Here is a 461,373-nt window from a genome sequence, read left to right as displayed (position 1 = left end):
CACGGCTGGCGATGATATTCGTCAAATTGACTGGAATCTCTACGCACGTGCTGAGCGGTTCTACCTCAAACTGTTCGTTGCCGAAGAGGAGTTAAACGTTCACCTGCTGGTAGATACCAGTCGCAGTATGGCCTGGGGCAACCCAGAAAAGCTTCACTATGCCCGCCAGATCGCTGCTACCTTTGGCTATATTGCGCTAAGTAATCTTGATCGGGTGAATGTCACGGCGTTTGGTGGTCGTCCGGCGGCGGTCAGTGGGATTCGTGGCAAGCGTGGGGCAGTGGCACTGTTTGAGTTTTTGCAGCGTCTTGAGGTCGGTAGTACCGTGAACCTGACGCAGTTCTGCCGTACCTATCTTCAGACTGCCCGCAGCGCCGGCCCGCTCTTACTCTGCTCTGATCTGTTTGATCCGGGCTGGCGAGATGCTTTGCGTGCGCTTACGGCACGTCCCTTTGAAATTACGATTATGCACATCCTGGCACCGCAAGAGATCGATCCGCCAATTGAAGGTGACATCCGTCTGGTTGATAGCGAAGGCGGACCGGCGGTTGAGATCAGTGCCGATCTTGATGTGCTTCAGCGCTACCGTGAGTCACTGCAAAGCTGGCAGCAAGAGATTGAGACGTTTTGCAGTGGGCGGGGAATCCGGTATGTGCCGGTAAATACGGCTATTCCGATTGAAGAGTTTGTCTTCACGCAGTTGCGACGCGCTGGTATTGTGCGATGATCGAAGTCCGTTTGATCAAACCGGCAAAAGGTCAGACGATTCGCTACCCGGCAACGGTGATCGAGCGTGATGAGCGGAGTGTAACCGTGTGCGCCGAATGGCGCCTGGGCCCGGTTGATCTCGGTCTGTTTAGTATCGAACCGGGCGATACCTTGATCGAAACATTTTACACCGATCGCTGGTATAACATCTTCCGTGTGCAACGACCTGATGGCGCCATTCGCGGTTGGTATTGCAATCTGGCCCGTCCGGCACGGATCGGCGAAACAGCGATTGAAACGGAAGATTTGGAAATTGATCTCATTGTGAGTGCCGACCGTCTTCAGATCGAACTGGTCGATCTCGCCGAGTACGAAGCACGTGGTATTGCCCAAACCGATCCCGCGACTGATGCGGCCCTGCATACAGCGATTGCCGAATTGCGCGATCTTATTGCCCGTGGCGAAGCACCATTCGCTGCTGAACGTGTCGCTGTGCAAATGATTAAGCAAGCATGATCAGGTAGTGTAGCCGGCAGAATGTTGGCTACCCAATCACATCCGAGCAGGTTCTATGTCATTTCTGGCTCCTCTAGCATTGATCGCAGCGGCGATTGTTGGCCCGATGATTGTGGCCATGTATTTGCTCAAGCTACGCAGGGAAGAGCGTGTAGTTTCGTCAACCTTCCTCTGGCAACGCATGGTGCGCGACATCGAAGCCAATGCACCGTGGCAAAAATTGCGCCGCAATCTGTTATTGCTGTTGCAGTTACTACTCATGCTGTTGCTGGTATTGGCTCTGGCCCGTCCATTTATTCCGGTCACTGGTATCAGCGGCGCAAACCTGATCATTATCTTCGACCGCTCGACCAGTATGCTGGCCACCGATGAACCACCTTCCCGCCTTGAGGCAGCCCGGCGGCAGGCGATGGCACTGATTGACCAGTTGCCCGACAATGGTCGGGCAACGATCATTGCAATCGGCGGTCAGATGGAAGCACCCATTGCCTCATCGAGTGATCGCCGTGAGTTACGGCGTGTCATCGAGCAGATTCAACCAAGCTACAGCAACCAATCCGATCTGAGCCAGGCGCTGACGCTGGCCTCGGCCCTCGCCGCCCGTGAACCCGACAGTGAGGTAGCTATTATCTCCGACGGTAACGTTAAGATTCCCGATGGTCTGCGTGTTCCGGCGCGAGTGCGCTATTTCCCCATCGGACGCTCCGCCGACAATGTGGCGATCAACGCGATTGCCCTCCAACCCGGCGCATTCGAGCAGACTCTATTTGTGCAGGCAACAAATTACGGGGATAGACCGGTTACTCGTCGCATGTCGATCTATCTCGATGGGAAACTCGACTTTGCAATTGATCTAACTATTGAACCAGGGCGCGAGCAGAGCTTAACTCAACCGATCCCAGCAACGGTGAGTATTATCGAAGCACGCCTCGATGAGCGTGATGCCCTGCCGGTCGATGATCGGGCTTACGCGGTTAGTCCGCAACGAGAAACGGTGCGGGTACGATTAGTCAGTGATGGGAATCGCTTCCTGCAAACCGGTCTTTCCCTACTGCCCGGCTTGGAAGTGGTGCAGGTACCAACGACAACCACTACGTTCTCTGAAAGTGCGGCTGAAATTCCGTTGACTATCTTCGATGGAACCGTTCCTGCGACACTGCCACCTGGTAACCTGCTCTTTATCGGCCCGCTGCAAAGCACTGAACTCTTCTCGATAACCGGTGAATTCGACTTCCCGCTCGTTCGTCCGACCGCTCTCGAAGACCCGATCTTGCGCAATGTACGCTTCACCGATGTCAATATTTTGCGTGCACCGCGCATCGTTTCCGGTTCGTGGGCGCGGGTTATCGTCGATAGCGATGGGGGGCCACTCTTGCTAGCCGGCGAACGTGAGGGCAGGCGCATTGTGGTATTGGCCTTTGATCTCCATGCGTCTGATCTTCCGCTGAATATCGCGTTTCCGATTCTCCTTTCCAACATGATCGAGTATCTCCTGCCAGTGAGCAGTCTCCAACTCACCACCGGTCAACCAATTGTGGCGCCGGTTGATAGCAGCATTGAGGAGGTACGGATCATTCGTCCAGATGGTCAGGTCGTTAGTTCGCGCGATGGACTGGTGCAGATACGAGCGAACCAGACCTTTTACACCGATACCGATCTGCCCGGTATCTATACCCTTGAAGAACGGCGTGGTAATACCGTGATTGCCAGCCGTCGTTTTGCGGTTAATCTGTTTGCGCCAAACGAGTCGCGGATAGCTCCTCAGCGCGACTTAACCATTCCTCAGCTTAGCGGGGCGCAAAGCACGGTTGCCCGCGAGCGCGATGGCCGCCAGGAGATTTGGCGCTGGCTGGCATTGGCCGCTCTGATCATGCTGCTGATCGAGTGGCTGTTCTACCAGCGTAATGCTCTCTCCATCCTCCGCCAGCGCTGGCGACGGCGTACCGCCGAATCGAGTTAAGCAGGAAGAAGATCAGCGACAGGTGCGACCGCTATCCCTCTTTTCTGGACTCATCAGGCCATTAGTACGCAAGAGGAGCGGATTTTTACGCCTCCCTCACTCGTACCAGGGGACTCTCGCACGACCCACTTCCGGCCTTCCAGGAGCCTGATCAAAAACCCAGATTTCTTATTGGTCATGCACCGTACCCGCGCAATCATTGCATGAGAGGTTGCCAACATACTTTCGCGCCAGCCATGCTACTCCCCTTCCTCGCCCCGTGTGGGAGTTGAAAGGGGGCAAGGGAGATGGTGAGGGTCGATTGCTTGCCAACATTCCTACGGTCGCGCCTCAGCAAAAGCCCAGGTTTTTGATCATGCTCTAAAGAGGAGATGCCACTGCTATAGGCACTTCAGGGCAGCAGAAACTTCCTGCGCTAGGGGTAGGTTCCACCCTTTTGGCCCGTCGCTTGCCGAAGATGTGATACACCAGCTGATGCTTGGTTATCGCCTACCACCGAACGCGGGCCGGATGCTAGCGTTCCGGGTGATTACAGGAGTTGGGGGGTATCGACAGCAGCGGCGGACGATTTCAAAACCACTCTCTTACCGGTTCATGGAAGGCGCGCTATAATGTAGTAGAATGTACGTAGTAGGATAAGGGGCCGTCTTTATTGCTTCTATCGAGATACCTCGTGTCCTGATTCAATACAATGATGCAGAGAGGATTCCTGTGGAAATCGAAGCCAAATTCAAGGTCAGTGCTGCCGATCTGGATCGGTTGGCCGCACTGAGTGCGCTCGGCCCGTATACGCTTCGCACCTTGGCTGCCGAACATCAGCGCAATACTTATTACGACAGTGCTGATGGTCGGCTGGCGCAGGCTCGCTATGGGTTGCGCGTTCGCCAGATCGGTCATCGCTCGATCATTACCCTTAAAGGGCCAGCTCGCCTCGATGAAAACGGTATTCATCATCGGGCAGAGTTTGAATTTCCCGGCGATGATCCCAATCCTGTGCATTGGCCGGCTGGGCCGGCTCGTGATCTGGCTCAGGCCTTGCTGTTAGGTGCGCCGGTTCGTCCATTGCTCACTATCGAGACGACACGCCGGATCATCCATGCGATGCGTGATGGACGTGATCGGGTCGAAATTTGTCTGGATCGAGGTACTATTTATGCCGGACAGCATCAGGCCCCGATTTGCGAACTGGAACTTGAAGTCTTGCCTGCCGGATCGGTCTACGATCTCACCGAATTAGTGAATGCACTCCGCTCGTTGATCAAGCTAACTCCTGAACGTCAGAGTAAGCTCGAGCGGGGAATGGCATTGTTACAACGTCGTTGATGTCGTTTGTATGCGAGTGGTGGCCTGGAGAGATTAACATGACCAATATCACTCATCTTGACGACTACCTCGAGCAGCTTCTCACACAGTATCGGGTTGATCGAGTTCATGCCCGCCAGGTAGCCAAGCATGCCTTAACCTTGTTTGATGCGTTGCAACCGAAGCACGGCTGGTCAGCGACCGATCGCGATCTGGTCGAAGCCGGTGCTTTGTTGCACAACGTCGGTTTAACGACCGATCCGGCTGAGCATCATCTGGTTGGCCGCGACATTGTTTTGCGCCATTCACTAGGTGATACGGTTACACAGGCTATCTTAGGGGCAATTATCGCTCTTCACCGGCGGAAACCGCGCTTTCAGATCGAACCCTCCGTGTTGTGCCTCAAGAAACGGCATCGCAGGCTAGCCCTCCAACTCGCCGCAATCGTTCGGGTCGCTGATGGCTTCGACTACAGCCAAACGCAAACGACGCAGGTTCAGGTAGCATCGCAGAATGGTCGCCTACGCCTGATCGTAAGTGGTCCTCATGCTGCGGTTGATGCCGAGCGGGCATCGGCCAAAGCAGATTTGTGGGAGCGTGTGATCGGTACGCGACCGGAAATAGTGGTACAGAGTGAGGGTTCTGTTGTCGAAGCGGTTGCCGGTGAAGATGAGCCGACTGAGTTACTACCGTATTGGTACGCTTCGGGTGAGGTGTCCTTTGCTGAATTAGGACGAGTTGTCTTGCGTCGGCACCTCCGACGACTGCAACAGACGGCGCGGGCAGTGAAAGATGACGAAACCATCGAGGCGGTTCACGATCTGCGCGTGGCGACGCGCCGGATACGTGCAGCCCTCCGTTTACTTGCGCCGGTTGTACCGGTCAAGCCTGCTAAGCGGGCAACCGAAATGGTACGCACACTGGCCTGCGAAGCAAGCGCTATCCGTGACCGTGATGTATTGCTGAGCGACATGACTCATCGCAATATTCTTGGTTTAGAGCCGATTATCGAGGCGGTACGCGCCGAGCGAATGGCTGCACACGCCGAACTGCTCGCTCATCTTTCAAGCGATCAGTATGAACGTGAGCTGCGGGGGTTAGCGCAACTGGCGTGTTTTTCTACGGGTTGGGATGACCGACCACGAGTGCGCGATCAGGCCGGAAGTATGCTGTATGCACACTATGAGGCGCTTCGTTCGTATGACCGCAACGGCTTACCCGAAGATGATGCCAGCCTGCATGCCATGCGGATCGCTGGTAAGCGCCTGCGCTATGCGCTCGAGCTGATCGGTGATATTGTTGGTGAGCGGTTGAATGATCTCTTGCAACCACTGATCGATTTTCAGGATCATCTCGGCGCATTGAACGATATTAGTGTCGCACGCGGTCTTCTGGCGCCGTACACTGTACACCATACCGCGGTCGCAGAATACATGGCGGAAAGAGAGGCTGAATGGGCGACCTTGCGAGCCGAGTTGCCCGAATGCTGGAATGTATTGGCGGGCGCCGACTATCGTCATCGTTTGCTCGCAATTATTGGTGATCTCTGACGCAGATCGATAATGGCAAACGGCAGGTAGAGGATGAGAATCGTTATAATGCCGAGGACCTCCATCCAGATAATGTAGAACGGCCACGGTCCGAGCAGATCGAGCAGACTCGGCGTGTATGGCTTATGCGCTAGAAAAAGATAGTTACTGCCAAGGAGCCAGTTCACCACGCCGACTGCGACCATATAAAGATTTGCCCCGACAATCACCAGTCCCACCGATCGCCAAGTGGGACGGTACCCTTCCAGCGTGATCATACTCAGCGCTGCCAGCACAATACCCCCGTGTGAGATGAAACTCTGAAAGGCGCGGAAGTGCGGGAAGCCATACACACCGATGTCGGGTGTGAGCAGGGCCTGGATTGCACCGCCGATACCCATAAAATAGGCAAACTCGAAGATGCGGTAGCTGCGTGTAAGCAGCATAATCACGCTGAGCCAGGTGAACAGCATACAGAGGTGTAACGGCAGCATGTACTGGATCGACCAGAGGCCGTGGACCCAGAACCAGACATTGTAAGCTATTTCATTGATGGCGAGAATGCCTGCCAGCGTATACCGCCAGATACGCCCAGCGGTTGGTGATAACCGACGACCCGGCCCCAGTATCCACAAACAGGCCAGTACAACGCACATCAAGGCGATTAGATGCGGCGGGCTGAAGAGGATAAAAGGTTGGCCGTTCCAGTGTAACGCAAAGAGTTCATCCATACAATGTGCTTCATTCGTAGGCGAGACCGATCTCGCCGATGAAAACTGGTGTCTATCGCTACATGTTATGTATATCATAACCAGATCGTCCGGCAGTGGGCAAGATGTCATCGTGCATGGGTTGCCACCGTTGCACTGTGAGACGGCTATTCGGATCGGCACGCAGTTGAAACAGCGTTTTCAGCATCGTCGCCGTATCGCGAACGGACGGGAAGGGGAGAAGCGTCGTCAGGACGGTACCTGGGTGCGCGGGCTTCCGGCCCGCATGGCATGTACACAGAGATTCTTTCTCAAATCTCTGTGCTCTCTGTGCTCTCGGTGGGAAATAAAACCACGGAGCACACAGAGTACACAGAGATTCTTTCTCAAACCTCTGTGCTCTCGGTGGGAAATAAAACCACAGAGCACAGCATGGATGATGCGTACTGCGCCTGGAATCATCTTTCATCATTCCTACTGCGTAAAGTGGGAGGAAGCGCCGCTCCGACATCTCCCTATCACAGCCGTACATTGGGATGCATCAGTTGTTGCGCTTCCTGGCATCGTCAAACGATGGTGTCTCGTCATCTCTGCATCTCATGGTTCCATCGAAACCTGCTAGCAATCTCTGTTGCTGAGTGCTAACATTGACTTGACAAATCGGCTGATCTTGTGTACTATTACCAACGGGTTAGCACTCTCGTGTTGACAGTGCTAATCAGTTGCAGCGAAACGTATCCTGAGACATAGTAAACGGAGGATAGCAGCTATGGCGGATTTCCGCATCCGACCTCTTGGCGACCGGGTAGTAGTTAAGCCGGTTGAGCGTGAAGAGAAGACAAAAGCCGGTATTTTCCTGCCCGATACGGCTAGCAAAGAACGTCCTATGGAAGGCACGGTGCTGGCTGTAGGCGAGGGGCGCCGCGATGACAACGGCAAACTGATCCCAATGAACGTTAAAGTTGGCGATCGGGTGATCTTTGCCAAGTACAGTGGCACCGAGTTCAAGCTCGATGACGTTGAGTACCTGATCTTGTCGGAGAAGGACATTCTGGGTATCGTCCAGGAATAAGTATTGTCGCGTAAGTAGTGCTATTCTCACAGGAGGATTATAGATCCTATGCCAAAGCAGCTTTATTTCAACGAAGAAGCGCGTCGCGCTTTGAAGCGTGGTGTCGATATTGTTGCCGATGCGGTGAAGACCACCCTTGGTCCGCGCGGGCGCAATGTTGCAATTGATAAGAAGTTTGGTTCGCCGACAGTAACCCACGACGGTGTGACGGTAGCGAAGGAGATCGAGCTGAAGGATCCCTTCGAGAACATGGGTGCGCAACTGCTTAAGGAAGCGGCCACCAAGACCAACGACGTTGCCGGTGACGGTACAACGACAGCGACCGTACTGGCACAGGCCATCGTCACCGAAGGTCTGAAGGTTGTCGCGGCAGGCGCCAACGCGATGCTCCTCAAGCGTGGTCTTGATCGGGGTGCCGAGGCACTGGTTGCGGCTATCAAGGCAAGCGCCGTACCGGTTCGCGATCGGGCTGACATTGCGCATGTGGCGACCAACTCGGCGGCTGACAGTGAGATCGGTGAGCTGATCGCCGAGGTCATGGAGAAGGTCGGTAAGGACGGTGTCATTACCGTTGAAGAATCGAAGGGTGTTACCTTCGAAAAGGAATACACCGAGGGTATGCAGTTCGACCGCGGTTACATCTCTGGCTACATGGTAACCAACGTCGAGCGGCAAGAAGCCGAGCTTGATGATCCCTACATCCTGATCACCGATAAGAAGATCAGCAGTATCCAAGAGATCCTCCCCGTCCTTGAGAAGGTGTTGCAGGTGACGAAGAACTTCGTCATCATCGCCGAGGACGTTGATGGCGAGGCCCTGGCGACGCTAGTTGTGAACAAGCTGCGTGGCACGATTAATGCGTTGGCGGTTAAGGCGCCTGGTTTCGGTGATCGCCGCAAGGCAATGTTGCAAGATATTGCTATCCTCACCGGCGGTACCGTTATCAGCGAGGAGATTGGGCGCAAGCTCGATAGTGCGACGATTGAAGACCTGGGCCGTGCGCGCAAGGTTATCGCGACTAAGGACGATACGACGATTATCGAGGGCCGTGGTGATGAGGCTGCTATCCGTGCCCGAATTGAGCAGATCCGCGCTCAGATTGCCACTACAACCAGCGACTTTGATCGTGAGAAGCTGCAAGAGCGGCTGGCGAAGCTGGCCGGTGGTGTGGCAGTGATCAAAGTCGGTGCCGCTACGGAGCCTGAGCTGAAGGAGAAGAAGCATCGGGTCGAGGATGCGCTGAGCGCAACTCGTGCAGCGGTCGAAGAGGGTATTGTCCCCGGTGGTGGCGTGGCGTTGCTGAACGCTATCCCGGCGCTCGATAATGTTCAGGTTGCCCACGAAGATGAAAAGGTCGGTCTGCAAATCCTGCGCCGTGCGCTCGAAGAGCCACTCCGTATCCTCGCTCGCAACGCCGGTGAGGACGGTTCGGTCATTATCGCGAACGTCCGCCGCTTGCAGGAGGAGAAGGGCGATAAGACCATTGGCTATAACGTGCTGACCGGCCAGTACGGCAGCATGATCGAGCAGGGTATTATCGACCCGGTGAAAGTAACGCGCAGTGCTGTTCAGAATGCGGTTTCGATTGCCGGTATGATCCTCACCACTGAGGCGCTGATTACCGACATCCCGGAGGATAAGCCTGCTGCCACGCCAGGGGCTGGCGCCGGTATGGACTTCTAAACGAGTCTGAACAGTAACCCTCTTCTCTGGGAGCGCGGGCTATAGAGGCCCGCGCTCTGCCTTGCGGCAGCCCTTAGCACCTATCTGAATCATCGGCTCACGGTACACTCGTGCAGGATGCGGGCCGGAGGCCCGCGCGCCCAGCCCTAAGCACCTATCTGAATCATCGGCTCACGGTACACTTCGTGCAGGATGCGGGCCGGAGGCCCGTGCGCCCAGCCCTTAGCACCTATCTGAATCATCGGCTCACGGTACGGCGGATGAAACCTGATCGATGGACGGGTGTAGCAGCGCTGTGCCCCAACCGATCTTCTTCTGCGATCAGGTATTCTCGATAGACGCTAAGCGTTAAAGCTGTGGAGCGCAGAAAGGAATGCCGTAACGTCGTGAAAAGAAAAAGGGAACCCACAATCATCCGCTGCCGGTTATTTTCTGGATAATCTCTTCGATCCTGCGATCCAGCGTAAACCAGATCATCTGCACCGAAACGTGAAATACCTCTTCAATGGCACTGATCGTTTGTTGACGACGGCGTTCGACTCGCGTCGGATCGGCATAAAAATCGGCTAGATTTTCATTGGCGCCAAAATCATCGACAACGATCACCTGCGTCACACGCTCAGGTAGCCCGATCTGCACATACTGCCAAAAGCGAGGGTCGGCTTTAGCAACTCCGAGATCGGCTGAATTGGCAATGAACGCCAATGCTGTATGCTGCAACGGGCCGACGCGCACCCGCTTGATCCGGTTATGTTCCCGACGTAATGCTCTGGCTGACCAACCCAAGGTTGCCAGTTCACCGGCAATCTGGAATGTTGCTTCGGCATAGTGATCGGTTGCGATGAGTGGGATAATCTGCGGTCTGGATTGGAGGATCGCAAAGAGTGGCTGCCATGCCGGATCAATGACCGAGGCTGCCATATACGCACGGGTAAAGCGACCGGCAGATCGTACTGCTGTCGCTAAAGGGATGCCGCGTTCCTGGAGTTTGCGGCTTAGCAATGCTCTCAGCCCGATGCGGGTAGTACTCCCTTCCACCCAGGTTGGTACGACCAGATCATTCCAATAGCGCTCGGTATCGATTCCTAGTGCCTGCAACCCCGATTGTTGTAATGCCATTGCCAACCGTGCTGATGTTCCAAATCGAACGGCCTCAAGGCTAAGCGTGCCGGAAAAGTCGAGAATCAAAAGGGTTGTTGCCATTGCTCTACTCGTAAGGGTTAGAGTGCAGCAGTGCGGCGCCCGTATATTATACCAATGCCTGATCCGGCAACATGGCACGATTCGACAACCTGTTTAGATAGTGTATAATATTTCTAGTAATGGGCGGGAGTGGCTCAGTTGGTAGAGCGACACCTTGCCAAGGTGTAGGTCGCGGGTTCGATCCCCGTCTCCCGCTCCATAGTGATGACCACTCACACTTGTGAGGTGGTCATCTTTTTTACGAAACTGTATATAATAAGCACAACATATCCAATCATTTTTACGTTCATGAGATGACGAGACCGATCACTTAACGAATTCGTGGGGCCACCGTGTATCTACCGCGCAGCACCGTTCATCGTATCTTCACCCTCACCCTGACTGGCGGAATTGCGCTTGGTCTGCTTTTCTATGCGCTGGTTGATGTAGCTCAGCAGCAGAGCAATGGAGGGCCAACGCTACGGTTGATCGTAGCGCTTCTCTTCGGCAGTATCGTTGGCTTAGCCCTGTCGATAGCAGCGTGGATCAGTCTCCGCTATGCGCTGAGTGAAGTACGCGATCACGCTCAGCGCATATTACAGGCCGATCTACCGCCTCTGACCGACAACGACCCACTGGTTGCACTGCGCCAGACGGTGACCGATGCGATAGTTGCTGTACCACGTTCTACAACACTGACCACGCTTGTCAGCCGTCTCAGTACTGTGATTGATCATGAGGCGATGCTCAGTGCGGTTGCCGAGGCGATGTCTGAACATCTGCCAGTTCATGGGGTTGTGTTCCTCCTCTACGATGCAGAACGTGCTGTACTGGTACCATCGACCGCGTGGGGTGTTGGGAAGGCTAACCGATCAACAGTCTTTGACATCAATAGCAGTGCGATTGGACGTGCACTTCGTGAGCGTCATTCGGTACGTTTTTCGAGTGTGCAGATGCGGGAGTTGATCAGTACCGCGTCTTCACAACCACTCACGGTGATCAATTGGCCGTTATGGGTACAGCAAACGCCAATCGGTGCACTCTGTGTTATGCTTGCCGGTGCAGATGTGCGGCTGAACGATGATCAACAGCAGTTGCTCGAACAGATTGCCACTATCTTCACGGCGTATCTCCAGACGTCGATTTATCGTCAATGGGCCGAGCGCGATCAACGTCGATTAGCCCTCTTCGAGCACATCACTGAGCGTATGGCTGAACAGCCCAACCTCGAACAAGCACTCGTGCAGCTTTTGCGCATCGCTGCTGAGCTTACCGAATCTGAACACGGGACATTCTTACTGATTGATGATGCTACATCTACCATTCGTATGCGTGTGACGCTGAGTGGTGGTGATGTCTTGCCACTTAATCTTGCTTCAATACCTATCTTAAAGCATGGACTGGCCGGTTGGGTATTACGGTCCCGGCGCGGTGCAATCATTGATGATATTGAACGTGATACACGCTGGGTACCTACACCAGGGCTTGAATTGATGCGATCAGCTCTAGCAGTGCCGCTCTTTCACGGCGATCATCCCCTTGGTGTCTTAACCCTGGCCGATCCTGCACCGTATCACTATAGCCAACATGCCCTGGCGTTGGTTTCAGTGTTAGCGGCCTACGCGGTAACGATGCTGGTTCATTACCGCTACGAAGGAATTGTCGAACCAGAACAGCAGGCTCATGCCCGCCAAATACTTGAAAAACATCTTGATCCGGAGTCAATGCGCACACTGATTGCACAGCGTGCAAAGCTGATGCAGGCAATCCAGCCGCAGGTGATCACGGTAACGCTGGTCTATGGATGCTTGCGGAGTGTAGAGCGTCTAACCGGTCTCACTGCGCAGCAGTGGTATGAAGACGTTGCCACTTCGTTCGACAGCGCATGCCGTCTCATTGTCTATCAACATCAAGGGGCATACATGAGCCTAGATGGGATAAGTTTCAGCGCGGCATTTGGTTTCCCCCAGCCACAATTCGATGATGGAGTCCGAGCGCTTCAGGTGGCCCAGCAGATTCAGTCCACAGTTGCTCGCTTGCGAATTCAGTGGCGCCAGCAGTTTGGTGTTGACCTGCCGCTGGCGATCGGGATTACGACCGGCCAGTTGATGGTCGGTGTTGTCGGTCAGGCGCAATCGGCTACCATGATATGGAGTGGTACAGCCTTGCGTGAAGCACGGCGGTTGTGTCAATTGGCACGTAATGATGAAATTGTGGTGTCTGATACGGTGCTGAAAATAGTTCCATCTGGACGGTTTACGCTCGATCCGCTCACGCCCGTAAATCTTCACAATGGAACAGAAATGGCACCGATCTATCGTCTAATTGGAAATACATAAAGCGTTATGAGTGATCCGGAATCTTCGCTTGCACAATCGGCGATGAATACGCAAGGTTTGCTCCGCATCGCAACTGCGATTGAGACGGCAGCTACTCTCGATGAGCTTCTTATGTTGACCTTGAACGAATTTGTTCAGGGTTTGGGTGTATCATTGTGTGGTGTACTGCTCCTCGATCCCGCCGGTGAGACGATTTCTCTGGTAAGTACCTTCCCACCCCGCATTTCCCTACCACCGCCCATTCCATTGCGTGATTTGCCACTCATACAGCAGGCATTCCAACAGCGGCAACCGTACCAGATTCTCGATCTGACTACCATGCCACAGCCTGGTGATCGTTCACCGGTTGTCTTGCAACTGTTGGGGATGCTGAACGAAGCGCAGGTTCGCTCATTACTGGTTATTCCTTTGGTGGCTCAAGATACAGTTATCGGGGCGCTGGCGTTTGCTACCCTCGGCCAAATACGACACTTCGATGATCAAGAAATCAGTGTGGCGCGCCTGATGGCCAGCCAGCTTGCGGCGGCAATCACTTCATTTCGTATGATCGAAGAGGCATCACGGCGCGAGGCCGAGCTGGCTACGCTGAACGATATTGCGGCGGCTGTTACCTCATCTCTTGATCCGCGCGAAATTTACCATCTGGTGATGGAGAAGATCAACCAGTTCTTCCGCGTTGATGCCGGTTCGTTACTCATGCTCGATGATGAAACTGGCGAACTGGTCTTCGTGATGACGCTGGAAGAGGGACAGGAAAAGCTCGTTGGCTTGCGTGTACCTGCTGGTGCGGGCATTGTCGGTGATGTGGCACGTACACAGCAGTATGCCATTGTGCACGATGCTGAGAGCGATCCACGGTTTTACCGTGCAGTTAGTGATGGAATCGGCTACAACGTACACTCAATTCTCTGTGTGCCGATTGTTGTAAAAGGTCGTACTATCGGTGTTATTGAATTGCTCAATAAACGTACCGGTCATTTTACCGAAGAGGAAGCGATCCGGCTTACTCGGATGGCGGCTACAATCGGGATCGCAATTGAGAATGCACGCCTGTTTCAGCAGGTTAGTACCGTTCGTGATCGCTTTGAAGCCATTGTCAATTCGACCAATGATGGTATCCTGATGGCTGATATGCGAGGTGTTGTTGTAGCCAGTAATCCGGCGGCGGCACAAATTTTTCACCGTTCCCGTGAGTCGTTGATCGGATGTCAGCTTGATGAATTGATCGACGAATTGATGAGTAGAGCACTGGTGGTTGAAGAGCCAACATGGCTCAATGAAGGTGCATCCCATCGCGTGATCGAGATCGAGTTGAACGATGGTCCGGTGCGTTATGTGCGCCATACCACGTTGCCGGTGCTCGATACTGCCAATATGCAGATCGGTCGGCTGGCGCTGTTTGAAGATATTGCGAAGGATCGTGAGCTGGCCCGACTTCGGGAAGATTATACCGGCATGCTCATCCATGATCTCCGTGCACCACTGACTGCTATTATGAATGGCATTATGATGATGCTGCGTGGTCTGGGGGGGCCGGTCTCGGAACAGCAGCGCGAGTTGCTGGGGATTGCCTATCAGGGCAGTCAGACGATGCTGGAGATGGTCAATACCTTGCTCGACATCAGTAAGATGGAGCAAGGCCGAATGAACCTGAACCTTGAACCACTCTCGCCTTATGCGCTGGTTGATGAAGCTATCGAACGCTTGCGGGCGTCAATTCAACAACGTCGCATTAATCTAGTGCAAAACCTGGCAATCAGCTTACCGCCAATTGAGGCCGATCGCGATAAGATTGTACGGGTATTGCAAAATCTGATCGATAACGCAGTGAAATTTTCGCCAGAGCGGGGGATGGTAACGATTGGGGGGCGCTATCTCGCGCTCGCTTCTCATGTTGCTGGTGACGTGCATCCTGATCTTCCCTTTGCCCTGCCAGAAATGGAGGCTGGTGAATGGCTGATTTACTGGGTGCGTGATGAAGGGCCGGGAATTCCACCACAGTATCATGCCCGTATCTTTGAAAAGTTTGGGCAGGTACAACAACAAAAGTCGCGTGGAACGGGTCTTGGGCTTACCTTTTGTAAATTGGCGGTTGAGGCGCATAAAGGGAAGATCTGGCTTCAGAGTCGCGAAGGTCTCGGCAGTACCTTTGCCTTTGCCTTGCCGGTAAGGCAGCGCTCGTCATAGGTATACGCAGATCGCTACCGGTTTGTGCGTACTGATTGCACAGCCAAAGTGTCTAGAGGGTGTTAGGATAGATAACGAAACTGTAAATAAATCCCTCTGTTAGCCCCCCGTCTTATCAGCTATACTAAAATAAATTCATTGCCCCATGTCTAGTGCTTGGGGGTGTTCTGTGCAGCGGATTATCGCAATCCTTCGATCACGCATTCTTTTCACTATCATCTTGCCATACCTGCTTTTGACCGTTATCGTGATGCTGATTGGTTCTGGTATTGCGATAACGTTAGTAGCAGGGAGTTGGCAGGAACGCTTCAATAATCAATTGGGTCAGGTAGCACGTAATTTTGCTGAAGCGCTGGCTGCGCGCGAAATTAGCAATATCGCCTACCTCGGTCAGATTGTATTCACCGCAGCTAATGCTGATACCGGTGCACCGGCAGTCGTTGATGCGATTATCCGTCGGGATGCAGATGGATTAGCGTTAGCTATGCGCAGCCTCTGGACGCTTGGTCAGAGTAACGAAAATGTAACTCCTGATCGACTGATCGTTTTTGATCAGACTGGGAAGGCTTTGCTCGATTGGGAACGAGCCAGGGATGGTGATGAGCCGACGAAGTATATCGGGACGAATCTGTCCGGTTTGCCATTCATCGAGAAGGTATTACGCGGTGAGCAGACACCGGTTGGCACCGGTGAGGTGATCGGCGATAAATATAGTGGCCTGATCGCATTTCAACAGTCTGATGGCCGTGAAGTACTACATTTCTTTACCGTCGTGCCTGTTACTGTCCGCATTGACGATAACACGCCACCCCAGGTTGTTGGTGGTGTGCTGGTGGCTCAACGGCTTGATCGTACACTGGCGTTCTTGCAAGATCGCAGTCAAGCAGCAGTGACTGCCTGGTTTGATAACAATGGTTTACCATTGGCTGCAACGGTACCGGAGAGTTTTGTATCGCAACTCCGCCTCGATCAAACCCAGATCGAGAAGTTAGCTCAATATAATACCCTGGGAACCTGTCTCGACATCGGTAGTCTTCGTGGTCGGGTCGTCACTCCAGTTGAAAGAGTTGGGATACCGACCTGTTCATTGTTGACGACTGCTCGTCTTGGTGACTACGAGTATCAGCTTGTGTATGCACCGTTGTTGCTTCGTGGTGCGCAAAATGGTTATTTCGTCGTTGGTTTGTCACGCGATTTTATTCTGAGTGCCTGGGCCAGTAGTCGCAATGCAGTGGTAGGTGTGACAGCTTTGCTGGCTCTGACCGCAGTATTCGTGGGTGGTTGGGTTGCACGCCGGATCACTCGTCCGCTCGATGACCTGGTGGCGGTCGCTGATGCGGTCAGTGCAGGTGATCTCGACCGGCGTAGCACTGTCAATGACACGAATGAATTGGGACGATTAGCGGTGGCCTTCAATCAGATGACTTCCCATCTCTTACATCTCTACCAAACGAGTCGTCAACTGAATCAGGAATTACGGGTCGAAGCTATTTTACAGATAGCCTCTACCAGTGCTGCTCACCTTCTCCCGCAAACCGAAGCGATTGCCATTGTGCGAGACACTGATAGCTGGAGGTTCCGGATTCGTCCGAATGCACCGTTAAGCTATGCAGCGTTGACCGGTCGGTATCTCAACGTATTGCCGATAAATGGCGGAGCGCAGTTAATTCCTTACACCGATCCATTACTGCTTGCGAGCGGCATCAAGAGTGCGCTTGCCGTTCCCCTCCGGCACGAACAACAGACGATCGGTTCTCTTATTTTTGCCCATCCAGAACAGGATGCTTTTTCGACTGCGGTGTTGCCACATCTGCAAGCGATTGCCAACATGACGGCGGTGGCATTGGTGAATGCCCTCCTCTACGAAGCGGTGCAACGCGATGCCGAACAACGGCGGGCAATTCTTGCCTCAATCAGTGATGGTGTCATCGTGAGTGATGCCAGTGGGCGCGTTGTACTATTGAATCCTGCCGCCGAGCAGTTGTTACGACCGATCCTGACCGATCGCACGGAGTTGTCGATCCATGATTTGCCGCTGGTCGGTAAGGATATTCGTTCAGAGTTGTTTGGTCGTCCAGAGAAGATTGTATCCATCGGCAATCGCCATCTTACGGTAGGACGGGCACCGGTCTGTATGCCCGATGGTCTTCAGATCGGTGAAGTGGTTGTCCTGCACGACGTCACTTCAGCTATCCAGATTGATCGAGCAAAGACTGATTTTATCGCCACCATTTCTCATGAGCTACGCACGCCACTGACCGTTATCCGTGGCTATCTCGAACTGGCGTTACGGCAGGCTGGATCGGGATTAGATGACGGTCTACGCGAGATGCTTGAACAGGTGCGTCAGAGTTCCCTTCAGATGACTAGGCTGGTGAATAATGCCATTATGGTGGCCTACCTTGACGCCGGTCAGATTGAAGTTCATATCCAGCCAACGAATCTGGCTTCGGTTGTGGATGTTGTAATACGTCCGCTACGAGAAACTTTTGCAACTCGCGGTCTACAGGTAAAGGTGGTACTGCCTGAAGATTTGCCACCTGTGCTGGCCGATCAAGAGCTGTTAAAACAGGCGTTAGGTCATTTATTCGATAATGCCTGCCGTTATGTTCAGCAGGGTTGGGTGTTGGTTAGCGCCGGAATAGAGGGTCAGGAGGTCTGGCTTGACATTAGCGATACCGGCCCCGGTATTCCAGAGGAAGTGATGGGACGGTTATTTACCCGTTTTCAGCGCGTTGATGGTAACAATTCAGTTCAACGTGGTGGTGGATTGGGATTGGCGATTACCCGTCAATTGATCGAGTTGCAGGGTGGTTCCATTACGGTGAAAAGTGTTCCCGGCCAGGGTAGTACCTTTACTATCCGGTTGCGTTATACCAGAGATCAAGAACGTGCTGTTGCAAGAAAAGACACCGAATCCATCCAGAACTGATTATCTGCCATGGCTGGTAGGAGGGGCACTGATTCTAGCAGTGCTACCGGTGTTCTGTGTTGCCCAAATCATCTTTTGGTGGTTGACACCAAACAATCAGCCGTTCAAGAGTATTAGCGCCGCACGAGGGTGGCAGGCGTATGAACCGTTTCCGGCTAATCTGAGTTTTGCCCCACCTGACGATGACTTGCCCAACCTTGTCGCTACAGAAGTGGCGCGGCGCACGCAAATGCCGATTACTCAGACAATGCGTTCCTCGCCGGTATCAATCGTAGCAGTACCACCGCCACCCACCCGGATTGATCCTCCGACGCCGACGGTAACACCTACCCCATCTCCTACTCCGACATCAACGTCTGTTCCGGCCGGAGGTGTTTTACCCACCATATCACCGACACCTACGACAGGCGTGGTTGTGGTTGTCCCAGGGCCGACAGCAACACCGACCGCGACAAGATTGCCCGTGCCAACCCCATCACCGATACCGACGTTTGCGCCGGTTAGTACTGCAACTGCAATAGCGACGGTCGTGTCAACTGCTTCACCCACTGCGGTGCCGATTACAACTATGCCACCAACTTCAACCCCAACAGCGACGGTAACATCGACGCCACGGCCAACATCGGTACCGACACCGACGATGACTCCTTCATTGGTGCCCACGGTTGTCACCAGAGTAACGCCGACGGCTACGGCTGTGCCAACTGCTACACCAACGATAGAGCCAACATTCACACCTACTCTTACACCAACTATGACCCTAACGGCTACTGCGATGCCTGAACCAACGGCGACGCCGACGCTTGAACCGACGGCGCCACCGACCCGCGTGCCGCCAACGGCGACGCCGACGGCCACGGTGACGCCGACGCTTGAACCGACGGCGCCACCGACGCTTGAACCGACGGCGCCACCGACCCGCGTGCCGCCAACCGCGACGCCGACGGCAACCGCCACGCTTGAACCAACCGCCACGCCTGAACCAACACCGACGCCGACGGCAACCGCCACGTTCGAACCGACCGCCACGCCTGAACCAACCGCGACGCCGACGGCAACGCCAACTCCTACACCGACTCCCGTGGTAAGAGTCAGGGTTCGACCAATCGATCCAGTCAATGAGGGCAATCCTCCCACTGTTACTCGCCGTGATGTTGTTGTTGAATTACTCACCGACAATGTTATTGATGTACAGGTGACGTACAGTGTGGCTCCTGGGGGAATGTTTCCGGCAACCCCTAGCAGTGATTACCGGGTACCGAACGGAGAAACCGGTACGCTCATCTTCCCAGCCGGATCATTGGCTGGCACGACCAGGACGGTAACTATTGAAGTCAACGGTGATACCATTGCCGAAGAGGATGAAACTGTCATGTTCCAACTGACCGGTATTGTCGGTGGTGAACTGGAGAATAGCGAGCAGGTCTTAACCATTATTGATGATGATGCGGTAACGGTAAGTATCGGACCTGCTGCGGTAGAGGAGGGTAATGCAGGTACAGAGACCCAACTTGAGTTTCCAATCTTTTTAAGTAACCCTGCTCGTGAACGTTCAATACGTGTACGTTATCGAGTTGAGCCGATCTCGGCAACGCCTGATGTAGATTATCGGGCGACGACACCTGCCGAGCTGGTGATTCCACCTGATGATTCAGCGCCGGTGATCATTGTGACCGTGATTGGTGACGATACTCCTGAACCGAATGAGACTCTTCGCGTTGTTTTGGAGGGTGTGATTGGCGGCTCGCTTGGGGAGGTAACTAGTGCTATTGGAATTATTATTGATGACGATCAACTACCAGCACTTCCGAAATCGAGTCGACCTATCGGGTCAATGGAAGGGAGCAAGGGATGGAACGTTGATCAGACCTGGCGTGTGGTGAACGTTCAATCCTCGTTTTCAGGTTGGTCGGGTTGGCGAGGGAACAGAAACCATAGGCCTAGTTCAAGCGCAATTGGAATAAACGCCAGCGCAATCAGAGGTGGCCAGATTGGGCTGAGTGCAAAGTAGAGTGCAAGCGGCGGGATAGCTAAAATGATGGCAAAGACGGTCATTGCCAGATTCCCCCAACCAACAGCAGCCACGACCCCGACAACAGTCCCTACAACGATCACAGCATCGCTGCAAGTGGCGAGTGCGGGACGATTGTAACAACTGTTGAGCGCAGAAGGAACGGCTATATCGAACATTACCCCCTGCAATTCAAAAAATGTAGGGAGAAAGATTCGTCGCAACCAGAATAGCACTGCACCGAGTGCAATCACCAGATAGGCCCGCACGATGCGGTGAGTTAAAATTGGTGGTATGTTCATAGGGTAATACCAAGAGCCGTTGCTATGCAACGGCTCTGCTCATCGTCAACCGATTACAACGATTATGAACCAACAACGATGTTGACCAGACGATTAGGAACGACAATCACGCTGCGGATAGGCTTACCGTTAATGAACTGCTGCACTCGCTCATTTCCAAGCGCCAGCTCACGGAGCTGTGCCTCGTCGAGATCAACGGGAACTGTCAGTTTGCCACGCACTTTGCCATTGACCTGCACCACGATCTCGATCTCTTCTTCGGCGGCCACTGCTGGGTCGGCAACCGGCCAACGTTGCTGGTGGATGCTGTAGGGTTTACCGAGGCGTGACCACAGCTCTTCACTGATATGTGGTGTGATCGGTGCCATCAACAGCAACAAGATCTCAATCGCTTCGTGCCAGGCTGGCGTATCAACCAGACCTGCATCACGGGCGCGATAGAGGGTGTTGGTGAACTCCATCAACGCGGCAACCATCGTATTGAACTTAAAGTTCAGGATGTCACGCTCAACCCGTTGAATTGCCTGATGAGCGACGCGGCGTAACTGGCGCTCGCTCATCGTAGCGCCAGATTGACCACGCTCGGCGTTGGGGAAGAGTACAATTCGCCAGACCCGGTCGAGCCAACGTTTCACGCCAGGGACCCCATCAGTACTCCAGGGTACCGACAGCTCGAAATCGGAGATAAAGGCTTCATACCCACGTAGCGCGTCGGCGCCGTGTTCGGCAACGACTTCGTCGGGAGTGATGACGTTGCCCTTCGATTTCGACATCTTCTCAATCACGATCTCGCCGTTGACCTCGCGTGGTGGAGCCAGAATCAGACCCTGATTGCGCAGGCAGGTGAAAGGTTCAAAGAACTTGACCACGCCAAGATCGTAGAGCACCTTCGTCCAGAAGCGGGCATAGAGCAGGTGCATAACTGCATGTTCAGCACCGCCGACATACAGATCAACCGGCAACCAGTAATCAAGTGCCTCTTGACTGGCCAGCGCCTGCTGATTGTGATTGTCGGCAAAGCGTAGGAAATACCACGACGAGCAAGCGAAGGTGCCCATAGTATCGGTTTCGCGCCGACCCTTACTCCCATCGGGAAGGGTTACATTAACCCATTCGTCGATCAGCGCCAATGGTGATTCGCCCGTTGCCGTTGGTTCATAGCTCTCGACATTCGGGAGAGTCAGCGGCAGTTCGCTGTCAGCGAGCGCGATTTCCAAGCCATCTTCACGATGAATAATCGGGATAGGTGTACCCCAATAGCGTTGACGGCTGATCAGCCAGTCGCGCATCTTGTAATTGGTTCGTCCTTTCCCGATCTTTTGCTGTTCCAGATAGGCAATTGTCTGCTCGATTGCCTGATCAGCCGGGATACCATTAATAGGGCCTGAGTGAATTGGCACTCCAATGGCGTCGTGATAAATCAGATTACGATAAGCCTCAATCCGGTGTAGGTAGGCCATCGCCGTCGGCAGATGTGTATCACCAGTTGCAGTGCGCAGGCGGGCCGTGATCCGTTCATCAGCGGCGATAGAGTCCAGGGCAATCGTCTCATCGGGGAAGATAAAGAGCCACCCCGATCCGGCGACTTCTGTCCAGCCGTTGCGCAGTCGTGGTTGGATCAGCGCAGCATATTCAACCGCACGTTCACCATTCAGTTCAACCAGCAGATCACCGTTATCTTGCACGGTAACGGTAAAGCCGGCGGCCTGCAACGCAGATGCAGTATCTTCAGCAATTGTTGCTGCACGCAGGAGCGAACGGGCTGCATTGTCGGGGCGGGTAATCACCGGAATAATGGGCAGGCCGTACTTGAGAGCGAATGCGAAATCACGTTCATCGTGCGCTGGCACGGCCATAATTGCACCGGTACCATAGCCCATCAATACATAATCGGCGATCCAGATAGGAATGCGCGCCCCATTGACCGGATTTATCGCGTAGCCACCTGTCCAGACACCAGTTTTTTCTTTCTCCTCGGCAACCACAGTGGTCGTTGGTCGGTTACGGGCCTGCGCAACGTAAGCTTCGACCTGGTCGCGTTGCGCATCGGTCGTCACCTTTGCGACCAGCGGATGTTCAGGCGAGAGCACCATAAAGGTAGCGCCCCACAGCGTGTCAGGGCGTGTGGTGAAGACAATGATCGGATCACCTGCTTCGGTGTGGAAGACAACCTCTGCACCGCGAGAGCGGCCGATCCAGTTGCGCTGCATCGTCACGATCTTCGACGGCCAGTCAACCGTATCGAGATCGCGATCCAGGCGGTCAGCATAGGCAGTAATGCGGAAGAACCACTGCTTTAGCACTTTTCGTTCGACCTTTGCACCACTACGCCACGCCGTACCATCGGGCAATACCTCTTCGTTTGCCAGCACCGTCTTATCGACCGGGTCCCAGTTTACAACTGCTTCACCCCGGTACGCCAACCGAAAACGGCGCAAAATTTCTTGCCGTTGAAGTGGCGTTGCCTGTCGCCACTCTTCAGCCGTCACTTGCGGTTCGGTAAGGGATAGATCAAGACGACTGGTACCGTGTTCGGCCAGTTCTGCCTCCAGTTCACTAATCGGGCGTGCCTTATCGACCCGTCGGTCATACCAGGAGTGGTAAAGACGCAGAAAAATCCATTGGGTCCAACGGTAGTAATCGGGTTCAGACGAAGTAATCTCGCGATCCCAGTCATAGCTGAGACCGAGCATGTTCATTTGACGTTTGTAATTGGCACTGTAGCGGCGAGTGAGGACAGCCGGGTTGGTTTTTGTCTTTATGGCCGCGTTCTCGGTTGGCAAACCGAAAGCATCCCATCCCATGGGGTGCAGCACGTTGTAGCCACGCATGCGGTAAAACCGCGCCACAACGTCCGTCGGTACATAGTTCCGGCAGTGACCAACGCTGAGGCCATCGCCACTTGGATACGGGTAAAAATCGAGGACGTAATACTTTGGTTTTGACGGATCGATGGGTGGTGTGCGGTAGAGTTGATCGGCTGCCCAACGGGCCTGCCATTTGGCCTCGATGGCAGCGGGATTGTAGCGTTCAATTTGCGACGTTTCTACTTTAGCATCACTCATACAACGTTATACCTCGCAGAGATGAGCAACGGATGACAGGACAGACAAACATTCGCTGGTATTTGAAGATCATCAAGGCTAGGGTCCGCCATGCGCTCACCTCCTTTCGCCAATGTCTGACCAATCAGAGCAGGATAGATACTTGCTGAATTATAGCATTTTCTGAACATTTGATGCAAAGATGTACAGGCAATTTGGGGGACTGGGTTCTCGGCTTAGGGCGATATTCGGTAAGCGAGCGGTTTAATAACAGAGCGACACCAATGAAGATCACGCACCTGCTGCCGATGATCACAAATCACGCGGTTACCCGAGGTGTGGAATGCTGAGCCGCGTTGTGTGGCGAAGTTGAGGTGGAGGGAGGAGAAGACGATCGGCTGGCACATCCCTCCGTAGCAGATACAGACCTTCGTTCCAAGCGTGTCACATCACCGGCGCTGCGCTCTGGCCCGCTGGGTCGTGGGCGCCCTGTTGGCGAGGAGCGCCACTGATCCCGCCCTGCTGCACGCACGTGCCACCGTCGGGATGGTCCGTGCCGCACTTTGGCGGACGCCTGGCTCGCTGCTTCGGCCCACTACCCCAACGACCTACCCGTGACTGGTGTGCCGGCGGTGGTCCATCTGCTGGCGTGCGGCGCCGACCTGCGCCGCTGGATTCACGTCCACGGGACGGGCGGCCCGCTGGTGAACGGGCGAGATGCATCCACGCGGTGTGCGGACATTGTTCTGGTGCACGTGAGCGCCTGCTCTCGGGGCAGGAGCCTGTCAGTCAGCCGGGTCTCGGATGCACGAGATTCACGTGGATGAGGGATACAAACAAGAGTTGTAAAAAAGAACATCGCAATCCGTCCGCATATCATTTCATTGCAAAACCTCTAGGGCACTAGGGATGTGCCGTCATCTCGCAGCGATGGGTGGTGGAACGTTCGATGGCGTGGGCGGGATACCATCGTTTGGCGAGGAACGTATACCACCGTAATCTCGAATCAAGCGCAGCCTTTCGGTATTTTGGTGCTATCGCTATGCTTCTAAATCGACTCTATCCGAAATGTTCGTTTTTGATCACGCTCTAAATCCCCCTTTCGAGCACACGTGCAGGCCAGATGCCGATGCCATCGGCGCCATCATTGGTCAAGGCAAATCCATCACCGCCACATGGATCAGCGCTCTGCGGCACACATTCGGCACACCCGTCTGGCAACGTCATAATGACGAACACATCATCCGCACCGATGATGCTCTGGCCCGCATCCACGATGAAGAGGTTTGTTCCTTCCCCGCCGTGACGTCATCCTAACAGAGGCAGGCCGTTTTTTCTGCCGCAATATGTCATGAATTGACGTACAATAGAAGTAGTTTTATAAAGGGTTCTGCTTTGGTAGCAACGACGTGAGCAATGAACAATGTCTTAGCAATTGCACTGGGTGCTGCAATCGGCGCAAATCTGCGTTACGGGATCGGTTTATGGGCAGCTCAACGCTTGGGTACGTCTTGGCCTTACGGTACCTTTATCATCAATGTCCTGGGTTGCCTGGCAATTGGCTTTTTGCTGACACTGATAACGAATCGGTTAACCGTTAGTGAGCCGATCCGCCTGATGCTGATTACCGGTTTGTTAGGTGGATTTACTACCTTCTCGACATTTGGCTATGAGTGCTTCTCATTACTAAATACCGGTAATTGGTGGGGAGCAGTGGGCTACATGACCGGTAGTGTTGGTGGTGGGCTGCTAGCTGTTGGGCTAGGAGTAGGGCTTGGTCGCCTCTTATCTTAGGGGTCAGGTGCACTGCTTCCCGACCATCGTGTTTGTGATCGGTGGTCATCGAGCCGGTGGTCGGGCTGCAACCGTTGCACGTCAATGGAGGATGTGTTCCGCCGTATCATCGGTGGAAGAGGATGAACTCATACATAGGGAGGAGGTCTCCAATGGAGCAGACCGTGACTCAGCAACTCTGGATTTATATTGATGAAGGTGACAGCCTCCAAGGACGAACGATCGCTTCGCGTATCGTTGATACGTTGCGTGCTGCGGGCGCACCGGGTGTCACCGTTTTTCGCGGTGTTGGTGGCTATGGAACGCATGGAGTGTTTCACAGTGATCTCCTGGTAGACATTCCCAGTCGTTTACCGCTGGTGATTACCTGTATTGACCGCAGTGACCGCCTGCAACGATTGTTGCCCAAATTAAGTGAGTTAGTCCAAGAAGGGTTAATCGTGCTTTCTCCGGTGCAGGTGGTCAAGGTGGGGCGGCGGGTAGGGAGTGCCTTTCCGCCTCATCTTACCGTCGCCGATGTGATGAGTCGTGATGTCGCATCAGTACATCTGGCGACCTCGGTTGGTGATCTGGTGCGGCTGTTGCTTGAACGCGGTCTACGCGCAGTGCCGGTCGTTGACGATCATCACCATGTCGTTGGTATCGTCACTGATGGTGACCTCCTCCAGCGTGGGGTGAGTCAGCTCCCCCTGCACCTACAGCAGTTGTTGCCGGGTGCCGAGCGAGCAGCTCATCTGGCCGCAATTGCAGCCAGACCAGAACGGGCTGCTGATGTGATGACACCCAATCCAAAAACGATCAATGTCACTGCATCGCTGGCTCAGGCAGCGTTGGTGATGACCGAATGCGATCACAAGCGACTACCGGTCGTTGATAACGATGGTCGGCTGGTTGGGATGATCAGTCGGTCTGACCTGTTGCAGACGGTGGCTAACTCCTTTGTTATGGCTACCGATCTCTTGCCAGGAACGAGTCTTACCTCGGCGAAAACCGTCGGTGAGGTGATGATCCGCGATGTTCCAACGGTCAAACCGGAGACGCCGTTAGCTGAAACCCTTGATCGGATACTTTCCACACCACGTCGCCGTGTGGTGGTGATTGATGATGATCGGCGGGTGATAGGTATCATTAGCGATGGCGATATTCTCCGTCGAGCAATGCGACCGGCAGCACCGGGATTGCTCCAGCGGTTCGCGATCTGGATCGGCAGTGGTGCTCGCTCGCCAGAGCTGGAGCTGGCGTTAAAAGACCATACTGCTGCGGATGTGATGACCAGTCCGGTATTGACGGTGAATCCGGAAACGCCGATCACAGCGGCGGTAGAGTTGATGATAGAGCGACGGATCAAGCGCTTGCCGGTTGTCGATGCCCAAGGCAGGCTGGTAGGTATGGTTGGACGAGCAGCACTGTTAGGGGCGTTACTGGCGGCAGATGGTACGGTTCCACAAACAGGTAAAGAGGAATCACCTTCTACCTGACGTTTCTGCTTGTGCCTATCCGGGAGTCCTGTCGTAGAGACGAAGTTCAACGTGACGACGAGTCATAGGTTTAAGCAGCGGTTGATCACCGTCTCACGCTTACCTGAGCTGTGGTACCATAGAGAGCGGAAGAACGATCAAAATCTTTCTGTCAAAATAAACCAGAGGGTACTATGCTGACCGAACTACAAGACAAGTTAGAAACAGTTCGTGAACGGTTTGCCAATCTACGGGGGCACCTTTGACTTGGCGGCAAAACAAGCCGAGATTGAACAATTAGAAGCCCGTGCTGCCGATCCCGATCTATGGAATACACCGCGGACAGCACAAGAGATCATGCAGCGGCTGACCCGCTTAAAAGAAGAGGTTACGTCATGGGATGCCCTCGAACGGCGGATAACGAGTGTTGCCGAACTGATCGAGTTGGCCGAAGGGGAAGGAGATGATTCGCTGAGCAATGAACTGGCTGCTGAAGTGCACGCCATTCAGCAAGAGGTTGCTCAGCGTGAACTTGAAATTCTCCTTAGCGGCCCGTATGATGACCGCGATGCCTTTTTATCGGTGCAGGCCGGTATGGGTGGTACTGATGCCCAAGACTGGGCAGCAATGCTATTGCGAATGTACACGCGCTGGGCTGAACGCCGGGGCTATACCGTCAATCTGATTGATCTGAGCGAGGGTGAAGAGGCAGGGATCAAGAGTGCAACCATTGAAATTCGTGGCCCCTATGCTTATGGTTATGCCCGTGCTGAAGCAGGAATTCACCGTCTGATCCGGTTATCGCCCTTCAATGCGGCCCATACGCGCCAGACCAGCTTTGCTCGCGTGGAGGTCATGCCAGAGGTTGACGATGCGCCTGAAGTCGAGATTAAGCCCGAAGATTTGCGCATCGATGTCTTCCGTAGTGCGGGTCATGGTGGGCAAGGTGTGAATACAACCGACTCGGCGGTACGAATTACTCACCTGCCAACCGGTATTGTTGTCACCTGTCAAAATGAGCGCTCACAGATTCAAAACCGCGAGCTTGCGCTGCGGGTCTTGCGAGCACGGTTGCTCGAACGCGAATTACAGCGTCAGGCTGAAGAGCGGGCACGCCTGCGGGGCGAATATCGTGAGGCGGCGTTTGGTAATCAGATGCGAACGTACTATCTGCATCCTTCAACACTGGTGAAGGATCACCGTACCGATTATGAAACAAGTAATGTGCAGGCTGTGCTCGACGGCGAGATCGATCCGTTTATTGAAGCCTTTCTGCGGGCAAACGTGCGGGAGTCGTGATGGAAATCAAATATACGCCGTGGCGTATGCGTTACATCAAGCGGGGCGATGTCTCCGATGAAGGGTGTGTCTTTTGTGCGATAGCGGCTGCTAATGGTTCTGATGATGCCAAACGGCTCGTACTTCATCGTGGGCAGTACTGTTTTGTGGTAATGAATCTTTACCCATACAATACTGCGCACCTCATGGTTGTTCCCTACAACCACATTGCCGATCTCACTGCGCTCGATCAGGCGGTTGCTACTGAATTATTCAGTCTGACGCAGCGTAGTGTAGCGATCCTTCAGACCGAGTACGCCCCCCACGGTTTCAACCTGGGTATGAACCTGGGACGTGTCGCAGGAGCAGGTATCGCCGATCATCTGCATATGCACATCGTACCGCGTTGGAACGGTGATACTAACTTTATGCCGGTGATCGGCGATACAAAACTGATCCCTGAGTCGCTTGACGAAACCTATCATCGGCTCCGTCCGCATTTCGCAGCACTTAGCTTAGCGTTCGATCAATCAGCTCAACCAGATGATGCACCTCGAACGGCTTCTGAATAATCACCGCGCCTTCAGCTTCAAGATCGGCAAACCACGGTTTACGGTTGAGCGCCGTTATCAAAAAGATCGGGATGCCGTCATCTTGCAAGCGTTCCTTGATTCGTTGGAAAGTCTCAACACCATCCATATTAGGCATCATAATATCACTGATAACCAGGCTGGGTGAGATGTGTTCCAGCATACGAAGTCCTTCGAGGCCATCGCGGGCGAGAACGACTTCATAACCGGCATTACGAAGTGCGATAGAGAGAATATTCTGTAGACCGAGATCGTCGTCGATAATGAAGATTGTCCCCTTACTTGCTGGCATATCGGTTTCCTTACCGGTTTTTTAAGAAGCTGTACTGGGATAGGTTGGAGTGGTCTGGTGTCATATTGGACGCCATTATACCAGAGAGTAACAGATAGATATTCAATCATGAGGAGCGAGGCATGAGCCATTCAGTACCGGCGGTATTAGCTGAATATCCCTTTCACTATCGCATTGAAGTTCGCTTTCGCGATCTTGATGCACTCGGTCATGTGAATAATGCGGTCTACGCTACCTATTTTGAATCGGCGCGGATCGCTTACTATCAGCGACTGGTTGGTGGTTCCCTTGATCGCTTGGGGATTATTCTGGCCGAATTGACGATCAGTTACAAAGCACCAGCCCATTTTGGTGATGAGTTGTTGGTTGGGGTGCGGGTTAGTAAGATTGGCGGCAAGAGTTTTACAATGGATTACGCAATTGCCCGGGTTGGCGACGGTGCTCTGATCGCGACCGGACAGTCGGTATTGGTCGCGTATGATTATGCTGCTGGACGCAGTGTGCCCGTAAGCGACGAATTCCGGGCGCGGGTGGCTGAATTCCAGGGCGAGCGATAGGCACAGGTTTGCGGCATCACCTGGATACGCAGACCGCCAGCTCGCACAGTGATGCGGGCTGGCGGAATTGATGAGCTATTGTCACATCTGATCAGAGTGCCGTGTTAACATAAGGAGAGTGAATGTATCGCTACCGGCTTACAATCGGTATGTACGTAGAATGAGGATGCACACTGGTTACGACGCTAAACGGACATACCAGCGAGTATTCTTGAGGCCCTTGCGGAATACTACTCCCTGACACCCGTACTGTCCATGCACCGGCAGCCGCGTTCGTGATCACTATCTGTTCAATGGTGTCGATGTTGTTTGTGCCTTGCGAAGCTGGATTTGCCGGGTTATTCTTATCGAGAATCCAGGGTTGGTATGAGGTAAGATCGGGGCCTATCAGCAGTAAATCAAGATTATTAATGAGCGTCTGACTGGCTGGAAGTGTTGCCGGGATGTCATCCCAGACCAGGGTGCATTTGAGAGAGCCGCCAGGGTGAGAGATGGTATACTCTTGCGTTTGCCCACTCTCAATCGATGCGGTTCTGATATAGCTCGATTGAGCAGCACTAGTAGTGGTTGTGATAACGTTGATGGCTGCCAGTGCATCAACATGTCCGTACCCAAACCGATAATCAGGGCCAGGATTACCTAAATCTTCAGCAGTATGTACCAACACTGCACGCAGCGTTGAGGGCAGGGGATCAGCATTGTAGGTCAGATTATATGCTTCCAGCATTAAGCCGAGAATCCCTGAAACTGCTGGTGTCGCCATTGAGGTGCCGCACCATCCACTTCCACCATAGGTTTGTCCGGGCAAGGTAGACCAGATGGCATTTTCACCATTTGCTTCACAACCTGGTGCTACAATTGTGGGATTTACCCGACCATCTTCAGTTGGACCGAACGAACTAAAGTTAGTCATTGATTTATCATCAGAGTTGGTTGCACCGACGGCAATCACATTCTTTCCCATTGCACCCCCACTTGAGGTACGCCAGCCATCGGGGCAATAGCTCTGTTCGTTACCATTGGCGAATGCGACGTAAATCTTTTTGGTCACTGTGTTAGAGAAGGTCCCACGTACCAGGGCATCAAAATCTGCTGCAGTCTGATCATAGACACCGAGCACTGTTGTATCGCAAGCGCCGGGGTCAGGTCCCCAAGAGTTCTGGGAAATATCTAGATTATACGTTTGAATAGCCTGAATGACCTCATCAGCCGCATTTTCAACGTCATACGATAAGACGGTTGCCTGATCGGCATGGCCGCGCAGATCACGCCCTTCAGGGCTACCTGTACCGCTACCGGCGGCTGTTCCGGCGACATGAGTAGCATGATCGTTGGTGCCGGCGGGTCCACTACATCCATTTGAGGTTGAAGTGGGATCGCCAATCGTTAGGCGACCACTAAAACCGGGATGGTTGCTTTCTACCCATCCACAATCCCATACTCCAATGACAATACTACCAGGTGCTGATGCTGGATTACCGTGATAACCGGCCTGGTGAACCAGGTTTGTCTTGGTAGCGTTTCGACCACCATCATTTTTCGGTCTGAATGGTCCAGGCCAGGCGTCGATCCAAAAGACGCTATCCATCTGACTCAGTGCCGTGAGGGTGACAACACTGGGTAGATGCGCAAGGATATAGTGGCGCTCAGCGACTACTTTTTCGACGTTGCCACCAAATTGCCTGACGAGATCGCTGATCGTTTCGACATCAACATCTGGATAGGTTGCTATCAGTACCGGTAGTGGCTGTTGGTCACGGTAGTCGGTCAGTCGTGGTGATAGTTTGTCAGTTTGGCGAATGGCGGCAATAGCACGTATTCCATCTGGTAAGGTTGACAACTGGAGCCATGTAATCGGGATAGACGCAAACCATGCGTTATCTGGTACGTATGCCAATAGTTTGAGACCAGCTTGAGAGAGTGTAGCTTGCTCAGCAGGTGTTGGCAGACGTTCAAACTGTACTAAAACATGCGTGCGTTGCTCTGATGCCGTCGTACTTTGCAAGCTGACAAGTGATCGTTCACTAACAGGAAAACCAGGTTGTGGGCTAAATTCACGGGCACGCAAGCGGATCAATGGCGCTGCTGGCGCCATTAGGGAGAATGCTGGAAGAGTAGTGAAGATGAGTCCGATGACTGCGAAGATTAGCAAGGTTGGTGTCCGTTGTCGCATGATTTTGCATCCTCTCTTTAACTGGCTAGCCATTTCTGTCGTGGTGCGCTTGCGGATCGTCAATGAATACGTATGAGTCGGGTTTCCTCTTTGGTCAAAGTTCTTCCTCCCCAACACTATGTTCACGTACAGATATTCGGTTGGAAAACCGTTCTATCAGACGTATTGAGAACAATGGTCGGAATAGCGACGAAGGTAATGAAACACCGGTATGGTAAGGCGGGATAAGCGGGTTGATCTGTCTATGCGTTGCTCGCCCTCCTTGCTCATCAGGCGTTGTGTGTTGATAGAGCAAACATGTTGTTCGACAACTGAAGTATGATGACCAAACAACGATTATAGAGCGTTCACCTCCTCTCAAGGTTATCGTCATAAGTTCTAACAGGTTGTATAATGGAAGAACGTAACAAAATCATTACAGAAGATCCCAATGACGACATGGCACGTACAACTACTAGGTGGGTTTGACATTCGCTGTAATGGCATCTCACTAAGCAGTGCTTTTCAAACAGATAATGCTCGTTTGCTATTCACCTGGTTATGCTTTCATCAGCGACAGGCGGTGCGACGCGAGACGTTAATCGGCTTGTTTTGGCCTGATCGACCACAAGCAGCCGCCCAAAACACGCTGCGCGTTACCCTCAGTCGTATCCGTCGGGCGTTGGGGAAAGCCAGTTCTTTGCTTTATACTAGTGCACAGACGGTAACGCTCAACGTTCCGCCAGTTTGGCAGGTTGATGCACTCCAGTTTGAGCAGATTGTGACCACGATCCATTCACACAATCATCGCTCAATACCCGGTTGTCGCCATTGCCAGGAGCTGTTACAGACAGCAGAGACCCTGTATCAGGGTGAGTTTATAGCCGGTTTTACACCAGAAAGTGAACCTCTGTTTGATTGGTATACCCGTCAACGCGAGTATTTTCATCGCTCGTTTCTTTCGGTTCTGGCACAGTTGGGGGAGTATGCTCTTCGTGCCCACGACTGGCATAGCGTGCTGACATATGCCACCCGTCAATTGGAAGCTGAGCCGTGGCACGAATCGGCTCATCGGCAATTAATGTTAGCTTTAGCGCGTCAGGGCCAACGGGCATCGGCGCTGGCTCAATATCAGAACTGTTGCAAAATCTTACAGCAGGAGTTGGGTGTCGAACCAGAACCGGTAACTCAGGAGCTAGCGGTAGCAATTCGTGAAGGGGGTCTCCCAGATGATCCTTCGTACCTGACGTCACGGCGTCAGGCAATGGCTCTTGATCAGCTTCCTTTGGTTGGTCGTGAGCAGGAAATTCAAACTCTGACCGATCTTATCAATCGGCCAGATTTGCAATTAATCACGGTAGTTGGTGAAGGTGGCGTTGGTAAAACCCGTCTGGCGATTCGGGCTGCGCAATTGATGCGTTTTGCCTTCCCTGATGGGGTATGCTATATATTCCTGCATCCTGAAGATGGTTTTGCTGCGAATATCGGTTTGCTGACGTTGAATCCGGTACAATACCTGGCCCACTGTATTGCTACCACTTGTGAGATCGCTCTGAATGAACGGCAGAGTACGGAAGCTCAGGTGATTGCAGCACTTCAGAATCGGGCATGTTTACTGGTGTTCGATAGTTTTGAACATGTGGTAACAGCCAGTCTTTTCTTAAAAGAGCTGCTGAGTGCAGCAACACAATGTGTTGCGCTGGTTACCTCGCGACAACGTCTCTATCTACGGCAAGAGCATGTGCTGCATCTGGCCCCACTATCAACGACTTCCACTGCTCAGCAGGTGAGTCCTGGCGCTCGTATGTTTGTAGAGTTGGCCCGCCGTCAGGGAATGACGTTTACCACAGCAGACGAGTATTGCGATATTGATCAGGTCTGTAGTGCGCTGTCTGGCTTACCGTTAGGCATCGAGTTGGCGGTTGCATGCTTGAACAGTATGAACCTGACGACATTACGTCAGACAGTTTTCCGTAGCGTGAAGTCACTGAACAGTCCGATCCTTGATGTTCCTGGCCGGCATCGTAGTTTGCAAGCCGTTTTTGAATCGACCTGGAATAGTCTGTCTGAAGCGAATCGTCAGACGCTGGCGATGTTGAGTGTGGTGAATGCTGCCTGCCCGCTTGCCGCAGCGCTGGCAATCACCGAGAGCGAACAGGCGCTTGCTGAACTGATTGAATTATCTCTGGTACATCATCTCGCTGAAGACCGCATCTGGTTGCATGAGTACGTCCGTCAGTTTGCCAGCGAGAAACTGGCGCAGGACTTCGATCATGCAAACTTCCGCGAAGTAGCTTATCGTCGCCATGCCCACTGGTTTTTGCGATGGTTGACCAGTTCTCGGTCTGATCTGCGTGGGCCGCAGAGCTTTGAGATTCGTGAGAATCTGGCCGCTAATCTCATCGACATTGAAGCAGCCTGGCATTGGGCACTTGTCCATGCCGAGTGGGATTTGGTCGCTAACGCAGCGTTAGCCTATGAAGACCTCTATCGCTTGATGGGGCGTTTTGTTGCCGGTGTCGAACGATTCCAGCAGAGTCTGGCTTATGTCACGAATCCTATCACATCGTCTGCCAAACGTTTGCGCGCCTCGTTACTGTCAGGGTATGTTTCGTTGCAACGTTTACGCTCTGGTCATCAGCATGTTTTCAGCGTGACAGCAGAAGCGTTAGCACTCGCCGAACAGCTTGCCGACCCCTTGTTACAGGCAATGATCAAGTGTCAGTCCGGGATGCTGAATACTCTGGCCGGTGATCACGAACAAGGTCAGCAGGAGTTCTTACAAGCGCTTGCGCTACTCAATGGCCCCAATGGCACATTCCATGATACCGATGCTCTATTGATCATCGCAACGTGTCTACGCTCGCTGAGCGAGATCGATTTGCGCCTCGGCAATCTTGAGGCGGCCACCGATTTTGCCCAGCGAGCTATGGCAGTTTGCCAGCAGACTCATGATCATCTGGCAATAGCCCGTTGTTTTGAAACGCTCAGTAATGTTGTGAGTGCACAGGGAAAACTTGAGGAGTCTGATCACTATCTGCGTCAGGCCCTCGATATATATCAGCGCCTGCGCGTGACCTATCAGAAAACCCGTGTTCTCGATCTGCTAGCGCAAAATGCCGATGCCCGTGGTGATTATGCACTGGCGCAACGCTACTATTTTCAGGGGCTGGCACTGGCGCGTGAGAGTGGAGATCGTGATGCAGAAATTATTGCCCGTATCAACTTGGGAATTTCGGCTGATTTTATGGGCAATTATGATCAGGCTCTTGAGCATACTCGGCTTGCATTAGCCCTTTCTGAGTTGGTCAGTGATCGCAGGCATCGTACTACTATTACTGCGAACCTCAGCCTATACGCTCACCACAATCAGCGTCATAACCTGGCGCTGTCTTATGCGCAAGCGACCATTGAACAGGCACAGCGCAGTGGCTTACGAGAGCTGGAAGGGTATGGGTACGACTTTCAAGGTCATGCTCTCCTGGCGCTGCATCACCTCGATGAAGCTGAGCTTTCTTACCAGAAGGCGCTGCATATTCGTCAGCAATTCAATAACCCGGCGCTGGTGCTCGAATCACAAGCCGGTTTAACCCGTGTCGCCCTGGCGCGTCACGATACCACTGAGGCGTTGCGACGTGCCTTACCGATTGTTGATCATTTACTGGCCGGTGGGCATCTTAACGGCGCAGAGGAGACACTACGTATCTACTGGACAGTGTATCAGGCGCTGATGCTCAATGCGGATGCACGTGCCAGCGCTATTCTAGCGTTAGGCTATCATCTGATTCAAGAGCGAGCGGATAGGCTGAGCGATCCGCGTCAACGCTCGATCTATCTCAATATCGATGTGCATCGTCAGATCGTAGCTACCTATCAGGCTCAAATTGGTCAGTCTGATCGGCCAATGTCATCTCATATGTCGGTAGCTTGAGCTACTCTGGAGGTGCTATGAATCGCTTTGATCGTCACATCAACCCGCGCCTGCTACCGAAGGCTGCGCTCATTGGGGCTGTGATTGGTGTTGTAGCTAATCTGATCGTGTATGCTGCAGCACGTGCCGGTGGCCTTGAGTTTAGTGCGCCAGTACCACCTACCAATCAACCAATGCCCTTACCGGTCGTCGCGGTTGTTGTCGCTACTGTTATACCGGCGATTGGTGCGGCTGTGTTACTGGCACTGCTCAATCGGTTTACCTCGCGACCATTGCGTGTGTTTCTGATCTGTGCAGGAGTTGTATTAGTACTCTCGTTTGCCGGGCCTTTTACTTTGCCTGTTAGTCTGCTCGAACAAATGATTCTCAACCTGATGCATGTGATTGCAGCAGGCGCCATTGTTTGGGCACTCGTGAATTATACGGTAGAGAAATAAGCGCCTGTCCGAACAATGCTGTTGCGGGAAACGAAGGTCAGCAAATGAGGTTGCCCCTCATCAGATCGGAGGGCATCCGAAAGTGTCATTTTCTACAATCCGCGACGACGTTCGGGTACCGAATAGGCATCGGCCGTTCGGCAACCGTTGGATGTATCTGTAGGAGCAGGGCGCTGCCTCGCCTCAAGTCCCGAGTGGAGCCTTTATCCAGAAAGTTCTACACAAAATCGAATCCGCTCGTCAGTTGTTTGCTCGTCCTTTCTCCCACTTTCAATCCTATCGAGCAATCTTCTCTTGCATAGTCGTAGTGTTCGCGATTACAAGTCGAGTCTGAGCTGACGATCGGTAACAGTGCCGGATGTACGCCTACGAGTTGCTTGCCAGCGCCGCGAACCGTGGCGCTGATGTACCGCGGCTGCTTCTTGCGCCGTTTCTGGTCGGGCACGTACTGCCGCGATTGCTGCCCGCGCTCGCCGGTAGGCAACGTCGTGGTCAACGATTGGTGCTGGATAGTCGCGCCCAATCCGACATCCGGCACGCTCCTGGCTGCTACGGTCAAGCAGCCATGGGGTGTGAATGTACGCAGTCGGAATGTTTGCCAGCTCAGGTACCCAACGCCGGATGAAGATGCCCTCTGGATCGTGATCAATACTCTGTTTGATCGGATTGTAAATACGAATGGTACGATTTCCTGACGTACCGGCCTGCATCTGCATCTGACAGTAATGAATGCCCGGTTCATAGTCGATCCAGCGCCGGGCCAAAATGAGCGCCGGTTCGCGCCAGTGTTGCCAGAGATCGTAGGCAACAAAACTGACCAGCATTGCCCGCATCCGAAAATTGAGCCATCCCGTAGCAGTGAGTGCACGCATACAGGCATCAACAAATGGATAACCGGTGCGCCCAGCAGCCCACGCTACCATCAGGTCAGGGCGATAGTGTTCCTCGCGCATGCCGTCATACGCTCGCACCAGATTGCGAATCTCTATTTCGGGTTCATCTTCAAGTTTCTGGATGAAGTGACAACGCCAGTGCAAACGCGACTCAAACGCAGTGAGTGCCCGTAGCCACGATCGTTCTTCTGGGGCAGCATTGGCGTTAAGTTCGGCAATGCGTTGACGTGTCTTTTGAACCACTGTGCGGATCGATAATGCACCCCAAGTTAGATAGGCGCTCAAGCGTGAACAACCTTCCCATGCCGTTAGTGGGCTGGAGAGTGCCCGGTGGTAGTGGCGGCTGCGGCGGTAGAGAAAATCGTCCAGGAGCCTTAGCGCGGCTGTTTCACCGGGTGGTTGGTGTTCGGTAAGGGTGTCAGGCGGCAATGAGAGATCATGCGTGGTTGGAATTACCCCTGGCTCAATTGCGAGTGATGGTAAGACCGTTGGTGGGCGGGCCGGTGTTGCGCTCATACGCTCTTCCCAGTGGGCCTGCCACTCATCACGTGATGATAGGCGGCGCACAACGCCATTTTGGGGCAGCTCATAAAACGGAATTCCGCGTGTTCGTGCCCATCGCCGCACGGCCCGGTCACGGGCATAGCTCAATAGATTTCCCGTTTCTTCGTGGGCCCAGATCGCTTCGACAGGCCATTCCCGTGTCAGTTGGTCGAGAACATCAACAGCTTCACCTACGCGCACGACCAGGGGTTGACCGAGCCTTGCCAGAGCGGTGCGTAGTTCGTGGAGGCATCCGCGAATGAATGTCCAATGCCGGGTTGCGAAATCAGGTGCATGCACGAGCGATGGCTCGACGATGTAGAGTGGGAATACCGGGCCACGTGCGGCAGCAGCACTTAATGCCGGGTGATCGTGAATGCGCAGATCGCGTTTGAACCAGACAAGCTGCATAATGTATCGAAGGGCGGAATAACATAACATGATACCTACACCATGTATGGTATCACGGTTTCAGTGTTGCAGACAGGTTATGGTTGTTTCGAGCAGGGCTTTTCCAAGTGCTTTCTCTGCCTCGCAGTAGTGCTGAAGAAGAGAGAAGATGGGAGATGCAGATCGTTATTAGTCCAATTACTCACTCTGCATGCTTCGTCTCAACTCGATCAATAACGATACCCAATGTGCGGCCATCTGGAGCTGTCCACGGTGTTACCCGCAGCTCAATCTCGCGTAACCTACTATGAATTGTATGCGATGGTAGTTGGATGATTAACCAGCGCCACGCTGTATCGAGCTTGAACGGGTGACAAATGTTGTCAACGCAGAATTGACCATTTACGGGAGCGTCAGGGCGTAATGCTGCCATACGCAGCCGCACAACCCGACTGTTTGCCGGTAATCGGATGCGGGCCACGGCACTCGTCCAGCGGCTGTGGACTCCGGCCAACGTTTCTGCCGGATAAAACCCGGTCAGATAACCGAAGTCTAATCCATCACCAACATCAATGATTGCCGACGGCGACGGGTATGTGTCACGCCAGGCCAGATCGAGAAGGCGTTGTTCACTCACGTATTGCGGTCGGTATGCCTGTTGCGCTGCGGCCAGATCACCGATTTCGCGCAGCAGATCGCCCAGCCGAACATACGATGGTGGGTAGAGCATGTTGAGGCGCTGTGCGGCTCGATATGCGTTTAATGCACCGTCAATATCTTGTTGGGCGCGTAACACATCGCCCAACGCCAGATAGCCGTCGGGGGTAGGATGGGCAGCGATTGCCTGCTGATAGGCAGTTGTAGCCAGCGCTAGGTTGCCTGATAGACGGGCAAGATCACCACTGAGCCGCCAAAAGCTCCGCAGGCTGCCCTGAATGGCGTACTCCCAGTGATAAGCCATTCCTATCGAGAGGCCAACTGCACCGCTGACCACAAGTGCGACACCGAGTGCTTTGGGCACCAGATGAGGCCGGTCTCTGAATGCAACCCAGGCTCGAGCTGCGTATGGAATGAGGGCAAAGAAGATAAAATGGCGGTAGCGCCCTTCCCCATGGGTTACCAGCGATACGGCAATGAAATAGATCAGCCACAGCCCGAATAAAACTGCTGGTGCGCGTTGGCGCCAGGCTGCGTAGACCAGGGCAGCGACACCGCCAACAGCGATCAGAGCATAGAGCAGATCATCGAAGATCAGGGCAAAAAGGAACAGCAATGGCGGTGGATCGGCCCGATAATCTTCAAGAAGGAATCGATCCTGAATCGCTTTCACCCGCCAGATTGCCAGCCAGTTGGGCCACAGTTTGCGCAGCAGGATGGCTGGGTCTTCACGCAGTCGTTCGAGGCCACGCGCAGTAGCGTAAGCCGCACGTTCGGCAGGGTCAGGAATTGTTTCGAGCACGCGAAAGATGGTTGCCATATCTTCGCGTGGTTCATTGAAAGCCCAGAGGTTGTACGAGAGACCAGTTTCGATCAGAATGCAGCTACGGTAACTCAGGCAATTACGAATCGTCCACGGCGCCACGACGATCATGGCCGTTATCGCAAACGCACATCCGACCAAGAGTGCCGCCGGACGGCGGAGCAGGTACTGCCAGTGACCCGCAGCACTTGCTGCAACCCAGACCACTACGATGAGCGTAAAGTACAGCGGTAGCGAGCGAGTCAGAAGCGCCAGTCCCCATAGTCCACTGGCTGCAAACAACCGCCAATCGCGCCATTGTGCACCACGTTGCCACCAGACCAGTAGTAACCAGCAGGCTGTGCCGAAGAGCGCCGTGAACAACGTTTCACTCATATAAAGTGCGGCAAACGTGGCGTAGGTAAGGAGAATGGCTGCACTGAGGGCGGCAAGCCGATGTACCGGCGGCCCTGCGTCGTCGTTGATAGCCTGTGACAGACGGTATATCAGAAAGACGTTAAACACACTGACCGCGATGTTGGGTAGTGCAGCCAGCCAGACATCACCTCCACTGAGCCAGAGTGATCCGGCCAGCCAGAGCGGATAGAGTGGTGCCCGCAACCAATGGTAACGTTCGTAGAAACTCCAGCCGCGTCCGGCCAGTAGGTCGCGGGCGACCGTGAGATATTCGACTTCATCGTTCGCTGGCAAATGCAGGGGTTGCATCCAGAGCGCTAATCGAATCAGAGCGGCCAGCGATAGGATTGCAATAAGCCACCATACTTCGCGTTTCATCGTACCTCCGCGAAGACAAGTTGTACCCCAAGCCGACGACCATCAGCACTAGCCGGATCGTACTGGCGGGGCCAGAAGGTAGGGGAACGAATAGAGATGATGACTTCTCGCGACGAGGTTGTTATTGGTAACGGTAAGGTGATGGTTTGCCGGTCAGCACCAATCGTAAACGGTTGCGGTTTCCTACCGGTAACAGTTACCCAGATCGTTACCGCACTCTTGTCTGGACGACCGCTCTGTAGGGTTAGTGCAATCTGCTGCGCACCGGCCGGAGCGGTTAGTCGCACCTGTGCCCAGCGGGTTGTCCAACGCCAGTGGTGTTCACCCGGAAGCGGCTGGTGCATGCCACGGATAAAACCCAAATCCAGACCATCACCCAGCAGCAGCCTCGTTGGTGGCGGGGTTACTGCCCGTGCCCAAAGCCAGGCGGCGAGGTCTTCACGTGATGCGGTGGCGAATCCGTTCAGTTCACGTTGTGCAGCAATCAGATCGCCTTGGCGTCGCAGGACATCACCGCGCAGCAGATGTGGGTGGGGATGGGCAGGAAGTACGGAAATGGCTTCATCAAGCCAGTGCAGTGCTGTGGTTTCATCACCACCAAGCAGAGCGGCTCTGGCCAGTGCGACGCGGGCCAGTACCGATTGTCCGTCATACGCTAGTGCTTTGGATGCTGCATTTGCTGCCGTCATTGCATCGCCGTTGGTAAGCGCCTGCTCGGCCAGCAACAGATTCCAGTGCTTGTTCGCCAGTTGCCATGCCATGATGGGATATGGTGCATGCCAGAGCGTGATTAGTACCATAAAGAACGGTACGAGCAGTGTCCATCGCTGACGATGTGGAAAAGCTGTACGTAATCTTACTTGCCAGGCTGCACCTGTCATACCGGTGTAGGCAAGAAGAACTGGATAGAGCGGAAGCCGATAACGAAGTTCAACGTGGAAGATCAGCGTGGTAAAAAGAACATAAGCAGCCCAGGCACCCAACAACCAGCCTGGTTGTGTTAATGTGCGGAAGAATGCCGAAGAGCGTTGTGACGGATCAGGTTGTACCGTTTGCCAGCGTTGTACCAGGCCGTAGCTACCAACCAGCAAGATCAGCAGCCATACGCCATCGCCAAGTACCAGGCGAGCCGCAACTTCAGCCGCCGACACCCAGATCGCCGGTCGTGCCCGCATATCGTCGGTATGTTCGAGCGCGAAAAAGCGACGTAACTCCTGGCCCATTTTTATGATGAAACGCACCGGATCGGCCAGAATAGCTGCTACTCCCCGTTCGGTTGCCAGTCGCTGTCGGTATAGACGATCTTCACCGAGCGCATAAAGTTGAGCTTTTACCGCTTCCCGACCGGCAGGATCGTTGTCAAGCCATAGATTCTCGGCACCAGTGGTGTCGATTAAAATGACTCCCCCGTAGGTTAGGGTATTACGGATCGTCCATGGCCCTACTACCAGCGCCCATCCCAATAAAAACATACCGATACGAATGAACGTCTGTCGACGTTGCCCGCTTTGCCAGCCATTGATCAGCCACCAACCCATAGTTAGCGGCAAGAGTGGCAATGCCACTGAGCGGATTAGGCACAATGCACCGGTAACAACACCGGCACAGACCGCGAGTCGAGAGGTCTGTTGTGGTAACAGGATCAACCAGAACAGCAGACTGAGACCGGCTAGAAAGAGGGTTTCTGTCAGTAGTTCGGTAGCGTTAGCTGCCAGCGTGTAATTGAGGGCGGTAAGTAAACCGGCCAGCAAACCGGCCCAGCGGGCAAAGGCAGGTGATGCTTGCGGTACACTGCGTCGTGCAAGAGTATGGGTGAGCAGAATGATGAGCGGTACCGTGAGCGTACTAATGATACTTTGCACCAGACGCAGGTTTTGCACCAGCGAATCAACAAAGAGGATCGCCGTCGCCAGAAAAAGTGGGTACAGCGGTGGCCGCATCAGACGTAGTTCGACGTACCGCCGTTCTTGCAAGAGGGTTATGGCCTGGGCTAGATACTCAGCTTCATCGCCGCCTAACGGATACAGTTCACGCCAGCGCCAGACCAGCAGGCGAAACACCAATCCCAGCCCGGTTAGAGCCATAATTGCCAGCCACCAGTTTCTTCGATAACCTGCCTGGTTGAGAGTCATATTAAAAGACCTGCCACAGAGAAGAGCGGGTATGACCTCCGCCTGTTATAGCGTTCCTACTAATCCTCTGCGTGAACCTTGTGAGTTCCTCACTTGATCTGACCCCGCTACCAAGGAGAACCGTGGATCAGACGGGGGTTTTCAATGTTCTCAGCTTTGATTCGTCTGTGCTGCTGGGCAATACACTAGCGGCGGGGTGCCGACGAACCTCCGCCACCTGTTGCCGATGCTTCCTGAATCACGCGGTTAGCCGGATACACGGCTTGCGCAGACAGTATTGGTATCAGAGAGTGCAAGGAAGCTGAAAGGCCGCTAAGAGCGTGATCACAAACCTGAATTTCTTATTGGGAACGTACCGTGCCTAGGTAACCCACTCGTTGGGGGCAACGTTCTGTTCCCCCATCCACCGCACGTTCCTGCCGCCGAGTGGGCAGCGCCAGGCGCTGCGTGTGACAGGCTGGGTGAGCGAGAGTTATCCCGCTGCACCTTCCCCTTCTGCTCCCTGTGGATGAGAGGAGGAGGGAAGGGGAAGGTGAGGGCCGCCAGGCGTGCTCTATAGTAACAGGCACTGAAACCGTCGAAACCCTTTGCCATCGCGTCGAGGAGACGCAGGCGTTGCCCGCCGCTGTTTCCCTGACCATTATGGTGCGGTCATAGTCGAGACTCTTCAAAAGCCCAGGTTTTTGATCAGGCTCTAAGGTTCCCTCTCTAGTTGGGATTCGCATGCTCGTATGCGCCATTCCCTCCAGTTTGACCGTTATACACGCGAGAACGGTCGAGCACAATACCTGCGAGGTATGGAACCTTCTCTTGTAAGCGTGAAACCATAGAAAGCGGACACCTCACCTGCCCCTCCTCGTATGAGCGAGGAGGGGCAGCGGGAATGGGGGGCAGCCACACGTTTCAGTTATACCTTCCGTGCACTCAGCGCCTCTTTCACCAAACCGGCAATATCGGCTGGCATACGGGCTACGCGCACTCCGACACTCTCAAGAGCGGCAATCTTCTCTTGGGCTGTTCCTTCACCGCCACTAATGATCGCGCCGGCGTGTCCCATTCGCTTTCCGGGCGGTGCTGTCTGACCGGCAATGAAGCCTACTACCGGCTTACTGACGTGAGCTTTAATGTACGCCGCTGCCTCTTGTTCGGCGGTACCACCAATCTCGCCGATCAGAACGATGGCTTCAGTCTGCGGATCGGCTTCAAACATTGCCAACACATCGATAAAGTTTGTGCCGATGATCGGATCACCGCCGATTCCAACAATCGTACTCTGACCAATACCCAGCCGTGTGAGTGCGTCAACTGCTTCGTATGTCAATGTTCCTGATTTGCTGACAATGCCGACGGGGCCGGGCATGGCAATATTGCCGGGAATGATGCCTACTTTGGCAGCACCCGGTGTGAGGAGGCCGGGGCAGTTAGGACCGATCAGACGTACTCCGCACTCCTGGATAAAGGCATAGGTGCTAACCATGTCGAGCGCCGGAATGCCTTCAGTGATACAAACAATCAAGGGAATACCGGCTGCTGCCGACTCACGAATGGCATCAGGTGCGAAGGGTGCCGGTACATAAATCACGGCAGTATTCGCACCTGTAGCTGCTACCGCTTCTGACACCGTGTTAAATACCGGTACCCTGCCATCAATTGCCGTTTGTCCGCCACGCCCTGGCACAACTCCGGCTACAACCTTTGTCCCGTACTCGATCATCTGGCGAGTATGGAATTCTCCTTCTTTGCCGGTAATTCCCTGTACCAACAATCGGGTGTTGGCATCGATCAGAATGCTCACTCGTTCCTCCTTGTCATCTGTATACACATACGCGATTAGCGTTTTGCCTGCATCTCTCGGTAACATGCGCTTCTTCAACATACCCCATCCTCTCTGGCCGAAAAGAGGATGGTAGATGCTGATTCAACAGCGCCTGCGTCAGCGTTTCTAATACATATCGCTACGTCGTGGTTCTGAAGCGGTTCCTTCTGCTTCTTGTACAATCACCACTCCAGCCGAAGTACCAATGCGGCTTGCTCCCGCTCCAATCAGCTCCTGCGCCATTGCCAGTGAGCGTATTCCGCCCGACGCCTTCACCCCGATGGTCGGGCCAACGGTTGCTCGCATGAGTCGAATGTCGGCAACGGTTGCCCCACCTGGCCCAAAACCGGTACTGGTTTTGACAAAATCAGCCCCGGCACGTACTGCCAGAATACAGGCCGCAATCTTTTCGATATCGGTCAGCAGACCGGTTTCCAGAATAACTTTGACCAGCACACCACTGGCATGCGCAGCATCGGTTACGGCACGAATATCATCGACGACGGCGTGATACTCGCGGCCGCGCAATGCACCAATCGCCATCACCATATCAACTTCGTGTGCACCGTGACCAATTGCTTGCACCGTTTCAAAGACTTTCACTTTCGTGGTCGTTGCGCCGAGCGGAAAGCCTATAACCGTGCAAACACGTACCGGAGAACCGGCCAGGGCACGTGCGCAGCGCTCGACATAACGCGGATTGACACAAACACTGGCGAAGCGGTACTGTTTGGCTTCATTGCATAGCCGATCAATCTGATCAACCGTTGCTTCAGCTTTAAGCAAAGTGTGATCAATCAGGCTGGCAATCGGCGTGTCTGAGGCTGGTGGGGGTGGTAAATTCGCTAACGGCGTCCCGGTCGGAAGACCGACCAGTGACTCTATTTGTGCCCGCACCTGTGCGATTACATCTTCCACGGTAACGCTCCTCTTGACGGGCGGCGCCCTCATTCGACATCATTCACGATGCTATTGTAGCATAGCCAGACAAGCTGTTCGCTGAATGGCAATGATAGGCGATTGACAGCGCGGATTGATTGCAAAGCCGGTTTTCGCACAGCGATTTTGGTGAAAAGGAATATCCTTTGCTTATCTATTTCACGCTACGTCACACCTCCATCTGCGACCTGATCGGGGAGCGCGGGCCTCTGGCCCGCCTCCTGATGGAGGATCGTGCCTTTCTCCCCATTCTTTTCCTGTCGTAGAGCGATTTGGTGTGCGATAATGGGGTTTTTGGTATTGCGATGCGTAATCTGCTCTTGCTTGAAGTGGTTCGAGACAACAAGACGACGCCCTGTCTTTCCATTTGAATCGGCGTACTCCGTGCGCAGGAGAAATGCCCCGTTTCTAACACGAATGACGGTACGATGCAAATATGCGAAATAACGAGACTTGGGAGGTTAATAATGACACGTTTTGATGTGATCGGCGTAGGGATTGCCAGTTGGGATTTGATCGGTGTGACAGCACACCCACCTACCCTTGGTCAAAAGCAGCCATTGGCCGGATATGTGGAGATGGGAGGTGGCCCGGTGGCAACGGCCCTGGTAACGCTGGCCCGGCTCGGAGCACGAGTGGCATTGTTGAGTGCTGTTGGTGATGATCGGTATGGAACTGCTATTCGCGTAGAGCTGAACCGCTTTGGAGTTGACACCTCTCTCCTTATGACAGGTCATGGCTCGTCGCATATTGCCTTCGTCCTGGCCGAGCCAGGAAGCGACCGGCGTACTGTCTGGTGGTACAACGAAGCGGCTGTCTTTAGCAATCTTGACTTTCCACCAGCACTGGCATCACAAACTCGTGCCTTGCTGATCGACAGTCATCTGCCAGTTGCACTGACGGCTGCTCGTCAGGTGCGCGCTGCTGGCGGACGGATCATGATTGACGCTGAGCGGGTGAATCCGACGGTGCTAGAGTTGCTGCCTCTGTGTGATGACATTGTGGTCTCGGCCAATTTTGCCCGTGCGGTGACCGGTCTTTCTGATCTGGCTGCGGCAACGCAGGCTCTGGCCGAACAGTATCGCACATTGGTTGTAGTGACGGCTGGTGAGGCTGGAAGTTGGGCCTGTTCAGGTGGCGAACTGATCTTTACGCCTGCATTTCCTACCAGTCCGGTGGATACGACCGGTTGTGGAGATGTTTTTCACGGTGCACTGCTCTTTTCTTTACTCCGTAACGATCCCTTGCCGGTGGCTTTGCGTTTTGCCAGCGCCGCTGCCGCGCTCAAAACGCGAGGTCTCGGTGGTCGGAGTACTCTGCCAACATTGGCCGAGGTTGAGACATTCATGCGCGAAGCTCCACCAACACCATAGTCCGGCTTGCGTTATGGCCTTTGTTGTTGAGAGTGTGGAGCTGAACATGCTCAAAAAGCACGGCCTCACCTCTGATGGTGACGGACTTCAAACGTAAGGGCGAGGTACCGCCTCGCCCTTATGTCCTCCTTAAAAAGCAATTTGCCGATGACGCAGACTGATGCTTTGTAAAAGACCGATCGCGGCCAGTGAGGTCAGCATAAAACTCCCACCGGCTGAGATGAACGGTAGTGGAAGACCAGTAACCGGCAATAAACTCATGTTCATGCCGAGATTGATCACGATGTGGCTGAAGAACATTCCAAAAATGCCGAAAGCAACCAGTCGTCCAAATTGATCACGGGCTTTTCCGGCAACAGTGAGCGTTTGCCAGAGTAAGACAGCTAGAAAGACGATCAACACCACACCACCAATGAAGCCTAACTCTTCACCGATTACCGCAAAGATAAAGTCGGTATGTTGTACCGGCACGTAGTTGCCCTGGCTAAACAGACCGCGGGTAAGTCCTGCACCGGTAAGACCGCCCGAACTAATTGCGTTAAGTGCTTGAATCACGTTATAAGCAGCATTAAAATCAGCCTCCGCCGGATTGGTGAGCAGATAGTAAAAGGTGCTGAGCCGGATTTGCTGATACGAGTCGAGCACGTAATGCCAGGCAATCCACGCAAGGGGAATTGATACAACGAGTAATGTCAGCAATTGCGATAACCGCATACCGCCCCCCCACGCGATCACCAACCAGATGCTGGCCATGACCAGGGTTGTTCCTAGATCAGGTTGAATAAAGACCAATGCCATGGGGGGGATTGCAATCAATAGGCCACCGGCCTGAACTACCCAGCTTTCGCCACGATCAGCATGGTGCTGCCAGTAGGTGGCAAGCGTCAGGATTAACATTAGTTTTGCCAACTCGGCCGGCTGAAACGTACGTTCTCCGATGGCAATCCAGCTTTGTGCCCCTTCGCTGATGCGCCCAACAACCAGCACTGCGCTCAGTAGAAGAACAATACCGATGTAGAGCGGTCGAGCGAGACTCGAGAGCAGACGGTAATCAAACAGCATCATGGCTCCCATGAGGAGCAGACCAATGATGATGTAGATGATTTGACGGTCAAAGACAGGACGTAGTGGGAGCCCATTACCGGCTACGGCGTTAAGGGTAGCACTGTGGAGCGCTAAAATGCCGATAATGAGCAACACGACCACGCTTCCCAATATGGCCCAGTCCAGATCACGCCAGCGTCTGATCTCCATTCTTATCCCTCTTTGGGTATTCTCAAGCAGCCGGGGTTATGCCCAGATTCGTTGTTAACCGGATTGCGTGATCCTGTTGTGTATGAGCGGTCGTCCGATTGCTATGGCAATCCGTTGCAATTGTTGCATTAATTCGGCGAAACCTTCAGGTACCAGCGATTGGGTGCCGTCACAAACAGCAAAGGCCGGATTATCGTGCACTTCAACGATCAAACCGTCAGCACCGGCAGCAATTGCCGCTCGCGCCATCGGTATTACCATATCGGCCCGTCCACTGGCGTGTGATGGATCAACGATCACTGGGAGATGAGAAAGTTTCTTGATCAGCGGAACCGCTCCCAGGTCGAGAGTAAAGCGAAGACTGTCGTCAAATGTGCGAATCCCTCGTTCGCACAGGACAACATGCGGATTTCCCTCGGCCAGAATGTATTCAGCGGCCAAGAGCAGGTCTTTCACCGTGGCAGCAAAACCTCGTTTGAGCAGGACAGGATGCCGAGTACGTCCGACTGCACGGAGCAGCGAATAGTTTTGCATGTTACGCGCACCGATTTGCAACATATCGGCGTACTGGTTTACCAGGGGGAGGGTTTCTGTGTCCATCACTTCGGTAACGACCGGCATCCCAGTTAGTGCCCGTGCTTCGGCCAGAATCTGTAACCCGGCTTCCCCCAAACCCTGGAAGGTATAGGGCGATGTCCGTGGTTTGTAGGCGCCACCCCGCAGCATCACGGCGCCGGCAGCTTGCACAGCATGTGCTATGTTCAGCGTTTGCTCACGACTCTCAACAGTACACGGGCCGGCAATAATGGCAATCCCCTGACCACCAATTGGCACCCCTCCGACGTCGACGACGGTATCGAGTTCTTTGAATTCCCGACTTACTAGCTTATACGGGGCTGTTACGCGGATTAATTGGCTCACGCCGGGCAAACGTTGTAATCGCCCGGCTTGCTCAATCGGGCCTTGATTTCCCGTTATGCCAATTGCAGTGCGGGTTGGCCCCGGCATTGGGTGCGGGGTGAATCCCATAGCCCGGATTTCGGCGCACACGGCTTCAATCTGCTCTGCCGTGGCATGGGCTTCCATGACTACCAGCATAGACAAGTTGGCGGTTAGTTGCAATCATCTGATCGCACCAACCGCATTGACGGACAGCAATGTCCGTTATCGATAACCCTGAACTATTCGTAGATCCAACCGTCAAGAGAGCGATTCCACTCGCCAACCAGCTCGTGGGGCTGGAAGAAGATGGCCGTTTCGCGTTCGCCACTTTCCGGCGAGTCTGAGGCGTGAATCAGATTTCTGCCAATATCTACCCCAAAATCACCGCGGATTGTACCTGGTGCAGCTTTAGCCGGGTTGGTTGCGCCAACCATCGCACGAACCAGCTCGACAGTGCCTGGCTTACCGGCGACAACCGCCAATACGACCGGCCCAGAGGTGATATAGCTGACCAGACCATTGAAAAAGCTCTTGCCTTCATGCTCGGCATAATGCCGACGGGCAAGGGCTTCATCTACCTGCATCAGTTTGAGACCTTGAAACTTTAAGCCACGTTGCTCGAACCGGCTAATGATAGCACCAATCAGTCCTCGCTGTACTGCGTCAGGTTTCAGGATTAACAATGCACGTTCCATGGACACCTCATTACGTTACGAAACAGTTGTTTTCCTCGGTCAGTATACCATAACCCGAATGTCTGCTCTTCAGGACGAGCACCCGACGAACATCAGCGACCCGCGTACTCAGGACGTCTGGCTCTCTCCCTTTCCCACACAGCGAGAGGAAGGGCACGGGTAAAGCGCGTCTGCTGATGGATAAACCTGCTGACCAACCGTTCACCGCTTTGCCAGGGGAGACGAAGGGGAAAAGGTGCGATAGAGGTATCTATCCTCCCCCTCAGCCGTTACGGAAGGGCTATACTCCTTGTGGCAGATAGAAGCGAACAACGAAGAACGACAGACTGATCGCCTGTCGTTCTTTGCAGCAGATACGTGTCCTGTCTGCGATCAGATCGGTACTGCTTCGCTGATCCGTTTAGCAGCACGGCGCATTTCCATTTTGACCAGACCAAGGTTGACCGTGCGCTGGGTGATCACCACCAGGATTAGCTCTTTGGCTTCGAGCATCAAGATCGAACCGTCTTTGGCATCAATGATTGAATCGACGAGATTCCCGACCCCTAGCCGTCGGGTTGCCTTGTCAATTTCGCCGAAGACCGCTGCTGACATTGCGCCCAGGATCTCAGCATCTTCTTCATCAAGCAGCGTGCTGGCGACAACCAAACCATCTTTGCCGACCAGCAAGCTCCCAATGACGCCATCGACCCGGATGAGATCTTCTACAATGCGTCGCATGCTAAACCTTTCTTGTGGTGCCATCGTGTAGTCTGCTTTCGTCTACTCAAAAACGACGGATACCTCACTTATTCTGCAAAAGTGGCGCTGTACGTAGCAATTGCCTCTTCCAGTCGCCCTTGACGCGAATAAACATCGCCGAGAATGCGGTATAACTGTCGTAGAACCGGCCTCTCTTCAACCGTGTTGATGAGATCCTCCAGTTCTTCGGCCATTTGAGCCAGTAGATTGGAGTGTTTAAGTAATCGCCGGTAAATAACGGCCATCAATTCAGCCTGACCGGTTTGCGCACAGAGACGGGCAATGGTAAATGCCAATGCATGATTGGTCGGATTGGAGCTAAGCTGTCGCAGATAATCGTCTATGGTTGTATTGCCGGTTGGAATAAAATCTTCCGGTGCACGTGGGCGGAGTGGCGCCCGTGCAGATCGACCCCGTCCACTGCTGGCAGCTTCCCGACGGGCGAAACGCAGGTCGTCTCGCGTCGGTGTTACGTTCCGGCGTTCTTCACTGACGGATGGCCGCGATGTTGGTTGTGATTTCGCTCGCTCACCAAGTGGTGGTAGTACAACCCGTGCTGGCTCGGCTTTCGGTAGCTCCGGCGGCGTCTGCCAGATGTCATCAAGGGCGTCGAGGGGTTCGGGAACGAAGCCAATGTCCTCTGGGGCCGGTGTTCGTGGTGGTTCCTCTCTGCGTGGTGCGGTACGAACAGCTTTTGCGACCGGTGCCGTTTCAGCAACGCTGAAGTCGAACAGGTCATCTTCAGATGTAACCGCAGTCTCTGGTTGCGGTTGAGTTTGTCGAGCAGCCTCCAGTTGGGCAATCTCTTCGGGCGAGAGGCCCAACTCTTCAAGTGAGAAGGGCTTTAACTCCGGCTCAGCATCGGCGGGCTGTGCCTGCTGCTGGGCGGCTTCCAGTTGGGCAATCTCTTCGGGCGAGAGGCCCAGCTCTTCAAGTGAGAAGGGCTTTAGCTCCGGCTCAGCATCGGCGGGCGGCGCCTGCTGCTGGGCGGCTTCCAGTTGGGCAATCTCTTCGGGCGAGAGGCCCAACTCTTCGAGCGAGAAGGGTGTCAACTCCGGCTCGGCGGGAGCGGGCTGTGCCTGCTGCTGGGCGGCCTCTAGTTGGGCAATCTCTTCGGGCGAGAGACCCAGCTCTTCGAGCGAGAAGGGTGTCAGCTCCGGCTCGGCGGGAGCGGGCTGTGCCTGCTGCTGGGCCGCTTCCAGTTGGGCAATCTCTTCGGGCGAGAGACCCAGCTCTTCGAGCGAGAAGGGTGTCAACTCCGGCTCGGCGGGATTGGCGGGGCTTTCATCAAAGGGGGTCAGGTCGGCTGATACCGTGGGTGACACTCCTGCCGGTTCTTCTTCGCCAAGCTCTGCCTCCATATCGATGATCTCATCACCATCACGAATCTGAATTCCCGCACGATAGAGCGACCAACCGATCTGCTCAATCCGGTCGGCCTCGCGTTCAGGGTCTTTCACAACGGCAATAATATCAGTGAGATCGACATATCCCTGGCGGTATCCCAACTGGATCAGCCGGTTGAGATCAGGATCGCCGGTATCGATCATCGGCTCTTCGTTATCCGAGAGCACGACTGTCTCAAAATTACCTAACTCGATGCCTTCAATTTCTTCAGGCGAGATACCAAGCTCACTGGTAGTTGTGGTTCCCCCTTCAATATCATCGAAAGAGAAAGGTTCCAGACTGGCAAATTCCTCGAATGAAATGGGTTCGACGCCAGGTATCTCGAACGATGTCTCATCAGTCGTTGCCGCAGGTTCCAGATGAGCAAATATATCACTCTCATCAGAACTTGCCGTTGCGATCAGGTTATCAATTGACTCATCGGTAAATGCGACCGTTTCACCAGTGGCTTGTGGTTGCTGGGCGGCCTCAAGCTGAGCAATCTCTTCGGGCGAGAGACCCAGCTCTTCGAGCGAGAAGGGCGTCAGCTCCGGCTCGGCGGGAGCGGGCTGCGCCTGCTGCTGAGCGGCTTCCAGTTGGGCAATCTCTTCGGGCGAGAGACCCAACTCTTCGAGCGAGAAGGGCTTTAACTCCGGCTCGGCGGGAGCGGGCTGCGCCTGCTGCTGAGCGGCTTCCAGTTGGGCAATCTCTTCGGGCGAGAGACCCAGCTCTTCGAGTGAGAAGGGCGTCAGCTCCGGCTCGGCGGGAGCGGGCTGCGCCTGCTGCTGAGCGGCCTCAAGCTGAGCAATCTCTTCGGGCGAGAGACCCAACTCTTCGAGCGAGAAGGGCTTTAACTCCGGCTCGGCGGGAGCAGGCTGCGCCTGCTGCTGAGCGGCCTCAAGCTGAGCAATCTCTTCGGGCGAGAGACCCAACTCTTCGAGCGAGAAGGGCGTCAACTCCGGCTCGGCGGGAGCAGGCTGTGCCTGCTGCTGAGCGGCCTCAAGCTGAGCAATCTCTTCGGGCGAGAGACCCAGCTCTTCGAGCGAGAAGGGCGTCAACTCCGGCTCGGCGGGAACATCTTCCTTCTTCTCACTGAGTGCACTCACAGCGCCGGTTGGCGCTAGACTCTCGTCAAGACTTGTTTTTGGAATACGGAATGTACCGGTCAGACGTTCTTCTGAATCGTCTTCTTCACGCAACGACACATCATCACTTGAGAAATATGCTGCCACATCAGCTTCTGTCAGCTCAACCGATGACAGCGGTGGTTCCTCGAACGGTGGCAAATGAGATGCTCGCTCGAGCAACTTACTAAATATTGATGGCCCGGTTGGTTCTGACTCTTGGGGAATCTGAATTCCACTACTACGCGATGATGGTTCCTGCCAGCTATAGATACCCGGTTCGATTGTCTCAGTGGATGATTCGGGTGGCGCCGTCATCTCCTCATCGAGGGCCAGATCATCGAGGGAAAACGGCTGCAACGTTGACGGCAAATCGCTGCCTGTCGTCGCTGAGCCAAACTCAAGATCATCGAGCGAAAAGGGTTGCAGACCACTCAGATCATCATCAAAGGTTTCTGTCCCTGATGTCGGCGTTGATAGTGCTGAAGCCCCTCGCAGTTGGGCAATCTCTTCGGACGAGAGGCCGAGTTCTTCCAGCGAGAAGGGCTTTAGCTCTGGTTCGGCCGCGGGCGCCTGCCCTTCCAGTTGAGCAATTTCTTCAGCAGAGAGGCCGAGTTCTTCCAGCGAGAAGGGCTTTAGCTCTGGTTCGGCCGCGGGCGCCTGCCCTTCCAGTTGAGCAATCTCTTCGGACGAGAGGCCAAGGTCTTCCAGCGAGAAGGGCTTTAGCTCTGGTTCGGCCGCGGGCGCCTTCCCTTCCAGTTGAGCAATTTCTTCAGCCGAAAGGCCGAGTTCTTCCAGCGAGAAGGGCTTTAGCTCTGGTTCAGCCGCGGGCGCCTTCCCTTCCAGTTGAGCAATCTCTTCAGCCGAAAGGCCGAGTTCTTCTAGCGAGAAGGGCTTTAGCTCTGGTTCAGCCGCGGGCGCCTTCCCTTCCAGTTGAGCAATCTCTTCAGCCGAAAGGCCAAGGTCTTCCAGCGAGAAGGGCTGCAAAGTGGGTTCAGATGGTGTAACCGGCGCTCTAGACACATCCACCCCAATCTCATCAAGTGTCAGTCCGGTTAGAGTGGACGTTGAAGAAAGGAGCGAATCCAAAAACGTATCATGATCAGCCACTGCTGATGGTGGTGGTTCGGCAACACTGGTTGCTACTGTTGGTGAGAAAAGCAACATCGCCAGCAAATCATCATCTGAAGCAGCCGAGGCTGCTACCGGTGCAGATTGAACTGTAGGTGTTAACCAACTGGCTTCGGCGAAGAAATCATCAGGAGCCGGTGCTGTCGCTGATACTGGCGCTGCTGCTGCGGAACGTCGCGCTTGCCATTCGGCCTCGTTCCATTCTGGCAGTGAAACATCAGGGATTGGAATGCCGGATGGTAGCGGATCGAACAACATCCGTGCGACGGTCTGATATGGATCGAGGCGCTGGGCGATTCGCCAGTACTCGATCCCGCGCTGATCGCCATTGTTCAGCAAAATAGCGCCAAGGATCAGGTTGGCTTTGAGGAGAAGGGGATGTTGCTTCAACACCTGTTGACAGACAGCAACTGCTTCATCAAGCTGATCGTTGCGCCAGAGTGCTTCGATCAAGCCAACCCATGCATCAAGGCGGTTGGGATGTTCGTCCACAACATTGCGAAACTCGAGGATGGCCTGTGGTAACATCTGACCACGCGCATACAGTCGGGCCAATCCAGAACGGCTGAGACGAAGCGCAGCGTGTTCACTCCCCCAAGCTTCCGTATAGAGGCGTACCAATTGCGCACGCAATTCAGGCATATCGGGACGGATCTCAAGGGCCTGCTCGAATTCAGCAATGGCCTTATCCAGTCTACCCTGCCACTCGTATGCCATACCTAGCCCCACATGGGCCGGAATGTTTTCGGGGTCGGCTTGCAAGACTTGTTCAAAAGTGGCTACGGCTGCCGGTAAATCACGTTGCGCCAGATACGCTTCACCGAGGAGTCGTTGTGCTTCAAGGTTATCTGGATGATATTCAATAATATGCTGGATCAAGCCAATTGCCTGCTCGATCTGGTTCGCCTCGAGGAAAGTTCTGGCTTGTGTATAGGCGTCTTGCAGGCTGATGGTCGCCATCCCGGATCCTCCCACATTGTGATGTTGGCGCCGCCAGAAATGAACTCATGCGTTGAGGGAACGCTGTAGCAGCGCGAGTAGAATTCGCCACATGATAGCAGTATAGCGCCGGATCATGGCAGGTGTCAAGATGGTAACGGTCAAAATCGGCATTTTACCAATATTATATGCAAAAAAATCATTTACTGCTCAGGGATAAAAACAAAGACCGGTGAGAATGACTCACCAGTCTTCGTGTGGTCGGGGCGACTGGATTTGAACCAGCGACCTCCTGAACCCCATTCAGGTGCGCTACCGGTCTGCGCTACGCCCCGGATGTGCCCTGATTATAGCGCGGCTGCGGCGAAGAGTCAAACTTCACGCCAGATGAGCGAAGCAAAGAAACCAAGCGCAGCGCCGAAAGGCAACGCTGCAATACCCCATATCACCACAGCAGGAAAGATTACTCCTAGCCATTGCTGCCAACTGGCTTCCGGTGATAATCGACCGGTGAAGAAGCCGATGACCACCGTGAACAGCCCTCCCAGGAAAACGGCCAGCAGGGCCAGGATGAGAGCACCGTTGATTGCCCAGCGAATACGTCGTGAAGGTGATGGATCCATACCTGTGTGACTGAGTAGTTCTCGTTCATGTGATCCGAATATCGTGCCGGCATGGTACTCGGAAGCGTTTGTGTTGTCAATGATATTTTTAATTCTTGAGTTCTTGATCAAGTATATTGACAAAAGAGGGAAGTTCGCTTATACTCAATGCTGCATCGACTTACGAGAAAGTGAGGGCAAACGTGTGGAATTCATCTCGTGATCGTTCTTCTGGTATCGCAGTGATCAAACCGCAAGTCCCCCACGTGCAGCGTGATGATAAGGTGTTATTTTCTCCAGTGTCTTCTCAATCAGCCATCTCCCCCCTGACCGGTTGTCTATTCTGTTGTAGCTGTTATCCGAACCTCGTATAGATTGTGCCCCTTGTAATGGGCGATAAACGTAAGCTGACCGAAGTCCATCCTGTGGCGTTTACCACTATGGATCGGTGGCTACTCTGGTTGTCTGTTTCCCAGGGCCATTGATGTCATCTGGGAGCTCAGATTTTCTTTGATCGTTCACGTTGCTCGTGGCATCGCTAACTCACATGACCTTTTCACCATAATGCCACCGTGGTACGGGCATCGTGACAGATATTGCTGCGTAAAGCCATAAGACATCTTATAGCAGAGGAGACAGCGTGTGCGAACTGCTTTCTCAACGGTCTCTCATTCGGGGCTAGTGATCTGGTTTACTGGACTTTCTGGAGCAGGAAAAACGACACTGGCTCGTGCCCTGGCAACAGTTCTGCAAGAAGCCGGTTACCCCGTCGAACAACTCGACGGTGATGTTGTGCGTGAGCATCTGTCGAAGGGATTAGGCTTTAGTCGCGAAGATCGTGATACTAACATCCGCCGCATTGGTTTTGTCGCTAACTTACTGGCCAAACACGGCGTTATTGTGCTGGTTAGTGCTATCAGCCCCTACCGTGTAACCCGGACCGAAGTTCTAGCAGCCGCGCCCAGGAAACTGGAGGTATTTGTTGAAGCTCCGCTAGAGGTCTTGATTCAGCGCGATGTGAAGGGTTTGTATGCCAAAGCATTGCGTGGTGAAATTGCTCAATTTACCGGCATTTCCGATCCCTACGAACCGCCGCTCAATCCTGATGTGCATCTGCGAACTGATCAGATGACTTTACGGGAATGCCTTGATCAGTTGCTCGTTGCCCTTGAACGTTTGGATATTACGGTAAGGAGGAATTGATAATGACTGAACAGTGGGATGAGCATACCGATCCGCTTGAGGTGATTCGCTGGGCACTGGTGAATTATCCGGATTTGTTAATAACCAGCGCCTTCAACCTTAACGGTGTTGTGATGCTTGAGCTGGCAGCTTTGGCCGGTTATACCGGTGAGGTAGTTTTTGTCGATACAGGTTACCACTTTCCCGAAACTTTGGCCACGCGCGATCAGTTGATAGCCCGTTACCCGCAAATGCAGTTTGTCACACTCAGTGCAAATGTACCGCTTGACCCATGGGGGCAAGAACAGTTTCGCACTGATCCAGACGGTTGTTGCCGTATTCGCAAGGTAGCACCCTTACGGGAATATCTGGCTCGTAAAAAGCCTTCAGCACTCTTGAATGCACGTAGCCGGGATCAGGCATTAACGCGCCGTCATCTGGAGTTTCTCGAATTCGGTGAACGGTTGCGGATTAACCCTCTGGCTTACTGGAGCCGTCAACAGCTAGAGATGTTTGTTCAAACACGTCAGCTACCGGTGAATCCGCTGTACTGGGCAGGTTTCTTGAGTATTGGTTGTTGGCCGTGTACGCGAGCAGTGCAAGCTGGTGAGGATGTGCGGGCTGGTCGTTGGTCAGGTCAGGGAAAAACTGAGTGTGGATTGTGGGTTGGTAGACAGTCACTCTGAACACTGAATACGGTGAGACAAGATATGACATCGGCAAGTCATTTACCAAAACCTCATGGTGGTGTGTTGGTCGAGCGAATTCGTCCTGCTCACCTACGCGAATATGATCATCTACCAGCACTGGAGCTTGATGAACGGGCATATGCCGATCTTGAACTGATCGCTACAGGTGTTTATTCCCCGTTAGAAGGTTTCATGGGGCAGGTCGATTATCTGAGTGTGTTGGAAGCAATGCGATTAGCGAATGGTCTGCCGTGGAGTATTCCAATTACGTTGGGTGTATCTAAACGTGATGCTACACAATACTGGAGGACCGTTCGATTGACCAGGAAGGGACATACGGTAGGACTGCTCGAAGTGGAAGAACAGTATCAACCGGATAAAGAATATGAGGCATTCGCAGTCTATCGTACAACGGATCTGTCTCATCCCGGTGTTGCGGCACTGTTTGCCTCTGGTGAGGTATACCTGGCCGGCAAAGTGCAATTGTTCGTGTTGGATCGCGGGCCGTTTCCCGAACACCACTATACCCCCCGTGAGACTCGGCAACTGTTTCAGGAGCGAGGGTGGAAGACGGTCGTCGCATTTCAGACTCGCAATCCGATCCACCGGGCGCATGAGTATCTACACAAAGTTGCCCTTGAGTATCTCGATGGCTTATTTCTCCATCCGCTCGTGGGTTCCACGAAGTCTGACGATGTGCCTGCTACTGTGCGAATGGCAGCTTATCAGGTGCTGATCGAACGATACTATCCGCGGGATCGAGTGCTGTTAGGCGTTTATCCTGCGGCAATGCGTTATGCAGGGCCACGTGAGGCTGTTTTGCATGCGATTAGCCGTAAGAACTATGGCTGCACACACTTTATTGTGGGGCGTGATCACGCAGGAGTTGGCAATTACTATGGCCCTTATGAGGCACAGACAATCTTTGCGAATTTTAGCCCTGAGGAGATCGGCATCCAAATTCTTAAATTTGATCATACGTTCTACTGCCGTGCCTGCGCGACAGTAGTCTCGCCACGGACCTGCCCACACGATTCCCGGTACCATCTGACCCTCTCAGGCACGCGGGTACGTGAGTTGCTACGTGCGGGGATGCCGTTACCGCCAGAATTTACTCGACCTGAAGTCGCCGAGGTACTGCGCGCTGCCTATCAAGTGTCGTAGTTGATCAGAGGGTAGTCTGACAGGGTTCATAAGGTTTTTGTCGTGGATGGTATGGATTGGTTTACATCTGGCTCAGCACGTTTTGGTGCGCCGGTTGAGGTGAACTATGTACTACCCGGTTATGCTGGACTTACGTGGTAAAAGAGTGCTCTTCATCGGTGGTGGTGGCGAAACCGACGTTAAGGTGCAGCACCTGATAGAAGCGGGGGCGTGGGTCAGACTGATTTCTCCCTATGCCCACCCTGCACTTGAACCTGTCGCCCAGGCGAGTCAACTCGATTGGCAACGACGTGAGTATCGTTACGGCGATCTGGAAGGTTTCATGCTCTGTTTTGTCCACCTGCCTGATACGCGCCTCAATGCCGTGATTGCTCAGGAAGCTCGTGAACGAGGGATCTGGCTCAATGCTGTAGACGATCCCCAGTACTGCGATTTCATTCTGCCCTCTGTACATCACCAGGGTGATCTGGTTATTGCCGTTTCTACTAGTGGCGTCGCTCCGGCGCTAGCCGTGCGGATCAGGGAACGTCTGGCGCAAGAGTACGGTCCAGAGTATGCAATGTATCTCCAACTGCTGCGTGCGTTTCGTACACTGGTTCGGCAGGCTTATCCATATAGTTTTGCTGAACGTAAAGCGGCCTGGTACCGCATGGTCGATAGTTCCGCGCTGAATCTGATCCGTGCAGGTGCGTATGCTCAAGCTCAGGAGCTACTCTGGCAGACCTTGTATAACTCTGCCTCGACATCGGTGGTCGAGCTTAGAACTCATCAACAGGAGACTGTATGAGCAAAGTTTATCTGGTTGGAGCTGGCCCCGGCGACCCAGAGTTACTGACCCTCAAAGCGTTGCGTGTGCTCGCCGAAGCTGAAGTAGTACTCTACGATCGACTGGTTTCAGCAGCCATTCTCGATCGTGTTAACCCGCTGGCAGAGCGCATCTACGTGGGTAAAGCCAGGGGCGAACAAGCGCACGTTCAGAGTGAGATCCTTCATCTGCTGCTAGCCCATGCTCGCTCTGGGCGGAAGGTGGTGCGCCTCAAAGGTGGCGACCCTATGGTTTATGGTCGAGGAGGCGAAGAATGGCTCTTCTTGGCTCAACAGGGGATTTCAGTCGAATTGGTACCTGGTATTAGCTCTGCGTTAGCATTGCCGGGGATGGCCGGTATTCCGCTTACTTTGCGTGGTGTCGGGCGAGGATTTGCTGTGATGTGTGGGCAGACACAGGGCGGGAATGTACCTGATCTTGCGCCGTATGCACTGATTGATACATTGGTGATCTTGATGGGAGTAGAACAACGGGCCGAATTGGCCGCAGACCTTGTTCGGGCCGGTCGCAACCCGTGGGAACCTTGCGCTTTTATTGAAAACGGTTCTACTCCGAATGAGCGAGTCATCCTCGCTTCATTGGCTTCTGTGGCTCGAGGGGACGTTGCCGTCAAAGCACCGGCAGTCTGGGTGATTGGTGCAGTTGTGATGGTGCGAGAGCAATTGCAGGCGATTGCATCTCTCTCGCCTACCAGTTCAATCGTGACCACAATGGAGCTGCCGGTCAATTTCAGTGTAACTTCCCGCAAACAGACAGTCGCTGTTGAACATGGATAGTTAGGTATCCGCATATTCCACTAGTCGGGAGAAATGCTATGTCAGATACACCAAAGCTTTCAAGAGTCGAACAGGTAAAACTGGTGAGTCGCCATTTGCGAGGACCGGTAGAACACGAATTACACGATGGTAGCGATCACTTTAGTGATGAAGGGTACCAGATTCTTAAGTTCCACGGGATTTACCAACAAGAGAATCGTGATGTACGTAAAGCCCGCAAAGCTCGTGGGTTAGGGCCTGAGTACGCTTTTATGATCAGAGTAGCTATCCCCGGTGGCCGACTGAGTCCGGAGCAGTATCTTGTACTTGATCGACTCGCCGATGAATTGGGAAATGCTACGCTGCGAATTACTACGCGCCAGGCTATTCAGTATCATGGCGTGCGTAAGGGTGGTCTGAAACCGCTCATTCAGATTCTGAATCGTAACCTGTTAACGACTCTTTCAGCATGTGGCGATGTCGTGCGAAATATTGTTGCATGCCCGGCGCCTTTTGTTGATCGCCAACGCACAGAATTGATGCGTTATGCAAGGGAACTCTCTGATCGTCTTAAGCCCAGAACTCACGCTTACTACGAGATTTGGCTAGATGGAGAAAAGGCGGCAACCCTGGAGGAAGAACCCCTTTACGGTGATACTTACCTGCCACGTAAGTTTAAAATTGCCTTCGCTTTCCCCGGTGACAATTGTGTCGATGTTTACACCCAGGACATCGGTATCGTGCCGTGGGTTAAGGGGCAGCTACGAGGTTTTACGATACTGGTTGGTGGTGGCATGGGGCAGAGCCATGGGGTTAAGGATACACATCCCCTCCTGGCTAAACCCTTGACTACGGTCGCACCCGAACAACTTTTTGAAGTGGTAGAGGCTATCGTCAAGGTACAACGTGATCATGGTCGGCGTGACGATCGGAAGTTTGCACGGATGAAGTACCTGGTCGAACAGTGGGGTATTGAACGCTTTAAGGCTGAGGTAGAGCGCTATCTAGGCTACACGCTGGCAGACCCCATACCACTAGTCTGGTTGAGTGCTGACGATCATCTTGGTTGGTATGAACAGGGTGATGGACGACTCTTCTTTGGTCTTTTCGTAGAGAATGGACGGATCAGAGACAATCTTCGAACAGCCATTCGCACCGTCGTACAACGCTTTGCTCTCGAAGTGCGCCTGACTCCCCAGCAGAATATCCTGTTTGTCAATATCGCCCCGGCAGATAGAGCGGCAATCGAGAAGATATTCTTTGATCACGATGTGGCGTTACCCAGTAGTGTGCCACTTGTCGTCCAACAAGCGATGGCCTGTCCGGCACTTCCTACCTGTGGACTGGCAATTACTGAAAGTGAGCGGGTCATGCCCCAGGTGATTCGTGACATCCATGCGTTGTTAAGTCGATTAGGATTACACGATGGCCCTGTCCCGCATGTGCGTATGACCGGTTGTCCGAATGGTTGTGCGCGTCCTTATACTGCCGAAATTGGTCTGGTAGGGCGGAGTTTGAATTCCTACACCATTTACTTGGGTGGTAGTTCATTAGGTAATCGGCTCGGTGAACTGTATCTTGACAACGTCAAACGTGAGGAGATTGTATCAAGTCTTGAACCGGTATTTGCGTTGTATCAACGCGAACGAAAACCGGGCGAGTCGTTCGGGGATTTCTGCTATCGGATAGGCATCGTGGCTTTGCAGCAACTTGCTCCTAACTACAAAGAAGATGACAGTGCCGGGCAATGAGGATGCCAACAGTACCTGTGGTTACCAGCAAAACGGTGTGGTTTAGCGATCAGCAAAGGGAAGAAACGACGTGCGTCGCTCTTCCCTTTCTGACAGGAAAAGGTAATGTCTTTGGCCGTTCTGTGTCTATCGCACGAGTACTGTACGTGATCGAGCCAGGGTTTCAGCGGAAGACACTCAGTGCCATGTAGAATGATACACACCAGTTAGGGGCATCAACGATCTGGCTGATACGCAAGTCACCTGCCAGGCTGCATAGCACGTAAGCATCTTCACGGCTGAGGCGATAATTATCGGTTAACCATTCAATCATATCGCGTACAGCATTTCGAGCGTTCTCCATCAGGTCGGGACCAATCGCCGTAGTGACATAATACCCTCGTGCATCGTATGCCGGCTGAATTGGCCCAGGTGGCGTGTAAAAATGATAGCGCCACGGCTTTAATGAGCGACCCTTAATGACATTGAAACGCAGTGAAAATTGCATCGGACATTCGATGCCGGTTACACACACTTCACCATCGCCTTGTGCGGCGTGGCAGTCACCGGCTGAAAAGAGTGCACCTGGCACAAAGACTGGCAGATAGAGCTTAGCACCGACATTAAGATGGCGAGTGTCAATGTTGCCACCACCTTTACCGGTTGGTAAGACATCAAATGCACCAGGTTCGTCTAATGCTACACCCATCGTGCCGCAAAATGGCTGTAGGGGAATGTGAATGTCATCGCGGAGTGGAGCTGTTTGCCCATTGCTCAGGTCGAAATGGCGAATGTATGGGGTTGTGAAATCCTGAGCGAGTAACCCTAAACCGGGAATAATTCCCGTCCAACCCCAATCAAGCGGTTGTAACCGGAGAATCTCAACCTCAAGAATATCGCCCGGCATAGCGTCTTTCACAAAGATGGGACCGGCTAATGGGTAAAGCTGTCCGAAGTCGAGATTCAGCAAAACACTGGCGTCACAGCCCGGCGTGACCTGATTGTTCGTCACTTCAGCCGTCTCACAGTGAACAATGTCGCCAGAAGCAATCTCGATAGCAGGAGGTAGGCTGTTATCCCACTTGTGATGAACTTTTCCTTTGTCCAGAACATGTTCAGCCATAATAGCCTCTTTTCAACATAAACATAGAAAGAGTGTGGAGTATAGCCTGCCTTCTCACCCAATGACCATACAGGTAATAGTGCGCTTGATTCCGCTAATCGCGTGAATCTCGCTCATGACCAGACGACCGATCTGGCGTGGATCGGGGGTTTGCAGCGTGGCCACGATGTCGTAGGGACCAGTAACCGCGTCAACGGCAATAAGACCATCGATTGCGCGGAGGGCGGCCAATACCTCGCCGATTTTACCCGACTCGGCCTCGATTAACACATACGCTCGTGCTTCCATCGTCTGCTCCTCTCTCATCACGGTCGTTCACTTGCACTCAGCAGCTCACGAATGAATGCTGCCGCACCACTCACTCGTTCGTTTGGTGCCAATCGTTCCAGCCGATCAATAAGCGCACTCCCAACGATGGCACCATCGGCAATGCGGGCCACTTCGGCAACGTGTGCCGGCTGACTGATACCGAAGCCAACTACTAAAGGTAGATCAGTGTATGCACGCACACTGCGGATAAGATCGGCCAGGTTCTGCGCGAGCATCTGTCGTGCACCGGTAACACCGGTGAGGGAAACAATGTAGAGAAAACCACTGGCTTGTGCAGCAATTTGGGCAATACGATCCGGTGGGGTGGTTGGGGCAACAAACAAGATCAAATCGAGCTGATGTGCTGCTGCGATCTGACGAAGGTCGGAGGCTTCTTCAAGCGGTAGATCGGGGATGATCCAGCCATCGCCGCCGGCTGCTGCCAGATCAGCGCAGGCCCGTTCAAGACCATAACGCAGCAGGGGATTGTAATACCCCATCAAAAGCAGTGGCGCCTTGACCTGGCGGGCGCGTAGGTCGGCCACGGTTGCAATGCAGTCGGCAATGGTGATCCCATTCTCCAGAGCGCGCTGCGTTGCCCGCTGAATAGTTGTGCCATCGGCCAGAGGATCGGAGAAGGGAACGCCTAACTCAAACAGATTGGCTCCGGCTGCTTCCAGCGCCGGTACCAGTTCAAGCGTGCTGGTGCGTTCGGGAAAGCCAACGGTCAGGTATGGCATAAGGGCAATTCGCCCTGCTGTACGGAGTCTGGCAAAGGTTTCGGCTATGCGGCTCATAGAATATTCTACCGGTCAGTGAGGATGATCGTTGTACCTGACATCATACCACAGGTTTTGAAACTTTCTAATCATTTATATTGCGACAGAGCGTGTTATAATATGACACAATATCGCCACTCTAGCACAAGGAGCTGCAAGATGGCAATGGCAGATACGTTGCTACGTCCGGTTCGTCAGGTGCAACACTGGTTAGAGGCCCGTCCTCGCTTACGGATGTGGCTACGTGTGTTTCGTCTCAGTCTCTTCCAGTTTGGCATGGGTCTCTCGCTGGCGCCGTTGACCGGTACGCTCAATCGGGTGCTTATCAACGAATTGGGCATTGCTGCATTTCTCGTCGGGTCGTTGCTCGCGCTTCACTATTTTATCTCACCTGCCCGGGCAATTGTCGGCTTTAAGTCGGATGTTCATCGGGCAGCCGGTCGCTGGCGTACTCCGTATCTGGTGCTTGGCGCAATGCTGACCTACGGTGGGTTGGCAACGGCTCCTTTCTCGCTCATTCTTCTCAGTGGTGAGGGCTATTTACCCTTCCCCCTGGCTGTGATTGTCTGTTTTGGTATCTTTTTTGCCTACGGCTTAGGGGTGAATATCGCCGAGACTATTTATCTCGCTATCGTGAGTGATGTGACACCACCGGAAGAGCGAGGGCGCGTGTTGAGCATCCTGTGGGTCGCTCTGGTTTTGGGTACGATTGTTGGTTCGCTATTGATCGGTGAGCTGCTTATTGACTACAGTCATACCCGTTTGATCCAGGTGATGCAAGGATCGGCACTGGCCTTTGTGTTCCTGACGTTCCTGTCAATGCTTGATCAGGAGCGTTTGAAACCTAACGGCGAGCTGGTTGATTTCACGCCAGTACGGGTACGTGAAACGCTAGGTGAGTCGCTCCGTATGCTGGCCGCACAGCGACCGCTGCGCAATCTCTTTATCGTGTTGGCTCTGGCAACGACCGGTTTTGCGGTGCACGATGTGTTACTTGAACCCTATGGTGGACAGGTGTTGGGGATGAGTGTCGCCGAGACGACTCGCCTGACCGCGATGTGGGGCGCCGGTATGCTAACGGCGATTGTGCTGACCGGTTGGTTACTCTGGCGCGGCCATCCGGCGTTGCGCATGCTCGGCGGCGCCTCGTTGCTAGGTGTTGTTGGATTTGCCACGATCAGCCTTGCCAATTCACCTGATCGCGTTGGTCAGTTTCTGGCAGGCGTTGCCCTGATCGGGATGGGGCGTGGGATGCTGATTGTTGGTGGTCTGGCACTGGTAATGGGGTTGTGCGACCGGACGCATGCCGGTCTCTTCCTGGCCCTCTGGGGCATTACGCAGGCGCTGTCGCAAGGGGTTGGCACGATTGCCGCTGGTCTGGCTCGTGATGTGATCGGACGACTTAGCGGTGAGGTTGCCAGTGGTTATATCGCCGTCTATCTGAGTGCGCTGCTGTTGATCGCAACCGCTGGTGTCCTGCTGCTGATCCTCAGTCTGCGCGGTCAGCTTCGTGCTGAACAGGTGCGTTCGCCGTGGAGTAGCTTAGAGCAGGTGAATGCCGATCAGATTATCTTCTGATACTATGCTGGCGCGGCGGGTTGCCAAGGGCCTATCTGAATAACCGTCTCGCGGTACGGCGGATACAACCTGATAGATGTACAGGCGCAGCGGCGCTGCGCCCGTACCTGCTGCAACAGAAGATGTCGGATTAGCGATCCGTAATCATCCTCGTGGACACCAGTAGGGGCGAGGAGTCGCCTTGCCCCTCCTCGTCACCGTGTCCTGGCATCATGACTTGTCATGATGCTCGTTGGGTGGGTTGCCCCACCCATCTGCCTGCCGTATCTGCGTGCTCTTTCTGAGGGCGTGCTCAGTCGCTCAGTCGCGGTTATTCCGCCAGAGCAGGACAGCTCCGATCAAGATAAGTGCCAGTGGCCAGACCCAGGCTGCGCGATTGAAGATCAGCTCCAGCAGAGTAAAACCACCCTCACCGGCTAGTACCAGCGAGCCGATGACGGCCATTACACCGCCGGGAATGAATGGCCACCAGATGCGCTGATTGGCAAAGAGTGCACTCAGGATCGGGATCGAAGCCCATCCGATTGCAAACGAGAGCAGAAATACACCGCCTTCGATCTCTTCAGCAAGAGGTAGCGTCTCTACCAGAGCTGCGCCCAGGCCGATACCGCCGAGAATGCCCGCCGGGATGAACCAGCCACTTTCGTGCGTACGAATACCGACACTAGCGAAAATGATGGCCAGAACTGGCAGAACAAGTAGACCGCTATTGATGATGTAGCTCAAGAGCAGGACAACACCGATGGCGATCAAGATTATTCCTGCGGTGGTGCGGTTGTTTTGTCGGAGAACGGTGGTTTCCGTTTTCATTGTGAGCCTCACTTTCTGGTGTGCTTTATTTCTGCCTCCAGTATAAAATGGTAGGAACCTGATAACCAGTGCTGAAGGTCAGATATTGGTCATAGAGTGAGGTGTGACCTTTGCCACATTGCTTCATAGTAAGATCGTGCGTGCAGAAGAGCGCAGCATTCTGTCCCGAGATGATGTACGTCATCGTTGGGGTGCCAATCATACCCATCGCCGCGTTGATAGTGGCGGGTGCCAACCTCGCTTGTGGGAGGATGTGCCAGCCAGTGGATTTCAGTTACACGCTGTACGATTACGGGCCGGAGGCCCGCGCTTCCAGGGGAAGGACTCTTCGTGGGCCGGAGACTGGCGCTCCCAGAGAGACTTTGTGGGTAAGATCAGCGTGAACAGAATGTGACTGAAAGTGAAGAACTCTGAGACAACATGAGAGAAAGGTGAGGAGGCCAACCACAGAACCTATCTCGCGCTCCTTCCCTCCTTTCCCTCTGGGGGAAACGTGAGGGGGTTGATACCTGCTTAGAGGCTTTGATGATGGAACGCTTACTCGGGTACACCCTTTCGGTAGCAGTGTTAACGCTTATTCCCGGCGCTGACACAATGCTGACCCTGCGCAATGCGTTGGCTCGTGGTCGTCTAGCGGGAATTGCCACCGCTTTTGGGATTGGGAGTGGCCTGTTTGTTCAGGCGACGCTCTCTGGATTGGGACTGGCTGCAATTGTTGTCAGGTCTGCACAGCTATATCACACCATTAAACTGGCTGGCGCTTGCTATCTGGCCGGTTTGGGTATATGGACGATACTCACAACATGGCGTCAACATTCGCCGATCAAACACGATCGTGTGGTGGGGCAGGAACGTCATGCGTTTGTTGAAGGATTGCTGAGCAATGTGCTGAATCCCAAAGTAGCAGTCTTTTATCTGGCGTTTCTGCCCCAATTTATCGCTCCCGACGATCCGGTATTGTTGACCGCACTTGCGCTCACAACCATTCATTTCGCCTTGAGCGTCATCTGGTTCTCGATCCTTACGATTTTGGTAAGCAGTGTCAGTTCCTGGTTGCGCCGCAATGAAGTACGTCGCCGATTGAACTATGTGACCGGTACAGTGCTGACCGTGTTGGGTATTCGGCTGGCGGTAGAGGGATAAATGCTACTGGCGGGTGATTTCGTACATCAAAATACCTGCTGCAACGGCCAGATTGAGCGAATCGCTCCGTCCACGCATGGGGATGCGCACGACCAGATCGCAGTCTGCCAGTTGTTCATCGCTCAGTCCGTGGCGCTCGCTGCCCAATACGAGCACTAGTGGTCGTGAATAGGGTGCTGTACGGTAATCACAGGCGCCACGATCAGAACTGCCAACCAGGGCGATCTGCTGTTGCCGACACCAGTTCAGCAGATCACGCCAGTTGGTACGTACCACGTGTTGGCTAAACAGAGCGCCCATACTGGCACGCACGGCTGCTGGATCGAATGGATCCGTTGTTGTTCCAACCAGAATGACTCCACTAAACCCTGCACCATCGGCGGTACGCAGAACGGTACCCAGATTGCCCGGATCGGCAACCTCAACCAGAGCAACCCAACCCACAGTTGCCGGTGGTAGTTCACTCAAGGGCGTGTATCGAATGTGTCCTACCGCCGCCAGACCCTGGGGATGCTCTTTTTCGGTCAGACTGGTAAAAACAGCGGCGCTAACGGTCAGGATTTTACCACCTTCAGCGGCGTAAGTGGTGATCACATCGTGGGCGAAAGCACTGCTGAGCAGATCAGGGGCCACGATCAACATTTCCAGCGGTGCGCCACACTGAATCGCTTCAGCCACCGGTCGAATGCCCTCGATTAGATACCGTCCCTGTTCGTCACGTGCTTTGCGTTGCTTCAGTGCACGAAGTGCTTTAATCGTTGGGTTGGCGAGACTGGTGATGATCATACCGGTAATACCTTACCAGGATTCAAACGCTCTTCTGGATCGAAGCTGAGTTTGATCGCACGTTGCACGGCGATCTGCCTTTCACCCAGTGCTTTCAGCATGAACGGTCGTTTGAGCGTGCCGATTCCGTGTTCACCCGACAACGTACCACCAACTTCCAGCGCCGCAGTGAAGACGGCTTCTGCGCAAGGCCATACCCGTGCGACCTCAGCCGGATTCCGGGCATCGAAGAGAATATTCGGATGCAGATTTCCGTCTCCAGCATGACCAAACACAACGATGGGCAGATTATACTCGGCACTTACACACTTGATACGGCTGACGCATTCGGCTATCCGGCTAACCGGTACGCTAATATCTTCACCTAACCGGTTCGGGCGGATGCGACCAAGGGCTGGTGAAATGACCCGTCGCGCCTGCCAGAGGTTTGCCTCATCGGTCGCATTCTGGGCTACAACCACCCGTTGGGCGCCGCCGGATCTGGCTAAATCGGCTAACACTGCTGCTTCATAATCAACCACCTCTGGTTCGCCGTCGGCTAGCATCAGCAGCATCGCACCGGCATCACGTGGTAGTCCAATGTGTAAAAAGGCTTCAACTGCGGCAATTGTGGTGTCATCCATCAGTTCGAGACTGGCCGGGATAATGCCTGAAGCCATGATCCGCTCAACAGTTGCACAGGCAGCAACAAGATCGGTAAAAATGGCCATTGTTGTACGGCGAGCGCGGGGAAGCGGAATGAGCCGTAACGTAGCTTCGGTAATGACGGCCAGCGTGCCTTCGGAACCAACCAGCAGTTGCGCCAACCCGTTATGTTCACCCTGTCCGATCAGACCATCGCCATAGCGAACAACAGTACCATCCGCCAGGACGGCTGTTAGTCTCAACACATAGTCAGCGGTGACCCCATACTTCAGGCAGCGCGGGCCACCCGCGTTACAGGCAATATTGCCACCAATGGTTGAAGCCGTTTGACTGCTAGGGTCTGGTGGGTAGAAGAGACCGACCCGTTCAGCAGCACGCTGCAATTCGGCGGTAATCACCCCTGTTCCCACATGAGCGATCCGTTGTTCGCGGTCAATCGTGAGATGTTCTAGCCGATTAAGGCTGATCACCAGGCTACCCGGGGTAGGCACAGCACCACCAGCCAGACCACTGCCGGCGCCGCGACTGACGACCGGCAACCGATGAGCGGCAGCAATCTGCATCAGCGCGGCAACCTCTGCCGTATTGGCCGGTAAGGCCACAGCATAGGGGAGGGCCTCGGCTTGGGCATTTGAGGCATCCTGACAATAAACAGCCAGGTGATCGGGGTGAGTGAGCAGATAGCGGGCACCGACCACCCGCCTGAGATCTGCAATCAGATCGTTTTCTATCGCCCTGCTAGAAGTGGCAAGGGCAGGATAGGCTGGCCGGGGTGGTGGCCCAAACTCTGAGCACGGTTGACCGCCTGCTGAAGCAGCCTGCGCTTTAAGTGTGGCATAGCTCTTAGAATCAGGTAAAGGAGAAATATGTAGACTTCCTACACCGACATCACCCCAGATCACCGTATCAGAGTTGATGAGACGTTGGCAGAACGTCAGAAAATCGGTTAACGCTCGTCGCGGCAATGTAACATCGAGCCGTTGTTCTGGCGCAAGCGCACAATGTCGCTGCGCAAGCTGTTCCCAATGGCGCCAGCCATCAGCAGGATTAGAGGTAACGATCAGGTCATAGTGAGCAGCCATCGTTTCCACCTGCTGAGCCTGCCGCTCAACCACTACTGGAAAGCCGGCTATTTCAACAAGGAGTAATCCCTGCGCATCGAATGCCAGGGCGCGAAGTGCCATATTGGCAGCCATCAGATCATTGGCCAGCATCAATAACGACTCAATCGGCCCTTCCACAAGCCGCAGTGCAGTAGCCCCCGGCAACGGACGTAGATTAAATGTCAACTCTTGGAGTTCGCCTAGTCGTACTCCTTGCCCGGCCAATGCCCGATGGAGGTTATAACCGGTTGCCCGTTTAAGCGTCGGCCCACCAACGGTCAGCAGCCCATCAGCCGTGTTCAGCGTGGCTGCCCGCACATACCGACCAATCGGGCCGCTGTGCAGGCGATAACGACCACCACTATTACAAGCTACCAATTCAGCTAATGTGGCCTCTACCCGCAACGGGATAATTGGTAGACAGAGTCCGTATGCAGCCAGAACCTGGTTAAAAGTGGTCGCCGTAGCAGTTGCCTGGGCGCTGGCCAATAGCGCACCAGCGTTGACAGTAAACGTTGATGAGGTGGTTGTCATACCTTCTGTACTGAAGCCCTTGACTTATCCTAAGCTGGCGGCACATAATCTACCACCAACGCAATCGCCGCTGCGATCTCATCCATTTTCGTTGCCGGTGCTCGACCAACAAGCTTTTGGAAACAGTGTACATCGATACTATACAATTGAAGCAGGTCCACTGCATGGGGAGCATTCAATCGAGTGGGCCAGGTACTGTCGAGGCGTTGCATCCATACCAGATCGTTAAAGCGGTCTTCCCATGGGCGCAAGCGAGCTACCAGGCGAACCGGCAATCGTTCAAAGGCATTCGCACTCACGACGAGTACCAGGGTCTGGGTGTGGTCGCCGAGATCGACATACCAGATCTCACCACGACGGGGGACATTAGTTGTACTCACTCGTGACAACCTCGTGGGCTGGAGTAGCGGTAACCTGATAAAGATCACGGGCTGTTTCGGCCTGCGCAGTCAGAATCGCGTGGCGTTCAGGTAGTGGCTGGTGCAGCAACTGCTGACACCGACCCATCTCTGGTTGGTCAACCGGAATAGTGGTCTCACCACGTAACAGTCGCTGTGCTTCAGCCGGATCGATTAGCTCTTCAGCCAGGGCACGAAGGACTGTACGGCGCAACCAGATCGGTTCTTCCAGAGGAAGAGGTTCCGGCTCTTGCGTTCGCCAGCCACGTTCACTCAATTCAATCATCAACGATTTGTACAAACGTTGACTGATAATCTCCAGGGTCAGCATCCGGTACAGCAATGCCTGGATACTCATCCCGAAATGGTGTTTCAGCAATATCAATTCATCCAGGTGTATGTGATGCCGACGAGTGCCGATAAAGGCGCGTAAGTTGCTCGCCGGCGCAAGAAGAGCCGCTGCGAAGCGGAAAGCAGCTTTTTCTTCATCAAGATTGCCCTGCGGTTGCAGCACCAGATGCCCCAACTCGTGAGCTAGATTCATACGCCAACGGGCGCCATCGGCGGTACGGCGGGCAATCACCGCTGCTACAACTGGTGTATCGTGTTCGTCGCGTACAACCGCAGCGACACCATCAAAGCCATCAACGGTATCAAGTGCGATCACGTGCAAACCATGATCTTCCAACACATCAGTCAGATTGGCGATAGGCGCGCTCCCTAAATCCCAACGGACGCGCAACTCGTTTGCTGCCGTTTCCGCATCAGCTAGATCGGCCACCGGATAGTGATGAAGTGGCACATTCAGATAAGATACCTCGCCAATAAGGTGTTGGAGTCGCAATCGCTCACGTAACGTCTCATCAACCAGAGCTGCAATCTGATCATGCTGGCGCTTTCGTAGCGATGCACGTTTCCGGTAGGCGATCAGCTCAATCTGTACCTCTTGACCGTTGAGCAGATCGGTCGGACGCACACCAAGCGCTTGTGCCAGACGCTGTAACACCGTTGGTGACGGTGTTGCCTGCCCATGTTCGTATTTCGAGATCGCCTGACGGGTGACAATATTGTTGGTGGCTTGAGCCAGGTCGCTGAGAGTCATACCACGTGCCAGTCGCAACTGGCGGAGCCGTTGGTGATTCATCGTAAATCCCTCCTGTCAGTTGACAATTATCGTTGATCGTGACCGGTTTGTCAACCGGTATTAACCTGGTTTTGGGGCAGCATGTTCAGTGTTTAGTCGTGTTTGCGAATGAATATCTTGTACACCCCTCAAGACCCACCCTGACCTGCGCCGTTTGCCTGGGAACGTGGGCCTCCGGCCTGCATCCTGCACGGTCGCCTGGGAACGCGGGCCTCCGGCCTGCATCTTGCGATACCTAGCAGGGAACCCATCGGTGGGCGCATCAGCACACCATAACCCCCTTCGGCCCCTGCCTATTTTTCCGTTTTCTTTTCTCCTGCCGGGCAGAGAAAATGTTGAAAGCTGCTAAACCGGGTACCAAATTCCACGAGACTCTATTGACAAACGTCGTTTCTTCCGGTATATTGTACAAAAGTACAATAATGAACAAATTTATCACTTCGCCGTATCCCCTGTAATCCATCAAGGAGGAGTCAATGAAGACGAGGCGTTCTTTGTCGGTTTTTCTCCACCTGTTCGTGTTGGTAGCATTGACGCTCGTTGGTTGTGCCGCACCGCCTGAAACCTCAACAGTCCCAACCCAGCAGACTCAACCAGCTTCAGCCACTGCTGCTCCGACAACACAAGATGGTATTCCACTGGCTTTTGCCGATCCGAACAAGAAGGTACGCATCGCGCTGGTACGCGAGGTTGGGGAGGGGTCGTTCTTCGAGCGGTATCTGGCCGGGGCGCAATCGATGGCGAACGAGCTGGGAGTAGAACTGCTCGAGGCAACGGCGCGTGGTGATATGGCGAAGATGGTGACGGCGATGGAGAACTTTATCCAGCAAGGGGTGGATGCCATCATCGTCGACCACGGACGACCCGATCCGTTGCTGCCCAAGATTGAAGAGGCCTTGGCGAAAGGGATCAAGGTGGTGTCCTTTGACTTAGTGGTCGATAACCCGCAAGTGCCGGAAATCGAGCAGGACGATATGCTGATCGGCTTCCTGCTGGCGAAGAAGGTTGTCACCGACCACGCTGGACAGGCGGATGTGGTGTATGTGAACGTCGGTGGCTTTGCGCCCCTCGACAAGCGTGACCGCATCTGGCAGGACTTCAAATGGCGCTATCCGGGGTTGAAGGAAGTGACGCGGATTGGGGCTGTTACCGACAACACCGCTGCCGACACCCAGACGCGGATGGAAGCGACGATGAAGGAATACCCGAATGCGAACGTCGTTGTCGCGATGTGGGACGAGTTTGCCAAAGGGGCCGTGCGAGCAATCACGCAAGCAGGACGGGCGAAAGACTATCAGGTCTACTCGGTCGATATTACCAATGAGGATATCCAACTGATGATTGCCCCGGACAGTCCGTGGGTGGCTACCGTAGCCACCGATTCGTACAGTGTGGGTCGGCTGGCGGTACGCACGGCGGCGGCGCTGGTGGCGGGGGAGAAGGTAGATAAATACCTGCTGGTACAGCCGCAGTTAATCACTCGTGATTTTCTGCTGGCGAACAAAATCACCAATATGGATGAACTCATCCAGGCAATGCCGGCAATGGGTGAGTCGCCGCTTAACTGGTTCCCGTGGATGGAAAAGGTACTGGCCCGGAATGGCTATTCTATGCCACAAATCGCGGTCGGTGCTGGCGCAGAGATGAGTTCTCAACCAATTTGTCAGGTCAAGAGTGATCAGATTCCGAGTGTTTTCACGAACAAGAAGGTACGCATCGCGCTGGTACGCGAGGTTGGGGAGGGGTCGTTCTTCGAGCGGTATCTGGCCGGGGCGCAATCGATGGCGAACGAGCTGGGAGTAGAACTGCTCGAGGCAACGGCGCGTGGTGATATGGCGAAGATGGTGACGGCGATGGAGAACTTTATCCAGCAAGGGGTCGATGCGATCATCGTCGACCACGGACGACCCGATCCATTGCTGCCCAAGATCGAGGAGGCCTTGGCGAAAGGGATCAAAGTGGTCTCCTTCGACCTGGTGGTTGATAACCCGCAAGTTCCGGAAATCGAGCAGGACGATATGCTGATCGGCTTCTTGCTGGCGAAGAAGGTTGTCACCGACCACGCCGGGCAGGCGGATGTGGTGTATGTGAACGTTGGTGGCTTTGCGCCCCTCGACAAGCGTGACCGCATCTGGCAGGACTTCAAATGGCGCTATCCGGGGTTGAAGGAAGTGACGCGGATTGGCGCCGTGACCGACAACACTGCCGCCGACACGCAGACGCGGATGGAAGCGACGATGAAGGAATACCCGAATGCGAACGTCGTTGTCGCGATGTGGGACGAGTTTGCCAAAGGAGCCGTGCGGGCGATCACACAAGCAGGACGAGGGAAAGATTATCGGGTCTACTCAGTTGACATCACTAATGAGGATATCCAACTGATGATCGCCCCGGACAGTCCGTGGGTGGCAACAGTCGCTACCGATTCGTACAGTGTGGGTCGGTTGGCGGTACGGACGGCGGCGGCCTTGGTGGCGGGGGAAAAGGTCGACAAGTACCTACTGGTACAGCCGCAGTTGATCACACGTGATTTCTTGCTGGCGAACAAGATTACCAATATGGACGAGCTCATCCAGGCTATGCCGGCAATGGGTGAGTCGCCGCTTAACTGGTTCCCGTGGATGTGTACGCTGGCAGGTAGGTAAGTAGTTAGGCTATGGTTGGTGTGGTGTGGGGAGTATCCCCACGCCACGTAGATGACCCGGTAAGGAGCACTTGAGGAGTATAGTGATGGCTGTTCTAAAAGCGTCTGGTTTAGGCAAAGTTTTTCCTGGGGTTGTAGCGTTGGATGGTGTCGATTTAGAGCTTCGTGGTGGATACGTTCACGCTTTGATAGGCGCAAATGGTGCTGGTAAAAGTACATTGATTAAAATTCTGACCGGTTACTATCCCTCCTATGAGGGAAAAATTGAACTAAATGGACAGGTAATCTCGATACATAAACCAGCAGATGCGTTTCGGTATGGTATTGAGGTTGTTCACCAGGAAGTTGATACAACGCTTATTCCGTATTTAAGTGTTGCCGAGAACCTGCTTATTGAGAAACTTGCTACCCCTGAAGAAGGTTTCTTTGTGCGTAAAAAAAGATTGCGTGATGAGGCCAGGCAGATTTTACAAAAGCTACAACTTGATATCGATGTAGACAAACCGGTAGCGGATCTCTCATTACCGCAAAAACAACTGTTGGTTATCGCACGGGCTATGTCACGCAATGCTTCATTTTTAATTCTAGATGAACCCACTGCTGCACTGAGCGTAAGTGATGTAGAGCATTTATTCACCATTATACGTAAGCTGAAACAGGGAGGAGTATCATTTCTATATGTCTCCCACCGATTAGCAGAAATTCAAGAAATTGCTGACGACATCACTATTCTTCGTGGCGGAAAGAAAGTGGCTCACTTCAATCGAGAAACCTTTGAGATGTCTAAAGCAGTAGAAGCCATGTTAGGTACCCGACCTGGAGATCTCTTTCCGACTCGTATTCCGACCCAAGAGCGTGAGTTAGTACTAGAAGTGCGGAATATACGATGGGGACAGCGGCTGAAAAATATCAGCATTCAGGCGTTTCGCGGCGAGATTCTTGGCATAACTGGATTGACAGGGGCAGGGAAAACTGAGTTGTTAAACATTCTCGCCGGTAGTGAAAAGGCCGATCATGGTGACATCATTCTCGATGGAAAAGTTGTACACTTTCGACAACCAAAGGATGCTATTCGCAACGGTATTTTTCTGATCCCTGAAGACCGTCGTCATCGTGGATTGTGGATTGAATATTCTGTTCGTACTAATATCACATTACCCTTCATCCGTGATTTCAGCTATCTAAGTTTTGTTCTACCTTTCAAAGAAATACCGCATGTTCGGCACATAATTAACCGTCTCAAGCTCGTACCTCCTGATCCTGGAATGGCTGTAAAGAATCTTAGTGGCGGTAATCAGCAAAAAGTGGTCATTGGTAAGTGGCTTTTGCAGAGAGCGCGTGTGATGCTCTTCGATGAAGCCACTCAAGGGATTGATATTGGTGCAAAGCAAGAAGTATATGCACTCGCTCGTGAACTTTCACGCACATCCGCTGTCATCTTTGCTTCTTCTGATGTTGATGAAGTTCTTAGTTTGGCAGATCGCGTGCTCGTGATGCGTGATGGTCAAATTGTTGGCGAGTTTGATACCCAACCCATTGATCGTCAACAAGTCATGGAGTTAGCAACTGGCGCAGTCCGTACAACGACAGCCTACACCACTGCTCAGGAGGAGTAGGAAATTATGACATCCGATAAAACCCCTACAGCTTCGAGGAAAGCAGGTATAGCAGTAGCCAAACCGATTAGGGTTAACTTAGGTTCGTTTCTTTCCCGCTTTTTCCTACGCTATGGTCTGATTCTCACCTTGATTCTGGTTTCTCTGTTCTTCTCAATTCGCACCCAGGCCTTCGCTTCGATTGACAATCTGCTCGATATTTTGCGTGCGGTCTCTATTCTGACTATCGTGGCATTAGGAGTTACCTTCTCAGTAGTAGTCAGTGGCTTCGATGTGTCAGTGGGAGCAGTGACCGGTCTGGCAGTAATTCTTTCCACTGCTCTGATGGTCATTTGGGGTGTACCGTGGTACTTTGCTATTCTGATTTGTCTGGCTGTTGGTGCCATAATCGGTTTGTTGAATTCGTTTTTGATCATTCGATTGCGTATTCCTGATCTTTTAGCAACATTGGGTGTGCTTTATCTGGTACAAGGCTTGCAGATGAGTATCACGAAGGGTGATGCTGTATACAAAGGGATGACTAACCCCTGGAGTCCGACTCGTGAAATTGCTGGTGGTGCTATCCATCCAAACTTTCTGTTTCTTGGACAGGGTTTTGTCTTGTCGAGTGAGGCATTTCGCGGGATTCCTGTCCCAGTGGTGATTATGGCTGTGATCGCTCTCATCGCCTTTATCTTCCTAGAATTTTCACGATTTGGACGTATCTTCTACGCTGTCGGTGGAAATATTGAAGCTGCTCGCCTGGCAGGTGTCGATGTTAATAAGGTGCGCATGACGGCCTACGTAATCAGTAGCGTGTTAGCGACTATTGGCGGGTTAGTGCTGGCAGCACGGATCGGGTCAGGCGCAGTGAAAGCCGGTGATCCGTATCTGCTTGATGCTGTTGCTGCAACCTACTTCGGTTTTGCAGTGTTGAATGCGCGGCGCGCTAACGTATTTGGAACCGTATTAGGTGCAATCTTTGTAGGTGTCATGTTGAATGGTTTAACGATGATGAATATCCCCTGGTATATCCAGGATGTTATCAAGGGGTTAGTATTAATTGTGTCACTCGGTTTGAGCTACTATACTACTCGACGCTAATGTATAGGAAAAGGAGTGTAACACACATGGAACCACAAGTCGTAGCTTTAACCACTCAAACAGTGGTAGATTACCTCAAAACGACACCGGTTCATCAGCAGGTATTTGCAGGAGTCTCTGAGTTTGCAGCCTGTCAAATATCTGAAGGAAATGTTAATCTGATCTTTCGAGTTTCAGCATTGCACAACTCTCAGCAAAGTGTCATTGTCAAGCAAGCACTGCCGTATGCCTGGCGCTACCCTGATTTCAAAATGCCCGTAGATCGTTCACGTATTGAGTACGATTTCTTACAAAATCAAGCACGCTACTGTCCGGATCAGACCCCAAAAATCTACTATTATGATGAAAACCGTTACATTATTATTATGGAAGATCTGAACCGTCATCTGGTGATGCGTGAAGGATTGATGCAACAAATAGAGTATCCCCATGTAGATCGTCACATGGGATTGTTCATGGCACGTACACTCTTTTATACATCGGATTTGTATTTAAGTTCTACTGAAAAGAAAGCGTGGGTACCACGTTTTATCAATCCAGTGCTTTGTAAGGTACAAGAAGATCTGGTCTTTACCCAGCCCTACATGGAACATCCCAATAATCGTTACACTAGCCTGTTAGAGCCTCAGGTGCGATCTATCTATGCAGATGACGATCTGCGCTCGGAAATTTTCCTGCTGAAAGAGCGCTATATGAGCCACGCCCAGGCGCTGATCCATAACGATCTGCATACTGGCTCAATTATGCTGAACGTGCAAGAAACCAAGGTTGTCGATCCTGAATTCGCCTTCTTCGGTCCAATAGGTCATGACATCGGTTCTTACCTTGGTAATCTAGCACTCTCTTACGCTGCTCAGGAATACCATGCAAAAGACGACACCAAACGAACTGCTTATCGTCAATGGTTGGCCGATCTGATTGTGCGAACCTGGAACATCTTTGAAGAGGAATTCCTTACGCTCTGGGAAAACCATGGCAACGGTGACTGGCCCTCTGCAGCCTTTCGAGTCAAGTACATGCGCAATCTGCTACAGGATACGCTTGGTTTCGGTGCAGCCGAAATGATGCGTCGTTTGATAGGCATGGCACATGTACACGACTTTTGGACAATCGATGATCCTCATATTCGTGCTACTGCCGAAAGTTTGGGGTTAAATATCGCTACTTCCTGGTTGAAACAGCGGTATCGTGTAGAAGATATTCGGCAGGCTGTGGAGATGCTTTTGGCAGCTCGTCCCTCAATTTAGTCGATGAGTGTCAAGAGAAGGAATAGTTCTATGACAACATTTCGTAGCATTGAATGGAGAGACAATTCCTTGAGGCTGTTGGATCAGCGCAAGCTACCAGCGGAAACTGTCTACCTCGAATTGCGTGATCCACAGATGGTTGCCGAGGCTATTCGTGCTATGGTTGTGCGCGGTGCGCCAGCAATTGGTACGGCTGCTGCCTATGGTCTAGCACTAGCCGCTTTGCATTCTGTTGCTCAGCGAACAACCGATATGGTGCGAGAAGTCGAGCAAGCTGCCGAATTGCTGCGCGCCTCCCGACCTACCGCCGTCAATCTGTTTTGGGCTATTCAGCGCGTGATGGATAAAGTTTACGCTAGCCTTTCGTTAAGACCTGACGCGCTCCGTGAAGTTATTCTCCGTGAAGCACATGCAATTGCCGAAGAGGATGTTCGAGCTAATAAGCAGATCGGTCTGAATGCACAGCCACTCATCCCCAACCCGGCCAAGATTCTGCATCATTGCAATACAGGTAGCCTGGCAACGGTAGATTACGGTACTGCTCTCGGTATTATTCGGATTGCTCACGAAAGTGGCAAACAAGTTCACGCCTACCTGGATGAGACCCGTCCACGATTACAGGGCGCTAAACTGTCGGCATGGGAGCTGAATCAGCTTGGGATACCCCATACGGTTATTGTTGACGGGGCTTCGGGTTTGGTGATGAGGAAAATAGGTATTGATCTATGCGTCGTTGGTGCTGACCGTATTGCTGCCAATGGTGATACGGCGAACAAGATAGGTACCTATAACCTGGCAATCGTTGCCAAAGCCCATGGGGTGCCGTTCTACGTAGCTGCGCCTACAAGCACGATTGATATGAGTATTTGTAGTGGCGACGATATTCCTATCGAGGAACGGGGCGCGGAGGAAATTACGCATGTGGGATCAGAACGAGTGGTACCGCAGGGTTCACCAGTGTTGAATTATGCTTTTGATGTCACTCCAGCCGACCTGATTACCGCAATTATTACGGAAAAGGGTATTGCGTACCCTCCTTTTACCGAGAGCCTCGCTCGCTTAATGAATACGGACCAATGAAGTGAGGGAATTGACAGGTATGCAAGCAATATCTACGACCTGGCATGAACATACTAAGCGGGTTGCCCACGGTATTCGCCGTCGCGTCCTGGATTTTACCATCCGCAATAACGGCGGGTACCTGAGTCAGGCATGTTCAGCAGCCGAGATTCTGGCCACCCTCTACACTCGTGTTATGCGTATTGGCGAGAGTTGTGCATCGCGTATCCCACCACCTTTCCCCGGTGTACCGAGTAGGACCAATCCTAATTACTTTAGTGGCGCTGCATATAACGGCCCGTACAAACCCGAGTTAGACCGTTTTTTCATTTCTCCTGTTCATTGCGCGTTAGCCTTATACGCTCTGCTTGTTGAAGTGGGGCGCATGGACGCACAGGGTCTGGAGATGTTCAATAAAGATGGGAGTACCGTGGAGATGATCGGCGCTGAGCATTCACCCGGTCACGAACTGATGGCGGGATCGTTAGGTCAGGCCCTTAGTCAGGCAGCCGGTATTGCGCTTGCGCGTCGGCTTAAGGGACATACCGGTCGTAATTGGGTGTTCATGTCTGATGGTGAGTTTTGGATTGGGCAAACCTGGGAGGCGGTTGAAACACTTGTCTTCTACAAGCTGGATACGGTTGGTGTGTATATCGATGCAAACGGCCAATCAGCAGATGGCGCGATTGAAACAGTTATGGAGATAGGTTCGATCAAGGAGCGCTTGGCTGCGTTTGGTGCACGGGTATTTGAGGTAGATGGTCATGACGTTGAAGCATTAGCAGCTCCTGCTGAATTACCACCTGATGGTAGACCGTTATTCGTCGTCGCTCGTACCAATCCGTGTCAGGGTATACCATTGCTAGAGGAGCGACGTCCTCGTCTGCATTATGTGCGCTTTAAAGACGAAGCGGAAAAACAACGTTACCGCGAATTCTTGATGATGATGAACGGAGGTATTCATGGCGCTTGAGTCACGAGTTCATGCTCGTAAACTAGTCGAGTGGGCAAAAGACAAACCTGAAGTGGTAGTCTTTTCTGCTGATTTGACCAGCTCTACCGAGGTTGATTTGTTCCGTGATACCTATCCAGATCGTTTCTACTCGTTCGGCATGACCGAACAAAATATGATGAGCTTTGCCGGTGGAATGGCTCGTGAGGGCTTCACGCCCTTCGTGCACACGTTTGCCGTCTTTCTTTACCGGCGTGCCCTCGATCAAATTGAAATGTCTATTGCTTATCCTAACCTTCCGGTACGTATCTTCGGATTCCTACCCGGTATTACCACCCCTGGCGGCGCTACTCATCAGGCGATTGATGACATAGCGATTATGCGTGCTATCCCCAACATGACCGTCATCGAAACCGGGGATGCCACTGAGGTAGAAAGTGTGTTCGATGCTATTCAGCCAATTCGCGGGCCAGTGTATGTGCGTCAGTTACGCGGCGACATTCCACGTCTGTTTGATCCAGCAGAGCCGTTGCAGGTCGGTAAAGCGCGTATTCTCTCCAGAGGAAGTGATATTGCCCTATTCAGCAGCGGGATTTGCACTGAGGAGGCGTTAAAGGTAACGTCTATCCTTAGGGAAGCCGGGGTATCGGTTTACCATGTGCATGTAAATACCCTTAAACCTTTTAATGCTCACGAGGTGATTGAGATAACATCAAAGGTCAAATACGGTGTAATAACCTTTGAGAATCACACAATTATTGGTGGACTAGGTTCAGCTGTAGCGGAAGCGATAGCTGAAGCCGGATTAGGCAAGCGTCTGATACGCATCGGCCTTCGAGATACCTTTGCGCATGGAGGGAGTAAAACCTATTTGATGAAATACTATGGTCTTGATGCACTTGCGCTCGTTCGTGGTGTTGAACAACTGTTAGACATACATATCGAAATCGATGAACACGATTTGCAGGCAACTGTTCAGCAACCAATTCGCTCAGCAAGTAAAGCGGAGGATCTGTGATGTTAGCGCCGACTAAGTTAAGTCTCAGTGGTGAACGTTTTTCTGTCGTGTATCACATTGTCGGTAATCACGAAGAGGTGATGCGAAAGGCTGAAGATATTTGTGTCGAGCAGACAATAGAATTTCCAGCCGACTTAGTTCCAGATGATGATATTCGTAGCTCAATTATTGGTCGGATAGAAGAAGTAGAGGCTTGTGATAATAATACATTTCGTGTTCGCATCAGTTATGCTGTTGAAATTGTGCAAGGTGAGCTTACCCAGTTTCTGAATGTCATTTTTGGGAATATCAGTCTTAAACCTGGTATCCGAGTGCAGGATTTGCATTTGCCAGAAGCGCTATTGCGTGATTATCGCGGTCCTCGTTTTGGTATTTCAGGTGTTCGCTCGCTAGTTGGAGTCTCAGATCGACCACTCCTTTGTACGGCGATCAAGCCGATGGGGCTGTCAGTGGCCGAGTTATCACGACAAACATACGAATTTGCGCTGGGTGGAGTGGACATTATCAAAGACGATCACGGTCTTACGGATCAATCGTTCGCACCTTACCGCGAACGGGTGAGTCGTTGCGTGGAGTCGGTACAGAAGGCGAATCAGCAATCCGGTAGGGTAAGCCTCTATGCACCAAATGTTACCGCTCCTGGCGACCAATTGTTTGAACGGGCATACTTCGCTAAACAAGCCGGTGCTGGTGCATTGTTGGTTTCACCCGGTATTGTCGGCTTTGACCGAATGCAAGCATTGGCAGACGATGATCGGATAGCTCTGCCGCTGTTGTATCATCCTACTTTTTTAGGCAGTTTTGTTACTTCTCCACTTAACGGTATTTCCCATCGTGTAATCTTTGGGTTGATTGGTCGCCTGGCCGGAGCTGATATTGTTATCTTTCCCAATTTTGGCGGTCGTTTTTCTTTCTCACGTGAAGAGTGTCTCTCCATCGCGCAAGCGGCACGTGAGCCGTTGGGTCATTTGAAGCCAATCTTTCCAGCTCCGGCAGGTGGAATGAAGATAGAAAGAATTGCCGAAATGATTGAAACTTACGACAACGATGTAATCCTGCTGATAGGTGGAGATTTGCATCGTCATCCACAGGGTTTGCAAAAAGCGAGTCAACTATTTCGAGAGTCGGTTTTGCAAGGAAGGAGATACTCATGGCAATCCGATTACTTGGCCCCAACGATCCAGCAGTAGAGGCATTGCAGCCGCTGCTTACACAGCGCCCTGATTTAGATGCGCAGATCGAGATTGTGCGTTGGGAAGACTACTATACAACATTACTCGAAAGCCTGAAATCAAACCCTTGTCCATTTCAGGCTATTTTCATTCCTGGCCATGTTTGGCTAGACTCTCTCATTCATACTGGCCTGGTGGTACCTCTTCCGTTAGATGAGGTAGATGCAGCAGTTGTTGCAGGTTATTGTCTGGATGATATTATTCCCTCGGTTTATGCAGAGTGTAGCCGGGCAGGCGAGTGGTATCTTGTGCCCTGGTTCTCAGATGGTCATATCTGTTTCTACGACTCAGATGTAGTGAACTTGCCTGGTGGAGCAACAACGCCGATCATACGCCCTACTCATCTGACCGAGATAGTGAAGAAAGCTCATCATCCCCCTGAGCGTTATGGTATTGCCTTAAAAGCGGCTATCAGTGAGATTTTTCTCGATTGGCTCCCATTTTTGTGGGATTTCGGGGGAGAGCTGCTTGATGGAGACTTAAACCCGACCTTCACAACGCCACAGGCAGTAGAGTCGCTGGAAGCATATATCGCGCTTAAGGCGTACTGTCCTCCCGATGTACATACGTATGGTAATCTTGAAATTGGTCGTGTGCTGAAGGAGAACAGGGTGAGTATGGCGACCACTTGGGGCGGGCAGGCCAGCGCAATCTTTGGTAGTGCGGTAGAATCCAGTAACGTTGTACCGTATCGTGCTGGAGTATATGCTCAGCCCTGGAATGCAACCTGGGGAATTGGTTTGCCTGCACATCAGCCCCAATCAACACGGCGCAGTGTAGCTGAATGGTTATTACGAGTTGCCGATCAGCAGATGGACGAATACCTGCTGCGGGTTGCCGGTAGTCCAGTTCGGATTAGTACATATTCACCGCAAAATTTCCAGCGCTACTTTTGGTTGCCTGCACAATGGGAGATGCTACAGCGTTGCCGTACACTGCCGTTCACGCATACATTGAGTGATATATTAGGCGTGATGTATCCGACCATCTACGCGGCGTTCACAGGTGAAAAGTCGGCAAGAAAGGCATTGGCTGATGCTGAGGTGCAGGTGTTACAGCTCTTGAGGAATAGATGAAACGTACACCAATACGTACCACTGAGACGAATAGTGATGGTCTTATGGTAGTCATCGCCTGGCTGTACTACCTTGAAGATTTGACTCACGACCAAATTGCCAGGCGCCTTGGCATTCCACGGATCAAGGTTACCAGACTCCTGCAAAAGGCTCGTCGTGAGGGGATCGTAGAGTTCCGAATCACGCGCCCTCTGCCCCAAGAGTTTGAGTTGCAGCAGCGCTTGCTTGTAGCTACATCGTTGAAAGAAGCTTTCATTGTTCAAAGCCGCCGTAGTTTTGAAGAAACTCTGGAAGCGGTCGGGAAGGCTGCTGCTGACCATCTGCATCAACACCTGCGCAATGACTTGCGGATTGGGATGGGATGGAGTACGACGGTTTCACGGATGGCGCCATACATTCATACCCCAAAGAGGCGCTATACTGTGACGGTGTGCGACCTGGCTGGTACGATGGTTGGTCAATCAAACCCATACTCGATTAGCTGGCTGGTAGCACAGCGTCTAAACGCTACATTGAAGACTCTGTCAGCACCGGTTTTGGTCGCAAGCGAGGAAACGCGCCAGGCCCTGCTCCAAGAGCCAAGTTTGCGACAGGCGCTCGAAGAGGTGCGACGAGTCGACATTGCCTACGTCGGTCTTGGTCATGTTGGTCCTGACACGACCCTCGTCCGGGTTGGTCTGCTATCACCGCACGATATCCAACAATTGCAAGAGCGGGGAGTGGTCGGCGAGATGTTGATGCGGTATTACGATAAAAATGGACAGCACGTCCCATGTCCTTGGGAGTCGCGTATTATTTCCTTGGAGTGGCAGAGCATTCGCCAAATTCCACACGTAGTAGTGATCGCAGCCGGTGATCATAAAGTAGAAGCAATTACAGCAGCAATTCGTGGTAGGCTGTGTCACACGTTGATAACAGATACCGATACAGCTTTAAAGGTGATCGAGTGTTTTCAACAGGTCTCGTGAAATCTGGCATAGCGATTGGCATAAGGTGTTGTTCAGGCAGCATCTGTGCTCCCCTTATAAAGGGTTAATCCGAATATATTTTGCTCAACCTCCACGGCATGCCAGTAGAACATTATTCCGACACCGTATCTCCTCATACTGAGTCGCCCAGCACTTGCGGGGACGGGGTGGAGGTAAAACCCACCCCGTCCGCTCATTTCTCTTTACTCTACCCTCCCGCTTCGTGCGTATTACCGGTCAATGTCGGCAGTAACCGGGCTGTCAGCAGTGTAGTCAATGCTGATGTATCGCCACCATCGCTCTTAATAACGATTGGACGCGGGGCGCGTTTCATGAGCGTTTCAGCGACCTGTAGACGGCGCCGGGCCAGTTCGTACTGCAATACGGCCCGGTTATCCTGGTAAGCCTGGCCCAGGTATTCCAGACCGCGCGCCTCGTTTTCGGCCTGACGTAAGGTGGCTCGACCACGCGCCTCAATTTCCCAGCGTACTCGCTGGGCTTCGGTCTCTTTCTCTTGCAGCATGCGAGCCACATCCTCGCGGGCTTTGTTAATCGCTGCCCGTACCTCAACCAGCTTGGCATCGCGTACCTTTTTCGCACGTTCGATTTCTAGCAGCAAGCTATCGATCCGCTGCTTTTTGATCAGCTCCCACTCGCGTTCGTAGGCCTGCAATTCTTTCGCCACCCGCTCGCGAGTGGCAAGATGTTGCTGATATTGATCAGGCAACTGTACGTCAGGGATGTTAGCACCGGTAATGCGAACACCGTAGCGAGAGAGTTGACGATTGAGCAACTCTTGCATATCGCCAACATCACTGCCACGCAGGTCGTATGCGCGTTCGGTTTCGACTCGGCGTGCCCGCTGGCGAATGGCATCCTGGACAGCGCTACTCAGCACCAGATCAAAGTTGCTTGCTCCCAATCGGCGGAAGAAGGCGATCGGGTCTTCAATCCGGAATTTCAAGAAAAACTCTATCGACTTCAGTGGTACATTTTCACGAGTTGGCGCCGCCATCACCGGTGCAGTGTATGGGATTTCAGTGCTGGTATCAACCACCGCTTCCACCTTCTCCCATGGCCACCATAGATAATGACGGCCCGGTGGCAGCGTACCGACGATCTGCCCCCAGTGCGAGAGAATACCGGTGGTTCCTTGCTCTATCTCCACAATTGCGTTGAGGAAGAATGAAATGCCCGCAGCAATGAACATCAAAAATGCCAGCAACAGCACCAGGCCACCAAAAATACCTCCACTGAAAACAGCCACGCCGAGGAGGTATAAGCTGATGGCCAGTGGGAAAAGCCAACGTGCTCGTCGTCGATCTTTGGGGATCACCACCGGCACCAGTTGGCCCTCTTCACCCGAACGGAGAAGTTGCCGGATACGGTTCCAGGTTGCTACCGCCTCACGAATGCGGGAAAATTCGCGTCGGGTATCGCTCACTGGTTATCTCCTTTCGTATCGTTCTGATCGCTTCCGCTTGCAATGACTTGCTTGATCTGTTCGGTGCGGGCTAAAATCCGCTGGCGAATCTCTTGCATGCGGCTGCGAATCGCAGCAACGTCTTCCGGTGAGTAGAGTTGAGTATCGGTAATACCCAGCATTCGTTGCGCCAAGGCCAGATAGTCGATGACCGTATCGTCACTGCTGCTGACCTGGACAATTTGCGGCAGATGGTCAGCTACTGCTTCGAGTCGGTCGAGAATATCTTGTTGATAGCGGTACTGCAAGATTTCAGGATACCGTGCGGCACCTACCGCACGAATATCGAGCGCCTGAGCTTCGAGCAACGCCGCATTAGCCCGCGCCGCACTCTCGGCCTCGCTGAGCAACTGGCTGGCGTAAGCATTCGCTCGATGAATTTCTCGTTCACGAGCCGTATCGATCTGGGCCTGGTAGGTGGCAATTTCGGCCTGAATAGCCGACAACTGCTCACGTAGGCTAGTTAATTCACGATTCAGATCGCCTTCGTCCTGTTCTTTGCGCAGAGCCAGTTGGTATTCATAGGTGTATGCCTCTTTCGCAACCCGAATCATTTCTGGTTTGGCGAGATCGATCCGGTATTCCGGACTGGAAGGCTCGGCGTGGGTGATGTTGGCGTTGACAAAGCGTACTGCGGGGAGAAATTGCTGGTTCAGGGTGTTGAGCAGGTTTTGCGTGCTCTCGCCAACTAGGTCATAGATGGCCTCTGCCCGTTGTTCGTAAATGAGAGCGCGGGTGACTTCACTCACCGCGTTCTGTAACTTCTCTTGAAAGCCCTTGGCGCCACCCAGGGTGAAGATAAAGGCTGCCGGGTCCTCGATCTTGAATTGCAGGAAGAGGTCTACTGAGGCATTCACCCGCGAGGCTGTCGGTGCTTCACGAATTGGAGCGTTGTACGGATATTCACGAGTGACATTGACGATGTAGCTCACCCGTTTCCATGGATCGAGTAAGACTTTCCGCCCCGCTGGTGCAATCTCTTCGAGTTTGCCAAAACGGGTGATCAGTGCCTGACACCCGTCGGGTACCATAATGAAGGTGTTGCGCCAAAGGCTGTAAACAACATACCCAACGATGAGCAGCCAGTAATGGGGACCAAACAGAACAAGACTCAGGTTGGTGAAGCCAAACGAAACAGTGTCGATGATCAGGCTAAAGAGCCAGCCGATCAGGCCAATCACTACCAACACAATCGTGATAGCGATCCAGAACGAAGATCGTGGATCACGCGGGATAACGACCGGGGAAATAACGTTGGCGATTTGCCCGCCAGATTCTCGTTGCTGAAAGTTACGATTGAGTAACTCGGCAGCTTCATCGAGCAAGACACTCATTTGCTCGATTCGGGTGGCGCCGCTCTCGTTGCCCGAACGCTGGGAAATGAAGTCGCTGGCTTTAATTTGTAGTTGTTCGAGTTCACCGCTTTCCAGGATTTGCCTGGCAGTAGCAAGACCTCGTTGCAAGCGGTTCATAACCTCTCCTTCTTCGCTTGAGCGGTTGTTCAGCAAGATGACATAAGTATCTTGCAATCCACCATATCCGCAGGATACACAGGTATACAAGGTATCTTATCGGCACTCTTGAGGTATGGTCGTTAGCTTGGAGCGGATTCTATATCACGACATCGTGCGGTACAGAGACCCGCATCCTCAGGTATTTTGGAGCGTTTTTCAGTTTTTCGCTAATTATTGTGTGAAGCCTGCAATGTATATACGAGACTTATCGTCTGGAAGTTGCAAGATGATCCTTCTGTGAACCTGATGTTGCGTTGATCGGTCAGCATGCTCTCGCGGGTCATTCAACGGCACTCAAGCACCGGATCGTTGTTCACGTTGCAGCAACTCTTCTACCAACCGTCGGCGCAGGAGTTTGCCGATGAAGCTGCGTGGGAGTGCTTCACGAAACTCAATTTTGTCAGGAACAATCGGTAGGTTGATCCGATCACGCAGAAAAGCCAAGACCTCAGCTTCACTTACCTGTTCACCGGGGCGAGTGACAACAAAAACATGTACTTCGGTTCTGCCGTCAGGTTGCGGTACCCCAACCACGGCGGCATCGATGACCGTTGGGTGTTCGTATAAGGCCTCTTCAAAATCGCGAGGGTAGATGTTGTAGTTACCGGCGATGATCATCTCTTTCTTACGTTCGATAATCTGAAAATAGCCGTCGGGTAGCATACGGGCGATGTCGCCCGTTCGTAACCAGCCATCAGGGGTGAACGCTTCAGCAGTGGCCTGGGGGTTTTGCCAGTAACCGGTCATCAGTTGTGGACCTCGCACCAATAGCTCGCCAATCGCGCCGGGTGGCAGATCATCGCCGCTCTGTAGATCAACGATCCGGGCTTCTGTATCAGGGATCGGAATCCCAATTGAACCTGCGCGCCGCGTGCCGCGCAGTGGATTAGCGTGTGTTACCGGACCGGCCTCGGTCAATCCGTAGCCTTCGACCAATCGACAGCGTGTAATGCGCTCAAAACCTTCTTGTACCTCTACCGGTAACGGTGCGGCGCCGCTCAAACAACTCTTCAACGAAGATAATCCGTACTTGCGAACCTCGCGAACTTCATTGAGGGCGGCGTACATTGGTGGCACACCGGGGAAGATGGTGGGCCGTTCTCGTCGAATCGCGTGCAATACATTGTGCGTCTCGAAGGTCGGTAACAAGATCAGCGTTGCTCCTAACGTAATACCGACATTCATGCAGGCCGTCATACCGTAGGCATGCGAAAAAGGAATGACACATAACACCCGCTCATTGCCCTCTTCCGCATCAGCGTACCACATGCGGGTTTGGATGGCATTGGCGTACAGACTTGCGTGACGGTGCAAGACCCCTTTGGCAGTACCGGTCGTGCCACTGGTGTAAAGAATAACGGCGGGATCGCTGGCATTGAGATGGGGAAGATCACCGGTCTGACCGTCCGCCAAGAGGTGCTGAAACCAGATGGCTTGACGTGCCTGCGCATCGGGTACCCGATGACCTTCTCGTTCCTGGCGCAGCAGCGTGAACAGAACACGCTGGCTTGAAGGCAGATATTCCTTCAGATTTGTATAGATCAGACGAGGGATGGGCATCTTTGCCCGTACCTGTTCGATCAACTGGTGAAACATACTCAGGGCAATCACGGTGGTTGCCCCAGAGTCCTCGACTTCGTGGGCAAAGCCCTCAGCATCAAAGACAGGGTTCGCTAACACGACAATCCCGCCGGCTAGGAGAACACCGTAACAGGCAATGACGGCTTGGGGAATGTTCGGCAACAAAATAACCGCCCGTTCGCCAGGTTGAAAACCGGCGTTCAACAGACCGCGGGCGAATTGAGTAACTTCTGCCCACAGGCGCGCATAGCTGAGTGTCCGACCGTAAAATGCAATCGCTGGAATGTCGGCGTAGCGCTCGGCAGCACGTTGCAACAGAGCCGGTAGTGGTTCCGGGGTAAGGTTGAGGGTGACTGGTACACCTGGATCGTAGTGACGCACCCATGGTCGTAAGGTAAACAGATCACTGCTCATGTGCTATCTCTGAACGGGAATGAGAATGATAAGGCATACATCAGCTTCGACTCGATTATGAATGGTGATACGACGAATGTCAATAAGCACCTATCAGAGAAATCCTATTGCACAAGAAAATCGGTCGGGACGCAGCAGGCGCTGCACTCGTACATCCATCGACAAGTTTCATCCACGGCCAAGTGACGACAAGGTGTGCGGATGCGGGGTTTTCAAAGTTTTCGCCTGATCTAGTCGTGCATCTCCCTCATACCTCCTCCCGCCAGCTCCGTGGCCCGGCCAGAAAACGGTCGATCAAACGGTTCACCGCTTCGGGGCGTTCGAGATGCGGGAGATGACGAGTATAACGCACGATCTCAAGGCGGGCGTTGGGCATCAGGCGCTGGCTTTCACGGGCCTGTGAAACGGGGGCGATAAAATCCCACTGACCGGCAATGATCAGGGTCGGCGTCTGAACTTGAGGTAATACCGCACGTCCGTTCCAGCGAAACAGCGTACCGGCCAGCACCCGCTGGATGACTTTAACCGGCGCATACGTTTTGGGCATCAGGATCGGCCGTAGTCTTTCGAGCATTGCCAGCGAGACCGGTAGTTTGACGATGCGCTCGTGCAGTGGATGCAGATGCATTTCTGGCCCAGTGGCAATTAAAATGAGGCGACTGACGCGCTGCGGTTGGCTGGCGGCAAACGTGATTGCAATCGGCCCACCAAACGAGTGGGCCATGAGAATGAACGGCTCTTCCACTTGCAAGCGTGTCAACAATTGGGTGATGTCCCACAAAAACTCTTCGAGTGAATAGGCCGAATTGACCACTTCTGAACGGCCATGACCACGTAAGTCTGGAGCGATAACACGATAGCGACCGGCTAAATGCTCGATCTGGTGTACCCATTGCTCGAGATGACCGGCACAACCATGAATACAAACAATGGTTCCCTGCTGTTCACCGTCTAGTGGCCCAACATCAACGACGCTCAAACGTACCGGCGCAGTTCCGGCAAGCTGAATCTCTTTGCGATAGGGTTCCAGGTTCATACAGGTAGCTTTCCGAATTTACAATTGATAGTGCAGAGACATATTTTCTACATTCTCTCTGCTGATCTGCCATCTTCGTCATCATCGCTGAGAAATGCCCGCAGAGCGCGGGTAAATGCACCTGGTCGCTCGTCCATCGGGTTATGAATACTGGCCGGGAGTACAACGTATCGGGCGCCAGGGATAACTTGTGCCAACCGACGAGCATGCGAGGGGGGCACAAGACTATCGAATTGCCCGGTAAGCACTAACGTTGGCACCCGAATCTGTTGCAGACGCTCATCGGCACGAGTCGCAAAAAGTGATCGTAAAATGCGGTACAATCCTTCTGGATCAAAGGTGGCAAGGTACGAGGCTCGCCGTACCCATGGCCGAATCCAACCGCCGCCGTGATCGTGAGGGATACGCTGACCAATCGGGCGGAACGCCCGTCCGATAGCCTGTGTGATGCGGAAAACAGGCCAGCCGATGGCGGGCAAGAGGTAGAGACGGGTGTAGGTCGGCATCCGATAGGCATCAACGGCAGCATCGATAAGTGCCAGGCGCCGAACCAGATGAGGGTAGCGCAGTGTTACCTCAACCGCTACACTGCCACCCATTGAATGACCAACAAGAATGATAGCCGTCAAGCCGAGATCGGCACAAAAATCGGCGACAAGTGTAGCGATTCGTTCAATCTGATCGGCCTGACCAAGCCGACTCTCGCCGTGACCTGGCATATCAATTGCAAAGCAGCGGTAATCGCGGCCCAGATCGCGTAGGGTGCTCCACCACAATTCTTTGAAGGCACCCCAACCGTGCAGAAAAACGATAGCTGGCCCTTTTTCACCGGCGGTCAGGTAGCTTAGGCCGAGCCGATGATGGTAGCATTGTTCAATATGAGTTACCATAATAAAGTAAGCGGATGTCACAGTATTCGCAAACAACTGACAGACAATTATACCGTTTTAAAATCAATTGACCGGCAGATTCTCTAGATGACAGGTATCATAACGTATGGCAAACATTCTCGTTGCAATGAGTGGTGGTGTCGATAGTTCATTGGCCGCCGCCCTTCTCCTTGAGGCCGGTCATCAGGTGACCGGTGTGACAATGCACTTGTGGGATGACGATGACCACGGACTGCGCGAGAGTCTCTGTTGTGCGGCAGAGGCGGCAGCCAGTGCCCGGCGGGTCTGTGCATTGCTCGGTATTCCTTTCTACGTCTTCAACTATCAACGCGAATTTCGCCGTCACGTGATCGACTATTTTATCCGTGCGTACACGCATGGCCTGACACCTAACCCATGCGTTGAGTGTAACCGGATGATAAAGTTTCGCGCTTTGCTCGACCGGGCACGGACGTTAGGCTTTGATGCCGTCGCTACCGGTCACTATGCGCGAGTGGTGCAGACTGATAGCGGACGTTATCAGCTCTGGCGGGCTGTTGACGCCGAGAAAGATCAGTCGTATATGCTCCATATGCTCGGTCAGGCTGAACTGTCCCGTCTCCTCTTTCCCATCGGTTCGTACACCAAGCGCGAAGTACGCGACATGGCAGCCGCACGCGGTCTGCCCAGCGCCGACCGTGAAGAGAGTCAGGACATCTGCTTCGTCCCCGATGGTGATTATCGTAACCTCCTGCAAATCGAAGCGCCGGAAAGCCTCGTTCCCGGCCCAATTTTCGATCTTGAAGGGCGAGAGATCGGTCGTCACCGTGGGTTACCGCTCTATACCGTTGGGCAGCGCCGCGGATTGGGATTAGGTGGAGGTGAGCCACGTTACGTAGTTGCCATCGATCCGGCCCGCAATGCTTTAATCGTCGGCCCAGCGGCAGCACTCAACCGCGAGCGATTTACTGTGATCGATGTACATTGGGTTGATGATGCCCCACCAGCAGAGGTGTTCCACTGTGAAGTACAGGTGCGCGCTCATGCCGAGCCATTGCCGGCCCGAGTGTCGCAACAAACTGATGGGCGCTGGCTGGTTGAGCTAGAACGTCCGCAGCGCGCCGTGAGTCCAGGCCAGGCTGCCGTTTTCTATGCCAGGATGCAGGTGTTAGGTGGTGGCTGGATTGCTCGCCCGGAGGTCGGATGAGTGCTCTTTCGCCTGCCGCGTTGCTCTTACTGTTACTGACGACAACGCACGCCACACTTGCTCACGTTCTGCTCGGACGCACGTGGCGGCAGCTCCCAATCTTTTGGGTAACTGCGGCCGTAGGCTGCCTGATCGCCACCCTACTGGGCTGGCGTTTTCCGCTTAACCTGCCGACGCCGGCCGGTATCCCGATGCTGGAAGCGTCACTGCTTGCCTGGGTTTTACTGATAGTTGTTTCGCGCTTGCGGCCATGATATAATTCAGCGCATTAGAGTGCTCTCGCAGTCACATTCTGTGTGACAGGTACGGAGGTTACCCTGTGTTACGTTGGATTGCTATCGGAATCGGCCTGTTGACCGCCGTGCTGTTCGGTTTTATTATCGCCGCGATCTTCCTCGGTGAAGATTTTCGAGCTGCCTGGCGCGATGTATTTATTGTTATTCTGGCCGCGTTGCAGTTGATCGGTTCGGTACTATCAATCGTGATCCTGATTGCAATACTCTACGTTATTGATCAGATCAATCGTCTGGCGCGCACGAACGTCATACCTAAACTCGATGAGGCCCTGACAAAGGCAAACGAAGCGTTGGAAGCCACCCGTAGTATTGCCCATAATGTCCGTGACTCAGCTCAGACGGCAACCACAACGACGACCTACGTTGCCGAACGGGTTGTGTCGCCGATTATTCGTATCTCGAGTCTGGTGACCGGTGTGCGGGCTGCCGCCACGACACTGGCTCGTCGTGGTAATCCCGACGAACCTAAGCGTTAGTGCGCTGCTGATAAACAATGGAAGAATACCCAATTTTGGTACAATGTGGTGCCTGATGGCATGGTAAGATGAAGAATAGTAGACTTTACTCGTTGCGTAAACGGGCAGACACGAGCAAAGCAGGCATGAGTGGACAACAGTTTAAATACGGTGGGCAGGCAGTTCTTGAAGGTGTTATGATGCGCGGTCGTCGGCAAGCGACGGTTGTCGTGCGCCGTCCTGATGGGAGTTTTGCCCGGCTTGATCTGCCTATCCCTGCCCGTCACGCACGCTGGCAACGCTGGCCGTTGCTGCGCGGGTTTACCGCTTTGGCCGAAGCCTTCACTATTGGTCGTCAAGCCCTTGATTTTTCGGCCTCGGTCGTGGCTGCCGATGAGAACGATCAGGTGTCGCCCCTAGTGCAGACCCTGATCTTCGGTGTAACCATCGCTATTGCTATTGGTATCTTCGTAGTGTTGCCGTCGCTGGTGGCGAATGCCATCGGCCAGCTAGGGACGCCGGTCCTCTTGCGCGAAGCCGTTGAGACATGCATCAATCTGGCGCTGGTCGTCGCCTACATTGTGGCCATTGGCCGCATTCCCGACATTCATCGTGTATTCGGCTATCACGGCGCCGAACACAAGGTGATCAATGCGTATGAGGCGGGCTTACCGCTGACGGTAGAATCGGTGCGACAGTGCAGTCGGATTCATCCACGCTGTGGTACTAGTTTCCTCCTCGCGGTAGCACTTATTGGTTTTCTGATCTTTCTATCAGTTTCAGGACTACCGGTCTGGCAGCGCATTCTTGCTCGCATTATCCTGATCCCATTGGTGGCAGCAGTCGCCTATGAAGTACAACAACTGGCTGCCAATCACTACCATCGCCCGTGGGTGCGCTGGTTATTGGCGCCGACGTTGGCCGCCCAATATCTGACAACACGTGAGCCAAATGATGATATGATTGCTACAGCGATTGCTGCGTTCGAGCCGGTACTGGCTGCCGATCAGTCTGTCCAGCCTCAACCAGCATCACTCGCAGATAAAATGGTTGGAATGGTCGATACGCAACCAACGACCTGATAGAAACAATGATGCAAGACCCGCGATAGCGGAGGAATGTATGGCATTGGTGGGAAATATCCGTGATTTCAGTCTCTCAGACTTTCTCTCGCTCGTTGATCGCGGGTATAAAACGGGTGCTTTGCATCTGTCGTATAATGATCAGATGGCTCGCCTGTATTTTGAGAAGGGAAAATTACTGTTAGCAGCGCGTCGTCCAGAGGATGAAAAACCTGAATTGCTGGTACGACTCGGTGTGCTCAACGCAGATCAAGTGGCTCAAGCCTGTCGGCTGTTAGCCGAACGTGGGAATGGCCTGACACTCAGCCAGATTCTGATCGATACTGGTCTGGTGAGTGCTGATCGGTTGCAACAAGCCCTGATGAGCCATACCGAGCAGTCGGTGTACGGGTTATTTGCCTGGCCCGAAGGAGATTTTCTCTTCGAGCATAATCAGCGTCCGGCGCCTGATGCGCCACTGGCGCCGACGCCCATTTCGATTGATCACCTGATTATGGAGGGGGTACGACGGATCGATGAATGGGAACGCATTCGCGATCGCATTCCATCGACCGACCTGGTGCCTCGTTTTCTGGCGCCTCCAGGGGAAAAGCTCAAGGGTATGCGCCTTGCCCCTGATGAGTGGAAGGTCTTTGCCCGGATTAATGGTCGTGATACCCTGGCTGAAATTGCTCAAAAGACTGGGTTGAGCGATTTTGATGTGTGCCGTGCGGTCTACGGTTTTCTGACCGCCGGAATGCTGGAGTTGGTCAAGCGACAGCGTGTGCTGGCTGCCGGTATGCCACCGGTCGAACAGCCGCGTCTAAAGAAGAGCCTTGTTAACCGGATCATCAATCGGATCCGCAGCATGTAGCTGGGGCCGGAGCATCGGAGCGGAGGGCTGTGTGCAGACGGTAAAGATGGTGATCAGCGGCGCCGTGAACGCCGGCAAAACCGAGTTTATTAAGACGATCTCGGAAATTGAGGTTGTCTCTACGGAGCGCCGGGCGACCGACGATACTCGACTGATCAAGAAGGAAACAACTGTCGCGATGGATTTTGGGCGCATCGCGATCTCTGATGATCTCGTGCTCCATCTCTTTGGAACACCGGGACAAAAACGCTTCGACTTTATGTGGGAGATCCTGGCCGAAGGTATGCTTGGTCTGGTGATCCTGGTCGATAGTACGCGCCCCGAAACGTTCCGAGAGACGAACCGAATCATCGATTTTTTCGTCTCGTACCGCGATACACCGTATGTGATTGCGGCCAATAAGCAGGATCGCCCTAATGCGTGGTCGCCAGAAGAGTTGCGTCTGGCGTTGCGTCAACCACCGCACATTAAAGTGTTACCCTGTACCGCAACTGATCGGGAGAGCGTCAAAAATGTGCTGCTTGAATTACTTTACGTAATCCAAGAGCGCAGCGAAGATTAAATGCGCTTCATTTTTGGCATGGCTTTGTGATGAGTAGAAATCGTTTTTGCTCATTACAAAGCCATAAAAGTCGGTTGATAAGTTTCAAAAGCCATTTGGCGCATCAGCAAGGGATAAAGGTCTTGACAGATACGGTATACTGCTTTCTGAAAAGGTTGTTGTGAATGGATGTTAAGGAGGACTGCACCAATGCAGAAGACGGATTTTATCAAGGCGGTAGCTGAGCGGGCGAAGGTTTCACAGAAAGAGACGAAGCAGATCATTGACGCTGCACTCGATGTGATTACTGAGGCGCTGGCCCGTGGTGAGAAGGTGACACTTACCGGTTTCGGGACGTTTGAAGTACGCACCCGCCAGGAACGCGATGGGGTTAATCCGCAAACTGGTGAGAAGATACGCATTCCCGCCACGAAGACCCCTGGCTTCAGTGCCAGTAGCACGTTGAAAGAAGCGGTAAAGGGCTAGGCTGGGCCTGTCAGACCAATATGAGGAACAACGAAAGGGATGCGGTAACGCCGTATCCCTTTCGTGTACGTAAGCATCTTCATTTCAGTTTGTGTTCGTAGTCGCAACTACGCTGAGGAAATAGTCACGTCCACGACGGATGAACCCTATCAGTCGTGGCGAGGCACTGCCTTGCCCCAACCTCGCGACCATTGTCGGAGTGGGTAGCGGTGCAACGGATGTATCCCCGTGGACGGGCGCAGCGGCGCCTGCGCCCCAACCGATCTCCTGACGAACACGACCAAAATCTGACAATGCCTAAAGCCCCGACTGTGCCACGTGGCGCATTGACGGCAAGCTGTATCTGCGGCTATAATAAGGCTGACGGGCCGCTAGCTCAACGGCAGAGCAATCGGCTCATAACCGACAGGTTCTCGGTTCGAATCCGAGGCGGCCCACCAGAGGCGACTGCTATAATGCTGTCGCCGATTTTTATTCGAGTGAGAGAGTGCTCTCTTCACCTTTATGCGGTTGCTGAAAAATGGGGTACGAGCAGCAAGAGTGGCTGCCAACCGTCCGCCATAACTCTCTCTTTCCCTCCTTACGTGTGGGAGTGAACGAGGTATGCAGGGAAGGTGAGGAGCTTGCCGATGTTATCAACTTTGACCAGAGCAGCACCTGCTCGTCAGCGCTGGAAGCAGCATCTTTCTGAGCGCACAGCAATCCGGCCAGGCCGGTCGGGTGCAAACGTTGAACAGCCCTCAGCCTGCGCAAGCTGCTTGACAGCCATTCAAATTCCTTCTATTATTTTTTCCAAAATCATCTGCACAACCGGGGGAGCCGGAAGAGTCCGGCTGAGAGTGCGGCCCGATAGATGCCGCTGACCCTTTGAACCTGATCTGGGTTATGCCAGCGGAGGGAGGTTTCACGGGTTTTAATACCGTCATTCCCTACCGTCGGAATGGCGGTATTTTGTTTTTCGGAGTTCGTCAATCGAAGGGAGTGAACGATGGCCTCAATCACTGTCAGCTTTGAAGTATTGCCCGGTGGTTTGCCCGATAAGGCAACAACCTATGCCGCAGTTGATGCTGCTATCGCTGTCGTGGCTGCAAGCGGTCTGCCGTACCGGGTCGGGCCGATGGAAACGACGATTGAAGGTGATTACGATGCCATTATGGCTGTCATCAAGCAAGCTCAAGAAGCCGTCCTGGCGGCTGGCGCCAGTCGTGTGTTTACCCTGATTAAGGTGGACTACGATCCGAACGGTTCTTCAATTGCCGAAAAGCTAGCGAAGTATGAGTGACGAGGTTGCTGCCCCAATTTCTGTACCACCGACGCCGACGACGGCTCGTGCGCTATGGCGCCGTCGTCTGGATGAGTACGGCCCGTCAATCCTACTCGTTATCCTCTTGCTGTTCCTCTGGGAAGGCATCGTCTGGTATCTTACCATCCCTGACTGGCTTCTGCCGCCACCGTCACGGATCGCAACGACACTGATTGCCAGTCTCCCGATCCTGCTCGGTCATACGCTGGCCACACTCACCGTCACCATTCCTGGCTTTAGCTTAGCATTGATCGGCGGTTTTAGTTTGGGGATAGCGTTGGATGCATCGCCCCTGTTGCGGCGAGCAATCTACCCTTTGCTGGTTACTTCACAGACAGTGCCGATTGTGGCGATTGCGCCACTCTTGGTCGTTGGTTTTGGCTTTGGTCTCTTGCCAAAAGTGATCGTCGTCGCCCTGGTGACCTTCTTTCCCATTGTGGTGAACACAATTGATGGCCTGCAGAACGCCGATCGTGATCAGCGCCGTTTGCTGGAAGCGATGGGGGCAAACTACTGGCAATTGCTGCGCCTGTTACGGTTGCGGGCCGCATTGCCTGCTATGTTCACCGGGATTAAGGTGGCAATTACCTACAGTGTTATTGGTGCGGTTTTGGCTGAGTGGATCGGCGCCAGCACTGGACTTGGCGTCTATATCGCCCGCTCGTTGCGAGCTTTCCGTACCGATCAGGTCTTTGTTGCTGCCCTGGTTACGTCGCTTTTGACCATCGTTCTTTTTACCCTGGTAAGTTTGCTCGAACGCAAGATCGTCTTCTGGAAAGGAGAACACTGATGCGCAAATGGCTGATACTTGTACTGATATTCGTCTTGACGGCCTGTGGCAATGCCACTACTTCTGTACCGGCAACCCCTGAGCGGCCCCTAACTACGGTGCGGATTGGATTAGACTGGACGCCAAATACGAACCATACCGGTCTCTACGTGGCGCAGATGCAAGGCTACTATGCAGATCAAGGGTTGCAGGTTGAGATTCTCGGTGCGCAAGAGGGTGGTACGGTCGAGCAACTCGTTGCCACCGGACGACTCGATTTTGGTATCTCGTATCAGGAAGGCGTCACTCAGGCTCGGGTGGAAGGCGTCCCGATTGTCTCTATTGCAGCTATCATTCAACACAATACCAGCGGTTTTGCCAGTCGGGTCGAAGAGGGTATCACCAGCCCACGCGATTTTATTGGCAAAAAATATGGGGCATTTGGTTCACCAATCGAGGAAGCGGTTATTCGTGGGTTGCTCGAGTGTGCGGGTGTTGGCGATCAGTTCGACCAGGTACGGTTTGTTGACATCGGGAGTTCCGATTTTTTTGTCGCTACCGAACGTGATGAGGTTGATTTTGTCTGGATTTTTAAGGGATGGACTGGTATAGAGGCTGAGGTGCGCGGTATCCCTTTGAATATTGTGATGATGAATGATGTGCAGTGCATTCCCGACTATTACACGCCGGTTATCATCACCAGCGAGAAGCTCGTCGCCGAAAACCCCGATCTGGTGCGGCGATTCCTGGCGGCAACTAGTGCCGGCTATCGTTTCGCCATCGAGCAACCGGCTGCTGCGGCAGAGATTTTGTTGAAGGCAGTACCTGAGCTTGATGCAGAGCTAGTACGGCGGAGTCAGCAGTATCTGGCCGGTCAGTATCAGGCAGAAGCTCCTCGCTGGGGGGAGCAGAAACTGGAGGTCTGGCAGGCCTATGCACAGTGGATGGCCGAGCGCAATCTCATTGCCCGAATGATTGAGCCGGAAAAGGCTTTTACGAATGACTTTTTACCTTGATGCGGGTATGAAGTGAGCGGGGCGAGGAGGAGTACGGCCGAGTTCCCAACTTTTCTACCGTGCGTGCGGAGACGCACGGCCCCCCGTTCCGACGCTGGTCTAACCAGCCCTCGTTGCCTCGCCGGTCACTTCTGTTCCTGTACCGTAGGGCCGAGTTCTACCTTCCATTCCCCCGCTTGTGGGGAATGGATGTGCCGCAAGTGGAGAACGGCGTAGGGTGCAATGGTGTGCTGATGCGCTAACAGAGGATTTCTTGCTCTGCACTGTATAATGCGGGCCAGAGGCCCGCGCACCCGGCAAACCCACACGGATCGCGGATCTCCTGCGGCAAGCGCTGACTTTCGTCGGTGTTGTGTGGTTTGCACCGTCGGGTTATCGAATGCAACCCGAACAGAAAACTCTGATCCCCCGCTTGTGGGGAATGGAGGTGCCGCAAGTGGAGAACGGCGTAGGGTGCAATGGTGCGCTGATGCGCTAACAGAGGGTTTCTTGTTCTGCACTGTATAATGCGGGCCAGAGGCCCGCGCACCCGGCAAACCCGCACGGATCGCGGATCTCCTGCGGCAAGCGCTGACTTTCGTCGGTGTTGTGTGGTTTGCACCGTCGGGTTATCGAATGCAACCCGAACAGAAAACTCTGAAACTCTCTGTAAGGAAGGGAAAAGTTCAGCAAGAGCGAAACGTGGCGATTGCAAGAATGATACCGACGTAGATTATCCGTGCTGTGCCAATGTACGATTGACAAACGATGGCAACCCTTGAATTACATTCGATCCGTAAAACATTCGCCACCCCAACCGGTATGGTAACGGTGCTCGACGACATCAGGATGTATGTCGCCGCAGGTGAGTTCGTTGCCGTCATTGGACCAAGTGGGAGTGGGAAGACAACATTGTTCAACATTATTGCCGGTCTGGAACTCCCTGATACCGGTGCGGTCATTATCGATGGTGTTGATGTGACCGGTCAACGCGGCCATGTCGCCTATATGCCGCAGCGTGACGCCTTACTGCCCTGGTTATCGGTAGTGGAAAATGCCGTTCTGGCCACAGTCGTGCAAGGGGGCGATGTAGCTGCCGCCCGTCAGGAAGCCCGTTCTCTGCTGCCTGATTTTGGATTACAAGGTTGGGGTGATGCACGACCAGCGTTGCTTTCGGGTGGAATGCGGCAACGAGCTGCCTTTCTCCGCACTGTGCTCTGGCATCGCCCGATCATGCTCCTCGACGAACCGTTTGGCGCTCTTGATGCTCTCACCCGCGCTCAACTGCAACAATGGCTACTGGCATTGTGGGATCGACTGGATCGCACGGTTCTGTTGGTCACGCACGACATCGATGAAGCCCTGATTCTAGCCGACCGCGTGTATGTTCTCACCCCACGTCCGGCGCGTATTGCGCTGGAAATGCGGGTCGAACTCCCGCGTCCCCGTTCGTATTCGCTCGTTACCGATCCAGCTTTTGCCCGCCTGAAGCGGCAATTGCAATCGGTTTTGATGAGTGGTGAGCGTTCCTCTACCCAATAGGGAGAAGTGAAGCGGAGCGCTTACCCCTTGCGAGCCAGAGGCTCGCGCACCCAGGGCCGGAGCGTTCCTCTACCCAATAGGGAGAAGTGAAGCGGAGGGCCAAGGCAGGGAGCTAAAGGGATGGTGCGGGTCCCCCTTTCCTTCCGCTCCCTTTGCGGGTGCGGAAGGAGAGGGGGAAGGTGCGGGGCTGGGGGGAAGGTGTAGGTGCGAGGAGAGTCTGAAGGTCACAACACCATCTCAGAGAACCCTTACTCCTCCGGCGGTAGTGAGGTGGTGATGTCGTACACTAGCACCTGGACATCAAGCCCTTCGTTCATCATAAGCGACAGCGTAAATTCATTCGTTGCATTCTTAATCGCTGGTTCGTCGGCGGCAGGTGCATACGCCCTGATACTGGCTTCTTCCGCAGAAACCCTCGTCACGCGCGTAACAGCGCTTGGACTAACCTCAGCGATGCGACGTTTGATCTCAGCAATTGCTTCATCGAGTGTCATTGCTCATCACCTCGTTAAATTACATTGAATTCGGATACGATAGAACCACTGCGAAAACGATTGATCCGCAGTTCATCAATATTGATCGTGTGTGCTTTGCCATCGATTATCTCTTCGGCGATCAGCAGACCGGTGGCCGGTGCGTGCATGATCCCATGACCGCTAAAACCACTGGCATCAATATAGCCTTCCAAGTCGGGATGCCGACCAAGGATTGGATTGTGATCCGGCGTGATCTCGTACAGGCCGGCCCAACACTGTTGCTCGGCCAGCCCTGCCGTCTCAAGGATTGGAAAACGGTAGATGCCAGCCTCGATTACAGCCTCTAACCATTCCCAATCTACGTTCGTATTCGTGCTGCTCGGTTCATTGGGATTCGAGCGACCCATCAAGATGCTCTGCCCTTCGCGCCGCATATAAAAACCGCTCCCGACATCAATTGTCAGCGGGATAGGACCACTGATTGCTGGGAATGGTGTCGTCATGTAAACATTACGTCGATATGGTTTAACCGGTAGATCGAGACCGGCCAGAGCAGCCACTTCACCAGCCCATGGCCCGGCACAGTTCACCACGAATTCACACCCGATTATACCGACCGGTGTCTCAACAGCCGTTACCCGCCCACCAACAATCTGAAACCCGATGACTGGCGTCCCACGGTACAGTCGCACACCGTGACGTTGCGCGGCGCGTAGATAGCCTAGCGCAATACCGTAAGGGTCACAGTAACCGTCATCAGGGCCGAACGTTGCCCCAATCAGGTCATCGGTACGCATCTGCGGAATAAAGCGTGCTGCCTCAGCGGGAGTCAGCACCTCAACCCGCACACCCAACTCTCGTTGCATCGCTACATTACGCAGATATTGCGCCCACGTTGCTTCATCGTTAATCAGGAACAAGTAGCCAACCTGCCGCAACTCAGCGTGACCACCAACCTCTTCAGTGAAGTGGCGTAAGCGCTCGATACTGTAGCGCGACAAGAGTACATTCGTGCGCGACGAGAATTGGTGGCGTACACCTGCTGCCGAGCGGGCCGTACTGCCGCTGATTTCCGTTTCTTCGCGTTCTAAGATGACTACATCACGCAGTCCACGCTCGGCCAGATGAAATGCGACGCTAGCTCCGATTACGCCTGCGCCAATAATCACGACCTGCGCCCGCTCAACTATCATGCTGCCCTCACTTTAATCATCTACAATCTTTTATGCTTTCCCACGTTTTTCGCGTCGTCGTGTCGGTGTCGATGGCAACGGTCGTTGCGGTTCTTCACCCGGAGCAAGTTCCTCTGGTGGCAACTGCGGTTCTTCACCCGGCGCTAATTCTTCCGGCGCCGATGGTGGCGCTGGTGGCTCGGGCTGGTGTCGTTCTTCACGCCACGCCAATCGTTCGCGGGCAATGGCCTCGAATCCCCGCCCACTTGGTTCGTAGTAAATACGCCCGATCAGATTAGGCGGTAAATGCGCTTGATCAGAACGCCCTTCAGGCAGGTCATGGGCGTACTCGTAGCCCTTTCCATAACCAAGCCGCTTCATCAGTTGGGTCGGTGCGTTGCGCAGATGGAGTGGCACCGGTTCATTGCGCGTCTCCGCCACGTCACGCTGGACGGCGCCATAAGCCCGATAGAGGGCATTGCTCTTGGGTGCCAGACAGAGGTAGACAACCGCTTGCGCCAGCGCCAGTTCTCCTTCGGGCTGACCGAGAAAGTGTACCGCCTGCTGTGCGGCAATGGTTTGCGGGAGAGCATGGGGATCGGCCAGACCAACATCCTCGACCGCGATCCGCACCAGACGGCGTGCAATATACAGTGGATCCTCGCCGCCATCGAGCATTCGGGCCAGCCAGTAGAGTGCGCCGTCGGGATCGCTGTCGCGTACACTCTTATGCAATGCTGAAATCGCATCGTAATGCAATTCACCGCGCTTATCGTAGCGGGTGGCGCGACTTTGCAACGCATCGCGAATGTCGTCAACCGTAATCAGACGTGTATCGCCAATTGCCGGTGGTTTTGAGCGTGCCGCCGCTTCAAGCGCATTCAAGGCCGTGCGGGCGTCGCCGTTTGACATATTGATCAGGTAGTCACGGGCGTCACGCGCTAGCATAATCTTCATATTCCCCAGACCACGCTCACGATCACTCAGGGCACGGTCGATCAGCGTCCCGATCTCCTCGTCGGTCAGTGCTTCCAGCTTGAAAACTCTGGCCCGTGAGAGCAGCGCCGAATTGACCTCGAATGATGGATTCTCGGTAGTAGCACCGATGAGAATGATCGTTCCATCTTCGACGTAGGGTAAAATTGCGTCCTGCTGACTCTTGTTAAAGCGATGAATCTCATCGATGAAGACAATGGTGCGCTGTTGAAACATCCCCAACCGGTCTTGTGCTTCTTGCACCACCCGACGGAGATCGTTTACACCCGCACTTACGGCACTGAGCGGTTCAAAATGAGCTTTCGTACTGACGGCAATGATTTGCGCTAGCGTTGTCTTACCGCTTCCCGGTGGCCCCCACAGGATCAGCGAGAAGAGCTGATCATTCGCAATGGCCCGCCGAAGCAGCTTACCTTCGCCGACAATATGTGTTTGTCCGACGAACTCATCGAGCGTGCGTGGTCGCATACGGGCAGCCAGCGGCGCCTGCTGTTGCAATGCCTGTTGGCGTTGCGCGTCAAACAGAGTTGTTCCTCGTTGTTTGGGTGACATAGACAACGCTTCGCTCCAATACCGGTTGTACTATTCTTGATTGTAGCACATCCCGCGGTAGGCTTTTCGCTAGGTGTGCGATGATGTTCATACTGATCTCTACTCACCACATGGGTTATGCCAGGGGGGATCAAAGGACTATTGCTAACCGTAACTCGCTCTTGTATGCTAAAAGTGTGCTGAGACGGCTTCATCCGTCGGCGAGGGATCAACAGTTATGAACCTCAGTTGAAAGCTGTACATCACCTCCGTTGTTCCCCGCTTGTTCCTCTTCCGCTGTCCTCTAACCCTCGGCGACGGGTTGCCGAACACACCGGTAGCCAGCGATGGCTACCGGTGTTATTATTGTGCAGCAGTGGTTTGATCATTGGTTGGCGCATCGTCATACCATCCCTCCCTCAAGCCCCCGCTCGTTGCTGGGGGGTGAGGGCGGCCCTCACCTTCCCCCTTTCGCTCCCTTGGTGGGAGCGAAAGGGGGGAGTATCAACTGCTGATATGGAATATAGCTTACTCTCCCACTTTTCTGTCACAATGCCGTGTCCTGTCAGTACCGTTTGGGGTGGGGACAGGACCATGCTGAGATCATCTCCCTTGCCATTCCTGTTATCGTTACTAACGGTGCTACATGGTGCTTCCACCTGCCGATTACGGCTTAGGCAGTGATGGAATGGTTGAACTGTGTAAGGTAGGTCATCACTTCTTCAAGGCTCACCACATCACCGTATTTGCTGTCGATGTCGAACAGGTTGGCGAAGTGCGGTTCTGGCGCACGGTCGCCAACGCACTCACGGGGTACGATGACGCGGAAGCCATGCTGCATTCCGTCAACTGCACTGGCCCGAATACAGCCACTAGTTGAACAACCGACCATGATCAGGGTATCGACGCGCATTGCAGTTAGGGTCGCAGCAAGATGGGTACCAAAGAAGGCACTGGCGTATTTTTTCTCGATAACCAGCTCGTTGGGTTGGGGGCGGAGTTCGTCAACAATGGCGACAAGCGGTGAGTCGTGGGTGAGTTGACGGAGTGCAGGGACTTTCTGGACGAAGATACCGCCATCCCGGCCATCACTGGCGTAAACGACCGTTGTGTAGATGATGGGAATAGCAGCAGCACGGGCAGCAGCCAGCAGTGGCTGACTGGCCCGCACGGCATCTGGAACTCCCGGCGCGGCATAGAGGGGCGAGCCAGGGGTGGTATAAGCCTTGATGAAGTCGATGATGAGCAAGGCAGGAGATTGACCAAAGCCGACTCGACCGGCCAATCCGTGCTGGCGGTAATTGGTAGTCAGATGGTCGTAGTCGGTCATCACACATTGCTCCTTCTATGCGAAGGGGGGCGAATGATTATTCGCCCCACAATGATCCTGACAATTAATCAGCAGTGACGGTTGATGGTTGGTTGGTTGCCATTCGCTCGCGACGGGCAGCGCGGGCAACTGCCCAACGTACCGGTTGCGGCTTGCGAGGTGCTGGTAGACCGGTTTCGGCTTCGGCGTTGGCCAGTAGCTCCTCGAGCGGTGGACCAAAATCGAAACTCTTAATTTCACCGCGTGCGGCAGCCAGTTCAGCCCGTTTGGCCTCGGTAGCTGCTTCGTCAATCGTGAGATCATCGCGAAGTACGACACCGTAATCGTTCAACGCCTTCTCGCGACTGACCAGTCCATAGCGCACATCGCGTTGCACCGCTTCTGGTGGACGAGTCAGTGGATCCTTCCAGCCACCACCGCCAGCAGTGCGGTAGATCAGTTGGTCACCCGGTTCCACGGCAATCTGGTCGCATTTACTGGGCAGTACCTGCTTGCTACCGTCGGTACGTACCAGGAGTTTACTGGATCGACTTCCTGGTTTTCCGCCTACATTCCCCCACGGCGGCGTTAACCAGCGATCATCGTGAATGGAAATTTCGCCTGGTTCGAGGAAGGTGTAAATCTTCTCGATACCATTCCCGCCGCGATGAAAACCAGCGCCGCCAGAGTCCATAATGCTGGTGTAGCGTTCAATGCGGATCGGATAATAGCTCTCGAGGTATTCGGTAGGAATGTTGGTGAACAGGGGCCACCACGAATGACCATCCATACCATCACCAATCGGGCGACCGGGGATACCGCCGTAGTTGATCTCCATCAGGTAGAAGAACTCGCCATCTTTGTCATAACCAGAGTAAAGCAAGTAGGGCGAGGTGCCATAACCGGCAGCAGTCGTAAATTCTGGAGCCCGTTTGGCAAGTGCACCACCGAGCACGTCGAACAGGCGGGTCAGAGCGTGGGTGCGACAACCGAGGGCAGCCGGAAATTCAGGCTGGATCAGGCTGCCTTTGGGCATCGTAACGTGAAGCAGCGGGTAAAAGCCATCGTTGAACAGGATTTGGGGGTCGAAGACCATAATCAGGTAAACGCCGATGAACATCTTGAACATCGACTCGTTGAGATAAAAGTTGATTGGCCCCATTGCCTGAGGGTCGGTTCCCGTCCAATCGAAATAGGCTTCATGACCTTCACGCCAGATGGTCAACTTCATCTTGAACGGCCCATTCCCCAGACCATCATCATCGACATAATCTTCAAATGACTGAGGTTCTTCGGGCAGATTGCGCACAATCAGTTCCTTCATTGCCCGATACGTGCGGTCGAGCAGGGCCTGAGTGGCAGCTAAGTAAACATCTCTACCGAAGCGGTTGCACAACTCGATCACCCGCTTCTCGGCAGTCCGACAACTGGCAATGATTGCCATAAGGTCGGCCCGATTCATTTCAGGTTGACGCACATTGTTGAGCATAATGTCGAGGACGGCGCGATTGAGCTTGCCACGTTCGTAGATTTTGACCGGGGGCAGGCGCAACCCTTCACCGAAGATAGTGGTAGCGGTGGTCGGTAGCGAGCCAGGCAATGGCCCGCCAACATCCTGCGCATGGCCGAACATACTGGCCCAGCCGATCAATTCACGATCGTCGCCTTCACCGTAAAAGATGGGAAGCATTACAAGGAGATCGTTGATGTGACTGATGGCACCGCCGCAGAGATAGGGATCGGAGAGCAAAATGACATCGCCAGGCTCGATGGTTTGATCCCAGTTGTCGAGTAAACCGGCAATATACGAACCGAATTGACCAACAATCATCCGGCCATACGGGTCGGTAATCATCGGAAACTGGTCGTGCTGTTCGCGGATGACCGGACTCATGGCAGTGCGGTACAGCACCGCATCCATTTCGTAGCGCGTGTTCTTAAGCGCATTCTCGATGATGTCGAGAGTCACCGGATCAATATCGATTTGGGGAATGGTCGCAATTTTGAGATTCGTTGCCATACGTAGCACACTCCTCATTCTGACTAACTACGGTTGATCAGGAGATTAAAGTAGCGATCGACGGTAGCCGTATGACCGGGTAAGACAACCGTGGTACTGTCTACTTCGGTGATGATGGCCGGTCCTTCGACCTGCATACCGGGGCGCAATTTATTCCGGTCGTAGAGCTTCGCCGTCATCCACTCGCCATGACGGTATATTTGATGATCGCCGCTGTAAGCACTGCTGGGATCGGGATCGCCCGGTTCTGCTTCAGGTAATTCAACTTTGGTTACCCGACCAATGCCGACGGCACGCAGGTTTACGATTTCGACGTTCGTATCAAGCATAAAACCGTAGGTGCGGTCGTGCAATTCGTTGAAACGTTGCACCAGCAGCGGAATGAGGTCTTGGACGAATTCGGCTTCGTGAATGGCAATGGGCATCTCGTAGCCTTGTCGGTAGTAGCGCATATCGACGAAATAGCGGATTTCCTGGCGCTCTGCTGGAATGGATTCGCCGGTCAGCATGGCTTGCGCTTCCTGACCGAGTTCGCGCAGAATACCTACCATCTCTTCCTGTTCAACTCGATCAACCGTGCGGATGTATGTGCGGGCAAACTCATCACGGTAATCAGCGCTCAGATCACCGAGCGCACAGAGCAAACCGGGTGCGGGCGGAACAATGACCGGATAACAACCGAGCAGTTCGGCCAACGCATTCCCGTGGAGTGGTCCAGCGCCGCCGAAAGCCATCAGGGCAAACTGGCGCGGGTCGAAGCCGCGTTGCACACTCACCAGACGAAGAGCACCGAACATGTTTTCATTGACAATGCGGAGAATCCCTTCGGCTGCGTCCATCAAACTCAGGCCGGTAGCATCAGCGATTTTCTGGATCGCGGCTCTGGCAGCGGCCAGATCGAGCTGCATCGCGCCCCCGAGAATACTCGGCGGTAAGTACCCACAAAGCAGATTGGCATCGGTGACCGTTGGTTCGCTCCCACCTTTGCCGTAACAGGCCGGGCCAGGAACAGCGCCAGCACTTTGTGGGCCGACGCGCAAAGCACGGGTAAGAGAGGGAACGTGGGCAATCGAACCGCCGCCAGCACCAACCGAGCGCACGTCAACCGATGGCACCTTGACCGGAAAATAACCGAGTACCGTCTCGCGGGCAATGTTAGGTTCACCCATGCAGAGCGAGACATCGGTCGATGTACCACCCATATCAAAGGTCAGAATGTTCGGATAGCCAGCACGTACTGCGATATGCAATGCACCAGCCACACCACCTGACGGCCCGGAGAGCAAGGTATAGACCGGATTTTCCTCTGTTGTTTCAGCCGTCATTAGCCCGGCGTCTGAGCGTAGAATGTTGAGCTTCGCCTGCACACCCTGTTGGCGCAGGTTCTGATCGAGGTTGTGTACGTATGTTTTAACTTTTGGCTTGACATAAGCGTTCATTGTGGCAGTGAGCGTGCGCTCATACTCGCGGAACTCCGGCAGCACATCGTAAGAAATAGTGACCGGCAGATGCGGGGCGATCCGTTGGGCAATCGCTTTCAGACGACGTTCGTGATCGGGATTTGCATACGAGTTAATCAACGAGATCGTCAGCGACTCAATGCCCGAAGCAACCAACTCGCGGATGACCTCTTCGGCATGAGCTTCGTCGAGCGGGCGCACCACCTCGCCGCGAGCACTCATTCGTTCGCGCACTTCACGGGTATCGGCGAGTGTTGCCGGTGGTTCTGGCTTGATCATAATCATCCAGCCGGCGAGCGGGCCTGGGGTTTGTGAGCGAGCGAGGTGCAAAATCTGCTTAAAGCCTTCGGTCGTTACCAGACCGACGCGAGCACCCTTCCCTTCGAGAATGACATTGGTGGCAACAGTGGTGCCGTGCATGATCTGGGCAACTTGCGCTGGTTCGATACCGGCTTGCTGACAGATAGCAGCGATACCGTTCAGCACAGCCTCTGACGGATCGTGCGGTGTGGAGGGGGTCTTATGACGCCAGTAGCGCCCACTCTCCTCATCGAAGAGCATCAAGTCGGTAAATGTGCCGCCGACATCGACTCCAATTCGGTAACTCATGTGTTCATTCCTCCAAATCAGTGACATACTCCCCAAACACGTTATAATCGGTGGCTGATAAAAGGTACCACCTGTGGATACACCGGCCCGGCCTTGCCAACCAGGGCCGGTAAGGGTCGAGCTAGGATTGAGCTAAGCCAGTCGGATGCGGAGAGCAAGGCCGGTAGATCGATCCCGGTCGGTACCCCCAGACCGTTAAAAAGATGAACCAAGTCTTCGCTGGCGATATTGCCAACTGCCCGCGGGGCGAAGGGGCAGCCGCCGATTCCGCCAAGGGCAGCATCGAACGAGCGGATACCAACCTGCCAGGCAGCGAAGGCATTGGCATAGCCGGTATTGCGCGTGTTGTGTAGATGAATGGTAATGGTCGTATCTGGAACCCGTTTCAAAACCATCTGGCATACAGTTGCGACCTGGGTCGGCACAGCCATGCCGGTGGTGTCGGCCAGGATGATCTCGTTCGCTCCTAGATCGGCAGCGTGTTCGGCAATAGCGAGAACTCGTTCAACCGGCACGTAACCGTCGAAGGGACAACCAAAAGCAGCGCCGATGGCTACCCCAAACGATAAGCCATCACTTCGGATACGAAGTGCCAGGTGGCTGAATTCGGCCAATGAATCGGCAGTGGTGCGCTTAAAATTGGCCTGATTAAGGCCATCGCTAGCTGCCAGGACCAACCGAATATGACGTAATCCGGCAGCGGCAGCCAATTCATAGCCGCGTTGATTAGGGGCAAGAGCAGTAAAGCGAAACGCATCGTTATTGGTGCGCGCAGCCAGATTATAACCACGTTGAACTAACGTTTGCGCGATTTGGTCGGTACCGGCCATTTGCGGTACCTGACGCGGATTTACAAACGAACCAATCTCGATCCGTGGCACACCGGCAGTGAGCAGGCGTTCAATCAACGTCACCCGCGTTGCAGGCTCTAACACCTCTGGTTCGTTCTGCAACCCATCACGTGGAGCGACATCAATAATCGTTACGGCTTCCATCAAATAACCCGTTTCGCCTGAAGCATTGCTAGTTCATCTTCACTTAAACCGAGCAATTCACGAAAAATCTCGTGATTATGTTGCCCAAGGGCTGGACCAGTCCAATCGATTCCGCCAGGGGTTGCCGAAAGGCGCGGAACCACATTTTGCATCTTGATTTCACCCAATTCGGGATCAGGTACACCGATAATTGACTGGCGGGCAAGAAAATGCGGATCACTCAGCATCTCTTTAGCAGTGTAGATACGACCAGCGGGAACGCCATACTCATCCATTATGGCCTGCAACTGATCGGCGGTATAGTTCACCGTCCAGGCAGCGATCAGATCATCGAGTTCAGCCTGGTGTTCACCGCGGGCTTGATGGGTTGCAAAACGTGGATCGGTAGCCAGTTCGGGCTGGCCCATTGCCTGTGCAAGCCGAGCGAAGATGGTATCGGCATTGGCGCCAATCACGAACCAGCTCCCATCAGCAGTGGGATAAATGTTGGAAGGAGCGACATTTGGCAAGATGTTACCGGTGCGTTCACGGATATGACCGGTCAGTTGATATTCGGGGATCATGCTCTCCATCAGTGCGAGCACACCCTCGTATATCCCAATATCAACCACCTGGCCCTGGCCGCTCCGTTGACGTTGATGGAGCGCAACCAGTGCGCCGATAGTGGCGAAGGTAGCGGCCAGTGAGTCACCGATACTGATCCCGATCCGGGTTGGTGGACGGTCGGGAAAACCGGTGATGGCACGAATACCGCCCATTGCTTCGCCGATTGAACCGAAGCCAGCCTTATCGCGATAGGGGCCGGTCTGTCCGAAGCCGCTGACCCGGATCATAATCAGGCCAGGGTTCAGGGCATGCAACTCTTCCCAACCCAGGCCCCAGGATTCGAGTGTACCGGGGCGAAAATTCTCCAGCACCATATCAACGTGGGGAACCAGCCGCTTCACTAGCACTTGGCCATCGGGTGTCCGCAAGTCGATCGTGATCGATTTCTTATTGCGGGCCAATACCGGCCACCAGAGCGTTCGTCCTTTATAACGATGGCGACCCCATTCCCGCATCGGATCACCCTTGCCGGGTGGTTCGACCTTAATCACCTCGGCGCCAAAATCGGCCAGCAACTGACCGCAGAACGGGCCGGCGAGAAACGCTCCCAATTCGAGCACGCGAATATCATCGAGCGGTCGTGGTGGACGTTGGTTCGACACAGTAAACTACTCCTCACGAAATGCAGACGCTGACGCATCTTCCGCATTCCGACTCTGTAACAGGACATCACGTCCGTAAAAGATGTGTTCACGCATCATGGCCCGGGCACGTTCACCATCACCGAGACGTAGCGCATTGAGAATAGTACGGTGAAAAAAGTTAGAAATCTGGCGTTGTTCGGGTTGATACCAGTAAAACGAACGAAACTGCAACGGCACGGCAACAATCTGGTTCAACATCGTAATCAGGCGCCGATTACCGGTGGCTTCGGCAATCGTCTGGTGGAAGATCGCATTCTGTTCGACCAAAAAGTGTACTTCGTCTTGTCGGCGCTCGAATGTCATCGCTAGAGACTGTTCGAGAGCAGTTGCGGCGGCTTCCATACGAGCGATCTGTTCGGCAGTAATGCGTTGGGCAGCCAGAAAGGCGGCATGACCCTCAAGCAAAGCCCGCAGGTCATATATCTCGATCAAATCATCAACGGTAAAACTACGAGCCACGGCGCCGCGATTGGGAAAGATCTGTACTAATCCTTCGGCGGCAGCTCGTACTAATGCCTGTCGCACCGGTGTTCGGCTTACCCCCAGGTCTTGCGCGAGTCGTTCTTCAACCAGGCGCGATCCAGGTGGGTAGTAGCCTTCGATCAGTAACCGACGCAATTGCTGGTACACCTGATCGGCAGAAGTTTCGTCAGTTGTATACAATTTATTCATTACAATTCGATGTAGTAGCAAGAAGTAGACAGCATGCCTTCTGATGCTAGGAATAAATATACCTGAATGATCGAGAAAATCGATTATAAGGACTTGGATATGTGATTTATTCCTCTCAGAGATTGTATACAATATAGCAGAGTGTTAATGGATTGTCAAGGGTGAGGGTGACGATAGGAAGGGTTTTTCAGAAGTTTTCCGCATGAGCTTCTTCCACACGCAACGACCGAACCGCTCGGAGCAACACCGACGAACGTCGCCTACCTGACAGCGATCCCCGACTCAGGCTGTTTCCCTGGGAGTGTGGGTCTCTGGCTCGCATCCTCACAGTCTGTGGCTGGGAGCCATCGCTCATCCGATGTGCACATCCGCTTGGGTGGGTGCCCATCCTGACCAAGCTCCTGTTTCGGCTCCTCGACAGGGAGAGGGAGGAGCGCGAGCAACACAAACAGTTTGTAATCACGCACGTCCCCAAGATCCCCTTCCTCTGGAACCTTGTAGGAGACCAAACTCACCAGAACACAACGCGCTTTCGTGTCATCGTGCGCGCTAGCGGCCTGCGTTTCCATACCAATAGGGTTTTTCAAACCTACTCTCACTCGCGATAACGAGCGAAGGGGAGCAGCCGTTATCCTGTGAAACAGCCGTACCTGATCCTCATCCTCGCTCCGCTCACGCCGCTTCCCTCACTATTTCGTAGTGTCTTACCGAAGGTCGAATAGCTGATTGAGGAACAACCCGAGCAGCATTACATACGTTGCATACCAGAGCACTACTTTAATAGCATTGAAACGACCGAGCAATCGGTCGAGCATTGTCCATTCCGGGATTGATGAGACCGTTGTTGCCATCATCGCTGCGATCAATGTACCAAGTGGCACTACTTGGTGAAGGGCTACTAACATCGGTCCTGTCGATGCTGCATTGATGTCAAGAGGCAAACCCAACAACGTAGCCGCTATTGGACCCCACCATACGGCTCCTATCTGCTTCAGGTATGCAACCGGCGTGAGGTTGAAATTGACAAGGATTCCTGCTAGTAGTCCGCTGAATAGAACAACACCGAACAACCGTTTGAATAGTGACCACGCCTCGCGATGGGCGCGGAGCAGAAGGCTTTCGTTTACGTGGCTACAACTGGCATGTCTGTTCAAATGATCTTTGATTAATCGCGACGGATCGAGTCCTAGGAATGGCGCAAGATAAGCCGTTACCAATGCTGCGATGACTCCGGCCAACACATAGATCAAGGCACCGACCGGCCCGACAATCACAAACATGAAAATGATAGCAAACTCGTTCAGCGCCGGGCTAGCGAATAAAAAGGCGGATGAAGCACGTTGGCTGGCGCCGCCAGCTACAAGCCCGGCGTACAGGTTAGTCACTGTGCATGAGCAGACCGGTGTCACCATACCCATCAACGTTCCAGCAATGGCCCCCATCAGGTCGTTACGCCCGATGGTTCGTTCGAGCCAAGCAGTACTGATGCGTAAACGAAGCAGCGTCATACCGTAGGTGGTCAGGAACAAGATAATCGGCAGCTTAAACCACTCGTATATGATGTAGGCAGCAGTATATTTCACGTCGATCACCCCGAAGGGAGAAGGTATGCTCCAGTCTGGCATCCAGTCAGTTAGTGTCTTTCCTAACGCTTTGCCAGCCTGAGCAATCGGTATTTCAAAGACCGGAAAAAGGTGTTGGGGATCAGCACCGGTCAGCCATGCACGTACACTCTCGAATAGCGCTATACCGACGATTAGGACCAGTGCTATCAGTGAAACGATTGACATCAGGCGCTCGAATGATTCACGTGTCGTCACTATCAGTAAACGATTGATCATACCCATCCTCTAAATGATACATAGTATCAATATTGACCGAGATTATAGCCTGCTATATCTGGCTCTGTCAAATGTCGCCATGTCGGGAAGGAATTGCAAAGCTGTGCCCGAGGAGAGGTCTGACAGTTGACAATTTAACAGGTTGTTGGCAACTGTGAGCAGCTAGTTTCCTTAGTCGGGTTGTCACTCAGGCAGACGTTATGAGTTCGATGTTGAGACGATCAGATGTGTGGAATGCGCGAAGTTCGATAGACTAATCCCATGGTGCGCTATAATGCAAAGGGTGCCGATGAAGTTGTCTCAAACATAGCCGATAGTCACGTCTATGCGTTTTACATTATTGAGGTGTGGCAAGTGCTTCTATAAGACAGGTGAGAAAAATCTCCCCTCTCTAAACCACAGAGAGCTTTATGGGTAGACAGAACGTTTGATTGAAGATGGGTTTTCTGGTATTGCAATGCGTGTCCACTATTCTATTTGCTTCTCCGCACCGTACTGATAGGAATGGGATCCAAATCTTCCTATTACGGTATCAGATACCGCCCAAAATGTGTACCTCGTCTATCCTTCGCCCTTCTTTAAACAAAGAGGAGTGGAAACAGGTTGCACGGTATGACCTCCGCGACAGAGCAAAGGTTATCATTGCTACCTGATTGACTAGTCGCTTACGGAACCATGGTTGAGATGCGTTTGATTAAGAAACTGATCTATGTTCCGTCCACCACTTACAGTCGTTATCCCAACTTACAACGCCTTGCGCTACCTGCCCGCATGTTTAAGTGCCATCCAAAAACAATTAGGGCCAAACGACGAGATTATATTGGTTGACAACCGCTCACGTGAGCGGGCTGGTGCCTGGGTACGTGCGCATTTCCCGACGGTGCGTGTTGTCGAATTGCCGTACAACACCGGCTTTGCCGGTGGGGTGAATGCCGGTATTGCTGCGACGCATACCGATCTCATTCTGCTGGTCAATGATGATGCACTGGTTGAGCCGCGCTGTATCGATGCTCTGTGGACAGCGTTGCATACCTATCCGCAGGCAGGATGGGCGGCAGGCGTGTTGACATTTAGCCGACGACCGCAGATCGTCGCCAGCGCCGGTATTTGCTTTCACGCCAACGGCATTGCAATTGATCGCGCAATAGGGATGACGGTTGCGCAGTTACCATCTCGGCCTCATCCTATCTTTGGCGCCAGCGGTGGTCTGGCACTGATCCGACGAGCTATGCTCGATGATGTTGGCCGGTTTGCCGATTTCTTCAGCTATTTGGAAGATGCCGATCTGGCCTGGCGTGCCCGTTTGCGTGGGTGGGAGTGCGTATTAGCACCGGCTGCGCGTGCCCGTCACGTATATTCAGCAACCGCTGGCATGTTCAGTCCGCTCAAGCAACGGTTACTTGGCCGGAACCGTATCCGCGTGCTGATCCGTTGTCTGCCAACGCCGTTACTGTTAGCCTGCTTGCCGGCAATCCTGTTCTACGACACACTGGCCGTAGCGTATGCCGGCCTGCGACAACAGCCGGATACGTTGGCGGGTCGGCTGATGGCGCTGGCCGAGTGGCCGCAATTATTGCACCAGCGACGGTATATCCAGATGCGCCGTACCGTACCGGTACACGAACTGGCGCGCTGGATTGAACCGCCGCCTGGTCCCATTGCGACCTGGCAGATGCAGCTTCGGTTAGCGCAGTTGGTGGGGTAAGGTTTGTAGACGGTCGATTTGTGATCTACGCTGCTAATCAGTCTAATAGAACTTCTATCCTATTGCCGGGTATGTACTGCATCTGACGACTCAGCACAATGACCCCGGCTTGCGGGTAAAGTTTTGGTTGCACCACAGCCAGCCAGGGATGGTGTTGGTACGCCAGGACCAGACTGGTAAGCAACCAGTAAGGAATTTTGCCACTTATCACTACTCCCCGTCGGGAATCGAGCGCTGGCACCTCTAGCAGCGCCAACTCATCGTATTCAAGATATGGCTGTGTTGGTCGAGCAGTTAACAAGGTGTATGTTGGTTCAACCCTGATCTGCCAATCCACGATCCCCGGTTTTAGTTGAGAGACGCAAGGGAGAGACAACGGTTTCACCCATCCCAATCGTGGATCGAACAACGCAACCTGATGCGGGGCAACGTGGAGGGTCAGCGCAGCGTACAGCCAGTTTGGGCCACGCCCGTATATTGACACTGGATTTTGGGGGATCTGCGATAAAACGTTCGGCAAGTCTTCCGGCAGATAGTTTTGATTAGCGTTTGCTGGATGAAGCTGTTGAATAAGCTGCGACAGATCAACCACCATTTCGTAAGGCGCTTGACGAAAGATGTGATCTTTCAACTCTTTGGAATCGTAGCGCATTAGACGCTCCAAGCGGTTGGACAGTGCTGTGGTAACAACACCGCTCTGAGCAGTATGACGTTCAAGACCACTGATCACCCCGCGCAACACCGGCGTTTCGGCCTCAAGCTGATCATTTCCGTTCAGCACTGAGAACAATTCCGCGATTACAATCAACCCATACCGTTCAACACGGTTACGCCATTCGAGTAACCCTTCAGTTGTAGCTGAAAGGACAATCGCGTGGGTACAGTGTCGAATAATCCGCTCTTGATCGAGGGTTGGCCGTCCACCCATATCAACCAGCAGGGGCAAATGGCGCCGTTCTATATCACGACACACCCGATCAACAAACGTCTGGTCAAACGCACCCTTCTGCCGTAACAAACGCACCTGCTCTGGTGCTGCCTCCTGGCTCCAGTCACCTTCTCCATCGGGGCAGGCGCGCAAGACATAGTGTTCAATTTTTCGTTCGCGCAGAAGGTAACTGAGCAAGTACGTGAAAACCGATTTACCACTATGTGGCGGACCACAGATTAATACTGCGGGAAACGGGTTCATTGGTAACTCCAAGTGTGAAGAAAGAATGCTACAATATTCGCTGTAATCAGCAGTTTCAAAGCTATGACAGACACCTTTTTGCCAACCGAAGCATCCTCTGTTCTCCTTGCCACCCTCGGTGGCCAACCACAAGTTGTTACCTTTGCTCTGGATGCACTTCTTGCTCGTGGTGAAATAATCCACGAAGTCTACATTGTGCACCTCGCGCTGACCAACGAGCGTACTCGTCGAGCGTGGCAACGGCTGCAACAAGAGTTCGTTGACGACTACTACGCCGGTCGGCGCTGCCGACTGCGGCGGTTTCCGGTCGGCGTAAATGGCGTCGAACTGACCGACATCCGTACCGCTGCTGATGCCGAAGCCGCCTGGCAGAGCATCCGCACCCTAATCGCTGACCTGAAAAGTGAGGGACGACGGCTCCACCTTTGCCTGAGTGGCGGTCGGCGCATGCTGGCGCTACTGGCAATGTCGGCTGCGGCGTTGCTCTGCGACCATCAGGATCGCATCTGGCACATGTACACGCCGGAAGAGACGTTACAGCGTGTCAGAGACGGCGCAATGATGCACGTGACGCCGGCTGATGGCGTACAATTAATTCAGGCGCCGATCGTGCCGTGGGGTGCTTACTTTCCGGCACTACGCGCACTAGCACAGACATCGCTGCAGGCAGTACAAGAGCAGTTGCGGCGTGTTGCCGCCATCGACGAACCGCAGTGTCGCCAGGTTTGGGAACGGCTCAGCCCGCGCCAGCGCGACGTCCTGCGTGCCTTTGCCAAAGGCATGCGTCCTGACGAAGTTGCCGCGAGTCTATGCATCACGCTCAATACCGTTAATAGCCACAAAACTGCGATTCTGGCCGAATGTCGCGTTGCCTGGAACCTCCCCGAAGATACATCGCTCGACTATCGCTTCCTGCGTGAGCGTTTTGCCGGTTTTGTTGAACGAGTATAGCCGATCGCAGGTTGCCTTTGATCACAGGATATGGTGAATGTTTTTCGTCAGCGGCGGTGAGGTAACGGTAAGGGGGATGGGGTAGGATGGGGGGCAAAAGGAACACCATAGACCGTTTTCTGCGACAGGAGTTAGCAATGACGACTCCGCCAGTCATTCCAGATAGTTACAAAAGCGATCATCTGTTTTTGCTGGTTGGAACAAACCCGCTGCCAAATTTCGTAGCAGCAACCTTGATGCTCAAGCCGCAAGGTCAACTCTATCTGGTTCACTCGAACAAGACCCAGGAGGTGGCGAAACGTCTGGCGCGCTACTGGACTGACAACCACCGGCAACCACAGTATGTACCGGTTGACGAGTCAGATGGCACCAGCATTCGCCAGCAGCTCGACCACGCGCTGGCGCAGATCAGAGATGGTTACGTCGGGCTTAACTATACAGGCGGCACCAAAATGATGGCGGTGCACGCGGCCCAAACACTCCGAGATCATCAGACATCCAGACGACCGGTGACCTTGAGTTATCTGGATGCGCGCTCAACGAAGATGTACATCGAGCCTGGCGATGATAAGGCGTTCATGACAGAACCGCTCCTATATGAGGTTCAACCATCCATTCAGGATATTGTCAAACTGCATGCATTCGACCTGCAAGCACCGATCGCCGTAGAGCCGCAGCTTCCTGAGCTGGCGACCGTTCTCGCTAGCGCGCATCAAAGCCCTGATGTAATCGAGCAGTGGCGAAGATGGTGCGATAAGATTCTGCGCGAAAAGACTCGCACCGAGAAAGCTTATGAGTGGGATAAGGAAACTCTTCTTCAGCGGGTATCCATTCCGTTGCCGACAGATCCGTCCCTGCAGACCGTCGCTAAACAGATGCAAATCGTGTTCGATGCGCGTGATGGGGTTCTACGACTGAAGGAAGCGGCTCAACGATCTGGCTTTAGAAAAATCAAGCACCTGTGTGAATGGCTGGACGGTAAGTGGCTGGAGCATTACGTCTTCCACGTCACAAGCCGGGTGAAAGACCAGCGCCCTGAAAGCCGGATCCACGATATCGGCATGGGTATCCGCCCGAAGAGTGAACCGGATAGCCCGGAGTACGACATCGACATCGGGGTGATGCAGGGGTATCGGTTGTATGCCATTTCGTGCACAACCGACGCCGATCCCGGTATGTGCAAACTGAAACTGTTTGAAGCGTACATTCGCGTCCGTAATATGGCTGGTGATGAGGCATGTGTGGGCTTGATCTGCATGGCAGACAAACCGGAAAATCTGCAACGCCAGGTAGTACGCTCGTGGGATGCTGAAGGCAAAGTGCGCGTGTTCGGGCGTCGGGATATGCCAGATATGATCGACCGTATGGCCGAGTGGTTTATCAGCACCGGAGAAGGAAGGCACGTATGACCGAATATGTTCTGACCGCCATCGATACAACCCAGATTCAGGGGTATATCTTTGGCAGCAACAGATTGCAGGAGAATATCGGCGGCTCTGAACTGGTGGAGATGGCAACGCGCCAATGGGTGTACGAAGCGCTCCCCGCTGCTCACAATGTGGTGAATATGACAACGGGCGAGTTCGACAACCGCCGTACCATTGACACCCTGGACGCCGAGGTCATCTACGCTGGCGGTGGCAATACGGTGATCCTGTTCAAGACCATCGACCTGGCGCGTGCATTTACTGGCAGATTGACACGACGAGTATTGAAAGAGGCGCCCGGACTGGAAGTGGTTGTTGCGCACCGTCGTTTCGATTGGGAAAGAGAAGCCCTGTCACAGGTCGTCAGCACAACGTTGGGCGTTGATCTGGCGCGCAAAAAGCAGAACCGCATGCCCCCGATGCCGTTGCTGGGGCTGGGCGTGACCGTGCCATGCGCTTCGACCGGATTGGTCGCCTCTGGGATTGTTGAAAAGAAACCAGTATCGCTGGAAATCAGGGCGAAAACAAAGGTTCAAGATCAGAGCACAGCTCGTTTGAAAGCCAAATTACCGCAGATAGAACGGGGGAATTGGGACATTCCGCGCGATTTTGACGATTTAGGAAGAGTCAAGGGCGAGGACAGCTATATTGCCGTCGTTCATGCCGATGGCAACGGCATCGGCAGGCGCGTGGACGCCATTGCACGCCGTTATGATACTCCACAGCGGAATCGGGAGTACATTGAAGCGATCCGCACGTTCTCGCAGAGTCTGGAGCGTGCTGCTACTCAGGCTCTGAGCAGTGTCGTCGATCTGATGGCTGGCGCCTTCATTGCTGATGCTGAACTCGCCAATCGTCATCGCCAGAAATTTCCGTTGCGCCCCATTGTGTTCGGCGGTGATGATGTGACGTTCGTCTGTCACGGCAGCTACGGGCTATCGCTCGCAGTACGCTACCTGGAAGCATTTGAGGAGGCAACGAAAAATGAACCGGCGTTTGAGGGCAAACCTGCGTATGCGTGCGCTGGCGTTGCTCTGGTCAAGACGCACTATCCCTTTGCCCGTGCCTATCGGTTAAGCGAGGAGCTTTGCCGCTCCGCTAAGCAGATGCTCAAAGAGGAAAAGATAGATGGCTCGGCGCTGGACTGGCACATCGCTATGAGCGGCATCACCGGTTCGCTGGAAGCGATCCGCTACCGCGAATATACCGTCCGGCAAGGAGAGCTCCATATGCGTCCGGTGCTGCTGCGCGCATCCACGCACTCCTGGCGAAACTGGCCCACCTTCTACACGCTGCTGGACCAGTTCATTGATGAAGATGGCGAGTGGTTTGATCGTCGCAACAAGGTCAAAGCCTTGCGCGAGGCGCTGCGTGACGGGCCGGCTGCTGTTCAGGAATTTCTCCGCACCTATCAACTCAGACAATTGCCCAGGGCGCCGGCTATCAATGTTTCAGGTTACGAAACAACCGGTTGGGCAGGAGACCGTTGTGTCTACTTTGACGCAATTGAGATGATGGATTTCTTCACCGATCTGGAGAAGAGAGTTCAAGCATTCAAGCATTCATCCCAGGAGGCTGAACATGACGGCCTATAAACTGCAATTCGATCTGCGCTCCGCTGCCACGTTCGGGCGCGGCGATGGGGTGGCCGGTCTGGTGGACGAAGAGGTGGAGCACGATGGCGATGGATTGCCGTTCCTGCGCGGACGTACATTGAAAGGCTTGCTGGCGGAGGAATGCGCCAACCTCCTGTACGCCCTTGAGTTGCAGCAGCAAGCAGACCGGTGGCTACAGACGGCCTATCGCATGTTTGGTCAACCGGGAAGCACGATTGAGGATACCGGAATGTTGCGCGTCGGCGACGCCCGTCTGCCTGAATCACTGCGAGCGGCGATTAAGATGGCAGTGAGCAAAGGAGAGTTGGCGGCTGACGAGGTGTTGGAGTCGCTGACTGCCATTCGCCGCCAGACCTCGATGAATGAGTACGGCGCTCCCGAGAAGGGCAGCCTGCGCTCGCTGCGCGTGGTTCTGCCCGGCACGATATTCGAAGCGACGCTGGAGTTTGCCGCAGAACCCGATCCACAAACACTCGCACTGCTGGCAGCCTGCATCCTGGCGTGGAGACGTGCTGGCATCGGTCGCAACCGGGGACGCGGTCGACTCCGGGCGCGTTTGCTGGATGGCAACGGCATAGATATCACCGAACGCTACTTTCGTGCGTTTGCGGGAGAGGTGGCGCGATGAACATCATACCCTATCGTGTGACATTGCTGGAGCCGCTGCTGGCGACACGCATTGCGGGCGATCCTAACAGTGGCGTCTCCTATCCGTATGTGCCCGGCAGTCTGGTGCGCGGTGCAGCATTAGCCGCGTATATGCGGGAAAGGGACATCGCTGCCCTGGATGCAGGCGCAGAGGATGTCCGACGCCTCTTCTTCGATGGACGCACCCGCTACCTCAACGCTTATCCGGTCGATGCCAGGGGCGTTAGAACATTGCCAACACCGCGTTCACTGTTCCATGTCAAAGGTGAAGAGACGTCGATCTATGACTTCGCCCTTGAGACGATCTATGAAGTGGAAGACGAGAAGGCGCAGTTTGTCGCTGCTGCAAAAGAGTCGCAACCCTTCTGTTGGATGGAGGACAACCATATCTTCTTCATCGCTCCGGAGCGTCGCATCAATGTGCATACCCAGCGCGATCGCGTAAAAGGGCGCGCAACCGAAGAGAGCGGCGCTGTCTTCCAGTACGATGCGCTGGAAGAAGGTCAAACATTTGCCGGTTGGGTCCTGGTAGATGAGGATGCTGATGTTGAGCTGGTGTCTTCACTGCTTCAGCACATCTATCGTCTCGGCGGCTCGAGCAACAGCGGCTACGGACGGGTTGCCGTCGAGGTGGAGGCGCCGCAGGATGTATGGCGCGAGACCCCCAATCGGATCGCGCCCATTGACGACGGCGAGACATTCGTTGTCACGCTGCTGAGCGATACAGCGGTGCGCGATCCGAACACCGGTCAATATACCTGGAATCTGCAACCAGCGCTGCAACAACTGCTTGGTGTCGAAATCGAGCGCGTTCAGACGGCTGCCGGGGAGGAAGAACAGCGCGGCGTCTGGCGACTGGAGGAAGCAGGCGGTTTCAATCGGGCGTGGGGTTTGCCACTATCGCAGGCACAGGTAATTGCGAGTGGCAGCACCTTCGTCTTCCGCGCCAGAGCAGCGATCCCGCTCGAAGCCATTTTCAGCGCCGAATGGCGCGGCATCGGCGAGCGAAGGAGCGAGGGTTTTGGTCGACTCGCATTCAACTGGCAATCTGAGGCAAGGCTGACCAGAGTGACTCCGCCGGAATCGAGTCCGATTGCTCAACCGACGCCGAAACTCAATGGGGTGGCGTATGACATGGCGCAGCGGATGGCTATGCGAATGTTGCGGCGAGAATTGGACGGCAAACTCCGTAAGGCAATCAACGATATTCAGATTCCCAAGAGACCGCCCATCTCTAATGCGCAAATCTCGCGACTGCGCATCATTGCACGCGAAGCGCTGCCGCACGGCGACCTTGCACGCTTGCAGAGGTATCTGGAAGAGAATATCAAAACACGTCGCTCGGTCAGAGACCAGTTCGACCGGACTCGTCTCGGATCAGAAGGGGAACGTCTCTCCCGCTGGCTGGAAGAGCGCCTGAGCCAACCTGAAACAGTCTGGAACAAACTCGGCGCGCAGAACCTCTCGAAGCGCATTGGCGACAATGTCCAGGTCAGCATCCACGGCAACGAGGCGCTGGCGCACGAGTACACGATCCGCCTGATCGATGGCGTACTCGCAAAACTGGCAAAAGAGCGACGCACAGAAGATGGAGGCAGTCGATGAGCGCGCATCCTCTGGCAAAATCTCGACAGCTCGGCGAACGCTGGGTCATCGAGGGTAATCTGGTGTTGCAAACCCCCACGCACCTGGGCAACGGTGACACCGACGGCATCGTAGACATGCCGCTGTTGCTAGACGAAGCGACCGGCAGAGCGCTACTGCCGGGTACATCGTTAGCCGGCGCGCTGCGCAACTACCTGCGCGAGCGTCGTCATGGTTTCGAGCAACGGGCAGCGGATGCGTTGATTGAAGCGCTTTTCGGGGGAGAGAAGGGCAACGATGAAGGCAATCAGAGTGCGTTGATCATCGACGATGCGCTGGGTGAGATGCCAGGGATCGAACTGCGTGATGGCGTGCGCATCGATCCGATAACGCGCACTGCGAAAATCGACATTGATGATGGCGTTCTGCGCGGCTACAAGTACGACCTTCAGCTTCTCGAAGCGGGCACAACCTTCCCTCTTCGCATGGAACTGCTGCTCAGTCGCGGCAACGATCAGCAGCAGGTAAACCGGATGCTCGCTCTCGCCCTTCATGGACTCGAAACGGGCGAGATCGCTATCGGGTTGCGCAAGCGACGCGGCTTTGGCGTGTGCAGGGTCGAGCAATGGCGTGTCACCCGTTACGATTTCGCGAAGCCAGCCGATCTGCTTGCCTGGCTTGCTGAAGATCACCCCGACTGGGAACACGTCACTCCAGGTGATCGGCGATCCGGTCAACACATTGCCGACCTGCTGGAAGTGAGCCTGGAGCAAGTCGAAGACAGACGCAACCGCTGTCGCATTCATGCGCAATTCATCATTGACGGGTCGCTCCTTATCCGGGCGGGTTTCGGTGAGCAGGATCGCGGACCGGACACGGTGCACCTGCACAGCGTCCGGCCAGGCGGGGCGCGAAAGCCCGTTCTCTCCGGTACAAGCCTGGCAGGTGCGCTGCGTCATCGTGCCGAGCGTATTCTGCGCACCATCGGCAACGCTGCGCAGGCGACGACCATGATCGACAATATGTTCGGTCCTGCCAGGATCACCAGCGGTGATAAACAGAAAGCCCGATCCAGTCGACTCATTGTCAGCGAGACGGTGATCGAGAATCCTGTGAACCTGGTGCAGAACCGCATTCGCATTGACCGATTCACCGGCAGCGTCCACGGAACGGGACTGTTCAACGAACAACCGGTCTTCGGCAAGAACGATACCCTTGTCGCCATCGACCTGACGCTCCGCAACCCCCAGGATGCTGAGATCGGACTGCTGCTGCTGCTGCTCAAAGACCTGTGGACTGGCGATTTGCCTCTAGGTGGCGAGATCGGTATTGGTCGTGGACGGTTGAAAGGCGTCGAAGCGGTGATCGAGACGCCTCAGTACAAAGCAAAGCCGCTTACAATCAGTGCTGTTGATGGAAACCGACGCCTGACTGTCAGCGACCGCAGCACCCTTGAGCGTTATGTTGCAGCCCTGCACACGGAGGCGACAAAATGACGAAGACACCCTATCAACTCGCCAACATCCCCGTGGACGGCGACTTCATAACCGGTCCCGCGAATTGGATCGTCGCTCAGGCGCGAAAGTTCGGGTTACGCTACCTGCTCGCCCATGCCGACGACGGAGTGATCTGGGGTCGCATTGATGGCGATGGACTACATACATCCCACGGTATTGCACCGACATCGCCGCCGTTGCGCGCTTCCACCCTGCAACAGGCGCGGATATTCGGTCTACCAGGGGAAGTGCTGCTCTGGCGCGACGACGATGGCTGGCACGCCCGCTTTGCTACCGATACTCCAGGTAACGATGACGACATTATTGATGAGGATCACATCCTGTGGGGCGACACTGTGGAGACTGTCAAAGACGGCTTCACGCTGCTGCGCGAAGGCGCGCAGGGCATGCGTCACGCAGTGCCGATTGTCATCACTGCGGAGCAACTCAAACATCATCAGTTGCGTCTGCGCGTACGTCACTACATCACCGAAAATGAGGACGGCGAAGCCATCATCACGCTGAGCCGTCTTATCCAGCTTCTGCCGGAAGCGTAAGGAGAGTGTCATGACAATTCATAGGCACGTAAACCCAACCAAAGAGATTGCCATAGCGCCCTATAACTTTGTGCCATTGCCGGAAAAGGTGGTCACCATCGATCCAGCGACGCTGCCCGACCAGGACTGCTACCACCCCGACCGCCACACTGGCACGATTGAATGCGTGATCACCACTGCGTCGCCGGTCTACGTGCGCGCCCCGCTGACTCCTGAGGAGTTTGAGCGGCAGGAGCGTAGCGAGGGCGAACAGACGCCGTGGCGTCAGCAGGTGCGCAACAAGCCAGATTTCTTCTTCGCCGATCCGGACAAGACCCCACGCATTCCGGGCAGCAGCCTGCGCGGGATGCTGCGCCAGATTGTGGAGATCATCAGCTACAGCAAAGTGCAGTGGGTGTCCGATCAACCACTGGTCTACCGCGCCGTCGGCGACCCCACCAGCCATGGCAACGAATACCGCAAGCGAGTGATGCGTGATGACGGTCAGCGTCGCAATCGGAGCGGAAAAATGGCCTGGCACTACACGCCGCTGGTCAAAGCTGGCTACATCAAGAAAGATCGCGGCGAGTACTTCATCCATCCTGCCAGAGAGATCGGCGGCACGACCTTCGCACGTATTCGGAGCGACAGCATTCCGTCCAACTTGACGGAGATTCCGGGTTGCAAGAATGCCTCGAAGATATTCTTTCAGTCCGGACCGTATGACTACCAGGACGTGCGTGGCGGCTTTCTACGCATTAAGTATGCCAGGGTAATCCGCGCGTCGGCGACACTGGCTTCCGGCCTGATCGAAGGCGCGTTGGTGCGCAGTGGTCCGATGGCTTCAAAACGGAGCGAGGCGGTCATCTATCCGCCGGATGATCAGGCCAAACCGATCCCGATTCCCGATGAACTGGTTGCGGCGTACAAAGATCAGGTCAGCCAGGAGCAGGAAAACCTGCTGGGGAAAGGCGGCGTGTTACGCGACGGGCAACCGGTGTTCTATCTGATGGAGAACGGGAAACTCGTCTTCTTTGGTCACACCATGATGATGCGCCTGCCCTATTTACACACGCCCATTGACTTTGTGCCAGAAGCTTTGCGCCGTGAAGAAGATCTCGACCTGGCTGAAGCAATCTTTGGCTACACCAAATCCAGGGGTGAGGGTAAGGCTCGCGCCTACGCCAGTCGCGTCTTCGTTGGCGATGCGCTGCTTGAGCCAGGACAATCTAACATCTGGTGGTCGGATGAACCGATTGTGCCCAAAATCCTGGCCAGTCCCAAGCCAACGACCTTCCAGCATTATTTGACCCAGGGCACGCCTGATCCGCAGGAGCAGGGACGCGACCGCAGCGGCAACCCCAAACTGGTCAGGGAGCGCAACGATTACACCGACCCGATGGTCAGCGTCATTCGTGGTCATAAACTCTACTGGCACAAGGGTCCGATCACTGTCGCCGATGTGCAGGAGGCGCTGGAAAAGTTGCGCGATGCGCAGGGGCGCGAAAGGGAACATGACACGCAACATACCCAGATGCGTCCGGTTGCTGCCGGTGTGCGTTTCTGCTGGCGCATCCGCTTCGAGAACCTTTCCGACGAAGAGTTGGGCGCGTTGCTGTGGGCGTTGACCCTGCCCGGCGAACCGGGAAAAGCGTACCGTCACAGCATCGGTATGGGCAAACCCTACGGCATGGGCGCCATCAAGATCGATGTCAACCTGCTGCTTGAAGATCGGCGGCAACGCTACCAGACACTCTTCGATGGCGAGACCTGGCAGGAAAGTGTGACGGCAGCTACCGACCGCATCCCGGAGTTTGTCGAAGCATTCGACACCTTTATGTGCGACCGGATCGGTGCGGCACAACAGGCGAGTCTGGGCCAGGTCGAGCGCATTCAGATGTTGCTGCGCATGCTGGAGTGGCCCGGTCCAGATAAAGCGTTGACCCGCTACATGGAGATCGAGCGCCAGGACCCCAGCATCAAGCGGGGCAAGATCAACGAATACAAAGAGCGTCCGGTACTGCCGGATCCGCTGCACGTCGATCCCGCCGGTCGCAGTTCGGCGTCGTCGGCGTCGCGCCCCCCGGCAGCAAGAGGGGTCGAGCCAAGCCGCCCGACATCGATAGATGAAGTGCGCGAGGGTATGTATCTGGAAGGCAGAGTGGTGCGTATCGAAAAAGACCGCGTCGTCGTTGACATCCTTGGTGAGGAGGCATCGCTTACTCGAGGTCGCCTAGATCCTCCTGTACGAGACATCGCTGATATGGAAGAACGTTTTCCGGTCGGGAAGACGATCTGGGTCTGGGTGATCGGTCGCAACAAACAGGGGCGCCTGCAACTTACCATGAGGAAATCGTAAGATGACTGTCACTGCCTTTCGCGTGCAGAACTTCATGGGCTTTGAAGACAGCGGCTGGATCGAGTTGCGACCGATCACACTCCTGTTCGGTCGCAACTCCAGCGGCAAGAGCGCGCTTATCCGGTCGCTCTTGTTGCTGCGCCAGAGCCTGGACAGCTCGCCAGACAGCGGTGCGCTGCTGTTTGTTAAGATGATGGCTACGATTTTGGCGATTATCGAGAAATTGTGCGCGACCATGACGTTGGGCAAGACGTTTTATGTTGGTTCAAGTTGCAAATAGTGGCTAGCGAGGACACTCCGGCTATTCGTAAACTGGTATTGGATGCGATATACGATCTTGTAGGTCATCCATTAGACACAGAGACATCCATAATACAAGTCTACATCGATTAGACTCATTTTTAGTGTAAATGACTCAACGGGAACTACTCATCTAAAGGGCTTCAATGTATTCGATAAGGATGACGACACTCTCTTTCATGCAGCCTATGTCTCCAAGAATGCAGATGATAGCACTTTGTAGGAGTTTACCTCAGATTTTTTCGACACAGGGGTTAAAGAGGATGAAACGGTTGACGTCAATGTGTGTTATTATACTATCCTGCCCATGAGTCCTTAGTTTTGAAACGTTGCGACACCGGAGTATACCGTGGTTTTCTGGTCAGCACCTCCTCCCAATACCGTTGCCAGTCCACAAGATGCGGTCCTCAACGAGATAGATCGTCTCGATGCAGAGCTATTTCAGCGAATTCAAAGTAAGTTCATTATTCACCCATCCCTCTCACGGGTGCTAGTTAGCTTTCAAGCTAACAGGACGCGACCCTTCTATCACTGGCACAAATTGAAAGAAACATTCTCGGCTATGCTAATCGAGTATTCATACCTCCCACGTTACCTCAGAGGGGATTCTGAATCCGTTTGCCGGAAGTGGCACTGCATTGTTTGTGCCCAGTGCGATGGGAATGCATGCTGACGGTATCGAAGTATTGCCCATCGGTCGTGAGATTATTACGGTCAAACAATTGCTGGATACAGGTTTGAAAATGATGATCCAAAGTATACCCCGTATCGAGACCATGTATAATTTCAGGTGCCACTCATCGGTGCACGGCGGTACCATCCCTTGCCTATGGTGATGCATCGGTCGGGGCACAGCGGCGCTGCACCTGTACCTTTATCGACGGGTTTCATCCGTTGGACCGTGAGATGATATAAGCACTTATCGGTAGTCGAGTAGCACCTGCAACTTACCATTTCATAGAAGGCTTATTAGAAGGCTTTCGTTTTTTCTCTGATCTGAGCTATATGGCTTATTGGGGTTTTGCACATCCCCAACCTGCTCTGACAGTTTACCGGCTTTGTGTTCCATCACAATGCTTGTGGTACCATGCAGTGATAGTTGTGCGCAGAGAGCAGCATAGCGACATCTCTGCATCATCATTGGGTGGGGGTTTGACACTCCCGAAAGTAGTAGCATTCAAGCGATGAAAGCTACAACATTGTTAGCAGGCGCTATACGGTATAGTAATCTTCTTGAGCGGTTAGATGTTCTGCGCTTGGAAGCTCATCGAAAATTGACAACGAATCGTGCGGAAAAAGGCCAGTTCTTTACTCCTCAGAAGCTAGCACGGTTCATGGCACGTATGTTTGCCGAACGACCGAGCACCTTGCATATCCTTGATTCAGGCGCTGGTATTGGCTCATTATCGGCAGCCCTCGTTGTTGAAGCATCTCAGTGGTTACCAAAACCGTCAGCGATTACGGTAACTGCATATGAAATTGATCCAACCCTGGTAGAATATCTTCATATAACGCTTGATTCTTGCCAAGAAATATGCCACCAAGAAAAGATTTCCTTTTCATATGAAATTCTACAAGATGACTTCATCAGGGCAAGTGTTGAGATCATACGTGGAAGTACATTATTTACTACGCATAAGTCCTTCAATGCTGCTATTCTTAATCCTCCCTATAAAAAGATCAATACGGCATCCACTACACACCGTCTTTTGCAGAAAGTTGGAATCGAGACTACTAATATGTACACAGCCTTTCTTTGGCTCGCTATCAGGTTGATGGAGCCGAACGGCGAACTAGTTGCGATTACTCCGAGAAGTTTTTGTAATGGTCCCTATTTCCTTCCATTCCGAAAAGCTCTTCTGGAAACGATGTCCATAAATCGGCTCCATATCTTTGATTATAGGGATAGAGCCTTTAAAGAAGACGATGTTTTACAAGAAAATGTAATTTTGCATGCCACAAAGTCACGTCGGCAAGGAAACGTAATCATTTCGTCGAGCGCTGACCCCGATGATCCATATATAACGGTTCGTAAAGTTGATTATCACCAACTGGTTTATCCTGATGATCCCAACGTATTTATCCATATTGTTCCCAGTGGATTGAGCCAGAGAATTGGGCAACAGGCTCGTCGTCTTCTTGCATCAATTGACGAAATAGGCATCATGGTTTCCACTGGCAAAGTTGTTGATTTCCGTGCTATTGACTTCCTAACGGAAAGACCAGATGCAGAAACCGTTCCGCTGATTTATCCAAGCAACTTTTCTCAAGGTTATATTGCTTGGCCCAATGGACAAAACAAAAAACCATCCGCTATACGGTTGACAAAAGAGACCGAAAATCTACTCGTACCCGCTGGCTGGTATGTCTTGGTTAAACGCTTCTCGGCCAAAGAAGAAAAAAGGCGTATTGTGGCAGCTGTATGTGATCCTGCTCGCTTAAATTCTAAATTCATAGGCATAGAAAATCACTTAAACTATTACCACCAAAACGGAAGAGGACTTCCTCCGTTATTGGCAAAAGGGTTAGCGGCGTTTCTTAACTCAACGCTTGTGGATGAATACTTTAGGCAGTTTAGCGGTCATACACAAGTAAATGCAGCTGATTTGCGTAGTCTCAAATATCCCTCGCTCTCTCAGTTATTTGCGCTCGGCGAAGAAATAGGTGATACATTTCCAAAACAGGAAGAGTTAGACCAAATAGTTCTAGGAATACTAGGAATGGACACTACGAGTATGGACTTAAACGCTAAAAAGAAAATTGAAGAAGCCCTTAACATTCTGCGTGCACTACAAATACCCAAAGCGCAATTGAATCAACGTTCTGCACTGACCCTGCTAGCACTGCTTGATATGAAGTCAAACACAGATTGGAGCGATGCTTCAAATCCGTTGCGTGGTATTACTGAAATGATGGATTATTTTCGTGAACATTTTGGTATTTCCTATGCACCGAATACTCGCGAAACGGTTCGTCGTTTTACAGTTCACCAATTCGTGCAAATGGGATTAGTGGTTGCTAACCCCGACGACATAACGCGACCCGTTAATAGTCCAAAGACAAGGTATCAAATTAATGCTAGTCTCCTCAAGGTAATTCGTACATATGGCACTAGCGAATGGGATACAAACTTGAGAGTCTATCTTAAGAATGCGCAAGAGTTACGCAGATTGCATGAGAAAGAACGAGAGATGGCTCTCATCCCAGTAAAGTTGCCAAATGGTAGAGAAGTCAGAATCACCGCAGGTGGTCAAAACGCTCTTATAAAACAAATCATAGAAGAGTTCTGCCCTCGCTTTACACCTGGTGGTCTGGTCATTTACGTTGGTGATGTTGGTGATAAGTTTAGAGTGTATGAGCAAGATTATCTTGCAAGTTTAGGCATTATCGTTGATGAAAACAGCAAAATGCCTGATGTAGTTGTTTATCTAGAAAATAAAAACTGACTAGTTCTTATTGAAGCAGTTACTAGCCACGGTCCGATTGACATCAAACGTCATAATGAACTTAGGGATTTATTTAGGGATAGTAAAGCCTCACTGGTATTTGTGACAGCATTTCCCACGCGGAAAGTAATGATGAAGTATCTTCAGGAAATTGCATGGGAGACCGAAGTATGGGTAGCCGAAGCACCGAGTCATCTAATACATTTCAATGGTGAACGTTTTCTTGGCCCATCCGATGAATAGTTTACGCCGCCTGACAGGCGCTTCCAGCCGACCGTGCTTCGCAGCGGTTGAAGCGCTCGCTGTCAGGTGCCGCCATCTTCGACGTGGTAATAGAAGACCTAGGCGATAGCAAGAGAGTAACAAATAAGAACGCGAACCTCGCTCCCCTCTACCAGCCTCCCCCTTTCCTGCGTAGGGGTACCTGACAATACCCCCACCTTACGAAAGAAAATACTAGCATTTTGTGCCAACATCGTGTATACTTCACATATCGAAGGAGATAGTCGCTCCAGCATCTACATGCTTATGGTTTAAGGAGTAACGCTCATGACGACCGTTGATATCAATCAGATTTCGCTCCAACCGGCAACACCGCAACCGCTGCTCTCGATCAGTGAAGGTGCAGTTAATCGCCTGCTGAAGATGATGCAGGAAAAAGAGCTGGAAGGCTACGCACTGCGCGTCTTCGTTGCCGGTGGTGGCTGTTCTGGCCTTCAGTACGGCATGACCTTCGACGATGAGGTACGCGAAGGGGATAATGAGTTCTACGCCGGTAACCTGCGAGTGCTGGTTGATCCGATCAGTGCCCAGTACCTCTACGGCGCGTCGATTGATTTTGTCGATACGCTGATGGGTGGTGGTTTTAAGATCGATAACCCGAATGCGGTATCCTCCTGTGGTTGCGGTCACTCGTTCCGGGCGCGTGATACCGACTACAGCGAGGAAGACGACGATGCGCCGGTTGGTGGGTGCAGTACGTGCGGATATTGATCTTTTCGCGTTCGTCCTGTTGAAGGATAGCAATCCCTGGTTTGCACGCAGCAGACCAGGGATTTTCTATTGCCGTTGGGGGCTGTTGTGCGCTCTTTATGTTGCGAAACCTGGTGTTCCCGTATCCGAACTTTTCGTGATTTGGCTGAGGTGCGGTCTATACTCGATCCACTGTTGCATAATACCGTTCCCCCGCGCACGTGCGACAGAGCACGTGCCCATCGTGTACAACTTCACGAGCATTAATGATCTCTTCGCCACATTGTTCGCATGTCGCTCGTAGTCCGTTGCGGCTGATGATAGCTTTTAGATCGACCGTCAAGGTGACCGGTTGGGCAACCAGGAGTTCATGCAGCGGCATGAGTTGATAGGCGATCAGGTACGCATGCCACCGACTGCGTGCATCGGGGACATATCCACGGGCCAATTCGCGCACGTTAGGGCGAGGTGCGATGCGTAATGCCTGCCCGCTCTGCGTGTCAACGAATGTCGCAGCAACCTTGCCCACGTCGATCAACCGCATTGTGCGTCGTCCTAACCAGCAACCGGTGGCAACGCTGACCCCATCGGCGAAACAGCCATCGGTTTCAACGAAGGTGTAGAGCCGCTTGTTCGTTTGCGGTAATGCTAGACCTAACAGTTCGCCAGCGTACATTCCCATCCGCGCCCCAAGGACTTGCCGCGGGCATAGATGGCGATGCATGGCCGACGAGCGGCGTAGAAGATCGGCCAGTGGTTCAGGTGCAACAACTGTTTGTAGTGATGCAGAGTCGATCAATTCATCAATTGACACCGGTCTCCTCCTTGAAGGTATGATAAGGTTGCCTGTCGTTGTCAGTTGTGTGCAGCGTAACGTCGAAGAGTAGTTTTCCCGCAAACTAGGGTATGCGTAGTGGCGGCGATAGGTCTACGATCAACGTGCGACTATCTCTTGTTTCGCCAGGGCACGGATTGTCACAGTACGCAAAGCTGTTTCGTCGCTCCTGTTTCCCACTCCCTGCACATACCGATTGCGGGTGGTTTCCGTTGCAACATCGTTTTCAAGTTGTAGAACAGTGATGTATCATCGCCGTACCGCTTTCTGTTCCATTGACCTTCACAATCTATACCAGTTCGTTATCACTTTTATGCAAAATAAACATACTCTGTGACCGAAGGCCTGCCCTCCCTTTATGCCTCGTCGTTGATGTGCTGAGTCGTAGAGGCGATGCAACCGGCTTGCTATGGGTATCAAATCGCTTATCGGTTTCCTTGCATGATGTGCTTGCGAACAATTGTTATGATACCAGAGCGCGAGTGATGTTCAAGAGGGATGACCCGATGGTATCTGCAAAATGATACCAAAAGACCGCTATGGTAGCTGGTGCCACGGCTATCGCATGGCGACTGCTGAAGCGTAGATGTCATCTCTCTCCGCCGTTGCCGGATTTGGTGTCTACCCCTTACCTGTGTGCTACCGCTCGTCTAAACGATAAAGGTGGGGCGCAGGTGGACGTTTCTGCGCCCCAGAGACGGTGTTCATCAAAAGCGACGATATTCGTCCCTCCTCTTATCCAACCCGCTCTAATTTCACCTTCGAGTCGTAGAAGACAGCACTGCCGCCAACCAGATCGCTCAGGGTTACATTTCCCAACACCGGATCGACCCGCATCGCTGCATTGGCATGAACACCAGCCGCTCGCCGTGGATCGCCTGGGATCGTCACACCGTCGATTACGATGTTGCTGGCGCCGCTGGCAAAATGCCCCCAACCCAGCGGGAAGGAGATAACCCCAGGTCGAATACCTTCGATCACCTTGACTCTCCCGATCATTGGCTTGCGAGTGCCGTTGCGTAAATCCCACACACCTTCAGGGTTACTGGCTGAGCTGATCCGGACTCGATCACCATCGCGCAAACCGAGCCGTTCGGCGTCGATGCGGTTGATCAGGATCGGGTTTTCGGGCATCAGCGCCAGCAGCCAGTAGTTCGCAATACCACGAGCTTTGGCCATCATCGCCTCTTTGTACGTGATCAGGTGCAGGTCATAACCTTCATCAATCACCGGCGAACCATCGGCAGCCAAACCGGCGGGAATGTAGACGGGGTAGCCGAGTAAGTGCTCACCGGTCATGGAATTGATAGTATTGGCCGTCTTCTCTTGGTACAGATTGATCTGTTTCGCATAAGGATTACCGACCAGATCGCCCTTCCATCCCTTTTCGTAGGCCTGGTAGCGCCCACCGCGATTGAGCACATACACGGTCTGGCGCCAGAGCTGCTCATCGTTTCCGACGGCGGCACGCCATGTCGCCTCGTCAAATACACTCGGCGGTAGGAAGCGCCGCGCCCGGCGGAAGACTTCGAGTTCGTTGTCGTCGGCTGGGGGCACACCATCGCTACCGTCTTCCTTTTCACCAAAAGCAACATTGGCTGCAAGCTTGAGGTACAGATGTTCAGGGCGGGTAAACGGAATACCTTCGCCAAAACCGTTAGGACCGAAGCCGGGCAGTTCAAGCCGTTCAGCAATGGCGAGCACGAGCGCCTCAAAGCTGAGCGGGATCTCTTCACCAAAGACCTTGACCGTCGGCCAGTTGGGGAGACTGATCGCAGGCTGGCGAATGTTCTCTACTTTCCAAGGCACACTTGGGTGCGATCCATGAAATTCCCAGCGTTCAAGGAAGCTCAAATCGGGGAAGATGTAATCGGCGTAGGTGCTGGTTTCACCGACCATAATGTCGCAGGTTATGATCAGCGGAATCTTCTTCGGGTCGGCCAATATCTCGATCACCGTCTGCGCAGCCGGTAGGGCATAGTTGATCGCCGACATGTAGAACATAGCAACTTTGATCTGGTACGGGTAGGCATCTCCCATCGAGGGAACGTCTTCCTGGTAGATATCGGTTGCTAGTGGGAACCACGGTCGGCGCGCCGGATAGCCGTTAAATAGGGTCGATTTCTCGTAGGCTGTATTGGTGCGGAGCAAGTCAATACCGAACGGTACATTCGCCCCATTGTTCATCTTTTCAATCATGAACGGCCCTTTTGCTTTGTTGCCCAGCCGGTCGTATGTGGTAGGTTTGATCAGTCCACCGCGATGATCGAAATTACCGATCAGCGCGTTGAGCGTGTAGAAGGCGAAGTTGGTATAGAATCCGTTGGTATGCTGCGACGGGCCACGGTGAATATCGGCTACCGCACGAGTGCCATGGCTGGTAAATTCGTAAGCGATCTCAATAATATCTTCTACCTTCACATCGGCAATTGCAGCCCATTCTTCAATCGTATGCGTGCTGGCAGCTTCGTAGATGATCTGCAAGCCGCTCTTGACAGGAATCCCGTTCAGTTCAGTACTGACGAGCAGATCGCCCATAACCGGCGCCGCATCGGGATTGTTGGGATCGATGGGAGTGGGAACACCGTTAACCAGCGCAACAAACGGATCGAACGCAAAGCTGGCGCCGTCAGTGGTCACATATTTCTTGACCTTCTTCCCTTCAGCGTTGGTCTCTTCGACTACTGTCGTTAACCCGATTTCGCTGGCGCGCAAGAACTTACCTGGTTTTCCATTCTTGATCTTGACCAACCAGGTCGCGTTTGTCCAGCTCGGTTCACCGATCGCGGTAGCTGCCGCTTTGTTGGCGGCGGCGAGAAACGTTGCGTTGTAGCGCTTCTGCTCGATGATCCAGCGGATCATTGCCATAGCGAACGCCGCGTCGGTGCCTGGTTTAATCGGTATCCACTTCCACGCCTTGCTGGCAAGTTTACTCAACCGGGGATCAAGGACAACGTAGCGTAGACGCCCGTCGATGACCCCATGCGTGATACGGGGCGATTGTGGTGTCGGCCCATAATTGGCTTCAAAGTGGTTGGTGCCGACGAAGATGACGAATTCTGCATGACTGAGATCGGCCTGCCAGTAGAATTTTTGACCGCCGCTAAACTTGCCGGTAGCCGGATCAAACTGCTCGCTCATCGCTTTGCCGGTAAAGTACAGCGATCCCTGGCAGACAGTCGTGTGACCGTTAGCGTTGACCGAGCCGAAGCCTGATTTCACAAAGCGTTGGACGAGATCGCCGCGACCATTTTTCAACCGACCCCAGATAAAGGCAAATTGATTGTTTTTCGGTCCTAGATCGGGGTGATCGGGATCGATCAACACATCGAGATGGTCCGCAAAGTCACGTTTGAACTGCTCAACAAGAGCCGGTTTGTCTTCCGGTTTGGCATCCAGAATAGCTTTTACGGCAGCAGCCATCTCTTTGGCCAGTTTGGCGTCTTTGAGAGCGTAGAGTGCTCGTAAGCCTTCTACTGGACCCTCTCCGAACAGATCGCCACCTTCAACGATCTCATTGATCGCCTGATCAAAGTCAATCGTGATCCACTGACCGCCGCCGCGAGGTGTCCCCGGTTTGCGTTTCAGCACCCGCATGAGACGGTACGGATCGTAAGCTGTTTGAATCCCGGCCTGTCCTTTTGGACAGAGGGCGCCATCAATTGGCCCAATAGTGCTAACAGGCGTACTGTAAGGGAGTGGTGGTTCCATCGTCCAGGGGCTGTAAGGATTGCCCTCAAGTTTAGCCGCTATGCCATCAATCAGTTTAACCTTGAGGCCGCAGCCAGTATTGCATTGCAGGCAGACAGTCTGGATCGAATTGGTGGCATCAACCAGTGGTAGTTCAGCAGTCGGTGCTTCACTGCGGGCCAATCCGGACAATGGGCCAAAGCCGAGCAATGCAGCACCACCACCGATCAGCGCTGAGGTTTTGAGAAAATCACGGCGACTCATATCTTTAGCGCCGGGCATAGTCTTCTGTCGTTTCATATCAACACTCCTGTTCGTATTGCATGCGAACATTCGCTATCAATTTAGGTCAATCGGCGGTTACAGTCGCTTCGGTTGTTGGTCGGGTAAAGAGCGGCAGCCGATCAGTACCGACCAAGAAGCCAATCGTTGCTGCACCGACGATTCCAGCCGTTACTGCCCACTCCATTAGGCTTGGACTGTATGTAAAGCTGAGATGTGGGCCGTGGAAGGCTTCGCCCAAACCTTGTAATTCCGGTAGGCTAAGCGCCGGAAAGATAATGTTGGCACGGGCAACAGCCAGACCGATGAGGATACACAGTCCCATTAGTCCTGCGGCAAAGCCCTGTTTTCCGATTGGCATAGTGAGAATAATCAACGGCAGGAGCATTCCAATACCCAATTGCAAAAGCCAGAAGGCCCAGCCGTAAGGACCGAACAGCACCAGATTGATCGCTGCTGCACCGTGGCTACTATTCTGGTACAGGGCCTGTGACACGTCGCTCCAAAGGTAATAACCTTTGACCAACAGTAACACGACCATTGCCAGGCTTAAGACGTGTAGCTGCCTTGTCCGCCGTGAGTCGTGCTGCGGACCAAACCAACCGATAGCAATGAGCATTAGGGCTACACCAGAGGTTAGATTAAAGACGGGGAACTGGGCTGGCAAATTACTGACGTGCCAGCTTACGCGGTTTTGATTGACACCCAAGAGAGCACCGATGCCACCACTCAGGAAGATGGCGAGAATCAGACCAACCGCCATGATCGGTTTCAACCAGCGTGATCGCTGTGGTTGAAAACTAAGCCAGAGGCTTATAATGATGATCCCTAGGAATATCGTGTACCCCCAGACCAGTTGTGCCATGACAGAGCCAAAATGAGGTTGGAGGTAAACCTTCCAGATGCGAGACATGTGACCCAGATCGAGACCAATGGCGGCTAGACCGGCAGGGAGCGTGACCAATGCTCCCCAGAGCGCCATCCGTCCGCTACCACGAAAGAGCGGCAGATCGAAGAGTAAATCGAGAGTTGCCAGCATGAAGGAACCGGTTGCAACTCCGGCGAAGAACATATAGAGTGCTACCCATAGTCCCCACACCACATACGAACCATAGTTCGCGTGCATGTGGCCATAGACGAGGCGGTCGTACAAGCCCCACAGGCCAATAAGGAGGCCGAGAATGCCAGCGATGTAAAGGAGTCGCTTTAACATAAGTCTACCTCTCACTGCAAGTAGTACACTCGTGGTTCAGTACCAAGTTCTTCTTTCAAACGCATCACGTTTGGTCTAGCGATCAGTTCGCTTACCAGACTCTCCGGATCGTTGGCATCGCCAAAGAACGTTGCCCGCCCGATACACGTGGTGACACAGGCCGGTAGTTGACCGTTGAGCACCCGATGCATACAGAAGTGACATTTGCGCACATTCCCAACCGGCGAGTCGTGCAGGTCACGCCGGGCGTGAACCTTGTTATACTCGAAAGTGCTTGTTTGCTCATAACTCACGGCCTGCTCGGCTCCGAGCATCATCGCTGCTGATGGGGTGTTTGCAGTGTAGGTATAACCAAAGTCGAAGGTGCGGGCTCCGTAGGGGCAGGCGGCAATACAAGCCCGGCAGCCAATGCACTGCTCGTAGTTGACTTCAACGACACCGTGTTCATTAGTAAAGGTGGCCGAGACCGGACAAACTCCTGTGCACGGTGGATTGTCACATTGCATACATGGACGAGGAATGAAACGTCGACTGACATTTGGATAGCGACCAATTTCCTCTTCGATAACCGGTCGATACACAACCCCAGGCGGTAACTTGTTCTCGGCCACGCAGGCAATCGTACAGCCATGGCAGCCCACGCAGGCACGTAAATCGATGACCATCACCCAGCGTCGTTCAGCGACCGGTTTGGTCAATGCGCGTAGGAGATCAGTACGCATCCGCTCAAGCTGGTCAATGGGTGCACCGCTGATCCTGGCAGCACGGAGACGGGCAATTTCCGCTTCGTAGGCAGCCAATGCCTCCTCTGGGGTAAGCATATCGATTGTATCGGTTGGTTTTTCAGTGATAGCCGATGGTGCTACTGAAGCCACAGCGAGGACGCCAGCACCGGCTACCAGGGCGCCGAGAAAACCTCGGCGACTCACTGGGATTAAGGGAATAGTCGGTTGCCGGGACATAAGCCAAACTCCTTGTGCAATTCACTATAGTGATGGATGTGACATCCCTACTACCCACACTCTATGAAAAAGACAGCCGTATCGCTAGCAGGAAAAGTTGGATTCTTGGTACGGATGGGGTCAGGTTTTTCCTGACAATCTTCTACCGTGCGTGAAGGGATTCAGTTCGCAGTCAGCAGGTGATGATCGAGCGCATACTGAACGAGCGCCGCTCGTGATCGCAGGCCGAGTTTTTCCATGCCACGTGTGCGGTACGTTTCTACCGTTTTTGGGCTAAGACTCAACTGGTTGGCTATTTCGGCTGCGGTATAGCCGCGTGCTACCAGCAATAGCACTTCCCGTTCACGGTCACTGAGACTCTCCCATGGACTTACCGACGGCGGTTGGGGCAGAATTCCCTCAAGCAACTGGCGGGTGAGGGCAGGATGGATGTACAACTCGCCACGCAGCACAGCGCGAATAGCCGCAATTAACTCGGTATCGGCAGCGCGTTTCAAGACATAACCGTGCGCACCGGTAGCTAGCGCCTGCCGCACATAGCCCTCATCATCGTGCATCGTTAGCACAAGAATCCGTGCGCGGGGTGCTGCTTTCTGAAATGCCGGAATAGCCGATAAACCACTGCCGCCGGTAAGACTGAGATCGAGCAAGATCAGGTCTGGTTGTAGTGTCCTCGCCTGGTTAAGTGCGGTCTGGACGTCTTCAGCCTCACCAATCACTTGTAGATCAGGTTGGCTGTCAAGCAGTAATCGTAAGCCAGCGCGTAACACTGCGTGATCATCAACCAGCAGAATGCGGTTCATCGCAGCCCTCCCTCGTGGGTGGTAAAGGTATTTCGACGTACAACGTCGTGCCATGTCCGGGAGCCGACTCGATGATGAGCTGACCATTCAAGAGTTCGGCTCGTTCGCGAATCCCGTTCAGACCGAGGTGACCATCACCGTGGATGTTATCAGGATCGAACCCACATCCGTCATCTTCAATAATTGCCCGCACTCGATCAGATCGGCGTTCAATGACAACACTGGCAGTTGTAGCGTGAGCGTGGCGGATCACATTGGTTAATGCTTCCTGAACAATGCGGTAGAGCGCGGTTTCTACAACCGGCATCAGGCGAACATTGTCTAGACCAATGAGGGCTAGATCGATCGTGAGTTTACTACGAGCGCGACAATCGGCTACATAGCGTTGTAGGGCAGCCGCTAATCCAAGATCATCAAGGACACTTGGCCGTAACTGGCGGGCCAGTGCGTGCAAATCATTGAGAACTTGTCCTACAATCCCGCGTAAATCATCTACTTGTTGCTTGAGGTCTGGTAAGCGGTAACGATCGGCCAATGAGCGTAATCCAATAAGGAGCGAGGTTAACGCCTGACTAGTGCTGTCGTGCAATTCACGGGCAATTCGCTTACGTTCTTCCTCTTGGGCAGTAATGATTTGCGCTACATATTGAGTTCGTATCTGCTCACGCTCGGCTCGTTCACGTTCAGCCTGAGCCAGCGCGTCGCTCATAGCGTTGAACGCATCGGTGAGCGCACCGATTTCATCATTTGCCCAACGCCTGGCGCGTTGGCTGAAATCACCCTGAGCGACAGCTTTTGTTAGTTCTACCAACTGCAAGATCGGACGAGTAAGAATCCAGGTGAGGAAGGCCGCAGCGGTGATCCCGATCGCTGCGACCATGACTGTGGTTAGAAGCAACTGACCGGTAACGGTCGTAACAGTCCGTTCGCGAGCAGCAAGCGACAGTCCAACCCGGGCGATACCAGCTCGACCATCAAAGATCGGCACAGCGGTATCCCAAATGTCGCCTTCATCGGTTGTCAATAAGATGCTGCGATGATGTTCTTGTGCTGTGACTGTATTGGCGTCACGTAGACCGACCGGGAAACCTCTGCCAAATGTGTGGGCAACAATTGTTCCTTCTGAATCGATGATGAATGCATAGCGTACATCAGGATTGTTGATCTGTGTATCGCGCAGCAGGCGGAACAGACCATAATAATCCTGCATCAGTACCAGATCGGTTGCTCGTGCCGCCAGATCACGGCCTATTGCTACCGAACGTTCGTAGGTCTGAGACGTGAGGGTTTGTTCTAGCAGCAGCCGAACTTCAATGGTTGCAGCCACACCCATCAGGATGACCAGGCCCAGCACGATGCCCAGGATTTTGGCGCGAATGTTGACCGCACCAAGAACATCCCAGGCTCTCGTGAACCAAATGATGAGACGATGTTGCGCGTATTTTGCATTCATGGCGATAATAATCCTACCCGTGATCGTAACAGGCGAGCACTGGCATAGGCAGCATCATCGATCATGACAAACCGCTCGATACCCAGTTCTGCCAGCGCTCTTTGCGCTAACGGTAATGGATCGTCGGCCATCCCTAGCAGAATGTTCTGTAATTCGACGCGCAACTGCGGGCGTACTCCTGAACCGACTACCACTGGCGGGATGCCAAAGGGGGGTGAGGTGTGAATAACCTTTATCTTACTTAGTAATTCAGGATTACGCTTAACAGCAAAATCAAAAACTAAACTGTCAACAGCGGCTCCATCAGCCAAATCATTGGCGACAGCTTCAATTGCTGCATCATGAGTGTAAGTGAAAAAAGTGTCTCGAAAGAAGGTTTCAGGCACTTCACCCATCTCATGAAGCAGTACCGTTGGGTACACCCGTCCGCTAAATGACGTGGGGTCGGTAAACGCAAATACCTTATCGCGCAAGTCAGCTATCGTTTGAGCTGAACTACTTGCCGGTACAATCAACAGGGAATGATAACTTGTTTTTCCATTGACCTGCGGTGCTACCAACAGGCTCATTCCATAGCGGTCGCGACCATCAATATAGGCACTGGTACAGACGAACGCAACATCAACCTCGTTTCGCCCGATCAATTCATTGGTTTCGGTATAAGTACGGCGCTGAATGAGAATAACCTGACGACCCAATCGGGTGCTCAAGTAGTCAAGCAGTGGCTGATAGCTTTGCACTGTTCCCTGTGGTGAAATAACCGAAGCTACCGACACGCGCAAAGGTGGTGACGTGACAGGCGTCGGTGCCGGTAGCGGTTCGAGATGGTTAAGCCGAATCGGCGTTGTGGTCTCTGCCTGACAACTGCTCAACATGAACAAGGCGAGAAAGATATAGAGAAGATAACGGTTCATAGTCGCTACTCTGTTATTCTTTGTGACAAATCGATCATATCATTGAGCAGCCGATCCGAATCGAAAGAGATCGTAACCGACGGTAAATATGTCTGGTTCGTTATTCATCTCTTATTCTCGTAGGCTATCTCTCGCTCAACACACCACCGACTATAAGCACGAACATTCGACGACACAGTAATGTAAGTAGGTAGAACCTGATGAAACACCGTGTAGTATGTTCCTGACCACCCTACCTCAAGAGTGAAACGCAGTGACCAGCCGTGAAGTGTGGTTCAACGTTTTTATCCTACTCAGCAGCAACCTGTTCCCAATGGCGTACCGGGTAAGCCAGTGGGACAAAGATACAGCGCTCTACTCACGCTATCGCCTGCCAAAGTATGGTAAGATAGCGCGCTAGTGAAGCACATCAACGCTTGCTTACAACTTGATGGAGGAAACAGTATGGGCCTGATGGAAGGAAAGAAAGGCCTGATCCTTGGTGTAGCCAATGATCGCTCGATTGCGTGGGGCATTGCGCAGGCCCTGCATCGCGAGGGCGCTACTATCGGCTTCACCTACTTGGGTGAGGCACTCGAACGACGGGTACGACCACTTGCCGAAAGCCTGAACTCACCACTCATCGTGCCGTGTGATGTCGCACACGATGAAGAGATCGCTGCTTTAATGGAGCGTGCCCGTGAAACCTTTGGTCAGATCGATTTTCTCGTTCATGCCATTGCTTTCGCCAACAAAGAGGAATTAAGCGGCACCATTCTCAACACTACCCGTGAAGGATTCCGCATCGCCCTCGAAATCAGTGCCTACTCGCTGATCGCTCTGGTGAAAGCGGCTGAACCAATGTTCGCTCCTAACGCCAGTGTGTTAACGTTAACCTACCATGGCTCTCGTCAGGTCATTGGCAGCTACAATGTGATGGGTGTCGCCAAAGCCGCGCTTGAGGCCAGCGTCCGCTATCTGGCTGCTGGCCTTGGCCCGCGTGGCATTCGAGTCAATGCCATCAGCGCTGGCCCTATCCGTACTCTGGCTGCCAGCGGTATCGCCAATTTCCGCAGCCTGCACAAACAATTTGCCGAATATGCCCCCCTCCGCCGTCATGTCACGATTGAGGATGTTGGCAACGCTGCCCTCTACCTCTGTTCGCCGCTGGCGGCAGGCGTTACCGGCGAGATTCATTACGTCGATGCCGGGTTTAATGTGGTTGTGCCGGGGAGCGGTGAAGAGTAGCACTTCCCTCAACAGTGTGCTACAATGAAAGCGTATGCGCACTGCGATGCGGAGGATAGAATGGGAGAGGTTGCAATCGTATCAACCGATAGCACGACCGCCGATCGGCTCGCTGCGATAGTAGCAGCACAAGACTTCCGCGTGACCACTTGTACCCCCGATGCGCTGCCGGCAGCGCTCCCGGCGTTGTTTATCGTGGTGATGCCGGCATTAGCCTCGCCCGAAGAGCAGGTTATTGAACAGCTTCGTGCGAATGAAACGACGGCGAATATTCCGATCGTGATCGTCAGTGGGTTGCCGATGAACGAGTTACAATCGGTTCCTTACGCTAGTGATTGGACGATTGCGATTGTTCCTGAACCGGTTGAGGAGAAGGTTTTGATCGATACAATTCATTTTTTGCTGGGCAAAGAGTAATGCTCACGCTAGATGATAGGGGCAGGTTACTAAAACCTGCCCCTGTTTGTTGTACACGAACCTTCACTTCAGTATCGCATCAGCCCCCTAGTGCAACCGCTGAACGTTCGACTAGCGCAAAGATCGGAGCCGGGATCAAGCCAATGATGATCGTGCCTGCTGCTGCTACGACAATATCGATTGTGAGACCACGATTAAGTTCAGGCGCAGGTTCTCCCTCTGGCTCGGTCATGAACATCCGAATGATAACCCGTAGGTAGAAGAAAGCTGCAATTGCGCTCGTTAGGACACCGACCAGCGCTAGCCAGGGTAATCCTCCCTCCCAGGCTGCGGTCAGTGCATAGAACTTCGCCATAAATCCAGCAGTCGGCGGTACTCCAGCCAGCGAGAACATAAAGATCGCCATTGCTACAGCCAGCAACGGCTGACGCTGATACAGACCGGCGAAATCGTCGAGTTGCCATGCCTCTTCACCCTGATGCTCTAGGGCAATCAATACCGCGAATGCACCCAGATTGCTCAGGGCATAAACCAGGATGTAAAAAATGAACGCTTCTGGACCGCGCTGTTCACCGGCAACCATGACGCCCAGCATGACATAACCGGCATGGCCGATGCTAGAGTAGGCTAGCATGCGCTTGACATCCATCTGGGCAATGGCCCCCAGGTTGCCGACCACCATGGTCAATGCGGTCAGACCGGCCAGTACTGGTAACCAGTATTCGTTTAATGTCGGTAATGCCTCGAACAGCAGGCGAACCAGTGCTGCCAGCGCTCCACCTTTCGTGCCCACACTCATGAAGGCAGCTACCGGAGTCGGCGAACCCTGGTAGACATCGGGTATCCACATGTGAAATGGCGCCAGCGCAGCCTTGAATGAGAAGGCGATCAAGACCATTGCTGCCCCACCCAGCAAGAGGGTCAGGTTCGTGTCACCTAAATCACGGTCGGCGGCGTAAGCACCGATTTCACTCAGCCGGGTCGAGCCGGTTGCACCAAAGATCAACGCAATACCGTAAACGAAGAAGCCAGCCGCAAACGCACCTAACACCAGATACTTCATCGCTGCTTCTTCTGAGGTCAGGCGCGGATAGGCAAAACCGGTCAGAATGTAGAGCGTGATCGAGAGTGTCTCAATTCCCAGGAAGAGAACGATGAGATCGGTACCCTGCGCTAACAGGATCATCCCGCTGACCGCAAACATGATCAGAGGGTAATACTCGCCCTGCTCTATACCCTGGCGTGGTAGATAGTCGAGCGACATTGTGATGCTTAAGATACCGATCAGCAAAAAGACCCAAGTGAGCGTTAGGGCAAAGGGATCGAGACGTACCATGCCGCCAAACGTGCTTCCGCTCACACCCCAGAGTGGTAGCCCGACCAGACCGGCCACTACCAGACCGGCAATCGCCAAATAGCCGGTGAGCTTCTTGCGCCCAACCGGGATAAAGAATGTGTCAACCAATAATAGGCCGGTCGCCCACGTTACTACTACCAAAAGGGGCGCTATCAATACCAGATCCACCGGCGGGATCGTCAATGCTTCCATTCGTTCTTCCTCCTCGCCTGGGCAAAAACACAATGATTTACTGATGATTACCGCCCGGCTACTTGTGCCATCAAGTCAGCAACCAGCACCGTCACGCTGTACTGCATCCCGGCAAAGAAGAGCGCCGGATAGATACCAATCCCCACAATTGGGATACTCAATAAGGCAAAAGCGGTTAACTCCCGTCGATTCAGATCGGGAAGATGAGCGTTTGCCGGATGCGAAACCTCACCCATAAAAATAGAGCGGAACAGTTTAAGCAGATACGCTGCTGCTAACACAACACCACCGACCGCAAAGATAACGTAGACCCACCCTAAGATCGGCGAGCGGAAGGCACCTGTAATGATGGTAAATTCACCCACAAACCCATTAAGCCCCGGTAAGCCGGCTGAGGAGAGGGCTACCAGTAAGCTGAATGCAGCATAGATCGGCATCACCTTCCACAACCCGCCAAACTCGGCCAGTTCACGGGTGTGGCGTCGCTCGTACAGTACCCCTACCATCAGGAAGAGCGCGCTGGTACTGAGGCCGTGGTTGACCATTTGTAAGATTGCCCCGCTGATCCCTTCTGCGTTAAGGGCAAAGATGCCCAGTACCACAAAACCCATATGGCTGACCGACGAGTATGCCACCAGCTTTTTCATGTCTGACTGGGCAAAGGCAACGGCTGCGCCGTATATGATGCCGATCACCGCTAAAATCGCTAATGCCGGTGCTGCCCATTGTGCTGCTGCCGGAAAAAGGGTAAGATTATAGCGAATAAGACCATACCCACCCAGCTTGAGCAAAACACCGGCCAGAACAACTGAACCGGCAGTTGGTGCCTCAACGTGTGCATCGGGCAACCAGGTGTGAAACGGCCAGAGCGGAACTTTCACGGCAAAGGCTAGAAAGAAAGCACCAAACAGCAGGCGCTCGGTTATGGTGTCGAGCGTAAACCGTCCGGCCCGCAGATCACTGACAAACCGGCCAAAGCTGAACGTTCCGCGAAAGTCGGGTTCAAAAGCAGTTATCGCATCACGGTGCAGGATATGCAGCGCAATCAGGGCCAGGAGCATGAGCACCGATCCGGAAAACGTGTAGAGGAAAAATTTACGTGCCGCATAGATTCGGTTTTGGCTCCCCCAAATACCAATCAGAAATGTCATCGGAATAAGCGTAAATTCCCAGAAGAGGTAAAACAACAGCAGGTCTTGGGCGATAAAGACCCCAATCATCGCTGTCTGTAAGATGAGGAGTAGAATCTGGAAGTTGCGTACATCTTTGTGTACCGAATCCCAGGTTGAGAGCACCACAATCGGGCCGAGAAACGTGGTCAGCATCACCAGCCAGAGGCTAATGCCATCAATTCCGAGGCTGTAGGTCGCTCCCACAATCGGGAGCCAGGGGAGTTCTTCGACGAATTGCATTGCTGGTGGCGCACCAACAACTGCTACCTGAAAAGGATTCGTCTCGAAACGCAGTGGCAAGATCAGGGAGAGAACAAAACCGATCACCATTGTTGTCAGCGACACCCGGCGGGCCAGCTCAGGATTCGTCCGCGGTACGAATAAGAGCACCAGCGCTCCGACTGTCGGCAGCCAGAGAATGAGCGAGAGGAGTGGAAAGCCTAACTGATTCATAACGCTCCCTCGTTGAAGTCACATCAACCTTGCCGCAAGAGTCTCGCCACGATCAGCTTTGCTGGTCGGTATGATCATCCTCATTGCAACGAGGGTGATATGCCTCATCAGCAGTTCACGACCAACTGTTTTCTGCACTCCGGTTCAGTGTAGACAGTAGTTACCGACAGGTACGGCATCAATCGTGGATGCGATCGTACAATGTTTCTGTTAGCGAGCAATCCAGAGCATAAACCCGATCACAAGTAAGACGCCAACCGTGAATACCAGGGCATACGTGCGAACATAACCGGTTTGTACTGCCCGCAAACCGTTGGCCAAACCGCCAAAGAACCGACCAACTCCCATCACCAGACCGTCAACACCCTGTGGATCGAACACGCGGGCCAGGAAATCCGACAAGCGCTCGAAACCGGCAACAACCGTGCGCTGATAGAGACGGTCAAGGTACCAGGCCTCTGCCATGCCTTCCCAGATGTCACCGCTGTAGCGATAGATTGGGTCTTTGCCGCCGATCTTAATTTTGGCTGCGTTGGTGGTGTAAATCCACCAGCCCAAATATCCCATTCCCACCGCTCCAACAGTTGCGATCAGCGCCAGCCAGAGGTTGAATGCACCGGCCTGCTCGTGCAAAACCGGCTCCAGCCAATCGGTCAGCCAGTGCAGAACTGGGAGATTGATCGCACCACCAATGACAGCTCCGACGGCTAACACGATCAGCGGAACTGTCATCACCTGCGGACTTTCATGAGGGTGATAGCCCGGATCGCGTTGCGTGCCGAAGAAGATCAGTGCTACCTGACGACCCATGTAGAAGGCAGTGAATAGTGAGGTGATAAAGAGAATAATGAAAATCGGTGTGTGACCATGCCCAATTGCGTGCGCCAGAATCTCATCTTTGCTCCAGAAACCGGCCAATGGGAAGATACCGGCCAGTGCTAACGCACCGATCAGATACGTGCGGAACGTTACCGGCATTGCGTCTTTCAATCCACCCATTCGCCGCATGTCCTGGGTGTCGTGTGTGCCGTGAATAACCGAACCAGCAGCCAGGAAGAGTAATGCCTTGAAAATACCGTGGGTCAGCAAGTGGAAGATCGCTGCCACATACGCCCCCATCCCACAAGCCGCCACCATAAAGCCTAGCTGCGAAACAGTACTGTAGGCCAGCACACGCTTGATGTCCCATTGAGCCATCGCTGCTGTTCCGGCCATCAGAGCAGTCAACGCACCAATCCAGGTCACCCAACCCTGAGTCGTAAAAGAGGCGACAAACAGCGGCTCGGTCCGCGCCATCAAATAAACTCCACCGGTCACCATCGTTGCCGCGTGTATCAGCGCCGATACTGGGGTCGGGCCAGCCATTGCATCAGGCAACCAGACGAAGAGCGGAAATTGCGCACTCTTGCCAGTGGCGCCGATTAGTAACAGAAATGAGATGGCTGTACTTACAAAAATCGGTTGCCAGTCTGGACCAACTCGTAGGCCGGCAATGTCTCCTACCCGCTCCAGAAAGCCGAGTGCGCCACTTTCTCCCTCACTGTAGAAATTGAGAGTTCCAAAGTAGGTAAAAATTGCCAGCATTGCCAGTATAAATGCAGCATCACCGATGCGATTGACCACAAATGCTTTCACTGCCGCTTCACCGGCTGTCTTGCGCTCGAACCAGAAACCGATCAAAAGGAACGAGCAGAGACCAACCCCTTCCCATCCCAGGAAGAGCAGCAGGAGGTTGTTTGCCATCACCAGGAAGAGCATCATGGTGACGAACAGATTGAGGTAGGCAAAATAACGCACGACCCGCGGATCACCATGCATATAGCCAATCGAGTAGACATGAATCAGAGCACCGACACCGGTAATCAGCAGTGCCATCACTGCTGTCAATGGATCAAACATAATTGCAAACGGCACCCGAAAACTCCCGGTGTTGATCCACTCCCAGGCGGTGCTGACGATTCGCCGATTTTCTGGCGGCATATTGGCTAATACGCCTACCGCGATGAGGGTCGCTACGAATGCAGCTACTACCATGCCACTCGCCACCAACCCGGCTGTGCGTTCGCGGCGAATCACAAACACATTTAACAGAAAGCCAATGAATGGCAACAGCGGAATAAGCCAGATCAACAGTTCCATAGATTGGCTAGCCCTTCAATGTACTGACTTCGTCAACATCGGCGGTACGCTTGGTACGGAAGATTGCGACCAGAAGTGCCAGACCGACTGCTACCTCAGCAGCAGCCACCGTAATGACAAAGAAGACGATGGCTTGGGCCTCAACACCCAAACGTTCGCGGGCAAAGGCAACTAAGGCCAGATTGGCGGCATTGAGCATTAACTCAACTGCCATAAAGACCACAATCGCGTTGCGTCGCAGTAATACCCCTAGCACTCCAATCGTAAACAAGATGGCGCTCAGCAGCACATAGTACGAGGTGGGCACCATTAGATTTTCCTCCCGCGCTGATTCAGTACTACTACCCCAATGACCGCGATCAACAAAATAAAGCCGGTTACCTCAAATGGCAGGAGGTAGTCGGTAAAGAGCAACGCCCCCAATGTCCGCGGATCACTGAATTGAATCAGCGCCTCACTCTCCGGTGGCGGATTCGTCGCCCCACCCAGGCCGACTACGACCGACACGACCAACAATGCTAATCCCAGCAGCAACGCCAGTGGTTGTTGCCAGGCAATCCGATCTGGCGTGTCTTCTACCTTTTCCGCACCCAAGAGCATGACTACGAACAGAAACAGCACCATGATCGCGCCGGCATAGACGGTAAGCTGAATTGTAAACAGAAAAGGAGCCTGTAGCAACAAAAAGAGCACCGCAATCGCAGCAAAGTTCAGTAGTAAAAAGAGAGCACTATGCACTGCGTTCCGCGAAACCAGCATTGCTACGGCACCTACAATCGCAATCAGTGCTGTAATGAGAAACAAGATAAGTTCCATACCCTGTGCTCCGCTTACCAGCGTATCTCAGATGATCTCCAACTATGCCGTGTCAGTCGTCTATAGATCAATCTTGGCCGGTGGGCTGGGTTGCCGATTGAGCTGCTGTAAAATCGGCGGTGGTTCACCATGGCCTTTATCCGGCGGCACTAACAGCATCTCTTTGGTATAGATGGCTGCCCGACGATCATAGAAGCTCAACTCGTACTGATGCTCGAGCACAATGGCGTTCGTCGGACAGGCATCTTCGCAATAACCACAGAAGATGCAGCGCAGCATATTAATTTCATAAACCGCTGCATACCGTTCGCCCGGTGAGCGTGGGTTGGCCGGATCGTTCTCGGCTGGAATCACCAGAATTGCATCTGCCGGGCAGGCAGCAGCGCAGAGAGCGCAGCCGATGCAGCGTTCCTGTCCATTAGCGAACCGTTTTAGTTCGTGACGACCACGAAAACGTTCACGTACCGGTCGTTTCACCTCTGGATACTGTACGGTGACCGGTCGCTTAAACATGTAACGCAGTGTTGTTCCTAACCCCTTAACCAGTTCTCTGATCATGAGCTATCCCTTTCAGCGGGTCGAATGCTTCGCTTGCCGCACGACGTTCGTTTTCACCCACAAATCGAATCACGTGTGTAGAGGCTCAGTTCGGTAGTTGGATGTCCTTCACCAGGGTTACATTATCAATCGGTTTGGGCGTGCGGTTGAAGCCGATGGCGATGGCGATGGTGATCGCCCCTAAACCGAACAGCACCCACGAATGTACGACCCGATCAGGAATCAAGATGATAACCACCGTTGTATAGACCAGGTTGAGCAAACCGACCGGTAACAACCATTTCCAGCCCAAATCCATCAGGCGGTCGTACCGCAATCGTGGCCAGGATGCACGTACCCATACCGAGATGAAGAGAAACACGACCACCTTTAGCAAAAAGGCGCCAAGCGAGACAATCCCAAAGACAATGCTTCCCGCTACCGGCCCTGCCAGCGCCGTTACCTCACGCCCGAGAATGTCGAGACCTGGAAAATGCCAGCCCCCGAAGAAGAAGGTTACTGCCAATGCCGAGACGGCTATCAGTTTGATGTACTCGGCCATGAAGAAGAGGGCAAATTTCATTGAACCGTATTCGGTGTTATAACCACCCGTCAGCTCTTGCTCAGCTTCAACCAGATCGAAAGGCGCACGCACGACCTCGGCAGTGGCAGCGATCATGTAGAGGACAAAACCTAGCAGTTGCGGAATAATTCCCCACAACCCTCCCTGCTGTTGGGTGACAATCTCATGCGTTGAAAGGGTGCCATACGTCATCACCACACTGAGCACAGCACAACCTAACGCCAGTTCGTAAGAGATGAGCTGTGCCGAGGAACGGATGCCGCCGAGCATTGAGTATTTGTTGTTCGAGGACCAACCGGCCAGGGTGATCCCATAGACGCCGATGCTGGTTACGGCCAGTACATAGAGCACACCGATGTTCAGATCGGTAATTTGCAGAATGTTCCAGAGGTTGGTGCGCGCCGGATCATAACAGGCCTGATAATCCCAGTTCAGGTTAAGACAGCCAAACGGAATAACCGCCCAAATGATGAGCGCTGGAATAACCGCTACTGCCGGAGCGAGGAGATACACCGGTTTATCGGCCATTGCCGGTACAATATCTTCTTTGAAGAAGAGTTTGACCGCATCGGCGGCTGGTTGAAGTAACCCTGCCGGCCCGGCCCGATTCGGTCCGACCCGATTTTGGAGCCGTGCCAGAATCCGTCGTTCAAACAGGGTTAGATACGCGAAGGCGGTTGTCACCGCTAGCGTAATAACAAAACATTGGATCACGATGATCAGGATGGTCAGCCAATCCATACGTATGTCCCTCAGTGCTGATCCGAATGCACATCCAGCCCATAGATCAGCGCTTGCAGCTACTCCGTTACGACTTTCGCCAGGTTCACCCGTGTACGCGGTCCGGTCTCGATCTCAGCGGCCATAACATCAGCCAGGCCGGCAGGTAGCAGAATGATACCATTTGGAACATCGGCTAGCACCCGAGCAGGGATGACCATTTCACCGGCTGCTGAGATCAACCGCACCCGATCACCACTATGAATGTTCAGCTTTGCTGCGTCGTCAGCGCTGATTGCCGCGTATCCACGTGGTATCAGGCTTTGTAGCTTAGAACCGCGCAGATGGCGGTCACCGTCGTAGGCTAACACCTGTTCGAGAAGCAGCATTGGTCGCTCATCAGCGAAACGAGTGACTTTGCCGGTAAAGGTGAGGTTTACCGTTCCTTTGCTTGCCAAAGCCGGTAAGACCAGACCGACACCTTCGGTATTGGTGTAGCTGGTGCCATCGTAATAAATGGCATCATCGAACTGCCGTCCCCAGCTTCCGCCGGTACCGGTTGCGGCCAACGCTGCATACGTTATTCCGGCATAGCCTGGCACTTGGGCTGCGATCTCATTTCCTACATCGGCGGCTACCATATACGACCAGGCCTCGGTAGTTACCGGGATCGGCCCATTTCGCCCACCGCCAATTGGCACCATCGCCAGAGCCTGGGCAACTGCGGCAACGATCTGCCAGTCTGGCCGTGACTCACCAACCGGAGCGCAGGCCTGTCGCGACCGCTGCACCCGTCGCTCGGCGTTGGTGTAGGTTCCTTCGCGCTCGGCAACACTGGCTGTCGGCAAGACAACATCGGCATATTCCGCACTGGCCGTCAGGAAGAGGTCTTGTACGATCACAAATTCAGCCGCTTCGAGTGCCGCCCGCGCCACCGGAAGTTTTGCTGCCGGATCGACACCGGCCAACCAGATAGCCCGTACCTTTCCCTCTCTCGCCGCATCCCAGATACCGTTGGCATCCAGGCCACGCTGCTTGCGCGGTGTATAACCCGGCCCGGCATCAGGTCGCACTCCCATTTCAATCGCGCCGCGACTGTTGCCTCCGGGTAACAGGGCAATGATACCGTTATTTGCCGTACCGGTGCGTCCACTGAGCAACATCAGTGCAGCCAGCGCTTCGGTTAGGGCCGGCCCTGCACTACGTGCTTCCCAGCCATAGACAATTAGGCTTTGACTGGCAGTCAGAAAATCTTTTGCCAGTTGGTTTAACCCGTCAACCGTCAAACCGCAAGCAGTGGCCAGATTGTTCAGAGAAACTCGTTCTAGCGCCGCACGGAGTTCTTTCCAGCCTGCCAATCGCTCGAGGGTGGCTGTCCGGGAACTATGTTCAAGCGCGGCCTTCAATAGTCCCTGAACGAAAGCCAGTTCACCTTCAGGGCGGTAGCGCACAACCTGCGTTGCCGAGCGCTCAAGTTTCGTTGGCCGCAAGCCGGCAACAACCAGCTTGCCTCCCCGTTGGGCAATGCCACGCAACCGCAGCATATAAAGTGGCGCTTCTTCTTCAGGATCGGCACCAATTACCAACACGACGGTTCCTGATCCCAGTTTGCTTAGATCAGTGTTAGGGCCAGGCGCCAGCCAGCCACCAATCTCATCGGGTGGCAGGGCTGCCGGTCCGCCGATACCGGTATCGATATTCTCGCTCCCCAGTTCGCGCAATAACTTCTGGAACAGGTAGAGGTCTTCGTTGCTGAGCTGTGGGCCGGCCAAACCGGCCAGCGCCTGTCCGCCATGACGTGCGCGAATGAGGGTCAACTGATCGGCAACGACTTCGAGGGCTTCATCCCAACTTACCGGAACAAGCTTCCCATTGCGCCGTACCAGCGGTGTTGTCAGCCGATCAGGTGCTTCGATAAAGCGATGGCCGTAGCGTCCCTTATCGCAAATCCAGATGTCGTTGACCGCTGCATTTTCGCGTGGCATCACCCGCATCAGACGGTCATGACGCATATCGAGCGTCAAGTTGCAGCCAACTGGACAAAGGGTACAGACCACCGGCTTACTCTGCAACTCCCAGACCCGTGCCTTAAACCGAAAATCGCTGCTGGTTAGCGCACCAACTGGACAAATATCGGTCGTGTTACCGGAAAACTTGCTGTTGAAAGGCGGATCCGACTTTGAGATAATCATCCAGTTGCGACCACGGTTGTCGAACCCAAGCACCGGATCATCGGCGATTTCATCCTGGAAACGTACACAACGACCACAGAGAATACAGCGCTCGCGGTCAAGGTAGATGAGATCGCCTAGCTTTACCGGCTTCTCGAAATGCACCTTATCGTTGTAGTCAAAGCGTGAAACCGCCGGACCCCAGCCCATGGTCAGATTCTGCAACGGACACTCACCGCCTTTGTCACATACCGGACAATCGAGCGGGTGTGATGTGAGCAGGAACTCAAGAATACCCCGTTGCGCAAACCGCACCTCTTCGGTGGTAGTCTTCACTACCATCCCCGGACTAACCGGTGTCGTACAGGCGGTTTGCAACTTCGGCATCATGGCAATCACCGGCTGACCATTGGCGTCAAGTACCGGTTGACGAGTTGCCGGATCAACTTTCGGCGTGCCAACCTGCACTAAACACATCCGACACATCCCAACCGGTTTAAGTCGTGGATGGTAACAAAAGACCGGGATTGCGATCCCTGCCTGGCGGGCAGCATCAACAATATTGGTACCGGCAGGCACAGTTACCTGCACTCCATCGATGGTAAGCGTTACATCTGACATTGCACGTTACCTTATGCTAAAGCACATCGCAGCCCACGATGTGCTAATGGTCAATCCGTTTAGTGCCGAACGATAAGCGGAATCTGATGCCCATTCCGGCTACTGCTGCGCTTTACCAGCGCTTCAAACTCGTGCGGGAAGAGCTGCAACGCACTCTTGATTGGCATAACGGCGCTTTCGCCGAGCAAGCAGAAGCAATTTCCGGCCATCTGGCGGTAGATGCTATGCAGCGTGTCGATGTCAGCAGCGGTCGCGTGCCCTTCTTCAACCATCCGGTGTAAAGTGCGCACCAGCCAGTGCGTCCCTTCACGGCAAGGTGTACACTTCCCGCAACTCTCGTGTTTGAAAAATTCGTCCATCTTGTACGCGACATAGGGGGCTGATACGGTATCGTTCAGCACAATAACGCCTCCTGAACCGAGCATCGAACCGGCAGCGGCCAGACTCTCGTAGTCGAGCGGAATATCCAGATGGTCGGCAGTGAGCCATGGCGCAGAGGCACCACCGGGAATGATAATCTTGACCGGACGACCACCCTTCATCCCGCCACCATATTCGGGCGACTCGATCAACTCGCGAAGTGGCACGCCAAACGGTAACTCATAATTCCCAGGCCGATTCACATGACCACTGAGCGAAAAACACTTCGTGCCAGGACTCTTCTCGGTACCGTGTGATCGGTACCAGGCTACTCCCTTCTCGACGATACGAGGAACGTTTGCCAGCGTCTCAACATTGTTGATAATCGTCGGTTTGCCGTACAGACCGGCAACTGCCGGGAAGGGTGGTTTGAGGCGTGGTTGACCGATTTTCCCCTCAAGCGATTCCATTAGCGCAGTCTCTTCACCGCAGATATAGGCGCCAGCGCCGCGATGAACATAAATATCGAGATCAAAGCCGGTGCCCAAAATGTTCTTGCCGAGAAAACCGGCTTCATAGGCCTGGGCAATCGCTCGCTCGAGCGTGCGTGCGGCAGCGGCAAACTCGCCGCGCATATAGATGTACGCGACATTCGCTTCAATCGCGTAAGCCGATAGTGCCACTCCTTCAATGAGCTGATGGGGATTTTTGTCGATAATTTGATGATTATTGAACGTTCCTGGCTCAGACTCGTCACAATTGCAGAGCAGATAGCGCGGATAGACACCTTTAGGGAGAAAGCCCCACTTTACCCCGGTTGGGAAGCCAGCGCCGCCCCGACCGCGCAGTCCCGAGTCTTTCACCATCTGTACAATATCAGCCGGAGTTTTCTCGGTTAAGGCGTAGCGATACGCTTCCCAACCACCATGGCGACGGTAAACAGCAAAATCGGAAATGTCGGGAATATCGAGTTCCCGCATCACGATATGTTCAGTCAGCCCCATCGAAATCAACTTTCTAGCGCATTGAATAGCGAACTGCTCAGAATAACATCACAACGGCGAAGCCTTGCGCGTTTCTGGGCGATCAATCCCCGAATCGGCCTCTGGCGCCACCGCCGGGGGTGGTGTTACCGGCGGTGGTGACGCTTCGCCAGCGAACTCACGTGGCCGATAGGGTGAAAACCGTTCAATCTGAACCAAACGGCCATCACGGGTGAACTCATAATCTTCGGCGAAGCGGCCACTCACGCCGCGCTTCCGTGCTTCGGCAGCACGCTCACGCAGGTTGTTGAGCAAGGTGTCGACGCGATCGGGTGTGACATCGTACACATAATCGAGGTTAGCCTGCAAGACCGGTGCCCGATCACATGCCGCCAGACACTTCACCCGTTGCAGAGTAAACATCCCATCGGGTGTCGTTTCTTCCTCGTTGATACCGAGCGAATGTTTTAAGGCAGCGATCAACTCCTCGGCTCCACAAAAACAGCACGGTACGTCGTCGCAAACTTGTAATACCCAGGTACCTACCGGACGATTGTAAAAGAGCGTATAAAATCCTACGACCTCGAAGACATCGGTTGGTGGCAAATCGAGAATCGTCGCCACCTCACGAATCGCCTCATCGGTCAGATAACCATACGTGTCCTGAGCCAGGTACAATAGGGGTAACACCGCACTACGCTTACTGGCGTAACGAGCAAGAATGGTCTCAATCTCAGCTTGATGTATGTCGAGCAGAGTCACAAATCCCCTCCGCAGCTCTTCTTTATCCTGGTACGCACTGCTTACGCAGTGCCAGCAGGTTACAGCATATACCGTGCATGATTCGGTTATCGATCCACTTCACCCAACACCGGATCGAGACTGGCAATTAACGCAACCAGGTCGGCAACCATCCGCCCCTTTGCCATATGGGCCAGACTTTGCAGATTAATGAACGATGGGGCACGGAAATGGACGCGCCACGGCTTTGGACTACCATCACTCACCACGTAGCAACCAAGAATACCGCGTGGCGACTCGATACTGACGTAAGCATCACCACGTGGTGGTTTGAAACCTTCAGTCCACAGCTTAAAATGGTGAATAAGGGCTTCCATACTCTCGGTGATCTCACGCTTTGGCGGCGGAGCTACCTTGCGATTCGGTGTGACAACCGGCCCTGGCCCCAACTCACGCAAACGCTCAGTCGCTTGCTGGATGATCTTCACACTTTGGCGCATCTCGGCGATTCGTACCCGATAGCGGTCATAAATATCGCCATTCTTGCCTACAGGGATCTCAAACGAATAGGTTTCATAACCGCTGTAAGGCATCGCCTTGCGTACATCATATGCAACACCGGTTGCCCGCAAATTTGCGCCGGTCAGGCCGAGGGCAATCGCCGATTGGGCATCAATCACCCCTACCCCGACCGTCCGCTCTAGCCATAGCGGATTCGTCGTCAGCAAATCTTCGTACTCGTCGATCCGAGATGGCATAATGGCGAGGAACTGCTCCACCGTCGGAATAAAATCGGATGGCAGATCGTAGGCCAGGCCACCGATCCGGAAATAGCTGGTCATCATCCGCGCACCGGACACCAGCTCAAAGATGTCGAGAATCTGCTCACGCTCGCGGAACGCATACAGAAAAACGCTCATTGCCGCCAGATCAAGCGCGTGCGTACCGAGCCAGACTAGGTGTGACGCGATCCGCTGCAACTCGACGAGCAACACTCGCGCAATCTGGGCACGTTCGGGAATTTCAACATCGAGCAATTTTTCAACTGCCAGCGCATAGCAAAGATTATTGGAGAGCGGCGCCAGATAATCCATCCGGTCGGTGAGGACCACCGCCTTCTGGTACGTCTTGCTCTCCATCGTCTTTTCAATTCCGGTGTGCAGGTACCCGACATCAGGTGCGACATTAACGACCACTTCACCATCAAGTTCAAGCACCAACCGCAACACACCGTGAGTACTGGGGTGATGCGGTCCCATATTGAGCACCATCGTCTCGGTGCGACCTGCGACCGCCGGCTCGATAATCTGTTGTGGCGTCGGAACAGTGATCGATTCGGTCATGCACCTACTCCTTTACAAATGGCTTATGAGCGTAGATGCGATCTTGATTGAACGTAAACGCAACCTCTTCATCGCCAAGCGGATGATCCTTACGCAGCGGATGACCAACCCAATCATCAGGCAGTAAAATGCGGGTGAGCGAAGGATGGCCTTCAAACCGGATGCCTAACAGATCGAATGCCTCCCGCTCCTGATAATTCGCCGTTGGGAAGAGTGGCGTGAGTGACGGCACTGTCGGTTCTGGCTCATCACACCCAACTTTAAGACACACCCGATGGCGATGGCGCATACTGGTCAGATGCGCGACAACCTCGAAACGAGGTGTGCGCCCAAGGTAATCGACGCCACAGAGATTTTCGAGGAACGTATAGGCAAACGCTGGATCATCACGCAAAAAGCGGGCTACCGCCACATATCCTTGTGGCGTGAGTGTCAGGCTCAGGTCGCCGCGAAACTCATTCACAGCCAGAATCTCACCGGCAAATTTCTCGCGTAATGCAGTAAGTACCGTCTGATTATCCATATCACTTCACCTGCACCAGGGGCTGATCGATACGGATCGGCGATTCCTTCCGCCCACTAATCTTCTCGCGCATCACTTTCTGATGCAACATCATGATCCCATCGATCAGTGCTTCAGGGCGGGGCGGACAACCGGCAACGTAGACATCAACCGGCACAACCTCGTCGACTCCCTGAACGATCGCATAGTTATTGAAAATACCGCCACAGGCGGCACAGTCACCCATCGCGATGACCCATTTTGGTTCGGGCATCTGATCGTACAGGCGACGTACCACTGGTGCCATCTTCCGCGAGACCCGTCCAGCAACAATCATCAGATCGGCCTGGCGGGGTGAGGCCCGGTTTAACTCCATCCCAAACCGTGAAAGGTCGTAATTGCTCGCCTGTGCCCCCATCATCTCGATAGCGCAGCATGCCAAACCAAATAGCAGGGGCCACATCGCATTCGTTCGCCCCCAGTTCACAACCGTCTCGAGCGTTGTGGTGACAATGCCGAGATTACCGGCTTTTTCTTCTATTCCCATCGCAACGCCCCTTTCTTCCATTCATAAATAAAGCCGACGAGAAGCACGACGAAAAAGACTCCCATGATGACAAGACCGGCTGGGCCGAGCTGGCGGAAGACAAGGGCAAAGGGGTAGAAGAAGACGACTTCAATGTCGAAGACGATGAAGAGCATCGCCACGACATAGAACTTCACCGGAATACGCCGAATAGCCGGTCCAACCGGGTCCATACCCGACTCGTAAGGTGCCAGTTTCCGCGGCGTGCTCCGTCGGGGTCCGAGCAGCGCCGATAACGTGATGACGAAGACGGCAATGAAGACAGCAATGAGAAATAGAATGAGTACCGGAACATACGGTTCAAGCATATATTGCCTCGCAGCGAGTCATCGCAGAATCCACCGACGCAAGCAGAGGTGTCATAGGGAATTATACCTGTCTTCAAGGTTGTGTCAATCGGCACGAACTATGGAAATTTCTAGTGCAACACGTCGCAAAAAATTGTGCAATTAATCCGGCATGGTGAATGCAGAAAGTAGCGAATGTTTACGTCAGGGTTACCTATCAATTCGATGCAGGAGAACCCAAATGTTGGGCAAAGCAATGTCGGTTTCCTTTCTGCCAGGGCTTTTCGACGTTCTCACCGTACCTGGTAGAGGTATGGTGAGGAGAGGATAATGAAGATTGCGAGCAATGGAGGGATTCCCAAATCGTCTGTGGCACGTGCGGAGGTGCACTGTTTTCTGTGCCAACCGTGCGCTATCCCCCTGTTTGTCTTGTCGATGCCGCCATTCCACGCCGTGTAGGGGCAGGCGCCTAACCTGTCCATTTGTCTCTGGTATGTCTGTCCGACGCGGGCCGGAGGCCCGCGCACCCAGGGAGACCTGAGATACCTAGCGCCGTGCCATTCACTATGAAAGGTCTGATGCGGGCCGGAGGCCCGCGCACCCAGGGAGACCTGAGATACCTAGCGCCGTGCCATTCACTATGAAAGGTTTGACGCGGGCCGGAGGCCCGCGCACCCAGGGAGACCTGAGATACCTAGCGCCGTGCCATTCACTATGAAAGGTCCGACGCGGGCCGGAGGCCCGCGCACCCAGGGAGACCCTGCGGATCGAAGAATAGGATCGCGTGCGCAAGATGGTCACTGGTGAACGCGACCGCAACCTGAAATCTCCGCAAACCCCGCCCATTCGGTGTGATAGTAGTCAAGATAAGAATTGTCGGCTATAATACAAGCCGCAACTTATTGTAAGGTGTGTAAGGAGTGTGACCATGAAATCGACGCCAGCAGGCGAAGCTATTCAAATCATCAACGGACGCTTGCAGGTTCCCGATCATCCGGTTATTCCGTTCGTCGAAGGTGATGGCACTGGGCGCGACATCTGGCGTGCGAGCGTCCGTGTGTTCGACGCTGCGGTTGCGCTGGCTTATGGTGGTAAGCGGAAGATCGAGTGGCTTGAGGTACTAGCCGGTGAAAAAGCATTTCACATGACGGGGAACTGGCTCCCTGACGAGACGATTGAGACATTTCAGAAGTATCTCGTCGGGATCAAAGGCCCGCTCACGACACCGGTTGGTGGTGGTATTCGCTCGTTGAACGTTGCTCTGCGTAAACATCTCGATCTCTACGTTTGTCAGCGACCGGTTCGCCACTTTGCCGGTGTTCCATCGCCGGTCAAACACCCCGAAAAGGTCGATATGGTGATCTTCCGCGAGAATACGGAAGATGTCTACACCGGTATCGAGTACCGTGCTGGCAGTGAGGAAGCGGCCAAGGTTCTCGAGTTTTTACAGCGCGAGTTTCCTAAAGATTTTGAAAAGATCCGCTTCGGTACACCTGAAAAGACCGATGAGTTTCGCCGGCTGATCGGCGAGGCGCCTGAAGGTAAAATTGAGGTTGGGATTGGTATTAAGCCGATTAGCCGGATTGGCACTGAGCGGATCATGGCGGCGGCGATCCAATATGCGATCACCTACAAGCGCAAGAGCATCACCCTGATGCACAAGGGAAATATCCAGAAGTTTACCGAAGGCGCCTTCCGCGACTGGGCTTACGAATATGCCGAGCGTGCTTTCGGTGATTATGTGTACACCTGGGCGCAGTGGGAGCGAACAAAGGCGTCACGCGGTGAGGCGGCTGCCAATGCCGAACAAAAAGAGGCCTTGGCAGCAGGTAAGATTCTGGTGAAAGATGCGATTGCTGATATTATCTTTCAGCAAGTGCTGACCCGTCCTGATGAATTTGATGTGATTGTTGCTCCCAACCTCAACGGTGATTATCTCTCGGATGCGCTGGCAGCCCAGGTGGGCGGTATCGGCATTGCGCCTGGCGGCAATATCAACTACGTGACCGGCCATGCGATCTTCGAGGCAACCCACGGTACGGCGCCAAAATATGCCGACCTCGATAAGGTTAATCCTGGCTCGGTGATTCTGTCGGGCGAGATGATGCTCCGCTATATGGGGTGGACGGAAGCCGCTGACCTGATTATCGCTGGTCTTGAGCGTACTATTGCCGACAAGACGGTAACCTACGACTTTGCCCGCTTGATGGAAGGCGCCCGTGAGGTGAAGACGTCGGAGTTTGCCAACCTGATCATTGCCAACATGGAGAAGATCGTGGCCGGTGATGTCCCCCATCCCGAACCGACGTTTGGCCCTGAGATTCTGCGTCGGGCAGATGGTCGTGTCTATCCCCACGGGAGTGTTGGGGCAGTGATGACGCGGGCAGTAGTGGCAGTGCCGGCTGAGGCCTCGCTCCGCGAAACATCAATTTATATGCGTGGACGCGGTATCCATTCGGTGATCGTCAAGCCCGATGAGAGTGGGCAGTGGGGCATTATGACGATGCGTGATGTGCTGAAGAAAGTGGTTCGTGAGGGTCGAGCTATTGACGGCTTGACCGTTGGTGACTTGACCAGTCGGCCATTGTTGAGTGTCAGCCCCGAAACGCCCATCACTGAATGCGCGGCATTGATGGTCGAACGCAATATCCGTCGGCTAGCCGTATTCGAGAATGGTGAACCGGTCGGTATCATTTCTGAGACCGATATCTTCAGCCACGTTGCCGAGTAGTCTCTTTCCTTCCTCCCAGGCAGAGGAAGGGGGAGTTGCCCTCTCTTTCTAACCCTCTTCCTCTCCCACACGGAGAGAGGGAGAGGGTTATAGTTCCTCTCATCCTACCTGAGAGGAGTGAGAGGTGGATAGGTGCTCAACCCGTCCGCAGTACGCAAAGAGGTGTGTTGCCTCCGATTCTGTGTACCCCCACCCCCCAACCCCCCGCAAGCGGGGGGCAGGCCATACCCCCCAACCCCACCGCAAGCGGGGGGCTTGTGGAAGGTGCTGGCGGCAGGGCTGGCGAGGGATGATACTATGATGATGCGCCAAACGATGGGGTCTGACTACAAATTACAAGACGCGGGCCGGAGGCCCGCGCTCCCAGGTGATCGCGTGGGTTGGGAATCATCGGAAGCAGGTGTGTGACACTTGTTGGTGTTGTGCCGTTGTTGAGCAATTTGGCTGAAAACGTTGCAAAGCCCTCCTTCTCATCGCTCACTTTTCGATTTTCACTTCTCTCGGTGTACTGTGGTAAGATAAGAAAAGGAATCACGGAACCACAATAGCGCGAGTGCGTATGGAAATATTCAACGTTCACCTGTTTGAATTTATCTTGATTGCGGGCCTAGCTCTTGTTCTCTTCGGGCCAGAACGGTTACCGGAGATCGGTCGTTTTGCTGGCAGGCAGGTCGCCAAATTTCTGGCCTGGCAGCAGCAATCGCCTGAATTGCAGATGATCAACGAGATGCGCAACGAGTTTGAACGTGAGATTGCTCAGTTGCGTGATGAGTTGATCCGGACTCGCCAGCAGCTCGATGTGCAGCAAGATATGCAGGCGATTGCCGACGAAGTGAAAGCTGCTGGTCAGCAAGCACAATCTATTCTTGACGAGGTAAAGGCTGCCGGTCAGCAAGCCCAAACCGTGCTCGATGAGGCGAAGACGGCGACCAAACCGGTTATTCGCCCTCCAGCTCAACCGCCGGTTCCGGCGGCAACCGTTTCACCGACAACACCAACCGTATCGGTTTCAGCAGTGGTGCAGCCGGTAACCGAGGAAGATCGTAAGTTGTTTGGTGAACCATCAACAATAACGACCCCACCTGAGCCTGTAGCCGATCAACCGCTTGCGCTTCCCGATGAGCAGTCGACCGCTTCATCAACGCCTGCCGATCCTCATGCTGATCAACCCGCTATCACTGCTGCCGAACTGCATGAACTTATGCACCGCCTGAATGAATTGGCGGCTGAATTGCAGGCCATTGTCTTTCAGCTCCAGGCTCGTGGGTTACTCGATCAGCACTGGCAACCGACCGTTTCTACTTCACCCGTGACGGAGGAGACAATACGATCATGACAACCCGACCGGCAAGAGCAAATCAGACCGATGATGCCTCGATGTCGCTTATTGAACACCTGATCGAACTGCGGAGCCGGATTATCAAGTCCGGGATTGCAGTGTTGATCGGGATGGTATTAGGTTTTGTAGCTGTTTGGCCACAGGGGCCGGTCAAACTGATCGATATTCTGATCCTGACCTTTGCACCAATCAATGACCGCTTTGCGCCGATTCAGTCGGTTGGGACGACCGAGCAGTTCACCAGTTATATGAAAGTGGCGCTGGTGGTCGGTGTGATCCTGGCCATGCCGGTTATTGTCTATCAGATTTTGGCCTTTATCATCCCTGGTCTTACCGCTGACGAACGTCGCCTGATTTTTCGGGCACTCCCGTTTGTTACCTTGTTCTTCCTGGCCGGTATCGCGTTTGGCTGGTTTGTGACGACACCGGTCGCTATTCGGTTTCTGGTTGGCTTTTCTGATTCACCGTTGATCCAGACCCAACCAACCTTGTCTGATTTTCTCGAGACGGTTTCGATGCTGCTGCTGATCAACGGGATCGTGTTTGAGCTGCCGATCATCATTTATGTGTTGGCTTACCTGAATGTCACCAATGCCCGTCAACTGGCCGGCTATCGGCGGTACGCGCTGGTGCTGGTGGTCATTATTGCAGCATTTATTACGCCTACCGGTGATCCGGTAAATCTGTTTTTGCTGGCGCTGCCGATGTATCTGCTTTATGAAGTGGGGATTATTTTGGCTCGTTTTGTGCCGGCATCGGCGCAGAAGTCGCGTGGGTAGTTACTCCTCACCTGACCCTTCCCGCCGGATGATGGGAGCCGGACTCTAGCTTGACTTCTAGTACGCGATAGTGTATAACGGTGCTCATGGAAAACACCATGCGCACAGGGAAAGCCGCAACACTCCTTGGTGTCTCGGTCAAGACGTTGCAGCGTTGGGAACGCGAAGGAAGGCTGATTCCGGTGGCCCGAACGGACAGCAACCGCCGTCTCTCCCCTGAGACGCAGATCCGTGAGTTCATCGGTTTGCGGCAGGCGAACCATGCGCCAACCACGCTGGTCGCCTCCTGTCGGGTATCGAGTGCGGCACAGCAGCCGGACCTGGCGAATCAGCGCAACGTGCTGGAAGAGGTCGTGGTGGCGAAGGGATTGGCGGGGGTCGAGTGTATCGAGGAAGTGGGCGGCGGGTTGAACGTCACGCGCAAGCGGTTGCTGGCCCGTATGGACGAGATCGGGCGACGGGAAGTCAAGATGCTGATCCTCGCGCACCGGGACCGCCTCACCCGTTTCGGCGTTGAGTGGTTCGAACATGACGCCAAAACCCATGGCTGCGAAGTGCTGGTGCTCAACCAGGAACGGCTGTCTCCCGAACCGGAAATGGTGCAAGACGTGATGACCATCGTGCACGGTTGTTCGTCTCGGCGATACGGTTTGAGGAACTATCGAACGAAGTTGGATGCAGCGCTGAAACAGGATGCACATGGCGTCAAACAGGCCCAACCATGCAACGAACCCACACGATCGCTCGTTGCCCGACTCCTGAGCAGGTGGACTACTTCAAGCGCGCCTGCGGCACGGCGCGGCGTGTCTGGAACTGGGCGCTCAATGAGTGGAACAGGCAATACGCAGCAGGCGGCAGGCCAAACGCCATGGCGCTCAAAAAACAGTTCAACGCCATCACGGACACCGACCCGCAGTGGCTCGATGAGAGCGGCCGGCCTTGGGTGCAAGACATTCACCGGGATGCCCACGCCCAGCCGTTCAGGAATCTTGCCAACGCATGGGAACGGTTCTTCGCCGACCTCAGGGAGGGCAAAGAAGCGCACGAACCACGGCTCAAGAAAAAGGGCCGTTGCCGCGACAGCTTTTATGTGGCCAACGACAAGTTCACTCTGATGGGCAAGACGATCCGTCTGCCCAGGATCGGCGAAGTCGCCATGACCGAGGAACTGCGCTTCGCGGGCAAGATGTTGGGCGCGACGGTCTCGCGCACCGCAGATCGTTGGTTTGTGGCAATACAGGTCGAGGTGCCTGATGCGCAATGCTATCGGCGTCGCACGTCGCACGAGGTCAACGGCCTCGACCTGGGCATCAAGGCTGCCGCAACGATCTCCAGCGGTGAAGTCGTTGAGGCGCCCAAGCCGCTCAACGCAGCGCTGCGTCGTCTAAAAATCCGTAGCCGACGTCTCAGCCGCAAGCTGCAAGCCGCCAAGAAGGCAGCAGGATTTGAACGCCGTGCCCGCCTGCCCAAAGGAACGCGCCTGCCGGTATCGAACAACCGGCGAACGTCCGCTGCGACATTGGCAAGGCTCCATGCCCGCCTTGCCAATCTCCGAGCGGACTTTACTCATAAGCTCACGACCCGACTCTGCCGCGAAAACCAAGCGTTCGTGATCGAGGATGTAAACGTCAAAGGGATGCTCGCGAACGAGAGACTCGCCCGCGCCATCTCTGACGTTGGCTTTGGTGTGTTCCGCTCGCAGGTGGAATACAAGGCGAAACGCTACGGTACTCATCTCATCATCGCCGATCGTTGGTATCCAAGTAGCCGACTCTGTTCCAAGTGTGGCTGGAAGAACGAGGCGCTGACGTTGAGCGATCGAGAATGGGTGTGTGCGCAATGTGGCGAGCGCCATGACCGTGACCTCAATGCGGCGCGGAACCTGAAACGGCTGGCAACCGAAACTGCCCTACCCGTGGCGAGTCCGACCAGTAATGGCGGCGCTACGGCGGGGATGGCCCCCGCCGTAGTCGGGAAAGTCACGCCTGTCAGAGACGACGGTGGTCAACAAGACACGTCGGGGCAGGAAGAGAACTGTGCGCACTTTTGCGCACTTTCTTGATAGCAGAGAGGATCGGGAATCTTACATTCGTGGCATAAGTTAGGAATGACCGAGACGCAACCTAACATCGCTCTGGTGATCGGCATTAACGGCGGTCCTGAAACCGGGCTGCCACCACTGCGCTACGCCGAGGAGACTGCATACCAGGTGGCCCGTATGCTCACTTCACCGGCTAGTGGCTTTACCCTGCATTGTGGTGAGCCGCTGGTTGGTGCAGCAGCAACCACCGATGCTGTGCGCAGGGCGATCTTCGATGCGCGGCGAGCTGCCGGTCGCCATGGGCTGTTGCTCATCTACTATATCGGTCACGGGCGCTACATCACCGATGCCAGCGGCCATAGTGATGTCTTCCTGGTTACCTCCAACTTCCGCCCAGAGGATGCCCGTGACGATTCGAGCGCTCACCTTTCGATGGAGTGGCTTCAGGAGAAGGTGTTGCGCCATAGTACCCCTGACCGGTTGCTGCTCATCCTCGACTGCTGCTACGCCGGCGCAGTCGGTGAAGCCGCGCCTGATCCGGTGGTTGATAATCTGCGTCGGCGCCTGGCCCAGGCCCTCAACATCCAGCGCACCGATGTCGCCGACGGTAGCAGCGGGACGATGCGTAAAACGCTGGCCGCGGTCAGCCCCTGGCATAAAGCCTACGAAGGCGATGGCGCCACCCGCTACAGTGCCGCTCTGCTGCGTGGATTAGCCGGGGCTGCTGCGTTAGAGGATGGCCGGGTGACCTGGCAGAGCCTGCACGCGATGCTTCAGGTAGAGCTGGCCGATGCCCAGCCTGGCGAGTATGGCTTCGACCGCTCATCCGGCGCCACGCTGGCGTATTACCCGGATCGCGCTCGCCTGCGCACACCCGAACATCAGCCCTTTGTGATGCCTTACCCGCGCCTCCCCAACTTTGTGGGCCGCGAGGAAGAACTCAAGCACCTGGCGACTATGCTCACCGGCGAGCAGGCGGAAGATGTCGCGCTGCTGCCGGCGATCGCCGGCATCGGCGGCATCGGCAAGACTCGGCTGGCAATCGAGTTCGTCCATCGCTACCGCGATCGCTTTCCCGACGGCGTGTTCTGGCTAAGCATGGAACAACCGGAAACGATTGAAACCCAGGTTGCCGCATGCGGCGGGCCACGCGGTCTCCAACTCTTCGACGATGAACTGGGTGAACAGTTGCGTAGGCAGACTATCGGCTTTGACGGTGAGCTGAGCCGTTTCGAGCGACCACGTCGGCTAAGCCTGCGTGAGCGGGTCGAACAGGTGCGAGCGATCTGGGAAGGGCCGGGTCGCCGTCTAATCATCTTCGACAACCTGGAAGACCCGACCCTGCTCGAGCAGTGGCGGCCGCGTGGCGGCGGCAGCCGTCTGCTGATCACCACCCGCCGCCAGAGCTGGGAGACCGGCAGCGGCGTGCGTCTCCTCCCCCTCACCAGCCTGACAGACGAAGCCAGTCTGTCATTGCTGCTTGGCCCGCGCGCGATCGAACATGGATGCACCGTTGCCAGCTTGCTGACAGACCCACGCGAGGCTGAGGCCGCATACGGCATCGTGCAGGAGCTGGGCGGATTGCCCCTGGCGCTCACACTGGCCGGTGGTTATCTAACCAGGAGTAGCGTCACCCTTGCCAGATACCTTGAGCTGCTGCGTACCGAGAGCATCAACCACCACTCTCTGAATGCTGAACTGGTTGAAGGACTACCATCGGGGCAACGGGCAAGCATCGTGGCATCCTTTGCGTTGAGCTATCAGCGTCTGGGCAACGATCCGACCGATCACCTGGCCCGCACGATCTGGCTGTCCGCCGCACAACTTGCCCCCGAGCCGATTCTCGATGAAGTGCTTATTCGCGCTGCTGAGCTTGACCCGACCGACGACACTCAACGCGAGCGGGGCGAACAGGCGCTTCGTCGTCTGCGTGAACTCGGATTGATTGAGTATAGCGATGGATCGTACCGTCTCCACCGCCTGCTACGCGCTTATGCGCGCAGTGTTACCGATGACCCATTAGCCGATTGGCGACGTGCTGCACGCGGTCTGGTCCAGACCGTTCAGCAACTTGATGAAAAGTTGGAACTATCTGCCCGGCCTTTTCTTGAACATATCCGTCAGTTGCTTGACGTGCGCGTAGCTAATCGTGATCGCGACCAGGCCGATCTGCTGCATGCGGCTGGTCTGATCATGTATCAGGACAATGACTACCCGACGGCGCGGCAGTATTTGCAGGAGGCGCTGGCAATCAAGGAAGCGGTGCTGGGCCGCCGCCATCGCTCAACGGCCCTCACCCTGCACGAGTTAGGCAATGTGGCCTATGCCGAGGGCGACTACCCGACGGCGCGGCAGTATTTGCAGGAGGCGTTAGCAATCGAAGAGGCAGTGCTGGGCCGCCGCCATCGCGAGACAGCCGTCACCCTGTACCAGTTAGGCAGGGTGGCCTATGCCGAGGGCGACTACCCGACGGCGCGGCAGTATTTGCAGGAGGCGCTGGCAATCAAGGAAGCGGTGCTGGGCCGCCGCCATCGCTCAACGGCCGTCACCCTGCACGAGTTAGGCAATGTGGCCTATGCCGAGGGCGACTACCCGACGGCACGGCAGTATTTGCAGGAGGCGCTGGCAATCAAGGAAGCAGTGCTGGGCCGCCGCCATCGCGAGACAGCCGTCACCCTGTACGAGTTAGGCAAGGTGGCCTATGCCGAGGGCGACTACCCGACGGCGCGGCAGTATTTGCAGGAGGCGTTAGCAATCGAAGAGGCAGTGCTGGGCCGCCGCCATCTCGAAACGATGGTTATGTTAATTGCATATTATAGTCTTTTCTGGAGGGCGCTGTTTGCGGCAGGTATGTGCGCTCTGCTTTCCTGGTTTCTGCTACCAGCGCAGGTTGATCTCTTCGCTGTGGGTGTTGTTCTGCTGCTCGGTGCGATTGGTTATCTCTGGTTGCCTGCCGCAACCCGACTGGTACGGGCAGTCTGGCGCTTCCAGGTTGGTTGGTTCGGAATGACGTTGCTGCTGCACCTGCTCGGGTACGTCAATATTGTGATCTCGCCGACGACACTCTATGCACTGGCTGCCTGTGGTGGTGCGGTTGGGTTGTTGTTCTGGCCCCGCCTCAGCTCCTGGCAGGTAGGTCGCGCCATCCGTCATCATCTGCAACGACATCTGCAACGACAGTTGTATCTTACCCGACAGCAGTCGTTACGCCATCAGCGCCGATCAGGCGCTGCTGACCGATCATAGGAGCGTACCCATGCCCGATCAGTTTACCGTTCGCATCGAGTTTGTAGATAACGATCCAACCCGCCCTGACCCGGCTGGCGTTAGCGCCTGCGCCGATCAGATACTCACCGATCTGCGTCGCCGCGGCATCGAGCCGTATCCGGTGTACACCGGCGCGATGGGTGGTGACGTGTATGAGATTGTGCGCCAGTTGGCCGAGAGTGCTGCGGCAAACAAGGAGGTCTTGCTGGCGCTGATCAATGGAGTCGTTGCACCAATCGTCAGTGTGCTGGCCCAACGGCTGAAAGCGAAGGATCGGCCGTCTGAGGCGCAGCATACAGTGATCGTTATTGTCGAAGGCGCTCAGGCTGAGGTGATCGATCCTGACATATCTGCTGAGGAGTTGTTGCGCCGTCTGCTCGTCAGCGACCCGCAGCTTGCCGAGAGGGTTTCCCCAGCAACGAAGCCAGTGGTACAGGTCAGGGTGGCAGGGTACAAGAAGCGGTAGTGGACTTAACCCCTCCCCCCTTGCAAGCCGGAGTTTGGGGGTAATGTGCGGATACGCTGAAATTTACCCCCAACCCCCGCATGCGGCGGGTGAAGGGGGCTGCCTACCAAAAGCCGGAAACGTTGCTCATCCATGCTCACCAATGACAATATTGTCAATAACCATTTTCATCTCGTCAAGGCACTGTCATTCTGATATGCTACGGTCATACACGGGGGCTGCTGCAACTCGCCATCTGTAGAGCACGCACGAAGGGGGGCAGGCAGAAGTTCCAATGATCGCTTGTTCTATTCACCCATGCGCACTGTGTACCTTGATCAGACACTCATAAACATTGCGAGCGTTCCTCTCTTCGGCAGCCTGAGCGAATATGGGCTTGTCATAACGGCAGTAGGAGCAATCTATGCGGATCGGCATTGATGTGCGCTATCTGTCTCACGGTTTGGTTGGTGGTGTTCATACCTATGTCAAACACTTCGTGGCCGAGCTGTGTACGATAGCTACCGATCATCAGATATTTCTCTACGCCGATACAAAATGCCCGTTTGAACTAGATAATCTACCGCTTACGGTAACGCTGCGCCTGTTATCGTACCGAGGGCCGCAATCGAGTGTGTATCTTGATTACATTGGGATGCAACGGGCAATGGCCCGTGATCGGCTCGATGTGGTGCATTATCCGGCAAACTATGGTTTCCGCGTGAGCGGTGCACGGGTTGTCGTAACCCTTCACGATGCCCTGACGATTATGCCGCTCAGTGAGACACTGTTCAGTTCCGGTTCGCGACGCACACTTCGTTCAATGGCGACAACGATCTATCTGTATTTTGCCTCGCGGCGCATGTTGCACCATGCCGATTTGCTGTTGACCGTCTCAGAGCACGCTAAGCAAGATATTCTCCGCTATTGCCGATTCGATCCTCAGCGCATTATTCCTATTCCCCATGCACCAACGCCGGATATGTACCGAATCAGTGACGAAGCCATTCTTACTGCGGTTCGTCAGCGTTACGGGATTGACCGACCATTTGTGCTCGCCGATGCGCTGAAGAACCCCGGCGTTTTGGTGCGCGCCTGGCGACGATTACCGGCAGCGCTGCGGCAGAGTCATCGGATTGTCTTTTTCTCGCGTCATCCTGAGCCACTGCCGATAGTTTTCGAGGCAGTTGAGCGCGACGGTGCACTGCTTCTGATCAGTCCGCCACGTCCTGATCTGATTGCGCTCTACAGTATGGCGGAAGTTTTCGTTTTTCCATCCTGGTTTGAGGGCTTTGGTATTCCGATATTGGAAGCGATGACTTGCGGTACGCCAGTGATCGTTTCCGACCGCGGACCGCTGCCGGAGGTCGCAGGAGGAGCGGCGTTGGTGATGGATGCCGAGGACGACGCGACGCTTGCGGGTTACCTGGAGCGCTTGCTGACCGATCCGAACGAAGCAGCACTCTGGCGTGAACGCGGTTTTGCTCATGCGGCGCAGTTTAGCTGGCGCAAGACTGCCCAGCGTATTTTGGAAAGTTATGAGCAAGTATTGCATAGAACGATCTACGCGCCTGGTGTGCTGTAGGGCGCAGTACCGGGGTGATCCATCGCTGCGAGGTTTCGGTTATGTTTGTTGTGCTGATGGAAGTTGTGCACCGGATTGTGGTAATACCTGGTTCGCTGCTCGCTGGAGGTATGCGCGGGGCCGGAGATGATGGAGCACTGATGCGCTCCCCGCTGGGGTTCAGCCGCCCACTGCATCGGCGGGCCGGAGGTCCGCGCATCTAGGTGGGGTCTTGGGTGCGCTCCCCGCTGGGGTTCAGCCGTCCACCGCATCGGCGGGCCGGAGGCCCGCGCATCTAGGTGGGGTCTTGGGTGCGCTCCCCGCTGGGGTTTAGCCGTCCACCGCATCGGCGGGCCGGAGGTCTGCGCACCCAGGCATTCAGGTGTGTCATTCCTGCTTCTTCTACCACAGAATATTTCGGATCGGCGCTGAGTGTAAGCAAAAGCAACCTGGCGCAGTTGTTTAAGTCAACGACTGCGCCTGATTAACATAATACTTGTAGACCGGCGTGGGTGAACTATCACTCAGTGTCTTTATCCTCACTCTTGCCGTTGCGCTCGCTCTCATAGCGCTCAGCTAGTTCGCGGAGTGCGGTAAACAGCTCAACATCTAACAGCACGCCGGCCGGGTACCCTTTTTGTGTAACAATAATGGGCTGGTGAGTCGCTTGTGAGCGTTTGATAAGCGCGGCCAGTGAGGATGCTGCCTTTGAGATCGGTACGACACCTTGGCGAAGATCAACGTTGAGTAAGTTTTTGGTGATGTCTGACATGGCAGAACTCCATTTGTGAGTATTTGCTTGTTTTAAAACCCTCGATTCATGTTCTGTTATCGGTGGTGATAGCCACAAGCGTTGATGAGGTAGCGATAGCTTCTACCTCTATCTGCAAGCCTGGCAGTGATAAACCGATACAGACAGGAATCAATTCTTATGTGCTTGTGCAACAGTATAACGCACTGTTTACAAAATTTCAACTCTCACTAATCCACAATAATTTGTTGGGATGAACAGGTGCTGATCCTTCATCATACTGATACGCCGCTTGTTACGATACATAACGTCATAGCGTTAAAGCAGGTTTTGGGGTGTGATTTCCAATCGTTGATGTACTGCCTTCATTATCAGACGACGCAGAAACAGTGAGAGTTGCATTGACGTGTTGGCACATCCGGGTTTTTCAGGTTTCTGATATTCGGCTGTATTCACTATGCTAACGTTATGCAGCCCTTTCCAGCGCTGACCGCCCCCACCGTTGGCGGGAAAGTGGAGATCGCTAACCAGCATTCTCGCGGTGCCCGGAAAACCGATCATACTGACTACTATCGGAACAGGGGGAGGTAGGCTGCCTCACGCACGGCAAGCCCACTGCTCCCTACTCTATCTTCTTCATCACAGTTTACGCTTAGAAAACAAGGATGCAGCACTGCTGCATCCTTAAAACATCTCGATGCTGCCAGGACGGTCAGAGGCCTTCTTGTTCACGAATGTACGCGAGCAGATTACGACACGCTGTTTCGATCATGTGATAAACCTCTTCAAAACGACCGTTGTAATACGGATCAGGCACCTCATCGGTACCAAGGTTGGGGGCAAAGCTCAACAAGAGTCTGGCTCGCTCACGAGCTTTGGGGTGAAATCGACTCAGATCGGCCAGATTTTCGCGATCCATGACCAAAATGTAATCGAACTGGTCAATATCGGCGCTCCGTACCTGACGGGCATACATACCGGCCGTCGAGATATTTCGGCGCGCCAGCACGCGCTGCGTCCCTGGATGTGGAGGCTCGCCGACGTGCCAGCTACCGGTACCGGCTGAATCGATCTCAAATCGTTCACTCAAGCCGGCCTCATTGACCAGGTGGCGAAAGATCGCCTCGGCCATTGGTGAACGACAGATATTCCCCATGCAGACGAACAGGACTCGTACTTTGCGCTGCATAATCTCCTCATTGGCTCATAGCAGATAGTGCTTGTAGAATGGCATCAGCAACTTCATCGATCCGCCGTACATGGTGAAGGTGCCTGGCGAGTGGCCCAATGACCAGCAGCGGCGCCGGTGCAGTGGTATGGGTTGTGGTTGATGCCTGTTCGATATTGCCATGATCTGACGTTATGAGCAAGTTGTCTTGTTGACGACGAGCATCGAGCCAACCGGCGATCAGACCGTCGATGCGGGTGAGTGCTTCGCGGACGCCATGCGTTCCCAGGCGACCATGCCCGGCAAGATCGGGCAGAAAGCTCTCAAAAAAGACAAATTCGTACTCGGTGGCAAGGTGAGCCAGCCGTTCTCCGGCGAGTTGCGGACTAATCGGTTCGATGGTTGCGGCTTCTGGATCGCACGTTGCTAACCCTTCACCGGTAATATCCCAACTCAGTGCTCGACCCTGCTTCAGATCGGCAAGTGTGCGTAAATCGATACCGGCCCCCTCGGCAGCAATCACACTCGCCGAGCGACGTAGACGGCGGCTTGCCACTGCCTGCCAGTAGCCGTTGGTAAAGACGTTGGCAAACGCGATGCGGAGTCCTCGTTCGCGGATTCGTCGGAAGAGAGAGCGTTCGGCAAGCAATGGTCGCAGTGCCACTGGTGGAAAGTGCGGCTGATGCCTGCCATGGAGTGCTGGAGCGTTGATGCCTGCCAGTAAGGCTACGTGGTTGGTGCCACTTTGGGGCAGGCCATCTACCCCTAAACAGGTGTCGAGGGCAGTTAGCAGAAGGTGGTCACGATAACCAATCTGTTCACTGGTCAGCGGCCCACCTAGGAGCCGGTGAACGGCAGGCATCGGCGCCTGAGCCAGTGGGTTGTCAGCGCTCGCCGGAGCCAGGCCTATGCCGTCGAGAAATACAAATGTTAGCGTCATGGTACGTGTCGTCCATCCATCAACTGTATACATAGAGAGTACGGTTCCTGTACCAACATGCGTGCCGTGCGCTTGTGAAAATGTTGACAGGTTCAACATCATCACCTATAATTACCGGCATTGTAAAACATGTCTCGACTTCCGCGACGGTCGAACTCCACAGACTGGAATGGTACGACGGCCTTGGAGCATTTGCCATCGAGCGGAGCCGGCGGCTCGCGCCAGGTTGACGGCCTGTGCAACGTATGTTGCCCGACCTCGTGCGCGCTACCAGCATAGACAAATGACGCTCGTCATTGACGGCTGAGTGGAGGGAGAGACAAATCAAATTTTCTTGAGGAGGCTTTGTAGCATGTCTGTCCAGCCCGACCCTGTAACCCAGCAGAATGAGGAAGATCTGGATTGGACGCAATTACTCGATGAGTATGATTATGCCCGTCCTCAGCGTGGTGAGCTGCGCGAGGGGTTGATTATGCACATCGAAGAGAATGGCGTTCTGGTCTCGATTGGCACTAAGCGCGAAGGGATTATTCCGGCTCAAGATTTGCGCCAGATGGGAGAAGATTTCATCAATTCGCTGAAAGTTGGTGATACGGTTCAAGTGTATGTGCAAGAGCCGGAAAATCGCGACGGTGATCTGATCCTCTCGCTCACGATGGTGCAGGTGGCGAAGGACTGGGAGGTGGCCGAACAGCTCTTCCAGGATGGTGGGATTGTTCGTTGCAAAGTGATCGGTTTTAACAAGGGTGGTTTGCTCGTTCAATTCAACCGGATTCGCGGATTTGTACCGGCTTCGCAAGTGGCCCAGTTGCATGGGCGCACCGCTGCTGACGAGCGCCAGCAGGCCTTGCAGAAGATGGTGAATCAAGAGATTCCGCTAAAGGTGATCGAGGTGGATCGCGAGCGCAACCGGTTGGTTCTCTCTGAGCGGGCTGCTACTCAAGAGTGGCGTAAGGCGCAGAAGCATCGTTTGCTCACCGAGTTGCAGCCGGGTGATGTCCTGGTTGGCCGCGTGAACCAGCTTACCAATTTTGGTGCATTTATCGATCTGGGTGGTGCTGATGGTCTGGCACACATCTCCGAACTGAGCTGGCAGCGGGTCAACCATCCGCGTGAGGTGCTCCAACCCGGTCAGGAAGTTAAGGTGGTTGTGGTCGAGATTGATCGCGAACGCGAGCGTATCGGTCTCTCGATCCGCCAGTTGCAGAATAATCCCTGGGAGACGATTGACCAGCGCTACACTCTTGGGCAATTGGTGACCGGCCCGGTGACAAATGTGACACCTTTTGGCGCCTTTGTCCAGATCGAAGAAGCGGTGGAAGGCTTGATCCACGCCAGTGAACTGGATGCCGATCCTCAGGCTCAACCGCGCGATATTCTGCAACCCGGCCAGATTGTGACCGCTCGTGTGATCAGCCTTGATCGTCAACGCCAGCGGATGGGGTTGTCGCTACGCCGAATTGGCGAGAACGACGTTGAGCCTGAGTCTGCGGCTGAGCCGATTTCTACGCCTGCCCCTGCTTCAGATGAGGCTAATTCTTCAGCACAAGCGTAATTGTCGCCAGCAGGCAATACAATCTGTAAACATAGAACCGGCATGGATCGATATCCGTGCCGGTTTTGTCGTATGATAGAGACGTGACATATCTGCTGGGATGACAAGGAGGCAGGCATGCGATTTCTTTCGGCAGCCGATATTGCAAAGGCAGTGCCGATGGCAGCAGCAATTGAAGCAGTGGCGCAAGCATTCGGGAAGTTGGCGCGGGGAGAAGCCTGTATCCCGCTTCGTACTGCAATCAGTATTGCCGAGCACGCAGCAACAACGTTCTTTATGCCGGGACTGCTCACTGGCGAGATGCCAGCTCTTGGCCTTAAGACTGTTTCGGTCTTTCCACACAACATCTATCGTGCTGAGCCAACCATTTATGCCCTAGTTACCTTATTCGATCCGACGAGTGGTCGTCCGCTGGCTGTCCTTGATGGCACCTATCTGACGGCGTTGCGTACCGGTGCAGCTTCCGGTGTAGCAACACGTCTGTTGGCGCGGCCAGATGCACGCACGCTGGTTGTGTTTGGGGCCGGTGCGCAAGCTCTGCCGCAGATACAGGCTGTGTTAGCAGTTCGCCCCACGATTAACAATATCTGGATTGTGAACCGCACCCGTGATCGAGCGATGTTATTGGCAGCACGTTTGCGCGGTGAGGGTTTCCGGGGCGATGTTCGGCTTGCCACTAATCTAGAGGTGGCGCTGGCCGAAGCAGATGTTATCTGTACGGCTACGAGTAGCTCTGTGCCTCTCTTCGCGGCAGATTTGGTACGGCCCGGCACTCATATCAACGCTATCGGCGCGTATCGGCCCGATATGGCCGAGATTCCGCCTGAGCTGGTTGCCCGTAGTCGGATTTTTGTCGATCAGCGTCAGGCAGCCTGGGCTGAGGCAGGGGATTTGATTCAGGCCCGTGCTGCCGGTCTCATCGATGAGCACCATATTGTCGCTGAACTAGGGGAGCTTGTGAATGGTACAGGAAATGGACGAACTTCAGCCGACGAAATTACTCTGTTTAAGTCGGTTGGCAATGCGGTGCAAGACCTGGCCGTTGCCGCGCTGGCGTTACAACAAGCGAACACGCTCGGTTTAGGGGTGGAAGTGAGGCTCTGAGCTTTTTCATCAGGTGGGCAGCTATTATTCATCGAAAAGTCATGCTCGTTCCGTACAACGATCATTGAATAGACGATGGATAATACCTCGTTGGTAACATTTCAGTTCTGTAATAAAAGGAGATGCACTCGTGAAAAACATCTGCGTAGTAGGTACAGGATATGTCGGTCTTACGACTGGCGTATGTTTTGCCGATCTTGGCCATTCCGTGACCTGTATCGAGATCGATCTACACAAACTAGAATTGCTGCGCAGCGGAAAATCACCGATCTTCGAGCCTGGTCTCGAAGAGATGCAAGAACGAAACATGCGTGCCGGTCGGTTGCGTTTTACCGATGATTATGCGGTCGGGATTCCCGATGCTGAGTTTATCTTCATCACCGTCGGGACTCCTATGGCCGAAGACGGTTCTGCCGATCTTACGTATGTGAAAGCTGCTGCGCGTAGTATCGGTCAATATTTGCGTTCGGGTTCCATCATTATTGATAAAAGTACGGTACCGGTAGGGACCGGCGATCTGGTCGAAAACATCATTGCCGAGCATGCCGGTCCTGATGTGAAATTTGATGTCGTCTCTAATCCGGAGTTTCTCCGAGAGGGGAGTGCGCTGAGTGATTTCTTTAAGCCTGACCGCATCGTCCTTGGCGCGAAGAATCGGGAGGCCGCACAGCGGGTTGCCGCACTCCACGAAACGTTAGGCGCACCGATTATCATCACCGATCTACGCACTGCCGAGATGATCAAATACGCCTCAAATGCGTTTCTGGCTACGCGCATCTCGTTCATCAACGAAATTGCTCAGATTTGCGAGCGTCTGGGTGCCGATGTCCGTGAAGTGGCCAGAGGAATGGGAGCCGACAAGCGTATTGGGCCACACTTCCTCGAAGCCGGTGTTGGGTACGGTGGTTCCTGCTTCCCCAAAGACGTATTAGCTCTCTACCATATGGCAGCTTCTGCTGGATGCCACCCCCAGTTGTTGCAGGCAGTCATGGATATTAATAGTGACGCTCGTAAGCGTTTTGTCAAAAAGGTTGAAACGGTGCTGGGAACCCTTGAGGAACGGCTGATCGGGGTGCTCGGGTTATCGTTCAAACCCAATACCGATGACATGCGTGAAGCACCGAGTGTCGATATTATTAATGCTCTCTTGAAGAAGGGGGCGCGGGTGAAGGCTTATGACCCCGTTGCAATGCCACGGGCAGAAGAGTTGTTGCCGACCGTGACCTTTACCGCCACAGCGTATGACGTTGCGAAGGATGCCGACGCCTTGTTGCTGGTTACCGAATGGAATGAGTTCAAGCAGTTGGACTGGCATCGTATCAAGCGCTATATGCGGCAACCGGTGGTCATTGATGGGCGGAACCTCTACGATCCGCGTGAGATGCGTCAGTTGGGTTTCATCTACTGGGGGGTCGGTCGCGGTGAGGCGCCGGTACCGATTCTGGAAGAAGCCCAGAATGTTGGTGACTAACGAATGAACAAGGTGGTAGTCCTTACCCTATCAGGCAGTAAAGGATAGAAAAGGGTGAGAGGTAGGGGCGGGTCGCAAACCCGCCTGCTAAAGAGTGTGATAGTGATCCTCACGACAATGAATGGGCATGCTACCCTGCACTCTGAGAGAATGATCAGAAACCCAGGCTTTTAATGATTCTCGACTATGAGGAACGCTGGCGACCAACGCATGTGCGTGTGCTGCGGAGCACGCCTGGCGGCCCTCACCTTCCCCCCCCAGCCCCCCTTCCTCTCCCACGCTGCGGGCGAGGAAGGGGGGAGGGCAGCCCTCACCTTCCTCTAGCTCCCTTCCTCTCCTACGCTGCGGGCGAGGAAGGGGGGAGGGCAGCCCTCACCTTCCCCCTCAGCTCTCTTCCGCTCCTACGCTGCGGGTGAGGAAGGGGGTGAGGGCAGCCCTCACCTTCCCCTAGCTCCCTCCCTCTCCTACGCTGCGGGCGAGGAAGGGGGGAGGGCAGCCCTCACCTTCCCCCCAGCCCCTGCCGCTCCTCCACGGGGAGAGGCCGGGGGAAGATGAGCAGAGCAGCAGCGATCCTGCGCCTGCGTCACACCAGATCACCCCTCTCCCGCAGCGCGGGAGAGGGGCCGGGGGTGAGGGTGATCAGGCTCTAAGAGCGGGTCTAAATATCCCCCTGGGATGTGGGTTGGGGTTGCTGAGGCAATGCTTCAGCAGCCCATTATACTTGGCAGTGCGCCTCTACTTGATGCAAGCGGCACGTAGAAAAGCGGTACAATAAGCAATATACCTTGTCGTTTAGATGTTTGAGGAGGTTCGTTATGGGCGATAATCGCCGTAGTCGCATGATTACCGAGGGGCCGCAGCGTTCGCCGAATCGGGCTATGTTGCGGGCGGTTGGTTTTGGCGATAACGATTTCACGAAGCCAATTGTTGGAGTAGCAAACGGCCACAGTACGCTCACGCCTTGTAATGCTGGGTTAGGTATGCTGGCAACACGTGCTGAAGAGGCAATTCGTGCTGCCGGTGGTATGCCGCAGATGTTCGGTACCATTACGGTCAGTGATGGTATTTCGATGGGTACCGAGGGCATGAAATACTCGCTGGTCAGTCGTGAGGTGATCGCCGATTCGATTGAAACGGTGGTTAACGCCCAGCGTATGGATGGTATTCTCGCTGTAGGCGGTTGTGATAAAAACATGCCCGGTGCGTTGATTGCAATGGCGCGGCTCGACATCCCGGCCATTTTTGTTTATGGTGGAACGATTAAGCCCGGTCGTTACAAAGATCGTGATTTAACGATTGTCAGTGCCTTTGAGGCAGTCGGTGAGTATAGCGCTGGCCGGATCGATGAGCATGAGTTGCTCGAAATTGAACGGCATGCCTGTCCAGGGGCCGGTTCGTGTGGAGGCATGTACACGGCCAACACGATGTCATCGGCAATTGAAGCACTCGGTCTCAGTTTGCCCGGCTCTTCTACGATGGCCGCCGAAGATGAAGAAAAAGCTATTAGTGCTGCCCGTTCAGGTGAGGTATTGGTCGAGGCGATTCGCGCCAACCGCACCGCTCGCCAGATTCTAACTCGTCAGGCATTTGAAAACGCGATTGCAGTTGTGATGGCGATTGGTGGCTCAACCAACGCTGTGTTGCATCTCCTGGCAATCGCGCATGCGGCTGAGGTTCCGCTGACGATTGATGATTTCGAGACGATCCGTCAGCGGGTGCCAGTGCTATGCGATCTGAAACCGTCGGGTCGGTATGTAACTACTGATTTCCACCGTGCAGGTGGTGTTCCGCAAGTGATGAAGATGCTACTCAACGCTGGTTTGCTGCACGGTGATTGTCTGACAATTACCGGTCAGACGGTTGCCGAGACGCTGGCCGACGTTCCTGATGAACCGCCGGCAAATCAGGATGTAATTCGGTCATTTGAACGGCCAATCTATCCGCAAGGGCATCTAGCTATTTTGCGTGGGAATCTAGCCGAAGAGGGTTGTGTGGCGAAGATTACCGGTATCAAGCAACGTCGGATTACCGGCCCGGCGCGAGTCTTCGATGCCGAAGAGGAGTGCCTGGAGGCAATTCTCAGCGGGAAGATTAAGCCCGGCGATGTCGTGGTGATCCGTTACGAGGGGCCGAAGGGTGGCCCGGGGATGCGTGAAATGCTAGCACCGACATCGGCGATTATCGGCGCTGGCCTCGGTGATAGCGTGGGACTGATTACCGATGGTCGTTTTTCGGGTGGAACGTATGGGTTGGTGGTGGGTCACGTTGCGCCAGAGGCGGCAGTTGGTGGAACTATTGCCCTGGTCGAGGAGGGGGATAGTATTACCATCGATGCTGATTCCCGTCTCTTGCAGTTGAATGTTTCTGATGAAGAGCTGGCACGTCGTCGAGCGGCCTGGCAGCCCCGGCCACCGCGCTATACCCGCGGTGTGCTGGCAAAATATGCCCGTCTGGTGTCGTCGGCCAGCCTGGGTGCCGTGACCGACCGATTTGACTCTTAATGCCTGATCGAAAACCTGAGCTTTCGATGAGGCGCGACGATGGCATTCACATAATGTTTCCTGGGTCTTTCTGACGGGGAACGTTTGAGTGCGACACTTGCGTCTACCCTCCGCGATGGAAGGGGGAATCGTGTTCCGTACCTGTGCTGCAGAGCACGCCTGGCGCCCCTCACCTTCCCCCTTGCCCCCTTCCTCTTCTCCACGGGGAGCGGAAGGGGGAACGTAGGATGGCTGGCGAGCAAGAACGTTGGCAATCCCTCACGCAATGGTTGCGCGGGCACGGTACGTTCCCTGAGAAATCTGGGTTTTTAGCACCGGTAAGGAATAGGGGGGTCTACGAGGCAGCAATTCCATCTCCTTCCTCTCCCAGAATGGGAGAGGAAGCGAGTTGACAAAAAGGATTGAGAGAGGCACGTTTTCCAATTCGCTCTACCGATGATCCGTACCTGGTGACCAACCGATCACCCCATGCGGAGCGTAGTTCAGGAGCGGATGCAGGTTCGGATCGGATAGATTGATCAATGCAGGCGAAGTACTGCACAGCATCGGTAGTCCGAGTGCTCTAAGCCATTCATCGTCGTCGCTGGCTGTTGGTGGTCGTTGGCCTTGGCGGTCGGTGATGATCGCCAGATCGCATTGATCGAATGGCAACCCCTCACGAAGCAAGCTGTCGGTGTCGAAACCGACAATGAGTGCCTGGCAAGTAGGGTCACGTAATGCCTGAATGACTGTTGAACGATTGGCATTGTCGAGGATCACACCCTGGTGGCGTGTAGCCTGTTCGGCAATTGCCTGACTGCGGTACTGTTCACCGGTAATGGCGATGATCGGGATACGACCGAGATGCTGCCACGGTGGTTGGAGATCAGGAGTAGCGCGTAGCTCGTCGTAAGTGATAATCCAGCTCCGTTCACCCTGACCCAGCAAAATACTTCTATCGGGGAAGATAGTAGCCGGTATGTCGCGGTGGCGGGCATTGGCGATCAGCTGTAGTGCCTGAACTGGCAACGCTTGCGCCTGCCGACGATCACGTAACGCCATAAGTGGTTCATCGGCGTTCCACGTTTCATCACGGCGCAATTGGGCATTAAGGCCGTCAACGACGTACCGACAGAGTTCGACGCCGATTTCTGGTTCGCCAGTCGTAAAGAAGGCACTGATCTGAACGTCGTCGTGATGCGCCTGGGCAACCACATAAAGATGAGCAATCACCAGCCCGATAGCCAGGGCGCCGCCTTTGATCGCGGCTCGCAGTTGATCACTGTAATCGGCAGGGGCACTCACCCGTAAGACGACACCGGGCTGGGGGCGGTAAATGTTTGGGCCGTAAAAGGCGGTTAAATGGCGAATGACAATCGGTTGGTTTATCATAGCAGTGTCGCTTAAGTATTGTTCAGCATATCTGCATGCAATGATAACATTTCTTCACGAACCGTATCTTGAGCTGCTCCAGCAGGCGATGCTAGCGGTTACACCGACTAGTGCGAAGGTGGCTCTCGATCTGGGGTGCGGTGATGGCACGAAAACCTGCTGGTTGTACGAACGTTGCGCCGATAGTGCGCTCATCATCGGGATTGACCGGCAGGCGGCGGTGCTGCGTCAGCGACCGGGTCTGGCGCTGATTGCTGCTGATGCCGCCGATTTGCCGCTGCGCGATGAGTGCGTTGATCTGATCTGGTGCATTGCGGCCCTGCCGCTTTTTACCGATCAACAACGGGCACTACGCGAGATGCTGCGGGTGCTGCGTGGCGGGGGAAGGCTGGTTCTTGCGACCGTCGGCGAATATTGGGTTCGGCTGCGTGTTCACGCAGATGAGCTGGTCGCTATTTTGCCCTCTACCCCATTACCGCTACCTCCTGCCGATGGTCTTGGTGAAGAGTGGTCGTTGTTATTGAGCGGGGTTGGGTGGCAACCACTCCAAATACAGGCGTATCTCTTGACGGGGTGCGAACCGGCGCAGGCGACGCTTATCGATAGCGACACACTTACCACCTACCTCGGTTGTTCGCCGATGTCTTGTGTCGTGGATGAACCCCAATCTCGCCACGTCTTGTTGGTGATAAGTGCCTGTAAGCCATATGCTTGAGAGGGGTAGCTCGCTTGTCAGAGGATGCTGACACTACACACGATGGTGCTGCACATCTTCACCTTAAGGTATGGGGATAGTAGGGGCCCATGGTTGTGCCCCTACTCTGCAAACACGCTACGAACTACCAACTACAATACAGCGTTCTATTCTCGCCACCGAGAGCTGTGGCTCAGGGAGAGAAATGGCGTACATACTCTATTCTACTACGCTACGGTGCGTACTCAAATCGTACCACACTCGTAGCACTTCAGCTACACTCCAAGCCTGAGCAAAACAACCACGGGGATGATGCGGTGGATCACCATCGAAAATTTCGCTGATCGTACCGATACAACCATCAGCGAGATGATCGATGAGTGGGAGCAGCAAGCGGCGGGTTGCCGCATTGTCGTTCGTCAAGCGGTAAAACGCACTAGCAAAGGGTCCAATCAACCAAGCCCAAACCGTTCCCTGATGATACGCTCCATCACGGTGTAAGAGCGAACCGATGTAGCGTGGTGCATAATCGGGATGGGTAGGTGTGAGACTGCGTAACCCGACACTGGTGAGGAGCGAGCGAGCACATGCCTGTACCACTGCGTGTTGTTGTTCGGGAGTGAGCGGGCTGTACGGCAGACTGACCGCGAAGATTTGGTTTGGTCGCAAGGTCGGGTCTGCTCCGCGTGGCCCATCGATCACATCGTAGAGATATTGCCCGTCTTCGTACCAGAAACGACGGAATCCAGCACGTGCGGCTGCCGCCATCGCTTCATAGCTCTCTGCTGGCTTACCGAGCCGATGCGCAAACGATGCCATACTCTGCAAGGTATTGTACCAAAGCGCATTAATTTCCACCGGCTTACCTGAACGTGGGGTTACCACCCAACCACGAACCCGTACATCCATCCAGGTCAGTTGGGTGGTCGGTGTACCGGCGCGGAGCAGTCCGTCTCCCCAGTCTAAGCCAATTCGGTCGCGAGTGCCGCGAACGTGCCAATCGATGATGTCGGCAAGCAGAGGAAATAACTCGGCCAGTAACTCATCGTCAGCGTAAGCAGCATGGTGAGCACGGATGGCCTCGAAAAACCAGAGCGTTGCATCGGCCGTATTGTATTCGGGAACCGTGCCTTCATCAGGAAACCGGTTGGGAATCATGCCTCGATCAACGAAGTGGGCAAAGGTACGTAACACTGCGGCGGCTATTTCCGGCCGACGGGTGGGAATGGTCAACCCAGGTAGGCTAATCATCGTGTCACGTCCCCAATCGGTGAACCATGGGTAACCGGCGATAATCGTACGTCCCCGACTACCCTCGACCAACGGGCGATCAACGATGAATTGATCGGCAGCCAGAGCGAGCTGATGCACGATTGGATCGTCTGTCCAGTCGATACGACGTAACAATGCGGCTTCGTAATCGGCGCGCTGCTGCCACGCCGTAGCGCTATCGAGAGTTGCCATGGACTCGGTTGTAGCTGCGATGAGCAGCGACTCGCCCTCGGCGAGTGTCACAATGAGACGGCCAATCCGCTGGAGGTTGTCAATGGCTGCTTGACCGCGTTCATCTTCAATCGCCAGGTAGAGATCGGTTAGCCAGCCACCCAGCGGAACGAACGTTGCCCGATCACTGAGCAGGCGAAGGTGATGACCACCGGCAATGGGGCCAATCCGAAGACCATTCGTCATCGGTTCAACCTGGAGTGGAATATCTCCTATCTGACTCACCGTGTGATGGTCACGAGCTGTCGCCAGTGCATCGATCCGTAGTGTCAGTGGCGCCGAAGCGCGTTGCACCGTGTAACGAATATACGTCGTATTTGCGCCTGGCATCATCCAGATTCGCCGTTCAAGGAGAGCGTCGGCCAGCCGGTATTCCCAAACCGGTGTTGTGCCATCACGCCACCAACGTTCCAGCCACCGGCAAACGGGAGATGGTTGACCGACATGCCGATGTGCCGTGAGATCGTAGTGTTGACCAAGATAGTTGACATATGTATCGAGGGTTGCCAGTGTAAGGACGCGGCCGAGCGGGGGAGTGAGGGCGGCAACAAGCAGACCATGGTAACTGCGCGTGAGTGTGCCAGCAATGGTGCCAGCCGCGTAGCCACCAATCCCGTTCGTGATCAGCCACTCGCGATTACCGGCAATAGCTGGTTCAGTACAAAGTGCACGACCAAAGGTAAGCACGATCATTCTCCTGACTGCAACTGTTCCATCCTCATGGTACACTACCAGATGGTGTCAGTCGATCATCAACATACGAAAGGTTGTTCGGTAGCGATGAAAGTAGCAGTTCTGGCCGATATTCACGCCAATCTGGCTGCCTTCACGGCTGTGATTGCCGACATAGAGCGATGGCAACCCGACGCCGTTATTATCGCTGGTGATATTATCAATCGGGGGCCGTTACCTCGTCCATGTCTCGAACTGGCATTACGAATGCGGGCTGAACGTGGTTGGTACGTGCTACGCGGGAATCATGAAGGGTACGTGCTACACTACGACCATGATCTCCAGCTGGGCCGCCCGCCGCAGGGTGGCCGACGTGCGCTGCTAGGGCCAATTATCTGGACCCATCAAGAGGTTGTTGATCTCTTGCCTGAAGTTGCTGCATTGCCGACGAATCTGGCCTTGACGAGTCGTGACGGCGTGATCATGGTCTATCACGCTTCGATTCATCACGACCGTGATGGCCTGTTGCCAACGCATGGACAGCACGAATTGAAAACGAGAATCGATCCCCATGCGACTGTATTCTGCACCGCGCATACACATATGCCGTTTGTTCGTCAGGTTGATGAGACACTCGTTGTCAATGTTGGCTCAGTTGGTCTGCCATTCGATGGCGATTGGCGGGCAGCGTATGCTCGGCTTACCTGGGATCATGATCACGGCTGGCAGGCGCAAATCGTTCGCGTCGCTTATGATCGCGAAGCGACGTTACGTGCTGCGCGTGAGTTGATGATCCCGTCGGGCGGGCCGATAACCCACATTATGCTGCGCGAGCTAGAGACTGCCAGTTCACTCCTTTTTGATTTCGTGCCGGTGTACAATGAACCGGTCATTGCGGGAATTATCAGTCTGGATGAAGCTGTGAATCGCTTTTTAGCCGAGCGTGCAGCGTAAAGAAAGGAATTCGCCGTGCTCCAGGTAGTTCGCTACGACCGTCGCCCTGAACCGCGTGCAGCAGAAATTGCTACTGATCCGGCAGGCTGGTTGGCACGGGAAGGGTATGAAGTCTTCTCAACGTTGGTGGTTCAGGCCGCCAGTCAATCAATGACGATAGAGATTTATCGGCGTGATGGTGATGATCCGTTTGTGCTGTACCATCCGGCGTTTTCACCCGGAGGTTTACGAGCAGCGCTCTACTTGCTCCCCCACGCCGACGCAATGGATGAATTGCTGCAACGTGCGCAGCAGATGGTGGCGACACTGATGACGGTAGCGGCACAGCGGCGAGAAACATCTTAAGCCGGATTTTACCGTCGTCGCCACCGGTCAACTCACCCGTAGCGGTGCAGTTGCTTCCAGAGCGGTAATCAGATCACAGAGGAATGCGTTAAACGGTGTTGGGACACCGAGGCGTTGTCCTTCACGTACAATTGCGCCATTGATCGTCTCAATCTCAGTTGGGGCGCCACGCAAGATGTCCTGAAGCATCGATGACCGATTTGCCGCCGTTGCCTGCGCAACTGCCAGTGTTTCGGCAACCGGGTCGGCCAATCCGATGGTGATACCAGCGGCCTGGGCAACGGCAACGGCTTCTTCGACTGCACGGCGAACTAGCTTGCTAGCTGCGGGAATAGTTGCCAGTGCACCATTAGGCACTCTCAGGATTGCGGTCAGGGCATTAATGCCGACATTGACGATCAACTTGCTCCAGACTAAGCCGACCAAATCGGTGGAAACACTGGCCGGCAACGAACAGACCCGAAACGCATCGGCAATAGCATAAGCTGTACTCAGTGATGGTGTCGCGGAGAATGTGGTTGTCCCGCGACCGGCGAGGCGAACACGTCCTGGTGCTACCATAGTTGCGCCAAGGGTAGTCACTCCTTGCCCAACTCGCTGGGCGCCGAGCCGGTGGGCAAGCAGTTCAGCGTTCCCCAAGCCGTTTTGCAATGTGTAGGCAACCCCGTCTGCTTGCAATATCTGAGCTGCTACTGTAGCCGCCCAGGAAGTTTGTGCAGCCTTGACCGTAATCAAGGCCACTGCAACCGGCTCAACCTGCGCAGGATCCGTTGTCGCCGTGAGAAACCGAATTTGCTCGCTATCCTCGAAGACACAGCATAGGCCACGAGTATTGATGGCGTTGATATGCTCTTGCCAGGGATCGATTAATACTACCTCATTGCTAGCTGCTAAGTGGAAGCCAATGACGCTACCCAGTGCACCAGCACCGATAATTGCAAGTTTCATAGCGATAAACCTCTAGTGCCTTCAGAAAGACTCTCTGTGCAGCATACCACACCGCCAGGATTGGGGAAGCAGTTTGCAACGTCCTCCTCAAGATGAGGTAAGAGGGCTTGCACCTGGCCAAAAAACATTGAGAAGTCTGAATTACTCTCATTTCTCATAGATGACAACTTGCTTTATACTACTGTCACACCCATGGTATCTCACTGGCAAAGAAGGGGGCTTATGAAACGCTTCTGGAACTGGCTAATAATGAGTTTTCTCGTATGGCTTGCGGCATGTGGCGGAATCGCGGCGCCGCCTACCCCCACACCTACGCCCGACCCACGTGCCCTGGCTGGCGCGATTGGGCAGGCAACCCAAAGAAGCCAGAGTGCTCATTTTCGCATAACACTCAGTGGTAAGCCGGTTGCGCTTGATGCCGGTGGCGTCACAATTCTGAACAGCATTGAAGGGGATTTACGTCGCCCTGATGCAGTACTCTCAATCCTCAATATCACGTTGGGGAGCGCAATTGGTGAAATTCGGACGGTCTCAGTGTCTGGGAAGCAGTTTGCTACCAATCCGATTACACGCCAGTGGATGTGTTTGCAGGCTGGTTCAACATTCGATCCGGCAGTCTTATTTGCGCCAGATATTGGTATCGAATCACTACTTGCCAACAATTTTGCCGATGTGACGCTGGTTGGTATCGAAGATCTTAATGGTCGTCCGCATTACCATCTACGTGGAACGCTACCAGCCGAATCGTTACGGGCCATCAGTCTTAACCTGCTCGGTGCCGGGCCAGTGGCAACCGATCTATGGGCCGATCAAGAGACTCTCCGCGCCAGTCGGGTCATTCTGGTTGATACGGCAACCGATGCGACGAACCCCAGTACCTGGACGCTTGAGTTCAGCGAGTATGACAAAGCAGTTGATGTTCGTGAACCGGTGCAATGCCCATGAAGAACCCTGCACTTACCAGCGTGAAGGAACGACCCTTTGATCCGCGGGTGACATTGGGTCTCGTTTGTCTTGCCATTTTCATCGGCGCCGTTGATCTGACTGTGATAAGTGCGGCGTTGCCGAAGGTTATGATCGATCTGCGCCTTTCGCTTGACACCGAGCTAAACCGTGCTTCATGGGCGGTGAGTGGCTACTTACTGGCCTACACGGTTAGTATCACGTTTATGGGGCGTTTGTCTGACCTGTTTGGCCGACGGAGGGTCTATCTGCTCTGTCTGATTATCTTCCTGCTCGGTTCGGCATGGGTGGCAGCGGCGCCGAATCTGACGATGCTGATTATCGGGCGGGTCATTCAGGCGTTTGGCGCCGGCGCAATGGTGCCGGTTTCAATGGCGCTGGTCGGTGATCTCTTTGCGCCGGGGCAGCGGGCAGCGGCGCTCGGTTTCATTGGCGCGGTTGACACTGCCGGTTGGATGGTGGGGCATCTGTACGGTGGTGTACTGATGCGTATCTTTGATGATTGGCGGCTCCTTTTTTGGCTCAATGTACCGATTGGGTTGGTCGCATTGGTGCTCACGTGGTATGCACTGCGACAAGTGCCGACGCCACCGCGCCCTGGTCACTTTGATTGGCCGGGGACAATCTTGCTAAGTGGCAGTCTGGTTGCCTTGAATGTTGGGCTGGCCGCCGGGAGTGAGCTGGGCGCGACTGATTTCTACGGCGAACGGCTAGGCCCGCCACCTTACGCTGGGCCGCTGGTTGTGGTAGCCCTGATATTGCTGGCCCTGTTCGTTTGGGTTGAACGACGCAGTGCCGATCCGCTGATCGGTATCGAATTGTTTGCTCAGCGGAATACGGCTATTGCCTGCGTGATTAACGTGGTCGTTGGGTTTGGGTTAGCGATTGCGATCACAAATGTGCCACTCTATATCAATACCCGGTTGTTGCTCTACTATCCGAACGACAGTAACATTTTGCGTATTGCAGCCTGGGATGCGGGCTGGATGCTTTCGGCACTAACCCTGACGATGGCGGCGGCGGCACTTCCCGGAGGTTTCCTGACCGCACGTTTTGGAGCGCGGCTACCAACCGTATTGGGTTTGAGCCTGGCATTTCTTGGTTATAGTCTGATGGTGTTCTGGGGTCCGGATGTCACTTATGTGCGGATGGGTCTGGAGCTGGCCTTGACCGGTATTGGTTTAGGTCTGGTGATTGCGCCGGTCGCTGACACAGTGGTTTCCTACGCGGGTGAAGATCGGCGTGGAGCTGCATCGGCACTGGTCATCGCCCTGCGCCTGGTAGGTATGACGGTTGGCGTCGCAATTCTGACCATGTGGGGCGTGCATCGTCAGGATGAATTGCGACGTGCAGGCGTCGATAACCCGCTCGCTGTCACCGATCCGGTCAGGTTTCTGATGGAGATTGCTGCCCAAGTTATTGGCGAGACCTTCGTCTTTGGCGCTGCCGTATGTCTCATCGGGTTGCTGGCCGGTTTGATGATGAGCACTGCCCTTCGTCAACGTTAACTGTCATTGTCTGTGGTATGATGGGAAAGTCAGGAATAGGAGCCACTTGCTCCGCAAGGATACATTCAATGCACGACGAAGAGATTCAACGGCTGATCAGCCAATATTTACCGCCTGAAGTACAGGCCGGGCCGCCGGAGATCAGACGTTACAGCGATGAGATTCTCATTATTCTCGAGATCAGCCAGCCGGTCGAAGAGATTCCACGGTTGCGCGAACAGACTCGCCGGAACCGAATGCGGATCGCTCGTGAAATTGAGCGGCATAGCGGCGTGCCGGTCGCCTGGGGTATGCGTGCTGCCGAACACGAGGTGCTCTTCACCACCCGCACGGTACCGGTTATGACACGGCTCGGTCGCGCTGAACGTGAATTACTCGATCTGCTGGTAGCAGTGGGGATTGCCGATACCCGTAGTAGTGCCCTGGCCTATATCGCTCGTGCGTTTGCGTTTGAACATCGCGAATGGATAGCCGAAGCACGGCTGGCTGTTGGCGAGATGGCACGAGTACGTGCGCGCTTGCAACTTCGACCGCGTACCGGGCCACCTGTATTGCCCCCCGAACTGAACGATGACGCTTGACAAAATAGCCCAACTGCTGGTAACCTTATGGGCGACGGGGCGTGGCTCAGCCTGGTAGAGCACCGCGTTTGGGACGCGGGGGTCGTGGGTTCAAATCCCTCCGCCCCGACCACATGCGCCAAGTGGCAATGACCGCCGGCCGCAATCCGGCGGTCTTTGTATGTGGAGTGGCTATGGCGACAGTTCTGATCATTGAAGATGAGACAACGCTGGCCGAGACGTTGCGCTACAATCTCGAACGTGAAGGGTATAGCGTCATTGTTGCCGCTGATGGGGTGCAGGGTCTCGACCGTGCGCGTCGTGATCAGCCTGATCTCGTCGTGCTCGATATTATGCTGCCGCGCCTCGATGGCTTTTCGGTCTGCCGTATCCTGCGTCAAGAGAGTGATGTTCCCATCATTATGCTCACTGCTCGTCAGGATGAGGTGGATCGGATTGCCGGTCTTGAACTGGGTGCCGATGATTATATGAGCAAGCCATTCAGTCTTGGTGAGTTTCTGGCTCGTGTCCGGGCTATTCTGCGACGCAGTGAACGGCAGCCGCATTCGATTGTGCGTGAAATCTTCGAGGCAGGCGCTATTCGGGTGGACACCAGTAGTCGACGGGCATGGCGCAATGGTCAGGAACTCAATCTGCCGCAGAAAGAGTTTGATCTGCTAACCTGCCTGATGCGTAACCGTGGGATTGCCCTCACTCGTGATCTCTTACTCGAACGGGTCTGGGGCCAGGATTTCATTGGCGATAGTCGAACAGTTGACGTACATATTCGCTGGTTGCGCGAGAAGATTGAGCCAGACCCCAGCAAGCCGACTTATATTCAGACGGTTCGTGGAGTTGGCTATCGGTTTGAACCACCCACTGACGAAGTGTAAATCGCACCAATGACGCTGCTTGAATTAACCCTTACCGTGGCCACGATTGTTCTGACGATAGTGCTCGTCGTGGTTGCCCATCGACAGCGTCGGATCGCTCGCTCGTCATTGCCCGTCATACCACCTCCTGATCAGCTACCTCCTCAACAGCCTGACCGTGTGGTTGCTTCTGCTATACCGGGGTCAAGTGTCACCTCCGAAAAACCTGCTTTTTTCGATATTAACCGCCAGTTACTCTTCCTGGCTCTGACCCAAGCGATTGATAGTGGAGTGATCGTCGTTGATACTGAACGCTCTATCGTTTTCCACAACGACCTGGCAGTACATTTGTTGGCTGCGCGAGCACCGGTCGTTGGTCACGGTCTGATTATGCTCTTACGTGATCATCAGGCCGATCATCTGGCGCAAGAAGTTCTGACCGATGGTGAACGCAGGGAGTTGACGATCCGCCCGCTTACAACCGGGCGGACACTTCATTTGCACTATGTGCCATTAATAGAAGATGGTGAGAAGCCGGTAGGTACACTCATTACCATTCGCGACCTGACCCAGATTAGTATGCTCGAGCGGGCGCGCCGTGATTTGGTAGCCAATGTCTCACACGAGCTACGTACTCCACTGGCATCGCTGAAACTGCTGGTTGAGACACTACAATCTACACCACCACCCGACATTGCCAGTCGAATGCTAGCCCAGATGATGCAAGAGATTGACGCAGTTACTCAACTAGTGGAAGAACTGCACGAACTTTCCCGTCTTGAGTCAGGCCGTGTTTCCCTCAAACTGGAACCGTTGCCGGTCTGGCCGGTTATCGAGCGTGCTGTTGAACGCATCCGCCCCCAGGCTGACCGTAAGCAACAGACAATCTGTGCAGTCAGTGGTGGTGATCTCCCATTAGCGCTGATGGATAGGGATCGGATTGGGCAGGTTTTGCTGAACCTGCTGCATAACGCAGTCAAGTTTACTCCCGAACATGGCACAATTACGGTGGCGGCGCAGGTGCTCAACCTCGAGCACGATGATCCACCCTCGTATGCGGAGCGTCCGCCCCATCAGGCAGGAACGTGGCTCTTGATCAGTGTCAGCGATACCGGTATCGGCATTCCCAAACACGAAATCCCACGTATCTTTGAACGCTTTTACAAAGTCGATCGCGCACGTACCCGTCACGCTGGTGGTACCGGGTTAGGTCTGGCAATTGCCAGACATCTGGTCGAGGGGCATGGCGGACGCATTTGGGCCAGTAGTCAGGAAGGTCATGGCTCGACCTTCTGGTTTACGCTACCGGCTGCATAGTGCTGCCGGTGCGGGTCAGGTTCTCGACCCGACGGGGTCAGGGGGGAACGTCTTTAGATTTCGTGTACGGAGATGTTGGTCCTCACCGTTTTCCCTTCCTGCTTACGCTCCCGCAGAGGGCGAGGAAGAGAGAAAATTGCCCTCTCACCTTCCCCTTACTACTCTTTCTTTCTTTTCACGTCCGTCGGTGTACTGTTGCTCTACCAATGCCGGCAACGTAAACCACACGAGCGTACCTTGATTGAGTGTACTCTCAACCCCAATCGTGCCACCGTGGGCTTCAACCAGTCCTTTGGCGATTGAGAGGCCAAGCCCGGCATTACTACCAGTCCGTTCGCGTGCCGGATCAACGCGATAGAAACGCTCGAAAAGGTGTGGGAGATGTTCAGGTGCGATCCCGCAACCGGTATCACGCACGCTCAGGCGCACATACTTCCCGACCAGTTCTGCGCTGATCGTAATCGTGCCCCCAACCGGTGTATAGCGCAGGGCATTATCGATCAGGATCAGTAATACTTGACGTAATCGGTCAGGGTCGGCATTCACGACACCAGATGCGTTATTGAGCATCACTGTGATACCTCGCTCTTCACCCAACCGACTCACGTGGCGGTGCAATTCGCTCAGGAAATCTCTGAGGTCAATCCTTTGTCGTTGGAGGGTTAATGCCCCACTATCAAGTCGCGAGAGGGTCAGGAGATCATCGACCAGTCGGCGCATATGATCGCTCTCACTCAAGATGTCGCTCAGCAATTCGCGGTGATCGTCATCGGTTGTACTACGCAGAGCAACTTCGGCACTGGCGCGAATCAGTGTTAGTGGGGCACGCAGTTCATGGCTGGCACTGGCAATAAAGCGTAACTGGCGTGCCCAGGCGTCTTCTGCGGGCCGCAGGGCGCGTCCGGCTAACCACCAGCTAGCGATGCCAATGATTATGGCACCGACAAAACCAAAGCTGACAAGACCGATCATCAGTTGATTGAGCACTTGCTCTTGATCGGTGAGTAAACGTCCTAATTGTAGAGCCGCCGGGCCATCAGGACGGGTCAGGCGGTAGGTGAGTAGTCTGATCCGTTGTCCGTTACTAACGGTAATGGTGCGTAAATCCGAGCCGTTCTGTAATGCGGCTGCCAATGCTTCTTTGTCGGCAGTCATTGGCAGAGCTGCCGGATTGGGGTTGAAGAGGATTCGACCCTGCGCATCGAGCGGTAACACGAAGATCGAAGCAATCTCAGCATCATAGGCTATTGGTGGTGAGGAAATACCGGTAATAGGATCACGTTGGGGGTCTTTGATCTCGATACCGACAATCCGACCGCTGTATGCGTCGATGGTGATTTCACTATCATCACGAAGTTTCACCTCGTAATACCGACCGTTGTCTTTCAGTTCAATACGCTTAATCTGACCACCACGTACCGACAGCGCGATCCGGCCTGCTTCTTCTGCACTTAACATGCGTGAACGAGTGATTCCGCCTTCATTGCGCAAGATCGACCAGTCGATGTCGGCATACGTGAGTTCGGGCGGGAGCGGGGCGTTCAGCGAATGAAACTCATGCACCATTTTATGGTAAAGAGCCAGATCGGTGGTACGCTCGAAATAACGGGCCACAATTACGTAAGCTCCGCTAGCGACCAACCCGATGATCGCCACCGCAGCCAGCGCGTAAAACAGGGTAAACTGCCAGCGCAGAAGTTTAAACACGCTCTACCTCCAGTCGATACCCAATACCACGTACCGTGACAATCGGGTCAGGCTCACCTGGGGCGTTGAGTTTCCGCCGCAGATACGAGATATAGACATCAACCATCTGGGGTTGTACGTCGTGCTCAAACGACCAGACATAATCAAGAATCTGTTGGCGCGTGAGTGTTTGACCGGCGTTCCGCAGCAGATACTCAAGCAATCGCCACTCGGTCGGCGTCAGATCAAGCCGTCGCTCACCCCGTCGTGCTGTATAGGTGCGCAGATCGAGGACGAGCGCACCGGCGCGTAGTTCATCGTTGCCCAGATTGGGGCTAAAACGCCGACCAAGGGCGCGGATACGGGCCAGTAATTCTTCAAAGGCAAATGGTTTTACCAGGTAATCGTCGGCGCCACTTTCAAACCCCAGCACCTTATCTTCAATCTGACCGCGAGCCGTTAGTAAGAGCAATGCTGTCGGTAAACGGGCTGCCCGTACAGCACGACAAATTGATGGACCGTCACGACCTGGCAGCATCCAATCAATGATGGCTACATCGTAGGTGCCCTGTAACAGGAGATCAAGCCCACTCTCACCGTCATGCGCGACATCCACAGAATGTCGTTCATCACGTAAGACACGCTCAATCAAACGGGCTAGTCGTTTGTCATCTTCTACGATTAAAATCCGCACATGCTACTCCCAGAGATGATTTTTTGCAAACAACGTAAGACACGCTGAATCATTTTCTCTCTATCGGTTATACCGCACGAATCTTGGAAAAAGATTGGAAATTATTGCTGCCATTCTAAGACACTTTTGAGAAAAGGTCGCTACTCTGAGGGGCGTAGACGGCAATCAATGATGAGAGGAACGACTATGCTGAAACAATTCTTCCGACCGCGTAACGTATTCATTGGGCTAGTGACAATCTTCATCCTCATGCAACTGGTGCCGGTCTGGGCCTGGCAGACGAATCCACCAGTACTGAATGATGTTGCCTGGACGACACCGGAAGCGGCGAGTATTGCCCGGCGCGCCTGCTACGATTGTCACAGTAACGAAACGGTCTGGCCGTGGTACAGCAAGATTGCCCCTGCTTCTTGGCTGATTACCTACGATGTGATCAAAGGTCGAAACAAGTTGAACTTCTCGCTCCCGCTGCGCGAACCGACTGAATTGGCCGCAGAGATTGCCGAAGTGGTGCGAGAGGGCGAAATGCCGCCACGTCAGTATCTGGTCCTGCATCCTGAAGCTCGACTCTCGCCAGCCGAAATCCAGGCATTGATCGGAGGTACGCCTGGCGGTGCCGGTATGGGATCGGGTGAACGTGACGATGACTAGTTTGTTTTGTGAATGCTCTGCAATTTGAACAAATGTAGGGAGGTGTCATGATGAATCGCACAATGTTATTCATTGCAGCAACCCTGACGGCGTTTATGTTGGTCGTGATCGGTGGTGTAGTCAGTCGGATAAGTACAACATCAAGCCCTGAGCCGGTACCTACCGAGATTGTAGTTGAAATGACGCCGATCTCTGTTCCGGCCCTCGATCCGACGGCTGAAGCCCTTCTACGTGAGCGTGAAGCAGCGTATCAGGCTGCTCTGGCTGAGGCAAATCGGCGGTTGGCCGAAGCCAATCAACAGTTGAATACCGCACAACGTGAACTGAACGAAATGTCAGCGCAGGTATCTGTTCCGGCGCCAGCAGCGCCAGCGCCTGCTGCTCTGGCGCCAGCAGCGCCAGCGCCTGCTGCTCCGGCGCCAGCAGCGCCAGCCCCTGCGCCAGCAGCGCCAGCGCCTGCTGCTCCGCCAGCGCCTGTCTACGCCGTCTCACCTGAACAGGCTCAGGCTATCGCGCAAGCTAATGCTCAGGGCGCTACCTTGATACGTGCTCCAGAGCTGGTTAGTCTACAGGGTGTGCCTGCCTACGAAGTGGTATTTGATCGCGGTGCAATATACGTCGATGCCCAGACTGGCGCGATTCTGGCAAACACGATCAGTACAGGTACTCAGGTGACCAATGCGATTAACGAAGATCAGGCAATCGCAGCCGCTGTTGCTTACATGGGCGGTGGCACGGTTGCGAAGGTGAAGCGTGAATACGAGCACGGTGTGGATGTTTATGAAGTCAAGTTTGCTGATGGCAGTGAGGTGTATGTTGATGCGTATAGCGGCCAGGTTGTGTACGCTAAGGTGAAAAACACCGTCAATGAGAATGATGATGGCAAGAAAGATGACGATCACGACAAGGACAAGAAAGATGACGATCACGACAAGGATAAGAAAGATGATTAGAACGAGGTAGTAATTGCTTGCCGAAGGAGCACTACGATGAATCAGACCCGAAAACCCATGCGTGCCGATGTCTCAGGATTAAAATGGGCGATCAGCACCGCAGCCCTCGCAGCGACGATTGGTGGTTGGGGATGGCTCACAGCACAGAATCCACCGGAAGTCGCTATCGCCGCGCCACAAATCGCTGTCCAGCCACCGGCGGTTGAGCGACAACCGTTGCCACCATGGTTAACTGACGATCCAATGCTGCCGGTGCTACCAACTGTTGTGCCGCTAAACATTCCGGCCCGCGATCAGGTAGCGGCGCCACCGCCCGCGCCAGCGGCGCCACCACCCGCGCCAGCGGCGCCAGCATTGCGCGAAGTTACCATTCCGGCGCCGGCTCCGGCGCCAGCTCCGGCTGCTCGGACCCGATCATCACGTTGAGGAGACACCGGCGATGCAACAGCGCAGCTTTTGGGCGATGGGTTCAACAATAACGATTGTGATCGATAGCGATGAAGCGAACGCTCGGAGTGCATTTGCTGGCGCCTACCAGACGTTTCGTGCCTACGAGCGCATATTAAGCCGCTTCCAGCCGCACAGTGACCTGAATGCGCTCAATCGTTGCGCTGGACGTGGGCCACAGCGGGTTGGACAGACACTCTGGCGAGCGTTGCAACACGCGCTGTGGATGGCATACCGTAGTGATGGTCTAGTGACGCCGGCGGTGGGTGAGGCGCTGCATACTGCCGGTTATGATCGCGATTTTCGTCAGATGGCCGGTATATCAGCAGCCGATTTAAGAACGCCCTCACCGGTGCCTGACTGGCGTCTGATACAGTGCGATCCACGTCGCCGTACTGTCGCCATTCCTGCCGGTATGCGCCTTGACCTGGGGGGCAGTGCAAAAGGTTGGACAGCGACACTGATTGCACGTCGCCTGGGACGTCGCTATCCGACATTGGTGGATGCTGGTGGCGATATTGCCCTTAGTGGCCCACGTCGTGATGGTTCTCCCTGGCCGATTGAAGTGGCCGATCCGTTTCATCCTGATCGGGGTCTCGCATTGCTCATGCTGAGACGAGGTGGGGTGGCTACGTCGGGGGTCGATTACCGACGCTGGCTTCACCGTGGGAAGTGGCAGCACCATCTCATCGATCCGCGCACCGGTGATCCGGTGCGCACCGATCTCCTCACCGCGACAGTGATTGCACCGACCCTGTCGCTGGCAGAAATGGCCGCCAAGGTGATATTGATCCTCGGCGCCGAGTCAGGCTTGCATTGGTTAGCCGATCAACCCAATATGGCCGGATTACTGGTACATCGCGATGGTCAGATCATCCGCACCCCAAATGTTGATCGTTACTGTTGGCAATCATCAATGTCAGCGAATCGGTAATCGCTCTAACATCAATTCAATGGAGGACCAAGCGTATGAGTGTGCATCCAGCAACAAATGATCAGCCGCTACAGAGCGGACAGGATAGTCAAATCAAAACACCACCACGGCCAGCCCGCCCGCAACGCACGATGACGGCCAATCCAGAACTGGTCGAGCTGCCACCGGCGATGTCACTTTCCACCCTCTTCATTCTGCTGGTCGGGACGGTACTAGGTGCATTCGCTGCTGTCATGGTCTTACCTACGTGGGCGCCCGCTCTCAGCACCTCCCTCTTGGGCGATGAACCAAAAGCATACTGGTATCTCTCACGCAGTAGTGCGGTTGCCGCTTACGGATTACTCTGGTTGTCGATGGTGTTTGGTCTCTTAATGACGAACCGGATGGCAAAGTTGTGGCCAGGTGGGCCGGGAGCGTTCGATCTGCACCAGCACACCAGTTTGTTGGGGTTGGCCTTTGCTATCTTCCACGCCTTGATCTTGCTCGGCGATCGTTACATTAGCGCAACTCTCGAGCAGGTGCTCACCCCATTTGGATACAGCGGCTACGAACCGTTCTGGGTGGGGCTGGGGCAATTGGCCCTCTACGGCATGGCAATCATCAGCTTCAGTTTCTACGTCAAGCAATGGATTGGTCGGACCCTCTGGCGGCTTATCCACTTCCTCAGCTTTGTGATCTGGCTGCTGAGCCTGTTACACGCCTTATTCAGCGGCAGTGACAGTGAACTTCTTGCCGGATGGTACTGGTTTAGCGGTGGAAGTGTTCTGTTCCTGACCATCTATCGAGTGTTGGTATCGTTCCAGCCCGCAAAACCACGGCCATCGCGCAGCGAAGGATGAAGCGTTTCGAGAAGAGAGATCACAACTCAGGTCACCTAACTTACACTTGTTACAGCGGATTGCGTTCGCTACACTGACAACATGGTTGCGCAAGGAAGCCCAATCGCCACAAAGGAGTGCGCAATGACGACACTCAATCAACCTCATACAGAAGTTGGTACACTGTCTCCGGCAGAGTTGTATGCCGAATTGTCAAGCGAACAACCGCTGTTCATCCTCGATGTACGCAATGAACAGGAATTTGCCCGCAATCGGGTACGTGGACGGCACCCCATTCCAACGATCAATATTCCTTACTTCGAGTTTATTGAAGACGAGGCCGCGGCGATTGCCCGAGTACCGACAGATCTGCCGCTGACCGTCATTTGCGCCAAAGAGGGTTCAGCGCAGTATGTGGCTGAGTTGTGCGCTGCTCGCGGACTAAACACCCGTTACTTGCTCGGTGGATTCGATGCCTGGCGCGATTTTTATGCCGTACACGAGGTCGTTCGTGCCAGTTGGGGACGGATCATTCAGCTTGTCCGACCGGCTCGTGGTGATCTCAGTTATGTGATCATCAGTGCCGGTGAGGCGGCGGTCATCGATCCAGGTCAGCACATTCATCTGTATCAAGAGATTATCGCTGATGCGCAAGCAGACCTTACGCGGGTCTTGTTAACCCATCTTGCTGCCGGACGGGTCTCAGGTGGGGTTGGTTTGGCCAATACTCGTCATACGCTGCTCTACATGCATCCTTACGATGCCATTCACCCACGGACATTACTGCCAGCTCAGTTTCGGTATCAGCCACTGCTCGGTGGTGAACGACTGCCACTCGGTCAGGTGCTCATTGAAGCGCATTGGTTCCCCGGTCATACGCCTGGACATCTGATGTATCGTATTATTTCGCCGCTTGGTGAACGTTTCCTGTTAACCGGTGATGCACTCTTGATCGGGGGATGTGGTCGTACCGATCTGGCCGGTCATGCTCTGGAGTGGACTGAGCTGCTCTACCATAGTTTGCAAACAGTTTTGCCCGTACTGGTGGACGATCAAACGCTTATCTTGCCATCGTCTACGATTGGGCTAACCGAGGCGCGGACCGATGGTGTGATAGCCGCTCATTTTGCCTACCTCCGTTCAATGCACCCGGCATTGCAAGTTGACAGTTCGGCGGCGCTTCTGCCGATTGTGACGGCAACTGCATCGGAGATACCGGCTACCATTGATACGTTCTGGCGCGTGAATTTGGGCTTACAGGAACTTTCGCTTGATGACGCGAATGAGCTGGAGACAGAACCGTCGTCGTGTGTGTTTCTTTCATCCTTGACCGGAAGTTGTTGAACAACGACCGTTTTCGGTCGTTGCCAGTGGCATCTCTTGGGATGGTGAACTGTTAACAGTGGGTTCAAGGGCGAACAGCAACTCTTGCAGCAGCGACACCTCACGGGGGTGGGTTCTCAGCCTGCCCCTACTTCTTGATTCTCCATCACCACTGCCAGGTAAAGAACAATCAGACGCACGTTGGATGGCATATCGCTCAAGTTGTGGTATCCTAAGCTCTCGGAACATTTGCCATGTCAACATGGAGCATGTATGACGTCCATCACCGCCAACTTGCGCCTATCTCTGGCCCAAATCCCGTTTGCAGTGTGGCGCATTCTGGCACACAGTTTTCTGTTCGGCTTTGCCTTGAGTATTGCTGACATCCTGTTTAATTTTTATCTCATCAGCCAGGGCTATACCGTCAATGATGTCGGATTGTTATCAATGGTGGGCCGGGCAGCCGGTATGGTGATGGGACTGCCCATGGGATGGCTGATTGACCGTTTAGGGCCGCAACGGGCAATGATTGTTGGTGTTGTGGTATATGCCGTGGGATGGATCGGCTTACTCCAGGCGCCCGCGCTTCCCTGGTTGATAACGGCACAGTTTGTCGTCGGCGCAAGTTATTTACTGTCCGCGACTGCCGTCACACCGTTGTTGGCGCTAGTAACCCGTGAGGATCAGCGGCCATTGGTCTTTGGGATGAATGCTTCGGCGACACTGATCGTTGGTCTGATTGGGAGTGCGGTTGGTGGTATGTTGCCACTGCTCGCCGCCGGGATAATCGCCGTTGATCCGCGATCAACCCCAGCGTACCGCCTGGCTCTGACCTCGGTGATCGTGCTGAGTATTGTGGCGTTGCTGCCGGTTCTCGCCCGTCTCCCGGCAGTGGTTGAACAAACCGCCGACATTACCTCAGCAGAGGTGAGTACGGCTCGACGTTCATGGCTTACCTTGCTCTGGTTTGCCTTCCCCTCGTTTCTGCTCGGTGTTGGTGGCGGGGCAATTTTGCCGTTCCAAAACCTGTTTTTTCGTGATCAGTTCGGTCTTGATGATGCCAGTGTTGGTTTAGCCCTGGCAGTAGCTTCATTAGGTGCTGGAATCGGTGCACTGTTTGGGGCGCCGGTGGTACGACGGATCGGCTTGCAGCATGGCGCAGCGTTGCTTCGCCTGGGTGCTGCGCCGGCTATGCTCTTAATGTTGACACCCTGGTTGCCACTGGCAATTATCGGTTTCTTCGCCCGTGGCTTCTTCATCGCAGCCAGCTATCCAATGAACGATGCTTTGGTAATGGGAGCAACACCAACAGTACAGCGAGGACTGGCGATGAGTCTGATGAGCCTGCTCTGGGCAGGAGGGTGGGCCGTTTCAGCGGTTATCTGGGGTTGGGTGGTACCAATCTTTGGCTACGGACCGCAGATCGTCGCGGCTGCGGTTGCGTATGCACTGTCGGCGTTTGTGATCTGGAGCTTGCGTCTGCAACGAACTGCGGCGCAGCCCACTGCATAGGAGCAGCATTATCTATGGTCTGGGATTCAAACTGGCTAGAGCGACCGGTCGCTTTGGTAGGACTCAGCGGGTGCGGTAAATCGACGCTGGCCCGTTTGCTGGCGCGTGCGCTGAGTTGTCCCTGGTACGACACTGATGCCGCTATCGCTGCGGCTGCCGGTATGAGTGTCGCCGATCTGTTTCAAACCTACGGTGAAGCAGAATTTCGCCTCCGCGAAACGGCTGCGCTGACCGAAGCATTACGGGAAACACAGGTAATTGCAACCGGTGGCGGTATTGTTTTACAGCCTGAAAACCGCCGGATGTTACGTGAACAGGCAACAGTAATTTGGCTCGACGCGAGCGATGAAACGATTTTACAGCGGCTTGCCGCCGATGCTGAACAGCGTCCGTTGTTGTTCGGTGATGCCGCAGCACGCCTGGCCGAGCTGCGTGTGCGGCGGATGCCTTTGTATGCAGAGGTAGCTGATATGACGATCGCTACCGACGGCAAAACACCCTTAGAGGTCGTTCAGCAGATGATTCTGGCACTTCGTCAGGGGCGACTGTAGAGCTTTTCAACCTGCCCCGCAGCAGTGAAGAGGCAGTGGGCCAGAACACAAAGAGAGGCGAAACGTTATGTTCGCCTCTCTTTGCCGTATGCGGTCGGGTTATTAACCGCGGCGGAACACGAAGTTGTTGCCTTCGACATCGACCACAATCGTGCTTCCTTCGGGGAAGGCCCCCTGGAGTAGTTGCAGCGCCAGTGGGTTCTGGATGCGCTGTTGAATGACCCGCTTGAGTGGTCGTGCACCGTACACCGGGTCGTACCCCTCGGCAGCCAACTGCGCTCGTGCCGCATCGGTCAGCGTCAGATTGAGCTTGCGGTCGGCAAGCAGTTTGCGCAGTCGGTTGATCTGAATCTCGACGATCTGGTCGATATGCTCGCGGCTGAGCGGCGAGAAGACGATCACTTCATCGATCCGGTTCAAGAACTCCGGTCGGAGCACGCTGCGCAACTCTTCCATCACTGCCGCCCGGATTTCGCTCTGCCCGGCACCCGCACGGGTCAGCTCCTGGATCGTTGCGCTGGCAATGTTGCTGGTCATAATGATGACCGTGTTCTTGAAGTTTACCACTCGCCCTTGCCCATCGGTTAACCGACCATCGTCAAGCACCTGGAGCAAGACGTTGAAGACATCGGGGTGCGCCTTTTCAATCTCATCGAACAGCACAACACTGTACGGTTTGCGGCGCACGGCTTCGGTCAACTGTCCACCCTCATCATAGCCGACGTAGCCAGGTGGCGCACCGATCAGACGGGCAACGGAGTGCTTTTCCATGTACTCCGACATATCGATGCGGATCATCGCCTGTTCGTCGTCGAAGAGGAATTCAGCCAAAGCACGGGCCAGCTCGGTCTTACCAACTCCGGTTGGGCCGAGGAAGAGGAAGCTCCCCAACGGACGGTTCGGGTCCTGAAGGCCGGCACGAGCGCGTCGGATGGCATTCGATACGGCAGTGACTGCCTCATCTTGCCCAACAACGCGCTGGTGGAGACGCTCTTCCATGTGCACCAGCTTCTCCAGTTCGCCTTCGAGCAGTTTGGTAACTGGGATGCCGGTCCACTTCGAGACAATCTCGGCGATGTCGGTTTCGGTAACTTCCTGGCGCAGTAACCGACTCTGGTTGCCCAGTTGCGCTTCGGCAGCCTGCAATTCACGTTCAAGGCCAACCAGCGTACCGTATTGCAATTCGGCCGCTTTGTTGTAATCGTACTGACGTTGGGCCTGCTCGATGGCAGCACGGGTCTGTTCAATCTTCTCCTTGATCTGCTGGATGCGCTCTAGCTCTTGCCGTTCACGCTGAATCTGTGCTTCAAGCGCAGAACGCTGCTCGCGCAGGTTGGCAAGTTCCTGTTCGAGTTTCTCAAGCCGTTCTCTACTGGCCTGATCTTTCTCTTTGCGCAGTGCCTCGCGCTCGATCTCAAGTTGCATGATCCGTCGCTTGAGATCGTCGAGTTCTTGCGGATCAGAAGTGATCTCCATCCGCAGACGGGCCGCTGCTTCGTCGATCAGGTCAATGGCCTTATCCGGTAAGAAGCGGTCGGAAATGTACCGATCCGAGAGCATTGCCGCTGCGATGAGGGCGCCGTCGGTAATTCGCACACCGTGGTGGGTTTCGTAGCGCTCTTTGAGACCACGCAGGATCGAGATAGTATCTTCGACCGACGGTGGATCAACCATGACCGGCTGGAAGCGCCGTTCAAGCGCCGCATCCTTCTCGATATGTTTGCGATACTCATCGAGCGTGGTTGCACCGACCATGTGCAGTTCGCCGCGGGCCAACATAGGTTTCAGCATATTGCCAGCGTCCATTGCTCCTTCGGCGGCGCCGGCGCCAACCACCGTATGCAGCTCATCGACGAACAGAATAATGTCGTCGCGCTCTTGAATCTCCTTCAAGACGGCTTTCAACCGCTCTTCAAACTCGCCACGATATTTCGCACCGGCAATCAAGGCACCCATATCGAGTGCGATCACCCGTTTGTTCTTCAACGCCTCCGGCACATCACCACGCACGATCCGTTGCGCCAGCCCTTCGACAATCGCCGTCTTCCCAACGCCCGGTTCGCCGATCAGCACCGGATTGTTTTTGGTGCGGCGCGACAGAATCTGGATCACGCGCCGAATCTCTTCATCGCGCCCGATAACCGGATCGAGTTTGTTACGGGCAGCCAGTTCGGTTAGATCACGACCGTACTGTTCGAGTGCGGCATAGGTGCTTTCGGGGTTAGGACTGGTTACCCGTTGAGCGCCACGTACTTCACGCAGTGCCATCAGTAACTTGTCACGGGTTAAACCGGCTTGTTTCAGCACTCGTTCGGCGCCGCCACCGGCATGATCGAGAATTGCCAGCAACAAGTGTTCGGTACTGACATATTCATCACCGAACTGCGCCAGTTCATCGTGCGCTTTCACCAGAACTGTCCGCAATCGCGAACCGAGTTGTACCTGCACACCACCACCGCTGATGCGGGGGAAGCGGCTGATTTCGTTGTTTACCTGTTGTTTGAGGGCGCCAACCGGTATATTCAGCTTGCTCAACACCTGTGGCACCACACCGTCACTCTGGTCGAGTAAGGCGTAGAGCAGATGTTCCGGTTGTACCTCCGAATTACCGAGACGTTCAGCCGCTGCCTGAGCGGCGGCAATCGCTTCGTATGATTTTTGCGTAAATCGATTTGTGTTGAAGGACATACGTCCACCTCCTGAATTTGTGCTGATGATACTGTAGCACGTCGGTATCTGTAGCGTGATAGTGCAGTATTAACGTTCTATTGGAAATTGGCGTTACTTTTGCGTGGTCTCTGCGGTTTCTTATATGACGGATCTTGATGCACGATGGAGGTCGCAGCGATGGAAGGTGACACTTACGTTGACATGCGTGATTCCTGCTTACCGTGGTATCGGCAGCCAAGACGGTTACTGGCGCTTATTTGTGCCATAGTCGGCGGTTTCTTGATCGCGTTTGGGCCAGAACTTCGGGCCGTTGTTTCATCGCCAGAAGCGCCACTGCTCGAAGAGAGTACCCTGAGTCTCCCAACTCCAACGGTCGCGCTCATGGTTGTTTACGTATCGGGGGCAGTTGCGGCTCCAGATGTTTACCGCTTGCCGTTCAATGCGCGCGTGATCGATGCGCTGCAAGCCGCAGGTGGCCTGATTGCAGAGGCCGACATCAGTGGCCTCAATCTGGCGGCGCCGGTGCGCGATGGTGATCACATTCGTGTTCCATTTGTGGGTGAAACGGTCTTGTCTCTGCCAGCCAATGATCAATCTGGCGCTGGCTTACTCAATTTGAATCAGGCAAGCGCAGCCGATTTGGAAGAATTGCCCGGTATTGGTGCGGCATTGGCGGCACGAATCATCGAGCGGCGCAACACCAAAGGGCCATATCAGAGTATTGATGAGCTACGAGAGGTAAGGGGGATCGGCGAGAAGCTGTTTGCTCAGATTGCGCCGCTTGTGACGGTTGGGCCATAAGCAACTGTTGCGTTGACAACCTTGCACAAATCGGCAGACTGGCATATACTCGCAGTGATACACAAGTGATGGGCGGCTGCCCGTCAGGTGGTGTTTCTCGTCAATGATGACCGCTAGCGAAACAGTGGGTGCAGGTTGCAGCCGATGAGGCAGGGCAGCATTCTCACTCTCTCACCTTGCATCCCACTTCCCCAATGAGGTGAGGAATCAGCGTGATGGCACACGAGCTGTCAGTCGCACAGATCGGTCTCATTGACTCAGCGCAATGCTGGCAGGGCAGCGATAGTGAAACGTGGAGTATATGCGTCGCACGAAAATTGTTGCTACTCTGGGTCCGGCGACCAGCACCCCTGAGCGGATCGCCGGCTTGATTCGAGCCGGTATGAATGTTGCACGTCTCAACTTTTCGCACGGAACGCATGCCGAACACGCGGCACGGATTGCGATGGTACGTCGGGCCGCAGCAGAGGCCGGCCGGCACGTGGCAATTTTGCAAGATTTACAAGGGCCGAAAATTCGTACCGGCCCGCTTGAAAACGGACAACCGGTTGAACTGGTGGCCGGACAGCGCTTTGTCATTACAACCGAGCCAATCGTCGGGAACGCCAACCGAGTCAGCACGACGTATCGTGCGCTACCGCTCGATGTGCGGCCACGTGATCGGATTCTACTCTCTGACGGTCTCATTGAGTTAGTCGTTATCGGTCATACCGACACCGAGGTTGAAACGGAAGTTGTTCACGGTGGCCGTTTGCGCGAACATCAGGGGATCAATCTGCCAGGCGTGCGGGTGAGTGCGCCAGCCGCAACCGAGAAAGATTTCGTCGATCTCGCCTTTGGTCTCGAACAGGGTGTTGACTATGTTGCACTCTCGTTTGTCAGGCGGGCCAGCGATGTTCGGGAAGTGAAGGAATTTATTCGGCGGGCAGGCAAGCAAACACCCGTGATCGCCAAGATCGAGCGTCCTGAAGCACTCGATGTGCTACCAGAGATTCTGGCTGAGGCTGACGGTATTATGGTGGCGCGCGGTGATCTGGGTGTTGAGATGCCACCAGAGCGCGTGCCCATTGTGCAAAAGCAGATTATTGCGGCTGCCAATCGGGCTATGTTGCCGGTCATTACGGCTACCCAGATGCTCGAGTCGATGATTCACAACCCACGTCCGACGCGGGCAGAGGCCAGTGATGTTGCCAATGCTATCCTCGATGGTACCGATGCAGTCATGTTGAGTGGCGAGACGGCTGCTGGCGCCTATCCGATTGAAGCAGTGCAAATGATGGCACTGATTGCCGATGCCGTCGAGGATTCATTGATCGGTAGTCCGCATTCAACATCGCCACGCTGGGAGATTACCACTGCCCAATCAACCCCACGGGCAATCGCTGCGGCTGCCTGCACCATTGCCAATGCGTTACCGGTGCGTTTTATTGTCGTTCTTACCCAGAGCGGAGCCAGTGCGAGATTAGTATCTCACTATCGCCCGCAGGTACCGATCCTTGCCTTCTGCCCTTCTGAAGAGACGGCACGCCGCACCAGTCTTTATTGGGGTGTGACTCCTATTGTGATTGAAGCCCGTGATCGGCTTGATGAACTTGAGCAGCAGATTGTTCGCCACATGCGCGATATGGGGATTGTCCAGCGTGGCGATCTGATTGTGTTGAGCGGTGGTCATCCGGTGTATCGCTACGGGCCAACCAATTTCTTGAAGGTCATTACTGTCGAGTAGCGAGAGGCGGCTAAGAGCGTGATCGATGAATTAGCGCCCCCTCATCATCTCCCCAGCCCCTTCCGCTCCCACACGGGGCGAGGAGGGGAGATGGTTGGTGCTCTCACCTTCCCTCCAGCCTCCCCTTCCTTTCCCAAGCGGGGCAAGGAAGGGAGGGGACGGAGCGTAGTTGGCGGCATGTTGGCAATACCTCACGCAATGGTTGCGCGGGTACGGTACGTTCCCAATGAGAAATCTGGGTTTTTGTTCAGGCTCTTACAGTGATCTGCTGCCGGGTTCCGCATTGATACGCGACCATACCCGTCAGCGCACGCCAGGGACACCCCTCCTGCCGACGTCGAAAGCGGGCAATGCCTTCCCATCACCTATCACCCAACGCGGGCATCCAACCCGCGCATCGCGGTGATTGCAGGAGTGGAGAGGAAGCGACGGCAGATGTGTGCGATTCGTTGGTTCTGCCCTACGATGGCATTGTCCGGTCATTAACGGTGACCCGAAGCTGAGAACGTCAATGCTATTTGCTCTCTTGCTTCCTTGACAGCGACATTTTCGGGTGCTACCCTGTAGCAAGAGATATTCCCATAGCGAGCGAAACACTATGCGAATCGCCTCATTACTTCCAGGAACAACTGAAATCGTTTGTGCGTTAGGCCTCGGCGAACATCTGGTTGCCGTGACCCACGAATGTGATTACCCGCCGGAAGTTCGCACATTGCCCGTTGTAACCCGTAGCTTGCTCGATCTGCCAGAAACAGCCTCTTCATCTGACATTGATACAGCCATTCGCGAGCGGACGCGGAGCGATTTGTCAATTTACCAGCTCGATATGGAGTTGTTATCAGCATTGCAGCCCGACATTATTCTGACCCAGGCCCTCTGTGATGTTTGTGCAGTACCGTTGCGCCAGGTGGAAGCTGCTGTGGCCGATGCAGCGACACAGGTTCTATCTTTTGAGCCAACCGATCTGGCCGGTATCTTTGGCGCCATTAAAGCCATTGGTCGGGCTTTGGGCGTGAGTGAACGGGCAGCCCAATTGGTCAATGATCTAACGCTGCGGGTAGAACGAGTGCGGACGACAGCCGCTCAGGCCAGCCATCGGCCACGGGTATTAGGGATCGAGTGGCTCGATCCGGTATTCAGCGCCGGACATTGGGTGCCGGAGCTAATCGCCATTGCCGGTGGGCAATCGGTGCTGGCAGCGGCCGGTGAACGTTCACGACGGCTATCGTGGCCGGACGTAATCGCCGCTGCACCTGAAGTCATCATCTTGATGCCCTGCGGTTTTACCCTCGAACGAACTCTTGCAGAAGCAACTGCTCTACTACCCCAGCGCGCTGGCTGGTCTGCGCTCCCCGCAGTACGGACAGGGAACGTCTTTGCCGTAGATGCCAATGCCTATTTCAGCCGCCCTGGCCCACGGATTGTTGATAGCCTCGAGTTACTGGCAACGCTTATCCATCCCGAATTATTTGCCGGCTGGGGTCCATCAGGGGCCAGTGCCCCGCTTGTGTTACAATGAGCATTGGTAGCGCTATCCACAAGATCGTCTCCCAACCTGTTGCGTGGAAAGGATAAAAATCACTATGAGCGAAAAAGAAATCACCATTGCCAAAGCATTGACAATATTAGCTGCCGAGATTACACAACCGGTAAGTTTATCGCAACTTCGTGATCTCATTAATAAGCGATGGGCGACTAATTACGCAGAAAATTCACTCCGTAATCATCTAAGATTGCATGCCTCACAAGTGAGTTGGGTACGTATTCATCGAAACCAATACCTGTCTTTGCCGGTAGCTTTGGACGGTGTGCGTTTTCGATGCTGGCCACAACCGGCAGAGATCACTTCTGGTTTGTTATCGGTAAAGCATCTGGTACCGTTTTTTCACCCAGATCACCAACCGTTCATTTACGATGAACAGGGTGAAATGATCCAGATTGGCAGGAATTTTCAGCTATTTCCCTGGACTGCATCCTTACATTTGCAACTTCAGCAGTGGTTTAAACGCCATCGTTTTGGTGAAGGTGATAGTATTTTGGTTGAAATTCGCTATCGCCGGTCTCACAACGAGATTGAGCAGCATTTATACCTCTCGTATGAACCGGCTGCCGCATTCCAGGCCCAGGCTGTTGCCGGGCAAGATCAGGCATTTCTGCAAGCCATCGTTGAGCAGTTCGACAGTCTTGGCGGAACAGATGTTTGGGCTGCGGCTGTCGTGTTGCCGGTGATTGCTCGCGCCCCATGGCGAACTTCTTACCCCGGCCGTCCATGGCAACATCTGTTAGAAGAACATGACCGGTTGTTCCTTGATGAAACCGGCACCATCATCAACGACAGAAAGGTATTGCAGTTGTTGACGACAGACAGAAATATATCCCGTCCTACTGCTCGGGTAACCGCCTCTTCTGCTGTATCGAAACCACAAGATGCTGCACTTTTGCAGGACATAGCTGAATTGAAACAGGAGATTCAACGTTCGCGCGAGCAAGATAGACAGGCCGGCGTTTGGGACGGTACGTTGAGCCGGATTTCACCCATGTCAGACGAAGATGACGAACTGATGATCGAAGAGCTGAAGCTGAACGATCTCTTTGCTCATATCAGTGCACGTCTGCGCGAAGTCTTGCCTCCCGATGTGCAACAGCGTCTGAGCAATGCTTCGCCGGCAGAAGCTGAGACGATCTTGAGTTCGCAACTTAATTATCTTCTGGTAAAGGCACCTGATCTGTTCCCGAAACTTGATCTGACATCGTATCCGTCTTCGATTGATGTTTCGATGCGCAACAATAGCGATGCTGCATTCGATCTGGCTCTTGATGCAGATGATGATGACGACTGGGATGACGACGATGACGATTGGGATGACGACGATGACGACGATTGGGAAGAGGAGATGCAGGATGCCGAACGAGAATTTGCCCTCCAGGTGCAGGCGTTAAACCGCAGCCACGAGCTGATGAATCTCTACTTGAGTTATCTCCAGGAAACGGGAAGAAAACGCAGCACAGCTCTTTCGTATGCCCGTTCTCTTCAGCCGTATGCGAATTTTCTCGCCACGTTCTACCATCGCGCCCTCGATGCCGGTGATTACGCCACGCTTGATGAGTTTCTGTTCTACTATTACCCCTACCACAACAGTCACGTTTCCAAAGAGTGGGTGCGTGCGATGTGTCATTCGCTAAAGAACTTTTACGCTTTTCTGAAACTTCGTGGTCTGATTGAAGATGATCAATTTGCCCAGGCAATCTGGCAGCGACGGTTTCAGGCTGAACGATTGATGGGGTATCGGAAAACAATCCGTAGCAAGTTTGCCGATCAGTTGTATCTGCTGAAGGAGCTGTTTGCCCCGTATCTGTCGTAGGGTGTTTGTACCCTGCACCTGCTGCCAGCGCTTTGTTGTTGTTGCCGAGGGGCAAAGGCGTGCCACAAGGAGCAACGGGCAGAGCGTATGGCAGAGCAGTTGCTGCCGCACTACACCCTGGATGGCGCCCATTGTTGGGTTAGCGTGAACCATGGTTTGCTGAAGGCGGGGTTTCAGCAGGTTATGCTACGCATTGAAAACGTTGATACCCACTATCTCTCCCCTTCCGTAACCCTCTGTTTTATCCAGCGTTGCACTAGCTCAACTCGGAAGCGGTAGCCGTTGGCAGTTTTGGTGAGAATATCGCGCCGCACTAACCTGTTCAGGGCAACGTTCACCGCCTCTGCATCACCGCTGCGGCGCACATCCTGCCGCAGCGCAATCGCCCGCATCACCGCCCGTTGGGTGTCATCGGTGTCACGCCCGCGCCATAGTTCATCAAAGTACCTCGCACCGGTGGTCAGGACGCTTGCGAAGGCATGTTCGGCATCGGCGCGGGTGGCGTGGGTGCGGTTCTGTTCGTTGAGTATGTTTACCAGATCGCGGCAGGTGATCTGAACGAGATAGGGCTGACAACCGGTCACTTTGAGGATATGCTCGACGGCGTCTTCATCGTAGATGAGGGGGAAGTCTTCTTTCGGACGAACGATCAGTTCGCGGGCTTCGTCTTCTTTCAGGTGACCGATCTTGAGCGTGCGCACATTGATGAAGTAGTCGCTCCACAGCGGCGGTAAATCGGTCAGCGTATGCGAACCGCTCAGCAGGATGGTTATCTGCGGGTGATGCTGAATGATATGGCGTAAGTAGCCGAAGATACGTCGGTCAATGCGGCCGTCATCTAGCATCTCTTGTAACCGCTCATATTCGTCCAGGCAGAGCAAAATCCAGCGTTCACCCAGCGCAGCCTCAACCTGCGACAGCCACGCGCCGAATATCGGATATGGATCAACTGCCAAAGCATCGCGGGTCAATTCTGGCAGTTTAAGGCGCCTGTGGGTCAAGGCGTTCTCCCTGATCTGCTTCGCCAGGTTAGACAGCAATCCGCTCGCGCCTTCGGCATTGACCGCATCCTGCATATCAACCTCTACCGGAATGAGGCGCGGTCCGAGATGAACCGGCAGTTGCTTGATCGCCGACGTCTTGCCGCAGCGTCGCCCTCCGTAGAGCAGCAGGGCGGGCCGTTGTTCGGCTGCGGTCGCCAGTTCGCGTTCGAGCGCCAAGAAGAGATCATGCCGACCCTTGAATACCTTGCTATTGGTCGCAAGTGGATTTCCTACCACATACACATTCGGGATGCTCTCACGATCTTTCAACTCAACCAGTTGCTGAAACAGGATCGCTTCCCAGCGTTCCAGGATGCGCCCAAACTGCACTGCAATTCGTCGATCCTTATTCAGCGCCAGCCCTGCGCGCACGCGCCGCGTTCGCTCGTAGGCGTCACGCATCTGTTGCTGTTTGTTGTAGAGGGTGTCGCTCTCCAGGGCAGCCTGCACATATTGGGCAATTTCCCGGATAGGTGGTAGCACCGTTTCCAGTTCCGCCGGTATATCGGGTGGCAGCCAGGTCAGTTGTTCGGCAACGCTGGCAATGGTCTGTACATCCGCTACTCGCTCAAGATCGTAGATCGTCAGTTCGATCAGCGCATTGCGCGCTGCCCAACCCTGGCGAAACGATTGTGCAACCTCGGCGATCAGGGTTCGGGCAAGGCGACGGTCTTTCTTGCCGATTTCAACCAGGGTGTGATCCAGCCCCCAGAGCGGCAACCAGATGACTTCATCCCAGTAAAGTGGTATCAGACGAAAGCGACGGGTGGCTTCTTCCGGCGGAGCGGATTCGGCCCACCGTCCGACGATCAGGTTCCAGGGCAGTTCAATGAGATAGAAGGGCAGGCGAAAGTAAAACAAGAGAAAAGCGATTGTCCACGCCACGCCGCCCGCCACGCCGCCCGCCACGCCGCCCGCCAGAATAAAAAAGATGCCGTAAATATCTGGGGAAACGAGTGAGATAAGCAAGTACAAGTACATATACAAGTACATAGCTATTCCCCAACTTGCCAGGTTCACGAGTGATCTGAGCCTTTTCCAACGTAGCCAGAAACCGATGAGATCCCCAATAGTCCAGCCGAGCATCGCCACCATCGCCGGTATCCGGCGAAACGCAATGTCAGGAACACCGGATTCAGCCAGCCAATTGATAACAGCGCCGATGAAGGGCACTATCACCAGCGGCGTACCGCAGATCAGCGTTAATGACAACCGGAGCAGATGACGCACCTGTGGATCGGTGCGCTGCTCATCCGACAGTTCCCAGAGCTTGAGATCTTCATCAAGCTCTGGGGCGATGCGCTGCGCATACGCTCGCAGGGTAAGCGGTTTGAAGTACATCCAGTATAGCAAGCGTAGCAGGTCGTGGGGAAAGCGCAGGGTGTCGGGCATTGGTGCATGTCTCCGCCGGGTAACAGGACTACGGATTTCCGCGAATACGCTCGATCAATTTCAATATCTCGTCGAGGTTGATCGTGATCGAACCAAAGAGCAGCGCAATCATCACGATGAGCAGACCCGCGCCAAACATCCAGACGGTGCTCTGGCTCACGTCGTCCTTCTTCAGGCGCAGCACCCCTTCCAGCATGGCGCGTCCCAGCCAGGTAGCAGGCGTGACGACCAGCCAGGATATGGCAGCGGCAAGACGCACGCCTATTGTTTTCCGCCAGGGTTTCGCCAGTCCTACCTGTTCGCATTGATGGTAAAAATCTCGCTGCAGGCGTGACCAGTGCACGGGTTTGCCCTGAGCTTTGGCAATATAGAGCAAACTTCCTGCCAGTTGCAGTTTGTAGGGATGCCTGCCGGCCAGCCGTAGGAGCTTCTCTTGTTCTTGCGGTGTGAAGGGATGGTCGCAATGTGCACCGCGTGCAATCAATTGGCGCGCTTCGCTGTCGGTGAACTCCCCCAACGGAATAGATGTGAACACATTGAAGAACGGCGATGTGTATTTGCCTGCCTATGCCAGAGCGGGTAACGGCGTCTTCGAGGCGGTGATAAAGGCCAGCGCATGCTGGTTCATCAATGATCGCCAGGAATCGTAAACATCACCGGGAAATGCTGTTTGTCGTTCGACCAGCTCTTCAAACTCGTCGAGACAGATCACGGGCAAGATGCCTTGTTGTTTTAACGCTATGATCGCGTCCTGAAAGGTCACCAGCGATAGCTGTCCAATCTTCCCGCGTATGCCCAATTCAGTGGTTATCTGGCCGAGCAATCCTTGCAGCGTGTGGCAACGGGCATCTTGCAGATCGAGGTACACAAAACGGTACCGTGCGGCGTTCTGTAAGAAGGCGCTGTCGCGCTGAGTCACGTACCACAACAGCGAGGATTTGCCGATGCGTCGCGGCCCAACGACCGACACACTCTGCATTTGCCCGGTATGAGCAACCTCCAGTGCAGTGAAGATACGGCGCAATTCGCTCTGCCTGCCGACAAACTGATCCGGTTCGACCCGACCGCCGTAGTAGAATGGGTTGGACATTGCGGTTGATCCTTTTGAACGTAGATAGCGATGGCTCTTGTACATTAGACTCAGTGCCCGTTGCTAAGCAAAGGTCTCAACACGCTCTGATACCCTGTAAGCATATTCAGAATACCCTGTCGCAGAAGAAGATCGGTTGGGGCACAGCAGCGCTGTGCCCGTACATCTATCAGGTTCATCCGCCGTACTGTGAGACGATTATTCGGGGCTCTACGTGCGGCCCGCTGGCTCATGTTATGCAAGTCATGGCAAGCTACAGGCCGATACATACCCTGCTGTTGCCGGATGGCCCCTCGCACACCGCACTGGCGGGTTGCCCCACCCTCACTACCTGCGGTATACTGCTCTACGGCGTAGTCTTCTGAGCAAAGGAGCATGCCCATGAGCAGTGCAATGATTGGTATCATTGGTGGCAGCGGTCTGTATGCAATGCCTGAATTGAAGAATCCCGAAGAGGTGCGCCTGAGTACACCATTCGGTGATCCCAGCGATGCGTTTATCATTGGTGAGCTAGAGGGGCGACGAGTGGCGTTCTTGCCCCGCCATGGGCGCGGGCATCGGCTGAATCCGAGTGAAGTGCCGGCGCGGGCCAATATCTACGCCTTTAAGCTGTTGGGAGTACGGGCACTGATCTCGGTCAGTGCAGTTGGTTCACTGCGCGAAGATTATGCGCCGGGTCATGCCGTTATCCCCGATCAGATTTTTGATCGTACCAAAGGGATTCGCCCGGCAACGTTCTTCGAGGGTGGGGTCGTTGCCCACGTCGCGTTTGATCGACCGTTCTGCCCCAACTTGAGCAACATTCTTTTGCATGCGGCGCAAGTCGTCGGTGCTACCGTACATCACGGTGGCACGCTGGTCGTGATGGAGGGGCCGCAGTTCTCGACCAAAGCTGAGAGTGAAGAGAACCGGCGCCGTGGTCACAGTTTGATCGGGATGACGGCATTGCCCGAAGCGAAGCTGGCCCGCGAAGCCGAGATTGCTTATGCGACGCTGGCAATGGTGACCGATTACGATGTCTGGCATCCCGAACACGATGCGGTTACCGCTGAACAGGTGATTAAGGTGCTGAGTGCGAATGTAGCCCTCGCTCAACAGATTGTTCGACAGGCTGTTGCTCAGATCGACGATACCTTTACCAGTCCCGCTCACGATGCGCTGCGTCATGCAATTGTCACTCACCCCGATTACATTCCGGCAGCAGTTAAAGAGCGGCTGGCGCCGATTGCCGGTCGCTATTGGTCGTGAGGGATTATGCAAGGCGAAATTCGCATCCTGCCGTTGCCCGGTATTGGTGAAGTACGACCTGGCGATGACCTGGTGGCGATCCTTGCCACAGCAATTGATGCTGCCGGTGGGCTGGAAACAGGCGATATTCTGGTTGTGACGCAAAAGATCGTCTCGAAGGCTGAAGGTCGTCTGATCGATCCGGCGACGGTTGAGCCGTCGCCGTTTGCCTGCGAAATTGCCCGTACTGCAAAGAAAGATGCTCATTACCAGGAGGTCGTGCTGCGCGAGGCGAAGCGGATTGTGAAGATGGCAAATGGGGTCTTGATTACTGAAACCCATCACGGCTTTGTCTGCGCGAATAGTGGCGTGGATGAGTCGAATGTCGATGGTGGCCGACGGCTAACGTTGTTGCCACTCGACCCTGATGCGAGTGCTGCGGCAATACGTCAGGGGCTTGCCGACCGCTACAGCTATGCGCCGCCGGTGATTATCACCGATACCTTTGGTCGCCCATGGCGTGAAGGGCAGGTTAATGTAGCGATTGGCGTCGCCGGTATGATGCCGCTGCACGATTTTGCTGGGATTACCGACCCGTATGGCTACACAATGCAGGCGACGTTGATCGCAGTTGCCGATGAACTGGCTGCTGCTGCCGAGCTGGTGATGGGAAAGATTGATCGCGTACCGGCAGCGCTGGTGCGTGGGTATCGGTATCAACCAAGTGCAACGGCTAATGCCCGCCAGTTGATCCGTGATCCGCGCTTTGATCTCTTCCGTTAAATATCATGGATAGGTCCACTGCAAAAACTCACCACGGAGCACACAGAGCGTCTAAGATTTATGAATAATTAAGGATAATTTTTGGCCATTGAGCGCATGGAGAAAAAATGTTCACAACCCTATGTTCAATGAAAGATAAAATTATCTTTAGTCTCTGTGATCTCCGTGGTCTCTGTGGTGGGAAGATCACCTTTTTGTAGTGAAGTTATGGACTTTTTCACCCTCGTCCAAACTCGGCGGACAGTGCGTGCTTTTCGGCCTGATCCGCCGCCGCGTGAAGCTATTGAGCAGATTTTGTGGGCAGCTAGTTGGGCGCCATCACCCCATGGACGGCAGCCCTGGCGGTTTGTGGTGGTCGAAGCTCACGAACGTAAGGCGGCGCTGGCGGCAGCAATGGGCGAAGCATGGCGTCATCACCTCGCGCTCGATGGGCATGATCCGGCAACTATCGAACAGCGATTGCAACGCTCGCAAGAGCGGGTGCTGAACGCGCCAGTGATCATCATTCCCTGTCTTTACCTCAACGACCTTGATGTCTACCCCGACCCCGAACGCCAGACTGCCGAGACGACAATGGCGATCCAGAGTCTGGGTTGTGCAGTGCAGAATATGTTGCTGGCGGCGTTCGCGCTCGGCTTGGCAGCAGGATGGATGTGTGCGCCGTTATTTGCCCCAGCAGCAGTGCGAACAGCTCTCAATCTGGCCGAAGATTTGCACCCGCAGGCGCTGATCCCGATTGGCTATCTGGCGCAGGAACCAAAACGTCGTCCACGCCGATCATTGGACGAACTGGTTGTGCAGTGGTTATAACCCATTGGTTTATTTTGCCACTTCCTTGTTCGCTTGATGGTCTGGGCAAGACAGCAATAGTACCAGCCGGTTCATCTGTTCAGTATGACACGTCTAATCTTTTCTAATTAATTGTAAGGAGTTAATGTATTGCAGACCCTGATCTATCTGGCCGGTTTTGCTCTGATCTGCCTTGCCTCTCACCGTATTGGACAGTGGTTTGCCCGACTGCGTCTACCGTATATCACGGGCTATCTCTTTACCGGTGTATTGGTTGGCTCATTTGGCTTGCAACTCCTGCCGTCAAGTGCGGGTGAGCGTCTGCGCTTCATCGATCAGATAGCGTTGGCAGTGATCGCCTTTGTGGCCGGTAATGAACTGTTCTACAAAGACCTGATGAGCAGTCTACGCGCCATTCTATGGTCACTAGGTATGATCATCGTTACCGCCCTGATGCTGATCGGCGCGAGTCTGTTTGTACTTCTCGAGTTTATCCCATTTGCGCAGGGGCTGGGTACCGGTGAGAAGATCGCCATCGCTCTCCTTGGTACAACGATTCTGTTGGCCCTCTCGCCCCCTTCAACCATCGCAGTGATCAAAGAGCTACGCGCTCGTGGTCCAGCTACTCGCCTGATCCTGGGTGTAACTATTGCAATGGATGTTGCGATCATTGTAATCTTTGCGATTAGTTCATCGTTTGCTACGGCTTTAGTCGAGGGAAGTAGCGTCAATCTTTCCTTCCTTGCCCTGTTGCTTATCGATCTCATCCTATCAGGAGTGGCGGGCTACGGTGTCAGCCAGGTGTTGCGTGTTGTACTCCGGCAGAGCTGGTCGCGCTGGTGGAAACTGGCCGCTATTGTGACACTCGGCTACGGTATCTTTGCTGGGACGGACTGGCTCAAGAGTGTCTCGGCTACGAGCTGGTCATTCAAGATTATGATTGAGCCATTACTGGTTGCATTAATGGGAAGTTTTCTGATCACGAATTTTTCACCGTACCGTAATGAGCTGGGCGAATTATTGCACGATATTAGTCCCGTGGTGTACGTTGCCTTCTTCACTGTCACCGGTCTGGGTCTCAAGCTCGACATCCTGTTGACTGCCCTAATATTTGCTGCTGTGCTCTTTTTGGTGCGAGCATTGTCCCTTTTCATTGGGAGTTCATTAGGATTGTCAATTGCCGGTCAACCGTCACGGTTCCGTCCATTATTCTGGTTAGGATTGATCACCCAGGCTGGCATTGCATTAGGACTGGCGCGTGAAGCCTCTCTGCTTTTGCCGTCGATAGGTGATACCTTTGCGACATTGATCATCGCTGTAATCGTCCTCAACGAGATTGCCGGGCCGCTTACCCTGCGTTTTGCCATACAACGCCTGGGCGAGGCTAACCTACCCGAACCGGGAATTCGCGAGGATGTGCGTGATGTGCTCATCCTCGGCATTGAGCAACAATCGATTGCATTGGCTCGCCAGTTACGTGCACGAGGCTGGCAAGTGCGTGTCGCCGATACTGATTACGACCACGTACAGCGGCTGATAAGCGAGGATGTTGATGAGCGCTACATTCCTGAGATTAGTCTGCACACGCTGAACGGATTAATCACTCGTGCTACCGATGCAGTCGTTGCTCTGTTAGAAAAAGATGAGGATAACCTACGGGCATGCCAGATCGCGTTCGAGCAATTCGGTGTGCCACGTCTGATTGTTCGGCCTAATCAATCTGAGTTTCGTGAGCAGTTCCGCGAATTAGGTGCAATTATCATTGATCCGGCTACCGCAATGGTAAACCTTCTTGAACAGGCAGTACGGGCACCGCAGTCGCTCAATTTGTTGTTGCATACTGATCCGGTTTACGATGTGGTGCAAATGACGGTAACGAATCGTGAGATTGATGGTCGGCTAGTACGTGATTTACGTTTGCCAGCCGATGTCTTGCTCCTTGAAATTAGCCGTGATGGGCAAGGCATTGTGCCACATGGATATACGAGACTTCGTCTCGGTGATGAACTCACAATTGTTGGCAAGCCCGATAGCCTGCGTGAGGTGAGTCTGCGCATTGGTTAGCGCGAACCCACCTCAATTGGCCCCTCCGATGTCTTGGCGGTTAAGCGTGCGGTAGGCGCTATAACCGAAGATGGCACTGTAGACAGCAATCACGATCAGCGCCTGCCATTGCGGTGGCAACAGACTCAGATCGAGCGCGGCGGTCAGCACACTCTGGTCGAGACCAAACATACGACTGTTTTCTACCACCAGTCGGTTAATGTTCGGCTGCAACAGGAGATTAACCAGCGCACGGATCGTTGGGTCAACGGCGCCAATCGTATTGAGTGAACCGGCGCTCACATCAAAGGCAAGAAAGATCAAACCGCCACCCACCCCGGCAATCACCGAGCGGCCCACAATGGCACTGGCGCCGGCGATGAGCGTGTAGGGTAACATCACAATCAGCGCCCGCAGGATACCAATTGGCAATAACAACAGATCAATAATACCAATCTGCTGCGGTAAACCGAGGAGTGTCCCGAACAACAGGGCCAGCATTGCCCCTATCACGAGCGTAATGACGGTGGCAACCAGCAATGCCAGTTGCAGGGCAACCAGCTTTGCCAGCAAATATGCTCCCCGATGTGGAGCGCGGGTCAACAGAATCCGTAACGTTCCCCAATTAAAATCGCTCCCAACGATACCGGCAGTCAGGATAATTGCCAGAATGCCACCAGTACCGTTGATTGCACTCAACATAGCGCCGAAGACACCAGGCAAGCTGAGTTGCCGTTTAATCTGTTCAATCGCTGCCGGACTGAGCAGATTAAATGTAACCTGGCCTCCACTGAAGGTTCCCTCTTGCAGAGCGACGACCAGAAACCAGAGGGTTTGCTGCAAAAAGGTCAAAAAGAGAAAGATACCTAGCAAGAGGAGCGCCATCGGACGGCGTGAAATCTTCAGCCATTCGGCAGCCAGGAGGTTGGTAAACATCGTTCGTGTATCCATCGCAGCTACTCAGTTCTCGTCACTGTTAGGAAGAACTCTTCCAGCGAACTATGGTTCGCGCCAATCTCGGCCACCACGATGTCGGCGCGAATCAGCAGAGCGTTAATTTCAGCAGCACGCTCAACAGGTGCGTCAATGATAATCGCTTCCTCTTGCACCGTCACGCCGCTAACCCATGGCAGGGTACGCAAGAGATGTACCGCCGGTTCGGGATTGCCCTGAACCCGTAACCGCACTCCCTGTCCACGCCGCAGCAACGTTGCCACTTCGCCAGCCGCGATCAGCTTGCCTTCTTTCAAAATTGCTACCCGATTGCAGAGCTGTTCGACCTCGTGCAGCAGGTGACTGCACAGCAAAATGGTACGCCCACCAGCGGCCAGGGAGCGAATGAGGTTACGGATTTCGACTGTCCCTGCCGGATCAAGACCATTGGTTGGCTCATCGAGCATAATCAGTTCGGGATCGGGTAAGAGTGCGGCCGCTATCGCCAGCCGTTGTTTCATCCCCTGCGAATAGGTAGCGACCTTGTCACGGGCGCGGTCGCTTAGCTCGACCGTTTCCAGTACCTCCTTGACTCGCGCAGCCGGAATCCCACCTGCACGTGCCAGCACGCGCAGGTTATCGGCGCCACTCAGGTACGGGTAAAACGCAGGCGCCTCGATCATCGCCCCCACTCGCCGGAGCGCCAGCGCCGGTTCGCGTTGCACGTCATGCCCGAGCACCATCACCCGGCCTTTCGTTGGTCGTACCAGGCCCAGCAGCATAGCAATCGTTGTGGTCTTCCCAGCACCATTGGGGCCGAGAAAGCCGAATACTTCACCCTTGCTGACGGTCAGATTCAGGTGGTCAACCGCCAACCGTTTTCCATAGCGTTTGGTGAGGTCAATGGTCTCAATTGCATTCATAGTTTGTGCTTGTGTTATGCTATTTTGCAGTTAATCATAGCATACCTGGTGAATGTATGGAATTGGTAGCACCGTCCGCCGTCGGTTAGAAGAAAGGCAAGAGGAAAGAAGAAATCTGCACTCTCGGGCAAGCGCGTGGCTTGGAGCCGATCCGAAATCGCTCATTCCAAACTATGAAGATCGCTCTCGCCGTCCCGATGCGACCGCAGCGGCGCCGGGGAGCCGACAGCCACCGTGCCATGGTGAGACGCGGCGTTCACCACGCGGGACAACGACGCAAGGCTCCCTTGTCGGGGCGAGGCGTTGCTTTGTCCTGTAGCCCAAATCGTGCATCGTCTTGCGTACATCGCCGCAGTTCATCCGTCGTGCGGTGATGATGGATAATGCGGATAGGCACTGAAAGTATTTCGGTCGCTGGACACCGTTCAATACATATCACTATGTCTTCCCTTGTGGCAGAGGAAGGGGCCACAGGTAAGGCGACTATCAATAAACACAAGGAGCGGCAATGATCATCTACACTATCGCAATGCCCAAACCGCACTCGCACCTGTTTCACGTCCAGATCGATATAGACCGGGTCCAGCATGGTGAGGTACGGCTGTCGCTGCCGGCGTGGACACCCGGTTCGTATATGATCCGCGAGTTTGCGCGCCACGTGCAGGAATTTCAGGCAGTTGACGACCAGGGCAACCGGTTGCCCTGGCGCAAGACACGCAAAGACACCTGGTTGATCGAGGCAGGTGCGGCAACCCGAGTGATCGTGACCTATCACGTCTACGCATTTGATCTCACCGTGCGAACCAGCCATCTTGATGGCTCGCACGGCTATTTCAACGGGGCAAATGTGTTTATGTACGTCCACGGTCATACGCACGAACCTCTGACCTTGCACATCGATCTGCCGGTTGGCTGGCGGGCAACGACCGGTCTGACGCCGTTGCCATCTGATCCTACCCGTCCGCAGCGGGCTTCGTTTCAGGCCCTCGATTACGATGAACTGATCGACTGCCCGGTGGAGTGTGGCACCCATCGCCTGTTGACCTTCGCGGTCGACGGTATTCCGCATCAGATCGCGATTTGGGGCCATGGTAATGAAGATGAAGAACGGCTGCTGGCTGATACGCGACGGATTGTTGAAGTACAACGGGCTATGTTTGGCGGCCTGCCGTACCGCGACTATACCTTTATTCTGCATTTGACCGATGGGCGTGGTGGTGGCCTTGAACATCGGAACAGCGCCTCAAATATGGTGGATCGCTGGACATTTACCGACAACTATGAACGATATTTGAGTTTGACCTCGCACGAACTGTTTCACGCCTGGAATGTCAAGCGCTTGCGTCCGGCGCCGTTGGGGCCGTTTGATTATCAGAATGAGAACTACACGCGACTGTTATGGCTGATGGAGGGTGCAACCAGCTATTACGATGATCTGTTGCTGGTGCGCGCTGGTCTGATCAGTGAAGAGCGTTATCTTCAGAAGCTGGCCGACAAGATCGTGCAATTGCAGAACCAACCCGGTCGCCGGTTACAAAGCCTCGAACAGAGTAGTTTCGATGCCTGGATCAAGCTCTACCGTCCTGATGAAAATAGTATCAATTCAAGCATTTCTTATTACCTCAAAGGGGCATTGGTGTGCTGGATCTTCGACATGACGATCCGTGCTCAAACCAATAGTCTACGGAGCTTTGATGACGTGATGCGTTATCTGTACCAGCGTTACCCGATCACCGGGCCGGGTATTCCAGAAGAGGGCGCAGTCCTGGAAGCGCTTGAGCTGATTGGTGGCGCTAATGGTACGCTCCGTGATCTCTACGAACGCTACGTTGTTGGAGTAGACGAACTCGATTACGCTGCCGCCCTGTCGGTTGTAGGCCTCGAACCGCGCTGGCAATATCGTCGGCCCCGCCCTGATGGTCAACCACCAGCCTGGCTGGGGATCAATGTGCGAAAGCAGGGCGACCGCACCCTGGTTGCGTCAGTGCGCAGTGATGGACCGGCCTACGAAGCCGGTGTGTATGCCGATGATGAGCTGGTAGCGCTCGATGGTTGGCGGGTTAACGAGGAACGGTTGCACCAACGCCTCCTCGAACGCCGACCGGGTGATGTTGTGCGATTAACGCTCTTCCGCGGTGATGCTCTGGTAGAGGTACCGGTGACACTGGCAGTCGCACCTTATGATATGCTATCGCTGGTATCGGTGGCCGCGCCGACTGATGCTCAACAGTATGCCCGTGCGGCATGGCTACAAAAGATGTAGATTAGGAGAGAGCGATCCAGTAATGAACGCAACATCTGTTTCAGTCGAGGAACTCAAAGCAATGGCAGCGGCAGCAGCCGTAGCTCTAGTGCAGCCGGGAATGGTGATTGGTTTAGGTTTTGGTAGCACGGCAGCTTACGCCACGCGCCTGATCGGTGAGCGGTTGCGTCAAGGAGAATTGTACGATATTGTGGGTGTCCCCTGCGCCGAAGGCACTGCACTGCTTGCCCGAGATGTGGGCATCCCATTGACAACACTTGATGAGGTAAACACGGTTGATCTAACTATCGACGGTGCTGATGAAGTTGATCCGCATCTAGCATTAATCAAAGGAGGCGGTGGCGCCTTACTGCGCGAAAAAATGGTTGCCCAGGCCAGTAGCCGGGTTGCGATTATTGTTGATGAGAGCAAACTTTCGCCAGCGCTTGGAAGCCGCTTCGCGCTTCCGGTAGAGATTGTTGATTTTGGGCAGCGGGCAACCGCTCGCTGGTTAGAGGCACAGGGTGGCACAGTACGACTGCGGTTGCGGGCTGACGGTCAGCCGTTCCGTACCGATCAGGGTCATCTCATTCTTGATTGGGCCTGTGGCCCGATTGCCGATCCGGCAGCTCTGGCGGAACGGCTAGCAGCACGGGCCGGCATTGTCGAGCACGGTCTGTTCGTTGGTTTAGCAACCGATCTCTTCATTGCTAGTGCTACCGGTGTTCGACATGTAGTAGCATCGGATTGCGGTACAATGACCCGGTAAATGTACGAATACGCTGACAGGAGTGCTATGCGGCTCGCACCTTCGATTCTCACTGCTGATTTTGCGCGCTTGGGCGAACAGGTAGCTGCGGTTTGTGCTGCCGGTATTGATTGGATCCATCTCGACGTCATGGATGGCCATTTTGTGCCAAACATTAGTTTTGGCCCATTGGTTGTGCGTGCGTTACGTCCCCTGGCCGATAAGTATGGTGCGCTGCTCGATGCACACCTGATGATCGTCGAACCCGAACGCTATCTGGCTGATTTTGCTACTGCCGGTGCTGATTTGATAACCATTCACGCTGAAGCAACACCACATCTCCATCGAGCTGTCCAGATGATCCGTGATCTGGGGAAAAAGGCTGGGGTTGCGATCAATCCGGCTACACCGCTGTGTATGATCGAAGAAGTGATCGACCAGGTTGACCTGATCTTGTTGATGACAGTTAATCCTGGTTTTGGTGGTCAAACTCTGATCCCCTCGGTTTTGACGAAAGTCCACCGGTTGAGTACCCTGCTAAACAATCGCCCAATTGACATTATGGTAGACGGTGGGGTCAATCCATCGACGATTGCTGCCTGTGCTGCGGCCGGTGCAACCGTTGCTGTCGTTGGTTCGGCAGTGTTTGGCAACCAGCCCATTGCCGATGCAATCACTGATCTGCGGATTGCGCTGGGAGAAATTCCACGATTGAAGTGAACTGTTCTTGTGTGCGGAGAAAAGGTGTTTTATGTATCTTGCCGGTGATATTGGTGGTACCAAGACCATCCTTGCCCTGTTTGATTACAACAGCGGGCCACATCATCCATTAGTAGAGCAGACCTTTCCCAGCGCCCAATATCCAGGGCTGGAAGCGATTATTGCCGAGTTTTGCGCCCAACATCCGGTTTCGATCACCGGCGCTGCCTTCGGGGTCGCCGGGCCGGTGATGGCCGGAAAGGCCAGCATTACCAATTTACACTGGACAATCGATGTCGCTGTGCTAAGTGATGTGCTGAAAGGTGCACCGGTGCGCTTGCTCAACGATCTGGAAGCTATTGCGCAGTCTGTACCGATCCTTGAACCTGCCGATGTCGAGACCCTTGCCGTCGGATCGCCCATCCCCGGCGGCGCGATAGGGGTCATTGCCCCTGGGACAGGCCTAGGTGAGGCATTTCTCACCTGGGACGGTCAGCGCTACCGGCCTCACCCCTCAGAAGGTGGCCATACCACCTTTGCCCCTCGTAACCGGATCGAAAAAGATTTACTCGATTATTTGCACCAGCGCTACACACACGTAAGCTACGAGCGAGTCTGTTCAGGCATCGGCATTCCCAATCTCTACGCCTTTGTCCGTGATTGCCTACTTCAACAGGAAACACCAGAGGTTGCTGAGCAATTGGCTGCCGCGAGCGATCCAACTCCTGTGATCGTTCAGGCCGGCATGTCCACCGAGCAGATGTGTCTGGTATGTCGCACAACCCTTGAACTGTTTGTCGATATTTTGGCTGCCGAAGCCGGGAATCTGGCTCTGAAGGTCTTAGCGACTGGCGGTGTCTATATTGGCGGTGGATTGCCCCCTCGTGTGTTGCCACTGATGAAGCGCAGTCGCTTTTTACAAATCTTCCGTGATAAAGGCCGTTTCAGCGAATTATTAAGCCGGATTCCGGTTCATGTTATCCTCGAACCAAAGGCTGGTCTGCTCGGCGCGGCAGCAGCAGCCATGAGTTGACACCGTTTATACTTTAGTGTATAAACAACACTAATATTAACGGAGGGAGAAACTCGATCATGCAGGATGAACATCCGGTAACTTACGATGTCAGCAAATATCAATTGCCGGCGGTCACAGTCGATGTCGTAATTTTTAGCCTGATCAATCGCACGCTCCATGTCTTGCTTGTTCAGCGGAAACGCTGGCCGTTCGAGGGACGTTGGGCGATCCCAGGTGGGTTCATCCGGCTTGACGAGTCACTTGAAGAGGCAGCACGCCGTGAGCTTGAGGAAGAGACCGGCGTGCGCGATGTCTATCTTGAACAACTCTATACCTTTGGAGATGTGCATCGCGACCCGCGTCATCGGGTGATCAGCGTCGCCTATATTGCCCTTGTCCGCGCCGATGTGCAGACGATCCGGGTGAGTGACGAAAATAGTGACGTGCGCTGGTTCCCGGTTGATCACCTGCCGACACCGCTTGCTTTCGATCACGATCAGATTCTGGCGTATGCACTTTCACGGCTGCGCTCGAAACTCGAATATACGACTCTGGCCTTTCAGTTGTTGCCCGAACTCTTTTCAATTCTCGAACTGAAACATATTTACGAGCAGATTCTGGGTGAAAAGCTCGATAAAGGTAACTTTTATCGCAAGATCAAGGAGTCTGGTATTCTCGAAGAAACACCGTATATGCGAGAAGGGCGTGGGCGTCCAACTAGGCTTTGGCGCTTTCGTCGTGACCGTCCCAGTGATAAGCAGTTCGTCTTCCGCTGGCGTGAAGATCGTCGCGAGTAACGGTGAGGTGAAGAAGGAGCGAGGGAGGATGTTCCTAACCGTTCTTTCCCCTCACACCTGTTTCCACTCTTCACTTTTCGCTCATACAGGTGTGCCGCAGGAGAAATCCTACCGCTTCGCCACCTGAGCACAATGACTGTAAACAACTACCGCTGTAACACACCGACGTATGATTCCAGTAGATGATTAGCAGCTCCGCGAAGTGAGGATCACTATGCCTGCGCTCGAAGTGCTGGTTGTCGGCGGCGGAGTAATCGGTGCAGCAACAGCGTATGCTCTTGCCAGGCGTGGTCGTCGAGTGCTTTTACTCGAACAGTTTACTATCGGGCACGCTCGTGGTAGCTCACATGGTTTATCGCGCTCGATCAGCTCTGTTCACTCGCGTCTCCATCACATGCGATTGGTCGCCGCAGCGCGGCAGGCCTGGCGTCGCTTGGAAGACGATAGTGGTCAACGATTGCTGATCAAGACCGGTGTCCTGGATATTGGCCATGCCGATTCGCCCGCGATCCAGGCTAGCATCGCTCACCTCGGTGCTGTTGATGAGGAGGTTGAAATACTCGGCCTTTACGAGCTACGGGCCCGTTTTCCGCAGCTCGCCCTGACTGACAAGACCATCGCTATCTATCAGCCTGAAGGTGGTATATTGCCGGCATCGCGTTGTGTTGCGACGTTGGTCGAGCAGGCACGGCGCTACGGAGCAAAGGTTGCCGTAGGTGTGCGGGTCAGTCGGATCAAACCAGAGGGTTCGGGGGTGCGAGTCGATGCCGATGGTACGGTGTACTGGGCACAGCGCGCAGTGATCGCGGCTGGTTCATACAGCTCTGTATTGTTGCAGCATCTTGATGTAGCGGTTGATCTATCCACTACCTGCGAGCAGGTTGCCTTCTTCTCGCCGCGTCATCGCGTCTTGAGCAAGTTGGGGTATTTACCGGTGGTACGCGATTACGGTCACCACCCCGGCGATCACCTGCTCGTCTGTTATCCTGATTTAGGAGAAGGGATCAAAGTCGAGCGTCACGGGGCCGGGATACCTGTTGCTGACCCTTACGAACCACCACCAATACCCGATCCGGCAGAAAATGAACGGATTGCTCAACGGCTTGCGCAAACCATGCCGGGGTTTGCGAATCAAGTGCTGTATGCCGAGACATGTCGCTTCACGCACACACCCGACGGTGATTTCGTGATTGATACCCATCCGGAGTACAATCAGATTCTCATCGCAATCCCAGGGAGTAGTTGTGGCTTCAGCGTAGCACCAATCGTTGGCGAAATACTGTCTGATCTTGCGATGCATGGCACGACTAGTTACGATATTGCGCCGTTTCGCCTTGCCCGCCTGCATCGGATAGGATGAATGTCCTGACGTTTGCGCCGGTACCCACTCTACTCACAGCCATATCCCTCTTTAGGAACATTTGCCTGATAGTATAGTGAAAGGGGCCGTTGCCTGCCTGGCCCGCAGCACACCCTCTGCTGAAATGCGTGCCTGTCTTTAAGAGCCTATCCGGAATACTCTGTCGCAGAAGAAGATCGGTTGGGGTGCAGCAGCGCCGTGCCCGTACATCTATCAGGTTTCATACGCTGTACTGTGAGACAATTATTCGGATAGGCTCTAAGAATGTAGCCCGCAGCCGAGAACTCTAAGAGCGTGTCTGAAATTTTATCTGGTCGAGGGTTTTGATGTATCCTTGATGGTATGAACGAACAGAACACACGAACATCATATCCTACCGACCTTAGAGATTGGCAACAACGGCGTAGGCAACACCTGTTCATACTCCCCCTTCCTCTCCCGCAGCGCGGGAGAGGAAGGGGGCTGGGGGGAAGGTGAGGGCCACCAGGCGTACCTGGCAGCACCGGCCCGGTAACCGTCGCCACCCTGTTCCAGCGCATCGCGAAGCGACTTTTCATCGGGCACGTAGCTCTCTACCCCCACCTTCCCCTTCCTCTCCCGCAGCGTGAGAGGGGAAGGCTGAGTTACATACCTGCTATCCGATGTTTCATACTCCCCCTTCCTCTCCCGCAGCGTGGGAGGAGAAGGCCGAGCGACATACCTGCCATCCGATGTTTCATACTCCCCCTTCCTCTCCCGCAGCGCGGGAGAGGAAGGGGGCTGGGGGGGAAGGTGAGGGCCACCAGGCGTACCTGGCAGCACCGGCCCGGTAACCGTCGCCACCCTAAATCCCTACCTCATCTGCGGCAAGTATTGTCATCACAGGTAGTCGTTCCACCAAACAGATACCGGTTCCGCGCCACCAATTCGTATAAGGGTTGGGCCAGGGTAAGGGCACCGGGTAATCGCAACATCTCCCCTAACCCCCGTAGAGCTGGCAACTGTAACAACAGCTCGCGCACAGCCTCAGCACCACGGTAGACGGTACCGTCTGGACCGACAACATGCAACTGACTTAGCGCATCCTCGAAGCTGATGTGCGGAAATCGTTCGCGGGCGTGTGCACTATTCGCATCGAGTAATTCGATCCGCTTGTAATCGTCGTAAGCGGCGACGAGTTCAGCCTGGCGGCGGCAGATACGGCAGTTGCCGTCGTAGAGCATCGTGTAGCGCATGGGTTTCTCTTTCATAGGGTGAAGCTGGCTAAGCAAGCGGTGTTAAGGTTTCACTGGCGATTGACGTTTCGTAAGCGGGTTTGCTCAATACCGCTTCTGAAATAGGCGGACGTTCCTAAACGTATCTAAAGTCCAATTCCAATCAGGTGTTGAAACTACCGAATGAAATGTTACAACTTCGGTTTGAAGCGCGGTCAGGAATTCATTTTTCTTCTGTCATTCAGAGTTTTAATACGGCATAATCGCCGTTATCACCAACGCCAGGACCAGGATGCCAATAATGATTGCACTGAGAATACGGAACCATTGCTGATAACGTTTGCGGCTCATAGCACCCTCCGATGTCAATCAGGCTAGATTGTGTTGCTAGCGTAGACTCCCAACCTGCTTCTAAGAGCGTGATCAAAAACTCGCATTTCTGATGAGTCTCTTACCGTGCATCTGCGATCATTGCGTTCAGTGGCCAACGTTCTGTGCCGTCATCCGCCACCCGTTCCCGCTGCCGAGCGGGTAGCGCCAGGTGCTGCAGGCGGCCCTCACCCCCAACCCCTCTCCCGCAGCACGGGAGAGAGGTAATCTGAGTTCATAGCCTCGGCAAGATACTAGCGCAGAACCGCCCCTGCTCCGCTCATCCCCCCTTCCTCTCCCGCAGCGTGTATTGGATGATATGGAACTACGGACCGTTGATCATCCGTTTCATACTCCCCCTTCCTCTCCTGCAGCGTGTATTGGATGACATGGAAGTACGGACCGTTGATCATCCGTTTCATACTCCCCCTTCCTCTTCCGCAGCGTGGAAGTCCGTAGATCATACTCCCCCTTCCTCTTCCGCAGCGTGGAAGTCCGTAGATCATACTCCCCCTTCCTCTCCCGCAGCGTGGGAGGAGAAGGCCGAGCGACATACCTGCCATCCGATGTTTCATACTCCCCCTTCCTCTCCCGCAGCGCGGGAGAGGAAGGGGGCTGGGGGGAAGGTGAGGGCCACCAGGCGTACTCCGCAGCACCGGCCCTGCAACCGTTGTCACCCTATTCTGCGGGGACGTATGCCTTATCCACCAGCGTTCCCCGACATTCTCTATTGCGTATAACGAGCCTCATCAACAGCCCGGGTTGTCGATCAGGCTCTAAGCTATTGTCTCTATCATTATACCTCGTAATGTCTCTTCGTCTCCCTCACACGTCGGTCGGGGCTTTTCAACGTTCTTTTCCGATCCAAAAAAGGAGAGAGGAGTTGGATCTAGGAATAAGCGGTCGGTGCAAGTTCCACCCTTCGTCCTCCACAAATGGGGCTGGGAGCGCTCATTCTGCGTAGAAGCCGGAGGACCGCACTCCCAGCTAAGGGGAATCCGGACACATTGAAAAACCTTACACTTCATTCCCGATGCTCTGCAATACACTATCCACGACTGCTGCCGAAACCTCGTGATGACGGTACGGTGGTGGTGTACGTTTGGGGTAGGTGCGATTGCAGAGCAGTACGATTGTCAGGCCCTGTGATGGAACGCCGATGATGATCGGGCCGGTAAATCCACTGTGCCCAAACCCTTCAGCCTTTGCCGCACCCATATACGGTCGGTTCAACATCCAGCCCAGACCGCTTGCCGGATGCGCGGGATGTGTATCCGGCTCTGGTCGTGGCTGAAGCGCTATGCGGACAGTTGCCGGTTTCAGCAGTTGCTGTCCATCCCACCATCCCTCTTGCAAGAAGAGTTGCACCAGTCGCAGCACATCACTTGCGCTACCGAAGAGACCGGCGTGACCGGCAACACCCCCTAAGGCATAGGCACTCTCGTCGTGAACGATACCGTGTACCAGCCCACCACGCCACTCCTCATCCCATTCGGTAGGAGCAATGCGTGCTCGCCATTCTACCGGTGGACAGAAGCGGGTTGTCCGTATGCCGAGTGGTTGGCAAACCAGTTCGCTGAGCGCATCAACCAGCGAACCTCCGTACACGGCTGCGATCACGTCACCCAGGAGGAGTGTGTTGACGTTCGCATATCTGGTGACATTACCAGGAGGATGGGTGGGTGGAGTTGCGTATACCACCTCTCTGATCGTTGCTGTTCCACTACGCGCCAGCGGTGCCAGTTGTACTGCCAGCCCGCTACGGTGACTGAGCAAGTGTCGAATGGTAATATCAGCAGCGTGCAGGTTTGGTAACCAGTGTTGAACTGGTCGATCAAGAGGTAATAGACCGGCGTCGTGAAGTCGCAAGGCGGCAGTTGCGGTGAAGACTTTAGTTAGTGAGGCCAGGTCGTAGATGGTGTCGAGCGTGACTGTGCTCGTTCCCGGATCATCGTACATCGTTGTACCGTATGCCGCAGCGTGCAGCAATCGATTGTTCTGGGTTACGACGATCACTGCTCCTGGAAAGATGCGTGCACGAATTGCCGTTGTGATGATTGCGTCAATATCATCTATCATAGTAAACTCGATTTAACCGCGGATGATTGTAGTCTCAAATCCATCACCTTAAGCCTCGATTCCTCCGCAATGCAATCTCGACCAGCCAGAACACAAGGGCCAGCCCGGCCAACAACGGCCACCAGACCGTTGATGTCGGTTGCGGGGATGATGTTAACGAGGTAGTGAGATCAAACTCCAGGTTGCCGCCGGTAACGACAGCGATCTGGCGTAAGAGTGCTTCGCCTGTGTTCGACGTGTGTATAGCGTACTCCGCCGGTGGGGGTTGAACATAGCCAATACTGCGCTGCAGGGTTTGTTGCCCGCTAAACAGCGCAACCGTGATCTCATACGGGCCGCTGCTGGTAAATGTTAGGTCGCGGGTATAGTATCCCGGCCCCATCTGCTCCAGACGGAAGCTCTGCTCACTGCCATCAGGTAGGGTGATGCGGGCGTTAACCTGGGCTAAATCGATAGGGTCGCCGCCCGCTGTTTGTGCCTCAACCACCAGGCGAGTCCCATTTGTTGTCGGTTCCAGTCGTACCTGAAGTGGCCCACTGTCAGGTGTTGGTATGGTATAACGTACAACTTGCGCCCAGAACTGATCGTATCCCTGCCAGCCTGGCCAGGCGTTAGCCCAGGGCTCGGCAGCGCTGGCTGTCCAGGCGACACTCCGGCCTAAACCGTATTGCCAGACGGCTAATAGCGGGTCTCCTGTCGGGCTTTTGAGGACAACAGTAGCCTCGTTGCGTGGTTGCAAAGCAACGTATCCGTCGATCAGAGGGAGTTCACGGGGATCGAGGTTGCGTATCAGGGGGTGCGCTTGATTCACCAGTACCGGCGCCGGTTGCTCAACCGTTGGCTCGGCCGCCACAATCTCACTCTCCTGCAACGTGAGCCGTGGCAGATCGGTGGCATCTGCCACGAAGTAGTACCGTCCATTTCCCCATTGAGCCAACTGATCTAGTAATTCCGTGTCGGCGTCGGTACCGATAGCTATCGTCGAAAGGGTTATCTGGGCCGCACGAGCCGTTTCAATCAATTGTTGGTAACGCGGATAATTATTACTGTAACTGCGTCCGTCGGTCAACAGCACTGCATGTCGGGTACGATACGGTTCGTTTGCCAGCGCCGGCAAGCCAACTGCCAATGCTCGTTCGATATTAGTTCCACCACCAAGTGGCATCAGAGCGATCTGGCTTTGCAACTCGGCCAGCCGTGCCCCTTCACCGACCTCCTGAAAAGGGATCGTCCAGATCGTATCGGTATCAAACGCTAATACACCAACCCGATCCTCTGATTGTAAAGCGGTAAGGGCAAGCATTGCTGCCTCTTTCGCCATATCGAACTTTGTCACCCCGAACGAGGCGCTCATGCTGGCCGAGCGATCGATGATCAGCAAGAGCGATACCGGTGCCCGTTGTGGCCTTGGCGGTGGAGTCATCAATAGCGGTAGAACATCGGCCAGCGGTGTGTCCGCATACCCGCCTAGTGTAAACGATTGTCTCCCGCCGAGAACAGTCAGCCCTTTCCCTTCACTGCGCACCGCTTCGCGGATCGCCATCATCTGATCGAGCGTCAGTTGATGGGCCGCTACGTCAATCATGACGACCCCTTCAAACCTACGCAAGAGTTCGAGGTTGGTGGGAAATGCACTCGCCGGGATACGTTCAACTTCTGTGCCGGCCTGGCGCAGAGTAGCATCCAGTATCGCGCCGCTCTCACGGCTACCTTCCACCAACAAGATGCGTGGTGGTGGTATGACCAGTGCGGTCATGGCAGCGCTGTTGTTCGCGGCAAAGGTATCATTCCCAGTAGGAATAATTTCGGCACGCAGACTGAGGATTCCCGGTTTGGTTGCGCTGTGCGTTGTGACAAACTGGTACTGTCCAGGTGGGATGAAGACCGATTCTGAGGTGAGCAATTCACCCTCTGCCCATACGTTCAGGCGAGCAGATAGCGGATCGGCGTTATCTGTTGGTTGATAAAAGGTAGAAATCACGATGTCGAACGTTTCGCCACTCCGCAAGAGGGTAGGGGCATCGATGCGGGTCACCGCAACTTCTGGTATTGCTGGTGGAGCAAAGAAACGCACGTCAATTTGGATACCGGCTTGTGCTGCCTGCTGTGCCGCAACCAGAGCATTGCCACCGGTCGCCTGACCGTCACTGATCACGATCACTCTCCCCCCGCCGGGCAACAGTTGTTGAGCAGTCGTGATCGCTGCTGCCAAATCACTCCCTGCGCCATCTGGTAGTCGGTCGCGACCTGCCACGACTGTCGCCCCAAATGCCAGCAAGCGCGTTTCTGGGCCGGCCGCAGTGGCAATTGATTCTGCTTCAGCTCGAATCGCAGCGCGACCGGCAGCAGTCAGACTGTCTGATTGATCGTACAGCACAATCAGCGGGCTATTACCCGGTTTGCCGGCCTTCGGTAGTACCGGATCGGCCAACGCGCCGATCAAGAAGGTAACGATGACGAGCCGTAGCCCTACCACCGACCAGGGTAATCGACTTCTGGTACGTCGCCAGATTAAGACCAGCGCTGGGAGCGTCAACAGGAGCCAGAACATATGTGGTGCTTGCCAGATCATCGTACCTCCTGGACAGATCGGCGCTGAATGTAGAGCCATTCCACAACCAAGATGATAATTGCCATCATGATTAACCATGACCACAATGGTTGCGGTGTTGCTATCGATTTGGTTTGCGTCGACGTGACTGGAGGGCTGATCGTTGTACTCGACATCCGTGGTGTTGGGTCGGCTTCGGCAAGAGTGCTAGCGTTGACCGGCAGGTGTGCTTCGTGGATAGTCTGTTCGTTTGCCCATTCACGGATGCGGTAAAGACCGGTTTGCGTTAAGGTGATGGCGACGGGTAAAGCCGGTTGTACTTCAACCACGTCACGTATGCCATTGGGAGCAATGATCTCTAATTGCGTTGTCCGCAGATCGGCCTGATAGAGTAGGGTTTCCCCTGTTATGACCGCAGCCGGCAGTGGCGGTGGCGCCAGACTACGAATAGTACGCGCTACCAGTAACGGAAACGCCAGCCGTCGGGTCAGGGGATGATCGGTGAGATCAACATTCCAAACGGCCACCTCACTACGTTCAACCCGACCACGCAGGATAAGCGGGTGATCACCACTGAACGCCAGCGGTGTTAACCAATCTGGAGGTTCAATAACGGTAATTGCTCCCCAGTCAATGCCGCTCAGGTTAACGTCGCGCAAGAGCGTTTCTCCGGCAGGTGTGAGTGTAATCGAAGGAATAGCGGTTGTTGTTCCTCGTACATCGAGCAGTGATCCGGCGGGCGGGTTGATGACGAGCACACCACCTGTCGGCCAGCGTGCCGGCAATGTCTGTACCAAGATGGTGACATCGGCAGTAGTCGATTGCTCGGCAACGTAGGCGGCTGGTGTCACGGCTGTTACGACAACGTCTGGCATGGCCTGCAACGCCCGTACCAGCGCCGGTGAATCGTCGGCGACAAAGAGTACCCGAATGGGGCGCCGGTTATTCACTATAACAGTCGCAGTATCGTCGAGCGGTAAGCCATCAGCGCCATCGAACGCTAACCGCACCTGCTGCGCTGGCCCCGGAAGAGTCCAGCTTAGTTCGAGCACAGCACCCGGTTGCATACTGACCTGCTCGGTCAATTGCAGTTGATCGTCAAGCCAGAGCTGCACTGGCCCCCTGAATAGGCGATTACCGGCGTTGACGAGCCGGGCATAGATATGAACGGCCTGAGCCTCATCTGTTCGGGCAGCCAGTGTCGCTACTGCCCGATTCGGTTGTTCAGTGCCGATCACTTCAATGTGTACAGGAAAGCGGATGTTGCTGACATTGGGCGGAGGTAGTGCCCCGTCGGTAAGTACAAATATTTCGGCTCCTGGTTGGTCGAAAAGCAACGTTTCGGCGATGGTGAATGCGCCAACCAGATCACTCCCGCTTCCCTCAATATCGAGAGTATTGAGTGCCCCTAACAGCCGCGCACTATCGGCAACATGACCACGGTCGATCAACCGTGGTCTTGGGCCGGCGCCGATCAACACTACCTGATCAGCACCACGCATCTCTCTGATCAAAACGGCTGCCCGCTGGCGGGCGCGTTCGAGACGGCTGCTGCCACCTTCCACCAGCGCCATACTGGTTGACGTATCTATGATAATTGCCCACGTGCGTGCACTTGTCCATGGCAAGGTGATCTCAGGCTGAGCTAGGGCAACACCGATCAGTAAAGCAACCAGCAAGTGCAGGAATAAGAGCAACGTCAGGCGGAAGCGACGGCGGCGGCGTGCAGTAGTCTGCAACGGAATCTGCCGCCAGAGAAGCAGAGATGGTACCTCAACGCGCCGCCGACGCAACTGAGTCATGTGTAAGATAACGATGATCGGCAGCGTGAGGAGCGATAGCAGAGCTAAAGGAACGAGCAGTGTCATACCGATCCTGAGCTGATGCGGGTCAGGTTAGAAAACGGCGTACCCGCAGAAACGGAATAATCTGGCGTTCGAGAACCCAATCGGTCATGATAGCGGCGTACCTTATGCCATAGGTAGCACATTGACGGGCAATTGCCGACCGCCAGTTCTGAACTGCGGTGCGATAGGCTGCTAATGTCTCGGTATCAAGATCGACCATCATCCGTTCGCCGGTTTCGCTATCAACCAGTTCTAGCGGTCCTTGCAGGTTCGGCGCTGTCTCCGTTTTACTCAGGATATGCAACACCATCACCTGCCAACGCGGCGCCGGTAGAATCAGGGCGAGTCGTTCCATCGGCATCGCTGTGAGCAGATCGGAAAGGAACAACACCAGGCCACCCCGCGAGCTGCGCTGGGCTATCTGGTAGGCTGCCTGTACCAAATCGGTGCGTAGTGTCGGTGTTACTTCACGCAATGCAGTGAACAGTTCAACCGCCTGCATCTTGCCACGCGCTGGACCAAAAATGAGGGATGGCCGATCACCGGCCAGTACACTCACCCGATCACCGTGGGCCAGTGCCAGATAACCGATTGCTCCGCTAAGCTGGATTGCCAGCCGCAATCGATCCGGTTCACCCATCGCCATGCTTCGCGACGTGTCGAGAATCACACTGACTGCCACGTCTTGTTCGGTTTCGCCTAGACGTACCAAAAGCTGCTCTTGCCGGGCGTAGACATTCCAGTCGAGATAACGCAGATCATCACCGGGAACATACGGACGATGATCGCTAAAAATCGTTGCCGGCATTGGTTGCCGACCAGGATAACGCCCGACAATCGGTGTGCCGCGCAAAGTACGTTGCGCTTGCAGGCTTAGTCGCTCTAGCCGACGCAGAAATGCTTCGTCGAACAATGGCGGCGGTGTACTCGATTTACGGCGAAAAATAGTTGCGAACCACATCGCGGACATCCGTGGGTATCTGAAGTGGATCATCGGCAGCTTGCACCGGTCCACCGTTCCCAAATCCTCCTGAGCGAATGATCGGGGTTCCTGTCTGAGCGTTAGTGGTCTGTTCGCCAGGGGTACCGGTGGTTGGAAGCTGACCTTGACCGTCGGTTGTTAACTCTAGTGGCGTACCCTCAACCCCACTTGGGCGAAAGGGTTGCTCGCGGCGCTGGCTCCCCGGTGCGTTTCCTGCACCACCACCGCCACTTGCGACGGATGCAGATGAACCGGGTTGTCGCTCAAGGGCATCTGCCAGCGCCTCAAGACCGGCAGCGCCGGCAACCGCATCACCAAACTGAAGCGCATCGGCGGTTGCCCGCATCTGATCGGCCAGATCGGGTTGGGTGCGCTGAATCGCACGGGCGGCTTCACGGAGTGCAGCAGCTAATGCCTCACGTGATTCTGGTGAAATCTCACCCATTTGATCGGCTAGTTCACGTAGGGCATCAGCAGCACTTGCAGGATTACCCTGATCGAGTGCTTCAGCAGCCTGACGAGTGATACCTTGATCGCGTAACGCATCGGCCAGTGCAGAAAGCACGCCTGGATCGGTACTCGCTGCTGGAGCAGGGATGACGCTGGTCGATTGCTGGTCTGCTGGCATCGCTACCGGGTCAGGTCTCGCCAGATCGGGCAGTGGCTCTGCTACGCTAGACAGGGGCATTGGTGATGGTATCAGAAGAAGTAGCCCCATAAGGATGAAGAGAAGTGAAACAGGCGTGAGCGCTTCTGACCAGAGTGGTGGCCTGGTTCGATTGACATAATTTTGCACGCGATCCAAACTCTCTTGAGCCTGTGCCTGCAACCGAGCGGCGATCCCAACTTGATTGCCTCGTAATTCTAGCGCAGTGCTTATCTGTTCATGCAGATCGAACCGGCGGTCGAGGCGACGAGCTACAGTGGTCAATGACAGCCGAAATGCCAGGGCGCGCAAACTTCCTACCAGTACACTACCGGCGACAATCCAGCCTGCGAGAGGGCGCGGTAACGCACCGAGACCAAATATCGGCAGCAGAGCGCCGATACAGGCAATGAGTAACCCAACACTGACAGACCGCACCAACTCCTCGATTGCGTGCTGCCGCCAGCGTTGGGCTTTGAGGGTACGAAGTTGTTTTACCAATTGGTCCTGCATACTGGCAGTGTACCACAATCTGATCGATTACAATATGAATCACCGATGATTTTTCGCGATCTGATAGTCTTGCCGTTGAATAATAGAAGGGAAAATGTATGAATGACCTGCTCTCGCTACTGGCCCGTCGGGTTGCTGAAGGGCGACCCTTACGGGTAGGATTGATCGGCGCCGGGAAATTTGGGACAATGTTTCTGGCGCAGGCGCGTCGGGTAAGTGGTCTCCATGTTCTCGGTGTAGCCGATCTGTCTCCTGAACGAGCACGGATTGCATTAGAGCGCGCTGGTTGGCCTGCCGGTCAATATGCCGCTACCTCACTGGCCGACGCCTTACAGCAGGGTACAACTTACGTTGGTGATGATGCTGCGGCTCTCATTGCTGCCGATGGCCTCGAAGTTATTGTTGAGGCAACCGGTTCTCCTGCCGCCGGGGTTGCGCATTGTCTGCTGGCAATTGAGCATCACCGTCACGTGGTCATGGTCAACGTCGAGGCCGATGCCCTGCTCGGCCCCCTGCTCGCCCGTCGTGCTGCTGAAGCAGGTGTCATCTACTCACTGGCGTATGGTGATCAACCAGCCCTGATCGCCGAGCAGGTAGAATGGGCGCGGGCTTGTGGCTTCGAGGTTATTTGTGCCGGTAAGGGTACCCGGTACTTACCGCATTATCATCAGAGCACGCCGGATACCGTCTGGCAGTATTACGGCCTGAGCGCCGAGCAGGCAGCGGCGGGTGGCATGAATCCACAAATGTTCAATTCCTTTCTCGACGGAACCAAATCGGCTATCGAGATGGCAGCAGTTGCCAATGCCTGCCTGCTGCGCCCACAACCTCATGGGCTGGCATTTCCTCCCTGCGGAGTTGACGATCTCCCTCATGTGTTACGACCCCAAACGGCCGGTGGGCAGCTAACGCATGCTGGTACCGTTGAGGTTGTTTCATCGCTCGAGCGTGATGGCCGTCCGGTATTTCGCGATCTACGGTGGGGCGTCTACGTAGTCTTCGCGGCTCCCGACGACTATGTGCGACGTTGTTTTGCCGAATACGGCCTGGTCACCGATGCCAGTGGAGTTTATAGTGCGCTGTACCGTCCTTCCCACCTGATTGGACTGGAATTGCCGATTTCGGTGTTGCGAGTAGGTCTACGCCAGGAACCAACCGGCTATCCCAGAGCATTTCTCGGTGATGTGGTGGCAGTTGCCAAGCGTGATCTGGCCGAGGGCGAGGCACTTGATGGAGAAGGGGGATATACCGTTTACGGGAAACTCATGCCAGCAGCCGATTCGGTGGCTATGGGAGCATTGCCGATCGGGTTGGCCCACAATACCCGCACCTTACGCCCGATCCCGGCAGGTACTGTTGTGCGCTGGGATGATGTTGATTACGAAACCAACCATCCGACCGTCCGTCTACGCCGCTTTATGGAGCGCACGATGACCGGGCGCGTTTCTGAAGGTATGCCCCCGTTTCCGGGGATGGCGGGTTAACGCCCCGTGTCGTTGTGACGCAGCCGGGTCATCTCTGCTCCGGCGACAGCTATGATCGGCGAACAGAACCATCCTGCTGACGGCGGCATGTCGGAGTTTCATTGAAAGGGGCTTGGCAGTACATCTGTCAGGACAGGAATGTTCAGACACTCTCTGCGGGGATAAGCCAATGACGATCGCACTGTTTGGGTTAGGGTTAATGGGGCGGCCAATGGCGCGCACATTATTGGCTGCCGGATTTAACATCATCGGCTGGAATCGTTCACCACTTGACCCATCGTTGACCGAAGGTATCCCACTGGCCACCACCCTCGCCGAAGCGGCGCAGGCCGAGACACTGATTCTGATGTTGAGTGACTCGGCTGCGGTTGACGAGATGTTGCGCCGCCTCGATCCATTGTTACAGCCAGGACAACTGGTCATCGATATGGGTAGCTCTGATCCGCTGCACTCCAAAGCGCACGCAGCAAGGCTGGCCGAACGAGGTGTTGGCTGGGTCGATGCGCCAGTATCAGGTGGGCCTGAAGGGGCAGCTACTGGAACGTTGGCGATCATGGTTGGCGGTACAACCGAGGATGTCAGCCGTGCCCGACCGATATTGACGGCATTGGGGCGACCAACCCACGTTGGCCCACCGGGTGCCGGTCATACTGCGAAAGTGATTAATCAACTGATCGTCGGACTAACCATTCAAGCCGTCGCCGAAGCGATCGTACTGGCCGAAGCCTACGGAGTCGATCCGGCACTCTTGCGCACAGCGTTAGCTGGCGGTTTTGCCGATTCGAAGATACTGCAAATTCACGGCGCACGGATGGCGGAGCGGCGCTATGTTCCGGGCGGCAAGGTCACGACACAGCTCAAAGATTTGCGGCTGGCAGCAGCAATGGCGCAAGCTGCAGGAATTGAGTTGCCGCATCTGACCGATACCATTGCCCGCTACGAAATCCTGGTCGAACGCGGCCTAGGTGAACTGGATCACTCGGCGTTACATATGTTGTTGAGCGAGTGAGTGGGAAGGAGTGAGAGCCAAGGTGTTAGGAGCAACAGCAAGGGCAGGTTTCCCAACCGGCTCTGTGGGAGAAGAAGGTTGCCGCGACAGTGGTGAAGGTCGATACGCTACTCACCGTGATTAAACCGGTATCCAACATGTGGTTCGGTAAGGATATAACGCGGGTGCGAGGGATCTGGCTCTAATTTGACTCGTAAACGTCGAATGACGCCTTTGACATAGTCAGTTGAGTCGATATACTGAGGACCCCACACCCGTTGTACGATCTGGCGTGCTGTAACTACACCATTGCGGTGAGTCACTAATTCGGCCAACACTGCATATTCAATTGGCGTTAAGCTAACTATTTGCCCCTGCCGTTGTACCAGGCGACGGCTTGTATCAATCACCAAATCAGCACATTGAATCACGGTCTGCTCACTCCGTCCACGACGCAAAACAGCCCGAATCCGTGCAAGTAGCTCACGCAATCGAAATGGTTTTACCAGATAATCGTCAGCGCCGTTATCGAGAGCAGTCACGATGTCGGCTTCAGCACCTTTCACACTGACAACAATGATCGGGGTTGAGCTTTGCTGACGGATTCGCTGACAAACGGCTATGCCATGCAGCGATGGCATAACGAGATCAAGCAATACGAGATCGGGTGCAAGCTGAGTAAATAGGGAAAGTGCATGATCACCATCGTGTGCGACCGCGATGTCATACCCTTGCGCTTTCAGGGAGGGCATGATTGCGGCCACAATCCCCGGATCGTCATCAACAATAAGAATACGCTGCTTCATACTGACTCTCTGCTGTGATACTCTAACGGACACCAGGCAGTTGGTTGTTCGTTGATCAACGGCAACATGATCCGAAAAATACTGCCACCACCAGGTCGCTCATCAACCCAGATACTTCCCTGATGTGCGGCAACAATACCGTGGCAGATTGCGAGCCCCAACCCACTCCCATTACGATGACTACGACGGTCACGTTCCAGACGGTAAAACCGATCAAAGATGCGATGTCGTTCATTGATGGGGATGCCCGGACCGCGATCACTAATACTTATCACCAGATCGGTATTCGTGCAGAATGCTTCTATGGTGATAGGACCTTCGGGCGGACCGTACTTCTGAGCGTTTTCAAGAATATTCCACAGCACTTGAGTAATGAGCGTCGGGTCAATATATAACGGCGGCAACGTTGGCGACAGGAAGATTTCGATCCGACATACAGGGTATTGTTGCTGGAAGTTGGTGATAACATCGTGCACTAATGCGTGTAATTCAACCCACTCACGATCAATTGGGAGTGTACCGGCTTCAATCCGCGAAAGATCGAGTAGCTGATCAACAAAACGGCTTAAACGCGCTGTTTCACGTGCGATATTCGACAAGAGCGCTCGATGATCGATGGGTGACACCTCATGTTGACGTTCCAACAAGTCTTCGACTGAAGCCCGAATAGCGGTTAACGGCGAGCGAAGATCATGGGATACACTCGCCAAAAACACACTCTTTAGATGATTGGCTTGCCGCAGCGCATCATTTTCACTGGCTACCTGTCGCAAACGGGCATTACTCAGAGTTAGGCCTAATTGCTGCGTAATTGTTAGTAAAAGAGTCAAATCTTCACCACTGATATGGCGATGGGCACGGCTACCAATTAATAAGGCCCCTGCATTTGTAGCATGGAGGATGATCGGGAGCACAACCAGATCACAGCAATCGTGTAACGGAAGTAACGTCCCTTCATGAGCAACAGCATGTTCACGACAGAGCCAGATCGGCTGACCGGTACTCATTACCGTTTCCACCAGAGCCAGGATCTGCTCTTGATCGATTGCAATTTCAGGCACCGCAGTGATTGCTAGGTGTCGATCCTCTTTTAACACCATCATCCCAATATCAAGGTGGGTAAGCGCGAGAATACGCTGCAAAACCACATCGATCTGGCGAATTGGATCGATCAGTGTACTGAGAAAGAGAGCTAACGTGTTGAGAACTTCAGTTTGGGCAGCATATGCCTGCAAATCGGTGTAGAGGCGAGCATGACGTAGTATCGCTGCACCGTGGGCGGCCAGAGTCGCACCACTTTGTTGATCGGCAATCGTCCAGGGGCGAGCCGGTATACGTACCACCAAAATCATACCGCTAATGTCGGGCAGTGGAAAGCCTGCCAATTCTTCTTTGTAGTTGGTTATGGTGGTGCCGCTTATAATAAATGGACGATCACAGAAACGCCAGGTGAGAATTGTCGGATCATGGATAGCGTGCTGTAGAATTTCTGACGCCTTTTGACCTGCTTCACCTGACACCGTCCAGAAATATGTACGCGGCGGGCCAGCAGTTGTTCCTTCTGCGAGTACGGTACCACTGGCATCGAGCAGACGGCCCATTTGTTCAGCGATTACGAAAGGAGTACGTACCGGATCGAGAACACTGCTCACGATGCGCATAACATCAGCTAGACGCTCGAAAAGCACCAGTTGGTCACCGGCGACCGGAGATGCATTATTACTTGGTACTGGTGGTGTCCAACCGCTGAAAATCCGTGATCGAGCCGGTTGTGTGACGCGCTCCAACCGGTAACGTCGTTGCACTTCAGCGGCTGCGGCAGCCATAATGCCGGTAAGGAAAGGACGGACAAGTCGGTAATCTCCGGTAATGTCGAGCACCCCTAACAGATGACCATCATCGGGATGAAATACTGGTGCGGCAGTGCATGTTACATCTTGCCAACCGGTACAGTAGTGTTCAGCGCCAACAAGTTGCACAACCTGTCCTGTCGCCAATGCAACCCCGATTGCATTTGTCCCAGCAACTGCCTCACTCCAATTGCTCCCCGGCAGTAATCCCTTACGGGCCAGTTTGCGTCGGCATGCCGGATCACCATCAACATCGAGCAACGTACCTTCCGCGTCACTTATTGCAACGACATAACCAGCGTTACCGAGCGTCGCTCGTAAACGAAGCAGGACCGGACCGGCAGCGCGCAGAAATGCTACATTGAGATCGTAGAGATCGCGAAGCTGCTGATCATTGGTTGCCACGAAATGGGCCAGATTGAGTTCAGCATTCACCGCCAGGGCCCGACAGCGTTGCCAGGAATCACGAATAACGGTGCGCATTGATGAAAGATCAACGTTAGTATTGCTCAGAAACTCTTCGCGCAGTCTGGCAATCCGCCAGGCTAGCGCATCGAGATCTGCTATGGTCGCTATTCGCAGCGCTGTTTCGTTCATAGCGCCTCCCTGCGCCTGGTATATGGTGCCTTCTGTTTAGCTGCGGTAATCTGGTTATACCATACCTCAATGAGGGTCGTCTACTATCCCTGCCAATTTTTTCACCGCTTTTTCACCGTCACCTTATTGCTGAACCGTTACGATACATACATCCCATTCTCAATCTGTCACGGTGTTGGTGGTCGTTGTCATTGTAGACAGGAGGCTCGTATGTATCGTACCGATGATGGTCGCGAAATCTTCGTCATTGATGCACATACCCATTTATGGGATGCTAGTCCGGAAAATCAGCGAGGGAAGCTCGGCAAAGGCTGGATCGATTGTTTCTACGCATACCATAAGAACCTGTCGCCAGCCGATAAGGTTTGGACACTCGAACATTATGAGCGCTACTCAGTCACAGACATGGCCCGCGACCTGTTCGTTGAAGGCTATGTTGATATGTGCATTCTGCAATCAACGAACCTTTTTGAGTTCTACCATACTGGCTTCAATCCTATCGAGCGCAATGCGCAGTTAAAGGAAGCCTTCCCAGAGCGCGTTATCCTGAACGGTTCATTCGATCCGCGTCACGGTGAAGATGGGCCACTTGGTCTGAACGCATTACGGCGAGCGAAGGCTCAATACGATATTAAAGGTGTGAAGCTGTATACTGCGGAATGGGACAAGGGTTCTCGTGGTTGGAAATTGAGCGATCCGGCAGCTTATCCCTTCTTTGAAGAGTGTGAGCGGCTTGGAATTACCAACATTCATGTCCACAAGGGTCCTACCATCTGGCCCCTCGACCGCGATGCGTTTGATGTGGCTGATGTTGACCATGTGGCAACCGATTTTCCCGGACTAACGTTTATTGTTGAGCATTGTGGTCTACCACGTCTAGAAGACTTCTGCTGGATTGCAACGCAAGAAACAAACGTCTGGGGTGGTCTGGCGGTAGTGATGCCCTTCATCCACTCGCGTCCTCGCTACTTTGCCGAAGTGATGGCCAATCTCCTCTACTGGCTCGGTCCTGATAAGCTGACCTTCGCAAGTGACTATGCTCTGTGGACTCCAGGCTGGCTAATCGAGAAGTTCATGGCTTTTGAACTACCACCCGACCTTGAGGCTGAGTTCGGTGTGAAACTAACCCTGGAGACCAAAGAGAAAATTCTTGGTCTGAATGCAGCACGCCTGTATGGCATTGATGTGGAAGCAAAGAAGGAGCAGCTTCGGAACATGCCGGTAGTGCTTGATGGTACTACTCCTGCCTTGGTATGAAAGGGGTCTACCAATGCCGACAACTGCCGAAGTCTATCGTGCTCTGGCTGAAGTCTACGATCCGGAACTGGATACACCGATCACTGAGTTGGGGTTTATCAACGAAGTGCAAATTGATGGCGGACAGGTAACGGTCACGTACACTGTGCCAACCTTCTGGTGTGCACCAAACTTCGTTTTTATGATGTCACAGGATATCCGCCACGAGGTAGGACAGATTCCAGGGGTACACCAGGTCACGGTTCTCGTTCGCAACAATTGTCTCGCTGATGAGATAAACAGCGGGATTAATGCCGGACGAAGTTTTGTCGAAACGTTTCCGAACGATGTTGATCGCCAGTCTGATCTTGAAGCATTGCGTTATACATTTATCGTCAAAGGTTTTCTGGCGCGCCAGGATGTCTTGATCCGTCGTATGCGACAGGTCGGCTTAAGCGATGCAACCATTCTCGGTTTGCGTATTGGTGATGTAATGGTAGCTGGGGAAGACTTGCTTGTGCAGGCGACACCTCCTCAGCGTATTCCATTGGCCGCGGCTGATTTACAACGGTATCTCCACAAGCGGCGCCGACTGCATCTGGCAATGAATGTTGATGCACAACTATTCACAACTGTCACAGATCAACCAATCGCAGAAGCCGATCTGCCGGCTTATCTGCGCTACTCGCGTTCGGCTCGTCTTAATATAGCCTTCAACACCAGCCTCTGCGAAGGACTGCTGAGGACACAGTTCTTCCCGGAACGGCAATACGACTATTCCAGCGTTGGTGATCGCCTGATGATTGAATAGAGAGGATATTCCTATGCGTGCTGCCCGTCTGCACGAGTACGATGAACATCTCAACGTCCAACTTCAGCTCGAAGAGGTACCGCCACCCCAGATTACAAAGCCCGGTGAGGTGATTGTCCGTATCGGCGCAGCCGGTCTCTGTCGTACCGATCTTCACATCATTGAGGGGGTCTGGAAGGATATACAGGATCCACAACGAACTTTGCTGCCTTACATTCTCGGTCACGAGAATGCAGGGTGGGTCGAGGAAGTTGGTCCTGGTGTGACCTCGGTCAAAGTCGGTGATCCGGTCATTTGTCATCCCTTGCGGTCATGCGGTATCTGCCTTGGCTGTCGGCGCGGCGAAGATATGTACTGCGAACATGGCAGCTTCCCTGGCCTCAACTGCGATGGTGGTTTCGCCGAGTACATGTTGACGAACGAACGAGCGCTCATCAAACTCAATCCAAATGTCGCTCCGGTCGATGTAGCACCGTTGGCTGATGCCGGGATCACTGCTTATCGCGTGGCTAAAAAAGCGGCACGCAAGTTGAATCCCGGTCAGTACTGTGTGATCCTTGGCGTTGGCGGCCTCGGTCACATTGCCTTGCAATCAGTACGAGAACTATGTGGAGCGCGAATTATCGCTGTTGATCGCTCGGAGGCGGCCCGTAAACTAGCCCGTGATTTGGGAGCGCACTACGTCCTCGATGGGACTGATACAGTCGTACAGGAGGTCAAGGACTTAACACACGGTGGCGCCCATGTGGTAATTGATTTTGTCGGCGAATTGGGTGCTGAGCAGATCTCATGGCAGATGCTGCGTCAGGGTGGAACCCATTTTGTCGTTGGGTATGGCGGTGCGATCCACGTACCTACTGTCCATATGATCATCACCGAGATTGCAATTGAGGGAAGTCTGGTCGGTAATTACGTCGAGCTGGTTGAACTGATGGAGCTTAATGCAGAAGGACGAGTAAAGCTCTATGGTCAACAATACCGCCTTGAGCAGATCAACCAGGCAATTGACGATTTCAAGCATCGACGAATTGCTGGCAGGGCGGTGATTGTACCATAAGGAATGAGCGGATACGGAGTGAGGGAAGAGACTGCAACGGTCTCTTCCCTCATTTATTTATTGCCGCACCAATAGGAGCGAGTTCAAAACCTGCCCCCATAAGGTTCTATTGCTGCGTGCGATGGCTCATTCGTATTCAATACCTGTAACCGCTTAGTGATCTTCTGGATCGGTCAGGAGTTTACGCAACAGCTCTTCACGAGACTCAGACGGAGGTGTAGTCAGTAGAGTTGATAAGAGACGGTCATTAGTAGATACCGGCTGTGATGATCGGCGTGCTGGCCAGAACTGTAGGCCCAGGCCACCTGCTAGCAAGATAATGCCAAGGATAAACCAGAACTGGGCATTGAACGGTGCGGTTGCTGCGGTGCGCGGCAGCCGTGTCGGCTGCTGATCGATAGCCGTTGCCGGTACAGTATCAGCATCTGTAGCGATACCGGTGTACGGTAACTTTGGTGGCATCGTTTCAGGCACAGGCTCAGGCAAAGCCGGAACAACGACTGGTTGTGGCGCCGGTTCTGCGGTCGGTGCTTCGATTGTCAGGTCGGGCAAAACTGCCGTATTTGGCGCCGGGCTGGTGAAAAAGAGGTGTACCACAACCGTATCGCTAGGCCCGACTGCAATCTCCAATGGCGGCTGAGCGGGCGAACCCTGGTCTGGGTTCAAGTTAAGAGCAAGCCGATAATACCCCGATTCTACCCAGCGGTCATAATTACCATTGCCATCACTGTAAACTAACGCCTCACCAATCTGAACAGCAATACCGGCTGCTGGAGCATTGGTTCGCAGATCAATAATTGTTCCGGTTACCCGACCCATCGGCAGCGGTGTTGGTGTTGCCGGAACAAGAACCGGCGGTGGCAATGTTGGGCGTGGCGACGGTTGCAGCGCCGGAGCAGCGGTTGATTGAGCCGGGAGCGGCAGGAGGGTAAATCCTATCACCATTGCGATCAGGCCGCTGATCATCATGCTGTAGCTGATCATTCGTCGTTGCATAAGCAACTCCTTACCCATTCATAGTATTGTCGGTGTGGCTGGCGCAGGCAGTCATCGCCACGTCTTGTATGACAACAATATCGCGAATTCCTTTACTTGTCCAGGTGGAAAAACCTGCACCAAGTTACATTGCAGGTTTTTCCACTATTGCAGCGCTACTCTGAAACAACGATGGTTATTTCGGCCCGATTATTGGTCTCGTTGACTTCTTCTACAGCGCCAAATGGCGAACGCACGTTACCAGACTCGTCACGGTTCCAGCTATCTACGTATACATAGATAGTATTGCGTCCCGGAGGCAGCCGCCCGTTCCAGGTTGGCGAACTGGTGGCTGGATCGTAGCCGAATGGGTTGGTCGAACTCCGTGGCCGACTGTTCAACGTCACACTTTCGCCAGGCTGGAGCGTGCCATCGAAGAACCAGGCCAATCCTTGCCGTGACAGATCATTCCAGCGCTCGTTGACCTCTGGTGGGCGTCGCGGATTGACATAGAGGTCAACCCAGAACTTGCTGGCCGGTTCGCGACCGACGTTGGTGACAGTGATCTGATAGGTAACCGGTGTGTTGAGGTTCGGGTTGGCTGGTGTGGCCTGGATGCTCACGATCAAATCCGGCGGTATCTGTACCATTGTCAGGGGCAGATACACCAGAACACGTCGGTAATAACCCATGTCCACAACCGCATTCTGCCCAGCTCCCAATGTGAAGGCGGCTACCGGACCATCACTGTCGATGGTGTCATCGCCGCCAACATTTGGCTGGGCCGGTAGATAACCAGCTAGGTTGGTAAAAGTCACAGTAACCTCACCGGGTGGCAGATTGGTTACATTGTAAGCGCCATTCGTATCAGTCGCGACCTGAATTGTCTGCGGTAAAGCTGGTAACAAGGTTGGTGTGAAGGTCACCGTCACGCGCACCCCGCTCACGCGATCCGTTTCTCCAGGATCGCGAACGTTATTTTCATTGGTGTCAAACCATGCGATACCGCTCACGCTCCCAGTACCGCGCAGACCAGCATCGACGCTGCCGAGGGCCTGACCGCTGGAAAGGGCGAAGTTGACAGTTGTGCCATCGGTGCGGAAGTCATTGTCGTCGTCAACACTGATCGAACCGCTCCCGTTATTAGTGGTGGCGTAACCGGCAGGTATGGTCAGACGCAACGAGTAACTACCCGGTGCCAGGTTACTAAAGGCATAGCTGCCATCGCCTAGCGTCTGCGTTGACGTGATCGTATTTCCGGCCGCATCGCGCAGAGCGATGGTCAAATTCGGAATACCAGGCTCACCGGTATCACGCACTCCATTCCCGTTCACGTCATACCAGACCAGATTCCCAATCGCCGTTGTCCGGTACAAACCGAAGTCAATGGTTGCATCATTGGCCGTAAGCGTCAATGACGAACCAACGGCGTTACTATCAGTTGCCGGGTTCCCACCTTGATTGGCCGTGGTTAAGAGATATCCGAAGCGGCTTACCGACTGAATAGTAACCGTACTACCAGGTGGAATGTTGCCGATTGAATAGTTTGGCGATAGGCCACTGGCACTGGTTGAGGTGGTCGTAAAGGTGAACGATGGATTAGTACTGTTGATGACACCGCTGTTGGTTTGAACCTGGATGACAATCGTCACATTCTCCAGCGCCTGTTCGCCGCTATCTTGAATGCCGTTGCCATTGGTGTCTTCCCAAACGAGATCACCAATTGATAGGGCGCCACGCAGACCGGCATCAATGTAAGTGATGTTCGCATCTGAAGCGATGGTAAAGCTATCGGTGCAACCGCTAGGGTTGGCATCACTATTGTTATCGGTCGTCAGCGTATCATCTTTAGTAGTGAAGACAAATCCTGTTGGTGCAGTAAAGCAGAGCTGATAGCTGGTATTGGTCAAACCGGTCGGCTCAATACCGGTGATAGTGAATGCTCCACTACTGTTGGTCGTCACCGGAGTGCCGGGGCCGCTATTATTCCCAACGAGGCGCACCGAAACATTCTCCATCCCCGGCTCACCGCTATCAAAAATGCCGTTGCTGTTGGTGTCGAACCAGACGGTACCGTTGATCTGTGCCGGGCGATAGTATCCAAACGGCACGGCTGGTGCGGTTGCACCGCTGAGCACCAGCGCTGTGGATGCCGTACCAGTGTTGCCCGGCGAACGGACATAACTGCTTGGGTCAGTGGGGATGGTAAAGGTATAGACGCCGGGCGGGCCGGTAAAGGTCACCAGACCTGAGAGGTCGGTTGCCTGTGAACTTGATACCGGCCCACTCACGTTTACGGTAACCGCCCGCAGACCGGCTTCACCGGTCTCAAAGGTATTGTTAATCGTCACCGTCTCGTGGAACACCCGTGCCTGTACGGTCACGTTCTGGTAGTAGCCCCGGTCGCGACTGACAGTCGTTCCCACGCCGAGCGCCTGATCGGTCAGGGCGGCAGGGCCATCACTGTCGGTCGCATCATCTCCCACATCGGCCTGCGTTACCTGGTAGGGTGGCGTTGCCGCAGGTGGGGTGAAGCTCAGCGTGAAGGTGACTGCCCCCGTCCCGCCGGGTAGCCCGCCAAAGCTGTAATTGCCGCTGCTGTCGGTGGTGGCGCTGCGCGTGATGGTGGTGGTCAGATTAGGTAGCGCGACCGTCGCCGTCAGCGTGACGGTTACGTTGGCGAGCGCCGGATCGCCGGTGCGCTGGCCGTCATAGGCCTGGTCAACGAAGGTGATCCCTTTGACTGTGCTATTCCCAATCAGCGCGGCCGACCGGCTCGTTGTTTGGCCGTCGGTAACGGTAAATAGATCAGTTCGACCATTATTGCTCACAATGCTGGCAACGTTGTTATCACCCGTATTAGCGGCCACAAAGCTGAAATTAGCCGCATTGGGGTTGACAAACTCCAGCCGGTAACTTCCACCTTCAACGTTGTTAATGGTGAAATTACCGTTGGTATCGGTTGTGGCTATACCGACTTGCACATCTGATATGTTCAGCAGGCGTACCGTGACCCCACTGATCCCCGGCTCACCACTGGCTGAATTATCAGCCGGTGCATTCTTGCCATCGAAGAAGACTCGTCCGCTAACCGTCCCAAACGTGTAGAAGCCAAACACATGAGTTGTTCCGGGCGGGCTGGTTTGCGTCAGCGAGCTACTACCACTGGTAAGCGGTGATCCAACCACCGGAATGGCTGCGGTTGATCCAGATGAAGGTAACAAACCACTGAGCGGGGTTGAGCTTTCGTCAACGTTGAGGTTATAGGAGCCGGGACGAGCGGTAAAGGTGACCAGGCCGCCGGTCGTCGTTGTGCTGGTAAGCACAGGTGTTCCACCCTGTTCTAGGAATACACGGACACCGACGATCCCAGTTTCACCGCTATCCCACTGATTGTTCCGCCCGGCTGAGGGTTCGCGGAAAACGCGGGCCGTAATGGTGACGTTCCGGAAGTAACCCTGATCAACATTAGTAATCGTTCCACCAGCAGTCGGATTAGTGATTGTGACGATCGGGCCATCACTATCGATAGTATCATCGCTGCCCACATTTGCATCACTGGCGATATAAGCTGTAGAAGGTGGTGCAAAGCTGACAGTATAGGTTACACCGTTGCCACCGGGCAGGTTGTTGAAGGCATAATTAGGTGCTGGCGTACTTATAGTGGCCTGGTAGGTCGCTACCAGGTTCGTCAGATTAGCAGTGACCGTTAGAGTAACGGTTGCACCGCTCAAGTTAGTATCACCTGCATCTTGCAGATTGTCGGCATTGTTATCCTCAAAAATTCGACCACTGACCGTTGTCCGACCGCGGAAGCCGGCATCAATGTTGGTAAGTGAACCGTTGTAAGGTACCGTTAAGGTGCCTGTGCTACTGGTAGCTACATTCCCTGCGGTCGTAACATCGCTATCACCGCCGGTGATAAATTCATAATTCGTCGTATCGGGATTCGTAAACCGTACTGTATAGTTACTAGGTAGAATACCGGTGAAGGTATAGGCGCCACTGGTATTTGTGGTCTTGGTGTCAACGACGTTGTTTAACGAGTCGATTAATTCAACCGTCACACTGCGCAGTCGCGGTTCACCACTGTTAGCCAGACTATCGCCATTTGCATCAAAGAAAGCAATACCACTAATCGTTCCTGGTCGGTAATAACCGAAGTCGGCGTTTTGTACGGCCTGGCTAGGTAGGTTCGTAAAGTTCAGGCTACCGCTATTGCCAGGCGAACGCTGATACCCTGCAGGTGTCGTCACCGTCACTGTGTATGAACCGGGGCGCAGATTAAAGATGGCTTCTCCACCAACATTCGTCGTTAGAGTCTGGGATTCAGTGCCTGTGACCTGAACGGTGACGCCACTAATTCCGGGTTCACCACCATCTCGTGTATTGTTGATCGTCACCGTCTCGCCGAAGACCCGCACAACGATACGCACCGGTCGGTAGAATCCAGCATCAATACCGTTGTTAGGTGTATTCAGAACTGGTGTAAAAGTATCGGTACGCCAGACATCACCACCGACGTTGGCTGTCAAATCACTGTAGTTGGTGTACGTTGCTTCAGTTGGATCAACGGTAGTACCGGTTGGACGCAGACTACCGACAAATCCAATATAACCCGCACCGGCAGTTGCGAGATCGAACGTCACGTAGATTTCTTCAGCAGGTATTCCAGGGAGAGTGTATATTCCGCCTGCACCGCTGGTTGTTGTGCCAAGCAGAGTGTCATTACTTGCCCGGTACGCTCTGACGGTAACACCTGAAATAGTTGGCTCACCAGTATCGTAAACACCGTTGCCATTTGCGTCTTCAAAGACCAGATTACCGATACTGGCTCGTGTCATACCAAAGTCGACCCCAGTATCTTCTGGTGAACCTGCACTTAGTGAGCTCGAGTTACGATAGACATAGCGGTCACCGTTGACGTTCGTAGCTGCAGTTCCGGTCGAATTGCCCAAACCGACCAATGCACCACCGGCTTTGAAGTTATCCGGATCGAGGGTAATGCGGTAGCTGCTGCCTAATGGCAGATCATCGAACAGATAGTAGCCAGGTTGACCATTGTTTGGATTATTGGTAGTGACGGTAAAGAGTTCGCCGCTGTCTCGGATGCCATTACTGTTGCTATCAACAAAGACAATGACACCGTTCACCCCGATTTCGCCGGAATCCGGATTCCCATCACTATCATCGTCAAGCCAGACGAAGTCGCCCACGACGCCCTTATAGAAGCCAAAACGTTGGTTGGAATAGACATTCGTCGTGGCATTCACGGTGAGAGTCGGTCCAGTCACATCACTTGAACCGGGTATCCCATCCGGTGACCCTACATCACCACCGGTTGCATTCGGTGAATTCGCAGCGCCGAAGAGCGGGGCACCGCTGGTAAACTGGCTATTGGGTATCACAACCTGGTAGGTTGTCGTCAGCGGCAAACTGGGGAAGACAAAAATACCACCCTCTTCAGGCTGGGTCGATCCGATCCGCTGGCGCGTGGTAGTGGTACTGATTACTGTAGAGGTATTCGTATCTACTAACTGAACTGTGATCCCATTCAATCTTGGTTCACCACTTTCCCAGAGGCCGTTGCGGTTGTTGTCGCGCCAGATGAAGCCACTTACTGCCCCGCGGGTGAAACCAATATCAACACTGTCAATGTTGACCCCGCGTCCGGTATTGGGCAGCGTTGCTTCGACATTCCCGCCGACCAATACTGCATTCGAGTCGCGAATGGTTGGGTTTGGATCGCCATCGTTGACAAAGGATTGGGTCAGAATGTAACCGGTTGGGATGTCAGCCGCCAGTATGCGTACACGGTAGCCAGCACCGGTGGGGGCATTGTTAAAGATTGCGCGCCCGAGCGCGTCAGTATTCACCGGTCCGGCGACCGTGTTTCCCAGACTATCAACCAGGCGTACCGGCAGACCACTGAATGATGGTTCGCCAGCATCCTGAACTCCATCGGCATCACTGTCATCCCAGACCCGCACCGAGACACTACGAGTCCCGGCTGGAGCACCGGTATCCACTGAACCACCGTCAAGCTCACGCAGGCCAATTCGTTGGGTGACAGCGCCTCCCGAAATAGTCACAAATGAGAGGAGGCCAGGATTATCATTTCCTGGTACAGAGACAACACGGGCGCCGAGGTTACTTATTTCAATGCGATAGTTGCCGTCGGGTAATGAGGGAAAGACCACTTGCCCACTGCTGTCGGTTGTATTCAGACCAACGATCACGCTTTCAGCAGAATAGACCGAGACCAAGATACCGCCGATCCCAGTTTCACCACTGTCGAAGGTGCCGTTGCGATTACTGTCAAGATATACCTGAACGGTGAGAGTTCCTGCCGCAAACACCGACATGACTGCGCTGAAAAGGAGGCTGAGGATGAGGGTAACAATGAAACCTGTGAAGAAGTAGGAACGCTGAGCAGGGCCTCGCTTGAAGACAAAAGGTGGTTGAGCCATAGCGTGTGCTTCCATTTAACAACAAGTGCTTTTTCGTTACAACCTATAGTATAGCAAGTCTATTGTACAACTACGTAGTTTCAGCAGGCAATAGCTCAATACTCCTGATTACGATTAGTACCGTCTTTCGTTTAGGTAAACGTTATCTCTCTTGCTACTTCCCCTTATCAGAGAGTTCAACGGTGGGTGTTCTCTCAAGCTGGCGATTGCAGCGGATGGCGCAGCGCCTCGTCAAGGACTTGATCGCGTTGTAAACGGTAGACATCGATACCCAACCCGACTAAATGTTGGAGAAGTGTAGTTGGATCGTTCCAGCCGCCATAACTCAGCGGATCAATGAAGACGATTACCGCTCGTGCACCACGATAGATGTGTTGCTGGAGCGCAGTCACCCAACGCGGATCAACATCTGATGTGATAATGACCAGGGTTGTAGCGCGGCTGAAACGCTGGCCTTCGGCCAGTAACAACTCGGTCAATGAATGTTGACCAGACGCACGCAATACGGCCAACAGCTCAAGCATCTTCCAGAGTTGCCGCTCTTCACGCTCGGCAGGAATAACTTCAAGCCGTTCACTCCAGGCCAGTAAACCAACAACCCGGTTTTGTGAAAGGAGCGTGCGGGCGAGGGAAGCAGCCACGTACACGGCATGCTCTTCCGTTGAGTCGAGGGCGGGGCGCTGGCGCAGCGATGGTTGACGTTGCCACCATGGAGCGATCTGTCGTTCATCGGTTGGTGGTCGAGCAGGTGGCATACGCACGACCGTGCGCTCATTACAATCAAGGATGAGATAGATGTCCGCTGCCGGATCGAGATCAAATTCTTTGACCATCAGCCGACCCTGGCGCGCTGTGCTGCGCCAGTGGATGCGGTTCAGGCTATCACCGGGTTGATAATCGCGGATGGTCGCCACATTGGGCGTCGTGGTGTATGTTCGTACCAGACTCGACGATCCACCGGCCAGTTCGGTGCCCGGTAGTCGAAAACCGGTCACGAGGTCGGTTGGCGGGTAGACAATAATTTCGCCACTACCAGCGATCAGGCGGGAAAAGCGGAAGAGACCAAACGGATCACTGCTGATAATGCGGGTTGGCCCAAGTCGAAAGCGTCCACGGTGGGTACAGAGTGTGCGGGTCGTCCAACGGGTTATCTCGCGAGCACCTAGATAGGCCACAAAACCGGGTTCGTGGTTGGGCAAGTCCGACTCATCCTGTACTTCGATCCATAGTTTGGGTAACCACCATTGGTTACGAATAGTCAACCGTTCGCGTGTGTATTCCCCGACGCTGGCGCGTAGGCTTTTGTGTTCACGCTCGATACTCAGTCCGTACAGATTCAGCCAGGTCCACGCTAGCGCAACCAGCGGTAGAGCGGCGAGGATGTAGCTGAGATGAAAGAAGAGACGTTGACCGGTGCTCTGAGCGGCGAGAAAGCTGGCGCCGGCAAGCACTAAGACGAGAAGTGGTCGGGTTGTATTCATGACAGAACCACTAGTGGATAATGTATCTGCATCAATTGTATCACAATGGTAGCGAAGAAACACGAGCGATGGTCGTCTCCGGCCACACAGTCACCTGGGTGCGCGGGCCTCTGACCCGCATCGTGCAGCGCCTGAGTGCGCGGGCCACGAGCTCGCATTGTACAGCGCCTGAGTGCGCGGGCCACGAGCCCGCATCGTACAGCGCCTGGATGCGCGGGCCCCTGGCCTGCATCGTGTAGTGCCTAGGTACGCGGGCCACTGGCCCGCATCGTGCAGGGCCTGGGAGCGCGGGCCACTGGCCCGCATCGTGCAGGGCCTGGGTGCGCGGGCCACGATCCCGCATCGTGCAGGGCCTGGGTGCGCGGGCCACGATCCCGCATCGTACAGTGCCTGAGTGCGCGGGCCACTGGCCCGCATCGTGCAGGGCCTGGGTGCGCGGGCCCCTGGCCTGCATCGTGTAGTGCCTAGGTACGCGGGCCACTGGCCCGCATTGTGCAGTGCCTGAGTGCGCGGGCCCCTGGCCTGCATCGTGTAGTGCCTAGGTACGCGGGCCACTGGCCCGCATTGTGAAGTATCCGAATGGTTGCGCATTTGGAATGACCACTTTGTACACAGACGAGCCTGATCGGAAATTCCGGATTTTTGATCAGGCGCTGGGTTGACGATCTCGTAGATAGTTTCTTGTGTTATAATTGCGATTACAACAAAATGAATGATTGAGTAGCGCTGAGGTGCATCATGGATCATCGGCGGGTCAGTGGGGTTTTGCTCCATCCATCCTCATTGCCAGGACGGGGTGGGATTGGTGATATTGGGGATGCAGCATACCGGTTTATCGATTGGCTGGTAATGGCAAAACAGCGACGCTGGCAGATTATGCCACTGGGGCCAACCAGTTATGGCGATTCACCGTATGCCGGTTTATCGGCGCTGGCCGGGAATCCGCTCTTGATTTCGCTCGAACAACTAGTACGCAATGGATGGCTTGATGAAGGAGCACTCGGTGGTGCTCCGGGTGGTGATGGTGATTGGATCGATTACGGAGCAATTATTCCGTGGAAGAAGATCCGCCTGGAATGGGCATTTGCCCGATTTCTTGCCCATGCTGATGCCGGGCAGCAGGCCGACTTTGCACGTTTCTGCGAGGAACAGCGGTCATGGTTAGATACGTTTGCACTCTTTGCCGCTTTGAAAGAGGCCTACCGCGGCGAGCCGTGGAATCGGTGGGATGAAGGGTTGGCGCGACGTGATCCGGCGGCATTGGCCGAGGTGCGACAGATGTTGGCCGATCGTATTCGCTTCCATCAGTTCTTGCAGTGGGTCTTTTTCCGCCAGTGGATGGAATTGCGCCAGTATGCGAACGAGCGAGGTATTCAGATCATCGGCGACTTACCAATTTTTGTCGCCTTTGATAGCGCTGATGTGTGGGCCAATCCCGAACTATTTTACCTCGATGATAGCGGAAATCCGACCGTTGTTGCTGGGGTGCCGCCAGACTACTTCAGTCCTACTGGTCAGCGCTGGGGAAATCCGCTCTACCGCTGGGATCGGTTGGCCGAGCGTCAGTATGACTGGTGGGTCGAGCGTTTCCGCGTCCTTTTTAGCCTGGTTGATATTGTACGGATCGATCATTTTCGCGGTTTTGCCGCCTGCTGGGAAGTACCGGCCCAAGCCGAAACAGCACTTGAGGGGCGCTGGTCGCCTGGCCCTGGTGCGGATCTCTTTGCAACAGTGCAATCACAGTTAGGCGCATTACCGATTATTGTCGAAGACCTGGGTCTGATTACCCCCGATGTCGAGGCATTACGTCAGCAGCTTGGCTTCCCCGGTATGGCAGTGCTTCAGTTTGCCTGGGGTGGCGATGCCACAAGCAGCTATCTACCGCACAACTACAGTCGTGATTTGGTCGTCTATACCGGAACCCACGATAACGATACGACAGTTGGTTGGTGGGCAATCCTCGATGAACGCACCCGACAGCACGTGCGGGATTACCTGGGAGCACGTGATGAACATATCGCGTGGGATTTTATCCGGGCGGCGTTGATGTCGGTTGCTGACACGGCGATTATTCCAATGCAAGATATATTGGGGTTGGGTTCGTGGGCGCGTCTCAATTTGCCGGGGCGAGCCGAAGGAAATTGGGCGTGGCGAATGCGTCCTGACCAGATCAATAGTGATCTGGCTTATCGTTTAGGCTATCTGACCGCACTTTATGGGCGAGGGTAACACGGCTTTGTACGGCACACAGGTGCGGTTCGCGAACCGTGCCTGCGCCGTTGAAAAGCGTTACGGGACGGCTTGAAAAGCCGCCCCGTGTAGAAACAGAGCACTTGATCCAGAAGGTTCTTTTAATCTAGATAAGCGTGTAGTCGCTGTCCAACGCTTGGATGACGCAGGCGGCGTAATGCCTCAGCCTCGATTTGGCGAGTACGCTCACGGGTAATACCGAACGCTGCCCCTACCTCCTCGAGCGTGCGCCGTTGCCCATCGAGCAAGCCATAACGTAACTGAAGAATCTTGCGTTCACGTTCAGGCAATTCATTGAGCGCAGCCGTTAACTCGGCGTGCAGCATTTTCTGCTCGGCGATCTCGATTGGCGAAGCCACTGTTTCATCGGCTAGTGTTTCGCTGACCCGGCCTTCTTGCTCGCTGTTAAGCGGTTGTTCCAGTGAAATAGGCTGGGTTGAGGCCCGCAGCAGACGCTTTACTTTGCGCACGCTCATATTCAGGGCATGCGCCAACTCTTCGGCGGTTGGCTCACGCTCTAGCTCCTGTTCCAGACGGTAGATGGCACGGCGCAGATGAACAATCGACTCACTCAGATGCACCGGAAGGCGAATCAGTCGGCTTTGCTCGGCAATTGCCCTCGTGACCGCCTGGCGGATCCACCATGTAGCGTAAGTGCTAAACCGATTACCTTTCGTGTAATCAAACTTCTCGACCGCACGCATCAGGCCGATATTGCCCTCTTGAACGAGATCCATGAAGGCCATCGGGCTGCCGATATACTTCTTAGCCACGCTTACCACCAGCCGCAAATTGGCCTGGATCAGGCGACGACGTGCCTCTTCACCACGGGCCATCTCCATTTCAAGCCGCATGCGCTCGCGGTCGTTAGCAAACTGTTCAGCTTTCAAACGTTGCCGCGCCTCTTTACCACGACTGTACTGCCGGGCCAGTTCAACTTCTTCTTCGGCAGTAAGTAGCGGTACCTGCCCAATCTCTTGCAGATAAAGCTGTACCGAGTCTTCGACCGGCTCAATATCGCCCTCTTCCACGAGATCATCGAGCTGTTCAAGGTTTTCAAGCTCGAGGTCTTCGGGAGTGAGTTCGACTTCGCCATCCCACTCAGCATCGAGTTCGGTGGCCTCAGCGGACAATTCCGGTTCAATTTCACTGTCGGCTGCGTGCTTCTGAGGGAAGGCTTTCACGGTAGTACTCCTTAACATCTTCCGGTTAGCGGCAACGATGTTCTTAACATTCCTTGCGAGGCGTTAATAGTTTTCTATCTGGATATACGCCTCCTCAAAGATTTCGGATGTGTATATTTTCGATCTTTGCACAGATTTTGTCAAGGGTATGAACAGGCTAATTTTGCGCCAATTTTCGGGCGTGGGCGTCTATTGTCTGCCCAGTCTGACTTCGTGGCGGTAGGGCGGCCAGCTCAACAACCGCCGGTCCGATCTCGTCAGGGCTGAGCAGACCAGTACGTACCTCTGGTACAGTCGTGCGAACCATAAGGGTATCGGCAAAGCCTCCTGGATGGACGATGTTGACGTTGATCCCAAACCGACGCAGGTCTTTGGCCATAACGCGGGCCAGACCGTCAACACCGGCTTTTGCAGCGTAGTATGTGGCAAAACCGGGAACTGCAATGCGGTCGAGTGGTGCTCCGATCACGATGATATTGCCTCCACCTCCTTCAATCATCTGCGGGATCACTGCCTTTGCGCTGAGAAACACGCCCTTCAACAGCGTATCCACTACAGCATCCCATTGTTCTTCGGTCGTTTCCTGAATAGGAGCACGTAACCCAATCCCCGCCGCAGCAACCAGGACACGAATTGGCCCAAAGTGATCGCGGGCCTGACTCACCGCACGATCAAGCTGGTCACTCGCACGCACGTCAGCCGTTAATCCCAAGGCTCGCTGTCCGTTTTCTTCGATCAGCCACACCGTTTCGGCCACTTCATCGGCACTACGTGCCAGAACTGAGACCATCGCACCGGCACGGGCCAACGCTAATGCGCTTGCCCGTCCAAGACCACGTCCACCGCCGGTGACCAGTGCATGAATGCCGGTTAGTGTCATCACAGTTGTCCTTTCGTCGAGTATTTGCAAATGTTTTGCACAGTACACTATGGTTATACCACACTTTGGAGGAGCGTGAGGAGTGAACAGTGAGCGAGGTAGGGATTTTCAAAAAGTTTACCTGCCTGGTGGAGATGATGGAAAAGAAAGTATGTGGGAAAGCCAGGTGAGCGGAGGAGAGGCGGATCCTTAACCCATTGGCAGCGCGTGCGGAGCAGTAGGTAGTGAGTTCTACTCTACCCGCCTACCCCCCGCTTGCGGGGGGGCATGGGGGGTTGGAAAATCGCGAAGAGAAGATGAGTTATAATGCACTGCGAGTTTCCGTTCTTGATGGTACACAACATGCTTACGAGAGACGAACTATGCTAGATGTGCTGCCATTGCCAACCGCCTATGCGCCGGAGGGTGGCCTGGTGCAGTGTAATCGTTTGTGGTTAGAGCTATGCGATGGCTCTGAACAACCGACTGATTTGACCGATCTGATTGATGCCTGCGCACAGATTCTGGCCTGGGATGAGCAAGCGATTAGAGCCGCTCGCCAATGGGTTGATCTCCTCTCACCCGATGATCCGCCGCTGCAATTAGCAGCACCATTGCGACGTGATCAGTCACGGCATATGCAGGTTGTTATTCGCCGCAGTAAGACGGCGCTGACAGCGCAAGCGATGGAGGTTACCGGTCTGCTGACAGCGCAGCGGGTCGCCCAACAGCAGCTTGAAGTCATTATGAGCGCACTCGATAGTCTGGAAGAAGGGTTTCTACTTCTTGATGCTGACGACCGGATCGTCTTTTGTAATCGGCGCTACCGTGAATTGTACTCAGTCAGCGCCGATCTGGTTACGCCTGGTCGGCCTTTTGCCGAGCTGATTCGGATCGGCGCCGAGCGGGGTCAATACGCGGAAGCCATTGGGCGTGTGGATGAGTGGGTTGCCGAGCGATTGCAGAAACACGCTGAGCTTGCCCCCATCGAGCAGCATCTGGCCGATGGACGCTGGATTCGTATCGTCGAACGACGTACTCCTGATGGTGGCGCAGTTGGATTACGAATTGACATAACAGAACTCAAGAAAGCAGAAGAGCTGCGTCGCCAGCTTGCGGTACGCGAAGAGATTATTGCCGCGCAGGCCGCCCTATTGGCCGAGTTGTCGACGCCACTTCTTGAAGTGGAATCGCGAGTATTGCTGGTGCCAATGGTAGGTGCTTTCGACAGCTCACGAGCGGCGACGCTGATCGAGTCACTTTTGCAGAAGGTGCAACAACGTCAGGCCCGGCTTGTCGTGCTTGATGTTACCGGTGTGCCGGTGATCGACACGCAGGTTGCCCATGGGATACTACAATGTGCAGTTTCGTTGCGTCTGCTTGGCGCCCAACTCATCATTACCGGCATTCGGCCTGATGTTGCCCAAACGTTAGTCGCACTTGGTGTTGATCTGAGCACTATCATTACACGCGCTGATTTGCGTGATGGTATTCAGTATGCGCTGCGGCGAATGCGACAGGAGGTCGAGAAGCGAAGTGAGTGGTAGGAAGTGGGAAAAGAGAGCTTGTTCAAAACCCCGGCTTTCTCATGAGGCTCGTACCGTGCATATGCGACCATTGCGTTAGGATGGACCAGCGTTCTGTTTCTATAGCCGCCGTGCCTTCCTTTCAGTAAAGCACCGTCAGGCGATGTACGTGACGGGTAAGGTGGCGCCCGACCACACCTCCTCCCCCTTCCTCTCCCCGTGGAAGAGAGGAAGGGTGTTAGGGGGAAGGTGAGGGCTATACTGACCGTTCAAGCACAAAATGTGCAATCTCGATCAACGCCTGGCGGGCCGGTCCTGGGGGAAAGATGTTGAGATGGGCGATTGCCTGCTCAATATAACGCGCCGCTTCAGCCTGGGCAGCAGCCACACCACCGACTTCAATCACCTCCTGGATGACATCTGCTACTAATGCGTCTGGCGGTGGTGAGTAGTTTAATACATCACGCAACCGTTGACTGGAGGAGGCAGCAGTGGCATAGATGAGTGGCAATGTAATGGTTCCCTGGCGTAAGTCATTCCCCGCTGGCTTCCCAAGAGTGCGTTCGTCGCCGATAAAGTCGAGAACATCATCGATGATCTGGAAAGCCATGCCCAAATCGTAGCCGTAGCGTCCTAGAGCCGCGATCTGCTCGTCATTACCACCTCCGGCTACCATCCCTGCCTTGCAGGAAGCCTCAAACAGTGCTGCGGTTTTGGCGCCGGTTTTGTAGAGATACTGGCGCAATGCACGGTCAAACGGTTCAGCAACCGTAACCGGACTGAGTTCACCTTCGCAAATGGTTTGCACAGCTTCAGCGTAGAAGGTAATAATACGTGGATCAGGACCGCGTGCCATTTCAGCCGCAGCCAGCGCGAAAAAGTAGTCACCCACCATCAAGGCTACGTCGTTATCCCAACGGGCGTGAACGGTAATCTGCCCACGGCGACGATTAGCTCGATCGACCAGGTCGTCGTGCACAAGCGAAGCAGCATGGATCAGTTCGGCAGCCGCAGCAGGATGAATAACCCGTTCCAACTGATACTGCCCCAGTCGTGCAGCCAGGATGGCGAGTGCTGCTCGTAGCCGTTTCCCGCCAGAACGAACAGTGTGGGCGCCAGCAGCACTGATCACTGCAACACGCGAATGAGTACATTCGAGTAACCGCTGTTCGATAGCACCGAGATCGGCCAGGATGTCGGCTCGGTGAAAGATACCGGCCAGTCCACCGGCTATTTGTGGCGCAAGGTCACCGGCAATGCGATGACTCGATGTCGGTACGGTATGAACCTGAGAGATGAGTGTCTCTGACTGATTGAACGGTAGCTGGTAGCCGGCCATGCGGCTGTTCCTTCCTAGGATCGCCGAGCCGGTCTGGCGCCGGAGGCGACGACGATCCGGCGATTGTGGCGCATCTTGCCAGAGGTAAGACGAGATATTCTCGCCTTGTGATATTCACCACAATCTGAACTATAACATATTCACTGCGGCTGTCAAGTGAAATGTATTTCAATATAAATGTACCACAGATTGAGTGTGAATGGGGGAACAATATCAGACATTCGCCGGAATACAAAAATGACATTATCTTATTACGTCATCCCTGGGGGTGATAGGACAGGTTAGAACAGATTGTCGAATGTCGTCATGTTACGGAAGATATGTGTATAATAGTCATTGGGAATCTTCGCACATCACAGCATTGATAGGCATCCAACGGATCGTGATGTGCGTATTATTACGAGAGGGTTGGCTGTGGCCCAACCGGATAATTCGGTTAATCTGAAGCGACTGAGCGACGAAGCGTTAATGGAGTTGGTGGCTGCCGGTGATAGTGCAGCACTTGCACAACTCTACGACCGCCACGCACGCGCTGTATATGGGTTGGCTCTCAGGATGTTAGCGGCGGCTGAACCGGCTGAAGAGGTAGTACAAGAGACCTTTTGGCGCATTTGGAAGCGAGCAGCTACCTATCAGCGCAACAGTTCCTTCTTACCCTGGATGTTCGGGATTACCCGTAATCTGTGTATCGATGAGCTACGTCGGCGACAGGTACGTCCCGTAGCCATCGGGGATGATGAAGAAATCCTGTCAGTGCTAACCGATCAGCAGCAAAACGTTGAGCAATCGACCCTTGAGGCTGAACGGCGCCGGCTGATCACCAGCGCATTAGCCGATCTGCCGCAAGACCAGCGTGAAGTTATTGAACTGGCCTATTTTGGGGGGTTGTCCCAGCGTGAAATCGCTGATCACTTGCAAAGTCCGTTAGGAACCATTAAAACACGTATCCGACTGGGATTACAGAAACTAAAGCAGGCGTTGCTTCACTACGGCATTGATGCAAACGATCACTAGAAGAGTAGTTGCATGCACGACTCCGACACAGAGCAAGAACAATCGCTCCTTGCGGCAGCCGCGCTTGGAAGCCTCGATCCGACCGATCTGGCAGCTTTAGAGCAGGTGCTGGCCAGATCACCTACCGCACGATCCGAACTGGATCAGCTACGCGAGGTCGTGGCCTTACTGCCGTATGCCGCACCACCGATAACGCCTCCGGCCCATGTGCGCGCCTCGTTGATGGAGCGGATTGCCGCCGATCAGGCTGCTCGTCAGCCGTTACAATCTGCACCTCTCCCCCGTCGTGCCAGCAGGTCAATGTCGGTATGGTTGTTGAGCCTGACGGTCATCATTGTGTTGTTAGGATGGTTCACATTTACGTTACAACAGCAGGTCATAGCGACTAACGAAACGAATCGGCGCTTGCTGGTAGCAATAGAACAGCTCCAGGCCTCTGTGACCGCCGGTGAGGAACGCCAGTCCCAACTGACAACACAACTTGCTTCTTACGAACAGCAGTTGGCGCGTTTGAACGAACAGATCGCTCAGGAACGGCTCCTCGTTTCGTTCGTGAGCGCCCCTGGCGTGGCAACCCGTGAGTTGCGTCCAACCCGTAGCGATCTTGCTGCGCGAGGTGAGATGTATATGTACCCCGGTGAAACACAGGCGGTCGTGATATTCAGTGGCTTGCCTGCGCTGGAACCTGATCGCGTGTATCGTTTCTGGTTAAGTGATGGAGTCCAGCGAATTGCAGCCGGCTCGTTTCAGGTTGATGCAACTGGGCTGGCGACGTTGGTGATAACCGCACCTCGCGAGGTGAATGCCTTCACCGAAGTTATGGTCACGGTAGAGCCGGTAACTAATCCGACGCCAGATGCGGTTGAGGTTATTTTGACAGGGACGTTATAGCGATAAGTGAGCAGAGGTGGAATACTCTGCGCAAAAACCTTCTGCCGCAATTCTGCTGATATTTCATCCGGCGGGTGACATTCAGAGTTGAAACAGGAGATACGAGCAATGAAAAAACCGCTCCTGGTAGAGCGGGTGGTAAAATGGCGACTCCGAGTGGGCTCGAACCACCAACCTTCAGCTCCGGAGGCTGACGCTCTATCCAGTTGAGCTACGGAGTCATTTCGTCCTAAAGTATACTCGATAGTCTGTTCCCTGTCAATGTGAGGAGGAAGGTTGTGCAACTCCTGAAGCGAGTAGTAGGTTGGATTGTCATCGTTATCGGGGTTGGCATACTGGGGTTAGGGCTGAGTATTCCGATCGATGCCTTGATTGGCAGGGGACGGGTAGAAGCGCTCACCAATACAACGATACCAGGACCGGCTGGCCCGATACGGGCCTTCGTTGTCGAACCGACTACGCCCGGCCCCCATCCAGCAGTCATCATGATTCACGAGTGGTGGGGTTTGCGCCCGGATATTATCGAAAAGGCTACTGCGCTGGCCGCTGATGGTTATCTGGTCGTTGCCCCTGATACCTTTCGTGGTGCCAGCACCACCTGGATTCCAAGGGCAATCTATCAGGTTTCTACGACCCCGCCAGAGCAGGTACAGGCCGATCTCGATGCTGTCTTTAGTTGGCTGATCGCACGCGCTGATGTGATAGCCGACCGGATTGCGATCATCGGTTTTTGTTATGGTGGACGAACTTCTCTGCTCTATACGTTACACAATCCGGCGGTTGCTGCTACCGGTATCTTCTACGGAATGGCACCGGTTGAGCCATCGGCACTGCGTCAGATTCGGGGGCCGGTTCTCGGTATCTTTGGCGGAGCCGATGCCTCTATTCCGCTGAGCGAAGTAGAACAGCTTGAGCGCAATTTACGGGCGGCGGGGGTTTCAACTCGCTTTGTGATTTTTCCCGATCAGCCGCATGCCTTTGTTGGTGGTATCGATTCGATTAACGCCGGTGGTGCAGCCGGTGATGCCTGGCAGGTGTTGCGCGCATTTCTGGCCGAAGCGCTGAAAGGTCAGATTCCCGCCGGACAGAAGTGGCCGGTTGAGATGCGCGCTACGCACGCGACGACGCTCGCTGGTTGGTTACACCATCGTTTTGTGTGTGGATGGTGAAAGATGTTTGCGCAGTCGGTGTTGCGTAGGTTCAGGTACGATGATAGGTTGACATGTGCTCACGCTCATTACCACGTGATGATGCAGCCTCTGTAACGTTTTCCCCTTCCTCTCCCATGTTGAGAGAGGAAGGGGGAAGAAATGGCCAGGCGTGCTTTAATGGAATTGCTCCTCTTCGGTACTTCCGGTCAGTGCCGTGGTGCTGATCTCACCACCAGCAATCACCTGAGCCACTTCATCGAAGTAACCGGTCCCAACTTCGCGTTGGTGGCGCGTCGCCGTATAGCCGTAGGCTTCTGCGGCAAATTCAGCCTGCTGTAACTCGCTGTAGGCAGCCATTCCCCGATCACGATAATTACGTGCCAGTTCAAACATGCTGTAGTTCAATGTGTGGAAACCGGCCAGCGTCACAAACTGGAACTTATACCCCATCGCGCCCAATTCGCGCTGGAATGCAGCAATGGTGGCATCGTCGAGCTTCTTCTTCCAGTTGAACGAGGGCGAACAGTTGTAGGCCAGCAGCTTACCGGGGAATTGGGCATGAATCGCCTCGGCAAAGCGACGAGCCTCTTCAAGATTGGGTTCACTTGTCTCACACCAGATCATATCGGCGTAGGGCGCATACGCCAGGCCACGGGCAATGGCCTGATCTAGCCCGGCTCGTACCCGGTAGAAACCCTCACTGGTTCGTTCACCGGTGCAGAAGGGTCGGTCGCGTTCATCAATATCACTGGTCAGCAGTGTCGCCGCATTGGCATCGGTGCGGGCGATAATAATAGTCGGCACTCCCATAACGTCGGCTGCCAGACGCGCCGCGACCAGATTACGAATCGCGGACTGGGTTGGGATCAAGACCTTACCACCCATGTGACCGCATTTCTTCTCTGAGGCGAGCTGATCTTCAAAGTGTACCCCTGCTGCACCGGCTTCGATGTACGCCTTCATAATCTCGAAGACATTCAGTGGGCCACCAAAGCCTGCTTCGGCATCGGCAACAATCGGCGCAAACCAGTAAATATCATTGCGTCCTTCACTGTGATAAATCTGATCGGCCCGGCGGAGCGCATTGTTGATATTGCGTACCAACTGCGGCCCGGAGTTGGCCGGATAGAGGCTCTGATCTGGATACATCTGTCCAGCCAGGTTGGCGTCAGCCGCTACCTGCCAGCCGCTCAGATAAATTGCTTTCAAGCCAGCTTTGACCTGCTGCATTGCCTGATTACCGGTTAATGCGCCAAGCGCATTGATGTATGGCTCGGTATGCAACAGATTCCACAATCGCTCAGCCCCCATCCGGGCCAGCGTGTACTCAATCTGCACCGAACCACGCAAGCGATAGACATCCTCGGGTGTGTACGGACGCACGATACCGGCAAAGCGCGGCGTATTCCAACTGTCGGCAATCTGTTTGATTTGTGCGGCACGATCCATGTGCGTTCTCCAGTTTCTCCACTGAACATGACAAACGTGGTCAAAAATCTACTGATAGTGAGCAGTATAACACCTTGCGTTACGCTGTAGTTACATGCTTGTGAAATGTGACGCGAAGAACAGATTACCCTTCCCATGTTCGACCATAATTCTCGGTGAGTTTGTTCAGGATCGCCTGCTCAAGGTCAATCCCTAACAGATACGCCAACTGGAAGAGATAATTGGCGACATCGGCCAATTCACCGGCCAGCGCCTCGCGATCACGCGGCTCTTCGTGAAACTGAAAATGTTCGAGTATCTCTGCTGCTTCCACCGCAACCGAAATCGCGATATTACGCGGTGTTTGCGGGAAGATACTGTCAGGCGCGTACCACCCCTTGTCGGTCACAAATCGGTTGATTGCATCGGTCAGTTCTGCAATACTCATTGCCATCGCTACTATCTCCTTTCATCACGATCATGTTGTTTCATTGTAGAGCAAGAATGGTACAATATCTGAGAATACACGGGTTTTGCCGGGCGTGCCGAAGGAGGACGAGCATGGTAACCGTCGAACAAATTGCCCAATATTGCGAACACGAAATTGCCCGTTTACAACTGGCCGGTGATCGCGAAGAGTTGCGGCGCCTGCAACTGGCAATTGGGGTGTTGATGCGGGCTGCCGAGCACGCCCGCGACCGTGAAACGGCAATGCGCTTTCGGATTCTCGCTGCACGCGCCGCCAATGCCCAAGAACTTATCGCTGGTGAAGATTAGGCCAACGTTGGCCATAAGTCTGGGGAGCAATGACGTTCCATGAGTCGATTTGCAATTGAACTGGCTGATATTCAGTCGGCACGGCGGGCACTGCGTGACATTATTCTCCCAACGCCGGTGCTCCCAGCGACCCGTCTGAGCGCTGAGCTAGGCGGGCCGATCTTTTACAAGGCAGAAAATACCCAGCAGAGTGGATCGTTTAAGATTCGCGGTGCATATAACACGATTGTTCACCTTTCACCTGAAGAAAAGCAACGAGGGGTGGTTGCGCCATCTGCTGGAAACCACGCGCAGGGTGTGGCGCAGGCAGCGCAATTGTTGGGTGTCAAAGCAACCATCGTGATGCCCGAACGGGCGCCACTGACTAAGGTTGTAGCAACCCGACGTTTGGGCGCTGAAGTGATTTTGTACGGCGCAACTTTCGATGATGCAGTTACTTATGCCCACGCCCTCAAAGAAGAGCGCGGGTTGACCTACGTACACGCCTTTGATCACCCACGCGTGATCGCTGGTCAGGGGACGATTGGGCTGGAGCTGGTAGAGGCATTGCCTGATCTCCAGCAACTGGTTGTTCCGATCGGTGGCGGAGGCTTGATCAGCGGAATTGCCCTGGCAGTTAAGACTCTCCTGCCCCACGTGCGGATCGTAGGTGTTCAGGCGGCTGGTTGTGCACCGGTACCGGCCTCGCTCGCTGCTGGTCATCCGGTTACCGCACCAACCGCTCGTACTATCGCTGATGGAATTGCGGTCAAGCGTCCTGGCGATCTGACCTTGCCAATGATCCAGGCATTGGTCGATGAGGTGGTGACGGTTGATGATGACGAGATCGTTATGGCTATTGCCCACGTCTTGCAGTACAGTCGGCTGGTCGTTGAAGGCGCTGGTGCTGCTGGTGTTGCTGCTCTCCTGAGCGGCAAAGTACCGGTCAAACCACAGCAGGTAACGGCCACGATCCTCTGTGGTGGCAATATTGATGCCAATTTGCTGATGCGCGTTATCGAATATGCGCTGGTGCGTCAGGGGCGTTATCTCTTGTTGCGCACCAGTGTTGATGATCGTCCGGGAGGGTTGGCCGGGCTGGTCAATCATGTTGCGTCTACCGGTGCCAGCGTTATGGATTTATTCCACCGACGAGGCATGTGGCGTGTGCCGATTGACCGGGCCGGTGTAGAGTTAATTCTGGAAGTGCGTGACGAAGAACATGCTCAGATGGTCATTCAATCGCTTGAGCGGGCCGGTTATCACTGCGAACGTGAGCCGAATTGGCCGATTTGACGCCTGTTCACATGCTTGTACATGCCGAGTATGCACAGGCACTTGAGGAAGGGCGATGTATGCGTTGCCCTTACGCGCACAGAGGAATACGCCATGACAACATTACGTGACGCCTTTGGTCAGCTTCGGCGTCTGCGTCTGGTAGAATTGCAGCTTCTGATCACGGTGCTCCTTTTCTTTGCCGCGGGCTATCTCCTCGTTGTGGTAGCGACTGGGCAGAGTGAACTCCAGACCACCTTCCAGGGCCTGCTGCACATTCTCTGGCCATCAAGCCTACCACTCGTGCTCTTTCTTGCTATTTCTCTGGGTCTTTCGCTCCGTAGCCCAACTGCCGATCAGCTAATCTTACCACTGGTTGCGCTCCTTGCCGGCCTGAGCCTTATGATGACCGCCCGCCTTGAGCCAGGTTTGAACCAGATCGTGTTTTGCAGCAATGCTGCTGGTGAGCGTTTTCCGTGTTATGAAGGCATTGCGGCCAGACAGACCTTGTGGGTTACGCTCGGTACGCTGATTATGGCCACCGTCCTCTTTACTCCTCTCGACCAGATTTGCATCCGCTGGTTTCGCCATTCATTTATCGATGTGCTCGATCACTATCGCTACATGTGGTTGGCCCTCGGTATGATCCTTATCCTGGCAACATTTATTTTCGGCGTTGATCCAAACGCCAGTGGGGTACGGGTCTGGTTCAACCTGGGATTCTTCTACTTTCAGCCCTCAGAATTGCTCAAAATTATTCTGGTTATCTTTATGGCTTCCTACCTCAACGAATATCGCGAGGCGGTACAATCAAGTTACCGACTTGGCCCTTTTACATTACCCCCTCTCCCCTACCTTGTGCCACTGATAGGGATGTGGGGCATTGCAATGATGACAATCGTCTTTCAACGCGATCTGGGTGCGGCACTGTTACTCTTCGGGGTTTTCTTAATTATGCTCTACGCTGCCACCAGGCGTAGTCTCTATGTTATTGCAGGTGTCACTGCCTTTGCCGGTGGCGCCTATATACTCTACCGTCTCTTACCAATTGTTGGCCTGCGCGTATCGGTTTGGCTCGATCCATGGGCTACCGCTCAGGGTTCAGGGTACCAGATCGTTCAGGCTATCTACGCTCTCGCTTCAGGCGGCGTCTTTGGGGCAGGATTGGGGAGAGGTGTACCAGAGTACGTTCCGGCGGTGCACACCGATTTTATCTTCGTCGCTATTGGTGAAGAGATGGGCCTGGCCGGAACCTTAGCGGTACTCATCGCTTATATGTTACTCATCTTTCGAGGTTACCATCTGGCGCTGGCAATACCCGGTCGTTTTCGCGGCTTTGAACAACTCCTGGTGATCGGCCTGACCTCAATCATTGCTGTGCAGACGCTCATTATTCTAGGCGGTAATCTACGCCTCATTCCCCTGACGGGCATCACACTGCCGTTTATCTCGTATGGTGGCTCATCAATTGTCATTAACTTTTTGATTGTAGCGTTGCTCTTGCGAATTTCGGTGAGCGATCAACGATACTAGATGGGAAAAATGCAGGGACGACCAACTGGTCGTCCCTGGTTTATCGCTGGCGATAAAGAGGGAGGGCGTTACATCCGACCGCGAAGCATCCCATTCCAATACATCGCCGGTAACCCGTAGGCCTTGAGCGCATACATGCTGTAACGCTCCTGCGCTTGATCGAAGGGAAAGCTCTCTTTGGGTTGATTGGTGTAATCAAACTCTGCCAGAATCAAGCTGCCGTAGCCGGTCACCAATGGGCAAGAGGTGTAGCCATCGTAAGTGGCCGGTAACGTCTCTTTAGCCATTGCCGCCATCAGGTTTGCTACCAGCACCGGCGCCTGCTTACGAATGGCAGCTCCCGTTTTCGAGGTGGGCAAGCTCGAGCAATCACCGAGACTAAATACGTTGGGATAGCGTTTATGCTGAAGGGTATATTGATCGACATCGACCCAACCGCCGGTATTAGCCAGCGTGCTGCTCTTGATCACGTCGGGCGCACTCATTGGCGGTGATACATGCAACATATCGAAGTGAACCGTCACCGTCTCGCGGGTAGCCAGATTGAGGAAGACGGCCTCACGCGCCTCACCGCGTACCTCGATCAAATCGTGCTGGAAATGAACGTTAATCCCCTTGCGTGCGACCACACGATTCAACGCATCAGCATACTTCTTCACGGCAAAGATAGCCGCACCTGCGTGATAGAAATTGAGCTGGCTCTGCTGTCGTACCCCGGAGCGGCGGAAATAATCGTCGGCCAGATAGACAATCTTCTGCGGCGCACCACCACACTTGATCGGCGTGCTTGGATGGGTGAAGACAGCATTTCCGCCCCGGAAGGTGCGAATGTTCTGCCAAGTATACTCCACCGTGTCATACGAGTAATTCGAGCAGACCCCATTCTTACCCAACGTTTCTGGCAGTCCCTTCACCTTATGCCAGTCAATCTGAATGCCCAGCGCCACAACCAGATAGTCGTAGGTGATCGTCTCACCGTTGCTCAAGGTCAGACTGTTATTATCGGGGTCAAATGCCTTTACCGCCTCCTTCAACCACGTGACTCCTGGTGGGATGTAATCAGCTTCTGGGCGTGCCGATTGCTCACGAGGAAAGACTCCGCCCCCAACCAGCGTCCACAAGGGCTGATAGTAGTGTACAGTTGACGGTTCGATCAGCGCAACCTCCGGCGGATTTGGCTGACCCATAAGTTGGGCAGCAACGGTCAGACCACCCGTACCGCCGCCAGCAATGACAACCTGATAGTGGCTCTTTGCCATAGTGTGTTCCTCTCTAGTCGTGATACTCCCTGTTTACAACCTGTTCTCCGGCACGTTACCATCCTAGCCCGGCAGTTTTTGCCCGAATCGTTCGGCAAAATTGAGGGCAAAGCCAAGCGAACGTTGCACATCACGGTTGAAGAGTGCTCCCAACAATGCCATTGGGCCGGCCCGCCGTGGCTCACGTTGGGCGCTCACCAGCGCATGAGCTGCCGCCCCCATCACCTGAAGCGTCTTCGGATCAAGCACACCCGAACTCATCAATGCCTTCATCTCTTCTGACTGCATCAAGATGAGGAGATTGCGTAGTGCAGTCAACCCCTGGCGAACAGTACCCTCGATATCGATGCCTTGTCGATTGGCCGCAGCGTACAGTTCATCAATCATATCGACGGTCATTGCAGCAAAGCCGGGGGCCTGGCGAGCCAGTTGTTCGAGAGTTACCAACTGCTCACTCAGTCCGGCCAGGGCGCGGAGAGTCGCCGGCTCGGTCAAGCGCTCAAGGGCATGCAAGCCAACCTTCAATCGCTCGTCGATGTCGATACCCGCCTTCGCCGCATCCCGATACAATCCATCGACCGTATCGGTTGCCATGGCCAGCAGCGCTGGCGCCTCACTGGCCAGCGCATCAGCTTTCGCGAGGTGCTGTTCGATCCGATCCATTCGTTCGAGCAACTGACCGAGAAGTTCAGCAACGTGACCGGCCTCAAGGGCATGCACCTCGCTCGTTGTTCCACTGTTGGTATGCGCGTATGTCATAGCTCTCCTTACGTGTTGCGCCCGGCAGGTGTCGGGCAAAAACCATTCATTCGATGCCATTCACCCCACAGCAGGCACGGCCACTTCTGCTGTGGGGTGAGGGAACCCAGAAGCTATACCGCAACCGCCGAAGCTAATTCACGCCAGGTACCCTGCGGATCAACCAGGGTTGCAACATTGGTAAAACCAAATCGGCGCAGCAGGCTTGTACCAACCTGCGAGCGATACCCGGTTGCACAGTGGGCAATGATTGGCGTATCACGTGGAATCTCGTCGAGGTGGCGTGGCAGATAACCGAGCGGGATGTGAAGTGCACCGGGCAGGTGAATCTCCTCGTACTCGGTCAGATTGCGCATATCGAGGATCACTGCCGAACGGTCGGCTAATGCTGCACTGAGGTCTTTCACGGTAGCAGTTGGCAACTGCGCAAGGTTATCACCGAGTGCTGAAGCTGGCAGATACCCTGGAATATCATCAACCCCAATTGCCCGCAGATCTTTCAGAATCTGCTCCATGTCAGCATCATCCGGTACCACGAGGTAAGTTGGCTTGGTGAAATCGACAAACCAGCCAACATAGGTGCTGTACATCTTCCGAATCGGGACACTGATGCTCCCCGGTATATGACCGGCAACAAACTCGGCGGCACTCCGCAGATCGAAAACGAGCGCACCTTCCGCCAGCGCCTGGTCGAGCAGCGGACGTTCGATCTCAACCGGTGTTGCCAGATCGTGCAACAGAGCCGGTCCGACCTTGTTCACATACTTCATGCGGGCAAAGTAGCGTGGTGGTTCTGGTTGGCCTTTCAGAAGCCAGTGCACAAACGCATCTTCATCATCAAACTGGAACGCCGGATTAAAGCGCTTCTCGTACCCCAGCGTACTCGACGGAATTGCGCCTAAAGCCTTGCCACAGGCACTACCGGCGCCGTGGGCCGGCCAGACTTGCAAATAGTCGGGCAATGCCTTAAAGCGCTGTACCGATTGAAATTGCTTGCGCGCACCGGGTTCTTTGGTTCCGGCAATCCCAGCAGCCTCTTCCAGCAGGTCAGGTCGGCCTACATCACCCACAAACAGGAAATCACCGGTGAATACACCCATTGGTTGATCGGCAGCGGCAGTGTCGGTGATCATGAATGCGATATGCTCTGGCGTGTGTCCTGGAGTCGCAATTACCTGCACTTTAATGTTCCCGACCATCCAGGTATCACCATCTTTAACCAGAACTGCCTTCTCAATTTCGGGGTAAGCATACTTCCAGTTGGCATCACCCATGTCACTCAGGTACATTTGTGCACCGGTACGCGATGCCAGTTCACGAACACCGCTCACGAAGTCGGCGTGAATGTGGGTCTCGGTCACGTGAGTGATGCGCAATCCTTCCTTGGCTGCGACCCGCAAATACGGCTCAACGTCTCGCATCGGATCGATAACCATCGCTTCGCCAGTTTTGGCACAACCGATCAGATACGAAGCCTGGGCAAGCATCTCGTCGTAGAAATACTTCAGCAACATTGCTCTACGTCCCTTTCTTCATCTGTTCCGCTAATCAGCAGCTTCCCTCGTGCATCGCAGCATTGGCGCCAACTGCTTATTGAGAGTGTTGGGAGTTTTCGTACTTATATGGTACGCAGAAATGCCACTTGCCAGAAGCCGAAACATGCTTATACTATCTCTAAGTGACAACTTATAGCTTGGGAGTATGTCGTCTATTGCATCCAGTAATAAATACTTTTGGGCGTCGGAGCAGTGTTCGCTGATCGGTGAACACCGATCTGGATACAGCCTGGCGCGGGTTTGGCGAAGAATAAGGATGAACCCGTGCTGCGATACCAATGATGCATCCATACAGGAGCAACGATGCTCGATCTCTACAAACTCGATATCTTCACGCGGGTCGTGGCTGCCGGAAGTCTTAGCAAAGCTGCTGAGCAGTTACATATGACTCAATCGGGGGTAAGTCAGCACATTCGGGCGCTCGAAGATAGCCTGGGGACAGAGCTGTTCGTGCGTGGCCGCCGTGGCGTTGAGCTGACTCCGGCTGGTCAGCGATTACTCGCCTATTGCGAGGGGATTTTTCGGCTGGTGGCTGAAGCCGAACTGGCCGTTACCAATGTTGCCGGACTACGTGATGGTCAGTTGCTGATTGGTGTGACGCCTGGCGTGAGCGCCTACCTGCTACCCGAATGGGTGCAGATGTTCAGACAACGCTATCCCAACCTCGCAGTGAGCGCCCAGACCGGTACCACATTTGCGATTGTGAACGAATTGCGTAGTGGTGGCCTCGATCTGGGCGCTATCGAAGGCGAGCTTGATCATACGATAACGGATGTGCAACAACAGTCCCTCCGTGAATTTGATCAGTATGTGGTTGTCGGACGACGGCATCCGTGGTGGGGACGCAGTGAAGTACATCTGAGCGAACTGGCCGATCAGCCGATGATCATGCGCCAAGCGAGCAGCCAGACGCGCGTGTGGCTAGATCAGGCTTTACGCGAGCAATCATTGACACCGCGGATTATCGCCGAGCTTGATAACCTCGAATCGATCAAGCGAATGGTGATGATCGGTACCGGTCTGACAATTCTTCCCCTCTACGCTATTACAGCCGAGCAAGAAGTAGGCGCGTTACATCCAATCCCGATTCAAGGTCGGCCGCTACGACGCACCCTACGTTTGTTGTGGCGGGCGACCCGACCACTCTCACCAGTAGCCTACGCTTTCCGTCAGCTCTTGATGGCGCACTATGGACGCTAGTGGCGTTCTACCAGAAGGCGCTGCATTCGGGTAATTAGTCGTTCTTCCAAACCAGGCGGGAGTGACGGAGGGGCTTCTTCAAACTGATGAAGGAGAGAGAGCGTCTGCCGTAACGAGGCGAGCAGCGATTGACACTCTGGACATTCGCGCAGGTGCGCTTCCAGTTCGCTGCATTCAGTAAGGCTCAATTCGCCATCAAGATAGTCATTCAGGAGATCAATGAGATCTTCACAATGATAATGATCATTCGGTATCATCGTGACCCTCCTCAGTCGGCTCGACATAACGAGCCAACAGCTCACGCAGGCGTAGGCGGGCGCGATGCAGGCGTACCTTTACTGCACCAGGGCTAATCCCCAACTGAGCTGCTGTCTCCTCGGTACTCAAATGTTCGATGTCGCGCAATACAATCACCGCCCGCAACGCATCAGGTAAAGCAGCGATAGCCTGGGCAATTTCTTGCCGTAATTCGTCATCAAGCACGCTCCGTGCCGGATCGATACTCCAGCGCTGCGCGGGCTGCGGTGACGTTGTCTCAACATTGATGTCGCCTACGTCATCAAGATCGACCTGTGGTCGTTTCTGTCGCAACAGCATCAAGCCTTCGTTCGAGGCTATCCGATAAAGCCAACTTCGTAAACTACCGGTACCGTTGAATTCAGAAAGAGCAGCACATGCTTTCATAAAAGTGGTCTGTAAGACATTCTCGGCTTCATCGGCATCGCCTAGCAGATTGAGGGCGCGTGCGTAGACGAAAGGGGCAAACCGTTTGACAAAGCATGTACAGGCATCAGGATCGCCACGACGCAGTCCTTCCAAAAGTGCCTGTTCATCGTCATACAGGGAAAGATCAATGATTGGGCCTGGCACAGCAGTTTCTCCATCGCAGACAGTTGTCAGATGGGAACGTTCGGCTGAACAGTTCTTGACCGGCACGATTCTTGCGTTGATCATCTTCCCTCTCCCACGTTGTAGAACGGGAGAGGGAAGGGAACGGCGGAGAACGCCGGTGACTCTGTTGTTCAGACACTTCCTGAAAGTAGTATAGCATGTCTACGGTGAAGTACCTGTTGGGCGGCTACCAATCTACGCAGCCGCAGCAGCGATGGCTTCACGAAGCTTACTGACCATCATCCCTTCCGGTACCGCTCCTTCAATATGTACCAGATCGTCGATCACGGTCTTTGGAACCCCCATCACTGCATAGCGATCTCCTAATTCGGGGAACTCGGTCACTTCAATGCCTTCGGCAGAAATGTATGGGTTCGCCAATGCCAGCCGGTAGGCCATAACTACTGCTCGTGGACAATAGGGGCAGGTTGGAGTGACGAAGACCTGGAGGTGCATGGGGGCCTGAATTGTCTCGAGCAAGGCCATCGTTGCCGGTTGGAGATCGGGTTGAGCAGCCCCACCGGCCAGGCGAATCGCCTCAATAAGGGAAGCAAATTCATAGCCACTAGGTAACCCGGCAAAGCGCAACCCGTGATTCTTTCGTTCTTCACCGATGAGAAAGACGATTCCGGGCGCTTTATCGACACCCAGTTCGGTAGCATATGCTTGATCCTGTTCAAGATCGAATACCCGCAGGCTCAAGAGCGGATTGAGGGCCACAACCTCTTGTAACAGCTCGTGCGTTACCTCGCTATATTCCCCACTCTCAGCCGAGGTAAAGAGCACGATCTCTACCGGTCGATTCAGGCCGGCAAATGCTTCCCGCACCGCCTTGCGATCTTTTTCCTGCATGAGCGCCATTGTTTCATTCCTTTCACGCCATCAAGATAATTACCGTTGCTGCTAACAAGATGCAAAGCCGGTGCGTTTGGTTACATTGCCGATCTTATGCACGGCCTTCGCGTATTGTCATGATACCAAAACCGACTGCACCGAGCACCAGGATTCCGGCCAATATACTATTGAATCCATAGCCAATTGTGATACTCAGCCATGGCGCGATCAACGAGCCTAGAATACGGCCACCTCCAATAGAGGCTGTCATCGCGGCGAGTACCGTCCCACGTCCCTGAGCGCTCAGGCCGCTGACCAGCGGAAAGGTAGAGACAATCGCAAACTCAAAGCAAAGATCAAACGCTAGGAGGAGCGTAAGAAAGAGGAACCAGGATGTGCTGTGTGGTAACAGCAGTAACCATACACCGACCAGGGCAAAACCACCCAACACCGCTCGTCGTTTGCCTATCTGATCGGTGAAGAGGGTTGCCATGAGAGACCCGGCCAGCTCAACGATTCCCAATAAGCCAAAGACGAACCCCAATTCGGTTGTTGTTGCACCAAACGTACTGCTTAACCAACCGGCATAGCTCACAAAGATCAGTTCAACCGCTGCCATCTGAACAAAGATAAACCCCAGTGCAGACAGGATCACCGGTTGACGCACCAGAAGCCACAAACGATGCTCAGAAGCGGAACGAATGTGTGGCGCGTGAATCTGTTCGTCATTCGGGAGCGTCATTGTAAGCGCAACATTTACTGCTCCAACAACAGCTAATGCAAAAAAGACCGTTGCCAGACCGAAATGATCGGCCGTCCACGTCACCAAGGGTACGCCGATCAGAGCCGACAACGCCCAACTCAATTCCAGAATACCGAGCATACGTCCGCGCTGCGTATAATGACTACGTGCGCTCACATAACTTTGCAATGCCGGCATTGCAATGGCAACCGCCAACCCAATAATGCCGTATCCGAATAGAAACAACTCAAAGTGCTGACTCCATGCACAAACAACTGTGCCGATTGCGAACAGTACCCCACTCCAGAAAATGGTACTCCGATCGCCAAACCGGTCGCTCAGCATACCACCCAGCGGACTCAGCAATGATGCTCCCACCTGAATGGTGATGAGTAAGCTGGCTGTGCTTAGATTGACCGCGAAACTGGTCGCAAGAAATGTCAATAAGGGATACACCAGACGAAAGACCAGACTGATCAGCCATCGCATCCAGACCAGAATTGCTATATGAGGCCAGGATAATGTTTGAGATGATGTTGTCGAAAGTGTGGTCATAACGAAAGATACTCCTCGGTTGACAGGCCGACTTCAGCAGGCTATCATTTTACGTACTGCAATCGCCAATGTTGTAATGAATACCGTGTAATTATGCAACGCCAATACCACGCATGGCACAGCCCTGCCCTCAATCGAACGATGGAACTCCTCATTTTCGGTCATTCCGGTGCCCCCGTTTTGGTCTTTCCCACTTCACACGGGCGCTTCTACGAGTACGAAGACCGTGGGATGGTCGGAGTGCTGAGCCATCATGTAGATCAGGGCTGGATTCAATTGATCTGCGTTGATAGTGTGTACAGCGAAAGCTGGTATAACTACGCGGCCGATACGGATGCCCGTATGTGGCGAGAAGAACAATACGAACACTACCTGATCACCGAAGTCTTACCACTGGTTCGCCATCTCAATCCTAACCCATTTCTGATTGCAACCGGCTGTTCGTTCGGCGCCAGCGAGGCAGTCATCTTTACCTTACGCCATCCAGGGTTGGTACGGCGGGTGATCGGTCTATCAGGGTTATACGATCTGAAGCGCTTTTTCACCCACTATACTCAGGGAGTCTATTTTCACAATCCGGTGGATTTTGTGCCCAACTTGAGCGACCAATGGACAATTGATCGGTTGCGCGAGACTGACATTATCCTGGCAATCGGCCGTGAAGACCCTGCTGCCTGGTCTAATGAGCTGCTGTCGAGCCAATTGTGGGGCAAAGGCATTGGCAATGCCCTGCGGATATGGGATGGATGGTGTCATGATTGGCCGTACTGGCAACGTATGATCGTGCAGTACATTGGTGGCCACGATTAGTAAGGGTATGGTGCCGCCGTGTCCCTACGGTGCCGTGACCGGCAGTGCGGGCGGGGCTTTGATGGACGATGCGGGCGGGGCCGCGATGGACGGTAGGGGCGAAAAAATTTTTTTCGCCCCTACCGTTTGTCCGTCCATTGACCATCCGCATCGTTCATACGGTTGACCGGCCATCTCGTCCATGCGGTTGGCCGTTCATATCATCAAATGCCATTGACCATCCGTATCGTTCATACGATTGACCGTCCGTACCATCAATGCCATTGACGTCCATATCGTTGGTGTGGGTGATACGATTATCCCAACGATGGCGTTCCGATCCATTGGTGTGTGGTAGAGCACAACCCGAATTACTAAGAGATATGCAAACGCATCTGAAATCCGGTACCTTCGGACTATTTTGCCGTTCTGCCGATTGCCATATACTGATAAGCAGAGCAAAAGCTTTTGCAGGAGTGTGTGCGATGGAGACCAAATCTGGACAATCGATTGTCGAAATGGCACTCTTGCTGCCGGTGATGTTGATGGTGCTCTTTGGTATCATTGAGTTTGGCTATCTAATCTTTGCTTACTCAATGGTATCGCAAGCGGCACGTAACGGCGCCGAGGCAGCAGCCCAGCTCCCGCCCTATCAGACCTGGCTGGACTTACGGAATAATCCACCGGCTAACTATCCTGGCTTTACCGCCGATCCCTGCACTCGCGGAATTATGGAAGCAATTCGCTCGGATATTGTATTGTTTGATGGTACTGCTAATGAAGGGCGACGAATCGAAGATTATGTCACCATTCGTTATCCAAATGGCAGTCAAACCCGAAACCTTAGTGATCGAGGTCCAATTGAAATTGAAATCAACTACCCGGTACGCAGTATTACACCACTCTTTGATATGATCGGTCTTCCAAATGGAACTCTCAATCTGCGCGTTGTTCAGCGCCGGTCCATTGAAAACCTGGGCGTTGACCCAACGCGCCCACGTGGAGTAGCCTGTGCTCGTGATATTAACGACTGGAATCAGAACTTCAGGCAACCGTAAGTAGAGAGGGGGTGATGTTATGAAACAACGGCGCAAAACAACCGGTCAGGCAATCGTCGAATTTGCCCTCTCGGCAACGGTGATTTTTCTCTTACTTTCGGCAGCGGTTGATCTTGGTCTCATCTTCTTCACGATGCAGGCATTGCGGGCTGCCGCGCAAGAAGGGGCTACTTACGGTAGTTACCCACTAGTAGTTACCAACAGCAGCGGCCAGGTCACTGAAGTACGTCTCAACTATCGCGAAATCTTCAATCGTATCCGCACCGCTGGTGGCACCCGTCCGACAGGTGTAGCAAACCTTCTTGATCTCAATGGTGACGGGATTGATGACGCGAATCAATCAGCCGTTTTCAACGCTAGCAATCCAACGAATCCTAACGGGTTTGTTATTATTGAAAATCCCAAAGGACCCAATCCGGCTAATTTAAGCGGTACCTGTTCAACAACTACCCCACGTACTGATATGCGCAATGCGGGTCAGAATTGTTGGATCAGGGTCACTATTCGTTACCGTTACCGTCTCTTCTTCCCATTTGCACCAGCTTTTGGGCAAGAGATTATCTTGCGGGTAACGCACACAATGCCTATTCGCAGTCAATTTGTTGGCTAAGATATAACGTTTTGTTGAATGTCACCGTGCGTTATAGCGTCAATGCAGCACATGGAGGAAATGTATGAAAAAGGGATGGAGCACACACCGTTCATTACGGCGAATACGGGGGCAGAGTATTCCATTGCTGGCCCTTATGATCGTCGTCCTGATCGGAATGGTGGCACTTTCGGTCGATGTAGGGCGTACCTTTGCCGAAGAGCGTCGCGCTGTTGCTGCGGCCAATGCAGCTTCACTTGCAGCGATGAACACTTACATCCGCCGACCTGCGGGAACCACGAACACGGTTATCTACGACTCAATCGTCAACTCACTGCGTTCCAATGGAATTGAGGTAGATAACAATCCAAATATTCGCCTGGAAGCCTTCTATTTGAACGCACGCGGTGAACCGATCGAGGGTGGCGCCCGTATCACCCGTGATGGTACTGTCGCACCGGATAACGTTGCCTACATTCAGGTTAATCTGAGCGGCAACGTTGACACCTTCTTTGCACGGATCGTTAATCAAAATCAGTTGCCGATTGCAGCTACCGCTTACGCCGGTACCTGCCCGCCAACTGATGGTGTGTACCCCATCGGTATCAATAATTACTATATCGATGGTAACAGATTCCGCTATCCCGGCGATGCAGATGGTGATGGTCGGCCTGACAACAACTGGACAGAGTTGGCGAGCGGTACCTTTAGAGGCTATACCAAAATGCGGCTCTACCTGGCCGACAACAATCAACCAGGCCAGTTTGGCTGGTTGCGCTGGCTTGATGGCCGGGGTGCCAGTGGCGCCAATGCTAATAGCGCCCAAGAGCTAGAGATGGCGCTTTCCGGTACCGGTACGCTCTCGAAGGGCTTCATGGAAGCACCGTGGCCGAACATCAATCTTCCACGACCGGAAAACTACCCCGAGCGTCCCGGTGAGCTGAACGTCGGTGATTGGGTGTACGGCAGTTCAGGTTTCACTGCAAGTAATGATCGGCGCGCTGCCCTGGATGCCCATATCAGCAACCAGACAAGAATGGTGCTACCAATTTACGATGTCGCCGCCGGTCAAGGGTCGAATGCAGTCTACCGCGTCGTTCGATTTGGTCTGTTTGTCTTAACCGAATACGGTCGTGAGCGCAATCGCCCCTACATGGATTTCATCTTCCTCGGCACGCCGAATCGCCAGGGGACGGCATGTTCGGCTACGCCGCCACCACCTGAAGACACGAGTGTCGTCCGTTTGACCGGTAGTGTTGAGCTATGGCCCGAGTATCAGGTAAATGTAAACGACCAGCCACCAATTCAGTACGTGGTTATTCTTGACGCAACCGGCTCGATGAGCATGGATTTCTACGGTCGCGGGAAGGTAAATGGGCAGACTCGTCAGTGCATCACCGGCCCGCCCGGCTGGCCAATACCGGACGATCCCAGTTGCGATGGTTCACCATCCTTTGCATGGACTCCGGTACAAGAACGGCGCATCTACGTAGCAAAAGAGGCAGTACGTCTCCTCATTAAGCAGACCAACATGCCTGGAAATCCGGGGTATGATCCTAATCGTCCAATCGACCAGATGGCTATTATCTGGTTCAATCATAACGTGCCGTCAGACCGAATTATGTTAGGTGGATTTAGCTCAGATCCGAGTGCGCTAGATAGAGCTGTTCTCGATGCAGGAGCAGTGAACGGACAACCATACCTGGCGCAGGGCGGAACCAATCTAGCTGGTGCTATATACCGAGCTAATGAAGTGCTCAGTCGTGCACCATCTACCACCAGTCAGCTTGGTCGGCAGTGGACGTACCGAAGGGCAGTTATCCTGGTGACCGATGGTCTGGCTAACATTTTCCTTAATACCAGGAATAGTACTCTGAATGGCGGTCAAAGCAACATGAATACCTATCCAGTAGGCCATGTATGCCGACATTCTGGCGTGACCGACGATGCGCCATGTCAGACCACTGAAGTAGGTGGGAAGTATAATGGCATGGATCGACCTGTTACCCAAATGGTACAGGAAGCGATGAAACTCAAGTCGAATCAGTCAGTTCAGACCGATTTTTACGTGCTGGCTATTTCGGTTGTGCCTACCGTTGGCTTGCAGGATGGGGTTGCTTCAACGCCACGCCACTTCTACATGGCATCGACGCTCGAACGCGACTCAAGTGGATTGACAAACGTTGATCGTATGATGCTGGCGATCAATGAACAACTTGAAAGGGGGCCATGCATTAGCGGCAGTGACGGCGAGTGGCGTGGAACTATTCCGGGTAATCATTTCCAGTCGATCAATGGTCTAAGATATCCGAACGTCGGCGAGGTCATTCTGGAAAACTTCTCAACCGGGAGCGTGTACCGAGCGCCGATTGTGGCCGGTACTGACGGGCGCGTGCGGTATACCTTCGAGTCAATCCCGCGAGGAACTTACCGTTTGCAAGCCTACCTCTTCTACCGCCATCCGCTCGATCCACCCACGGCTTTGCCGCGTATGTACAGTCGGCTCTTCAATGGTAGCTCGAGCCAGTCTGATATGGTCGTTGTGCTTGAGCCAAGTAGTCAGGGAGTGGGTTTCATCTCAACTATTGAGCAGAATCTACGCCTGCGCCTCGATGGAAACGTCTGTAGCGTGAACTAGGTGCCAACGTGGTATGCCGCAGAGACAGATACTTTGTCTCTGCGGCATCACTCTGTTAATCGTAGGATTGGTGTTGTCGAACCCATCATACCTGAATGGTTGCAAGCATCCAGGCTTTTACACCTGGCGTAATGTATGTGTGAGCCGGAGGCCGCGAACTCAGCTAACCTGGTCTTAGCCGGTTCAACCTCACGATACACAGCTCCCAGGGAGGATCATAATGAGTATGTCTCGGCAATTTCAGCGATCGCTGACGCTATTCATCATAGTGGCGACCGGTATGGCATGGCTCCTTGTTTCACTACCGCCAGTGGCTCGTGCTCTTGATGACGAAACCGGTGTTCTCGAAATTATTGACAACTCGCAAGCCGATTTTGCCAGCGGTGTGTTTCAGCGAACGGTGGTCGCCGCCTCGCCCTCATCACCCAGCAGTCCTGATGTGGTTGGCGCGGTTGAATTGGCGCCAGCCGGTGCGCTTAATCGCAGCAATTGGTTCATCGCTTCAGCGCAGTTACCTCAACCGCTAAGCGATGCGCCGGTGGTGAGCCTTGGCAGATATTTGTTTGTGATTGGCGGCGCAACCAGCCCGAATCCAGGAGAAGAAAACCGTTCTTCGTACATTTACCGTGGGGTAGTTAATCAAGAGACTGGGAGTCTGGAAACTCGCGATCCAGTTCCACCAGGTAATGATGCCTTCACTGCATTTACAATTCCAGCCGTCGATCCAGGCCCTGAATGCAATATACCCCTGGCCGGACGTTCACGGGCCGGAGCGGTAGCCGTTCCAGCGACGACCGGCTCCAACTTGGGGTATATCTTTGTTATCGGCGGAAGTATGTACGATCAGGATTGCGCAACCTACGATTTCTCCACCAACATCGTGCAGCGGGCCACCGTTGACGCGAATGGAGATATCGTGGCTGGTGGCTGGAGCGCACCCGATAACTGGCGCTTCCCAACGCTGGATATTAACGGAAATATCATTACTAATCCCGATTCACCCGATCTGCGCGGCATTCAGAACGTACAGGTTGTGCATGTACGCACCAGCAATGGTACTGATTACATCTATGCTATCGGTGGCCTTAGTATTGCCCCGAGTCAATTTTTGCAGGAGGATATATATCCACACGTCTTCTATACAAAAGTTGATAGTAACGGCAATCTCGTCCATCCGACCAACGCTAGCGCGGCGACCGTATGGGCTAGGCTCGCTGACCTTCCGTTTGCAATCCACTCTGGCACGGCAATTGCTGCCAGTACTACCCGCATCGAAGGTGGGACGCCGGTACAGAAAGATGCTATCTTCTTGCTAGGAGGGTGTACTGATATTGAATGTAATACACTCAACACGTCAGTACGCCGCGCCGACGTGAACCCGACCAACGGCACGCTAATCTGGACCAATCAGGTTGCTCGCACGAGCGGTGGTGGTACGCAACCGATCAATATTCAGGGCCGGCAAGGAGTGACTGGTATCAGCTTTAACAATCGGCTCTACTATGTTACCGGCTCAACTGCGACCGGTACGCCAGGTGCTTCTGGAGCTACTGCCACGATTCCGGTCGCTATTTATAATGACCAGTTCTTGCTTGAGGATTTGACTGCGAGTGGCAACTATTTCGTTGGGACCAATGAAACCAGCGACTTTGTCCTACCATTACCAAATAGGCGGCTTAATGCGGCAGTTGCGCTGGTGCCAGCGGTTCCTCCTTCCAATGGCACGACACAGGCCAATGCGGCATGGATGTATGTTATTGGTGGGTCAAATCAAAACAACCAGCCGACCGATACTATTTTCGTTGGTGGTGTTGGCGGTGCAAATGAGACAACCGGCACAACTCGCGTCTCAGAAGGCTGGTACTACTCGAAGCCGTTTCCGGTGCTGACTAGTGGCGAAACCTCGCGATTGCTGGCGATCAAGTGGGCTACGGACTTGAATCGGCCAACACAAAACCCTGATGCTGACATTCGGATACAATTCCGGGCAGTGGTGACCAGCGGTACCTGCCGTGAGAGTGACTTTGATCCGTCCACGTCATCAACAAATCCCTCGCGCTGGCGTGATCTTGATGGTGATACGTCATCGCCTCTGCGTTCAATGAATGGTGAAAACGAGGTACGCTTGATCAATGCTTTCCCTGATGAAGAGATCAAAGCAACCTGTATGCAGTATCGGGCGCAATTCTTACAGGACCCTGGACTACCTACCTTTACGCCACGTTTGCGCTACTTTGCGGTCGAGAAGGTAGTTGCTGCCAAACCCGATATTCTGATCGACGAGTTTGATGTGCAAACAAACAGTGGGGGATTTGCCAACATTGTGCTCAGGTTGCGCAATTTGCGTAACAATAGTCTTTCAGCAACGCGCAGTGTCGTTGCGGCGAGTGGTGGAGGTAGTTTCTTCGTCGATCTCTGCATTGCACGTCGCACCAATCCTGGCACGCCAGCGCTAACGGCCGTACCGGCGCCAGATCCGAATGCTGGGGCCAGTGCTACACCTTCCTGCGCGACCGTCAGTGCCCAGGTGCCGAAACACGTGATGGAACCGGGGGCAACATACTCCATTGCGCCGGACCAGTGGATAAAGTCGCAGGGTGGTGGCGAGGTTAATTGGAATGAGATATTCGGTGAACCGGGGACGTATGATATCGGTATCGTAGTTGACTACAACACTATGGCGGGTGAAGATGCACAAGGACGCAGTAATAATCGTGGTGAAAATGTCTCACCGCCGAATGGGATTATTCGCACGATTACGATTACCGCGCCACCAAATCCACAGCCGTCTAGCTACGAGATTTTTGTACCGGTTATCAATCGTTAGTGAAACGCTTCAACTGCCAGGTAGGAAGGTTGAAGGATTGGTTTGTTGATAACATAACATAAGGGGCAAAGCATTGCTTTGCCCCTACGGGTGGATCAAAAAATGACGTTTCCTGATCGTTATATCTTGTCAGGCAGTGGGTTGGGATAATATCTCGACACGTTGTGCGGTGCGAAATGCCGATTTTAGGTGAAACGTAAGGATCGGTTTGCTCATGACATGTAGGTGGGGTAGGGGCGATGCGGTGCGTCGCCCCTACGAAGACATGCAAACACCAACGTTGATCATCATTACCGGTCATCCGGCAACGGGTAAGACAACGCTCTCACGGGCGCTGGCCAGTGGCCTGCGCCTGCCGTTGTTGAGCAAGGATACGTTCAAAGAGTTGATGTTTGATGGGCTGGGCTGGTCGGATCGGGAATGGTCACGAAGCGTTGGGGCTACAGCGATTTCAATCCTTTACCATACGGCTGCAACGATTCTGAGCAGTGGTCAATCGCTCATTGCAGAAAGCAACTTTCGCGCTGATCTGGATACAGCACGGATGCTGTACTTGCACGCTGTTGCTCCTTTTAAGCCCATCCAAATTCGCTGTACTGCCGATGGTGAAGTGTTAGTTGAACGTATTCTCAGGCGCGTTGTACAGCAGCAGCGGCATCCCGGTCACTGCGACGATTGCTCTCCCACCGATCTCGAGCTGGTGCGAACTCGGGGTGCTATTGAGCCATTACCACTCGGTGGACCGCTCCATACGGTAGATACAACGTTTCCTGAACAGGTTGATGTGCCGGCGATTTTGCACTGGATAAGGGGGTATCTATAGTGTCTTCTGACCTTCCCCCTCGTCCCCTGTCGCAAGCGGAAGGGAGAAGGTGGGGGCTGGAGAAGAAGAACGTTGGCCCCCTCACGCAATGGTTGCGTGCTGGGAGTGCGTGCCGCTGGCCCGCATCCTGATGGATGGAACGGGGGAACCGGTGTCAGCGCTGGTGCTGCGGAGCGGGCTTGGCGGCCCTCACCTTCCCCCTAGCCCCTTCCTCTCCCGCGCTGCGGGCGAGGAAGGGGGATGGTAGGGGCTGTACCTTTTGCCGTTGTCCCCTGTCGTTTCGCCACGGGGCGAGGAAGGGGGGATGGTAGGGCCGTACCTTTTGACGTTGTCCCCTGCCGTTTCTCCACCGGGCGAGAAAGGGGGGATGGTAGGGCCGCACCCGTTGTCTCCTGTCGCAAGCGGAAGGGGGAAGGTGGGGGCTGGAGAAGAAGAACGTTGGCCCCCTCACGCAATGGTTGCGTGCTGGGAGTGCGTGCCGCTGGCCCGCATCCTGATGGATGGAACGGGGGGAACCGGTGTCAGCGCTGGTGCTGCGGAGCACGCTTGGCGGCCCTCACCTTCCCCCAGCCCCTTCCTCTCCCGCGCTGCGGGAGAGGAAGGGGGAGATGGGAGCCTCTCACCTTCCCCCCTCACCCCCTGCCGCTCCGCCACGGGGAGATGGGAGCTCCTCACCTTTGCCCTCGCCCGCTTCTTCTCCTCCACAGGGAGAGGAAGGGGGAACGGCGGGAGTGAAAGAATATTGGCAACCTCCCACGCAATGGTTGCGTGCTGGGAGCGCGGGCCGTTGGCCCGCATCCTGATGGAGGGGTGCACTGGTGTCAGCGCTGGTGCTGCGGAGCACGCTTGGTGGCCCTCACCTTCCCCCCTCGTGCCCTGCCGCTCCTCTACGGGGAGATGGGAGCCCCTCACCTTCCCCCCTTGTGCCCTGCCGCTCCTCTACGGGGAGATGGGAGCTCCTCACCTTCGCCCTCGCCCCCTGCCGCTCCGCCACGGGGAGATGGGAGCTCCTCACCTTCGCCCTCGCCCCCTGCCGCTCCTCTACGGGGAGATGGGAGCCACTCACTTTCGCCCTCGTCCCCTGCCGTCAGCGGTAAGGGGAAGGTGGGGGCTGGCGAAGCTGGCGAAAAAGAATGATGGCAACCTCCTCACGCCATGGTTGCATGGGCACGGTGTGTTCCCGATGAGAAATCCGGGTTTTTGATCAGGCTCCGAAAGGTTGACTGTGGTAATTCGATGAAACCTTACTCCAATAGGGTTGGGCAACCACTCCTATCATTTCATTCTGTTCAGGATCGGTGCCATTGTGATAAAGTAAGATTAACAGTTTTTTGTCCTAATATCGCGTTTGTCGAGGAGAAAGCACAATGAGTCCGGCTATTATTCATCCGACCGCAACCGTCGATCCGAAGGCCTCTATTGGTAATAATACTCGTGTCTGGCACTGGACTCAGATCCGCGAAGATGTCGTGATTGGGAGTGAATCCATTATTGGTAAAGGCTGTTATTTCGATGCCGGTGTAAAAGTCGGTAGTCGGGTTAAGATTCAGAGTAATGTTTCCGTCTTTCGTGGGGTAACGATTGAAGATGGGGTGTTTGTAGGCCCGCACGCCTGTTTTACCAACGATAAGACACCGCGTGCGATTAATCCCGATGGCACACTCAAGGGGTTAGAGGATTGGACGGTGACGCCGACTCTGGTGCGGTATGGAGCGAGTATTGGTGCTAATGCAACAATTGTGTGTGGTATTACGATTGGACGTTTTGCCATGGTCGCAGCTGGTTCGGTAGTGACGCGCAGTGTTCCCGATTATGGGTTAGTAATGGGGAACCCAGCCCGGTTGGTTGGCTATGTGTGTCCATGTGGAGGACGGTTGCCCAGTGGACCAGCGCAGCAGCCTGAAGCGCGGACTTGTCCGGTGTGTGGACGGGTAACGGTTGTTGGTGAAACGGTCAACGAATAGTGTGTTGAACTACTGGTGCCGTTAGTTGGGTACGAGCAGCATCCCACAAGCCGAGTGGAGCAAGCTCGATTTGACCACTAGACGGCTCAAGGAAGAAAACCACACGGGTAAAATATTGCGCTATACGACTACTCCCATCGGGGAGGAGGCTTGCAAAGGGTAGGCTGATCGGATCACCGAATACAAATTGGCCGCCACCACGTTGCCAGAACTCTGCGAAGGGTCCTGACGGCCAGTCGCTGAACGGCGTTATAGTATCGGCGCCACCGTAGGCCAGCGCGATCATTGCCTCCTTACCCACTGCGGCCAGACGAACGTAGGTTATCGTGTCGCGTTGGGTTTCATCAACTTCGATGACTACTCGTGTGAAGCGTTGACGCATACCAGTGGTTGTTTCCGTCGCCGGAGCCAACGGTACCCCAAAACGGTCTTCACCACCCATTGCTCGCCAGAAACGGTAGATGACAGGCGGTACCGGTATTTCGTTAATCATTCCCGCTTCAGGCAAAGGTAATACTTCAGCGGAATGCCTCAGCACGGCGCGCAAACCGGCCAGATTCTCGGTGAACTCGATTTGGTCGCCGGTCAGCAGTTCAGGAGTAATCGCTGCAATTCCCAAACCGGCAGCCCAATCGTGCATTCCACCGGTGATCGTGTACCGATCCCAGAAACGGGTGTATTGATAACCGGCTGCCGCGGCATAAATTTGTGCCATCGCAATCGAAGGTGAGTGCTCACAACTGGCCGGAAAGACCAGCCCGGCGTTAGAGTGGAGAAAGATGGCTCCTGCCGCATCGAGGAGAAAGGCCCGGATAATACGACTTTCAATCTGCGAGTCGGGGTAGGGGCCACCGGTATCCGAAACAATACCGCGTGCACCCTGCACCCGAGGTCGCCAGTCATTCTCTGGGCAGGTATCGTGAGAGGTGTCCATGTTCCGGTTCAAATCCACTCCAGCCGCGTCGAAACGCCATCCACGGGCCAGCCCATCAGGATTAAGCACCGGAATGATCGCTAACCGTACGTCTGGCGGTATTTCAGTGGGATGAGCGCGAAAGTGCTCGATCAGGGCCAGTGCTAAGCGATAGGTATTGGCTTCAGGAGCGCCATGAGTGGCGCCGACGACCACCAGTTTACGGGAACCATCACCAAACACTACCGCCTCGATTGGGCGTCCTTCAGCGGAATGACCAATCTCGATGGTTCGTACCGGTGGCGCCTGCACAGGCACCACACGGTACAGATGACTGAATACAAGCAGCAACATCAGAACAACATGAATCATATTCCTTACAACCGTGCCTCTTCTTTCAGACGCAGATAGGTATTGACGACCGAAACGGTCAACTCAGTCGCCGGTATATCAAGAGTGAGCGCGCCACTGCGCTGAATCTGCTCGAGAAGGGTGCGGCGCTCATCGGCCAACTGCTCAGCGACCAAACGGCGGAACAGACCCTGACTATCACGTACCGGACGTCCGGCTACACCGGTTATGTTGGGATCGCTGATCGTAACCAGAAGCGGTAAATGACGACGCGCCAGGCGGCGAATTTGCGTGATCAGTGGTTGGACGACCGATGGATTCGTCACATCGGTAAAAATGACAATCAATGCTCGCCGTGGTTGGTGCTGTTCGATGTAATGTAAGGCAGCGCTCAGGTTAGCTTCAACCGGCTGTGATTGCACATTGTAGAGCGCTTCGAGCAGGCGTTGAAATTGTACTTTGCCTTTACGTGGGGCAATGAAATGCTCAACCTTACCGGCAAAGGTCAGCATCCCGGCCTGATCACCCTTCCTGAGAACCACAAAGCTGAGCATCAGGGCTGTGTTGACCACGTAATCGAGGCGGGTTAAACCGGGATCGGCTGGATTTAACGGATCGGCAACCGGAGTAGTCATTAATCGACCGGCATCGATCACCGAGATGATATGTTGACTGCGTTCGGCTTCAATCTCGGCCACAATCGGCTTGCCCCGACGAGCGGTTGCCTTCCAGTTAATTCGACGATACTCATCATCAGTTGTGTAGTCACGTAAGTGCTCGAACTCACCCCCCTGACCTAACTGTCGGATCGAACGCAAGCCTATGGTCTGCAATTGACCACGTCGCACCAATAGATCGTACTTGCGCGCTTCAAGCAGATTCGGATACACCTGCACCGGTCGGGAGGCCGGAAAGCGTACCTGGCGTTGGTGACAGCCGAGTATGCCTTCGTAGCGCATGACAATGTCGCCAAATTGATAATCACCGCGCCGTTGTGGACGCACGTGATAGCGTAATTCGCACAGACCAAAGGGTTCGGCAACACCCGACAACAGATCACGATCAACCGGCAGCTCAACTGGGTATTCATCACGCAATGTAAACCGTAGTGGCTGAGCACTGGTGTTGGTTACCAGTATGGTGATAAGATTGTCGGCTCCCAGTGAAAAGCGAGTGTCGTGCAATCGCTCAGCTTCAATCTGATCGGGTTGTGGCGATAACAGAACATCGCTGACCAGAATACCGCCGACCACTAGCAAATAGAGTACTGCTATCCAATTGAGAAAAGAGACAAATGCTGCACCGGCAATCAGTGGGGTCGCTAGTAAGACAAGAAACAAGAGTCGGGGGGTTGGCAGGATAGAACCCATGTGCATGATGCCCTTTGCTGCTCACCGATGCGATGGCAGATCATAGCAGTCTTGAAAGAATTGTGTTCGTCGCACTGATACTCTGACAGATACGGTCAGGTATGATTTGGTTCTATTATAATCGACACGGATCAAATATCTGCTATGATGACAACCAGCACGCATATTGGTAGGGGGAAATTGTACGCATCTAGAGTCAATGGCACTTTCGTGAGCGGTTGTACTGCCCGTTCAGAAAGAGACGCTTACCCGAACCTTACGATAGAGAGCGGTTCAGACTATCGCTCATTCTCGGCAACAAAAGCCGTCATTGCCAGGAAAAGCCATTGTGTTACATCAGGACTGCATTCATTTATGATCTGGCAACGTCTCAGAACAACGCCGTGGTACGCCTGGCCAACGCTTAGCCTTTCAACGGCAGAAGGCTCGCTTATCTTCATGGCAGCCTTTCTCATTTCAGCAGCGCTAGGCGTAGTCCGGCAAATCCTCTTTAATGCTCATTTCGGAGTAGGTGAAGAAGCAGCAGCGCTCTACGCGGCGTTTCGACTTTCGGAAACGGTTAGCACATTGATTGCCGGTGGTGCCTTAACCAATGCCCTTGTTCCCCACCTTCTGATCGCAGCGCGCAAGAATGGACGTGCCATCTCGTTGTTGGTCAGCCGGATGTTAACCCTGATGCTGGTGGTCGCCATACCGGTTACTTTTACCCTCTGGCTCAGTGCACCGTCACTCCTGCGCTGGATTGTTGCGCCGGGTCTTGATCCGCAAACACAAGCACTCGCGACGTTACTGACGCGCATCCTGATTGCCGAAATCGTGCTCCTCACTGCTGAAGGTGTTCTCAGTGCGGTATTGATTGCTCGTGGTCAGTTCTTTTTACCAGCAGCAGGAATTGCTTTACGTAACACGATGATTATTCTGACTCTGCTTATGCCAGAACCGACCATCGTGACGGCGGCTATTGGTTCGCTGGGAGATTCGGTGATCCAACTGGTAATCTTGATCCCCGGCCTCTGGCATCATCGGCTCAAGCTGCGACCGGCATGGCATCTGCGCGATCCACTGGTACGAGGGACTCTCCACCTGGCGATACCTGGTGCGATTTCAGGGACGATCAACTATGGAAACGCTATCGTAGATACTGCGATTGCCAGTTTAGGCGGCCAGGCAACTGGATTGGGCGCAATGCACAACGCCCTCTTGCTCGGTAACTTACCGCAACGGCTGTGTGGCATGGCAATTGGTCAGGCTGCGTTTCCCTATCTGGCTGCGGCTGCGGTAAACCGTCATCGTGCCCTGTTTCGACAGCGCTGGCTTACTGCTGTTGGGATCGCCGTCATACTCGCCACCTTCAGTGCGCTGGCCTTAATCGGTGGCGGTCGCTGGTTGATCCGACTGATCTTCGAGCGTGGAGCCTTTGATAGTGCGGCTGGCGATCTGACCTTTGCTATTCTCCAGGTATTTACCCTTGGCCTACCGATTTACGTCATTGTTGAGATCAGCGGACGGGCGATGGTTGCGCTTGGTGATGCCCGCACACCACTGATGGCCAATGCTGCCCAATTGCTCAGTCGGCTGGGGGTAGCGATGGCGTTGTGGCCAACAGTCGGTGTTCTGGCCGTTCCCATTGCCACAGTTGCCAGTGGGGTCGTTGAAGTCACAATCCTGTGCGGTATGCTGTTCTACCGGCTTCATACGCCGGCAGAATGGCACATTACAGCCGATACTATCGTTGAAGGATCGTAGGGACGATGTACCGCATCGCCCCTACAAATGCAACTGGGAGAGCAGAAAGCTACCGGAGGAATCTCACCTTTCAGGAAAGTTCGGCAAGACGCTCACGGAGGCGGGCCAGAGCGGCTTGCGCTGCTTCCAGTCCTTCACGTTCACGTTGAATAACGTGTACGGGGGCTTTACTGGTAAAGCTCTCGTTATTCAGGCGTGCAGTGCGACGAGCCACATCAGCCTCAGCCTGAGCAAGTTCTTTTTGCAGCCGTGCCCGTTCGGCAGCCAGATCGATCATACCGGCCAGGGGGAGGAAACATTCGACCGCCCCGATCACGATTGATGCTGCCTGCGCAGGACGCTCGTTGAGTTCAGGAACAATCACCAGATCATTGATAGCTATGCGAGCCAACCGACTGATCAGTGGTGCCTGTGACTGTAAGAGGTCAGTACGTTCACCGGCTACGATAGTCGCTGCCACCCATTTTGCCGGTTCGACCTTGTACTCACTGCGCACGTTACGAATGGCAACAATGAGTTCCTGCACCAGCTTCCAATCGGCTTCAACCGCCTCTTCCTGAAAACCTACCATCGGTGTCGGATACGATGCGTAGCTTAAGGTACGTAGACCAAGTTCATTGAACGGCATCGTTGGTTCTGGATCAGAGCGTTGGTAGGCCTCGGTCAAATACCGCCAAACCTCTTCGGTGACGAAGGGCATAAAGGGATGTAGCAAACGTAAGCTTCCGTCGAGAACGGTATAGAGAACCTTGCGGGTCAACAAGGTACGCTGCTCATCACCTTCGAGCTGAACTTTAGCAATCTCGACGTACCAATCGGCAAACTCACCCCAGAGAAAATCGTGAATTTGTCGCCCAGCTTCACCGAAATTGTACCCTTCCAGCAAGCGATCCACTTCGGCCACCAGGCGGGCGTAGCGTGAGAGAATCCAACGGTCGGCGAGGGTATAGGGTTCCGTCTGCAACGACTCGAGACTAACCTTGCTCGATTCGTCACGCGGCAGACCATCCAGTTTACCGATCACAAAGCGAGTGATATTCCAGATTTTGTTAGCAAAATTACGAGCCGACTCGATCCGTTGCGGGTTGAGATTGACATCCTGGCCAGGTGTACCACTGGTGACCAAGGTATAACGCAGCGCATCAGCACCGTACTGCTCGATGATGTCGAGAGGATTGATCACATTGCCAAACGTCTTCGACATCTTACGGCCATGCTCGTCGCGCACCAGGCCATGGAGATAAACCGTGTGGAAGGGTGGTTGACCGGTCAAATAGCACCCCATCATCATCATCCGGGCTACCCAGAAGAAGAGAATGTCGTACCCGGTTTCCATCACGCTGGTGGGATAGAAACGACGGTAATCTTCAGTATCATCGGGCCAGCCAAGCGTGCTGAAGGGCCAAAGGCCAGAGCTGAACCAAGTATCGAGGACGTCGGGGTCTTGCACACCTTCAGGTGGTGGCGGCTCATCGGGGTCGGGGACGACGATCGAGCCATCAGGCATATACCAGACCGGGATGCGATGCCCCCACCAGAGCTGACGCGAGATACACCAGTCTTCAATGTTTTCAAGCCAGTGAAAGTAGACCTTCTCAAATCGTTCAGGTACGATCCGCACCCGCCCATCGCGCACAGCGGCAATTGCCAGATCGGCTAGCGGACGGGTACGCACAAACCACTGTTCAGAAAGGAGTGGTTCGATCACTTCGCCACCGCGTTGACTGATGCCAACATTCATCTTATGCGGTTCGGTCTTAACCAAGAGACCCTCACGTTCGAGATCGGCCAGGATGGCCTTGCGACACTCGAAGCGATCTAGGCCCACGTAAGGTCCACCCGCTTCATTGATCGTGGCATCAGGATTGAAAATATTAATCATCGGTAAGTGGTGGCGCTTACCGACTTCATAGTCATTCTTATCGTGGGCTGGCGTAATCTTGACCGCCCCAGAACCGAATTCGGGATCGACGTACTCATCGGCAATAATCGGTATAGGACGGCCTAACGCCGGCAGAATAGCTTCCTTGCCAACCAAGTGAGCATACCGTGCATCACCGGGTGAAACGGCTACCGCTGTATCACCCAGAATCGTTTCAGGGCGTGTCGTCGCCACGGTGATAAACTCGGTTGCACCGGCTGCCCATTGTCCCGATCCCCAGGGTACTGTTGGGCCAGACCAATCCGCAGTACGAATTGGATAGCGCACGTACCAGATCGAGACTTGACGTTCTTCGTATTCGACCTCAAGGTCGCTAACTGCGGTCTGTAATTTCGGTGACCAGTTGACTAGATAGGTACCGCGGTAAATCAGACCATCATCGTAGAGCCGCTTAAATGCGGTGTGTACTGCCCGCGAAAGACCGGGATCGAGAGTAAACCGCTCACGCGACCAGTCGCACGAGGCACCGAGTCTGCGCAACTGACGAGTAATCTCACCGCCGTACTTTTCCTTCCATTCCCAGGTACGGCGCAGAAACTCTTCACGTCCAACTGCCTGGCGCGAGGTACCTTCACGTTCGAGCAACTTCTCAACCTGAGTTTGGGTAGCAATACCGGCGTGATCGGTACCAGGTACCCAGAGCGTCTGGTAGCCTTGCATACGGCGCCAGCGGATCAGCAGGTCTTCAATCGCCACAAACATCGCGTGACCGAGGTGCAACTCACCGGTAACGTTCGGTGGAGGAATGGAAATAACAAACGGTGGCCGCGGCGCATCGTCACGCGGTGCAAAAAGACCACTCCGTTCCCACCATGCGTAGAGTCGCTGCTCGACGAGACGATGTTCGTAGGCTTTATCCATCTCTAAAGGACGGGCAGCAGTCGAATCGGTCATAAATACCTCAACAAAAAGCAATTGTATCACGTCATATTATTGACATTATTATACCAGTCTTTGCGACAAATCGGTGTCAGACAGTTGTTGGCCGTACTATTGAAGGAACCTGTCTCACCTGTCATTACACGGTGTGGTAACGGTGGCTGAGACCGGATCGGGAACTGGCAGTTATCATCTCTGGCAGGCTGACACCGGATGTTTTCAGGTACAATGTGATCAGACAATGTTGCAAGACGCCTTGAGAGCATTTTGAGGAACAATGAACCCACTTATCCAACTACACAACATCACAAAAGTGTACATTATGGGCGAGACCGAAGTTCACGCGCTGCGGGGTATTTCGCTCAGTATTCAACAGGGTGAGATGGTCGCAATTATGGGACCGTCGGGCAGTGGAAAGAGCACACTGATGAATATTATCGGTTGTCTTGACCGACCAACGTCAGGCGAGTATTTGCTGGAAGGGGTCAATGTTGGCGAACTGAGTGACGATGAACTGGCAATCATTCGTAACGAGAAGATTGGCTTTGTGTTCCAGCAATATATGTTGCTCCAACGCACAACGGCGTTGCGGAATGTTGAATTACCGATGCTCTATGGCAGAGGGCGTCCTGATCGCCGGGAACGAGCACAGCGCGCTTTGGAAGCAGTAGGTATGGGAGACCGTCTGCATCACCGTCCGAACGAGTTGTCGGGTGGGCAACAGCAGCGAGTTGCGATTGCGCGGGCATTGGTGAATGAGCCACGCATCATTATGGCTGATGAGCCAACGGGCGCCCTCGATACCCGCACCGGTACCGAGATTATGGGTATTTTTCAGCGACTTAATGCCGAACAGGGCATTACTATCATCCTGGTTACCCACGAGCACGATGTTGCGCAGTATGCCGAGCGAATTATCAGCATGCGTGACGGGCTGATTGCTGACGATCAAGTGGTAAAGGGGCGGCGGATGGTTTGAGAGAGTTTCTGGAAATACCGCTCTATACCCTGTAGCGCGGGCCTGTAGCCCGCGTCTTGACATCCGCCGCGGACCTGGGTAGCGCGGGCCTTGTAGCGCGGGCTTTAGCCCGCGTCTTGACATCCGCCGGAGCCTGGGTAGCGCGGGCTAAAGCCCGCGACCTGACATCCGCCGCGGACCTGAGTAGCGCGGGCTTTAGCCCGCGACCTGACATCCGCCGGAGCCTGGGTAGCGCGGGCCTTGTAGCGCGGGCTTTGTAGCGCGGGCTTTAGCCCGCGACCTGACATCCACCGCGGACCTGGGTAGCGCGGGCTTTAGCCCGCGACCTGACATCCACCGCGAGCCTGGGTAGCGCGGGCTTTAGCCCGCGACCTGACATCCGCCGCGGACCTGAGTAGCGCGGGCCTTGTAGCGCGGGCTTTAGCCCGCGTCTTGACATCCGCCGCGAGCCTGGGTAGCGCGGGCCTTGTAGCGCGGGCTTTAGCCCGCGACCTGACATCAGTCGCGGACCTGAGTAGCGCGGGCTAAAGCCCGCGACCTGACATCAGTCGCGGACCTGAGTAGCGCGGGCTAAAGCCCGCGACCTGACATCAGTCGCGGACCTGAGTAGCGCGGGCTTTAGCCCGCGACCTGACATCCGCCGCGAGCTTGGGAAGCACGGGCCTTGTAGCGCGGGCTTTAGCCCGCGACCTGACATCCGCCGCGGACCTGAGTAGCGCGGGCCTTGTAGCGCGGGCTTTAGCCCGCGTCTTGACATCCGCCGGAGCCTGAGTAGCGCGGGCTTTAGCCCGCGACCTGACATCCGCCGCGAGCTTGGGAAGCACGGGCCTTGTAGCGCGGGCTTTAGCCCGCGACCTGACATCAGTCGCGGACCTGAGTAGCGCGGGCCTTGTAGCGCGGGCTTTAGCCCGCGACCTGACATCAGTCGCGGACCTGGGAAGCGCGGGCCTGTAGCCCGCGACCTGACATCAGTCGCGGACCTGGGAAGCGCGGGCCTGTAGCCCGCGACCTGACATCAGCCGGTGAAATTCTGTTACGCTGTTGTCCAACGAGGGGCGCAGCGCCGCCTTGCTCCTCCTGATGGCCCCCAACAGATGGTTTTGAAGAAATAGACAATGATGTCTATTGACAGAATCGCGTTATGATAGAGCCGTTGTCATTATCGGTAGGGAGACAAGTATGAAGTGGCATCGGTTTGTGATCTTTCTGATTGCGTGGATCGTTAATCTCACGCTCCTGACACCAACAATCCTCTACGCTGCCGACCAAACTCCAGCTCCGCTGTTGAGAAAAGGTCTCAGTATTACTGGTTCATTCCTTTCTCAAGCAGCTCAGGAACCAGACGACTCACCGTTTAGAGCGGTCTTTAGCCGTTATGCGACCTGGTTGGCACTGGTGGCTTGCAGCTCAACGCTGGCTTTGCTGGGAGCAGTAGCCATCGCTGCCCGGATACGGCGTATTCCCGGCGGTGATGACGAGCGGTAGTGCCCATGTTTCGCGCATGTCTGAACGTCAGTGCTTCGCGCTGGCCGTGTTATAATCTCTCAGCAAACATCTGTTCCCTCTATTACAGACCATACCGGTCGATGAATGAGCTACGAACTCTACGAACAGACCGACCAGATAATGCTACGCACCGCTCGTTATGAACTGGGCTGGTCAACCGATAGTGGTGCACTGCATACGCTCCGTCTTCATAATAGCCTGAACGTTCTCGGCTATGGCTTACCGAGTGCTGGGATTGACGTGGCTCTGGGTTCTCCAAATAACTGGATTACTGCCCAGACCTTTGCCCGCTATATCTGGTATCGGTTGGCGGTTAAGGCAGATGATCGGTTGCAGATGACGATCATTGTCGGATTGGGGCCACTAAAAATCTTTGACCATTATCTGCTCGAGGGTGAGGTTATCGAGCGGTGGGTCGAGATAGAAAATGTCAGTGGTGACGATTTGCGCATCTACGGCGTGCGTCTGCTTATTCCCCACCTGCGGATTGGCACACCGGCTCATTGTACCTTTGAAGCGCCCGGTAACAGTGTGCGCCCACGTGCACCGTTCGATATTGCAGTTACTCAGGATCGTCATGTTTTGCCGCGCCGCTTCTTTGCGCCTGGTGTGCGGGGAGGAAGTGCTTTTGAACCGGCACCTACGCAAGGAAGTGGGGTCATGGCACTGACGAATTCTCATTTGCCGTTGACTTTTCTGTGCTGGTACGCCAGCGATGAGGAGGCTGCTCTCCCTTACATTCAGGGTGGTGATCAAGCAGTATCACTGGCATATGAAATTGCTGTCGCTTGCTGGCTTCGTTCAGATGAACGTCTTACCGTGGGGAGACAGGTGTTCGCCCTTACGGAGCAGACATGGCCCGCAGCACTTACGATCTATCGATCCATGAACCCACTGCCGCAACCACCGGCAGGCTGGCTTCGTGATGCGATCATCTATGTTGCTGATCTCCGGCAACATGGTGGAGCCGATGGATTACGTTTACGTCTACCAGAATTGAAGGTGCTTGGCGTTGATACGCTATGTCTGTTACCGTGGCACACCGTCGGTGATCGTCCGCACTTAATAGGTGATCTCGAACGAATTGACCCGGATTGTGGCGATGAAGCGGCGTTGCAGCAGCTCATTACTGCCGCCCATCAGTATGAGATGCGAGTCTTGCTCGACATTGCAATGCAGGGTTGTGCACCCGATTCACGCTATCTCAATGAACATCCAGAATGGTTTATTCGCGATGAAGCTGGAGCATTCGCCATTGGCGTAGCGACCGACGCGCTGGCGGTAGGGCGGCATCCGGGGGTAGCATTGCCAGCAGGGGGCTACCACCTTGATTGGATGCGTAACGACTGGCGGCTATACTGGCAACAGTGGGTGCTCAGACAGGTCGATCATTTTGTCCTTGATGGTATTCGCGCCGTAGCCCCGTACAGTGCTGCCCTGGCCTGGATTCGTCGTCCGCCGTTGCGGGCCAGTGCTGGCTCTGAACTGATGGTGCAGGCACTACGCGAGCTAGTTGCAGTCCGGCCATCGCTGACGGTACTCTGCACCCTTTCGGGTCCACGCTCAGCTCAGTTTGCCGGTGGCTGGTTTGATTACCCCAGCCATCACATGCTGGTGCACCTTGCGATGCGGCGGATTACGCCAGCAGAATGGTGTGCCTATCAAGCCGATTACGCCGAACTGTACGCCAGCGCCTATCGCATCGGCTTCCTTGAAGCACACGATACGGCAGATTGCAACCCACTTGCTGATGGCTTGCGTGGTTCACGGCTTAGTCAGGTATTGTGGGCGGTAATGCTGTTTAGTGGCCTGACACCAGCTCTCTGGAACGGGCAAGAGCTGGCAGATCGCGAAGTACTACCACGATTGTTAACACTCTGGCGTCGCGAGTCAGCTCTACGTTATGGAACGGTATCCTGTCAGTCGGTTACGACTAGTGCTGGTGATGTGTTAATCATTTGTCGAGAGTTTCATCAGCGTCGACTGATCGGTATCGTTAATCTCGCTGCGCTGCCTTGTCGATTCATAGCACCCCAACCGGTTGGCGCCGAGCTGTTGCAGGTTGCACCGCATAGTCTTGAGCGTCGTGGTATCGGTGAGGAGTTACGCTTAGCGCCGTTTGGCGTCTATTGTTTTGAAGGGGTATCTTGATGCCCTCGGTACAGGATTGCCCTGCCCAATAGTGGTTATGTCTCAGAGCATGATCGAAAACCTAGGCTGTTGATCAGGCTCGCTAATGATACGAATATAGTTGTCGGTGCTGCCGAGTACGCTTGGCGGCCCTCACCTTCCCCCCCAGCCCCCCTTCCTCTCCCGCAGCGCGGGAGAGGAAGGGGGAGGGTGGGGCGGGAGCGAAAGGACGTTGGCACCTCCTCCCGTCATAGTCGCACGGGCACGGTACGTGCCCGATGAAACGTTTTTGATCAGGCTCACAGGAGAAAAGCAGGAACGGCGTCCCAGACCGTCCGCAGTTTATGCGGAGATATGCAGCATGTCGTTCCGATAGTAATCTGCGACCAACCCGCTGTATACCACCGATTATGGGTGTCACTGCATCGGTATGGGGACCCCTTCCTTCCTCGATCGAGTATCCCAGGTGATGATGGTTTCTAGTCGTATACTGAAGAACGCGGGCCGCAGGCCCGCGCATCCAGCAGACCGTATTGGTTGGGGGTGTTTTGAGTGTATGGAGCGTTCATCGCTTGTGTATCGTCGTTCGTTGGGAAGGAGCATTTATCATACCAACGATGAGTGCACTGAAAAAACTCACCACGGAGCACACAGCGTACACAGAGCGTGTAAGGTTGATGAATAAAAGGATCATTTTTGGCCATTGGGCGCATGGAAGAAAAATGTTCACAACCCTATGTTCAATGAACGATAAAATTATCTTTAGTCTCTGCGATCTCCGTGGTCTCTGTGGTGGAAAGATCACCTTTTTGCAGTGGAGTCAACGATGAAAACACTGAAAACCCCTCCTCTCTTTTACGCCAATCCATCCTTCCTGTACAAAGGGCCATGGTGTGGAACCAATCGCGATAGTCATACGTTATACCAGCAAGACATTCATTTGCTACCGGTATGGGAAAGCCTATGCGTAGATTGATTGTGATCTTGATAAGCGGCGTGTTCCTTCTTTCGGGTTGTGGTACGTCGAGCACTGCTCTCTCTGGTCAACCCTCGCCATTACCCGAACAATCGCTGCCAACGCAACCGCCAGCGGCAACTCGTGAGATGACGATGCCTGAACCAACCGCCACCATGTTCCCGACGATGTCTACGCAACCGACGGTATCAACAGCACCGTCCGTTGTACCGACTGTTGTATTGCCACCAACTGCGGCACCGATTGCAACACCAATACCCGCTGTACCACCGGTCAAGGAGACACCTATGCCACCTGCTGATCAGGGCGGAGTTCCCGCGTTACCGCCAAATGCTCAGCCATTAAGTCCGCCGTTCGATGGGGCGTTGAAGAAACAAATCGAACAGGCGAAGCAAGACCTGGCCCAGCGTCTGGGAATTGACGTGTCAACCATTGAGGTCGTGCAGGTTGCAGCAGTCACCTGGCCCGACGGTGCTCTTGGTTGTCCACGACCGGGTATGGTCTATATCCAGGTCTTGATCGACGGTCTCTTTGTGCAATTGCGCGTCGGCGATCAGCTATACAACTACCACGGCGACGGCCAAAACCCGCTCTTCTTGTGTGATGCGCAGTTCGGGCCACAAGTTCGCATACCATTGCCACCACGTACAGCACCGTAGGTTCGTGAGTCGTCAATAAACGTCTCCCCTCTCGTAGGCTGGCTGCGAGAGGGGAGACCATCAATGAACACTATTCTTTCTATTGATGAACGTTACGGACGGACTACTTCACCACTAAAGGGATCAATGTACGTGCCAAAGAATGCCGGGCTGGTCAGTTCCGCGTAGTTCGTCCAGCGCCCGATGCGCACACCCTGGGACCGGAAACCGATGGTAACGGTCTGACCCGGCGCACCTGGGGTTGTTGCAATGTACACATCGTTCGAGTTCGCTGTAGGGATGGCATGGTTAAACTTTTCAGGAGAGATTTCTAGTGGCTGCTCAGTGTTCACTCGCTCTGAGCGATACCTCGTGGTGCTTGCCATCTGACTTCTAACACATTGCTAACACTGCGCTGATAGCGATCTAACATCGATTTTTTATCTACAAAGGCGTAAACTCTTTGCATCATCACCGTGTCGTCGGTCTGACAGGTTTGTCAGTGCTGATGCTCGTTGACGATCAAGGAGGTGACGCACAATGACGATGGATGTGGGTCTGCTCATCCTGCAAGTAGTCATCGGGCTGCTCATGATGGGGCATGGTGCGCAAAAGCTGTTTGGCTGGTTTGGTGGTCAAGGCTTGCGAGCAACGACTGACTGGCTAGCCGGAATGGGTTTGCGCGCACCGCGCTTCTGGGCACTGATGGCCGGTCTTGCCGAGTTTGGTGGTGGCTTGCTTTTTGCACTCGGATTGTTCCACCCGCTTGGCCCACTGGCAATCATTGCGGTGATGATCGCAGCGATTGCGCTCGTGCACTGGTCGCACGGTCTGTGGATCAGCAACGGTGGTAGCGAGTACAGCCTTGTCTTGCTGGTATTGGCCGCAGTGATGGGCTTGTGGGAACCAGGTGCGTACACGCTTGACCGGTTCTTCGGAATTGCTCTTCCGCAGCCGCAGACATTCTGGATTGGCCTGATCTTCATCTTGGTCGCTGTAGCCTTCGCCCTGCTGACTCGCCAGCATCGCTTACTAACGGCTTCAACAGGTAGTGCGGGTCAAGTTGCCAGTTGATAAGGCGAAAGGGGTAGCGATGATTGCTACCCCCTAACCTGAACGAAGAGGAGGTAGCCTGTGCATGTTCGACCGTTGAATGATCGTGTAGTGGTGAAACCAAAGCCACGTGAAGAGAAGACGAAAGGTGGCATCTTCTTGCCCGATACCGCGAGCAAAGAGCGCCCAATGGAGGGTGAAGTTATTGCGGTCGGGCCAGGTCGGCGAACTGATGATGGGAAACTGATCCCGATGAGTGTCGAGGTCGGTCAGCACGTGTTGTACGCCAAATACGCCGGTACTGAATTCAAGATTGACGATGAGGAATATCTAATCTTGCAGGAGAAAGATATTCTAGGAATCATCGTGGAGGAGTAAGCAGTATGGCGAAACAACTGCTCTTCGATCAGCAAGCTCGTACAGCACTGAAGCAAGGCATTGATACGCTGGCTCTGGCAGTAAAGACGACACTTGGCCCACGTGGTCGAAATGTCGCTCTTGATAAAAAGTGGGGAGCACCAACCGTTACCCACGACGGTGTAAGTGTTGCGAAGGAGATTGAGCTAAAGGATCCCTTCGCAAACCTGGGTGTACAATTGCTTAAGCAGGCTGCGGTCAAGACGAATGATGTAGCGGGTGACGGTACGACCACAGCGACCGTTCTTGCCCAGGCTATTATCAACGAGGGTTTGAAGCTGGTCGCCGCCGGTGCTAACCCGATGCTGCTCAAGCGCGGCCTTGACAAAGGTGGTCAGGCACTGGTTGCTCGGATCAAAGAGCAGGCTATTACCCTCAAGACGCGCGATGAAATTCGCAATGTCGCGACCATCTCGGCCCAAGATGCCGAAGTTGGTGAACTCCTAGCAACGGTCATGGACAAGATCGGTCGTGATGGTGTCGTGACAGTTGAAGAGGGTAAGAGTACCCACCTCGAGCACGAGCTGGTCGAGGGTATGCAATTCGACCGCGGCTATATCTCGCCTTACTTCATCACCGACTCGGCCCGCATGGAAGCGGTGCTCGATGAGCCATATATTCTGATTACCGACAAGAAGATTAGCTCGGTCAAGGATCTGCTCCCGATCCTCGAAGCAGTTCTGAGCAGTGGCAAGAAAGATCTGCTGGTTATCGCCGAGGATGTAGACGGTGAAGCACTTGCTACCTTGGTCGTCAATAAGCTGCGCGGCACGCTCAATGCGCTGGCGGTGAAGGCGCCTGGTTTCGGTGATCGCCGCAAAGCGATGCTCCAGGATATCGCTATCTTGACCGGTGGAACCGTCATCTCGGAGGAGATCGGTCGCAAGCTCGAAAGTGCCACACTGCAAGACCTTGGCCGTGCTCGCCGCGTGAAAGCCGATAAAGACAATACCGTTATTGTTGAGGGGTATGGCGATAGGCAGGCCATTCAGGCCCGGATCGCTCAGCTCAAGCAGCAAATCGAGACCACGACCTCTGACTATGATCGCGAGAAGCTGCAAGAGCGAGTCGCGAAGCTGTCAGGTGGTGTGGCGGTTATCAAGGTTGGCGCGCCGACCGAGCCGGCAATGAAAGAGCGCAAAGCGCGGGTTGAAGATGCGCTCAACGCGACACGTGCCGCTGTCGAAGAGGGTATCGTTCCCGGTGGCGGTGTAGCGCTGCTCAACGCAATCCCGGCACTTGATAATGTAACGACGCAGTTTGAAGAGGAGCGGATGGCGCTCAACGTGTTGCGTCGCGCTCTCGAAGAGCCGCTGCGCCAGCTCGCAACCAACGCCGGTGAAGATGGATCGGTGGTGGTTGAGAATGTGCGCAATGAGCAGCGGAAGCATAATAACAACCACTACGGCTACGATGTCATGACCGGTACCTATGTTGATTTGATGGAAGCCGGTATCATCGACCCGGCCAAGGTGGTACGCTCCGCGCTCGAAAATGCGATTAGCGTTGCCGGTATGGTGCTGACTACCGAAGCCCTGATTGTCGATGCCCCTGAACCGAAGAAGAAGAATGGTACGCCACCGATGCCGGACGATGACTTCTAATCCGGCCAGGTAGACCATAGTGACGAGGTGCATAATGGGGTTTCCCGTTATGCACCTCTTTTTAGCTTAGAGCACGGTCAAGAACCTGGGTATGGCATCGCCAGAATTGTTTGAGGAACGGTGGCCCCTCACCTTCCCCCCAACCCCCTTCCGCTCCCACACGGGGAGAGGCAGGGGGGGAGATGAGCAGAGCAGCAGCAATCCTGCGCCTGCGTCACACCAGATCACCCCTCTCCCGCAGCGCGGGAGAGGGGCCGGGGGTGAGGGCAGCCCTCACCTTCCCCCCCAGCCCCTGCCGCTCCTCCACGGGGAGAGGCAGGGGGATGAGCAGAGCAGCAGCGATCCTGCGCCTGCGTCACACCAGATCACCCCTCTCCCGCAGCGCGGGAGAGGGGCCGGGGGTGAGGGCAGCCCTCACCTTCCCCCCCAACCCCCTTCCGCTCCTCCACGGGGAGAGGCAGGGGGAGATGAGCAGAGTAGCAGCGATCCTGCGCCTGCGTCACACCAGATCACCCCTCTCCCGCAGCGCGGGAGAGGGGCCGGGGGTGAGGGCAGCCCTCACCTTCCCCCAACCCCTTCCGCTCCTCCACGGGGAGAGGCAGGGGGGACGTGGGGGGCTGGTGCGAACGCATGGTGGCCCGCGCACGCAATGGTCGGATATGCACGGTACGAGCCTCATGCAACATCCGGGTTTTTGACCAGGCTTTTAGAGCGTAGAAGAAAATCGGTTGAAGCATAGCGGCGGGGCGCAGCAGTGCCGCGCCCGTACATTCGGGAAGCTTCGGTCAGGGCGCAGCGGCGGGGTACAGTAGCGCTGCGCCCGTACATCTACTAACGAGGTTCGGCCGTTGAATCAACGTTCAGGAAGGTGAACCTACACGCGCGTAATATACTCGCCTGTGCGAGTATCGATCTTCAACACATCACCTTCGTTAATGAAGGCCGGTACCTCAATCACCGCACCGGTCTCTAGCGTGGCCGGTTTGGTGACGTTTGTCGCTGTATCCCCGCGTACTGCAACCGTTGTCTCCACTACCTTCAGGTTTACGAAGATCGGTAATTCGACACCGATGATGACATCCTTCTCGGCATCGTAGACTAGATCAACCGTCTCGTTCTCCTTCATAAATCGCACTGCATCGCCGACCAATTCAGCCGATACCGGTATCTGATCGAAGGTGTCATTGTCCATAAAGATGAAACTGTCACCTTCCCGGTAGAGATATTGCATCGGTCGGCGCTCGATGCGCACGATGTCAATTTCTGCACCGGCACGTACTCGATCTTCGATCACCTTCCCGGTGGTCAGGCTCTTGAGCTTCATCCGCACAAAGGCCCGCCAGTTTCCTGGGGCAACGTGTTGGAATTCAATAACCTGGTACAAATCGTTGTTGTAGCGAATGACAATGCCATTGCGCAGATCAGAAGTTGTTCCTGCAGCCATTTCAATATACTCCTTGTTTGTTGTATCCTGGTTGTTACCCAATATACTCCACACTACCAGTAATCCCTGGCGAGTGCTATCACTATAGGCGGATTCGGTATTCTGCGCAAGTTGGTTATAGGGAAGGAGAGAGGCATAAGCAGTAAGGACGGGTTCCCCCGCCGGTGGGAACTAGGGCCAATCGCTTACTTGCAGAATACGGGCCAGCGGCCCGCCCTCCTAGAGGGGGCGGAAATGGTAGCGGTAGGTTTCCCCGCTAGTGTGGACTAGGTTCACTTACGCGCGTACAGGAATGTGAGCTGAAAGCTCGTGATCCCACGAAATGGAAGCGTGCTTGAGGGGAGGGACACATATCCTTACCCCACCTTTTGACTGATCAAGTAATCGTCCACTTCGCATACAATACGTTATGAGGATCAGTCTCTCAACTTACAGGAGAGTTGCTCGATGAAGCTCGTTCTTCCAGGTCTACTACGCGACGAACTGATGCCACGAATTATGGCGGTCGCACCGGAGGCAACTATCGTTTGGTTCGATCAGAATGGGGAGCCAGAAGCTCCCATTACTGATGCTGAAGTTCTTTTACGCTGGTTCTTCTCCAACGAGCAACTGGCGCGGTTAGTGCGTCAGATGCCGATGCTGCGTTGGCTTCATATTCCACGGGCGGGGGTTGATGGATCGCTTATCCCTGAAGTTATCGAGCGCGACATTATTGTTACCAATTCAGCCGGTGTTCATGCTATTCCGATCAGCGAATTTGTGATGTTCTTCGCCCTCAGCCATGTCAAGCAGGCTCGTTATCTGCATCAGTTGCAGGCCGCCCACCAATGGCGCGAGGCAAACTTGCAATTGCGGGAACTTGCCGGTACCACGATGTTGATCATTGGTTTAGGTCACATTGGACAGGCGATTGCCGAGCGTGCCAGTGCCTTTGGAATGCGCGTATGGGGATCACGGCGAACCCCACGTCCGGTTGCCGATGTTGAACGGGTGGTTGGTGAGGGTGAATGGCGTGCACTCCTGCCAGCCGCCGATTTTGTGGTCATTGCAGCACCGCTTACCCCAGCTACCCGCGGGATGTTTGGTAGAGCAGAACTGGCGTTGATGAAGCCTGATGCCTATCTGATCAACATTGCTCGTGGTGAAATTGTTGACGAGGTCGCCTTAATTGAAGCATTACGTACCCGACGCATCGCCGGTGCCGGGCTTGACGTATTTGCCCAGGAACCGTTACCGCCAGATAGTCCATTCTGGACGCTGCCAAATGTCTTTGTAACGCCCCATATCTCTTGGAGTTCACCGCATATTCGTACTCGCACACTCGATCTGTTCGCTGCCAATCTGCGCGCCTTCATCCATCAACAGCCGCTCCAGAATGTTGTTGATAAGCAGGCCGGTTATTAAATTCGCATCCCAGCTCTCTCCCGATCGTGCCCGTAGGGTCTGAGTTGTGGATGTCAATCCAAAAGAGAATACACTTGTGTTATCCTTGTTCTAAGTCGTTTTTTCCTTCCTTCGTATCGTCATAGTTCGCGTACCATACACAAAGGAGCAACCAATTTATGACCGCAACGACCGACCGTCTCGAAAGTCTCTTTGCCAGCCGTGTGCGAGAAGTCGTACCGCCTCTATTTGGGGCTGCCGGTGAGCCGGTACGCCCCCTGATCAGTTTGGCGTATGGCCTGGCCGATCCTGACCTCTTCCCACGGGCCGAATTGATGGCTGCTGCTGCGGAAGTTTTAGCCTACGAAGCTGCCGATTCATTGAACTATGCGCTGTCGTACCCTGGCCTTACGGATCAAATTGTTGAGCGTCTCCGGGCTGAGGGTGTTGCGGCGCAGCCTGAACACGTAGTGGTGGGGTACGGTTCTGGTCAGATTCTGGCCCTCTTACCTGAAATTTTTGTCGAGCCGGGGGATACTGTCATTATCGAAGCGCCTAGCTTTCTCGGTGCTGTGCGACGTTTTGTGCAATCGGGAGCACGTCTGATCAGCATTCCGGTTGATGATCAGGGAATGGATGTTGCGTTACTGTCAGACACCCTACGCAAACTGGCGGCTGGTGGTCGGCGTCCGAAGTTCATTTACACAATTCCTACTTTTCATAACCCGACAGGGGTAACCTTAAGCCTGGAGCGACGCAGACAACTGGTTGCCCTGGCTGCTGAATACGGTGTGCCGGTGGTTGAAGACGATGCCTACATCGATCTGCGGTTTGCCGGCGAGCCATTGCCATCGCTGGCTGCGCTCGATCAGGAAGGTTGGGTCATTCGGGTAGGCACCTACTCGAAGATTCTCGCTCCTGGGTTGCGGATTGGATGGGTTCATGCTCGACGTGAGATTATTGATCGTCTGTTGATGGTAAAAGCTGAAGGTACCACTGGCCCCTTCATCACCCGCGTCGTAGCGCGCTTTTGCGAGAATGGCCGACTCGAACGACATATTGCTATGCTTCGTCAGCACTATGCTGCCAAATGTGCAGCAATGGCCGCTGCGATACGTCAACATTTTCCGGCTGAGGCTAGCTTTGTCATGCCTGCTGGTGGTTTTTTCATCTGGGTCAAACTACCGCAAGGCGTGAGTGCTCGTGCGCTCCTGGAAGCCGCCCGTGCCCGGGGAGCTGAGTTTCTGGCCGGTACGGCCTGTTTTGTTGATCGTGCTCAGGGCGAGCATGCGATGCGTCTTGCCTTCAGTTTTCAGAGCATTAGTCGCATTGAAGAGGCAATTGCGATTATTGGGGCGGCTTTTGCCGATCTTTAGAGTGTGTCAAGTTCCTCTTGCCTGAACGATATTGGGGCACACAGTGGTGTGCCCCGGTGATCTCCACGAAGAGAAAGCAATGCCCCCAGCCTGCAAAGAGAGGCTGGAGGCAACCGACCAGTGTTTACTGCACGTACAAGCTGGCAGGAAAAAACCCTGCGACCCTACCTCTAGACAAAGTTATTCGTTGCTCTGGTGGGTTTCGAGGTACTGCAAAGCATCGGCAACAGTCTGAATCTTCTCAGCCTCTTCGTCCGGTATCTCAACACCGAACTCTTCTTCGATGGACATGATAAGCTCTACCAGATCGAGTGAGTCAGCATTTAAGTCTTTGGTGAATGATGCAGTAGGAACAACTTGATCTGGTTCTACACCAAGCTGTTCGACGATAATCTTGCGCAGGCGCTCTTCCATCTCAGGCGAAGCCATACGAATGACATTCCTTCCTTTCAAAAACGGCTATTCCTCATCATTACGGTCGGCTAGATAGCGGGTAACTACCGTGCCGAGCACGCCATTAACAAACCGACTTGAATTATCACTGCCAAACTGTTTAGCCAGTTCAACAGCCTCATTAATCACGGCCTTGATCGGCGTCCGCTCTACATCATCGATCAGCAACTCGAAGAGAGCGATGCGCAGCACCGCTTTATCGACCCCCGGCATCTGTGCAACCGGCCAGTTTGGTGCTGCCTCTTCGATAATCCGATCAAGGTAGGAACGATGTTCCCAGGCGCCGAACACCAGGCGTCGTAAGAAATCGGCACTCTCTTGCGACATTGGTTCATCGGCGAGCCGACGCTCGAGCACCTGATCAATCGCATGATCGGTTTCATCAACTTCAAAGAGGATCTGCAACGCTGCGATCCGCACTCGATGCCGTTGACTTGCCAATCTTGCCCTCCCCATACGCATCCCGTTGCCGACTTACGCCGGGTTGAGTGTCTCTTTCCACTGACGCAGCAGCTCAGCGACGTAGCCAGTGTGAATTCGACCGGCGCGGAACTCCGGATCATCGATCAGGGCCAATTGAAACGGGATGGTTGTTTTAATACCGGTAATGACACATTCATGGAGCGCCCGCCGCATTCGGTTAAGCGCTTCTTCGCGTGTATCACCTACCGTAATAATTTTTGCCAGTAACGAGTCGTAGTTGCCGGGTGGCTTGTAGCCGGGGTAGAGGTGAGAGTCAACCCGAACACCTGGCCCACCGGGTGGCAGGTAAAATTCGACTTCACCACTTGCCGGCAAAAAGTCACGCTCTGGATCTTCGGCATTGATCCGGCACTCAATTGCGTGCCGCGTTATTTTAATGTCTTCCTGGCGGAGCGTCAAGCGTTCGCCACTGGCAATCAGCAACTGCCAGCGCACCAGATCAACACCGGTGACCTGCTCGGTAACCGGATGCTCAACCTGAATGCGCGTATTCATCTCGATAAAGTAATAGTTCCCATCCTCGTCAAGCAGAAACTCCAGCGTGCCGGCATTGACATAGCCGATAGCGGTAATTCCGCGCACAGCATCGGCTCCCATGCGGGCACGCAGTTCAGGGGTGACTGCCGGTGAGGGGGCTTCTTCGACAATCTTTTGATGACGACGCTGCGCCGAACAGTCACGTTCGCCGAGGTGGATTGCGTTTCCGTACTGATCGGCCAGCACCTGAATCTCAACGTGTCGTACACGGGTAAGGTATTTTTCCAGCAAAAGCGCACCGTTACCAAAAGCTGCTTCTGCCTCGGCGCGAGCTGTGGAGAAAGCGCGTTGCAAATCGGCTTCATCGTAAGCAACTCGCATACCACGCCCACCACCACCACCGGAGGGTTTCAATAAGACCGGATAGCCGATCTGACGGGCAATATCGATTGCCTCTTCCAAAGATCGTACCTCGCCATCAGAACCGGGTACAGTTGGTACACCGGCTTTGCGCATCGTTTCGCGCCCAATAGCCTTATCGCCCATCAGACGGATCGGTTCCGGTGGGGGGCCAATGAAGGTCAACTTACAATCGGCACACATCTCGGCAAAGTACGGATTTTCGGAAAGGAATCCATAACCGGGATGAATAGCATCGCAGCCCGAGACAAGTGCAGCACTGATCAACGCCGGCGCATTCAGGTACGATTTGGCGGGTGGGGGTGGCCCGATACACACCGCTTCATCGGCCAGGCGTACCGCCAACGAGTCACGGTCGGCAGTGCTATAGGCGGCTACCGTCCGAATACCCAATTCCTGACAGGCCCGAATAATGCGTACAGCAATTTCGCCACGGTTTGCTACTAATACTTTGCGAATCATCAGGACATCACCATTCCACCGTCGATAGTCAGCGTTTGTCCACTGATATATGCGCCAGCATCAGAGGCCAGGAAACAAACCAGCCCTGCAACCTCGGCCGGCTGGCCGAACCGACCGAGCGGGATCGTTGCCAGAATTGCTTTGCGGGTCTCTTCGTTGAGGGCGTCGGTCATTTCAGTCTCGATAAAGCCCGGAGCCACTGCATTAACCGTGATGCCACGGCTAGCCATCTCACGGGCAGTTGATTTGGTAAAACCGAGAATCCCGGCTTTGGCCGCAGCATAATTGGCCTGTCCAGCATTTCCGGTTAACCCAACGACCGACGTAATGTTGATGATTCGACCAAACCGTTGTTTGGTCATTGGCCGCAGCACTGCACGGGTACAGAGAAAGACACCGCGCAGATTAGTGGCGATGACCTCATCGAAATCGCTCTCCTTCATACGAAGGAGCAGAGTGTCGCGGGTGATACCGGCATTGTTAACGAGAATGTCGATGCGACCAAACCGCTCCAGGGTAGTTTTGACCAGATGTTCAACATCCTCGGGTTGGCTGACATCACCTTGGATGGCGATTGCGGTACCACCTGCGGCGGTAATGGTGGCCACAGTTGCTTCGGCTGCGGCTGCGTTTCCACGGTAATTGACGACAACGGCTGCACCACTTCCCGCCAACCGCTCAGCGATAGCCCGACCGATACCACGGCTGCCGCCGGTCACAATGGCTACACGCCCGCTCAAATCAAGCAGCATGACGTATTACCCCTCTGCTATCGCAAACAACGTCTTTCCATCGATAATCAGGACATTCCGTTTTCCACTTGCCGCCTTGATCGTATCAGGAGTGAATTCGGTTGACGTAATCACCAATCCTTTCGGAATACCAGATCGCTTCATATCCTGCAAAAGACTTTCGAGCGTGCCAGGACGAACCTTGTCGGCAACCGATAAGCGCAACAGGTAGGTCACCCCTTCGTAGCTCAATTCAAGGTCGAGATGTTTATCTTTATCGATAAAGCGATAATCCTTGAACTCAAACCCCTTCTTGCGGAAGAGGTTCAGAACGTAAGAACCAAATTGGGGCAGTGAGAGGCCTTGTAAATCTTCAAGTGTGCGGACTACGCCAGGACGTTCAAGGCGGCCACCGCGTTCGGCAATCTCGCGTTGCAACTGCCGGTTGCGCTCTTCAGCGCGACCTGACATCACGGTACCGAAGGCAGGAAAAGGGATCAATGCGAAGGCAGAGAAGATAAAGTAGATGGTTATCAAATCCATCAACGTTGCCGGTGCTGGCTGTTGCTCTGCATCGAGTTGGATCACCGGCATCGGAGCAATACCGGCTTCTCCGACCAGACCATACCCGATCATAATGGCCAGGCCGAAGAGGAAGGTTATCAACCCAAGGGCCAGACCGTTAGCCAGGTACTCGCCACGAACCTTTCGTCCCAGATAGATACCGGCCATCACCGGAACAACACCGGCCAGAATTTGCAAAATGTTGTTAGCCAAAAACAGCGAACACCAGGCAATAGCGGTGATCAGACTGACTAACAGGACTTGTACCCATTCAATCGCACGGATTGAACGGGCAATACGCTGGAAAAAAGACATCTTAACAACGGGTTCTGACACCGGCTGAGGTGTCGTTTCAATGTTCATACCACCGAATCCTCTGTTGATTCAGGCGATGGGTGACCATTCCGATCACCATCGCGCTCAAGAAGCTCATCGACTGCTTCACGCAATTTGCCAAGATCGGAAAAGGATCGATAGACTGAAGCAAAGCGAATGTAGGCGACCTCATCAAGATTGCGCAGATGTTGCATCACCGCATCACCGATCACCTGTGAACTAATCTCTTGTTCTTCAGTTGACATAATCATTGTTTCGACATCGTTAACCAATTGCTCGATAGCGGCTGCCGAAACTGGGCGGCGGTAGCAGGCTGTGCGTACACCACGCGCAATCTTTTCACGGTCATACGGTTCGCGAGTGCCATCCTTTTTTACCACCATTAAGCTGACCGACTCGATACGCTCGTAGGTCGTAAAGCGACGACCACAGGCCCGACATCGGCGACGGCGGCGAATAACGTCGCCGTCATACAGCTTACGAGTGTCTATCACATCAGTTTCAGCGAAATGGCAAATCGGGCACCGCATAGGTTAGCCTACTGCTTGTTCTCTGTCTAGCAAGCATTATAGCATAGGCTTACCCTGCTCTGATCTGCACCTCGCGGTTAAAACTCCGCTTGAGCAATCCACTACGGCGCGAAGCCTCCCAGATTTCCACGTGTGCATCACCGTGAGCGATAACGTCGATAATGATCTCTTCGCCGATTTGCACACGCACATCGTGCACGATCTGACTCTTGCTCCGTTCGAGATACTCGGCAAGGCGGAGCATTGCGCTCAGACGGGCAATTCGGGTCTCATCATCGGCGGCGAGAATCATACGGTATGGGGTTAAGTCCTCCCATCCTTTCCGATGGTTCCGTACCAGACTGGCGATGATCACAATTTCGCGATGACTAAAGCCGAGCAGCGTCGCATTGTGGATCAAATACTCACCGTGTTTGTGGTGGTCGTAGTACCCGACACTGATCCCAATGTCGTGCAAGATTGCGGCATAACCGAGCAGTTCACGTTCCCATGCGCCGTAACCGTGTAATGGCGCCAGTTGATCAAAAAGCGATAAGCTGAGCTTTGCCACCCGTGCGCAATGTGCTGGCTCGTAGTGTGTCAGGCGAGCCAGGTTGAGGACGCTGAATTGACGTGGTTCGGGGAGTAACGGTTGCGGTTGATCGGCGAGAAAGTGCTGGTAGAAGATACCTTCGCGTACTCCCTGACCACTGACTAGCAGATACGGAAAGTTGCCCCGATCCATTAGGGTGGCAATAATCACAGCACCGGCCAGGGTCACATCGACCCGTTCCTCTTTCATACCCGGTATCTGCAACCGTTCGCGTCGATTACGGCGAGCAAGTTCTTCGATGATGCGATCTACAGATTCGCGACTCAGTACATAACCGTGCACACGCTCAAGCGGATAACCACGCTGTTTTTGGTCAATACGGGCTAGCTGACGCACCGTTCCACCCATCCCACCGAGGCGACCATTACCAAAATCGGGAAGCCAGTCAAGTGGGGCAAAGGCTTCGCGGGCTGCAGCGCGCAGGCGGCGCAGATCAGCACGACTGATGGGATCGCTCTGCACAAACTGCTCGGTAAAGCGAACGATCCCGGCCTGAACGGAGAACGTGCGCGTCAGAGCACGATCGGTCACTGCCATTACTTGGGTCGAACCGCCGCCAGTATCGAATAATGCGCCGTGATGCAAAGGAAGGGCATTGATAGCACCAAGATAGCCAAAATAGGCCTCCTCCTCTGCCGATATGATGCGTAAATCAAGTGGAGTCGACTCACGGAGGGCGGCCCAGAAATCGGCCTGATTAGCAGCTTCACGAATGGCGCTGGTACCAACTGCGATCACCTGATCAACGCCGGTCGAGACACAAAGCGAGTAGAACATGCGTAATGCTTCCACTGCCCGTCTGATTGGCGCTGGTTGCAACATACGTGCAGGGCCGATCCCTTCAGCCAGGCGAACAGTTTCGCTTACTTCATCGGTTAGTCGAAAGCAGTGTCCCGGCTCGTAAGCCATCACGATGAGGCGAGTCGTGTTGGAACCGAGATCGATCACGCCCAGTTTTTTCATAATGCTGTCCTGTCAGCAGGCATCGTTGCCGGAAGAGACGACAATTATACAGTTATGTTGGTAATAGTATACACGAAACGATTCTGTGCGGATCGTACCAAAACGACTCTCAATCTGCTGTCCATCATTTTTCAAATTCCGCGTAACTTTTTGGCCGCTCAAACGGTTTCTTTATCGAGCACCGTTTTGAGCACCAGGAAAACACGATGAATGGGAAACACTACCACCCGCTGCCCGTTGCGCTGCCACCCTCGCCCCTGCATCCTGCCCAGCGCTGTGCTACAATACCGGCAGACCCACCTACCACAGCAAGGAGGAACTGCGATGACCCATCCTACTGCCACCGCACCTGCACCGCTCCCCGAAGAAGACCCCTTCCGCTACGGCTGGCGCTACGTCCGTCGGCCCACCCCCGACGACCCCGACCACCTCGAACCGGTGCCGCTCACCCTCGAGGACGTGTTGCACCCCGAAGTGGGAGACTTCATCGTGCACAGTGACCGCCACGAAACCGACCGGATGTACCTCACCGCGGTGTTGCGCGCCCGGCTCGAAGCGCACGGGCGGGCTATCGTGCTGAGTGATGTGCGGGTGGCGTGGGACGTGCCTGACCTGCGTCCGCACGGACCGGACGTGATGGTCATTCCGGGGCTGCGCGAGCGGCGCGACTGGAGCACGTTTGACGTGGCGGAAGAGGGGGTACGACCGGCGTTGATGATTGAGATCACCTCGCCGGAGACGCGGGAGAACGACGTGGTGTGGAAGGTGGCGCACTACGCACGGGCGGGGGTGGCGCAGTATGTGATTGTGGACAACATTGGACGGCGGGGGGAGCGGCAGCTCCGGTTACTCGATTACCGGCTGGTGGGCGATACCTACCGGCTGCAACCGCCGGACGAGCGGGGGTGGGTGTATCTGGAACTGGCTGAGCTGTGGGTAGGAGTGGAAGGCGACCACGTAGTGTGTTACACCGACGACGGCACGGCGTTTGGCGACTACGCGACGGTGGTACAGCAGGCGGCGGAAGAAGCGGCAGCGCGGGCAGCCGCCGAAGCGCGAGCGCGACAGGAAGCAGCCGCACGGGCCGAGGCGGAGGAACAGGCCCGACGGGAAGCGGCAGCGCGGGCGGAGGCGGAAGCACAGGCCCAGCGGGAAGCAGCCGCACGGGCGGAGGCGGAAGCGCAGGCACGAGCGGCAGCGGAACAAGCGCAACGGGAAGCAGCCGCACGGGCGGAGGCGGAAGCGCAAGCACGAGCGGCAGCGGAACAAGCGCAGCGGGAAGCAGCCGCACGGGTGGAGGCGGAAGCGCAGGCACGAGCGGCAGCGGAACAAGCGCAGCGGGAAGCAGCCGCACGGGCCGAGCTTGAAGCCCGTCTCCGCGAGTTGGAAGCCGAATTACGACGGTTGCAGGGATTGCCGTAGAGGTTTATCGGAACCAGCGGTACAGCGAGCGAGAAAGAGGGGCAACCATCGTGTTGCCCCTCGCTTTGTACCAGCCCTAACGCTGTTTGCTGCTGCTACATTGCCTCGCAGAATTGGTGCTACCTCACATTATAGAGGCCGATGCTCAAACTGTCCATTCTCTTCCCCCGCTTTGCTCATCGATGGGTTATGGATTTACAGGATGGAAAAATAGGTTACGGCGTCCTGCACAAAGCAAGTTCGTTTTTCAGACGCACTACTCGATAAGAAACGCCAGTAACATCATCCCGGCACTCCCCACGAGCTGGCCGATGCTCCAGAAACCAAGGCGATCCCAGACTGCTGGATTGGCCCAGGCGCCGCGACGGAGCTGCCAGATAAGCCACAGCCCAATGGGAGCGGTTGCCACCGGTGCGGTAGCTACGAGTGGCGGTAAACCGGCAAAGGCCAGGAGCGGTAAACTGGCGAGGGTAGCGAGAATTGCTATCATTTGCCAGTGTGCTGCGCGTTGTGGCCCGAACATAACCGCCAGTGTCCGCTTACCAACCGCTCGATCACCGGTGACGTCTGGAAAACTAACGGCGATCAGCATTGCGAATTGGAGCAGACAAAGCGGAGAAATAGTTAAGAGGATAAGGGGTTGGATCGCACCAGTTTGTAAGCTGAAACCGACCAGTGCAGTACCACCCGGAATCAACATTGCACCAACCACTTCCCCCCATCCGCGCCGATGTAGGTAGAGGGGAGGACCACTATACATCCAGGCCAGGAAGATAGCACTGGCGAGCAAACTACCGCTAAGCAGTGGTTGTGGTGAACGAAGTGTGCTGAATATCGCCAGGATGATCGCGACCATGCCCCAGCCTAATGCTGCAATGAGTGCATCCTTTGCCGGTAACCCTCCTTCAGGTAACACCCGGCTCCCTCCTGACCAGTGGGTTGGGGTTGGATTGGCACGGTCGGCATCGTAGTCGAAATAGTCATTGCTGTAATGGTTCATCAACTGCGTGCTCAGAGTTGTAAGCAAACCGAGGAGTGCGAGCAATGGATCGGTAGGCGGTATCCCGGCAGCGGCCACGCCAACACCGTAGAAAATGGCACCTCCCACCAGATGGAGCGGTCGTCCTAACCGGATCAGGGCGAGAATGTACCGTACACGTCGCATAGGCTCCACACTATATCAGATCTGTCAGACGATAGATGCTGAGGAGGACAAATTCAGTGTAAAAGATACTCCAGAGAAACATGTAAAAATTGGTAATGGATTGTTGTTGTTGCAGATCAACACGCAGGCTGACAATCCAGAACACAATGATGACTATCGCGTGACTTACAGCCAGAAAACCGGCTGCAAATGCGGGCATTGACCAGAGACCCACTGCGATGGGCAACAGGTAACACGCGGTCAGTAAGAGACGTCCCACATGCAAGACCCGCCGTGGGCCAAGGCGAGTCGTCAGTGTTTCGATTTGGTACATCCGATCGCCACGGTCATCTGGCAGGTCTTTATAAAAGGCAATGACCAGTGCAAAACCAAAAAAGAAGACCGCAGTTAGCACGAGAGTGGTGAAGGGCAGGTCAACTTCAAGCCAATGCCGATAGTGGAGGGCTAGCCCGACATTTGCGATAACACCGCGGGCGCTGGCAATACTGATCGCCGCAACGAGCGGTTTACGTTTCAGACGGAAGGGAGGAAGCGAGTAGAGCGAACCAATAAGCGTAATCGTTACGACTGTTAGCCAGAGGTACAGGCTCAGGAGCCAGGCACCGATCAGCGCAATGATCAGTGCGATAACAACGAACCATCTGCCAGCCTGAACCGATAAGCGCCCAGCAGCGATTGGGAGCCATGGCTTGTTAATTCGATCAATGGCTACGTCGGTAAGCTGGTTGACGCCAACCACGTAGAGATTGAGACTCAAACATACGATCCACGTTGCTACCCATAGACCGATCAAATCGAGCGTAAGTGGACGCCAACCGGCCACAATGATCAACATGGTGATGACTTGAACGCTGGTGGCGATGACAGTATGAGGACGGGCAAATTCGTACAGTAATCGAGCTTTTCTAATCATGTAAAAACGGCGCCTTTACCAAATATGCTTCGCTTGATAATCCGGATCGGAATTTTAGCTCAAATGTTGATACTTCAATTTTCCTTCCTCATCATACGTGATGTTGGAGGGGTGTGTCAACCGTCTTCAAAGAAGAATCCAGCCAGGGCGTTTTAACGCTCTCATCCTACCCCAGTAAGCAGCATGAGAATTCGGAATGCGAAACGAAGTGTAGAAGCGGCGGCTTCATACCTTATTCACAGAGCGTCAGAATACTTGTTGCTTCCCGTTCTACCGATGCTCTATCTGGCCGACCTATGTCGGCTCGCCGATCAGCCTGTGACAGCTTTTTAGGGAAGGGTTTCCACCCTCCCCACTTGCATGCAGGCCTAGGGGACGCGATGGTGCGCTGACACGCCAAACGATGTATCGTTAGGAAGGTGCGATGATCGTTGGTGTCGCTCCATTGTTGATCCGTTCGATGTTTGTACTTGTACCGAAGCTAAGAACTCCGCCAACCCCTGATAACTGGCGACGCAGCATTTCAGGCGTGTTCAACGTAGCTGTTATAGCGTGGGTGCGGGCCAGCAAGCCTGCGGCCCACACACAGCTCAGGTATAGCGCTGAGCACGACGCAACTTTATTCCGTCTCTTCTGCGGCCCATGTACTGGCTACTAGACGAAAAATATCCGACTCGGTGATGATACCCACAAGTCGGTCTTGTTCGAGCACCGGTAATCCACTCACACGAGCCCGAATCATCATCGCTGCCGCTTTGCCAATCGAGTCATTCGCGGCGACCGTAATGGGGTTAGGCGTCATCAGTTCAGCAACTGTCTGCCCGGCTAGGCTAAAGCGGGCAATGCGTCGCTCTTCTTCACTGCGCGGGTGATTCATGACCTGCTCTATGTCGCTACGGGTGATGATCCCAACTAGCTTACCATCTTTATCGACAACCGGCATCCGTCGGATTCCGCGTGCCCGCATCCGCTCGTATGCTGCCAGAACTGAAAAGTCTGGTGTGACGGTCACAGGATTTTCGGTCATCCATTCGGCAACGCGCTCGGTCTTCGGCATATCTCGCTCCTCAGTCTCTGGTCTTGCGGTGATACCTCTCATAGTATAGCAGTCTGGGTAGCAAAAGGCAGAAAAGAAACCACTACCACCGACAAAGATTTGTGGTCCTCACGTGCGACAGTTAGCAGAAAGAGTGGAACAAGAAAAGCTTTTGGAGGGGGCAAAGTTCTTCCCTTACCTGGCAGTGACGAGGTGAGGGCGGTGGGAGGACAGAGAAGAGTGAACGAGCTGGATGGTTTTCCCAACCTGTCTGTAGCGCATGCGGAGGCGCGCAGCTTCCCGTTCCGACGGTGCTCTGCCCGACCTCCGGTTAGGGGCTTCCTTCCCACTCCCTTTCGCTTGCGGGGGGACACAAGCGGAAGTGGAGAGGATAAAATGCTGATGCACCAAACGACGGTTTTCGGCTATGTACTGTAAGATGCGGGCCAGAGGCCCGCGCTCCCAGGGTTCTGCTTCGCCTTACCCAGGGTGCAAGTGATCCGCCACGACAGGTCGGTCGGGGCCAGCGGCCGCTCCCAGGGTTCCGTTTCGCTTTACCCAGGGTGCAAGGTAATGCCCATTTCTGCATTAGCTCCCTGCTCCCATCAATGCCAGTACCACCCCACCAGCCACCACGCTGGCAATCTGCCCGGCAGCGTTGGCGCCCATGGCGTGCATCAGGAGAAAGTTCTCGAAGTCCTCTTCATTAACGAGCTTTTGTACCACTCGTGCAGCCATCGGAAAAGCGCTGATTCCGGCTGCACCGATGACTGGGTTAAAACGACCGCGACTGATCAAGTTCAGGAATTTCCCAAACAGCAGACCGGCTGCGGTGTCAAGAGCAAAGGCCAGAATGCCCAACGCCAGAATCGCTAGCGTGGCCGGTTGCAAAAACCGTGTTCCCTCCATCGTTGAACCAATTGCCAGGCCGAGGAATAGCGTGACAATATTGGCCAGCTCACGCGATGAGGTGTTCGTCAGTCGTTCAACGACCCCCGATTCGCGCATCAAGTTGCCTAACATCAGCATGCCGATCAGTGGGATGGAAAACGGTACCAGGATACCCACCACAATGGTGATAACGATCGGAAACAGGATGCGGGTACGACGGCCAACCGGACGGGTAACATACTCCATCCGTATCCGTCGTTCGGCCGGAGTAGTCAACAGACGGATAATGGGTGGCATAATCACTGGTACCAGTGACATATAGCTGTAAGCGGCTACTGTAATCGGGCCAAGAAGCTGCGGGGCGAGCAGACTGGAGACGTAGATCGAGGTTGGGCCATCAATAGCACCGATGATACCGATAGAAGCGGCTTCTGGTCGGCTGAAGCCTAGCGCCAGAGCGAGTAGCAGGGTGCCGAAGATTCCAAATTGGCCGGCGGCGCCCAGTAAGACCATGCGCGGATTAGAAAGAAGGGGACTGAAGTCGGTAAGGGCGCCGATCCCGATGAAGATCAAGAGTGGGAAAAGTTCGTTGCCGACGCCAGCGTTGTAGAGCACAGTCAGCATACCGTCTTCATCGAGGAGTGGCGAAAGCGGCAGATTAGCCAGCAGAGCACCGGCGCCGATTGGAATTAGTAACAATGGTTCATAATTGTGGACAATTGCCAGGTAGAAGAGGAAAGCAGCGATCCCGATCATGACTAGCGACTGCCATGTGAGAGCAGCGAAACCGGCAAAGAGATTGGTGATAAATTCACTCATGGTCTTTTCCGTTGGTTATTCAATCTGGGCCAGCGGTTCACCATACCCAACGCTCTGCCCGGTTTTGACCAGAATTGCGGTAATCGTGCCGTCACGTGGGGCGCCGATGCTGTTGTTCATCTTCATCGCTTCCAGTACGATCACCGGCTGACCACGCTTAACTTTCATACCAGGCGTAGCTACAATTTGCAGGATCGTTCCCGGCATTGGCGCTCTGATAAACTGATCTCCTGTCGCCGTCGCCGGTGGCATAGGTGTCGCCGGTACAGTGACCGGGCCGGCAGGAGCTGTCTGGATAACGGCGGACAACGGCGGGCGAGGAAGAATCTCGCTCACTTCCCCACTTTCTGTAACCTGTACCTCAAATTCGCGACCATCGAGTTGGACAGCAAAACGTTCACTACTTAACTCGCTAACGAGAACGGTATAAGTTTTGCCATTGATTGTTAATTGATAGCGACGCATACTGCTCTATCTCCTGCGCTGCCAGCTCTGATTCTGACGAGTGCGTCCGGCAGCAACCCAACGACTGGCGAAAAGGAGGCTGCCTGGCCAGTAGCTGCGTATTGTTGGCGCGGCTTCACGGCGCAAGCTAGCGGTGTACAAACGCACGGCTACGGCAATTGCGGCTATCTCTTCGGGTGCAAGCTGATTAGTAGCCGCAGCAGGTTGTGTCTCATCTAACGTGTGAGTAGCGGATGCGGTCGTTTCGGGACGGTCAACACGGCCGATCAGGACTAATACCCCCCACACCACTATCAGGACACTGAATACGCTTCCCATCCCTAACACGGTCATTGTCAACCCAAAACCGATGTCGTTCATTGCACCTCTCCATAACGCTACGATGGGTACAATCCGTGCTTACATGGTGGATTCTGTTGCACCTTGGTACGCAGAATTTCGAGTGCCCGAATCAGGCGTGGCCTTGTTTCGGCTGGTTCGATCACTTCGTCAATCTGACCGAGATCGGCAGCGTGGTACGGATTAAAGTATCGTCGTCGGTAATCGGCAACAAACTCTTCCATCAGTCGGACCGGATCGGTAGCGGTGCGTAATTCCTCGCGACGTAAAATGCGGACAGCACCCTCAGCACCCATAACGGCAATCTGGGCTGAGGGCCAGGCAAAGTTGAGGTCGCAGCGTAGTTGTTTACTAGACATTGCAACATACGCACCGCCAATTGCCTTTCGCACGACAACTGAAATCTTTGGTACCGTTGCCTCACTGTAGGCGTAAATGATTTTTGCGCCGTGGCGAATCACCCCGCCATACTCCTGTTCGATACCAGGGAGAAATCCCGGTGTATCGACAAAGGTGATCAGCGGGATGTTAAAGGCATCGCAGATACGAACAAAGCGGGCGATTTTATCGCTGGCATCAATGTCGAGCGCACCAGCCATTATCGCCGGCTGATTAGCAACAACACCGACAGCATAGCCGTCGAGGCGGGCAAAACCGACGACCGCATTTTGCGCAAACAGCGGCTGGATTTCGAGAAAACTATCGTAGTCGAAGATCAGGTTGATCAGGGTGTGAACATCGTAACCTTGCCGTTCATCTGCAGGTACAAGCGTATTTAGCGCCGGTTCAATCCGGTCAGCCCGGTCGTATGGCATTAGCTGTGGTGGATCTTCGCTGTTGTTTTGGGGGAGATAGCTGAGTAAGCGTTTGATTAATTCAATGACCGCTCGATCGTCAGGTGCCGAGAGATGGGCCACGCCGCTGCGGGTACAATGAATTGCTGCCCCACCCAACTCTTGCGTTGATAAGTCTCGACCGGAGACCGCCTTGATCACATCAGGACCGGTTAGAAACATGTATCCGGTTGATTCGGACATAATGATGAAATCAGTTAAGGCTGGCGAATAGACGGCGCCACCAGCGCATGGGCCGAGGATGGCGGAAATTTGGGGAACGACACCCGAAGCCAATACGTTACGCACGAAGACTTCACCGTAGGCGGCCAGCGAGCGTACCCCCTCTTGAATGCGTGCTCCACCTGAGTCGTTGAGACCAATGATAGGGATCCCGCTTTCGATAGCCAGGTCTTGCATCCGACAAATCTTATTAGCCTGTACTGCCGAAAACGATCCACCCATCACCGTAAAATCCTGAGCATACACGGCAACCCGTCGGCCATTAATTTTGCCAAAACCGGTGACCGTACCATCGCCGGGTACACGTTGGTCTTCATCGGCGAGTGGACTGGTCGCCAGGGCGCCAATTTCCTGAAACGAGCCAGGATCGAGGAGTAATACCAGGCGTTCGCGAGCTGTCAATTTACCTCGTGCATGTTGCTGCGCAATGCGTTCGGGTCCACCGCCTTGCAATGCTCGTTTTCGCAAGCGGTAGAGTGTTTCGAGTTGTTCTTCGGGGGTTTCCACAGCCGCACCTCACTTGTTGCTGTTTCGCAGGCAACATCAGTATAGAAGGCGCCTGCACGTGGAAAGGAAAAGAACTCACTACCACGCGCAAAAGTTTGATGACGAACGGTTCGTTGTCTCCAAGACAGAGGTAGGAAGTATGAGCAGGAAGGGATTCCTGAACGGTACAGCCGTATTCAACCTAACCGCGATGGTAAAGCCACGATGAACGGGTGCGTGCCGGGTGCACAGAAGCACAGGTAACGTCTCTTAGCCGGTCATCCCACCTGTTGCTAAGAGGAATGCCATTGCTAGTAGCGCTATAGTATTCTGGAGCATATGAAAGAGAACACCAGGCCAGATCGAACCACTCTGCTCACGGAGATAGCCAAGACAGAGACCGGCGACAAACAGGCCGGGAATGAGGACAGGTATAAAGTGAACGACCGCAAAGACAGCCGCTCCGACCACGATGGTTGTTGCAGCGTTAAACCGTCGGCGAAGCAAGTGGTGGAGAACACCGCGAAAGAAGAGCTCCTCAACAATTGGTACGATACCGCCAATCAGAACCCAGAGTGCGATCAATTCGTTGATCCCAAATGGTTGACCGCCGGAAAGGCTTTCAATTTGGGGGTTTTCCATCTCGCCAACGATCAGTGCGACTCCCGCGTTGGTCAGGATCATTATTCCCATACCAAAAATGAACACTGGCGGTACCAAAGCCAGGTATAACCAGTTTGGCCATTGCAGGCCCAAATCACGCCAACCGGCTCGTGGTCCGATCACAGCCAGAATGGTGCCACCAATAATCAGGTAAAGCAACATACCGGCGAGATAAACCGGTGGACTGACAAACCCGCGTGAGGTGTCCCAATTGCCTACAGTGGTTACGAAGCGCAATGACAGGATCGTTAGCGCACCACCCAGAGCAATGATGACCAAGGCAATGAAAAGATCGCGCCACCCCCATGGTGGTGGTAATGACCGGGGGTACTCGAAGGAGCTATTATCTAACATACTGAAGTTACTCCACGTAAGAATGCGACGACGTTAGTTCCCAGCTCTTGCAGCGCATAACCACCCTCTTGCACAACCAGCGTTGGCAAGCCGAGTTGGGCAATTGCTGCACCGATAGCTTGATAGGCTGCGGTCGTAAGAGCGAAGCTGCCAAGTGGATCGGCGACAAACGTATCGAAGCCGGCAGAAACCACGAGATAGCGTGGCGCGTAATCGGCAATTGCCTGTAACGCCTGGTCAAGCGCTTTGAGATAGCCCGTATCATCAGTACCGGCTGGCAACGGAATATTGAGATTGTAGCCTTCACCCGCGCCAGCACCGCGTTCATCGCTGAAACCGAGATAATACGGATATTCGAATGCTGGGTCAGCATGCAGTGAAACGGTCAGCACATCATTTCGTTCATAGAAAATGCTTTGCGTACCATTACCGTGGTGATAATCAATGTCGAGTATCGCTACTGGTGGTGTTCGCAATGTCCACGTCACCTCGCCAGTAGTATGACTTTGGGCCAATAGGTTGGCGGCCAGAGCGGCATTGTTCAGATAACAATACCCGCCCGCCATAGCACTGGCGGCATGGTGTCCAGGGGGGCGGCAAAGGGCATAGACGTACCGATCACCGGCCAGCAAGGTTGCTGCGCCCGCCAATGCTGCGCCTGCGGATGAGCAAGCAGCGGTAAAAGTACCGGCGATAATAGGGGCACTCAGATCAAACATGTAGCGTCCGGCTGCCGCTCGTGGGCAGTCGCTACGCAGTCGTAGACCGGGCAACGGCCATGCTGAAGGGAAGACCGGTTCGCTTAATCCGGCAGTCTGCCAGCGTTCGCTGGCGTTGGACAGGTATTCCAGATAGTCCGGTGTGTGAACGGCTGCCAGGTCGCTCAGCGTGGCCGCTGGGGCAGGTATCGGTGACGCGAATCCGGCATCGGCCAGCGCCTGTAAAATAATCGCCACGCGCTGCGGTGTCTCGAAGTAGGTAACAACCCGCCCGTCGATTAGCTCGAACGGTGGATTATGTAGGTGATGTTCGGTGCTGAGAAAGATTTTCATACTTCTATTGTACCCGAAATTATGGCTCGTGTGCTGATGTCGGCGTGAGGAGCAGGTTTTTTCCGATGGTTTCACCGTATCTGGCAAAGGAGAGATAGTCAGGAGAGCCGCGTTCCCAACTCGTTCACCGCACATACTGAACCTTGCAGTATCCCGTAGCAATCCACCGATCCCGTTATCGTCAGCATATGGCCATTTGTACTACCATCGAATGGATGAAATTGTTGCTACACGATTTTCACAATATGAAACATGATTTTTCCTGGCAGAACTCTGAAACTCCTCCGCAACCGTGCCTGCGCTTTGTCGCGGCATCGCCTTGCCACCAGCAGATGACCTGTGTGATGCCTGGCAGTGACCGAATATCGTTGTTCATTTGACATAATCACGATCCGACCGGCATTCCTGATCAGAGCAGCACTCTTCTTACATCGCGATGTGCTGTCTTCTGCTATACTGGCGCTACGGCATTCAACGTTGGCCGGAGGAACCAATGAAAATCTATAAAGCTCGTGCACCGATGCGGATCGGTTTTTTCGGCGGTGGGACTGACGTCAGTCCTTACGCTGAAGAGTACGGTGGGAAAGTACTCAACTGTACGATTAATCTCTATGTGCGTTGTATGCTCACCACGAGCAATATACCCGGTATTCTGATCCATTCTCTTGATTTGCAGGAGGTGAGTCGGCAGGTCAGTGAACGTGAATGGGACGGTAAGCTGACTCTCCCTCAAGCAGTTCTCGATGCTCTGCCCCAGTTACGCCCTGCTACTGCCGGTTATAAAATTACGATGTTTAGTGACGCACCACCTGGTTCGGGACTTGGCTCATCGTCGGCGCTGGTGGTGAGTATGTTGAAACTGCTGTATGCCGTTGCCGGTCAGAGCGCCGACCCTCATCAACTGGCCGAGCTGGCATATCGGATCGAACGAGTCGATCTGGGTATTCCTGGCGGGCGGCAAGATCAGTATTCTGCCGTTTTCGGGGGGATGTGTGTGTATCATTTCGGGCGTGATCGGGTGATCGTTGAACCCGTTCTCAGCGATCAGACGGCGCTGCTCGAGCTGGAAAGTTGTCTGATTCTGGGCTACATCGGTGATCGCCAGTTGCTCAGCCGCCACTTGATGACCGATCAGGTACAACGACTGGTCAAGGGAGACACGCTGCGTCTCCATCATGAGACGAAGGCCTTCGTTGATATTGCGGCTCGTTTGCTTCGGGAACAGCGGATCGCTGATTTTGGTCGGCTGCTCCACGATGCATGGGAGGTAAAGAAGGCCTTCTCACCTCATATCGCACCGCCTATTGTTGAAGAGGTGTATGCACTGGCCCGTAAGCATGGGGCATGGGGTGGGAAGATTTCTGGCGCCGGCGGTGGTGGCTTTATGGTATTTGCGTGTCCGTTTGATCGGCGACTGGCGGTAGAACGGGCATTAACAGAGGCCGGGGTTGTTGTGCGACCTTTTTCTTTTGTGAATCACGGCGTGCAGTCGTGGGTGGTTGAAGAACCAGATGAGGTGAGTCACCCGGCGGGGCAATGAACTGACGGATGGATGAGGAAGGCCCGTATCATGGGTAAGAGCGGGTTACACCCCTCTTGCCCCCGTTGGTGCGGGCAGGTTGGAGACGCCGTGAGTGGGTGAATGTCGTTCATCAGCGTATCAAACACGACCCGAAACCCAGAACTGTTGAAAAGGCTTATCGGAATGGTGACGGGTGTAATTGCTTACGTACCCACTGCCAGCTCACCGTGACGTAACCGTTCGGCGAGTGCAATCGTCTCCGGCGACGGTTCAACATCGAGTTCACGCGCCAGTGTTTCACTACAGCGTTGAAAGACCCTAAGCGCAGCCGCACGATTGCCTTGCCGGGCGTATGCCATCATCAGGAAACGGTAGGCACGCTCCCAGCAATTATCGTGGGTGAGAATGCGTTCGGCCAGCGCGATCAACTCCTCATCGCGCCCCGCTTCGGCCAGGCACTGCGCTAGGCGATCGGCACTGCGCAGAAAGATGTTTCGTAGCCGCTCTCGCTCGGCATCAGCCCATCCTTCGTAGAGGACATCAGGCAGAAAATCACCGTGGTAAAGCTGTAAAGCCGACTGAAGATACTGTACACCATCGGTTGTCTGGCCCTGATCGAGAAAGCGCAATCCTGTTGCGCATGCTGCACTAAACTCAGCACAGTCAAGCCAGATATCTGCGTTTGGGCGCAAGCGATATGCACTTCCATCGCGGACAATGAACGAAGATGTCGATTCGGTACGGTTCGGTTCTAGGACGCGATAGAGTGTACTCAGCGCCACTTTAAAGTCACGAACAGCGGCTTCCGGGCTGAGTTGTGGCCAGAGAAATTCGGTGAGTTCATCGCGGTGAATCCAGCGCTGTCGGTGAACGATAAGGGCCTGGAACAGTTGACGTGCTTTATCGCGTTGCCATTCGCGAGCTTCGATTTCGTGATCACCGCGCCAGACCCGGAATGCGCCGAGAGTCTGGATGCGCAACTGGTAGCCAGGATGTGTTTCCAACCCACTCAGGCCCACGGTTGCCAGCAGACGTTCAATGTAATCCCGGTGAACGCTATGGGCACGAGCGCTGAGCAAAATCGGTATGACCCGTCGTGGTTCAGGGAGACCGAGGAAAGTAGGGCGGGTAAACAGATAGTCGTAGCCATGAGCTGCGCTTAATTCGAGCGCCTCGGCGATAGCGGCAATGGCAGCGGCATTGTGGCGTTGTTCGTGATACCCCAGCGCTAGCCAGAGGGCGGCAGCCGCTTGGCCAAAGCGATCACTACAGGCGCGCAGATCGGCGCGGGCGGCGAGCAACAGTTCTTGCCCCTGTGCAAATTGACCGGCAAGAACATGACTTACACCACGTTGGAGCTGAATCATTGCCCCCAACCAGAGATCGCCGGCCCAGCGACAAAATGCCTGACCATCGGCTGCTGCTCGCTCGGCAGCAGCTAGATCACCAGCCAGGCCGTAAAGACGGGTCAAGCCCCACAGTGGCTCTACCCGTAGTCGATCAACGCCAATGGCCTGACCTTCGGCCAACGCCTGATGGTAGTAGTCGATAGCCCGTTCGCGCGCAGCAATTCCGGCAGTGGCACTCTTGAGTAACCAGGCATGACCAATGCGGGCATAAGCGACTGATATAATGAAGCGTGAGTTGCGCTCGATACCCACCTGTACACCCTCTTCGGCAAAGGCAAGCGCTTGATCCGCATCACCCTCGAACGCGGCGATCAGCGCCAGCACCAATACTGCTTCGCGATGACCGCGTGGCGCAGGCGTTGCCCCGCGAGCGGTTGCTATCCGCTCCTGGGCATGCCATGCCTGTAGCAACGTGCGTGCGGCGGCCAGTTGACCGGTACGCAACTTCACTCGTGCACTGAGTAGATCAGCCGCCGGGCTGGCAGTGCGTAACTGGCGTGCCTGTTGCTGTAACGCCTCGGCCTCTGCCGGTTGACCCATATTAAGCTTATTCTCGGCCAGTAGCTCAAGAACACGTGCCCGTGCCACCTGATCTTCCAGCCCTTCGCTCACCCGCAAGGCCTCTTGCAAGACACTTTCCGCCTGAACCGGCTGTACCTGATCGATATAGACTTGCGCCTGCCCGTACAGGGCACGTGCCAGCTCAGCGCGATCTCCGTGCTGTCGACTAATCGTTTCGGCCTGTACGTACCAGTTCCGGGCTTCGTCAAAACGTGCTCGAAAGCGGTAGAGATCACCGAGATAGCACAGTAAACGCGGACGTGTTGCAATCAGATCGGCCGGCAGCGCATCGATCCAATCAGCCAGTGTATCGAGCCGCCCATTTCGTAGGGCCTCTTCACCAGCGACCGTAATCGCATCGGCAGCCGCGGTCACATCACCGGCGGCAAACCAGTGATAAATTGCCTCCTCCGCATAACCGGCAGCAGCATAATACGCGGCGGCCCGTCGATGCCGTTCAGCCAGATCGGGATCGTGATGCGTTTGCTGACGTAAGAATTCGTGGAACAGGTGGTGGTACCGGTAATGATTGGCATCTAATTCAACCAGGAATAGATCGCGGTCGCGGATGTGGGCCAGCAGATCGGCACTGTCGGTTGCCTGGCGTACTGCATCACAGGCAGCAGCAGACAAGATACGGAGGGGTGCAGTGGCGCGTAGAAAACTGGCAATCGCCGGCGGCTGGCGGTCGAGCACGTCAGATGCAAGAAAATCGAACAAGGCGGCCAGCGATGCCGGGCCATTGGCGAGCAATTCACGGACACTACGCGCCTGACCACTTCGTAAACCCTGCCAGACCAACTGGAGCGCAATTGGCCAGCCTTCCGTATGATGATTGAGCAGATCAACGTCGGCATCGCTCAGTGTCATTCCGAACACATCGTGGAAGAGAGTCGCAATCTCATCACGGGTAAAAGCCAGCGCCTCGCGGTGCAGTTCAAGCACTTCACCTCGCGCTCGCCAGCGCATCAACTCACTACTTACAACAGGATAGCGGGTCGCGATCAAGAGACTCAGCCACGGTGGTGCATACGCGATCAGCCGCTCGATCAACGCCCGAATATCGGCAGAGCTAGCAACAAAATGAAAATCATCGAGGATCAGTAACGTTGGTTGTTGATCGACACTGGCCAACGCATTGAGCAACCCGTCAATCGTCTGACTCCAGGTGGTGCGGTCGGCTGGATGGGCTTGAAGCGCAGCCAGAGCTGCTAGCTCGCCTTGTGGCAATAGCGGTTTACATGCAGCGATCAGGTAAGTCAGAAATGTTATCGGATCACGATCATTTTCACCAATGGTATACCAGCATACCGTTTCTGTACTTGTTGCCAGTTCGGTGAGCGCAGTGGTTTTCCCGTAGCCAGCCCCGGCCTGCACCAGCGTAACCCGATAGGCAAACGCTTCTCGTAACCGGGCGGTGACTGCCGGACGTACCAGCCGGTAACGGTGTGGCCGCGGCGGTGCGACCTTCGCATGCAACAACACTGTCTCTGCGCGTATCATAACGGTAGCGCCTCTTTGGCAAACGAATGGTAATGAATATTATAGCAGGAGGAAAGAGAATGTAGGAAGGAGGATTGAGAGGGCGTAGGGGGGAAGGTTTTCACACTACCCGGTAGTGATGATGTGAGGAGAGAAAAGATTGTCGGACTCAGGTTGTACCTACCAGATTGGCAGGTGTGCGGGGTTGGAACAATGCCAGGATTGCATGAGGTGTCCTGAAACCATACCGCGTATTAGTGGTCCGCGAATCAGATCACCCCGCTCCCGCAGGCGCGGGAGCGGGGCCAGGGATGAGGGCCCTCCACAGGCGCTTCACTCGTCGCCTGGCCTGCCCGTTTCCGCACCGGTAGGGGTGGGTTCCCTCCTCGCCCGCTGGGTGGCTTGATGAGACGGGCAGGTACGGGTTGTTGGTGTCGGCCCCTCGCCTTCCCCTGTGCCCTGGTTCGCTCCTCTACGGGGAGAGGAAGGGTGGTTTGCGTAGCAATGGCGATTCTGCGCCTGCGCCATACAACAATGCCGATCCCGCGAATTGGATCACCCCTCTATGGGGAGAGGAAGGGTGGTTTGTGTAGCAATGGCGATTCTGCGCCTGCGCCATACAACAATGCCGATCCCGCGAATTGGATCACCCCTCTCCCGCAGCGCGGGAGAGGGGCCGGGGGTGAGGGCCATCCTTACAAGACCGCAGTGGCGTCGGGGTGTACCGACGGCAAATTGCCCCATGCAAGATGCCGACGCGATGCACCGTTATCCAGACCACACCAGTCGCGGAGGCATCTGTCGCTTCCCCTATCCGCTGATAAAGGAGAGGCAGTTCACAAATCGCCCCTACAGGACGATGAACACGGGATGTACCTGATGGCCGTAATGCGAGTTGGCTGCATAGACATTGTCGATGCGCTAGTGGGTCCCCAGGGACACCGTGGCGCCGTGCCCTACCCTGGATGCCGTCGGCGCTAGGCCGGATGTCCATCGTGTGGGAGCCACTGACAGGGTTCATCAGTCGTGGACGTGACAACAAGATATTCGGATAGGAACTTAGCCTCAGAGGACGGTAAGCGGTCCAACTGTCAGCAACGTACCTTGCCCGGCGTTACCTGCTCTACGGTTATTATTCCCGTCCAAGCAAATCGAGCAGCTCTGTATCGCCGCGTACTGCCGCGTGAGCCACGGCCCGTCCACAAAGAGCACCGATCACGTTACCGGTTCCGTTATACGCCCCAATGGCCCAAACCCCGCGCCGCACCTGACGAGCAATCGGCAAGATGCTGTCACTGCGATAGGCCACCTGTGCGGCCCAACGGTACTCGATCGCAGCGCGACTACCGATCCGTTCGCGTAAGATTTGCTCAAGCATCGCCTGCACCGGTTGGGATGGTTCTGGGGCAGCATCCCATTCAGCAGCGGCAAATCGATCACGGCACCCGCCAAGTGCGATCCGTCCATCTGGCAACTGCTGCCAGTAGTCGTAGCCCCAACGGGTATAAACGGGGCGTGGAATGGTGCAGTGGGGATCAGGTGCGGTTGCCAGCATCTGTAGTCGGGCAGTACGCACCGTACCACGTAATTCGGGAAGCAATCGCTCAAGACCGCCATCGACGGCGACGATCACGTAGCGGGCGTGGATGCGTCCGTTAGGGCAATCAACAGTAGTATCAGTAATAGCGAGGGCAGGGGTATGTGTAAAAAGAAGTGCTCCTCCGCGCTGTGCCTGTTCGGCCAGCCAGAAGCAACGGTGGAGTGGCTGAAAAGCACCGTCGGTCGGAATAAGTAACCCTTCACCCTCCGAACCATGGTACGGTTCCACCGGAAGACGGTCGGCACGCATTGCCTGCATTTGTACCCGACAATCGGCTTCTTCTTCCGGTGATGCAGCGATACGCAACGAGCCGACTCGACGCACAATGTTCGGCATCAGCGCCGCCATGTGCTCAATTTCGGCGACGGTCAAGCGGTAGATCATCGCTGCCCGCTCCCGGCCAATCGCGGCGACGGCATCGTGGTAGAAAGCGGCCAGCCCGGCGAGCAAGAAGCCACCGTTTCGCCCGGCAGCGCCACCACCAATCGTTGTTGCGTCGATCCCAACAACGCTGACACCGATCGCAAGCAGTTCGTTGATACAGCTCAGACCCGAACCACCCAGACCGATAACGCACACGTCCGTCGCTATCGTATCGGTGAGCGACGGGAAGGATGGAGGTGGAATATCTGCCCAAACCGGTTGATTTAACATAACTATCTGCTACAACATTCGCTCTGCCAACCAGGGGAAGACAGCGGCTATCAAGCGCCGATCCGAATTACTCATGCATCATATCACGGTGGACGAACCTCGGTGATGGATGCAATCCGATACACGAGGAGGGGCGAGGCAAGGACCCACCCCACCAGGCCCGGAAAAGGGGGGCATGACGATATATGCAAAAGGTCCAGTTCGCACTTCTGCCACCTCCCCCAACCTCCCTCCCCGCCAGTGCGCGGGGATAGGTTCGCGTTCGGTGTTGGGGCGAAAAATTTTTCGCCCCAACGGGAGACGGGGTCGGAGGTGCAGCGGTGCTGCATCAGGCTCTTCTTCAATTCCCTTGAATATTCCCTTGCTGACCAGGGATTGAAGGAATGATTGGCTTGCTGAAGTCAAGTTTCAGTGTTTTACATAACTCAACATTTTTTCAGACACGCTCTAAGAACCGATTTTCTCTGGACTACTGCATCCATGCCTCAGCAATCCAAACGCTCAGGCCAGATGCCCATCGTTACGTGAACTTGATTACTCACCCCGACTTTCTATTGTTGTGAGGATGAGGTGATAGCCCAATCTTACGGTTGCCCATCAGCCAACTTCCGCTTCCGATGGCAACATTTGCAACCCCTGGCGAAAGATTCGTACTACCAGATCGGCAGTTTCAGATGGATTACTGATTGGTGGCAGGTTACGGCCACCGACGAAAGGGAAGCAGAGCAACGATGAAAAAGTACGGATAATGTCAACCGGCTGGAGATCGGCGGCAACCTCGCCATGGGCAATTGCTGCTTCAGCCAGACGCCAGACTCTGGCCTGGGCGTGAAGCAGCTCATCACGCGAGTGAGGATGTTTTTCCAGCAGTTCAGCCACTTCGGGTAGCCAGAGTTGAAAGGCAGCCGCCTGATGACGGATTTGAAATTCAATGCTGGCGTGTAACAGATCGCAAAGCTGCTGTAATGGAGAACGATCGGTTGGTTCGCCGATGGCAGCAGCGGTAAAGAGATCGCGGATCAGTCGCGCAATCATGGCGGCAAGCAGATCTTCGCGCGTGGGAAATTGATTATACAGCGTTGGTTTCGAGATACCAACCCGTGCCGCCAGTTCGTCCATAGCTAGCGCAGCAAATCCGCGCTCGGCAATGAGTTGCTGGGTAGCAGCAAGGATCTCATCACGCAGCATCTGGCGGCGGCGTTCGCGGAGCGTCGTGCTCATAGTCATCTCACATCATCCGACTAAGGCAACTGCTTTAGCCGGCAATATACCATATTTTCGACACGAATGCCGCAGCCGGGAACGTTCCGCGACTGCGGCATCGGTGCAAAAAATTACTTATCGGTAAGGATAGTAATACGAACACTCATTCCTGCACGCAATCCTTGCTGGTCGTCGAGTTTCACCCGCACGGTAAAGGTTCGCACATTCCCTACCACATTTGCAACGGGTGCTACGAAATCAAGCGTTCCGGTGTAGACCTTACCCGGCAGGGCATCGAGCCGGACTTCGACCCGCTGACCTTCACGGACGCGGGCGATGTCGGTGTCGCTGATCGCTGCCTCGACGTACATTTCGCTCGTGTCAACAATACGCACGACCGGCAGGGCGCCCGTTGCAGCCAGATCACCCGGATCGACATTCACCTGAGCGACGATCCCATCAAAGGGTGCACGGAGCACGGCCTTTTCGAGGTTGAGTTTGGCAGCGGCCAGCGCAGCCTCGGCAATTTTCACTGCTGCTTCGGCAGCAGCCAGGCTCTGTGCCGTTGGTGGGGCGGTAATGCGCTGGAGGTTAGCCCGTGCAGCTTCGACGCCGGCCTGAGCTGCGGCCAATGCCCCAGCACGCTGTTCGCCACGCAAGCGTTCAAGCGTAGCCTGAGCCTGAGCAACGGCTGCATCGGCGGCTGCTACGAGATCGGCAGTTGGCCCGTCGAGCAGGCGTTGTAAGTTGCTCTGTGCCGTTCGCAATTGGGCTTCGGCTGCTGCAATTCCATCGATCTCATTTTGACGTGCCTGTTCGTAAGCCAGTTGAGCTTGCTTATAGCGCGCTTCTGCCGACTCGACGGCACGTAACAGTTGTTCTTCAGCGTCTTTTGCCTCTTTCGGTAACTCTAAGCCGAACTTTGCCAGTTGCTGCTCACGCTCACGGTTTTTCCAGTAGAGATCGGAATAGGCCTGTTGAGCGTCGCGTAGCGCATTTGCCGCCTGCTGCATTTGTAGCTCGGCGTTGCTCTTTGCTGCCGAAAGGTTTGTCCGTTGGATGTTCAGATTAGCCTCTGCCTGCTCAACTGCTGAACGAGCTGCGGTTAGCTCAGCATTGCTCGGCCCATCGAGGAGATCGTTTCGGCGAGCAATCGCCTGAGCCAGAGCAGCTTCGGCAGCAGCAATGTCGGCATCGGTGACACTGCCCCGTGCCTGGCGAAGTGCCGCCTGTGCCTGTGCAACCTGGGCACGGACCGCGGCAATCTCTTCAGGTGTTGCGCCCTCAATCAGCCGTTCGTAGTTTGCACGAGCCTGAGCCAGACTAGCTTCGGCCTGGGCAACCTGCAATTCCAGTTCGCGCGCATCGAGCGCTACCAGTGGATCGCCTGCTTTCACCGCATCGCCTTCAGCAACAAAGACCTCGGCAACCACACCGGGAATACGGAAGCTCAGCTCGGCGCTATTGCGGGCTACCACTTCGCCACCGGCCGTTACGCCTAGGCTAATCGTCTGACCTGGTAGCTCAAGGGTTATTGGTGCCGTCGTTGGTTGTGGTGCGGCTGTTGGTTGCACCTGCGGGGCAACGGTAGGCACGGCTGTCGGCGCCGGAGCGGGGGCAGCACAACCGACCAGAACCGTGAATAGCCCGCCAATGCATGTCGTCACAATTATCCGTCGCATGATCCTGTAAGCTCCTTGTTCCTTTGCAAGCTGTTTCCTATATCTTTAATCTGCTGATGGTTCACCGGCCGGCGCCGATGGCAGTGTTGGACTAGCCGGTCGCGTTGTTGGCGCAGCAACCGAAGTAGCAGACTGCGCCGCTGCAACCGCTCCAGCAGGCCCAGGCGCCGGTAGCTCAAACCCTTCATGCACCTGACCAAGCCCGAACCGCTGTTTCAGCCAGGTGACCGCAGCATCCATCAGGCTGTACACTGTTGGTACCACTAGCAATGTTAGGAGGGTTGAGGTAAGCATACCGCCGATCAGAACCCAGGCCAAACCTTTGCGGAACTCGTTACCTTCACCGGTTGCCAGCACGTGGATGCCAAGCGCCGTAGGCATTGCACCGGCAACTAGCGAGAGGGCTGTCATCAAGATTGGCCGCAAACGAATTGCACCGGCCAGCTTGAGCGCTGAATGTTTATCGAGGCCCAGATCGCGCAAACGGTTGGTAAAGTCGACCAGAAGGATCGAGTTCTTCACCACCAGGCCGAGGAGCATGATCAGACCGATCATGCCGGTGATGTCGAGATCGATCCCGACCAGGCGCAGCGCGAGGAAGGCACCAATGAAGCTAAATGGCATCGCCATCATAATGACCAGCGGTTGCGTGAAGCTGCCAAATTGTGACGCCAACACCATATACACGAAAAGCACCGAGAGACCCATTGCCAGGAAGAGCGATGAGAAGCCTTCGTTAGTCTGGGCGAAGGTACCGACGTAGCTGACAATGACATTCGATGGGATATTTAGGGCCTCGATACGTGCCTGCAATGCGGCCTGGGTATCGGTGAGATTGACACCTTCAAGGTTAGCGCCGATCAACACCTGGTTCAGGCGGTCGTAGCGTCGGATCGAGACCAGGCTTGATGCGAGTTCGACAGTGCCCAACGAACTAAGCGGCACGATACCGGAACGGGTCGGAATACTGATCGCACCCAACGTCTCGACACCAGCCCGATCCTGAGGGGCTAACCGTACCACAATGTCGAGATCGGTTTTTTCAGTCCGCAAGACAGTGGCGCGGTCACCATTAATCAGGGCACGCACCGACGTGGCAATATCTTCATTGGTGATACCCAGCTCACCGATCCGGGTCGGGTCGGCGCGGAGACGTAGCTCTGGCTTACCCGTTTGCAGGTTGCTATCTATGTCAACTAAGCCTGGAATAGCAGCCATCTCGCGCTTAATCGCTTCCACGATAGGAGCTAGCTCAGTCGCCGGGCCAGTTGTCTGTAAACTAACCTGCAACTCACGTCCTTCGACACCGGCACTTGACGGCTGGAAACTCGGCACCGAGAAGCTCAAACGGGGCAAGAAATCCAACTGTGCGCGCAAGCGCTCCTGGGTGGGCAGCGTTGGTGTTCGGCCAACCAGGGTAACGCTAAACTCAGCCCGTTCTGGAAAACCAGGAAAGCCGACCCGAGAAATCACATTCTCAACTGCCGGGTCATTCAGCAGAATCTGCTCGGCCTGTCGGGCAAGGCGATCGGTCTCGGCCAATGTTGTACCAGGTGCTGATTCAAAGCGCATGATAAACTCGTGTGGGTCTTGTTCAGGGAAGAAGGTCAGTTTCAGCCCACTGGCAACCCAGACACTCAGGAGCAGCACGGCAATGGCCACACCAACAACGATCAGCCGGTTACGCAAACTCGCTAGTGTCCAGCCGAGCAGTTTACCGTACCAACGCCCCATACGTCCGGGGTCTTCGTTGGCCTCTTGCAGTAGACCAATGTCGCGCTCGCTCACCTCATCGGAAATCGGCACCTCAACAATTGGTTGGTGGTTGTCTCGATGCGGTTTTGGCTTTAGCTTGATATTCGGAAACAGGTTTGCCGAGAGCATCGGAGCGAACGTAAAGGCCTCGGCGAGCGAGAGCAGAATGGCTATCGAAACGACCAGGCCGAACGACTTGAAGACAATCCCAGCCACGCCTTCAGCAAACGTCACCGGTACGAAGACGGCGACAATGGTGAGCGTCATCGCCACGACCGACAGACCGACTTCCCACGTACCGCGTGATGAGGCAACGCGGGCGCTCTCGCCCCGTTCGAGGTGACGGAAAATATTTTCGCGCACTACAATCGCATCGTCGATCACCAGACCGACACAGAGCGAGAGGGCGAGGAGCGTGACCAGATTGATCGTCAGGCCAAAGATCGGCATGAAGATGAACGTACCGATCAGAATGACCGGTAGACCGGACATGGTGATGATGGTGCTGCGTAAATTACCGAAGAAGAACCAGACCACCAGAAAGGCGGCAATTGAGGCGAACACCAGCTCTTCCAACGAGGAGAGCACCGACGACCGCACCGCCTCTGAGGTGTCAAGCGGAATAGAGTAGGTAAGTTCAGGGTAGGCAGCAAATGCCCGATCAAGTGCCCGATAGACGTTATCGGCAACCGTCACCGTATTGGCGCCGGATTGCTTGAGGACATTGAGAATGATCGCCTCTTTACCATTCAGGCGCGAAATGGTCGTAACGTCGGCTACCCCCTCTTCGATAACAGCGACATCGCCGATCCGATAAGGCGTCCCTGAAATCTGTACGCGGGCAATATCTTCGACGCTGCGCAGAAGCGATGGTACGCGAAGACTGATCTCGGTGTTGTTTTCAACCAATGTGCCAAGGCCAAGATTCGCGTTTGCCTGTTGGAGTGAACGACTGATCTGTGCGGGTAGCAAACCGTAGGCCTGAAGTTTAGCCAGATTGAGCCAGACGTTGATCTGGCGCTGCTGACCACCAGCTACCGTCACCGAACCAACGCCAGGAGCGCGCTGAATAAGTGGAACGATCTCTTCATCAATTAAAGTACGCAATTCAAGTGGCGAACGACCAGAGGTGTCGGCCACTGCGATCTGCATCACCGGTGATTGATTGGGATCGAAGCGTTGGTATACCGGTTGGCGAACATCACGAGGTAATTGAGGTAAAATACTGTTTACGCGCTGGCGAACGTCTTCTTCGAGCTGTTTGGCATCGTTACCGGCTTCAAACTCGAGAATGATCAACGCCGATCCTTCATTCGCCTGTGCGGTGATGTGCTTTAAACCGGCAAGCGTGTTGACTGCATTCTCAATTGGTTTGACAACCTGATCCACAACGCTTTCCGGGCCAGCACCGGGATAGGTCACACTTACCGCTATAATGGGAACATCAATTTCCGGCAGCAGATTGACGGGGGTTGAGCGGAATGAGAGAATACCAAAGGTGATGAATGCAAGCATCACCATGGTAATAAAAACGGGCTGACGGATCGAGATGTCTGAAATCCAAATACCGTTCAGCTTTTCCCGACGTTGCGGGGCCATTGGTCATCCTCCCACGATAAAGAAGTTGCACAGGTTTTGTTACGCTCTTGTTTTTACTATACCGTAAAGTTTTCTAACGGTCAAGGATAAAAATTGATGAGACTCAAACCTTTTTGCATTGCGATCTGGATAATAAGCTGGTGGCTGTGGCCTGTTCACATCTTTGCGCAACCGATGGAATTATCGCTGGCCGATTATGATCGGCTGTTACGTGCTACTTACGCTGCTGCCCAGCGTGGCGATTTGTTAGAGTTGCAGACGCTGGCCGCTGAACTGACGGCGATCAACCAGGTTCGGATGCCTGATGGTCAGACAGCCCATGTCGATCACCGCTGGCTGGCAGAGGCGTTGGCGCCGTCGGCGCCGGATACATCGGCGATTGCAGCCCGATTAGGAGCACTGATTGATGCGTTGCCACCGAGTACAGCGGTTGTCACCGATGCACTGAAACATTGGGAAGCGGTCTTGAACGAACCGCCGTTCAACCGTGATCAGTCTGAGAGCTGGTTTACCCACTTTCTCGATTGGTTGCTCGACGGTCTGGCTGACCTGCTCCCTGATCTTCCCGACATGCCCGTAACGCCAACGCCGGGCGATCCCTCGTGGATAACGCCGGTTGCGTGGGGAATCCTGGCGATTACAGCGCTGTTGTTCGGGGGTCTGATCTTCTTTTGGGCGAGGAATATGCGACGCGCACTACGGCCGGTGGTGGGCATAGCTGAATCTGGCGTTGAAGCAGAACCGGTCACCTTCAGCCAGGCGCAGCGAATGGCTGAAGCGGCGCGACGGGCCGGAGATCGGCGGAATGCCGTTCGTTACCTCTACCTGGCGGCATTGCTTTGGCTTGATGAGCAGAAGCTGTTATCCTTCCAACGTGAACTGACGAATCGCGAATACCTGTCCCGGCTTCGTGATCAACCACCACTCTACACACAACTGACGCCGATCATCGCTACGTTCGAGGCGGTCTGGTACGGGCTACAAACCATCGAAGAGCAAGCCTTTCGTGCATACGAACAACAGGTAACGACTTTGATCGGGCAGACGGGAACCAAGTATGAAGCTACGGCTTGAAGTTATCGTCTTGATCGTTCTCTTTCTCGGATTGGGTGCCTTTGCGGCATACACTGCCGAGCAGAGCGGTCAGCGAACGCTGAACAGTCGGACAACCTCGTTCAGCAGCGACAGTAACGGCGTTCTGGCTCTCTACCGCTGGCTTGAACGGATGTACAGCGGTCGCATTGATCGACTGGCGTACCGTCCCTTTGTGCTTACCGATGCGGATGGGTTGCTGTTCGTATTAGGACCGAGTGAACGGTACGAACCATCGCATGTAGAAACTGTGACCAACTGGGTTCAGAATGGTGGTGTTCTGGTGATAGCCGATAATCGTCCGACACCGCGTAGTGCTGTAGCGCCGCTCCTAGCAGTCTTTGATCTAGAACTGAAAAGGAGCACGTGTATCTCTTCAGCGACAGCGATTCATCCGGCATTGGGTTCACCAGCGTTAAAGAACTTCTCGCTAGAGACGTGTGTCGCGATAGCGAGCACTGCACCACAATCAGTGCTGGCGCCACTTGCACTCGCAGAAGGGCAACCCATCGTTGCCGGACAGCGTTTGGGGAAGGGTTATGTTATCGTGGTGGCAAGTCTCTACCCGTTTACCAACACCGGACTGCGCGATCCGACATCGGCGGCCTTTCTCCTCAATCTGCTCCATTGGCTGCCTGCCGACAAGCGTATCGTGTTTGACGAGTTTCATCACGGGTTTGTACCGAATGCCGATCTGCGTGCGCTGCTGTTGAACCATCCGCTGGGTTGGGCAGTGATCTACAGCGTGACCGTCGTTGGTCTTTACCTGCTGGCCGGTAGTCGTCGTTTTGCTCGTCCCTTACCACTACGCAGTGAAGTTGCTCGGCGGAGCAGTAGAGAATACATTGACAGCATGGCGATGATGCTTCACAAGACGCGACAGATTGCGTATGCGGCGGAGCACTACCGGTATATGCTCCGGCGGCGCCTTGCCCAGCCGTATGGCATTGCACAGACACTCGATGATGAGGCATTTGTTACGCAACTGGCGGCGATTCGTCCCATCGATCAGCAAAAGCTGCGGCGGATATTTGCTGAGCTACGGCGACCTGATCTGAGCGAAGCTGAGTTGCTGCGGCTGGTGGCTGAGAGTGATCAGATTGTGTGCTGAGAAGACACTGAGAGAGGAGATCTCAAGGACTGACGTTTTTCATGCTATAATTCCGAGTCGTGTCTTTGTAGTATTTATTTGGATAGAAAAAAGATGTCAGAGTCAACGTTCTTATTCACCATTGTCAGGGTTATTCTTGGTCTTACAATTAACTTCCTAATCTTTGTTAATGCGTTATGGTTTCAGCGGGCATTTTTTAGTCACAGTTATCGAAGATATGAACAAATTATCGTGATTTCCCTTCTCATTTGGGTGCAAATAGTTTTAAATATAACAATACTGCATTTCTTTGAGTTGATTTCATTACGTTATTCTGCAATCCTTGTGTTACTCACAAGTCTCACTGCATATATTTGCGCCAAAGTCTACAGTCGGGGTATACCAGTAAATGATCAAAGCTACGGTTCTATCTTACGACATTGGACGACCATTGAACGGAGGCTCTTATTCATTGGAGTTGGATTCACTGCTTTATTAACAGCGATCAACTTAATAGCACCTCCTGGTAATTGGGATTCGTTGAATTATCATCTCTATTTCCCAGCAACATGGTACCGCGATGGAACCCTTACAATACTACCACTTCCTTTCGGTGATCCAGCTCCTCCATACTATCCTATTAACTCTAGTCTCATCTACCTTTGGCTCATACTCCCTTTTGACTCACTCGCTATTGCTGATATTGGACAGGCGCCGTTTGTTTTGTTCAGTGCACTCGGTCTTTATGCTGTTGCCCGGCAGTGCGATATACCGGTAACGGTAGCACGATGGGCCGCGTTGTTAACATTATTCGTTCCAATGATCACCGTTACCGGTGCGCTTTGGTCAACAAACGATGTGATCTTCGTAACAGGCTGGTTAATATCTTTAGCAACCGTCTTGCGTGCCAGTCGCACAAAGAGCATCAAGGACATTGCACTAGCCGGAATTGCCATTGGTCTCACCATTGGTGTGAAGGGTTTTGCGATTGCTTTTTGCAGCCTGTTTTTGCCATGGATTGTAGTGATCATCTGGCGACAATGTCGAGTATCCTGGCGGTACGCTATAGCTGGTATAACAGCCATTGCGCTTCCTGTAATGCTCCTTGGAAGTTTCAGTTACGTAAGGAATTGGCTGGTAACGGGTAATCCGTTGTATCCATATCGCCTGACGGTTGGTCCGTTCTCTTTTCCGGGTGTTATTGATAAGCAATGGTTTGATCAGCATTCTTTTAGTATATATAATTTGCATCTGTTACCATTCGAGCCAGGATATTTCAATATAAGCATTTTACTCATCCTGGCAATCCCTTCTATTTTCCGATCAATTCTTCAGAAGAAATGGTCACTTCAACACATATTCTTACTCTTGTTGATTATTTCCTACATATTTATATTCATGGTGCAACTGCCAATCAAATCTCCTCGCTTTCTAGCAGCGCCAATGTTATTGGTTTTGCTATTGGTCGCTTATTTCGTTTCGGTTGACATCCTTTCTTCTGAACAGATGAAACAGCGATGGCTCATCATAGGTGCATGCATTGGGATTATCGTTAGCTTACTCGCTAGTGCACTATCGATGGGAACCAATTTGTTCGAACCATCCCCCAATTCACTTCATCTTGACCTGAAAGCTGGAAAGGCATTGTGGGATTATGCCCAACAAATACCGGCCTGGACGGTTATCCAATATCTGCTCGGTATCGTTGCATTTGCTTATCTCATCTGGTATGTCTATAATCATTGGTTACAGCGACCGCGATTAATGTCAGTGTGTATCGGCTTTTGCCTCATTTTCGTACTGTCTGCAGGGTTAGAGCGATACGATCAATACGAATTTTATGCGTATGATCGAGCACATTATGCCCATCTCGGTCGAATCTGGAGATGGGTGAATGAGCATTCTTCGGGTCAGCGAATTGCCTACATCGGTACGGCTGTGCCATTACCCTTAGTTGGCCATCATATAAAGAATCGCGTCGTAGCGATAAATGTTGGCGAGGGAAAGCTTCTCCACGAAGTTGAGCAACCAATTCCTCCTAATCAGCCCATTCCTTCACCCCCTGACAACCGTAGCAGTGAACCAAATCGAGAGATCTGGTTGCAGAATCTGATTGAAAATCAAATCGATCTCATTGTCGTTTTTAATGATAAGACAATAATCTGGCCGGAGAGTGAGTGGATGGCTTCAGATCATTCGCGTTTTTCCCAGGTGTATCAAGATGATGCCGGATCAGTGTGGCTTTTCAGAAGACAACCTTGAACAATAATGTGCCTTCCGCTTAACCTGCGACTTCGATCTATCTAACTATCTGTGGTATGCTATCATCACGAACTGTAGCCCGGTGACTATTCTATGGCAGGCGATTTCCGCGCAATGCTCGATGAAGTGATCATCTTGCTCGACGCCGGTGTGATGATCTATCGGCGTCACGTAAGTTCTTTTCTGGCCCTGGCCGGCATTTTTAGCTTACCAGCAATGATTATTACCTTTCAACTCTTGTTTACTATCGAAGACCTGTTTGAAGCCAGCGTTGAAGATATTCTGCTCCTTACTAGCAGTCTGCTGTTAGTGCCCCTACTTATGACACCACCGCTCATCCGAGCGATGCAATTGGTACTTGCTGGACATCCACCATCGCTCCGTAACGTGATCTGGCAGCGACCCCAAATTGGGCGTGGATTGTTGGCGGTCGGGTACAGTGGTCTGTTGGCGATGATGTGGATGACGATCTTTTTTGTCATTTTTGGATTTTTCTTTGGTATAAGTTGTGGTGTGATCTTTTTTGTTTTGTATATCATTCTTTTTGTGAGTGTCATGACCAATTCTTTATTTGGTGCATTGTTTTTGCCACTCTTATTATTTCTTTTTCTGGTAACGTATCTCCTTTATTTTGTGTTTGTCGGTGCAGGTTTGCTGGCGGCATTGTACGGAGCACAACCGCTACTCGATCGTACCCTTTCGCTGCGTAAGGCTTTTCGTGTATCGTGGAGCCTTTTGTTCACTCGTTTCGGATATAATCTGTTGGTTTTTATCTGTGCAGCGTTGATCTTCAGTGCCATTGCCCTGATCGTGACGGTAGCAATCGGTGTTTTATTACCGGTGCCGTTTGGGTTACTCCTTGGTACTGAACATCCGCTTACCCGTGGGCTAAGTGCGATTGCCTGGGTGATTGGGCTGGCCGTGGCAATGCCGCTTGTCCCGATCTGGAGCACACTCCACTATCAGCAGGCATTGATCAGGTACACCGGTCGCGATTTAGCGCATCGAGTGGCTGTACAACAGCAGAAATTGGTTGGTCAATCAATCTGACAGAACAGGTACGCTTCATGGTGACAATGATTAGTGTGATGAAAGTTAGTGGTCATGAACTTGATGACCCGACATTCCTCGACGGTTTGGTAGTCGCTCTTCGTGATCTTCAGCAGCCGGCAGTGTTGGTGCACGGCGGCGGGAAAGAGATCAGCGCTGCGGTTGAGCAGGCCGGGTTACCGGTCGAGTTTGTTGATGGCCTGCGTGTAACATCACCGGCGATTATGGACATTATGCAGCGCGTTGTTTGCGGTACGATTAATAAACGGATTGTGACCGCGCTGGTGCAGGCTGGGGTAAAGGCGTTGGGGTTAAGTGGCCTCGATCTTGGCTTGTTACGCTGTGAACCGTACCGTCCGGCTGGTCGCGATTTAGGTCGGGTGGGAACAGTTACGACCGTTGACGGTGCTGCATTACGCGCCTTGCTTAACCTGGGCTGGTTACCGGTTATTGCTCCAGTCGGGTTGGGCATGGATGGTTTGAGCTACAATGTAAATGCTGATATGGTCGCCGAAGCGATTGCCGGTGAACTCGGTAATACTGAACTGGTTTTTATCAGTAATGTCCCCGGTGTTCTGGTTGAGGGAAAGGTTATCCCGACCCTGACGCCGGCTGCGGTGGAAGCGTACATTGCTACCGGTGTTATCAGTGGCGGCATGATCCCGAAAGTGCGGTCAGCCCTGTCAGCCCTGAACCGTGGTGCAGCCAGTGTACGGATTGTCAACCTGGCCGGTCTGCACAACGGTGGTACACGCTTTATAGCCGCAGAGAGGCAAGAATGACGGAGGCAAGCGATATTCTAAATCTGTTTCACGATCTTGATCCGGCTGCTCGCGCCGACCTAAAGGCGTTGTTGCAGGTGGCATCCTATCCGGCAGGCCACATCTTTCACTTGCCGAACGAGGTCGGTAGCCATGTCTTTTTTCTGCAACAGGGTCGGGTTCGCATTTACAAGCTGTCGCCCGAAGGACGTGCGCTAACGCTGTTAGTTCTGCATCCGCCGAGTCTCTTTGGCGAGATGGCACTCATTGGAACGGGAACCCACGACACATGCGCGGAATCAATGACTGACTGTGTGGTGGCACAGATCGAACGAGAGTCGTTACGGCGCTTTCTCAGTCGTTATCCCAGTGCCGCCATTGATGTGATGGAGCTGATGGGTGTGCGTCTCCGCACGATGGAGCAGCGCCTAGCCGATATTGCATTCAAGAGTGTACCGCAACGCCTTGCTGCCTTATTGCTCGATCTGGCCGGTGACCCGGCTGACGGCATGACCCCACCAAGTCTCGTGCGTTACACTCATCAGCAACTGGCTGAGATGATCGGCGCATACCGTGAGACTGTCACTAAAGCGCTGGGTGATATGCGCGAAGCAAACTTAATCCGCGTTGTTGATGATGCAATCATTCTGGTTGATCCAGCGCAGTTGCGGCAGTTGGCTTCATAGTCGGTTAGAGCGTCGGTCTGTGTCGTGCGATGACCGGAACTCACCCCTACCGTGCAGTGAACGACAGTGTGCCGGGATATGGTATGGCAGCGAGATAACCATACCTACACGTGGGAGCAGGGTGGAAATCGCCCCTCCAATCCGCTTCTCTTCCTGCTGACGAGTGGGATGAAAACGTTGCTATACCCTGAATGATAAACAGGTTTGCTATCATCGCCAGACTGGGGTACAATCAAAAGGTTATGATACTGACGCAAGGAGTAGCTTTGATGGTAACCTACGACGATCTCGTGATGGCGCTGGAAGATGCATGGCTGAGCGTCGGTCTGCACGAGCATGCGCTGATAGAGAGCGTCATTCCGGCGACGCATGATCGTACTTGTAAAATAGAACTCTTTCCCGAACACGCCGAGCCGTTGACGTTGGCGACGATGCCGCCATGGTTAGAAATTAATTTCACCTGGTCGCCTGTGCATCAATTGATCAGCGAAGGACGGGACCTTCCTGCTGATCCACTCGAACTGACTCTAACATACACAGTTACCCTGACCAATCACCGTGATCGCAGCGATATTGAGTTGGTGCGGATGTTTCAGCGAGCCGTTTATCAGGCGTTTGAACGGCACTTTCCCGCCGAGATTGTTGACGGCGAAGGGATCTCGGTTGAAGTGCGTCGAATATATCAACCGGTCGGTCAGCGTGTCGAATTGGAGGCCGTGCAGTTGGTTAGCTCGACGATGGTTGATTTATTTGAGCAGTGGGAAGATCGTGATGCCCAGACGTTACGCCAGCTCTTGCGTTCTGAGTTGAATCTGGCCCGCACCATCATCGCGAATCTGAGCGATACGTTTCATCCACATGGGAATGGTGGGTATCGCACGGTGGATGCCGCATGAATCAGGTTTACCTGACGGGAAATCCGCTTACTAGAAGTGCCATACCGGCGAGTAGATACCGGCTAGGCAACGAGAGATGGCGAGTGCTACCGGCAGCTATGACGGCCACGATCAGCGTTGCCGGTACCAAGATCAATGGTGGTATCTGATTTATGATGGGAAGGGTGCTCAACCCGGCGATGAGTGGTAGGACCCCGATGAGCAATAAGCCCACCTCACTACAGGCTCCTGCCAGATCGTTTTGGAGTGAGGTGATTGGCGGCACAGCCGCGATCCACGCCAGTGCCCCAAGTAGAAAACAAAGTTGGCGTAGTGGTTCGGCTGGCCAGCGTAGCAAACCGCTCAGATCGAGCGTGGTCGTTACGCTGACGAGGGCTGTTGCTGCTATCAGCAGTGGTAGATACCATTCGAGCATCTGTTGTGGTGCGATCCGTTCCCTTGCTGCCCGACGGAACGATGGCCACAGCAGCATTAGAAGCGCCGTTGGAACATCGAGACCGTAGGCAAACGGCGCGGCCGGTGTCAAGGGCAGCAACGTGATAACGCTCAACGGTGGGAGGAGATCGATCAGGGTGGATGGCCCCAGAGTTGCCGGTGGTATCCCGCGTAAACGTGCGACGATCAGCACCATCAACACTGCACTCAGGCCACCGGGGTAGAGCAAGAGTCGCGACCATGCCTGACCAAGTGCGCCGAGAATATCGCTCATACTCTCTCTCGCCAACGAATGATCACCCAGGCCAGCGCCCCGATCAGTCCTAACATGATCAGGAGTACCAGACCGGGCGCAGTTGCAGCAGGATGCGACCCGGCATCGAGTGCTAGCAGACCGGCCCACCCCCATGGTTCAATGGCGCCGTAGGGGGTCAGACCTCCCTGAAGGTGATCGCTCAGGGGACGTAACATCCAGCGTACCAGGATCGGTGTTGCCAGGCCCGCAGCCAGACTGATGATCGCCGCCATGGCGCCACGTCGCTGCCGTACCCCACCGATCTGACGTCCGGCGGCCAACATCAGGCAGAGGGCCGTTGCCCAGACCACCATAGCCAGCACGGCGATTCCGGCAGCCATGGCTGCTGCACTGACCGACCAGAACGCCATAAAGCCGAGCGATCCCGGCACAGCACCGGTGAGCAGCCAGCCAGCCCATGGCGCGATCCCCAGAGCAGGCTGGCCCAGTTGTCGCACACTGAGATGAAGCACAAGCATGCCGACGGCAACCACACCGGCCGGCGTAGCACAGCCAGTTGCAATCAGCGCCAGGCCACTTATGCCACGCTGCAACCAGACTTCGGTGTCTTGGGCATGTTGAGCAGTTACGGCTCGCCAGGCAGCGTGCAATGCTAGGCTACTTCCCACTAATAACGTCGCAAATTGCCAGCCCAGATTCCACGGCCCCACACTGTAGAGACGAAGCAGCGCAGCCAACGCCGTCAGCGCCATCAGCGGCTCAAATGATGAGACCCGCTTCATCGCGCCATCGAGTGCCCCGACCGCAAGTGCTGCTCCTACCAGCAAGCCGACAAAACTCACACTGTTGAGGCCATCACCGCTCAGTGTGATCCACCAGGAAGCGGCATTTCCGCCAATACCGAGATACCCACCGGCCAATGCCAGCCCGGCCAGCCGATAATCCCAACGCCGACTGAGAGCTGTTGCAGCCAGTAACCCACCTGCCAGACCGGCAATGTGCCCACTGGTCATTGCCCCGATTAGCGCCAGCAATTGCCATACTTGTCGCCACTGAACCGGTATTGTTAGCACCAGCAGCCCAGCGCTGAAGAGTACCAGACAACTCAAGCCGTCAACGACGATGATCCCCTGCGCAATACTCACTGGTCGACGCTGAATCAACCAGTAGCCGCCAACACCGATCATCATCGTTGCGACACACAGCAACCGATACAACAAATGGGAGAACTTTCGCTCAGATAACACAGGTGATCCGGTGTCCTTACTGCCCCTGCACTCAACGGTTTTGCTTGCTATCAATCACCATTGATAAGCTCTTGCCGACGGTACCGACAATTCGTACAGTAGGTAATCCGGTATCCGGCGACCGTCGCTCGTTGCAGAGCGTGACCACAATTCGGGCAAGTGGTTGTCTGCACAGCGCCATCTCCTGTTACCAACGGTGCAACCATTGGTGGTGCGGGTGGTTGCGCGGCAACCAGTCGGGCTGGTTTCATATTCCACATCTTACTTAACAACTCAACAATCTGCGCGTAATCGATAGCACCACGCGAGCGCGGATCGTGTTCATAAATCGTCTTGCCCACGGCTGAAGCTTCAGAAAGGCGAACATTCACCCGCACTGGCGGTAACACCAATTGACCATAGGTGCGATTTAGATGGGCGAGCAACGTAATTGACTGCTTCATTCGGGGATCGACCATCGTCGGAATGATTGCCCGCACAACTGCCGTTCCCCCTTTCACCCGACCAATTTGGGCTATCAGTTTCTCAAGACCCTTGATCGCAAACGGCTCGACAGTGGTTGGAATAATGACATCGGTTGCTGCGATCAACGCATTCTGATTGAGAACCGTCAGCGAACCACCGCAATCGAAGAAGATAAAGTCATATTCCTGACGCAATGGCCGCACCAATTGTTCGAGCACACGCACCCAATCGGCCCGTCCAGCAATTGCCTGATGGGCCAGCAGTAAGCTCTCGTTGGCAGCGACCAGATCGAGGTTGGGGCGGGCAGACACGCGCACATCGGCCAACGGTTTGTGATCAACGATGGCTTCATACAGAGTACGCTTTGGCTGCACACCCAGCGCCATTGCCAGATTACCCTGGGCATCTATATCGATGAGTAGCACGCGGGCGCCCTTCAGCGCCAGACCGGAACTGACGTTTACGACAGTTGTGGTTTTGCCGATTCCACCTTTGAGATTGATAACGGCGACCACCCGCGCCATGCGATGCTCCTTATGCGGATGCTGTTCAATGCTTTGCCAGTGTAGTAGAGCACTGACGGCTTGTCAAGATGGTGGGGTGTTGTGCTGGGGCTGTTAAACGTTTGCCTTCGACTCAGCAGATGATGCGGAAAGAGGGGGAGAGGAGCAGAAGCGCGTGCAGAAGGGGCAGCTTCCTGTTCCGACGGTGGTCTACGGTCAGGCTCTTCGTCGATGCGCTGATTATCCTCGTCAGCGCACGGTCAGGGTGGGGACCAACCTCCACATAACGCGGGCTGGCGGCTCGCGCACCCGGATGTTCATCGATGTCCCGCCGTTTTTGCATCGTCTGGTCAAAGCCCTGCAAACCCCATGGGAATCGATTCCCAAATCCTTCCCCCAAACGAGTGAGCTGAATTCACCGTATCAAGGGTAGCATACCGATACCGCTCCCTGTATGCTGTTCCTGTACATTCGGTTGGATAGAGCAGGTGGAGCCGATTATGATGGTGGATCGCGATCAAAGTATCAGACGGATCGAAATCGTTGCTGCAGCTCTGGTGGTAGTGACAAGCGGGTTTCTTGGTGGATTTGGTGCACGATCCATCGTTATCGGTGATTGGGTAACAGGCGGCGCATTTCTGGCAATTGGACTCATCAGCGTACTGCTTTCATTGAGTGTTCGTCCTTCTCAACATCAAAAAGTCTCAACTGCAATGTTGATCATCCTGATCCTGAAAGCCGGTTTTGGAGTTCTAACAGTAACTTCCACGCTCCTGATTGTTTCCGGGCAGGATCTGATCGCCATCTGGTCAGGTTTCCCACCAGCATCGCATCAGGTAGCCAGTCTCACAGCCCTGGCAGTCGTTGTTGGGCAGGGAATAGTGTTGCTCCTGGTTACATTAACCTTACGACAAGCGATCATCCCTCAGTTGCGGCGAGAAATCGAACTGCGGATGCGCGATCTTGGTGAGCAACAATCGGCACTGATCGCCCAATTGCGCGAAGCTGCCATCCAAGAGGAGCGCAACCGTCTGGCGCGTGATCTGCACGATACCATCAAACAGCAATTGTTCAGCATCAATGTTGCTGCTGCAACGGCGCAAAGTCTGCTTCATCACAACCCTGAAGCCATAGTGCAACACCTTCAGCATGTGCGCGACCTGTCGCAGGCGGCGATGGCGGAGATGAAGGCGCTGTTGACCCAACTGCGCCCGCAACCGCTGGCAACCGTGGGCCTAATCGAAGCCATCCGCGATCAACTCGAAGCACTGCGCTTTCGCGCCGAAGTGACCACCGAGCTGCATTACGATGTGTTGCCCGATGAGGGCCGCCTGCCGCTCGGCGCGCAAGAGACGATCTTTCGCGTTGTGCAAGAGGCACTGTCGAACGTGGCGCGCCACGCACGGGCTCGCCACACTCAGGTGGCACTGACGTGTGAGACAACGAACGGAAGTGAGGTGCTGCGCGTTTGCATCACTGACGACGGACAGGGGTTTGATCCGGCGACAACCCCTTCTGGCATGGGGCTGACCAACATGCGCACGCGCATCGAGGCGATCGGCGGAACGTTGGTGGTGCGCTCAACACCGAATACCGGAACCACCGTATGCTTTCGCATTCCGCTCATGAAACTCGAAACTTATAGGGAAAAGGAACGACGTATGAAAGAAGAAAACCTTCAGCATGTCTATGTTGCGGGTGGTCTAACCGCACTGACGGGAATTGCGTTTGTGCTCGCTCTATTCCCGTTACTGATTGCGATCACCGGAAGCGGGCTATCTTATCTTGCAGGTGTCGGGATCGTCGGCGTCATTGTCGGTGTGCCGCTGGCATTCGCGACGTGGAACTGGCGTCGTCGTGCCCTGAAGCATGACTCTGATTCGATCTGGCGGAAGGTGTTGCGATCATACGACACAATGATAGCCATCTTTCTGATGGTTTTGCTGGGATGGTTCGCCTTTTCACTACGAAGCATTGCCATAGTGCTGATCATCGCCATTGCTTTGGTTGTTGCCACCGTTAGTCTTGTGCGCCTTTACCGGGTGCTCGATGCCCGGTTGACTGAATGGGCAACGATACCTGCGCTGCGGATTCAGTTGCGCGAACACTGCTTCCTACTTGCATTTATGGTCGTTTTTCAGGTCTTGGTCTACGGCGGATTATTTGGGCCGATACAGGTAGTCACTCTCTTCCACGATAAGCTCGATCAGCGCTGGTTCATCTCATTCCTTGCGCTCGGATATCCTCTGCTTATTCCTCTCGGTCTTCTCAGCATCATTCTTACCCGGCGGCAAATCCGGCGGTTGGAGGCGCTAGAGAATTCGCAAGTAGTGACTGAACCGGTCTGCGACGCACATGTGCGCCGGTTGCGTATGGTCGCTCGTAGTCTGACGCTGTCATACCACGTGCTCTGTGTTGCGATTGGATGGTTCATATGGATGCATATTCCGCCAGTCGCGATAGCAATGGTGGTGATTGTTCTCGTGTTACTGGCGATCAAGTGGCGCGTCGAACGTACTCTTACGGCACGGGTTGGCGAATGGTCAACCTTTCAAGCGCAACAGTCGGCAATGGCGCTCTACCTCACCTTCCTGCTCGCCAACATTGCCGGCATCCTGGGGGGCATCTTAGGGTCGGCGATGGCATGGAGCGGACTTGACACATCCAGCGCGGCGTTCGACAACGACGCCGGTATACTACCGACCATTGCTCCATGGACGATCGTCGGGTTCGGAACCTGGTGGCTCGGTACATGGATCTATCTATCGATGCAGGTGATCATCTCCTGGCAGCGTATCCGCGCCCTAGCGCAGCGGAAGTGACAGCCTGAACCTCAACTGGTGGTTTCATTCGTCTTATGAGTTGCAACCGGAGTCTAGTGGCTTACAATGACAAAGAAAGGAATTGTTATGGAACAGGCTATAACCCCAACTCCAGCCCGTGAACGGATCGACCTGCTCGACATCCTGCGTGGATTCGCACTCCTAGGCATTCTGATCGTCAACATGGGAATCTTCAGTTTCCCGTTCATCGCCCAGTTCACCCGAACGCCACGCGGCGATAGTGTCCTCGATCATGCAACCGAGTTCCTCATCATGGCGTTAGCCACCGGCAAGTTCTACCCGTTGTTTTCATTCCTCTTCGGGCTGGGTATGTGGATGCAAATAGAACGCATCCAAGCGGTTGGCGGCAGTCCGGGGCGTTTTATGGTGCGTCGCTTGCTGGTCTTGATGGGATTTGGTCTGATACATTCACTGCTCATTTGGAACGGCGACGTTCTGTTTGTCTATGCGCTGGTCGGGCTGGTAGCGCTCCTCTTCCGCAAGGTTCAACCGCGCACGCTCCTGATCTGGGCTGGTATCCTGGTAGCGATCCCGGTCATCTTTGGTACTGGCTTTGTGGCCCTGGGTACACTGCTGGCGGGCGACATGAGCGGTGCGGCAGAAGGAATGGCGATGCTTCGCGACCTGGAGCAGCGCACTATCGAGATCTACGCCCGTGGCTCGTGGGGAGAGATCTTCGTCTGGCGCATCATTGAGTGGCTGCTTTTCCTGTTTTTCTTGTTCCTGAATGGAGGTGTGCTCCAAATTCTGGCGCTCTTTCTGATCGGTATGTATTTTGGTAAGCGCCAAATCTTTCGGAATCTGAACGAAGGACCAGCGTCTGAGCGTCGACTACCTGCCGGAGGTGTGTGCCTCGTAGTAGGACTGATTGCCAATCTTGTCCTGGCATGGCAGATCCAGGTAACGGATCCCTCATCACCACTGGCAGGATTGTGGCCTGTTCTGATACTGGTTGCTGGCCCAATCCTGAGTTACGGGTATCTGGCACTGTTCGTAGCGTTAACGAGCACTGCTGCCTGGCGCCGTCGTCTGCAACCGCTAGCGGCAGTAGGTCGGATGGCGTTGAGCAACTACATCCTTCAATCAATCATCTGTACCCTGATCTTCTACAGTTATGGACTGGGGTTGTTTGGACAGGTAGGCGCCTTCGCCGGGTTGCTGATCAGTATCGTGATCTGGGTAGGGCAAATCGGGATCAGCCGCTTATGGCTCCGCCACTTCCAATACGGCCCATTGGAGTGGGTGTGGCGTAGCCTGACTTACGGCAAAACTCAGAGAATAACACTAGAGGCGAGTCACCCATCGACGTTGTAAGGAACCCTTGTCGGGTATTATCAACCTCCCCCTGCGTCTGTGAGCGTAGGGGGAGGGAGTACAAGAAATAGAGAGACAACCTATGAATCCTATCCGTGTTGCTCTCGTTGACGATCACAAAATCGTTCGACGCGGATTAAGCGCCTACTTTGCCGCTCAACCCGATATTATTGTCGTTGGGGAGGCCAGCAGTGGAGAGGAAGCGTTACAACTCGCCGAAAGCTGGCAGGCGGATGTCATTGTGATCGACGTGCTTATGCCAGGTGGTATCGACGGCATCGAAACCACTCGTCGCTTAAAGCGCCTTCTCCCACAGGTGCAAATCATCATCCTGAGCGGATACGCTGACGACGCTCGCGTCATTGGTGCCTTGCGTGCCGGTGCAATCACCTACGTCGAGAAAGACAGCCAGCCGGAGCAGTTGCTTGAAGCAGTGCGGGGAGCAGTGCAAGGTAAAGCAATATTTGAACCAACGCTTATGCAGCGTATCCTCCAGGCTCAGACGATGAAAAGCAGCGATGTCTTGACCGAACGCGAGAGCGAGGTGCTAAGATTGCTGGCAGAGGGGCTGACCAATGCCGAAATTGCTGTACGACTGTCGGTGAGTGAAGAGACGGTAAAGACCCATGTTGCCGGCATTCTGCGCAAACTTGGTCTGGCACATCGTACTCAGGCAGCTATCTATGCGCTACGTAACGGGATCGTTTGACTACCGCTGCGCCAATCCATCGAAAAAGGTTGTGATGATCAGGTCGGCAATAACATCACCATGCATCTCAGATTTTGCCTGTTCGGTGTGAAAGAACGGGTAAAGCATACCCAGCAGCAACCATGTTGCGGTATGAGGATCAACCGGTCGCAGTTCACCACGTTCGATGCCAGCACGAATGATGGCCGAGATCGGTGCAATCAACCCCTTGGCGTAGCAATGCTCGATACTGGCGCGAGCAGCCGTGCTTAAACGAGGCAAATCGTGATTACTTAGCCGCAGTAGCGCTCGCTGAGCAGGCGCCTGAGTGAACAATCCCCGGATCAATGCCGTCAACTGGCTGCGTGTATCTGGCTGGCGTTCAGCAGACTGAACGAGTTCCGCCATCTCGTTCGCCCAGTTGTTCAGTACTGCGACCAGGAGGTCTTCTTTATCACGAAAATGATGGTAGAGGCCAGCTTTCGATAAACCGGCAGCTTCGGCAATCTCGCGCATGGCAATGCCGTCGTAGCCATACGTCACGATCAAGCGCGCCGCTTCATCGATAATCCGGTTCCGAGTCTGTTCTGAATGCTGTTGTCGACTCATACGATGGTTCGTGATAATAATGCCGGTACGTACCTATCCTATATTGTACTCCGATGTCGCAGGCAGTTGACAACAAGTGTCATCAGGTCGGATGGCCCCACCACTTCCCTGAGATCGCGGGTCGCTGGCCTGCGTCCTGTTGTGGGAGCTGAAATGTGCGAGCAGGGCAAGTTTGGCCCTGCCCGATAACGAAGGTATGTTTTACGAATGAACGCCTGCCAGCGCGGTTGCACGTTCAGCAGCCCGACTCTTCAGCCCGAGCGCCAGCGGTGTGAGGAGCAGCACCATGACTCCAATCACCAGGAATGCAAAGCTATAGCCGACAACTGCACCGCCACCGGTTGCTGCCAGTAAGCCGACCAACACTGCCCCCAGCAACTGACCACTACCCATAGTAACCGTCAGCAAGCCTTGCGCAGCGGCACGTTCGCTGGCCGGTACTTCGTTGAGCAGGATGTAGCGTAACGCTGAGCCCAGTAAGATTGCTAGCCCCAAGCCGATAACGATTGACGCAATGTAGAACATGACAAGCGAGGTTGACCACACTCCCAGCAGTACCATCCCGATCCCGCTGAGCACAACTCCAACACTCACGACCATCCGCGAGCCAAACCGGTCGAGCATACGCCCCGAAATCGGCGAACCGACAGCCATTGCCAGCACGATTGGTAAGAGCATAAAGCTGGCCGTTGAGCTGCTTACCCCGTAGGCTGCGGTCAGCAATGCTGGTACAAAGACGATAGACGACTCGGCGACCCCTGCGCCGATGGCTAATGCTGTTGTCAACCAGATTTGCCGTGAGCGAAAGATGGCTGGTTGCAGGATCGGCTCGACAGCCCGTCGCTCGACGGCAATGAATACCGGTACAAGTGCGGCGGCCACGATCAGCGCACCTATCGCCAGTAGTGGTAATGTCCCGCCGCGAAGCTGATCTGGATCGAGGCCGGTCAACCCGTAAGCCAGTGCCGTTAGCATGATGCCAAGAGTTACCAGCCCTGCTATATCGAACGGTGTCGTCGTTGTGCGCGTGCGTCCGGGCAAGAGCCGCAGGCTGAACAGAATCAGAACTGCCGCAATTGGGATGTTGACCAGGAAGAGCCACTGCCAGCCGAGCAGTAATAGCAATCCACCAATAATCGGCCCGATGAGAAAGGCAATCCCAAAGACCGCCCCGATCAAACCAAGGGCTGATCCCCGTTTCTCGGGTGGAAATGTGTCACCGATAACGGCACTAGCGACCGGAATGACACCACCAGCGCTGACTCCCTGCACTAGCCTACCTACCAACAGTAGGGTAAAAGATGGTGCGATAGCAACCAACAGTGAGCCGAGGGCAAATCCGCCCAGACTGGCGACGTACAAGAGACGGCGTCCAAAGCGATCAGAGAGGGCAGCAATGGTGGGTGTACCAACCAGATTGCCCAATACGTAGATTGAAAAGACCCATGACAGCGCTCGTTCATCGACGGCAAAGACGCGCTGAATGACCGGCAATGCCGGCCCAACGATCGCAATATCGAGTGCTGCCATCAAGACACCGACAAATAGCAGTCCCAGAATTTGATTCCGCTGCCGTTCACTTTTCATAAGATGTATTCTCCTTAACTTTGTACTTAGACCGACCGACCGGTCGGTTTGTATTATAGCACAAGGGGGTGTAGTTGAGAAGAGAGGATAGAGGTGAGTGGTGAGCAGTGAGCACGGAGGACAATACCCGTCACCGGAAAGATAGAATCAGGTTCCCAACCTGCTCGCGGAGGGGCCTGTAGCAGATGTACTGGTATGGGGAGAGATGAGGAAGGGGTTGATGAGGTGGGTGAGGGTTCCAGCCGTTCATCCCAAAACACGGCCTTTCAGCCCGTGCTACTAGGTGACCATACGGATCGGTGATTATCCGTTGGCAGGGGTGTGAGTGTGTTCTTGTCGCTCTGTGCAACTACTGGCGAAGGAAAGAGCCTTGCCCCAAATCGCGGTATAATCAGAGCATTCGACGGATGGCAAGCGTGCATTTTTGCGCTGCCCGATACAAAGGAGTATCACAATGGATTTGACGGCAAATTACGATATGTTTCTCGGCCCCGAACACGAGATGCTGCGCCAGACCGTGCGTAACTTCGCCGAACGGGAAGTAGCACCATACATCCGCGAGTGGGATCGAAGCGGCGCAAAGGCGGAAGGGCCAGAGGATCGACCGTATCTGCGTCCGGTTCTGAAACGGATGGGAGAGCTGGGTTTTCTCGGTATCTGTATTCCGCAGCGCTACGGCGGGGCCGGCATGGATTATCTGGCGCTTGCCGTGGTGTGCGAGGAGCTTGAGCGTGTTGATAGCTTTCTGCGTGTGGTGATGAGTGTGCATACCGGGCTAAACTCACTCTCGATTTTTCAGTGGGGAACGGAAGAGCAAAAACAACGCTTTCTGGTACCGCAGGCGCGCGGTGAGAAGCTGGCTGCATACTGTCTCACTGAACCCAATAGCGGTACTGATGCCGCAGCGATGCAGGCGACCGCCCGCCGTGAAGGTGATGAATACGTTCTCAATGGTGAGAAGATTTGGATCAGCCTTGCCGATCTGGCCGATAACTTTCTGGTGTTTGCCAAGACCGATCCCAGCGCCGGGCCACGCGGTATTACTGCTTTTATCGTCGAGCGCTCGATGCCCGGTGTCCGCAGTTACCCCATTCACGGCAAATTGGGAGTACGCGCCGGCAACACCGGCGGCGTTGTCTTCAACGATGTGCGGGTACCGCTCTCGCACCGGCTTGGTGAAGAGGGGGAAGGCTTTAAGATCGCGATGGCTGCGCTTGATAATGGACGCTATACCGTTGCCGCTGGCGCAACCGGTCTGATCCAGGCCAGCCTTGAGGCGAGTATCCGCTACGCCCGCGAACGACAAACGTTTGGCGTTCCCATTGCTGAACATCAACTCGTGAAGCGTATGATCAGTCATATGGTGCGCAAACTCGATACATCGCGGCTCCTCGTCTACCGGGCGGGCTGGATGAAGAATAAGGGTATTCGCAACACTCGTGAGACGACATTAGCCAAGTGGCATGCGACTGTCAGTAGCTTTGAGGCTGCCGATGATGCCATTCAGATTCACGGTGCATACGGATACGCCGATGAGTATCCAGTTGAACGGTATTTGCGCAATGCGCGCGGTGCGATTATCTACGAAGGCACTCGCGAACTGCAAGAGTTGTTGCAGGCCGATTTTGTGATGGGCTACCGCAAATATCCGAAGCTACGCTGTGAACTGCCAGCGTATGATCCGGATTTCTGGGAAAGTGATGGTTAATGTTGCTGCTTTCAGTCCTTTGCTGATCGGAATGAAGCAGGCGTCGCTCTGCCATCAGCGAACAATATCAAGCGCCTATCCGAAATCTCCTATCGCAGCAGAAGATTGGTCGGGGTGCAGCGTCGCTGCGCCGAGAAGAGGGCGGCGGGATGCGTCTGATGGTGGCGTTGCGGGGTAGGCAACGTGGGAATGGTCGATGCGCTGGGTGGCGGGTACTGGTCGGGACGAGGCGCCTCCTCGCCCCGACAGGTGTCCACGGTGATGATCGTGGAGCGCCTGTCCGACATACCCTGTTGCAGCAACAGAATTCGGTTGGGGCGAGCAGCCCTGTGCCCGTCCATTGGGAGGTAGGAGGGGCGAGGCGGTGCCTCGCCTCTACTGATCCGTTCAACATTTGAAAGCAGGTCTTGCGCGATGATAGAATATAACGACCTGAGCGAACTATCACCATTCCTCATCATTACACCCAATCCAGCAATTGATCGGATACTGGTCGTTCCCGCACTCCAGATTGGTCAGGCGCAACGGGTACAAGAATCGCGGATCGCGGCTGGCGGCAAAGGCTTGAATGTAGGCAGAGCAATGAAGTCACTTGGTGTTACTGCGTCGATCCTGGCGCCACTCGGTGGCTTTACCGGTCAACAGGCTACACACCTGGCTCGGCGTGAGTGTTTAGCGCTCAGTGATGTTCCTATCGGCGATGAGACACGAGTTTGTACGTTGGTCGTCGATCTGGCTACGCAACAGGTCACCGTCCTAAACGAAATTGGGCCACAGCTTACTGCTACGGAGTGGGCAACGTTCGAGCAAGCGATCCTCGACCATCCGGCGACGTGGCATCTCTTTTGTGGTAGCCTCCCGCCGGGGGTTGAAGCATCAACGCTAGCAGCATTAATCAGAGCGTTGCGTATACGAGGAAAACGGGTTCTGATCGATACCAGCGGTGCAGCGCTGGCAATGGCAATTACCGCTCAACCGGACGTGGTCAAGGTCAATGGCGAAGAGCTAGGGGGTCTGTTCGGCGACCATATCAATAATGAACACACCGCTTACCAGGCCGCCATCCGTCTACACCGGGAAGGGATCGAGCAGGTGATTGTTACACTTGGTGCCGATGGTGCGATTGGCGTCAATCGAACAGCGGCTGTCAAAGCCACTCCGCCAGCAGTACCGGTTCAAAACCCGATTGGTTGCGGAGATTCATTTTTTGCCGGCCTGGCTATCGCGCTTGAACGCGGACAACCACTCGCTACGGCACTCCGGCTAGCTACCGCTTGTGGCGCAGCCGATGCCCAAACGCTGGCTCCCGGCCACATCGACGACGCTACCGTCAACGCACTTGCCGAACGGGTGCACTTACGCTACTGGTGAACTTCAGCCGGTTGGGGTGGTGAGGCATCGATCAGACGCGCTAACTGCCGCATTTGATCAGCATTCAGATATGCACTCCGTTGTCCAGAGACCGTATAAAAGGCTAGATCACCGGAAGCACCAAGGATGAGACGGTACGATCCCAGCTCACGAATCCGCTTCTGCACCGAACCGAGCAGTTCGCGTAGTACAGCTACCTCATCAGCATTCAGCACCACAGCATCGTAGCCACGGATTAGATGGTGTAACACCAACGCCGGTGTCGCTTCAGGATGGTACGCTGCCTCAAATTCACCGATCAGCGCGATCCGCATCCTCTGCCTCCCTCGCGACCGGTCGGTCGCGAACTGCAACGACCACCTGCCAGATACTCGTCTCATCGAACGGAACTGGCGGCAAGCTTGTATCGCCGAACACACTGAGCGGGCGTAGTCCGGCAGTGCGTAGCATCGCTGTTAATTCCGGAAACCCGTATAGTCGAATCTGATCGCCAGGATGAGTAACATCAATACCACGACTGACATCAACATAGCGGTAATCAATTTCGAGCACTGCCCGGCGCGGGTCAAAGCGGGCTTCGCGTAAAACGAAACCACTTCCAATGGGATACCAGCCACTCCGAAAGTCATGCAGATAACGACCAATCTGGTAGGGATTGAGACACTGTAACAAGAGCTTGCCACCGGGCACTAAAGTGTGCGCAATGCCGTTCAAGACGGCCTGATTCGTCTCATCGTCGAAAAAGCCAAGACTGCTGTTCATCAACAAAACGGCATCAAAGCGCTCGTGGTAGGGTAAACTGCGCATATCGCCGGTGACAAACTCGACATTCAGCCCCCGTTCGGTGGCTGCTGTACGGGCATGGCTGATCACCGACTCCGCAGCGTCAAGCCCAACCACCGTCCAGCCACGTTCGGCCAGCATCAGACTGTGCCGCCCATTGCCGCATGCTAGATCAAGGATTGTCTCGACGCCTTGCAAGCCGAGGGCGTTGATCAGAAAATCAACTTCACGGCGGGTTAGCTCATCGGCGTATTGCCGATAATGAGCAAATTCATAGACCTGAAATAACTCTTCCCACCACTCACGCGAAGCCTGTTCGGGCATTATAAACTCCTGACCCGCCTACAGATCGATGGTGCGCGGCATAATTGGCAATTCATCAACGCGCAGACTGGGCGGCAGGGTACATACCCAGAGCAATGCCTGCGCCACATCATCAACCGTCATCAGACGCTTACGCAAATCTTCAGCCGGGTTTAGCGGTGCAATATCAGCATTGATCATCCCAGAGTATACTGTTGTCACGAAGACATTGTACGGGCGTAACTCTTGTGCCAGGGCTTGTGACAGGCCCGATAACGCGAACTTGGCGGCGCAAAACGGTGCAATGTTCGCCACGCCCACCTTTCCAACCCGTGAGCCGAGGTTAACAATGGTACCACTCCGCTGACGCTTCATATACGGTACCACTGCCCGCATCAAATAAAATACGCCGTTAAGATTGGTATTCATAACCTCTTGCCACTCGGCGTCGGTAAATTGCTCGAGCGGCGCAATCTTCTCGATATTGCCGGCACAGTTTAACAAGATATCGACTCGCCCCATCATCTGGACGGTCGTGTCCACCAGATACTGGACCTGTGATGAGACCGTAATGTCGGTTGGAATTGCGAAAGCGTTGTGGCCCTCGGTTGTGATCATGCTGACCAAATGTTCAAGCCGTTCACGTCGCCGGGCAGCGACCACGACCGTCGCTCCTTCGCGAGCGAAGAGCCGGGCAGCGGCGTAACCAACCCCACTAGAAGCACCGGTAATAATTGCAACTCGTCCTCTTAACTTCATGACATTCTCTCCGAATACTGCTGGAAATCACGGCTTCATAGATATTATACCTGAAGAATAAAATAAAATCGGCGCTGATGAAGGGACAGTCGGCGTTTGCAAAGTTTTCATCGTTTGGACCGAACGGTTGCCGATGGTCCCCGACCCATGCGCTTGCCTGGGCGCGCAGGTCTCTGGTCTGGGTCTTGCAGTAACATGGCAAGAAACCATCGTGTGTCGCATGAGGATGCCATCATCCCCCAGGCCCTCGCAAGGCGAGGTCGGGGAAACCTTCCCTTACCATACGGTGACGAGCATGATTGGTGGGACAACCAGAGGTTTGCCGCAGATGACCGCTACATCGTCCGTATCAATCGGGCCAACCTATACCAGGACGGTTGAACAGCAGTCTGAACAGGTTTCACCGCTCACGCCAAGCGCGGGCTAGCAGCTCGCGCTTCCGGGTCATAGGAGCATTCTCAGAACTTTCTAAGGCAAGCTTGGTTATACTCTGGTAGAATCATTGTGCTACTATTGCGTTAGTGTGCGAGAGATGGTATAACATAACAGGTAACAACATACAGGAAAAGGGTCGCGATGTACTGGGAAACCATCACTGATCTGTTACACCACCCACGAGTTATCGAGACACGTTACCATATGCACCACAGTGTTCCCAAGCATGATCATCTTATGCGTTCGGTACACTTCTCGTACTATCTGGCACCATTTTTTGGCGCCGATCAGGTAACGTGTGTTCGTGCTGCCCTCTTACACGACCTCGACTCGCGTTATGGTACCCTGACCACTCATGGCGCTATTGCGGCACGGGTAGCTGCTGAGCTGGGCGAGCCGGAAGCAGTTTCGGCAGCTATCATTAGCCACATGTACCCCTTTGGCCCACGTCCAACCACTCGTGAAGGGTGGGTATTAGCGGTAGCTGACAAACTGGCTTCACTGGCCGATCTGAGTGCATTTATCGGTGGGTTGTTCTCTGGGCGGAGTCTCCATATTCGCCGCCAGCTCTGCAAGAGTGACCCCTTTTACGCCTCGCGCCGTGCCCGACGACGGCACCGCCGTCTGATCAGTTCACTCTGGCGGCGACTGGGCCGTAAGGGCCTTAGCTGGTGGCGTTTCGATGGTCGTGAAACGGTAGGGCGGGTTTAGAGTCCGTGGTTGGATACAGCTATCAGAGGTCAAGACGGAGTTTTGGTAGGGGCGCAGCGGTGCTGTGCCCCTACCACATTATGACATAGTGGCGATGCGGGGATGAATATGGCGCTGGGCAATGCGGGCCAGTGGCCCGCGCACCCAGGGGGCGCAGCGGTGCTGTGCCCCTACCACATTACGATATAGTGGCGATGCGGGGATAAGAGTATGGGTATAGGTGGACGGAGAACAACGTGATGGCGGGGTTACATCCACACGCTTCAGTGAACAGGTTTAGAAATCACCCTGTTCGGTGTAGTGAGGGATAGCCGGTACGCAGATGGGATCGATGTCTCACCACTGCACACCTCGCTGCCAAACCTGTGCTATAATTGCTACACATTGTACATTGCACATTCAATCATCCGTCGCGGTGACCCGTAGGCCCGGATGCCAGGGCGTAAAGGTGGAAGCTGGTGAGAGTCCAGCGCTGTGCCGCAACTGTAACCGGCTACTATAAGCCGGAAGCCAGGACGCCTGCCGCGATAGAGTGTTCGTTCAGCCCTTCTCGAGCTAAGGAGGATGAACGAGGCCTGCATGAGGCTATCATGTGGCGTCATCGTTTCATAGCCCCGACCGAGAAGGTCGGGGTTTTTGTTTATATGTCAACAGTAAGGAGACGGTCGTGTCTGAGGAGGCAACTGCACCGATTGGGTCGGGGTCATCGCCTGAAGCAGCGGCTCGCCGCAAGGCGGTGAGAGCTAGCCATGCACCGAAAGGGTTGGTCATTGTCAATACCGGTGAGGGGAAAGGGAAGACAACCGCTGCCCTAGGTATTCTGCTACGGGCCTGGGGGAGAAATATGCGCGTCGGTGGTGTGCAGTTTATCAAGCACGAACAGGCAAGATTTGGTGAATTGCGGGCACTCGAACGCATAGGGATTACGTTGACGCCCCTCGGTGATGGGTTTACCTGGACGAGCCGCAATCTCGATGAGACCCAGGCCCGTGCATTGCATGGCTGGGAAATCGCCAAACAACAGATTACGAGTGGTAATTTCGATGTCTTTCTGCTCGATGAGTTTACATATGTGATGCACTATGGCTGGCTGCCTGCCACTGAGGTTGTAGAGTGGCTGCGAGCGAACAAGCCGCCAATGTTACATCTCATCATTACCGGTCGCTATGCACCGGCAGAACTGATCGAGTACGCCGATCTGGTCACGGAAATGCGTGAAGTAAAGCACCCATTCCGCGACCAGGGGATTCGGGCACAGCCAGGGATTGAGTACTAACAGCTCCCTAAGCCGGTACACGGGGGACACATGGGCGAACAGCTTAAGCGCAATATGGTGCAGCGGCTCGATGGGCGGCTGGTAAATGCCGGCGCCCGTCGGGGGATGTTGATCGTCTGCGCAACCGGTTGCTGCTGTGGTCATACGGAACGTGGTTTTGCACCGGTTCCGACCGATCTGTATCATCAAGAATGGGAACGCCGCCGTTTGCGCAATCGCGTGCATCTTAGTCAGGGTGGGTGTCTAGGGCCGTGCCCGCTGGCGAATGTTGCCCTCTTGCTGTTCGATGGCCGTCCTTACTGGTTTCACTCGCTCAATGATCCGGCATTAGTGCCAGTTCTGTACGATTACATCGAAGACCTGCTGGCCGCTGAGCGTCCGGTAGCACCACCACCGGCACTGGCACCGCATCTGTTCAACGGCTTTACCTGGGACGGTGTGGAAGCTGCGACGACTACCCTCGACCGTCTGCCAGCGGTGGCCGGCAGTGGGATTCTTGTTTTGAGTCAGGCCGACACCGATCTCTTGGCCCTCGAGCAGGCACAGACGCTGCTTCCAGAAGGTTTTGCTCCGCTGTATATGGCGCATATTGGCCGCTTGACCGAACCAACTGCGATAGATCGCTTGCTTGAACAACATCTACCGGCGGCAGCCATTGTGGTGGTGCGGCTCCATAGTCCGGCTGCGTTTCTGTACGGTCTGGAACGGTTACAGCAGTGGGCTGCGACTACCGATGGTTTTCTGCTCTGCCTGCCAGCAGTCGATGAGGTAGACCCTGATCTAATGGCCCGATCAACGGTGGGAGTACCATTGGCGATGCTGATCAGCGCCTATTTTCGGGCAGGCGGGGCGGTGAATCTGGCCAACGGACTGCAATGTCTGAGTGACCATCTGCTGGTAAGCGGATGGGGCTACGATCCGCCGATTGATCTCCCCTTGCATGGGATGTATACCCCGCCACGACCGGCACGCCGTGGCCGCAGACAAGATGCGGCGACTATCACAGCGGCAGCAAGCGATGCACCGACAGTTGGTGTGCTCTTTTACCGTGCCCATCTTCTGAGCGGGAATACAGCGTTTGTTGATGCACTGATCACGGGCTTGCAGGCACGTGGGATGCAGGTACGCGCTGTCTATACGCAATCGCTAAAGTCAATCGCTTCCGACGGTTTGCCGATTGGGTTAGGATTGTTGCAGCAAGCTGGCCCACCGGATGTGATCGTTTCGACCCTTAGTTTCGCCCTTGGTGCTGATGATCCGCATCCGTTCAGTCGTCTTGATGTTCCGGTGGTGCAGGCACTGCTCAGTAGCAGCAGTCGTGAGGCGTGGCAACGCGATGGTCGTGGCCTGGGGCCGCTCGATACAGCAATGAATGTTGCCTTGCCAGAGCTTGATGGCCGTATCATCGGGGTGCCGATTGCGTTCAAGTCGCAGGAAGGGGAAACAGCCGCCCATTCATTACCGGATCACGAACGGATTGAGCGGCTGGCAGGTTTGGTCTGGCGATTGACCCAGTTGCGCCGGAAGCCGAACAGCCAAAAGCGGATTGCTATTATCTTGACGAATAGCAGCGCGAAAGCGCAACGGATCGGAAATGCTGTTGGCCTGGATGCACCGGCGTCGCTGATGCGCATCTTTGCGGCCCTCCGTGAGGCTGGTTATGCCGTGGGTGAATTACCGGAGAGTGGTGATTCGCTGATTGCCAGTCTGATCGCACGCTGTTCGTATGATGAGACCTGGCTGACAACCGAGCAGTTAGCACAGGCCTATCGTGTTCCTGCCGAAACCTATCGGCGCTGGTTTGCCGAATTACCGCTGCCGTTGCAAGAGGCTATGATTCGTCAGTGGGGACCACCCCCTGGCCAGGCGTATGTCCACCGCAGTGAGCTGGCACTGGCTGGGTTGGAAGTTGGCAACTGCTTTATTGCCCTCCAGCCACCACGTGGCTACGACATGGATCCCAATGCCATCTATCACCGACCCGATCTACCGCCACCACACAATTATTATGCCCTCTACCGCTGGCTGCGTGATGAATGGCAGGCTGATGCGATAATCCATCTGGGAAAACATGGGACGCTCGAATGGCTGCCTGGTAAAGGGGTTGGGTTGAGCGCGGTCTGTTTTCCCGATCCCTTTCTGGCCGACCTGCCTCTGATCTATCCCTTCATTATCAACGATCCCGGTGAGGGGACTCAAGCCAAACGACGAGCCCATGCGGTCATTGTAGATCATCTTACCCCACCCATGACAAATGCTGGCACATATGGCGATCTGGCCGAGCTGGCTCAACTGGTCGATGAGTACTACCGCATGGAACGGCTTGATCCGACCAAATTACCATTCCTGCAACGTCAAATCTGGGAGGTGCTCCAACGCAGTCAATTGGCCGATGACCTGCGCTACATATTGCAAGCCGATCATGGTGATCATCGTCACGAGTGGGATGGTAGTGTGCTGGAGGATGGCACACCGACCGTTTTGGCCGAGCTAGAAGGGCGTGAGGTAGCCCATCTCCTCGAAGACATCGAAGGGTATCTGTGTGAGCTGACCGGCGCTCAGATTCGTGATGGGTTGCATATTCTCGGCACGTTGCCGGAAGGCGACCGACTGGTTGATCTGGTGTATCACCTGCTGCGACTACCCAATCTCTCCGCTCCCAGCCTGCCGGCTGCCATTGCTACAGCACTCGGTGTTGACTGGTCAGCGTTGCAGGCAGCACCGGGGCGACGGCGCACTGATGATGACCACTTTTTGACGAATGCCGATCTAATCGAATACATTGAAACCCTCTGCCGGACTATGCTGCGTCAGCTTTATAACCACGACTGGGCTGTGTCGGCAATTCATGAGGTGATAGAGCAGGTGCTCCCCGGTTGCGGTGATAGTTCGACCATTGCGGAGGTGCTGCGCTACGCCTGCGACCAGCTTGTACCGCGGTTGCGTCAGAGTGCCGTTGCCGAAATCGATCATCTGCTGGCTGCCCTGGCCGGACGCTTCGTACCACCAGGGCCAAGTGGCGCCCCCACACGAGGAATGGCGCATGTGTTGCCTACTGGACGCAATTTCTACAGCCTTGATCCGCGCAGTGTGCCCAGTATGGCTGCCTGGGAGACTGGCCAGGGGCTGGCAAATGACCTGCTACGCCGCTATCAACAGGAATACGGTACATGGCCTGAAAGCGTAGGAATTAGCATCTGGGGTACCAGTCTCATTCGTACTGCCGGTGATGATGTAGCGCAGGTGATGACGTTGTTGGGTGTGCGACCGCGCTGGCAACGTGAAAATCGGCGGGTTATCGGCTTTGAGGTTATTCCGCTCGCCGAATTGGGACGGCCACGCATCGATGTCGTCTGTCGGATTAGTGGCTTCTTCCGCGATGCGTTTCCGCATCTGATTGAGCTGCTTGATCAGGCAGTGCAGACGATCATTGATCTTGAGGAACCGCTTGAACTGAATTTCCCGCGTAAGCATGCCCACCTGACAGCGCAGACCCTGGCAGAGGGTGGTATGCCCGTTGAAACGGCACAACGTGAAGCGCGCTACCGCATCTTTGGCAGCCCACCGGGAAGTTACGGTGCCGGGATGCTCCCCCTGATCGATGGGCAAAACTGGACGAACGATACCGATCTGGCGCACGTGTATCTACGCTGGGGCGGCTATGCGTACACCGCCACTGAACAGGGTGTCCCGGCAGAAACAGCTTTTGCGGCTGCGCTCAGCACGGTACAGGTCGCTACCAAAAATCAGGACAATCGCGAACACGATATTTTCGACAGCGATGATTATTTTCAGTTTCACGGTGGCATGATCGCAACGATTCGGGCCCTCACCGGACGGAATCCGGCGCGCTACTTTGGTGATAGCAGTGATCCGTCACGACCGCGCACTCGCGATCTACGTGAAGAAGCCCGTCGTGTCTTTCGGGCGCGGGTGGTCAATCCGAAATGGCTGGAAAGTATGCGTCGGCACGGGTACAAAGGTGGCCTAGAACTGGCGGCAACTGTTGATTACCTCTTCGGCTACGATGCGACGGCCCAGGTACTGGCCGACTGGATGTATGAGCAGGTTACAGAACGGTATGTACGTGATCCGGACGTACAGCAGTGGTTGCAAGAAGTGAATCCCTGGGCATTACAGGCGATTGCCGAACGGCTCAACGAAGCAATTGGTCGAGGAATGTGGCGTAATCCTTCACCGGAAGCCCAAGCCACCATCGCCGAGATTCTGAACCAGGGTGAAGCTGTGCGCGAGGGACTGTCTACGGCACAGGACGACTATCACGAATCAGCGTAGCAATAAACAAAGGAAAGGAGGAACCCATGGATCTGCTTCAAACAACTATCAATCAGATCGGGCCACTCGACGATCAGGCAGCTACTGCTGCGCGTCGCCGCCAGGATACGCTTACGAAACCAGCAGGTTCACTCGGACGATTGGAAGAGCTATCGATCCGGATTGCCGGTATCACCGGACGCGAACGGCCACGGTTAACTACGCCGGCTGTGATTGTCATGGCCGGTGATCACGGTGTTGCCCGCCAGGGTGTCAGTGCATTTCCAAAAGAGGTTACTCCACAAATGGTCTTAAACTTCTTGCGTGGGGGCGCAGCGATCAACGTGCTGGCCCGTCATGTCGGCGCCCGTGTGATCGTAGTTGATATTGGTGTTGCAACCGATTTACCGGCCCATCCTGAGCTAATCAGTCGCAAACTTGCGTATGGTACAGCCGACTTCACCGAAGAACCGGCAATGAGTCGCGAGCTTGCCCGACAATCAATAGAAGTTGGTATTACGTGTGCGAATGAAGCGATTGATAGTGGAGTCGATCTGCTGGCTACCGGAGAAATGGGCATTGCCAACACCACGGCAGCGAGTGCCATTGTCGCCGCGATCACCGGTCGCCCGGCCAGCGAGGTGACCGGACGCGGTACCGGTATTGACGATGCCGGTTTGGCTCGAAAAATTGCGGTCATCGAGAAGGGCCTGACGCTCCATCGTCCTCATCCGAACGATGGTCTCGACGTGTTGGCGAAGGTAGGCGGCCTGGAAATCGGCGGCCTGGCTGGTGTCATACTCGGCGCGGCGGCCCGACGGGTGCCGGTCGTTATCGACGGTTTCATTTCGGGGGCAGCAGCCCTGATCGCAGCAACGTTAGCACCTGCCGCCACGCCGTATATGATCGCCGGTCACCGCTCGGTTGAGCGTGGGCATAGTGCCGTCTACAGCCATCTCGATCTCCAACCGCTCCTCGATCTCAACATGCGGCTGGGAGAAGGTACCGGTGCAGTCCTGGCAATGTCAATCTGTCAGGCAGCTTGCAAAATACTCGACGAGATGGCAACATTTGCTGAAGCTGGTGTGTCGGAAGGTGAGCAGCAATCGAAGTAGCAATGTATCAGCAATGGAGGTCTCCGATGAAACGATGGCAGCGGTGGCTTATCGTCAGTGTAGGGGCGGTCCTCTTCCTTGTGTTTGAGGCGCGACCGGCGTATGCGATGCACATCATGGAGGGGTTTCTCCCGCCACTGTGGGCATTGTTTTGGTTTGTGGTGGTCATTCCCTTTTGGGTCATCGGTGTTCGTCGCCTCCGTGCACTTATCAGCGATACTCCTGAAGTCCGTCTCTTGCTTGGCTTTGCCGCCGCATTTACCTTCGTTCTCAGTGCCCTGAAATTGCCCAGTGTCACCGGATCGAGCAGTCACCCGACCGGCACCGGGCTCGGTGCCATCCTGTTTGGGCCATGGGTGATGAGTATTCTCGGCTCGATCGTGTTGCTGTTTCAGGCCCTCTTGATTGCACACGGTGGTCTCACCACCCTCGGCGCGAATGCATTTAGTATGGCGGTCGTCGGCCCGTGGGTGGCATGGCTCATCTGGCGGAGTCTGAACGGACGCGCACCCTTCTGGGTAACCGTCTTTCTGGCGGCAGCGCTGGCCGATCTCACCACGTATGTGGTCACCGCCCTGCAATTGGCACTTGCGCATCCCGATCCGGTCGGTGGCATCGGCGCATCCATTATCAAATTCGGCGCCATCTTTGCCGTCACGCAAATACCGCTCGCGATCAGCGAAGGGGTCCTGACGGTGTTGATCATGAATGCCTTGCAAACGAATGCCAAAGCAGAACTGGAAGCCCTTGCGGTGAAAGGAATCCGTCCATGAACGCACAACCGTTATCCTGGCCGGTCGTTATGATCTTGAGTCTGATCGTCGTTGCGTTGGCAGTCGCGCCGCTGCTGCTCATTCGCGATACCGAGTTCGGTGGTGCCGATGCTGCGGCAGCACAGGCGATTACTGAGGTGAACCCCGACTATACGCCATGGGTTGTGCCCCTGTTTGAGCCACCGGGGAGCGAGACAGAAAGTCTGTTGTTTGCCCTTCAAGCCGGGCTAGGCGCCGGCGTGATCGGCTACTTCTTTGGCTGGCAGCACGGTCGGCGTCAACAACGAGATCGGTGATCCATGCTGCGGGTGATCGATCGCTACGCCTTTACCAATCGGCTCCGCATGGTCGATCCGGCTCAGAAGAGCGCGATCGCACTGACAACGATCGTGCTCTGCCTCGTCCTCGACCGACCGTTGGTCAGCGGGCTGGCGCTGCTCTGGATGGTCGGTCTTGCCATCGGCTATGCGCGTCTCCCATGGCGAGTCGTGATTGCCGTCCTGAGCACCGAGAGTATGTTTCTGATGCTATCGGTCATCGGGATTGCGGTACGCCTCGGCGTTGACGCATCGACTGCTGCGGTGCCGATTGGGCCGTTCTGGGTGAGTATGGACCGTTCATCCGTCCTGCTCGCGGGGCAGGTCTTCATCCGGGTGATCGCGTGCGTGTCGGCGCTCAATGTTCTGGCCTTGACCACGCCGCTGGTCGATCTGATCGATCTCTTCCACCGATGGCGGATACCGACTATTCTGATCGAGGTGATGATCCTAAGTTATCGGGCTATCTTTCTCTTGCTTGACACGCTCGAGCGCATGGTCATCGCGCAGAAAGCCCGACTGGGATATGCTTCCTGGCGTTCAACGCTGCGTAGCTCGGCGCTTATTGGTAGTCAGTTGTTCATGGCTGCGTATCAGCGCAGTCGGATGCTCGAACAGGCGTTGATCGGTCGCGGATTCTGCGGCGAGGTGCGCGTGTTACCGATCAGGTATCACCACGATTGGCGCTTGTGGGCCTTTCTGGTGCTCATGGTGATCACCGTGAGCCTGGCACGCATGTGGGGATAACAGCCATGCTGACGTTTGAACGAGTCTCGTACCGCTTTGACGGTTCTTCGGTTCCGGCACTCCAGAACGTTTCCTTGACGATTCCCACCGGGCAGCGGGTTGCGATTCTGGGGCGCAACGGCGCCGGGAAGAGTACGTTGCTGTTGGTTGGTGCAGGGCTGCTTCGTCCGCAACAGGGCCAGGTTCGTCTTGGTGATCGTCCAATCGGCTATGCACGCGCCGACATGCGGTACGTTCGGCAGTATGTGGGAATGGTGATGCAATCACCGGACGAGCAACTCTTTAGTGCCAGTGTCTGGCAAGACATCAGCTTTGGGCCACTCAATCTGGGATTACGCCCTGCAGAAGCAGAGGACGCGGTACGTGAAGCCGCTGCATTGTGCGACGTGACCGATCTCCTCGACCGCCCAACCCACGCGCTGAGCGGTGGGCAAAAGGCGCGCGTGGCGCTGGCCGGGGTACTGGCGATGCGGCCGCAGTATCTTCTGGTCGATGAAACCACCTCTGGGCTGGACCTGTGGGCGAGGCAGCAGATTCTGCGGGTGTTTGATCGATTGGTTGCCCAAGGACGAACCGTCGTCATGGCGACTCATGATCTCGCGCTCACCAGGCGCTGGGCCGATCTGGTGATTGTGTTGCACGGAGGCAGCGTCGCTGCGGTTGGTTCTCCCCGACAACTATGGAACGATGAAGCAATCCGTCTGCTCATCGCTCCGCCAGAGGTATGGTGTGATGAGCATTGAACGACTACGCCGGCGGTGCACCATCGCGCTCTTAGCATTGGCGATTGATCAGGGTCTGGGTGATCCATTGGGGAATCTGCACCCAGTTGCGCTCATGGGACACTGGCTGCGCCTGGGCGAGCGATATGCCCCCGATACATCATGGGCGCGCTTAGTTTGGGGAGCAGGTTGGCTAGGGTTGGGCTGGTGGTTGAGCAGTAGTGTTGTGTCCTGGCTACCGCAGCACTGGTTGGCACAGAGTGGCTGTGCCTCGTTCCTAATGGCCTATCGTGACCTGGATCGAGCCGTGGCCGCGGTAGAAACTGCCCTCGCCAACGGTGATCTCGTTGCAGCACGTCGCTTACTGGGCTGGCACCTGGTCAGTCGCCCTACCGCCGATCTCAGTGCGACTGAGGTAGCCGGAGCCGCCATTGAGTCACTGGCAGAGAATCTCAGTGATAGTGTGATCGCGCCTCTCCTGGCACTCCTGATCGGCGGCCTACCGGCAATGGTGATCTATCGCTTCACCAATACTGCCGACGCGATGTGGGGCTATCGTACACCAACTTACGAATACCTGGGCAAGGTCGCTGCGCGCTGCGATGATGGCTTCAACATCATACCGGCTCGTCTGACGGCGATCCTGATTGCATCAGCGGCGCAGATCGTCAACCGGCGTGGACGAGAGGCCTGGCACATTGCACGACGTGACGCAGGGAAGACGGCTTCACCTAACGCGGGCTGGCCGATGGCGGCAATGGCCGGAGCGCTCGATACGATACTCACGAAGCGTGATCATTACGCGCTCGGCAGTGGATCGTGCGTTCCCAATGCCGCCATGATCGCGCAGGCCCGACAGATCGTGCGCTTGGCGGTAGGGATGGTGGTGATCGGGTTAGGTATCGGCGTGGTATTCCAGCGCCGGCAGAGGTAATGGCAATGACGAAGACAGCTCTTCTCTTGATTGGACACGGAACCGACGATCCAGACGGCCTTGCTGAATATCACCAATTGGCGAGTCTGGTGCAAGAACGGCTCGATTGCTCTGTACAACCCTGTTTTCTGGAGCTGGCCGATCCCCCGATTGGTCAGGCGCTCGATGAGTGCGCTCGCGCTGGTTATCGGCGCATCATCGCCCTACCGTTGCTCCTAGGGGCTGCCGGTCATCAGAAGAACGATATTCCGGTGGCCTTGCAGCAGGCAAGACTACGCTGGCCTGACGTGACCATTCACTACGGCGCTCCGCTCGGCGTCCAGTATGCCCTACTCAAGGCGTTAGCTGACCGGTTGCATGAGGCTGAAGCGGCAGTACCGCCGGTTCCTCGCGCCGAGACCGCCCTCGCTCTGATCGGACGAGGCAGTAGCGACCCCGACAGCAATGCCGACGTTGCGCGTATGGCGCGTCTGCTATGGGAAGGGCGCGGCTATGCTCACGTTATGTATGGCTTTTACAGTATCACCACGCCAAGGGTACCTGAAACGATAAAAGCCTGTGTTGCGCTTGGCGCCCGTCGGATCATTGTGATACCGTATCTGCTCTTCAGTGGGCGTATTTTGCAACGGATTAGATCACAGGTCAACGATGCACGCTCACGCTATCCTGATCATGATTTCGTGGTGACCGAACATCTTGGGCTTCACGAAGGCGTGATTGCCGCCATCCAGCAACGATTTCAAGAGGCAACCGAGGGGTACGCCGCAGTAAACTGTGATGTTTGTAAATATCGACGCCTGTTTCCGGGCTACACCGCCGACTTTGGTCGGCCACAGACCAGCGATCACGAACACGGCTTACGTGGCGCGACGGCAAACAACGAAATGAAATCCATCTTGCCGCCACGCTACCGTGGCGGTCGTCCGGTAAGTGCTGCACCGATGAGTGCGGCGCCACTCGTCTTCGACAAAACCGGGCAGGTGGCGTGGGATCGCATTTGGGGTGGTGATGATCCGAGCAATCCCTTCTGTGAACTGGCATTGGCCGGTGGCCCACCTCATCGCGGTACTCTGCTCGAACCGGTTGATCCGGAAACCATACGGGTCGATCCAGAAGGCTACGCCCGTGTCATTGCTGAACTTCGCCGCGCCTTGACGATGGTGACCGATCTGCCGGTCACTACCGATGTCGCACCAGGCTGGATTGGTCTGATTTGCGAGAGCGAAGAGATGGCTATCTGGCTGTTACGTGCGATCATCGTAGAAAATGTCAGTGTACGACGGGAAGATCGCACCTTGCTGTTGCCCGCAGGCCCACAGTTTCGCCTTGATGGAGAGATCAAAAACGTGGTCACGGCAGTCGCCAAGACCTACCACTACTGGAAAGAGCATATTCAACGATGAACAGCACTGCATGCCATATCTTTATCCTGCATGATCTGGGTGATAACATCACCCAATTAGCTCAGGCAATTGCTGATGGCGTCACATCTGTGCCTGGTGTGACGGTCAAGATCAGCCAACCCAATCATGCCACGAAAGCCGATCTGCTCGAAGCCGACGGTATCATTATCGGTACGCCAAACTGGACGGGGATCAAAGGCACGCTCAAACGCTGGCTCGACACCACCGGCGATCTGTGGGAAGAGGGTAGCCTGGCCGGGAAAGTAGGTGCCGCCTTCACCAGCAGCGCCGGACGACATTCGGGTACCGAGTTTACTCTACTCTCGGTTTTACACTGGATGTTGGGGAGCGGCATGATTATCGTTGGCTTACCGTGGAGTGAAATGATGATCCGATCCGGATCATACTACGGTGCAACTGCTGTTGGCGCAGTGACTGAGGAAGACCTGGCTCAGGCATACGCGCTGGGGCGGCGCGTAGCAGAAGTGGCAGTTCAATTACGGCGAGGAGCAATGCCATGAACAACCATGCGTTGCCAACGGCGAGTGGCGCCGAGATCGCTGCACGCTCGTTTGCTATCATTCGTGCTGAGCTGGCTGCCCGCAACGTTATCGTACCATCGCCACTCGTGGCCATCGTAGAACGAGTCATTCACACCACCGCCGATTTTGAATTCGCCGAGCTGATCAAGGCCAGCTCTAGTGCAGTTGAAGCCGGTATTACCGCCTTGCAGCGTGGATGTGCGGTCATCACTGATGTGCAGATGGTACGAGTCGGGATCGATCAACGACGGTTGCACCATCTCGGTGGTCGTGTTGATTGTTTCAACGATAGCGAACGGGTGCTGGCATTCGCTGCTGCTACTGGTCTTACCCGTAGCGCGGCGGCCATGCGCTGGGCGTATGAGCAGGGTCGCCTGGATGGGGCCATTGTGGCGATTGGGAATGCACCAACCGCTCTGCTTGAGGTGATCGCTCTGCTCGATCGTGGTGCACGACCGGCGTTAATTGTCGGTACACCGGTTGGCTTCGTCAACACTGTCGAGAGCAAAGCGGCCCTCATGGCCCGTACCGATGTCGAATGGATCGTTAGCGTCGGGCGCAAAGGTGGCTCGCCGGTGGCGACGGCGGTTGTCAATGCGCTGCTGCGGCTGGCAATCGGTGAAGACAACAGTGCATAACGGAGGTGTCCATGGCCGATATGGTTCCACCACGGAATAAACGCGGTGCACGTACCGGCTATACCACCGGGAGTAACGCAGCGGCAGCGGCGAAGGCGGCGACCATTGCACTCTTGAGCGGACACTGGCCGGAACAGGTCACGATTACGCTGCCAATCGGTGAGACAGCAACAATGACCCCGGCCATCACCCGGCTTGATGCCGATGGTGCATACTGCTGTATGGTGAAGGATGCTGGCGATGATCCTGATGTAACCCACGGGGCCTTGATCTGCGCTCAGGTACGGATTGTTGCAACATCGGGAATACATATCGAGGGCGGGCAGGGCGTTGGTCGAGTAACGCTGCCCGGTCTCGGCTTGCCGGTTGGAGGGCCAGCCATTAACCCAGTGCCTCGCCAACAAATTACTGCCAATGTGATCGATGCAGTGCGTGAGTACGCCCCCGATGGCGAGACGTTTCTTGAGCGGCAAGGGCTTGAGGTCATCATCAGTGTACCCGATGGCGAACGGATTGCCCAGAAGACTCTAAATCCCCGACTTGGAATTGTGGGCGGAATCAGCATTCTCGGTACAACCGGCAAAGTCTTTCCGTACAGTACTGCGGCCTGGCGCGCCAGTGTGATCCAGGCTGTGGAAATGGCAGCTCGTAACGGTGTGCCAAAGATTATCTTATGTACCGGTGGTCGTTCAGAAAAATTTGCTATGCAGATATTTCCCGAATTGCCTGAAATTGCCTTTGTCGAGTTGAGTGTCTTTACCGGTGATGCGCTGAAAGTTTGTGTCAGTCACGGTGTTCCGGCTGCTGCTTTTGTGGGCATGATCGGCAAGATGATTAAAACCGCGCAGGGCCATATGCAAACCCACGTTGCCGGTAATCAGGTTGATTTCACGTTTCTGTCTCAGGTTTGTCGTGACGTTGGTGCGCCCGAGTCCTTCGTCGCGGAAGTAGCACGTGCAAACACTGGTCGGCACTTTCTCGAACTGTGTCAGGCCAATGGTCAGATGGCACCGCTACAACGGATTGTCGAATTGGCACTCGATCAATGCCTGTGGTTTATTACCGGTCTGAGTGGAACGATGGATTTTGAGACGATTCTTGTCGATTTCGACGGGCGTGTGCTGGCACGCGCAGCCAGAACTGGGATGCAACCAACAACACCGGTAACACCACCGCCACCACTGATTGAACGTCTACCGACCGATCCGCTACCCGAAACTGATGATCCGGTGGAGGATGTATGAGTCGGCGTACACCTGTTCTGGTTGTTGGCCTAACCGCTGCCGGCGCCGAGGGACTGCCAGTGCATCTCTGCGAACGGATTCGACGTGCCGATCTGCTGGTTGGCGGAAAGCGGCAGCTCGCGGCGTTTGCCGATGTTCCCGCTGAACGCCTGACCATCGAAGCTAGCGTTGAACCGGCCCTATCGCGGTTGTATAGTGCCTGGGAGAGTGGAAAGACTGCCGTCGTGCTGGCATCGGGCGATCCGCTCTGGTACGGTATTGGTAGTAGTTTGCGCCGGCGGTTTCCACCCGAAGCGCTTGAGATCATACCGGCACCTACGGCGGCCCAACTTGCGTTTGCCGCCCTCGCCGAACCCTGGCACGACGCCATCTTACTCAGTGCGCACGGGCGTCCATTTGCCAATATCATTCCTGCGGTTCTTGGCGCAGCTAAGGCAGCAATCCTGACCGATCATCAGCAGACACCAGCAGTCATTGCGCAGGCGTTGATCACTGCCGGATTAGCACCAGATAGTCGCTGTGCGGTGTGTGAACAGCTCGGCGGAACACAACAACGAGTTGTACGAGCAACGCTCGCCGAGATCGTGAACAGTACGTTCGATCCGTTGAATGTGTTGATTGTCTGGAACGACCAGCCGCGTCAGCCGGTTCCACCCGGTTTACCCGATGAAGCTTTTAGCACTGAAGCCGGTCAATTGACAAAACGCGAGGTTCGGCTGCTCAATCTGGCCGAACTGGCAATTCGGCCAGGTGAGGTGTTGTGGGACATCGGCGCCGGTAGTGGATCGGTAGCGATAGAGGCAGCTCGGGCATGGCCAACCGCGCAGGTCTATGCAGTTGAGCGCCGGGCGGTTTTCATTGATCACATTCAGACGAATCTGCGCCGCTTCCCGGCGCCCAATCTGCACGTGTTTCATGGCGAAGCGCCAGAAGCATGCCGGTCGTGGCCTGATCCGCATGCTGTATTTGTGGGTGGCAGCGGTGGGCGTCTATCCGACATCGTAACGCTGGCTCGCCAACGACTGCACCCTGCCGGGCGATTGGTGATCAATCTCGTCATGACCGGCCATCTTGCCCAGGTAGTGCAGCTCTTACCAGGGGCCCGGGTTACCCATGTTCAGATCAATCGTGGGGCACCAATTCAAACTGATTTGCGGTTTGCCGCACTCAACCCAGTGTATATCGTTGTCTGGCGAAAAGAGGCAACCTATGACTGAACTTCCCGAGCTGATCGCCGTCGGCGTTGGTCCCGGCGATCCGGAATTGATTACGCTTAAGGGATTACGTGCCATTCAAAGCGCTGATGTCATTTTCACCCCCCTTAGTCGTGAGGGTGATGCCAGTATCGCGCTACAGATTGCCACACCCTGGATCGATCAAGAGCGCCAGCGTCTAGTGAGTCTGCCTCTGCCAATGACCCGCGATGCCGGTCAATTGCGCCCAGCCTGGCAAGCGGCTGCCGCAACGATTCAGCAAGAACTGACCGGCCGACAACGGGGTGTCTATCTCTTACTCGGTGATCCTCTACTGTACGGCACATTCAGTTATCTGTGGCGTGAACTACACACTGCTGCCAACATCACCGTCAAGATCATTCCCGGCATCACCTCATTTGCCGCGGCTGCCGCCGCTGGTGGCCTCCCACTGACCATGGCCGACGAGCGATTGATCGTGTTGCCGGCTAGCTACGAGACCGACACGCTCACCCTGCAACGGCTGCTCACCGACTTCAGTACCGTCGTGCTGATGAAAGCCGGTACAGCCCTACCAACAATTGTCACAGCCTTGCAGCAACTCAATCTGCTCGACCATGCCCTTTATGCCGAGCGTGTCGGACTAGAGGGCGAATTCATCACCCGCGATTTGCGCACCCTCGATCTCCAACATCGTCCTTATCTGTCGTTGGTCATCGTTCGTCGTGGAGGATGGCTATGATCTACCCTGCTACTCCAGGTACTGTCTATTTTGTCGGCGCCGGCCCTGGCGCCCCTGATCTTATTACAGTGCGTGGACGTGATCTCCTGGCACAGGCTGACCTGATCCTCTACGCTGATAGTCTGGTAGATGCAGCCCTACCGTTGGCGTATGCCCGGCCTGAAGCGCGCATCATCGGCTCGGTCGAAATGCACCTCACGCAGATCGTGCAGGTGATGAGCGAAGCGGCACGGGCCGGGCAAGTGGTGGTACGCTTACACAGCGGCGATCCGGCGCTGTACGGTGCAATTCACGAACAGATGGTGGCGCTTGACGAAGCCGGTATTCCCTACGAGATTGTACCCGGTGTCACCGCAGCCTTCGCCCTCGCCGCACGCCTTGGTGTTGAGTTGACGGTGCCCGAACTGGTGCAAACCATCATCCTGACCCGCCCCGGCGGACGAACACCGTTGCCAGAACGCGAACATCTACGCGGCCTGGCGGCTCACGGTGCTTCGCTGGCGATCTACCTGGGGATTACCCGTATTCAGCAGGTGGTTGACGATCTCTTGGCCGGTGGTGTTTACACGCCAGAAACGCCGGTTGTAGTGGCCTATCGCGTCTCCTGGCCCGATGAAGTGATCATCCACGGCACGTTAGGCGATATTGTCGCCAGCGTGAAGGCTGCTGGCTTTACCCGTCAGGCTCTGATTCTAGTCAGTGCGGCGCTCGATCCAGCCCACAAACGTACTGACCGACCGACCAGCCATCTCTACAATCCGCAGTTTAGCCATCGCCTTCGACGGCGTATCGTGTCAGATGATGGAAATGGTGAGAACAGCGATCAGTCTGCTTTCCATACTTAAGCCTGGTAGAGGAACGAGAGCAATCTCCTGAGCAAGAACAAGCACCTCTTGAGCAAGATCAGATAGAGATAGCAAATGACGAGTAAACTCAGTGATCAATATACCCTGGCTGAGGCAGCTACCATACCATCGTCGATCATTACTATCAGTCGTGCCGGCGTCGAACTTGCCAACCGGTTGGCAAAACACATCCCGGCAACGATCTGGGTGCCAGAGCGATTCGTTGCGACAGTTCCTGGTGGACGCACGTACACAACACTGCGCGAAGCGGTGCAGATGGCCTGGCGTCAGAGTAGTGCGATTATCTTTATCGCCGCAACCGGCATTGCTGTGCGCTTGATCGCACCCCTACTCAACGCGAAAACAGTCGATCCGGCGGTGATCTGCCTCGATGAACAGGGTCAGGTTGTTGTACCCCTGGTTGGCGGGCATCGTGCCGGTGCGAATGCGCTAGCCCGTCGGATTGCAACCATCACCGCCGGTCTGGCCGCTATCACGACTGCAAGCGACGTTCAGGGCCTGCCAGCCCTCGATCTCATCGGAAAGGAACAGGGTTGGCGCCTGGCGCCGGATTCAGCCACAACTCACGTTATGGCTTGCCTGGTGAACAGCGATCCCGTTGGGGTGTGGGTCGATCCGGCGCTACCGGCAGCGCGTGCCCTGTTAACCACCGAGTTGGCTTCGGTGGCAACGGTTGAATGGGTGAATGAAGCCGAGCTGCTGACCGATCCCCGTTTTGCCGCAGCGATTCTTGTTTCGTACCGGCGGCTTGACCCTCTCTGGAATAAATTACGCCACAAAGCGTTACGTTATTTTCTCCCATCGCTGGTGATCGGCATCGGTTGTCGTCGTGGTGTTCCGGTTGATGAACTTGCTACCGCAGTCACAACAACACTGGCGCAGCATGATCTGCTGACCGAGTGTGTCGCTGCTCTTGCGACCGCCGAACTGAAGGCCGATGAGGCCGGTATTATTGCGCTGGCCGATCATTTCGGTGTTCCGCTTACGGTCATTAACACCGATCAACTGCAAGCCCTCGATCCGCAAGCGTTTAGCCCAAGTGCCGCAACTCGCTTTGCTCTCCCCGGTGTAGCCGAGCCATGTGCGACAATCGCAGCCCAAGGGCCACTCCTGGTTCCCAAACAGGTCTTTGCCCAATGCACGGTTGCTGTTGCCCTCGGCCAAGCCGCTTCCATTGCTTTGCCTTCTGCCACCGGTCAGCTCAGGCTGGTCAGTATTGGCCCCGGCGATCTGGCCCATCTCACCGAGTTAGCTCGGCGGGCGCTGAGCAATGCGGAGGTTGTGATGGGTTACGCACGGTATATCGACCTGATCAGGCCCCTGCTCCGTGCCGATCAAGAGGTGATTGCAACACCAGCTATGGGTGACGAGATAGGACGGGCACAGATGGCGATTGACCTGGCGCGATCTGGTCGGCGTGTAGCCCTGGTGAGCAGCGGCGACATAGGGATTTACGCAATGGCTGCTCCTGTGTTCGAGCAATTACAGGCCATCGGTTGGCGTGGCCGCGATCCGGTCGTCGAAGTTATTCCGGGGGTCAGTGCATTTCAGGCGCTGGCTGCTCGCATTGGTGCACCGATCAATCATGACCTCTGCCTCATCAGCCTCAGCGATTTGCTCACGCCGTGGTCGCTGATCGAACGGCGATTGCGTGCTGCGGCCCAGGCCGATTTCGTCGTCGCACTCTACAACCCACGTTCACAAGGGCGCAACTGGCAACTCGCCGCCGCCCTTGCTATATTGCGCGACCATCGCCCGCCAACAACACCGGTGGTCTTTGGCCGACAGGTGAGCCGTGACGATGAACAGATTACCGTTACCACGCTGGCAGCCGCCGATCCTGCTCTGGCCGACATGCTGACACTGGTACTGGTCGGGAATAGCCAGAGCTTTCACCTGGCCGGTCATGTCGTTACGCCACGTGGCTACACAACGCGCCCTTATCAACCGACCACTGCTATGCTGGCAACCGGAGCGAGCGACTACCCGATCATTCTGACCAAACCCGCTCATTTCCCGGCAGTCGTTATTGGCGGTGGCAATGTCGGTGAACGTAAGGTACGCGGCTTACTGGCTGCCGGGGTACCGGTACGACTGATTAGCCCGACAGCGACCACCCAACTGATCGCATGGGCCGAAGAGGGTCGACTAGTCTGGGAACGTCGAACCTACCAACCAGGCGATCTTAACGGTGCAAGACTGGTGTTCGCGGCAACCAACGACCGTACTGTTAACGCACGGATTGCCGCTGCTGCGATTGCCGCCGGAGCACTTTGCAATGTGGCTGATAACCCGACCGAAGGCGACTTTCATGTACCGGCTGTCTATCGCAGTGGCGGCATCACTGTGACTGTGAGCAGTATCGGTAGCGCTCCCACCCGATCTACCGCCTTACGCGATGCCATCGCCAGTTGGCTAGAAACTATTGGAGTAAGCACCCATGAGCGGTAAAGCATACCTCGTTGGCGCCGGCCCTGGTCGGGCCGATTTGATAACAGTACGCGGTCTGAATGTATTGCGGCAGGCTGATGTCGTGCTCTACGATCGTCTCATTGCCGCATCCCTACTCGACGAAGCACCAGCGCACGCTGAACGTATCTTTGTCGGCAAGCGTCCCGGTCATCACGCCTGGCGACAGGATGGCATCAATGAGACGTTGGTTCGTCTGGTGCGTAATGGCTTGCAGGTCGTGCGTTTGAAGGGTGGTGATCCGGGCGTATTTGCCCATGTCGCCGAAGAGGCAGCAGCTCTGGCCGCTGCCGGTCTGCCGTTTGAAATTGTACCTGGCGTTTCGTCGGCGCTGGCAGTGCCACTCTGTGCCGGTATTCCCCTAACCTGGCGCGGCATCGCCTCGGCGTTCACCGTCGTCTCTGGTCACGAAGTCACCGACCACGGCTGTAGTGGAATCAGTTGGTCATTGCTTGCCGCTACCCCCACTCTGGTTGTCCTGATGGCACTCGGTCGGATCGAGCAGGTCTGCACTGCGCTGATCGCTGCTGGCCGTAATCCTGACACGCCGGCTGCCCTGATCAGTCGTGGGGCTAGTCATCAACAGCGAACCTTACGAGCAACGTTGGGCACGATGGCTGAACATCAACGGTTAGCGCAACTTCCGCCGCCGGCAGTGCTCGTCGTGGGTGACGTGGCACTGCTGGCCGACACCCTGGCCTGGTACGACCCGGCTCAGTATCCGGCAGAGCCAATGCTCTGGGAAGAGATATGAACACCTTGAGCGAAAAGACAATCCTGCTCCCCAGACTACTGTTCGCCGCACCGATGAGCGGCAGTGGAAAGACGACCCTGACCGCTGGCGTGATCGCTGCGCTCCGACGGCGTGGTCTGCAAGTTGCGCCGTTCAAATGCGGTCCCGATTACATCGATCCCGGTTACCATGCGCTGGCTGCTGGACGGCCATGCCACAACCTCGATTCCTGGCTTGTTGCCCCCGAACAGATGACCGGTATTCTGGCGCGACGCAGTGCTGGAACCGATCTGGCGCTCATTGAAGGAGTGATGGGTCTTTTCGATGGCTACGGTGCGACAGACGATACCGGCAGTAGTGCTCATATCGCCCGCCTGACAGCGACACCGGTGATTATCGTGCTCGATGCGCGCGCAATGGCGCGTACCGCTGCTGCACTCATCGCTGGCTTACGCGACTTTGATCGTCGGCTACGGATCGGTGGCGTTATTTTGAACCGCGTCGGTAGTCCGCGTCACGCAGCACTCATCCGTAGTGCAATTGAACAGACGATTGGCGTGCCGGTACTAGGCTTTCTTGAACGTGCTCCGGAACTGACGCTGCCTGAACGTCATCTGGGCCTGATACCGGTCATTGAGCCGGGGCGCTGGCAGGAATGGCTATCGCATGTCGCCGACCGTGTTGCTGCTACCATTGATCTCGACCATTTGCTCAATATTGCCCGTACTGCACCACCACTCCCTGTAACGCCGCTGCCAACCGTTTCACCACCTGACACAAACACCAAACCGGTTATTGCAGTTGCTCGTGATGAAGCCTTTAACTTTATCTACCCCGACAACCTCGATCTCTTACAGGTTGCTGGCGCCGAATTAGCCTTCTTCAGCCCGTTACACGACGTTACTCTTCCAGAACGGACCGCTGCCATCTATCTGTGCGGGGGCTTTCCTGAATTGTATGCCGCACAACTGAGCGCCAATACCAGGCTTCGCCAGGCAATTCGCATCGCTGCCGAAGCCGGAGTGCCGATATACGCCGAATGTGGCGGGTTGATGTACCTGACCGAAACACTCATTGACCAGCACGGTCAGGCTTTCCCTATGGTCGGCGTGCTGCCCGGTCAATCGCGTATGACGCAGCGTCTGACACTGGGGTATCGCACTATAACATCTCAAACCGACACGTGGCTCTGGCGTGCCGGTGAGACCCTGCGCGGTCACGAGTTTCATTACTCGGTGTGGGCAGAGCGACCACCAACACTACCGTCGCTCTACACCTGTTTGCCCGACGAACTACGGCCTCATACTGCAACCGAAGGTGTGGTGATCAAGAATACCCTGGCTTCGTACATTCACATACACTTTCTCTCTTGTCCACACGCTGCCGAACGGTTCGTTGCCGCAGCGATGAGAAATGCCAGCATAAGATAGAGGAGTGAGAAAAGGTGTGAGTTCTAAACCTGCACCTAGCGCGTGAGGAATCTCGCCTCGTTCAAAACACCTGTTTGCGTGTGTCTGCAACCTCCGTGCTATCGCCTGTTTCATCATCCAGAAAGGTCATCGCCTATGAAGAACATCATCCTCTTCACCGGCGGCGCTCGCAGCGGTAAAAGTCGCTGTGCCGAACGCTACGCAGCTCGCCTCAGCGAGCATGTTATCTACCTAGCGACTGCCACGCCCGACGACGACGAAATGCGCGAGCGCATCATCAATCACCGTGCTCGACGGCCAACAACCTGGCACACCATTGAAGCACCGACTGCTGTCGCCGCCGCGCTCGCCGATCTGCCGGTCGGTACAGTCGTACTACTCGACTGTCTCTCACTCCTGGTCAGTAATCTTTTACTTGCCAATGAGTCAGCACCAGAACCGGCAATTCATCACGAAATCACATCATTGCTGTCAACTGCGAGCAGTCGCAATCTCACATTGATTGCCGTCACCAATGAGGTGGGAATGGGTATCGTACCGGCCTACCCACTCGGCAGACGGTATCGCGATCTGTTGGGATGGGTCAATCAACAGGTTGCGGCAGCGGCGCAAGAAGTCTATCTGGTGACCTGCGGTATTGCGGTAGAATTGCGTACCCTGGAGGCAGCATGGAATCGTACAGTCCAGTAGTGCACGGCGCACTCGATGAAACTGAACTGGCTCGTTTAGGGTTGAGTGCCGGTCAATTGGTCGACTTCAGCAGCAATATCAACCCTTTCGGCCCACCCGACTCGGTCTTGCAGGCGCTGCGGAGCCTTAATCCGGCGCCGTATCCTGACCGAAGTTGTCTTCGTTTGCGCACACAGTTGGCCGCGCTTCACCATTGTGCTACCAACGCCATCCTGGTCGGAAATGGTGCCAACGAGCTGATCCATCTCGTTGCCCGCGCCCTTGGTGAAGCTGGTGCTACTGCGTTGGTTGTCGGGCCGACATATGGCGAGTACGCGCATGCGTCACGACTGGCCGGTATGCAGGTTGTCGAGCAACAGAGTACGATTGCAACAGGATTTCATCCCGATCTCCCCGACTTATTCACTACCATCGAACGGCTCCGTCCTCGTCTGTGCTGGCTCTGCGTTCCCAATAATCCTACCGGCATTGATCTCTCATCTGATATGATCGGTGAACTGGCGCAGGCCTGTGTGGCTGTCGGGGGACGTCTCATCCTTGATCGGGCGTATCTGACGCTCAAACACAACGCCACTCCTCATGATCCGCTTGACCATATCAGCGTACCGCACCTGATCCGTATCTACTCGCTTACTAAAAGCTATGCCGTTGCCGGTCTCCGCATCGGTTATCTGATCGCCGACCCCAAAACAGTAACCGCTATCGCGCACTACCAACCGGCGTGGAGTGTTAACAGCGCGGCTCAGGCGGCAGCGCTGGCGATGCTTGCCGATACCACATTTTTGCCTGCAACCATACCGCAACTCTGGGCCGTCAGCGATGAGCTTGCCCACAACCTGCGTCAGCTCGGTCTGACTATCTGGCGGGCAGACCTACCCTTTATGCTCGTCAACTGTACTAATGCAGGGATGGTTCGTCACCAACTGCTCAAGCGCGGTTGTGTGGTGCGAGACTGCACATCGTTTGGGTTGCCGGAATGGGTACGAGTTGCACCCCGCCAGCCAGTAGACAATGCACGACTCCTGGCGGCCTGGCGCGAGATACTGTCTAAATAGGACGGCGAAGCGAGGAGGCTATCTGCACAGCGAACGTTATCATTTCTGAAAACTTCATTAACAACAAGAGGATAACCCTATGCCAGCACCTGTCTTGATGGTTGTCGGTACTGCTTCATCTGTTGGCAAAAGCACTCTAGTGACTGCACTTTGCCGACTAGCCTGTCGTCGCGGCTTGCGTGTTGCGCCCTTCAAAGCCCAAAACATGAGCAACAATGCGGCTGTCACCGCGGATGGGAAAGAGATAGCCCGCAGTACAGCAGTACAGGCTGCTGCTGCCGGTATAGAACCTGATGTAGCGATGAATCCAATCCTCATCAAACCAGAGGGGCAACGGCGCAGCCAGATCATCGTTGAGGGTCGGCCCTGGCATACACTCACCGCTAGCGATTTCTGGCAACGCAAAGCCCAGCTCTGGTCGGTAGTCACGCGCAATCTCGACCACCTGCGTGCTACTTACGATCTTGTCATTGCCGAAGGCGCCGGTAGTCCGGTCGAACTCAATCTTAAAGCGGGTGATATTGTCAATATGCGCGTGGCCCACTACGCTCAGGCTCGTACCGTACTTGTCGGCGATATTGATCGCGGCGGTATTTTTGCCCAACTGTTGGGAACCCTGATGCTCCTTGAACCTGACGAGCGCTCACTCATTACCGGTCTGATCGTCAATCGGTTTCGCGGCGATCCGATATTGTTCGCCGATGGCATCACCATCTTGCAAGAACGCAGCGGCCTGCCGGTGTTAGGGGTTGTGCCGTGGCTGGAAGACATCGGCTTGCCCGAAGAGGATGCTGTTGCTCTTGAGCACATGCAAGATAGACCGTCGCAGGGCTTGACCGTTGCCGTCATTCGCTTGCCGGGCATTGCCAACTTCGACGACTTCGATCCGCTTGCTCATGAGGCCGGCGTGACGGTACGTTATATCGAGCACCCTACAGAACTGAGCGGCGTAGCAGCGGTGATTCTCCCCGGCACAAAGCACACGCTGGCGGCTCGTCGTTGGCTGCGCGAACACGGTTTTGATGCTGCGTTACACCAATTTTCGGGCGCGATTGTCGGTATTTGTGGTGGTTATCAACTATTGGGCCAACGCATCAGCGATCCGTTGGCCGTCGAAGGCGATGGTGGTGAAGAGGCCGGGTTGGGCTTGCTCCCTATTGAAACGACGTTCAGCACCCACAAACAAACTACACGCACCATTGCATACCCACACGTCGCCTGGGCTGGTCGCACCCCTGTCAGCGGCTACGAAATTCACATGGGTCAGAGCTATCGCTTGAGAACCGCTCAACCTCTGCTACAGATTGTGCAGCGCGGCGCTGATCCAACCACTGCCGAGGATGGCTGCCTGAGTCCCGATGGACGGATATGGGGTTGCTATCTGCACGGTATCTTTGCCAACGACGATTTCCGTCGCGGATGGTTACGTCAGTTGGGCTGGAAACCGACATTAATCAATACACCGAAGGTTGATCCTTTCGACCGATTGGCCGATCACGTTGCCGCTGCACTTGGCCCAACGGTGATCGAGCGCCTGTTGCACAGTGAGGGTTAGCGCTGGTCTGAGCATTCTGAGCATTCATTGATCGGTGACTCAGACAGTGTCGGTGCTATGTACATTGTGGGTTGCGTCTGCAATGGGCTTGGGAAACTATTTTGTCTCCTCCCTCCGCCATCACCAACTGCCAGGATAGTAAAGATCGTTGAAATGCCCTTGTCCAGCGCAATGGTTGACTTATCGTGCTGGAGCAGTCTGCCATCTGCTCCAGCGCTGCATACGGGCACTTACTGCACCGGCAATCCCGCGCCAGCCCCAATACTGACCGACCGCGACCGTTTCGCCGTGCTGTAATGCCTGTCGTAAGTGATCAACAGTATGACCGGCGAACAGGGTGCGGCCCAAGCCAATCGTGGCAAGATGATGCGCATCGCTGCCGCCAAGCTGGGTCAGACCATACTCCTGAGCTTTCTGGAGGGCACGACGATTATTGAGCGGATTCCAGAGACTAGCATTAAAGACCTCAAGCCCGTCGAGAATACTCCAGTCTATGTCGTTACGTTCAGGCCCCAGCAGGTGTTGACGTCCAACCGATGGTACCAGTGCACCGAATGGGTGGGCAGCAAACACCATACCGTTTTGCTCACGCACATGAATGACTGTTTCGGTAAGGCTGAGACCCGCCGGGATAGGGTGTTCGATAAACAACGCCAGCACGTGCCCGATCTGGGTCGAGATTTCACAACCGACGATCACCTCAATACCGTAGTGCGGCGCCAGGCGGCGCGCCTCCAATGCTCCTGCCAGAGTATTGTGATCGGTGATCGCAATAATGCGCAGATCGGTATGTGTTGCAACATACGACAACACCGCCTCAGGAGAGGCGGTGCCGTCACTAGCTGTAGTATGAATGTGTAGGTCGGCTGCGCTGAATGAAGCTGTCACAGGTTGTGCTCCTTCTTCCAATATTCCCGCTAAAGCATAACTGCGATGGATGAAGGAAGGATGATACAGCCATCAAGTGCAGATTAAAAATCAGGTAAGCTTTTGTGATGAGTGTCACGCACTTACAAAATTCGCTTGCCCAGAGCCGACAACACCAGATCAACCGCCAATTGTGCCGTTGCATTACGTTCATCAAGAATTGGATTTACTTCCACCACATCAAGACTGCGCAGGGCACCACTCTCGGCTATCAACTCCATCGCTAGATGTGCCTCACGCGCCGAAATGCCGCTATTCACCGGGGTACCGACACCCGGCGCTTCGCGTGGATCAACGACATCGAGATCAAAACTCAGGTGAAATCCTGTAGTGTCAGTGGTCGCGATAGTCAGGGCCTTTTCCACGACAGTCGCCATCCCACAGCGGTCGATCTCGTGCATGGTAAAGACAGTGATTGGCGAAGCACGCAGTGCTTCTCGTTCAAGCGGATCGAGATCGCGTACCCCGATCAACACCACTCGTGTCGGATCGAAAGCCGGTACCCGACTGGCCAGCGTGATCAGCGACGAATGACCGCGCCCGGTTAAGACCGCCAGCGGCATCCCGTGGATATTCCCACTTGGCGTAGTATGTTCGTCATTGAAATCAGCGTGGGCATCGATCCAGATCAGGCCAAGGCGACGATGGCGCGCACTCCCACTTGCCGACCCTATTGACAGACTGTGATCGCCGCCTAAAATCAGGGGGAACATTCCCTGTTGAACAATATCGGCTACCTGCTGCGCCAGGTGTGCACACATCTCAGCAATCGGTTCAAGGTAGCGCAAACGTGTATTGGGTGGTGGTAGTGGTGAGGTTTCAACCATCGGTGTTGCCAGATTGCCATAATCGACCACCTGGTAGCCTAACTCGCCGAGACGACGACTCAAACCGGCATAGCGGATCGCGCTCGGTCCCATATCAACGCCGCGTCGTCCTGCCCCTAGATCAATTGGTACCCCAAGAATCGCAATCTGTTGTTCGGTCGTCATGGAGAAGTCGATTCCTCTTTCTCATTAGACTCATCGGTCTGTAACGACAGTGTTTCTGGTGGGCCAAAGAAGACTTCAAGGACGCCGTTGCGGAAGTACGCACGCCGTGCCGGACGCTCGGCCAGGGTAGTCGGTAGCAGCATATCACGGCGGAAGTTTCCGATTTCAATAAACAACTCATCGCCGCGTTTGGTCATTGATACTTTTCCAATCTCGACGTGCGGTAATGGCAGGCGCAATACATATTCGTCTCCTTGCTTCACAATCTCTTGCGTTTTACCGATAAAATGCACTTTGACCGGGTCATCATCACCGAACAATTGCTGACCAACTATCGACAAATCTTTTATGCCGGCAAGATCACGGGCATAGTAGGGGCTTTCCCAGATCGGCAAAGGCCGGAAGAGGTCGTAGACCATCTGACGGTAACCCTGCTGAATGCGGGCTAATTCCTGCATAAAAGCCCCTTCCACCTTATCGACCGGTAATACCCGATTGAGCACTACCCCATCAACCGGATAGCCAAATAAGGCCAGATAGGTTGAAGCCCGCTGTGCCTCTTTAATCACCATCCGTTCAGGATTGACCACCAGCCGGTAAGAACTGATTTGGGGATCGGTCAATGTCGCTCGCAGCGCTTCTACACCCTTGGTCAGTCGTTCGAGTTTAGCAAACACATCGGTTGCCGGTACCAATTGCTTGACCAACGGTCGCGCCACTTTCAGTGTGGTCGGTTCCCAATCCATCACGCGCGCTGCGTACCACAGAAAAGTTTCGGGCATTGTTAGCAAACGCACCGTTTCACCAGTGGGGGCAGCATCAACAATCACAACATCGAAATTGCCTTCACGCGCCTGTCGTCGAATGTGGAGCAGACTGACCACTTCTTCCATACCAGGAATAATAGCTAGCTCTTCGGCTGCCACTTCATCAACCCCTCGGCGGCGGAGCAGGTTACTCAGGTACACCCGTAGTTCACCCCAATGCTGGCGTACCTCATCAAGCACATTGATCTCCTGCCCCCATAAGCGTTCGCCGATCTGTGTGGGTAATGAACCTAATGGCGTGTCGAGTGCATCGGCCAGACTATGCGCTACATCGGTACTGACAACCAGTGTGCGATAGCCTAATTCGGCAGCACGTACTGCTGTTGCTGCCGAGGTCGTAGTTTTGCCGACGCCGCCTTTACCAAGATAGAGGATCAGCCGCATTGATGTATCCTTTGTTGATCGGTGATTCTACACAGAAACTACTATCCGCTGTCGATGCGACGCCGCATCAATTGTATATGTTGCAGTTCGGCCCGTCAATCTTCTATGGTACACTATTCATGATGATACCTGAACACGACTGCTGCATCAAGATGTAAGGAAATTCAGTGCTTTCCGATCTTTTTCTTATTCGTCATGGGCAACCAATGCACAATCCGTCTATTCCGTACCAGCTTCCGCCGGGCCCCGATTTGTCTGAACGCGGTCGGGCCGAGGCGCGTCAGGTAGCAGCATTTCTGGCCGATAAAGGGGTAGAGCAACTTCTAGTCTCGCCATTTGCCCGCACGACCCAAACGGCAGAGGTGCTAGTCGATGCTCTTGGATTACCGGTCTCATTTACCACACTAGTACAGGAACATGCACCGGGGGAGACATTTGAGCAGGTGCGGGCGCGGGTGCGCGAGGTGCTAGCCAGTCTGTTCGATTCGCCGTATCAGCGGGTTGCCATTGTCACCCATGGCTCACCAATTCGGGCATTTCTGCTCGAACTAAGCCATGATCAGATCGATCTCCGTTCCCATGTTTACCCCGGTGGCAACCCGGCGCCAACCTGCGGTGTCTGGCACGTCAGCTTCTCGCCGCAACGTGCATGTCGCTTTGAGCTGGTATTTAAACCGTCGTAAATTGGTGCGGAGATGAGGTATGAGCGAACTCGACGAGGTTATCACTGCTCTGGCACACCGTCTGCATACCGTGCGGCATGTGACAGTTTTGACCGGTGCAGGTATCTCGGCGGAGAGTGGTATTCCTACCTTCCGCGATGCCCAGACCGGTCTCTGGTCGCAGTTTGATCCGGAAGAATTGGCTTCACCCGCAGGCTTTGCCCGCAATCCAGGATTGGTCTGGCGCTGGTACGCCGAGCGACGAATCAAAGCCTGTGCTGCTCAGCCCAATCCGGCTCATTATGCCCTGGTCGATCTGGCGAAGATGGTGCCAAAATTAACCCTGATCACGCAGAATATTGATGGTTTGCACCAGCGCGCCGGTAGTCAAGAAGTGATCGAATTACACGGTAGTCTTCATCGTGCGCGCTGCATGGCCGACGGTACCGTGCATACAACTTGGGATTACGATGAAGAGCTGCCCCAATGTCCCGATTGTGGCGCTTTGTTGCGTCCCGATGTCGTCTGGTTCGGTGAATATCTGCCAGTCGCTGCGTTAGAGGCTGCTTACACTGCGACGCTCGATTGCGATGTCTTCTTTTCAATTGGTACGTCAGGCGTTGTTGAACCGGCAGCTTCTCTCCCCCGGATCGCCCTATCCAGAGGGGCAACCGTTCTGATCCTCAATCTTGAACAAACCACTGCGGCTCGCCCACCACTGTTTACCATTCATGGCAAGGCTGGCGAGGTGTTACCACGTCTGGTCTCGACAGTGCGACGTCTGAGAGCTTGATTCAGAAACCTGGGCTTTTGATGAGTCTTGACCATGACACTTCCATCATGGTCAGGGAAACAGTGGCAGTGTCGGTGCTGCGAGCACGCCTGGTGGCCCTCACCTTCCCCCCAGCCCCCTTCCTCTCCCGCGCTGCGGGAGAGGAAGGGGGGTATGCCCACATCTTCCCCCGTGCCCCCGTCCGCTCCCTTACGGGAAGCGGAAGAGGGGGGTATGCCCACATCTTCCCCCGTGCCCCCGTCCGCTCCCTTACGGGAAGCGGAAGAGGGGGGAGGTTCGCGTCGCAGTGGCGATCCTGCGCCTGCATCTTACAACGATGGCGCGTCCATCAGATCACCCCTCCCGCAGCGCGGGAGAGGGGCCGGGGTGAGGGCGACCCGCAGCGCGGGAGAGGGGCCGGGGGTGAGGGCGACCCGCAGCGCGGGAGCGGGGCCGGGGGTGAGGGCGACCCGCAGCGCGGGAGCGGGGCCGGGGGTGAGGGCGACCCGCAGCGCGGGAGCGGGGCTGGGGGTGCGGGCGCCCCGCAGCTCTGTCTTTCACCGCGTTGGTAGGGACGGGTTTCAAACCCGTCCCTCCTAGTGTATTTCTGAGACAGACGTGGAGGCCACCGCAAGGCCCGCAGCGCGGGAGCGGGCTGGGGGTGCGGGCGGCCCGCAGCTCTGTCTTTCACCGCGTTGGTAGGGACGGGTTCCAAACCCGTCCCTCCTAGCGTATTTCTGAGACAGACGTGGAGGCCACCGCAAGGCCCGCAGCGCGGGAGCGGGGCTGGGGGTGCGGGCGTCCCACAGCTCTGTCTTTCACCGCGTTGGTAGGGACGGGTTTCAAACCGGCTGGTTGGGTTAACGACGGCAGAAGCGGGCGACGGCTGTCTTTCACCGCGTTGGTAGGGACGGGTTTCAAACCCGTCCCTACTAGCGTATTTCTGAGACAGGGAGCCGTGGCAACGATTCACGAACTGCTGGCAAACATCGGTTTCAACCCCGTCCCTCCTAGCGTATTTCCGAGACAGACGTGGAGGCCACCGCAAGGCCCGCAGCGCGGGAGCGGGGCTGGGGGTGCGGGCGGCCCGCAGCTCTGTCTTTCATCGCGTTGGTAGGGACGGGTTCCAAACCCGTCCCTCCTAGCGTATTTCTGAGACAGACGTGGAGGCCACCGCAAGGCCCGCAGCGCGGGAGGGGGCTGGGGGTGCGGGCGGCCCGCAGCTCTGTCTTTCATCGCGTTGGTAGGGACGGGTTTCAACCCCGTCCCTACTAGTGTATTTCTGAGACAGACGTGGAGGCTACCGCAAGGCCCGCAGCGCGGGAGGGGGGCTGGGGGTGCGGGCGGCCCGCAGCTCTGTCTTTCATCGCGTTGGTAGGGACGGGTTTCAAACCCGTCCCTACTAGCGTATTTCTGAGACAGGGAGCCGTGGCAACGATTCACGAACTGCTGGCAAACATCGGTTTCAACCCCGTCCCTCCTAGCGTATTTCTGAGACAGACGTGGAGGCCACTGCAAGGCCCGCAGCGCGGGAGCGGGCTGGGGGTGCGGGCGGCCCGCAGCTCTGTCTTTCATCGCGTTGGTAGGGACGGGTTTCAAACCGGCTGGTTGGGTTAACGACGGCAGAAGCGGGCGACGGCTGTCTTTCATCGCGTTGGTAGGGACGGGTTTCAACCCCGTCCCTCCTAGTGTATTTCTGAGACAGACGTGGAGGCCACCGCAAGGCCCGCAGCGCGGGAGCAGGGCTGGGGGTGCGGGCGGCCCGCAGCTCTGTCTTTCACCGCGTTGGTAGGGACGGGTTTCAAACCCGTCCCTACTAGTGTATTTCTGAGACAGACGTGGAGGCTACCGCAAGGCCCGCAGCGCGGAGCGGGGCTGGGGGTGCGGGCGACCCGCAGCTCTGTCTTTCACCGCGTTGGTAGGGACGGGTTTCAAACCGGCTGGTTGGGTTAACGACGGCAGAAGCGGGCGACGGCTGTCTTTCACCGCGTTGGTAGGGACGGGTTTCAACCCCGTCCCTCCTAGCGTATTTCTGAGACAGACGCGGAGACCACCGCAAGGCCCGCAGCGCGGGAGCGGGGCTGGGGGTGAGGGTGGCCCGCAGCTCTGTCTTTCATCGCGTTGGTAGGGACGGGTTTCAAACCCGTCCCTCCTAGCGTATTTCTGAGACAGACGTGGAGGCCACCGCAAGGCCCGCAGCGCGGGAGCGGGGCTGGGGGTGCGGGCGACCCGCAGCTCTGTCTTTCACCGCGTTGGTAGGGACGGGTTTCAAACCGGCTGGTTGGGTTAACGACGGCAGAAGCGGGCGACGGCTGTCTTTCACCGCGTTGGTAGGGACGGGTTTCAAACCCGTCCCTCCTAGCGTATTTCTGAGACAGGGAGCCGTGGCAACGATTCACGAACTGCTGGCAAACATCGGTTTCAACCCCGTCCCTCCTAGTGTATTTCTGAGACAGACGTGGAGGCCACCGCAAGGCCCGCAGCGCGGGAGCGGGGCTGGGGGTGCGGGCGACCCACAGCTCTGTCTTTCACCGCGTTGGTAGGGACGGGTTTCAAACCGGCTGGTTGGGTTAACGACGGCAGAAGCGGGCGACGGCTGTCTTTCACCGCGTTGGTAGGGACGGGTTTCAAACCCGTCCCTACTAGCGTATTTCTGAGACAGGGAGCCGTGGCAACGATTCACGAACTGCTGGCAAACATCGGTTTCAACCCCGTCCCTCCTAGTGTATTTCTGAGACAGACGTGGAGGCCACCGCAAGGCCCGCAGCGCGGGAGCGGGCTGGGGGTGCGGGTGCCCCGCAGCTATGTCTTTCACCGCGTTGGTAGGGACGGGTTGCAACCCCGTCCCTCCTAGTGTATTTCTGAGACAGACGTGGAGGCCACCGCAAGGCCCGCAGCGCGGGAGCGGGGCCGGGGGTGCGGGCGACTGCGCTACTATTGCATCGCAGTGGTTGCCGCCTGACGGAAGGCATCCACCGCCGCATCAATCACCCGTTGTGGATTACCACCGGCTGAAGTCACAATTGCTCGTAATGTTTCGCCGTTCCGTAGCCGTGAACGAATGGTTGCCTGATCAAGTCCGGTCTGATTAGCAGCGGCCTGGATTAACCAGTCTAATGCGCTCCGTTGCGATACTTTTGCCGCCCGATCAGCTAATTGAGTTCCTAACGTCGTATCGTTGACCAGCGTCGTCGCTCGATCACGAATCGTTGTTAACAGTTGATCGGCTTCGGCCTGCGTCAACCGACCTTTGCTCACCTCCCGATCAAGCCGTGTCTTCGCCGCGTCAACTACCGCCTGCACCAGCGCCGCACCACTGCTACCGTTGGCAGCGGCGATCTGGGCCAGACTCCGTCCGTTTTGTAACTCGGTGCGAATAGTGACAGGATCAAGTCCGGTCAGTGAACTCAGCGTGCAATCAGGTGTTCCACGCTCACATTGCCCAGACCGCGCCCGCCACCACCACGACCATACGCCAACGCTACTGACGCTGAATCGGTCACTCCTTCATAGGCGGCATGGGCCGTTAGTGGTGAAACCCAGAGGAGTGCAAATGCCAGCACTGCACTACTCAAAGCACGTAAGACCATCCGTTTCATCCTTGCACCTCCGTTGCAGTTATTTGCGGTTTCGTTGCACCTACTGGCGCTATCGTCATAATAGAGCAAGACTGTGAAGGAATTATGAAGTGATCATGAGAAGATCGTGGATTGTTCTGCAACAAACATATCTCGCCAACGTCGTATAGGCAGGAAGTGGAAATCTGTTGAGCGATTAAGGAGTAACGCTATGACAACGAACCGTCTTACTCGTAGTGCAACCGACCGCATAATCGGCGGCGTATGTGGTGGTCTCGCCCGTTACTTTGGTATCGACAGTACTATCGTTCGCCTCATTTTCGTATTAGCTGTGCTGAGCGGACTTAGCCCTCTTATCTACATTGTGCTCTGGATCATTATGCCGAAAGAGGAAGTAGCATTTCCGCAGCCAGCACAAGACCCAACCGGTGAATGGCGCTACGATCCGTATACAGGCCAGAAACTACGCGATTAGGTGAATTGTCTCTCCTTCCTCTCCCCATTTGGGAGAGGAAGGAATGAACTTGAGGGAGTGGGGACGCATCCCTACCTGTTGCTCCTTATTTCTTTCTGGTATGACGATGTTACCGGCAAGTGTTACCGACCTGATCATTACACACCTGGGCAAACCTGTTGAGCGGGTTGAATACCTGCACAGCAGTTTCGGCGCGCAACTGGTTCGCCTTACGCTAGGTGGCGAGCAATTTGCGCTCAAGTGGGCCAGCGGTGGATCGCCAGCCACGATGTTGATGGCTGAAGCGCACGGTCTGCGAACACTGGCTGCAACCAATACCATCCGTGTGCCGGCGGTGATCCTGGCACTCGCGGCCAACGAACAACAACCGGCCATTCTCCTCAGTGAATGGATCATTGGCGATGGTCACGCTGTGGATCAGGCCCGGTTGGGTGAGCAACTGGCTGCTCTCCACCGTTGCACTGCCGCTGCTTATGGATTGGAATGTGATAATTTTATTGGTGGTACGCCTCAGTACAACGGATGGAAAACCGATTGGATTGAGTTCTTTCGCGAACGACGACTCATTCCTCAGATCGAACTGGCAGCCCGCAATGGATTGCTACCAGGCCACCGTCGGCAAGCGCTCGACAACATTGTTGCTCGCCTCGACCACTGGCTCAGTGGTGTTGCGCGTGTCCCATCACTCATTCACGGTGATCTATGGAGTGGGAACGTGATTACGGGGACAGGCGGTACACCCGTGCTGATCGATCCGGCGGTTTCGTACAGTGATCGTGAGGCTGAACTGGCGTTTACCGAACTTTTTGGTGGCTTTTCCGCACGTTTCTATCAGGCCTATCAGACGGTATGGCGCTCGAACCCGGTTACCGTGACCGTCGCGATCTTTATAATCTCTACCACCTGCTTAATCATTTAAATCTGTTTGGCGAAGGGTACGGGGCGCAGGTTGATGCCATTATCCGACGCTATGCTCGGCGATGATTGGTCTCTGTCATCTTTTCACCAGCAGGGCAGGAGTGTAACCTGCCCTATTGATGCTGCCCGTGATGGCTATTTGCTCTTATCGGCCAGGTAATAACGTATATTCAACAACTGCCCGGCGTTCACTGCGGTTGCCGTAGGCGCTGATCGTATAGCGCCCGACCGGGTCTTGTTCACTCAGATAGACTTCGATGGTGAACGTTCCATCGGCATCGGCGGTAACATCTCCTAGCCATTCGGTGGCATAATCGGGTAACGTTGCCCACAACGTAATGACTTCACTGGCCAGAAAGCCGCTACCGTTCAATCTGATAGCCTGGCGTTGTGGACCACTTCCCGTTGCCACGCTAAGCTGACCTGTACCACGAGGCTTAAGAGTATCACCGACCAACACCTCAAAATCAACAATTCCATTTCCACCACTCTGTAAGCCTCGCGCCGTCAGGGCGTAACGTCCTACTGGAATATGATTGCTCAGCATCGCCAGACTGATCCGTCCCTGGGCATCAGCCACCTGAGTACCGAGATCGGCAATAGCGTTGTTTGGGTAGCGTAGCCACAGAGCGATCCGTTCACCTGGCCGATAACCGCTACCGGTAAAGACAAAGGTGTTGCCTTGCGTTTGAGCAGATTGATTGACCGTTAACTGTACCGCAGGTGATGCACCCGGCGCTGGGGCAATGTCTACCTCAAGGCTGGCGTAGGCTTCTCGCCCACTCTGCCAGCCTCGCGCCGTATAGACGTAACGTCCGGTTGGGGTGAAGGTTGCCCCAAGGAAATCGGGCAGGTATGGGTGATTGAACCGTCCTTGCTCGTCGGTCTGGATAACGGTGACGCCGTAGACACGGTAATCAGGATAGGTAATCCAAATGCTCACTGTTTCAGCAGGGAGAAAACCGGTACCGCTCAGGGTAACTGTCGTATTCTGACGGGCTACAGTTGGTGAGACGGTCAGGCTGGCGGTTTGGGCGCTGGCTGACCAACTCCAGGTGATGATAATGAGACTTAATACGCTGACGAATAAGAGTGAGAATAGTGACAGGTAAGAACGCTTGATCATCGTCATAAGCAGCTCCGTGATCTGGTAAAGGAACCATCCTATGCTTACGAACGATGATCGTGACTACCGTCACCGTTTGATCAGATTACAGAAATCTGACGGAAACCACTTGCCAGCTATGTTCAACGACGGAAGAGTGTCGATGCTGATGCGGCGAGTGCGGTCAGGACAACGATCCAGGCGATGGTTGCCAGTGGCATCATGGCAGCTTGCTTGAACGCAATGCCACTCGCTGCCCAGGCTACAACGAGCGGCAGGACTGCATCGCGCCAACGTTGGGCAAACCACCAGCTCAGACCGGCAGCCAGGATGAGTAACACGCTGGCGCTAATTATGCCACCGTTGCCGGTATCACGCCATCCCAGATCGTAGAGAAAGACGCTCGCATTAACGAGGGTTGCAACGCAAATCCATCCTAAATAGAGGCTGAAGGTTGGTTGTACCAGCCATCGTTCGCCGGGTGTTGGTGTTCCAGGACTACGGAGTTTCACATAAGCCCCAACCAAACCGATCAGCACAGTCAACATTGCCGGCAGCGAGAGCGATGATAAATTGTAGTGCCAGAAGAACAACCAGCCGATGTTGCCAAGACAACTGAGCAAAAACCATGGGGCTGCAGAACGCAAACGCGGATTATTGATCTGTGCAGGCAGTGCCTGATAGACAGCGTAACCGATCAGCCCGACATAAATGAGTCCCCAAATTGAAAAGATATATCCGGGTGGTGTTATGAGCAGTGGGTACCGATCTGAAATGGCGCCTGTGGTCTGACCATTGAGGGGTAGCGTATTGGCTGCAATGTTCACCGCAATCGTCGCGAGTAATCCCAGAATGACGGCAACTGGTTGCCAGTGAAATATTGGACGCGCAAGTGATGTCGCCATAATAATCTCCGTTATAATTGAGGATACCGGGGCGAAAGCTGTGCGTCCGCCTGCCCTGCATTATAAAGGAGAGAGCACCATTATGCCAGACTGGAAAGACTACCTCACCGCGAACCAGGACCGCTTCCTTGCCGAATTGGTCGACTTCTTGCGTATCCCGAGCATCTCGGCCATTTCTGCGCACGCTGGTGATGTGCTGCGTGCCGCTGAGTGGGTTGCGATCGGCTAACCGCTGCCGGAATGGAGCACGTGGCAATTCTGCCGACCGGCGGTCATCCGGTGGTGTACGCTGATTGGCTGCATGCTCCTGGTAAGCCTACCGTTTTGATCTACGGTCACTTTGACGTGCAGCCGGTCGATCCGCTCGATTTATGGACGCATCCACCATTTGAGCCGCATATTGAGAATAATCGAATCTACGCCCGTGGCGCCAGTGACGACAAGGGCAAACATGCTCATTCCGATCCTGGCAGTTGAAGCCTTATTGCGCAGCAGAGGCTCGCTGCCGGTCAATGTCAAGTTTTTCTTTGAAGGCCAGGAAGAAATTGGGAGTCCCCAGATTCCAGCGTTTCTCCAGCAGGAACGTGAGCGCTTTGCCTGTGACCTAGTATTGAGTGCTGATGGTGGTCAATGGAGTGAAGATCAGCCCCAGATTCTTGTCGGCTTGCGCGGTGGTTGCGGTGTACAGATCGATGTGTATGGGCCAAAGATGGACTTGCATTCGGGCATGTACGGTGGTGTCGTGCAAAACCCGATCCATGCGCTGGTTCAGATTCTCGATCGATGCGGTCGGATGATGGAATGATTACCATCCCTGGTTTTTACGACCAAGTACGACCGCTATCACCAGCCGACCGAGAACGGATTGCTGCTATCCCTTTCGATGAGGAGAAACTGAAAGTCTCCCTCGGAGTCCCTGCTCTCTTTGGTGAAGCCGGTTTTACTCCGCGTGAACGCGAATGGGTACGACCAACGCTTGAGGTGAACGGAATCTGGGGCGGGTTTCAACAAGAAGGGATTAAGACGGTCTTGCCGGCTGAGGCCCACGCCAAGATTACCTGCCGGCTCGTGCCCGACCAGGACCCACAGACTATTCTTGAGCTGTTGCAAGCGCATATCAAGCGTCACACACCGCCTGGGGTGAATGTGACGGTAACCCCGCTTGCGTTTCAGGCCTATCCCTACCTGATCCCCGAAGACGATCCAGGGAACATCGCTGTACGTGAGGTGTTGATCGAGTTGTATGGCCGTGAGCCGTACTACGTGCGCAGTGGTGGTTCGATCCCGGTTTGTACCCTCTTCCAGCGTCAGCTTGGCGCTTATACTAGCAGTTTTGCCTTTGCCCTTGATGATGAGCGTTTCCATGCGCCCGACGAATTCTTCCGTTTGAGCAGCTTCCGCAAAGGACAGGCTGCGTACTGTATGTTGCTCGAACGGTTAGGTCGCTAAGTATAAAGGAGCCAGGTATGCTTGATTACGCTGCTCTCTACCGAAAAGAGCGAACCGTTCAAGAGCTGGTTCGTGATCTCACGGTGGCCGATCTGCGCACCGAGACCGATGAAATGTACGATACAATCGAACGGCTGATTGCCGATTGTTCCGATGCTGATGTGACGTTTCAACCCGTTGATCCAAACGCCCACGATCCATTTGCAACAGACCCCGCTGCGGTCAATCAAGCCTGGACGCTTGCTCACGTGATTGTGCATCTAACAGCCTCGTGTGAGGAGTCGGCTTTTCTGGCAGCCGAAATGGCGCGTGGTACGTACCGTTCCGGCCGTTCTCGGTACGAAGTGCCATGGGAGACGGTGACCTCGATAGCACAGGTACGACAACGGCTGGCTGAAAGTCGGCGGATGTTGCATGCCTCGCTACAGATGTGGCCTGACCATCCGCATCTTGAATATATGGTTGAACCGTGGCCCGGTGCATCACTGGTTGATGCCCGTGGTCGGTATGTTCTGGGTCTCGCTCATGCCTATGACCATCTTGGTCAAATTGCCGAAATTGTACGCCAGGCAAAGGCGGGGAAACGTGAGGAATGATTGGTTGTCTGCATTCTCGCCTACAGGATACGTATGCTAAACTCGCTGTTCGCATTACGGCGCACACCTGACAGATCGCCATAGTGCGTGCTAAATATACTCTTTTTGCCTAGAGTAGGGGCGGGTGCTCAACCCGCCCGTCTCGCCGGTATGCTGAATGGAATCATCCCAACAAAATCTGCGCGAAGATAATCTTTAGCACCATTGCCGTTGGAAAGACCATCGCGTAGCCGATATTTGGTGCTTCGTTACCAACTTGTTCGTTGGCAAAGGCCAGCACCGCTGGCTGGGTTTGTAATCCGGCCAGCATCCCGGTCAGTACGCTAAACGGTATCTTGAGCATCTTGTAGCCGATAAACAGAGTCAGCATAGCGACCGGTATTGTGATGAGTGCTCCGCCTAGAAACAGAATGAGGCCGTTTCCCTGTGTAAGAGTCGTGACGAAACTATAACCGGAACGAGTGCCGACACCGGCAAGGAACATGGTCATTCCAACCTGACGTAATGTAAGATTGGCGCTGTACGGTAGACTCCAGACAATCGGTCCGGTTCGTCCGCGCCAGCCTAGGAAGAGAGCGACAACCAGCGGGCCACCGGCCAATCCCAGTGAAAAGCTCCCACCACCCGGTAGTGGGATTGGGATCAGACCTACCAGCATACCGAGTGCAGTCCCCAGACCGAGCGAAACTACATCGACCTCGGCTAATGAGCGGTACGAGTCGCCGAAGAAGGCACTGACTCGATCCATATTGTCGCGTTGGGTAACGATGCGTACTCGATCACCCAGTTCGAGGATGGTATCACCGTGGGGTAAAAGCTCAACATCACCTCGTCGAATGCGGGTAATCACTGCACCCATGCTCGACGGCAGGTTTAGATCACGTAACGGTACGCCAACAACAGCCGGATTTGGACAAAGACGCGCCGAAAATCAAGGGTGTGGCGGTCGAGTGTCAATTCTGTACTGGTCAGTTCGCCAAGATCGGCGATAACCCGCTCGACCATCGCTGGCGTGCCCACGATGTTGATCAGATCGCCTACTGCGAGCTGGGTTGTACTGGTAGCCAATTCCACTCGACCATCGTGCTGGAGACGGCTGAAGATCACGTTCCAACCCCGTGTTTTGACCAGTTCGGCGATGGTTTGACCCTGGACTGCGGGATTGGTGACCCGAATTGTGCGATTGACCAGGTGATCACCGATGGCGCCAAATTCACGCAGGTGCTGTACTTCCTGCTGTAGATCAATCTGCCAGAGGCGACGGGTCAGGTAGATCGAGAGGATCATGCCTAGTACGCCAACCGGGTAGGCCACCGAATAACCAACTACCGGTTCGGCGCGCAATGTCTCATCGGCGCCGAGACGACTCAGTTGTTCGATCACGGCGGCCAGGGCTGGCGTGTTGGTCAAACTGCCGGCAAAGAGTCCGGCTGTTTGGGCACCGTTCAAGCCGAGCACAATGCGTAAAAGTGCCGCAATACCGGCTGCAACCACAATCAACCCACCGATGAACAGATTATTGCGCAACCCGCGTCGGCGGAACGATGAAACGAAGCCGGGGCCGCTGCTCAGGCCGATGGTGTACACAAAGATAACCAGACCGAGCAAATAAATGATGTCTGGCAGGCGTAAGCGTTGATCGATAGCGCCAAAGGCCAGCCCAACGAAGAGCACGGCTGACACGCCAAGACTAACACCGCCGATCTTGATCCGTCCGATGAGATAGCCAATTGCCGATACGGTAAACAGGAGCAAGAGCGGGTTACTGGCAAGTATGTCGATCATAATGGTTCTTCCTTACCAAGAAGTGTTAACGTTGTCCGCCGTGTATGGTATCATGCAGTTGATAACCAACGGTTAAGAAAGAGGGATCGTATGATTACCGAAGACATGGTTCGGGCAGCACTGAAAAACGTGGTCGATCCAGAGATTGGCCTCGATGTGGTCAATCTTGGGCTGGTGTACCGCATTGACATTCTCGATGACGGGAAAACCGTTGATATTGATATGACCTTGACCACGCCAGCCTGTCCGGCAGGGCCGCAGATTCTCGAACAGGCCCGGCGGGAGGTGATGTCGTTGAAAGAGGTTTATAAAGAGCTTGAGAACGTCAAGATCAATCTGGTCTGGACGCCCTTCTGGAATCCGTCGATGATGTCGGAAGAGGCGCGCGAGGAACTGGGTTTCTTCTAATGTGGTCAACAGGCGGCGAGGGTTGGGCGACCTTCGCCGCCTGTTATTATTGATAGCGCACCATACAATACAAGGGGGTATTGGTATGACAACAATTGCTCCGCCCGCTATGCCTGCTTACACCGAAGAAGATCATCTGGTTTGGGCAACGCTCTGTGCGCGCCAGGTTCCCCGGCTTGAGCGGTACGCCTGCCGCCTCTTCCGCGAAGGATTTCGGAAGTTGAACCTTGATCTCCAGCGTCTCCCCGATCCGGTACAGGTAAGCGAACGTCTGGCAGCAATGACCGGCTGGACGTTGTGCGATGCGCAAAATGAGTATCTCAACCCTACTGAATGGTTTGAGCACATCGCCGAACGGCGCTTCCCGGTGACCAACTATATTCGACGCATGGACGAGCTTGATTTTACGCCGCTGCCCGATCTCTTTCACGAGTACATTGGTCATCTGGCATTTTTTACCGATCAGCGCTTTGCCGATATTGCCCAGGCTTTTGGGCCTCTTTATTTTGCCGGTGACGAGCGGCAACGTCTGGAAATAGCCCGTCTCTGGTGGTACAGCATCGAATTTGGGCTGATTCGAGAAGATGGTGGGTTAAAGGCTTTTGGCGCCGGTCTCCTGTCGTCGATTGGGGAACTTGATCACGCCTTTGCAGCCGATACGCCACGAGTACCGTTTGATATTCGGCGAGTTGCGAATACGCCCGGAGCTGCCTATTCGATGCACGATACCTACTTTATCCTCGAAGACCTGGAAACACATTGCTGCTGCGATCCTGCGTGATTATGCCGCTATGGAGGGCTTGCCGGCAGTACAGATTTGAAAATCATTTCAGGTTTTCTCTTTCAGGTGGTGGCTCCCTCGGTTGAACTTCCTGTGCTCATTGCTCGCTATGCCCATGTGTCTCGGTGGTACCAGAGAGCCACCGAGACACAGACTACCTCACAAATAGCAATTAATTTCCAGTCTGGAACTGCCAGGTATAGCTAAATGGTTGACCCGCGTATGATCCGTCTACCATCACTTGAATGAGGCTGTTGGGGGGCAAGTTTACCGTTGGCGTAATCACGATTCCTTTATGCCCCACCGGTAGGGCGGTTGAAAAGATGTGGGCGATGCTATTGCCACCGACGACCTGTAATGCCGTGCTGTTGACTACCGGTGTATCGCCGAAATAGCGCCATTGCAGCGTTATCGGGTACTGAGTTGGCGGAACATCGGTCTGATTGATGCCGGGATAGCGCACCGGCCAGTTCGGATAGCTGGCGCCATCATTAAAGTAAGATAGTACATCTAATGCGGCTGCACTTCTTGCGCCGTTTGCAGTCGTGTAGAAGCCGAAGCCAAAGGTGGGTGTTGTTGGGTAGAGCAGCCAGAGCCGGTGACCAACCGAGCGCATCCAACTGTCAATGGCATCGGCGGGTGTCCAGCCATTACCCCAGCCGAGCCAGGCGTTGCCCTTTTGGGCGCAGATTTGTCCTGCCGGTGAGGCGTAGGGTAAGCTAGAGTTTTGATTGTGGGTGAGATGGTTGTTCTCGGCCATGTAGCGGGCATGTTCAAAACAATTACTGTTCATTATCGCCTGTTCACTAACAGGCGGCACGCCGGCGCGTAGTCGGTAACCGTTTACCCGTTCAAGCCAGTTGGTGGAAAGTGGCGGCAGGCTATTCGTTACCAGCGGGATGAAAATAGTGTTGGTTGGACCATGCGCTTGCGAGAAAGCATGTGCCGGCAAGTGGGCGAGCACGAAGGCGATGACCGCATAGAGGAAGATTTGACGACATCGGATAGCCTTTCCTAAAACATTTCTCGCACATAACGCTTATACCTTTAGCATAAGCATTCCTCCTTCTGCCGGGCAATAGCCATATTTGGCTGTTGTGTAATAGGACTTCCACGACAAGTCGTACCGTCAACTCGTCGTTGCCTTCTCTGCCTGCCTGTGCTACGATGAGCCAGAAGCATTTGCAACCGCTCAAGGAGCATACAATGAGTCTTGCCGATATACCGATCACTGCGGTTGGTCACCTGGAACGTGCCGGTACATCTCGATCTGGTCACGAGATAGCGGCAATCGTTGTGGTCGCCGATGAACGTCCAGCAGTCATCGCTGTTGCTGATTACCAGCATGCTGCAACATCATTGTTGCCCCACTTCTATCTTGCCCGTGATGGAACGTTAGCGCAATTGTTGACGATCAATCGCGCCGGTGATGGATTGGGACGGGCTATCTGGCGAGGACGGATGCGGAATCTCAATCGGATTGCTGTGATTGTAAGTGTGGAAGCTCCTAACGTTACTGACCTGAGTGAAGTGCAAGCAAGTGTGTTGGCCGATTGGTTACCGGCTCTGGTTGCGCAATCTCACCTTTCACTCGCCGATGTATGTACGGTTGTTCCTGATGACGCAGGGCGGATGCGTCTGCAACCGTATCTCCCACCTTCGCCGCCAGTATGGTCGGTCGCCGGTAATCTGGTATTAGGGAGTGGTACTCGTTCACCAGAGCAAGAGTTGTGGGTGGCTCTGGCAACAGTTACCTGGCGTCAGCGGGGTGCACAGTTACGTCTCAATCAGGCCTTCTCGCTCTATTGGGGGAATTCGACATTGGTGCGCCGCTAGCTCCTAATGAACCGCCGCCAGTAGTAGTTGATGGTAAGAGTTACAACTTTCAAGTCTTTGCCCGTGACACCATCTTCAACGAAGGAACACAGTATGCTGCGGTACAATCGTTTGCCAGTTTGCTCGGCCCCGACATGGGCGCCATTCCAACCGGTGGTGTTAGTCGGGCGCTTATCGAGGCCGGTTATTAGTAGTGCGTTAAAGACCAGTGCGACCCGATCCCCACTTGAAGGCAAGACTGAGTTTCGTGCTGATTGGCGGTTTCACTTTGTGGCGCTCCAGGCAAAATTGGGACCGGCTCTCAGTGGGAATTATGTGACTGCGGATCGAGCTTTTGCGGTGCAGGTCTTTGCCGGTGATACGCTCTATACGCCAATGAGTCAGCAAGCAGGGTGTTTCTTTCTCAGTCTGACCGATCCGTCCAGTCCACAATATGCCCAAATTTGGGCCGAAACGTACAAAGTAACCGGAGTGCCGTATGATTCTACCAATCCGTTTCACCAACGGGCGTTAGAACTGAAGTTAGGGACACCGTTAAGTGGAGTGATACGCGAAACGATCAACGGGCAATCGTTTGATGTCCAGGTCTTTGCTTACGATACGCTCTACCGTGGTTCCGATGGTGTTATTCGCCGGATGAGTGATTTACCGCGTCCAGCAGAGGTACAGGCCTGGCAGCCCAAAGCGCCGACACCACTGGTACCACCGACGCCACCGGTATCACCACCTGTACCGGAACCACCTGCCGGACCTGTACAACCGCCTACAGTGAACATTCTCAATGCGCCAGAGGTGGTAAGGGCAGGTGCGCCACGGCGTGATCCCAACTGGCCGCCTAAGCCCGACTTCAATATCCTGACCGACCGTAACGGTCAGCGCGAGCGTGTGTTAGGCAACATTGAATGGGTACGTAAGAGCGGTGATGATATTATCATCACCAACGATTGGGTTGAACGGCATCTTATTGAAGTGACCATTCCACAAATGGCCCGGTTTCGGAATACCAATGGCGGGCGGATCAAGTTTCATCGTCTGGCAGCCGATCAATTGCGCCGATTGTGGCAGGCCTGGGAAGATGCCGGGTTGTTGCACCTTGTACTAACCTTCGATGGTGCATGGTGGCCGCGAACGATCCGTAGCAACCCGACTACCTTGAGTAATCATGCCTACGGAACGGCGTTCGATATCAATGCGCAGTGGAATGGCTTTTACAAACCGGCAGCTCTGGTTGGTGATCGTGGTTCGGTGCGTGAGCTAGTACCAATCGCGAATGCACTTGGCTTCTTCTGGGGAGGTCACTGGAACTACGATGGTAAAGGCGCCAGTGATGGTATGCATTTTGAATGGGCAGTTGCCCGCTAGGCAAAGGAGCAAGCAATGCAACTACACGGGCTAAATGCGCTGGTGACTGGTGGGGCTTCTGGTCTGGGTGCGGCGACGGCTGAGCGACTGGCCAGTGCCGGGGCGCGGGTGACCATTGCCGATCTGAATGAAGGTGCTGGCGAAGAGCTAGCTGCCCGGATCGGAGGACAGTTTGTGCGCACCGATGTTACCGATCCGGCGCAGTGTGCAGCAGCAGTAACCAAAGCTGCTGCAAAAGGCGGTCTGCACGTATTAGTCTGCTGTGCCGGTATCGTGTTGGCCGAACGATCTTAGGACGTGACGGTGTGCATGATCCGGTTCGCTTCAAGCGTGTCATTGAAGTCAAGTCAATCTAATCGGTACCTTCCACATGATGCTTTATGCGGCACAGATGATGAGCCAAAACCAGCCCAACTCCGAAGGCGAACGTGGCGTTATAATCAATACGGCATCGATAGCTGCATTTGAAGGCCAAATTGGTCAGGTTGCTTATGCCGCCTCAAAAGCTGGTGTCGTCGGGATGACGTTACCGGCAGCCCGCGAACTGGCTCGCTTTGGGATACGGGTGATGACTATTGCGCCGGGTATCTTTGATACCGCAATGATGGCTGGTCTACCGGCAGCGGCCCGTGAGTCGCTCGGTGCGCAGGTACCATTTCCATCGCGATTGGGGCGTCCTGCTGAGTATGCAGCGTTAGTCCAGCACATCATTGAAAATCCGATGCTAAACGGTGAAGTGATTCGGCTCGATGGCGCTATCCGAATGGCGCCAAAATAAGGGAGGAAGAGGAATGCAAATTTATCTCGATACGGCCAACCTCGCCGAAATTCGTGAGGCAGCCAGTTGGGGTATTCTGAGCGGAGTAACGACGAATCCGACACTGATTGCCCGCGAAGGGGGAGTTGATTTCAAAGCAATTATCACGGAAATTGCCGAGCTGGTTGATGGCCCGATCAGCGCCGAGACCATCTCGCTCGATGCCGAGGGAATGGTGCGCGAGGGATTAGAGTATGCTGCATGGCATCCGAACGTTATCATCAAAGTGCCGAGTACAACCGAGGGATTACGAGCAGTAAGCCAACTGGCTAAGCACGGCATTCGTTGCAATGTAACGCTCTGTTTCAACGCTGTGCAGGCATTGCTGGCGGCACGGGCCGGTGCGTTCATCATTAGCCCCTTCGTTGGGCGTGTTGATGATACCGGTGTTGATGGAATGGCCTTGATTCGCGAGATTGCCGGTATCTATCGCCAGGATAGCGAAATTAAAACCAAGATTCTGGCGGCATCTATCCGTCATCCGCGCCATATTGTTGAGGCAGCACTGGCCGGTGCTGATATTGCGACCTGCCCGTTCAAGGTGCTTCAGCAGGCAATGCGCCATCCATTGACCGATCGCGGTATTGAGCAGTTCCTGGCCGATTGGCAATCGCGAATGCGTTCCTGAGCCGAGATTATGCGAGATCAACCACTCATGCTCGGTTTGATCGGCGCTAGCGGTACTGGGAAGACAACGCTGACGCAGGGGATTGTGCGTCTGCTGGGTGCGCAAGGCGTTACGCCGATCAATCTCGATGATTACCTGCGCTATAGCCGTGCAGAGCGTGCGGTACGTGGTTTAACCGATGCCGATCCGAGGGCTACCGATCTGGATCGCATGGCCGCCGACCTGGCAGCGTTGCGAGCCGGTCAAACTATCGAAAAACCGATCTACAACCATAAGACCGGAGTTCCACAGGGCAGTGAACGGGTTGCTCCGACCGGACTGGTTATTGCTTACGGTGCGTTAACTTTGACCCCACCGGTGCAGCCCGATCTGTTCGACCTTACTGTCTACTTTGATCCCGATCCCGAACTGTACCGTCGTTGGCGCGAAGAACGTGATGTGCGTCAACGGGGGTACACCCCTGAAGAAGTGCGGATGGCGTGGCCGGCGCGTGAACGCGACATCCAGCGTTACATCGTTGTCCAACGACCGTTAGCCGATGTCGTTTTACGCTTTCTGCCAGGTGAAGTGGGGTACGACCTGCAAATGTGGTTGCGCCGGCGGGCGCTGGCGTTTGATGTCATCAACGCTCTTGCCGATGCGGGTCAGGGGGTAGCCGTGCAGATCCAATCGGTGGCTGCTGACGATGATGGTTTACCGGCCAACGTGATTAACGCAACGTCAGACCCGGCTCTTGATCGGCTGAGTGAAGGATTACGATCACGGCTGCCGGTATCTGGACAGGTGAGCACAGGTGAAATGGTTCAGGGGACGCATCCCACGCTGACATTTGCTCAAACCTTGATTGCCACGTTGCTCTTGCAAAGAGGGTAAGCGACATTGATGTAGTTCCTCATAGACATCGGCCATTGATGGTGGGGGCACGGCGACGCTGTGCCCCTACTTATGGTGGCGCCCGACCTGACTGCGTTCATCACGCGCTCAACTGCGATTGCATCGAAATCATCTGGTACAATCCCTTCGGCAGCGACTCAAAAGCTGAAAAAATTCGGTGAAGGTATCATCATGGATTGGATTTCTGCATCAGTAAGTGACTCGCGAAGGTTCATGCAAACTCTATGGCTGCTGACGATTATCGGGTTAATCATCCGGGTAGCCGCAGTGTTTGTCCTAAACGACTACCATGATCCGTTGACGGCTGAGTATGGCATTGTAGCAAAGAATATCGTTGCCGGTAAGGGTTTTGTGGGAGGCGGCTGGCTTGGGCCAGAGATGCCAACCGCACTGAATACGCCGGTGTATCCATTATTTCTGGCAGCCTGGTTGTGGGTGGGGGTGCCCTTGCCGTTTCTTGGTGTCGAGCTATGCCAGGCCCTGCTTTCGGCGTTGCTTATCTACCTCACCGGCAGGATTGCATCGCATTGGATTGACGCGACTACCGGTTTATTATCTGGTCTGATGGTAACCTTCTACCCTCCGCTTATCTATTTCTGCAAACAGATTTCTCCGGCTATTTTTACAACGTTTTTTACGATTTTTTCCGTGTTTGTGTTATTACACTTCTTTCAACGGCCCACCTGGCGCCGAGCCATATTTTTGGGGGTGGTCTGGGGTATTTCCTGCCTAGTCGAACCTATTTTGCTGTATGGCTTATCAGGTGCGGCGTTCCTCATCGGAATGAATCAAGGTGATAGGATAAAGATTATCCAAAAGCTGGCTGTTACACTATTGATTGGCCTGTTGGTGTTGTTGCCCTGGACGATCAGAAATTATCTGGTGTTTCAGCAGGTTGTGTTGCTCAAGACCTCATTTGATCTGAACTTTTGGCTGGGTAACAATCCGCACGCCACCGGCTTTTTGTACACGGCTTCAGGTGAGCCAATGCAAAATACGCTTCCGGCGAGCACACTTGAGTATTTAAGCTCACTCAACGAAGCGGAACGCTATGCGGTGCTGCGGTATGAGGCGCTACAATGGATTGCAGCAAATCCTCTGCAATTTTTAAAGCTGACGATGATGCGCATAGTGTACCTCTGGGTTATTTCTCCCACCTATTTGATAACCGATCAGAACATTGTTGAACCACGCTTCTTTTACCTGATCAGAAGTTTGATCCAGATAGTGTTGCTGCTATTGGCATTGCTGGGAAGCGTGCTGGCCTACCGCAAGTACAGACAATTTCTTGTGTTAAGTATCTGGTGGCTTGCTGCGTTTACGGCACCATACGCGATTTCGGTAGCCGGCAATACACGCTATCGTCTGCCGGTAGAGCCGATTCTGTTGATGCTCGCCGGTGTTTGCGTTAGTAAACTGATCGTGGTATGGCAAGAAAAAGGGCATCGGCAGGGATGCAGTCAGACGGCGCTGGCTGCAATGTCTGATGTGATTGCAACATTCATGCTCTTATGAAGAGAATCACTTTTATATTGCTACCTCCGCTGATATACCTTGTGCTGGCAATTATTTTCACCTGGCCCTTATCTACCCACCTGACGACAGCGCTGGGAAGTGGACTTGATCCATTGTTGCAAACGTGGGTGCTGGCCTGGAATGCGCGGGCATTTGTCACCGATCCGCGAACTATTTGGGACGCGCCGATCTTCTTTCCTTATCCTGAAACGCTGGCGTATAGTGACCATCATCTTCTGCTGACAGTTGTTGCGTTACCGTTGATACTCCTCGGCGGCCCTGTTCTGGCGTACAACCTGCTCGTATTAGCCAGTTATGTCCTTACAGGGTGGGCTGTGTATCTGCTGGCAAGCGATATGCTAGTACGCGCACACGATAGGTGGATTCGTACCTTTAGCTCCTTCGCTGCTGGTGCGCTGTTTGCATTTGGTACGTACCGCATGGCACATTTTGTTCATCTACAATTGCTACAGACAGCCTGGCTGCCACTGGCTCTTCTATTTCTGCGCAGGTTTTTGCACGACACGGAAACAGGGAAACGACGCTGGCGATATGCGGTACTGTTTGGTCTCTTCACAGGTATTCAGTGTATAACTGCGCTCTACTACGCATATTTTACTGCCCTGACAATTGGACTGTATGTTGTCATTTGGTTATTGAGAACTTTGTCCCGTCGGCAAAGACCCAACTTCTGGCAAAACATTGGTGGGCTATTGTTTGGTGGTATACTTGCCGCGCTTATTACGATACCGGTGACGCTACCGTACATTCATGTGTACGAGTATCTGGGCATCGTCCGATCGTTACGCGAACTCGATAACTGGTCAGCACCACTTCAGTCATTCTTGGCCGTTGTACCGACAAACTGGTTGTATGGCGGAAGAGAGTCCTGGTTTACTGCTAGTGGTGGTGAGTTTGCGTTATTTCCAGGTTTTGTCACGGCTATACTTGCGATAACAGTTCTGACCCTGATAGTTTGGCGGCGATTCAGAGACCGGAAGCAACCCAGCGATACGCTGATCGGCTTGTCAGAGGTTAGCTTCCTGGCATTACTGGCTATATGTGCATTTGTATTATCACTGGGTGTTGGGATTCGTCTGGAGCGTGGTAGTGCAGCATTATCAATCCCAATGCCATATGCATGGTTCTACGAACATATCCCCGGTTTTGGCGCTTTGCGCGTTCCGGCGCGCTGGGCAATGTTAACGCATCTGGCACTGGTCTTACTTGCTAGTGTGACTCTCGTTTACCTGGGTCAATGGCTTCGCTCGAGGATAGACCGTCGTCTATCGTGGATCATTCTAGCAACGATTGGCATATGTGCTCTTATCGAGCATGCATCTTTTCCATTGCCACTTGCATCTGTTCCTGACCCAAAACCGGTGTATGTCTGGCTTGGTACTCAGCGCGATCTGCATGCCCTAATTGAGTTGCCGGTTGGTTCTACACCACGCGGTGCCGAGCTGGAACGTATTACTACACGTCAGTTTCACCAGATACATCACTGGAAACCACTCGCTGTTGGATACAGTGGTATTATTCCATTTGGTACGACTGATGTGATGCGTCGCATTCAGCGTTTGCCCGATGATGATACCCTGCGTTACCTGGCTCTGCTCGGTATCGACACATTGATTATCCATCGCGATGAATATGAACCTGAAAAACTGGCGTCTCTGAAGGCATGGGCTGATACTACTCCACTGCTGAGTCGTCGTGCGGAAGTGGGTGACGCATTGGTATACGTAATCAATCCGCAGGCTCTACCACCGTTACCTGCTGCGAACAATGCATCGATATTCATATCAGCAGATGAACGGGTGCCGGGGGTATTGGCGCTAGGCCTCGTTCAACGCTGGAAAGCGGAAGGTGCTTCCTTGTATGGTTTTGAACGAACGCGCTACTATCCGGCGCTGCGCCGGCCCCAACCCGGACAGGTGTTCGATTACGGATTGCTTGCTGCCGATGAGAATCCACTGCGTTACGGTTTTGATGCGGAAAATGCTCTGGCAATCGAACGGCCTGGCTCTCTATCGTCGCGATTCACGACTGCTTGCTGCCATTGATCTGGCTCAGCCGGTTGCAGGACAGTTTCATTCGCAGTATCCCTCTCGTTTAAGTTTGGTGGTCGAAGCAGATCGGGTGCGTGTCAATGAGAATGTTTTTATGCTAGACGAACCCCTGTCTGCTGCTTTCATTGAGTTAGATACTGCCAGTCTGGTAACGCAAACTTTGGTGATTGATGGTAGAGCGTACACGGTTCCACCAGGCACCATTACGCTTACCGCACCGATCTCGATGAACCGCGAGACGATCATCATCGGTCAGACTGATCGAATGAGCATTCAGCAACTTCGAGTACTGAACGCTCCGCGCATGTCTGTTACCTTCCCTGAAGGATTGCTGGCGATTGCTGCTGACTGTCGCTTTGATGGGACGCAATTGTCAGTCACTGTGCACATCGGTGGATCAGGTGCGCTAGAATTGGAGGTACGCGGTGCATCAGCCCGTGACGATAAGCCTATTTTGCTTCTCAAAGGTGTACCGCTAACAACAACGTCTAATGTTAGTAGTATCACCTTCAGTGTTGATCTATTTAATCCTGGCGAACCATGGATAACCCACCGCGAGCCTCCAGAAGATGGACGCTATATCGTGTACGTGCGAGCTATGGGGCGCTTTAGTACTGCGGTACCGATTGCAACATTTTCGATCCGTAATGGAGCAATCCGTGATGCACGGTCTGTTCCTCTCCCCCTTCGTGCCTTGCGTTAGATTATTGAATTCACTGCAAAAAGGTGATCTTCTCACCACAGAGACCACGGAGATCACAGAGACTAAAGATAATTTTATCTTTCATTGAACATAAGGTTGTGAAATTTTTCTTCCATGCACCCAATGGCCAAAAACTATCCTTTTATTTATAAACCTTACACGCTCTGTGTGCTCTGTGTGCTCCGTAGTGAGTTTTTGTAGTGGACTCATTATTGAAAATGTATTGCTGAATCAGGTATCATCGCAGATCGGTGAGACAATTACAACACCGATCCGACGCTCAGGATACGCCTGAATCTCGTTTTACAGAGCGAGTTTGAAAGAGCTTCTATCTTTATTGTTGTCCTCACCAAAAAACCCTGATGTAAAGCAACAATGAACACCTAATGCTGTTGTTCACGTGCCAGGTAATACGTCATACTTTGCAGCACGGCCACCGGATCGATATAGCGCACCCATACATCCTCGGGCACCTGTAGGATCATCGGCGCATAGCTAAGGATTGCACGCACGCCAGCCTCAACCAGGACATCGGCAACTCGTTGGGCTTGTGCTGCCGGGACTGCAATGATAGCCATTCTAATCTGTTTTTCGGCTATTACCCGTCGTGCATGCGCGAAATCCTGGATGGTCAGGTCGCCGATCTTTTGTCCGATCTTGGCCGGATCGGCATCGAATAGGGCGACAATCTCGATCCCTTCGGTGCGAAAACCTTCGTAACGGGCAATGGCTTTTGCCCGAGCAGGCCGATGCCAACCAGGGCTACCGGCCAGTGTTGGTTGATACCGAGGATGCGTTCAATATGTTGGAGGAGCTTCTCGACATCGTAGCCGATACCCTGCTTGCCAAACTCACCGAAATACGAAAGGTCTTTGCGGATCTGTGCCGCAGTCACGTTGATCCGCTCGCCAAGCTCTTGCGAAGACACGGAATGCACCCCCTCCTCGAGCAGGTAGCGCAGACTCCGTGCATAGAGGGGTAGGCGTCGAATGACTACATCAGGTGGTAATTCTGAGCGCTCCACACAAGTCCTCCGTTGGATCAGGTAGAGTATGTGAAGTGTAGCACGAGCTTACCAGTTCTGCAAGAGTTTTTTATTGATAGTGCTTTTCAGTGTTCTCAAGCAGAGCAACGATCCTGGGTGCGCGGGCCTCCGGCCCGCATTCTGCAATATACGGCGCAATTTCAAGAGGTTGCGCACGATCGTGAATGGGCGCAGCTCTTTTTACCGCCGGCCCGCATTCTGCAATATACGGCGCAATTTCGTCATTTGTTGCATCAGCAAACCGTCAAGGGCGGTTTTAGAACCCGCTCCTACCGGTGCGGTCATATGCAGCAGATTAGGAATCTCGCCGTTCCTCTCGTCTGCCAGACAGGGGAAGACGTTGGAAAGCCCTGTCTGAATCGATTGAGTGAGATTGATTCAGATATGCTACAATGCGCGGGCAGAGTTGCAATCGTAGATGACGTCCGGCGATCAGAACGTTTATGGATACACTGGCAGGAAAGCGAATTGTGCTTGGGGTGTGCGGTAGCATTGCCGCCTACAAAGTGGCACAACTGGCCCGTGATTTGACCCTGGCCGGGGCAGTGGTAGATGTGATTCTGACCGAGGCAGCCGAACGGTTTGTCGGTAGGGCAACGTTTCAGGCGTTGACCGGTCGCCCGGTGCTGACCGATATGTGGAGTTTACCGGAAGACGGGGTGGTCGGTCATGTGAGTCTTGGTATGCACGCCGATATGGTTTTGTGATCGCACCAGCGACTGCCAATACCATTGCCCGTCTGGCCGCCGGTCTATGTGACGATCTGCTGACAACGACTGTTCTCGCAACACGCGCACCGCTGCTCATCGCACCGGCGATGAATCCGGCAATGTACGAGCATCCGGCAACCCAGGCCAATCTGGCCACATTACGCGCCCGCGGAGCATACGTGCTCGAACCAGAGGTTGGACGAATGGCTGAGCCGGTGAGCGGCCGCGGACGCCTCCCTGAACCGGCTGATTTGCTGGCCGAAATCCGTGCGTTGCTGGGCCGTCAGATCGGTCGCTTGCGCGATCGGCGAGTAGTAGTAACAGCCGGTGGTACTCGTGAGCCAATTGATCCGGTGCGTTATATCGGGAATCGCTCGTCGGGTCAGATGGGGTATGCGTTAGCGACCAGGGCACGTGATTTGGGGGCAATGGTGACCTTGATAAGTGGGCCAACCGCTTTACCCCCACCGCGAGCAGTAACCTTCGTTCCGGTTGAGACAGCACTTGAGATGCGTGAGGCAGTGCGGGCGGCCTGCCAGCAGGCAGATATGCTGATTATGAATGCAGCAGTGGCCGATTTTCGGCCAGCTTCTGTGTCGGACGAGAAGATCAAGAAACGCGACGATGAAGGGATGATGCTGCATCTGGTGCAGAATCCCGATGTCGTTGGTGAGTTGGCCGGTCGGCGTGACCTCTTTAAGGTTGGTTTTGCTGCCGAAACAAACGATCTGTTGCGTAATGCGCGAAGTAAACTGCAACGCAAAGGGCTGAATGTGATCGTAGCAAATGATGCCGTGACCAGTATCGGTCAGCCTGAGATTGCGTTCATCGTGCTTGATGATGAGCGCGTTGTAGAATTACCACGTTTGCCTAAAGCTGAGGCTGCGGCAGTACTACTTGATCTCATTGTGGAACGTTTTGAGCAATGGCTGAACGTCCAGCCGTTGTCTGTCAGAGAGATTGAGAAGCAATGACGACAGAACCGCAACCAAATCAATCGTCACCTGAACCATCGCCGACGTCACCGTCAACACGCCGGTTGACGGCGCCGCAATCGCTACGAGCTGCGCCAAAGGCACCTACGCAGCAGGTAGCACGCGCCGAGGTGAATGATTTGATCGCTGCGTTGGGTGATCCGGGTCATCCGCGTCACGCGGAGGCAGTTGATCTGTTGACAGCTATGGGGGCAGCCGTTGTGCCGGCGTTGTGTGATGTCGTTGGTCCCGATCAACCCTGGTTAACGGTATATCGAGCGACTGAAGTGTTAGCCCAAATCGGTGATGGTCGGGCAACCAGGCCACTTATCAATGCGCTGAAACATCAGAACGCCAATGTGCGTTGGGGGCAGTACGGGCCTTAACACAGGTTGGTGATGTTCGTGCGCTGTTGGCGCTCCGCGAGGTAGCTCGTTCCGATCAGGGCCGTACCAGTTGGGGCGAATCGGTGGCCGATGCGGCCCAAAGTGCTCTGGAGCTGCTCAATCGGCGAAGTATCTGGACCCAGAGCCTTGAATTGGTGAAACTGGCTGTGGTGAGTGTGATCTTCCTCTTGTCAATGGCTTTGGCTTTTGGGGTCATCGGGGCATTGCGTAACGAACTTGAACAATTTGGTCGGTATATCCCCGGTCAAACAGAATTGCCCACCCTGGTTTTACCGACACCAAGGCCGACGGCTACACCGCGACGACCAACTACGGCAGCGCAACCAACAAATCTTCCAGCAGCAACTCAGGCGATTACCGGTACGGCTTTACAGGTCGCGAATGTGCGTCCCTTGCCCGGCACTAACAACCAGCCTATCGGACGGATCAACGCCGGCGATGAAATTATCTTCCTTGCCCGCACTGCTAACGATCAGTGGTATCTGATCCGACTTGGCGAACGGCGTAGTCCTGATTCATTTATCGCCAATCCTGATGGCAGTGGTACTGGTTGGGTTAATCGGGCGTTGGTTTCACCGCCAGCGGCGGAAGTGCCTGTCCAGGAGCCATTACCGCTTACAGTACCAACAGCAACTCCGTGAAGTCACTTGTCCATATTCCCGCACCTCTTTTCGCTTATCAGAGAGGAAGGGAGAAAATATGCCGAGGGCAAGGTGTTCAGACGTGCCCTGAAGAGTTTTCCAGGTGCGTGATCGGGCACCACACGTTAAGAGTGGTCATTCCCTATGCCACGTGACAAAATGCAGGACCGGGTTCAACAATCGTGATCAAGCATTTCCAATCGGAGATCATTGGATGTATCACAGCATTCGGCTGGGCCTGTCTTGCCGGAATTGTGATCGTTCTCCTCTACCAGGCGCCTGTGCGCCGGACATTTGATATTGGCGGTAACGATGCCGGAGTTGTGCAGGGTTTTGCCGAACCAGAACGCTTCCCTACCTCAGAAGGGAGCGGTTTTGATGGATTGGTCAGACGTGTCTTGCCAACGGCGGCCCTGCGTTTCCCGCAGCTCGGAACACCGGCTGCGGTGACGATGCGCTGGCTGGCGCCGACGGGAGTGCCAGTCGTCGTGCAGATCAACGATGAGCTGCGTGTGCAGTTGGTAGCGCAAGGGCAATGGGAAGAGCAAACCGTTGTCTTAACCGGCGGCTGGCGCAAAGCGTTTGATACCGTTGTACGGATCACATCGCCAGCAGCGGATCAGATACTGCTTGACCGGATTGAGATAACGGTCTTGCCACCGGTATGGCCTCACCCGGCACAGTTGTTGTATGCCGGACTTGTTGGCGTGCTGTGCGGGGTATTGTTTGCTGGACAGCCACGATGGCAACCGGTACTGACCATTGTCGGTTACGGTATTGGATGGCTTCTGCTCTATCGCGACAGTCCTTATCCACTTATCTACCTGCCACCGATCAGTGTCGCAGTGTTAGGAGCTGCTACGCTGGTCAGGTACTGGCCCATTGTGGTAACACGCTGGCCGCAGTGGGCCACACCGTGGCTTGTCGTCTGTCTCATAGGAAGCTGGGTAAGTTGGCTGCTACCGGCAATGCAGGCACACGTAACATTGGCCCGGCCTGGCGTCGAAAACGATTTTCGCGTTTTTGCAACGCGCGATACGTTATCAACCATCTTTCAGGCTGATGGCTTTTACAATCTTGGCTATCCACTCTTGCTCTGGCTGGTACGTCCTTTCACGCATGATAATCCCTTCCTGGCCGCACGGTTGATCGCACTGGTTTCCGGAGGTATCTTGATCGGTGCCGGTTATTGGCTGGCACGCTGTTTGCTTGCTCCAGCGCCATCATTACTGGCCGCTGGCTTCCTGGCGTTGAGCGGAATGGTGACGCAGTACAGCCTGCTGATCGGCAGCGATATGCCATTTGCAGCGCTGATGACACTGGCAGTAGCCGTGACGTTGCGAGTCAATACGCGCACGCACGCAGCACTGGCCTTGTTTGGGGGGCGCTGGCCGGAGCAGCTTTCCTAATACGTCATCCGGGTTTGATCCTGCTCTTGTGGGGAGGAATCACGCTCTGGTATACTGCCGGTTGGCGAACAATAGTGTTTGGGACAGGATTTATCCTGGCCGCGTCACCACAACTCACTGTGAATATCCTGCAAACCGGTCAGCCATTGTTCAATCAGCAGGCCAAAAATATCTGGCTGGCAGTGTACGCCAATACCGATTGGGGAAGATGGGACGAAGTACCCAACAGTATTGGTCTGCTCGAAGTGATCGGACGTGATCCGCTGCGTTTTTTGTTTAACTGGGTGCGAAATGTAATCGGTTTCATCGGCGCCGGTGCAGAGGACGTAAGTGAGTTTGGCCGCGCCGATCAATTGCGCTTACTCGGTTGGCCGGTCAACTGGCTGGCCATTGGGGGCCTGGTGATAGCAAGCTGGCTGGCGTGGCAGAAACGTGCTGACAGACGCTGGTTCGCCATCTCAGGTTTGATCGGCGTATATGTAGTGGTGATTGCCACTGCGTTTATTCTGCCCCGGTTCTTCTTGCCACTCGCGCCGTTGTATGCGGTTGCCGCCGCGTGGGCAATGCAGCAGCTATGGAGAGGTCAGCGCCAGTTGTTGATCGCTACGCTCATCATTGCCATCCTCTTGAGTGTCGGGCCAGGTGCAGCGGTGCAGGCTGTGCTGTCTGCCCAGCCGCCGGACGAAGTGGCCGCTGTAGCGTTGGTACGACAATCGTTACCCACCGATAATGTGAGCATCGTGGCTGCAATTCCCGACCGTTTGCCACTGGCAAAGTATTCAGCGATTGCCCATCTGATCAAGTTTCGTGTGCCAGTAACGGTTACCGCGAACGAATTACAGGCCATAGCCGCCGATTATCTGCTGTGGGATCAGGCGCAAGGCGCACCACCGATCCCTGAATCAGAGCGACATCGAATTGGTGAAGGTCGCTTTGTGCTGTACGCGATGAGAGGAGGAAGAGGAGAGGAGTGATAGGAGCAGATTTCATTACGTCTGGTACAGTTAGAACGGTATATGAGAGCAGCAAGCCTGTGCAGTTGTGGCATCTGGATGTAGTGCAGGTCATGCAGCTATCACACCGGCAGAGACGCATCTCTGTGTCCAGATTTAGGAGAGCGAGCAGCACAAATGCTATCTTCGTCCGTTGAGAAAGCAACAATTGCCGAAACACCTTATCAAAAGTCGCAATCGCGAACGCTTGCACGACCACTGCTCTGGATAGCTATCCTCATCGTGATTGGGTTGATCTTACGCCTCTGGTTTCTGGCCGTTAACCAGATCGATCCACGCTTTTCGGCAGCCGACGATGGCGACTATTATCTGCGCGCATTGCAATTTGCAGTCACCGGTGAATATCAAGACAACTCCTGGCTCATCCGGCCACCGGGACACATCTTCTTCTTCGCGGCGATGTTACGGATCGGATTGTGGTTGGGTGATCCAGCGATCGGTATTACCCTCATCCGGGTAGTGCAGATCGGCCTATCACTGGCGCTCATTCCCCTCGGCTACGACCTGGCACGACGGCTCTTTCATCCGCGAGCCGGTCTGATCTTCGCGGTTGTACTGGCGATCTGGATGCCGCTGGTCGAGTTACCCATTCTTATTCTCAGCGAGCCACTCTTTTTCTTTATGCTCTTTCTGCACGTATGGTTTCTGGTTCGCTGGCGTGATGAGCATCGTAGTGGTTGGTTGATTGGCGCCGGAATCACGCTGGCAATCGCTGCTCTCGCCCGTTCGCCCGGTCTGTACGGTGCATTGTTCGCCGTGATCTTCATCGTGACCCAGGTGCGGATCGCTGATCGTCAACGCCGGGGGCAGCAGATGATGGTGGTGTTGCTGGCGTTTCTCCTGCCTTTTGTGCTGACGATAGCGCCCTGGACGATCTGCAATTATCTGATCTATCGCGATATTATCCTGATCGATACGCTGGGGCCGGTTAATCTATGGATCGCGATGAGTGATGCTGTCCACGAAGGTCGTGGTGAGGGTGAGGCGAAGGCGATCCTTATGGCGCTGCCACAGGCAGAGCGGCAACGCTTTGTCAGTAGTGAACTGCGCCGAATTGTTCAGACTGAGCCCTGGCGGCTGACCTAATCTCTGGCCCCATTTTCGGCATATCTGGAAGGCACAGTTTATCGAAGATTTTCTGGTCAAGGCTAGCTTCTTTACCCGGCCATTACGAGATATTTGGCCGCTTGGGTTGGCCGGTGATCTGATCTGGATAATATTCACCCTGGCTGCGCCCTTCACGCTTTTCGGTCGTTGGCATGAAGGACCGATCCGGTTATTGGCTTGGAGCTGGATCGGCTATACGTGTCTGATGGTCATGTTGATCCACGTCGAGCCGCGCTACCTACTGCCGGTCTGGCTATGGATGGCATTGTACGGTGCCGCAGCATTAGCCCAGATTGGTCGGCAACGCTGGCGGTTCGATTGGGTTGCAGTGGGGGCGCTTACCATCAGTGTGGGATTAGGGTATCTCATCTTGAGTTACCGTGATTATCCGGCAATTCTTCGGGCAGGGATCGCACGTGAGCAAGCGTGGTCTGCGGCAGTAACTGCGCTTGAGCGCAATGATGTGCAAGCTGCCGAGCAGGCATACCGTCAGATGTTGGCTGCTGATCCAGATTTTGCCGATGGTCAGGCAGAATTTGCGCGCTGGTTACTCGCGCGACAGCGCTACGATGAGGCCTGGCAGGTTATCGGCAACTATCCCACCCATCGTGGTAACCTTGTACGTGGGGCGTTAGCACGTGCGCAAGGCGATACAGCAACCGCTATCGCCTACCTGCGCGATACCGAAGAGCGAGCCGGTGAAGATGTGCAACGGCTGGCATTCTATTGGTTGTCACCAGCGCCGACAAAGACACTCACGGTAGGTACCGATCTCGATCTTGGCTATTTGTATGGATTCTCATTCGGTGAACGAGCTGGCGGTGAACCGTTTCGCTGGTTGCAGGGCAACGGCGAGATCTCGATTGCCGCTACCGACACCTTTACGTAGCAATGAAACACTGGCTCTGCGTCTAACCGCGCCGCAACCGACAACACTCAGTGTTACAATAGGCCGACTGCAATATGCAGTCAACGTTGCACAGGTGGCTGGCGAGTGTATCATCTGCCAATACCGACCGAAATGCACGGTACGCAAGAGGTGCGAATCGCGCTCAGGGCGCCGACCTTCTTGCCCTATCAGCATTTTGCCGGAAATACCGATGCACGTCCATTGAGTGTTATGGTACAGCGTATATCAATTCGGTAAATCGTCATGCAACAGGTAGATACAACAGCAACGGCCATGAATGTTGCCACGCCGGAATACCCCTTTACGGTAAGTGTTGTGATCCCGGCGTACAATGAGGCCCACGGTATTGCCCAAGTCGTTGAGCGGATCAGGACGGTATTGCCCCATGCCGAAATCGTCGTTGTTGATGATTGCTCACAGGATGAAACAGCGCGTGTTGCCCAGGCTGCTGGCGCACGAGTCATTCGTCATCCGATCAATCGTGGCAATGGCGCAGCGGTGAAGACTGGGATTCGGCGTGCCCACGGCGAGGTGGTGCTCTTGATGGATGCCGACGGACAGATGGATCCGCGCTTTATTCCCGATCTGCTGGCGGGGATTGCTGCTGGCTATGATATGGTTGTTGGGGCACGTACCCGCGAAACGCAAGGTGATTCGTTGGTGCGTAGATGGGGCAACCGTGCTCTTGATATGCTGGGCAGCTATCTGGTTGAAACGGAAGTACGTGATCTGACCAGCGGGTACCGGGCGATACGCCGCGAAGTGATTATGGAATTCATTAATCTGCTGCCGAATCGATATTCCTACCCCACGACTAGTACGCTGGCGCTTCTCAAAGCTGGTTACAATGTTGGTTATGTTCCAGTTACTGCTCAGCGCCGACAGGGTGGTCGCAGTGGTCAAAAACTCTTACGCAATGGCATCAGATTTGGGCTCATTATCTTGCGGATTGTCTCACTCTTTGCCCCACTGCGAGTCTACCTACCGGTCGCACTTTCGATGCAGGTATTAGCCTTGATGTCGTTTTTGATTAGCTTTTTCATCACCGATCCATTCCGCTTCCATATCCCCAATTCGGCAGTCGGCTTATTTGTTGGCAGCATCATCATCTTTATGTTTGGTCTGAACGCCGAACAAGTGGCAGCGCTCCGATTTCAGCGTCCGTTTCGTAACGACGAGGAGGGGTAAGGAGCGTATGCGTCCGCTCGTCTCGTGGTTGCTGCGACTGATTGGTCCGGCGCTCTTGCTAGTGTTTATTGCTACCAGCGATTTGCGTTTACTGTGGGACATTATTCGCTCGGCTGAGCTAGCGCCGATTATCTGGTCTCTAGCGTTGTTTCCACCGTTCATCATCATCAAATCCTGGCGCTGGATTCAGATTATGCGGGGATGCAACTCGATCTCGATCTGCCGACGGCCTGTGCGCTCTATACGGTTGGCCTGTTTTATGGCACGGTGACACCGGGACAGGCTGGTGATCTGTTGAAGGCCGTGTACCTGCGTGAACGCGGCATCCCGACAGCACCGGCCTTGCTCTCGGTGGTGCTGGATCGACTCTGTGACCTGATCGTGATGGCATGGGCTCTGGGTACAATCGGTGTGTTTGCGCTCGGTCGCCTCTTGCCGAGCCGTGAATTGCAGCAGGCGATTGTCATCTTGACCGGCACCGGGCTTGTGCTAATGAGCGTACTGTTAACTGCGCGTAAACCGCGCTCGTGGCTGCTAACGACGATTTTGCCGCGATTGGCGCCTCGTTTGCGTGCTCGTCTTGACCGCTGGAATGAGCAGATGCACAGTCTGACGCTGACAACCGGCTTAATCGGCATTGTAAGCGGCGCGACGCTCATCTCGGCCAGTTTTACCTTTCTACGCATTTGGTTGCTCTTCCTTGCTCTTGATTTAAGTGCGGTGCCGTTATTGGTTGTCGTTGGGGCGACGGCACTGATCGCGGTCTTGCAGGTGTTACCGATCTCCTTTGGCGGTGTGGGCATTCGCGATGTGGTGTTATTCGCGATACTCTCTGCCTACGGCTATACCCAGGAACAGGCGCTCACGCTTTCAGTCCTGTTTTTGTTGATTAACATCGAACATCTGCTCATTGGCTTTATCGTTTCGTTCTGGTTTCCGCTTGGTCGCAGTGGTACAATATCTTTATGACGTACAATCGCTACGCCGCTGTTTATGATGGGAGTGGTCAGATACGGTTTGCCATCCTGACCGCCATCTATTTAGAGGAGGTATTGCAGCGTCACCCTGTATCAGGGCGGCGGGTACTGGATATTGCCTGTGGTACCGGAACGCTGTTGGCAATTCTGGCTGAGCGTGGTTGGGAGGTGTCAGGGCTTGACGCCTCGGCAGCAATGCTGGCCCAGGCTGCGGCAAAACTGGCCGCTGTTCCAACCCGCGTAGAGCTGTGGCAGGGAGACATGCGCGATCTGGCAGGATTGCTACCGGCCAATGCGTTTGATCTGGTGACATGTACCTACGATAGTCTGAACTATTTGATTGGAAGCAACGATCTGGCAGCCTGTTTACGCGGTGTGGCACGAGTATTGACGGCGGGTGGTTTATTTTTTGCCGATATGAATACTCGCCACTTTCTGGCTTATGATTGGGGAGAATGCACGTTTAGCGAACAACCAGCGTATATTCAGGTCGAACGAACCTTCTTCGATCCGTCCAGTGATGTGTCTACGATGTGGCTGACCGGTTTCATCGGCAACGATCACGAAGGATATGAACGTTTCGATGAATTGCATATCGAGCGGGCATATCCGAGCGAGCTGGTTGCGGCATTCATTGAAGCTGCCGGGTTGCAGATCGAAGGATGTTACGACGGATTTACCTTTCAACCACCGACTACAACAACTCAGCGTCTGTGCTGGGTTGCCCGTAAACCACTATGCCAAAACTGCTGATCTTATCAACTGGGGGTGCCTTAACGATTCGCCGGGCGTTAGGTGCGCGACGATCAACCACTGACGTTGCGTGCAGACCTGACGGTTACTATCGAAGAGTTTGCCAATCTGCCCGGCAGTCATCTGACGCCGCAGCAGATATTTGCCCTGAGCCAGCGTATCCAGAATCTGGGGACGGATTCGATGGTATCTTGGTAACAACCGGTAGTGATACATTGGAAGAGACTGCTTTTTTAATCGATCTCTTGCTTCCTGAAGGCCCGCCGATTGTCATTACCGGTCTGCCGCGCCTCAGTGGTAGTGGCTTCCCTGACGCGAACGGGCTTCTGGCAGCGATCACGGTAGCCGCGGCTCCGTCTGCTGCTAATCTAGTGTTGGTCGTCGCTGATGGTGCGATCTACGCTGCAACAGCCGTGCAGATGCAGTTTAGTCAGGGTATTGGGATGATCACAGCGCCGACAGGATTCTTGGGGCGGGTCGAGGGTGATCAGGTGTACATTCGATTACAGCCGCTGAACCGTCAATGGATTGCGGCCCCGCGACTGGTTGAACCGGTCGATCTGATACGCATCGGCCAGGGTGCCGATGATCGCCAACTACGCCACAGTATTGCTGACAATGTTGCCGGTATTGTCATCGAGACGTTCGGCAGCGGGCGGATACCACCGTGGTGGCTACCGGCTATCAGCGAGGCCATTCAGCGCCGTATTCCGGTTGTTGCTGTCAGTCGGGCTGGTGTCGGTGGAATGGGGGATGAATTCGGGTACGTCGGCGCCTACCATGATCTGCGCAAGCTGGGGGTCATTTTTGCCCCTAATCTGAGCGGGATCAAAGCCCGTTTGAAGCTCATGGCAGCGTTAGCGGTGGCGCGTTCGCCTGCCGAGTTACGGGCGCTGTTCCAAGAGCGTAAGGATAGTTGAGGGGAGAAACGCAGTCAGTGGTCGCGGCTTCCCTGCTACTGGCGTACAAAATCATAGAGGAGTAAAGAGCGATGGAAGTACTACCGCCGCCAGAGGCAAAAGCAGCATACGTCGAACAGATGTTTGCTCGAATCGCACGCGGCTATGATCGTGTTAACCGGGTGATGACCTTTGGGCTTGATCAGGGTTGGCGGCGTAAAGTCGTTGAATATGTTGCGCCACCGGTCTACGGTCGTGCGCTTGATGTGGGAACCGGTACGGGAGACTTTATACCTGAACTCGCCGCATGGGCGCGTGAAGGATTCGTCATTGGGGTTGATTTTACAGTCCCGATGATGCAGGCTGGGCAGCCCAAAATTGCCGATCTGGTACACCGTGGTCGTGCGGCCTTTGTTGCCGGTGATGCGCTACAATTACCCTTCCCTGACAACACCTTCGACGCAATCACAACCGGTTTCGTGCTACGGAACGTAACCGACATTCCCGCCGCGTTGCGCGAAATGTATCGCGTAGCCCGACCAGGCGCAACAATGGCGTGTCTAGAAGTGGCTCGACCGCGCAACCCTCTTTTGCGCTGGGGGCATCGCATCTATTTCGAGCAGGTGGTACCCTGGATCGGCGCGCTGCTCGGTGGTGATCGCCGGGCCTATACCTATCTACCGCAATCGGCGCGGCTCTTTCCCCCACCCGATAAGCTGGCAGCGATGATGCGGGATGCCGGCTGGCAACACGTCTTTTACCGTTTGTACGGACTGGGGGCAGTGGCTATTCACGTCGGTGCTAAGGTATAGTCAGGATTATACGCATATCAAACGCTTCACTCGCACGAGGTGGCCCGATGTATTACGATGACGATCACAACGATAACGACATTCGCCGGCGTGCCCGGTCGCTCATGCGTTCGCGGCGCTCAGAAGACTGGATCGACGATGACTGGGAGATGTTGCCTAGACGCTACTCCCGGTCACGACGGGCCGGTGGTGGGTTATCGGTATCGTTCCTTCTTTTGCTCATAATCGTGCTGGCCGTTGGAATCGGTGGCTTCTGGATCGCACAGCGCATAAACGCCGTAGGAACAGCACTACCCAACCTGCAAGTGATTGTCCAGACCCCGACCCCACAAATTGTCAGTGGAGCGGCAGTGGTTCAGCGGATTCAGCAACTGAGTCGGCTTGAAACCAGCAAATACACAATCGAGCGCGTGATCGATGTGCGGCAGAGCAGCAACATTCCGATTATCGGTGACTGGCTTGCCAGTGACGCCTTGCTGTTGATTGCACACGGTACGGTTGTAGTCGGGGTTGATCTGAGCCAGATCACGGCTGATGCAGTAACGGTTTCTGCCGATGGGAGTCGCATTACCGTTCGTTTACCTCCGGTGCAGGTCTTTAGCGCAACTCTTGATAACAGCAAAACTCGCGTGTACAGTCGCGACCGGGGCTTGCTAGCGCCGGAAAATCCACATCTAGAGACCATCGCTCGTCAGGCTGCCGAGCAGCAGATTTTACAGGCGGCGTGTGACGATGGGATCATGGAAGAAGGAACACGTAATGCAGCGTTGGCACTACGTCAGTTTCTTGGCCTGATCGATGGGGCAGTTGTTGAGGTCATCACATCGCCGCCGGCAGCGTGTACCGTTACACCCTGATAGAGGCTTGTCAAGGCACCGGAAATGAGTGTTCCGTATGGAGTATTGATAGGGGGATTGGGTGCGTACACTGACGGATACCTGGTTTCATTGTGTCTGACCGCCGGTTATCAGGCTCTGGCAGTACGAGGCGTCCAGGCACTGTTTGACACCTTGAGTCGACAGATTGATCTAGCCTTGATCGATCTGCCGGACAGAGAGCATCTTGCTCAGCTTCCAGAAGTGACCAGCCACTTCAAGGGTATCTTGATCATTCTTGGCCCACGCAATGATCGACTGACCGTCGAGGCCTTCCATTATGGTATTGATGATTACATCGCGCGCCCTTTTCGCGCCGACGAACTGTTAGCGCGTATGCGTGCCCATTTACGGCGTTATCAACGCAGTATGCCACCTCCCTTCACGATTGGCCCGTTCACCCTTGATCTGGCAGCCCGTCGCATTTCATTCAACGATACCCCTCTGACGCTTGACCTGCCTTCGTTTGCGCTTCTCAATGTTCTGTCCGAAGCGCCTACCCGTCTGTTTACCGCAACCGAACTCTTGACCCAGGTCTGGGGACGTGCTGAGGCTACCAATGTTGCCCTTCTCAACACGACCTGGCAGCACCTGCGCCACCAGGTCGGAAATGCAGTTGATGTATTGGTCGGTGATGTCCGGCAAGGATTTGCTCTTTTGGCTCCCTCACCTTCCCCTAGCCCCTTCCTCTCTACCACGGGGAGAGGAAGGAGCCGGACTCTAGCTTGACTTCTAGTACGCGATAGTGTATAACGGTGCTCATGGAAAACACCATGCGCACAGGGAAAGCCGCACAACTCCTTGGTGTCTCGGTCAAGACGTTGCAGCGTTGGGAACGCGAAGGAAGGCTGATTCCGGTGGCCCGAACGGACAGCAACCGCCGTCTCTCCCCTGAGACGCAAATCCGTGAGGTCATCGGTTTGCGGCAGGCGAACCATGCGCCACCCACGCTGGTCGCCTCCTGTCGGGTATCGCGTGCAGCACAGCAGCCGGACCTGGCGAATCAGCGCAACGTGCTGGAAGAGGTCGTGGTGGCGAAGGGATTGGCGGGGGTCGAGTGTATCGAGGAAGTGGGCGGCGGGTTGAACGTCACGCGCAAGCGGTTGCTGGCCCGTATGGACGAGATCGGGCGACGGGAAGTCAAGATGCTGATCCTCACGCACCGGGACCGCCTCACCCGCTTCGGCGTTGAGTGGTTCGAACATGACGCCAACACCCATGGCTGCGCAGTGCTGGTGCTCACCCAGGAACGGCTGTCTCCCGAACCGGAAATGGTGCAAGACGTGATGACCATCGTGCACTGTTTTTCGTCTCGGCGATACGGTTTGAGGAACTATCGAACGAAGTTGGATGAAGCGCTGAAACAGGATGCGAGTCATGAGTAATGCCAAGAAGGCCAAACGATGCAACTAACCCACAAGATCGCCCTTTGTCCGACTCCTGAGCAGGTGGATTACTTCAAGCGCGCCTGCGGCACGGCCCGGCGCGTCTGGAACTGGGCGCTCAATGAATGGAACAAACAATACGCAGCAGGCGGCAAGCCGAACGCAATGGCGCTCAAAAACAGTTCAACGCCATCAAATACACCGACCCACAGTGGCTCGATGAGAACGGACGGCCGTGGTTGCGAGACATTCACCGGGACGCACACGCCCAGCCGTTTGCTCATCTCGCCAAAGCCTGGGAAAGATTCTTCACCGACCTCAAGGCTGGCAAAGAGGCGCACGCACCGCGCTTCAAGAAAAAGGGGCGTTGCCGCGACAGCTTTTATGTTGCCAACGACAAGTTCCGTCTGGACGGCAAGACGATCCGTCTGCCCAAGATCGGCGACGTCGCCATGACCGAGGAACTGCGATTCAAAGGAAAGATACTGGGCGCGACGGTCTCGCGCACGGCGGATCGTTGGTTTGTGGCAATACAGGTCGAAGTGCCCGATGCGCAATGCTATCGGCGTCGCACGGCGCACGAGGTCAACGGCATCGACTTGGGCGTTACGGCTGCCGCAACGATCTCCAGCGGCGAAGTCATCGAAGCGCCAAAGCCGCTCAACGCAGCGCTGCGTCGCCTCAAGATCTCGCGGTCGGCGTCTCAGCCGCAAGCTGGAAGCCGCCAAAGAGATGGCGGGGTTTGGACGCCATGCCCGCCTGCCCAAAGGAACGCGCCTGCCGGTCTCGAACAACCGGCAGAAGTCCGCTGCGACATTGGCAAGGCTGCATGCCCGCCTTGCCAATCTCCGAGCGGACTTTACTCATAAGCTCACGACTCGACTCTGCCGCGAAAACCAAGCGTTAGTGATCGAGGATGTAAACGTCAAGGGGATGCTCGCGAACGAGAAGCTCGCTCGCGCCATCTCTGACGTGGGCTTTGGGATGTTGCGCTCGCAGTTGGAATACAAGGCGAAACGCTACGGAACGCGGTTGGTTATTGCTGATCGCTGGTATCCAAGTAGCCGACTGTGCTCCATCTGTGGCTGGAAGAACGAGGCGCTGACATTGAGCGATCGAGAATGGGTGTGTGCCGAGTGTGGTGCGCACCATGACCGAGACCTCAATGCGGCGCTGAACCTGAAACGGCTGGCAACCGAAACTGCCCTACCCGTGGCGAGTCCGACCAGTAATGGCGGCGCTGCAGCGGGGACCGTCCCCGCCGCAGCCGGGAAAGTCACGCTTGTCAGAGACGACGGTGGTCATCAAGACACGTCGGGGCAGGAAGAGAACCGTGCGCACCTTTGCGCACTTTCTTGATAGCAGTGAGGGATAGTCTCCTTACCTCTTGACAATTGCGGTCGCTTTCGGTATTCTGTGTACCATAATTGAAATTAATTTTCGTATTATGAAAAACGCTATGCTTCAAGTGGAGGCATTATGCTCATCTGTGTCGCTCTGTTCTTGGGCAGATCGTTCGTCGAATAGAGCAGAAACTGCAAATGTTGCACACCCTTATGGCATACATTTGAAATAGGCGTGGCTTCCACTGCACTCGCCCTAGAACACAGACCGGAGGGCCGCGCTAGGTAGGCGCAGCGGTTGGGAGGCATCGGCGGCGGGTACGTGATGTTCGTTGTCCGGTCATTGAACAGTACGCAAACGAAGCAGGACAAGTGTCTTCACCATTGCCAGCCCGATCAGGAGACCCCGCATAAAGATACTTTCTACCAGAAACAGCGCTGCTCCGCCTAACAAACCCCAGACAAGGAGGAAGGTAACGATTTTGGTCTGAAGCGTCAGTCCACGCTTTTCCCGCCAAGTGGTGATCACCGGTCCGAAAAAGCGGTTTGTTATCAACCAGCGATAGAGCCGTTCTGAGCTGCGGATGTAGCAAGCGGCCGCGATCAAGATGAATGGGGTGGTTGGAATACCTGGAACCACAATGCCTAGTGTTCCGATAAGCAGCGCCAATGAGCCAACGGTCAGCAGAATAACCCGAAGGATCAGGTTTTTTCGGGTGCGCTGTGTGTGTTCATCACGGTTTTGTTTCATTACCCATTCCTCCGTATGGAACAGTCAACTGCACGGACAAATACCTATTTCGCCTTACGTTGTCGTGTGAAGCCTTATTGCGTGGTTATTGAGATACTATCTCAACTATTATACCATTACGCCAAAGGTAGATCGTCAGAGAACAAAGATCGCGACAATACCGGTAGGAGTGGGTCCCCAACCCGTCTACTCTCTCCTTTCCGTTCTCCTTTGGCGGAGAGGAGGGGCAGAACTAGAGGTACGTCTGCTGCCCGCTTTGCCGCATTCCTGGCGTATAATAACGTCAATAGTCGCTGATCACTCATTCTCGACGGTAAGACATCTATGCCTGTACGTACCATCCTGATCATGTTGGTGAGTGCGTTGTTGTTGGGGTCGGGAATCATCGTGTATCCGACCGCCGTCCAAACCCCTTCCCCGCCTGCGACCACACCGCTGCCTTCCACACCGACGCCGGTTGTTTCAGCAACACCCCAGACTGGCGCGTTGTCTGCCGATGAGCTGGGCAGGTGCTTCAACGAACCGCTCGTATGTCTGATCAACCTGGTTGTTACTGGGAATCCATGGCTAGCGGTTGTGTTGATCGGCGTTGTGATTGCGCTTGCCGTTATCGAACCCTGGCGCACGCGGTTTGTGCGTTGGTTTGACCGGCTGACTGGCGGGCAGAAGCGAGACATCCGAGATGATGCAGAGCGTGAATGGGAGAGGGAAGAGATTGTAGAGCAGCTCTCATATAAGAAGCGGCGACGGCAGGCGCCTGCGGGCCGCGAGCGCTACTTGCAGCGGCTGGAGCGTGATATGCGCCGGATGGCGAAGATTCCGGCGTTGGGTCGTGAACAGCGCGAATTGAACCTCGAGCAGGTCTATATTCCGCTGTACGTGGTCGAACGCGAGCAGATCGAGCGCTTTCAGGCCTATTTGCTTGGTAAAGATGACTCGCGCCGTGAAGCATACAAAGCGGTGGATACCAGCCGGCCGGTGTTCCGCCTGTTGAGTGAACCAAACCTTTTGCCGAAGACGAAATCCGAAAAACCGGCAGACCCTGAACAGACCACCACCCGGCTGCTGCTGGTGGGGCGGGCCGGTAGTGGTAAGACGACAACGCTCCATTACGGAGCGCTGGTGCTGGCACAGGCGTGGCGTGACAAACGAGGGCTGCACCTCATCCGCCAACGGTTGGAACTCTTCACCGACCGCTGCCCGTTCCCGATCTACGCCCGTCTGACCGAACTGATGACGTATGTGCGCAACCGGTATCAGGCTCAGGACCTGGTCGGTGCACCGGCTTCGGTATTGCTCGATGCCCTCGACGAGCTGGTGCGGCGCGATGTACCTGACTTGCCGACCAACATGGTGAGCGATTGGGTCAAAGAGGGTGGGTGTGTGCTAATGCTCGATGGTCTGGATGAGACCGGCGATGCCGAGGAGCGCGGCCATACCATCGACCTGATCAACAGTCTGGTGCGGGAATATCCGCATAATCGCTATCTGCTGGCCAGTCGCCCGTTTGAAGGGTTGAGTGAGCGGCTATCGGGATTCGTCGAGCGTCATTTGCGTCCGTTAGATGCAGACGATATTAAGCGTCTCCTGAACAATCTCTTTCGGGCACTACGCTTACCGGCAGAGCAAGCCGCAGATGAGTATCACGATCCCACCACTCTCGTGCCGGAAGCTGCCGAACTGTGGCAGAGTCTCGAACGTAATCCGCGGCTGTTCGATATGGCGACCAATCCCCTGCTATTGACCAGTATGGCGGTGTTGGTCGAAGGGCGTGAGCCGCTGCCGGTAGAGCGGGCCAAAATCTACGAAAAGCTGGTACGGCTGACGATTGAAGCTTGGCGCAAGGCGCAACTGAGTCGCGACCGGCCGGGGGTCGTGGTCAGACTGTTCGAGGAGAGTGACGACAGTGTGCGTCTGCGCTTGCAGTTGTTGGCGGCGGCGATGCTCGAAAAGGAGCAGCGTGAAGTGACCTTAACTCAGGCCCGCGAGGTGCTGCGGCCGGTCTATCGGGCAAATAACCCCGATTGGAATGACGAGCGGTGTGATGCGTATATCCGCGAGCTGCTCGCACAGCTTGCCTTGCATAGCGGGTTACTGCAAGCCCGTGACATCGACTCGCTCTTCAGTTTTGCCCATTTCACGCTACAGGAATACCTAGCCGCTCGTTATTACACCGAGCAAGGGCGTGACAAGGAAGCGAAAGTCCGCCGTTTGGTCGAGCGCTGGGCAGAACCGCGCTGGCGCGAGACGATTCTGCTGGCGATTGGCCACGAAGCGACCAGCGGCTCGCGTGAGACGGCGCAGCAAATGATTATGCAATTGCTTGCAACCGGCGATCCTGAAGCCATCATCCTGGCCGGCGATGGTTTGGACGAAGCGAATGCACGTACTGTGGGTGAGCTAACCCCCCAGCGAGTTGAGGTAGCCAACCGCCTCCGCGAGCTTGCCGCGCTCACCCCGGCCTGGCGTCAGGTTGCCCATCCCGATCCGGTGGTGCGTAACCGCGCCGCGCTGATCCTTGACCGGCTCGGCGAGGATAACGACCGCCCCGGCCTCGATCCAACCAGAGCCGACTACTGGGCCGAACGTATCGAAGCGGGTGAGTTCAGCATGGGCGATGACGAGGGTCTGTATGGTAGTAAAAAACCGCAATTCATCTACCGCATCAACCGCCCCTTTGCCCTGGCCCGCTTTCCGGTCACCAACCGGCAGTACCTGCGCTTCCTCGAGGCCTTGGCGGGGCGCGGCGATCGGGCGGAGGTAAACGCTGCCCGGCAGGTATTGGCAGAATGGCAGCGGACTAAGTTGTCAAATGACATGCTACGCCCGAGTGTCTGGTCTGGCGCCCGCTACCGGCCCGGTGAGGGGAATCTGCCGGTGGCGGGCGTCACCTGGTACGCGGCCAGCGCTTTTGCCCGCTGGGTAGACATCTGGCTCCATACGATTGGGGTGCTGAGTACAGGTGAAGAAGTGCGCTTGCCCAGCGAAGCCGAGTGGGAGCGAGCGGCGGCCTATCCGGTCGTCTTACCGGCAGGTGCACCGCGAGCCGGGCGTCGCACCTATCCCTGGGGCAAGCAGTTGACAGCAACGCCCGCATCGAGTATTGTATCAAGTATTGAAGCAAATGTCAGGGCCAGTGGAATTAACCACCCCTCTGTCGTTGGCATCTTCCCACACGGCGCGGCAGCCTGTGGCGCCGAAGACATGGCGGGGAATGTTTGGGAATGGTGCAGTACGAGGTACGTTCCGTATCCATTAGGAGCAGATATTAAACCAGAAAGTTTTTACAATCTGACACGAGATAGAACATTTGTGCTGCGCGGCGGCTCGTGGAACGTCGCTGCTTCGAATGCGCGTTGCGCCTTCCGCTTCGACGACTACCCTAATGGCGACTACGACGGTTGGGGTTTTCGTCTCGCCCGTTTATTCTCCTGAGTCTTTATGTCTTTTTGACTTTTTGTCATGATACAGTGTAAAGAGTTTTTGCTCCTCACTAGATCGATGCGATCATAAGCAGGGGGTGTGGGGGACGGCTAGTCCCCCACCCGCAATGGAAGGTATGAAGTAAGTGTGCAGTGATGAAGACGTATCGGCAGTTGTATCCGCAGGTGTACGATTTTGAAAATCTCTACGCTTCCTACCGCGCCGCCCGGCGCGCAAAGCGTGGGCGGGCAGAAGTTGCCCGTTTTGAGGTTAGAGTTGAAGATGAGTTGTTCCGCTTGCAAGACGAGCTGCGTAACGAAACGTATCGCCCCGGTACGTATCGGAACTTCTACATTTACGAGCCGAAGAAGCGTAAAATCAGTGCCGCTCCTTTCCGAACTTCGTAGCGCATCGACGTTTGAAACGACCCGTAATGGTACCTTTCCAGCGTCGGCTGCGAATGCTACAAGGAGAATGCACCACAGCGAGCACAGAGAGCACGGAGAGGTGCGGAGGGTTTTATCAAACCTCTGTGCCCTCTGTGCTCTCTGTGGTAATCCATTCGTGATCGCTGCAATGGACTGCCTTCACGACCGTACCGTTAATTCCTGCCAGCGGCGACGCCACTGCTCAAGCCAGCTTATACCGCGAAGTCGCCACGTGCCGACGATCCCGTAAGGCAGGAAGAGCACAATCAGAATGTAAACAATTCCGAAGAGTAGCGGCCAGCTTGGGCCGAAGAGCACATTAAGCCAGTACCCCAACAACTGGATAACACCGGCACCGAGCATTGGCCCGATCAACGAACCAACCCCGCCGATGATAGTCATGAGCAGGGCATTGATAGTGGTGGCAACACTGAGCACTGCGGGATTGGCATTGAGGTTCCACAGCGCATTGAGCGCACCGGCAAGCGCAGCCATGATCCCACTCACCGTAATAGCGATAAGCTTAAAGATCAACGTGTTGTAGCCCAGCACCTTCGCTCGCACTTCGTTATCGCGGATCGCCATCATCACCCGACCGGTCGGCGAGTTAACGATTTGCCGTGCGACGAGGTACATAGCAATCGCGAACCCCAATGCGAGATAATAAAAGCGCAGCCGTTCAGTCGTTGGGCTGATCCACGCCGGAACCGGGATACTCTGTAACCCATCTTCGGCGCCCGTCCATTGGCGAAAGTCGGTTGCCTCCGCCAGTAGAAAGAACATCTGGGCAAACGCGAGCGTTACCATTGCGAAGTAGACGCCACTCACGCGCAACGAGAGGAGACCAACAATCAGACTCTGCACAATGGCGATGACGATAACGGCCACTAATGCCGAACCGAGGTCCCAGCCGGCGTGCTTGAGCAGGATACCAATCGTATAGGCGCCGGTACCGAAGAAGAGCGCATGCCCGAAGGAGAGGATACCGGTGTAGCCCATCAGAATATCGTAGCTCATTGCGAAGACGGCTAGGATGAAGACCTGGATGAGCATTCCCTGCCAGAATTTGGGGACGCCGCTGTCAATCGGTTGACCGGTGAGCATGGCAATCATATACGGAAAGATAACCAGGCCACCGATCAGGCCCAGGCCTGCCCATTGTGGTGCTTTGAGACGTGCCAGCATCAACTACTCCTTCTTCCCAAACAGACCTGCCGGACGCAGCAGAAGTACCAGCGCCATAATTAAGACGGTGGAGGCACGGGCAATGGAAGGTGAAAAAGACATCGCTTCACTCATCCACGGCAGTTGAATGCCGGTCAGAACGATCTGGTCGCCAAAGGCACGGGCCAGGCCAACGAGCAATGCACCAAGCGCAGCACCGGTGAAGCTCCCCATTCCACCGATCACGACGGCAATGAATGCCTGTAATTGAAATTCCTGGCCGAGACCAGGGCTGATGCCAAGAAATGGCGCCGCAGCGACCCCACCGAGTGCTGCCAGGCCGGCGCCAAGCGCGAAGACGAGGGTAAAGACGCGACGGACGTTGATCCCTAGCGCCTGAACCATTTCACTGTCCTGAACACCGGCTCGAATGATCATCCCTAGCCGGGTACGCTGCAAGAGAATGGCAGTGCTGATAAACATCACAAGACCAAGCGTGATGATAAACACTCGATAGCTGGGAAAAGGACGACCGAGCACATCAATACTCGCACAGTTATCTTGTAGCCAGGCGATCAGGTTTGGCGATGGACAGCCTGGCCCGCGTCGGCTAAACCATTCAGGGAGTTCCATAAAATAGCCACCCGGTCCCCAGATCGCTTTGACCAGTTCGGTACCCACGAAGACGAGGCCCAGCGTAACCAGGACTTGATAGATCGGACGGCTGTACAATGGACGAATCAGGCTCCATTCCATCAAGGCACCTAAAGCTGCACCGCTGCCAGCACCGATCAAGAGCGCCAGCAGGAAGCGAAGGTTTGAGTTGAGGCTCAGCAGACCACTTTCGGCATTCGAGCGCAGCGGTGCAATCACCAGTGCCAGGGCGATCATGCCGAGCGGTACGAGGAGTTTCACTGACAGCGGTTGTTGAGCGTACTCTTTGCCAACAAGAAACGCTACTCCTGCAATCAGACCGGCTATTGTCAAGCCCAGCGTGCGCGCCACAAAGAGCGTGGTTGGCTCTTGGGCCTGCTCGGTTGGTATCCGGCCACCCGAACTGAGCGCAGTGGTTGCCAGTGGCGCTAGCTCGAAGCCCCACATTGCCATCATCGCAACAACGACGGCGCCGATCCAGAATACCCAACCCGACACCTGTATGCGCTTCACCGGTAACCAGCCGGCCAGTATCCAACCGGCAACAAACGCGATCACAAACGGGAGTGTATTCAGCAACAGGCGTGGATTTGCATACAGGGTAAAACCAACATAGGCCCCGATCATAAAGAGTGTGCCATGGGCGAAGTTGAGCACATCCATTAGACCGAAGATGAGTGAGAGGCCGGATGTGACCAGAAAGTAGAGCGCACCTAGCGTTAACCCGGAAAGTAGAATACTGGCAAGGACCCTAGGCTCGTAAGTTGTGGTTGCCCAATACGCAAAAAGAATTATTGCCCCAATCCCGATTATCAGTCCACGACGATACTTGATCCATTCGATCATGCCAACCCTCATTCTTGCAGCGTTGCTTTATTCGTTTTTCAGCTAATGACCGTCTCTCGCTCGGTAGTGCAGGTACCATTCCTGGTTTTTACCGTTTCAATCCAGGCTATCGTTGGCAAACGGTGCTCCCATCGCACCGGCTTCTGCTCTACCCGACAGTCCTCACACCGCACTATCCGCGATCACCTGCCACGCGCTCAGGATGTACCACTACCCTGCTCCCAGATAGCGGTTGATCGTAGCGTGATCGTGTATCAGATCGGCCATCCGACCGTGTTGCACATTCCGACCGTCGTCGAGAATGTAGTATTCGTCGGCCAGTTGGGCGGCCATCGCAAAGTTTTGCTCGACAAGTAAAATGGTCGTTTCGGTCGCCATCTGCCGAAGTGCGGTCATAATCTGCTCGACAATAATTGGCGCCAGCCCTTCACTCGGTTCATCGATAAGCAGCAGACGGTTATCGGCTACCAATGCTCGTGCGATTGCCAGCATCTGCTGTTGACCGCCGGAAAGTTTACCGCCGGGGTGGCGGTAAAACCGCTTTAGGTCAGGGAAGAGGGTCATAATAAAATCACTGCGCCGTTTCAGATCGCCGCGTTGTCGTTCAGCTAGACGCAGATTCTCTTCGACGGTCAAATCACGAAAAATGGCGCGATGTTCGGGAACGTAGCCAACCCCGAGTCGGGCAATCACGTAAGCAGGCTTTCCGTGTATCGGTTCGCCAGCTAGACGGATGAAACCGCTACGTGGAGGGTTCAGGCCCATAATAGAGCGCAACGTCGTCGTCTTTCCGGCACCGTTACGACCAAGCAGGGCCGTGATACTACCGGCACGCACCTTTAGCGAAACCCCTTCCAGGATATGGAATTGCCCGATAAAGGTGTGAATATGTTCAACTTCCAGTAGCACATCGCTCATTGCCGACCTCCGGTGAAGGCCGTTCCCAGATAGGCTTCACGTACCGTCTGATTAGCACTGATCTCAGCCGGACTACCCTCAGCCAACACACGCCCCTGATGCATAACTGTTATTGTTTCGGCCAGACTCATCACCACTGACATATTGTGTTCGACGATTAAGATGGTTTTGTTCGTTCCTCGCCGAATCTGCCGCAGCAAATCGAGCAAGATCGGCACCTGTTCAGTCGCCATTCCGGCGGTCGGTTCATCGAGGAGCAGCACTTCGGCATCGCCGGCCAGCAAAATTGCCAGTTCGAGACGGCGTTTATCGCCGTGAGGTAAGGTGGCAGCGATCTGTAATGCTCGCTCGTGCAATCCAACCTGTTGTAGGGCTGCGTAGGCTTGCTCGGTATATTGGTGCAAATGTGTTGCCGGTTTCCACAAGCGAAAGTTATCGCCACCACGCGCCTGAGCGGCCAGTCGCACATTTTCCAGGACGGTCAACGTTGGAAAGATGTTGGTGATCTGGAACGACCGCCCGATACCGAGATGTGCCATCTTGTGCAGTGGCAGGTGAGTAATGTCGCGATCACGAAACACTACCCGGCCACTTGTTGGTTTCAGATATCCACTGATCAGATTGAACAGTGTCGTCTTTCCGGCGCCATTCGGCCCGATAATGGCGTGCACACTACCGCTACGCACCTTCAGATCAACGTGATCAACGGCGCGTAAGCTACCAAAATCGCGGGTTAAGGCATGGGTTTGAATGATCCACTCGCTCACGAACACTCCTTCATTGCCAACCAGCACCGCGCACAACAATACGTGTGCGCGGTGTGCTCACATTGTTACTTGCAGCGTCCTAATGCTGCCGGTACTGCACAAGGTGGTGCAGTCTGTTCTGGGGTAAAGAGCGTGACCAGCTCAAAGAACTTGAAATCGGGATCGGTCGTATTGAGGAGACGTACCAGAGTCATCGGCTGTAACAGAACGTGGTCTTCTGGCCGTACTGTGTACTTACCCTTCGGGCCATCAAACGTCATCCCTTCCAAAGCGGCGATCAATCGGTCGGCAGTCGGGTCGCCGTTGGTCTTCTCAAGCGCCTTAACCAGCATGATCGCCGCATTGAAACCACTCTCGGTGAAGAGATCAGGGGGCACGCCGTATACGGCTTTGTGACGCTCAACCAGCCAGTTATTCACCGGATTATCAAACAGGCTATAGTGATAAACACTCACTCCTACAGAACCAATCGCATCGGCGTAGCCGTTCACCATCGTTTGGTTATCGCCAAAACCGGTTGCTACGGTCATGACATCGAAGACGCCCAGTTGTTGCATTTGTTGGAACATTGGCACGAAGCCGGTACCCGACCAGGTGACGATTAAGACTTCTGCCCCTGAGTCGAGCAACTGATTGATGTATGGCGTAAAGTCGGTGGTATCCGGTGGGGCAAAGACGGTACCGACACCTTCAGGCGTATCGTTGAGCACAAATTCGCCACCTAGCGCCTTCACCGTCAGATAGAATGCACCGGCTGAACCGCGCCCAAAGGCGTTATCCTGCGCAATCTGCACGAATTTTTTACCGGTTTGCAAGAGCGCAGCACTCATCGTCAATGCGTCTTGCACACTCGTGCGGCCGGCGCGGAAGGTATAGATGTTGAAGTTTTCGCCGGTAAGTGCTGGTGTTGCTGCCGGTGCGGCAATGTAAACAATCTTGTTTTCCGCAGCAACTGCCGAGACGGCCAGGGCCACCGGCGAGCTGGGTGAACCAACCAGTACATCGGCCCCATCACTCTCAATCGCCTCGCGTGCCAGCGAAACGCCGGTTTCCGGGTTACTGGCAGTATCTTTCACCACGACCTTGATCGGGCGTCCGGCAACCTGATTGGTGCCGTTGGTCGCATACTCCAGCCCAAGCGTAAAGCCGCGTTCGAGCATTGGACCGTAAATTGCCAGCAGCCCAGAGTTGTCGGTCAGCAGACCGACCACAATCGGTTCTCCGGTTGATGCCGCCGCGGTCGGGGCTGCGGTTGGCTCAGGTGCTGTGGTTGGTACGGCGGTTGGTTCGGGTGCAGCGGTTGGTGCAGCAGTTGGCGCAGGCGCTGTCGTTGGCTGCGCGGTTGAGCCACTGCCGCATGCACTCAAGGCGAGGGCGAAGACTATCAGCAGGGTGATAGTCAGTTGGCGGACGAGGCGGACAGTTTGCATCGGTGACACTCCTTTTTGGTAGACATCTGCAATATTCCGGCGGGCAGTTGCCCGAACATAGTGACAATTCACGATTGTGGTACCATCACCAGCGCCTCGCCATCCACGATCAGGCGGTTGTCACTGCCAGTACAGGTAGTACGCAGCGTGACCAGGGGCTTATCGGGTCGAATGTGGGTGATGGTAACCGTAGCGGTTAATGTCTCTCCAACCTGTGCAACATCAAGAAAAGTGAACAGTTGGCGGAGATAAACAGATCCGGCGCCAGGAAGTTCAACTCCCAGCACTTGCGAAAAGAGTGCGCCAATGAGTGGTTCGGGCACGGTATGCAGGGGCTGATCGCCACAGAGGGCTGCATATTCGTCTACCAGTTGTTGATCAATAACTCGCTGCACACTTGCCTGCATTCCTATGGTCAGTGGCCTCATCATGCGTTCTCCGTAGGTGCAATCGCCCGCTGGCGATCTTGAAACGCTTGTAACCCAATATCAGCCTCAACCGACCGAATGTGGGTGCAAAATAGTTCCCGTTCGCGATGCAGTTCGGCGATAATCCGATCACGTTCGGCCCAGAGCAAGTGGCGAGTACAGGCTACACTTCCCGGCATCTGGGTAGCGATCTGGTAGGCCAGCGCCTGTGCCTCTTCTGTAAGATGACCATTGGCCACAAGCCGATTGGCTAATCCCCATGCAACCGCTTCCTCGGCCGTGATCGAACGTTCGAGGAGGAGGATTTCAGTGGTGCGGCGATGGCCGATCAAGCGGGGTAACAGGACAGTCCAACCGCCTTCCGGACACAGACCGAGGGTTGTGGCATGGGAAGTAAAACGGGTTTTAGGTGTTACCAGAACGACATCGGCTACTAACACTAACCCGATAGCACTCCCACTAACCGGCCCTTGCACGGCGGCAATCAGCGGAACCGGCAACTCGATGCACGCAAGCATAACCTGATGCAACAGCCTGAGCACGTAGTCGGCATAGGCAACGCGATCGATCTGAGCAACCAGTTCAGCCAGATCGGTGCCTTCTGAAAAGGACTCACCGTTCGCCTGTATCACAACAGCTCGTAAACCGTGATGCTGGCGTACTTCGGTGAGACGACGTAACAGGATTGTCAACAGATCCGGGTTTAGCCGATTCTGCCGTGCGGGTTGGTTGAGCGTGAGCGTCACAATCGGGCTATGGGTAACCATGGTAACTGCGTCATTCATGCCCTTATCTCTAGTTCTGTTTCCCCGCTACAGGCCATCTTTCTGTCTTGACGGGTAACACTCACCGCACAGCGGATTGTAGTTTCCTGTCGTTCTATCACTTCTACCTCAATCGTTACCTGATCGTCAGCAAAGACCGGATTAGTAAAGCTGAGTGTTTGCGTTCGCTGTACTGCCTGTGGCGCCAGTATCCGTAGTGCTGCTCGGATATGGCCGTAGAGCAGCATACCGTGGGCAATCGTGCGACCGAAACGGCTAGTAGCTGCGACAACCGGATCGATATGGATTGGGTTCGTATCACCACTGATCACTGCAAAGCGATTGATTTCCGCCTGCGTGATCGTGTGTGTTCGCTGATAGCGTGTACCTACCGGGAGCATATCCATTGTCAGTATTCCCTTCAGGAAGAACGAGCCTGAGCCAGATGCGGCACGAGCAAGGCCAGAAAGCGATCAGGCGCTTCCAGATTCGCCGAATGACCAACGCCTGGAATAATCTGCGGTTCAACCCCAAGCGCTTCAGCCGCCCGACGTACCGTTTCAGTGGTGACCAGTGGATCAAGTTCGCCGCCCATCACCAACGCTGGTACCCCAATCGTGCGTAACCGATCACCCGGTTTCCACTCGCGCAAGGCATCGATGGCGCCGTTGGCTGCGCTGAGCCGCTGACTGTGGCCGATAGTGACTAATTCACGCCACAGGTCGTCTTCGGGAGCAGTGGGCGCCATTGCCTTAATCGCCTGGGCAAAGAAGTCGGGGTTATCTTTCAGCAATTGCTGGCGATCAGGTTGATAGACCTCGTCCGGCATCCCATCAACCCACGGAGGTGCGAGCACGGCAAGCGTGATGACCCGGCCGGGTTGATCGAGAGCCGCCTGCAAGACAATAGCTGCACCCAGCGAGTGACCGACCAGATGGCAGCGCTCGATCCCAAGAGCATCGGTAAATCGCCACAGATCGGCAGCCATTGATGACATCCGATAGTCGCTATCTGGGCCTTGCGTAGCCCCACGACCACGTAGGTCAGGGGCCAGGCCCCGGTAGCCGACAGGCAGCCGTTCGAGCACACGCAGCCACCAGCCACTACTGGCCCAGTTTCCGTGTACGAAGATAATCGGCTCGCCATCGCCGACGTCGAGGTAGTGTACGTTAAGGTCTCCAGCCTGTATCGTTGGCATAGCTAACCCTTTCACACTTTTGCCCGACTTTGTGGCGTGCTGCTGTTTCCCAGCACGCCGCTGCGAAACCTATTCCTACCCATTGCGGAGATGCTCGTGGAACGCAGCGTTGAACTGATCAGGATGCTCGATATACGGTGTATGACCACACTCGGCGAAGACCAGTTCGCGGAATCGGCCTCCGGCTGCGGCATAACGCTCGAGTACGGCCCGCGTCTGACCGATCATCGGCTGTGGCGGATGGACTTCTGCGCCGGGCCAGTTCGGCAGGACACCGAGCTGACCGAGTGTGCCAACATCGAACAACGACATATCGCTGACGATCTGATCATCGGCGCCGCGTATCCAGAGAATCGGCGGCTTGGGATCAGCGGCGATAAAGCGTTCAACCGCATCGCCAACGTAGAGCGGTGAGATCGCGTTGATCGGTCCCCAGACTCCTGGTGCGACCCCTGGCCAGTTTGGTGAGGCTTTGAAATCGCCAGGGTAACGTTGTGGGCCAACCTTCTCGCTCAACATTGAGGCCAACAGCGCCTCTTCGCGGGCCGGACGGAACGGCGGTTTCCAGTAGTATGTGTTCATCACAACCCGCGGCGCTGCCGGCCCTGCTTCTTCGGTTGTATCACCGGCAGCCATCCGTTCAACAAATGCCTGATTGACCGTACCACCACCTGATCCGGCACCATCGGGCCAGCAGAGTTCACCGTTCAACCCTTTACACCCCCCGAAACCGTAGGGAGAACCGGTTGCAACCAGCGTAGCCGTTTTGATCCGCTGGGGCGCTGTGGCAATCAGATTGAAGAGCACAACTCCACCTAGCGAATGACCAACCGCATGACAACGGTTGATCCCTAGCGTATCGAGTAACGCCAGCAAATCATCGACCCAATCACCGCAGCCACGAGTCGCGTTAATGAGTAGGTCTTCGGTTTCGCCATAGCCCCGCAGATCGGGTGCAATCGCCCGAAAACCATCTGGTAATGCGAGCATCGTCTCTTCCCAGAAGGTGGCCGACGAAGCATTACCATGAATGAAGAGCACCGGTTCACCAGCCTCTGGGCCACTGCTCAAAACGTGCATTTGGATACGACTGGTCGCGACCATCGTTGACGTAATACCGGGCAAGGTGGGAATCTTACTCATATGTATCTCCGCTCTGTTATTGCAACTGTTGAAACATCCGCTTCAGAGCCTGCTTATCGATCTTACCGGCACCGGTCTTGGGTAATTCGGGTAAGGTCACAATCCGTTTCGGTAGCTTATACCGGGCCAGGCGCAGACCTGCGAAACTCAGCAATTCCTGGTCAGAAAAGTCCCGATCAGGACGCACGACCACCGCCGCCCAGCCAACTTCACCCCAGTGCGGATCGGGCATGCCAACCAATGCAACTTCGGCCACAGCCGGATGGGCGGCCAGAACACTCTCCACCTCTGCCGGATAGATGTTTTCACCGCCGGAGATAATCACATCTTTCAACCGCCCGACAATCCGATAGCAACCATCAGCATCAAAGCAAGCTAGATCGCCAGTCCGCAGCCAGCCATCGACGAAGGCCGCCGCTGTTTCAGCCGGCTTACACCAGTAACCAGCGCAGACATGCGGGCCACGGATTTGCAACTCACCGATTTCATCAGGCCCACACTCACGGCCATCGGCGGCAACGACGCGCAGATCGATAAACATCAATGGATAGCCAACGGCTCCTGGCTTCACCCGCACCAGTTCAGGCGGCAGCCAAAAGGTATTTGGCCCTGCCTCCGTCAGACCATAACCGGTCTTGAAATCAATGCCGCGCTCCCAGAAGGCATGGAAGACCGGTTCAGGGCATGGGGCGCCACCGCTAATGACGATCCGCATCCGGCTAAAATCAACTGTCGGCCAGCGCGGATGCTGCTGCATAGCGATAAACATGGTTGGCACACCAAAAAAGAGCGTTGCCGGTCCGTGGTCAATTAGATCAAAAACCTGATCGACATTGAAGGTACGGCACACAATCGAGGCGCCGCCAATCTGAACCAATGGCGCTGTAAAGACATTCAGCCCACCGGTATGAAAGAGGGGTGCATTGAGGATCGCGACATCATCAGGGCGAAGACCCCAACTCATAACGGTGTTGACAGCATTTGCAGTAATACTGCGGTAGGTGAGAATCGCGCCTTTAGGGGTACCGGTACTGCCACCGGTGTAGCAAATCACCCACGGATCGTCCCAACTGAGGGGAACTGGTGTGAACTGAGCTGGCAACCCGGCACGTTGATCGATAGTCGGATCGGACGGATCGGCTGGCGGTGCCGCATCAATCGCCAGCCAATGGGCAACGAACGGTGTCTGAGTGCGCAGGGCCAGCGTCGTCGCAGCGTATTCAGGCCCATACGCCAGTACTTTTGGTTCGCCGTCGGCAATCAGATCGCGCAACTCAGGGATGGTAAGCCGCCAGTTCAGTGGTTGCAGAATTGCGCCCAGTTTTGCGCATGCAAACCAGAGATCGAGCAGATCAACACAATTTTGGGCCAGCGTTGCCACCCGATCACCACGCGAAACTCCCAACTCGCGCAGCAGATGAGCGGTACGATTTGCCGTCTCATTCCACTCACGGTACGTAATCGGTCGCATACCGTGCTGGGCATCGAACAACGCCACACTGGTCGGTGACAGTTGGGCGCGTCGACCGAGCCAATCGCCAAGATTCATCACTTCCATGTGTCAACTGCGGCGTCACCGCCGCGATAGCGCAGATGCGCAGCTTACCGCCGGGGATTTGCCGTTAAGGGTAGCAGGTGCGGGTTGCGCGGCGGTAACAAATCGGTAACAGGAAGTGGCGGGGGTGAGAGGAATTAAAAGGCTAGTATCGCCATCTCGTTTGAGGCACGGTAATGTGCTGGTAATCAGTATCGGATATTTTGATAATCGCATCTCACATCTATATATCGTAGCAAAAAGAAAAATAAAATATAGACGGGGGATAGTACTATATGAACAGCATTACTCTTATTCCGCGATTTTTACGTCTGATCCTTGTGTTCTGTATAACGCTCTACGCAGTCTTGGGAATATCGGTATCCTTATCAACACCTGCTCAGAATTTAACAGTATCTGAGGAATGTATACCAGGAACTGCCTGGCGATGGACGCACGGGCCGCTCTTTCCAGAGAAAGCAGATCAGCTTCAGCAGTCACTTCGTTCGATGGGAATCACTGCTCAGGTAACGGCACGTAGTTTTGGTGAGACAGACTCCTGCGGCGAATTTCGGTTGCATGAAGTAGATTTTTTTATAAACATCCGTGAACTGCAAATTGCTACACTGATCGAACAGGATGATATTGTTGAACAGATTAAAACCATCGTTGGCGAACACAAACATCTCAGGCCAGGTCGTCTTCAAATAACCTTGCCAAATGGTGAAACGGTATTTACTCGTCTGTCTTTCGATAAAAATCAACTCGCACCTTCTGATAGCATACCTCTGACCAATGTACTGAATACGACGTTTCTTCCAATAGTTATGCGTTTGCAAGCACCTGCTGAAGTCATTACCAGGAAAGTTTATGTCATTGTGTATGATCCACTCTTAAGTAATGGTCAACACCTCAGTGAGTACTTGCGTTGGCACAGCCACACTGTTCTGACGCAAGAGACGGTAGAGTTCTTCCGCAGAGTAACAGGTGGTATGCTCAATTATGAAATAGTGTATACTACCGTCGTGACAGACGGCTGGCCGAGGAAAATTGATGGGTTTCGTTATAGCGAAGCAGAATATTTGGGCGTTATTCGGGGAACCGTACCACCGCATACCCCTGATAACGTAGACTATAACGCCATTGTGAATTCACCGGTTTTCGATATTTGCGGACGTGCTAATCGTGGGGAAATCGATGAAGTATGGATATATAACGGGCCATGGTTTGGATTCTACGAATCAACACTGGTTGGACCAAATGCGTATTTTTATAATTCACCACCGGTTCCGGGGCCACATACGTGTAACCGACTCATTCCAATAATGGGACCAAGTCCAGAGCGTAGTCTCGATAGTGCCATTCATAACTTTGGTCATCGCGTTGAGTCAACGATGACTAAAGTATACGGAAGCTGGCAACAAAATAGAACGGCTCATAATTGGGAACGTTTTGCTCTCGTTCGCGCCTTGTCTCCCAATTATTCTTACAGTGGATGTGGAAACATTCACTATCCACCTAATGGCTCTCGTGATTATGATTATGCAAATACTGCAACAGTTTTATCGAACTGCGATGATTTTGCTCAATATCCAAACTTGAGTAACCCACTGGACGTTGTAACACCCATCACATGCTCGCGTTGGAATTGTGACCATCTCGGTTTTCTTGAGTTCTGGTTTCGCCATATTCCGGCAAAACAAGGTTGTGGATCAGATACTGTTGCTAATAATTGGTGGAAGTACATGAGTATGCCCGAACTCGCATTAAGCCCTTCTTCGACTTGTCAATGATCTTCAATAAGGATGCAGGAATGATTGCTCGATTTCGATACTACCTGTCGTCAATACCAACTATTCTTGGCCAAATTCGTAACTGGTATGTATGCTTTGGTTTATTATTAACCAAAAAACCGACGATTATCATGTTGAAAAACGGTTGTCGATTCAAAGTACGCAACGTGATGGATGTCTGGATCATCAAAGAGACGTGTCTTGACCGGGATTATGAAACCCATGCGACACCTATCCAGAATGGGTGGGTCGTTATCGATATTGGCGCAGGACTCGGAGATTTTGCAGTTTCCGTCGCGTATGAGCATCCAGCGTGTCACGTGTATGCCTATGAACCATTTCCCGAATCCTTTCGCTTATTGGAAGAAAATATCATATTGAACGGAACTAAAAATGTGATCCCATTCCCTGCCGCTGTTGGAGCAACATCAGAACCAATGACTCTTTTCACCATCGGTACTGCTGTCCAACATTCAACGACAAGCGCTTCGCGCCATGTTCATTCGATAACGGTGAAAGGACTGAGCCTTGACGATGTACTGGAAACAAACGCGATTCCTGTTTGCGATTTTCTGAAGATGGATTGTGAGGGAGGTGAATTCGATATTCTCTTCAGCGCAAGCGAGGCAACGTTGCGAAAAATTAGACATATTTGCCTTGAGTATCATGATGGAGTAACGAAGTTTTCGCATGCCGATTTAGTGGACTATTTGCAAAAAAGAGGGTTTCACGTGCGAACTGCACCTAATCCCGTTCACAACCATTTGGGCTTTCTGTATGCGTTTCGCTCACCGGGCGATGTCATTTGAGTTGGTGGCAGTGTAGTGCATCACTATTGGGTGCTACGCCAATTACGCCGTCTGAGGCATGTTTGGAACCTGACCCTGCCGGCGCAGGAATGGGCATAATCGGCGAACCTTGCTCATTCCACATATGGACGGCGGAAGCTATACTTCCGCCGTCTAAAGTTTTTGTGGAGTGAGCTTTCCCCTCATTGTCCTCGATCCCTTCCTCTACCATAACGGAAAACGAAAGCTTGTAGGGGGTTGGTATGTGCCCTCTACGCTCATTTTTCTACACCTTCCATTACCACTGCCAGAAACGAACGTTGCAAACCCATATCCGCAAAGCCGTGGCAACGAACGTGGTACAATGCGGCGGTGAGAAAAACAAGGAATGTGCGCTATCTGCACATATTGGGCGATGCGATGACACCTTCACTCTTAAAACGACGAACTGAGATCATAACCAATCTCCAGACCCATCGTGTATCTGGTGTTGTGCTGCCGATGCTCTGGCTGGCAATTGTTACGGTTGCCGTACTCGTCGTGAGCTACGCAGTACGTCCAGCGGTATTTGTTGATATTGGCGATAACCGTGATGGCGCGTTTCTGGTGCGCTTTAACGCCCGTGAAATTGATGCGGCTGGTCCATTTGAGCGATTTGAATGGCCGGCAGGTGCGGCAACGGTAACGATCCCTGGTCAGCGTAAGGGGGTATGGCTGGCGCGGATTGAAGCACGGCCGGAAGCTGATCCGATCATCTTGCAACGTGAGTCGGCAGCAGCAGTGAATGGCGTGCGTGTCGAGATGCCGCGCCGGAACGGGCGTGAGATGTTCGTAAAGATTCCAGCCCATATTGCGGCAGCGCCGACCCTGACCTTTGAATTGGTTTCAGCATTGGTCGGTGGCGAAACACCGCCTGCTGGTGTGCCGTTAGCGGTTGAATTGGCACCTGCCCGTACTTATCGCTGGAGCACCGACCAGAGCGAGATATTGTTTCCGCGTCTAGGGCAGGGAAGCTGGATTTTGCGACTCGATGCGGTCGTTGCCCACCCTGATGGTTCGCCGGTGAATGCGCGGCTGCAAGTAAACGGGGTTGAACTGGCCCGTTTGCCTGAACAACCGCAGATGCGACGATTACAACTCCTGATCCCGGCGGCATTAATGGGGAGCGGTGATCTGAGACTTTCGTTACAAGCCGAGCCATACCGTGATCCACGACCGTTAGGGGTGCTGATTGCCGATATTTCGGTTGCTCCCGTCGATAGCTCGTGGTTGACAGTCTTGATCCCACCTCCAGCCGCCATCGGCCTGGCACTATTTACCGTTATCGGTCTGTTCGGCTGTTTCGCCTTACTGACCGTTGACATCAAGCGACGTTGGTGGCTCGATGCAACCGGTTGGGCAACAGCCGGCCTGACACTGGTTGTAGCAATGGCAGGGTGGGCAATCATCAGCTATCGCTTTCCCAGTGGGCAAATGATCGACCGTCTAGCCGCATTGACGGTACTGAGTCTGGGATTAATGCTATTAATGCGTCCACTTACGCACTGGTTGTTTCGACAGACGGGGGTGGCGGTATCGTCTGAGTTTACCGCCGCACTGTTGATCGTCTTCCTGGTCGGATTCTGGCTCAAAGGCATTGGCATGCTCTACCCCTATTTTGTCGGGATCGATGTCTTCTGGCATATGGATAAAGCACGCCGCATCATATTCGATGGTGCGCTGCCGCTCTACTATGGTGTGAATAGCCCGCTCAATGAGACCACAATGCCGGTAGCCGAGTGGGGACGCAACCCGCCGGTGATTCCATATTCACCCTGGTTTCATATCCTGGCAACAAGCTACGTGATCTTTCCCTGGCCGATGGAGACGACGGCGAATTTCGTTAGCCTGCTGATGGATATGTCGCGCGTAGTGCTGATCGCAGCAATTGCGCTCAAGGGTGGTTTTTCGCAGCGAACGGCACTGCTGGCCGGAGTGACCTATGCGGTGCTACCGGTAACCTTTTTGCTCCATATTTGGGGGAATGTACCGACTTCGGCCGGTCTGTGGCTCAATCTGCTTGTGCAGACGGCGATTCTACTGGCATGGGATCGTCTCGGTGAATGGCGAGTCCAGGTTTGGTTTGTTCCACTGCTCGTTCTTACCTTTCTCGTCTACACGGTCACCGGTGTCTTTACTGGTGTCTTCCTGGTTATTCTGACGCTGTTGGTCTGGCTGAATGCGCGACGCGGCGCCGAGTGGCGGGCGTTGTTGGCAGGGTTGCCTCCACTCTGGGTTGCGACAGCCGCTGCTCTTGGGCTGGCAATCGCGATCTACTACGGACAGTATTTTCTTCCTATTGTTGAGCGAACAGTGCCGTACCTGGCAACGGTCTTTACCCGTGGGCCGGAGACGGTTGGTGTTTCACGACCGCCATTCCTCGAATATCTATGGTCATTTGTGCCACATCTTGGCTATCATATCTGGCCGAATCACTACCTGTATTATGGCCTGGCTATTCCACTGATCTTCTTCTTGCCGGGCTATTGGGCGATGCGTTCACGACCGCTGCTCTGGCTGGTTGCTTCAACCTGGGGCACGGTTGCGCTGCTCTTCTTGCTGGCCGGTTATCGCATTTCAATGGTTGATAAGCAACTGTTCTATCTCATTCCCCTGATCTGTCTGGCATGGGCGATTATTGCCGAACGCCTGTGGGAGCGCCAGGCGGGCCGACTGTTTGTACTTGCGACGCTCTTGCTTTCGCTGGGAAGTGCGCTCTGGTTGTGGATCATGCGAATCAGTATTTCACCGGTACAGAATTAGGGTCTTGACGGTATGAGCGATCCAAGTCAAACGATCGATGAACAACTGGCTGCGGCGATTGATCCGTGGCTCCAACATATGACCTGGCGCCGTGACTTTAGCGCGTGGCGTGAGCGTCGGTTACATCAAGAGCGTTATCAAACCGAACGCCTGGCCCAGGTTCGGCGGGTGATGGGTGAAGTGCAATCGCTACGTATCCTCGATCTGGGAGCCGGCATGGGCGGCTTTGCCGTTGCCGCATCCCTGGCCGGGGCGCGGGTTACAGCGTGCGAGTACAACCCTGACTATTGTCGAATTATTCGGCTGCGGGCGGCGCGTTACCAGTTGTCTCTACCGATTATCAATGCTGCCGGCGAAGCCTTACCATTGCCCCATGCAGCGTTTGATCTGGCAGTCGCGTGGGATGTGCTCGAGCATGTCAATGATCCCGTTGCGGTCTTACGCGAACTGGCCCGCGTGTTGCGGCCAGGTGGTCATGCGTTGATAACGGCAATTAATCGCCGGGCCTGGATCGATCCGCATTACCACATGCGAGGGATCAACTGGTTGCCTAGACCACTGGCTGAATTGGTGATTGAGCTGCGTGGCCGCACGAAACGAGGGGCTGCCTTTCGTGATATGCAGCGGCTGAGCGAAATGCACTACTTTCACTACCACGATCTGGTGCGTCTGTGCAATCAATTGGGCTTTACCGTGACCGATTTACGAGAACAGGCGTTGCTGGCCGGTCAGTTGCCGAGTCGAAAACCACTACGACGGGCGATGCGGCGCGTGTTGCGCCGGATCGGGCTTGAGCAGACTGCCTATCGCTGGCAACGTCGTTTCTACGCCGGTATGTTCGAGCTAGATTTGCGCAAGGAGGGCGTATGACGATCCGGCGTCCGTCGTTAGCGACTCAGGTGTCGCAGGCGGTGTTGTGGAATACCCTCTTTGCACCGTTACGATTACTGGCTGAAGTCATCGCCACGCTGATTAAGCTTAATCAACTTTCTCAGGCTGGTTTCGGTATCATTACTCTGGTACGTGGCGCCAGCAATCTGTTCGGCACTGCGCTCGATCTGGGGATTGCCCGTGCTCTCCCGAAGTATATTCCTGAAACCGAACGAACCGGAGGCGCACGGGCAGCACGGCGTCTGTTTCTTCTGGTCGCTAGCTTGCAGTTGATGATTCTGGTTATCATTGCCACAGGTTTAGCCCTGGCGCACCGTCAGATCGAAGCGTATTTACAGGGTCTGTTACGCGGTGAGGTGAGTGTCGAAGCTGCTGCACGAGCAGAGCTGAGCCAGTTTGTGGCCGAGTTCCACTGGTTTATCATCGCAGCGATTGTTATCTTGCTGGGGCTGGGAGCACTCTACGATTTGCTCATGGCGGTACTGAGTAGCTTCTTTCGCCAAAAGGCCTGGAACAGTATTACGTTGGTAGCCGGATTGCTCCCGCAGGTGCTGGTTGTGATCGCCATCCTGGTTCTCCCTGACCGCTGGGATATTCCAGGTGTGTTGATCGCGATGATTGTTGCACCGGCCATTGCCGTGATGCTGGCTGGCTGGCAAGTCTGGCGTTTACAGTCTGGTCTAACCGGCGAACCTCGTGCAAGCCTGCTTGCCGATCTGCGTGACGGATTACGTGATTTATGGCAAGCCCTGCCGCCTGGCTTCATCCGCTATGCCGGTGTCTCGTATTTAATGACAGCAACCGATTTCATTGCCAGTTTTGAGTTTATCAATTTTTTCAACCGTGATATTCGTGATGTTTCGTTACTGGCCGCCGGTGCATTGCTGGTGCGTATGTCGCTCAGCTATCTCTACACGCCGTTAGTCGGCGTGCAGGTACCACTCTTTACGCGGGTACGTCAGGGTGAAGGTGGCACTACCAATGGCGCGTACCAGTCGCTGATCCGCTTGCAGTTGTTGTTGATGGTACCGGGAGGTGTTGGTTTAATCTTGTTAGCTGCACCGGCGTTACTGGTCATCAGTCCGCAATATTTCGACGCTGCGCCAATCGTGTGGGTATTGACCCCATGTCTGTTTGGCGAGAGTATGCTGACCACTGCTCATAATGCGCTGATGGTCAATGAACGTCTCAAAGTGGTGATTGCTGCGCGACTGGTGGCATTACTCACGGTGATGGTGCTCGCATTCTGGCTTCCGGCCCAGTTTGGCCTGATCGGGATGGCGCTGACCTTCGGGCTGGCACGAGTAGCTGCCGGTCTGGTAGTAACGCTGGCCGGTATGCGTTTCCTGGGGCTGCGCTGGCCGTGGCGTTTTACCTTTCGGGTGAGCGGGGCGACTGTGCTAATGACTATCGTGGTTGCTGTCTTGCGTGACCTGATCGTTGTACCAACCGGAACAGTTGATCTGATCGCACGCCTGGGGCTGGCTATCCAATTATTACTGTTGGCGGGTATCGGCGCATTGTGCTTTCTCGTTGCCCTGCGCCTGTTCGGTGGATTGGAGCAAGCTGATCGCACGCAAGTGCTCCAGTGGCGCATCCCCTTCCGCCAATTGCTGCAACGCCTGATTTGAGGATTGACCATGATACGCGGCGACCAACGCCTGATGACGGTGATCATCCGTCCATGGCTTGTGCTAAACCATGCCCAAAGAATCGCTCTGCTGCAAGGATTCATGGCATACCTGACAATCGCCCTGCTGATTGTTGGTGTCAATTGGTTAGTGGCGAACGTTGCTCGGCCATTAACCCTGGCGCCGGCGAGTGTCAGCCGCTGGCTTATGGTTGGATTAAACCAGGTTGAACCGAGTGAATTTGGCGATTTTCGTTGGACAACTGGCGAGAGTCGGTTGTGCATTGAAGGTGTTGGCTACGCATCACGTAGTCTGGTAAGTGTGCGGTTGGCGGGGGCGTATGCACGCTCACTTGGGACAGAAACGGTGACACTGATTGCCGGTCGTGCAGTACCGGTAACAGTAGCGCTGGCGCCAGAATTGCGCCGTTATACGCTCTTAACCGGCGTTGATCAACAATCGGCTACGCCTGTCTGCCTCACTATTCAGAGCAATGCAGTGCGTGATCCGAACAATCCCCGCTGGTTGGGTGTACCGTTCTACGGCTTGGAGGTACAGCCACTACCGGCGGCTGCGCCGGTGATCCCTGATCCAATTTCACTGGCGATCGGTCTTGCTCTGGCGCTGGGATGGCTGACCATTCTCCATCTGAGTGGCGTGCCGCTTCTGGTAGCAACGACGATGGTTGCTGTCGGCATTGGTCTGGTTGGGTATAGTCTGATCAGTGGTCTGGTGCCGTTTGGGGTTGGTACGCTACGCTGGTCATTACCAACCGTTGTTGGTATCTGGCTCGGTGGAGCTGGATTACTGGTCACCCGCTCTCGCCGTCTTCGCCAGAACCGGTTTAACGAGTTGCTGGCTACTCTCTTCTGGGGTGTGGTCATATTGGTCACATTCTGGCTCTTACAACAAATCAGCGGTCATCGTGGGGTCTGGCCGCTTAAGTCGCGGATCGACCCGTCGTTTACCTGGTGGGTATTCGTCCCAATCGTGCTAGCCATCGGCTGGTTTGCACTTGGATTACGGTGGCTGACCCGTCCGCTCTCGGCAGGGTTGGTTGTTATCTATACGCTGGGCGGAGCACTGGCATTACCGGTTTTATTTGACATAACCGTTCATGGTGTAGATGCACCGATTGCGCTCTTTCGGGACAGTCCTTATGAATATCTGCGCGATACTCCGCAGGTCGCCGGTGATCCACTTAGATTTCTGGCAAACTTTGAGACGATTGCACCGAGACTGTCAGTGCACGGTAGTACCCATCCGCCAGGCGCTATCTTGTTTTTGTGGCTAATCGAACAGATATTTGGACCAGGAGCAGTTGCTACCAGTTGGATCACTATCGGACTGACAGCCCTCATCCCGCTGGTTGCGGTCTGGCTGGGTTGGCAGATCGGTGGCAGTCGTCTAGCTCTGGCTGCCGGGATGTTGGCCGTAGTGTTGCCTGGTCAGATGATCTACGGTGTCACGTCACTCGATGGCGTTTTCAGCCTGCTCATTGCTGCTGGCGCAGCCGCATTTTTCCTCGCGCTTGAACCGCCGTACCGGGTATGGCTCGCAGTAGTGGCCGGTCTGTGCATCGCAGCGGCTCTGTTTATGACCTATGCAACCACGCAACTCTTCTTCTTTGGTGTAGCCGCAGCCAGCTTTGCCCTCGCCCGTTATATTCCGCACATGGGTTGGCGTACTGTATTGGTCGGGGTTGTCCGCCAGGGAGCAATAACCGCTGGGATCATTATCGGTATCTACCTCATCCTCTTCATGGCTACCGGTTTCAACGTGATCAGCGCATCACGCATTGCGACCCAGATCAATGGTGAAATGATGGGTCGTTTTCGCGAATATGGGCCACCGCCTACACCATTTCTGCCACCGAGTTACGACTACTATCTACGGTTTGCGGCTGCTAATCTGGTTTCATATCTGGCTTTCCTTACTCCTTGGGGACTGGCGGCGCTGAGTAGTCTCTTTTTGAAGGCTATCACAGTAGGCTGGCAGCCACTTTGGGCTGCATTGTTGGGGGCGTTAGGAGCGTTGGTGCTTGGTATGTGGCTGAGTGGTCTGTTCAATCGCGAGGTCGAACGGATCTGGATGTTCACCTATCCGTTCGTGGCAGTACTGGTTGCTTATCAGCTCGGTGATGGTTCAGTGGCGCAACTCCGTTGGCGTTTGATCATCTATCTAGGGCTGACTCTGGCATTCTTTGTCATTATGAAGTTAACGCTCTACACCATCTGGTAGTCTATGCGTATTGCCCTTTACAATCTGACAACGACCACCAAGATTGGCGGAGTTGAGAGCTTTGTCTGGGATCTGGCCCGTGAGCTGGCGAAAAGAGGCCATGCGGTTGATATTTTGGGTGGGGTCGGGCAACGACGTGAGGCCGCGCCTGGAGTCCGTGTCTACACCTTTCCCTACATTTCACGGCGGATTTGGCAAGCGTTGCCGCCGCTACGACGTGCCTACGCTGAAGCCAAGCTTCTCGAGCGGTTGACAATGGCGGTTGCCGCGTTGCCAACACTGGTACGTGGGAAGTATCAGATTATTCACTTGCAAAAACCGTATGATCTGGCGCCTGCTTTGCTGGCGCGACGGCTCAGTGGGGCACGGGTGATTCTTGGTTGCCATGGCGAAGACTTCTACCGTGGCGACCGATGGCTGGCCCGCCAGGTTGATGGTGCCGTTTCTTGTTCACGCTTCAACGCCCAAACCATCGCTCGTCGCTACGGTTTTACGCCGGAAGTGGTTTTCAACGGGATCGATACTAGTCTGTTTCACCCGCAACCACCCGATCCAACGCTGCGGACACGTCTCGCTTTGCCGCCGACCGCGCCGTTATTGCTGTTCGTCGGTCGGTTGCAGCCGTGGAAAGGAGTTGAGACGGCGATCCGGGCATTGACCCAGATCGACGATGCGATTCTATTGATTGCCGGTGATGGTGAAGACCGGCCACGCCTGTCAGCGCTTGCGTATGAGCTTGGGCTGGTCAATCGGGTACGCTTTCTGGGGAATGTACCCAGACAGCAACTGCCAACGTTCTATGCCTCGGTTGATCTGCTGGTAGCAACTAGCCACGCGAGTGAAACCTTTGGGATTGGGCCGGTTGAAGCACAGGCCTGTGGTCTCCCGGTTGTGGCCACTCGTTTCGGTGGCTTTCCTGAGGTCGTGGCCGATGGTCAAACCGGGTTGCTGGTCCCACCGCGTGATCCGGAAGCACTGGCGAATGCGGTAAACTCGTTACTGAGCGATCCGGTGCGACGGGCAGCGCTTGCCGCCGCCGCACCAGTCTGGGCAGCACAGTTTGCCTGGCCGGCAATTGTGGATCGGATTGAAGCAGTCTATCGAGCAGTGCTGCAAGAGTCAGCACAACAACACGCTTGATACAATAGAACAACATTCCTCTCTGCCAGCGGGGGAAGTACGGAAGTCGGATACACGAACGAGCACCGGCATTCGCTGCTCCCGATTCTACAGGCAGAATGCGTGATGGCGCAAATGGATTGACTATCTCGTGAACACGGTATGCGCATTCTGATTATTGGTTTGGGTGGCGTCAGCCGCAATTTTCGGAACTGGCCTGAACGCACGTTAGGTCAGGCTCTGGTCGCTGCTGGTCATGAAGTGATGGCGCTCACATACTGGCAGCCCGATCAACCACATCTTGGTCTTTCGGCACGGGTTGAGGAAATCGACGGGATCATTGTGCGACGGGTGCGTCCGCAACTCTGGCCTGGGTATGAAACCATTGCTGCCCTTGAGACGCTACCACGCCCGGACATTGCCCATGTGATTCACCCCCGTAACGTATTGGCTTTGCAGGCGGTGCGTTGGTTGCGCCGATGGGGTATTCCGATAGTGTGGACCTGGCTCGGCCCGTATCATGATCGTTGGCTGGTTGCTGACCGTGAGCGTCCTTATGAGTCATCGGTGCACCCCGAACGGTTAATTTACTCATTTCGGCAACTCATCCGGCGTGGATTGCAAGATGGAAACTGGCGTGATCACTGGCGAAACTACGCCATTCACCGTCCCCTGCGTGATGTCACTGCCTTCATTCCCTGTTCACATCATGAGGCGCAGGTACTGCGTTCTCTCGGTTTTACGCAACCAATGACCGTCATTCCGCTCTGGCTCGACATGGATTTTATGACCGGCCCATCACCGGAGCTAGCGTTGAATGTAACGCCACCAATCATTCCTTACATTGGACAACTAACTCCGCGTAAGGGTTACGATCTCCTGGTGGCAGCGATGCCAGCAGTGATTGCGCGTTACCCGCAAGCCAGTTTTGTCTTTGTTACTCATAACCCGGCTCAGCGCACCGAATTACAACGTCTTGCCGAGAAGGCTGGTGTGGCTGCTAATCTGCACTTTCTTGGTACTCTGAGTGAAGAACAGAAGCTGGCGCTCTTGCGGGCCAGCGCTATCTTACCTTTTCCATCACGCTACGAGGGGTTCGGTCTGCCCATCCTGGAGGGTATGGCCGTTGGTGTACCGGTTATCAGCACTGACATCCCGGTGATTAATGAACTCATTCGCGATGGTGAAGATGGGCTACTCGTGCCCTATAACGACGCGGCTGCGTTAGCGAACGCCATACTGCGGGTGCTTGATGATGCCGCGTTACGTACTCGATTGATAGCCGGTGGTCAACGGGCAATGCGTGAGCGCTTCGCACCTCAACAGTTGGTTGCTCAGGTATTGGCGACCTATCAACTGGCACGGGAGATAGAAGGTGCGTAAAAGAGGCACATTCCCCCGCTCCCACCACCTTCTTATCCCTATGTGGGCGACTCGCTCCCCTTCCGCTCGCCTTGTGGAAGAAGGGAGCACGGGAAAGTGAGGGGGACAGATGAGCTGTGCAGCACGGGCACCAAACGTGTTACGCGGAAGAGCATTGTTTGACATTCCTTTGCGGTCGTGGTAAGATAAAACGGTGTGAGCGCGGGGGTGTAGCTCAGTTGGAAGAGCGCGACAATCGCACTGTCGAGGTCAGGGGTTCGAATCCCCTCACCTCCACCAGGGTAAGGGGCCATAGCTCAGTTGGAAGAGCGCAACACTGGCAGTGTTGAGGTCAGGGGTTCGAATCCCCTTGGCTCCACCACCATCAATTCGCCGCCTTGTGGCGGCGCTTTTGTTTTCAGCTTGTAAGGAAATAGCAGGTGAACCGGTGGCAATGGAATCATCACAGGCGATCATTGTGCATGGTGGCGCGTGGGCTATTCCTGATGATCAGGTAACAGCCCATATTGCTGGCTGTGTTGCTGCTCGTACCGCTGGCTGGCAGGTTCTTCAGAACGGTGGTAGTGCACTCGAGGCGGTTGAAGTAGCAGTACGAGTGATGGAGGATGACCCGATCTTTGATGCCGGTACCGGATCAGTATTGACCAGTGCCGGTACGGTTGAACTTGATGCTGCCCTGATGGATGGACGAACCCTGCGCTACGGTGCAGTGGCCGGATTACGCCGAATCCGCAACCCG

367 protein-coding genes, 7 tRNA genes, 11 pseudogenes and 2 riboswitches (2 of these 387 only partly in view) are annotated in these 461,373 nt (G+C 54.6%); of the genes and pseudogenes, 226 read left to right on the top strand and 159 right to left on the bottom strand.

The window, feature by feature from the left end:
* The 5 genes from QTO31_RS12010 to QTO31_RS11990 all read left to right on the top strand — a co-directional run.
* Window positions 1-727, top strand: partial view of a DUF58 domain-containing protein gene (locus QTO31_RS12010; RefSeq protein ID WP_031461291.1) — the 3' portion only. It extends 149 nt beyond the left edge of the window; 727 of the gene's 876 nt are visible here — the last part of the coding sequence; its start codon lies off the left edge, out of view; it ends in the stop codon at window positions 725-727.
* The gene (locus QTO31_RS12005) at window positions 724-1,224 is read left to right on the top strand and encodes a DUF402 domain-containing protein (protein WP_301429243.1); all 501 of its coding nucleotides are present in this window, start codon (window positions 724-726) and stop codon (window positions 1,222-1,224) included. The genes QTO31_RS12010 and QTO31_RS12005 overlap by 4 nt, the downstream gene beginning before the upstream one ends.
* Window positions 1,225-1,279: 55 nt before the next feature.
* Window positions 1,280-3,184 carry a BatA domain-containing protein gene (locus tag QTO31_RS12000; protein WP_301429242.1) on the top strand — a complete coding sequence of 635 codons (1,905 nt, stop codon included), beginning with the start codon at window positions 1,280-1,282 and terminating at the stop codon, window positions 3,182-3,184.
* Window positions 3,185-3,895: 711 nt separating this feature from the next.
* Window positions 3,896-4,507: an inorganic triphosphatase gene (locus QTO31_RS11995; protein WP_301429241.1), complete on the top strand. Its 612-nt coding sequence runs from the start codon at window positions 3,896-3,898 to the stop codon at window positions 4,505-4,507.
* Window positions 4,508-4,545: 38 nt separating this feature from the next.
* Window positions 4,546-6,036 (top strand): CHAD domain-containing protein, encoded by a 1,491-nt coding sequence (locus tag QTO31_RS11990; RefSeq protein WP_301429240.1) that lies wholly within the window; start codon window positions 4,546-4,548, stop codon window positions 6,034-6,036.
* On the opposite strand, the gene QTO31_RS11985 is transcribed toward QTO31_RS11990, so the two are convergent.
* A complete protein-coding gene (locus tag QTO31_RS11985) occupies window positions 6,003-6,746 on the bottom strand; it encodes a TIGR02206 family membrane protein (RefSeq protein ID WP_301429239.1) in 744 nt (247 codons plus the stop codon). The genes QTO31_RS11990 and QTO31_RS11985 overlap by 34 nt on opposite strands.
* Window positions 6,747-7,494: 748 nt before the next feature.
* Here QTO31_RS11985 and groES point away from each other — a divergent pair.
* Together groES and groL (QTO31_RS11975) are read left to right on the top strand one after the other, a co-directional pair.
* Complete coding sequence (groES, locus tag QTO31_RS11980) at window positions 7,495-7,797, top strand: co-chaperone GroES (protein ID WP_028459729.1); 303 nt, start codon at window positions 7,495-7,497, stop codon at window positions 7,795-7,797.
* A 48-nt stretch (window positions 7,798-7,845) separates the two neighbouring features.
* Window positions 7,846-9,480 (top strand): chaperonin GroEL, encoded by a 1,635-nt coding sequence (groL, locus tag QTO31_RS11975; RefSeq protein ID WP_031460546.1) that lies wholly within the window; start codon window positions 7,846-7,848, stop codon window positions 9,478-9,480.
* Window positions 9,481-9,891: 411 nt separating this feature from the next.
* On the opposite strand, the gene QTO31_RS11970 is transcribed toward groL (QTO31_RS11975), so the two are convergent.
* Window positions 9,892-10,683 carry a hypothetical protein gene (locus QTO31_RS11970; protein WP_031460545.1) on the bottom strand — a complete coding sequence of 264 codons (792 nt, stop codon included), beginning with the start codon at window positions 10,681-10,683 and terminating at the stop codon, window positions 9,892-9,894.
* Window positions 10,684-10,806: 123 nt separating this feature from the next.
* On the opposite strand from QTO31_RS11970, the gene QTO31_RS11965 reads away from it, so the two are divergent.
* From QTO31_RS11965 to QTO31_RS19320, 5 genes and pseudogenes are all read left to right on the top strand, one after another.
* Window positions 10,807-10,882 (top strand) — tRNA-Gly (locus QTO31_RS11965).
* 133 nt (window positions 10,883-11,015) lie between these two features.
* A complete protein-coding gene (locus QTO31_RS11960) occupies window positions 11,016-13,001 on the top strand; it encodes a GAF domain-containing protein (RefSeq protein ID WP_301429238.1) in 1,986 nt (661 codons plus the stop codon).
* A gap of 6 nt (window positions 13,002-13,007) precedes the next feature.
* On the top strand, window positions 13,008-15,188 hold the full coding sequence (locus tag QTO31_RS11955) for a GAF domain-containing protein (protein WP_031460543.1): 2,181 nt from the start codon (window positions 13,008-13,010) through the stop codon (window positions 15,186-15,188).
* A 169-nt stretch (window positions 15,189-15,357) separates the two neighbouring features.
* On the top strand, window positions 15,358-18,120 hold the full coding sequence (locus QTO31_RS11950; RefSeq protein WP_301429237.1) for an ATP-binding protein: 2,763 nt from the start codon (window positions 15,358-15,360) through the stop codon (window positions 18,118-18,120).
* A gap of 229 nt (window positions 18,121-18,349) precedes the next feature.
* Window positions 18,350-19,897 (top strand): annotated as a pseudogene (locus QTO31_RS19320) (Calx-beta domain-containing protein); the annotation flags it as partial.
* Between the two features lie 110 nt (window positions 19,898-20,007).
* Here the strand turns inward: QTO31_RS19320 and QTO31_RS11940 are convergent.
* From QTO31_RS11940 to QTO31_RS11930, 3 genes are all read right to left on the bottom strand, one after another.
* Entirely contained in the window at window positions 20,008-20,433 is a 426-nt protein-coding gene (locus QTO31_RS11940; protein ID WP_301429236.1) for a hypothetical protein, read from the bottom strand.
* A gap of 62 nt (window positions 20,434-20,495) precedes the next feature.
* Complete coding sequence (locus QTO31_RS11935; RefSeq protein ID WP_301429235.1) at window positions 20,496-23,498, bottom strand: leucine--tRNA ligase; 3,003 nt, start codon at window positions 23,496-23,498, stop codon at window positions 20,496-20,498.
* Window positions 23,499-24,566: 1,068 nt separating this feature from the next.
* The gene (locus QTO31_RS11930) at window positions 24,567-24,752 is read right to left on the bottom strand and encodes a hypothetical protein (protein WP_301429234.1); all 186 of its coding nucleotides are present in this window, start codon (window positions 24,750-24,752) and stop codon (window positions 24,567-24,569) included.
* Window positions 24,753-24,893: 141 nt separating this feature from the next.
* Here QTO31_RS11930 and crcB point away from each other — a divergent pair, with 141 nt between their 5' ends.
* The 4 genes from crcB to QTO31_RS11910 all read left to right on the top strand — a co-directional run bounded on the left by crcB (window position 24,894) and on the right by QTO31_RS11910 (window position 28,578).
* Window positions 24,894-25,271, top strand: coding sequence for a fluoride efflux transporter CrcB (gene crcB, locus QTO31_RS11925; protein ID WP_031460992.1), 378 nt, complete (start codon window positions 24,894-24,896; stop codon window positions 25,269-25,271).
* A gap of 152 nt (window positions 25,272-25,423) precedes the next feature.
* Window positions 25,424-26,749 (top strand): DUF190 domain-containing protein, encoded by a 1,326-nt coding sequence (locus tag QTO31_RS11920; RefSeq protein ID WP_301429233.1) that lies wholly within the window; start codon window positions 25,424-25,426, stop codon window positions 26,747-26,749.
* A gap of 173 nt (window positions 26,750-26,922) precedes the next feature.
* A protein-coding gene (gene prfB, locus QTO31_RS11915; RefSeq protein WP_236631289.1) for a peptide chain release factor 2 occupies window positions 26,923-28,027 on the top strand; the annotation gives its coding sequence in 2 pieces (ribosomal slippage) (window positions 26,923-26,991 and window positions 26,993-28,027; 1,104 coding nt in all).
* Entirely contained in the window at window positions 28,027-28,578 is a 552-nt protein-coding gene (locus tag QTO31_RS11910; protein WP_301429232.1) for an HIT family protein, read from the top strand. Before prfB ends, QTO31_RS11910 begins: the two co-directional genes overlap by 1 nt.
* Here QTO31_RS11910 and QTO31_RS11905 read toward each other — a convergent pair.
* Window positions 28,517-28,888 carry a response regulator gene (locus tag QTO31_RS11905; RefSeq protein ID WP_031460996.1) on the bottom strand — a complete coding sequence of 124 codons (372 nt, stop codon included), beginning with the start codon at window positions 28,886-28,888 and terminating at the stop codon, window positions 28,517-28,519. The two genes, QTO31_RS11910 and QTO31_RS11905, sit on opposite strands and share 62 nt — an antisense overlap.
* Window positions 28,889-29,010: 122 nt before the next feature.
* Between QTO31_RS11905 and QTO31_RS11900 the strand changes: the two genes are divergently transcribed.
* Window positions 29,011-29,445: an acyl-CoA thioesterase gene (locus QTO31_RS11900; RefSeq protein WP_301429231.1), complete on the top strand. Its 435-nt coding sequence runs from the start codon at window positions 29,011-29,013 to the stop codon at window positions 29,443-29,445.
* 130 nt (window positions 29,446-29,575) lie between these two features.
* Here QTO31_RS11900 and QTO31_RS11895 read toward each other — a convergent pair whose 3' ends face one another.
* Window positions 29,576-31,618, bottom strand: coding sequence for a S8 family serine peptidase (locus QTO31_RS11895; protein ID WP_301429230.1), 2,043 nt, complete (start codon window positions 31,616-31,618; stop codon window positions 29,576-29,578).
* Window positions 31,619-32,048: 430 nt separating this feature from the next.
* Here QTO31_RS11895 and QTO31_RS11890 point away from each other — a divergent pair, with 430 nt between their 5' ends.
* Window positions 32,049-35,528 (top strand): AfsR/SARP family transcriptional regulator, encoded by a 3,480-nt coding sequence (locus tag QTO31_RS11890; protein ID WP_301429229.1) that lies wholly within the window; start codon window positions 32,049-32,051, stop codon window positions 35,526-35,528.
* 17 nt (window positions 35,529-35,545) lie between these two features.
* Window positions 35,546-35,965: a DUF6069 family protein gene (locus tag QTO31_RS11885; RefSeq protein WP_301429228.1), complete on the top strand. Its 420-nt coding sequence runs from the start codon at window positions 35,546-35,548 to the stop codon at window positions 35,963-35,965.
* A 317-nt stretch (window positions 35,966-36,282) separates the two neighbouring features.
* Here QTO31_RS11885 and QTO31_RS11880 read toward each other — a convergent pair whose 3' ends face one another.
* The 5 genes from QTO31_RS11880 to deoC form a co-directional block, all read right to left on the bottom strand.
* The gene (locus QTO31_RS11880) at window positions 36,283-37,812 is read right to left on the bottom strand and encodes an FAD-binding domain-containing protein (RefSeq protein WP_301429227.1); all 1,530 of its coding nucleotides are present in this window, start codon (window positions 37,810-37,812) and stop codon (window positions 36,283-36,285) included.
* A gap of 181 nt (window positions 37,813-37,993) precedes the next feature.
* Window positions 37,994-40,045 (bottom strand): hypothetical protein, encoded by a 2,052-nt coding sequence (locus QTO31_RS11875; RefSeq protein WP_301429226.1) that lies wholly within the window; start codon window positions 40,043-40,045, stop codon window positions 37,994-37,996.
* Window positions 40,042-42,177, bottom strand: a complete 2,136-nt coding sequence (locus QTO31_RS11870; RefSeq protein ID WP_301429225.1) for a hypothetical protein — start codon at window positions 42,175-42,177, stop codon at window positions 40,042-40,044. Before QTO31_RS11870 ends, QTO31_RS11875 begins: the two co-directional genes overlap by 4 nt.
* A gap of 907 nt (window positions 42,178-43,084) precedes the next feature.
* Complete coding sequence (gene sucD / locus QTO31_RS11865; RefSeq protein ID WP_031460683.1) at window positions 43,085-43,972, bottom strand: succinate--CoA ligase subunit alpha; 888 nt, start codon at window positions 43,970-43,972, stop codon at window positions 43,085-43,087.
* A gap of 147 nt (window positions 43,973-44,119) precedes the next feature.
* The gene (gene deoC, locus QTO31_RS11860) at window positions 44,120-44,911 is read right to left on the bottom strand and encodes a deoxyribose-phosphate aldolase (RefSeq protein WP_035419667.1); all 792 of its coding nucleotides are present in this window, start codon (window positions 44,909-44,911) and stop codon (window positions 44,120-44,122) included.
* A gap of 488 nt (window positions 44,912-45,399) precedes the next feature.
* Here deoC and QTO31_RS11855 point away from each other — a divergent pair, with 488 nt between their 5' ends.
* On the top strand, window positions 45,400-46,305 hold the full coding sequence (locus QTO31_RS11855) for a sugar kinase (RefSeq protein WP_301429224.1): 906 nt from the start codon (window positions 45,400-45,402) through the stop codon (window positions 46,303-46,305).
* A 129-nt stretch (window positions 46,306-46,434) separates the two neighbouring features.
* Here the strand turns inward: QTO31_RS11855 and QTO31_RS11850 are convergent, their stop codons facing one another.
* The 7 genes from QTO31_RS11850 to QTO31_RS11820 form a co-directional block, all read right to left on the bottom strand.
* On the bottom strand, window positions 46,435-47,559 hold the full coding sequence (locus QTO31_RS11850) for an FtsW/RodA/SpoVE family cell cycle protein (RefSeq protein ID WP_031460680.1): 1,125 nt from the start codon (window positions 47,557-47,559) through the stop codon (window positions 46,435-46,437).
* 54 nt (window positions 47,560-47,613) lie between these two features.
* On the bottom strand, window positions 47,614-48,657 hold the full coding sequence (aroF, locus tag QTO31_RS11845) for a 3-deoxy-7-phosphoheptulonate synthase (RefSeq protein WP_367620623.1): 1,044 nt from the start codon (window positions 48,655-48,657) through the stop codon (window positions 47,614-47,616).
* Window positions 48,658-48,740: 83 nt separating this feature from the next.
* Window positions 48,741-49,196, bottom strand: a complete 456-nt coding sequence (ndk, locus tag QTO31_RS11840; protein WP_031460678.1) for a nucleoside-diphosphate kinase — start codon at window positions 49,194-49,196, stop codon at window positions 48,741-48,743.
* A 372-nt stretch (window positions 49,197-49,568) separates the two neighbouring features.
* Window positions 49,569-49,916 carry a roadblock/LC7 domain-containing protein gene (locus QTO31_RS11835; RefSeq protein ID WP_028457183.1) on the bottom strand — a complete coding sequence of 116 codons (348 nt, stop codon included), beginning with the start codon at window positions 49,914-49,916 and terminating at the stop codon, window positions 49,569-49,571.
* Window positions 49,917-49,984: 68 nt separating this feature from the next.
* Entirely contained in the window at window positions 49,985-54,538 is a 4,554-nt protein-coding gene (locus QTO31_RS11830; protein ID WP_301429222.1) for a tetratricopeptide repeat protein, read from the bottom strand.
* Between the two features lie 237 nt (window positions 54,539-54,775).
* Window positions 54,776-54,852 (bottom strand) — tRNA-Pro (locus QTO31_RS11825).
* Window positions 54,853-54,888: 36 nt separating this feature from the next.
* Window positions 54,889-55,140, bottom strand: coding sequence for a hypothetical protein (locus QTO31_RS11820; protein ID WP_031458975.1), 252 nt, complete (start codon window positions 55,138-55,140; stop codon window positions 54,889-54,891).
* A gap of 621 nt (window positions 55,141-55,761) precedes the next feature.
* On the opposite strand from QTO31_RS11820, the gene cysC reads away from it, so the two are divergent.
* The 6 genes from cysC (at window position 55,762) to QTO31_RS11790 (ending at window position 61,486) form a co-directional block, all read left to right on the top strand.
* Window positions 55,762-56,322, top strand: a complete 561-nt coding sequence (gene cysC / locus QTO31_RS11815) for an adenylyl-sulfate kinase (RefSeq protein WP_031458974.1) — start codon at window positions 55,762-55,764, stop codon at window positions 56,320-56,322.
* 2 nt (window positions 56,323-56,324) lie between these two features.
* Window positions 56,325-56,987 (top strand): phosphoadenylyl-sulfate reductase, encoded by a 663-nt coding sequence (locus QTO31_RS11810; protein WP_173424545.1) that lies wholly within the window; start codon window positions 56,325-56,327, stop codon window positions 56,985-56,987.
* A gap of 24 nt (window positions 56,988-57,011) precedes the next feature.
* Window positions 57,012-58,154: a sulfate adenylyltransferase gene (gene sat, locus QTO31_RS11805; RefSeq protein ID WP_301429221.1), complete on the top strand. Its 1,143-nt coding sequence runs from the start codon at window positions 57,012-57,014 to the stop codon at window positions 58,152-58,154.
* 106 nt (window positions 58,155-58,260) lie between these two features.
* Window positions 58,261-58,941 carry a bifunctional precorrin-2 dehydrogenase/sirohydrochlorin ferrochelatase gene (locus tag QTO31_RS11800; protein WP_031458971.1) on the top strand — a complete coding sequence of 227 codons (681 nt, stop codon included), beginning with the start codon at window positions 58,261-58,263 and terminating at the stop codon, window positions 58,939-58,941.
* Window positions 58,938-59,756 carry a uroporphyrinogen-III C-methyltransferase gene (gene cobA, locus QTO31_RS11795; RefSeq protein ID WP_301429220.1) on the top strand — a complete coding sequence of 273 codons (819 nt, stop codon included), beginning with the start codon at window positions 58,938-58,940 and terminating at the stop codon, window positions 59,754-59,756. Before QTO31_RS11800 ends, cobA (QTO31_RS11795) begins: the two co-directional genes overlap by 4 nt.
* 38 nt (window positions 59,757-59,794) lie before the next feature.
* Window positions 59,795-61,486: an NADPH-dependent assimilatory sulfite reductase hemoprotein subunit gene (locus QTO31_RS11790; protein WP_301429219.1), complete on the top strand. Its 1,692-nt coding sequence runs from the start codon at window positions 59,795-59,797 to the stop codon at window positions 61,484-61,486.
* Between the two features lie 163 nt (window positions 61,487-61,649).
* Here the strand turns inward: QTO31_RS11790 and QTO31_RS11785 are convergent, their stop codons facing one another.
* The 3 genes from QTO31_RS11785 to trpA are packed head-to-tail and all read right to left on the bottom strand — an operon-like array spanning window position 61,650 to window position 63,694.
* A complete protein-coding gene (locus QTO31_RS11785) occupies window positions 61,650-62,588 on the bottom strand; it encodes an acetamidase/formamidase family protein (protein ID WP_301429218.1) in 939 nt (312 codons plus the stop codon).
* A 54-nt stretch (window positions 62,589-62,642) separates the two neighbouring features.
* A complete protein-coding gene (locus QTO31_RS11780; RefSeq protein ID WP_028457174.1) occupies window positions 62,643-62,876 on the bottom strand; it encodes an Lrp/AsnC ligand binding domain-containing protein in 234 nt (77 codons plus the stop codon).
* 17 nt (window positions 62,877-62,893) lie between these two features.
* Complete coding sequence (trpA, locus tag QTO31_RS11775) at window positions 62,894-63,694, bottom strand: tryptophan synthase subunit alpha (protein ID WP_301429217.1); 801 nt, start codon at window positions 63,692-63,694, stop codon at window positions 62,894-62,896.
* A 141-nt stretch (window positions 63,695-63,835) separates the two neighbouring features.
* Between trpA and QTO31_RS11770 the strand changes: the two genes are divergently transcribed.
* Window positions 63,836-65,254, top strand: a complete 1,419-nt coding sequence (locus QTO31_RS11770; protein ID WP_031458966.1) for a BCD family MFS transporter — start codon at window positions 63,836-63,838, stop codon at window positions 65,252-65,254.
* Between the two features lie 300 nt (window positions 65,255-65,554).
* Here the strand turns inward: QTO31_RS11770 and QTO31_RS11765 are convergent, their stop codons facing one another.
* Window positions 65,555-66,064 (bottom strand): hypothetical protein, encoded by a 510-nt coding sequence (locus QTO31_RS11765; RefSeq protein ID WP_301429216.1) that lies wholly within the window; start codon window positions 66,062-66,064, stop codon window positions 65,555-65,557.
* 525 nt (window positions 66,065-66,589) lie between these two features.
* Between QTO31_RS11765 and QTO31_RS11760 the strand changes: the two genes are divergently transcribed.
* Complete coding sequence (locus tag QTO31_RS11760) at window positions 66,590-67,207, top strand: LysE family translocator (RefSeq protein WP_301429215.1); 618 nt, start codon at window positions 66,590-66,592, stop codon at window positions 67,205-67,207.
* A gap of 3 nt (window positions 67,208-67,210) precedes the next feature.
* Here QTO31_RS11760 and QTO31_RS11755 read toward each other — a convergent pair whose 3' ends face one another.
* Genes QTO31_RS11755 through QTO31_RS11740 form a run of 4 tightly spaced genes read right to left on the bottom strand, consistent with a single transcriptional unit; the run spans window position 67,211 to window position 71,817 of the window.
* The gene (locus tag QTO31_RS11755; protein ID WP_301429214.1) at window positions 67,211-67,993 is read right to left on the bottom strand and encodes a TrmH family RNA methyltransferase; all 783 of its coding nucleotides are present in this window, start codon (window positions 67,991-67,993) and stop codon (window positions 67,211-67,213) included.
* Complete coding sequence (locus QTO31_RS11750; RefSeq protein WP_301429213.1) at window positions 67,990-70,275, bottom strand: FAD-binding oxidoreductase; 2,286 nt, start codon at window positions 70,273-70,275, stop codon at window positions 67,990-67,992. Before QTO31_RS11750 ends, QTO31_RS11755 begins: the two co-directional genes overlap by 4 nt.
* A gap of 29 nt (window positions 70,276-70,304) precedes the next feature.
* Complete coding sequence (locus QTO31_RS11745) at window positions 70,305-70,655, bottom strand: type II toxin-antitoxin system PemK/MazF family toxin (RefSeq protein WP_301429212.1); 351 nt, start codon at window positions 70,653-70,655, stop codon at window positions 70,305-70,307.
* A complete protein-coding gene (locus QTO31_RS11740) occupies window positions 70,642-71,817 on the bottom strand; it encodes a helix-turn-helix domain-containing protein (RefSeq protein ID WP_301429211.1) in 1,176 nt (391 codons plus the stop codon). Before QTO31_RS11740 ends, QTO31_RS11745 begins: the two co-directional genes overlap by 14 nt.
* 476 nt (window positions 71,818-72,293) lie before the next feature.
* Between QTO31_RS11740 and QTO31_RS11735 the strand changes: the two genes are divergently transcribed.
* The 10 genes from QTO31_RS11735 (at window position 72,294) to QTO31_RS11690 (ending at window position 84,712) form a co-directional block, all read left to right on the top strand.
* A complete protein-coding gene (locus QTO31_RS11735) occupies window positions 72,294-74,462 on the top strand; it encodes a sugar ABC transporter substrate-binding protein (RefSeq protein ID WP_301429210.1) in 2,169 nt (722 codons plus the stop codon).
* Between the two features lie 85 nt (window positions 74,463-74,547).
* Entirely contained in the window at window positions 74,548-76,077 is a 1,530-nt protein-coding gene (locus QTO31_RS11730; protein ID WP_301429209.1) for a sugar ABC transporter ATP-binding protein, read from the top strand.
* 6 nt (window positions 76,078-76,083) lie between these two features.
* Window positions 76,084-77,160, top strand: coding sequence for an ABC transporter permease (locus QTO31_RS11725; RefSeq protein WP_081909998.1), 1,077 nt, complete (start codon window positions 76,084-76,086; stop codon window positions 77,158-77,160).
* A gap of 26 nt (window positions 77,161-77,186) precedes the next feature.
* A complete protein-coding gene (mtnK, locus tag QTO31_RS11720) occupies window positions 77,187-78,407 on the top strand; it encodes an S-methyl-5-thioribose kinase (protein ID WP_301429208.1) in 1,221 nt (406 codons plus the stop codon).
* Window positions 78,408-78,437: 30 nt separating this feature from the next.
* On the top strand, window positions 78,438-79,487 hold the full coding sequence (gene mtnA, locus QTO31_RS11715; RefSeq protein WP_301429207.1) for an S-methyl-5-thioribose-1-phosphate isomerase: 1,050 nt from the start codon (window positions 78,438-78,440) through the stop codon (window positions 79,485-79,487).
* A 19-nt stretch (window positions 79,488-79,506) separates the two neighbouring features.
* The gene (locus QTO31_RS11710; protein ID WP_031458954.1) at window positions 79,507-80,439 is read left to right on the top strand and encodes a transketolase; all 933 of its coding nucleotides are present in this window, start codon (window positions 79,507-79,509) and stop codon (window positions 80,437-80,439) included.
* The gene (locus QTO31_RS11705; protein WP_031458953.1) at window positions 80,429-81,436 is read left to right on the top strand and encodes a transketolase family protein; all 1,008 of its coding nucleotides are present in this window, start codon (window positions 80,429-80,431) and stop codon (window positions 81,434-81,436) included. The genes QTO31_RS11710 and QTO31_RS11705 overlap by 11 nt, the downstream gene beginning before the upstream one ends.
* Window positions 81,436-82,626 (top strand): RuBisCO large subunit C-terminal-like domain-containing protein, encoded by a 1,191-nt coding sequence (locus tag QTO31_RS11700; RefSeq protein ID WP_301429206.1) that lies wholly within the window; start codon window positions 81,436-81,438, stop codon window positions 82,624-82,626. The genes QTO31_RS11705 and QTO31_RS11700 overlap by 1 nt, the downstream gene beginning before the upstream one ends.
* A complete protein-coding gene (locus QTO31_RS11695; RefSeq protein WP_301429205.1) occupies window positions 82,587-83,744 on the top strand; it encodes an ABC transporter substrate-binding protein in 1,158 nt (385 codons plus the stop codon). Before QTO31_RS11700 ends, QTO31_RS11695 begins: the two co-directional genes overlap by 40 nt.
* Window positions 83,741-84,712: a sugar-binding transcriptional regulator gene (locus QTO31_RS11690; protein ID WP_301429204.1), complete on the top strand. Its 972-nt coding sequence runs from the start codon at window positions 83,741-83,743 to the stop codon at window positions 84,710-84,712. Before QTO31_RS11695 ends, QTO31_RS11690 begins: the two co-directional genes overlap by 4 nt.
* A 208-nt stretch (window positions 84,713-84,920) precedes the next feature.
* Here the strand turns inward: QTO31_RS11690 and QTO31_RS11685 are convergent, their stop codons facing one another.
* The 5 genes from QTO31_RS11685 to QTO31_RS11665 form a co-directional block, all read right to left on the bottom strand.
* Complete coding sequence (locus QTO31_RS11685) at window positions 84,921-86,156, bottom strand: SPFH domain-containing protein (protein ID WP_301429203.1); 1,236 nt, start codon at window positions 86,154-86,156, stop codon at window positions 84,921-84,923.
* Complete coding sequence (locus QTO31_RS11680) at window positions 86,153-87,667, bottom strand: SPFH domain-containing protein (RefSeq protein ID WP_301429202.1); 1,515 nt, start codon at window positions 87,665-87,667, stop codon at window positions 86,153-86,155. Before QTO31_RS11680 ends, QTO31_RS11685 begins: the two co-directional genes overlap by 4 nt.
* Window positions 87,668-88,003: 336 nt before the next feature.
* Entirely contained in the window at window positions 88,004-89,704 is a 1,701-nt protein-coding gene (locus QTO31_RS11675; RefSeq protein ID WP_301429201.1) for a long-chain-fatty-acid--CoA ligase, read from the bottom strand.
* Window positions 89,705-89,951: 247 nt separating this feature from the next.
* On the bottom strand, window positions 89,952-90,740 hold the full coding sequence (locus QTO31_RS11670) for an alpha/beta fold hydrolase (protein ID WP_301429200.1): 789 nt from the start codon (window positions 90,738-90,740) through the stop codon (window positions 89,952-89,954).
* Window positions 90,741-90,787: 47 nt separating this feature from the next.
* Window positions 90,788-91,630, bottom strand: a complete 843-nt coding sequence (locus tag QTO31_RS11665; RefSeq protein WP_301429199.1) for an alpha/beta fold hydrolase — start codon at window positions 91,628-91,630, stop codon at window positions 90,788-90,790.
* Window positions 91,631-91,736: 106 nt separating this feature from the next.
* Between QTO31_RS11665 and mnmA the strand changes: the two genes are divergently transcribed.
* The 12 genes from mnmA to QTO31_RS11605 all read left to right on the top strand — a co-directional run bounded on the left by mnmA (window position 91,737) and on the right by QTO31_RS11605 (window position 101,138).
* A complete protein-coding gene (gene mnmA, locus QTO31_RS11660; protein ID WP_301429198.1) occupies window positions 91,737-92,816 on the top strand; it encodes a tRNA 2-thiouridine(34) synthase MnmA in 1,080 nt (359 codons plus the stop codon).
* Window positions 92,813-93,070 carry a hypothetical protein gene (locus tag QTO31_RS11655; protein ID WP_031458943.1) on the top strand — a complete coding sequence of 86 codons (258 nt, stop codon included), beginning with the start codon at window positions 92,813-92,815 and terminating at the stop codon, window positions 93,068-93,070. Before mnmA ends, QTO31_RS11655 begins: the two co-directional genes overlap by 4 nt.
* Window positions 93,071-93,135: 65 nt before the next feature.
* Window positions 93,136-93,588: a hypothetical protein gene (locus tag QTO31_RS11650; protein ID WP_301429197.1), complete on the top strand. Its 453-nt coding sequence runs from the start codon at window positions 93,136-93,138 to the stop codon at window positions 93,586-93,588.
* A 125-nt stretch (window positions 93,589-93,713) separates the two neighbouring features.
* Window positions 93,714-94,649 (top strand): DUF1385 domain-containing protein, encoded by a 936-nt coding sequence (locus QTO31_RS11645; protein ID WP_301429196.1) that lies wholly within the window; start codon window positions 93,714-93,716, stop codon window positions 94,647-94,649.
* A 40-nt stretch (window positions 94,650-94,689) separates the two neighbouring features.
* Complete coding sequence (locus QTO31_RS11640; protein ID WP_301429195.1) at window positions 94,690-95,502, top strand: DUF4388 domain-containing protein; 813 nt, start codon at window positions 94,690-94,692, stop codon at window positions 95,500-95,502.
* 31 nt (window positions 95,503-95,533) lie between these two features.
* Complete coding sequence (locus QTO31_RS11635; protein WP_012256561.1) at window positions 95,534-96,064, top strand: GTP-binding protein; 531 nt, start codon at window positions 95,534-95,536, stop codon at window positions 96,062-96,064.
* Window positions 96,065-96,253: 189 nt separating this feature from the next.
* The gene (locus tag QTO31_RS11630) at window positions 96,254-96,529 is read left to right on the top strand and encodes an HU family DNA-binding protein (protein ID WP_028457148.1); all 276 of its coding nucleotides are present in this window, start codon (window positions 96,254-96,256) and stop codon (window positions 96,527-96,529) included.
* A gap of 365 nt (window positions 96,530-96,894) precedes the next feature.
* A tRNA-Ile gene (locus tag QTO31_RS11625) sits at window positions 96,895-96,969 on the top strand.
* 362 nt (window positions 96,970-97,331) lie between these two features.
* A riboswitch (TPP riboswitch) is annotated at window positions 97,332-97,446 on the top strand.
* Between the two features lie 71 nt (window positions 97,447-97,517).
* A complete protein-coding gene (locus QTO31_RS11620) occupies window positions 97,518-97,811 on the top strand; it encodes an MTH1187 family thiamine-binding protein (RefSeq protein WP_031458939.1) in 294 nt (97 codons plus the stop codon).
* Window positions 97,804-98,622: an ABC transporter permease gene (locus QTO31_RS11615; RefSeq protein ID WP_031458938.1), complete on the top strand. Its 819-nt coding sequence runs from the start codon at window positions 97,804-97,806 to the stop codon at window positions 98,620-98,622. Before QTO31_RS11620 ends, QTO31_RS11615 begins: the two co-directional genes overlap by 8 nt.
* Window positions 98,622-99,617 (top strand): ABC transporter substrate-binding protein, encoded by a 996-nt coding sequence (locus QTO31_RS11610; protein WP_301429194.1) that lies wholly within the window; start codon window positions 98,622-98,624, stop codon window positions 99,615-99,617. Before QTO31_RS11615 ends, QTO31_RS11610 begins: the two co-directional genes overlap by 1 nt.
* A 747-nt stretch (window positions 99,618-100,364) precedes the next feature.
* Window positions 100,365-101,138, top strand: a complete 774-nt coding sequence (locus QTO31_RS11605; RefSeq protein ID WP_301429193.1) for an ABC transporter ATP-binding protein — start codon at window positions 100,365-100,367, stop codon at window positions 101,136-101,138.
* A 248-nt stretch (window positions 101,139-101,386) separates the two neighbouring features.
* Here QTO31_RS11605 and QTO31_RS11600 read toward each other — a convergent pair whose 3' ends face one another.
* The 10 genes from QTO31_RS11600 to QTO31_RS11555 form a co-directional block, all read right to left on the bottom strand.
* Window positions 101,387-101,632: a hypothetical protein gene (locus tag QTO31_RS11600; RefSeq protein ID WP_031461324.1), complete on the bottom strand. Its 246-nt coding sequence runs from the start codon at window positions 101,630-101,632 to the stop codon at window positions 101,387-101,389.
* A 14-nt stretch (window positions 101,633-101,646) separates the two neighbouring features.
* Window positions 101,647-102,804 carry an NAD(P)/FAD-dependent oxidoreductase gene (locus QTO31_RS11595; protein WP_367620640.1) on the bottom strand — a complete coding sequence of 386 codons (1,158 nt, stop codon included), beginning with the start codon at window positions 102,802-102,804 and terminating at the stop codon, window positions 101,647-101,649.
* A 33-nt stretch (window positions 102,805-102,837) separates the two neighbouring features.
* The gene (locus tag QTO31_RS11590; protein ID WP_301429191.1) at window positions 102,838-104,334 is read right to left on the bottom strand and encodes a replication-associated recombination protein A; all 1,497 of its coding nucleotides are present in this window, start codon (window positions 104,332-104,334) and stop codon (window positions 102,838-102,840) included.
* Between the two features lie 652 nt (window positions 104,335-104,986).
* Window positions 104,987-105,643 (bottom strand): N-carbamoylsarcosine amidohydrolase, encoded by a 657-nt coding sequence (locus tag QTO31_RS11585; protein ID WP_031459481.1) that lies wholly within the window; start codon window positions 105,641-105,643, stop codon window positions 104,987-104,989.
* Window positions 105,644-105,707: 64 nt separating this feature from the next.
* Window positions 105,708-107,642 (bottom strand): hydantoinase B/oxoprolinase family protein, encoded by a 1,935-nt coding sequence (locus tag QTO31_RS11580; protein ID WP_301429190.1) that lies wholly within the window; start codon window positions 107,640-107,642, stop codon window positions 105,708-105,710.
* A 23-nt stretch (window positions 107,643-107,665) separates the two neighbouring features.
* The gene (locus QTO31_RS11575; protein ID WP_301429189.1) at window positions 107,666-109,711 is read right to left on the bottom strand and encodes a hydantoinase/oxoprolinase family protein; all 2,046 of its coding nucleotides are present in this window, start codon (window positions 109,709-109,711) and stop codon (window positions 107,666-107,668) included.
* Between the two features lie 41 nt (window positions 109,712-109,752).
* Window positions 109,753-110,706 carry a hydroxymethylglutaryl-CoA lyase gene (locus tag QTO31_RS11570; RefSeq protein ID WP_031459478.1) on the bottom strand — a complete coding sequence of 318 codons (954 nt, stop codon included), beginning with the start codon at window positions 110,704-110,706 and terminating at the stop codon, window positions 109,753-109,755.
* A complete protein-coding gene (locus tag QTO31_RS11565) occupies window positions 110,706-111,914 on the bottom strand; it encodes a CaiB/BaiF CoA transferase family protein (protein WP_301429188.1) in 1,209 nt (402 codons plus the stop codon). The genes QTO31_RS11570 and QTO31_RS11565 overlap by 1 nt, the downstream gene beginning before the upstream one ends.
* A 6-nt stretch (window positions 111,915-111,920) precedes the next feature.
* Window positions 111,921-112,628, bottom strand: a complete 708-nt coding sequence (locus tag QTO31_RS11560; RefSeq protein WP_301429187.1) for a GntR family transcriptional regulator — start codon at window positions 112,626-112,628, stop codon at window positions 111,921-111,923.
* A gap of 704 nt (window positions 112,629-113,332) precedes the next feature.
* Window positions 113,333-114,469 carry a permease gene (locus QTO31_RS11555; protein WP_301429186.1) on the bottom strand — a complete coding sequence of 379 codons (1,137 nt, stop codon included), beginning with the start codon at window positions 114,467-114,469 and terminating at the stop codon, window positions 113,333-113,335.
* A 709-nt stretch (window positions 114,470-115,178) separates the two neighbouring features.
* Here QTO31_RS11555 and QTO31_RS11550 point away from each other — a divergent pair.
* On the top strand, window positions 115,179-116,174 hold the full coding sequence (locus QTO31_RS11550; RefSeq protein ID WP_301429185.1) for a glycosyltransferase family 2 protein: 996 nt from the start codon (window positions 115,179-115,181) through the stop codon (window positions 116,172-116,174).
* Window positions 116,175-116,211: 37 nt separating this feature from the next.
* On the opposite strand, the gene QTO31_RS11545 is transcribed toward QTO31_RS11550, so the two are convergent.
* Complete coding sequence (locus QTO31_RS11545; RefSeq protein ID WP_301429184.1) at window positions 116,212-117,366, bottom strand: CRISPR-associated protein Csx3; 1,155 nt, start codon at window positions 117,364-117,366, stop codon at window positions 116,212-116,214.
* 63 nt (window positions 117,367-117,429) lie between these two features.
* Between QTO31_RS11545 and QTO31_RS11540 the strand changes: the two genes are divergently transcribed.
* The 11 genes and pseudogenes from QTO31_RS11540 to erpA all read left to right on the top strand — a co-directional run bounded on the left by QTO31_RS11540 (window position 117,430) and on the right by erpA (window position 132,722).
* The gene (locus QTO31_RS11540; protein ID WP_301429183.1) at window positions 117,430-118,317 is read left to right on the top strand and encodes a CRISPR-associated ring nuclease; all 888 of its coding nucleotides are present in this window, start codon (window positions 117,430-117,432) and stop codon (window positions 118,315-118,317) included.
* A 137-nt stretch (window positions 118,318-118,454) separates the two neighbouring features.
* On the top strand, window positions 118,455-119,726 hold the full coding sequence (locus QTO31_RS11535; RefSeq protein ID WP_301429182.1) for a hypothetical protein: 1,272 nt from the start codon (window positions 118,455-118,457) through the stop codon (window positions 119,724-119,726).
* Complete coding sequence (locus tag QTO31_RS11530; RefSeq protein WP_301429181.1) at window positions 119,723-121,339, top strand: Cas10/Cmr2 second palm domain-containing protein; 1,617 nt, start codon at window positions 119,723-119,725, stop codon at window positions 121,337-121,339. Before QTO31_RS11535 ends, QTO31_RS11530 begins: the two co-directional genes overlap by 4 nt.
* A complete protein-coding gene (locus QTO31_RS11525; protein WP_301429180.1) occupies window positions 121,326-121,988 on the top strand; it encodes an RAMP superfamily CRISPR-associated protein in 663 nt (220 codons plus the stop codon). Before QTO31_RS11530 ends, QTO31_RS11525 begins: the two co-directional genes overlap by 14 nt.
* Window positions 121,985-123,613 (top strand): CRISPR-associated RAMP protein Csx10, encoded by a 1,629-nt coding sequence (csx10, locus tag QTO31_RS11520; RefSeq protein ID WP_301429179.1) that lies wholly within the window; start codon window positions 121,985-121,987, stop codon window positions 123,611-123,613. The genes QTO31_RS11525 and csx10 overlap by 4 nt, the downstream gene beginning before the upstream one ends.
* A complete protein-coding gene (locus QTO31_RS11515; RefSeq protein WP_301429178.1) occupies window positions 123,610-125,088 on the top strand; it encodes an RAMP superfamily CRISPR-associated protein in 1,479 nt (492 codons plus the stop codon). The genes csx10 and QTO31_RS11515 overlap by 4 nt, the downstream gene beginning before the upstream one ends.
* Window positions 125,085-125,645, top strand: a complete 561-nt coding sequence (gene csx19 / locus QTO31_RS11510; protein ID WP_301429177.1) for a CRISPR-associated protein Csx19 — start codon at window positions 125,085-125,087, stop codon at window positions 125,643-125,645. The genes QTO31_RS11515 and csx19 overlap by 4 nt, the downstream gene beginning before the upstream one ends.
* 10 nt (window positions 125,646-125,655) lie before the next feature.
* On the top strand, window positions 125,656-127,983 hold the full coding sequence (locus QTO31_RS11505) for a TIGR03986 family CRISPR-associated RAMP protein (protein WP_301429176.1): 2,328 nt from the start codon (window positions 125,656-125,658) through the stop codon (window positions 127,981-127,983).
* 1 nt (window position 127,984) lies between these two features.
* A complete protein-coding gene (locus QTO31_RS11500) occupies window positions 127,985-128,263 on the top strand; it encodes an ATP-binding protein (RefSeq protein WP_301429175.1) in 279 nt (92 codons plus the stop codon).
* Window positions 128,264-129,467: 1,204 nt separating this feature from the next.
* Window positions 129,468-131,972 (top strand): annotated as a pseudogene (locus QTO31_RS11495) (BsuBI/PstI family type II restriction endonuclease).
* A 306-nt stretch (window positions 131,973-132,278) separates the two neighbouring features.
* Window positions 132,279-132,722, top strand: a complete 444-nt coding sequence (erpA, locus tag QTO31_RS11490) for an iron-sulfur cluster insertion protein ErpA (RefSeq protein WP_301429174.1) — start codon at window positions 132,279-132,281, stop codon at window positions 132,720-132,722.
* Window positions 132,723-132,879: 157 nt separating this feature from the next.
* Here erpA and QTO31_RS11485 read toward each other — a convergent pair whose 3' ends face one another.
* The 7 genes from QTO31_RS11485 to phnD all read right to left on the bottom strand — a co-directional run bounded on the left by QTO31_RS11485 (window position 132,880) and on the right by phnD (window position 142,853).
* Complete coding sequence (locus tag QTO31_RS11485; RefSeq protein WP_031459460.1) at window positions 132,880-133,515, bottom strand: FmdE family protein; 636 nt, start codon at window positions 133,513-133,515, stop codon at window positions 132,880-132,882.
* Between the two features lie 756 nt (window positions 133,516-134,271).
* Window positions 134,272-137,526 (bottom strand): molybdopterin-dependent oxidoreductase, encoded by a 3,255-nt coding sequence (locus QTO31_RS11480; protein ID WP_301429173.1) that lies wholly within the window; start codon window positions 137,524-137,526, stop codon window positions 134,272-134,274.
* A gap of 49 nt (window positions 137,527-137,575) precedes the next feature.
* On the bottom strand, window positions 137,576-138,721 hold the full coding sequence (gene nrfD, locus QTO31_RS11475) for an NrfD/PsrC family molybdoenzyme membrane anchor subunit (protein WP_301429172.1): 1,146 nt from the start codon (window positions 138,719-138,721) through the stop codon (window positions 137,576-137,578).
* A gap of 11 nt (window positions 138,722-138,732) precedes the next feature.
* Window positions 138,733-139,683, bottom strand: coding sequence for a 4Fe-4S dicluster domain-containing protein (locus QTO31_RS11470; RefSeq protein ID WP_301429171.1), 951 nt, complete (start codon window positions 139,681-139,683; stop codon window positions 138,733-138,735).
* Between the two features lie 161 nt (window positions 139,684-139,844).
* Window positions 139,845-140,486, bottom strand: coding sequence for a response regulator transcription factor (locus tag QTO31_RS11465; protein WP_301429170.1), 642 nt, complete (start codon window positions 140,484-140,486; stop codon window positions 139,845-139,847).
* Window positions 140,464-141,939 (bottom strand): ATP-binding protein, encoded by a 1,476-nt coding sequence (locus QTO31_RS11460; protein WP_301429169.1) that lies wholly within the window; start codon window positions 141,937-141,939, stop codon window positions 140,464-140,466. Before QTO31_RS11460 ends, QTO31_RS11465 begins: the two co-directional genes overlap by 23 nt.
* Entirely contained in the window at window positions 141,936-142,853 is a 918-nt protein-coding gene (phnD, locus tag QTO31_RS11455) for a phosphate/phosphite/phosphonate ABC transporter substrate-binding protein (protein WP_301429168.1), read from the bottom strand. Before phnD ends, QTO31_RS11460 begins: the two co-directional genes overlap by 4 nt.
* A gap of 444 nt (window positions 142,854-143,297) precedes the next feature.
* Here phnD and QTO31_RS11450 point away from each other — a divergent pair, with 444 nt between their 5' ends.
* Window positions 143,298-144,080 carry an enoyl-ACP reductase gene (locus tag QTO31_RS11450; RefSeq protein WP_031460580.1) on the top strand — a complete coding sequence of 261 codons (783 nt, stop codon included), beginning with the start codon at window positions 143,298-143,300 and terminating at the stop codon, window positions 144,078-144,080.
* 60 nt (window positions 144,081-144,140) lie between these two features.
* A complete protein-coding gene (locus QTO31_RS11445) occupies window positions 144,141-144,497 on the top strand; it encodes a hypothetical protein (protein ID WP_031460581.1) in 357 nt (118 codons plus the stop codon).
* A 79-nt stretch (window positions 144,498-144,576) separates the two neighbouring features.
* Here QTO31_RS11445 and QTO31_RS11440 read toward each other — a convergent pair whose 3' ends face one another.
* From QTO31_RS11440 to QTO31_RS11375, 14 genes are all read right to left on the bottom strand, one after another.
* Window positions 144,577-146,046, bottom strand: a complete 1,470-nt coding sequence (locus QTO31_RS11440; protein WP_301429167.1) for an NADH-quinone oxidoreductase subunit N — start codon at window positions 146,044-146,046, stop codon at window positions 144,577-144,579.
* A gap of 47 nt (window positions 146,047-146,093) precedes the next feature.
* Complete coding sequence (locus QTO31_RS11435; RefSeq protein ID WP_301429166.1) at window positions 146,094-147,671, bottom strand: NuoM family protein; 1,578 nt, start codon at window positions 147,669-147,671, stop codon at window positions 146,094-146,096.
* A gap of 210 nt (window positions 147,672-147,881) precedes the next feature.
* Window positions 147,882-149,810, bottom strand: coding sequence for an NADH-quinone oxidoreductase subunit L (gene nuoL / locus QTO31_RS11430; RefSeq protein WP_301429165.1), 1,929 nt, complete (start codon window positions 149,808-149,810; stop codon window positions 147,882-147,884).
* A gap of 7 nt (window positions 149,811-149,817) precedes the next feature.
* Window positions 149,818-150,120 carry an NADH-quinone oxidoreductase subunit NuoK gene (nuoK, locus tag QTO31_RS11425; protein ID WP_028459464.1) on the bottom strand — a complete coding sequence of 101 codons (303 nt, stop codon included), beginning with the start codon at window positions 150,118-150,120 and terminating at the stop codon, window positions 149,818-149,820.
* Window positions 150,120-150,626 carry an NADH-quinone oxidoreductase subunit J gene (locus QTO31_RS11420; RefSeq protein ID WP_031460586.1) on the bottom strand — a complete coding sequence of 169 codons (507 nt, stop codon included), beginning with the start codon at window positions 150,624-150,626 and terminating at the stop codon, window positions 150,120-150,122. The genes nuoK and QTO31_RS11420 overlap by 1 nt, the downstream gene beginning before the upstream one ends.
* Before the next feature lie 60 nt (window positions 150,627-150,686).
* Window positions 150,687-151,184 (bottom strand): NADH-quinone oxidoreductase subunit NuoI, encoded by a 498-nt coding sequence (gene nuoI, locus QTO31_RS11415; RefSeq protein WP_028459466.1) that lies wholly within the window; start codon window positions 151,182-151,184, stop codon window positions 150,687-150,689.
* Window positions 151,185-151,269: 85 nt separating this feature from the next.
* On the bottom strand, window positions 151,270-152,487 hold the full coding sequence (gene nuoH, locus QTO31_RS11410; protein ID WP_301429164.1) for an NADH-quinone oxidoreductase subunit NuoH: 1,218 nt from the start codon (window positions 152,485-152,487) through the stop codon (window positions 151,270-151,272).
* A 59-nt stretch (window positions 152,488-152,546) separates the two neighbouring features.
* Window positions 152,547-155,258: an NADH-quinone oxidoreductase subunit NuoG gene (nuoG, locus tag QTO31_RS11405; protein WP_031460588.1), complete on the bottom strand. Its 2,712-nt coding sequence runs from the start codon at window positions 155,256-155,258 to the stop codon at window positions 152,547-152,549.
* 59 nt (window positions 155,259-155,317) lie between these two features.
* Complete coding sequence (gene nuoF, locus QTO31_RS11400) at window positions 155,318-156,622, bottom strand: NADH-quinone oxidoreductase subunit NuoF (protein WP_031460589.1); 1,305 nt, start codon at window positions 156,620-156,622, stop codon at window positions 155,318-155,320.
* Between the two features lie 48 nt (window positions 156,623-156,670).
* Complete coding sequence (locus QTO31_RS11395; protein WP_031460590.1) at window positions 156,671-157,363, bottom strand: complex I 24 kDa subunit family protein; 693 nt, start codon at window positions 157,361-157,363, stop codon at window positions 156,671-156,673.
* An 86-nt stretch (window positions 157,364-157,449) separates the two neighbouring features.
* Window positions 157,450-158,685, bottom strand: a complete 1,236-nt coding sequence (gene nuoD / locus QTO31_RS11390; protein WP_031460591.1) for an NADH dehydrogenase (quinone) subunit D — start codon at window positions 158,683-158,685, stop codon at window positions 157,450-157,452.
* A 4-nt stretch (window positions 158,686-158,689) separates the two neighbouring features.
* On the bottom strand, window positions 158,690-159,208 hold the full coding sequence (locus QTO31_RS11385; protein WP_031460592.1) for an NADH-quinone oxidoreductase subunit C: 519 nt from the start codon (window positions 159,206-159,208) through the stop codon (window positions 158,690-158,692).
* A gap of 1 nt (window position 159,209) precedes the next feature.
* Window positions 159,210-159,734 (bottom strand): NADH-quinone oxidoreductase subunit B, encoded by a 525-nt coding sequence (locus tag QTO31_RS11380; protein ID WP_031460593.1) that lies wholly within the window; start codon window positions 159,732-159,734, stop codon window positions 159,210-159,212.
* Complete coding sequence (locus QTO31_RS11375) at window positions 159,725-160,081, bottom strand: NADH-quinone oxidoreductase subunit A (protein ID WP_031460594.1); 357 nt, start codon at window positions 160,079-160,081, stop codon at window positions 159,725-159,727. Before QTO31_RS11375 ends, QTO31_RS11380 begins: the two co-directional genes overlap by 10 nt.
* A gap of 907 nt (window positions 160,082-160,988) precedes the next feature.
* Here QTO31_RS11375 and icd point away from each other — a divergent pair.
* The 9 genes and pseudogenes from icd to QTO31_RS11340 form a co-directional block, all read left to right on the top strand.
* Window positions 160,989-162,326, top strand: a pseudogene (gene icd / locus QTO31_RS11370) (NADP-dependent isocitrate dehydrogenase); the annotation flags it as partial.
* Window positions 162,324-162,791: a cyclic nucleotide-binding/CBS domain-containing protein gene (locus tag QTO31_RS19315; RefSeq protein WP_367620639.1), complete on the top strand. Its 468-nt coding sequence runs from the start codon at window positions 162,324-162,326 to the stop codon at window positions 162,789-162,791. The pseudogene icd and the gene QTO31_RS19315, both read left to right, overlap by 3 nt.
* A gap of 559 nt (window positions 162,792-163,350) precedes the next feature.
* Window positions 163,351-164,127, top strand: a complete 777-nt coding sequence (locus QTO31_RS11365) for a twin-arginine translocase TatA/TatE family subunit (protein ID WP_301429162.1) — start codon at window positions 163,351-163,353, stop codon at window positions 164,125-164,127.
* Window positions 164,124-164,909 carry a twin-arginine translocase subunit TatC gene (gene tatC, locus QTO31_RS11360; RefSeq protein ID WP_031461278.1) on the top strand — a complete coding sequence of 262 codons (786 nt, stop codon included), beginning with the start codon at window positions 164,124-164,126 and terminating at the stop codon, window positions 164,907-164,909. Before QTO31_RS11365 ends, tatC begins: the two co-directional genes overlap by 4 nt.
* An 86-nt stretch (window positions 164,910-164,995) precedes the next feature.
* Window positions 164,996-165,622 (top strand): annotated as a pseudogene (locus QTO31_RS19310) (IS607 family transposase); the annotation flags it as partial.
* Between the two features lie 8 nt (window positions 165,623-165,630).
* Window positions 165,631-166,971, top strand: a complete 1,341-nt coding sequence (locus QTO31_RS11355; protein ID WP_301429161.1) for an RNA-guided endonuclease InsQ/TnpB family protein — start codon at window positions 165,631-165,633, stop codon at window positions 166,969-166,971.
* A gap of 45 nt (window positions 166,972-167,016) precedes the next feature.
* Window positions 167,017-170,196: a tetratricopeptide repeat protein gene (locus tag QTO31_RS11350; RefSeq protein WP_301429160.1), complete on the top strand. Its 3,180-nt coding sequence runs from the start codon at window positions 167,017-167,019 to the stop codon at window positions 170,194-170,196.
* A 10-nt stretch (window positions 170,197-170,206) separates the two neighbouring features.
* Window positions 170,207-170,683 carry a hypothetical protein gene (locus tag QTO31_RS11345; protein ID WP_301429159.1) on the top strand — a complete coding sequence of 159 codons (477 nt, stop codon included), beginning with the start codon at window positions 170,207-170,209 and terminating at the stop codon, window positions 170,681-170,683.
* Window positions 170,684-171,086: 403 nt separating this feature from the next.
* Window positions 171,087-172,247: a glycosyltransferase family 4 protein gene (locus QTO31_RS11340; RefSeq protein ID WP_301429158.1), complete on the top strand. Its 1,161-nt coding sequence runs from the start codon at window positions 171,087-171,089 to the stop codon at window positions 172,245-172,247.
* A gap of 499 nt (window positions 172,248-172,746) precedes the next feature.
* Here the strand turns inward: QTO31_RS11340 and QTO31_RS11335 are convergent, their stop codons facing one another.
* The 4 genes from QTO31_RS11335 to QTO31_RS11320 form a co-directional block, all read right to left on the bottom strand.
* Window positions 172,747-172,998, bottom strand: a complete 252-nt coding sequence (locus QTO31_RS11335) for a type II toxin-antitoxin system Phd/YefM family antitoxin (protein WP_031461132.1) — start codon at window positions 172,996-172,998, stop codon at window positions 172,747-172,749.
* A 297-nt stretch (window positions 172,999-173,295) separates the two neighbouring features.
* Complete coding sequence (locus tag QTO31_RS11330; protein WP_031461133.1) at window positions 173,296-173,538, bottom strand: hypothetical protein; 243 nt, start codon at window positions 173,536-173,538, stop codon at window positions 173,296-173,298.
* A 151-nt stretch (window positions 173,539-173,689) separates the two neighbouring features.
* Window positions 173,690-174,166 (bottom strand): low molecular weight protein-tyrosine-phosphatase, encoded by a 477-nt coding sequence (locus tag QTO31_RS11325; RefSeq protein ID WP_028459482.1) that lies wholly within the window; start codon window positions 174,164-174,166, stop codon window positions 173,690-173,692.
* Window positions 174,167-174,173: 7 nt separating this feature from the next.
* Window positions 174,174-175,118 (bottom strand): metalloenzyme, encoded by a 945-nt coding sequence (locus QTO31_RS11320; protein ID WP_301429157.1) that lies wholly within the window; start codon window positions 175,116-175,118, stop codon window positions 174,174-174,176.
* Between the two features lie 319 nt (window positions 175,119-175,437).
* On the opposite strand from QTO31_RS11320, the gene QTO31_RS11315 reads away from it, so the two are divergent.
* The 4 genes from QTO31_RS11315 to ilvD all read left to right on the top strand — a co-directional run bounded on the left by QTO31_RS11315 (window position 175,438) and on the right by ilvD (window position 181,716).
* Window positions 175,438-176,640: a 30S ribosomal protein S1 gene (locus tag QTO31_RS11315; RefSeq protein ID WP_031461135.1), complete on the top strand. Its 1,203-nt coding sequence runs from the start codon at window positions 175,438-175,440 to the stop codon at window positions 176,638-176,640.
* 117 nt (window positions 176,641-176,757) lie between these two features.
* Window positions 176,758-177,744: an ornithine cyclodeaminase family protein gene (locus tag QTO31_RS11310; RefSeq protein WP_301429156.1), complete on the top strand. Its 987-nt coding sequence runs from the start codon at window positions 176,758-176,760 to the stop codon at window positions 177,742-177,744.
* A 130-nt stretch (window positions 177,745-177,874) separates the two neighbouring features.
* Window positions 177,875-179,215 carry a UDP-glucose dehydrogenase family protein gene (locus tag QTO31_RS11305; RefSeq protein ID WP_301429155.1) on the top strand — a complete coding sequence of 447 codons (1,341 nt, stop codon included), beginning with the start codon at window positions 177,875-177,877 and terminating at the stop codon, window positions 179,213-179,215.
* Between the two features lie 815 nt (window positions 179,216-180,030).
* Window positions 180,031-181,716, top strand: a complete 1,686-nt coding sequence (ilvD, locus tag QTO31_RS11300; RefSeq protein WP_301429154.1) for a dihydroxy-acid dehydratase — start codon at window positions 180,031-180,033, stop codon at window positions 181,714-181,716.
* Window positions 181,717-182,145: 429 nt separating this feature from the next.
* Here ilvD and QTO31_RS11295 read toward each other — a convergent pair whose 3' ends face one another.
* Window positions 182,146-183,087 carry a DUF4938 domain-containing protein gene (locus tag QTO31_RS11295; RefSeq protein WP_301429153.1) on the bottom strand — a complete coding sequence of 314 codons (942 nt, stop codon included), beginning with the start codon at window positions 183,085-183,087 and terminating at the stop codon, window positions 182,146-182,148.
* Between the two features lie 40 nt (window positions 183,088-183,127).
* Between QTO31_RS11295 and QTO31_RS11290 the strand changes: the two genes are divergently transcribed.
* Window positions 183,128-183,802 carry a class I SAM-dependent methyltransferase gene (locus QTO31_RS11290; RefSeq protein ID WP_301429152.1) on the top strand — a complete coding sequence of 225 codons (675 nt, stop codon included), beginning with the start codon at window positions 183,128-183,130 and terminating at the stop codon, window positions 183,800-183,802.
* A gap of 198 nt (window positions 183,803-184,000) precedes the next feature.
* On the opposite strand, the gene QTO31_RS11285 is transcribed toward QTO31_RS11290, so the two are convergent.
* Window positions 184,001-185,977, bottom strand: a complete 1,977-nt coding sequence (locus QTO31_RS11285; RefSeq protein ID WP_301429151.1) for an amylo-alpha-1,6-glucosidase — start codon at window positions 185,975-185,977, stop codon at window positions 184,001-184,003.
* 87 nt (window positions 185,978-186,064) lie between these two features.
* Here QTO31_RS11285 and QTO31_RS11280 point away from each other — a divergent pair, with 87 nt between their 5' ends.
* Window positions 186,065-186,910 carry a metallophosphoesterase family protein gene (locus QTO31_RS11280; protein ID WP_301429150.1) on the top strand — a complete coding sequence of 282 codons (846 nt, stop codon included), beginning with the start codon at window positions 186,065-186,067 and terminating at the stop codon, window positions 186,908-186,910.
* Window positions 186,911-186,925: 15 nt separating this feature from the next.
* Window positions 186,926-187,255 carry a hypothetical protein gene (locus QTO31_RS11275; RefSeq protein WP_301429149.1) on the top strand — a complete coding sequence of 110 codons (330 nt, stop codon included), beginning with the start codon at window positions 186,926-186,928 and terminating at the stop codon, window positions 187,253-187,255.
* Window positions 187,256-187,282: 27 nt separating this feature from the next.
* Here the strand turns inward: QTO31_RS11275 and QTO31_RS11270 are convergent, their stop codons facing one another.
* Window positions 187,283-188,203, bottom strand: a complete 921-nt coding sequence (locus tag QTO31_RS11270) for a ketopantoate reductase family protein (protein ID WP_301429148.1) — start codon at window positions 188,201-188,203, stop codon at window positions 187,283-187,285.
* Window positions 188,204-188,425: 222 nt separating this feature from the next.
* Here QTO31_RS11270 and QTO31_RS11265 point away from each other — a divergent pair, with 222 nt between their 5' ends.
* The 6 genes from QTO31_RS11265 to QTO31_RS11240 all read left to right on the top strand — a co-directional run bounded on the left by QTO31_RS11265 (window position 188,426) and on the right by QTO31_RS11240 (window position 193,423).
* Window positions 188,426-189,148 carry an LppX_LprAFG lipoprotein gene (locus QTO31_RS11265; RefSeq protein WP_031460749.1) on the top strand — a complete coding sequence of 241 codons (723 nt, stop codon included), beginning with the start codon at window positions 188,426-188,428 and terminating at the stop codon, window positions 189,146-189,148.
* Complete coding sequence (locus QTO31_RS11260; RefSeq protein ID WP_031460750.1) at window positions 189,145-190,674, top strand: MFS transporter; 1,530 nt, start codon at window positions 189,145-189,147, stop codon at window positions 190,672-190,674. The genes QTO31_RS11265 and QTO31_RS11260 overlap by 4 nt, the downstream gene beginning before the upstream one ends.
* A gap of 68 nt (window positions 190,675-190,742) precedes the next feature.
* The gene (locus QTO31_RS11255) at window positions 190,743-191,255 is read left to right on the top strand and encodes a hypothetical protein (RefSeq protein WP_301429147.1); all 513 of its coding nucleotides are present in this window, start codon (window positions 190,743-190,745) and stop codon (window positions 191,253-191,255) included.
* 35 nt (window positions 191,256-191,290) lie between these two features.
* Window positions 191,291-191,367 (top strand) — tRNA-Pro (locus QTO31_RS11250).
* Window positions 191,368-191,428: 61 nt separating this feature from the next.
* Window positions 191,429-192,127: a response regulator transcription factor gene (locus QTO31_RS11245; RefSeq protein WP_028459497.1), complete on the top strand. Its 699-nt coding sequence runs from the start codon at window positions 191,429-191,431 to the stop codon at window positions 192,125-192,127.
* A 9-nt stretch (window positions 192,128-192,136) separates the two neighbouring features.
* Window positions 192,137-193,423 (top strand): sensor histidine kinase, encoded by a 1,287-nt coding sequence (locus QTO31_RS11240; RefSeq protein WP_301429146.1) that lies wholly within the window; start codon window positions 192,137-192,139, stop codon window positions 193,421-193,423.
* A gap of 144 nt (window positions 193,424-193,567) precedes the next feature.
* Here QTO31_RS11240 and QTO31_RS11235 read toward each other — a convergent pair whose 3' ends face one another.
* Together QTO31_RS11235 and QTO31_RS11230 are read right to left on the bottom strand one after the other, a co-directional pair.
* Window positions 193,568-195,130 carry an ATP-binding protein gene (locus tag QTO31_RS11235; protein WP_301429145.1) on the bottom strand — a complete coding sequence of 521 codons (1,563 nt, stop codon included), beginning with the start codon at window positions 195,128-195,130 and terminating at the stop codon, window positions 193,568-193,570.
* On the bottom strand, window positions 195,123-195,803 hold the full coding sequence (locus tag QTO31_RS11230; RefSeq protein ID WP_031460755.1) for a response regulator transcription factor: 681 nt from the start codon (window positions 195,801-195,803) through the stop codon (window positions 195,123-195,125). The genes QTO31_RS11235 and QTO31_RS11230 overlap by 8 nt, the downstream gene beginning before the upstream one ends.
* Before the next feature lie 186 nt (window positions 195,804-195,989).
* Between QTO31_RS11230 and QTO31_RS11225 the strand changes: the two genes are divergently transcribed.
* The 8 genes from QTO31_RS11225 to QTO31_RS11190 all read left to right on the top strand — a co-directional run bounded on the left by QTO31_RS11225 (window position 195,990) and on the right by QTO31_RS11190 (window position 202,992).
* Window positions 195,990-196,454 carry a heme-binding domain-containing protein gene (locus tag QTO31_RS11225; protein WP_031459762.1) on the top strand — a complete coding sequence of 155 codons (465 nt, stop codon included), beginning with the start codon at window positions 195,990-195,992 and terminating at the stop codon, window positions 196,452-196,454.
* A 47-nt stretch (window positions 196,455-196,501) separates the two neighbouring features.
* Complete coding sequence (locus QTO31_RS11220) at window positions 196,502-197,407, top strand: PepSY domain-containing protein (RefSeq protein ID WP_301429144.1); 906 nt, start codon at window positions 196,502-196,504, stop codon at window positions 197,405-197,407.
* A 36-nt stretch (window positions 197,408-197,443) separates the two neighbouring features.
* Window positions 197,444-197,833 carry a hypothetical protein gene (locus tag QTO31_RS11215; protein ID WP_301429143.1) on the top strand — a complete coding sequence of 130 codons (390 nt, stop codon included), beginning with the start codon at window positions 197,444-197,446 and terminating at the stop codon, window positions 197,831-197,833.
* Window positions 197,834-197,846: 13 nt separating this feature from the next.
* Entirely contained in the window at window positions 197,847-198,788 is a 942-nt protein-coding gene (locus tag QTO31_RS11210; RefSeq protein ID WP_301429142.1) for an FAD:protein FMN transferase, read from the top strand.
* Between the two features lie 35 nt (window positions 198,789-198,823).
* A complete protein-coding gene (locus tag QTO31_RS11205) occupies window positions 198,824-199,627 on the top strand; it encodes a hypothetical protein (protein WP_301429141.1) in 804 nt (267 codons plus the stop codon).
* A gap of 123 nt (window positions 199,628-199,750) precedes the next feature.
* Window positions 199,751-200,950 carry an MBL fold metallo-hydrolase gene (locus QTO31_RS11200; RefSeq protein ID WP_301429140.1) on the top strand — a complete coding sequence of 400 codons (1,200 nt, stop codon included), beginning with the start codon at window positions 199,751-199,753 and terminating at the stop codon, window positions 200,948-200,950.
* Between the two features lie 252 nt (window positions 200,951-201,202).
* Window positions 201,203-202,441, top strand: coding sequence for an MFS transporter (locus QTO31_RS11195; RefSeq protein WP_301429139.1), 1,239 nt, complete (start codon window positions 201,203-201,205; stop codon window positions 202,439-202,441).
* A gap of 14 nt (window positions 202,442-202,455) precedes the next feature.
* On the top strand, window positions 202,456-202,992 hold the full coding sequence (locus QTO31_RS11190; RefSeq protein ID WP_031459755.1) for a shikimate kinase: 537 nt from the start codon (window positions 202,456-202,458) through the stop codon (window positions 202,990-202,992).
* Window positions 202,993-203,094: 102 nt separating this feature from the next.
* Here QTO31_RS11190 and clpB read toward each other — a convergent pair whose 3' ends face one another.
* Window positions 203,095-205,680 carry an ATP-dependent chaperone ClpB gene (clpB, locus tag QTO31_RS11185; RefSeq protein WP_301429138.1) on the bottom strand — a complete coding sequence of 862 codons (2,586 nt, stop codon included), beginning with the start codon at window positions 205,678-205,680 and terminating at the stop codon, window positions 203,095-203,097.
* Window positions 205,681-205,839: 159 nt separating this feature from the next.
* Here clpB and QTO31_RS11180 point away from each other — a divergent pair, with 159 nt between their 5' ends.
* The 4 genes from QTO31_RS11180 to QTO31_RS11165 all read left to right on the top strand — a co-directional run bounded on the left by QTO31_RS11180 (window position 205,840) and on the right by QTO31_RS11165 (window position 211,551).
* Window positions 205,840-206,463 carry a helix-hairpin-helix domain-containing protein gene (locus QTO31_RS11180; RefSeq protein ID WP_301429137.1) on the top strand — a complete coding sequence of 208 codons (624 nt, stop codon included), beginning with the start codon at window positions 205,840-205,842 and terminating at the stop codon, window positions 206,461-206,463.
* Between the two features lie 301 nt (window positions 206,464-206,764).
* On the top strand, window positions 206,765-208,189 hold the full coding sequence (pyk, locus tag QTO31_RS11175; protein WP_031459752.1) for a pyruvate kinase: 1,425 nt from the start codon (window positions 206,765-206,767) through the stop codon (window positions 208,187-208,189).
* Between the two features lie 598 nt (window positions 208,190-208,787).
* Window positions 208,788-209,708: a cobalamin-binding protein gene (locus QTO31_RS11170; RefSeq protein WP_301429136.1), complete on the top strand. Its 921-nt coding sequence runs from the start codon at window positions 208,788-208,790 to the stop codon at window positions 209,706-209,708.
* Window positions 209,709-209,772: 64 nt separating this feature from the next.
* Window positions 209,773-211,551, top strand: a complete 1,779-nt coding sequence (locus QTO31_RS11165; protein WP_301429135.1) for a hypothetical protein — start codon at window positions 209,773-209,775, stop codon at window positions 211,549-211,551.
* A gap of 212 nt (window positions 211,552-211,763) precedes the next feature.
* Here the strand turns inward: QTO31_RS11165 and QTO31_RS11160 are convergent, their stop codons facing one another.
* From QTO31_RS11160 to QTO31_RS11150, 3 genes and pseudogenes are all read right to left on the bottom strand, one after another.
* Entirely contained in the window at window positions 211,764-213,986 is a 2,223-nt protein-coding gene (locus tag QTO31_RS11160) for a hypothetical protein (RefSeq protein ID WP_301429134.1), read from the bottom strand.
* 28 nt (window positions 213,987-214,014) lie between these two features.
* A pseudogene (locus QTO31_RS11155) lies at window positions 214,015-214,527 on the bottom strand (hypothetical protein); the annotation flags it as partial.
* 24 nt (window positions 214,528-214,551) lie between these two features.
* A complete protein-coding gene (locus QTO31_RS11150) occupies window positions 214,552-215,076 on the bottom strand; it encodes an AAA family ATPase (RefSeq protein WP_031459747.1) in 525 nt (174 codons plus the stop codon).
* Window positions 215,077-215,457: 381 nt separating this feature from the next.
* Here QTO31_RS11150 and mtnP point away from each other — a divergent pair, with 381 nt between their 5' ends.
* The 4 genes from mtnP (at window position 215,458) to QTO31_RS11130 (ending at window position 219,939) form a co-directional block, all read left to right on the top strand.
* Complete coding sequence (mtnP, locus tag QTO31_RS11145) at window positions 215,458-216,324, top strand: S-methyl-5'-thioadenosine phosphorylase (RefSeq protein WP_301429133.1); 867 nt, start codon at window positions 215,458-215,460, stop codon at window positions 216,322-216,324.
* 6 nt (window positions 216,325-216,330) lie between these two features.
* Window positions 216,331-217,086 carry a coenzyme F420-0:L-glutamate ligase gene (gene cofE / locus QTO31_RS11140; RefSeq protein WP_301429132.1) on the top strand — a complete coding sequence of 252 codons (756 nt, stop codon included), beginning with the start codon at window positions 216,331-216,333 and terminating at the stop codon, window positions 217,084-217,086.
* A gap of 207 nt (window positions 217,087-217,293) precedes the next feature.
* Complete coding sequence (locus QTO31_RS11135; protein WP_301429131.1) at window positions 217,294-217,896, top strand: nitroreductase family protein; 603 nt, start codon at window positions 217,294-217,296, stop codon at window positions 217,894-217,896.
* 129 nt (window positions 217,897-218,025) lie between these two features.
* On the top strand, window positions 218,026-219,939 hold the full coding sequence (locus QTO31_RS11130) for a monovalent cation:proton antiporter family protein (protein WP_301429130.1): 1,914 nt from the start codon (window positions 218,026-218,028) through the stop codon (window positions 219,937-219,939).
* Between the two features lie 12 nt (window positions 219,940-219,951).
* On the opposite strand, the gene QTO31_RS11125 is transcribed toward QTO31_RS11130, so the two are convergent.
* Together QTO31_RS11125 and QTO31_RS11120 are read right to left on the bottom strand one after the other, a co-directional pair.
* Window positions 219,952-220,854 (bottom strand): ABC transporter permease subunit, encoded by a 903-nt coding sequence (locus tag QTO31_RS11125; RefSeq protein ID WP_301429129.1) that lies wholly within the window; start codon window positions 220,852-220,854, stop codon window positions 219,952-219,954.
* 20 nt (window positions 220,855-220,874) lie between these two features.
* A complete protein-coding gene (locus QTO31_RS11120) occupies window positions 220,875-221,774 on the bottom strand; it encodes an ABC transporter ATP-binding protein (protein ID WP_301429128.1) in 900 nt (299 codons plus the stop codon).
* Between the two features lie 508 nt (window positions 221,775-222,282).
* Here QTO31_RS11120 and QTO31_RS11115 point away from each other — a divergent pair.
* From QTO31_RS11115 to solA, 6 genes are all read left to right on the top strand, one after another.
* Window positions 222,283-224,037 (top strand): M61 family metallopeptidase, encoded by a 1,755-nt coding sequence (locus QTO31_RS11115; RefSeq protein ID WP_301429127.1) that lies wholly within the window; start codon window positions 222,283-222,285, stop codon window positions 224,035-224,037.
* A gap of 22 nt (window positions 224,038-224,059) precedes the next feature.
* Entirely contained in the window at window positions 224,060-224,785 is a 726-nt protein-coding gene (gene rpiA, locus QTO31_RS11110) for a ribose-5-phosphate isomerase RpiA (protein ID WP_301429126.1), read from the top strand.
* 27 nt (window positions 224,786-224,812) lie between these two features.
* Window positions 224,813-225,484 (top strand): ribulose-phosphate 3-epimerase, encoded by a 672-nt coding sequence (gene rpe / locus QTO31_RS11105; RefSeq protein WP_301429125.1) that lies wholly within the window; start codon window positions 224,813-224,815, stop codon window positions 225,482-225,484.
* 31 nt (window positions 225,485-225,515) lie between these two features.
* Window positions 225,516-226,496, top strand: coding sequence for a glucokinase (gene glk, locus QTO31_RS11100; protein ID WP_301429124.1), 981 nt, complete (start codon window positions 225,516-225,518; stop codon window positions 226,494-226,496).
* A 59-nt stretch (window positions 226,497-226,555) separates the two neighbouring features.
* Entirely contained in the window at window positions 226,556-227,275 is a 720-nt protein-coding gene (locus tag QTO31_RS11095) for an NUDIX hydrolase (protein WP_301429123.1), read from the top strand.
* A gap of 214 nt (window positions 227,276-227,489) precedes the next feature.
* On the top strand, window positions 227,490-228,635 hold the full coding sequence (gene solA, locus QTO31_RS11090) for an N-methyl-L-tryptophan oxidase (RefSeq protein WP_301429122.1): 1,146 nt from the start codon (window positions 227,490-227,492) through the stop codon (window positions 228,633-228,635).
* Window positions 228,636-229,471: 836 nt separating this feature from the next.
* On the opposite strand, the gene QTO31_RS11085 is transcribed toward solA, so the two are convergent.
* The 6 genes from QTO31_RS11085 to QTO31_RS11060 all read right to left on the bottom strand — a co-directional run bounded on the left by QTO31_RS11085 (window position 229,472) and on the right by QTO31_RS11060 (window position 238,815).
* Complete coding sequence (locus tag QTO31_RS11085; protein WP_031461455.1) at window positions 229,472-229,849, bottom strand: thiol-disulfide oxidoreductase DCC family protein; 378 nt, start codon at window positions 229,847-229,849, stop codon at window positions 229,472-229,474.
* 1,365 nt (window positions 229,850-231,214) lie between these two features.
* On the bottom strand, window positions 231,215-232,276 hold the full coding sequence (locus QTO31_RS11080) for a serine hydrolase domain-containing protein (RefSeq protein ID WP_301429121.1): 1,062 nt from the start codon (window positions 232,274-232,276) through the stop codon (window positions 231,215-231,217).
* Window positions 232,277-232,319: 43 nt separating this feature from the next.
* Window positions 232,320-234,848 carry a VWA domain-containing protein gene (locus tag QTO31_RS11075; protein WP_301429120.1) on the bottom strand — a complete coding sequence of 843 codons (2,529 nt, stop codon included), beginning with the start codon at window positions 234,846-234,848 and terminating at the stop codon, window positions 232,320-232,322.
* The gene (locus tag QTO31_RS11070) at window positions 234,845-236,695 is read right to left on the bottom strand and encodes a vWA domain-containing protein (protein ID WP_301429119.1); all 1,851 of its coding nucleotides are present in this window, start codon (window positions 236,693-236,695) and stop codon (window positions 234,845-234,847) included. Before QTO31_RS11070 ends, QTO31_RS11075 begins: the two co-directional genes overlap by 4 nt.
* A 22-nt stretch (window positions 236,696-236,717) precedes the next feature.
* Window positions 236,718-237,635, bottom strand: a complete 918-nt coding sequence (locus tag QTO31_RS11065) for a DUF58 domain-containing protein (RefSeq protein ID WP_301429118.1) — start codon at window positions 237,633-237,635, stop codon at window positions 236,718-236,720.
* The gene (locus QTO31_RS11060; RefSeq protein ID WP_301429117.1) at window positions 237,607-238,815 is read right to left on the bottom strand and encodes a hypothetical protein; all 1,209 of its coding nucleotides are present in this window, start codon (window positions 238,813-238,815) and stop codon (window positions 237,607-237,609) included. The genes QTO31_RS11065 and QTO31_RS11060 overlap by 29 nt, the downstream gene beginning before the upstream one ends.
* Window positions 238,816-238,913: 98 nt before the next feature.
* On the opposite strand from QTO31_RS11060, the gene QTO31_RS11055 reads away from it, so the two are divergent.
* The gene (locus QTO31_RS11055; RefSeq protein ID WP_301429116.1) at window positions 238,914-240,299 is read left to right on the top strand and encodes an NAD(P)H-dependent oxidoreductase; all 1,386 of its coding nucleotides are present in this window, start codon (window positions 238,914-238,916) and stop codon (window positions 240,297-240,299) included.
* Window positions 240,300-240,468: 169 nt separating this feature from the next.
* Window positions 240,469-241,308: an NAD(P)-dependent oxidoreductase gene (locus QTO31_RS11050; protein WP_301429115.1), complete on the top strand. Its 840-nt coding sequence runs from the start codon at window positions 240,469-240,471 to the stop codon at window positions 241,306-241,308.
* 107 nt (window positions 241,309-241,415) lie between these two features.
* On the opposite strand, the gene QTO31_RS11045 is transcribed toward QTO31_RS11050, so the two are convergent.
* Both QTO31_RS11045 and QTO31_RS11040 read right to left on the bottom strand, forming a co-directional pair.
* Entirely contained in the window at window positions 241,416-242,093 is a 678-nt protein-coding gene (locus QTO31_RS11045) for a response regulator transcription factor (protein ID WP_301429114.1), read from the bottom strand.
* Complete coding sequence (locus tag QTO31_RS11040) at window positions 242,090-244,540, bottom strand: ATP-binding protein (protein WP_301429113.1); 2,451 nt, start codon at window positions 244,538-244,540, stop codon at window positions 242,090-242,092. Before QTO31_RS11040 ends, QTO31_RS11045 begins: the two co-directional genes overlap by 4 nt.
* Before the next feature lie 210 nt (window positions 244,541-244,750).
* Between QTO31_RS11040 and QTO31_RS11035 the strand changes: the two genes are divergently transcribed.
* Genes QTO31_RS11035 through QTO31_RS11025 form a run of 3 tightly spaced genes read left to right on the top strand, consistent with a single transcriptional unit; the run spans window position 244,751 to window position 247,644 of the window.
* On the top strand, window positions 244,751-245,797 hold the full coding sequence (locus QTO31_RS11035; protein ID WP_301429112.1) for an amidohydrolase family protein: 1,047 nt from the start codon (window positions 244,751-244,753) through the stop codon (window positions 245,795-245,797).
* 13 nt (window positions 245,798-245,810) lie between these two features.
* Window positions 245,811-246,587, top strand: a complete 777-nt coding sequence (locus QTO31_RS11030; RefSeq protein WP_301429111.1) for a metal-sulfur cluster assembly factor — start codon at window positions 245,811-245,813, stop codon at window positions 246,585-246,587.
* Window positions 246,588-246,600: 13 nt separating this feature from the next.
* Window positions 246,601-247,644 carry an NAD(P)-dependent alcohol dehydrogenase gene (locus QTO31_RS11025; RefSeq protein WP_031458327.1) on the top strand — a complete coding sequence of 348 codons (1,044 nt, stop codon included), beginning with the start codon at window positions 246,601-246,603 and terminating at the stop codon, window positions 247,642-247,644.
* Window positions 247,645-247,797: 153 nt separating this feature from the next.
* Here the strand turns inward: QTO31_RS11025 and QTO31_RS11020 are convergent, their stop codons facing one another.
* From QTO31_RS11020 to QTO31_RS11010, 3 genes are all read right to left on the bottom strand, one after another.
* Window positions 247,798-248,640: a hypothetical protein gene (locus QTO31_RS11020; protein ID WP_301429110.1), complete on the bottom strand. Its 843-nt coding sequence runs from the start codon at window positions 248,638-248,640 to the stop codon at window positions 247,798-247,800.
* Window positions 248,641-248,795: 155 nt separating this feature from the next.
* On the bottom strand, window positions 248,796-255,089 hold the full coding sequence (locus QTO31_RS11015) for an SdrD B-like domain-containing protein (protein ID WP_301429109.1): 6,294 nt from the start codon (window positions 255,087-255,089) through the stop codon (window positions 248,796-248,798).
* Window positions 255,090-255,283: 194 nt separating this feature from the next.
* The gene (locus tag QTO31_RS11010; RefSeq protein WP_301429108.1) at window positions 255,284-256,570 is read right to left on the bottom strand and encodes a DUF58 domain-containing protein; all 1,287 of its coding nucleotides are present in this window, start codon (window positions 256,568-256,570) and stop codon (window positions 255,284-255,286) included.
* A gap of 738 nt (window positions 256,571-257,308) precedes the next feature.
* Between QTO31_RS11010 and malQ the strand changes: the two genes are divergently transcribed.
* Window positions 257,309-258,799 (top strand): 4-alpha-glucanotransferase, encoded by a 1,491-nt coding sequence (gene malQ / locus QTO31_RS11005; RefSeq protein ID WP_301429107.1) that lies wholly within the window; start codon window positions 257,309-257,311, stop codon window positions 258,797-258,799.
* 122 nt (window positions 258,800-258,921) lie between these two features.
* Here the strand turns inward: malQ and QTO31_RS11000 are convergent, their stop codons facing one another.
* Together QTO31_RS11000 and QTO31_RS10995 are read right to left on the bottom strand one after the other, a co-directional pair.
* Complete coding sequence (locus QTO31_RS11000; RefSeq protein ID WP_031458322.1) at window positions 258,922-260,004, bottom strand: RNA polymerase sigma factor RpoD/SigA; 1,083 nt, start codon at window positions 260,002-260,004, stop codon at window positions 258,922-258,924.
* 157 nt (window positions 260,005-260,161) lie between these two features.
* Window positions 260,162-260,884 (bottom strand): SDR family NAD(P)-dependent oxidoreductase, encoded by a 723-nt coding sequence (locus tag QTO31_RS10995; RefSeq protein ID WP_031458321.1) that lies wholly within the window; start codon window positions 260,882-260,884, stop codon window positions 260,162-260,164.
* 362 nt (window positions 260,885-261,246) lie between these two features.
* On the opposite strand from QTO31_RS10995, the gene QTO31_RS10990 reads away from it, so the two are divergent.
* The gene (locus tag QTO31_RS10990; protein WP_031458320.1) at window positions 261,247-262,410 is read left to right on the top strand and encodes a PAS-domain containing protein; all 1,164 of its coding nucleotides are present in this window, start codon (window positions 261,247-261,249) and stop codon (window positions 262,408-262,410) included.
* A 235-nt stretch (window positions 262,411-262,645) separates the two neighbouring features.
* Here QTO31_RS10990 and QTO31_RS10985 read toward each other — a convergent pair whose 3' ends face one another.
* A complete protein-coding gene (locus QTO31_RS10985; protein WP_031458319.1) occupies window positions 262,646-263,728 on the bottom strand; it encodes a polyprenyl synthetase family protein in 1,083 nt (360 codons plus the stop codon).
* A 387-nt stretch (window positions 263,729-264,115) separates the two neighbouring features.
* Here QTO31_RS10985 and QTO31_RS10980 point away from each other — a divergent pair, with 387 nt between their 5' ends.
* A complete protein-coding gene (locus tag QTO31_RS10980; RefSeq protein ID WP_236631115.1) occupies window positions 264,116-264,742 on the top strand; it encodes an RNA polymerase sigma factor in 627 nt (208 codons plus the stop codon).
* A gap of 12 nt (window positions 264,743-264,754) precedes the next feature.
* Window positions 264,755-265,633: an anti-sigma factor gene (locus QTO31_RS10975; RefSeq protein ID WP_301429106.1), complete on the top strand. Its 879-nt coding sequence runs from the start codon at window positions 264,755-264,757 to the stop codon at window positions 265,631-265,633.
* Between the two features lie 144 nt (window positions 265,634-265,777).
* On the opposite strand, the gene QTO31_RS10970 is transcribed toward QTO31_RS10975, so the two are convergent.
* Window positions 265,778-265,854: transfer RNA gene (locus QTO31_RS10970), tRNA-Arg, on the bottom strand.
* 57 nt (window positions 265,855-265,911) lie between these two features.
* On the opposite strand from QTO31_RS10970, the gene QTO31_RS10965 reads away from it, so the two are divergent.
* On the top strand, window positions 265,912-266,802 hold the full coding sequence (locus tag QTO31_RS10965) for a dienelactone hydrolase family protein (protein ID WP_301429105.1): 891 nt from the start codon (window positions 265,912-265,914) through the stop codon (window positions 266,800-266,802).
* 156 nt (window positions 266,803-266,958) lie between these two features.
* Here the strand turns inward: QTO31_RS10965 and aceA are convergent, their stop codons facing one another.
* Window positions 266,959-268,233 carry an isocitrate lyase gene (gene aceA / locus QTO31_RS10960; RefSeq protein WP_028460191.1) on the bottom strand — a complete coding sequence of 425 codons (1,275 nt, stop codon included), beginning with the start codon at window positions 268,231-268,233 and terminating at the stop codon, window positions 266,959-266,961.
* Window positions 268,234-268,357: 124 nt separating this feature from the next.
* On the bottom strand, window positions 268,358-268,666 hold the full coding sequence (locus QTO31_RS10955; protein WP_031458315.1) for a nucleotide pyrophosphohydrolase: 309 nt from the start codon (window positions 268,664-268,666) through the stop codon (window positions 268,358-268,360).
* A gap of 107 nt (window positions 268,667-268,773) precedes the next feature.
* Here QTO31_RS10955 and QTO31_RS10950 point away from each other — a divergent pair, with 107 nt between their 5' ends.
* The 3 genes from QTO31_RS10950 to QTO31_RS10940 all read left to right on the top strand — a co-directional run bounded on the left by QTO31_RS10950 (window position 268,774) and on the right by QTO31_RS10940 (window position 271,776).
* Entirely contained in the window at window positions 268,774-268,989 is a 216-nt protein-coding gene (locus QTO31_RS10950; protein ID WP_028460189.1) for a hypothetical protein, read from the top strand.
* A 39-nt stretch (window positions 268,990-269,028) separates the two neighbouring features.
* Window positions 269,029-270,264: a threonine ammonia-lyase gene (gene ilvA, locus QTO31_RS10945; protein ID WP_301429104.1), complete on the top strand. Its 1,236-nt coding sequence runs from the start codon at window positions 269,029-269,031 to the stop codon at window positions 270,262-270,264.
* A gap of 93 nt (window positions 270,265-270,357) precedes the next feature.
* Window positions 270,358-271,776: an FtsW/RodA/SpoVE family cell cycle protein gene (locus tag QTO31_RS10940; RefSeq protein WP_301429103.1), complete on the top strand. Its 1,419-nt coding sequence runs from the start codon at window positions 270,358-270,360 to the stop codon at window positions 271,774-271,776.
* A gap of 68 nt (window positions 271,777-271,844) precedes the next feature.
* Here the strand turns inward: QTO31_RS10940 and QTO31_RS10935 are convergent, their stop codons facing one another.
* From QTO31_RS10935 to QTO31_RS10925, 3 genes are all read right to left on the bottom strand, one after another.
* A complete protein-coding gene (locus tag QTO31_RS10935; RefSeq protein WP_301429102.1) occupies window positions 271,845-273,035 on the bottom strand; it encodes an FAD/NAD(P)-binding oxidoreductase in 1,191 nt (396 codons plus the stop codon).
* A 63-nt stretch (window positions 273,036-273,098) separates the two neighbouring features.
* Window positions 273,099-273,794, bottom strand: a complete 696-nt coding sequence (locus QTO31_RS10930; RefSeq protein ID WP_301429101.1) for a DUF1641 domain-containing protein — start codon at window positions 273,792-273,794, stop codon at window positions 273,099-273,101.
* Window positions 273,795-273,907: 113 nt separating this feature from the next.
* Window positions 273,908-275,308, bottom strand: coding sequence for a rhodanese-like domain-containing protein (locus tag QTO31_RS10925; protein ID WP_301429100.1), 1,401 nt, complete (start codon window positions 275,306-275,308; stop codon window positions 273,908-273,910).
* 345 nt (window positions 275,309-275,653) lie between these two features.
* Between QTO31_RS10925 and QTO31_RS10920 the strand changes: the two genes are divergently transcribed.
* Window positions 275,654-276,550 carry a LysR family transcriptional regulator gene (locus QTO31_RS10920; RefSeq protein ID WP_031458308.1) on the top strand — a complete coding sequence of 299 codons (897 nt, stop codon included), beginning with the start codon at window positions 275,654-275,656 and terminating at the stop codon, window positions 276,548-276,550.
* On the opposite strand, the gene QTO31_RS10915 is transcribed toward QTO31_RS10920, so the two are convergent.
* From QTO31_RS10915 to QTO31_RS10900, 4 genes are all read right to left on the bottom strand, one after another.
* Window positions 276,547-276,807 carry an anti-sigma factor family protein gene (locus QTO31_RS10915; RefSeq protein WP_031458307.1) on the bottom strand — a complete coding sequence of 87 codons (261 nt, stop codon included), beginning with the start codon at window positions 276,805-276,807 and terminating at the stop codon, window positions 276,547-276,549. The two genes, QTO31_RS10920 and QTO31_RS10915, sit on opposite strands and share 4 nt — an antisense overlap.
* Entirely contained in the window at window positions 276,794-277,504 is a 711-nt protein-coding gene (locus QTO31_RS10910) for an RNA polymerase sigma factor (RefSeq protein WP_301429099.1), read from the bottom strand. Before QTO31_RS10910 ends, QTO31_RS10915 begins: the two co-directional genes overlap by 14 nt.
* A 132-nt stretch (window positions 277,505-277,636) precedes the next feature.
* Window positions 277,637-278,302 carry a protein disulfide oxidoreductase gene (pdo, locus tag QTO31_RS10905; protein ID WP_301429098.1) on the bottom strand — a complete coding sequence of 222 codons (666 nt, stop codon included), beginning with the start codon at window positions 278,300-278,302 and terminating at the stop codon, window positions 277,637-277,639.
* Between the two features lie 85 nt (window positions 278,303-278,387).
* A complete protein-coding gene (locus QTO31_RS10900) occupies window positions 278,388-279,572 on the bottom strand; it encodes an MFS transporter (RefSeq protein ID WP_031458304.1) in 1,185 nt (394 codons plus the stop codon).
* A 93-nt stretch (window positions 279,573-279,665) separates the two neighbouring features.
* On the opposite strand from QTO31_RS10900, the gene QTO31_RS10895 reads away from it, so the two are divergent.
* The 7 genes from QTO31_RS10895 to QTO31_RS10865 all read left to right on the top strand — a co-directional run bounded on the left by QTO31_RS10895 (window position 279,666) and on the right by QTO31_RS10865 (window position 290,260).
* Window positions 279,666-280,382: an esterase family protein gene (locus QTO31_RS10895; RefSeq protein ID WP_301429097.1), complete on the top strand. Its 717-nt coding sequence runs from the start codon at window positions 279,666-279,668 to the stop codon at window positions 280,380-280,382.
* Between the two features lie 464 nt (window positions 280,383-280,846).
* Window positions 280,847-281,419, top strand: a complete 573-nt coding sequence (locus QTO31_RS10890; protein ID WP_031458302.1) for a TadE/TadG family type IV pilus assembly protein — start codon at window positions 280,847-280,849, stop codon at window positions 281,417-281,419.
* Window positions 281,420-281,438: 19 nt separating this feature from the next.
* Entirely contained in the window at window positions 281,439-282,029 is a 591-nt protein-coding gene (locus QTO31_RS10885) for a TadE/TadG family type IV pilus assembly protein (RefSeq protein ID WP_301429096.1), read from the top strand.
* Between the two features lie 64 nt (window positions 282,030-282,093).
* Window positions 282,094-284,646, top strand: coding sequence for a pilus assembly protein TadG-related protein (locus QTO31_RS10880; RefSeq protein ID WP_301429095.1), 2,553 nt, complete (start codon window positions 282,094-282,096; stop codon window positions 284,644-284,646).
* A gap of 226 nt (window positions 284,647-284,872) precedes the next feature.
* On the top strand, window positions 284,873-287,473 hold the full coding sequence (locus QTO31_RS10875) for a hypothetical protein (RefSeq protein WP_301429094.1): 2,601 nt from the start codon (window positions 284,873-284,875) through the stop codon (window positions 287,471-287,473).
* Window positions 287,474-287,687: 214 nt separating this feature from the next.
* Complete coding sequence (locus tag QTO31_RS10870) at window positions 287,688-288,296, top strand: AAA family ATPase (RefSeq protein ID WP_301429093.1); 609 nt, start codon at window positions 287,688-287,690, stop codon at window positions 288,294-288,296.
* A gap of 1,367 nt (window positions 288,297-289,663) precedes the next feature.
* Entirely contained in the window at window positions 289,664-290,260 is a 597-nt protein-coding gene (locus QTO31_RS10865; protein WP_301429092.1) for an acyltransferase, read from the top strand.
* Here QTO31_RS10865 and QTO31_RS10860 read toward each other — a convergent pair.
* Window positions 290,250-291,545 carry a M14 family metallopeptidase gene (locus tag QTO31_RS10860; protein ID WP_301429091.1) on the bottom strand — a complete coding sequence of 432 codons (1,296 nt, stop codon included), beginning with the start codon at window positions 291,543-291,545 and terminating at the stop codon, window positions 290,250-290,252. The two genes, QTO31_RS10865 and QTO31_RS10860, sit on opposite strands and share 11 nt — an antisense overlap.
* A 5-nt stretch (window positions 291,546-291,550) precedes the next feature.
* The gene (locus tag QTO31_RS10855) at window positions 291,551-292,900 is read right to left on the bottom strand and encodes a DUF58 domain-containing protein (protein WP_236631113.1); all 1,350 of its coding nucleotides are present in this window, start codon (window positions 292,898-292,900) and stop codon (window positions 291,551-291,553) included.
* A gap of 348 nt (window positions 292,901-293,248) precedes the next feature.
* Here QTO31_RS10855 and murJ point away from each other — a divergent pair, with 348 nt between their 5' ends.
* Window positions 293,249-294,640, top strand: coding sequence for a murein biosynthesis integral membrane protein MurJ (murJ, locus tag QTO31_RS10850; RefSeq protein WP_031458294.1), 1,392 nt, complete (start codon window positions 293,249-293,251; stop codon window positions 294,638-294,640).
* A 70-nt stretch (window positions 294,641-294,710) separates the two neighbouring features.
* On the opposite strand, the gene QTO31_RS10845 is transcribed toward murJ, so the two are convergent.
* The gene (locus QTO31_RS10845) at window positions 294,711-297,476 is read right to left on the bottom strand and encodes a valine--tRNA ligase (RefSeq protein ID WP_301429090.1); all 2,766 of its coding nucleotides are present in this window, start codon (window positions 297,474-297,476) and stop codon (window positions 294,711-294,713) included.
* A 262-nt stretch (window positions 297,477-297,738) separates the two neighbouring features.
* Between QTO31_RS10845 and QTO31_RS10840 the strand changes: the two genes are divergently transcribed.
* The 5 genes from QTO31_RS10840 to QTO31_RS10820 all read left to right on the top strand — a co-directional run bounded on the left by QTO31_RS10840 (window position 297,739) and on the right by QTO31_RS10820 (window position 303,711).
* Window positions 297,739-298,440 carry an ABC transporter ATP-binding protein gene (locus QTO31_RS10840; protein ID WP_301429089.1) on the top strand — a complete coding sequence of 234 codons (702 nt, stop codon included), beginning with the start codon at window positions 297,739-297,741 and terminating at the stop codon, window positions 298,438-298,440.
* A gap of 1,179 nt (window positions 298,441-299,619) precedes the next feature.
* A complete protein-coding gene (locus QTO31_RS10835; RefSeq protein ID WP_031460511.1) occupies window positions 299,620-299,925 on the top strand; it encodes a hypothetical protein in 306 nt (101 codons plus the stop codon).
* A 105-nt stretch (window positions 299,926-300,030) separates the two neighbouring features.
* The gene (locus tag QTO31_RS10830; protein ID WP_031460510.1) at window positions 300,031-302,097 is read left to right on the top strand and encodes an alpha-amylase family glycosyl hydrolase; all 2,067 of its coding nucleotides are present in this window, start codon (window positions 300,031-300,033) and stop codon (window positions 302,095-302,097) included.
* An 805-nt stretch (window positions 302,098-302,902) separates the two neighbouring features.
* Entirely contained in the window at window positions 302,903-303,052 is a 150-nt protein-coding gene (locus tag QTO31_RS10825) for a hypothetical protein (protein WP_198018725.1), read from the top strand.
* Window positions 303,040-303,711 carry a hypothetical protein gene (locus QTO31_RS10820; RefSeq protein ID WP_301429088.1) on the top strand — a complete coding sequence of 224 codons (672 nt, stop codon included), beginning with the start codon at window positions 303,040-303,042 and terminating at the stop codon, window positions 303,709-303,711. The genes QTO31_RS10825 and QTO31_RS10820 overlap by 13 nt, the downstream gene beginning before the upstream one ends.
* A 92-nt stretch (window positions 303,712-303,803) precedes the next feature.
* Here the strand turns inward: QTO31_RS10820 and QTO31_RS10815 are convergent, their stop codons facing one another.
* Window positions 303,804-304,076, bottom strand: a complete 273-nt coding sequence (locus QTO31_RS10815) for a hypothetical protein (protein WP_301429087.1) — start codon at window positions 304,074-304,076, stop codon at window positions 303,804-303,806.
* Window positions 304,077-304,230: 154 nt separating this feature from the next.
* On the opposite strand from QTO31_RS10815, the gene QTO31_RS10810 reads away from it, so the two are divergent.
* The 3 genes from QTO31_RS10810 to groL (QTO31_RS10800) are packed head-to-tail and all read left to right on the top strand — an operon-like array spanning window position 304,231 to window position 306,764.
* Complete coding sequence (locus tag QTO31_RS10810) at window positions 304,231-304,764, top strand: DoxX family protein (protein ID WP_301429086.1); 534 nt, start codon at window positions 304,231-304,233, stop codon at window positions 304,762-304,764.
* A gap of 60 nt (window positions 304,765-304,824) precedes the next feature.
* Entirely contained in the window at window positions 304,825-305,121 is a 297-nt protein-coding gene (locus QTO31_RS10805; protein ID WP_028460165.1) for a co-chaperone GroES, read from the top strand.
* 5 nt (window positions 305,122-305,126) lie between these two features.
* Window positions 305,127-306,764, top strand: a complete 1,638-nt coding sequence (gene groL / locus QTO31_RS10800; protein WP_301429085.1) for a chaperonin GroEL — start codon at window positions 305,127-305,129, stop codon at window positions 306,762-306,764.
* A gap of 874 nt (window positions 306,765-307,638) precedes the next feature.
* Here the strand turns inward: groL (QTO31_RS10800) and efp are convergent.
* Window positions 307,639-308,208 (bottom strand): elongation factor P, encoded by a 570-nt coding sequence (gene efp / locus QTO31_RS10795; RefSeq protein ID WP_028460163.1) that lies wholly within the window; start codon window positions 308,206-308,208, stop codon window positions 307,639-307,641.
* A gap of 447 nt (window positions 308,209-308,655) precedes the next feature.
* On the opposite strand from efp, the gene QTO31_RS10790 reads away from it, so the two are divergent.
* A complete protein-coding gene (locus QTO31_RS10790) occupies window positions 308,656-309,612 on the top strand; it encodes a D-2-hydroxyacid dehydrogenase (RefSeq protein ID WP_301429084.1) in 957 nt (318 codons plus the stop codon).
* Window positions 309,613-309,770: 158 nt separating this feature from the next.
* Window positions 309,771-310,967, top strand: coding sequence for a PLP-dependent aminotransferase family protein (locus QTO31_RS10785; protein ID WP_301429083.1), 1,197 nt, complete (start codon window positions 309,771-309,773; stop codon window positions 310,965-310,967).
* 180 nt (window positions 310,968-311,147) lie between these two features.
* On the opposite strand, the gene QTO31_RS10780 is transcribed toward QTO31_RS10785, so the two are convergent.
* From QTO31_RS10780 to QTO31_RS10750, 7 genes are read right to left on the bottom strand one after another with little or no spacing between them, the layout of a single operon-like run.
* Window positions 311,148-311,396 carry an acyl carrier protein gene (locus QTO31_RS10780; protein WP_031460502.1) on the bottom strand — a complete coding sequence of 83 codons (249 nt, stop codon included), beginning with the start codon at window positions 311,394-311,396 and terminating at the stop codon, window positions 311,148-311,150.
* A gap of 30 nt (window positions 311,397-311,426) precedes the next feature.
* Window positions 311,427-311,876: a transcription antitermination factor NusB gene (nusB, locus tag QTO31_RS10775; RefSeq protein ID WP_031460501.1), complete on the bottom strand. Its 450-nt coding sequence runs from the start codon at window positions 311,874-311,876 to the stop codon at window positions 311,427-311,429.
* An 18-nt stretch (window positions 311,877-311,894) separates the two neighbouring features.
* The gene (accC, locus tag QTO31_RS10770) at window positions 311,895-313,262 is read right to left on the bottom strand and encodes an acetyl-CoA carboxylase biotin carboxylase subunit (RefSeq protein ID WP_031460500.1); all 1,368 of its coding nucleotides are present in this window, start codon (window positions 313,260-313,262) and stop codon (window positions 311,895-311,897) included.
* Window positions 313,262-314,014, bottom strand: coding sequence for a 3-oxoacyl-[acyl-carrier-protein] reductase (fabG, locus tag QTO31_RS10765; RefSeq protein WP_028460157.1), 753 nt, complete (start codon window positions 314,012-314,014; stop codon window positions 313,262-313,264). The genes accC and fabG overlap by 1 nt, the downstream gene beginning before the upstream one ends.
* 6 nt (window positions 314,015-314,020) lie before the next feature.
* Window positions 314,021-314,920, bottom strand: coding sequence for a restriction endonuclease (locus QTO31_RS10760; RefSeq protein WP_031460499.1), 900 nt, complete (start codon window positions 314,918-314,920; stop codon window positions 314,021-314,023).
* Entirely contained in the window at window positions 314,917-315,423 is a 507-nt protein-coding gene (gene nrdR / locus QTO31_RS10755; RefSeq protein WP_031460498.1) for a transcriptional regulator NrdR, read from the bottom strand. Before nrdR ends, QTO31_RS10760 begins: the two co-directional genes overlap by 4 nt.
* A 49-nt stretch (window positions 315,424-315,472) precedes the next feature.
* A complete protein-coding gene (locus QTO31_RS10750; protein ID WP_301429082.1) occupies window positions 315,473-316,978 on the bottom strand; it encodes a Ppx/GppA phosphatase family protein in 1,506 nt (501 codons plus the stop codon).
* 324 nt (window positions 316,979-317,302) lie between these two features.
* Here QTO31_RS10750 and QTO31_RS10745 point away from each other — a divergent pair, with 324 nt between their 5' ends.
* Window positions 317,303-318,400, top strand: coding sequence for a Uma2 family endonuclease (locus QTO31_RS10745; protein WP_301429081.1), 1,098 nt, complete (start codon window positions 317,303-317,305; stop codon window positions 318,398-318,400).
* A gap of 256 nt (window positions 318,401-318,656) precedes the next feature.
* Here QTO31_RS10745 and QTO31_RS10740 read toward each other — a convergent pair whose 3' ends face one another.
* The 9 genes from QTO31_RS10740 to QTO31_RS10700 form a co-directional block, all read right to left on the bottom strand.
* Entirely contained in the window at window positions 318,657-319,565 is a 909-nt protein-coding gene (locus QTO31_RS10740) for a prenyltransferase (RefSeq protein WP_031460779.1), read from the bottom strand.
* A gap of 10 nt (window positions 319,566-319,575) precedes the next feature.
* The gene (locus tag QTO31_RS10735; protein WP_301429080.1) at window positions 319,576-320,478 is read right to left on the bottom strand and encodes a homogentisate phytyltransferase; all 903 of its coding nucleotides are present in this window, start codon (window positions 320,476-320,478) and stop codon (window positions 319,576-319,578) included.
* Window positions 320,479-321,097: 619 nt separating this feature from the next.
* Entirely contained in the window at window positions 321,098-321,535 is a 438-nt protein-coding gene (locus QTO31_RS10730) for a CBS domain-containing protein (protein WP_031460781.1), read from the bottom strand.
* Window positions 321,536-322,102: 567 nt separating this feature from the next.
* Entirely contained in the window at window positions 322,103-323,224 is a 1,122-nt protein-coding gene (locus tag QTO31_RS10725; protein ID WP_031460782.1) for a sodium ion-translocating decarboxylase subunit beta, read from the bottom strand.
* Between the two features lie 15 nt (window positions 323,225-323,239).
* Entirely contained in the window at window positions 323,240-323,689 is a 450-nt protein-coding gene (locus QTO31_RS10720) for a biotin/lipoyl-containing protein (protein WP_031460783.1), read from the bottom strand.
* 6 nt (window positions 323,690-323,695) lie between these two features.
* On the bottom strand, window positions 323,696-324,049 hold the full coding sequence (locus QTO31_RS10715; RefSeq protein WP_031460784.1) for an OadG family protein: 354 nt from the start codon (window positions 324,047-324,049) through the stop codon (window positions 323,696-323,698).
* A gap of 17 nt (window positions 324,050-324,066) precedes the next feature.
* Entirely contained in the window at window positions 324,067-325,611 is a 1,545-nt protein-coding gene (locus tag QTO31_RS10710; protein ID WP_301429079.1) for an acyl-CoA carboxylase subunit beta, read from the bottom strand.
* A 249-nt stretch (window positions 325,612-325,860) separates the two neighbouring features.
* Window positions 325,861-326,607 (bottom strand): CPBP family intramembrane glutamic endopeptidase, encoded by a 747-nt coding sequence (locus QTO31_RS10705; RefSeq protein ID WP_031460786.1) that lies wholly within the window; start codon window positions 326,605-326,607, stop codon window positions 325,861-325,863.
* Window positions 326,601-327,659 carry a histone deacetylase family protein gene (locus tag QTO31_RS10700; protein WP_301429078.1) on the bottom strand — a complete coding sequence of 353 codons (1,059 nt, stop codon included), beginning with the start codon at window positions 327,657-327,659 and terminating at the stop codon, window positions 326,601-326,603. The genes QTO31_RS10705 and QTO31_RS10700 overlap by 7 nt, the downstream gene beginning before the upstream one ends.
* Window positions 327,660-328,152: 493 nt before the next feature.
* Between QTO31_RS10700 and QTO31_RS10695 the strand changes: the two genes are divergently transcribed.
* Window positions 328,153-329,199: a GHMP kinase gene (locus tag QTO31_RS10695; protein WP_301429077.1), complete on the top strand. Its 1,047-nt coding sequence runs from the start codon at window positions 328,153-328,155 to the stop codon at window positions 329,197-329,199.
* Between the two features lie 185 nt (window positions 329,200-329,384).
* On the opposite strand, the gene QTO31_RS10690 is transcribed toward QTO31_RS10695, so the two are convergent.
* The 5 genes from QTO31_RS10690 to QTO31_RS10670 all read right to left on the bottom strand — a co-directional run bounded on the left by QTO31_RS10690 (window position 329,385) and on the right by QTO31_RS10670 (window position 341,126).
* Window positions 329,385-332,654, bottom strand: coding sequence for a BTAD domain-containing putative transcriptional regulator (locus QTO31_RS10690; RefSeq protein ID WP_301429076.1), 3,270 nt, complete (start codon window positions 332,652-332,654; stop codon window positions 329,385-329,387).
* 1,111 nt (window positions 332,655-333,765) lie between these two features.
* Entirely contained in the window at window positions 333,766-334,887 is a 1,122-nt protein-coding gene (locus tag QTO31_RS10685; protein ID WP_301429075.1) for an NAD(P)/FAD-dependent oxidoreductase, read from the bottom strand.
* A 597-nt stretch (window positions 334,888-335,484) separates the two neighbouring features.
* A complete protein-coding gene (locus QTO31_RS10680) occupies window positions 335,485-336,108 on the bottom strand; it encodes a TetR/AcrR family transcriptional regulator (RefSeq protein WP_031461308.1) in 624 nt (207 codons plus the stop codon).
* 113 nt (window positions 336,109-336,221) lie between these two features.
* The gene (locus QTO31_RS10675; RefSeq protein ID WP_031461307.1) at window positions 336,222-337,772 is read right to left on the bottom strand and encodes an HlyD family secretion protein; all 1,551 of its coding nucleotides are present in this window, start codon (window positions 337,770-337,772) and stop codon (window positions 336,222-336,224) included.
* Between the two features lie 45 nt (window positions 337,773-337,817).
* Window positions 337,818-341,126 carry an efflux RND transporter permease subunit gene (locus QTO31_RS10670; RefSeq protein WP_301429074.1) on the bottom strand — a complete coding sequence of 1,103 codons (3,309 nt, stop codon included), beginning with the start codon at window positions 341,124-341,126 and terminating at the stop codon, window positions 337,818-337,820.
* A 96-nt stretch (window positions 341,127-341,222) separates the two neighbouring features.
* Here QTO31_RS10670 and QTO31_RS10665 point away from each other — a divergent pair, with 96 nt between their 5' ends.
* From QTO31_RS10665 to QTO31_RS10635, 7 genes are all read left to right on the top strand, one after another.
* A complete protein-coding gene (locus QTO31_RS10665; protein WP_301429073.1) occupies window positions 341,223-342,200 on the top strand; it encodes a DUF4129 domain-containing protein in 978 nt (325 codons plus the stop codon).
* Window positions 342,184-343,329, top strand: a complete 1,146-nt coding sequence (locus tag QTO31_RS10660) for a DUF4350 domain-containing protein (RefSeq protein WP_301429072.1) — start codon at window positions 342,184-342,186, stop codon at window positions 343,327-343,329. The genes QTO31_RS10665 and QTO31_RS10660 overlap by 17 nt, the downstream gene beginning before the upstream one ends.
* A gap of 93 nt (window positions 343,330-343,422) precedes the next feature.
* Window positions 343,423-345,570 (top strand): glycosyltransferase family 39 protein, encoded by a 2,148-nt coding sequence (locus QTO31_RS10655; RefSeq protein ID WP_301429071.1) that lies wholly within the window; start codon window positions 343,423-343,425, stop codon window positions 345,568-345,570.
* Between the two features lie 93 nt (window positions 345,571-345,663).
* Window positions 345,664-346,620 (top strand): hypothetical protein, encoded by a 957-nt coding sequence (locus QTO31_RS10650; RefSeq protein WP_301429070.1) that lies wholly within the window; start codon window positions 345,664-345,666, stop codon window positions 346,618-346,620.
* 20 nt (window positions 346,621-346,640) lie between these two features.
* A complete protein-coding gene (argB, locus tag QTO31_RS10645; protein ID WP_301429458.1) occupies window positions 346,641-347,402 on the top strand; it encodes an acetylglutamate kinase in 762 nt (253 codons plus the stop codon).
* Window positions 347,399-348,067, top strand: a complete 669-nt coding sequence (locus QTO31_RS10640) for a Crp/Fnr family transcriptional regulator (protein WP_301429069.1) — start codon at window positions 347,399-347,401, stop codon at window positions 348,065-348,067. Before argB ends, QTO31_RS10640 begins: the two co-directional genes overlap by 4 nt.
* A gap of 269 nt (window positions 348,068-348,336) precedes the next feature.
* On the top strand, window positions 348,337-348,963 hold the full coding sequence (locus tag QTO31_RS10635; RefSeq protein ID WP_028459582.1) for a hypothetical protein: 627 nt from the start codon (window positions 348,337-348,339) through the stop codon (window positions 348,961-348,963).
* Between the two features lie 7 nt (window positions 348,964-348,970).
* Here the strand turns inward: QTO31_RS10635 and QTO31_RS10630 are convergent, their stop codons facing one another.
* From QTO31_RS10630 to QTO31_RS10620, 3 genes are all read right to left on the bottom strand, one after another.
* Complete coding sequence (locus tag QTO31_RS10630; RefSeq protein ID WP_301429068.1) at window positions 348,971-349,672, bottom strand: hypothetical protein; 702 nt, start codon at window positions 349,670-349,672, stop codon at window positions 348,971-348,973.
* Window positions 349,669-350,874: a hypothetical protein gene (locus tag QTO31_RS10625; protein ID WP_301429067.1), complete on the bottom strand. Its 1,206-nt coding sequence runs from the start codon at window positions 350,872-350,874 to the stop codon at window positions 349,669-349,671. The genes QTO31_RS10630 and QTO31_RS10625 overlap by 4 nt, the downstream gene beginning before the upstream one ends.
* A 77-nt stretch (window positions 350,875-350,951) precedes the next feature.
* The gene (locus tag QTO31_RS10620) at window positions 350,952-351,890 is read right to left on the bottom strand and encodes an AAA family ATPase (RefSeq protein WP_301429066.1); all 939 of its coding nucleotides are present in this window, start codon (window positions 351,888-351,890) and stop codon (window positions 350,952-350,954) included.
* A gap of 479 nt (window positions 351,891-352,369) precedes the next feature.
* Between QTO31_RS10620 and QTO31_RS10615 the strand changes: the two genes are divergently transcribed.
* From QTO31_RS10615 to QTO31_RS10605, 3 genes are all read left to right on the top strand, one after another.
* Window positions 352,370-354,691, top strand: a complete 2,322-nt coding sequence (locus QTO31_RS10615) for a sensor histidine kinase (protein ID WP_301429065.1) — start codon at window positions 352,370-352,372, stop codon at window positions 354,689-354,691.
* An 87-nt stretch (window positions 354,692-354,778) separates the two neighbouring features.
* Window positions 354,779-356,026 carry a DUF418 domain-containing protein gene (locus tag QTO31_RS10610; RefSeq protein WP_301429064.1) on the top strand — a complete coding sequence of 416 codons (1,248 nt, stop codon included), beginning with the start codon at window positions 354,779-354,781 and terminating at the stop codon, window positions 356,024-356,026.
* Between the two features lie 82 nt (window positions 356,027-356,108).
* Entirely contained in the window at window positions 356,109-356,735 is a 627-nt protein-coding gene (locus tag QTO31_RS10605) for a response regulator (RefSeq protein WP_301429063.1), read from the top strand.
* Here the strand turns inward: QTO31_RS10605 and QTO31_RS10600 are convergent, their stop codons facing one another.
* Window positions 356,736-357,323 carry a TetR/AcrR family transcriptional regulator gene (locus QTO31_RS10600; protein ID WP_301429062.1) on the bottom strand — a complete coding sequence of 196 codons (588 nt, stop codon included), beginning with the start codon at window positions 357,321-357,323 and terminating at the stop codon, window positions 356,736-356,738.
* Between the two features lie 201 nt (window positions 357,324-357,524).
* Complete coding sequence (locus QTO31_RS10595) at window positions 357,525-358,910, bottom strand: MFS transporter (RefSeq protein ID WP_301429061.1); 1,386 nt, start codon at window positions 358,908-358,910, stop codon at window positions 357,525-357,527.
* Between the two features lie 454 nt (window positions 358,911-359,364).
* On the opposite strand from QTO31_RS10595, the gene QTO31_RS10590 reads away from it, so the two are divergent.
* Window positions 359,365-360,618: an acyl-CoA dehydrogenase family protein gene (locus tag QTO31_RS10590; RefSeq protein ID WP_028459591.1), complete on the top strand. Its 1,254-nt coding sequence runs from the start codon at window positions 359,365-359,367 to the stop codon at window positions 360,616-360,618.
* 414 nt (window positions 360,619-361,032) lie between these two features.
* A complete protein-coding gene (locus QTO31_RS10585) occupies window positions 361,033-361,989 on the top strand; it encodes a 1-phosphofructokinase family hexose kinase (protein WP_301429060.1) in 957 nt (318 codons plus the stop codon).
* Here the strand turns inward: QTO31_RS10585 and QTO31_RS10580 are convergent.
* The 3 genes from QTO31_RS10580 to QTO31_RS10570 are packed head-to-tail and all read right to left on the bottom strand — an operon-like array spanning window position 361,980 to window position 363,834.
* Window positions 361,980-362,303 carry a hypothetical protein gene (locus tag QTO31_RS10580; protein ID WP_301429059.1) on the bottom strand — a complete coding sequence of 108 codons (324 nt, stop codon included), beginning with the start codon at window positions 362,301-362,303 and terminating at the stop codon, window positions 361,980-361,982. The genes QTO31_RS10585 and QTO31_RS10580 overlap by 10 nt on opposite strands.
* Window positions 362,281-363,096 carry a class I SAM-dependent methyltransferase gene (locus QTO31_RS10575; protein WP_301429058.1) on the bottom strand — a complete coding sequence of 272 codons (816 nt, stop codon included), beginning with the start codon at window positions 363,094-363,096 and terminating at the stop codon, window positions 362,281-362,283. Before QTO31_RS10575 ends, QTO31_RS10580 begins: the two co-directional genes overlap by 23 nt.
* A gap of 18 nt (window positions 363,097-363,114) precedes the next feature.
* On the bottom strand, window positions 363,115-363,834 hold the full coding sequence (locus QTO31_RS10570) for an SDR family oxidoreductase (protein WP_301429057.1): 720 nt from the start codon (window positions 363,832-363,834) through the stop codon (window positions 363,115-363,117).
* Window positions 363,835-364,410: 576 nt separating this feature from the next.
* Here QTO31_RS10570 and QTO31_RS10565 point away from each other — a divergent pair.
* From QTO31_RS10565 to QTO31_RS10460, 22 genes are all read left to right on the top strand, one after another.
* Window positions 364,411-364,980: an HD domain-containing protein gene (locus QTO31_RS10565; RefSeq protein ID WP_028459596.1), complete on the top strand. Its 570-nt coding sequence runs from the start codon at window positions 364,411-364,413 to the stop codon at window positions 364,978-364,980.
* A 396-nt stretch (window positions 364,981-365,376) separates the two neighbouring features.
* Window positions 365,377-365,522, top strand: a riboswitch (cobalamin riboswitch).
* A gap of 125 nt (window positions 365,523-365,647) precedes the next feature.
* Window positions 365,648-366,256 carry a cob(I)yrinic acid a,c-diamide adenosyltransferase gene (cobO, locus tag QTO31_RS10560; protein ID WP_301429056.1) on the top strand — a complete coding sequence of 203 codons (609 nt, stop codon included), beginning with the start codon at window positions 365,648-365,650 and terminating at the stop codon, window positions 366,254-366,256.
* 30 nt (window positions 366,257-366,286) lie between these two features.
* Window positions 366,287-370,552, top strand: coding sequence for a cobaltochelatase subunit CobN (cobN, locus tag QTO31_RS10555; RefSeq protein ID WP_301429055.1), 4,266 nt, complete (start codon window positions 366,287-366,289; stop codon window positions 370,550-370,552).
* Between the two features lie 26 nt (window positions 370,553-370,578).
* A complete protein-coding gene (gene cobT / locus QTO31_RS10550; RefSeq protein ID WP_031458544.1) occupies window positions 370,579-371,646 on the top strand; it encodes a nicotinate-nucleotide--dimethylbenzimidazole phosphoribosyltransferase in 1,068 nt (355 codons plus the stop codon).
* 26 nt (window positions 371,647-371,672) lie between these two features.
* The gene (locus tag QTO31_RS10545; RefSeq protein ID WP_031458545.1) at window positions 371,673-372,419 is read left to right on the top strand and encodes an energy-coupling factor ABC transporter permease; all 747 of its coding nucleotides are present in this window, start codon (window positions 371,673-371,675) and stop codon (window positions 372,417-372,419) included.
* Entirely contained in the window at window positions 372,416-372,715 is a 300-nt protein-coding gene (locus QTO31_RS10540) for an energy-coupling factor ABC transporter substrate-binding protein (protein WP_031458546.1), read from the top strand. Before QTO31_RS10545 ends, QTO31_RS10540 begins: the two co-directional genes overlap by 4 nt.
* 3 nt (window positions 372,716-372,718) lie before the next feature.
* Window positions 372,719-373,483: a cobalt ECF transporter T component CbiQ gene (gene cbiQ / locus QTO31_RS10535; protein ID WP_031458547.1), complete on the top strand. Its 765-nt coding sequence runs from the start codon at window positions 372,719-372,721 to the stop codon at window positions 373,481-373,483.
* Window positions 373,484-373,488: 5 nt separating this feature from the next.
* A complete protein-coding gene (locus tag QTO31_RS10530) occupies window positions 373,489-374,226 on the top strand; it encodes an energy-coupling factor ABC transporter ATP-binding protein (protein ID WP_236631133.1) in 738 nt (245 codons plus the stop codon).
* A complete protein-coding gene (gene cbiB / locus QTO31_RS10525; protein WP_301429054.1) occupies window positions 374,216-375,139 on the top strand; it encodes an adenosylcobinamide-phosphate synthase CbiB in 924 nt (307 codons plus the stop codon). The genes QTO31_RS10530 and cbiB overlap by 11 nt, the downstream gene beginning before the upstream one ends.
* A gap of 5 nt (window positions 375,140-375,144) precedes the next feature.
* The gene (locus QTO31_RS10520) at window positions 375,145-376,542 is read left to right on the top strand and encodes a sirohydrochlorin chelatase (protein WP_301429053.1); all 1,398 of its coding nucleotides are present in this window, start codon (window positions 375,145-375,147) and stop codon (window positions 376,540-376,542) included.
* Window positions 376,539-377,063: an NAD(P)H-dependent oxidoreductase gene (locus QTO31_RS10515; protein ID WP_301429052.1), complete on the top strand. Its 525-nt coding sequence runs from the start codon at window positions 376,539-376,541 to the stop codon at window positions 377,061-377,063. The genes QTO31_RS10520 and QTO31_RS10515 overlap by 4 nt, the downstream gene beginning before the upstream one ends.
* Window positions 377,060-377,722 (top strand): precorrin-8X methylmutase, encoded by a 663-nt coding sequence (locus QTO31_RS10510; RefSeq protein WP_301429051.1) that lies wholly within the window; start codon window positions 377,060-377,062, stop codon window positions 377,720-377,722. Before QTO31_RS10515 ends, QTO31_RS10510 begins: the two co-directional genes overlap by 4 nt.
* Window positions 377,723-377,733: 11 nt before the next feature.
* Complete coding sequence (locus QTO31_RS10505) at window positions 377,734-378,966, top strand: cobalt-precorrin-5B (C(1))-methyltransferase (protein WP_301429050.1); 1,233 nt, start codon at window positions 377,734-377,736, stop codon at window positions 378,964-378,966.
* On the top strand, window positions 378,963-380,183 hold the full coding sequence (cbiE, locus tag QTO31_RS10500) for a precorrin-6y C5,15-methyltransferase (decarboxylating) subunit CbiE (RefSeq protein WP_301429049.1): 1,221 nt from the start codon (window positions 378,963-378,965) through the stop codon (window positions 380,181-380,183). The genes QTO31_RS10505 and cbiE overlap by 4 nt, the downstream gene beginning before the upstream one ends.
* Window positions 380,176-380,901, top strand: a complete 726-nt coding sequence (cobI, locus tag QTO31_RS10495) for a precorrin-2 C(20)-methyltransferase (RefSeq protein WP_301429048.1) — start codon at window positions 380,176-380,178, stop codon at window positions 380,899-380,901. The genes cbiE and cobI overlap by 8 nt, the downstream gene beginning before the upstream one ends.
* On the top strand, window positions 380,898-381,746 hold the full coding sequence (gene cobM, locus QTO31_RS10490) for a precorrin-4 C(11)-methyltransferase (protein WP_301429047.1): 849 nt from the start codon (window positions 380,898-380,900) through the stop codon (window positions 381,744-381,746). The genes cobI and cobM overlap by 4 nt, the downstream gene beginning before the upstream one ends.
* Window positions 381,747-381,821: 75 nt before the next feature.
* Window positions 381,822-384,218, top strand: a complete 2,397-nt coding sequence (cobJ, locus tag QTO31_RS10485) for a precorrin-3B C(17)-methyltransferase (protein WP_301429046.1) — start codon at window positions 381,822-381,824, stop codon at window positions 384,216-384,218.
* Complete coding sequence (gene cobA / locus QTO31_RS10480) at window positions 384,208-384,990, top strand: uroporphyrinogen-III C-methyltransferase (protein ID WP_031458558.1); 783 nt, start codon at window positions 384,208-384,210, stop codon at window positions 384,988-384,990. The genes cobJ and cobA (QTO31_RS10480) overlap by 11 nt, the downstream gene beginning before the upstream one ends.
* A complete protein-coding gene (locus QTO31_RS10475) occupies window positions 384,987-386,399 on the top strand; it encodes a cobyrinate a,c-diamide synthase (protein ID WP_031458559.1) in 1,413 nt (470 codons plus the stop codon). Before cobA (QTO31_RS10480) ends, QTO31_RS10475 begins: the two co-directional genes overlap by 4 nt.
* A 135-nt stretch (window positions 386,400-386,534) precedes the next feature.
* A complete protein-coding gene (gene cobU, locus QTO31_RS10470) occupies window positions 386,535-387,089 on the top strand; it encodes a bifunctional adenosylcobinamide kinase/adenosylcobinamide-phosphate guanylyltransferase (protein ID WP_301429045.1) in 555 nt (184 codons plus the stop codon).
* On the top strand, window positions 387,068-388,144 hold the full coding sequence (locus QTO31_RS10465; RefSeq protein ID WP_301429044.1) for a pyridoxal phosphate-dependent aminotransferase: 1,077 nt from the start codon (window positions 387,068-387,070) through the stop codon (window positions 388,142-388,144). The genes cobU and QTO31_RS10465 overlap by 22 nt, the downstream gene beginning before the upstream one ends.
* Window positions 388,145-388,223: 79 nt before the next feature.
* Window positions 388,224-389,699 carry a cobyric acid synthase gene (locus QTO31_RS10460; RefSeq protein ID WP_301429043.1) on the top strand — a complete coding sequence of 492 codons (1,476 nt, stop codon included), beginning with the start codon at window positions 388,224-388,226 and terminating at the stop codon, window positions 389,697-389,699.
* Between the two features lie 180 nt (window positions 389,700-389,879).
* Here the strand turns inward: QTO31_RS10460 and QTO31_RS10455 are convergent, their stop codons facing one another.
* The 3 genes from QTO31_RS10455 to QTO31_RS10445 all read right to left on the bottom strand — a co-directional run bounded on the left by QTO31_RS10455 (window position 389,880) and on the right by QTO31_RS10445 (window position 392,829).
* Window positions 389,880-390,587: a PHP domain-containing protein gene (locus QTO31_RS10455; RefSeq protein WP_301429042.1), complete on the bottom strand. Its 708-nt coding sequence runs from the start codon at window positions 390,585-390,587 to the stop codon at window positions 389,880-389,882.
* 122 nt (window positions 390,588-390,709) lie between these two features.
* Entirely contained in the window at window positions 390,710-391,618 is a 909-nt protein-coding gene (gene rocF / locus QTO31_RS10450; protein WP_301429041.1) for an arginase, read from the bottom strand.
* Window positions 391,615-392,829 carry an ArsA family ATPase gene (locus QTO31_RS10445; RefSeq protein ID WP_301429040.1) on the bottom strand — a complete coding sequence of 405 codons (1,215 nt, stop codon included), beginning with the start codon at window positions 392,827-392,829 and terminating at the stop codon, window positions 391,615-391,617. Before QTO31_RS10445 ends, rocF begins: the two co-directional genes overlap by 4 nt.
* Window positions 392,830-392,996: 167 nt before the next feature.
* Between QTO31_RS10445 and QTO31_RS10440 the strand changes: the two genes are divergently transcribed.
* Window positions 392,997-393,512 (top strand): histidine phosphatase family protein, encoded by a 516-nt coding sequence (locus QTO31_RS10440; RefSeq protein ID WP_301429039.1) that lies wholly within the window; start codon window positions 392,997-392,999, stop codon window positions 393,510-393,512.
* A 19-nt stretch (window positions 393,513-393,531) separates the two neighbouring features.
* Window positions 393,532-394,284: an SIR2 family NAD-dependent protein deacylase gene (locus QTO31_RS10435; RefSeq protein WP_301429038.1), complete on the top strand. Its 753-nt coding sequence runs from the start codon at window positions 393,532-393,534 to the stop codon at window positions 394,282-394,284.
* Between the two features lie 2,913 nt (window positions 394,285-397,197).
* Here QTO31_RS10435 and QTO31_RS10430 read toward each other — a convergent pair.
* Together QTO31_RS10430 and QTO31_RS10425 are read right to left on the bottom strand one after the other, a co-directional pair.
* On the bottom strand, window positions 397,198-397,566 hold the full coding sequence (locus tag QTO31_RS10430) for a hypothetical protein (RefSeq protein ID WP_301429037.1): 369 nt from the start codon (window positions 397,564-397,566) through the stop codon (window positions 397,198-397,200).
* 104 nt (window positions 397,567-397,670) lie between these two features.
* Window positions 397,671-397,862 carry a hypothetical protein gene (locus tag QTO31_RS10425; protein ID WP_301429036.1) on the bottom strand — a complete coding sequence of 64 codons (192 nt, stop codon included), beginning with the start codon at window positions 397,860-397,862 and terminating at the stop codon, window positions 397,671-397,673.
* Window positions 397,863-398,052: 190 nt separating this feature from the next.
* On the opposite strand from QTO31_RS10425, the gene QTO31_RS10420 reads away from it, so the two are divergent.
* Window positions 398,053-398,316: a PspC domain-containing protein gene (locus QTO31_RS10420; protein ID WP_031459733.1), complete on the top strand. Its 264-nt coding sequence runs from the start codon at window positions 398,053-398,055 to the stop codon at window positions 398,314-398,316.
* Window positions 398,317-398,359: 43 nt separating this feature from the next.
* Window positions 398,360-399,300, top strand: a pseudogene (locus QTO31_RS10415) (fructosamine kinase family protein).
* A gap of 79 nt (window positions 399,301-399,379) precedes the next feature.
* Here the strand turns inward: QTO31_RS10415 and QTO31_RS10405 are convergent.
* Window positions 399,380-400,366 (bottom strand): hypothetical protein, encoded by a 987-nt coding sequence (locus QTO31_RS10405; RefSeq protein ID WP_301429034.1) that lies wholly within the window; start codon window positions 400,364-400,366, stop codon window positions 399,380-399,382.
* 116 nt (window positions 400,367-400,482) lie between these two features.
* Window positions 400,483-401,244, bottom strand: coding sequence for a TspO/MBR family protein (locus tag QTO31_RS10400; protein WP_301429033.1), 762 nt, complete (start codon window positions 401,242-401,244; stop codon window positions 400,483-400,485).
* A gap of 82 nt (window positions 401,245-401,326) precedes the next feature.
* Here QTO31_RS10400 and QTO31_RS19305 point away from each other — a divergent pair.
* Window positions 401,327-402,693: pseudogene (locus QTO31_RS19305) on the top strand (dipeptidase).
* A 17-nt stretch (window positions 402,694-402,710) separates the two neighbouring features.
* Window positions 402,711-403,289: a DinB family protein gene (locus tag QTO31_RS10375; protein ID WP_301429028.1), complete on the top strand. Its 579-nt coding sequence runs from the start codon at window positions 402,711-402,713 to the stop codon at window positions 403,287-403,289.
* 163 nt (window positions 403,290-403,452) lie between these two features.
* On the opposite strand, the pseudogene QTO31_RS19300 reads toward QTO31_RS10375, so the two are convergent.
* Window positions 403,453-405,074 (bottom strand): annotated as a pseudogene (locus QTO31_RS19300) (aspartate:alanine exchanger family transporter).
* Between the two features lie 90 nt (window positions 405,075-405,164).
* Here QTO31_RS19300 and QTO31_RS10360 point away from each other — a divergent pair.
* Window positions 405,165-405,482, top strand: coding sequence for a metal-sulfur cluster assembly factor (locus QTO31_RS10360; protein ID WP_031459726.1), 318 nt, complete (start codon window positions 405,165-405,167; stop codon window positions 405,480-405,482).
* A gap of 85 nt (window positions 405,483-405,567) precedes the next feature.
* Window positions 405,568-406,263, top strand: a complete 696-nt coding sequence (locus tag QTO31_RS10355) for an amino acid hydroxylase (RefSeq protein WP_301429025.1) — start codon at window positions 405,568-405,570, stop codon at window positions 406,261-406,263.
* Between the two features lie 172 nt (window positions 406,264-406,435).
* Here the strand turns inward: QTO31_RS10355 and QTO31_RS10350 are convergent, their stop codons facing one another.
* Window positions 406,436-407,215 carry a CAP domain-containing protein gene (locus tag QTO31_RS10350; protein WP_301429024.1) on the bottom strand — a complete coding sequence of 260 codons (780 nt, stop codon included), beginning with the start codon at window positions 407,213-407,215 and terminating at the stop codon, window positions 406,436-406,438.
* Between the two features lie 254 nt (window positions 407,216-407,469).
* On the opposite strand from QTO31_RS10350, the gene QTO31_RS10345 reads away from it, so the two are divergent.
* From QTO31_RS10345 to QTO31_RS10300, 9 genes and pseudogenes are all read left to right on the top strand, one after another.
* The gene (locus tag QTO31_RS10345; RefSeq protein WP_301429023.1) at window positions 407,470-408,099 is read left to right on the top strand and encodes a hypothetical protein; all 630 of its coding nucleotides are present in this window, start codon (window positions 407,470-407,472) and stop codon (window positions 408,097-408,099) included.
* Window positions 408,069-408,290 carry a hypothetical protein gene (locus tag QTO31_RS10340; protein WP_301429022.1) on the top strand — a complete coding sequence of 74 codons (222 nt, stop codon included), beginning with the start codon at window positions 408,069-408,071 and terminating at the stop codon, window positions 408,288-408,290. Before QTO31_RS10345 ends, QTO31_RS10340 begins: the two co-directional genes overlap by 31 nt.
* Window positions 408,193-409,461: a M15 family metallopeptidase gene (locus QTO31_RS10335; protein WP_301429021.1), complete on the top strand. Its 1,269-nt coding sequence runs from the start codon at window positions 408,193-408,195 to the stop codon at window positions 409,459-409,461. The genes QTO31_RS10340 and QTO31_RS10335 overlap by 98 nt, the downstream gene beginning before the upstream one ends.
* A gap of 15 nt (window positions 409,462-409,476) precedes the next feature.
* Window positions 409,477-410,239, top strand: a pseudogene (locus QTO31_RS19295) (SDR family NAD(P)-dependent oxidoreductase).
* 13 nt (window positions 410,240-410,252) lie between these two features.
* Window positions 410,253-410,906, top strand: a complete 654-nt coding sequence (gene fsa, locus QTO31_RS10320) for a fructose-6-phosphate aldolase (RefSeq protein WP_301429018.1) — start codon at window positions 410,253-410,255, stop codon at window positions 410,904-410,906.
* Between the two features lie 9 nt (window positions 410,907-410,915).
* Window positions 410,916-411,779 carry a uridine kinase gene (locus tag QTO31_RS10315; protein ID WP_031459720.1) on the top strand — a complete coding sequence of 288 codons (864 nt, stop codon included), beginning with the start codon at window positions 410,916-410,918 and terminating at the stop codon, window positions 411,777-411,779.
* A 234-nt stretch (window positions 411,780-412,013) separates the two neighbouring features.
* The gene (locus tag QTO31_RS10310; protein ID WP_301429017.1) at window positions 412,014-413,315 is read left to right on the top strand and encodes a glycosyltransferase family 39 protein; all 1,302 of its coding nucleotides are present in this window, start codon (window positions 412,014-412,016) and stop codon (window positions 413,313-413,315) included.
* Window positions 413,312-415,381, top strand: coding sequence for a hypothetical protein (locus tag QTO31_RS10305; RefSeq protein WP_301429016.1), 2,070 nt, complete (start codon window positions 413,312-413,314; stop codon window positions 415,379-415,381). Before QTO31_RS10310 ends, QTO31_RS10305 begins: the two co-directional genes overlap by 4 nt.
* Window positions 415,317-416,090, top strand: coding sequence for a hypothetical protein (locus tag QTO31_RS10300; protein WP_301429015.1), 774 nt, complete (start codon window positions 415,317-415,319; stop codon window positions 416,088-416,090). The genes QTO31_RS10305 and QTO31_RS10300 overlap by 65 nt, the downstream gene beginning before the upstream one ends.
* Window positions 416,091-416,473: 383 nt before the next feature.
* On the opposite strand, the pseudogene QTO31_RS10295 reads toward QTO31_RS10300, so the two are convergent.
* Window positions 416,474-417,114: pseudogene (locus tag QTO31_RS10295) on the bottom strand (redox-sensing transcriptional repressor Rex).
* A 464-nt stretch (window positions 417,115-417,578) separates the two neighbouring features.
* On the opposite strand from QTO31_RS10295, the pseudogene coaBC reads away from it, so the two are divergent.
* The 20 genes and pseudogenes from coaBC to QTO31_RS10190 all read left to right on the top strand — a co-directional run bounded on the left by coaBC (window position 417,579) and on the right by QTO31_RS10190 (window position 432,554).
* A pseudogene (gene coaBC / locus QTO31_RS10285) lies at window positions 417,579-418,819 on the top strand (bifunctional phosphopantothenoylcysteine decarboxylase/phosphopantothenate--cysteine ligase CoaBC).
* Window positions 418,816-419,205 carry a HEAT repeat domain-containing protein gene (locus QTO31_RS10280; protein ID WP_301429012.1) on the top strand — a complete coding sequence of 130 codons (390 nt, stop codon included), beginning with the start codon at window positions 418,816-418,818 and terminating at the stop codon, window positions 419,203-419,205. Before coaBC ends, QTO31_RS10280 begins: the two are co-directional and overlap by 4 nt.
* Complete coding sequence (locus tag QTO31_RS10275) at window positions 419,184-419,867, top strand: SH3 domain-containing protein (RefSeq protein WP_301429011.1); 684 nt, start codon at window positions 419,184-419,186, stop codon at window positions 419,865-419,867. The genes QTO31_RS10280 and QTO31_RS10275 overlap by 22 nt, the downstream gene beginning before the upstream one ends.
* Before the next feature lie 182 nt (window positions 419,868-420,049).
* Window positions 420,050-421,276, top strand: coding sequence for a hypothetical protein (locus QTO31_RS10270; RefSeq protein WP_301429010.1), 1,227 nt, complete (start codon window positions 420,050-420,052; stop codon window positions 421,274-421,276).
* Between the two features lie 14 nt (window positions 421,277-421,290).
* Window positions 421,291-422,250: a hypothetical protein gene (locus QTO31_RS10265; RefSeq protein ID WP_301429009.1), complete on the top strand. Its 960-nt coding sequence runs from the start codon at window positions 421,291-421,293 to the stop codon at window positions 422,248-422,250.
* A gap of 156 nt (window positions 422,251-422,406) precedes the next feature.
* Window positions 422,407-423,375: an ArnT family glycosyltransferase gene (locus QTO31_RS10260; RefSeq protein ID WP_301429008.1), complete on the top strand. Its 969-nt coding sequence runs from the start codon at window positions 422,407-422,409 to the stop codon at window positions 423,373-423,375.
* Window positions 423,376-423,568: 193 nt separating this feature from the next.
* Window positions 423,569-424,285 carry a tetratricopeptide repeat protein gene (locus QTO31_RS10255; protein WP_301429007.1) on the top strand — a complete coding sequence of 239 codons (717 nt, stop codon included), beginning with the start codon at window positions 423,569-423,571 and terminating at the stop codon, window positions 424,283-424,285.
* A 105-nt stretch (window positions 424,286-424,390) separates the two neighbouring features.
* On the top strand, window positions 424,391-424,543 hold the full coding sequence (locus tag QTO31_RS10250; RefSeq protein ID WP_301429006.1) for a hypothetical protein: 153 nt from the start codon (window positions 424,391-424,393) through the stop codon (window positions 424,541-424,543).
* A 6-nt stretch (window positions 424,544-424,549) separates the two neighbouring features.
* Window positions 424,550-425,494 (top strand): glycosyltransferase family 2 protein, encoded by a 945-nt coding sequence (locus tag QTO31_RS10245; RefSeq protein WP_301429005.1) that lies wholly within the window; start codon window positions 424,550-424,552, stop codon window positions 425,492-425,494.
* A gap of 7 nt (window positions 425,495-425,501) precedes the next feature.
* On the top strand, window positions 425,502-425,765 hold the full coding sequence (locus QTO31_RS10240; protein WP_301429004.1) for a hypothetical protein: 264 nt from the start codon (window positions 425,502-425,504) through the stop codon (window positions 425,763-425,765).
* Window positions 425,696-426,463, top strand: a complete 768-nt coding sequence (locus QTO31_RS10235; RefSeq protein WP_301429003.1) for a YbhN family protein — start codon at window positions 425,696-425,698, stop codon at window positions 426,461-426,463. Before QTO31_RS10240 ends, QTO31_RS10235 begins: the two co-directional genes overlap by 70 nt.
* The gene (locus tag QTO31_RS10230) at window positions 426,460-427,224 is read left to right on the top strand and encodes a class I SAM-dependent methyltransferase (RefSeq protein WP_301429002.1); all 765 of its coding nucleotides are present in this window, start codon (window positions 426,460-426,462) and stop codon (window positions 427,222-427,224) included. Before QTO31_RS10235 ends, QTO31_RS10230 begins: the two co-directional genes overlap by 4 nt.
* A 42-nt stretch (window positions 427,225-427,266) precedes the next feature.
* On the top strand, window positions 427,267-427,422 hold the full coding sequence (locus QTO31_RS10225) for a hypothetical protein (RefSeq protein ID WP_301429001.1): 156 nt from the start codon (window positions 427,267-427,269) through the stop codon (window positions 427,420-427,422).
* Window positions 427,416-428,144, top strand: coding sequence for an asparaginase domain-containing protein (locus tag QTO31_RS10220; RefSeq protein WP_301429000.1), 729 nt, complete (start codon window positions 427,416-427,418; stop codon window positions 428,142-428,144). Before QTO31_RS10225 ends, QTO31_RS10220 begins: the two co-directional genes overlap by 7 nt.
* A gap of 71 nt (window positions 428,145-428,215) precedes the next feature.
* Window positions 428,216-428,935 carry a bifunctional demethylmenaquinone methyltransferase/2-methoxy-6-polyprenyl-1,4-benzoquinol methylase UbiE gene (ubiE, locus tag QTO31_RS10215; RefSeq protein WP_301428999.1) on the top strand — a complete coding sequence of 240 codons (720 nt, stop codon included), beginning with the start codon at window positions 428,216-428,218 and terminating at the stop codon, window positions 428,933-428,935.
* A 47-nt stretch (window positions 428,936-428,982) separates the two neighbouring features.
* Window positions 428,983-429,792, top strand: coding sequence for a DUF4230 domain-containing protein (locus QTO31_RS10210; protein ID WP_301428998.1), 810 nt, complete (start codon window positions 428,983-428,985; stop codon window positions 429,790-429,792).
* 24 nt (window positions 429,793-429,816) lie between these two features.
* Window positions 429,817-430,539, top strand: a complete 723-nt coding sequence (locus QTO31_RS10205; RefSeq protein ID WP_301428997.1) for a response regulator transcription factor — start codon at window positions 429,817-429,819, stop codon at window positions 430,537-430,539.
* A 32-nt stretch (window positions 430,540-430,571) separates the two neighbouring features.
* On the top strand, window positions 430,572-431,195 hold the full coding sequence (locus QTO31_RS10200; protein ID WP_301428996.1) for an IS607 family transposase: 624 nt from the start codon (window positions 430,572-430,574) through the stop codon (window positions 431,193-431,195).
* An 18-nt stretch (window positions 431,196-431,213) separates the two neighbouring features.
* Window positions 431,214-431,651 (top strand): helix-turn-helix domain-containing protein, encoded by a 438-nt coding sequence (locus QTO31_RS19290; protein ID WP_367620622.1) that lies wholly within the window; start codon window positions 431,214-431,216, stop codon window positions 431,649-431,651.
* A gap of 93 nt (window positions 431,652-431,744) precedes the next feature.
* Window positions 431,745-432,554 carry an RNA-guided endonuclease InsQ/TnpB family protein gene (locus QTO31_RS10190; RefSeq protein ID WP_367620621.1) on the top strand — a complete coding sequence of 270 codons (810 nt, stop codon included), beginning with the start codon at window positions 431,745-431,747 and terminating at the stop codon, window positions 432,552-432,554.
* A gap of 324 nt (window positions 432,555-432,878) precedes the next feature.
* On the opposite strand, the gene QTO31_RS10185 is transcribed toward QTO31_RS10190, so the two are convergent.
* Window positions 432,879-433,289 carry a YbaN family protein gene (locus QTO31_RS10185; protein ID WP_301428993.1) on the bottom strand — a complete coding sequence of 137 codons (411 nt, stop codon included), beginning with the start codon at window positions 433,287-433,289 and terminating at the stop codon, window positions 432,879-432,881.
* 324 nt (window positions 433,290-433,613) lie between these two features.
* On the opposite strand from QTO31_RS10185, the gene QTO31_RS10180 reads away from it, so the two are divergent.
* Together QTO31_RS10180 and QTO31_RS10175 are read left to right on the top strand one after the other, a co-directional pair.
* Window positions 433,614-436,724, top strand: coding sequence for an NACHT domain-containing protein (locus QTO31_RS10180; protein ID WP_301428992.1), 3,111 nt, complete (start codon window positions 433,614-433,616; stop codon window positions 436,722-436,724).
* Window positions 436,725-436,867: 143 nt separating this feature from the next.
* Window positions 436,868-437,119 carry a hypothetical protein gene (locus tag QTO31_RS10175; RefSeq protein ID WP_031458810.1) on the top strand — a complete coding sequence of 84 codons (252 nt, stop codon included), beginning with the start codon at window positions 436,868-436,870 and terminating at the stop codon, window positions 437,117-437,119.
* A gap of 180 nt (window positions 437,120-437,299) precedes the next feature.
* On the opposite strand, the gene QTO31_RS10170 is transcribed toward QTO31_RS10175, so the two are convergent.
* The 11 genes from QTO31_RS10170 to QTO31_RS10120 form a co-directional block, all read right to left on the bottom strand.
* Window positions 437,300-438,325: a branched-chain amino acid ABC transporter permease gene (locus QTO31_RS10170; RefSeq protein WP_301428991.1), complete on the bottom strand. Its 1,026-nt coding sequence runs from the start codon at window positions 438,323-438,325 to the stop codon at window positions 437,300-437,302.
* Between the two features lie 3 nt (window positions 438,326-438,328).
* On the bottom strand, window positions 438,329-439,804 hold the full coding sequence (locus QTO31_RS10165; protein ID WP_301428990.1) for a branched-chain amino acid ABC transporter permease: 1,476 nt from the start codon (window positions 439,802-439,804) through the stop codon (window positions 438,329-438,331).
* Between the two features lie 210 nt (window positions 439,805-440,014).
* Entirely contained in the window at window positions 440,015-440,722 is a 708-nt protein-coding gene (locus QTO31_RS10160; protein ID WP_301428989.1) for an ABC transporter ATP-binding protein, read from the bottom strand.
* A complete protein-coding gene (locus QTO31_RS10155; protein WP_301428988.1) occupies window positions 440,719-441,489 on the bottom strand; it encodes an ABC transporter ATP-binding protein in 771 nt (256 codons plus the stop codon). Before QTO31_RS10155 ends, QTO31_RS10160 begins: the two co-directional genes overlap by 4 nt.
* 65 nt (window positions 441,490-441,554) lie before the next feature.
* Entirely contained in the window at window positions 441,555-442,919 is a 1,365-nt protein-coding gene (locus QTO31_RS10150; protein ID WP_301428987.1) for a substrate-binding domain-containing protein, read from the bottom strand.
* Window positions 442,920-442,987: 68 nt separating this feature from the next.
* Window positions 442,988-443,350: a hypothetical protein gene (locus QTO31_RS10145; RefSeq protein ID WP_301428986.1), complete on the bottom strand. Its 363-nt coding sequence runs from the start codon at window positions 443,348-443,350 to the stop codon at window positions 442,988-442,990.
* Window positions 443,347-444,132 carry an enoyl-CoA hydratase/isomerase family protein gene (locus tag QTO31_RS10140; RefSeq protein ID WP_301428985.1) on the bottom strand — a complete coding sequence of 262 codons (786 nt, stop codon included), beginning with the start codon at window positions 444,130-444,132 and terminating at the stop codon, window positions 443,347-443,349. Before QTO31_RS10140 ends, QTO31_RS10145 begins: the two co-directional genes overlap by 4 nt.
* The gene (locus QTO31_RS10135) at window positions 444,129-444,518 is read right to left on the bottom strand and encodes a MaoC family dehydratase (protein WP_301428984.1); all 390 of its coding nucleotides are present in this window, start codon (window positions 444,516-444,518) and stop codon (window positions 444,129-444,131) included. Before QTO31_RS10135 ends, QTO31_RS10140 begins: the two co-directional genes overlap by 4 nt.
* A 14-nt stretch (window positions 444,519-444,532) precedes the next feature.
* On the bottom strand, window positions 444,533-445,309 hold the full coding sequence (locus QTO31_RS10130; RefSeq protein WP_301428983.1) for an alpha/beta fold hydrolase: 777 nt from the start codon (window positions 445,307-445,309) through the stop codon (window positions 444,533-444,535).
* Between the two features lie 75 nt (window positions 445,310-445,384).
* A complete protein-coding gene (locus QTO31_RS10125; RefSeq protein ID WP_301428982.1) occupies window positions 445,385-446,452 on the bottom strand; it encodes an alpha/beta fold hydrolase in 1,068 nt (355 codons plus the stop codon).
* Between the two features lie 16 nt (window positions 446,453-446,468).
* Window positions 446,469-448,010, bottom strand: coding sequence for an acyl-CoA synthetase (locus tag QTO31_RS10120; RefSeq protein ID WP_301428981.1), 1,542 nt, complete (start codon window positions 448,008-448,010; stop codon window positions 446,469-446,471).
* Between the two features lie 272 nt (window positions 448,011-448,282).
* Here QTO31_RS10120 and QTO31_RS10115 point away from each other — a divergent pair, with 272 nt between their 5' ends.
* The 11 genes from QTO31_RS10115 to QTO31_RS10065 all read left to right on the top strand — a co-directional run.
* Window positions 448,283-449,779, top strand: a complete 1,497-nt coding sequence (locus QTO31_RS10115) for a hypothetical protein (protein ID WP_301428980.1) — start codon at window positions 448,283-448,285, stop codon at window positions 449,777-449,779.
* Between the two features lie 20 nt (window positions 449,780-449,799).
* Entirely contained in the window at window positions 449,800-450,588 is a 789-nt protein-coding gene (locus QTO31_RS10110; RefSeq protein ID WP_301428979.1) for an FkbM family methyltransferase, read from the top strand.
* A gap of 369 nt (window positions 450,589-450,957) precedes the next feature.
* Complete coding sequence (locus QTO31_RS10105; RefSeq protein ID WP_301428978.1) at window positions 450,958-453,369, top strand: hypothetical protein; 2,412 nt, start codon at window positions 450,958-450,960, stop codon at window positions 453,367-453,369.
* A gap of 12 nt (window positions 453,370-453,381) precedes the next feature.
* Window positions 453,382-454,239: a class I SAM-dependent methyltransferase gene (locus tag QTO31_RS10100; protein WP_301428977.1), complete on the top strand. Its 858-nt coding sequence runs from the start codon at window positions 453,382-453,384 to the stop codon at window positions 454,237-454,239.
* Window positions 454,236-455,891, top strand: coding sequence for a polysaccharide biosynthesis C-terminal domain-containing protein (locus tag QTO31_RS10095; protein ID WP_301428976.1), 1,656 nt, complete (start codon window positions 454,236-454,238; stop codon window positions 455,889-455,891). Before QTO31_RS10100 ends, QTO31_RS10095 begins: the two co-directional genes overlap by 4 nt.
* A gap of 9 nt (window positions 455,892-455,900) precedes the next feature.
* Window positions 455,901-458,132: a hypothetical protein gene (locus QTO31_RS10090; RefSeq protein ID WP_301428975.1), complete on the top strand. Its 2,232-nt coding sequence runs from the start codon at window positions 455,901-455,903 to the stop codon at window positions 458,130-458,132.
* 3 nt (window positions 458,133-458,135) lie between these two features.
* Entirely contained in the window at window positions 458,136-459,272 is a 1,137-nt protein-coding gene (locus QTO31_RS10085; protein WP_301428974.1) for a glycosyltransferase family 4 protein, read from the top strand.
* A gap of 141 nt (window positions 459,273-459,413) precedes the next feature.
* Window positions 459,414-460,634, top strand: coding sequence for a glycosyltransferase family 4 protein (locus QTO31_RS10080; RefSeq protein ID WP_301428973.1), 1,221 nt, complete (start codon window positions 459,414-459,416; stop codon window positions 460,632-460,634).
* Window positions 460,635-460,837: 203 nt separating this feature from the next.
* Window positions 460,838-460,913: transfer RNA gene (locus tag QTO31_RS10075), tRNA-Ala, on the top strand.
* A 6-nt stretch (window positions 460,914-460,919) separates the two neighbouring features.
* Window positions 460,920-460,995, top strand: a tRNA-Ala gene (locus tag QTO31_RS10070).
* 72 nt (window positions 460,996-461,067) lie between these two features.
* Window positions 461,068-461,373, top strand: the start of a protein-coding gene (locus QTO31_RS10065; RefSeq protein ID WP_301428972.1) for an isoaspartyl peptidase/L-asparaginase family protein. The gene runs 588 nt beyond the window's last position; the window shows 306 of its 894 coding nt (coding positions 1-306); its start codon is at window positions 461,068-461,070; the stop codon falls past the right edge of the window.

The sequence above is a fragment of the Chloroflexus sp. MS-CIW-1 genome (assembly GCF_030444705.1).
Lineage (GTDB): Bacteria > Chloroflexota > Chloroflexia > Chloroflexales > Chloroflexaceae > Chloroflexus.
Note: the sequence above shows the minus strand (reverse complement) of the source record. Positions and strands in the feature narration are given on the sequence as shown.

What these genes read in the sequence shown, in the direction of transcription:
- QTO31_RS12005 (WP_301429243.1), top strand. Translation starts at nt 724, where the DNA reads ATGATCGAAGTCCGTTTGATCAAACCGGCAAAAGGTCAGACGATTCGC.
- QTO31_RS12000 (WP_301429242.1), top strand. Translation starts at nt 1,280, where the DNA reads ATGTCATTTCTGGCTCCTCTAGCATTGATCGCAGCGGCGATTGTTGGC.
- QTO31_RS11990 (WP_301429240.1), top strand. Translation starts at nt 4,546, where the DNA reads ATGACCAATATCACTCATCTTGACGACTACCTCGAGCAGCTTCTCACA.
- QTO31_RS11985 (WP_301429239.1), bottom strand. Translation starts at nt 6,746, where the DNA reads ATGGATGAACTCTTTGCGTTACACTGGAACGGCCAACCTTTTATCCTC.
- groES (WP_028459729.1), top strand. Translation starts at nt 7,495, where the DNA reads ATGGCGGATTTCCGCATCCGACCTCTTGGCGACCGGGTAGTAGTTAAG.
- groL (WP_031460546.1), top strand. Translation starts at nt 7,846, where the DNA reads ATGCCAAAGCAGCTTTATTTCAACGAAGAAGCGCGTCGCGCTTTGAAG.
- QTO31_RS11970 (WP_031460545.1), bottom strand. Translation starts at nt 10,683, where the DNA reads ATGGCAACAACCCTTTTGATTCTCGACTTTTCCGGCACGCTTAGCCTT.
- QTO31_RS11955 (WP_031460543.1), top strand. Translation starts at nt 13,008, where the DNA reads ATGAGTGATCCGGAATCTTCGCTTGCACAATCGGCGATGAATACGCAA.
- QTO31_RS11940 (WP_301429236.1), bottom strand. Translation starts at nt 20,433, where the DNA reads ATGAACATACCACCAATTTTAACTCACCGCATCGTGCGGGCCTATCTG.
- QTO31_RS11935 (WP_301429235.1), bottom strand. Translation starts at nt 23,498, where the DNA reads ATGAGTGATGCTAAAGTAGAAACGTCGCAAATTGAACGCTACAATCCC.
- crcB (WP_031460992.1), top strand. Translation starts at nt 24,894, where the DNA reads ATGAACAATGTCTTAGCAATTGCACTGGGTGCTGCAATCGGCGCAAAT.
- QTO31_RS11920 (WP_301429233.1), top strand. Translation starts at nt 25,424, where the DNA reads ATGGAGCAGACCGTGACTCAGCAACTCTGGATTTATATTGATGAAGGT.
- QTO31_RS11910 (WP_301429232.1), top strand. Translation starts at nt 28,027, where the DNA reads ATGGAAATCAAATATACGCCGTGGCGTATGCGTTACATCAAGCGGGGC.
- QTO31_RS11905 (WP_031460996.1), bottom strand. Translation starts at nt 28,888, where the DNA reads ATGCCAGCAAGTAAGGGGACAATCTTCATTATCGACGACGATCTCGGT.
- QTO31_RS11900 (WP_301429231.1), top strand. Translation starts at nt 29,011, where the DNA reads ATGAGCCATTCAGTACCGGCGGTATTAGCTGAATATCCCTTTCACTAT.
- QTO31_RS11895 (WP_301429230.1), bottom strand. Translation starts at nt 31,618, where the DNA reads ATGCGACAACGGACACCAACCTTGCTAATCTTCGCAGTCATCGGACTC.
- QTO31_RS11890 (WP_301429229.1), top strand. Translation starts at nt 32,049, where the DNA reads ATGACGACATGGCACGTACAACTACTAGGTGGGTTTGACATTCGCTGT.
- QTO31_RS11885 (WP_301429228.1), top strand. Translation starts at nt 35,546, where the DNA reads ATGAATCGCTTTGATCGTCACATCAACCCGCGCCTGCTACCGAAGGCT.
- QTO31_RS11880 (WP_301429227.1), bottom strand. Translation starts at nt 37,812, where the DNA reads ATGCAGCTTGTCTGGTTCAAACGCGATCTGCGCATTCACGATCACCCG.
- QTO31_RS11875 (WP_301429226.1), bottom strand. Translation starts at nt 40,045, where the DNA reads ATGAAACGCGAAGTATGGTGGCTTATTGCAATCCTATCGCTGGCCGCT.
- QTO31_RS11870 (WP_301429225.1), bottom strand. Translation starts at nt 42,177, where the DNA reads ATGACTCTCAACCAGGCAGGTTATCGAAGAAACTGGTGGCTGGCAATT.
- QTO31_RS11855 (WP_301429224.1), top strand. Translation starts at nt 45,400, where the DNA reads ATGACACGTTTTGATGTGATCGGCGTAGGGATTGCCAGTTGGGATTTG.
- QTO31_RS11850 (WP_031460680.1), bottom strand. Translation starts at nt 47,559, where the DNA reads ATGGAGATCAGACGCTGGCGTGATCTGGACTGGGCCATATTGGGAAGC.
- aroF (WP_367620623.1), bottom strand. Translation starts at nt 48,657, where the DNA reads ATGCTGGTAGTCATGGAAGCCCATGCCACGGCAGAGCAGATTGAAGCC.
- ndk (WP_031460678.1), bottom strand. Translation starts at nt 49,196, where the DNA reads ATGGAACGTGCATTGTTAATCCTGAAACCTGACGCAGTACAGCGAGGA.
- QTO31_RS11835 (WP_028457183.1), bottom strand. Translation starts at nt 49,916, where the DNA reads ATGCGACGCATTGTAGAAGATCTCATCCGGGTCGATGGCGTCATTGGG.
- QTO31_RS11830 (WP_301429222.1), bottom strand. Translation starts at nt 54,538, where the DNA reads ATGGCGACCATCAGCCTGCAAGACGCCTATACACAAGCCAGAACTTTC.
- QTO31_RS11820 (WP_031458975.1), bottom strand. Translation starts at nt 55,140, where the DNA reads ATGGATCCATCACCTTCACGACGTATTCGCTGGGCAATCAACGGTGCT.
- QTO31_RS11810 (WP_173424545.1), top strand. Translation starts at nt 56,325, where the DNA reads ATGACTGAACAGTGGGATGAGCATACCGATCCGCTTGAGGTGATTCGC.
- sat (WP_301429221.1), top strand. Translation starts at nt 57,012, where the DNA reads ATGACATCGGCAAGTCATTTACCAAAACCTCATGGTGGTGTGTTGGTC.
- QTO31_RS11800 (WP_031458971.1), top strand. Translation starts at nt 58,261, where the DNA reads ATGTACTACCCGGTTATGCTGGACTTACGTGGTAAAAGAGTGCTCTTC.
- cobA (WP_301429220.1), top strand. Translation starts at nt 58,938, where the DNA reads ATGAGCAAAGTTTATCTGGTTGGAGCTGGCCCCGGCGACCCAGAGTTA.
- QTO31_RS11790 (WP_301429219.1), top strand. Translation starts at nt 59,795, where the DNA reads ATGTCAGATACACCAAAGCTTTCAAGAGTCGAACAGGTAAAACTGGTG.
- QTO31_RS11785 (WP_301429218.1), bottom strand. Translation starts at nt 62,588, where the DNA reads ATGGCTGAACATGTTCTGGACAAAGGAAAAGTTCATCACAAGTGGGAT.
- QTO31_RS11780 (WP_028457174.1), bottom strand. Translation starts at nt 62,876, where the DNA reads ATGGAAGCACGAGCGTATGTGTTAATCGAGGCCGAGTCGGGTAAAATC.
- trpA (WP_301429217.1), bottom strand. Translation starts at nt 63,694, where the DNA reads ATGAGCCGCATAGCCGAAACCTTTGCCAGACTCCGTACAGCAGGGCGA.
- QTO31_RS11770 (WP_031458966.1), top strand. Translation starts at nt 63,836, where the DNA reads ATGGCAATGGCAGATACGTTGCTACGTCCGGTTCGTCAGGTGCAACAC.
- QTO31_RS11765 (WP_301429216.1), bottom strand. Translation starts at nt 66,064, where the DNA reads ATGAAAACGGAAACCACCGTTCTCCGACAAAACAACCGCACCACCGCA.
- QTO31_RS11760 (WP_301429215.1), top strand. Translation starts at nt 66,590, where the DNA reads ATGATGGAACGCTTACTCGGGTACACCCTTTCGGTAGCAGTGTTAACG.
- QTO31_RS11755 (WP_301429214.1), bottom strand. Translation starts at nt 67,993, where the DNA reads ATGATCATCACCAGTCTCGCCAACCCAACGATTAAAGCACTTCGTGCA.
- QTO31_RS11750 (WP_301429213.1), bottom strand. Translation starts at nt 70,275, where the DNA reads ATGACAACCACCTCATCAACGTTTACTGTCAACGCTGGTGCGCTATTG.
- QTO31_RS11740 (WP_301429211.1), bottom strand. Translation starts at nt 71,817, where the DNA reads ATGAATCACCAACGGCTCCGCCAGTTGCGACTGGCACGTGGTATGACT.
- QTO31_RS11735 (WP_301429210.1), top strand. Translation starts at nt 72,294, where the DNA reads ATGAAGACGAGGCGTTCTTTGTCGGTTTTTCTCCACCTGTTCGTGTTG.
- QTO31_RS11730 (WP_301429209.1), top strand. Translation starts at nt 74,548, where the DNA reads ATGGCTGTTCTAAAAGCGTCTGGTTTAGGCAAAGTTTTTCCTGGGGTT.
- QTO31_RS11725 (WP_081909998.1), top strand. Translation starts at nt 76,084, where the DNA reads ATGACATCCGATAAAACCCCTACAGCTTCGAGGAAAGCAGGTATAGCA.
- mtnK (WP_301429208.1), top strand. Translation starts at nt 77,187, where the DNA reads ATGGAACCACAAGTCGTAGCTTTAACCACTCAAACAGTGGTAGATTAC.
- mtnA (WP_301429207.1), top strand. Translation starts at nt 78,438, where the DNA reads ATGACAACATTTCGTAGCATTGAATGGAGAGACAATTCCTTGAGGCTG.
- QTO31_RS11710 (WP_031458954.1), top strand. Translation starts at nt 79,507, where the DNA reads ATGCAAGCAATATCTACGACCTGGCATGAACATACTAAGCGGGTTGCC.
- QTO31_RS11705 (WP_031458953.1), top strand. Translation starts at nt 80,429, where the DNA reads ATGGCGCTTGAGTCACGAGTTCATGCTCGTAAACTAGTCGAGTGGGCA.
- QTO31_RS11700 (WP_301429206.1), top strand. Translation starts at nt 81,436, where the DNA reads ATGTTAGCGCCGACTAAGTTAAGTCTCAGTGGTGAACGTTTTTCTGTC.
- QTO31_RS11695 (WP_301429205.1), top strand. Translation starts at nt 82,587, where the DNA reads ATGGCAATCCGATTACTTGGCCCCAACGATCCAGCAGTAGAGGCATTG.
- QTO31_RS11690 (WP_301429204.1), top strand. Translation starts at nt 83,741, where the DNA reads ATGAAACGTACACCAATACGTACCACTGAGACGAATAGTGATGGTCTT.
- QTO31_RS11680 (WP_301429202.1), bottom strand. Translation starts at nt 87,667, where the DNA reads ATGAACCGCTTGCAACGAGGTCTTGCTACTGCCAGGCAAATCCTGGAA.
- QTO31_RS11675 (WP_301429201.1), bottom strand. Translation starts at nt 89,704, where the DNA reads ATGAGCAGTGATCTGTTTACCTTACGACCATGGGTGCGTCACTACGAT.
- QTO31_RS11670 (WP_301429200.1), bottom strand. Translation starts at nt 90,740, where the DNA reads ATGAACCTGGAACCCTATCGCAAAGAGATTCAGCTTGCCGGAACTGCG.
- QTO31_RS11665 (WP_301429199.1), bottom strand. Translation starts at nt 91,630, where the DNA reads ATGGTAACTCATATTGAACAATGCTACCATCATCGGCTCGGCCTAAGC.
- mnmA (WP_301429198.1), top strand. Translation starts at nt 91,737, where the DNA reads ATGGCAAACATTCTCGTTGCAATGAGTGGTGGTGTCGATAGTTCATTG.
- QTO31_RS11655 (WP_031458943.1), top strand. Translation starts at nt 92,813, where the DNA reads ATGAGTGCTCTTTCGCCTGCCGCGTTGCTCTTACTGTTACTGACGACA.
- QTO31_RS11645 (WP_301429196.1), top strand. Translation starts at nt 93,714, where the DNA reads ATGAGTGGACAACAGTTTAAATACGGTGGGCAGGCAGTTCTTGAAGGT.
- QTO31_RS11640 (WP_301429195.1), top strand. Translation starts at nt 94,690, where the DNA reads ATGGCATTGGTGGGAAATATCCGTGATTTCAGTCTCTCAGACTTTCTC.
- QTO31_RS11630 (WP_028457148.1), top strand. Translation starts at nt 96,254, where the DNA reads ATGCAGAAGACGGATTTTATCAAGGCGGTAGCTGAGCGGGCGAAGGTT.
- QTO31_RS11620 (WP_031458939.1), top strand. Translation starts at nt 97,518, where the DNA reads ATGGCCTCAATCACTGTCAGCTTTGAAGTATTGCCCGGTGGTTTGCCC.
- QTO31_RS11615 (WP_031458938.1), top strand. Translation starts at nt 97,804, where the DNA reads ATGAGTGACGAGGTTGCTGCCCCAATTTCTGTACCACCGACGCCGACG.
- QTO31_RS11610 (WP_301429194.1), top strand. Translation starts at nt 98,622, where the DNA reads ATGCGCAAATGGCTGATACTTGTACTGATATTCGTCTTGACGGCCTGT.
- QTO31_RS11605 (WP_301429193.1), top strand. Translation starts at nt 100,365, where the DNA reads ATGGCAACCCTTGAATTACATTCGATCCGTAAAACATTCGCCACCCCA.
- QTO31_RS11600 (WP_031461324.1), bottom strand. Translation starts at nt 101,632, where the DNA reads ATGACACTCGATGAAGCAATTGCTGAGATCAAACGTCGCATCGCTGAG.
- QTO31_RS11590 (WP_301429191.1), bottom strand. Translation starts at nt 104,334, where the DNA reads ATGTCACCCAAACAACGAGGAACAACTCTGTTTGACGCGCAACGCCAA.
- QTO31_RS11585 (WP_031459481.1), bottom strand. Translation starts at nt 105,643, where the DNA reads ATGACCGACTACGACCATCTGACTACCAATTACCGCCAGCACGGATTG.
- QTO31_RS11580 (WP_301429190.1), bottom strand. Translation starts at nt 107,642, where the DNA reads ATGGCAACGAATCTCAAAATTGCGACCATTCCCCAAATCGATATTGAT.
- QTO31_RS11575 (WP_301429189.1), bottom strand. Translation starts at nt 109,711, where the DNA reads ATGAGTTACCGAATTGGAGTCGATGTCGGCGGCACATTTACCGACTTG.
- QTO31_RS11570 (WP_031459478.1), bottom strand. Translation starts at nt 110,706, where the DNA reads ATGGAAGCCGTAACGATTATTGATGTCGCTCCACGTGATGGGTTGCAG.
- QTO31_RS11560 (WP_301429187.1), bottom strand. Translation starts at nt 112,628, where the DNA reads ATGAATAAATTGTATACAACTGACGAAACTTCTGCCGATCAGGTGTAC.
- QTO31_RS11555 (WP_301429186.1), bottom strand. Translation starts at nt 114,469, where the DNA reads ATGATCAATCGTTTACTGATAGTGACGACACGTGAATCATTCGAGCGC.
- QTO31_RS11550 (WP_301429185.1), top strand. Translation starts at nt 115,179, where the DNA reads ATGTTCCGTCCACCACTTACAGTCGTTATCCCAACTTACAACGCCTTG.
- QTO31_RS11545 (WP_301429184.1), bottom strand. Translation starts at nt 117,366, where the DNA reads ATGAACCCGTTTCCCGCAGTATTAATCTGTGGTCCGCCACATAGTGGT.
- QTO31_RS11540 (WP_301429183.1), top strand. Translation starts at nt 117,430, where the DNA reads ATGACAGACACCTTTTTGCCAACCGAAGCATCCTCTGTTCTCCTTGCC.
- QTO31_RS11535 (WP_301429182.1), top strand. Translation starts at nt 118,455, where the DNA reads ATGACGACTCCGCCAGTCATTCCAGATAGTTACAAAAGCGATCATCTG.
- QTO31_RS11530 (WP_301429181.1), top strand. Translation starts at nt 119,723, where the DNA reads ATGACCGAATATGTTCTGACCGCCATCGATACAACCCAGATTCAGGGG.
- QTO31_RS11525 (WP_301429180.1), top strand. Translation starts at nt 121,326, where the DNA reads ATGACGGCCTATAAACTGCAATTCGATCTGCGCTCCGCTGCCACGTTC.
- csx10 (WP_301429179.1), top strand. Translation starts at nt 121,985, where the DNA reads ATGAACATCATACCCTATCGTGTGACATTGCTGGAGCCGCTGCTGGCG.
- QTO31_RS11515 (WP_301429178.1), top strand. Translation starts at nt 123,610, where the DNA reads ATGAGCGCGCATCCTCTGGCAAAATCTCGACAGCTCGGCGAACGCTGG.
- csx19 (WP_301429177.1), top strand. Translation starts at nt 125,085, where the DNA reads ATGACGAAGACACCCTATCAACTCGCCAACATCCCCGTGGACGGCGAC.
- QTO31_RS11505 (WP_301429176.1), top strand. Translation starts at nt 125,656, where the DNA reads ATGACAATTCATAGGCACGTAAACCCAACCAAAGAGATTGCCATAGCG.
- QTO31_RS11500 (WP_301429175.1), top strand. Translation starts at nt 127,985, where the DNA reads ATGACTGTCACTGCCTTTCGCGTGCAGAACTTCATGGGCTTTGAAGAC.
- erpA (WP_301429174.1), top strand. Translation starts at nt 132,279, where the DNA reads ATGACGACCGTTGATATCAATCAGATTTCGCTCCAACCGGCAACACCG.
- QTO31_RS11480 (WP_301429173.1), bottom strand. Translation starts at nt 137,526, where the DNA reads ATGAAACGACAGAAGACTATGCCCGGCGCTAAAGATATGAGTCGCCGT.
- nrfD (WP_301429172.1), bottom strand. Translation starts at nt 138,721, where the DNA reads ATGTTAAAGCGACTCCTTTACATCGCTGGCATTCTCGGCCTCCTTATT.
- QTO31_RS11470 (WP_301429171.1), bottom strand. Translation starts at nt 139,683, where the DNA reads ATGTCCCGGCAACCGACTATTCCCTTAATCCCAGTGAGTCGCCGAGGT.
- QTO31_RS11465 (WP_301429170.1), bottom strand. Translation starts at nt 140,486, where the DNA reads ATGAACCGCATTCTGCTGGTTGATGATCACGCAGTGTTACGCGCTGGC.
- QTO31_RS11460 (WP_301429169.1), bottom strand. Translation starts at nt 141,939, where the DNA reads ATGAATGCAAAATACGCGCAACATCGTCTCATCATTTGGTTCACGAGA.
- phnD (WP_301429168.1), bottom strand. Translation starts at nt 142,853, where the DNA reads ATGAACCGTTATCTTCTCTATATCTTTCTCGCCTTGTTCATGTTGAGC.
- QTO31_RS11450 (WP_031460580.1), top strand. Translation starts at nt 143,298, where the DNA reads ATGGGCCTGATGGAAGGAAAGAAAGGCCTGATCCTTGGTGTAGCCAAT.
- QTO31_RS11445 (WP_031460581.1), top strand. Translation starts at nt 144,141, where the DNA reads ATGGGAGAGGTTGCAATCGTATCAACCGATAGCACGACCGCCGATCGG.
- QTO31_RS11440 (WP_301429167.1), bottom strand. Translation starts at nt 146,046, where the DNA reads ATGGAAGCATTGACGATCCCGCCGGTGGATCTGGTATTGATAGCGCCC.
- QTO31_RS11435 (WP_301429166.1), bottom strand. Translation starts at nt 147,671, where the DNA reads ATGAATCAGTTAGGCTTTCCACTCCTCTCGCTCATTCTCTGGCTGCCG.
- nuoL (WP_301429165.1), bottom strand. Translation starts at nt 149,810, where the DNA reads ATGGAACTGTTGATCTGGCTTATTCCGCTGTTGCCATTCATTGGCTTT.
- nuoK (WP_028459464.1), bottom strand. Translation starts at nt 150,120, where the DNA reads ATGGTGCCCACCTCGTACTATGTGCTGCTGAGCGCCATCTTGTTTACG.
- QTO31_RS11420 (WP_031460586.1), bottom strand. Translation starts at nt 150,626, where the DNA reads ATGGAACTTATCTTGTTTCTCATTACAGCACTGATTGCGATTGTAGGT.
- nuoI (WP_028459466.1), bottom strand. Translation starts at nt 151,184, where the DNA reads ATGATCAGAGAACTGGTTAAGGGGTTAGGAACAACACTGCGTTACATG.
- nuoH (WP_301429164.1), bottom strand. Translation starts at nt 152,487, where the DNA reads ATGGATTGGCTGACCATCCTGATCATCGTGATCCAATGTTTTGTTATT.
- nuoG (WP_031460588.1), bottom strand. Translation starts at nt 155,258, where the DNA reads ATGTCAGATGTAACGCTTACCATCGATGGAGTGCAGGTAACTGTGCCT.
- nuoF (WP_031460589.1), bottom strand. Translation starts at nt 156,622, where the DNA reads ATGGGGCTGACTGAACATATCGTGATGCGGGAACTCGATATTCCCGAC.
- nuoD (WP_031460591.1), bottom strand. Translation starts at nt 158,685, where the DNA reads ATGACCGAATCGATCACTGTTCCGACGCCACAACAGATTATCGAGCCG.
- QTO31_RS11385 (WP_031460592.1), bottom strand. Translation starts at nt 159,208, where the DNA reads ATGGATAATCAGACGGTACTTACTGCATTACGCGAGAAATTTGCCGGT.
- QTO31_RS11380 (WP_031460593.1), bottom strand. Translation starts at nt 159,734, where the DNA reads ATGGGAATAGAAGAAAAAGCCGGTAATCTCGGCATTGTCACCACAACG.
- QTO31_RS11375 (WP_031460594.1), bottom strand. Translation starts at nt 160,081, where the DNA reads ATGCTTGAACCGTATGTTCCGGTACTCATTCTATTTCTCATTGCTGTC.
- QTO31_RS19315 (WP_367620639.1), top strand. Translation starts at nt 162,324, where the DNA reads ATGGAGAAGATCGTGGCCGGTGATGTCCCCCATCCCGAACCGACGTTT.
- QTO31_RS11365 (WP_301429162.1), top strand. Translation starts at nt 163,351, where the DNA reads ATGGAAATATTCAACGTTCACCTGTTTGAATTTATCTTGATTGCGGGC.
- tatC (WP_031461278.1), top strand. Translation starts at nt 164,124, where the DNA reads ATGACAACCCGACCGGCAAGAGCAAATCAGACCGATGATGCCTCGATG.
- QTO31_RS11355 (WP_301429161.1), top strand. Translation starts at nt 165,631, where the DNA reads ATGCAACGAACCCACACGATCGCTCGTTGCCCGACTCCTGAGCAGGTG.
- QTO31_RS11350 (WP_301429160.1), top strand. Translation starts at nt 167,017, where the DNA reads ATGACCGAGACGCAACCTAACATCGCTCTGGTGATCGGCATTAACGGC.
- QTO31_RS11345 (WP_301429159.1), top strand. Translation starts at nt 170,207, where the DNA reads ATGCCCGATCAGTTTACCGTTCGCATCGAGTTTGTAGATAACGATCCA.
- QTO31_RS11340 (WP_301429158.1), top strand. Translation starts at nt 171,087, where the DNA reads ATGCGGATCGGCATTGATGTGCGCTATCTGTCTCACGGTTTGGTTGGT.
- QTO31_RS11335 (WP_031461132.1), bottom strand. Translation starts at nt 172,998, where the DNA reads ATGTCAGACATCACCAAAAACTTACTCAACGTTGATCTTCGCCAAGGT.
- QTO31_RS11330 (WP_031461133.1), bottom strand. Translation starts at nt 173,538, where the DNA reads ATGATCGGTTTTCCGGGCACCGCGAGAATGCTGGTTAGCGATCTCCAC.
- QTO31_RS11325 (WP_028459482.1), bottom strand. Translation starts at nt 174,166, where the DNA reads ATGCAGCGCAAAGTACGAGTCCTGTTCGTCTGCATGGGGAATATCTGT.
- QTO31_RS11320 (WP_301429157.1), bottom strand. Translation starts at nt 175,118, where the DNA reads ATGTATACAGTTGATGGATGGACGACACGTACCATGACGCTAACATTT.
- QTO31_RS11315 (WP_031461135.1), top strand. Translation starts at nt 175,438, where the DNA reads ATGTCTGTCCAGCCCGACCCTGTAACCCAGCAGAATGAGGAAGATCTG.
- QTO31_RS11310 (WP_301429156.1), top strand. Translation starts at nt 176,758, where the DNA reads ATGCGATTTCTTTCGGCAGCCGATATTGCAAAGGCAGTGCCGATGGCA.
- ilvD (WP_301429154.1), top strand. Translation starts at nt 180,031, where the DNA reads ATGGGCGATAATCGCCGTAGTCGCATGATTACCGAGGGGCCGCAGCGT.
- QTO31_RS11295 (WP_301429153.1), bottom strand. Translation starts at nt 183,087, where the DNA reads ATGATAAACCAACCGATTGTCATTCGCCATTTAACCGCCTTTTACGGC.
- QTO31_RS11290 (WP_301429152.1), top strand. Translation starts at nt 183,128, where the DNA reads ATGATAACATTTCTTCACGAACCGTATCTTGAGCTGCTCCAGCAGGCG.
- QTO31_RS11285 (WP_301429151.1), bottom strand. Translation starts at nt 185,977, where the DNA reads ATGATCGTGCTTACCTTTGGTCGTGCACTTTGTACTGAACCAGCTATT.
- QTO31_RS11280 (WP_301429150.1), top strand. Translation starts at nt 186,065, where the DNA reads ATGAAAGTAGCAGTTCTGGCCGATATTCACGCCAATCTGGCTGCCTTC.
- QTO31_RS11270 (WP_301429148.1), bottom strand. Translation starts at nt 188,203, where the DNA reads ATGAAACTTGCAATTATCGGTGCTGGTGCACTGGGTAGCGTCATTGGC.
- QTO31_RS11265 (WP_031460749.1), top strand. Translation starts at nt 188,426, where the DNA reads ATGAAACGCTTCTGGAACTGGCTAATAATGAGTTTTCTCGTATGGCTT.
- QTO31_RS11260 (WP_031460750.1), top strand. Translation starts at nt 189,145, where the DNA reads ATGAAGAACCCTGCACTTACCAGCGTGAAGGAACGACCCTTTGATCCG.
- QTO31_RS11255 (WP_301429147.1), top strand. Translation starts at nt 190,743, where the DNA reads ATGCACGACGAAGAGATTCAACGGCTGATCAGCCAATATTTACCGCCT.
- QTO31_RS11245 (WP_028459497.1), top strand. Translation starts at nt 191,429, where the DNA reads ATGGCGACAGTTCTGATCATTGAAGATGAGACAACGCTGGCCGAGACG.
- QTO31_RS11240 (WP_301429146.1), top strand. Translation starts at nt 192,137, where the DNA reads ATGACGCTGCTTGAATTAACCCTTACCGTGGCCACGATTGTTCTGACG.
- QTO31_RS11225 (WP_031459762.1), top strand. Translation starts at nt 195,990, where the DNA reads ATGCTGAAACAATTCTTCCGACCGCGTAACGTATTCATTGGGCTAGTG.
- QTO31_RS11220 (WP_301429144.1), top strand. Translation starts at nt 196,502, where the DNA reads ATGATGAATCGCACAATGTTATTCATTGCAGCAACCCTGACGGCGTTT.
- QTO31_RS11215 (WP_301429143.1), top strand. Translation starts at nt 197,444, where the DNA reads ATGAATCAGACCCGAAAACCCATGCGTGCCGATGTCTCAGGATTAAAA.
- QTO31_RS11210 (WP_301429142.1), top strand. Translation starts at nt 197,847, where the DNA reads ATGCAACAGCGCAGCTTTTGGGCGATGGGTTCAACAATAACGATTGTG.
- QTO31_RS11205 (WP_301429141.1), top strand. Translation starts at nt 198,824, where the DNA reads ATGAGTGTGCATCCAGCAACAAATGATCAGCCGCTACAGAGCGGACAG.
- QTO31_RS11200 (WP_301429140.1), top strand. Translation starts at nt 199,751, where the DNA reads ATGACGACACTCAATCAACCTCATACAGAAGTTGGTACACTGTCTCCG.
- QTO31_RS11195 (WP_301429139.1), top strand. Translation starts at nt 201,203, where the DNA reads ATGACGTCCATCACCGCCAACTTGCGCCTATCTCTGGCCCAAATCCCG.
- QTO31_RS11190 (WP_031459755.1), top strand. Translation starts at nt 202,456, where the DNA reads ATGGTCTGGGATTCAAACTGGCTAGAGCGACCGGTCGCTTTGGTAGGA.
- clpB (WP_301429138.1), bottom strand. Translation starts at nt 205,680, where the DNA reads ATGTCCTTCAACACAAATCGATTTACGCAAAAATCATACGAAGCGATT.
- QTO31_RS11180 (WP_301429137.1), top strand. Translation starts at nt 205,840, where the DNA reads ATGGAAGGTGACACTTACGTTGACATGCGTGATTCCTGCTTACCGTGG.
- pyk (WP_031459752.1), top strand. Translation starts at nt 206,765, where the DNA reads ATGCGTCGCACGAAAATTGTTGCTACTCTGGGTCCGGCGACCAGCACC.
- QTO31_RS11170 (WP_301429136.1), top strand. Translation starts at nt 208,788, where the DNA reads ATGCGAATCGCCTCATTACTTCCAGGAACAACTGAAATCGTTTGTGCG.
- QTO31_RS11165 (WP_301429135.1), top strand. Translation starts at nt 209,773, where the DNA reads ATGAGCGAAAAAGAAATCACCATTGCCAAAGCATTGACAATATTAGCT.
- QTO31_RS11160 (WP_301429134.1), bottom strand. Translation starts at nt 213,986, where the DNA reads ATGCCCGACACCCTGCGCTTTCCCCACGACCTGCTACGCTTGCTATAC.
- QTO31_RS11150 (WP_031459747.1), bottom strand. Translation starts at nt 215,076, where the DNA reads ATGTCCAACCCATTCTACTACGGCGGTCGGGTCGAACCGGATCAGTTT.
- mtnP (WP_301429133.1), top strand. Translation starts at nt 215,458, where the DNA reads ATGAGCAGTGCAATGATTGGTATCATTGGTGGCAGCGGTCTGTATGCA.
- cofE (WP_301429132.1), top strand. Translation starts at nt 216,331, where the DNA reads ATGCAAGGCGAAATTCGCATCCTGCCGTTGCCCGGTATTGGTGAAGTA.
- QTO31_RS11135 (WP_301429131.1), top strand. Translation starts at nt 217,294, where the DNA reads ATGGACTTTTTCACCCTCGTCCAAACTCGGCGGACAGTGCGTGCTTTT.
- QTO31_RS11125 (WP_301429129.1), bottom strand. Translation starts at nt 220,854, where the DNA reads ATGTTTACCAACCTCCTGGCTGCCGAATGGCTGAAGATTTCACGCCGT.
- QTO31_RS11120 (WP_301429128.1), bottom strand. Translation starts at nt 221,774, where the DNA reads ATGAATGCAATTGAGACCATTGACCTCACCAAACGCTATGGAAAACGG.
- QTO31_RS11115 (WP_301429127.1), top strand. Translation starts at nt 222,283, where the DNA reads ATGATCATCTACACTATCGCAATGCCCAAACCGCACTCGCACCTGTTT.
- rpiA (WP_301429126.1), top strand. Translation starts at nt 224,060, where the DNA reads ATGAACGCAACATCTGTTTCAGTCGAGGAACTCAAAGCAATGGCAGCG.
- rpe (WP_301429125.1), top strand. Translation starts at nt 224,813, where the DNA reads ATGCGGCTCGCACCTTCGATTCTCACTGCTGATTTTGCGCGCTTGGGC.
- glk (WP_301429124.1), top strand. Translation starts at nt 225,516, where the DNA reads ATGTATCTTGCCGGTGATATTGGTGGTACCAAGACCATCCTTGCCCTG.
- QTO31_RS11095 (WP_301429123.1), top strand. Translation starts at nt 226,556, where the DNA reads ATGCAGGATGAACATCCGGTAACTTACGATGTCAGCAAATATCAATTG.
- solA (WP_301429122.1), top strand. Translation starts at nt 227,490, where the DNA reads ATGCCTGCGCTCGAAGTGCTGGTTGTCGGCGGCGGAGTAATCGGTGCA.
- QTO31_RS11085 (WP_031461455.1), bottom strand. Translation starts at nt 229,849, where the DNA reads ATGCGCTACACGATGCTCTACGACGGCAACTGCCGTATCTGCCGCCGC.
- QTO31_RS11080 (WP_301429121.1), bottom strand. Translation starts at nt 232,276, where the DNA reads ATGATAGATGATATTGACGCAATCATCACAACGGCAATTCGTGCACGC.
- QTO31_RS11075 (WP_301429120.1), bottom strand. Translation starts at nt 234,848, where the DNA reads ATGATCTGGCAAGCACCACATATGTTCTGGCTCCTGTTGACGCTCCCA.
- QTO31_RS11070 (WP_301429119.1), bottom strand. Translation starts at nt 236,695, where the DNA reads ATGACACTGCTCGTTCCTTTAGCTCTGCTATCGCTCCTCACGCTGCCG.
- QTO31_RS11065 (WP_301429118.1), bottom strand. Translation starts at nt 237,635, where the DNA reads ATGTGGTTCGCAACTATTTTTCGCCGTAAATCGAGTACACCGCCGCCA.
- QTO31_RS11060 (WP_301429117.1), bottom strand. Translation starts at nt 238,815, where the DNA reads ATGCAGGACCAATTGGTAAAACAACTTCGTACCCTCAAAGCCCAACGC.
- QTO31_RS11055 (WP_301429116.1), top strand. Translation starts at nt 238,914, where the DNA reads ATGAATGACCTGCTCTCGCTACTGGCCCGTCGGGTTGCTGAAGGGCGA.
- QTO31_RS11050 (WP_301429115.1), top strand. Translation starts at nt 240,469, where the DNA reads ATGACGATCGCACTGTTTGGGTTAGGGTTAATGGGGCGGCCAATGGCG.
- QTO31_RS11045 (WP_301429114.1), bottom strand. Translation starts at nt 242,093, where the DNA reads ATGAAGCAGCGTATTCTTATTGTTGATGACGATCCGGGGATTGTGGCC.
- QTO31_RS11040 (WP_301429113.1), bottom strand. Translation starts at nt 244,540, where the DNA reads ATGAACGAAACAGCGCTGCGAATAGCGACCATAGCAGATCTCGATGCG.
- QTO31_RS11035 (WP_301429112.1), top strand. Translation starts at nt 244,751, where the DNA reads ATGTATCGTACCGATGATGGTCGCGAAATCTTCGTCATTGATGCACAT.
- QTO31_RS11030 (WP_301429111.1), top strand. Translation starts at nt 245,811, where the DNA reads ATGCCGACAACTGCCGAAGTCTATCGTGCTCTGGCTGAAGTCTACGAT.
- QTO31_RS11025 (WP_031458327.1), top strand. Translation starts at nt 246,601, where the DNA reads ATGCGTGCTGCCCGTCTGCACGAGTACGATGAACATCTCAACGTCCAA.
- QTO31_RS11020 (WP_301429110.1), bottom strand. Translation starts at nt 248,640, where the DNA reads ATGCAACGACGAATGATCAGCTACAGCATGATGATCAGCGGCCTGATC.
- QTO31_RS11015 (WP_301429109.1), bottom strand. Translation starts at nt 255,089, where the DNA reads ATGGCTCAACCACCTTTTGTCTTCAAGCGAGGCCCTGCTCAGCGTTCC.
- QTO31_RS11010 (WP_301429108.1), bottom strand. Translation starts at nt 256,570, where the DNA reads ATGAATACAACCCGACCACTTCTCGTCTTAGTGCTTGCCGGCGCCAGC.
- malQ (WP_301429107.1), top strand. Translation starts at nt 257,309, where the DNA reads ATGGATCATCGGCGGGTCAGTGGGGTTTTGCTCCATCCATCCTCATTG.
- QTO31_RS10995 (WP_031458321.1), bottom strand. Translation starts at nt 260,884, where the DNA reads ATGACACTAACCGGCATTCATGCACTGGTCACCGGCGGTGGACGTGGT.
- QTO31_RS10990 (WP_031458320.1), top strand. Translation starts at nt 261,247, where the DNA reads ATGCTAGATGTGCTGCCATTGCCAACCGCCTATGCGCCGGAGGGTGGC.
- QTO31_RS10985 (WP_031458319.1), bottom strand. Translation starts at nt 263,728, where the DNA reads ATGGCCGGCTACCAGCTACCGTTCAATCAGTCAGAGACACTCATCTCT.
- QTO31_RS10975 (WP_301429106.1), top strand. Translation starts at nt 264,755, where the DNA reads ATGCACGACTCCGACACAGAGCAAGAACAATCGCTCCTTGCGGCAGCC.
- aceA (WP_028460191.1), bottom strand. Translation starts at nt 268,233, where the DNA reads ATGGATCGTGCCGCACAAATCAAACAGATTGCCGACAGTTGGAATACG.
- QTO31_RS10955 (WP_031458315.1), bottom strand. Translation starts at nt 268,666, where the DNA reads ATGGCAATGAGTATTGCAGAACTGACCGATGCAATCAACCGATTTGTG.
- QTO31_RS10950 (WP_028460189.1), top strand. Translation starts at nt 268,774, where the DNA reads ATGGTAACCGTCGAACAAATTGCCCAATATTGCGAACACGAAATTGCC.
- ilvA (WP_301429104.1), top strand. Translation starts at nt 269,029, where the DNA reads ATGAGTCGATTTGCAATTGAACTGGCTGATATTCAGTCGGCACGGCGG.
- QTO31_RS10940 (WP_301429103.1), top strand. Translation starts at nt 270,358, where the DNA reads ATGACAACATTACGTGACGCCTTTGGTCAGCTTCGGCGTCTGCGTCTG.
- QTO31_RS10935 (WP_301429102.1), bottom strand. Translation starts at nt 273,035, where the DNA reads ATGGCAAAGAGCCACTATCAGGTTGTCATTGCTGGCGGCGGTACGGGT.
- QTO31_RS10930 (WP_301429101.1), bottom strand. Translation starts at nt 273,794, where the DNA reads ATGACATACGCGCATACCAACAGTGGAACAACGAGCGAGGTGCATGCC.
- QTO31_RS10925 (WP_301429100.1), bottom strand. Translation starts at nt 275,308, where the DNA reads ATGTTGCTGAAGTATTTCTACGACGAGATGCTTGCCCAGGCTTCGTAT.
- QTO31_RS10920 (WP_031458308.1), top strand. Translation starts at nt 275,654, where the DNA reads ATGCTCGATCTCTACAAACTCGATATCTTCACGCGGGTCGTGGCTGCC.
- QTO31_RS10915 (WP_031458307.1), bottom strand. Translation starts at nt 276,807, where the DNA reads ATGATACCGAATGATCATTATCATTGTGAAGATCTCATTGATCTCCTG.
- QTO31_RS10910 (WP_301429099.1), bottom strand. Translation starts at nt 277,504, where the DNA reads ATGATCAACGCAAGAATCGTGCCGGTCAAGAACTGTTCAGCCGAACGT.
- pdo (WP_301429098.1), bottom strand. Translation starts at nt 278,302, where the DNA reads ATGGCGCTCATGCAGGAAAAAGATCGCAAGGCGGTGCGGGAAGCATTT.
- QTO31_RS10900 (WP_031458304.1), bottom strand. Translation starts at nt 279,572, where the DNA reads ATGACCACACTTTCGACAACATCATCTCAAACATTATCCTGGCCTCAT.
- QTO31_RS10895 (WP_301429097.1), top strand. Translation starts at nt 279,666, where the DNA reads ATGCAACGCCAATACCACGCATGGCACAGCCCTGCCCTCAATCGAACG.
- QTO31_RS10890 (WP_031458302.1), top strand. Translation starts at nt 280,847, where the DNA reads ATGGAGACCAAATCTGGACAATCGATTGTCGAAATGGCACTCTTGCTG.
- QTO31_RS10885 (WP_301429096.1), top strand. Translation starts at nt 281,439, where the DNA reads ATGAAACAACGGCGCAAAACAACCGGTCAGGCAATCGTCGAATTTGCC.
- QTO31_RS10880 (WP_301429095.1), top strand. Translation starts at nt 282,094, where the DNA reads ATGAAAAAGGGATGGAGCACACACCGTTCATTACGGCGAATACGGGGG.
- QTO31_RS10875 (WP_301429094.1), top strand. Translation starts at nt 284,873, where the DNA reads ATGTCTCGGCAATTTCAGCGATCGCTGACGCTATTCATCATAGTGGCG.
- QTO31_RS10870 (WP_301429093.1), top strand. Translation starts at nt 287,688, where the DNA reads ATGACATGTAGGTGGGGTAGGGGCGATGCGGTGCGTCGCCCCTACGAA.
- QTO31_RS10865 (WP_301429092.1), top strand. Translation starts at nt 289,664, where the DNA reads ATGAGTCCGGCTATTATTCATCCGACCGCAACCGTCGATCCGAAGGCC.
- QTO31_RS10860 (WP_301429091.1), bottom strand. Translation starts at nt 291,545, where the DNA reads ATGATTCATGTTGTTCTGATGTTGCTGCTTGTATTCAGTCATCTGTAC.
- QTO31_RS10855 (WP_236631113.1), bottom strand. Translation starts at nt 292,900, where the DNA reads ATGCACATGGGTTCTATCCTGCCAACCCCCCGACTCTTGTTTCTTGTC.
- murJ (WP_031458294.1), top strand. Translation starts at nt 293,249, where the DNA reads ATGATCTGGCAACGTCTCAGAACAACGCCGTGGTACGCCTGGCCAACG.
- QTO31_RS10845 (WP_301429090.1), bottom strand. Translation starts at nt 297,476, where the DNA reads ATGACCGATTCGACTGCTGCCCGTCCTTTAGAGATGGATAAAGCCTAC.
- QTO31_RS10840 (WP_301429089.1), top strand. Translation starts at nt 297,739, where the DNA reads ATGAACCCACTTATCCAACTACACAACATCACAAAAGTGTACATTATG.
- QTO31_RS10835 (WP_031460511.1), top strand. Translation starts at nt 299,620, where the DNA reads ATGAAGTGGCATCGGTTTGTGATCTTTCTGATTGCGTGGATCGTTAAT.
- QTO31_RS10830 (WP_031460510.1), top strand. Translation starts at nt 300,031, where the DNA reads ATGAGCTACGAACTCTACGAACAGACCGACCAGATAATGCTACGCACC.
- QTO31_RS10825 (WP_198018725.1), top strand. Translation starts at nt 302,903, where the DNA reads ATGAAAACACTGAAAACCCCTCCTCTCTTTTACGCCAATCCATCCTTC.
- QTO31_RS10820 (WP_301429088.1), top strand. Translation starts at nt 303,040, where the DNA reads ATGCGTAGATTGATTGTGATCTTGATAAGCGGCGTGTTCCTTCTTTCG.
- QTO31_RS10815 (WP_301429087.1), bottom strand. Translation starts at nt 304,076, where the DNA reads ATGGCAAGCACCACGAGGTATCGCTCAGAGCGAGTGAACACTGAGCAG.
- QTO31_RS10810 (WP_301429086.1), top strand. Translation starts at nt 304,231, where the DNA reads ATGACGATGGATGTGGGTCTGCTCATCCTGCAAGTAGTCATCGGGCTG.
- groL (WP_301429085.1), top strand. Translation starts at nt 305,127, where the DNA reads ATGGCGAAACAACTGCTCTTCGATCAGCAAGCTCGTACAGCACTGAAG.
- efp (WP_028460163.1), bottom strand. Translation starts at nt 308,208, where the DNA reads ATGGCTGCAGGAACAACTTCTGATCTGCGCAATGGCATTGTCATTCGC.
- QTO31_RS10790 (WP_301429084.1), top strand. Translation starts at nt 308,656, where the DNA reads ATGAAGCTCGTTCTTCCAGGTCTACTACGCGACGAACTGATGCCACGA.
- QTO31_RS10785 (WP_301429083.1), top strand. Translation starts at nt 309,771, where the DNA reads ATGACCGCAACGACCGACCGTCTCGAAAGTCTCTTTGCCAGCCGTGTG.
- QTO31_RS10780 (WP_031460502.1), bottom strand. Translation starts at nt 311,396, where the DNA reads ATGGCTTCGCCTGAGATGGAAGAGCGCCTGCGCAAGATTATCGTCGAA.
- nusB (WP_031460501.1), bottom strand. Translation starts at nt 311,876, where the DNA reads ATGGGGAGGGCAAGATTGGCAAGTCAACGGCATCGAGTGCGGATCGCA.
- accC (WP_031460500.1), bottom strand. Translation starts at nt 313,262, where the DNA reads ATGATTCGCAAAGTATTAGTAGCAAACCGTGGCGAAATTGCTGTACGC.
- fabG (WP_028460157.1), bottom strand. Translation starts at nt 314,014, where the DNA reads ATGCTGCTTGATTTGAGCGGGCGTGTAGCCATTGTGACCGGCGGCAGC.
- QTO31_RS10760 (WP_031460499.1), bottom strand. Translation starts at nt 314,920, where the DNA reads ATGAACATTGAAACGACACCTCAGCCGGTGTCAGAACCCGTTGTTAAG.
- nrdR (WP_031460498.1), bottom strand. Translation starts at nt 315,423, where the DNA reads ATGCGGTGCCCGATTTGCCATTTCGCTGAAACTGATGTGATAGACACT.
- QTO31_RS10750 (WP_301429082.1), bottom strand. Translation starts at nt 316,978, where the DNA reads ATGAAAAAACTGGGCGTGATCGATCTCGGTTCCAACACGACTCGCCTC.
- QTO31_RS10745 (WP_301429081.1), top strand. Translation starts at nt 317,303, where the DNA reads ATGACCCATCCTACTGCCACCGCACCTGCACCGCTCCCCGAAGAAGAC.
- QTO31_RS10740 (WP_031460779.1), bottom strand. Translation starts at nt 319,565, where the DNA reads ATGCGACGTGTACGGTACATTCTCGCCCTGATCCGGTTAGGACGACCG.
- QTO31_RS10735 (WP_301429080.1), bottom strand. Translation starts at nt 320,478, where the DNA reads ATGATTAGAAAAGCTCGATTACTGTACGAATTTGCCCGTCCTCATACT.
- QTO31_RS10730 (WP_031460781.1), bottom strand. Translation starts at nt 321,535, where the DNA reads ATGCCGAAGACCGAGCGCGTTGCCGAATGGATGACCGAAAATCCTGTG.
- QTO31_RS10725 (WP_031460782.1), bottom strand. Translation starts at nt 323,224, where the DNA reads ATGAGTGAATTTATCACCAATCTCTTTGCCGGTTTCGCTGCTCTCACA.
- QTO31_RS10720 (WP_031460783.1), bottom strand. Translation starts at nt 323,689, where the DNA reads ATGCGTCGCTATCAATTAACAATCAATGGCAAAACTTATACCGTTCTC.
- QTO31_RS10715 (WP_031460784.1), bottom strand. Translation starts at nt 324,049, where the DNA reads ATGAACGACATCGGTTTTGGGTTGACAATGACCGTGTTAGGGATGGGA.
- QTO31_RS10705 (WP_031460786.1), bottom strand. Translation starts at nt 326,607, where the DNA reads ATGTTAGATAATAGCTCCTTCGAGTACCCCCGGTCATTACCACCACCA.
- QTO31_RS10700 (WP_301429078.1), bottom strand. Translation starts at nt 327,659, where the DNA reads ATGAAAATCTTTCTCAGCACCGAACATCACCTACATAATCCACCGTTC.
- QTO31_RS10695 (WP_301429077.1), top strand. Translation starts at nt 328,153, where the DNA reads ATGAAAATCTATAAAGCTCGTGCACCGATGCGGATCGGTTTTTTCGGC.
- QTO31_RS10690 (WP_301429076.1), bottom strand. Translation starts at nt 332,654, where the DNA reads ATGATACGCGCAGAGACAGTGTTGTTGCATGCGAAGGTCGCACCGCCG.
- QTO31_RS10685 (WP_301429075.1), bottom strand. Translation starts at nt 334,887, where the DNA reads ATGTTAAATCAACCGGTTTGGGCAGATATTCCACCTCCATCCTTCCCG.
- QTO31_RS10680 (WP_031461308.1), bottom strand. Translation starts at nt 336,108, where the DNA reads ATGAGCACGACGCTCCGCGAACGCCGCCGCCAGATGCTGCGTGATGAG.
- QTO31_RS10675 (WP_031461307.1), bottom strand. Translation starts at nt 337,772, where the DNA reads ATGCGACGGATAATTGTGACGACATGCATTGGCGGGCTATTCACGGTT.
- QTO31_RS10670 (WP_301429074.1), bottom strand. Translation starts at nt 341,126, where the DNA reads ATGGCCCCGCAACGTCGGGAAAAGCTGAACGGTATTTGGATTTCAGAC.
- QTO31_RS10665 (WP_301429073.1), top strand. Translation starts at nt 341,223, where the DNA reads ATGAGACTCAAACCTTTTTGCATTGCGATCTGGATAATAAGCTGGTGG.
- QTO31_RS10660 (WP_301429072.1), top strand. Translation starts at nt 342,184, where the DNA reads ATGAAGCTACGGCTTGAAGTTATCGTCTTGATCGTTCTCTTTCTCGGA.
- QTO31_RS10655 (WP_301429071.1), top strand. Translation starts at nt 343,423, where the DNA reads ATGTCAGAGTCAACGTTCTTATTCACCATTGTCAGGGTTATTCTTGGT.
- QTO31_RS10650 (WP_301429070.1), top strand. Translation starts at nt 345,664, where the DNA reads ATGGCAGGCGATTTCCGCGCAATGCTCGATGAAGTGATCATCTTGCTC.
- QTO31_RS10640 (WP_301429069.1), top strand. Translation starts at nt 347,399, where the DNA reads ATGACGGAGGCAAGCGATATTCTAAATCTGTTTCACGATCTTGATCCG.
- QTO31_RS10635 (WP_028459582.1), top strand. Translation starts at nt 348,337, where the DNA reads ATGGTAACCTACGACGATCTCGTGATGGCGCTGGAAGATGCATGGCTG.
- QTO31_RS10630 (WP_301429068.1), bottom strand. Translation starts at nt 349,672, where the DNA reads ATGAGCGATATTCTCGGCGCACTTGGTCAGGCATGGTCGCGACTCTTG.
- QTO31_RS10620 (WP_301429066.1), bottom strand. Translation starts at nt 351,890, where the DNA reads ATGGCGCGGGTGGTCGCCGTTATCAATCTCAAAGGTGGAATCGGCAAA.
- QTO31_RS10615 (WP_301429065.1), top strand. Translation starts at nt 352,370, where the DNA reads ATGATGGTGGATCGCGATCAAAGTATCAGACGGATCGAAATCGTTGCT.
- QTO31_RS10610 (WP_301429064.1), top strand. Translation starts at nt 354,779, where the DNA reads ATGGAACAGGCTATAACCCCAACTCCAGCCCGTGAACGGATCGACCTG.
- QTO31_RS10605 (WP_301429063.1), top strand. Translation starts at nt 356,109, where the DNA reads ATGAATCCTATCCGTGTTGCTCTCGTTGACGATCACAAAATCGTTCGA.
- QTO31_RS10600 (WP_301429062.1), bottom strand. Translation starts at nt 357,323, where the DNA reads ATGAGTCGACAACAGCATTCAGAACAGACTCGGAACCGGATTATCGAT.
- QTO31_RS10595 (WP_301429061.1), bottom strand. Translation starts at nt 358,910, where the DNA reads ATGAAAAGTGAACGGCAGCGGAATCAAATTCTGGGACTGCTATTTGTC.
- QTO31_RS10590 (WP_028459591.1), top strand. Translation starts at nt 359,365, where the DNA reads ATGGATTTGACGGCAAATTACGATATGTTTCTCGGCCCCGAACACGAG.
- QTO31_RS10585 (WP_301429060.1), top strand. Translation starts at nt 361,033, where the DNA reads ATGATAGAATATAACGACCTGAGCGAACTATCACCATTCCTCATCATT.
- QTO31_RS10580 (WP_301429059.1), bottom strand. Translation starts at nt 362,303, where the DNA reads ATGCGGATCGCGCTGATCGGTGAATTTGAGGCAGCGTACCATCCTGAA.
- QTO31_RS10575 (WP_301429058.1), bottom strand. Translation starts at nt 363,096, where the DNA reads ATGCCCGAACAGGCTTCGCGTGAGTGGTGGGAAGAGTTATTTCAGGTC.
- QTO31_RS10570 (WP_301429057.1), bottom strand. Translation starts at nt 363,834, where the DNA reads ATGAAGTTAAGAGGACGAGTTGCAATTATTACCGGTGCTTCTAGTGGG.
- QTO31_RS10565 (WP_028459596.1), top strand. Translation starts at nt 364,411, where the DNA reads ATGTACTGGGAAACCATCACTGATCTGTTACACCACCCACGAGTTATC.
- cobN (WP_301429055.1), top strand. Translation starts at nt 366,287, where the DNA reads ATGGGCGAACAGCTTAAGCGCAATATGGTGCAGCGGCTCGATGGGCGG.
- cobT (WP_031458544.1), top strand. Translation starts at nt 370,579, where the DNA reads ATGGATCTGCTTCAAACAACTATCAATCAGATCGGGCCACTCGACGAT.
- QTO31_RS10545 (WP_031458545.1), top strand. Translation starts at nt 371,673, where the DNA reads ATGAAACGATGGCAGCGGTGGCTTATCGTCAGTGTAGGGGCGGTCCTC.
- QTO31_RS10540 (WP_031458546.1), top strand. Translation starts at nt 372,416, where the DNA reads ATGAACGCACAACCGTTATCCTGGCCGGTCGTTATGATCTTGAGTCTG.
- cbiQ (WP_031458547.1), top strand. Translation starts at nt 372,719, where the DNA reads ATGCTGCGGGTGATCGATCGCTACGCCTTTACCAATCGGCTCCGCATG.
- QTO31_RS10530 (WP_236631133.1), top strand. Translation starts at nt 373,489, where the DNA reads ATGCTGACGTTTGAACGAGTCTCGTACCGCTTTGACGGTTCTTCGGTT.
- cbiB (WP_301429054.1), top strand. Translation starts at nt 374,216, where the DNA reads ATGAGCATTGAACGACTACGCCGGCGGTGCACCATCGCGCTCTTAGCA.
- QTO31_RS10520 (WP_301429053.1), top strand. Translation starts at nt 375,145, where the DNA reads ATGACGAAGACAGCTCTTCTCTTGATTGGACACGGAACCGACGATCCA.
- QTO31_RS10515 (WP_301429052.1), top strand. Translation starts at nt 376,539, where the DNA reads ATGAACAGCACTGCATGCCATATCTTTATCCTGCATGATCTGGGTGAT.
- QTO31_RS10510 (WP_301429051.1), top strand. Translation starts at nt 377,060, where the DNA reads ATGAACAACCATGCGTTGCCAACGGCGAGTGGCGCCGAGATCGCTGCA.
- QTO31_RS10505 (WP_301429050.1), top strand. Translation starts at nt 377,734, where the DNA reads ATGGCCGATATGGTTCCACCACGGAATAAACGCGGTGCACGTACCGGC.
- cbiE (WP_301429049.1), top strand. Translation starts at nt 378,963, where the DNA reads ATGAGTCGGCGTACACCTGTTCTGGTTGTTGGCCTAACCGCTGCCGGC.
- cobI (WP_301429048.1), top strand. Translation starts at nt 380,176, where the DNA reads ATGACTGAACTTCCCGAGCTGATCGCCGTCGGCGTTGGTCCCGGCGAT.
- cobM (WP_301429047.1), top strand. Translation starts at nt 380,898, where the DNA reads ATGATCTACCCTGCTACTCCAGGTACTGTCTATTTTGTCGGCGCCGGC.
- cobJ (WP_301429046.1), top strand. Translation starts at nt 381,822, where the DNA reads ATGACGAGTAAACTCAGTGATCAATATACCCTGGCTGAGGCAGCTACC.
- cobA (WP_031458558.1), top strand. Translation starts at nt 384,208, where the DNA reads ATGAGCGGTAAAGCATACCTCGTTGGCGCCGGCCCTGGTCGGGCCGAT.
- QTO31_RS10475 (WP_031458559.1), top strand. Translation starts at nt 384,987, where the DNA reads ATGAACACCTTGAGCGAAAAGACAATCCTGCTCCCCAGACTACTGTTC.
- cobU (WP_301429045.1), top strand. Translation starts at nt 386,535, where the DNA reads ATGAAGAACATCATCCTCTTCACCGGCGGCGCTCGCAGCGGTAAAAGT.
- QTO31_RS10465 (WP_301429044.1), top strand. Translation starts at nt 387,068, where the DNA reads ATGGAATCGTACAGTCCAGTAGTGCACGGCGCACTCGATGAAACTGAA.
- QTO31_RS10460 (WP_301429043.1), top strand. Translation starts at nt 388,224, where the DNA reads ATGCCAGCACCTGTCTTGATGGTTGTCGGTACTGCTTCATCTGTTGGC.
- rocF (WP_301429041.1), bottom strand. Translation starts at nt 391,618, where the DNA reads ATGACGACCGAACAACAGATTGCGATTCTTGGGGTACCAATTGATCTA.
- QTO31_RS10445 (WP_301429040.1), bottom strand. Translation starts at nt 392,829, where the DNA reads ATGCGGCTGATCCTCTATCTTGGTAAAGGCGGCGTCGGCAAAACTACG.
- QTO31_RS10435 (WP_301429038.1), top strand. Translation starts at nt 393,532, where the DNA reads ATGAGCGAACTCGACGAGGTTATCACTGCTCTGGCACACCGTCTGCAT.
- QTO31_RS10425 (WP_301429036.1), bottom strand. Translation starts at nt 397,862, where the DNA reads ATGAAACGGATGGTCTTACGTGCTTTGAGTAGTGCAGTGCTGGCATTT.
- QTO31_RS10420 (WP_031459733.1), top strand. Translation starts at nt 398,053, where the DNA reads ATGACAACGAACCGTCTTACTCGTAGTGCAACCGACCGCATAATCGGC.
- QTO31_RS10405 (WP_301429034.1), bottom strand. Translation starts at nt 400,366, where the DNA reads ATGACGATGATCAAGCGTTCTTACCTGTCACTATTCTCACTCTTATTC.
- QTO31_RS10400 (WP_301429033.1), bottom strand. Translation starts at nt 401,244, where the DNA reads ATGGCGACATCACTTGCGCGTCCAATATTTCACTGGCAACCAGTTGCC.
- QTO31_RS10375 (WP_301429028.1), top strand. Translation starts at nt 402,711, where the DNA reads ATGCTTGATTACGCTGCTCTCTACCGAAAAGAGCGAACCGTTCAAGAG.
- QTO31_RS10360 (WP_031459726.1), top strand. Translation starts at nt 405,165, where the DNA reads ATGATTACCGAAGACATGGTTCGGGCAGCACTGAAAAACGTGGTCGAT.
- QTO31_RS10355 (WP_301429025.1), top strand. Translation starts at nt 405,568, where the DNA reads ATGACAACAATTGCTCCGCCCGCTATGCCTGCTTACACCGAAGAAGAT.
- QTO31_RS10345 (WP_301429023.1), top strand. Translation starts at nt 407,470, where the DNA reads ATGAGTCTTGCCGATATACCGATCACTGCGGTTGGTCACCTGGAACGT.
- QTO31_RS10335 (WP_301429021.1), top strand. Translation starts at nt 408,193, where the DNA reads ATGCTGCGGTACAATCGTTTGCCAGTTTGCTCGGCCCCGACATGGGCG.
- fsa (WP_301429018.1), top strand. Translation starts at nt 410,253, where the DNA reads ATGCAAATTTATCTCGATACGGCCAACCTCGCCGAAATTCGTGAGGCA.
- QTO31_RS10315 (WP_031459720.1), top strand. Translation starts at nt 410,916, where the DNA reads ATGCGAGATCAACCACTCATGCTCGGTTTGATCGGCGCTAGCGGTACT.
- QTO31_RS10310 (WP_301429017.1), top strand. Translation starts at nt 412,014, where the DNA reads ATGCAAACTCTATGGCTGCTGACGATTATCGGGTTAATCATCCGGGTA.
- QTO31_RS10305 (WP_301429016.1), top strand. Translation starts at nt 413,312, where the DNA reads ATGAAGAGAATCACTTTTATATTGCTACCTCCGCTGATATACCTTGTG.
- QTO31_RS10300 (WP_301429015.1), top strand. Translation starts at nt 415,317, where the DNA reads ATGCTCTGGCAATCGAACGGCCTGGCTCTCTATCGTCGCGATTCACGA.
- QTO31_RS10280 (WP_301429012.1), top strand. Translation starts at nt 418,816, where the DNA reads ATGACGACAGAACCGCAACCAAATCAATCGTCACCTGAACCATCGCCG.
- QTO31_RS10260 (WP_301429008.1), top strand. Translation starts at nt 422,407, where the DNA reads ATGCTATCTTCGTCCGTTGAGAAAGCAACAATTGCCGAAACACCTTAT.
- QTO31_RS10245 (WP_301429005.1), top strand. Translation starts at nt 424,550, where the DNA reads ATGCAACAGGTAGATACAACAGCAACGGCCATGAATGTTGCCACGCCG.
- QTO31_RS10240 (WP_301429004.1), top strand. Translation starts at nt 425,502, where the DNA reads ATGCGTCCGCTCGTCTCGTGGTTGCTGCGACTGATTGGTCCGGCGCTC.
- QTO31_RS10235 (WP_301429003.1), top strand. Translation starts at nt 425,696, where the DNA reads ATGCAACTCGATCTCGATCTGCCGACGGCCTGTGCGCTCTATACGGTT.
- QTO31_RS10230 (WP_301429002.1), top strand. Translation starts at nt 426,460, where the DNA reads ATGACGTACAATCGCTACGCCGCTGTTTATGATGGGAGTGGTCAGATA.
- ubiE (WP_301428999.1), top strand. Translation starts at nt 428,216, where the DNA reads ATGGAAGTACTACCGCCGCCAGAGGCAAAAGCAGCATACGTCGAACAG.
- QTO31_RS10210 (WP_301428998.1), top strand. Translation starts at nt 428,983, where the DNA reads ATGTATTACGATGACGATCACAACGATAACGACATTCGCCGGCGTGCC.
- QTO31_RS10205 (WP_301428997.1), top strand. Translation starts at nt 429,817, where the DNA reads ATGAGTGTTCCGTATGGAGTATTGATAGGGGGATTGGGTGCGTACACT.
- QTO31_RS10200 (WP_301428996.1), top strand. Translation starts at nt 430,572, where the DNA reads ATGGAAAACACCATGCGCACAGGGAAAGCCGCACAACTCCTTGGTGTC.
- QTO31_RS19290 (WP_367620622.1), top strand. Translation starts at nt 431,214, where the DNA reads ATGCAACTAACCCACAAGATCGCCCTTTGTCCGACTCCTGAGCAGGTG.
- QTO31_RS10190 (WP_367620621.1), top strand. Translation starts at nt 431,745, where the DNA reads ATGCGCAATGCTATCGGCGTCGCACGGCGCACGAGGTCAACGGCATCG.
- QTO31_RS10185 (WP_301428993.1), bottom strand. Translation starts at nt 433,289, where the DNA reads ATGAAACAAAACCGTGATGAACACACACAGCGCACCCGAAAAAACCTG.
- QTO31_RS10180 (WP_301428992.1), top strand. Translation starts at nt 433,614, where the DNA reads ATGCCTGTACGTACCATCCTGATCATGTTGGTGAGTGCGTTGTTGTTG.
- QTO31_RS10175 (WP_031458810.1), top strand. Translation starts at nt 436,868, where the DNA reads ATGAAGACGTATCGGCAGTTGTATCCGCAGGTGTACGATTTTGAAAAT.
- QTO31_RS10170 (WP_301428991.1), bottom strand. Translation starts at nt 438,325, where the DNA reads ATGCTGGCACGTCTCAAAGCACCACAATGGGCAGGCCTGGGCCTGATC.
- QTO31_RS10165 (WP_301428990.1), bottom strand. Translation starts at nt 439,804, where the DNA reads ATGATCGAATGGATCAAGTATCGTCGTGGACTGATAATCGGGATTGGG.
- QTO31_RS10160 (WP_301428989.1), bottom strand. Translation starts at nt 440,722, where the DNA reads ATGAGCGATGTGCTACTGGAAGTTGAACATATTCACACCTTTATCGGG.
- QTO31_RS10150 (WP_301428987.1), bottom strand. Translation starts at nt 442,919, where the DNA reads ATGCAAACTGTCCGCCTCGTCCGCCAACTGACTATCACCCTGCTGATA.
- QTO31_RS10145 (WP_301428986.1), bottom strand. Translation starts at nt 443,350, where the DNA reads ATGATGAGGCCACTGACCATAGGAATGCAGGCAAGTGTGCAGCGAGTT.
- QTO31_RS10140 (WP_301428985.1), bottom strand. Translation starts at nt 444,132, where the DNA reads ATGAATGACGCAGTTACCATGGTTACCCATAGCCCGATTGTGACGCTC.
- QTO31_RS10135 (WP_301428984.1), bottom strand. Translation starts at nt 444,518, where the DNA reads ATGGATATGCTCCCGGTAGGTACACGCTATCAGCGAACACACACGATC.
- QTO31_RS10130 (WP_301428983.1), bottom strand. Translation starts at nt 445,309, where the DNA reads ATGCCAACGATACAGGCTGGAGACCTTAACGTACACTACCTCGACGTC.
- QTO31_RS10125 (WP_301428982.1), bottom strand. Translation starts at nt 446,452, where the DNA reads ATGAGTAAGATTCCCACCTTGCCCGGTATTACGTCAACGATGGTCGCG.
- QTO31_RS10120 (WP_301428981.1), bottom strand. Translation starts at nt 448,010, where the DNA reads ATGGAAGTGATGAATCTTGGCGATTGGCTCGGTCGACGCGCCCAACTG.
- QTO31_RS10115 (WP_301428980.1), top strand. Translation starts at nt 448,283, where the DNA reads ATGAACAGCATTACTCTTATTCCGCGATTTTTACGTCTGATCCTTGTG.
- QTO31_RS10110 (WP_301428979.1), top strand. Translation starts at nt 449,800, where the DNA reads ATGATTGCTCGATTTCGATACTACCTGTCGTCAATACCAACTATTCTT.
- QTO31_RS10100 (WP_301428977.1), top strand. Translation starts at nt 453,382, where the DNA reads ATGAGCGATCCAAGTCAAACGATCGATGAACAACTGGCTGCGGCGATT.
- QTO31_RS10095 (WP_301428976.1), top strand. Translation starts at nt 454,236, where the DNA reads ATGACGATCCGGCGTCCGTCGTTAGCGACTCAGGTGTCGCAGGCGGTG.
- QTO31_RS10090 (WP_301428975.1), top strand. Translation starts at nt 455,901, where the DNA reads ATGATACGCGGCGACCAACGCCTGATGACGGTGATCATCCGTCCATGG.
- QTO31_RS10085 (WP_301428974.1), top strand. Translation starts at nt 458,136, where the DNA reads ATGCGTATTGCCCTTTACAATCTGACAACGACCACCAAGATTGGCGGA.
- QTO31_RS10080 (WP_301428973.1), top strand. Translation starts at nt 459,414, where the DNA reads ATGCGCATTCTGATTATTGGTTTGGGTGGCGTCAGCCGCAATTTTCGG.